This window comes from Niveispirillum irakense DSM 11586 (assembly GCF_000429645.1).
GTDB lineage: Bacteria > Pseudomonadota > Alphaproteobacteria > Azospirillales > Azospirillaceae > Niveispirillum > Niveispirillum irakense.
In genome coordinates this window covers 55,489-509,124 of record NZ_AUCG01000016.1, presented here as the reverse complement: position 1 = coordinate 509,124, position 453,636 = coordinate 55,489, and the positions used below count along the sequence as shown (strand labels likewise).

At 63.7% G+C, this 453,636-nt stretch carries 419 protein-coding genes, 8 tRNA genes, 1 pseudogene and 3 riboswitches (2 of these 431 cut by a window edge); of the genes and pseudogenes, 233 read left to right on the top strand and 195 right to left on the bottom strand.

Features of this window, described 5'->3' with window-relative positions; translation table 11 throughout:
* Positions 1-196 carry the beginning of a RibD family protein gene (locus tag G473_RS25280; protein WP_210163228.1) on the bottom strand. It extends 476 nt beyond the left edge of the window, so only the first 196 of its 672 coding nucleotides appear in the window; it begins with the start codon at positions 194-196; its stop codon lies off the left edge, out of view.
* Between the two features lie 184 nt (positions 197-380).
* Between G473_RS25280 and G473_RS0105875 the strand changes: the two genes are divergently transcribed.
* Together G473_RS0105875 and G473_RS0105870 are read left to right on the top strand one after the other, a co-directional pair.
* On the top strand, positions 381-1,067 hold the full coding sequence (locus G473_RS0105875; protein WP_029012345.1) for a hypothetical protein: 687 nt from the start codon (positions 381-383) through the stop codon (positions 1,065-1,067).
* Positions 1,068-1,179: 112 nt separating this feature from the next.
* Positions 1,180-1,971, top strand: coding sequence for a substrate-binding periplasmic protein (locus tag G473_RS0105870; protein ID WP_029012344.1), 792 nt, complete (start codon positions 1,180-1,182; stop codon positions 1,969-1,971).
* 54 nt (positions 1,972-2,025) lie between these two features.
* Here the strand turns inward: G473_RS0105870 and G473_RS0105865 are convergent, their stop codons facing one another.
* Positions 2,026-3,228 (bottom strand): trypsin-like peptidase domain-containing protein, encoded by a 1,203-nt coding sequence (locus G473_RS0105865; RefSeq protein ID WP_029012343.1) that lies wholly within the window; start codon positions 3,226-3,228, stop codon positions 2,026-2,028.
* 152 nt (positions 3,229-3,380) lie between these two features.
* Here G473_RS0105865 and hisB point away from each other — a divergent pair, with 152 nt between their 5' ends.
* From hisB to G473_RS0105830, 7 genes are read left to right on the top strand one after another with little or no spacing between them, the layout of a single operon-like run.
* Complete coding sequence (gene hisB / locus G473_RS0105860; RefSeq protein WP_051329919.1) at positions 3,381-4,013, top strand: imidazoleglycerol-phosphate dehydratase HisB; 633 nt, start codon at positions 3,381-3,383, stop codon at positions 4,011-4,013.
* Positions 4,014-4,049: 36 nt separating this feature from the next.
* Positions 4,050-4,700, top strand: a complete 651-nt coding sequence (gene hisH, locus G473_RS0105855) for an imidazole glycerol phosphate synthase subunit HisH (RefSeq protein ID WP_029012341.1) — start codon at positions 4,050-4,052, stop codon at positions 4,698-4,700.
* On the top strand, positions 4,697-5,272 hold the full coding sequence (locus G473_RS0105850; RefSeq protein WP_029012340.1) for a GNAT family N-acetyltransferase: 576 nt from the start codon (positions 4,697-4,699) through the stop codon (positions 5,270-5,272). Before hisH ends, G473_RS0105850 begins: the two co-directional genes overlap by 4 nt.
* 4 nt (positions 5,273-5,276) lie before the next feature.
* Complete coding sequence (gene hisA / locus G473_RS0105845; RefSeq protein ID WP_029012339.1) at positions 5,277-6,005, top strand: 1-(5-phosphoribosyl)-5-[(5-phosphoribosylamino)methylideneamino]imidazole-4-carboxamide isomerase; 729 nt, start codon at positions 5,277-5,279, stop codon at positions 6,003-6,005.
* Between the two features lie 5 nt (positions 6,006-6,010).
* Positions 6,011-6,784, top strand: coding sequence for an imidazole glycerol phosphate synthase subunit HisF (gene hisF / locus G473_RS0105840; RefSeq protein ID WP_029012338.1), 774 nt, complete (start codon positions 6,011-6,013; stop codon positions 6,782-6,784).
* 15 nt (positions 6,785-6,799) lie between these two features.
* The gene (locus G473_RS0105835) at positions 6,800-7,162 is read left to right on the top strand and encodes a phosphoribosyl-ATP diphosphatase (RefSeq protein WP_029012337.1); all 363 of its coding nucleotides are present in this window, start codon (positions 6,800-6,802) and stop codon (positions 7,160-7,162) included.
* Positions 7,163-7,221: 59 nt separating this feature from the next.
* Positions 7,222-7,578: an HIT domain-containing protein gene (locus tag G473_RS0105830; RefSeq protein ID WP_029012336.1), complete on the top strand. Its 357-nt coding sequence runs from the start codon at positions 7,222-7,224 to the stop codon at positions 7,576-7,578.
* Between the two features lie 42 nt (positions 7,579-7,620).
* Here the strand turns inward: G473_RS0105830 and G473_RS0105825 are convergent, their stop codons facing one another.
* The 3 genes from G473_RS0105825 to G473_RS0105815 all read right to left on the bottom strand — a co-directional run bounded on the left by G473_RS0105825 (position 7,621) and on the right by G473_RS0105815 (position 12,452).
* Entirely contained in the window at positions 7,621-9,306 is a 1,686-nt protein-coding gene (locus G473_RS0105825; RefSeq protein WP_029012335.1) for a methyl-accepting chemotaxis protein, read from the bottom strand.
* A 490-nt stretch (positions 9,307-9,796) separates the two neighbouring features.
* Complete coding sequence (gene pheT, locus G473_RS0105820; protein WP_029012334.1) at positions 9,797-12,187, bottom strand: phenylalanine--tRNA ligase subunit beta; 2,391 nt, start codon at positions 12,185-12,187, stop codon at positions 9,797-9,799.
* Between the two features lie 190 nt (positions 12,188-12,377).
* Positions 12,378-12,452: transfer RNA gene (locus G473_RS0105815), tRNA-Gln, on the bottom strand.
* Positions 12,453-12,628: 176 nt separating this feature from the next.
* On the opposite strand from G473_RS0105815, the gene G473_RS0105810 reads away from it, so the two are divergent.
* Positions 12,629-13,822, top strand: a complete 1,194-nt coding sequence (locus G473_RS0105810; RefSeq protein ID WP_029012333.1) for a peptidoglycan-binding protein — start codon at positions 12,629-12,631, stop codon at positions 13,820-13,822.
* 39 nt (positions 13,823-13,861) lie between these two features.
* Here G473_RS0105810 and G473_RS0105805 read toward each other — a convergent pair whose 3' ends face one another.
* Positions 13,862-14,506, bottom strand: coding sequence for a glutathione S-transferase family protein (locus G473_RS0105805; RefSeq protein WP_245579995.1), 645 nt, complete (start codon positions 14,504-14,506; stop codon positions 13,862-13,864).
* Between the two features lie 184 nt (positions 14,507-14,690).
* Between G473_RS0105805 and mtgA the strand changes: the two genes are divergently transcribed.
* Positions 14,691-15,362 carry a monofunctional biosynthetic peptidoglycan transglycosylase gene (gene mtgA / locus G473_RS0105800; protein ID WP_029012331.1) on the top strand — a complete coding sequence of 224 codons (672 nt, stop codon included), beginning with the start codon at positions 14,691-14,693 and terminating at the stop codon, positions 15,360-15,362.
* 429 nt (positions 15,363-15,791) lie between these two features.
* Here the strand turns inward: mtgA and gyrB are convergent, their stop codons facing one another.
* The 9 genes from gyrB to sugE form a co-directional block, all read right to left on the bottom strand.
* Positions 15,792-18,332 carry a DNA topoisomerase (ATP-hydrolyzing) subunit B gene (gene gyrB, locus G473_RS0105795; RefSeq protein WP_029012330.1) on the bottom strand — a complete coding sequence of 847 codons (2,541 nt, stop codon included), beginning with the start codon at positions 18,330-18,332 and terminating at the stop codon, positions 15,792-15,794.
* Positions 18,333-18,546: 214 nt separating this feature from the next.
* Positions 18,547-19,710, bottom strand: a complete 1,164-nt coding sequence (gene recF / locus G473_RS0105790) for a DNA replication/repair protein RecF (RefSeq protein ID WP_029012329.1) — start codon at positions 19,708-19,710, stop codon at positions 18,547-18,549.
* Positions 19,704-20,105 (bottom strand): type II toxin-antitoxin system VapC family toxin, encoded by a 402-nt coding sequence (locus tag G473_RS0105785; protein WP_035705430.1) that lies wholly within the window; start codon positions 20,103-20,105, stop codon positions 19,704-19,706. Before G473_RS0105785 ends, recF begins: the two co-directional genes overlap by 7 nt.
* A complete protein-coding gene (locus tag G473_RS0105780; protein ID WP_051329918.1) occupies positions 20,098-20,355 on the bottom strand; it encodes an AbrB/MazE/SpoVT family DNA-binding domain-containing protein in 258 nt (85 codons plus the stop codon). Before G473_RS0105780 ends, G473_RS0105785 begins: the two co-directional genes overlap by 8 nt.
* A gap of 86 nt (positions 20,356-20,441) precedes the next feature.
* Positions 20,442-20,771, bottom strand: coding sequence for a type II toxin-antitoxin system PemK/MazF family toxin (locus tag G473_RS0105770; RefSeq protein ID WP_029012326.1), 330 nt, complete (start codon positions 20,769-20,771; stop codon positions 20,442-20,444).
* Positions 20,758-20,982: an antitoxin MazE-like protein gene (locus tag G473_RS25275; RefSeq protein WP_035705426.1), complete on the bottom strand. Its 225-nt coding sequence runs from the start codon at positions 20,980-20,982 to the stop codon at positions 20,758-20,760. Before G473_RS25275 ends, G473_RS0105770 begins: the two co-directional genes overlap by 14 nt.
* A gap of 61 nt (positions 20,983-21,043) precedes the next feature.
* Entirely contained in the window at positions 21,044-22,162 is a 1,119-nt protein-coding gene (gene dnaN, locus G473_RS0105760; protein ID WP_029012325.1) for a DNA polymerase III subunit beta, read from the bottom strand.
* A gap of 161 nt (positions 22,163-22,323) precedes the next feature.
* The gene (locus G473_RS0105755; RefSeq protein ID WP_029012324.1) at positions 22,324-23,517 is read right to left on the bottom strand and encodes a winged helix DNA-binding domain-containing protein; all 1,194 of its coding nucleotides are present in this window, start codon (positions 23,515-23,517) and stop codon (positions 22,324-22,326) included.
* Between the two features lie 80 nt (positions 23,518-23,597).
* Positions 23,598-23,930: a quaternary ammonium compound efflux SMR transporter SugE gene (gene sugE, locus G473_RS0105750; protein WP_029012323.1), complete on the bottom strand. Its 333-nt coding sequence runs from the start codon at positions 23,928-23,930 to the stop codon at positions 23,598-23,600.
* 328 nt (positions 23,931-24,258) lie between these two features.
* Between sugE and ihfB the strand changes: the two genes are divergently transcribed.
* Positions 24,259-24,543, top strand: coding sequence for an integration host factor subunit beta (ihfB, locus tag G473_RS0105745; protein ID WP_029012322.1), 285 nt, complete (start codon positions 24,259-24,261; stop codon positions 24,541-24,543).
* 41 nt (positions 24,544-24,584) lie between these two features.
* Here the strand turns inward: ihfB and holA are convergent, their stop codons facing one another.
* The 5 genes from holA to G473_RS0105720 all read right to left on the bottom strand — a co-directional run bounded on the left by holA (position 24,585) and on the right by G473_RS0105720 (position 30,273).
* A complete protein-coding gene (gene holA, locus G473_RS0105740) occupies positions 24,585-25,616 on the bottom strand; it encodes a DNA polymerase III subunit delta (RefSeq protein ID WP_029012321.1) in 1,032 nt (343 codons plus the stop codon).
* 8 nt (positions 25,617-25,624) lie between these two features.
* A complete protein-coding gene (gene lptE / locus G473_RS0105735) occupies positions 25,625-26,137 on the bottom strand; it encodes an LPS assembly lipoprotein LptE (RefSeq protein ID WP_035705422.1) in 513 nt (170 codons plus the stop codon).
* A 293-nt stretch (positions 26,138-26,430) separates the two neighbouring features.
* On the bottom strand, positions 26,431-29,019 hold the full coding sequence (gene leuS / locus G473_RS0105730) for a leucine--tRNA ligase (RefSeq protein WP_029012319.1): 2,589 nt from the start codon (positions 29,017-29,019) through the stop codon (positions 26,431-26,433).
* 84 nt (positions 29,020-29,103) lie between these two features.
* On the bottom strand, positions 29,104-29,631 hold the full coding sequence (locus G473_RS0105725; RefSeq protein ID WP_029012318.1) for a DUF3576 domain-containing protein: 528 nt from the start codon (positions 29,629-29,631) through the stop codon (positions 29,104-29,106).
* A 192-nt stretch (positions 29,632-29,823) separates the two neighbouring features.
* A complete protein-coding gene (locus G473_RS0105720) occupies positions 29,824-30,273 on the bottom strand; it encodes a DUF488 domain-containing protein (protein WP_029012317.1) in 450 nt (149 codons plus the stop codon).
* Positions 30,274-30,456: 183 nt separating this feature from the next.
* Between G473_RS0105720 and rpmI the strand changes: the two genes are divergently transcribed.
* From rpmI to pheS, 5 genes are all read left to right on the top strand, one after another.
* Positions 30,457-30,657: a 50S ribosomal protein L35 gene (rpmI, locus tag G473_RS0105715; RefSeq protein WP_029012316.1), complete on the top strand. Its 201-nt coding sequence runs from the start codon at positions 30,457-30,459 to the stop codon at positions 30,655-30,657.
* Between the two features lie 12 nt (positions 30,658-30,669).
* A complete protein-coding gene (rplT, locus tag G473_RS0105710) occupies positions 30,670-31,035 on the top strand; it encodes a 50S ribosomal protein L20 (protein ID WP_029012315.1) in 366 nt (121 codons plus the stop codon).
* A gap of 142 nt (positions 31,036-31,177) precedes the next feature.
* The gene (locus G473_RS0105705; RefSeq protein ID WP_035705419.1) at positions 31,178-31,420 is read left to right on the top strand and encodes a FitA-like ribbon-helix-helix domain-containing protein; all 243 of its coding nucleotides are present in this window, start codon (positions 31,178-31,180) and stop codon (positions 31,418-31,420) included.
* A 240-nt stretch (positions 31,421-31,660) separates the two neighbouring features.
* Positions 31,661-31,834, top strand: coding sequence for a type II toxin-antitoxin system VapC family toxin (locus G473_RS30625; RefSeq protein WP_161630946.1), 174 nt, complete (start codon positions 31,661-31,663; stop codon positions 31,832-31,834).
* A 30-nt stretch (positions 31,835-31,864) separates the two neighbouring features.
* On the top strand, positions 31,865-32,941 hold the full coding sequence (pheS, locus tag G473_RS0105695; protein ID WP_029012312.1) for a phenylalanine--tRNA ligase subunit alpha: 1,077 nt from the start codon (positions 31,865-31,867) through the stop codon (positions 32,939-32,941).
* A gap of 73 nt (positions 32,942-33,014) precedes the next feature.
* On the opposite strand, the gene xth is transcribed toward pheS, so the two are convergent.
* On the bottom strand, positions 33,015-33,809 hold the full coding sequence (gene xth, locus G473_RS0105690; protein ID WP_029012311.1) for an exodeoxyribonuclease III: 795 nt from the start codon (positions 33,807-33,809) through the stop codon (positions 33,015-33,017).
* Positions 33,810-33,944: 135 nt separating this feature from the next.
* On the opposite strand from xth, the gene G473_RS0105685 reads away from it, so the two are divergent.
* Both G473_RS0105685 and ilvD read left to right on the top strand, forming a co-directional pair.
* The gene (locus tag G473_RS0105685; protein ID WP_084437651.1) at positions 33,945-35,198 is read left to right on the top strand and encodes an MFS transporter; all 1,254 of its coding nucleotides are present in this window, start codon (positions 33,945-33,947) and stop codon (positions 35,196-35,198) included.
* A 125-nt stretch (positions 35,199-35,323) separates the two neighbouring features.
* Positions 35,324-37,183, top strand: coding sequence for a dihydroxy-acid dehydratase (gene ilvD, locus G473_RS0105680; RefSeq protein ID WP_029012309.1), 1,860 nt, complete (start codon positions 35,324-35,326; stop codon positions 37,181-37,183).
* Between the two features lie 72 nt (positions 37,184-37,255).
* Here the strand turns inward: ilvD and G473_RS0105675 are convergent, their stop codons facing one another.
* The gene (locus tag G473_RS0105675; RefSeq protein ID WP_029012308.1) at positions 37,256-37,867 is read right to left on the bottom strand and encodes an FMN-dependent NADH-azoreductase; all 612 of its coding nucleotides are present in this window, start codon (positions 37,865-37,867) and stop codon (positions 37,256-37,258) included.
* Positions 37,868-37,948: 81 nt separating this feature from the next.
* Here G473_RS0105675 and G473_RS0105670 point away from each other — a divergent pair, with 81 nt between their 5' ends.
* From G473_RS0105670 to G473_RS0105625, 10 genes are all read left to right on the top strand, one after another.
* The gene (locus G473_RS0105670) at positions 37,949-38,371 is read left to right on the top strand and encodes a winged helix-turn-helix transcriptional regulator (protein ID WP_084437650.1); all 423 of its coding nucleotides are present in this window, start codon (positions 37,949-37,951) and stop codon (positions 38,369-38,371) included.
* A 391-nt stretch (positions 38,372-38,762) separates the two neighbouring features.
* Positions 38,763-39,215 (top strand): helix-turn-helix domain-containing protein, encoded by a 453-nt coding sequence (locus tag G473_RS0105665; protein WP_029012306.1) that lies wholly within the window; start codon positions 38,763-38,765, stop codon positions 39,213-39,215.
* Positions 39,216-39,343: 128 nt separating this feature from the next.
* Positions 39,344-40,513 (top strand): methionine adenosyltransferase, encoded by a 1,170-nt coding sequence (gene metK, locus G473_RS0105660; protein ID WP_029012305.1) that lies wholly within the window; start codon positions 39,344-39,346, stop codon positions 40,511-40,513.
* Positions 40,514-40,602: 89 nt separating this feature from the next.
* Complete coding sequence (trmB, locus tag G473_RS0105655; RefSeq protein ID WP_051329916.1) at positions 40,603-41,316, top strand: tRNA (guanine(46)-N(7))-methyltransferase TrmB; 714 nt, start codon at positions 40,603-40,605, stop codon at positions 41,314-41,316.
* Positions 41,317-41,593: 277 nt separating this feature from the next.
* The gene (locus tag G473_RS0105650; protein ID WP_051329915.1) at positions 41,594-43,285 is read left to right on the top strand and encodes a methyl-accepting chemotaxis protein; all 1,692 of its coding nucleotides are present in this window, start codon (positions 41,594-41,596) and stop codon (positions 43,283-43,285) included.
* A gap of 139 nt (positions 43,286-43,424) precedes the next feature.
* Positions 43,425-43,535: riboswitch (TPP riboswitch) on the top strand.
* A complete protein-coding gene (thiO, locus tag G473_RS0105645; RefSeq protein WP_029012302.1) occupies positions 43,529-44,677 on the top strand; it encodes a glycine oxidase ThiO in 1,149 nt (382 codons plus the stop codon). Its footprint overlaps the riboswitch before it by 7 nt.
* A 119-nt stretch (positions 44,678-44,796) precedes the next feature.
* A complete protein-coding gene (gene thiS / locus G473_RS30970; RefSeq protein WP_035705416.1) occupies positions 44,797-44,997 on the top strand; it encodes a sulfur carrier protein ThiS in 201 nt (66 codons plus the stop codon).
* A 3-nt stretch (positions 44,998-45,000) separates the two neighbouring features.
* Positions 45,001-45,777, top strand: coding sequence for a thiazole synthase (gene thiG, locus G473_RS0105635; RefSeq protein WP_029012300.1), 777 nt, complete (start codon positions 45,001-45,003; stop codon positions 45,775-45,777).
* Positions 45,777-46,409: a thiamine phosphate synthase gene (locus G473_RS0105630; protein ID WP_084437649.1), complete on the top strand. Its 633-nt coding sequence runs from the start codon at positions 45,777-45,779 to the stop codon at positions 46,407-46,409. The genes thiG and G473_RS0105630 overlap by 1 nt, the downstream gene beginning before the upstream one ends.
* A 75-nt stretch (positions 46,410-46,484) precedes the next feature.
* Positions 46,485-47,525, top strand: a complete 1,041-nt coding sequence (locus G473_RS0105625; protein ID WP_029012298.1) for a COX15/CtaA family protein — start codon at positions 46,485-46,487, stop codon at positions 47,523-47,525.
* Between the two features lie 36 nt (positions 47,526-47,561).
* On the opposite strand, the gene murI is transcribed toward G473_RS0105625, so the two are convergent.
* Positions 47,562-48,398 carry a glutamate racemase gene (gene murI / locus G473_RS0105620; RefSeq protein WP_029012297.1) on the bottom strand — a complete coding sequence of 279 codons (837 nt, stop codon included), beginning with the start codon at positions 48,396-48,398 and terminating at the stop codon, positions 47,562-47,564.
* A 180-nt stretch (positions 48,399-48,578) separates the two neighbouring features.
* Between murI and G473_RS29020 the strand changes: the two genes are divergently transcribed.
* Positions 48,579-49,133 carry a hypothetical protein gene (locus G473_RS29020; RefSeq protein ID WP_051329914.1) on the top strand — a complete coding sequence of 185 codons (555 nt, stop codon included), beginning with the start codon at positions 48,579-48,581 and terminating at the stop codon, positions 49,131-49,133.
* Positions 49,134-49,155: 22 nt separating this feature from the next.
* Here the strand turns inward: G473_RS29020 and G473_RS0105610 are convergent, their stop codons facing one another.
* The 4 genes from G473_RS0105610 to G473_RS0105595 all read right to left on the bottom strand — a co-directional run bounded on the left by G473_RS0105610 (position 49,156) and on the right by G473_RS0105595 (position 54,972).
* Positions 49,156-50,814, bottom strand: coding sequence for a methyl-accepting chemotaxis protein (locus G473_RS0105610; RefSeq protein WP_035705412.1), 1,659 nt, complete (start codon positions 50,812-50,814; stop codon positions 49,156-49,158).
* Between the two features lie 201 nt (positions 50,815-51,015).
* Entirely contained in the window at positions 51,016-51,555 is a 540-nt protein-coding gene (gene infC, locus G473_RS0105605; protein WP_029012295.1) for a translation initiation factor IF-3, read from the bottom strand.
* A 109-nt stretch (positions 51,556-51,664) separates the two neighbouring features.
* Entirely contained in the window at positions 51,665-53,656 is a 1,992-nt protein-coding gene (thrS, locus tag G473_RS0105600; protein WP_051329913.1) for a threonine--tRNA ligase, read from the bottom strand.
* Between the two features lie 230 nt (positions 53,657-53,886).
* Positions 53,887-54,972 (bottom strand): porin, encoded by a 1,086-nt coding sequence (locus G473_RS0105595; RefSeq protein WP_029012293.1) that lies wholly within the window; start codon positions 54,970-54,972, stop codon positions 53,887-53,889.
* A 157-nt stretch (positions 54,973-55,129) separates the two neighbouring features.
* On the opposite strand from G473_RS0105595, the gene G473_RS0105590 reads away from it, so the two are divergent.
* From G473_RS0105590 to G473_RS0105570, 5 genes are all read left to right on the top strand, one after another.
* Entirely contained in the window at positions 55,130-55,846 is a 717-nt protein-coding gene (locus tag G473_RS0105590; protein ID WP_029012292.1) for a YggS family pyridoxal phosphate-dependent enzyme, read from the top strand.
* Entirely contained in the window at positions 55,839-56,429 is a 591-nt protein-coding gene (locus G473_RS25265; protein ID WP_051329912.1) for a DUF4269 domain-containing protein, read from the top strand. Before G473_RS0105590 ends, G473_RS25265 begins: the two co-directional genes overlap by 8 nt.
* Before the next feature lie 63 nt (positions 56,430-56,492).
* Positions 56,493-56,583, top strand: a tRNA-Ser gene (locus G473_RS0105580).
* Between the two features lie 209 nt (positions 56,584-56,792).
* Positions 56,793-58,160 (top strand): flagellar hook-length control protein FliK, encoded by a 1,368-nt coding sequence (locus G473_RS30210; protein ID WP_161630945.1) that lies wholly within the window; start codon positions 56,793-56,795, stop codon positions 58,158-58,160.
* Between the two features lie 18 nt (positions 58,161-58,178).
* Positions 58,179-58,838 (top strand): flagellar hook assembly protein FlgD, encoded by a 660-nt coding sequence (locus G473_RS0105570; protein WP_029012290.1) that lies wholly within the window; start codon positions 58,179-58,181, stop codon positions 58,836-58,838.
* Positions 58,839-59,078: 240 nt separating this feature from the next.
* Here the strand turns inward: G473_RS0105570 and G473_RS0105565 are convergent, their stop codons facing one another.
* The 5 genes from G473_RS0105565 to flgF are packed head-to-tail and all read right to left on the bottom strand — an operon-like array spanning position 59,079 to position 62,589.
* A complete protein-coding gene (locus G473_RS0105565; RefSeq protein WP_029012289.1) occupies positions 59,079-59,504 on the bottom strand; it encodes a hypothetical protein in 426 nt (141 codons plus the stop codon).
* A gap of 44 nt (positions 59,505-59,548) precedes the next feature.
* Positions 59,549-60,277, bottom strand: coding sequence for a flagellar basal body L-ring protein FlgH (flgH, locus tag G473_RS0105560; RefSeq protein ID WP_029012288.1), 729 nt, complete (start codon positions 60,275-60,277; stop codon positions 59,549-59,551).
* Positions 60,278-60,317: 40 nt separating this feature from the next.
* Positions 60,318-61,022: a flagellar basal body P-ring formation chaperone FlgA gene (flgA, locus tag G473_RS25260; RefSeq protein ID WP_051329911.1), complete on the bottom strand. Its 705-nt coding sequence runs from the start codon at positions 61,020-61,022 to the stop codon at positions 60,318-60,320.
* A gap of 7 nt (positions 61,023-61,029) precedes the next feature.
* The gene (gene flgG, locus G473_RS0105550) at positions 61,030-61,815 is read right to left on the bottom strand and encodes a flagellar basal-body rod protein FlgG (RefSeq protein ID WP_029012287.1); all 786 of its coding nucleotides are present in this window, start codon (positions 61,813-61,815) and stop codon (positions 61,030-61,032) included.
* An 18-nt stretch (positions 61,816-61,833) separates the two neighbouring features.
* Positions 61,834-62,589, bottom strand: coding sequence for a flagellar basal-body rod protein FlgF (gene flgF, locus G473_RS0105545; RefSeq protein WP_029012286.1), 756 nt, complete (start codon positions 62,587-62,589; stop codon positions 61,834-61,836).
* Positions 62,590-62,713: 124 nt separating this feature from the next.
* On the opposite strand from flgF, the gene G473_RS25255 reads away from it, so the two are divergent.
* The 6 genes from G473_RS25255 to G473_RS0105505 all read left to right on the top strand — a co-directional run bounded on the left by G473_RS25255 (position 62,714) and on the right by G473_RS0105505 (position 71,051).
* A complete protein-coding gene (locus tag G473_RS25255; RefSeq protein WP_035705406.1) occupies positions 62,714-65,029 on the top strand; it encodes a hypothetical protein in 2,316 nt (771 codons plus the stop codon).
* Positions 65,030-65,098: 69 nt separating this feature from the next.
* A complete protein-coding gene (motA, locus tag G473_RS0105525) occupies positions 65,099-65,983 on the top strand; it encodes a flagellar motor stator protein MotA (RefSeq protein ID WP_029012283.1) in 885 nt (294 codons plus the stop codon).
* Positions 65,984-65,985: 2 nt separating this feature from the next.
* On the top strand, positions 65,986-67,008 hold the full coding sequence (locus tag G473_RS25250; protein WP_035705404.1) for a flagellar motor protein MotB: 1,023 nt from the start codon (positions 65,986-65,988) through the stop codon (positions 67,006-67,008).
* A 246-nt stretch (positions 67,009-67,254) separates the two neighbouring features.
* Positions 67,255-68,538, top strand: a complete 1,284-nt coding sequence (locus tag G473_RS0105515; protein ID WP_029012282.1) for a flagellar hook protein FlgE — start codon at positions 67,255-67,257, stop codon at positions 68,536-68,538.
* A 40-nt stretch (positions 68,539-68,578) separates the two neighbouring features.
* Positions 68,579-70,018 (top strand): flagellar hook-associated protein FlgK, encoded by a 1,440-nt coding sequence (gene flgK / locus G473_RS0105510; RefSeq protein ID WP_029012281.1) that lies wholly within the window; start codon positions 68,579-68,581, stop codon positions 70,016-70,018.
* 4 nt (positions 70,019-70,022) lie between these two features.
* Positions 70,023-71,051, top strand: a complete 1,029-nt coding sequence (locus tag G473_RS0105505; protein WP_029012280.1) for a flagellin N-terminal helical domain-containing protein — start codon at positions 70,023-70,025, stop codon at positions 71,049-71,051.
* A gap of 157 nt (positions 71,052-71,208) precedes the next feature.
* Here the strand turns inward: G473_RS0105505 and G473_RS25245 are convergent, their stop codons facing one another.
* Positions 71,209-71,976, bottom strand: a complete 768-nt coding sequence (locus G473_RS25245; RefSeq protein ID WP_084437645.1) for a response regulator transcription factor — start codon at positions 71,974-71,976, stop codon at positions 71,209-71,211.
* A gap of 287 nt (positions 71,977-72,263) precedes the next feature.
* Here G473_RS25245 and G473_RS0105495 point away from each other — a divergent pair, with 287 nt between their 5' ends.
* The 8 genes from G473_RS0105495 (at position 72,264) to G473_RS0105460 (ending at position 78,128) form a co-directional block, all read left to right on the top strand.
* Entirely contained in the window at positions 72,264-73,391 is a 1,128-nt protein-coding gene (locus G473_RS0105495; protein ID WP_029012279.1) for a flagellar basal body P-ring protein FlgI, read from the top strand.
* Entirely contained in the window at positions 73,391-73,708 is a 318-nt protein-coding gene (locus tag G473_RS25240; RefSeq protein WP_051329909.1) for a rod-binding protein, read from the top strand. The genes G473_RS0105495 and G473_RS25240 overlap by 1 nt, the downstream gene beginning before the upstream one ends.
* A gap of 6 nt (positions 73,709-73,714) precedes the next feature.
* Positions 73,715-74,236, top strand: a complete 522-nt coding sequence (locus G473_RS0105485; protein WP_029012278.1) for a hypothetical protein — start codon at positions 73,715-73,717, stop codon at positions 74,234-74,236.
* Between the two features lie 166 nt (positions 74,237-74,402).
* Positions 74,403-75,254, top strand: a complete 852-nt coding sequence (locus G473_RS0105480) for a flagellin N-terminal helical domain-containing protein (RefSeq protein WP_035705401.1) — start codon at positions 74,403-74,405, stop codon at positions 75,252-75,254.
* A gap of 147 nt (positions 75,255-75,401) precedes the next feature.
* Positions 75,402-75,755 carry a flagellar biosynthesis regulator FlaF gene (gene flaF, locus G473_RS25235; protein ID WP_035705398.1) on the top strand — a complete coding sequence of 118 codons (354 nt, stop codon included), beginning with the start codon at positions 75,402-75,404 and terminating at the stop codon, positions 75,753-75,755.
* Positions 75,756-75,790: 35 nt separating this feature from the next.
* Complete coding sequence (locus tag G473_RS0105470) at positions 75,791-76,231, top strand: flagellar biosynthesis repressor FlbT (protein ID WP_029012276.1); 441 nt, start codon at positions 75,791-75,793, stop codon at positions 76,229-76,231.
* Positions 76,232-76,305: 74 nt separating this feature from the next.
* On the top strand, positions 76,306-76,629 hold the full coding sequence (locus G473_RS30750) for a hypothetical protein (RefSeq protein ID WP_051329908.1): 324 nt from the start codon (positions 76,306-76,308) through the stop codon (positions 76,627-76,629).
* Positions 76,626-78,128 (top strand): DUF1217 domain-containing protein, encoded by a 1,503-nt coding sequence (locus tag G473_RS0105460; protein ID WP_029012275.1) that lies wholly within the window; start codon positions 76,626-76,628, stop codon positions 78,126-78,128. The genes G473_RS30750 and G473_RS0105460 overlap by 4 nt, the downstream gene beginning before the upstream one ends.
* A 5-nt stretch (positions 78,129-78,133) precedes the next feature.
* Here G473_RS0105460 and G473_RS0105455 read toward each other — a convergent pair whose 3' ends face one another.
* From G473_RS0105455 to G473_RS25225, 3 genes are read right to left on the bottom strand one after another with little or no spacing between them, the layout of a single operon-like run.
* Positions 78,134-78,556 carry a DsrE family protein gene (locus tag G473_RS0105455; RefSeq protein ID WP_029012274.1) on the bottom strand — a complete coding sequence of 141 codons (423 nt, stop codon included), beginning with the start codon at positions 78,554-78,556 and terminating at the stop codon, positions 78,134-78,136.
* Between the two features lie 34 nt (positions 78,557-78,590).
* Positions 78,591-79,385, bottom strand: a complete 795-nt coding sequence (locus G473_RS0105450) for a HesA/MoeB/ThiF family protein (RefSeq protein ID WP_029012273.1) — start codon at positions 79,383-79,385, stop codon at positions 78,591-78,593.
* A 15-nt stretch (positions 79,386-79,400) separates the two neighbouring features.
* Positions 79,401-80,207: a TSUP family transporter gene (locus G473_RS25225; RefSeq protein ID WP_035705396.1), complete on the bottom strand. Its 807-nt coding sequence runs from the start codon at positions 80,205-80,207 to the stop codon at positions 79,401-79,403.
* 247 nt (positions 80,208-80,454) lie between these two features.
* On the opposite strand from G473_RS25225, the gene G473_RS25220 reads away from it, so the two are divergent.
* From G473_RS25220 to G473_RS0105395, 10 genes are all read left to right on the top strand, one after another.
* Complete coding sequence (locus G473_RS25220) at positions 80,455-81,012, top strand: HPr kinase/phosphorylase (RefSeq protein ID WP_342665646.1); 558 nt, start codon at positions 80,455-80,457, stop codon at positions 81,010-81,012.
* The gene (gene rapZ / locus G473_RS25215; protein WP_084437644.1) at positions 81,009-81,986 is read left to right on the top strand and encodes an RNase adapter RapZ; all 978 of its coding nucleotides are present in this window, start codon (positions 81,009-81,011) and stop codon (positions 81,984-81,986) included. The genes G473_RS25220 and rapZ overlap by 4 nt, the downstream gene beginning before the upstream one ends.
* Positions 81,983-82,387, top strand: coding sequence for a PTS sugar transporter subunit IIA (locus tag G473_RS0105430; RefSeq protein ID WP_029012272.1), 405 nt, complete (start codon positions 81,983-81,985; stop codon positions 82,385-82,387). The genes rapZ and G473_RS0105430 overlap by 4 nt, the downstream gene beginning before the upstream one ends.
* A gap of 16 nt (positions 82,388-82,403) precedes the next feature.
* Entirely contained in the window at positions 82,404-82,697 is a 294-nt protein-coding gene (locus tag G473_RS0105425) for an HPr family phosphocarrier protein (RefSeq protein WP_029012271.1), read from the top strand.
* Between the two features lie 205 nt (positions 82,698-82,902).
* Positions 82,903-84,717: a phosphoenolpyruvate--protein phosphotransferase gene (gene ptsP, locus G473_RS0105420; RefSeq protein WP_425411553.1), complete on the top strand. Its 1,815-nt coding sequence runs from the start codon at positions 82,903-82,905 to the stop codon at positions 84,715-84,717.
* 143 nt (positions 84,718-84,860) lie between these two features.
* Positions 84,861-85,598: a signal peptidase I gene (gene lepB, locus G473_RS25210; protein WP_051329907.1), complete on the top strand. Its 738-nt coding sequence runs from the start codon at positions 84,861-84,863 to the stop codon at positions 85,596-85,598.
* Between the two features lie 49 nt (positions 85,599-85,647).
* Complete coding sequence (gene addA / locus G473_RS0105410; RefSeq protein WP_035705393.1) at positions 85,648-89,220, top strand: double-strand break repair helicase AddA; 3,573 nt, start codon at positions 85,648-85,650, stop codon at positions 89,218-89,220.
* Positions 89,221-89,394: 174 nt separating this feature from the next.
* Positions 89,395-89,979 (top strand): hypothetical protein, encoded by a 585-nt coding sequence (locus G473_RS0105405; RefSeq protein ID WP_029012268.1) that lies wholly within the window; start codon positions 89,395-89,397, stop codon positions 89,977-89,979.
* 102 nt (positions 89,980-90,081) lie between these two features.
* Positions 90,082-91,728: a M28 family metallopeptidase gene (locus G473_RS0105400; RefSeq protein WP_029012267.1), complete on the top strand. Its 1,647-nt coding sequence runs from the start codon at positions 90,082-90,084 to the stop codon at positions 91,726-91,728.
* Between the two features lie 17 nt (positions 91,729-91,745).
* Positions 91,746-92,162 carry a group II truncated hemoglobin gene (locus G473_RS0105395; protein WP_029012266.1) on the top strand — a complete coding sequence of 139 codons (417 nt, stop codon included), beginning with the start codon at positions 91,746-91,748 and terminating at the stop codon, positions 92,160-92,162.
* A 173-nt stretch (positions 92,163-92,335) separates the two neighbouring features.
* On the opposite strand, the gene fmt is transcribed toward G473_RS0105395, so the two are convergent.
* The 5 genes from fmt to ggt all read right to left on the bottom strand — a co-directional run bounded on the left by fmt (position 92,336) and on the right by ggt (position 98,751).
* Positions 92,336-93,256 carry a methionyl-tRNA formyltransferase gene (gene fmt / locus G473_RS0105390; RefSeq protein ID WP_035705386.1) on the bottom strand — a complete coding sequence of 307 codons (921 nt, stop codon included), beginning with the start codon at positions 93,254-93,256 and terminating at the stop codon, positions 92,336-92,338.
* A gap of 49 nt (positions 93,257-93,305) precedes the next feature.
* Positions 93,306-93,818, bottom strand: coding sequence for a peptide deformylase (gene def / locus G473_RS0105385; RefSeq protein WP_029012264.1), 513 nt, complete (start codon positions 93,816-93,818; stop codon positions 93,306-93,308).
* Positions 93,819-93,901: 83 nt separating this feature from the next.
* Positions 93,902-95,410: a DNA recombination protein RmuC gene (locus tag G473_RS25205; protein ID WP_051329906.1), complete on the bottom strand. Its 1,509-nt coding sequence runs from the start codon at positions 95,408-95,410 to the stop codon at positions 93,902-93,904.
* Positions 95,411-95,510: 100 nt separating this feature from the next.
* The gene (ubiM, locus tag G473_RS0105375) at positions 95,511-96,698 is read right to left on the bottom strand and encodes a 5-demethoxyubiquinol-8 5-hydroxylase UbiM (RefSeq protein WP_029012263.1); all 1,188 of its coding nucleotides are present in this window, start codon (positions 96,696-96,698) and stop codon (positions 95,511-95,513) included.
* 271 nt (positions 96,699-96,969) lie between these two features.
* On the bottom strand, positions 96,970-98,751 hold the full coding sequence (gene ggt, locus G473_RS0105370) for a gamma-glutamyltransferase (RefSeq protein ID WP_210163227.1): 1,782 nt from the start codon (positions 98,749-98,751) through the stop codon (positions 96,970-96,972).
* A 170-nt stretch (positions 98,752-98,921) separates the two neighbouring features.
* Here ggt and G473_RS0105365 point away from each other — a divergent pair, with 170 nt between their 5' ends.
* The 4 genes from G473_RS0105365 (at position 98,922) to G473_RS0105350 (ending at position 103,083) form a co-directional block, all read left to right on the top strand.
* On the top strand, positions 98,922-99,767 hold the full coding sequence (locus G473_RS0105365; RefSeq protein ID WP_245580006.1) for an alpha/beta fold hydrolase: 846 nt from the start codon (positions 98,922-98,924) through the stop codon (positions 99,765-99,767).
* 71 nt (positions 99,768-99,838) lie between these two features.
* On the top strand, positions 99,839-100,915 hold the full coding sequence (locus G473_RS0105360; RefSeq protein WP_051329904.1) for a lipid A deacylase LpxR family protein: 1,077 nt from the start codon (positions 99,839-99,841) through the stop codon (positions 100,913-100,915).
* Positions 100,916-101,026: 111 nt separating this feature from the next.
* Complete coding sequence (gene proB / locus G473_RS0105355) at positions 101,027-102,181, top strand: glutamate 5-kinase (RefSeq protein ID WP_245579993.1); 1,155 nt, start codon at positions 101,027-101,029, stop codon at positions 102,179-102,181.
* Positions 102,182-102,312: 131 nt separating this feature from the next.
* The gene (locus tag G473_RS0105350) at positions 102,313-103,083 is read left to right on the top strand and encodes a competence/damage-inducible protein A (protein ID WP_029012258.1); all 771 of its coding nucleotides are present in this window, start codon (positions 102,313-102,315) and stop codon (positions 103,081-103,083) included.
* A gap of 61 nt (positions 103,084-103,144) precedes the next feature.
* Here the strand turns inward: G473_RS0105350 and G473_RS0105345 are convergent.
* From G473_RS0105345 to G473_RS0105335, 3 genes are all read right to left on the bottom strand, one after another.
* Positions 103,145-103,220: transfer RNA gene (locus tag G473_RS0105345), tRNA-Ala, on the bottom strand.
* A gap of 175 nt (positions 103,221-103,395) precedes the next feature.
* Positions 103,396-103,471: transfer RNA gene (locus G473_RS0105340), tRNA-Ala, on the bottom strand.
* A 135-nt stretch (positions 103,472-103,606) separates the two neighbouring features.
* Complete coding sequence (locus G473_RS0105335; protein ID WP_342665645.1) at positions 103,607-104,068, bottom strand: TIGR02300 family protein; 462 nt, start codon at positions 104,066-104,068, stop codon at positions 103,607-103,609.
* 160 nt (positions 104,069-104,228) lie between these two features.
* Between G473_RS0105335 and aroA the strand changes: the two genes are divergently transcribed.
* The 5 genes from aroA (at position 104,229) to G473_RS0105305 (ending at position 110,733) form a co-directional block, all read left to right on the top strand.
* Entirely contained in the window at positions 104,229-105,572 is a 1,344-nt protein-coding gene (gene aroA / locus G473_RS0105330; protein WP_029012256.1) for a 3-phosphoshikimate 1-carboxyvinyltransferase, read from the top strand.
* A 157-nt stretch (positions 105,573-105,729) separates the two neighbouring features.
* Positions 105,730-106,398, top strand: coding sequence for a (d)CMP kinase (cmk, locus tag G473_RS0105325; RefSeq protein ID WP_029012255.1), 669 nt, complete (start codon positions 105,730-105,732; stop codon positions 106,396-106,398).
* Between the two features lie 508 nt (positions 106,399-106,906).
* Positions 106,907-108,601 (top strand): 30S ribosomal protein S1, encoded by a 1,695-nt coding sequence (gene rpsA / locus G473_RS0105315; RefSeq protein ID WP_029012254.1) that lies wholly within the window; start codon positions 106,907-106,909, stop codon positions 108,599-108,601.
* A gap of 199 nt (positions 108,602-108,800) precedes the next feature.
* Complete coding sequence (locus G473_RS0105310) at positions 108,801-109,574, top strand: DeoR/GlpR family DNA-binding transcription regulator (protein WP_029012253.1); 774 nt, start codon at positions 108,801-108,803, stop codon at positions 109,572-109,574.
* A gap of 13 nt (positions 109,575-109,587) precedes the next feature.
* The gene (locus tag G473_RS0105305; protein WP_029012252.1) at positions 109,588-110,733 is read left to right on the top strand and encodes an MFS transporter; all 1,146 of its coding nucleotides are present in this window, start codon (positions 109,588-109,590) and stop codon (positions 110,731-110,733) included.
* Positions 110,734-110,803: 70 nt separating this feature from the next.
* Here the strand turns inward: G473_RS0105305 and G473_RS0105300 are convergent, their stop codons facing one another.
* Positions 110,804-112,630: a DUF885 domain-containing protein gene (locus G473_RS0105300; RefSeq protein WP_035705383.1), complete on the bottom strand. Its 1,827-nt coding sequence runs from the start codon at positions 112,628-112,630 to the stop codon at positions 110,804-110,806.
* Positions 112,631-113,058: 428 nt separating this feature from the next.
* Here G473_RS0105300 and groES point away from each other — a divergent pair, with 428 nt between their 5' ends.
* The 5 genes from groES to G473_RS25195 all read left to right on the top strand — a co-directional run bounded on the left by groES (position 113,059) and on the right by G473_RS25195 (position 118,322).
* Positions 113,059-113,349 carry a co-chaperone GroES gene (gene groES, locus G473_RS0105295; protein WP_029012250.1) on the top strand — a complete coding sequence of 97 codons (291 nt, stop codon included), beginning with the start codon at positions 113,059-113,061 and terminating at the stop codon, positions 113,347-113,349.
* 51 nt (positions 113,350-113,400) lie between these two features.
* A complete protein-coding gene (gene groL, locus G473_RS0105290) occupies positions 113,401-115,053 on the top strand; it encodes a chaperonin GroEL (RefSeq protein WP_029012249.1) in 1,653 nt (550 codons plus the stop codon).
* 134 nt (positions 115,054-115,187) lie between these two features.
* Positions 115,188-115,595 carry a DUF3224 domain-containing protein gene (locus tag G473_RS0105285; protein ID WP_029012248.1) on the top strand — a complete coding sequence of 136 codons (408 nt, stop codon included), beginning with the start codon at positions 115,188-115,190 and terminating at the stop codon, positions 115,593-115,595.
* The gene (locus G473_RS25200) at positions 115,592-116,134 is read left to right on the top strand and encodes a D-glycero-alpha-D-manno-heptose-1,7-bisphosphate 7-phosphatase (RefSeq protein WP_051329903.1); all 543 of its coding nucleotides are present in this window, start codon (positions 115,592-115,594) and stop codon (positions 116,132-116,134) included. The genes G473_RS0105285 and G473_RS25200 overlap by 4 nt, the downstream gene beginning before the upstream one ends.
* 166 nt (positions 116,135-116,300) lie before the next feature.
* Positions 116,301-118,322 (top strand): methyl-accepting chemotaxis protein, encoded by a 2,022-nt coding sequence (locus tag G473_RS25195; protein ID WP_051329902.1) that lies wholly within the window; start codon positions 116,301-116,303, stop codon positions 118,320-118,322.
* A 6-nt stretch (positions 118,323-118,328) separates the two neighbouring features.
* On the opposite strand, the gene G473_RS29015 is transcribed toward G473_RS25195, so the two are convergent.
* Both G473_RS29015 and G473_RS0105265 read right to left on the bottom strand, forming a co-directional pair.
* The gene (locus tag G473_RS29015; protein ID WP_051329901.1) at positions 118,329-119,123 is read right to left on the bottom strand and encodes an anti-sigma factor family protein; all 795 of its coding nucleotides are present in this window, start codon (positions 119,121-119,123) and stop codon (positions 118,329-118,331) included.
* Positions 119,124-119,127: 4 nt separating this feature from the next.
* Positions 119,128-119,658: a sigma-70 family RNA polymerase sigma factor gene (locus tag G473_RS0105265; RefSeq protein WP_084437641.1), complete on the bottom strand. Its 531-nt coding sequence runs from the start codon at positions 119,656-119,658 to the stop codon at positions 119,128-119,130.
* A 236-nt stretch (positions 119,659-119,894) separates the two neighbouring features.
* Between G473_RS0105265 and G473_RS0105260 the strand changes: the two genes are divergently transcribed.
* On the top strand, positions 119,895-121,544 hold the full coding sequence (locus G473_RS0105260) for a GMC oxidoreductase (protein WP_051329899.1): 1,650 nt from the start codon (positions 119,895-119,897) through the stop codon (positions 121,542-121,544).
* A gap of 49 nt (positions 121,545-121,593) precedes the next feature.
* Here G473_RS0105260 and G473_RS0105255 read toward each other — a convergent pair whose 3' ends face one another.
* From G473_RS0105255 to G473_RS0105245, 3 genes are all read right to left on the bottom strand, one after another.
* Positions 121,594-122,613: an alpha/beta fold hydrolase gene (locus G473_RS0105255; protein WP_245579992.1), complete on the bottom strand. Its 1,020-nt coding sequence runs from the start codon at positions 122,611-122,613 to the stop codon at positions 121,594-121,596.
* A gap of 66 nt (positions 122,614-122,679) precedes the next feature.
* The gene (locus G473_RS0105250) at positions 122,680-122,949 is read right to left on the bottom strand and encodes a GNAT family N-acetyltransferase (protein WP_029012244.1); all 270 of its coding nucleotides are present in this window, start codon (positions 122,947-122,949) and stop codon (positions 122,680-122,682) included.
* 32 nt (positions 122,950-122,981) lie between these two features.
* Positions 122,982-123,422 carry a YqaA family protein gene (locus G473_RS0105245; RefSeq protein WP_029012243.1) on the bottom strand — a complete coding sequence of 147 codons (441 nt, stop codon included), beginning with the start codon at positions 123,420-123,422 and terminating at the stop codon, positions 122,982-122,984.
* A 112-nt stretch (positions 123,423-123,534) separates the two neighbouring features.
* Here G473_RS0105245 and G473_RS0105240 point away from each other — a divergent pair, with 112 nt between their 5' ends.
* The gene (locus G473_RS0105240; RefSeq protein ID WP_029012242.1) at positions 123,535-124,065 is read left to right on the top strand and encodes a thioredoxin family protein; all 531 of its coding nucleotides are present in this window, start codon (positions 123,535-123,537) and stop codon (positions 124,063-124,065) included.
* Between the two features lie 136 nt (positions 124,066-124,201).
* On the top strand, positions 124,202-125,449 hold the full coding sequence (locus G473_RS25185; RefSeq protein ID WP_051329898.1) for a metal-dependent hydrolase family protein: 1,248 nt from the start codon (positions 124,202-124,204) through the stop codon (positions 125,447-125,449).
* Positions 125,450-125,456: 7 nt separating this feature from the next.
* Here the strand turns inward: G473_RS25185 and G473_RS0105230 are convergent, their stop codons facing one another.
* The gene (locus tag G473_RS0105230) at positions 125,457-126,044 is read right to left on the bottom strand and encodes an MOFRL family protein (RefSeq protein ID WP_029012241.1); all 588 of its coding nucleotides are present in this window, start codon (positions 126,042-126,044) and stop codon (positions 125,457-125,459) included.
* Between the two features lie 113 nt (positions 126,045-126,157).
* Between G473_RS0105230 and G473_RS0105225 the strand changes: the two genes are divergently transcribed.
* Positions 126,158-126,955, top strand: a complete 798-nt coding sequence (locus G473_RS0105225; protein ID WP_029012240.1) for an N-formylglutamate amidohydrolase — start codon at positions 126,158-126,160, stop codon at positions 126,953-126,955.
* 27 nt (positions 126,956-126,982) lie between these two features.
* On the opposite strand, the gene G473_RS30205 is transcribed toward G473_RS0105225, so the two are convergent.
* Positions 126,983-127,159, bottom strand: a complete 177-nt coding sequence (locus G473_RS30205) for a hypothetical protein (RefSeq protein ID WP_154667269.1) — start codon at positions 127,157-127,159, stop codon at positions 126,983-126,985.
* 282 nt (positions 127,160-127,441) lie between these two features.
* Between G473_RS30205 and G473_RS0105215 the strand changes: the two genes are divergently transcribed.
* Complete coding sequence (locus tag G473_RS0105215) at positions 127,442-127,714, top strand: DUF1244 domain-containing protein (protein WP_210163226.1); 273 nt, start codon at positions 127,442-127,444, stop codon at positions 127,712-127,714.
* A gap of 123 nt (positions 127,715-127,837) precedes the next feature.
* On the opposite strand, the gene G473_RS0105210 is transcribed toward G473_RS0105215, so the two are convergent.
* The 3 genes from G473_RS0105210 to G473_RS0105200 form a co-directional block, all read right to left on the bottom strand.
* Positions 127,838-128,164, bottom strand: a complete 327-nt coding sequence (locus G473_RS0105210) for a hypothetical protein (protein ID WP_154667268.1) — start codon at positions 128,162-128,164, stop codon at positions 127,838-127,840.
* A 136-nt stretch (positions 128,165-128,300) separates the two neighbouring features.
* The gene (locus G473_RS0105205; RefSeq protein ID WP_029012237.1) at positions 128,301-128,828 is read right to left on the bottom strand and encodes a hypothetical protein; all 528 of its coding nucleotides are present in this window, start codon (positions 128,826-128,828) and stop codon (positions 128,301-128,303) included.
* Complete coding sequence (locus G473_RS0105200) at positions 128,818-129,438, bottom strand: response regulator (RefSeq protein ID WP_029012236.1); 621 nt, start codon at positions 129,436-129,438, stop codon at positions 128,818-128,820. The genes G473_RS0105205 and G473_RS0105200 overlap by 11 nt, the downstream gene beginning before the upstream one ends.
* Before the next feature lie 617 nt (positions 129,439-130,055).
* Here G473_RS0105200 and rho point away from each other — a divergent pair.
* The gene (rho, locus tag G473_RS0105195) at positions 130,056-131,324 is read left to right on the top strand and encodes a transcription termination factor Rho (protein WP_029012235.1); all 1,269 of its coding nucleotides are present in this window, start codon (positions 130,056-130,058) and stop codon (positions 131,322-131,324) included.
* Between the two features lie 220 nt (positions 131,325-131,544).
* A complete protein-coding gene (locus tag G473_RS0105190; protein WP_029012234.1) occupies positions 131,545-131,883 on the top strand; it encodes a hypothetical protein in 339 nt (112 codons plus the stop codon).
* Between the two features lie 114 nt (positions 131,884-131,997).
* Here the strand turns inward: G473_RS0105190 and G473_RS0105185 are convergent, their stop codons facing one another.
* Positions 131,998-132,855, bottom strand: coding sequence for an oxidoreductase (locus tag G473_RS0105185; RefSeq protein ID WP_161630944.1), 858 nt, complete (start codon positions 132,853-132,855; stop codon positions 131,998-132,000).
* Positions 132,856-133,136: 281 nt separating this feature from the next.
* Here G473_RS0105185 and G473_RS0105180 point away from each other — a divergent pair, with 281 nt between their 5' ends.
* The gene (locus G473_RS0105180; protein ID WP_029012232.1) at positions 133,137-134,438 is read left to right on the top strand and encodes a hemolysin family protein; all 1,302 of its coding nucleotides are present in this window, start codon (positions 133,137-133,139) and stop codon (positions 134,436-134,438) included.
* 171 nt (positions 134,439-134,609) lie between these two features.
* On the opposite strand, the gene G473_RS25180 is transcribed toward G473_RS0105180, so the two are convergent.
* From G473_RS25180 to rnd, 7 genes are all read right to left on the bottom strand, one after another.
* Complete coding sequence (locus G473_RS25180; RefSeq protein WP_051329897.1) at positions 134,610-135,620, bottom strand: response regulator; 1,011 nt, start codon at positions 135,618-135,620, stop codon at positions 134,610-134,612.
* The gene (gene glgX / locus G473_RS25175; RefSeq protein WP_051329896.1) at positions 135,613-137,826 is read right to left on the bottom strand and encodes a glycogen debranching protein GlgX; all 2,214 of its coding nucleotides are present in this window, start codon (positions 137,824-137,826) and stop codon (positions 135,613-135,615) included. The genes G473_RS25180 and glgX overlap by 8 nt, the downstream gene beginning before the upstream one ends.
* 156 nt (positions 137,827-137,982) lie before the next feature.
* On the bottom strand, positions 137,983-138,885 hold the full coding sequence (locus G473_RS25170; protein WP_051329895.1) for a DMT family transporter: 903 nt from the start codon (positions 138,883-138,885) through the stop codon (positions 137,983-137,985).
* A 3-nt stretch (positions 138,886-138,888) separates the two neighbouring features.
* Entirely contained in the window at positions 138,889-139,824 is a 936-nt protein-coding gene (locus G473_RS25165) for a DMT family transporter (protein ID WP_051329894.1), read from the bottom strand.
* 132 nt (positions 139,825-139,956) lie between these two features.
* The gene (locus G473_RS0105155; protein ID WP_029012231.1) at positions 139,957-141,114 is read right to left on the bottom strand and encodes an aminotransferase; all 1,158 of its coding nucleotides are present in this window, start codon (positions 141,112-141,114) and stop codon (positions 139,957-139,959) included.
* A gap of 6 nt (positions 141,115-141,120) precedes the next feature.
* Positions 141,121-142,002: an S-formylglutathione hydrolase gene (gene fghA / locus G473_RS0105150; protein ID WP_051329893.1), complete on the bottom strand. Its 882-nt coding sequence runs from the start codon at positions 142,000-142,002 to the stop codon at positions 141,121-141,123.
* A 93-nt stretch (positions 142,003-142,095) separates the two neighbouring features.
* Complete coding sequence (gene rnd, locus G473_RS0105145; protein WP_029012229.1) at positions 142,096-143,250, bottom strand: ribonuclease D; 1,155 nt, start codon at positions 143,248-143,250, stop codon at positions 142,096-142,098.
* Positions 143,251-143,359: 109 nt separating this feature from the next.
* On the opposite strand from rnd, the gene G473_RS0105140 reads away from it, so the two are divergent.
* On the top strand, positions 143,360-144,184 hold the full coding sequence (locus tag G473_RS0105140) for a substrate-binding periplasmic protein (RefSeq protein WP_029012228.1): 825 nt from the start codon (positions 143,360-143,362) through the stop codon (positions 144,182-144,184).
* A 124-nt stretch (positions 144,185-144,308) separates the two neighbouring features.
* A complete protein-coding gene (gene aspS / locus G473_RS0105135; RefSeq protein ID WP_029012227.1) occupies positions 144,309-146,120 on the top strand; it encodes an aspartate--tRNA ligase in 1,812 nt (603 codons plus the stop codon).
* A 156-nt stretch (positions 146,121-146,276) separates the two neighbouring features.
* Here the strand turns inward: aspS and G473_RS0105130 are convergent, their stop codons facing one another.
* Complete coding sequence (locus tag G473_RS0105130) at positions 146,277-147,395, bottom strand: OmpA family protein (RefSeq protein WP_029012226.1); 1,119 nt, start codon at positions 147,393-147,395, stop codon at positions 146,277-146,279.
* Between the two features lie 484 nt (positions 147,396-147,879).
* Between G473_RS0105130 and G473_RS0105125 the strand changes: the two genes are divergently transcribed.
* On the top strand, positions 147,880-149,910 hold the full coding sequence (locus G473_RS0105125; protein ID WP_029012225.1) for an aminopeptidase P family protein: 2,031 nt from the start codon (positions 147,880-147,882) through the stop codon (positions 149,908-149,910).
* A gap of 117 nt (positions 149,911-150,027) precedes the next feature.
* Here the strand turns inward: G473_RS0105125 and G473_RS0105120 are convergent, their stop codons facing one another.
* Both G473_RS0105120 and G473_RS0105115 read right to left on the bottom strand, forming a co-directional pair.
* Complete coding sequence (locus G473_RS0105120) at positions 150,028-150,363, bottom strand: YnfA family protein (protein WP_029012224.1); 336 nt, start codon at positions 150,361-150,363, stop codon at positions 150,028-150,030.
* A 5-nt stretch (positions 150,364-150,368) separates the two neighbouring features.
* Complete coding sequence (locus G473_RS0105115; RefSeq protein ID WP_029012223.1) at positions 150,369-151,238, bottom strand: 50S ribosomal protein L11 methyltransferase; 870 nt, start codon at positions 151,236-151,238, stop codon at positions 150,369-150,371.
* Between the two features lie 234 nt (positions 151,239-151,472).
* Here G473_RS0105115 and G473_RS0105110 point away from each other — a divergent pair, with 234 nt between their 5' ends.
* Together G473_RS0105110 and G473_RS0105105 are read left to right on the top strand one after the other, a co-directional pair.
* The gene (locus G473_RS0105110) at positions 151,473-153,728 is read left to right on the top strand and encodes a TonB-dependent receptor (protein WP_029012222.1); all 2,256 of its coding nucleotides are present in this window, start codon (positions 151,473-151,475) and stop codon (positions 153,726-153,728) included.
* A gap of 223 nt (positions 153,729-153,951) precedes the next feature.
* Positions 153,952-155,067 carry an alkaline phosphatase D family protein gene (locus G473_RS0105105; RefSeq protein ID WP_029012221.1) on the top strand — a complete coding sequence of 372 codons (1,116 nt, stop codon included), beginning with the start codon at positions 153,952-153,954 and terminating at the stop codon, positions 155,065-155,067.
* A 29-nt stretch (positions 155,068-155,096) separates the two neighbouring features.
* On the opposite strand, the gene G473_RS29010 is transcribed toward G473_RS0105105, so the two are convergent.
* Together G473_RS29010 and ispH are read right to left on the bottom strand one after the other, a co-directional pair.
* Positions 155,097-155,594 carry a helix-turn-helix domain-containing protein gene (locus G473_RS29010; protein WP_051329892.1) on the bottom strand — a complete coding sequence of 166 codons (498 nt, stop codon included), beginning with the start codon at positions 155,592-155,594 and terminating at the stop codon, positions 155,097-155,099.
* A gap of 253 nt (positions 155,595-155,847) precedes the next feature.
* On the bottom strand, positions 155,848-156,831 hold the full coding sequence (gene ispH / locus G473_RS0105095) for a 4-hydroxy-3-methylbut-2-enyl diphosphate reductase (RefSeq protein WP_051329891.1): 984 nt from the start codon (positions 156,829-156,831) through the stop codon (positions 155,848-155,850).
* 43 nt (positions 156,832-156,874) lie between these two features.
* Here ispH and G473_RS30620 point away from each other — a divergent pair, with 43 nt between their 5' ends.
* From G473_RS30620 to G473_RS0105065, 7 genes are all read left to right on the top strand, one after another.
* The gene (locus G473_RS30620; RefSeq protein ID WP_161630943.1) at positions 156,875-157,048 is read left to right on the top strand and encodes a hypothetical protein; all 174 of its coding nucleotides are present in this window, start codon (positions 156,875-156,877) and stop codon (positions 157,046-157,048) included.
* Complete coding sequence (locus G473_RS0105090; RefSeq protein ID WP_154667266.1) at positions 157,014-157,568, top strand: hypothetical protein; 555 nt, start codon at positions 157,014-157,016, stop codon at positions 157,566-157,568. Before G473_RS30620 ends, G473_RS0105090 begins: the two co-directional genes overlap by 35 nt.
* A 109-nt stretch (positions 157,569-157,677) precedes the next feature.
* A riboswitch (glycine riboswitch) is annotated at positions 157,678-157,789 on the top strand.
* Positions 157,790-157,906: riboswitch (glycine riboswitch) on the top strand.
* A gap of 58 nt (positions 157,907-157,964) precedes the next feature.
* The gene (gcvT, locus tag G473_RS0105085; protein WP_029012218.1) at positions 157,965-159,083 is read left to right on the top strand and encodes a glycine cleavage system aminomethyltransferase GcvT; all 1,119 of its coding nucleotides are present in this window, start codon (positions 157,965-157,967) and stop codon (positions 159,081-159,083) included.
* A gap of 181 nt (positions 159,084-159,264) precedes the next feature.
* The gene (gene gcvH, locus G473_RS0105080) at positions 159,265-159,636 is read left to right on the top strand and encodes a glycine cleavage system protein GcvH (RefSeq protein ID WP_029012217.1); all 372 of its coding nucleotides are present in this window, start codon (positions 159,265-159,267) and stop codon (positions 159,634-159,636) included.
* Positions 159,636-160,982, top strand: coding sequence for an aminomethyl-transferring glycine dehydrogenase subunit GcvPA (gcvPA, locus tag G473_RS0105075; RefSeq protein WP_029012216.1), 1,347 nt, complete (start codon positions 159,636-159,638; stop codon positions 160,980-160,982). The genes gcvH and gcvPA overlap by 1 nt, the downstream gene beginning before the upstream one ends.
* Positions 160,982-162,535 (top strand): aminomethyl-transferring glycine dehydrogenase subunit GcvPB, encoded by a 1,554-nt coding sequence (gene gcvPB, locus G473_RS0105070; protein WP_029012215.1) that lies wholly within the window; start codon positions 160,982-160,984, stop codon positions 162,533-162,535. Before gcvPA ends, gcvPB begins: the two co-directional genes overlap by 1 nt.
* 310 nt (positions 162,536-162,845) lie before the next feature.
* Positions 162,846-163,388, top strand: coding sequence for a hypothetical protein (locus G473_RS0105065; protein WP_029012214.1), 543 nt, complete (start codon positions 162,846-162,848; stop codon positions 163,386-163,388).
* A gap of 151 nt (positions 163,389-163,539) precedes the next feature.
* Here the strand turns inward: G473_RS0105065 and G473_RS25155 are convergent, their stop codons facing one another.
* The 5 genes from G473_RS25155 to rnr all read right to left on the bottom strand — a co-directional run bounded on the left by G473_RS25155 (position 163,540) and on the right by rnr (position 171,283).
* Positions 163,540-164,559: a DUF6607 family protein gene (locus G473_RS25155; RefSeq protein WP_210163225.1), complete on the bottom strand. Its 1,020-nt coding sequence runs from the start codon at positions 164,557-164,559 to the stop codon at positions 163,540-163,542.
* A gap of 14 nt (positions 164,560-164,573) precedes the next feature.
* Positions 164,574-166,745, bottom strand: a complete 2,172-nt coding sequence (locus tag G473_RS0105055; RefSeq protein WP_029012213.1) for a TonB-dependent hemoglobin/transferrin/lactoferrin family receptor — start codon at positions 166,743-166,745, stop codon at positions 164,574-164,576.
* A 243-nt stretch (positions 166,746-166,988) separates the two neighbouring features.
* On the bottom strand, positions 166,989-167,156 hold the full coding sequence (rpmG, locus tag G473_RS0105050) for a 50S ribosomal protein L33 (RefSeq protein ID WP_029012212.1): 168 nt from the start codon (positions 167,154-167,156) through the stop codon (positions 166,989-166,991).
* 142 nt (positions 167,157-167,298) lie between these two features.
* The gene (locus tag G473_RS25150; protein WP_051329889.1) at positions 167,299-168,861 is read right to left on the bottom strand and encodes a S41 family peptidase; all 1,563 of its coding nucleotides are present in this window, start codon (positions 168,859-168,861) and stop codon (positions 167,299-167,301) included.
* Between the two features lie 139 nt (positions 168,862-169,000).
* Positions 169,001-171,283 (bottom strand): ribonuclease R, encoded by a 2,283-nt coding sequence (rnr, locus tag G473_RS0105040; protein WP_029012211.1) that lies wholly within the window; start codon positions 171,281-171,283, stop codon positions 169,001-169,003.
* Between the two features lie 183 nt (positions 171,284-171,466).
* Between rnr and G473_RS0105035 the strand changes: the two genes are divergently transcribed.
* Together G473_RS0105035 and G473_RS0105030 are read left to right on the top strand one after the other, a co-directional pair.
* On the top strand, positions 171,467-171,832 hold the full coding sequence (locus G473_RS0105035; protein ID WP_029012210.1) for an antitoxin Xre/MbcA/ParS toxin-binding domain-containing protein: 366 nt from the start codon (positions 171,467-171,469) through the stop codon (positions 171,830-171,832).
* Positions 171,829-172,353: an RES family NAD+ phosphorylase gene (locus G473_RS0105030; protein ID WP_245579991.1), complete on the top strand. Its 525-nt coding sequence runs from the start codon at positions 171,829-171,831 to the stop codon at positions 172,351-172,353. Before G473_RS0105035 ends, G473_RS0105030 begins: the two co-directional genes overlap by 4 nt.
* A 126-nt stretch (positions 172,354-172,479) precedes the next feature.
* Here G473_RS0105030 and polA read toward each other — a convergent pair whose 3' ends face one another.
* The 3 genes from polA to G473_RS0105015 all read right to left on the bottom strand — a co-directional run bounded on the left by polA (position 172,480) and on the right by G473_RS0105015 (position 176,438).
* On the bottom strand, positions 172,480-175,401 hold the full coding sequence (polA, locus tag G473_RS0105025; protein ID WP_051329888.1) for a DNA polymerase I: 2,922 nt from the start codon (positions 175,399-175,401) through the stop codon (positions 172,480-172,482).
* 354 nt (positions 175,402-175,755) lie between these two features.
* The gene (locus tag G473_RS25145) at positions 175,756-176,088 is read right to left on the bottom strand and encodes a hypothetical protein (RefSeq protein ID WP_051329887.1); all 333 of its coding nucleotides are present in this window, start codon (positions 176,086-176,088) and stop codon (positions 175,756-175,758) included.
* A 5-nt stretch (positions 176,089-176,093) separates the two neighbouring features.
* On the bottom strand, positions 176,094-176,438 hold the full coding sequence (locus G473_RS0105015) for a hypothetical protein (protein WP_029012207.1): 345 nt from the start codon (positions 176,436-176,438) through the stop codon (positions 176,094-176,096).
* Positions 176,439-176,576: 138 nt separating this feature from the next.
* On the opposite strand from G473_RS0105015, the gene G473_RS0105010 reads away from it, so the two are divergent.
* A complete protein-coding gene (locus G473_RS0105010) occupies positions 176,577-177,053 on the top strand; it encodes an Lrp/AsnC family transcriptional regulator (protein WP_029012206.1) in 477 nt (158 codons plus the stop codon).
* 13 nt (positions 177,054-177,066) lie between these two features.
* Here the strand turns inward: G473_RS0105010 and ptsP (G473_RS0105005) are convergent, their stop codons facing one another.
* From ptsP (G473_RS0105005) to G473_RS0104990, 4 genes are all read right to left on the bottom strand, one after another.
* Positions 177,067-179,361, bottom strand: a complete 2,295-nt coding sequence (gene ptsP, locus G473_RS0105005; protein ID WP_051329886.1) for a phosphoenolpyruvate--protein phosphotransferase — start codon at positions 179,359-179,361, stop codon at positions 177,067-177,069.
* A gap of 160 nt (positions 179,362-179,521) precedes the next feature.
* The gene (locus G473_RS0105000) at positions 179,522-180,532 is read right to left on the bottom strand and encodes an NAD(P)H-dependent flavin oxidoreductase (RefSeq protein ID WP_029012204.1); all 1,011 of its coding nucleotides are present in this window, start codon (positions 180,530-180,532) and stop codon (positions 179,522-179,524) included.
* Between the two features lie 92 nt (positions 180,533-180,624).
* Positions 180,625-181,182 carry a hypothetical protein gene (locus G473_RS0104995; RefSeq protein ID WP_029012203.1) on the bottom strand — a complete coding sequence of 186 codons (558 nt, stop codon included), beginning with the start codon at positions 181,180-181,182 and terminating at the stop codon, positions 180,625-180,627.
* Between the two features lie 80 nt (positions 181,183-181,262).
* Complete coding sequence (locus tag G473_RS0104990) at positions 181,263-182,498, bottom strand: aspartate kinase (RefSeq protein ID WP_029012202.1); 1,236 nt, start codon at positions 182,496-182,498, stop codon at positions 181,263-181,265.
* A 177-nt stretch (positions 182,499-182,675) separates the two neighbouring features.
* On the opposite strand from G473_RS0104990, the gene G473_RS0104985 reads away from it, so the two are divergent.
* From G473_RS0104985 to G473_RS0104975, 3 genes are all read left to right on the top strand, one after another.
* On the top strand, positions 182,676-182,930 hold the full coding sequence (locus tag G473_RS0104985) for a hypothetical protein (protein WP_154667265.1): 255 nt from the start codon (positions 182,676-182,678) through the stop codon (positions 182,928-182,930).
* Positions 182,931-183,011: 81 nt separating this feature from the next.
* Positions 183,012-183,764, top strand: a complete 753-nt coding sequence (gene ubiG, locus G473_RS0104980) for a bifunctional 2-polyprenyl-6-hydroxyphenol methylase/3-demethylubiquinol 3-O-methyltransferase UbiG (protein WP_029012200.1) — start codon at positions 183,012-183,014, stop codon at positions 183,762-183,764.
* A 134-nt stretch (positions 183,765-183,898) separates the two neighbouring features.
* A complete protein-coding gene (locus G473_RS0104975) occupies positions 183,899-184,939 on the top strand; it encodes a hypothetical protein (protein ID WP_154667264.1) in 1,041 nt (346 codons plus the stop codon).
* Here the strand turns inward: G473_RS0104975 and G473_RS0104970 are convergent.
* Together G473_RS0104970 and G473_RS0104965 are read right to left on the bottom strand one after the other, a co-directional pair.
* A complete protein-coding gene (locus G473_RS0104970) occupies positions 184,906-185,616 on the bottom strand; it encodes an HAD-IA family hydrolase (RefSeq protein WP_029012198.1) in 711 nt (236 codons plus the stop codon). The two genes, G473_RS0104975 and G473_RS0104970, sit on opposite strands and share 34 nt — an antisense overlap.
* Before the next feature lie 178 nt (positions 185,617-185,794).
* A tRNA-Arg gene (locus G473_RS0104965) sits at positions 185,795-185,871 on the bottom strand.
* Between the two features lie 173 nt (positions 185,872-186,044).
* Here G473_RS0104965 and G473_RS0104960 point away from each other — a divergent pair.
* From G473_RS0104960 to G473_RS0104950, 3 genes are all read left to right on the top strand, one after another.
* Positions 186,045-186,380: a YbjQ family protein gene (locus G473_RS0104960; RefSeq protein ID WP_029012197.1), complete on the top strand. Its 336-nt coding sequence runs from the start codon at positions 186,045-186,047 to the stop codon at positions 186,378-186,380.
* Complete coding sequence (locus tag G473_RS29005; RefSeq protein WP_154667263.1) at positions 186,377-187,087, top strand: YbjQ family protein; 711 nt, start codon at positions 186,377-186,379, stop codon at positions 187,085-187,087. The genes G473_RS0104960 and G473_RS29005 overlap by 4 nt, the downstream gene beginning before the upstream one ends.
* A 206-nt stretch (positions 187,088-187,293) precedes the next feature.
* On the top strand, positions 187,294-188,520 hold the full coding sequence (locus tag G473_RS0104950; RefSeq protein ID WP_051329884.1) for an MFS transporter: 1,227 nt from the start codon (positions 187,294-187,296) through the stop codon (positions 188,518-188,520).
* Positions 188,521-188,638: 118 nt separating this feature from the next.
* Here G473_RS0104950 and G473_RS29000 read toward each other — a convergent pair whose 3' ends face one another.
* The 6 genes from G473_RS29000 to G473_RS0104920 all read right to left on the bottom strand — a co-directional run bounded on the left by G473_RS29000 (position 188,639) and on the right by G473_RS0104920 (position 196,265).
* Complete coding sequence (locus G473_RS29000) at positions 188,639-190,933, bottom strand: sensor histidine kinase (protein ID WP_051329883.1); 2,295 nt, start codon at positions 190,931-190,933, stop codon at positions 188,639-188,641.
* Positions 190,930-191,733 (bottom strand): ethanolamine ammonia-lyase subunit EutC, encoded by an 804-nt coding sequence (eutC, locus tag G473_RS0104940; RefSeq protein ID WP_029012195.1) that lies wholly within the window; start codon positions 191,731-191,733, stop codon positions 190,930-190,932. The genes G473_RS29000 and eutC overlap by 4 nt, the downstream gene beginning before the upstream one ends.
* Positions 191,733-193,118 carry an ethanolamine ammonia-lyase subunit EutB gene (locus G473_RS0104935; RefSeq protein WP_029012194.1) on the bottom strand — a complete coding sequence of 462 codons (1,386 nt, stop codon included), beginning with the start codon at positions 193,116-193,118 and terminating at the stop codon, positions 191,733-191,735. Before G473_RS0104935 ends, eutC begins: the two co-directional genes overlap by 1 nt.
* A 130-nt stretch (positions 193,119-193,248) precedes the next feature.
* Positions 193,249-194,133 (bottom strand): prephenate/arogenate dehydrogenase family protein, encoded by an 885-nt coding sequence (locus G473_RS0104930; protein WP_029012193.1) that lies wholly within the window; start codon positions 194,131-194,133, stop codon positions 193,249-193,251.
* Positions 194,134-194,231: 98 nt separating this feature from the next.
* On the bottom strand, positions 194,232-195,329 hold the full coding sequence (gene hisC, locus G473_RS0104925) for a histidinol-phosphate transaminase (RefSeq protein WP_029012192.1): 1,098 nt from the start codon (positions 195,327-195,329) through the stop codon (positions 194,232-194,234).
* Positions 195,330-195,398: 69 nt separating this feature from the next.
* Positions 195,399-196,265 carry a chorismate mutase gene (locus G473_RS0104920; RefSeq protein ID WP_029012191.1) on the bottom strand — a complete coding sequence of 289 codons (867 nt, stop codon included), beginning with the start codon at positions 196,263-196,265 and terminating at the stop codon, positions 195,399-195,401.
* A gap of 164 nt (positions 196,266-196,429) precedes the next feature.
* Here G473_RS0104920 and metX point away from each other — a divergent pair, with 164 nt between their 5' ends.
* The 4 genes from metX to G473_RS25130 all read left to right on the top strand — a co-directional run bounded on the left by metX (position 196,430) and on the right by G473_RS25130 (position 199,099).
* Complete coding sequence (gene metX / locus G473_RS0104915; protein ID WP_029012190.1) at positions 196,430-197,644, top strand: homoserine O-acetyltransferase MetX; 1,215 nt, start codon at positions 196,430-196,432, stop codon at positions 197,642-197,644.
* Between the two features lie 7 nt (positions 197,645-197,651).
* Positions 197,652-198,278, top strand: coding sequence for a methionine biosynthesis protein MetW (gene metW, locus G473_RS0104910; protein WP_035705375.1), 627 nt, complete (start codon positions 197,652-197,654; stop codon positions 198,276-198,278).
* 201 nt (positions 198,279-198,479) lie between these two features.
* A complete protein-coding gene (locus G473_RS30200) occupies positions 198,480-198,620 on the top strand; it encodes a hypothetical protein (RefSeq protein ID WP_154667262.1) in 141 nt (46 codons plus the stop codon).
* 167 nt (positions 198,621-198,787) lie between these two features.
* Positions 198,788-199,099 carry a LapA family protein gene (locus G473_RS25130; protein WP_035705696.1) on the top strand — a complete coding sequence of 104 codons (312 nt, stop codon included), beginning with the start codon at positions 198,788-198,790 and terminating at the stop codon, positions 199,097-199,099.
* A gap of 82 nt (positions 199,100-199,181) precedes the next feature.
* Here the strand turns inward: G473_RS25130 and G473_RS0104895 are convergent, their stop codons facing one another.
* Positions 199,182-201,362 (bottom strand): M3 family metallopeptidase, encoded by a 2,181-nt coding sequence (locus G473_RS0104895; protein WP_245579990.1) that lies wholly within the window; start codon positions 201,360-201,362, stop codon positions 199,182-199,184.
* Between the two features lie 186 nt (positions 201,363-201,548).
* Between G473_RS0104895 and G473_RS0104890 the strand changes: the two genes are divergently transcribed.
* Entirely contained in the window at positions 201,549-202,346 is a 798-nt protein-coding gene (locus tag G473_RS0104890; RefSeq protein WP_029012187.1) for a polyphosphate kinase 2 family protein, read from the top strand.
* 12 nt (positions 202,347-202,358) lie between these two features.
* On the opposite strand, the gene G473_RS0104885 is transcribed toward G473_RS0104890, so the two are convergent.
* Positions 202,359-202,718, bottom strand: a complete 360-nt coding sequence (locus G473_RS0104885) for a hypothetical protein (protein ID WP_029012186.1) — start codon at positions 202,716-202,718, stop codon at positions 202,359-202,361.
* A 30-nt stretch (positions 202,719-202,748) separates the two neighbouring features.
* A complete protein-coding gene (locus G473_RS0104880; protein ID WP_029012185.1) occupies positions 202,749-203,513 on the bottom strand; it encodes a methyltransferase domain-containing protein in 765 nt (254 codons plus the stop codon).
* Positions 203,514-203,675: 162 nt separating this feature from the next.
* On the opposite strand from G473_RS0104880, the gene mutM reads away from it, so the two are divergent.
* The 3 genes from mutM (at position 203,676) to dnaA (ending at position 207,142) form a co-directional block, all read left to right on the top strand.
* Positions 203,676-204,518 carry a bifunctional DNA-formamidopyrimidine glycosylase/DNA-(apurinic or apyrimidinic site) lyase gene (mutM, locus tag G473_RS0104875; protein WP_029012184.1) on the top strand — a complete coding sequence of 281 codons (843 nt, stop codon included), beginning with the start codon at positions 203,676-203,678 and terminating at the stop codon, positions 204,516-204,518.
* 301 nt (positions 204,519-204,819) lie between these two features.
* The gene (rpsT, locus tag G473_RS0104870) at positions 204,820-205,083 is read left to right on the top strand and encodes a 30S ribosomal protein S20 (protein WP_029012183.1); all 264 of its coding nucleotides are present in this window, start codon (positions 204,820-204,822) and stop codon (positions 205,081-205,083) included.
* A 640-nt stretch (positions 205,084-205,723) separates the two neighbouring features.
* A complete protein-coding gene (gene dnaA, locus G473_RS0104865) occupies positions 205,724-207,142 on the top strand; it encodes a chromosomal replication initiator protein DnaA (RefSeq protein ID WP_029012182.1) in 1,419 nt (472 codons plus the stop codon).
* A 21-nt stretch (positions 207,143-207,163) separates the two neighbouring features.
* Here the strand turns inward: dnaA and G473_RS0104860 are convergent, their stop codons facing one another.
* The 4 genes from G473_RS0104860 to G473_RS0104845 all read right to left on the bottom strand — a co-directional run bounded on the left by G473_RS0104860 (position 207,164) and on the right by G473_RS0104845 (position 209,592).
* Complete coding sequence (locus G473_RS0104860) at positions 207,164-207,808, bottom strand: histidine phosphatase family protein (RefSeq protein WP_029012181.1); 645 nt, start codon at positions 207,806-207,808, stop codon at positions 207,164-207,166.
* The gene (gene hemF / locus G473_RS0104855) at positions 207,799-208,713 is read right to left on the bottom strand and encodes an oxygen-dependent coproporphyrinogen oxidase (protein ID WP_029012180.1); all 915 of its coding nucleotides are present in this window, start codon (positions 208,711-208,713) and stop codon (positions 207,799-207,801) included. Before hemF ends, G473_RS0104860 begins: the two co-directional genes overlap by 10 nt.
* A 90-nt stretch (positions 208,714-208,803) precedes the next feature.
* Complete coding sequence (locus tag G473_RS0104850; RefSeq protein ID WP_029012179.1) at positions 208,804-209,262, bottom strand: tRNA (cytidine(34)-2'-O)-methyltransferase; 459 nt, start codon at positions 209,260-209,262, stop codon at positions 208,804-208,806.
* 96 nt (positions 209,263-209,358) lie between these two features.
* Positions 209,359-209,592 (bottom strand): hypothetical protein, encoded by a 234-nt coding sequence (locus G473_RS0104845; protein ID WP_029012178.1) that lies wholly within the window; start codon positions 209,590-209,592, stop codon positions 209,359-209,361.
* 289 nt (positions 209,593-209,881) lie between these two features.
* Here G473_RS0104845 and rpmB point away from each other — a divergent pair, with 289 nt between their 5' ends.
* The 7 genes from rpmB (at position 209,882) to G473_RS0104805 (ending at position 216,923) form a co-directional block, all read left to right on the top strand.
* Positions 209,882-210,178 carry a 50S ribosomal protein L28 gene (rpmB, locus tag G473_RS0104840; RefSeq protein WP_029012177.1) on the top strand — a complete coding sequence of 99 codons (297 nt, stop codon included), beginning with the start codon at positions 209,882-209,884 and terminating at the stop codon, positions 210,176-210,178.
* Between the two features lie 132 nt (positions 210,179-210,310).
* Positions 210,311-211,099: a queuosine precursor transporter gene (locus G473_RS0104835; protein ID WP_051329882.1), complete on the top strand. Its 789-nt coding sequence runs from the start codon at positions 210,311-210,313 to the stop codon at positions 211,097-211,099.
* Between the two features lie 187 nt (positions 211,100-211,286).
* Positions 211,287-213,815 (top strand): tetratricopeptide repeat protein, encoded by a 2,529-nt coding sequence (locus G473_RS28995; RefSeq protein WP_154667261.1) that lies wholly within the window; start codon positions 211,287-211,289, stop codon positions 213,813-213,815.
* Positions 213,816-213,894: 79 nt separating this feature from the next.
* Positions 213,895-214,098 (top strand): type II toxin-antitoxin system ParD family antitoxin, encoded by a 204-nt coding sequence (locus G473_RS25120; protein WP_051329881.1) that lies wholly within the window; start codon positions 213,895-213,897, stop codon positions 214,096-214,098.
* Positions 214,089-214,298, top strand: coding sequence for an addiction module protein (locus G473_RS0104820; protein ID WP_029012174.1), 210 nt, complete (start codon positions 214,089-214,091; stop codon positions 214,296-214,298). The genes G473_RS25120 and G473_RS0104820 overlap by 10 nt, the downstream gene beginning before the upstream one ends.
* A 412-nt stretch (positions 214,299-214,710) precedes the next feature.
* Positions 214,711-215,925 carry a tRNA guanosine(34) transglycosylase Tgt gene (tgt, locus tag G473_RS0104810; RefSeq protein ID WP_029012172.1) on the top strand — a complete coding sequence of 405 codons (1,215 nt, stop codon included), beginning with the start codon at positions 214,711-214,713 and terminating at the stop codon, positions 215,923-215,925.
* A gap of 113 nt (positions 215,926-216,038) precedes the next feature.
* Positions 216,039-216,923: a diguanylate cyclase gene (locus G473_RS0104805; protein ID WP_029012171.1), complete on the top strand. Its 885-nt coding sequence runs from the start codon at positions 216,039-216,041 to the stop codon at positions 216,921-216,923.
* Positions 216,924-217,014: 91 nt separating this feature from the next.
* Here the strand turns inward: G473_RS0104805 and G473_RS0104800 are convergent, their stop codons facing one another.
* Positions 217,015-217,926 (bottom strand): peptidylprolyl isomerase, encoded by a 912-nt coding sequence (locus tag G473_RS0104800; protein ID WP_029012170.1) that lies wholly within the window; start codon positions 217,924-217,926, stop codon positions 217,015-217,017.
* 420 nt (positions 217,927-218,346) lie between these two features.
* On the opposite strand from G473_RS0104800, the gene secA reads away from it, so the two are divergent.
* Together secA and G473_RS0104790 are read left to right on the top strand one after the other, a co-directional pair.
* Positions 218,347-221,106 carry a preprotein translocase subunit SecA gene (secA, locus tag G473_RS0104795; protein WP_029012169.1) on the top strand — a complete coding sequence of 920 codons (2,760 nt, stop codon included), beginning with the start codon at positions 218,347-218,349 and terminating at the stop codon, positions 221,104-221,106.
* 178 nt (positions 221,107-221,284) lie between these two features.
* Positions 221,285-223,375, top strand: a complete 2,091-nt coding sequence (locus G473_RS0104790) for a catalase (RefSeq protein ID WP_029012168.1) — start codon at positions 221,285-221,287, stop codon at positions 223,373-223,375.
* 115 nt (positions 223,376-223,490) lie between these two features.
* Here the strand turns inward: G473_RS0104790 and G473_RS0104785 are convergent, their stop codons facing one another.
* Positions 223,491-224,192, bottom strand: a complete 702-nt coding sequence (locus G473_RS0104785) for a TetR/AcrR family transcriptional regulator (RefSeq protein WP_051329880.1) — start codon at positions 224,190-224,192, stop codon at positions 223,491-223,493.
* Between the two features lie 200 nt (positions 224,193-224,392).
* Between G473_RS0104785 and G473_RS0104780 the strand changes: the two genes are divergently transcribed.
* The 4 genes from G473_RS0104780 (at position 224,393) to G473_RS0104765 (ending at position 228,772) form a co-directional block, all read left to right on the top strand.
* The gene (locus G473_RS0104780) at positions 224,393-225,634 is read left to right on the top strand and encodes an acyl-CoA dehydrogenase family protein (RefSeq protein WP_245579989.1); all 1,242 of its coding nucleotides are present in this window, start codon (positions 224,393-224,395) and stop codon (positions 225,632-225,634) included.
* Positions 225,635-225,882: 248 nt separating this feature from the next.
* A complete protein-coding gene (locus tag G473_RS0104775; protein ID WP_161630942.1) occupies positions 225,883-226,833 on the top strand; it encodes a TAXI family TRAP transporter solute-binding subunit in 951 nt (316 codons plus the stop codon).
* Between the two features lie 112 nt (positions 226,834-226,945).
* Positions 226,946-228,271: a thymidine phosphorylase gene (gene deoA, locus G473_RS0104770; protein WP_029012164.1), complete on the top strand. Its 1,326-nt coding sequence runs from the start codon at positions 226,946-226,948 to the stop codon at positions 228,269-228,271.
* Between the two features lie 42 nt (positions 228,272-228,313).
* Complete coding sequence (locus tag G473_RS0104765) at positions 228,314-228,772, top strand: aspartate 1-decarboxylase (protein ID WP_029012163.1); 459 nt, start codon at positions 228,314-228,316, stop codon at positions 228,770-228,772.
* A 40-nt stretch (positions 228,773-228,812) separates the two neighbouring features.
* On the opposite strand, the gene G473_RS0104760 is transcribed toward G473_RS0104765, so the two are convergent.
* The gene (locus tag G473_RS0104760) at positions 228,813-229,871 is read right to left on the bottom strand and encodes an asparaginase (RefSeq protein ID WP_245579988.1); all 1,059 of its coding nucleotides are present in this window, start codon (positions 229,869-229,871) and stop codon (positions 228,813-228,815) included.
* Positions 229,872-229,995: 124 nt separating this feature from the next.
* Here G473_RS0104760 and G473_RS0104755 point away from each other — a divergent pair, with 124 nt between their 5' ends.
* Together G473_RS0104755 and G473_RS0104750 are read left to right on the top strand one after the other, a co-directional pair.
* Positions 229,996-230,565, top strand: a complete 570-nt coding sequence (locus G473_RS0104755; RefSeq protein ID WP_029012161.1) for a TrmH family RNA methyltransferase — start codon at positions 229,996-229,998, stop codon at positions 230,563-230,565.
* 170 nt (positions 230,566-230,735) lie between these two features.
* Positions 230,736-231,152, top strand: a complete 417-nt coding sequence (locus G473_RS0104750) for a hypothetical protein (protein ID WP_029012160.1) — start codon at positions 230,736-230,738, stop codon at positions 231,150-231,152.
* Positions 231,153-231,218: 66 nt separating this feature from the next.
* On the opposite strand, the gene gpt is transcribed toward G473_RS0104750, so the two are convergent.
* Positions 231,219-231,704, bottom strand: coding sequence for a xanthine phosphoribosyltransferase (gene gpt, locus G473_RS0104745; RefSeq protein ID WP_029012159.1), 486 nt, complete (start codon positions 231,702-231,704; stop codon positions 231,219-231,221).
* 185 nt (positions 231,705-231,889) lie between these two features.
* Here gpt and G473_RS0104740 point away from each other — a divergent pair.
* Positions 231,890-231,966: transfer RNA gene (locus G473_RS0104740), tRNA-Arg, on the top strand.
* A 33-nt stretch (positions 231,967-231,999) separates the two neighbouring features.
* Positions 232,000-232,076 (top strand) — tRNA-Arg (locus G473_RS0104735).
* A gap of 89 nt (positions 232,077-232,165) precedes the next feature.
* Here G473_RS0104735 and G473_RS0104730 read toward each other — a convergent pair.
* On the bottom strand, positions 232,166-233,080 hold the full coding sequence (locus G473_RS0104730; RefSeq protein ID WP_029012158.1) for a LysR family transcriptional regulator: 915 nt from the start codon (positions 233,078-233,080) through the stop codon (positions 232,166-232,168).
* Positions 233,081-233,185: 105 nt separating this feature from the next.
* Between G473_RS0104730 and G473_RS0104725 the strand changes: the two genes are divergently transcribed.
* Positions 233,186-234,049, top strand: coding sequence for an alpha/beta fold hydrolase (locus G473_RS0104725; RefSeq protein WP_245579987.1), 864 nt, complete (start codon positions 233,186-233,188; stop codon positions 234,047-234,049).
* Positions 234,050-234,382: 333 nt separating this feature from the next.
* Here the strand turns inward: G473_RS0104725 and G473_RS0104720 are convergent, their stop codons facing one another.
* Positions 234,383-234,937: an ATP-binding protein gene (locus G473_RS0104720; RefSeq protein WP_029012156.1), complete on the bottom strand. Its 555-nt coding sequence runs from the start codon at positions 234,935-234,937 to the stop codon at positions 234,383-234,385.
* A 77-nt stretch (positions 234,938-235,014) separates the two neighbouring features.
* On the opposite strand from G473_RS0104720, the gene G473_RS0104715 reads away from it, so the two are divergent.
* Entirely contained in the window at positions 235,015-235,578 is a 564-nt protein-coding gene (locus G473_RS0104715) for a GNAT family N-acetyltransferase (protein ID WP_029012155.1), read from the top strand.
* A 134-nt stretch (positions 235,579-235,712) separates the two neighbouring features.
* Here G473_RS0104715 and G473_RS0104710 read toward each other — a convergent pair whose 3' ends face one another.
* Both G473_RS0104710 and G473_RS0104705 read right to left on the bottom strand, forming a co-directional pair.
* Complete coding sequence (locus G473_RS0104710; protein WP_029012154.1) at positions 235,713-236,495, bottom strand: SDR family oxidoreductase; 783 nt, start codon at positions 236,493-236,495, stop codon at positions 235,713-235,715.
* On the bottom strand, positions 236,492-236,818 hold the full coding sequence (locus tag G473_RS0104705) for a nuclear transport factor 2 family protein (protein ID WP_029012153.1): 327 nt from the start codon (positions 236,816-236,818) through the stop codon (positions 236,492-236,494). Before G473_RS0104705 ends, G473_RS0104710 begins: the two co-directional genes overlap by 4 nt.
* 53 nt (positions 236,819-236,871) lie before the next feature.
* Between G473_RS0104705 and G473_RS0104700 the strand changes: the two genes are divergently transcribed.
* Positions 236,872-237,270 carry a winged helix-turn-helix transcriptional regulator gene (locus G473_RS0104700; RefSeq protein ID WP_029012152.1) on the top strand — a complete coding sequence of 133 codons (399 nt, stop codon included), beginning with the start codon at positions 236,872-236,874 and terminating at the stop codon, positions 237,268-237,270.
* 81 nt (positions 237,271-237,351) lie between these two features.
* Here the strand turns inward: G473_RS0104700 and G473_RS0104695 are convergent.
* Positions 237,352-237,441 (bottom strand) — tRNA-Ser (locus G473_RS0104695).
* Positions 237,442-237,836: 395 nt separating this feature from the next.
* Between G473_RS0104695 and rplU the strand changes: the two genes are divergently transcribed.
* The 3 genes from rplU (at position 237,837) to obgE (ending at position 239,655) form a co-directional block, all read left to right on the top strand.
* A complete protein-coding gene (rplU, locus tag G473_RS0104690; RefSeq protein ID WP_029012151.1) occupies positions 237,837-238,148 on the top strand; it encodes a 50S ribosomal protein L21 in 312 nt (103 codons plus the stop codon).
* A 37-nt stretch (positions 238,149-238,185) separates the two neighbouring features.
* On the top strand, positions 238,186-238,473 hold the full coding sequence (gene rpmA / locus G473_RS0104685; RefSeq protein WP_029012150.1) for a 50S ribosomal protein L27: 288 nt from the start codon (positions 238,186-238,188) through the stop codon (positions 238,471-238,473).
* 126 nt (positions 238,474-238,599) lie between these two features.
* Positions 238,600-239,655, top strand: coding sequence for a GTPase ObgE (gene obgE / locus G473_RS0104680; RefSeq protein WP_029012149.1), 1,056 nt, complete (start codon positions 238,600-238,602; stop codon positions 239,653-239,655).
* A 67-nt stretch (positions 239,656-239,722) separates the two neighbouring features.
* Here the strand turns inward: obgE and G473_RS0104675 are convergent, their stop codons facing one another.
* Positions 239,723-240,352 carry a LysE/ArgO family amino acid transporter gene (locus G473_RS0104675; RefSeq protein WP_029012148.1) on the bottom strand — a complete coding sequence of 210 codons (630 nt, stop codon included), beginning with the start codon at positions 240,350-240,352 and terminating at the stop codon, positions 239,723-239,725.
* 95 nt (positions 240,353-240,447) lie between these two features.
* Here G473_RS0104675 and G473_RS0104670 point away from each other — a divergent pair, with 95 nt between their 5' ends.
* Both G473_RS0104670 and yddG read left to right on the top strand, forming a co-directional pair.
* Entirely contained in the window at positions 240,448-240,918 is a 471-nt protein-coding gene (locus tag G473_RS0104670) for an Lrp/AsnC family transcriptional regulator (protein ID WP_035705671.1), read from the top strand.
* Positions 240,915-241,823 carry an aromatic amino acid exporter YddG gene (yddG, locus tag G473_RS0104665; RefSeq protein WP_425411552.1) on the top strand — a complete coding sequence of 303 codons (909 nt, stop codon included), beginning with the start codon at positions 240,915-240,917 and terminating at the stop codon, positions 241,821-241,823. The genes G473_RS0104670 and yddG overlap by 4 nt, the downstream gene beginning before the upstream one ends.
* A 13-nt stretch (positions 241,824-241,836) precedes the next feature.
* Here the strand turns inward: yddG and G473_RS0104660 are convergent, their stop codons facing one another.
* Entirely contained in the window at positions 241,837-242,310 is a 474-nt protein-coding gene (locus G473_RS0104660; protein ID WP_035705371.1) for a DUF721 domain-containing protein, read from the bottom strand.
* Between G473_RS0104660 and mutY the strand changes: the two genes are divergently transcribed.
* Positions 242,309-243,430 (top strand): A/G-specific adenine glycosylase, encoded by a 1,122-nt coding sequence (mutY, locus tag G473_RS0104655; RefSeq protein WP_084437635.1) that lies wholly within the window; start codon positions 242,309-242,311, stop codon positions 243,428-243,430. The genes G473_RS0104660 and mutY overlap by 2 nt on opposite strands.
* Positions 243,431-243,608: 178 nt before the next feature.
* Positions 243,609-244,301, top strand: a complete 693-nt coding sequence (locus G473_RS25115; RefSeq protein ID WP_051329879.1) for a DUF1194 domain-containing protein — start codon at positions 243,609-243,611, stop codon at positions 244,299-244,301.
* Positions 244,302-244,594: 293 nt separating this feature from the next.
* On the opposite strand, the gene dapB is transcribed toward G473_RS25115, so the two are convergent.
* Together dapB and G473_RS0104640 are read right to left on the bottom strand one after the other, a co-directional pair.
* Positions 244,595-245,392: a 4-hydroxy-tetrahydrodipicolinate reductase gene (gene dapB / locus G473_RS0104645; protein ID WP_029012143.1), complete on the bottom strand. Its 798-nt coding sequence runs from the start codon at positions 245,390-245,392 to the stop codon at positions 244,595-244,597.
* Positions 245,393-245,460: 68 nt separating this feature from the next.
* Complete coding sequence (locus tag G473_RS0104640) at positions 245,461-246,435, bottom strand: zinc ABC transporter substrate-binding protein (protein ID WP_035705369.1); 975 nt, start codon at positions 246,433-246,435, stop codon at positions 245,461-245,463.
* A 201-nt stretch (positions 246,436-246,636) separates the two neighbouring features.
* Between G473_RS0104640 and znuC the strand changes: the two genes are divergently transcribed.
* On the top strand, positions 246,637-247,503 hold the full coding sequence (gene znuC / locus G473_RS25105) for a zinc ABC transporter ATP-binding protein ZnuC (protein ID WP_084437634.1): 867 nt from the start codon (positions 246,637-246,639) through the stop codon (positions 247,501-247,503).
* A complete protein-coding gene (locus G473_RS0104625; protein WP_029012141.1) occupies positions 247,496-248,290 on the top strand; it encodes a metal ABC transporter permease in 795 nt (264 codons plus the stop codon). Before znuC ends, G473_RS0104625 begins: the two co-directional genes overlap by 8 nt.
* A 10-nt stretch (positions 248,291-248,300) precedes the next feature.
* Here the strand turns inward: G473_RS0104625 and G473_RS25100 are convergent, their stop codons facing one another.
* On the bottom strand, positions 248,301-249,368 hold the full coding sequence (locus G473_RS25100) for a BsuBI/PstI family type II restriction endonuclease (protein ID WP_084437633.1): 1,068 nt from the start codon (positions 249,366-249,368) through the stop codon (positions 248,301-248,303).
* Positions 249,369-249,370: 2 nt separating this feature from the next.
* On the bottom strand, positions 249,371-251,167 hold the full coding sequence (locus tag G473_RS25095; RefSeq protein WP_161630941.1) for an HsdM family class I SAM-dependent methyltransferase: 1,797 nt from the start codon (positions 251,165-251,167) through the stop codon (positions 249,371-249,373).
* Positions 251,168-251,351: 184 nt separating this feature from the next.
* On the opposite strand from G473_RS25095, the gene G473_RS0104610 reads away from it, so the two are divergent.
* Together G473_RS0104610 and G473_RS0104605 are read left to right on the top strand one after the other, a co-directional pair.
* Positions 251,352-251,585 (top strand): FitA-like ribbon-helix-helix domain-containing protein, encoded by a 234-nt coding sequence (locus tag G473_RS0104610; protein ID WP_029012140.1) that lies wholly within the window; start codon positions 251,352-251,354, stop codon positions 251,583-251,585.
* On the top strand, positions 251,582-251,989 hold the full coding sequence (locus G473_RS0104605) for a type II toxin-antitoxin system VapC family toxin (RefSeq protein ID WP_029012139.1): 408 nt from the start codon (positions 251,582-251,584) through the stop codon (positions 251,987-251,989). Before G473_RS0104610 ends, G473_RS0104605 begins: the two co-directional genes overlap by 4 nt.
* 60 nt (positions 251,990-252,049) lie before the next feature.
* Here G473_RS0104605 and G473_RS0104600 read toward each other — a convergent pair whose 3' ends face one another.
* Together G473_RS0104600 and G473_RS0104595 are read right to left on the bottom strand one after the other, a co-directional pair.
* A complete protein-coding gene (locus G473_RS0104600; protein WP_029012138.1) occupies positions 252,050-255,202 on the bottom strand; it encodes an efflux RND transporter permease subunit in 3,153 nt (1,050 codons plus the stop codon).
* Positions 255,199-256,617, bottom strand: a complete 1,419-nt coding sequence (locus G473_RS0104595) for an efflux RND transporter periplasmic adaptor subunit (RefSeq protein ID WP_161630940.1) — start codon at positions 256,615-256,617, stop codon at positions 255,199-255,201. The genes G473_RS0104600 and G473_RS0104595 overlap by 4 nt, the downstream gene beginning before the upstream one ends.
* A gap of 365 nt (positions 256,618-256,982) precedes the next feature.
* On the opposite strand from G473_RS0104595, the gene G473_RS0104590 reads away from it, so the two are divergent.
* Positions 256,983-257,369: a hypothetical protein gene (locus tag G473_RS0104590; protein ID WP_154667259.1), complete on the top strand. Its 387-nt coding sequence runs from the start codon at positions 256,983-256,985 to the stop codon at positions 257,367-257,369.
* A gap of 372 nt (positions 257,370-257,741) precedes the next feature.
* A complete protein-coding gene (locus tag G473_RS0104585) occupies positions 257,742-258,413 on the top strand; it encodes a TerC family protein (RefSeq protein WP_029012135.1) in 672 nt (223 codons plus the stop codon).
* A gap of 133 nt (positions 258,414-258,546) precedes the next feature.
* Here G473_RS0104585 and G473_RS0104580 read toward each other — a convergent pair whose 3' ends face one another.
* From G473_RS0104580 to oppB, 8 genes are all read right to left on the bottom strand, one after another.
* Complete coding sequence (locus G473_RS0104580) at positions 258,547-259,542, bottom strand: TerC family protein (protein ID WP_029012134.1); 996 nt, start codon at positions 259,540-259,542, stop codon at positions 258,547-258,549.
* Positions 259,543-259,703: 161 nt separating this feature from the next.
* Positions 259,704-260,477, bottom strand: coding sequence for a glycosyltransferase family 2 protein (locus tag G473_RS0104575; RefSeq protein ID WP_029012133.1), 774 nt, complete (start codon positions 260,475-260,477; stop codon positions 259,704-259,706).
* A gap of 109 nt (positions 260,478-260,586) precedes the next feature.
* Positions 260,587-262,575 carry a methyl-accepting chemotaxis protein gene (locus G473_RS28990; RefSeq protein WP_084437631.1) on the bottom strand — a complete coding sequence of 663 codons (1,989 nt, stop codon included), beginning with the start codon at positions 262,573-262,575 and terminating at the stop codon, positions 260,587-260,589.
* Positions 262,576-262,920: 345 nt separating this feature from the next.
* Complete coding sequence (locus G473_RS0104560; protein ID WP_029012132.1) at positions 262,921-263,922, bottom strand: ABC transporter ATP-binding protein; 1,002 nt, start codon at positions 263,920-263,922, stop codon at positions 262,921-262,923.
* A 1-nt stretch (position 263,923) separates the two neighbouring features.
* Positions 263,924-264,973, bottom strand: coding sequence for an ABC transporter ATP-binding protein (locus tag G473_RS0104555; protein ID WP_029012131.1), 1,050 nt, complete (start codon positions 264,971-264,973; stop codon positions 263,924-263,926).
* Between the two features lie 12 nt (positions 264,974-264,985).
* Positions 264,986-265,900, bottom strand: a complete 915-nt coding sequence (locus tag G473_RS0104550) for an ABC transporter permease subunit (protein WP_029012130.1) — start codon at positions 265,898-265,900, stop codon at positions 264,986-264,988.
* Between the two features lie 100 nt (positions 265,901-266,000).
* Positions 266,001-267,842 carry a M2 family metallopeptidase gene (locus G473_RS0104545; protein WP_029012129.1) on the bottom strand — a complete coding sequence of 614 codons (1,842 nt, stop codon included), beginning with the start codon at positions 267,840-267,842 and terminating at the stop codon, positions 266,001-266,003.
* Between the two features lie 52 nt (positions 267,843-267,894).
* Entirely contained in the window at positions 267,895-268,818 is a 924-nt protein-coding gene (oppB, locus tag G473_RS0104540) for an oligopeptide ABC transporter permease OppB (RefSeq protein ID WP_029012128.1), read from the bottom strand.
* A gap of 551 nt (positions 268,819-269,369) precedes the next feature.
* Here oppB and acnA point away from each other — a divergent pair.
* Positions 269,370-272,075, top strand: a complete 2,706-nt coding sequence (gene acnA, locus G473_RS0104535; RefSeq protein WP_029012127.1) for an aconitate hydratase AcnA — start codon at positions 269,370-269,372, stop codon at positions 272,073-272,075.
* 171 nt (positions 272,076-272,246) lie between these two features.
* On the opposite strand, the pseudogene G473_RS29800 reads toward acnA, so the two are convergent.
* From G473_RS29800 to G473_RS0104495, 8 genes and pseudogenes are all read right to left on the bottom strand, one after another.
* A pseudogene (locus G473_RS29800) lies at positions 272,247-272,692 on the bottom strand (transposase).
* Positions 272,693-272,967: 275 nt separating this feature from the next.
* A complete protein-coding gene (locus G473_RS29795; protein ID WP_084437630.1) occupies positions 272,968-273,465 on the bottom strand; it encodes a tetratricopeptide repeat protein in 498 nt (165 codons plus the stop codon).
* 379 nt (positions 273,466-273,844) lie between these two features.
* Entirely contained in the window at positions 273,845-274,159 is a 315-nt protein-coding gene (locus G473_RS0104525; protein WP_029012125.1) for a BrnA antitoxin family protein, read from the bottom strand.
* 429 nt (positions 274,160-274,588) lie between these two features.
* Positions 274,589-275,071: a hypothetical protein gene (locus tag G473_RS0104515; RefSeq protein ID WP_029012124.1), complete on the bottom strand. Its 483-nt coding sequence runs from the start codon at positions 275,069-275,071 to the stop codon at positions 274,589-274,591.
* Positions 275,072-275,261: 190 nt separating this feature from the next.
* The gene (gene smc, locus G473_RS0104510) at positions 275,262-278,792 is read right to left on the bottom strand and encodes a chromosome segregation protein SMC (RefSeq protein WP_029012123.1); all 3,531 of its coding nucleotides are present in this window, start codon (positions 278,790-278,792) and stop codon (positions 275,262-275,264) included.
* Between the two features lie 118 nt (positions 278,793-278,910).
* Complete coding sequence (locus tag G473_RS25080) at positions 278,911-279,558, bottom strand: thioredoxin domain-containing protein (RefSeq protein ID WP_035705653.1); 648 nt, start codon at positions 279,556-279,558, stop codon at positions 278,911-278,913.
* A gap of 74 nt (positions 279,559-279,632) precedes the next feature.
* Positions 279,633-280,001: a winged helix-turn-helix domain-containing protein gene (locus tag G473_RS25075; RefSeq protein ID WP_035705362.1), complete on the bottom strand. Its 369-nt coding sequence runs from the start codon at positions 279,999-280,001 to the stop codon at positions 279,633-279,635.
* Between the two features lie 88 nt (positions 280,002-280,089).
* Positions 280,090-280,827 carry a TerC family protein gene (locus G473_RS0104495; protein ID WP_035705360.1) on the bottom strand — a complete coding sequence of 246 codons (738 nt, stop codon included), beginning with the start codon at positions 280,825-280,827 and terminating at the stop codon, positions 280,090-280,092.
* 179 nt (positions 280,828-281,006) lie between these two features.
* Between G473_RS0104495 and G473_RS25070 the strand changes: the two genes are divergently transcribed.
* Entirely contained in the window at positions 281,007-282,593 is a 1,587-nt protein-coding gene (locus G473_RS25070; RefSeq protein WP_051329875.1) for a peptide ABC transporter substrate-binding protein, read from the top strand.
* A 99-nt stretch (positions 282,594-282,692) separates the two neighbouring features.
* On the top strand, positions 282,693-284,285 hold the full coding sequence (locus G473_RS0104485; protein WP_029012121.1) for a peptide ABC transporter substrate-binding protein: 1,593 nt from the start codon (positions 282,693-282,695) through the stop codon (positions 284,283-284,285).
* Between the two features lie 45 nt (positions 284,286-284,330).
* Here the strand turns inward: G473_RS0104485 and scpC are convergent, their stop codons facing one another.
* On the bottom strand, positions 284,331-285,821 hold the full coding sequence (gene scpC / locus G473_RS0104480; RefSeq protein ID WP_029012120.1) for a succinyl-CoA:acetate CoA-transferase ScpC: 1,491 nt from the start codon (positions 285,819-285,821) through the stop codon (positions 284,331-284,333).
* 495 nt (positions 285,822-286,316) lie between these two features.
* Here scpC and G473_RS28985 point away from each other — a divergent pair, with 495 nt between their 5' ends.
* The 4 genes from G473_RS28985 (at position 286,317) to G473_RS0104460 (ending at position 293,314) form a co-directional block, all read left to right on the top strand.
* Positions 286,317-288,131: a uracil-xanthine permease family protein gene (locus tag G473_RS28985; RefSeq protein WP_029012119.1), complete on the top strand. Its 1,815-nt coding sequence runs from the start codon at positions 286,317-286,319 to the stop codon at positions 288,129-288,131.
* A gap of 84 nt (positions 288,132-288,215) precedes the next feature.
* The gene (locus G473_RS0104470; protein ID WP_029012118.1) at positions 288,216-289,802 is read left to right on the top strand and encodes a peptide ABC transporter substrate-binding protein; all 1,587 of its coding nucleotides are present in this window, start codon (positions 288,216-288,218) and stop codon (positions 289,800-289,802) included.
* A 142-nt stretch (positions 289,803-289,944) separates the two neighbouring features.
* Positions 289,945-291,546, top strand: a complete 1,602-nt coding sequence (locus G473_RS0104465) for a peptide ABC transporter substrate-binding protein (RefSeq protein WP_029012117.1) — start codon at positions 289,945-289,947, stop codon at positions 291,544-291,546.
* Positions 291,547-291,700: 154 nt separating this feature from the next.
* Entirely contained in the window at positions 291,701-293,314 is a 1,614-nt protein-coding gene (locus G473_RS0104460; protein WP_029012116.1) for a peptide ABC transporter substrate-binding protein, read from the top strand.
* A 67-nt stretch (positions 293,315-293,381) separates the two neighbouring features.
* Here the strand turns inward: G473_RS0104460 and G473_RS0104455 are convergent, their stop codons facing one another.
* Complete coding sequence (locus G473_RS0104455; protein WP_029012115.1) at positions 293,382-293,774, bottom strand: rhodanese-like domain-containing protein; 393 nt, start codon at positions 293,772-293,774, stop codon at positions 293,382-293,384.
* A 67-nt stretch (positions 293,775-293,841) separates the two neighbouring features.
* Between G473_RS0104455 and ftrA the strand changes: the two genes are divergently transcribed.
* Positions 293,842-294,876, top strand: a complete 1,035-nt coding sequence (gene ftrA, locus G473_RS0104450) for a transcriptional regulator FtrA (protein ID WP_245579986.1) — start codon at positions 293,842-293,844, stop codon at positions 294,874-294,876.
* Here ftrA and hemJ read toward each other — a convergent pair.
* A complete protein-coding gene (gene hemJ / locus G473_RS0104445) occupies positions 294,857-295,324 on the bottom strand; it encodes a protoporphyrinogen oxidase HemJ (RefSeq protein WP_245579985.1) in 468 nt (155 codons plus the stop codon). The genes ftrA and hemJ overlap by 20 nt on opposite strands.
* A gap of 171 nt (positions 295,325-295,495) precedes the next feature.
* On the opposite strand from hemJ, the gene G473_RS0104440 reads away from it, so the two are divergent.
* The 4 genes from G473_RS0104440 to G473_RS0104425 all read left to right on the top strand — a co-directional run bounded on the left by G473_RS0104440 (position 295,496) and on the right by G473_RS0104425 (position 300,880).
* A complete protein-coding gene (locus tag G473_RS0104440; protein WP_051329874.1) occupies positions 295,496-296,569 on the top strand; it encodes a hypothetical protein in 1,074 nt (357 codons plus the stop codon).
* Positions 296,570-296,732: 163 nt separating this feature from the next.
* Positions 296,733-298,844 (top strand): transglycosylase domain-containing protein, encoded by a 2,112-nt coding sequence (locus tag G473_RS25055; protein WP_084437629.1) that lies wholly within the window; start codon positions 296,733-296,735, stop codon positions 298,842-298,844.
* Positions 298,845-298,935: 91 nt separating this feature from the next.
* The gene (locus tag G473_RS0104430; protein ID WP_154667256.1) at positions 298,936-300,540 is read left to right on the top strand and encodes a peptide ABC transporter substrate-binding protein; all 1,605 of its coding nucleotides are present in this window, start codon (positions 298,936-298,938) and stop codon (positions 300,538-300,540) included.
* 133 nt (positions 300,541-300,673) lie between these two features.
* Positions 300,674-300,880, top strand: coding sequence for a hypothetical protein (locus G473_RS0104425; protein ID WP_029012110.1), 207 nt, complete (start codon positions 300,674-300,676; stop codon positions 300,878-300,880).
* Between the two features lie 91 nt (positions 300,881-300,971).
* Here G473_RS0104425 and G473_RS0104420 read toward each other — a convergent pair whose 3' ends face one another.
* Positions 300,972-301,958, bottom strand: a complete 987-nt coding sequence (locus G473_RS0104420; protein ID WP_029012109.1) for a 2-hydroxyacid dehydrogenase — start codon at positions 301,956-301,958, stop codon at positions 300,972-300,974.
* Positions 301,959-302,197: 239 nt separating this feature from the next.
* Here G473_RS0104420 and G473_RS0104415 point away from each other — a divergent pair, with 239 nt between their 5' ends.
* Both G473_RS0104415 and G473_RS0104410 read left to right on the top strand, forming a co-directional pair.
* Positions 302,198-302,752: an SH3 domain-containing protein gene (locus G473_RS0104415; protein ID WP_154667255.1), complete on the top strand. Its 555-nt coding sequence runs from the start codon at positions 302,198-302,200 to the stop codon at positions 302,750-302,752.
* Positions 302,753-302,797: 45 nt separating this feature from the next.
* On the top strand, positions 302,798-303,097 hold the full coding sequence (locus G473_RS0104410; RefSeq protein WP_029012107.1) for a putative quinol monooxygenase: 300 nt from the start codon (positions 302,798-302,800) through the stop codon (positions 303,095-303,097).
* 142 nt (positions 303,098-303,239) lie between these two features.
* Here G473_RS0104410 and G473_RS0104405 read toward each other — a convergent pair whose 3' ends face one another.
* The gene (locus tag G473_RS0104405) at positions 303,240-303,662 is read right to left on the bottom strand and encodes an HRDC domain-containing protein (RefSeq protein ID WP_029012106.1); all 423 of its coding nucleotides are present in this window, start codon (positions 303,660-303,662) and stop codon (positions 303,240-303,242) included.
* A gap of 266 nt (positions 303,663-303,928) precedes the next feature.
* Positions 303,929-304,684: a SapC family protein gene (locus G473_RS25050; RefSeq protein ID WP_035705634.1), complete on the bottom strand. Its 756-nt coding sequence runs from the start codon at positions 304,682-304,684 to the stop codon at positions 303,929-303,931.
* Positions 304,685-304,985: 301 nt separating this feature from the next.
* Here G473_RS25050 and gcvA point away from each other — a divergent pair, with 301 nt between their 5' ends.
* On the top strand, positions 304,986-305,879 hold the full coding sequence (gene gcvA, locus G473_RS25045) for a transcriptional regulator GcvA (protein WP_035705353.1): 894 nt from the start codon (positions 304,986-304,988) through the stop codon (positions 305,877-305,879).
* Positions 305,880-306,049: 170 nt separating this feature from the next.
* On the opposite strand, the gene trpB is transcribed toward gcvA, so the two are convergent.
* Together trpB and G473_RS0104385 are read right to left on the bottom strand one after the other, a co-directional pair.
* Positions 306,050-307,267: a tryptophan synthase subunit beta gene (trpB, locus tag G473_RS0104390; RefSeq protein ID WP_029012105.1), complete on the bottom strand. Its 1,218-nt coding sequence runs from the start codon at positions 307,265-307,267 to the stop codon at positions 306,050-306,052.
* Positions 307,268-307,395: 128 nt separating this feature from the next.
* Complete coding sequence (locus G473_RS0104385; protein ID WP_029012104.1) at positions 307,396-308,082, bottom strand: cation efflux transmembrane domain-containing protein; 687 nt, start codon at positions 308,080-308,082, stop codon at positions 307,396-307,398.
* Between the two features lie 77 nt (positions 308,083-308,159).
* On the opposite strand from G473_RS0104385, the gene G473_RS0104380 reads away from it, so the two are divergent.
* The 3 genes from G473_RS0104380 to G473_RS0104370 all read left to right on the top strand — a co-directional run bounded on the left by G473_RS0104380 (position 308,160) and on the right by G473_RS0104370 (position 309,273).
* Positions 308,160-308,600 (top strand): MerR family transcriptional regulator, encoded by a 441-nt coding sequence (locus G473_RS0104380; protein ID WP_029012103.1) that lies wholly within the window; start codon positions 308,160-308,162, stop codon positions 308,598-308,600.
* A gap of 148 nt (positions 308,601-308,748) precedes the next feature.
* The gene (relB, locus tag G473_RS0104375; RefSeq protein WP_029012102.1) at positions 308,749-308,982 is read left to right on the top strand and encodes a type II toxin-antitoxin system RelB family antitoxin; all 234 of its coding nucleotides are present in this window, start codon (positions 308,749-308,751) and stop codon (positions 308,980-308,982) included.
* Between the two features lie 3 nt (positions 308,983-308,985).
* Complete coding sequence (locus G473_RS0104370; protein WP_029012101.1) at positions 308,986-309,273, top strand: type II toxin-antitoxin system RelE family toxin; 288 nt, start codon at positions 308,986-308,988, stop codon at positions 309,271-309,273.
* 87 nt (positions 309,274-309,360) lie between these two features.
* On the opposite strand, the gene G473_RS0104365 is transcribed toward G473_RS0104370, so the two are convergent.
* Together G473_RS0104365 and G473_RS0104360 are read right to left on the bottom strand one after the other, a co-directional pair.
* Positions 309,361-310,965, bottom strand: coding sequence for a phosphoenolpyruvate carboxykinase (locus G473_RS0104365; protein WP_035705351.1), 1,605 nt, complete (start codon positions 310,963-310,965; stop codon positions 309,361-309,363).
* Positions 310,966-311,178: 213 nt separating this feature from the next.
* Positions 311,179-311,937 carry a HugZ family pyridoxamine 5'-phosphate oxidase gene (locus G473_RS0104360; RefSeq protein WP_035705349.1) on the bottom strand — a complete coding sequence of 253 codons (759 nt, stop codon included), beginning with the start codon at positions 311,935-311,937 and terminating at the stop codon, positions 311,179-311,181.
* A 184-nt stretch (positions 311,938-312,121) separates the two neighbouring features.
* Here G473_RS0104360 and G473_RS0104355 point away from each other — a divergent pair, with 184 nt between their 5' ends.
* The 5 genes from G473_RS0104355 to G473_RS0104335 all read left to right on the top strand — a co-directional run bounded on the left by G473_RS0104355 (position 312,122) and on the right by G473_RS0104335 (position 317,356).
* A complete protein-coding gene (locus G473_RS0104355) occupies positions 312,122-312,820 on the top strand; it encodes a response regulator transcription factor (RefSeq protein WP_029012098.1) in 699 nt (232 codons plus the stop codon).
* Between the two features lie 104 nt (positions 312,821-312,924).
* On the top strand, positions 312,925-314,760 hold the full coding sequence (locus G473_RS0104350; RefSeq protein WP_029012097.1) for a stimulus-sensing domain-containing protein: 1,836 nt from the start codon (positions 312,925-312,927) through the stop codon (positions 314,758-314,760).
* 202 nt (positions 314,761-314,962) lie between these two features.
* Positions 314,963-315,928 carry a malate dehydrogenase gene (mdh, locus tag G473_RS0104345; RefSeq protein WP_029012096.1) on the top strand — a complete coding sequence of 322 codons (966 nt, stop codon included), beginning with the start codon at positions 314,963-314,965 and terminating at the stop codon, positions 315,926-315,928.
* A gap of 423 nt (positions 315,929-316,351) precedes the next feature.
* A complete protein-coding gene (locus G473_RS0104340; RefSeq protein ID WP_029012095.1) occupies positions 316,352-316,660 on the top strand; it encodes a hypothetical protein in 309 nt (102 codons plus the stop codon).
* 336 nt (positions 316,661-316,996) lie between these two features.
* A complete protein-coding gene (locus tag G473_RS0104335; RefSeq protein ID WP_029012094.1) occupies positions 316,997-317,356 on the top strand; it encodes a hypothetical protein in 360 nt (119 codons plus the stop codon).
* 67 nt (positions 317,357-317,423) lie between these two features.
* On the opposite strand, the gene G473_RS0104330 is transcribed toward G473_RS0104335, so the two are convergent.
* The 3 genes from G473_RS0104330 to G473_RS0104320 form a co-directional block, all read right to left on the bottom strand.
* Entirely contained in the window at positions 317,424-318,002 is a 579-nt protein-coding gene (locus tag G473_RS0104330) for a YceI family protein (RefSeq protein WP_245579984.1), read from the bottom strand.
* A 1-nt stretch (position 318,003) separates the two neighbouring features.
* Positions 318,004-318,594 (bottom strand): cytochrome b, encoded by a 591-nt coding sequence (locus tag G473_RS0104325; protein WP_029012092.1) that lies wholly within the window; start codon positions 318,592-318,594, stop codon positions 318,004-318,006.
* A gap of 75 nt (positions 318,595-318,669) precedes the next feature.
* Positions 318,670-319,284, bottom strand: coding sequence for a YceI family protein (locus G473_RS0104320; RefSeq protein WP_029012091.1), 615 nt, complete (start codon positions 319,282-319,284; stop codon positions 318,670-318,672).
* A gap of 407 nt (positions 319,285-319,691) precedes the next feature.
* On the opposite strand from G473_RS0104320, the gene sucC reads away from it, so the two are divergent.
* From sucC to G473_RS0104305, 3 genes are all read left to right on the top strand, one after another.
* Positions 319,692-320,888, top strand: coding sequence for an ADP-forming succinate--CoA ligase subunit beta (sucC, locus tag G473_RS0104315; protein WP_029012090.1), 1,197 nt, complete (start codon positions 319,692-319,694; stop codon positions 320,886-320,888).
* 1 nt (position 320,889) lies between these two features.
* Positions 320,890-321,762: a succinate--CoA ligase subunit alpha gene (sucD, locus tag G473_RS0104310; RefSeq protein ID WP_029012089.1), complete on the top strand. Its 873-nt coding sequence runs from the start codon at positions 320,890-320,892 to the stop codon at positions 321,760-321,762.
* A 112-nt stretch (positions 321,763-321,874) separates the two neighbouring features.
* Positions 321,875-322,963: an ABC transporter substrate-binding protein gene (locus G473_RS0104305; protein WP_029012088.1), complete on the top strand. Its 1,089-nt coding sequence runs from the start codon at positions 321,875-321,877 to the stop codon at positions 322,961-322,963.
* Positions 322,964-323,064: 101 nt separating this feature from the next.
* Here the strand turns inward: G473_RS0104305 and G473_RS0104300 are convergent, their stop codons facing one another.
* From G473_RS0104300 to G473_RS0104290, 3 genes are all read right to left on the bottom strand, one after another.
* A complete protein-coding gene (locus G473_RS0104300; protein WP_029012087.1) occupies positions 323,065-323,988 on the bottom strand; it encodes a peptidylprolyl isomerase in 924 nt (307 codons plus the stop codon).
* A gap of 56 nt (positions 323,989-324,044) precedes the next feature.
* Positions 324,045-325,295 carry a hypothetical protein gene (locus G473_RS0104295; protein WP_245579983.1) on the bottom strand — a complete coding sequence of 417 codons (1,251 nt, stop codon included), beginning with the start codon at positions 325,293-325,295 and terminating at the stop codon, positions 324,045-324,047.
* A 154-nt stretch (positions 325,296-325,449) separates the two neighbouring features.
* The gene (locus tag G473_RS0104290) at positions 325,450-326,061 is read right to left on the bottom strand and encodes a TetR/AcrR family transcriptional regulator (RefSeq protein ID WP_029012085.1); all 612 of its coding nucleotides are present in this window, start codon (positions 326,059-326,061) and stop codon (positions 325,450-325,452) included.
* A gap of 239 nt (positions 326,062-326,300) precedes the next feature.
* Between G473_RS0104290 and G473_RS0104285 the strand changes: the two genes are divergently transcribed.
* From G473_RS0104285 to G473_RS25035, 7 genes are all read left to right on the top strand, one after another.
* Positions 326,301-329,240, top strand: coding sequence for a 2-oxoglutarate dehydrogenase E1 component (locus G473_RS0104285; protein ID WP_029012084.1), 2,940 nt, complete (start codon positions 326,301-326,303; stop codon positions 329,238-329,240).
* A 55-nt stretch (positions 329,241-329,295) separates the two neighbouring features.
* Positions 329,296-330,516, top strand: a complete 1,221-nt coding sequence (gene odhB, locus G473_RS0104280; RefSeq protein ID WP_029012083.1) for a 2-oxoglutarate dehydrogenase complex dihydrolipoyllysine-residue succinyltransferase — start codon at positions 329,296-329,298, stop codon at positions 330,514-330,516.
* Between the two features lie 161 nt (positions 330,517-330,677).
* Positions 330,678-332,651, top strand: a complete 1,974-nt coding sequence (locus tag G473_RS28980; protein ID WP_084437627.1) for an ATP-binding protein — start codon at positions 330,678-330,680, stop codon at positions 332,649-332,651.
* Positions 332,641-332,928, top strand: coding sequence for a hypothetical protein (locus G473_RS0104270; RefSeq protein WP_029012082.1), 288 nt, complete (start codon positions 332,641-332,643; stop codon positions 332,926-332,928). The genes G473_RS28980 and G473_RS0104270 overlap by 11 nt, the downstream gene beginning before the upstream one ends.
* Before the next feature lie 139 nt (positions 332,929-333,067).
* The gene (locus G473_RS0104265; protein ID WP_029012081.1) at positions 333,068-333,724 is read left to right on the top strand and encodes an OmpW/AlkL family protein; all 657 of its coding nucleotides are present in this window, start codon (positions 333,068-333,070) and stop codon (positions 333,722-333,724) included.
* 218 nt (positions 333,725-333,942) lie between these two features.
* A protein-coding gene (gene prfB / locus G473_RS0104255; protein WP_154667253.1) for a peptide chain release factor 2 occupies positions 333,943-335,065 on the top strand; the annotation gives its coding sequence in 2 pieces (ribosomal slippage) (positions 333,943-334,011 and positions 334,013-335,065; 1,122 coding nt in all).
* 288 nt (positions 335,066-335,353) lie between these two features.
* The gene (locus G473_RS25035) at positions 335,354-336,892 is read left to right on the top strand and encodes a PAS domain-containing sensor histidine kinase (protein WP_161630939.1); all 1,539 of its coding nucleotides are present in this window, start codon (positions 335,354-335,356) and stop codon (positions 336,890-336,892) included.
* Positions 336,893-336,928: 36 nt separating this feature from the next.
* Here the strand turns inward: G473_RS25035 and G473_RS0104245 are convergent, their stop codons facing one another.
* Positions 336,929-338,767 carry a DUF885 domain-containing protein gene (locus tag G473_RS0104245; RefSeq protein ID WP_029012079.1) on the bottom strand — a complete coding sequence of 613 codons (1,839 nt, stop codon included), beginning with the start codon at positions 338,765-338,767 and terminating at the stop codon, positions 336,929-336,931.
* Positions 338,768-339,004: 237 nt separating this feature from the next.
* Between G473_RS0104245 and G473_RS25030 the strand changes: the two genes are divergently transcribed.
* Positions 339,005-340,519 carry a methyl-accepting chemotaxis protein gene (locus tag G473_RS25030; protein ID WP_051329869.1) on the top strand — a complete coding sequence of 505 codons (1,515 nt, stop codon included), beginning with the start codon at positions 339,005-339,007 and terminating at the stop codon, positions 340,517-340,519.
* 97 nt (positions 340,520-340,616) lie between these two features.
* A complete protein-coding gene (locus G473_RS28975) occupies positions 340,617-341,150 on the top strand; it encodes a peptidoglycan-binding domain-containing protein (protein WP_051329868.1) in 534 nt (177 codons plus the stop codon).
* Positions 341,151-341,201: 51 nt separating this feature from the next.
* Here G473_RS28975 and G473_RS0104230 read toward each other — a convergent pair whose 3' ends face one another.
* The 3 genes from G473_RS0104230 to G473_RS0104220 all read right to left on the bottom strand — a co-directional run bounded on the left by G473_RS0104230 (position 341,202) and on the right by G473_RS0104220 (position 342,729).
* Positions 341,202-341,789, bottom strand: a complete 588-nt coding sequence (locus G473_RS0104230) for a hypothetical protein (protein ID WP_029012078.1) — start codon at positions 341,787-341,789, stop codon at positions 341,202-341,204.
* A 92-nt stretch (positions 341,790-341,881) separates the two neighbouring features.
* Positions 341,882-342,379: a thermonuclease family protein gene (locus G473_RS25020; RefSeq protein ID WP_051329867.1), complete on the bottom strand. Its 498-nt coding sequence runs from the start codon at positions 342,377-342,379 to the stop codon at positions 341,882-341,884.
* A gap of 155 nt (positions 342,380-342,534) precedes the next feature.
* Entirely contained in the window at positions 342,535-342,729 is a 195-nt protein-coding gene (locus G473_RS0104220; protein WP_029012077.1) for a DUF1674 domain-containing protein, read from the bottom strand.
* 154 nt (positions 342,730-342,883) lie between these two features.
* On the opposite strand from G473_RS0104220, the gene htpX reads away from it, so the two are divergent.
* Entirely contained in the window at positions 342,884-343,828 is a 945-nt protein-coding gene (gene htpX, locus G473_RS0104215; protein WP_029012076.1) for a zinc metalloprotease HtpX, read from the top strand.
* Positions 343,829-343,845: 17 nt separating this feature from the next.
* On the opposite strand, the gene G473_RS0104210 is transcribed toward htpX, so the two are convergent.
* Positions 343,846-347,451 (bottom strand): hydantoinase B/oxoprolinase family protein, encoded by a 3,606-nt coding sequence (locus tag G473_RS0104210; RefSeq protein WP_035705347.1) that lies wholly within the window; start codon positions 347,449-347,451, stop codon positions 343,846-343,848.
* A 187-nt stretch (positions 347,452-347,638) separates the two neighbouring features.
* On the opposite strand from G473_RS0104210, the gene G473_RS0104205 reads away from it, so the two are divergent.
* Both G473_RS0104205 and G473_RS0104200 read left to right on the top strand, forming a co-directional pair.
* On the top strand, positions 347,639-348,871 hold the full coding sequence (locus tag G473_RS0104205; RefSeq protein WP_029012074.1) for a threonine ammonia-lyase: 1,233 nt from the start codon (positions 347,639-347,641) through the stop codon (positions 348,869-348,871).
* A gap of 13 nt (positions 348,872-348,884) precedes the next feature.
* Complete coding sequence (locus G473_RS0104200; RefSeq protein ID WP_029012073.1) at positions 348,885-349,811, top strand: pepsin/retropepsin-like aspartic protease family protein; 927 nt, start codon at positions 348,885-348,887, stop codon at positions 349,809-349,811.
* Between the two features lie 33 nt (positions 349,812-349,844).
* On the opposite strand, the gene G473_RS0104195 is transcribed toward G473_RS0104200, so the two are convergent.
* Positions 349,845-350,339 (bottom strand): hypothetical protein, encoded by a 495-nt coding sequence (locus G473_RS0104195; RefSeq protein WP_154667252.1) that lies wholly within the window; start codon positions 350,337-350,339, stop codon positions 349,845-349,847.
* A gap of 392 nt (positions 350,340-350,731) precedes the next feature.
* On the opposite strand from G473_RS0104195, the gene G473_RS0104190 reads away from it, so the two are divergent.
* Complete coding sequence (locus G473_RS0104190) at positions 350,732-351,256, top strand: hypothetical protein (protein WP_029012071.1); 525 nt, start codon at positions 350,732-350,734, stop codon at positions 351,254-351,256.
* Between the two features lie 15 nt (positions 351,257-351,271).
* Here the strand turns inward: G473_RS0104190 and G473_RS0104185 are convergent, their stop codons facing one another.
* The gene (locus tag G473_RS0104185) at positions 351,272-351,751 is read right to left on the bottom strand and encodes an Lrp/AsnC ligand binding domain-containing protein (RefSeq protein ID WP_035705344.1); all 480 of its coding nucleotides are present in this window, start codon (positions 351,749-351,751) and stop codon (positions 351,272-351,274) included.
* A 131-nt stretch (positions 351,752-351,882) separates the two neighbouring features.
* Here G473_RS0104185 and putA point away from each other — a divergent pair, with 131 nt between their 5' ends.
* Both putA and G473_RS0104175 read left to right on the top strand, forming a co-directional pair.
* Positions 351,883-355,005 carry a bifunctional proline dehydrogenase/L-glutamate gamma-semialdehyde dehydrogenase PutA gene (gene putA / locus G473_RS0104180; protein ID WP_029012069.1) on the top strand — a complete coding sequence of 1,041 codons (3,123 nt, stop codon included), beginning with the start codon at positions 351,883-351,885 and terminating at the stop codon, positions 355,003-355,005.
* Between the two features lie 297 nt (positions 355,006-355,302).
* Complete coding sequence (locus G473_RS0104175) at positions 355,303-356,031, top strand: response regulator transcription factor (protein WP_029012068.1); 729 nt, start codon at positions 355,303-355,305, stop codon at positions 356,029-356,031.
* Here the strand turns inward: G473_RS0104175 and G473_RS0104170 are convergent.
* Positions 356,016-357,500, bottom strand: coding sequence for an Hpt domain-containing response regulator (locus G473_RS0104170; RefSeq protein WP_029012067.1), 1,485 nt, complete (start codon positions 357,498-357,500; stop codon positions 356,016-356,018). The genes G473_RS0104175 and G473_RS0104170 overlap by 16 nt on opposite strands.
* A 201-nt stretch (positions 357,501-357,701) precedes the next feature.
* On the opposite strand from G473_RS0104170, the gene G473_RS0104165 reads away from it, so the two are divergent.
* Entirely contained in the window at positions 357,702-358,595 is an 894-nt protein-coding gene (locus G473_RS0104165) for a peptidoglycan-binding domain-containing protein (protein WP_029012066.1), read from the top strand.
* 188 nt (positions 358,596-358,783) lie between these two features.
* Complete coding sequence (locus tag G473_RS0104160) at positions 358,784-359,851, top strand: Leu/Phe/Val dehydrogenase (protein WP_029012065.1); 1,068 nt, start codon at positions 358,784-358,786, stop codon at positions 359,849-359,851.
* 72 nt (positions 359,852-359,923) lie between these two features.
* Here the strand turns inward: G473_RS0104160 and G473_RS28970 are convergent, their stop codons facing one another.
* Positions 359,924-361,933: a sensor histidine kinase gene (locus G473_RS28970; protein ID WP_051329866.1), complete on the bottom strand. Its 2,010-nt coding sequence runs from the start codon at positions 361,931-361,933 to the stop codon at positions 359,924-359,926.
* 216 nt (positions 361,934-362,149) lie between these two features.
* Between G473_RS28970 and trpA the strand changes: the two genes are divergently transcribed.
* The 5 genes from trpA to G473_RS0104125 are packed head-to-tail and all read left to right on the top strand — an operon-like array spanning position 362,150 to position 366,210.
* The gene (gene trpA / locus G473_RS0104145; RefSeq protein WP_029012064.1) at positions 362,150-363,004 is read left to right on the top strand and encodes a tryptophan synthase subunit alpha; all 855 of its coding nucleotides are present in this window, start codon (positions 362,150-362,152) and stop codon (positions 363,002-363,004) included.
* A gap of 23 nt (positions 363,005-363,027) precedes the next feature.
* Positions 363,028-363,480, top strand: coding sequence for a hypothetical protein (locus G473_RS0104140; protein ID WP_029012063.1), 453 nt, complete (start codon positions 363,028-363,030; stop codon positions 363,478-363,480).
* On the top strand, positions 363,477-363,947 hold the full coding sequence (locus G473_RS0104135; protein WP_029012062.1) for a hypothetical protein: 471 nt from the start codon (positions 363,477-363,479) through the stop codon (positions 363,945-363,947). Before G473_RS0104140 ends, G473_RS0104135 begins: the two co-directional genes overlap by 4 nt.
* Positions 363,944-364,888, top strand: a complete 945-nt coding sequence (gene accD, locus G473_RS0104130) for an acetyl-CoA carboxylase, carboxyltransferase subunit beta (RefSeq protein ID WP_029012061.1) — start codon at positions 363,944-363,946, stop codon at positions 364,886-364,888. Before G473_RS0104135 ends, accD begins: the two co-directional genes overlap by 4 nt.
* Entirely contained in the window at positions 364,885-366,210 is a 1,326-nt protein-coding gene (locus G473_RS0104125; protein ID WP_035705342.1) for a bifunctional folylpolyglutamate synthase/dihydrofolate synthase, read from the top strand. Before accD ends, G473_RS0104125 begins: the two co-directional genes overlap by 4 nt.
* 48 nt (positions 366,211-366,258) lie before the next feature.
* On the opposite strand, the gene G473_RS0104120 is transcribed toward G473_RS0104125, so the two are convergent.
* Complete coding sequence (locus G473_RS0104120) at positions 366,259-367,140, bottom strand: ribose-phosphate diphosphokinase (RefSeq protein ID WP_154667249.1); 882 nt, start codon at positions 367,138-367,140, stop codon at positions 366,259-366,261.
* Positions 367,141-367,427: 287 nt separating this feature from the next.
* Here G473_RS0104120 and G473_RS0104115 point away from each other — a divergent pair, with 287 nt between their 5' ends.
* Together G473_RS0104115 and G473_RS0104110 are read left to right on the top strand one after the other, a co-directional pair.
* The gene (locus G473_RS0104115) at positions 367,428-368,390 is read left to right on the top strand and encodes a protein phosphatase CheZ (protein ID WP_035705340.1); all 963 of its coding nucleotides are present in this window, start codon (positions 367,428-367,430) and stop codon (positions 368,388-368,390) included.
* Between the two features lie 6 nt (positions 368,391-368,396).
* A complete protein-coding gene (locus tag G473_RS0104110) occupies positions 368,397-369,659 on the top strand; it encodes a pentapeptide repeat-containing protein (RefSeq protein WP_029012057.1) in 1,263 nt (420 codons plus the stop codon).
* A gap of 189 nt (positions 369,660-369,848) precedes the next feature.
* On the opposite strand, the gene acs is transcribed toward G473_RS0104110, so the two are convergent.
* Entirely contained in the window at positions 369,849-371,789 is a 1,941-nt protein-coding gene (acs, locus tag G473_RS0104105) for an acetate--CoA ligase (RefSeq protein WP_029012056.1), read from the bottom strand.
* Positions 371,790-372,141: 352 nt separating this feature from the next.
* Here acs and G473_RS0104100 point away from each other — a divergent pair, with 352 nt between their 5' ends.
* On the top strand, positions 372,142-372,354 hold the full coding sequence (locus G473_RS0104100; RefSeq protein ID WP_154667248.1) for a hypothetical protein: 213 nt from the start codon (positions 372,142-372,144) through the stop codon (positions 372,352-372,354).
* A 19-nt stretch (positions 372,355-372,373) separates the two neighbouring features.
* Here G473_RS0104100 and G473_RS0104095 read toward each other — a convergent pair whose 3' ends face one another.
* Genes G473_RS0104095 through G473_RS0104085 form a run of 3 tightly spaced genes read right to left on the bottom strand, consistent with a single transcriptional unit; the run spans position 372,374 to position 373,425 of the window.
* Positions 372,374-372,718: a Rieske (2Fe-2S) protein gene (locus tag G473_RS0104095; RefSeq protein WP_029012054.1), complete on the bottom strand. Its 345-nt coding sequence runs from the start codon at positions 372,716-372,718 to the stop codon at positions 372,374-372,376.
* Positions 372,715-373,128, bottom strand: a complete 414-nt coding sequence (locus G473_RS0104090; RefSeq protein ID WP_029012053.1) for an EVE domain-containing protein — start codon at positions 373,126-373,128, stop codon at positions 372,715-372,717. The genes G473_RS0104095 and G473_RS0104090 overlap by 4 nt, the downstream gene beginning before the upstream one ends.
* Before the next feature lie 18 nt (positions 373,129-373,146).
* Positions 373,147-373,425: a YciI family protein gene (locus G473_RS0104085; protein WP_029012052.1), complete on the bottom strand. Its 279-nt coding sequence runs from the start codon at positions 373,423-373,425 to the stop codon at positions 373,147-373,149.
* A gap of 208 nt (positions 373,426-373,633) precedes the next feature.
* Here G473_RS0104085 and G473_RS28965 point away from each other — a divergent pair, with 208 nt between their 5' ends.
* A complete protein-coding gene (locus tag G473_RS28965) occupies positions 373,634-376,363 on the top strand; it encodes a rhomboid family intramembrane serine protease (protein WP_051329865.1) in 2,730 nt (909 codons plus the stop codon).
* 62 nt (positions 376,364-376,425) lie between these two features.
* Here G473_RS28965 and msrA read toward each other — a convergent pair whose 3' ends face one another.
* Positions 376,426-376,983, bottom strand: a complete 558-nt coding sequence (msrA, locus tag G473_RS0104075; protein ID WP_425411551.1) for a peptide-methionine (S)-S-oxide reductase MsrA — start codon at positions 376,981-376,983, stop codon at positions 376,426-376,428.
* A 102-nt stretch (positions 376,984-377,085) separates the two neighbouring features.
* On the opposite strand from msrA, the gene G473_RS0104070 reads away from it, so the two are divergent.
* Positions 377,086-378,402, top strand: a complete 1,317-nt coding sequence (locus G473_RS0104070; protein ID WP_035705339.1) for an RsmB/NOP family class I SAM-dependent RNA methyltransferase — start codon at positions 377,086-377,088, stop codon at positions 378,400-378,402.
* 84 nt (positions 378,403-378,486) lie between these two features.
* On the opposite strand, the gene rraA is transcribed toward G473_RS0104070, so the two are convergent.
* On the bottom strand, positions 378,487-378,963 hold the full coding sequence (gene rraA / locus G473_RS0104065; RefSeq protein WP_029012049.1) for a ribonuclease E activity regulator RraA: 477 nt from the start codon (positions 378,961-378,963) through the stop codon (positions 378,487-378,489).
* 210 nt (positions 378,964-379,173) lie between these two features.
* On the opposite strand from rraA, the gene G473_RS0104060 reads away from it, so the two are divergent.
* On the top strand, positions 379,174-380,187 hold the full coding sequence (locus G473_RS0104060) for an NADP-dependent oxidoreductase (RefSeq protein ID WP_029012048.1): 1,014 nt from the start codon (positions 379,174-379,176) through the stop codon (positions 380,185-380,187).
* Here G473_RS0104060 and G473_RS0104055 read toward each other — a convergent pair.
* The gene (locus tag G473_RS0104055; RefSeq protein ID WP_029012047.1) at positions 380,166-380,696 is read right to left on the bottom strand and encodes a hypothetical protein; all 531 of its coding nucleotides are present in this window, start codon (positions 380,694-380,696) and stop codon (positions 380,166-380,168) included. The two genes, G473_RS0104060 and G473_RS0104055, sit on opposite strands and share 22 nt — an antisense overlap.
* Positions 380,697-380,792: 96 nt before the next feature.
* Between G473_RS0104055 and G473_RS0104050 the strand changes: the two genes are divergently transcribed.
* On the top strand, positions 380,793-381,239 hold the full coding sequence (locus G473_RS0104050; RefSeq protein WP_029012046.1) for a cyclic nucleotide-binding domain-containing protein: 447 nt from the start codon (positions 380,793-380,795) through the stop codon (positions 381,237-381,239).
* A gap of 4 nt (positions 381,240-381,243) precedes the next feature.
* On the opposite strand, the gene G473_RS0104045 is transcribed toward G473_RS0104050, so the two are convergent.
* The 10 genes from G473_RS0104045 to G473_RS28960 form a co-directional block, all read right to left on the bottom strand.
* Positions 381,244-381,684 (bottom strand): NUDIX hydrolase, encoded by a 441-nt coding sequence (locus G473_RS0104045; RefSeq protein ID WP_029012045.1) that lies wholly within the window; start codon positions 381,682-381,684, stop codon positions 381,244-381,246.
* A complete protein-coding gene (locus G473_RS25005) occupies positions 381,681-383,030 on the bottom strand; it encodes a cation:proton antiporter (protein ID WP_161630937.1) in 1,350 nt (449 codons plus the stop codon). Before G473_RS25005 ends, G473_RS0104045 begins: the two co-directional genes overlap by 4 nt.
* 80 nt (positions 383,031-383,110) lie before the next feature.
* Positions 383,111-383,869 (bottom strand): 2OG-Fe(II) oxygenase, encoded by a 759-nt coding sequence (locus tag G473_RS0104030; RefSeq protein WP_029012044.1) that lies wholly within the window; start codon positions 383,867-383,869, stop codon positions 383,111-383,113.
* A 77-nt stretch (positions 383,870-383,946) separates the two neighbouring features.
* Positions 383,947-385,074: a beta/alpha barrel domain-containing protein gene (locus G473_RS0104025; RefSeq protein WP_029012043.1), complete on the bottom strand. Its 1,128-nt coding sequence runs from the start codon at positions 385,072-385,074 to the stop codon at positions 383,947-383,949.
* Between the two features lie 144 nt (positions 385,075-385,218).
* A complete protein-coding gene (locus G473_RS0104020) occupies positions 385,219-386,418 on the bottom strand; it encodes a DUF1501 domain-containing protein (RefSeq protein ID WP_029012042.1) in 1,200 nt (399 codons plus the stop codon).
* A gap of 2 nt (positions 386,419-386,420) precedes the next feature.
* Positions 386,421-387,755 (bottom strand): DUF1800 domain-containing protein, encoded by a 1,335-nt coding sequence (locus G473_RS0104015; protein ID WP_051329864.1) that lies wholly within the window; start codon positions 387,753-387,755, stop codon positions 386,421-386,423.
* A gap of 51 nt (positions 387,756-387,806) precedes the next feature.
* Positions 387,807-388,286 (bottom strand): periplasmic heavy metal sensor, encoded by a 480-nt coding sequence (locus G473_RS0104010; RefSeq protein ID WP_029012040.1) that lies wholly within the window; start codon positions 388,284-388,286, stop codon positions 387,807-387,809.
* On the bottom strand, positions 388,283-388,756 hold the full coding sequence (locus G473_RS0104005) for a hypothetical protein (protein WP_029012039.1): 474 nt from the start codon (positions 388,754-388,756) through the stop codon (positions 388,283-388,285). The genes G473_RS0104010 and G473_RS0104005 overlap by 4 nt, the downstream gene beginning before the upstream one ends.
* Before the next feature lie 12 nt (positions 388,757-388,768).
* Complete coding sequence (locus tag G473_RS25000; RefSeq protein ID WP_245579982.1) at positions 388,769-389,506, bottom strand: RNA polymerase sigma factor; 738 nt, start codon at positions 389,504-389,506, stop codon at positions 388,769-388,771.
* 24 nt (positions 389,507-389,530) lie between these two features.
* Positions 389,531-389,965: an EF-hand domain-containing protein gene (locus G473_RS28960; protein ID WP_051329863.1), complete on the bottom strand. Its 435-nt coding sequence runs from the start codon at positions 389,963-389,965 to the stop codon at positions 389,531-389,533.
* Positions 389,966-390,183: 218 nt separating this feature from the next.
* Here G473_RS28960 and G473_RS0103990 point away from each other — a divergent pair, with 218 nt between their 5' ends.
* Both G473_RS0103990 and G473_RS24990 read left to right on the top strand, forming a co-directional pair.
* Positions 390,184-391,023 (top strand): hypothetical protein, encoded by an 840-nt coding sequence (locus G473_RS0103990; RefSeq protein WP_029012038.1) that lies wholly within the window; start codon positions 390,184-390,186, stop codon positions 391,021-391,023.
* A gap of 183 nt (positions 391,024-391,206) precedes the next feature.
* Entirely contained in the window at positions 391,207-391,995 is a 789-nt protein-coding gene (locus G473_RS24990; RefSeq protein WP_084437619.1) for a MipA/OmpV family protein, read from the top strand.
* A 161-nt stretch (positions 391,996-392,156) separates the two neighbouring features.
* On the opposite strand, the gene G473_RS0103980 is transcribed toward G473_RS24990, so the two are convergent.
* The 4 genes from G473_RS0103980 to G473_RS0103965 all read right to left on the bottom strand — a co-directional run bounded on the left by G473_RS0103980 (position 392,157) and on the right by G473_RS0103965 (position 394,843).
* Positions 392,157-392,576 (bottom strand): hypothetical protein, encoded by a 420-nt coding sequence (locus G473_RS0103980; RefSeq protein ID WP_029012037.1) that lies wholly within the window; start codon positions 392,574-392,576, stop codon positions 392,157-392,159.
* 33 nt (positions 392,577-392,609) lie between these two features.
* Positions 392,610-393,383 carry an NAD kinase gene (locus tag G473_RS0103975; protein ID WP_029012036.1) on the bottom strand — a complete coding sequence of 258 codons (774 nt, stop codon included), beginning with the start codon at positions 393,381-393,383 and terminating at the stop codon, positions 392,610-392,612.
* Positions 393,384-393,490: 107 nt separating this feature from the next.
* Positions 393,491-394,543, bottom strand: a complete 1,053-nt coding sequence (gene moaA / locus G473_RS0103970; RefSeq protein WP_035705335.1) for a GTP 3',8-cyclase MoaA — start codon at positions 394,541-394,543, stop codon at positions 393,491-393,493.
* A gap of 105 nt (positions 394,544-394,648) precedes the next feature.
* A complete protein-coding gene (locus G473_RS0103965; RefSeq protein WP_029012034.1) occupies positions 394,649-394,843 on the bottom strand; it encodes a DUF3553 domain-containing protein in 195 nt (64 codons plus the stop codon).
* 131 nt (positions 394,844-394,974) lie between these two features.
* Between G473_RS0103965 and G473_RS0103960 the strand changes: the two genes are divergently transcribed.
* The 6 genes from G473_RS0103960 to G473_RS0103935 all read left to right on the top strand — a co-directional run bounded on the left by G473_RS0103960 (position 394,975) and on the right by G473_RS0103935 (position 401,601).
* A complete protein-coding gene (locus G473_RS0103960) occupies positions 394,975-395,628 on the top strand; it encodes a histidine phosphotransferase family protein (RefSeq protein ID WP_029012033.1) in 654 nt (217 codons plus the stop codon).
* A gap of 272 nt (positions 395,629-395,900) precedes the next feature.
* Positions 395,901-398,651, top strand: coding sequence for a hybrid sensor histidine kinase/response regulator (locus tag G473_RS0103955; protein ID WP_029012032.1), 2,751 nt, complete (start codon positions 395,901-395,903; stop codon positions 398,649-398,651).
* Entirely contained in the window at positions 398,648-399,142 is a 495-nt protein-coding gene (locus G473_RS0103950) for a chemotaxis protein CheW (RefSeq protein ID WP_029012031.1), read from the top strand. The genes G473_RS0103955 and G473_RS0103950 overlap by 4 nt, the downstream gene beginning before the upstream one ends.
* 27 nt (positions 399,143-399,169) lie before the next feature.
* Positions 399,170-399,535, top strand: a complete 366-nt coding sequence (locus G473_RS0103945; protein WP_029012030.1) for a response regulator — start codon at positions 399,170-399,172, stop codon at positions 399,533-399,535.
* Positions 399,536-399,556: 21 nt separating this feature from the next.
* Positions 399,557-400,777 carry a protein-glutamate methylesterase/protein-glutamine glutaminase gene (locus tag G473_RS0103940; protein WP_051329860.1) on the top strand — a complete coding sequence of 407 codons (1,221 nt, stop codon included), beginning with the start codon at positions 399,557-399,559 and terminating at the stop codon, positions 400,775-400,777.
* Complete coding sequence (locus G473_RS0103935; protein ID WP_029012028.1) at positions 400,774-401,601, top strand: protein-glutamate O-methyltransferase; 828 nt, start codon at positions 400,774-400,776, stop codon at positions 401,599-401,601. Before G473_RS0103940 ends, G473_RS0103935 begins: the two co-directional genes overlap by 4 nt.
* A gap of 141 nt (positions 401,602-401,742) precedes the next feature.
* Here G473_RS0103935 and G473_RS24985 read toward each other — a convergent pair whose 3' ends face one another.
* Complete coding sequence (locus G473_RS24985; RefSeq protein ID WP_084437618.1) at positions 401,743-402,651, bottom strand: alpha/beta hydrolase; 909 nt, start codon at positions 402,649-402,651, stop codon at positions 401,743-401,745.
* 314 nt (positions 402,652-402,965) lie between these two features.
* On the opposite strand from G473_RS24985, the gene G473_RS30195 reads away from it, so the two are divergent.
* The 3 genes from G473_RS30195 (at position 402,966) to G473_RS0103915 (ending at position 406,701) form a co-directional block, all read left to right on the top strand.
* Positions 402,966-403,493: a hypothetical protein gene (locus G473_RS30195; RefSeq protein ID WP_154667247.1), complete on the top strand. Its 528-nt coding sequence runs from the start codon at positions 402,966-402,968 to the stop codon at positions 403,491-403,493.
* Between the two features lie 675 nt (positions 403,494-404,168).
* Positions 404,169-405,332, top strand: coding sequence for an ATP phosphoribosyltransferase regulatory subunit (locus G473_RS0103920; protein WP_029012027.1), 1,164 nt, complete (start codon positions 404,169-404,171; stop codon positions 405,330-405,332).
* A gap of 76 nt (positions 405,333-405,408) precedes the next feature.
* Complete coding sequence (locus G473_RS0103915) at positions 405,409-406,701, top strand: adenylosuccinate synthase (RefSeq protein ID WP_029012026.1); 1,293 nt, start codon at positions 405,409-405,411, stop codon at positions 406,699-406,701.
* A gap of 52 nt (positions 406,702-406,753) precedes the next feature.
* Here G473_RS0103915 and G473_RS24980 read toward each other — a convergent pair whose 3' ends face one another.
* On the bottom strand, positions 406,754-408,073 hold the full coding sequence (locus tag G473_RS24980) for a chloride channel protein (RefSeq protein WP_035705332.1): 1,320 nt from the start codon (positions 408,071-408,073) through the stop codon (positions 406,754-406,756).
* Between the two features lie 190 nt (positions 408,074-408,263).
* Here G473_RS24980 and G473_RS0103905 point away from each other — a divergent pair, with 190 nt between their 5' ends.
* Positions 408,264-409,088 (top strand): hypothetical protein, encoded by an 825-nt coding sequence (locus G473_RS0103905; protein ID WP_154667246.1) that lies wholly within the window; start codon positions 408,264-408,266, stop codon positions 409,086-409,088.
* A 24-nt stretch (positions 409,089-409,112) separates the two neighbouring features.
* Here the strand turns inward: G473_RS0103905 and G473_RS0103900 are convergent, their stop codons facing one another.
* Positions 409,113-409,505, bottom strand: a complete 393-nt coding sequence (locus G473_RS0103900; protein WP_029012024.1) for a YraN family protein — start codon at positions 409,503-409,505, stop codon at positions 409,113-409,115.
* Positions 409,489-410,463, bottom strand: coding sequence for a 16S rRNA (cytidine(1402)-2'-O)-methyltransferase (gene rsmI / locus G473_RS0103895; protein WP_245579981.1), 975 nt, complete (start codon positions 410,461-410,463; stop codon positions 409,489-409,491). The genes G473_RS0103900 and rsmI overlap by 17 nt, the downstream gene beginning before the upstream one ends.
* A 30-nt stretch (positions 410,464-410,493) precedes the next feature.
* Between rsmI and G473_RS0103890 the strand changes: the two genes are divergently transcribed.
* From G473_RS0103890 to deoC, 4 genes are all read left to right on the top strand, one after another.
* Positions 410,494-411,819, top strand: coding sequence for a penicillin-binding protein activator (locus G473_RS0103890; RefSeq protein ID WP_245579980.1), 1,326 nt, complete (start codon positions 410,494-410,496; stop codon positions 411,817-411,819).
* Positions 411,820-411,825: 6 nt separating this feature from the next.
* On the top strand, positions 411,826-412,368 hold the full coding sequence (locus G473_RS0103885; RefSeq protein WP_029012021.1) for a L,D-transpeptidase family protein: 543 nt from the start codon (positions 411,826-411,828) through the stop codon (positions 412,366-412,368).
* 64 nt (positions 412,369-412,432) lie between these two features.
* Positions 412,433-412,858, top strand: coding sequence for a cytidine deaminase (cdd, locus tag G473_RS0103880; protein ID WP_029012020.1), 426 nt, complete (start codon positions 412,433-412,435; stop codon positions 412,856-412,858).
* A gap of 3 nt (positions 412,859-412,861) precedes the next feature.
* Positions 412,862-413,647: a deoxyribose-phosphate aldolase gene (gene deoC, locus G473_RS24975; protein WP_051329856.1), complete on the top strand. Its 786-nt coding sequence runs from the start codon at positions 412,862-412,864 to the stop codon at positions 413,645-413,647.
* Here deoC and modC read toward each other — a convergent pair.
* The 4 genes from modC to G473_RS0103855 all read right to left on the bottom strand — a co-directional run bounded on the left by modC (position 413,641) and on the right by G473_RS0103855 (position 416,470).
* Positions 413,641-414,300, bottom strand: coding sequence for a molybdenum ABC transporter ATP-binding protein (modC, locus tag G473_RS24970; RefSeq protein WP_051329855.1), 660 nt, complete (start codon positions 414,298-414,300; stop codon positions 413,641-413,643). The two genes, deoC and modC, sit on opposite strands and share 7 nt — an antisense overlap.
* Positions 414,293-414,991, bottom strand: a complete 699-nt coding sequence (gene modB / locus G473_RS0103865) for a molybdate ABC transporter permease subunit (RefSeq protein ID WP_029012019.1) — start codon at positions 414,989-414,991, stop codon at positions 414,293-414,295. Before modB ends, modC begins: the two co-directional genes overlap by 8 nt.
* A gap of 3 nt (positions 414,992-414,994) precedes the next feature.
* Positions 414,995-415,771 carry a molybdate ABC transporter substrate-binding protein gene (modA, locus tag G473_RS0103860; protein WP_029012018.1) on the bottom strand — a complete coding sequence of 259 codons (777 nt, stop codon included), beginning with the start codon at positions 415,769-415,771 and terminating at the stop codon, positions 414,995-414,997.
* A 90-nt stretch (positions 415,772-415,861) separates the two neighbouring features.
* On the bottom strand, positions 415,862-416,470 hold the full coding sequence (locus G473_RS0103855) for a DUF938 domain-containing protein (RefSeq protein WP_029012017.1): 609 nt from the start codon (positions 416,468-416,470) through the stop codon (positions 415,862-415,864).
* Positions 416,471-416,557: 87 nt separating this feature from the next.
* On the opposite strand from G473_RS0103855, the gene G473_RS0103850 reads away from it, so the two are divergent.
* The 5 genes from G473_RS0103850 to G473_RS0103830 all read left to right on the top strand — a co-directional run bounded on the left by G473_RS0103850 (position 416,558) and on the right by G473_RS0103830 (position 420,318).
* Complete coding sequence (locus G473_RS0103850; RefSeq protein ID WP_029012016.1) at positions 416,558-417,016, top strand: tellurite resistance TerB family protein; 459 nt, start codon at positions 416,558-416,560, stop codon at positions 417,014-417,016.
* Positions 417,017-417,110: 94 nt separating this feature from the next.
* Positions 417,111-417,443: a ferredoxin FdxA gene (gene fdxA / locus G473_RS0103845; protein ID WP_029012015.1), complete on the top strand. Its 333-nt coding sequence runs from the start codon at positions 417,111-417,113 to the stop codon at positions 417,441-417,443.
* A gap of 328 nt (positions 417,444-417,771) precedes the next feature.
* Complete coding sequence (locus tag G473_RS0103840; RefSeq protein ID WP_029012014.1) at positions 417,772-418,272, top strand: CarD family transcriptional regulator; 501 nt, start codon at positions 417,772-417,774, stop codon at positions 418,270-418,272.
* Between the two features lie 181 nt (positions 418,273-418,453).
* Positions 418,454-419,272, top strand: coding sequence for a metallophosphoesterase family protein (locus G473_RS0103835; RefSeq protein ID WP_029012013.1), 819 nt, complete (start codon positions 418,454-418,456; stop codon positions 419,270-419,272).
* A gap of 158 nt (positions 419,273-419,430) precedes the next feature.
* The gene (locus G473_RS0103830) at positions 419,431-420,318 is read left to right on the top strand and encodes an RNA polymerase factor sigma-32 (RefSeq protein WP_029012012.1); all 888 of its coding nucleotides are present in this window, start codon (positions 419,431-419,433) and stop codon (positions 420,316-420,318) included.
* 61 nt (positions 420,319-420,379) lie between these two features.
* Here G473_RS0103830 and G473_RS0103825 read toward each other — a convergent pair whose 3' ends face one another.
* A complete protein-coding gene (locus G473_RS0103825; RefSeq protein WP_029012011.1) occupies positions 420,380-421,120 on the bottom strand; it encodes an SDR family NAD(P)-dependent oxidoreductase in 741 nt (246 codons plus the stop codon).
* A gap of 82 nt (positions 421,121-421,202) precedes the next feature.
* Here G473_RS0103825 and G473_RS0103820 point away from each other — a divergent pair, with 82 nt between their 5' ends.
* Positions 421,203-421,868: a TetR/AcrR family transcriptional regulator gene (locus G473_RS0103820; protein WP_029012010.1), complete on the top strand. Its 666-nt coding sequence runs from the start codon at positions 421,203-421,205 to the stop codon at positions 421,866-421,868.
* A 253-nt stretch (positions 421,869-422,121) separates the two neighbouring features.
* Here G473_RS0103820 and typA read toward each other — a convergent pair whose 3' ends face one another.
* Positions 422,122-423,945, bottom strand: a complete 1,824-nt coding sequence (typA, locus tag G473_RS0103815) for a translational GTPase TypA (protein WP_029012009.1) — start codon at positions 423,943-423,945, stop codon at positions 422,122-422,124.
* A 417-nt stretch (positions 423,946-424,362) separates the two neighbouring features.
* Here typA and G473_RS0103810 point away from each other — a divergent pair, with 417 nt between their 5' ends.
* Together G473_RS0103810 and G473_RS0103805 are read left to right on the top strand one after the other, a co-directional pair.
* Positions 424,363-426,174, top strand: a complete 1,812-nt coding sequence (locus G473_RS0103810; RefSeq protein ID WP_051329854.1) for an autotransporter assembly complex protein TamA — start codon at positions 424,363-424,365, stop codon at positions 426,172-426,174.
* An 18-nt stretch (positions 426,175-426,192) separates the two neighbouring features.
* Complete coding sequence (locus G473_RS0103805; RefSeq protein WP_029012007.1) at positions 426,193-430,563, top strand: translocation/assembly module TamB domain-containing protein; 4,371 nt, start codon at positions 426,193-426,195, stop codon at positions 430,561-430,563.
* 126 nt (positions 430,564-430,689) lie between these two features.
* Here G473_RS0103805 and G473_RS24965 read toward each other — a convergent pair whose 3' ends face one another.
* Positions 430,690-431,568, bottom strand: coding sequence for a sterol desaturase family protein (locus tag G473_RS24965; RefSeq protein WP_051329853.1), 879 nt, complete (start codon positions 431,566-431,568; stop codon positions 430,690-430,692).
* Between the two features lie 134 nt (positions 431,569-431,702).
* Between G473_RS24965 and G473_RS0103795 the strand changes: the two genes are divergently transcribed.
* Entirely contained in the window at positions 431,703-432,680 is a 978-nt protein-coding gene (locus G473_RS0103795) for a patatin-like phospholipase family protein (RefSeq protein WP_029012006.1), read from the top strand.
* A gap of 54 nt (positions 432,681-432,734) precedes the next feature.
* Here G473_RS0103795 and G473_RS0103790 read toward each other — a convergent pair whose 3' ends face one another.
* Positions 432,735-433,223 (bottom strand): RNA pyrophosphohydrolase, encoded by a 489-nt coding sequence (locus tag G473_RS0103790; protein ID WP_029012005.1) that lies wholly within the window; start codon positions 433,221-433,223, stop codon positions 432,735-432,737.
* 300 nt (positions 433,224-433,523) lie between these two features.
* Between G473_RS0103790 and G473_RS0103785 the strand changes: the two genes are divergently transcribed.
* Complete coding sequence (locus G473_RS0103785) at positions 433,524-437,024, top strand: indolepyruvate ferredoxin oxidoreductase family protein (RefSeq protein WP_029012004.1); 3,501 nt, start codon at positions 433,524-433,526, stop codon at positions 437,022-437,024.
* A gap of 135 nt (positions 437,025-437,159) precedes the next feature.
* Here the strand turns inward: G473_RS0103785 and G473_RS28955 are convergent, their stop codons facing one another.
* The 3 genes from G473_RS28955 to galU form a co-directional block, all read right to left on the bottom strand.
* Positions 437,160-438,551, bottom strand: a complete 1,392-nt coding sequence (locus G473_RS28955; RefSeq protein ID WP_084437616.1) for a methyl-accepting chemotaxis protein — start codon at positions 438,549-438,551, stop codon at positions 437,160-437,162.
* Positions 438,552-438,798: 247 nt separating this feature from the next.
* Entirely contained in the window at positions 438,799-440,193 is a 1,395-nt protein-coding gene (gene pgmG / locus G473_RS0103775) for a phosphoglucomutase/phosphomannomutase PgmG (protein ID WP_029012003.1), read from the bottom strand.
* Positions 440,194-440,312: 119 nt separating this feature from the next.
* Positions 440,313-441,182, bottom strand: a complete 870-nt coding sequence (galU, locus tag G473_RS0103770) for a UTP--glucose-1-phosphate uridylyltransferase GalU (protein ID WP_029012002.1) — start codon at positions 441,180-441,182, stop codon at positions 440,313-440,315.
* A 440-nt stretch (positions 441,183-441,622) separates the two neighbouring features.
* On the opposite strand from galU, the gene G473_RS0103765 reads away from it, so the two are divergent.
* Together G473_RS0103765 and G473_RS0103760 are read left to right on the top strand one after the other, a co-directional pair.
* Positions 441,623-442,270: a LuxR C-terminal-related transcriptional regulator gene (locus tag G473_RS0103765; protein WP_029012001.1), complete on the top strand. Its 648-nt coding sequence runs from the start codon at positions 441,623-441,625 to the stop codon at positions 442,268-442,270.
* Between the two features lie 89 nt (positions 442,271-442,359).
* Positions 442,360-443,301, top strand: coding sequence for an SAM-dependent methyltransferase (locus G473_RS0103760; protein WP_084437615.1), 942 nt, complete (start codon positions 442,360-442,362; stop codon positions 443,299-443,301).
* A 163-nt stretch (positions 443,302-443,464) separates the two neighbouring features.
* Here the strand turns inward: G473_RS0103760 and gor are convergent, their stop codons facing one another.
* A complete protein-coding gene (gene gor / locus G473_RS0103755) occupies positions 443,465-444,832 on the bottom strand; it encodes a glutathione-disulfide reductase (protein WP_029011999.1) in 1,368 nt (455 codons plus the stop codon).
* A gap of 142 nt (positions 444,833-444,974) precedes the next feature.
* Complete coding sequence (cysQ, locus tag G473_RS0103750) at positions 444,975-445,757, bottom strand: 3'(2'),5'-bisphosphate nucleotidase CysQ (RefSeq protein WP_029011998.1); 783 nt, start codon at positions 445,755-445,757, stop codon at positions 444,975-444,977.
* 138 nt (positions 445,758-445,895) lie between these two features.
* Here cysQ and G473_RS24955 point away from each other — a divergent pair, with 138 nt between their 5' ends.
* Both G473_RS24955 and G473_RS0103740 read left to right on the top strand, forming a co-directional pair.
* Positions 445,896-446,606 carry an SOS response-associated peptidase gene (locus G473_RS24955; protein ID WP_035705329.1) on the top strand — a complete coding sequence of 237 codons (711 nt, stop codon included), beginning with the start codon at positions 445,896-445,898 and terminating at the stop codon, positions 446,604-446,606.
* Positions 446,603-447,148, top strand: a complete 546-nt coding sequence (locus tag G473_RS0103740; RefSeq protein ID WP_029011997.1) for a thermonuclease family protein — start codon at positions 446,603-446,605, stop codon at positions 447,146-447,148. The genes G473_RS24955 and G473_RS0103740 overlap by 4 nt, the downstream gene beginning before the upstream one ends.
* A 32-nt stretch (positions 447,149-447,180) precedes the next feature.
* On the opposite strand, the gene G473_RS0103735 is transcribed toward G473_RS0103740, so the two are convergent.
* A complete protein-coding gene (locus G473_RS0103735) occupies positions 447,181-447,432 on the bottom strand; it encodes a GlsB/YeaQ/YmgE family stress response membrane protein (protein ID WP_029011996.1) in 252 nt (83 codons plus the stop codon).
* Positions 447,433-447,635: 203 nt separating this feature from the next.
* On the opposite strand from G473_RS0103735, the gene G473_RS24950 reads away from it, so the two are divergent.
* The 3 genes from G473_RS24950 (at position 447,636) to gabD (ending at position 450,044) form a co-directional block, all read left to right on the top strand.
* Positions 447,636-448,046, top strand: a complete 411-nt coding sequence (locus G473_RS24950; protein WP_051329851.1) for a response regulator — start codon at positions 447,636-447,638, stop codon at positions 448,044-448,046.
* Between the two features lie 137 nt (positions 448,047-448,183).
* Positions 448,184-448,411, top strand: coding sequence for a hypothetical protein (locus tag G473_RS0103725; RefSeq protein WP_245579979.1), 228 nt, complete (start codon positions 448,184-448,186; stop codon positions 448,409-448,411).
* Between the two features lie 151 nt (positions 448,412-448,562).
* Positions 448,563-450,044, top strand: coding sequence for an NADP-dependent succinate-semialdehyde dehydrogenase (gene gabD, locus G473_RS0103720; protein ID WP_029011994.1), 1,482 nt, complete (start codon positions 448,563-448,565; stop codon positions 450,042-450,044).
* A gap of 40 nt (positions 450,045-450,084) precedes the next feature.
* On the opposite strand, the gene G473_RS24945 is transcribed toward gabD, so the two are convergent.
* Both G473_RS24945 and G473_RS0103710 read right to left on the bottom strand, forming a co-directional pair.
* A complete protein-coding gene (locus tag G473_RS24945) occupies positions 450,085-450,882 on the bottom strand; it encodes a TrmH family RNA methyltransferase (RefSeq protein ID WP_035705327.1) in 798 nt (265 codons plus the stop codon).
* A gap of 7 nt (positions 450,883-450,889) precedes the next feature.
* A complete protein-coding gene (locus tag G473_RS0103710; RefSeq protein ID WP_029011993.1) occupies positions 450,890-451,702 on the bottom strand; it encodes an undecaprenyl-diphosphate phosphatase in 813 nt (270 codons plus the stop codon).
* Positions 451,703-452,052: 350 nt separating this feature from the next.
* On the opposite strand from G473_RS0103710, the gene G473_RS0103705 reads away from it, so the two are divergent.
* Both G473_RS0103705 and gltB read left to right on the top strand, forming a co-directional pair.
* Entirely contained in the window at positions 452,053-453,501 is a 1,449-nt protein-coding gene (locus tag G473_RS0103705) for an NAD(P)-dependent oxidoreductase (RefSeq protein ID WP_029011992.1), read from the top strand.
* 117 nt (positions 453,502-453,618) lie between these two features.
* Positions 453,619-453,636: the start of a glutamate synthase large subunit gene (gene gltB / locus G473_RS0103700; RefSeq protein WP_029011991.1), read on the top strand. The gene runs 4,524 nt beyond the window's last position; only the first 18 of its 4,542 coding nucleotides appear in the window; the start codon lies at positions 453,619-453,621; its stop codon lies off the right edge, out of view.

The window sequence follows — 453,636 nt, the reverse complement described above, 5'->3', positions numbered from 1 at the left end:
CCGCCACCAACTCGGGATAGCGCACGGTCAGGCGCGGTTCATCCCGCCGCACCGTGCCCGCCCCGACCAGGATCGCATCACATTCTGCCCGAAGCCGGTGCATGTCGTGGCAGTCTTCTTCGCTGGACAGGACAAGCCGGTCGCCATTGGCGGCGTCGATATGACCGTCCAGCGACATGCAGACTGACAAATGCACCCATTCCATCCGCGACCCCGCCTCTGCAACCACGCTGATAAGGTGGTGTGCTGCCCCTCGCGCGTCCACCTGTTCTTCAGCCCGGTATCCCTGCCAGGGTGCATAGGCCGGGTGGGCGCGCTTGCCGGGCGTTCAAGGGGCTGCTAAACACTCGGCACCGCTTATTATCTGTGTCGGAATATTCATGCGTTTGAATGCAGTTTTTCTTGCTGTCACTTTCATGCTGCTGCATTCACCCATGGCTGAAGCGGGAGAGCCTGTCGTCACCCGGACGGCTGGCGATGTGGCGGCTGGCGTAATCGTCTCCACCAGTGGCATCGGTCCGGAACTGGCATGGTGGCCATCCGCCCGGTGGGCGTTGCGCGCCGACACTGCCTTTTTCTATCTGGATCGCAAATTCGGCATTGCCGGGGTCCAGTATAATGGCGATGCCCGCCTGACCTCCGTCGGGGGCACGGTGGATTATTTCCCCTGGGACGACCGGGGGTGGCGGGTCAGTGTTGGCGGCCGCGCCAATTTCACGGAATTGCGGGCCAAAGGCCGGGCGCGGGAACTGGTGCGCGTTGGCCAGATTGCCCTGACCCCGGAAGAACTGGGCCTGGTGAAGGGCAGGGCATGGTTCCCACGCGCCGCCCCTTATGCCGGTATTGGTTTTACGGGGCCGGTCGGCAATGAAGGATGGCTGTCAGTCCTGGATATCGGGCTGCTCTATCAGGGAAAGCCGCGGGTACGCCTGTCCGCGGACGGTCCGGTGACGGACGATCCCCGTTTCCAGCCGGTGATCGAAATGGAAGAGCGCCGTCTGGTAAAAGAGTTGAAAAATCTCGCTTTTTACCCTGCCGTCAAATTGGGGATGCTCTACCGTTTCTAATATCAGGGCGGAATTGACGGCCTTGAAGAGGCCATTCTATCCCTTGGAAACATTGACAGCTTTCCACATCTTTTGATTTACCTCCTGCTGAATCAATTCAGGGGGCAGGTTTATGCGTTTTTCTGTCATGTCGCGTTTTGCGTCCGCGCTCTGCACCACGCTGTTTCTTCTGGCGCCGGCTGGTACCGCATTTGCGACAGAGGTAACCCTGCGTGCCGATGCCTGGTGTCCTTATAATTGCGAGCCGGGCAATCACCCTGGCTACCTGATCGAACTTGCCACCGCCGCGCTGGAAGGGGCTGGGCACAAGGTTGATTATGCCCTGATGCCCTGGACCCAGGTGCTGGAAGGCACCGCCAACGGCAAGGTCGCCGCTGCCGTGGGGGCAGTGGCCGATGAAGCGCCGTCGCTGATCTATCCCGACTTACCACTGGGCATGTCCCGCCCGACCCTGGTGGTCAACCGCAGCAAGAATATTACGGGGCTGAGTGCCGATAAGCTGGACGGGCTGAAGCAACTGCGCTTCGGCCTGATCAAGGATTATTATTACGGTGAGCGGATCAACAAATTCATCGATGCCAACAAGGACGCCCCGAACCTTGTCCAGGTCTCTGGCGATAACGTGACCGAAGACCTGGTGAATATGCTGATCGAGGGCAAGATCGACGCCCTGGTCGAAGACAGCAACGTTGTCGATTACCTGCTGGAATCCAAGGGCTACCGCAATCTGTTCGCCTATGTGCCCTTGGGCGAGCAATCAGAAGTGTCCATCGGCTTCTCCCCGAAGGATCCCAACAGCGCTACCTATGCCAAGCTGATTTCCGCCAAGCTGCTGGAAATGCGGGGTAATGGCAAGCTGGCTGAAATCCTGGGCCGTTACGGCCTGCGCGACTGGGCCAAGTAATACCGGGCTGAAGGGGCTGACTGTTTCAGGAAGCAGGCAGCAGCCCCAGCCCCTTCAACAGCCGGCCGGGCAGATGGTAGAGGGCGGGATCACCCGGTAGCACAGGTCCGGCGGCGATGGCCGCCAACCGTCCATTGCCGTCCAGCAAAAAGGGCGGGGCGGGCCGGTTACCGGCCAGATCGACCAGCAGCAAGGTCTCCGGCCCTGTGGTGTGGTACGCCGTCCGGCCATCATGGCGGGCGGTCCCCCTTCCGGGGCATAGAGCAGGGTGCCGGGGGCTGGGCTGCGGGGACGCACCGGTACTGGTTCACACGCGCACCCTTCCAGGGCCAGCAGGGCCAGCCCGCGCCCCTCATCCCGCCAGCGCAGAACCGCTTTTACCTGACGGCCATCCGGCAGGGCCGCGGTCAGGTCTGTATCGCCGTCCGGCAGGCGTCGGGCCAGATGATCATCCCGGACCAGCAGCATCCCATCGGCCAGAACCAGACCGGTCAGCCGGGCGCGGGGGGTGCGCAAGGTGACAAGGGGCCCGCCCGCCGGGGTCGGCCCGGCATCGGCTTCTTCCGTCAGGGTTTCTGGCGGCGTGGTCTCTGACTGGGCTGTGGATGCGATGGTGTCGGTGCCCTCCAGGGCGCCGGCGGACAGGGCGTCGCGGAAATCCGGCCTTTGTGCCAGCACGCGGGCGGCATCGGCCAGGGCGTTGGCCATGATCAGCAATTTGCTGTCGGTCAGGGCGGGATCGTCACTGCCGCCCGTGCCCACCGTCTCCCCTTTGAACAGCAGCCGGCCATCGCGCCGCATCTCCCAGGCCACGGTAACCTCAGCGCTGCCGGTTTCGCCGGTACGGCGGCCGAACCAGAGGTCGATCCTGCGGCACAGGTCGTAATCCAGCCCCGTCACCCGGGCCGACAGCACCGCCGCCCCGGCGGGTGGTGCCGTCCGGCCTGATTGCCCGGCCGTGCCCAGCCCGGCGGCCGCCAGCCCGTCGGCGATCCCCACGGTCAGCGCCCGTGGCCAGGAAGGGGGCTGGTTCCAGGCAATGTCATTATAGGGCGGTACACAGAGCAGACCGAACCCATAGCCGCCGATCTTGCCGCCGCGCGGCAATTCCACCCGTGCCGTGTTCAGGAAAATTCCCGGCACCCCCGTGCCTGCATCCGCGACCGCGGCAGGGGGCAGCGCCGGGGGGGCCGGATCATGGCCACAGCCAGCGGCCAACAGGGCGAACAGAAACGGCCACGCATGATTCGGTCGCAATTCAGTCCCGCCCCGACAGTTTGGTAAAGCGATCAATCGCGCCAAAATACAATTAAATCGGTGTGGCAATCCAGCCCGTGCCGCGCCAACCTTTGTCCTGCCTTGCAATCAGGTCTGGTGACAGCGGGGCTTGTGCTTGATACCAAAGCCCTATGTCGAACGATCCCGCCTCCCCCGCCCGTGCCCCGCGTCGTGCCGTTGTGGAACGCATGACGAAGGAAACCCGCATCCGTGTGTCCGTCAACCTTGATGGTACCGGCATCTACAAGGTGTCAACCGGCGTCGGTTTCCTGGACCATATGCTGGAACAATTATCCCGCCACTCCCTGATTGATCTGGAGGTGGAGGCGGAAGGCGATCTGCATATCGATTTCCACCACACGACCGAAGATAGCGGCATTGCCATCGGCGAGGCGGTGGCCAAGGCCCTGGGCGACCGGCGCGGCATCCAGCGCTATGGCGACGCGATGATCCCGATGGACGAGACGCTGACCCGTGTCGCCATCGACATGTCCAACCGCCCCTACCTGATCTGGAAGGTCCAGTTCACCCGCGACAAGCTGGGGGACATGGATACCGAACTGTTCAAGGAATGGTTCCAGGCCTTTGCCCAGGCGGCGGGTGCCACGCTGCATGTCGAAAACCTCTATGGTGAGAATAATCACCATATTGTGGAGAGCTGCTACAAGGCGCTGGCCCGCGCATTCCGTGCCGCGATCGAGATCGACCCGCGCAAGGCCGATGCCGTGCCCTCCACCAAGGGCGTGCTGGGCGGTTCGCTGTAACCTCCCCTTCTGCCCGTTCGACGAAGGTTGCGTGCCATGACCCAAACCGTCGCCCTCATCGATTACGGCTCCGGCAATCTGCGTTCCGCTGCCAAGGCTTTGGAACGTGCCGCGCTGGATGCCGGTCTGGATATGGAAATCCATGTCACCGCCGATCCGGCGAATGTCGGCAAGGCCGACCGGGTGGTGCTGCCGGGCGTGGGGGCCTTCGCGGATTGCCGCGCCGGGCTGGATGCCGTGCCAGGCATGGTGTCGGCGCTTTATGAGGCGGTGATCGTGCATCGCCGGCCCTTCCTGGGCATCTGTGTCGGTATGCAGCTCATGGCCAAGGTGGGCCGGGAACATGGCGACCATCCGGGCCTGGGCTGGCTGGATGCAGAGGTGTCGCCGCTGACGCCGACTGACCCGTCGCTGAAAATCCCGCATATGGGCTGGAACGAGTTGCGGCTGAACGCGCCGGACCATCCGGTGCTGGCCGGGCTGGGTAACGGTTCGCATGTCTATTTCGTCCATTCCTATGCCATGCGCCCGGCCGATCCGGCGGCGGTGCTGGCGGAATGTGACTATGGCGGGCCGTTCACCGCCATTGTTGGTCGTGACAACATGATCGGCACCCAGTTCCACCCGGAAAAAAGCCAGCAGGCGGGATTGAGCCTGATCGCCAATTTCCTGCGGTGGCGGCCATGACGGAGCTGTTGCCCCCGAAGACGGAAACGTCGGTGGAGTTGGTGACGGAACTGCGCCGCATCGACATGCTGGATCTGTGTGACGCGACAGAGGCGGCGATCCTGGATGGCGGCGGGTTCGGCTGGGTATCGCCGCCCGACCGCGATGTGATGGAGCGTTATTGGGGCGGGGTGCTGGCAGTGCCGGAACGGGTGCTGTTCATCGGCCGGCTGGACGGGATCGTCGCCGGTTCCGTGCAACTGATGCGCCCGACCCGCAATAATGAGGCGCAGAGCTTTGCCTGCACCCTCACCACCTCTTTCGTCGCGCCCTGGGCGCGTGGCCATGGGTTGGCGCGGTTGCTGACCCAGGCGGTGATCGACCATGGGCGCAAAGAAGGGTTCCAGCTTCTGAACCTGGATGTGCGCGACACCCAGCACGCGGCCATCCGGCTGTATGAGCGGATGGGCTTTGTGCGCTGGGGCACCCATCCCCATTATGCCCGCGCCCGCGGGCGCAGCATTGCCGGCCATTTTTATTACAAAGTTTTGCAAGAAGAAGGGGTGCAGGACACCCCGCAAGCGGGGGCCTGACGCCATGATCCTTTTTCCTGCCATCGACCTGAAGGACGGTAATGCCGTGCGCCTGCTGCGCGGTGAGATGGAACAGGCGACCATCTTCAATACCGATCCGGCCGCCCAGGCGGAAAGCTTTGCCGCGCAGGGGTATGAGTGGCTGCATCTGGTCGATCTGAATGGCGCTTTCGCCGGTCGCCCCGTCAATGGCGAGGCGGTGGATGCCATCCTGTCGCGCGTGAAGCTGCCGGTGCAGCTTGGCGGCGGCATCCGTGACCTGGCCACGATTGAAGGCTGGCTGGCCCGTGGCGTCACCCGCGTCATCCTGGGCACCGTGGCCCTGAAGGACCCGGCCCTGGTGAAGGAGGCCTGCAAGGCCTTCCCCGATCAGGTTGTGGTGGGCATTGATGCCCGTGACGGTTATGTCGCGGTGGAAGGCTGGGCCGAGCGCAGCGATATGCGTGTCCTGGATCTGGCGCTGAAGTTCGAGGATTGCGGCGTTGCCGCCATCATCTATACCGACATCAACCGTGATGGCGCCATGGGCGGCGTGAATGTGGAATCGACGGCTGATCTGGCCAGCCACCTGACCACCCCGGTCATCGCCTCGGGCGGTGTGTCCTCGCTTGCCGATCTGGCCGCCTTGAAGAAGGTGGAAGATACCGGCATCGTCGGCGTGATTTCCGGTCGCGCGCTCTATGACGGGCGCATCGATCCGGCGGCGGCGCTGGCCCTGCTGCGCGGGGAGTAAGGCGGATGCTGAAGGCGCGCATCATCCCCTGCCTGGACGTGAAGGACGGCCGCGTCGTCAAGGGCGTGAATTTCGTCGGGCTGGTGGATGCCGGTGATCCGGTGGAACAGGCCCGCCTTTATGATGCCGCCGGCGCCGACGAACTGACCTTTCTGGACATCACCGCCAGTTCCGACAATCGCGACACGATCTATGACGTGGTCCGCCGCACGGCGGAACAGGTCTTTATGCCGCTGACCGTGGGCGGCGGGGTGCGCGTGGTGGAAGATATCCGCAAGCTGCTGCTGGCGGGTGCGGACAAGGTGTCGATCAATACCGCCGCCGTCCACCGCCCCGAATTCGTGCGCGAGGGCGCGCAGAAATTTGGCTCCCAATGCATTGTCGTCGCCATCGACGCCAAGGAAGTGGAGCCGGGTCCGGACGGGGCCAAGCGCTGGGAAATCTTCACCCATGGCGGGCGTAACCGTACCGGCCTGGATGCGGTCGCCTGGGCGCGGCGCATGGCCGAATATGGGGCGGGGGAAATCCTGCTCACCTCCATGGACCGTGACGGGACCAAACAGGGTTTCAACCTGGAACTGACCCGTGCCGTGGCCGATGCCGTGCCCATCCCCGTCATCGCATCCGGCGGTGTGGGCACGCTTGATCATCTGGTGGAAGGCGTGACCCAGGGCCATGCCTCTGCCGTGCTGGCCGCCAGCATCTTCCATTTCGGCACCTATTCCATCCGTCAGGCCAAGGAACATATGGCCGCCGCCGGCATCCCGGTCAGGCTCTAACGCAAAGGCAGGTCCATGGCGGACAAGAAGGACAAGACGGCCCCTACGCCCCCGGCAGCGGGGCATGTGCTGGACGAGCTTTACCGCACCGTGCTGTCGCGCAAGGGCGGTGATCCGGAAAGCTCCCACACCGCGCGGCTTTTCTCCCGCGGGCGGGCCAAGATTGCGCAGAAGGTGGGCGAGGAGGCGGTGGAAACCGTCATCGAGGCCATGGCCGGCGACAAGGATAAGCTGGCGGCCGAATCGGCCGATCTGCTGTACCATCTGCTGGTGCTGTGGGCCGATGCCGGGCTGGACCCGGCGCAGGTTTATGCCATCCTGGAAGGACGGCGCGGCATCAGCGGCATCGCCGAGAAGAAAAGCCGCAAGCCGGACTGAACCGGACTGAACACCGGCACGGGGCGCGCGGGGAACGAGCAAGCGGAAGGAACGGCACCTTGATCTATGATCGCAACAATATCTTCGCCCGTATCCTGCGTGGGGAGATACCGTGCAAGAAGGTCTATGAAGACCAGTATGCGCTGGCCTTCCACGATATCGACCCGAAGACGCCGACCCATATCCTGGTGATCCCCAAGGGGCCTTTCGTCTCTTTCGCCGATTTCAGCGCCCAGGCAACAGAGAACGAGATTGTCGGCTTCATCCGCGCCGCCGGTCTGGTGGCACGCCAGGCTGGGCTGGATGATAGCGGCTATCGGCTGCTGGCCAATCATGGCCCGGACAGCCATCAGGAAGTGCCGCACTTCCATATCCATATCTGCGGCGGCCGCCCGCTGGGCCCGCTGCTGGCCTGACAGGCCGGGGGGCGGTGACGGCCCCCCTTTTTTTCCTCGCCCTCAGCCGGTGCGGACCCGGGCGACGAACTGTTCCACCTGACGGGACAGGGCGTCTGATTCCCCCACCAGTTCATCGGCGGCGGACAGAACATCCTCGGCCATCACCCCGGTTTCGGCCGCAGCGCGGGTGACATCGGTGATGGTGGCGCTGACATTCTGGGTGCCTGTTGCCGCCTGACTGACGGAATGGGCGATTTCCCGCGTGGCCGCCCCCTGCTGCTCTACCGCCGTGGCGATGGTGGCGACGATGCCGTTGATGCGCCCGATGGTGCCGCTGACCCCGTGGATCGCATGGGCCGCACTGCCGGCGGCGGCCTGCATGGCGGCGATCTGGCTGCCGATTTCTTCTGTCGCCTTGGCTGTCTGGGTCGCCAGCGCCTTCACTTCCGATGCCACAACGGCAAAGCCCTTGCCGGCCTCTCCGGCGCGCGCCGCCTCAATCGTGGCGTTCAGGGCCAAAAGGTTGGTCTGGCTGGCAATATCGCTGATCATGCGAACCACCTCGCCAATACGCTGGGCGGCGTCGACCAGCCCGGCCACGGTGGCATTGGATCGTTCCGCCTCTGCAACAGCCTCATCGGCAATCCCGGCACTTTCCGTCACCCGGCGGCCGATTTCGTTGATGGAGGCGGAAAGCTGCTCGGCGGCGGCGGCGACGGTGCCCACATTCTCCGCCGCCTGTTCGGCGGCACTGGCCACCTTCTCCGACTGGCGGTTGGTCTGGTCCGCTACCCCGGCCAGCCCTTGGGCGGTGCCCCGCATGCGGCCCGCCGCTCCGCCCACAGTGGCCACCACGGCCTGCATCCCGGCCTGGAACTCATCGGCCAGACGGGCAAGCTGGGCCTGCTTTTCCGCTTCCACCCGCTCTTCCATCTGCGCCTGTTCGGCCTGTATCCGTGCGGCATCGCGCATATTGCGCTGGAAGATGCCCAGGGCCTTGGCGGTGGCGCCAATCTCGTCCCGCCGGTCAGCGGCGGGCAGGGCGACATCCAGATCGCCATCGGCCAGCCGGGTCATGCTGGCGACAATGCGTTGAAGCGGCCGGGAAATGCCCATCATGCCCATGGCGATCCCCAGGGCCAAGACCAGCAGCGTACCGGACAGGCCCCCGGCCAATGTCACGGCCAGGGCGCGGTCAAACTGGGCTTCCGCCTCCTGCTTGCCCGCATCCATGGCCTCCTGCACATCCTCGGTGGTCACGGCCAGCCGGTCCAGCAGGTCAGTCAGTTTGATATCGAAACGATCAACCAGCACGGCGGCGGCCTGGTCACCCTTGTCGTCCAGCGCCAGCCGGCGGGCCTGTTCCACAATATCCATCATCCGGGCCGTATCCTGGCGGGCCAGATCAATATCGGGTTTGCGCTCCGGCAGCAGTTTTTCCACCTCAGCCAGATGGGTCAGCAACTGCTCACGTTTCAGCGCCAACTCATCCTTCATGCTTTCCAGGATGAAGCTGTCGCTTTCCGCCGCCATCATATAACCCAGGCGGCCGAGATCGGTGGCGGCTTCGCTGGCACGCAGGATGGATTTGCTGGATTCCGACCGGCCCAGCATGTTTTGAAAATGGCTGCCGACGCCGCGCATCTGTGACAGGGCGTAAAGCGAAGTGCCGATGGTGAGCAGTCCCATCAGCAGCAAAGGCAGCACCAGCTTCCAGACGATGGGCAGATTCTTCAAGGCGCGCATTTCACCTCCCCGGTTCTCCGGCGTTCCCTTGCCCCGCATGGACTGGAAACACGCTTTCTTTTTGAAGGCTATCTTGCGTGATTCTCCAAAGGGAGCCAAGGGAGCTGAAGAGGATTTTTTAATAAATTTATGTATGTGGAAATCATGTTACATGTAGAAGATGGTATATTTATATGTCTTTTCCGAGAATTTGTTAAAGAATACTTATCCATATTACGTAGTTGATCTTGAAAATATCAGTAAGAATTTTGATATGGTTGATGGTCAATTGCCAATCAAACGAAAATCATCACAGTGAAGAATTGTTTCAAATGAAATTATAAGTATCCATCGCGCGCAGCATGAATGGATTTCCACTTACTTTCCGTCCAGGGCAGGTGAGGATTTCCACTGCGTCAGGTGCCTGCGGCAACCGCCGGATACGGAAAAAGGGCGCCTGCCGGTTGGCAGGCGCCCTTCAATCAGCAGCGATACTGGTGTGGAGAGGCGATCAGCCGCGCAGGGATGCGCCGGTTGCCTTGGCGACGGCAGCCACCACCTTGGCGGCCACAGCCTCGATCTCCGCGTCGGTCAGGGTCTTGTCCTGGGGCTGCAGGGTGACCGTCAACGCCACGGATTTGAAGCCCGGTTCCACGCCCTTGCCTTCATAGATGTCAAACAGGCTGACATCGGTGATCAGCACCTTGTCCGCACCCTTCGCGGCCTTGACCAGCTTGTCCGACTCGGTAGCGGACGGCACCAGGAAGGCGAAATCGCGCTGCACCGGCTGCAGGGGCGACAGGACCAGCAGCGGCTTGGCGGTGCCGCCCTTCTTCTTCGGTGCCGGGATGGCATCCAGGAACAGCTCAAACGCCACGACCGGGCCTTCCACATCCATCGCTTCCAGCAGCGACGGGTGCAGTTCCCCGAAGCGGCCCAGCACGGTGGGGCCCAGGCGCAGGGCGCCGGAACGACCGGGATGGTACCAGCCGGGTGCGTCGCGGGTGACGCTCAGGTTGGTGACCGGGGCGCCGGCGGCTTCCAGGATGGCGATGGCATCGGCCTTGGCGTCGAACGCATCGACGGCGCGTTCACCCTTGGCCCAGTTGCGCGGCACGGCGGCCCCGGCGCGCACGCCGGCCAGCACCATGTCCTGGCCCTTCTCGCTGCCATCGCGGAAGGCGGCCCCGGCCTCGAACAGGGCGACATCGGGGAAGCCCTTGGCGGCATTGCGCCCGATGGCGGCGACCAGGGTGGAAAGGATGCTGGGGCGCATCACGGCCAGATCGGCACTGATCGGGTTGACCAGCCGCAGTTCCGGCTTGTCGCCATCGAACAGGGCGGCGACCTTGGGGTCGATGAAGGACCAGGTGACGGCTTCCAGCAGCCCGCGCGATGCGGCAGCGCGGCGGGCAATGCCGACACGGCGCTGCCCGGCGGTCAGGCCCGGCTTGGTGATACCCTCGTCCCGCGGCAGGGAGGTTGCCGGGATCTTGTCGAACCCATGGACGCGCAGCACCTCTTCCACCAGATCGGCTTCGCCCTCTACATCGCGGCGCCAGGACGGCACGGTGCAGGACAGCAGCCCGTCGGCCTCCGTGACGGTGAAGCCCAGGGTTTCCAGGATGCGGCGCTGTTCGGCAACCGGCACATCCACCCCACCCAAGGCGGCCACGCGGGCCGGACGCAGGGTGAGGGTGCGCTGCCATGCCGGCTCGGCCCCGGCCAGCGTGATGCTGCCGGCGGTGCCGCCGCACAGTTCCAGGATCAGGGCGGTGGCGCGTTCCACGCTATCGGTCAGGTTGGCCGGGTCCACCCCGCGCTCAAACCGGTAGCGGGCATCGCTGTCGATCTGCAGGGCGCGGCCAGCCTCGGCGATGCGCACCGGCTCAAAGGTCGCCACTTCCAGCACCACATCCGTGGTGTCGGCATCAGCGCCCGTCTTCTCACCGCCCATCACGCCGGCCAGGCTGATCATGGCGGCATCGTCATAGATGCCAATCAGGCCGGCGGGCGTGGAATATTCCTTGCCGTTCAGGGCCAGCAGCGTATCGCCTTCACCCGTCGGCTTAAGGGTGATGGCGCCGGTCAGCTTGGCGGCGTCGAACACATGCAGCGGCCGGCACTGGTCCAGGCTGAAGAAATTGGTGATGTCGACCAGGGCGCTGATCGGGCGCAGGCCCACGGACAGCAGCCGGTCGGCCAGCCATTTCGGGCTGGGGCCGTTCTTCACGCCGCGGATCAGGCGGAAGGCGATCTGCGGGCAGCCGGGGTGGGACAGGTTCACCGTCAACGGGCTATCGAAGCCGGGGGCGACGGGCGTGGCCGGCAGCGGCTTCAGCGTGCCCAGGCCGGCGGCTGCCAGGTCGCGGGCAATGCCGTGCACGCCGGCGCAATCCACCCGGTCGGGCGTCAGGGCGATCTCGATCACCGGGTCGGACAGGCCGCGCCAATCGGCGAAGGAACCGCCAATGGGGGCATCGTCCGGCAGTTCGATGATGCCATTATGTTCGTCCGACAACAGCAATTCGCGTTCCGAACACATCATGCCGCGGCTTTCCACGCCGCGGATGCTGCCGATGGACAGGGTGTCGCCGGAAACCGGGATCACCGCGCCGGGGCTGGCGAACACGACCTTGATGCCGGCGCGCGCATTGGGGGCGCCGCAGACCACCTGCACCGGCTCGCCGGCACCGGTATCCACCATGCACAGGCGCAACTTGTCGGCATTGGGGTGCTTTTCCGCCGAGACGACATGGGCGATGCGGAAGGGTGCCAGCGCCTTGCCGCGGTCTTCCACCCCTTCAACCTCCAGGCCAAGGGCGGTCAGCTTTTCCGTGATCTGGTCCAGATCGGCGTCGGTATCCAGATGCGTCTTCAGCCAGGAGAGGGTGAACTTCATGGGGAGGCAGACCGTTTTCTAGAATCTTGGGCGGCGCGGCCAGCCAGCGCGGGCGGCCGGAGGGCCATCAATATCCGCATCATCCCGCCAGATCAACGACCGACCCGGCGCAAACACACGCAGGCCAGCCCAGCACCCGCGAAAGGACGGGTGGCAGAGGGAGGTTGATTTTGGAAGGGGAGGGAGATGATGGCTGGGGCGGGAGGATTCGAACCTCCGCATGGCGGTACCAAAAACCGCTGCCTTACCGCTTGGCGACGCCCCAGCATCATAGGCCCGACTGGCGGGCGGCGCGCACCATAATCAAAAAGATCAGCCATTGCAATGGTGCTGAATTGGGAAAAATCATGCGGGGAATGGGGGGCTTCCGGGGCTGGTCGCCACAATCTTTCATGCTAGGCTGACGATATACCCCCAAGGTCTTGTGTTGGAGGCCCGGCGATGTGCCGGCAGCGTATAAATCCGTCCCCTTCGCCCGGCACCGGCACCCGCCGCTTCCGCGCCACCCTTCTGGCTGCCAGCCTGTTGCTGGCGCTGCCGTTGCCCACTTTGCCGGCTGCGGCCAATACAGCACCGGCCAAGCCGAGCGTGGCCAAACCGGTGGTGCAGAAACCCACGGTCAAGAAGCCGGTGGTGAAGAAGCCCGCCCCGGTAGCCAAGCCGAAATCAAAAGTGGCGCCGCCCAAATCTTCTGCGCCGGCCAGTGTGGCGGGGCAGGTGGCGGCGGTGACGGCCACGGGGCTGGCGCTGGGCACCCTGGCAGCACCGGCCCTGCCGCGCGATGCCGATCAGGGCGTGCGCAACCTGGAGCAACAGGCCCGCCAGGGCGATGTCGAAGCGCAGATGGCGCTGGCCGAACATTTTGCCTCCGGCACCCCGCCGGCGGATGGGGATATGCGCCGCGCCCTTTACTGGTACGGGCAGGCAGCGGCCAAGGGTGATGCCGATGCCTGCTGGACGCTGGCGGAGTTGTTCCGCGGCGATCTGGGCGTGACGCCGGACCTGCAGCAGACAGCCTCCTGGTACACAAAGGCCGCCGAGTTGGGCCATGCGGAAGCGGCCTTCGATCTGGGCCTGCTATATATGGACGGGGAGGGGGTGGAGCCTGACCCCGTGCGCGCCGCCGGCTGGTTTGAACAGGCGGCCGATGCCGGTATTGCGCGCGCCTTCTTCATGCTGGGCACGCTGTATGAGCAGGGCGTGGATGGCGCCCCCGATCCGGAGAGCGCTGCCGGCTGGTATCAGCGCGCCGCCGATGGGGGCGATGTCAACGCAAGGGTGGCGCTGCAACGGCTGGCGGCGGGCCAGCCCAATGTGGCCCTGACCGATGGCCCGCCGCCCGGCATGCTGGGTGGCCCGCCGGGCGGGCAGCAGCGGCGACCGGCCACCACGGCCCCTGCCACCACAAGCAATGCAGCCCCTGCCGCTGTTGCCGACCGGCCGGTACCCGTGGATCAGGCCGGGGTGAAGGAAATCCAGACCCTGCTGATTCGCCAGGGCTATCACAAGGGCAAGCCGGATGGCCTTCTGGGCAAGCGCACCAGTGCCGCCATCCGCGCCTATCAGAAGGCCAAGGGGCTGAAGGTGGATGGCACCGCCAGCCAGGCCCTGCTGGAAAGGCTGCGGCGGGGATAGGGGCGCTGGCCTGTCCCTATCCCCGTCGCTTCCGGCGGGTCAGTACCAGGGCTGGGCCAGCCCTTCCTGTTCAAAGGCGCGAATCACGGCTGGCAATGCGGCCGTGCGTGCGGCATGGGCACCGATATTGGGCAGGCTGCGCGGCGGATTATCTGCGAAATTGCGGCCCCAGCGGACCAGCATCAGCAGCATGAAATCGACAATCCCTGGTCGATCTCCCACCAGCCAGCGGCGTCCGTCCAACTCCCGCTCGATCACGGCGAACAGTTCCTTTACCCGCGCCTCGGCGGCGGCCTTCACCGACGGGGCATGGGCTGGGTCTGTTACCTGCCGTTCCGGATAATAATAGGCCAGATAGGCCACCTGGACGCTGTTGGTCAGATGCACCAGCCATTGATAGGCCAGCGCCCGATCGATGCTGCCGGGCGGGGGCAGCAGGCCTGCCTCCGGATGGCTGTCGGCCAGATGCAGCAGAATGGCCGCCGTTTCAAACACGGGCTGTGCGCCATCCAGCAGCGTAGGGATGCGGCCGGTCGGGTTCAGCCGGCGATAGGCATCCCCTTCATGTTCCCCCGCCGCCGTGTCCACCCGGACAAAGCGGTAGAGGGCACCAATGGTTTCCAGCGCCATGTGCGGGGCCAGATTGGCCATGCCGGCATTGCCGTACAGGGTATAGATCGCCATCACCTTCTCTTTGCATCCATGGGATCGACGGGCCCGCTTTTACGTTGTTTCCGGGGGCAATGGTACGGTTTGATAATACCGGCAAACGGGGAAGACAGGTGGGCAGCGCGTGGTGACGGACAGGCAGGCGACGGGGGATCAACGGTCGCCCCGATGGCAGTGGAAGTGGCCGGGCTGGGGCCGCATGGCACGGATAGGGGCCTGGACTGTGGCCGGGCTGGTCGGCTTCAGCCTGATCTGGGTGATGGCCTATGCCATCCTGCCGGTCCCCGGCACGCCGCTGATGGTGATTCGCACCTTCCAGGGCCAGGGCTGGGAAAAGGACTGGCAGTCGCTGGAGAAGATCTCCCCCGATCTCGTCCGCGCCGTGATTTCAGCCGAAGATACCCGCTTCTGCGCCCATGCCGGTGTGGATTGGGGCGCGGTTGAACAGGCACTGGCCCGCAATGAACAGGGCGGCACCTTGCGCGGCGGCAGCACCATCAGCCAGCAGGTGGCGAAGAACGCCTTTCTCTGGCCGGACCGGAGCTGGACCCGCAAGGGGATCGAATTCTGGTTCACGCTGCTGGTCGAAAATATCTGGTCCAAACGGCGGATCGCCGAAATTTACCTGAATGTGGTGGAATGGGCGCCGGGTGTTTATGGGGCGGAAGCGGCGGCACGGCACTGGTTCAACAAGCCCGCCCAGGACCTGACCGCGCGGGAGGCGGCCTTGCTGGCCGCCATCCTGCCGAGCCCCTTGAAATGGAAAGCCAACCCGCCCGGCCGCTACGTCGCCTCGCGCGCCGGCACGCTGCAAAAGCGGATGGAAATCGTGCGTCGTGACGGGCTGGCGGACTGCGTGCTGGGGGAGTAGGCCGTAACGGCCAGCCATTTTGATTTTCACATACGATATCGTGGACCGGGAAGAGGTCTGCCCAATTGGCAAGCCGGTGGGCTGAGGGGCTTTTGTTGAAGGTTGGGGATTATCCCTAAGAGACTGTCCAAGAGCTTTCACTTCTTTTCCAATCTTTTAACCGTCATTCCCGCGAGGGCGGGAACCCAAAGTCCGCGCTATTGTATGGCTTCCCGCCTTCGCGGGAATGAAGGTGGAGAAAGGCCGAAGTTTCGAAAGGAAGAATAACTTTCCGGACAGACACCAACCGTAACCTCTCTCCGCTCCCGTCACCCATGCTGCGGCCGGGGTCCAGTTTCGTAGAGTAAAGCGTCTGTGGCCCTGGACCCCGGCCGCAGCATGGGTGACGGTGAAGGGGGTACAAACCGTGACAGTCCGCACCCCCACCCATCAAACGTCCAGGTTGGCCACCTTCAGCGCGTTGTCCTGGATGAAGGCGCGGCGGGGTTCCACCACGTCGCCCATCAGGGTGCTGAACACGTCTTCAGCCTCGTCGGCATGGTTGACCTTGACCTGCAGCAGCGACCGGTTCACCGGGTCCAGGGTGGTTTCCCACAACTGGTCGGGGTTCATCTCGCCCAGGCCCTTATAGCGCTGGATGGTCATGCCGTGGCGGCCATGCTCGATCACCCCATCAAACAGGGAGGTCGGGCCGGTGACCAGACGCAGATCCTTCAGCCGGTGGCGCAGCGTGGCGGCCTTGTCATAGGTGGCGGACAGGGTGTCCTGCATGGCATCCAGGCGGCGGGCTTCCGCGCTTTTCAGCAGGTCGCCATCCAGCATATGGCGGTGGGTAACGCCGCGCCGGGTGCGGGAGATCAGGATGCCATCAACTGTGGCATCCCCTTGCCAGCCGCCGGATGTGGCATCCGTGGCCATGGCATCGCCAGATGCCTGTGCCCGCCGCCGGGCCAGTTCATTCAGCCGTTCCGCCAATTGGCGGGCCAGGTCGATGGCGCGCGGCGTATCATCCAGCAGCTTGGCCGAAAGGGCACCCAGGATGGCGGCCTGTTCCACCACATCGCGGTTGCCGGCCTTGCGGGCGAGCGTCTGGATGGCGGACCGGGCGGCACGCGCCTGTTCCACCAGCCCGCGCAGATCATCACCACCGCGCTGGCTCTCATCCTGGCCGACCAGATAGACATCATCCGTGCCCTGGCCGATCAGGTAATCTTCCAGCGCCCGGTCATCTTTCAGATACCGCTCCTTCGCGGTGCCGCGCTTCACCCGGTAAAGCGGCGGCTGGGCGATGTAGAGATAGCCCTTCTCAATCACCTCCGGCATCTGCCGGTAGAAGAAGGTCAGCAGCAGGGTGCGGATATGGGCGCCGTCAACGTCGGCGTCCGTCATGATGATGATCTTGTGGTAGCGCGTCTTTTCGATATTGAACTCATCGCGCCCGATGCCGGTGCCCAAGGCGGCAATCAGCGTGCCGATTTCGGCTGAGGACAGCATCTTGTCAAAGCGCGCCCGCTCCACATTCAATATCTTGCCGCGCAGCGGCAGGATGGCCTGATTCTGGCGCGAACGGCCCTGCTTGGCCGAACCACCGGCCGAGTCGCCCTCCACGATGAACAGTTCGGAGAGTGCCGGATCGCGTTCCTGGCAGTCGGCCAGCTTGCCGGGCAGGCTGGCCATATCCAGCGCGCCCTTGCGGCGGGTCAGTTCGCGCGCCTTGCGGGCGGCTTCACGGGCAGCGGCGGCTTCCACCACCTTACCCACAATCTTGCGGGCATCGGCGGGATGTTCTTCAAACCAAGTGGACAGCGCGTCGGCGCAGATGGCTTCCACCACCGGGCGCACTTCCGACGAAACCAGCTTGTCCTTGGTCTGGCTGGAGAATTTCGGGTCCGGCACCTTGACGGAGATGATGCAGGTGAGGCCTTCGCGCATATCGTCGCCCGACAGCGCCACCTTCTCCTTCTTCAGGATGCCGCTTTCTTCCGCATACTTATTGACCGTGCGGGTCAAGGCGGCGCGGAAGCCGGCCAGATGGGTGCCGCCATCGCGCTGTGGGATGTTGTTGGTGAAACACAGCGTCGTCTCGTGATAGCTGTCGTTCCACTGCAACGACACTTCCACGCCAATGCCGACGCCCATCTCCGTGGCGCGCTCCCCCTTGGCATAGATGCCGGGCTTGTGCAGCGGGGTCTTGGACCGGTCCAGGTAAGCGACGAACGCTTCCAGCCCGCCCTCATAGAACAGCTCAACCGTCTTCGGCTCCACCCCGCGCGCGTCCGTGAACAGGATCAGCACGCCGGAATTCAGGAAGGCCAGTTCGCGCAGACGATGTTCCAGGGTCTGGAAATCAAATTCCGTCTTGGTGAAGGTACCCTTCGACGGCAGGAAAGTGACTTCCGTGCCGGTCAGGTGGCGGCCCTTGCGCGGGCCTTCCGCCACCACGGGCGCCTCGCCCACATCGGCCAGCGGGGCCACGGCATCGCCGTGGGAGAAACGCATTTCCCAGACCCGGCCCTGGCGCCAGATGCGCAGGTCTAGGATTTCCGACAGGGCGTTCACGACGGAAACACCCACACCATGCAGGCCGCCGGACACCTTGTAGCTGTTCTGGTCGAACTTACCGCCGGCATGAAGCTGGGTCATGATGACCTCTGCCGCCGACACGCCTTCTTCCTTGTGGATATCCACCGGGATGCCGCGCCCATTGTCGCGCACCGTCACCGACCCATCGGCATTCAGCCGCACTTCCACCTTGTCGGCATGGCCGGCCAATGCCTCGTCAATGGCATTGTCCACCACCTCATAGACCATGTGGTGCAGGCCGGACCCGTCATCGGTATCACCGATATACATGCCGGGGCGTTTGCGCACCGCATCCAGGCCTTTCAGGACCTTGATGGAACTGGCGCCATACTCCTCCGACTGCTGCGGGGCCATGGGTTCGTTGGGGGGGAGATCAGTCTGGGTCATGGTCGCGGAGTTTATCAGAAAGGGCGCAAAAAGAGGGGTAAAAGCGTATTCAGCCTACGGAATTTCCGCATGGCTTCCACCAGTTTACCGCCTGCATGGTCGTTGACCATACAGGCGGTCCTCAATCGCCGGCGCGGCCCGTCCGGGCCGCTTGGCTTGCGCGCGCATGGGCGCGCGGGCGCTCAACGCGCCAACCTTGTGATGATTAGCGAAACTAATCATCACAAGGGATCAACTGCGATTGGGCAACCCGGATATGGTTGGCGCGCCCCCCCAGTGGGCGGAAGATTTCCGCATCCGTGCCGGTCATCCAGGCTTGCGCGCCGGTGGCTAGAATCTCATCGAACAGGGCCTGTCGGCGGCCCTCGTCCAGATGGGCCGCCACCTCATCCAGCAGCAGCAGGGGCGGGGTGCCGGTTTCGGCCTTCATCAGCCGCGCATTGGCCAGCACGATGGCGATCAGCAGGGCCTTCTGTTCGCCGGTGCTGCCCAGGTCGGCAGGCATGTTCTTGGCGCGGTAGGTGACGGCAAGGTCGGATTTATGCGGGCCAATGCCGGCACCGCCGGCCACGGCATCCACCCGCCGCCCTTCCGCCAGGGCGCGGCGGAAAGCCTCTTCGGCTTCCAGCGCCGGGCGATCCGCCAGCAAATCGTCAATGGCGCCTGCCATGCGGATGCCGGGTGCGGGGAAGGGGCCGACGCCCTGGGAGGCGGCGGCTTCCAGCCGGTGGGACATCTCCGCCCGCGCCGCCGCCACGGCGATGCCGGTTTCCACCATCTGGTCTTCCAGGGCCGATAGCCAGGAAGGATCGACGGGACCGTCACGCAGGATGCGGGCGCGTTCGCGCAGGGCATTTTCATATTTGGTCAACCGCCCAGCATGACCGGGGTCGAAGCCGAACACCAGCCGGTCCAGGAAGCGCCGGCGGCCCGATGCCGCCTCCTGGAACAGCCGGTCCATCTGCGGCGTCAGCCAGACCACGGCGACATGGTTGGCCAGCGCGATCTGGCCCTTGGCCGGGCGGCCATCAATATGCACCAGCCGCCGCTCACTCTCCCCGCCGGCTGGATCACGCCCGGTGCCGATTTCCACCGGCCCCAGCGGGGTCTGCACCTGGGCGGCGATGGCCCAGCCGGGGCCGCCGGTCCAGTCGGCGGCGTGGCTGTCGCCGATGCGCTCGGCGTCCGAAATCTTGGCCCGGCGCATCCCGCGCCCAGGCGCCAGAAAGCTGACCGCTTCCAGCAGGTTGGTCTTGCCGGCCCCGTTTTCTCCCGTCAGCACAACAGGCCGCGCATCACATTCCAGCCGGGCAGAGGCGTAGGAACGGAAGCGCGTCAGGGTCAGGCGGGTGACGGCGAGGGTGGGGTGGGTCAAGATGAAACGCCGCGAATGCAAATGATCGGGGGCATGTCCGCATCCGACAATCGCAGCCACGCCTTGTCGCTGGTGAAAGCGGGGGCCTGCCGTTGCAGCGCCAGCGCCAGACAGGCCCGGTCGCCCAGAGACAGGCCGGCCTTACGCGTTGGCTCCCGCAAAGCGGCTGCGCGGACGGCCTGATCGGTATCGAAATCGATAATCTCTATGCCCAACCCCAGGATCACATCGCGTGCATTTGCCGGCGGGATGCCGCGCTCCACCAGTTTCGTCAGCGCCTCGGTGAAGTTTACCGCAGACATGACAGCGGCAGGCAGGATGGCTTCCACCTGTTCGGCCCCCGGCTCCCGCAGCAGAAAGGCCAGCAGGGCGGAACAATCCAGCACAGGATTACTCATGATCGGCGGCGGCCCGGCGTTCGGCGATCACCTCATCGGCCAAGCTAACGCCTTCGGGCACGAATTGGCGGACATAATCCTGTGCCCGCTTTATCGCCACGGCAATCGGCTCCAGAATCACCACCCCATCTACAAGCCGTGCGACCACCGGCCCCCCTTCCGGAATCCCCATGGCAGTGCGCATCCCGGCGGGGATAACCACGCGCCCATTCGGGGCGACCGTCAGGTTGGCTTGCGTGATGGCGGGCATGGCAGGGTTCCTTGGTGTCACATTCACAGAATCTGACATTGCAGCCATCTATGTCAAGGTTGCCCGGATCGCTGGCGGTCTGTTGATCAAGCGTCGGCCAAGCCGATGACGAAGGCGACGGCCCGTGTCAGCTCCGCCATTTCATCCCGTGATAAATGCCCGATCACCTGCTGAATGCGGTCACGGCGTACCGTAACCGGCTTGTCCGCCATCAATTGGGAACGGGATCGCAACCCGTTGTCAGCATTGGGTTCAATCGTGACCCGGAAATCGGCTACGGCCAGATCGCTGGTGAACTGAACAATGACAACGGATTGATGGGCTGGTGGCAACGCATCGGATTGCAGGATCACCGCCGGGCGGGGTTTGCCGTAATCCCCATTGGTGGCGACAACCACCACATCACCGCGTTGCATCCGTCAGGTCTTCATTATCAAAGTCGCTGACGGACTCGATCCAATCCATGGCGTCGGCCTCAGCAACCGGGTCAAGCTGGGCAACCTGTTCGGCGATACGGGCGCGTAATTGGGGCGAACGGGCATCTGGGATGAACAGGCGAATTTCCCGTAAACCCTGTGCCCGCTTACGCTCCCGGAACGCCTTTACCCGTTCAGCAGCTTGTCCCATCACGCCCTCCTGCGTTACCCGTTATCGTAACGCGTAACGCAGGGGTGGGGCAAGCCGCCGATCACACCCGCATCGGCATCAGCACATAGAGTGCCGAATTATCCGCGGCGTCGCGGACGATGGTGGGAGAGCCGCTGTCAGCCATCTGGAACTTGGCGGTGCCGCTTTCGATCTGCGAGGTGATGTCCAGCAGGTAGCGGCTGTTGAACCCGATCTCCAGCCCGCCCTGCTCGTAAGCGACCTCGATCTCTTCCATGGCCGACCCGGCATCGGGGGAATTGGCCGAGAGGGTCAGCACGCCCTGGGCCAGCGCCAGCTTCACAGCGCGCGACTTCTCCGTGGAGATGGTGGCAACGCGGTCAACGGCGGCGGCGAACAGCTTGGCATCCACTTCCAGCGTCTTGTCATTACCGGCCGGGATCACACGCTCGTAATCCGGGAAGGTACCGTCAATCAGCTTGGAGGTCAGCGTGATGCTGTCAAAGGTGAAGCGGACCTTGGTTTCGGACAGTTGCACTTCGATGCTGTCAGCAGCTTCGTCCAGCAGCTTGCGTACTTCCAGCACAGTCTTGCGCGGGATGATGACGCCGGGCACGGCTTCGGCCCCTTCCGGCAGGGTCACTTCCACGCGCGCCAGACGATGGCCATCGGTGGCCACGGCGCGCAGGGCGGATGTTTCCCCGGCCTTGGGCTTGGTGGCATGGACATAGATGCCGTTCAGGTAATAGCGCGTCTCCTCCGTGGAGATCGCGAATTTGGTCTTGTCGATCAGGCCCTTCAGGGCCGCCGCCGTCAGGCTGAACCGGTGGGGCAGGTCGCCCTGGGTCATCTGCGGGAAATCATCCACCGGCAGGGTGCCCAGCTTGAAATTGGAGCGGCCGGAACGCAGCGTCAGCACATCGCCCGTGGCATCCAGTTCCACCTGACTGCCGTCGGGCAGCTTGCGGGCGATGTCATACAGCGTATGGGCCGGGGCGGTGGCGGAGCCGGGGCGGGCGATGTCCGCCGGCACGCTCTCCACAATCTCCAGGTCCATATCGGTCGCGGTCAGCGACAACTCGCCATTCTCGGCGCGCAGCAGCACATTGGAGAGGACCGGGATGGTGTTGCGCCTCTCGACAACGCTCTGCACATGCCCGAGGGAGCGAAGCAGGGCGGCACGTTCGATGGTGATCTTCATCCTGGGTCCGGTCAGTTTGTCGCCTCCCGCAGCGAGATGGCGCGGGACAGGGGGTTTCACTGGTCCTTGAGGTTCCTGCTGCGCGGACGCATAAGCCCCTCAAGGGGGCCGTAACATAGCATAAGCGATAGCGCTTAACAGGGCTTTCCCGCCCCCTTTTACTATATATCCGCCAACACCACCGGCAACCCGCCGGACAGGCGGCGCAGGCCCTGGCGGATGGCGGGCAATTCCTTCTTATAGACCTTCTCCAGCGGGGTCAGGACCACCTGCCAGCCCGGCCGGGGTGCCGTTTTTCCGGTCTGCATGCCCCCGACACGCCGGTGGCTCCAATGCGCCACCACCCGACCCTGGCGGAGCACGACAGGGCTGATCCAGCCGGCGGTGCGATAAATCGCGGGCCTGTGCCGGTCCTCCACATAGGGGCTGGTATCCTGGTGGGCCAGCAGCCAGGGGTCGAATAAGGGCAATACGCTGATATGGCCCGGCGGTGGCGCGGCAGCGATCAGGGCAGGAACGTCTTCGCCCAGGATGAAGCCGCGCCCGCGTCCCCATTCCACCGGCACCAGTTCCGGCGCCAAGCAGGCGAAGGCGTCGCGGATCGGCTCTGCCTGAAGACCGGTAAATTTGCGGAAATCCGCCGGGCCCGCCGGCCCGAACGCAGCCAGATAGCGGCGCAGCAGGGCCGTCACCGCCGCCGGCCCCGCCATCGGCACCGGGGCGCCGCCGGGCAGCCAGCGATCCAGGCGGACGAAGCGGGCTTCCCGCAATCCGGTTTCCGCATCCCCCGCCGCCATCTCCCCGCCTGAACCGGGGCCGGGACCATGGCACAGATGTCCCAATGCGCAGGCCAGCTTGATCACCCCGCCCCAGCTATGTTCCAGCCAGGGCCGGGCCCATTCCCCCAGGGTGGGAACCAGCCGGCGCGACAGATCCATGCGGCTGTGCGGCCCCAGGGCCAGGGCGTCCACAATCGCCTCTATCAGCCGATCCACCTGATCGGGGGAAAGCCCTTCCTTGGTGTACCAGTTCAGGTAAGCGGCGGTGCGTAGCCGGCGTACGCCCAGCACCATCGGCAGATCGGCTGCCGGCATCAGATGCAGGGTGGAGCGGTGGGCCCACAGCTTCACCAGCGTCCGGTCCCCCATCAAGCTCCGTGTCATGGCGGCATCGTCCGCACCCGTCAGCGACCGGGCGCGGAGTTGCAGGATACCGGCGGAATGGACCTGGGCCTGGGCGCCGATCAGGCTGCCGGCAGCAATCATCGCATCCGTGGCCGGGGCCAGCAGATGCTGTCTTTCCAGGCGGAAAGCCAGCATCTGGGGCAGGGTGATGGTCAGGGCCGGGGGCTGCATCGGGGCTCCGCTCAAGGAAACGGACGCCCAGCATGCCGCAAAGTACTGACCAGAACAATAAGAGAACGAGAGGGCGCGACTCAGCCGCCGCCGGCCCCGCCATGCAGCAGTTTCAGCCCGACAATGCCGGCCACGATCAGTGCGACGCAGGCCAGCCGCAGGGCGCTGGCAGTCTCTCCCAGAAACAGGATGCCGGCAATGACGGTGCCAACCGTGCCGATGCCCGTCCAGATGGCATAGGCAGTGCCCAGCGGTAGGCTTTTCAAAGCCATGCCCAGCAACCCGATACTGCCCAGCATGGCGACCACGGTGATGGCGGTCGGCAGCGGGCGGGTAAAGCCTTCAGTATATTTCAGGCCCAAGGCCCAGACGATTTCCAGCAATCCGGCCAGGAACAGGTAAAGCCACGCCATGGAAAACCCCTTTTAAGCCGGGGTCGTCCCCTGTTGAAGGCACTGCGGCGCATGGGCGGGGTCGTCCCCGTCGGCCTGTTGGTGCGGTGCCAGACAGGGACAAGATATGGGTATTGCTGGCAAGGCTTGTCAAGCCAGCGGAATCTCCCTTGAAAGGTCTTGTTTCATAAAGACTTACCCTTGCGCGCCGCCCCGGCTTCCGGCAATCTGGAAAAAGAAAGCTAAAGGGCCATAGGCCTTGGCCGGCGGCAGGGATGCGGCGGAGAGGCCTGATCAGGCCATGTTCCGTCCAAACCAGGCCGCCACCACCCACGGGGGGATGTCCAGTATGACCAAGTCGGAACTGATCCAGCGGTTGGCGGAGCGTAATCCGCACCTCTACCAGCGGGATGTGGAAAAGATCGTCACCACGATCTTCGATGAGATCACCGAGGCGCTGGCCCGGGGCGACCGGGTGGAGTTGCGCGGTTTCGGCGCTTTCTCCGTCAAGCGGCGTGATGCCCGCACCGGCCGCAATCCCCGCACGGGTGAAAGCGTGGATGTGGATGAAAAGGTCATCCCCTTCTTCAAGACCGGCAAGCAGCTTCGCGAACGGCTGAACACCGACGACTGAACCCCGATAATTGGGTATCGCATCAGCCCGTCCGGGTGGCTTCAGCCGCCCCGGCGGGCCAGTTGCGCCAGTTGGAAAAAGGCGCGGGCGCATATCGTTTCGTCCGGCAGATGGGTGCGCTTGCAATCAGCTTCGGCTTCCATCAGGCGGGTCAGGGCCTGAGCCAGCAGCGGCAGGGTCCAACGGCGGACCTGCGCCGTCATTTCCGCTTCCATCTTGAAAAAGACCGGTGGGCGCAGCGACTTCACCGCCTGTTGCGGCGTCTGACCATGGGCGACATGGGCCACGGCCTGATGCAGCCGCTGAAAATGGCGCTGGGCGGCCCGCAGGATGGCAACGGTGGCGGTCCCGTCGGCGAACAGCCGGCGTAAGGACCGGTCCACTTCCGCCAGATCGCCCCCCGCCGCGGCAAGGGCCGGCTCATCCAGGTCCAGGGCGGCGCTGTCGCCGATCACGGCGCGCACATCCTCCAGCGTCACCCGCTTGGCGCCCAGCATATAGATGGCCAGCTTGTCGATCTCGCCCCGTGCCATGGACCGGTCGCCCACCAGATTGCCGGCCAGCCAGTCGCGCGCGTCCGGGTCGATCTGCATTCCATGCTCCACCATCATCCGGCCGATGGTGGTGGCAAGTTCCTCTTCGCTCTCCACATAGCAGGCGATGGAGGCGGCCTCGTCGCCCGCATCCTCAGCCAGCTTGCGCAGCTTGGACCGGGCGTCCAACTCCCCGGCTTCCAGCACCAGCAGCGTGTCGCCGGGGGGCATGCCCTTCAACAGGCCGGCCAGCACGGGGGCCAGTTTCTCATCCGCGTCGCGGATGCGCACCACGCGCCGGCCACCGGTCAGGGCGATGGCGGCCATCTCGTCCGCCAGCCGGGCGGCATCGCCCGCCACCTGATCGGATTTCAGGTCACTGACACGAAACGGGTCGCCCAGGTCGGGACAGGCCGATTGGGCCGCCACCTTGCCCCGCTCCCGCACCAGCCCGCTATCAGGGCCATAGAACAAAACCACCCGCGTGGCGGCGGGGGGCTTTTTGGCAAAGGCGTCGGCGTTGCGGGGCTGGACCTTCATTGGCCGGATCAGCCTTTTTCCGACTCGCGGGCGAAGTAAAGCCCCAGGCGGGAGCGGATATCCTCCGCCAGTTCGGTCAGGCCGCGATCATAGGCATCCTGCTTGCTGGCCAGCACGGCAAACTGGCTGTCCAGCAGATTGTAGGACACGACAGAGCGTGAACTGGTGCGATAGACGACCTGGCTGTTCGTATTGTCGATCAGTTCGTAATTGGCCTGCAGCCGCAGCCGGGCACGGGTGGCCGTGGCATCCTTCTGGATGCCCAATTCTTCTTCCACCGCGGACAGGGCGATGGACAGGCGGTAACGCGGATCGGACGGCCGGCTATCGGTATAGAATCGGTCGATCAGGTTGTTGCGCAGCACCTGCCCGTTGCGCTCCGGGATTGGGTCGATCTGCACCTGGGCCAGGGACTGGCCGGCGGCAACCCCGCCCGCCCTTGTGCCATAAACCGGCTGGAACCCGCAGCCGGCCAGCGGCAGCAGGGCGATCAGGGCGGCGGCGATCAGGCGTTTGGACATGGGGTAATCGTTCCCTCTGGGGACCCTCAATGGGCGGCGCAGTCTAACGTGGATGGGGGGCGGCGGCCATGGGTGGTTGGGTATGGCCTCTTAGTTTGCTTCACCACATCCTGCCATCTTCATTTCCGTCATCCCGGTGAAGGCCGGGATCCAGGGCCGTTGGCCCGACCTCTCGACAGAATTCAACACAGCTTCAAGGTCTGTGATTATGGCCCCTGGATCCCGGCCTTCGCCGGGATGACGCAGGAAAAGCAATTACATAACAAGGGCCGGTTGCCCGGCCCCTAGCCCCATCACGCCACGATATTGACGATGCGGTTGGGCACCACGATCACCTTGCGCGGTTCCTTGCCTTCCAGGGCGCGCTGGACATTGGCATCGGCCAGGGCTGCGGCCTGGGCCACGTCCTGGGCGCAGTCACGCGGCAGGGTCAGCGTGGCGCGCAGCTTGCCATTCACCTGCACACCGATGGTGACACTGTCATCCACCACCAGCGACGGGTCGGCCACCGGCCAGTTGCGTTCCACCAGCAGGTCGGCATGGCCCAACTCGGCCCACATTTCCTGGGCCAGATGCGGCATCACCGGCTGTACGATCTGCGCCATATATTCCAGCGCTTCGCGCGCGGCCCAGGCTTCGTCAGCGCCGACGGCGCCCTTCTTCGCGGCCAGCTTGGACAAGGCATCGCCCAAAGCATTGGTGAAGGTGCGCAGCTTGGCGACCGCACTGTTGAAGCGATAGCCCTCGATATCTTCCCCCACGCCGGCGGCTGCCTTATGGGCGGCGCGGCGGATGGATGTCGCATCGGCGCTGAAGCTGTTCGGCAGGGCGCTGTTGGCGGCGGGCAGGTCAAAGCCCGGTTCCGTCACCAGACGCCACAGCCGGTTGATATAGCGCCAGGCGCCATCAATGCCAGCCTCGGTCCATTCCAGATCGCGGTCGGGCGGGCTGTCGGACATCATGAACAGGCGGGCGGCATCGGCACCGTAGGAACCGATGATGCCTTCCGGGTCGACGACGTTCTTCTTCGACTTCGACATCTTAATGACGGGGCCGACCGTCACCGGCGACCCGTCAGCAATCTTCTTTGCCGTCGTGCCCTGGATTTCCACGTCGGTCGGGAACATCCATTTGCCGTCACCATCCTGGAACGTCGCGTGCGTCACCATCCCCTGGGTGAACAGGCCGCCAAACGGTTCCGGCAGGTCCAGATAACCGACATGGGACAAGGCCCGCGTCCAGAAGCGGGAATAGAGCAGGTGCAGCACGGCATGTTCGATGCCGCCGATATAATTATCGACCGGCAGCCAGTACTTCACCAGTTCCTTGTCGAAGGCCACCTGCTCGTTGCGCGGGTCAGCGAAACGCAGGAAATACCAGCTCGACTCGATAAACGTGTCGAACGTGTCCGTCTCCCGCTCGGCATCCTTGCCGCAGCTGGGGCACTTCACATGCTTCCAGGTGGCATGGCGGGCCAGCGGGTTGCCCGGCTGGTCGAAGGTCACGTCTGGCGGCAGGGTGACCGGCAACTGGTCTTCCGGCACATGCACCACGCCGCAATCCGGGCAATGGATGATGGGGATCGGGCAGCCCCAGTAACGCTGGCGCGACACGCCCCAGTCCCGCAGGCGGAACATGGTCGTGCCCTGGCCACGGCCCAGGGACTCGATCTTGGCGATGGCGGCCTTCTTGCCGGCTTCCACTTCCATCCCATCCAGGAAGTCGGAATTGCGCAACAGGCCGGGGCCGGCATAGGCCTCGCTCCCCACCTGGAAGCTGGCGGGATCGGCATCGGCCGGCACTACCACCGGCTTCACCGGCAGATCGTACTTGCGGGCGAAATCCAGATCGCGCTGGTCATGCGCCGGGCAGCCGAAAATCGCCCCCGTGCCATATTCCATCAGCACGAAATTGGCGACATAGACCGGCAGGTGCCAGCCCTTGACGAAGGGATGTTCCGCCGTCACCGGGGTGCGCCAGCCCTTCTTTTCCGCCTGTTCCAGCGTGGCTTCGCTGGTGCCCATGCGGTTGCATTCGGCAATGAACTCGGCCAAGCCGGCATCATCTTCTGCCAGTTTGGCCGCCAGCGGATGGTTGGGGCTGATGGCCACAAAGCTGGCACCGAACAGCGTGTCGGGCCGGGTGGTGAACACTTCCAGATCGGCATGGCTGCCCGACAGGTTGAAGAAGAAGCGGCAGCCCTGGGACTTGCCGATCCAGTTCTCCTGCATGATGCGGACCTTCTCCGGCCAGCGGTCCAGCGTGCCGATGGCGGAGAGCAATTCGTCAGCGAAATGGGTGATCTTCAGGAACCACTGGGACAGCTTGCGCTTTTCCACCAGGGCCCCGGTGCGCCAGCCGCGCCCGTCAATCACCTGTTCATTGGCCAGAACGGTGTTATCCACCGGGTCCCAGTTGACCCAGCTTTCCTTGCGATAGGCCAGCCCCGCCTTCAGGAAATCCAGGAACATCTTCTGTTCGAACCGGTAATATTCCGGCTTACAGGTGGCAATTTCCCGCTCCCAGTCGATGGCAAGGCCCATCGTCTTCAACTGGGCGCGCATCGCCTTGATGTTCTCGTACGTCCAGGTGCCCGGATGGGTGTTCCGCTCCAGTGCCGCGTTTTCCGCCGGCAGGCCGAAGGCGTCCCAGCCCATCGGGTGCAGTACGTTGAAACCCTTGGCCCGCTTGTAGCGGGCGATCACGTCGCCGATGGTGTAATTGCGCACATGGCCCATATGGATGCGCCCCGACGGATAGGGGAACATCTCCAGCACATAGGTCTTGGGCTTGGACTTATCGGCGGTGACGGCAAAGCTGCGGCGCTCGTCCCAGACGGACTGCCACTTGGCTTCGGTTTCACGGACGTTATAGCGGGACATCGGGGGCAGCCTTGGAAGGGGTAACGGGTGTCGCTTCGCCGGCGTCACCCGTTACAGGGGCTGCCGCCCGGCGTTTCTACTCTATCAGCCGGCGGGCGAAGCCACCGAGGCCTGCCGTAGCTGGCGGGCGCGGGTCAGCACGCTTTCTTCAAGCTGCGTGTTGGTCTCCGCCGTGACCGGGGCGTCAGCCCAGATCCCGTTGCGCAGTTCCTGGCGGAACACGGTGGCGCGCACGCCATCGGCGCGCAGGGCGGCGTCCAGGATATAGAGATTGATCTTGAACCGCTCCGACGGGGTGGCCGGCGGGCTGTACCAGTCGGTCAGGATCACGCCGCCGAAGGGATCGGCCTGGGTGATGGGCATGAAATCCACCGTATCCAGGGCGGCGCGCCACAGATAGGCATTCACGGCGACCGTGCCGGCGGGGCGGGCGGCGGCATTCATGCCGGCCACGCCTTCGCTGTTCTGGCGCAGGATCTGGTTGGGGGCGGGTGCTTCGGGTTCCGATGAGCCCAGGCCGATGCTGTTCATCAGGCTGCACGCGGACAAACCCAGCGCCAGGGTGCCCAACAGGGCGGAACGACCGATCAAGGACAGAGGACGCAAGGACATGGGGCTAGCCACCTGGCAACAACAAGCGGGAAATGAGCCACCCTTAGAGCAAAAAAGCCGGCGCTAGGCAAGGCCGGGTGCTTGTCTTGGGCGACGGTGCAAGCAGTTACACGCAAATCGCGGCAGGAATCTGGCGCGGTCGGCTGAAAATTGCATCTCGGGACGTGAATGTCAGCCCCGATATCGTGAAAATCAGAAGCCCGGATCGGGGCTCAGGTGGGTGACGGCGAAAGGCCGGCTGCCTGCCATCCGGTTCGCCACCTCCAGCCGGTGGCAGGTGCGGTGGTCGGCTTCAAAGCAAAGCAGGCAAGACGGGGTGGATGCTGCCAACTCCCCCGCCAGCGCCAGTTCATATTCTGCTTCCGGTCGGGCCAGGCCTTCATCAACGATGCGCCAGAATTCCTCCATCCGCCCGGCGCGGTTGGCGATCCGCCCTTCCTTGGGCGTGCCCAGCTTCTTCAGATGCAGATACGCGATCCCTTCCGCTTCCAGGCTGGCGCGCAGGGGCGATTTGGAAAAGCCGGCGCGGCGGGAGGAGGGCAGCTCCCGCACATCAATCAGCCGCTTTACCCCGGCTGCCTTCAGGGCCGCGATCACCGCGGCCTGGGAAGCGCCTTCATATCCGATTGTGAACAGCTCCATATCCCGGGCCTTTCCCATATCGATGGCCTTTCATTGAATCCGGGCCGCCATGCCGGCGGCGCGCGGCTTAATCCTTGTCAACATACCGCCCCTCCTCTATACACACCCGCTCTATCGGACGGCGCGGCCGGGCGCGATGCCCGGGGCATGCCCACCGTCCATATAGATTGAGAAGGACCGAAAATGCCCAAGTTGAAGAACCATTCGGGCGCCAAGAAGCGGTTTAAGTTCACCGCTTCCGGCAAGGTGAAGGCCCAGGCCGCTGGCAAGCGCCACGGTATGAGCAAGCGCCCCCTGAAGATGAAGCGTAACGCACGTGGCACGTTCGTTATGTTCAAGGCCGACGGCGAGAAGATCGCCGAGAATTTCCTGCGGGTTAAGTGAGGAGGCTGACCTATGGCACGCGTTAAGCGGGGCGTCACCACCCACGCCCGTCACAAGAAGATCCTGAAGCTCGCCAAGGGCTACCGGGGTCGCGGTTCCAAGTGCTATCGCGTTGCGATTGAAAAGGTCGAAAAGGCGCTTCGTTACGCCTATCGCGACCGTCGCAACAAGAAGCGCGATTTCCGCCGTCTGTGGATTCAGCGTATCAACGCCGGTGCGCGTCTGCACGGCCTGAAGTACTCCACGCTGGTTCATGGCCTGAAGCGCGCTGGCATCGAACTGGACCGCAAGGTCCTGTCCGACATCGCCGCCCGCGAGCCGGATACCTTCAAGGATCTGTGCGGCAAGGCCCAGGCCGCGCTGCAGCAGGCCGCCTGATACCCGCCAAGGGAATCAGGAAGGTTTGAGAAAAGGGGAGACGGCCGCAAGGTCGGCTCCCCTTTTTTCTTGAGGTCTTCGATGGCGCTGCCGATTCGTGCTAGATTTCAGCAGAACGGCCATCAGCCTTGAGGGACATGTGATGGGATCGCTGACTATCCCGAACCTGGATGATAGCCTGATCAAGGGCCTGGAGGATCGGGCCAGCCGGTCGGGCCGTACTGTTGATCAGGAAGTGGCATTCATCCTGTCGCAGACGCTGGCCCAGGGGCAGCGCCCTGACATGATTGCCCGCTTAACCGCCCTGCGGCGGGCCACAGCAGGCATGAGCCGGACACCATCGGAAATTCTGCTGCAAGAAGATCGCGATGGTGACGACCGGTGAGGGGCGTCCCAGATGCCAGTGTCCTGGTCAAACTCGCCACGGCAGAGGCCGATTCCCCCTTGGCAGAGCCGTTGCTTCATATCGGCCGGACCGCGCCGGATCTGCTCTTCGCGGATATGGCCAATATCCTGTGGAAGAAGCAGGTGCGGGGTGAGTTGACGGCGGTGCTTGGCCAGGAGGCTTTGTCGGTCCTGGCTGAGCTTGATCTGAATGTTGTGCCTTCGCGGACCTTGATGGCGGATGATGATGATCGGGCATCCCGCATACGACATGTTCTATGTCGCCTTAGCGATCCAGCGGGAGATACCGTTCATCACCGCTGACACAAGGCTGGTCGCGAAGATACGGGCCTTGTCACCTTCCCCCTCATGGGCGTACCTCATCACGCCGCTGATTGAATTCCAACCGGGCTGACGCCCGTCTCATTGTCTTATCGGAACCATCATGGACACGCTCGACACGCTCCAGGCCGACCTGTTGGCCACCATCGCCGCAGCATCCGACAGCGCCGCCCTGGAAGAGGTGCGCGTCTCCGCCATGGGGAAGAAGGGCCGTATCACGGCGCTGATGGGCGATATGCGCAACCTGTCGCCGGAGGAGCGCAAGGCCCGCGGTGCGGCGCTGAACGCGGTGAAGACGGCTGTGGAAAGCGCCATCGAGGCGCGGCGCGCGGAACTGAAGACCGCTGAACTGGCTGCCAAGCTGGAAGCCGAGCGGATCGACGTGACCCTGCCGGCCCGACCGGAGAGCCTGGGCCGCATCCACCCGATCACCCAGACGATTGACGAGATCGTGGCGATTTTCGCCGATATGGGCTTCACCGTGGCGGAAGGGCCGGATATCGAAACCGACTTCCATAATTTCACGGCGCTGAACATCCCGCCCGAGCATCCGGCCCGCCAGATGCACGACACGTTCTATCTGCCGCCGGATGCCGATGGCGGGGCCCGTGTGCTGCGCACCCATACCAGCCCGGTGCAGATCCGCACCATGCTGAAGGAAAAGCCGCCGATCCGCATCATCGCGCCTGGCCGCACCTATCGCTCCGACTATGACCAGACGCACACGCCGATGTTCCATCAGGTGGAAGCGCTGGTGATCGGCGAAGATATCCATATGGGCCATCTGAAGGGCACGCTGCTGGAATTCTGCCGCGCCTTCTTCCAGATCGACGATCTGCCCATCCGTTTCCGCCCCAGCTTCTTCCCCTTCACCGAACCGTCGGCGGAGATCGATATCGGCTGTGCCCGCAAGGGCGGTGAGATGAAGCTGGGCAATTTCGGCGACTGGCTGGAAATTGGCGGCAGCGGGATGGTGCACCCCAAGGTGCTGGAAAATTGCGGCATCGACAGCACCAAGTACCAGGGCTTCGCCTTCGGCATGGGGATCGAGCGTATGGCGATGCTGAAATACGGCATCCCCGACCTGCGCACCTTCTTCGAGGCGGATCTGCGCTGGCTGAAGCATTACGGCTTCGTGCCGCTGGACCAGCCCAACCTGGCCCAGGGACTGACCCGCTGACGGGCGGTATCACGCAGACATGAAAAAGGCCGCCGGCATCAAACCGGCGGCCTTTTTCATGGGATGCTGGGGGTCACAGCGCCAGATCGACCAGTACCGGCACATGGTCGCTGGGCTTAGGCTCCCAGCCGCGCGCATCGCGCAGGATCTGCTGGCCCTTCAAGGCCCCCGCCAGCGGCGGCGTCACCCAGATATGGTCCAGGCGGCGGCCCTTGTTGGAGGCGTTCCAGTCGGCGGCGCGATAGGACCACCAGCTATAAAGCTTCTGGTCCGCCGGCACGAAATGGCGCACCGCATCCACCCAGTTCAGGCTGTTTTGCAGGGCGGTCAGCTTCTCCACCTCGATCGGGGTATGGGACACCACATCCAGCAACTGCTTGTGCGACCAGACATCATGTTCCAGCGGCGCGATGTTCAGGTCGCCGACCAGGATCATCGGCTGATCCGGGCGGCGGTTGGCCAGGAACCATTCCTGCATTTCCGCCAGGAACTGGAGCTTGTGGGCAAACTTGTCATTCACCGCCGGGTCGGGAATGTCACCGCCGGCGGGGATGTAGAGATTATGGATCTCCACCCCGTTTTCCAGCGTCGCCAGCACGTGGCGGCAATCCTCCTTGCCGCAGGAATGGCGGATATCATGGGAGGAAAAGGGCAGGCGCGACAGGATGGCGACGCCGTTATAGCTTTTCATGCCATGGATATGGATATGCTCGTACCCGCGCTCCTTGAAGGCGTTGCGGGGGAAGGCGTCGTCCACCACCTTGGTTTCCTGTAAACACAGAACGTCGGGCGCGTGTTCGTCCAGCAGCTTCATCACCAGATCGATGCGCAGGCGGACGGAATTAATGTTCCAGGTGGCGATACGCACGGGATGGCCTCGGGTTTCGTTCGGGAAAAGTTCTAATCGCTTTACCAAGCCGACGGCCCTGCGTCCACCGGCTTGCCGTCCTTGGCTGGGGCATGATACGGCTTTGCCGTTCGGTGCCGCGACGGGACCGGTATCATGCCCCGGCTACCCATGGCCGGCCGCAGCCCTGGCGAAAAGATGACCCGCCCCAGCCCGCCCTTGTCCAAGGCCCTGATTGCGATGGCGTTCATCGCCTTCATCAGCCTGGGCCTGCCAGACGGGCTGCCGGGGGTGACCTGGCCTTTCATCCGGGAAACGTTTGATCGGCCACTCAGCAATCTGGGCATTCTGCTGGCCTGTTCCACCGGTGGGTATCTGTTCAGCGGGCTGGCCGGCGGCACGCTGGTACGGCGGACCAGCCTGGGCATGGTGCTGACCGTCAGCAGTGGGGCCATGGTGGTGACATTGCTGACCTATGCCGTCACGCCGTCCTTCTATCTGCTGATCCCGGCGGCCATCCTGGGGGGGCTGGCCAGCGGCGGGATCGATACCGGCATCAATCTTTATGGCGCACGGCGTTTTTCCCCCCGCGTCATGAACTGGCTGCACGCATCCTGGGGGCTGGGGGCAACGGCTGGCCCCTTGATGATGACGGTCTGCATCACGCTGGGGGCCGGGTGGCGGATGGGGTATCTGCTGCTGGCCGTGGTCCTGGCGGCCATGACCTTGATGTTCCTGCTGACCCGCCGCCGATGGGAAGAGGGCAGGGTGCCGGCGCCCGGTGCCAGTGCCGCGCCCCCCTTGCCGGCCGTTGCCCCCTTTGCCCAGGCCCTGCGCCATCCGGTGATCTGGCTGAATGTCGGCCTGTTCATGATCTATTGCGGGGTGGAAATGGCCGCCGGGCAATGGCTGTTCACCCTGTTGACCCGCCTGCACGGCATTGATGTCGGCACCGCCGGGACCATTGCCGGGCTTTATTGGGGGGCCTTGACGGCGGGGCGGCTGATTTTCGGTCAGATCACGGCGCGTGTGCATCCGTTGAAGACGCTGCGGGTGGGGCTGGTCATCGCGTTTGCTTCCGCCCTGATCTTCATCTGGTTCCCCACGCCGTCGCTGGGCATGGCGGCGGCTTTGGGGCTGGGCTTCGGCCTGGCCCCCACATTCCCCACCTTGGTTTCGCTGACGCCTGGCCGGGTGGGCGATGCCATCGCCCCCCATGCCGTGGGGTTTCAGATGATGGCGGCGGGTTTGGGCTCTACCCTGATCCCCGGTGCCCTGGGCTGGCTGGCCCAGCATTGGGGGCTGGGGGTGCTGCCGCTATGGCTGGTGCTGGGCATGGTCATGCTGATCGGCCTGCATGAAGTGACGGTCGCCCTGGCCCGCCGACGGGCGATGGCGGGCATCGCTTGACCGGCTGATGATTACCGTCATACACGGGTTGCAGGAATGTTGGATGCGGCCCCTCCCGCCCATGCATATGTTTATATCCAACAATCCAACACTTTTGAAATCTTGTTGCCCAGAGGATAGCCCCCGTGCCTCAGCTCCGCTCCCGCAAAAGCACCCATGGCCGCAACATGGCCGGCGCCCGTGGCCTGTGGCGCGCCACCGGCGTGAAGGATGAGGATTTCGGCAAGCCGATCATCGCCATTGCCAATTCCTTCACCCAGTTCGTGCCGGGCCATGTGCATCTGAAGGATCTGGGCCAGCTTGTGGCGGGAGAGATCGAGGCCGCGGGCGGCATTGCCAAGGAATTCAATACCATCGCCGTGGATGATGGCATCGCCATGGGCCATGACGGGATGCTCTATTCCCTGCCGTCGCGCGAGGTGATCGCCGATGCGGTGGAATATATGGTGAATGCCCATTGCGCCGACGCGCTGGTGTGCATTTCCAACTGCGACAAGATCACGCCCGGCATGTTGATGGCGGCCCTGCGCCTGAACATCCCCACCATCTTTGTGTCCGGCGGCCCGATGGAGGCCGGCAAGGCGACGGTGAAGGGCAAGGAAATCGCCATCGACCTGATCGACGCCATGGTGGCGGCGGCCGATGACAAGTACAGCGACGAGGATGTGAAGGTGATCGAACGGTCGGCCTGCCCGACCTGCGGTTCCTGCTCCGGCATGTTCACCGCCAATTCGATGAACTGCCTGACCGAGGCGCTGGGGCTGGCCCTGCCCGGCAATGGCACCGTGCTGGCCACCCATGCCGACCGCAAGGGCCTGTTCGTGCAGGCTGGTCACACCATCGTCGATCTGGCCCGCCGCTATTATTTCCAGGATGACGCGGGCGTGCTGCCGCGCAACATCGCCACGTTTGAAGCGTTTGAAAACGCTATTGCCCTCGATATCGCCATGGGCGGCTCCACCAATACCGTGCTGCACCTGCTGGCTGCCGCCCATGAGGGCGAGGTGAATTTCACCATGGCCGACATTGACCGCATGTCGCGCCGCGTGCCCAATATCTGCAAGGTCGCCCCCGCCGTGGCCGATGTGCATATGGAAGATGTGCACCGCGCCGGCGGCATCATGTCCATCCTGGGCGAGCTGGCCCGCGCCGGCCTGCTGCATACCGATGCCAAGCGCGTGGATGCGCCGACCCTGGCCGATGCGCTGGCCCGCTGGGACATTGCCGTCAGCAACGACCCGGATGTGCAGACGCTGTTCAAGGCTGCCCCCGGCGGCGTGCGCACCACCGTCGCCTTCTCCCAGGCCAGCCGGTATCAGGAACTGGACACCGACCGGGCCAAGGGTGTGATCCGTTCGGTTGAACACGCTTTCTCCAAGGATGGCGGTCTGGCCGTGCTGTTCGGCAATCTGGCCGAAGAAGGCTGCATCGTGAAGACGGCCGGCGTGGATGCCTCGGCGCTGACCTTCAGTGGACCTGCCCGCGTGTTTGAAAGCCAGGATGCGGCTGTTTCCGCTATCCTGGGCAACCGCATCCAGGCCGGCGATGTGGTGCTGATCCGCTATGAAGGGCCGAAGGGCGGGCCGGGGATGCAGGAAATGCTGTACCCGACCAGCTATCTGAAGTCCAAGGGGCTGGGCAAGGTCTGCGCGCTGATCACCGATGGCCGCTTCTCCGGCGGCACGTCGGGCCTGTCCATCGGCCATGCCAGCCCGGAAGCCGCCGAGGGCGGCACCATCGGTCTGGTGGAGGAAGGCGATCTGATCCTGATCGACATCCCCAACCGCCGCATCCACCTGGATGTGACCGATGCCGAACTGGACCGCCGCCGCGCCGCCATGGATGCCAAGGGCCTGGACGGCTGGAAGCCCACCGCTCCCCGCGAACGCTATGTCTCCCAGGCGTTGCAGGCCTATGCCGCCCTGACCACGTCAGCCGCCAAGGGTGCCGTGCGCGATGTGAGCCAGCTCTATCGGCGGAAGTAAAAGCGCCGCAGAGACGTGACCCGTGGGCGCGGAAGCGCCCGCGCCCACGGGTTCATGGTTTGCGTGACAGTCTCAGGCCGCCTTCAATGTTTCGATCTCGGCCAGGGCGGTGGCTTCGGCCTGTGCGCGGGCTTCCGGCCCCATGGCGATACCGCCCGCGCGGATGAACGTGATGTCGCGGATACCGATAAAGCCCAGGATGGTACGCAGAAAGGGCTCATTCTGGTCGAAGGCAGCCATTGCTGTTGCCGGGGCATAGACCCCACCGGAACTGATGGCAACAATCACCTTTTTCCCGGCAGCCAGCCCCTCCACCCCCTTTTCCCCATAGGCGAAGGTGCGACCGGCAACGATAATCCGGTCAATCCAGGCGCGTAACTGTGCCGGGATGGAGAAATTATACATCGGGGCGCCGATGATGATGGTGTCCGCGGCAAGGAATTCCGCCAGCACCTCCTCCCCCAGCGCCCGATCAGCGACTTCGGCTGGTTCCGCCCCTTGTGCCGCCGGCATGCTGAGCATCGCCGGCAGGGTCAGTGCGGGCACGGGGTTGGCCACGACATCGCGATAAATCACAGTCGCGTCCGGTTGCTGCCGCCGCAGGCTGGCAACTGCTGCTGCTGTCAATTTCCGGCTGACTGACTGCTCACCCTGGATGCTGCTGTCTATGTGAAGGATCATCATGGAAACACCTTAATCCTGGTATGGTTTTGTAACCAGGGCTAGGATGGTGCCCACCTTAAACCCCCGCAAGGAGGCACATTTTTGAAACCCAGGCACAAAAATGTGCCCGAGCAGGCGCTGCTGGCGGCGGTTGCGGCCGGGCATGACCCCAATAATTGCACGGTCGTATCCGATGTGCTGGCCAGGATCGGGGATAAATGGACCGTTCTGGTTGTCATGCTGCTTCAAAACGGGCCCCGGCGTTTCAATGAACTGAAACGGATGATCGGGGGTATCTCCCAGCGGATGCTCACGCTGACATTACGGGGATTGGAACGCGACGGGCTGGTGACACGGACGGTCTATCCCACCGTACCGCCCCGGGTGGATTACGCCTTGACGGACCTTGGCCGGTCACTGGGGGAGCCGGTGCGCCATCTTGGTGCTTGGGCCAATGCCAATGCGGCAACCATCATGGAAGCACGCCGGATATTTGATACGGATATTCAACATCTGGATGGATGACTTTACGGGTGCCCTTCATGTCCTTTCCATTTCGGGCGGAGGGGGGATTTGCATAACAGCCTGAAATTGAACGCTGATGGTGGTGCTGGGCGAGAAGCTTTCTCGTTATTGCCCTCGATTTCTCGTCTTCTAATCAAGCTCATGTCGCCCAAAAGGCGATATGAGCGAAGGGGTATGTGACCAAATGGCACTTTGGTGGTTTGCGGATTTGTCGCTAAAAAAGCCATGATTCAGTTGCCTTTTGGGCATCAGACAGACTGTCTTCAGCCTTCTGCATTGCCGCGTTGCTCCAACTGAAGCCCTTATCATCCCGAAGAATAGGGTTAATAGCTTGACGGCATGCAAACGTATGTCGCAGGATTGGCTCAGTTCCAACCCGGAGGTTGTTCAAATGCAAACCGCAACCCGTGGCCGTCGTGGTGGCGGTCGTCCCAAGCTCGGTAAGCCGAATCCGATTGATGTCCATGTCGGTTCGCGTGTCCGTCTGCGCCGTACCCTGTTGGGGATGAGCCAGGAAAAGCTGGGTGAGGCCATCGGCCTGACATTCCAGCAGGTGCAGAAATATGAACGTGGGGCCAACCGTATTGGCGCTTCCCGCCTGTTCGACCTGTCCCGCGTGCTGGACGTACCGGTTTCTTTCTTCTTCGACGATATGCAGAGCCAGGACGGACAAGCGGCCGATCCGGCGCCCACCCCGATGCCGGAAGCCGGTGAGCCGGACCCGATGGCCAAGCGCGAAACGTTGGAATTGGTGCGCGCCTATTACCGCATCACTGACCCGTCCGTGCGCAAGCGCATTTTTGAACTGACCAAGGCGGTTGCCAACGCTTCCGAGACAGTCTGATCCGCCATGCGGGTCAGGCGGGCCGGCTTGACGGATATACAAAAGATTGCGACAAACACACTGCTCTGAGGTTTTCGGGGCAGTGTGTTTTGCATTCGTGCCAACCCCTTCCAACCGAGGCGTCGCAAGTGGCCAAATCGAATTACGTTTTTACCAGCGAATCCGTGTCCGAAGGCCATCCTGACAAGGTCTGCGACCGGATCTCCGATGCGGTGGTCGATCTCTATCTGAGCCATGACCCCTATGCACGCGTTGCGTGCGAGACACTGGCGACGACCAATCGGATCGTTATCGCAGGTGAAGTGCGTGGCCCCGGGGAACTGCTGAAGCAGGTCGAAGATGTGGCCCGCGCCGCTGTGCGCGACATTGGTTACGAGCAGCATGGTTTCCACTGGGGTACCGCTGAGGTTTCGGTTCACCTGCATGCGCAGTCCGCCGACATTGCCGTTGGCGTCGATGCGGCTGGTGCCAAGGACGAAGGTGCCGGCGACCAGGGCATCATGTTCGGCTATGCCTGCACCGAAACCCCGGCCCTGATGCCGGCGCCGATCTATTACAGCCACAAGCTGCTGAAAGGTCTGGCGGAGGCACGCCATTCCGGTGCAACCCCGTGGCTTGGCCCCGATGCCAAGAGCCAGTTCTCCCTGCAGTACCGTGATGGCAAGCCGGTGGGCGCCACCTCCGTTGTGCTGTCCACCCAGCACAGCGAAAGCGTCAGCCAGGAAGAAATTCGCGAGACGGTACGCCGTCATGTGCAGGGCGTGCTGCCGGAAGGCTGGATGTGCCCGGAGGACGCCTTCTACGTCAACCCGACGGGTCGTTTCGTCATTGGCGGTCCCGATGGTGATGCCGGCCTGACCGGCCGCAAGATCATTGTGGACACTTATGGTGGTGCGGCCCCGCATGGCGGTGGCGCCTTCTCGGGCAAGGATCCGACCAAGGTTGACCGTTCTGCCGCTTATGCCGCGCGCTATCTGGCCAAGAATGTCGTTGCCGCCGGTCTGGCCGACAAGTGCACCATCCAGCTCAGCTACGCCATTGGCGTGTCCCATCCGCTGTCGGTCTATATCGACACCGCCGGCACTGGTCGCGTGGATGAGGACAAACTGTCCGACGTGCTTCGTGAACTGATGAACCTCAGCCCGCGCGGTATTCGCGAGCATCTGAAGCTGAACCGGCCGATCTATGCCCGGACCGCGGCTTACGGCCATTTCGGCCGCGAGCCGGACCATGATGGTGGTTTCAGCTGGGAAAAGACCGATCTGGTTGCCGATCTGAAGTCCGCCTTCGGCGCCTGATCGCACGGTCTGCGGTAACGCACAGCGGCCCGCCCTTTTGGGCGGGCCGTTTGCCATTTATCGATCCTTTTCTTTGAGTTTATAGAGCCATGTCCGACAGCGCCGACAGCAACGACATCCCGCACCGTAAGGTCCTGTATGGCCGCCGCCTGGGGCGACCGCTGCGTAAGGGCCGGCTTGAATTGCTGGAGACGCTGCTGCCCGGCCTGAAGGTGGAGGCCCCCAAGGATGGCAGCCGTCTGGATCCTGCCAGCCTGTTCGACCAGCCGGTCCGCGACCTGTGGTTCGAAGTGGGTTTTGGCGGTGGTGAGCACTTGGCGTGGCAGGCCGAACGCAATCCGGATATCGGTTTTATCGGGTGTGAACCCTTCATCAATGGCGTCTCTTCCCTGCTGAAACATATCGAGCAGGGGGGGCAGCGGAATATCCGTGTGGTCCCGGACGATGCGCGCCCCATTCTGGATGCCCTGCCCGATGCGTCGGTTGGCCGGGCCTTTGTGCTGTTCCCCGATCCCTGGCCCAAGGCCCGTCATGCCTTCCGCCGTTTTATTGGTCCGGATAATCTGCCCCGATTGTCGCGCGTGCTGAAAGACGGTGCTGAGTTGCGCCTGGCATCGGATGATATGCAACTCGCCCGCTGGATGCTGGAACATACCTGGCGCCATCCGGATTTCGAGTGGATGGCCCAAGGGCCGTCCGACTGGCGGACCCGGCCGGATGACTGGCCCGCAACCCGGTATGAGCAGAAAATGCTGACGGGGTGTCGTCCTGTTTTCCTGCGGTTCCGTCGTCGTCCACGTTGAAGAGCGTGATGGAAACGGGGCTTATTTCCCCTATGGCTGGACCTGTCCGGTCATAGGGGAACGTCTCGGCGATAATCTGGGCTGTTTTTGTGGGTAGTAAAAATAATTCTCAAACACAATCATTAAATATTATCTATTTGATTTCGAAGAGCGAGCCGCTCTTTCCGACATAACCCTCTGCATATCTGGTTAAAATCCTCTCCTGTGGCATTGTGGGTGGAGTGAAATCTGCCTGTTCGCTTGTCGCAACGGCCAGTATTGGGGATGTCAGGAGGGTATGATGTTGAATTTCCGGGACATGAAAATTACCATCAAGGTCAATCTGGCTGTCGCTTTCCTGACGCTTGTTGCTGTCGTTATGGTGGTTCTCGGCGTTCAGTCGCTGACTATTTATCAGCGCGAAGTGGAAAAGATGGGTGCCGCCAGTCAACGCGCGGTCCTGTCCGAGCAGATCAACGGCCTGATCAACGCCGTCGTGATGGATAGCCGGGGCATTTACATGGCCCGCGACGCGGCGGAATTGGAAAAATTCGCCAAGACCATGACGGCCAGCCTGGCAACGCTGGATAAGCGTCTGGCTGCTTACGAGGCGGTGATCGACCCAGCGGTGGAAACCGACATGCGCGATGCCATTGCCCGTGGCCGCGAATTTATCCGCTTCCGTACCGACATGATGGAGGCCGGCCGTCAGGGCGGTGCCGATGCCGCCCGCGTGATCGGCGACAATGATGCAAACCGCGCCAACCGCAAGGCCTTCAACGATGTGATGATCAAGCTGTCGCAGCAGCAGGTCGCCTATGTCGATAGCACAATCACCGAACTGGATGCCTTCGCCAACACCGAGCGCAACTTGATGCTGATCATCGCGGGTATCGGCATTTTTACGTCGGTCAGCTTCGCTTCCTGGATGGTGTCGCGCCAGGTGACTCGCCCGCTGACCCGTGTCACCAACACGGTGCAGACCCTGGCCGGTGGCGATTATGATGCCATTGTTCCGGAAACGGGCCGGGGCGACGAGATCGGCCACATCGCCAATGCGCTGGATGTCTTCAAGGCTCGCCTGCAGGATGGCCGCCGCATGGCTGCCGAACAGCAGGCCGAGCAGGTGGCCAAGGAACAGCGCCGCCAGCAACTGGAACGCATGACCACTGCCTTTGCCACCAAGCTGGGCGAAGTGTCCGCCGCCCTGGCCACCTCGGCCCAGGATATGCGTACCAGTGCTGAAGGCTTGACTGCCGCGGCCCAGTCTGCCGCCGGGCAGGCTTCCGAAGTGGCCCAGGCCTCCAATGAATCCGCCGGAAGTGTTCAGAGCGTGGCCGCCGCGACCGAAGAGATCAATGCTTCCATCGCGGAGATCGCCCGGCAGGTGGTGGAGGTCAACAATGTCACCCGGAATGCGGTGGAAGATGCGACCGAAACCACCCGCACCATGGATGGTTTGCAGGGCGCCGCGACCCGGATTGAGGAGGTTGTTACCCTGATCCAGGGTATCGCCGCCCAGACCAACCTGTTGGCGCTGAATGCGACGATCGAGGCGGCCCGCGCCGGGGAGGCTGGCAAAGGCTTCGCGGTGGTGGCCAGCGAGGTCAAGACCCTGGCGACCCAGACCGGCAGGGCGACGGAGGATATCGCCGCCCAGGTGGCCAGCATCCAGCGCGAAACCGGGGCTGCCGTCAGCGCTATCAACCGCATCGCCTATACGATCGACAAGATCGGGGAGATCACGACGGCGCTGGCCGCCGCCATCGAGGAACAGCAGGCCAGCACGAACGAAATCGCCCGCCGGGTGCAGGATGTGGCCAATGGTACCCAGGCCGTCTGCAACGCGGTGCAGGGGGTCAGCGAATCCGCTGCCAACACCGGCGGGGCCGCCACCATGGTGCATGACACGGCATCCGACGTGACCCGTCAGTCGCAGGTGCTGAATGTGGAAGTGGACAAGTTCGTCAAGACGCTGATCGCCGCCTGATCACGCTGTTCCGGACTGTTTTATCCAGCCCCGCCGGTTGATCCGGCGGGGCTTTTTGATGTGGATTTCCCCTCCCCGCATGGGTGCTGCGGCACCCGGCCCCCTTGCTTTCACCGTGTGACAGGCCCATGACTCTGGGCATCGTTAACTGGGGTGCCGTGGACGGCAACGGATGCTGGCACGGCTGAGATCATACCCATCGAACCTGATCCGGGTCATGCCGGCGAAGGGAGGATTGCATCCATGTCCACTGATTTAAATTCCCCCCGGTCCCGTATTGCCATCATTGGCGGCGGTATCATCGGGTTGTCCATCGGTTGGCGTCTGGCCCAGGCCGGCCTGTCGGTCGATCTGTTTGAGCGGGATCAGGTGGGCCAGTCGGCCAGCCGTGCTGCCGCCGGCATGCTGGCCGCCGCCGTGGAAGCCGAGCCAGGGGAACAGACCCTGGTGCCGCTCTGCGTTGCCAGCCGGGAAATGTGGCCCGCCTTTGCCCAGGAACTGGAAGCTGCCAGCGGCCTGCCGGTGGGGTTGCGCCAGGAAGGCACCATGGTCGTGGCCCTGACCCGCGACGATGTGGAGACGCTGCGCAGCAATTACGATTATCAGCGCAGCCTGGGGCTGGAGATGGAATGGCTGACCGGTGCCGCCGCCAAGGAGCGCGAACCGTTCCTGAACCCGCGCACCGCTGCCGCTGTCTATAGCCCGCGGGACGGGCAGGTGGATAACCGTCTGGCCAGTGCCGCCTTGCGCGTGGCGCTGGAAAAGGCCGGCGGGCGCATCCATGAAGGGGTGACCGTCACGGGCCTGGAAATGGCTGGCAGCCGGGTGACGGGCGTGCGGCTGGGGGACCATGTTCATGCTGCCGATCAGGTGGTGCTGGCGGCGGGTGCCTGGTCGCGGCTGCTGCCGGGCCTGCCTGTGCCGCCGCCGGTGCGCCCGGTGAAGGGGCAGATGCTGTCCTTGCAGATGGACCCGGCAGCGCCGCTGTTGCGCCATGTCGTCTGGGGGCCGAAATGCTATCTGGTGCCGCGCGCCGATGGCACGCTGATCGTCGGCGCCACGACGGAGGAAAAGGGCTTTGACAACCAGATGACAGCCGGTGGCGTGCTGGCCTTGCTGGAAGCGACATGGCGCACCCTGCCGGGGGTGGAGGAACTGCCCATCAAGGAGATGTGGCACGGCTTCCGCCCCGGCTGCCGCGATGATGCCCCCATCCTGGGCTGGGCGCTGGGGGTGGAAGGGCTGATGCTGGCCACCGGCCATCACCGTAACGGCATCCTGTTGACACCGATCACGGCGGATGCCGTGGCCGCCATGATGCTGACCGGCCATGTGGACGAGCGTATCCGCGCTTTCGGTCCCGGCCGTTTCGCCCCGGCCCGCGCGGCCTGAGAGGTTGTGAAAGAACGCCTGCGCATGTTGTTTGCCACGGAGGCGAAACAATCCCGAAGGGCGTTCTTTCGCAAGCTCGATTGACTGGAAAAGCTTGCCCCGATTTCCGAGGAAGAATCATGATCACCATCAATGGCAAGGATCTGCTGCCCGATGATCATGCCCTGACTGCCATCATGGCGGACCAGGGCATCGACCCGGCGGCGCGCGGCATCGCCGTGGCGCTGAACGGGGAAGTGCTGCCCCGGGCGCGCTGGGCCGATACGGTGCTGGTGCCGGGGGACAAGATCGAAATCGTCAAGGTTCTGCAGGGCGGCTGAGAAATGACCCATCAAGACCCGTTGAAAATCGCCGGGAAAAGTTTCGGCTCCCGCCTGTTCCTGGGCAGCGCCGGCTATCCCAACCAGCAGGTATTCCTGGACAGTCTGGCCGCTTCCGGTGCGGAAATTCTGACCGTCTCCGTCCGCCGGGCCGATTTGTCCGGCTATGGCGAGGGGCTGCTGGATCTGGTGGCCGGCAAGGTCTGGCTGCTGCCCAATACTGCCGGCTGCGCCACGGTGAAGGATGCCGTGCTGACGGCCCAGCTTGCCCGCGAGGCGATGGACACCAACTGGATCAAGCTGGAACTGATTGGCGACCGGGAGACGCTTTACCCGGATGTGGAACAGTTGCTGCGTGCGGCGGATGAGTTGGTGCGCGACGGTTTCACCGTGCTGCCCTATTGCACCGATGATCCCATCGTCTGCCGCCGGCTGGCCGATGTCGGCTGTGCCGCCGTCATGCCGCTGGGCGCCCCCATCGGCACCGGGCTGGGGATTTTGAACCCCTATAATATCGAGCATATCTGCCGCACCAGCACGGTGCCGGTGGTGCTGGATGCCGGCATCGGCACGGCATCGGATGCGGCGCTGGCCATGGAACTGGGCTGCGATGCCGTGCTGCTGAACACTGCCGTGTCGAAAAGCACGGATCCGGTGCGTATGGCGGCGGCCATGCGGGCCGGCGTGGAAGGCGGGCGCATGGCCCGGCTGGCCGGGCGTATCCCCAAGCGCCTGCGGGCGGAAGCCTCCAGCCCCGAATTGGGCCTGATCGGGACGTGATGGCGTCCCGCCTGCCTAACCCGCCGCTGCTGCTGATCACCGACCGCACCCAGGCGGCGGGCGGTGATCTGGTGGCCGTGGCGGGTGCGGCGCTGGAGGCGGGATGCCGCTGGCTGTCCCTGCGGGAAAAGGATTTGCCCCTGGCGGCGCAGACCGCATTGCTGGAACGGCTGCGCCCGATGGTGCGGGCCGTGGGGGGCATATTGACCCTTCATGGGGACCCGCATCTGGCCCGGCTCTGCGATGGGGTGCATCTGGGGGCGGGCGGGGATGTCGCGGCGGCGCGGGCGCTGCTGGGGCCGGGGGCGTTGATTGGCCTGTCCTGCCACAGCAAGGCGGAACTGGCGCTGGCCGCCCGGGAGGGCGCGGATTATGCCAGCCTCAGCCCGATTTACCCCAGCGCCTCCAAGCCCGGTTATGGCCCGGCCTTAGGCCCGGCATCCCTGACCGGGGCGCCCTTGCCGGTGCTGGCGCTGGGCGGGGTGGGGGTGGAACAGGTGGCGGCTTGCCGCGCTGCCGGGGCGGCAGGCCTTGCCGTGATGGGCGGGCCGATGCGGCGTCCGGCGGAAATGGCTGCCCTTATCGCGGCCTGGAATGCGGCTGCGACGCCGGGCCGCAAGGCCGGCATTTGACCGGAAGCGGTAAGCGGGCCATATCGGGGGCTTGCCCATCCGAATGATTTACCCACCGACAGGCGGTGACAGCCCGTGACCCAGACCCTTTCCCCCGTTGAGGCCAATTCCCGCCGCGTGGCGCACTGGCTTTTGTTCTGCGCCGGCATGGTTTTCGCCATGGCGATTATCGGAGCCATCACCCGCCTGACGGAAAGCGGCCTGTCCATCACGGAATGGAAACCGATCACCGGCACCATCCCGCCTCTGTCGGAGGCGCAATGGATGGTCGAGTTCGAGAAGTACAAGCAGATCCCCGAATATCAGGTTCTGAACCGGGGGATGAGCCTGGATGATTTCAAATCCATCTTCTTCTGGGAATGGTTCCACCGGCTATGGGGCCGGTTGATCGGCCTTGTCTTTGCTGTGCCACTGGTCTGGTTCGCCGTAAGGGGGCAGATTTCCCGTTCCATGCTGCCCAAGCTGGTGGGCCTGTTCCTGCTGGGCGGTCTTCAGGGTTTTATCGGCTGGTTCATGGTCCAGTCCGGGCTGGTGGATCGTACCGATGTCAGCCATTACCGGCTGGCCCTGCATCTTTCCATGGCGCTGATTCTTTATGCGCTGCTGATCCGGGTGGCGCTGGGGCTGCTGCACCCCCAGGCCAAGGCCCATCCGGACCGGGTTGGGCTGGTGGCCCATGGCCGGCTGGCTTTGGTCATGGTGGCGATCACCGTGGTCTGGGGCGCCTTTGTCGCGGGGCTGGATGCCGGCTTTGCCTATAATACCTGGCCGCTGATGAATGGCGATTTCGCGCCGCCGGAAATCTGGAACCTGTCGCCGGCCTGGCTGAATTTCCTGGAAAATACGGCGGCGGTGCAGTTCACCCATCGCTGGCTGGCCATTGCCACCGCCTTTGCCGTTGTCAGCTATGCCTGGCGGGTGGGGCAGCGCGCCAATCTGGTGCCGGCGGCCCGCGGCGTTGCCCTGGGCGTGACGGCGGCTGTGCTGGCCCAGGTGGGGCTGGGCATCCTGACCCTGCTGATGGCCGTGCCCGTGGCGCTGGGGTCCGCCCACCAGGGCGGGGCCATGGTGGTGATCGGCCTGATGGTCTGGTCCCTGCACACGCTGCGGCGGTGAGGGGGTAGCGGAGAGGCTTGACTGGCAGCGGGGCCTTCAAGCCTTCTCAAACCGGGCCGGCTTGCCGAAGAAGCGGGTCGCCAGACGGCTGACCCGGTCGGCATCGCCCGTGGTCAGGAAATGGACCTGACCGGTGCCGGGCCGGTCGAATTCAGGGTGGCGTTCCAGATAGGCTGTCAGGCTGCGTGCCGTCAGATCGGGCTGGGACAGTACCTCCACCCCCGGCGGCAGCAAGGCGGCGAAATGGTCCGCCACCAGCGGATAATGGGTGCAGCCCAGCATCACCGCCTGCGGCATTTCCCCACCCAACTGGCTCAACAGCCCGTCAGTATAGCGGGCCACGGCGGCCCGGATCACCTCTGCTGGTGCATCGGCTTCAATCAAGGGCACCAGATCGGGGCAGGCCTGCTGCACCACGCGCACTTCCGGCGCGCGGTGGCTGATCTCCCGTGGATAGGCACCGCTATCGACCGTGCGGCTGGTGGCGAAGATGCCGATGGTGCGGGGCGGGCCCGCCGGCCGTTCCGCCGCCAGATCGGCCATCCAGGGCACGCCGGTAATGGCTTCCACCATGGGTACCAGCACGCCCAGCACGCGGCGGCCGGGATATGCGGCATCCAGCCAGGTCTGCTGCAGGCGGCGCAGGGCGACGGCAGACGCCGTGTTGCAGGCCAGGATGACCAGCCGCGCCCCGGCATCGAACAGCCGCGACACGCCAGCCAGTGTCAGACGGTAAATTTCGTCCGGCGTCCGGTCGCCATAGGGTGCGTCATGATGGTCGCCCAGATACAGGAAATCGGTCTGGGGCATGGACCGGTGCAAGGCATTCAGTACCGTCAGCCCGCCATGCCCGGAATCAAAAACACCGATCATCCCTGTCGCCCTGCCTGCCTGTCGCGCCGACACCCCGGCCTTGGGGGTACTGCTCCCGGTTTAGCATGGGTTGATGGCGAAGGAAGGGCCGATTGATGGCGTGGCAGGCTTGCCAGCGAGGGGAGCTTGTGCCTAACTCCCCCCAGTTCCGAAACCGGTTTCCGGAGTGATCCGCCTACCATGTCCGTGTCCCTGCCGTCGCGTCTTCTGCTCTGCCTGTGTCTGGCTGCCGGTGCCGGCACCGCGCAGGCTTCCGTCCAGAACCAGCCGACCACGCCCACCGGGCCCACCATGGGCGATATCGTGCGTCAGGCGACCCAGCCAGCGGCCCCCGCCGCTGCGGGGCCGGCGCTGCCGGCTGCAAACCTGCCCACCATGGGCGATATCGTGAAGCAGACGGAAGGGCAGGCCAAGGCCGCTGCCCCCGCTGCCGGTTCCAACGGCTGTACCCGGCCCAAGCCGCCCGGCACCCTGCCCGATGGCACCAAGGCCACGGATGAGGAGATGCGCAAGGCGCAGGTCACGGTGAAGACCTATGTGACCGAGTCGGAAGCCTTCAACGCCTGTCTGGACAAGCTGGTCCAGGCCAATATCGCCAAGCTGAGCGTGCATGATTATCTATCACTGACGGCACAGCATGATCTGACCATCTCCGCCATGCAGCTTTTCGCCGACCGCTTCAACCAGCAGCTCCGGGCCTACAAGGCCAAATCCGCACCGGCGGCGAAGCCCTGATCCGGTGTCGGGCGGGGGCTGCTCACGCCGCCTCCAGCCGGTCGACGAAGCCTGACACATTGCTGCGCAGGCTGGCCGCTTGATCGGCCAAGCCGTCTGCCGATCCGGTCAGGCGGCCGGCTGCGAAGCCCGTCTGCGCGGCCACGGCGCGAAGCCCTTCCAGATCCTGGCGGATTTCGTCGGTGCCCTGGGCGGCGGCCTGCACATTGCGGGTGATCTCGGCCGTGGCGGCCGCCTGCTGTTCCACGGCCGCCGCGATGCCAGAATTCATGGCCTGGATGTTCTGCATGGCGGTGACGATGCGGCTGATGGCATCTACGGCCCCCCGCATCACCGTCTGGATGTGACCGACGCGGCTGCGGATATCTTCAGTCACGCTGCCGGTCTGGTTGGCCAGAATCTTCACCTCTGACGCGACGACGGCAAAGCCCTTGCCGGCATCACCGGCGCGTGCCGCCTCGATCGTCGCATTCAGGGCCAGCAGGTTGGTCTGGGCGGCGATGCCGTCGATCAGGCTGACCATTTCCGCAATGGCCGCGACGGCATGGTTCAGCGCTTCCATTTCCTGGGCGCTGCTATTGGCGGTTTCTGCCCCTTGCCGCGCGACCACCGCCGCCTGACCGGCTTGACGGCTGATCTCGCCGATGGAGGCGGCCAGTTCCTCTGTGGCAGCCGCCACTGTCTGGACATTGCCGGCGGTGCGATTGGAGGCGGTTGCCGCAGCCCCCGTCCGGTCGGCGCCCTGCGTCGCGGCATCACGCAGATCGGTCGCTTCGCTCTGCAGGCCACCGGCCCCGGTTGCCAGTTCGGTGGCGATGCTGTCCATGCGTTGCACGAATTCCCGCATCAGCAGGTCGCGGGCCTGCCGCCGGGCCTCTTGTGCTGCCTGCTCGCGCTCCTTCTCGCCGGCCAGTTCCGCCGCGCGCGCCATACCGTCACGGAAGACCGCCACGGCCCGGGCCATGGCACCCAGCTCGTCGGTGCGCTGGTCCTCGGTCAGCCGAATGCTGAAATCATTATCGGCCAGACGCATCATCGCACCGGTCAGCCGCCCCAGCGGCTGGGTCACGCCCTTAATCGCGACAAGCAGGGACAGGCCAACACCGCCGGCAATGCCGATCAGCGCGATCAGGGCCAGTGCCCACCGGGTCTCAATCTCCAATGCCGCCAGTTCGGCCGTCATTTCACCCGCCCGCTTTTGCAGGTTGGCGATATAGGGGTCGGTGCGTTCCGATGCCGCCCGCTCATCAGTGCGCAGTTTCTCCCGGAAAAGGGTGTGAGCGGCGACGGGGTCGGTGGCAGCGGCGGTCCGCACCGCCTCCAGATCGGCAGCGACCTGCCGCTGCAGGTCGGCCATCCGGGTCAGGTCTGCCCGGTCGCCGCTGCCGGAGACAATCAGATCGCTTGCAGCATCATTCAGCGTTTTCAACCGCTTGATAAAGCGTTGCTCAATATCCGCCCGACCTTCCGCCGGCTCGAAAATCAGATTGAGGGCATCACGCTGCAAGGCGCGGCTGGTGGATCGCATCTCTGAAGCGGCCAAGGCGGCGCTATTCACCCGGTTCAGTTGGGTGGTGAGGGTATCCACCCGTGCTTTCGACCAGAGGGCGGTGGTGGTGACAATGGCGGCGACCAGGGAAAGGATGGCGACCGGTGCCAGGATTTTTGTCGAGATACGCATGCGCGGCGCTCCGCCGATTGAAACCAGCGGAAGCGACCTCACGCCGATCTTTCCGCCCTATCTGCGCAGCATAACGAAAAATGTATCGGGTCGATTGAGTGCATCCGCATAGGGGCGGTGGCGGCGCGGCGATAACGAAAAAGGGCCGCCCACCAGGGCGACCCTTCTTTGCAGGAAGCGATAATGATATCGGCGGTCCGCTCAGCGCGGTGCCAGCACCATGATCATCTGCTTGCCTTCCAGCTTCGGCATCTGTTCGACCTTGCCCAGGTCTTCCAGCGTGTCGCGCACCTTCACCAGCACATTCATGCCGATATCCTGGTGGGCCATTTCACGGCCACGGAAACGCATGGTGACCTTGACCTTGTCGCCTTCTTCCAGGAAGCGGCGCATGGCCTTCATCTTGATGTCGTAATCATGCTCGTCGATGTTCGGACGCAGCTTGATTTCCTTGACCTCGATGATCTTCTGCTTCTTGCGGGCCTCGTTGGCCTTCTTCTGCGCCTCGTACTTGTACTTGCCATAGTCGAGGATTTTGCAGACCGGCGGATCGGCGTTCGGGCTCACCTCGACCAGGTCGAGGCCAGCTTCCTCCGCGGCGAACAGGGCATCGCGCAGACTGACGACGCCGACCATCTCACCTTCGGCATCGACAAGACGCACGGAGCGGACATTGATCTCACGATTGATGCGGGGACCGTCGCGTTGCGGTTCGCGGTCCTGGTTGGTAGGCCTGGCTATGGAAACTTCTCCTATTTACCTTGGATGGCCACCGCGCTGGTGACGGGAACTGCCGTCCCGTTCAGGGGCGGTGGCGCATCCGGTTGGTGCGATTGATGTGTAGACTATATCAGAACGCGGAATCGGTCGAGTCGCTGCCCGCCGGGGGCCGCGCCTCTGCCGACAGCTTAGCGATGGCGTCATCCAGGGCAAGGAATTCCTGCGCATTGGAGCCCAGACGACGCATGGCGACGGTATTTTGTTCCGCCTCCCGCGCGCCCACCACCAGCATCACAGGCACCTTGGCCAAGCTGTGTTCCCTGACCTTCAGATTGATCTTCTCGTTGCGGGTGTCAAGTTCCACCCGCAAACCGGCCTTTTTCAGGGCCTTGGCGACCTTTTCCGCATAAGCATCCGCATCCGACACGATGGTGGCGACGGTGATCTGGGTCGGGGCCAGCCAGAGCGGGAACTTGCCGGCATAATGTTCGATCATCATGCCGATGAAACGTTCCAGGCTGCCCAGGATGGCCCGGTGCAGCATGACCGGGCGGTGCTTGGCGCCATCCTGGCCGATATAGCTGGCATCGAGGCGTTCCGGCAGTTGGAAATCAAGCTGCAGGGTGCCGCACTGCCAGGACCGGCCGATGGCGTCGGTCAGGTGGAATTCCACCTTCGGGCCATAGAAGGCGCCTTCGCCGGGCAGTTCCTCGAATTCCAGGTCGTTGGCACGCAGCGCCACGCGCAGGCTTTCTTCGGCCTTATCCCAGGTATCGTCGGTGCCCAGACGCACATCCGGGCGCAGTGCCAGCTTCACGGCGATCTTGTCGAAGCCCAGATCCTTGTACACGCCAAGCTGGAGCGCGAAATATTCCTTCGCCTCGTCGCCGACCTGATCCTCGGTACAGAAGATATGCGCGTCATCCTGGGTGAAGTTGCGCACGCGCAGGATACCGTGCAGGGCGCCCGACGGCTCATTGCGGTGGCAATTGCCGAATTCGGCCATGCGCAGCGGCAGGTCGCGATAGCTTTTCAGCCCCTGGCGGAAAATCTGCACATGGGCCGGGCAGTTCATCGGCTTCACGCCCAGGAACTTCTCCGTCCCGTCTTCCGCCACCGACTCGCGGATCTTGAACATGTTGTCGCCATACATATCCCAGTGGCCAGATGCCTTGAACAGGCTGCTGTCATAGAGCTGCGGTGTACGCACCTCCACATAGCCGGCAACCTTCAGCTTGGCGCGGATATAGTTTTCCAGCGCCTGATACAGCGCCCAGCCCTTGGGGTGCCAGAAGACGGAGCCGACGGCCTCTTCCTGCACATGGAACAGGTCCATCTCGCGGCCCAGCTTGCGATGGTCGCGCTTTTCCGCTTCCTCGATCTGGTGCAGATGGTCGGCCAGTTCCTTCTCGGTCCGCCAGGCGGTGCCATAGATGCGCTGAAGCATGGCGTTCTTGGCGTCACCACGCCAATAGGCACCGGCCACCTTCATCAGCTTGAAGGCATGGCCGACGCGGGCCGTGCTGGGCAGATGGGGGCCCCGGCACAGATCGTACCATTTGCCCTGGCGATAGATGGTGATCGTCTCAGAAGCCGGCAGATCCTCGATGATCTGGGCCTTGTACTTCTCACCGATCGACTTGAAATGCTCGATGGCTTCCGTCCGGTCCCATTCCTCACGCGTGAAGGGGCGGTTCTCGTCCACGATCTCGTGCATCCGCTTTTCGATCTTCACCAGATCGTCGGGCGTGAACGGCGTGTCGCGGGCGAAATCATAATAGAAGCCCGTGGCGATGGCCGGGCCGATCGTCACCTGCGTGCCGGGATAAAGCTCCTGCACGGCTTCGGCCATGATATGGGCGGCGTCGTGACGGATCAGGTCCAATGCCACATCGGCATTCTTATCCGTGACGATTTCCAGGCGCGCATCCTGCTTGATCGGCAGGGCGAGATCCTTGACCTCGCCGTCGATCTTGACCGCCAGTGCGGCCTTGGCCAGCGACTTGGCGATGGAGGCGGCCACGTCGGCCCCGGTAGTGCCCTGCGCATAGGTCCGCACACTGCCATCGGGCAGCGTAATGGCAACCTGGGCGCTGGAAACGGGCACGTCGGCCGAAGACATGGCTTTCCCCTGAAAAAAGTTGGGAGAATGATGGGATCGCGACTTTTGACCGGGTGGAGGGCACGGGTCAAGCGCGGGAGATGGGTGAATTTCACATAGAAGGAAAGGGTTTGCGGCAGGTGAGGGGGGCGAATCGGTCGTAAGCCCCCCTTTCACCGCCAGTAAAAAGGCGGCAGAACCGGCCCGCCGCCTCTCGGATAGAGACTTAACCCTGTTCCCTTTCCTGGGCGTCAGATCCGCGTCTGCAGGGTCAGTGCGCCAGACCAGCCCTTGGCACTTTCCCCAAAGCCAGCCAGCCGGTCGGCGTCATAGCGGACCAGATCGAAGCCCAGCGACGTCTGTTCATAGAAGCGCCAGGACAGGCCCATGCCATAGGCGTTGTAATCTTCTACCCGACCGCGTTCGGACCCCTGCCACCAGACAGCCAGCCCATAGGGGCCATTCTCATAGCTGCCCATCAGGGTGAGGCCGGTGGAAGAGCCAATGCCGTCGGGCTGGCCGCTTTTGCCATCATCGGTCCAGATCGCACCGGCAGAAAAACCGCCATAGAGCAGCAGGCCGGCCAGCTTCAGGCTTTCGGTATCATGGATGCCGGGGGCACCAGCCTCCCCACGCACATAGCCGGCGGCCAGTTCATAGGAGAAGGCACGATAGTCGCCCTGATAATTCAGGCCGAATTCCCACATGTCCCGCTCTGCCGGGATGGGGGATTCCTTCTTGATATTCTCCACCAGACTGTCGCGCTTCCAGGCATAGGAGACACCGGCCCGCAGGCCCATCAGGCGTGGTGTCTCATACAGCACCTTGGTGGCATCGTCGCTGTCGCGGCCCAGATGGTTCCAGTAGGAGCCGGCCCCCTCCGTATTGGCCCAGAACCCGTCCATCTGGCCGCCGGCCAGCAGCGGCAGCATGTCGATGGCGCGCTTGGCGGCACCATCGTCATCGCCGATCCGTACCCGGCCCCAGGCCGAGGTGACATGGACATAGACCTCGCTCATGGTCAGGTCGGCATTGTTGCCGGGCCGGTCCAGGCTCTTCTCGTAATCGCCGGAACCGACAGTGCCGCTCAACCCATAGGACAGGCCGCTATCGGTGATGACATTGGCGTCGCCGGACAGGGCATAGCCGGCATAGGCGTTCCAGCCATCGCCGCTGCCGCGCGGCACATCGGTGGCGCGCACGCCGGTCACCTGACCGATGCCCCGCCAGTCAAATTCCATGCTGGCGGCCTGGGCTGCTTGTGTTGTGGCCAGGGCCAGCAGGGTGGCAAGCGGCAGGAGGCGGCGGGCGGCGCTGCTGCGGGTCGTCGTCTGCATGCTGTCTTCTGGGTCCGGTCAAGTGGCGGGCGATAAGATAACGGACTAGGTGGCCCGTCGGGCAGGATTATGGCACAGGTGGGCAACAGGTGGGTTGCCGGGCACCAAAGTCCAGCCCCACCACCAGTATCACCGAAAGCCAGCATTGGGCATCATCATGACCGTATCGACCCCTTCCACCGACATTGCCGCCAATCTGACCGCCATCCGCGACACGCTGGCCACAGAGGCCCGGTCGGTCGGTCGCGATCCGGATGCGGTCACGCTGATCGCCGTGTCCAAGGTGCAGCCGCTGGAAAGGCTGGAGGCGGCGCTGGCCGCCGGACATCGCGTGTTCGGGGAGAACCGGGTACAGGAAGCCAAATCCAAGTTCCCGGCCCTGCGGGAGCGCTATCCGGATATTGAACTGCACCTGATCGGCCCTTTGCAGACCAACAAGGTGAAGGAAGCCGTTGCCCTGTTCGATGTGATCCAGACCCTGGACCGGCCCAAGCTGGCCGCTGCCCTGGCCGAGGAAGGCCGTCGCCAGGGCCGCCTGCCCAAGCTGTTTGTCGAGGTGAATACGGGCGAGGAGCCGCAGAAGGCCGGCATCGCGCCGGCGGATCTGGGTGCTTTCCTGGCTGAATGCCGTGAGCAGCACGGGCTGGAGATTGCCGGCCTGATGTGCATCCCGCCGGTGGAGGAAGAGGCGTCGCTACATTTCGCCCTGCTGGCGGAACTGGCGCGGCGCCATGGCATCGCCGAACTCTCCATGGGGATGAGCGGCGATTACGATGTCGCCACCCGCCTGGGGGCGACCTATGTCCGTGTTGGCACCGCCATTTTCGGGGAGCGGGTGAAGGTTGCGGCCAATGATGGCGAGGATCATGGCTGAACCGGCTTTGCCGGATTTCCGCCGGCTGGATTATCTGGCCGGCGGCAGTGCCGATCAGCGCCATGTCTGGTCGCTGCTGCGCCGGCATGATCCGTTTGCCGCCTTGGCCCCGCTGGACTGGGCGCTGGCCGGCACCTTTCCGCTGGATATCCAGGTGCCCGGCTCCGACCTGGATATCCTGGTCGCCGTGGATGAACCGGCGGCCCTGGTCGGGCATCTGCCCCACCTTTACGGCCATCTGCCGGGTTTCACCCAGCATATCGGGCAATTCGCCGACGGGCCGGCTTTGGTGGCCGGCTTCATGCTGCAAGATGTACCGGTGGAGATTTTCGCCCAGGCCCGGCCAGTGGAACAGCAGATGGCCTGGCGGCATATGGTGGTGGAGGCGCGGCTGCTGGCGGCTTTCCCCGACTCCCGTGCCGCCATAAGGTCGCTCAAGCGGGCCGGCATGAAGACCGAACCGGCTTTTGCCAGCCATTTCGGCCTGGAAGGGGACCCATATCAGGCCCTTCTGGCGCTGGAAACAGTGCCGGATTTGACTGTAAGCCCTTTGATATTAAAGGGATTTGATAAAAAGTTCTGATTTTCGCAACAGAAGGCTTGCGGACCTGCGCGGACATCATTATGTTCCGCGCCGCTCCAGTGCGGAGGGGTGGCCGAGTGGTTGAAGGCGCTCGCCTGGAAAGCGGGTATACGTCAAAAGCGTATCGTGAGTTCGAATCTCATCCCCTCCGCCATTTTCTGCTGAGATGTTCCAGGCGCCAGCAGATGCCGTTACGGCAAACCAGAAAATCCATATAATCAGCTCTCAATTCTCGACGCGCTTGTGATGCGCGCGCGCTCGGCTTTGTCGCCAGTGAGCCTTCCCTTGGGCGCCGCTTAAAAGCGGACTTAAACAAGCGGCGCTACGATGCAGGCTTGGTTCAGCCAAGCGGATCGCCCGACCATGCAGCCTCTTGCCCTTATGACGCCTATGCCCAGCGGTGATACCGCGTCGGCCAATGCTGCCCGTACCGCCGGGGGCAATCCGCAGGGCGGGCAGGGGTTTAGCGCGCTGGTTGAAGGGGCGGTGGGGGGCAAAGGGCTTGCCGGCCCATCGCCAACGCAAGGGGAAATGACGCCGGGCCTGGATCAAACGGTCGATGGCACCGTCATGGCCGGGCTGATGCAGGCGCTGGGGTTGGTGACGGCACCGCAGGCACAGGGGGCGGTGACCCTTCCCGGCGGCACGCCCGGCGTTGCCACACCGCAGACCGGTGGTGATGCGTCCGTGGATGCGGCGGCTCCGGTCCCCGGCGGGGTCATGGCGCAGATGCAGGCCGCGCAAGCCACCGGCCCGCAGGGGCAGGCCCAGGCCGCAACGGCACCGCCTTTGCCGGCAGGACCCGCCGGCAATGAGGTCGCACAATTAACGGCGGATGAGGTGGGTGCCGCTGCGCTCAAGCTCCGGGAAGCGGGGGCGGGCGTAGTGCCCGCCCCGACCGGGCAGGCAGGAACGCCGGCCATCGCAGCCCTGGCAGCAGCGGAGGCTGCGGCTTCCGGGACGGTGCCGGTGCCCGCGTCGGTGACGCCCGGAACAGCGGCGCCCGCCCCCACAGGCAATGGGCGGGGCGCCCGTCCACGTTTTGATGCTGTCAACAATAGCAGCCCCAACCAGACGCAAACCGCCGCCGCACCGGTCCAGGCCCGCCCCGCCGCCTTCAGCCTGAAAGGCGCGAATGAGGGCATGGCGGTGGCCGGGATGCCGGCTGAGGAGGCGGGCAGCCTGTCCGCCCTGCCCGGTGGCGGCAGTTCCGCCATATCCGACCCATCGCTGGCCGTGACCCAGGCCGGGCAGGTGCTGCCGGGGCGGGACAGTGCCGCTGCCCATGCCATCAGTGCCCCCCGCTTTGCCGGTGCGCCGCTGGCGCCGGCCCAGCAACTGGTGGCGCGGATCGATCAGGCAATATCCAACGGCCAGACAACCCTCACCGTCCATATAGACCCGGACCATCTGGGCCGGGTGGAGGTGAAGCTGGAAATGAAGGATGGCAAGGTTACGGCGCTGATTTCCGCCGAACGCCCGGCCACCCTGGACATGCTGCAGCGCGATGCCCGCCTGATTGAGCGGGCGATGGAGCAGGGCGGTATGCAGGTCCAGCCCGACGGGCTGCAATTCTCCCTGCGCGATGGCGGTGGCGGCCAATGGGCCGAAGCCGGCCAGGGCCGCCGGGGCACCAGACTCTATGGCCAGCAGGCGGAGGCTGATCCCGCGATCAATCCCCTGTCCCCGCCGTCGGTCACCTCCGACAGCTTGGTCGATATCCATATCTGATCCGAAAGGGTTCCCATCATGACGACGGTTTCCGGTGTTGACAGCAACGTGGCGACGGATGCCGCCAGCCAGGCGGCGCAGACCCGCCTGACGACCGATACCCAATCCTTCCTGAAACTGCTGACGGCCCAGCTTTCCAACCAAGACCCGATGCAGCCGGTTGACCCGACCCAATGGGTGGCGCAGTTGGCCCAGTTCTCCACCGTGGAACAGGCGGTCACCTCCAATTCCCGTCTGGCGGAGGTGCTGACCGAACTGCGCTCCACCGGCGACCGGATGGACCTGTCCTATATTGGCCGGTCGGTGGAGGTGGCGGGCGACCGGGTGGCGCTGAAGGATGGCAAGCTGGATGCCACCTATAATGTGCCGGACGGGGCGGCCAAGGTGGATATCAGCATCGTGAACAATGAAGGCCGTGTGCTGCGCAGCTTCACCGGGGAAAAGGTGGCCGGCCTGCATGCGCTGAGTTGGGATGGCAAGGATACGGAAGGCGCCCTCATGTCCGATGGCACCTATACGGTGAAAGTTGTCGCCACGGATGAAGCGGGCAAGGGGCTGACCACGGATGTCTACCAATCATCCAAGGTGGTGCGGATCACGCGCGATGATGGCGCCACCTTGTTCCGCCTGGAAAACGGTCTGACGGTGGAGCGCGACCGGATTGTCTCTGCCGCCTGAGCCGGGGGGAATCAGACGGCCAGTAAAAAAACGCGGCTCCAGGCGGGCCGCGTTTTTTATTGTCTGGAATGGGACCTGCTTAGGGTTTGTCAGGTTATGTTGGAATCGGAAATGGTTCTCACTACCGTCACCCCGGCGCAGGCCGGGGTCCAGTTTCGTAGAGCAACGCGCTTGTGACCCTGGACCCCGGCCTGCGCCGGGGTGACGGTGTAGCTTGATCCAACCTAACCCGGACGAGCCCTAATCGCGGCGGCTGTTTTCCTGGTGGATGAACTGGGTCAGGGTCAATTCCCGCACCCGGCTGTCGGAAACCGTCGCGGCGGCTTGCAGAAGGGTGGTGCGCAGTGCTTCCGGGTTGGTCACGCCGGGACGCAGCCAGCCATCGGCGCCATATTCATAAAGATCGGCCAGCAGCCGGTCGCGCACGGCGGGCAGCAGCAGGGCGGCATTGCTGCCGGGTTTCAAATCCACCAGCAACCCGATGGAAACGAAGGAATCGATGCGCCCATGCTGCCAGAGCGGCACGATCAGGGCCATATCCTCCGCCCGCACCGGTTCTTCGTTCAGGGTCTGGGCTGGGAATGCCGGCAGGTTGGCAGCGGCAGCATAGGCCGCGCCAAAGGCCAGGGCAGCGGCCACAACCGCCTTCAGGATAAGGGTCCACATGCGCCGGCTCCGGGTATCCGATCAAAGGGGAAGGGCGGGCAGGATCAGAAGGGCAGGATCACGTCCAGCACCTGCTGGCCGACACGGGGCTGCTGCACATCGGTGATCTGGCCGCGACCGCCATAGGCGATGCGCGCTTCGGCGATCTTCTCGTAAGACACGGTGTTGCGGGTGGTGATGTCCTGCGGGCGGATGACGCCGGCGATGCGCAACTCCCGCAATTCGTAATTCACCCGCATTTCCTGCCGGCCGGCGATTACCAGATTGCCATTGGGCAGGATGTCGGTGACCACGGCGGCCACCTTCAACTGGATCTGTTCCTGCCGGTTCACGGCTCCGGCACCGCTGCTGTTGCTGCTGGAATTCATATTGACCAGATTGTCCGGGTCCACCCGGTCCGGCACCACCGTTTCCAGCCCGAACAGGTTGGGCACGCCCAGCGATTCGCCCGCCCCGCGTGACCGTGTGGTCTGGTTGCGGATCTGCGCCTGCTCGGCCATGTCCACGATGACGGTGACGATATCGCCGATCTTGCTGGCCCGCAGATCACGCAGAAAGCCGCGCGCATCGGATTCCCACAGGGATGCCGGCTGCCGCATGGTCTGCGACGGGATCGGCATCGGCATGGTCACGGCCGATGCTTCCGCCTGCCGGCCTGGATTGTCGATCGGCGTCATGCCCGGCGCGCGGCCGATATGGTCCCACTGATCGGCGCAGCCGGCCAGCAGCAGGGGGGCCAGAAGCAACAGAGCCGGGCGGCGGATGGCGGACATGGGGCCGTTCCTTGTGGTCGGGGGACTGGGCAATAACCGGTCAATTCGCGGCGGAAACCACGCCGGGGGCGGTGACGGTGGCGGTCAGTGTGCGGTTGCTGTCCATGTTCTGGACCCGGATAACATCGCCTTGCGCCCCGTCACCCAGGGCCCGCCCCTTGGCGGTCAGCACCAGGCCATCCTGGCGATATTCCACCGTCACCGCCCCATTGCGCCGGACCAGGGGGGCGTTGATGACGGAATTGGACGGGATCGGCCGGCCCGGCGACAGCACGCGCCGCGCTTCCATCCCGATCAGGCTGGCCGGATCGGTGAGGGCACGCCCCCCGATCTGGTCGCTGCGCATCGGCATCATGGCCAGATCATCCTTGGTGATGACCTCTCCGGGTGACAGGCGGCGGTTGGGCACCGGCACCTCGACCTCCGACCATAATTCGCCATCCACCCGCTTGCGGGCGCCGTCCTGGACCAGGATGGCGGCGAACCGGCGGCTGGACGGGTCGAATTGCAAGGTCTCCACCGCCTCCACCGCGCCGGTGAGCAGGGGGGTGATGCGCAGGCGCAAGGTGCCCTGCCCCAATGCCGCGCCGTACCGTTCCCGGAAAGCCGCGACCAGGGCGGCTTCCGCCCCACCTTGGGCTTCCATGCCGGGTGTGGTGACCGGTGCCGCCGGTTGGGCGGTAACCGGCAGGGCGGCAGCAAGGGCGAGGCTGACAGCGGTCAGCAGGCAGGGCAGCACACGCATCACCGCCTCACCGCATCTGGACCAGGGTGTTCAACATCTGGTCGCCGGCTTCGACCGTGCGGCTGTTCATCTCATAGGCGCGCTGGGCGGAGATCAGGCTGGTGATCTCCTGGACGATATTGACGTTGGCCGCCTCGACATAGCCCTGGCGCACCGACCCAAAGCCCAACTGGCCGGGAATGCCCAGCAGCGGCACGCCCGAGGCTGGTGTTTCCAGGTAGAGGTTGCTGCCAATGGCTTCCAGACCGGCATCATTGACGAACATGGCAATGTCGAACTGGCCGACATTTTCCGGCTCCGTCTGGCCTTCCACATAGGCCAGAACTTCGCCATTGCGGTTGATCGTCACGTCGCGGGTATTTTCCGGCACAGTGATGCCGGGGCTGACCTCGTACCCGTCCACGGTGACGATGGTGCCTTCCGGCGACAGCTTGAAATTGCCGGCGCGGCTATAGGCGCTTTCACCCGTGGGCAGGGTGACAACGAAATAGCCCCGTCCTTCCAGGGCCAGATCGTAATCATTTTCCGTCGGGGTCAGCGGCCCCTGGCTGTGGGAACGGGCGACGGCCGCCGCCTTCACACCCAGGCCAAGCTGGATGCCGGCCGGCACGATATCGCCCTGGTCGGACGAGGTGGAACCGGGCCGGAGCTGGGACTGGTACATCAGATCCTGAAACTCGGCGCGGGAGCGCTTGTAGCCGACGGTGTTGATGTTCGCGATGTTGTTGGAGATGACCTCCACATTCATCTGCTGGGCCATCATGCCGCTGGCGGCGATATTGAGCGTGCGCATGGATTTTCCTTCCGGCGGTCAGGTGGCGGGGCCGCCAAGCTTGTTGATGGCGTTGCGCTGCCGTTCGTTTTCCGATTCGGCCATACGGTTGGCCAAGCCATAGGCGCGGGTGATATCGACCAGCCGGACCATTTCCTCGATCGGCTGGACATTGGACCCTTCCAGGGTGCCCTGGACGATGGTGACGTTGAGCGCGGGCTGCGGCTCTACGCCCTCAGGTGCGGTGACGAGCCCGCCGCCATCGCGCAGCAGGGCCTGCTGCCCCGGCAGGGTGAACAGGCCGATCCGCCCCAGATCCACAGACTGGATTTCCTGTCCGCCGCCTTCCACCGTGTAGGAGACGGTGCCATCGGCGGCGATGGTCAGGGGCCCCACATCCTCCGGCACAGCGATGCGGTTGCCGCCCTCATCCAGCACGGGCAGGCCGGCGACCGTCACCAACTCGCCTTCCGGCGACCGGTTCAACCGGCCGTCGCGGGTGTAGCGCGGGCCCTGCGGTGTTTCCACCTGCAGCCAGGCATCGCCGCGGATGGCAATGTCGAACGGGTTGCCCGTGGTGGTCAGCGCACCTTCACGCGTGTCGGTATAGGTGGCGCGGTCCACGACGAAGGCCGTCGGGTCGCCCCGCCCCACCCGGCTGACAAAATCATCAAAGACCGGGCGTTCGGCACGGAACGCCGCAGTATTCATGTTCGCCACGTTATTGGCGGTGACATCCAGCATGCGGCGCAGCGCCATTTGCTGCGACAACGCCACGTACAGCGCGTTTTCCAAGGTTCCGGTCTCCTGCTTTTCAGGGCAGGCGGGCCGGAACCTGTTCCGGGGCCGCCGCTTTGAACCGGCTTTAATGTGCAGGGGCTAGGTTAAATCCGCGTTCAAGATCGGCAGCGGACGGGCAATGAGACATTTCCTGCATTTCCTGATGGCCTCCATCCCGGCCTGGCTCTGCTGCGCAGGCCCCGCCCTGGCAGCCCCGGCCACCGTCACCGTGCGGGAAAACGGTGCCGTGACAGAGCTGCTGATCAACAGTGATGTGCGGCGCCCGCAGCGGTTCCTGCGCGATGGCTGTGGCGCCACCCTGTCGCTGCCGGTCAAGGATGGGCTGGATATCAGCCAGCTTGGCGGGGCGGTGGGCCGCATCCAGACCATCGCCCTGATGAACCCGCACACCCTGGCGATTGCCACCGAATGCGGGGCGGAGATCGGGCTGGCCCGGCGCGATGGCCAGATGGTGGTGACCGTTGCAGCCCCGGTTGTGCCCGCGCGCAAGCCAGGCACAGGGCAGCCGGTTCCGGTGGTGGCGGATGCTGCCCTTGCCACGGCTTCCCCCGTTCCCCTGGTTCCGCCGCCCCCTGTCGCCGGGCCCGAATCGGCATCAGCGCCTGGCCCTGCCGTCGCGCCGGGGCCAGCGCCGGCCCCAAAACCGGTGGCGGAGCCTTTGGCCCCGCCGCCCAAGCCGGCCTCCGTCGCGCAGGCGGAACGTGATGCCGCCTATGCCCGTGATGCGGTCGCCGATGGCTTGCGCCGGGCGGCGGAACCACCGGTGCCGGAGAAAGGCAGCCGCGATCCCCGCCGGCCCGACCCGCAATGGGGTACGGGGCCGGCACTGGTCGATCTGGCGGCATGGCGTACCGGCCCCTATCGGGCAGAGCGCGACCGGCTGCGCAAGGCGCTGGCAGCAGAAAAGCCGGGGCCCGACGCGATGCGCGATCTGCTGCGCTTCCATCTGGCCTGGGACATGGCGGCAGAGGTGCTGACCACGCTGGACAGCCTGCCGCGCGACCAGCAGGATCAGGCGCTGCTGGCCGTCTCCATCACCCTGGCCGATCCGACCGATACCCGCGCCGACTGGCTGTTGACCAATCAGGCGCTGCGCAGTGCCGATGGGCCGCTTTGGGCGGCGGTGCTGTTGCAGCGCCGGGGCCAGGGGCGCGATGCGGTGCGCTATCTGCCGGCGGCTTCCCGCGCGCTGCCATCCCTGCCGCTGGACATGCGCCACGCGGTGGGGCTGGACCTGCTGGCGCTGGCGGCAGGGGTCGGGCTGGATGCCATGGCCCGCACCATCGCCCGCGACCTGGAAACCGGCGACGCCACCCCCCGCATGCTGGCCCGGCTTTATTATGAGATCGGGCGCCTGCACGCGGCGGGCGGTCGCCAGACCCTGGCGCTGGCGCAATGGGACAAGGCGGCCGCGGGTCATGGCGAGGTGGCGGCTGAGGCCCGAATCGCTGCCGCCAGCACCCGGCTGGAACGAGGGGAGGCGACGATTGCCGATCTGCGCCATGTGCTGGAACAGGCGGTGCGCGACTGGCCGGCCACATCGGTGGAGGCCGATAGCCTGATGCGGCTGGCCCGGCTTTCGGCGGATGAGGGGGATGTGACCGGCGCGCTGGAAAAGCTGCGCCTGCTGGATCTGCGCTTCCATGACCGGACACCGGCGGATGCAGCGGCGCTGGCCGACATGGCGGTCGATCTGCTGGGCCGCCTGTCCGATCCAGAAAGGACACCGGGCATCACCATTGCCGACCGGATGACCAGCTATGGCCGGGGCCGCGACCTGCTGCCCAAGGAGCCGGCGGGCTGGAACGTGCGCCGCCAGTTCGCCGCGATGCTGGCCGATCTGGGGGCCGGTGGGGCGGCGGAAATGGAGCTGCGGACGCTGGGGGAGGAGGTGCCGGAAGGGGAGCGACCAGCCATCCTGCATGATCTGGTGGAAATGCAGTTGGCGACCGGTGATGCCGCTGCCGCGCTGGCCACGCTGGATGCAATGGGGGCCGATCCCGCCAAGGGGCCGCGCCGGGGCACCTTGCTGCGGGCCCGGGCCCTGGTCATGGCCGGTGATGCCGCCGGGGCTTTGAAGCTGGCGGGCGATGGCAGCGACGCTGAGACGCTGGCGGTGAAGGCCGCCGCCTTCTGGCAGCAGGAGCGCTGGTCGGATGCGGTGGACGCCTATCGCACCCTGTCCGGACAAGGGGCTTTGTCGGCGGATGATGCCGCCCGCTACAGCCTTGCGGGCCTGCTGGCCGATGATCCTGCCGCCCCCCGCACATTGGACAGCCAGACCAAAGCCATGGCCGACCAACCCTGGGCCGCCGATCTGCACCAGTTGGCACGGCCGGTGCCGGGTGACGGGGCCGGTGAACGGGATCTGCGGGGCCTGCTGGAGGATGCGGACCAGGTCCGCCGGATGATGCAGCCCCGTGCGGGCAATTGAAAACCAGGTTTAACCGCGCCGCGTCAGGATGATGGTTCCTGCCCGCCGCCTTTTCCGGAGTATCCTCGGATGAATCTCGTCCTCGGCACGGTTATCGTCTTCGCCTGCGTCCTGGGGGGCTTCCTGGCCCTGGGGGGGCATCTATCTGTTCTCTGGCAGCCGTTCGAGGCGATCATCATCATTGGTGCCGCGCTCGGCGCCTTCGTGATCGCCAATCCCTGGCGGATTGTGCGGGAAACCGGCGCCAGTCTGGTGCTGCTGTTCCGGGGCGGCAAGAACCGCCGCGACGATTATCTGGAACTGCTGGCCCTGCTCTACACCGTGCTGCGCACCGTGCGCACCAAGGGCATGCTGGGCCTGGAAAAGGATATTGAGCGGCCGCATGAAAGCCCGCTGTTCCAGCAGTTTCCCCGCTTCCTGAAGCAGGAACGGGCCATCCGTTTCCTGACCGACTATCTGCGCCTTTTCTCCCTGGGGGCCGACCGGCCGGCGGAGATGGAAGCGCTGATGGACGAGGAACTGTCTACCATGAACAAGGAATTCCACCGCGCGCCGCGTTCGCTGAACATGGTGGCGGAGGCGCTGCCGGCGCTGGGCATCGTGGCGGCTGTGCTGGGCATGATCAAGGCCATGGGGTCCATCTCCGCCCCGCCGGAAGTGCTGGGCAAGCTGATCGGCGGCGCCATGGTCGGCACCTTTCTGGGCGTTATGCTGTCCTATGGCATTGTCAGCCCGCTGGTGGCGGCGCTGAACCGGATGCGCGACGATGACATCAAATATTTCCACTGCATCAAGGCGGCCCTGGTGGCCCATCTGCATGGCGCGGCGCCCACCATCTCGGTCGAGCATGCGCGCAAGATGCTTTATGCCGAGGTGCAGCCGACCTTCAACGAAGTGGAAGATGTGACCACCAACGCCACCCAGCGCATGGGTGAGCGCCAGCAGGCGGCTTGATCATGGCACCGACGGGAAAGCTGGGGCAGGTCGTCGTCGTTCACCGCAAGCAGCACCATGGTGGGCACGAGGAAGAGCAGCATAATGGCGCGTGGAAGATCGCCTATGCCGACTTCACGACCATGATGATGGCCTTCTTCATGATGATGTGGCTGGTCAACATCACCACACCGGAACAGAAGGAAGGCATCGCCGACTATTTCAACCCGATCAATATTTCCAGCAGCAATTCCGGCGCCGATGGGCAGTTGGCCGGGCGCAGCGTGGCCGATTACGAGGGCGCGTTGACCAGCAGCGCCGCCAGCGCCTGGGAGACGATCCCCACCGCGCGCGTGCCTGCCCTGGCCCAGCCGGGTCCGGAAAATGTGATCATGGAAGGCACGCCCGGCCCCGGCAAGGCGCAGCCGATCGGGGAAGCCAGCGACGCCAAGGGCGATTTATCCTTGGGCGAGGTGGCCTCGGGCAGTATCCCCGCCGGCCCCCTGATGGAGCCGGGGCTGGCCGACCGGCTGGCGTTGATCGCTGCCGAACAGGCCTCTTTCGAGCGGATCGAGGCGGAAGTGCGCACGGCCATGGCGCTGGCCGGTGATCTGTCCGGCCTGAAGGACAATCTGATGTTTGAGATTGTGCCGGAAGGCCTGCGTATCCAACTGACCGACCGGCCGCATTTCTCCATGTTCAATGTCGGGTCCATCGACCTTGCCCCCCGCGCCGCCGACTTGCTGCGGGTGGTGGGGGAGGCGCTGGTGCCGGTGCCCAACCGCATTGCGGTGGCGGGGCATACCGATGGCCTGTCCTTTGCGGCAACGGCGCGGTACGGCAATTGGGAATTGTCGTCCGACCGCGCCAATGCCGCCCGCCGCATCCTGTCGGCGGCTGGCATCCCTTCTTCACGGCTGGCGCGGGTGGAGGGGCTGGCCGACACGGTGCATCTGCTGCCCGATGCGCCCGCCGACCCGCGCAACCGCCGCATCTCCATCACCGTGCTGCGGCAGGTGGCGTTGCCCATGGGGCCAACGCCGTAAAGTCCGGCTTTTGACCGCGGGTTTTATCCGGTTTTAAGCGCCATCACGTATATCGGAAGGTGGTGGGAGAACTCACCGGGATCCGGTATCGGCGGGGGCGACCGCCGGCCACCCGCAGCGGCCAGCCCGGCCCGGCCTCGATCGCACAGCAAATGGTGCGGCGGCCGTGGCGCGCTGGCAACGGGCCGCCCTTAGAAATTTCCTGACGGAAACCCTCTCAACCGATCCCGTAAGCGGAGTTCGTCCATGAGCATCTATAGCGCAATGAATTCGGGCGTCAGCGGTCTGGCTGCGCAGAGCGCCAAGTTCGGTGCCATCTCCGACAATATCTCCAACTCCGGCACGGTCGGGTACAAGCGCACCGGCGCCCAGTTCTCCACCCTGGTGACGGGGTCATCCTCGGCTGGCACCTATTCTGCTGGCGGTGTGGTGGCGAACCTGCAAACGGAAGTGTCGCGGTCGGGCATCATTTCCCGCTCCACCTACGCCACCGATCTGGCGATCAGCGGCAATGGCTTCTTCGTTGTCGGCACGGCCGCTGACAGCAATGATATCCAGGGCACCAGCCGGCTGCTGACCCGCGCCGGCGCGTTCCGCCCGGACGATAATGGCAACCTGATCAATTCGGCCGGATATTATCTGCAAGGCTGGCCGCTGGACAATAATGGCCAGGTGGTGGGCGGTGGTGACCCGTCGCGCACCAGCTTCGAGGATCTGCAAACGGTCACGCTGGGTGCCCTGACCGGTACGGCGGAAGGGACCAAGCTGATCAGTTACGCGGCCAACCTGCCGGCCAGCATGACGACGACGGCGGCGCCGCAATCCTTCTCGACGCCGATCGACTATTACACCCCGCTTGGTTTCACCAATAAGCTGGAACTGCAATGGGTGCCGACGGGCGGCACGGCGGCGGCCCCGTCCAATTCCTGGACCCTCAATGTCGTCGATAATGGCACGGTGGTCGGGTCCGCCAATATCACCTTCAGCGATGGCATCACCGGGACCCAGCCGGCAGGCCGGATCGAAACCATCAGCGTGCTGGGCGGCGTGCTGGATGTGACGCTGAATTCCGGCCAGCAGATCAGCCTCAATCTCGGCGCCAACGGCTCCGGTCTCACCCAATGGGGCGACCAGTATGTGCCGGGCACGATCAGCAAGGATGGCGCCGGTTACGCCCCGCTGGAGCGGGTGGAGATTGGCGAGGATGGTGTGCTGACCGCGATCTATCAGAATGGTCTGCGTCAGGCCGCCTACAAGATCCCCGTCGCCAATGTCACCAACCCGGACGGCCTGACCCGCGTGGGCGGCAATGCCTTCCAGGTCAGCCGCGCGTCGGGTGATTTCTATCTGTGGGATGCCGGCACCGGCCCCGCCGGCAGCATTGATGGCAGCGCCCTGGAAGCCTCCAACGTTGATATCGCGGAGGAACTGACCAGCATCATCGAGACGCAGCGGGCCTATTCCTCCAACGCTAAGATCATCCAGACCGCGGATGAGATGATGGACGAGATCACGCGCCTGATGCGCTGATCCCCGTCTCTGATCCCCATTCGCCAGAAAGGCTGCGATCATGAGCATCGGCCTCGCGCTTCAGACGGCCCTGACCGGGCTGCAGACCAACCAGGCCAGGACCGCCGTCCTGTCCCGCAACATCGCCAACGCCCTGACCCCCGGCTATACCCGCAAGGAGGCCGTGCTGGCCTCCCTGACCGTCGGCGGGGAGGGGCGGGGCGTCCATGTCAGCGAAATCCGCCGTTCCGTCGATGCGTCGCTGGCGCGTGAGACGCGGACCCAGAATGCTGCCTATGCCGCCAAGCAGGCCCAGGCTTCCATTCTGCAAACCTATACCCAGTTGATCGGCCAGCCGCAGGAAGAGCGCAGCCTCAGTTCTGCCATCAGCCAGTTGGAAACCGCCTTCCTGGCGCTGGAGGATCTGCCGGAGAGCCCCACCCAGCAGCGCGCCGTGGTGGATGCCGCCGTCAATCTGACCAGCCGGCTGAACGCCACCAGCAAGGCGATCACCGATGCGCGCCAGCAGGCGGATGCCGGCATCGCGGAGGCAGTGACCGACATCAACAGCACGCTGAAGCAGTTGGAAGGCTTGAACCGTCAGGTCGCCGTGCGCACCGGCAGCGGCCAGGACAGCTCCGAATTGCAGGACCAGCGGGACCGGTTGCTGGACAGCCTGTCGGAGAAGGTGGGCGTCCAATATTATACCCGCGATAGCAATGAACTGGTGGTGCTGACCTCCAGCGGCGTGCCGCTGCTGGATGGCAGTGCGCGGCAGTTGGAATTCAGCCCCACTGCCGTTGTGGGACCGGCGGATGCCTATCCCGGCGGCGTGCTGTCCGGCCTGACGGTGGATGGGCATGATATCGCTCCCGGTGGCGGCTATCCGCTGGCCCTGAAGGGCGGGTCACTGGAAGGGCTGTTTGCCATCCGCGATCAGGTGATGCCGGAAATGCAGCGCCAGGTCGATGAGGTGGCGAAGACCCTGATCAATGAATTCGCCGCAGCCGATGCCACGGGCGGCAGCCTGTTCCAGGGAACGGCCATTGGCACCGGCACAGCCGGACTGGCGGCGACGATCCGGGTGAACAGCGCGGTGATGCTGTCGGAAGGGGGCAATCCGGGGCTGGTGCGCACTGGCCTGAACGCAGCCCCCGGCTCCGTACCCGTGGGCGATACGACCCAGCTTCAGAAATTCATCGCCGTTTTCACCAAGCCGGTCTCCTTCTCGGCCGATGCGGGGCTGATGACCAGCGGCACGATCAAGAATTTCACCAATGCCGCAATCAGCCAGCAGCATGCGGTGCGGGCTTCCGCCGCCTCTGCCAGCACCTCCCTCAACATCCAGCTTGAGACGGTTCGCGCCAGCCGCGAAGCCAGTGAAGGCGTGAATGTGGAGGAGGAATTGCAGGAGCTGATCGTGCTGGAGCGCACCTACGCCGCCAACGCGCAGATCATGCAGACCGCCGCGCGTATGTTGGACAAGCTGTTGGAGATCTGACCCCATGTCACTCGGCTCCGTTTCCACCCTCTCGATGGCTCGGCTGACCCGTAACAGCGTCCGCCAGATCCAGAACGAGATGCAGACGCTCCAGCAGGAGCTTTCCTCCGGTCGCAAGATCGATGTCGCCGGGTCGCTGGGCAGCGGCACGGCCCAGTTGCTTGATCTGCGCAATGTTTATAACGAGATCGAACATTTCCAGACGGCCATGTCCGGTCAGGCTGCCCGCATGAAGATGATGCAGGACGCCATGGATTCGATCCGCGATTCCGCCCGCCCGGTGCGCGACCTGGCGCTGACGGCCAGCGGCGGCGCCAACGAGACGACAACCGCCACCATCGACGATGCGGCCAAGGATGCGCTGCGATCCGTCACCAATATGTTGAACAGCGCCATGAGCGGCCGCTTCCTGTTCGGCGGTACCCGGTTCGACCGCCAGCCCGTGCAGGGCCCGGACGAGGTGGGGGGCAGCGGCACGTCACCCATGGCGGCGGTACAGGCCGTGGTGGGGGCGGCGCCGCTGACCAATGCGGCCGATGTCGATGCCATGGTCGATGGCGCGCTGGCCACCCTGTTCGACAGCCAATTCGACGATGTATTCTTCAATGGCTCCACCGATCCGGTTGTTGCCCGGATCGACGGCTCCGTCACCGTCACCTATGGGGCCACCGCCGGCGACCAGTCATTCCGCGATACGCTGAAGGGGCTTTATCTGCTGGCCTCTGTGCCAGCCGATAGCGTGTCGGAAGAAGCCTATAAGCGCGTTTCCGAACGCGCCTGGGGTTTCTTGAATGCCGGTGAGCAGGGGATGATCGAAACCCAGAGCGTGCTGGGTCTTGATGAGGAGCGGATCACCACCAACCAGAGCCGTCTGGAAGTGGAGAAAACCCTGGTATCCAAGCAGATCATCAAGCTGGAAGAGGCCGATCCTTATGAAAGCACCCTGCGTATTGATGTTCTGAAGACGCAGTTGGAAGCGACCTTTTCGCTCACCGCCAATCTCAGCAAACTGTCCTTGACCAACTATATCTGATGCCAGCGGCCTTTAATCCCGGCCTTCGGGGTTAAAGGCTTCGGCGGCATGATGAAGCGCGTGCCCCTGGCAATGCGGTGATTGCCAGGGGATGTTTCATGCATAAAAAAGGGGCTGACCTTAGGCCAGCCCCTTGGAAACAAGCGCTGAAACCAGATCAGGCGGTAGCGCTTGCTGCGACCAGGGAAGAAATCGGGAAGCTGCTTTTCAGGAAAGCCGGGTCGGTGGCATCGCGCTCATCATCGGATGGCGCTTCGAACTTGTAACCGCGACCATAGACAGTCTCGATATACTTATCCCCGCCGGTCGCTTCCGCGATCTTCTTGCGCAGCTTGCAGATATAGACGTCGATCACCTTGTCCAGCGGGTCGGAGCCGGACAGGGTATAGACCGATTCATAGATTTTTTCCTTGGAGACAACGCGACCGACATTCAGCGCCAGAACGCTGAAAATCGCATGTTCGCGATGGGAAAGGCGCAGGCGCTGGCCATCCACCATCGGGTCGCGACCGTCCAGGAACACGGTCAGGCGGCCGACATTCAGTTCCGGGGAACTGTGCCCGTGGGTCCGGCGGCGAACGGCATGCAGCCGCGCCTCAATCTCTTGCGGGTTGATCGGCTTCACCAGCACATCATCCGCGCCCGCCCGCAGATGCTGGATGGTGGAGTTGACGCAGCGATGGTCAAGCAGGCTGACGATGATCGTCTGTCCGACCACGGCCCGCAGGCCCGCAATCATAGTGTCCGCCGATGCAACCGTGCCGATAAGGACGGCATCGTAATTTTCAAGCGAACCGTCCCGGTCTGCAACCAGTGATTCAACGGCGGCCTGGGATTGCTGTTCGCAACGGACGCCGACGCGGCCAACGGCACGGGAAATCGCCCCCCCGATGGTCTGATCGTTCTCGATCAACAGGACTCGCATTGCCCCAACTCCTGCATTTAAGAAAAATTCTATGGGAATTTTTCGAATAAGTCTGGCAGTAGAAGAAAAAACTTCGAATTTGTTTGTATTTCTGCCATGCTCATTCATGACTAGGTGCCTCGAAAGAGCAATGACTACCTAGTACGGCGTAGTCAAGGCGAGATCGACTCAAACTATTAAACGGTTATTAAAGCCATCCCTTGGCCAGGCCACCTTTTAGCCATCGAAAAGCCGCTTTAACCCTTCGCGGCTATGGTGCGCGGGTTGCAGATGTTGAGGGGTAGGAAATGGCAACTTGCCGTAACGCTTGCCGCATCCCGGCCCTGATCCTGGCTTGCCTGTTGGCTGCCTTTCCCACGGTTGCGGCAGCCCAGATGCGCATCAAGGATTTGGTGGAGGTGGAGGGGGTCCGCAGCAACCAGTTGCTGGGCTATGGGCTGGTCGTGGGGTTGAACGGCACGGGCGACCGTCTGCAGAACTCACCCTTCACCCAGCAGAGCCTGGAAGGCATGCTGGAGCGGCTGGGCGTCAATATCACCGGGTTGAATGTGAAGACCCGCAATATCGCCGCGGTCATGGTAATGGCGGAACTGCCGCCCTTCCCACGTCAAGGCACGCGCGTTGATGTGTCGATTTCAACCATGGGCGATGCGAAAAGCCTGGCGGGCGGCAATCTGGTTGCCACCCCGCTTCTGGGGGCGGACGGCAAGATCTATGCGGTGGCCCAGGGGCCCGTCGCCACGTCGGGTTATTCCGTGGAAGGGGCAGCGGCCAGCGTGACCAAGGGCATTCCCACTTCAGGCCGCATCGCCAATGGCGCCATTGTGGAACGGGAAGTGGATTTTGATCTGGATGCGCTGGGGCGTGTCCGTCTGGCGCTGCGCAATCCCGACTTCTCTACCGCCAACCGGATTGCTGCCGCCGTCAACCAGTCGCTGGGGGCGGGCACGGCACGGGCGACAGACCCATCCACCGTCGATCTGACGGTGCCGGCGGCGTATCAAGGTAATGTCGCCGCCTTGCTGACGCGGATTGAAACGCTGCCGGTCAAGCCCGACCAGATCGCCCGCGTCGTGATTGATGAACAATCCGGCACGGTGGTGATGGGCGAGAATGTGCGGATCAGCACCGTTGCCATCGCCCAGGGCAATCTGACGGTCCGAATCGAGGAAACGCCGCAAGTTTCCCAACCGGCGCCCTTTGCCCAGCAGGGGCAAACCGTGGTGGTGCCGCGCACCCAGATCGAGATTGACGAGGGCGAAGGGCGCAAGCTGGCGGTGCTGGAGGGCGGTGTCTCCTTACGCGATCTGGTGAATGGGTTGAACCGTCTGGGCGCCTCGCCCCGTGACATCATCGTCATTTTGCAGGCGATCAAGGCTGCCGGTGCCCTTCATGCTGAACTGGAGGTCATGTGATGGACGCGTCCGATCTGCGCATCGCCGCCAATCCGCCGGCCATGTCCACCCGGCCGGATATCGTGCCCAGCGATGCCAGGGCCGCCGACAAGGCGGCCCGCAATTTCGAAGCCCTGCTGCTGCACCAGACGCTGGAAGCCATGTTTGAGGGCATCTCCACCGATGGCGCCTTTGGTGGCGGCTTCGGGGAAGAGGTGTTTCGCGGCATGATGCTGGAATCGGTGGCGCAGAGCATGGCGAACAGCGGTGCCGGCTTTGGCATCGCGGGTCCTGTGCGGGCCCAGATCGCCGCCTATGCTGACGCCAAGAAGGGATGATCCGCGATGAATGCCGATACCCTGTGCCCTGAAATGCGCCTGCGGCTGGCCGAGGCGTTCGAGACCCTGGCCGATCTGCTGGAGGAGGAAACCGGTCGGGTTTCCACCGCCCAGACCGATGGGCTGGATCTTTATTTCAATACCAAAAAGCGGTTGTTCGAGCAGTTGGGTATCCTGATGCGGGAGGCCAACCGCGCCCCGGCACTGCCCGTTTTTCCTGCCGATCCGGGTGTCGCCGTCGCGGATGGCACGGGTGGGATGGATAACGGGACGGATGTGGAAGCCGATGGCGAGGAGCCGGTTGACCCGGCGCCGCCGGCCCGTGTGCGCGCTGCCGCCCAGCGGCTGCGTGCGGCCACCAAGGCCAATCATCAGGCCCTGCAATCCGCCCAGGAGGCGGTGACCGCCATTGCCAAGCGCATGGCCAGCATCGCCGAGCGCCAGCGCACCGATGGTGTGTATGGTCGTGCCGGTGCCGCGTCCCAGCGGGCAATGCCCGGTTATGGTCGCATCGACCATAATCTCTGAATAAGGCTCTGGCGGAGCGGGCCGGTTTTTAACCGGCTTTAACCACGATCTGCCAGAGTTCCCCCTGTAGCTCCCGGGCTTCTTAAAGCCAAGCACCCACGAGGTTCCGGGCGGCGGCTGCGTCAGAAGGCGCTAGATCGAAACCCATCCACGAAGGACAAAGATCATGGCTTCTTCCATTCTGACAAACGTCGGCGCGATGGTTGCGCTGCAGACCCTGAACAAGACCAGCAAGGATCTGCAGACCGTTCAGGATCGCATCTCCACCGGCATGAAGGTTGCGACCGCCAAGGACAACTCGTCCTACTGGTCCATCTCGACCGTCATGAAGTCCGACGTGTCGGCCCTGAAGGCGCTGAACGAAAACATCGCCATCAACGCCGCCACCGTGCAGACCGCCCGCGTTGGTGCGGAAAATATCCAGAAGCTGCTGAGCGAAGTGAAGAACCAGCTGTCGCTGGCCACCTCCGCTTCGGTCGATCATGCCAAGGTTGGTGATGAGCTGAACAGCTTGGCCGATAACATCCAGAACACGATCTCCAGCGCCAGCTACAATGGCGAAAACCTGCTGGACAATGGCGATACCCGTACCCTGACGGTGTCGATCAACCGTAGCGGCGCTGCCATCACGGCCGTGACCGACACGATTGATGGTCAGAACATGACCGCTGTCCAGACCTTCGTGGCTGGCCTGGCCGCCGCCATCACCGGCGGTGCTGACGGTTCCGCCAACGCGGCGGCTGCCCAGACCCAGCTTCTGGCCCTGGAAGCCCACATGGACACCGTGATCAGCGCTGCCGCTGAGTTCGGTAACGTTGGTAAGCGTCTGGACCTGCAGGCTGACTTCACCAGCAAGCTGGTGGATAGCTTGAACGAAGGTATCGGCACCCTGGTTGACGCCAACCTGAATGAAGAGTCCGCTCGCCTGCAGGCCCTGCAGGTGCAGCAGCAGCTCGGCATCCAGGCGCTGTCCATCGCCAACCAGTCGCCGCAGAACATCCTGTCGCTGTTCCGTTAATCGCGGGCGGTTGATGGATTTGGGGAGGCGATCCAGCAGGATCGCCTCCCTTTTTCTTTTTCACACCAGTATTTAGGTTTCACCGCCGTTTAATAGCCTGCTGATACGCTCGTCTTATCCGAGTTCGATGAAGGGACGATCAAGTCCATGAGCGTTGCAGCCTATCGACAATCCATTATGGATACGGCCAGTCCCCGCCAACTGGAACGCAAAGTCTTCCAGCAGGTGACCCTGGAACTGGAAACCGCCACCCGGAACAATGATGCTCTGGCCCGTATCCGGGCAATCGACCGGAACCGGCGCCTGTGGAACACCCTGATTGCGGATCTGGCCGACGCGGAAAATCTGTTTCCTGACCAGCTCAAGGCCGGCCTGATTTCGCTGGGGATCTGGGTGGACAAATATAGTGGTCAGGCACTGAGCACGGATCGCTCCCTCTCGCCCCTGGTCGATGTGAACCGGGCAATCATTCAGGGACTGGGGGCTGCCCCCGCCGCCTGATCCTCCAGACAGCCCGATTTTCTGGAAGGTGTATCATGGGATTGAAGCTGAAGCTGAAACCCTTTGAGAAATTCATCGTGAACGGTGTGGTGATTGAGAATGGTCGCCACCGCAATACGCTGACCGTTGCCAATCATGCCCAGGTGATGACGGGGCGCAGTATTCTTCAGCCGGAAGAAGCGACAACCCCCGTCAAGCGCACGTACTATGCCGTGCAGGCCATGCTGCTTGATCCGCCGCATGCGGACGAGAAAAGGTCGATCTATACTGCGCTGCTGAAGCAGTTGCAGACGGCGATCCGTGATCCGGAGATGACCTATCATCTCGCTGATACCGACCGCTATGTCAGGGAAGGGGACTTCTACAAGGCGCTGGCGGCCCTGCGGCCGGTCATCGCCTATGAAGCAGTGCTGCTGCCGTCACCCATGACGGTGGCTCCGGCCGAACCGCTGCCAGAACGGGCGGCAGGTATGTAGGCGCCCGGAATGAGGGGCAGCAAGGCCGGTCTCAACGCGGGGGCTTTGATCGTCCCCGCGAGAGGAGGGGGAGCATGAGTGAGAAAAAGTCCGTAGAGGGCATTTCCTCATCGGAATCCGCAACCCGCATGCGGTTGCCGGAGCCGGCCATTGTGACCAACAGAACCCTGGAAGCACGGGAGAAGGACCCGCCCGCGCCGGCACCGCCGCCGATCGAGCCCTCGCCCGCCTTCCGTCCCTACCGTGTCCTGCTGGACCCGGAGACGCGGCGACTGTTCACCGAAGTGATCGATACGCGCACCGGGAATGTGCTGCTGCGCATCCCGCCCGGTTACGCCTCGCCTGAGGAAAAGGCCGCTGACGCAGGTATCGCGCCGCGCCAGGAGATTGAATTATGAGCATTGTCGGGTTCGGCTCCAGCCTGGTGACGGGCGGGTTCGGTTCTTCCCTGGTGCAGTGGCGTCTGTTGCAAAACACGGAAGAACGCCAGCGCACGGTGATGATGGCCGACCCGGTCAACAAGGCCGATACCGATTATGCGAAGGCGAAATTGCCGCTGGTGGGATCGGTCGATGAACTGATGTCCGACCGACGGCTTTATACCTATGTGATGCGCGCCTTTGGTCTGGAAGATCAGATCAATTCCCAGGCTTTGGTGCGCAAGGTTCTGGAAAGCGATCTTTCCGACAATGCCTCGGTTGCCAACCGCATGGGCGACCAGCGGTTCCGGGAACTGGCCGGTGCTTTCAATTTTGGCGCTTCGGGCAGCAAGGGCGTGTCCTTCACGGAAAGCATCGCCCAAAGCTATGTCCGCGCGGTCTATGAGGATGAAGTTGGGGAGCGTAACGAAGCCCTGCAGATGATGCTGGATTTCACGCGCAAGCTGCCCACCAAGACAAGCTGGGCCGCGGTGATGGACGATCCGGACATGGCCGAGGTTGTCCGCATCGTCTATGGGCTGGAAAAGCCCATCGGTCCCGCTGATGCGGCCAGCCAGGCAACGGCACTGGAGAACACAATCTCCTTCGCGGAAATGAAACTGGGGCCGACACAGACGGAATTCGCCAATAATTTCTTCGACGTCTGGGATAGCAACGGCTTTCCGCGCGGCGGGCCTGTCCGGTCCAAGGTGCAGTGGCAGATGCTGATGTCCAACTATGACCGGGAACTTGCCGCCGTTGGCGCCCGGTATGATGTGAAGCGGACCATCAGCACGTTTGAGCAGAAGATCACCTCTCTGGGTTCGGTCGATGCGTTGCTGAAAGATCGCAACACGCTCAATTTCATCCTGAAAGCCTACGATCTGGAAGATAAGGGCGTCGATACCAACTATCTGCGCAAGGTGCTGGAGAGCGATCCGGCTGACGCCAATTCCTTCGCCGCCAAGGCGGGCGATCAGGAAAAGGCCCTGGCACTGGCCTTCGGCCCCAACAATAGCGGGGCGAAGCGGCGCGGCAGCCCGGCCTTCATCAATGACATCGTGAAGCGGTACGAGACGCAGAGTTTCGAAGTATCTGCCGGCAATGCCAATGAAGCCCTGCGTCTGGGTCTCTATTTCGAGCGTAAGGCCGGTGGTATCACAAGCTGGTATCAGGTGCTGGCGGACAAGGCTCTGGCGGAAGTGGTGCGCACGGCCTTTGCTCTGCCGGCCCAGGCCGCCCAAATCGACCTGGACCGGCAGGTGACCATCCTGTCCTCACGCTTCGACATCAAGAAACTGTCCGATCCGGCAGAGGTGACCAAGCTGCTGGAACGGTTCATGATGATGTATGACATTAACGGCAATAACAGCAACGCGGCGGCATCCAACCCCGTTGTGCAGATGCTGTCCGGGGCAGGCCGTACCACCATCGAACCGTCCACCCTGATGGCACTGGCGACCCTGAAGCGCTGGTAAAGGTTTTACACAAAAATCAGATGGTGTGACGGCGGGACCATGCCCAGCAGGGTGACCATGCCCGCCGTCTCCACCTTCAGGTCGGGCCGGGTGGTGACATCGCGCAGGCCCAGCGCGCGCCACCCCATCTCGCAGGCCAGGAAGCGCACATCCAGGGCAGCACAGGCTTCCAGCAATTCCTCCATCGTGGCGACGCCGCGATGGGCCAGGGTCTGGTCGCGGGCCTCCGGGCTGGTACCATCATCGGAGAAATCCAGCCGCCGCCAGCCGCCCTTGGGCATCAAGGCCGGCAGGGCGCGCCCCGTGAAAAACAGGGTAACGGGGCGGCCAGTGGCAGCAGCGGCAGCGGCGGTCACCAGGGCGTAATGCACGCGGTCATAGCCGCCGGACTGCACGATCAGGGCGAGCCCTTGCGAACCTTCAGGCATCCTCGGCCTTGCTCCTCTCCGTTACGGTCGGAAATCAGAAGGGATGGTGCGACAGGTCTTTATAGGTTGGGTGTGTGCCGCAGAGCGGGCAATCCGGATCGCGCCTGACCTTCACGGTACGGAAACTGGTCTCCAGCGCAGCATAAAGCAAGAGCCGGCCAGACAGGCTATCCCCGATGCCAAGCAGTTCCTTCAGCACTTCCACGGCCTGCAGGCTGCCCATGGTGCCGGCCAGCGCCCCGAGTACGCCCCCTTCCGAACAGGTGGGCACCATGCCCGGCGGCGGCGGTTCACGGAAGATGCAGCGATAGCAGGGATGCGGGTCGCCCAGATGTGACTTGAAGGTGGATATCTGGGCATCGAAGCGCAGCATGGCGGCGCTGACCAGCGTCTTGCCGCCAAAATGGCAGGCATCATTCAACAAAAAGCGGGTGGCGAAATTATCCGTGCCATCCACCACCAGATCATACGGGGCGATCAGGCTTTCGATATTGCCCCGGTTCAGGCGCAAACGGTGCAGTTCCACCACCACATCGGGGTTGATGGCGCGCATGCGGGCGGCGGCACTCTCCACCTTCGCCACGCCGATTCCGTCGGTCTGGTGGATCACCTGGCGCTGCAGGTTGGACAGATCGACGACATCATCATCCACAATGCCGATCCGGCCCACACCGGCGGCGGCCAGATAAAGCAGCAGCGGCGCCCCCAGCCCGCCAGCCCCCACCACCAGGACAGACGCGGATAAGAGGCGCGACTGCCCCTCCCCGCCAACCTGGGGCAGCATGATGTGGCGGGCGTAACGTTCGATCTGGCTATCGGACAAATCCATCATGGCCGGAGCGCCTCACAGGGTCTGAAACAGCGACTGCGCCCAACCATAGAGGGGGTGGGACGGATTTGCTACCAGCCGCACCGTCATGCCCAGACAGACCAGCACCAGCAGCGGCCGCACCAGCCGGGCACCGAATCGCAACGCAGCATGGGAACCAAGCCAGGACCCGGCCATCTGTCCCGCCGCCATCAGCAGGCCCACGGCCCATACCATCTCCCCACCCAGGGCGAACACGGCGAGGCTGACCACATTGCTGGTGAAGTTCAGCAATTTGGTATTGGCGGTGGCGCGGCGCATATTCATGCCCAGCAGGGCCACGCAGCCCAGGGCGAAGAAACTGCCCGTGCCCGGCCCGAAAAACCCGTCATAGAAACCAACGCCGATTCCCACCGTCAGGCTGAAAGCCTTGAGGCTGAGCCGGGCCTGCGCTTCCACATCCCCGGCGCGCGGGCTGAGCAGAAAATAAAGCGCGATCGCCACCAGCAGGATGGGGATCAGCGCGGTTAGGAAGCCGGCCCCGACATATTGCACCGCAAAGGTCCCCGCCCCGGCGCCGATGAACACGCAGCCGACCGTGAACAGCATGGGCCTGATCTCAATCTGCCCGGCCCGCCAGAAGGTGTAGGTGGACATGGCGGTGCCGAAGCTGCCCTGCAATTTGTTGGTGGCCAGGGCCGCCGCCGGCGGCAGGCCGGCAGACAGCAGGGCAGGAATGGTGATCAGCCCGCCGCCACCGGCAATGGCATCGATAAACCCGGCCAGAAGGGCGGCAGCAGCCAGGAAGGCCAGCAGATCGGGGGTGAGAAAATCGGGAAACATGCAGGCTCTGGCCCCGGCGCGATGGGAAACCTGTTCTTTCTACCCGTTCGGGGCAAGGGGGGAAGGGGGCGGTCTCCGCCATCATCGCCGTGCAGCCATGCGGGCCCCGCCCATCCTTTGATCGCGGATGCGAATAGCGCTCGCTACGAATGTGTGCATTTGCTAATGCTTTAACCTTCTTGTCGGCAGGCGGGGCCCAGGCTTGAGGCATGATGCGGGTGAAGCATGTCCAGAAGGAGGGCCGGTGATGGCGGAAAACCCGCATCGCCGGGTGGTTGACGCGACGCGGCCTGCCCCTCATGAATGGACGACCATGATTGAGATTCATGCCACTTGCGTCAGCATTGATGGGGCCGGCCTGCTGCTGCGTGGCCCGTCTGGTGCTGGAAAGTCAGACCTTGCCCTGCGGCTGGTGGATGGCGGCGCGCATCTGGTGGCCGATGACCGTGTGCTGCTGTCAACGGACGGGCGTGGAAACCTGATGGCGACGGCCAGCGCCGGTGCCCCCGCCAATCTGGCCGGGCTGATCGAGGTGCGCGGCCTGGGCATCCTGCCCGTTCCCCATATCGCGATGGCTCCGGTCGCCCTGCTGGTCGATCTGCGGCCGGGTGGCGCGGCAGAGCGGTTGCCGCCGCCCAGTGTCACCGATCTGGCGGGCATCCGGCTGCCCCGTCTGGAACTGGACCCGTTCCATGCTTCCGCCCCTGCCTTTCTGCGGCTGGCCCTGCGCGCGTGGCGTGAAGGACATCCGCTGGTACCCGGTGAGGCCCCCTGGCAGGCGGCCTGCGGAGAGATTGCAGGATGAGCATTACCGATCCCCATCCCACCGGCTTCAACGCTGAAGCGCCCCTGCCCGTTGTTGTTGCGACCGGCATGTCGGGCAGCGGCCTGTCCACGGCGATGAAATGCCTGGAAGATCTGGGCTATGAGGCGGTGGATAATCTGCGCCTGTCCCTTTTGCAGCCGCTGGTGTCCCAGTCCCATGACCGGCCGCTGGTGATCGGCATCGACAGCCGCACCCGTGATTTCAACGCCCAGTCCCTGCTGGCGGAGATTGACCGGCTGCGCGCCCGACCGGACCTGCGGGTGCGGCTGCTGTTCATGGATGCGCATGCCGACACTTTGCGCCGCCGCTATACCGAAACCCGTCGCCCCCATCCACTGGCGGCTGACCGGCCTGTGCTGGATGGCATCGCCCATGAACGGGTGATCATGCAGCCGTTGCGCGACGCGGCGGATGAGGTGGTGGACACCACATATTTCTCCATCCACGATGCGCGCCGCCATCTGGCCGGATTGTTCCATCTGGATGATGGGGCGGCGTTGCGGATCTTCGTTACCAGCTTTTCCTACCGCCAGGGTGTCCCGCGGGAGGCCGATCTGGTGTTTGATGTGCGCTTCCTGGATAATCCGCATTGGGACCCACGCCTGCGGCCGATGAGCGGGCTGGACCAGCCTGTGGCCGATTATGTGGCGCGGGATCCGGATTACGCCGATTTCTTCAGCAACCTGACCCGGTTGCTGGAGCCGCTGCTGCCCCGCTATGTGCGGGAGGGCAAACATTACCTGACCATTGCCATCGGCTGTACGGGTGGCCGGCACCGGTCGGTTTTCATCACCCATGCCCTGGCCGGCTGGCTGACGGGGCTGGGATACAAGGTCGGGGAAGCGCATCGCGACCTTGACCGCAAGGAGCCGGCGGCAGCAGCATCCGCCGTCACACCTGCAACAGACCAAGGCGGCACCCCCGCCAGGGAAATACCGAAGGAAGGCGCATGATCGGCTTGGTCCTCGTCACCCACGGCCGCCTGGCCGAGGAATTCATCGCCGCGTTGGAACATGTCCATGGCCCACAGGCCCAGGTCCGTGCCGTTTGCATCGGCCCGGATGACGACATGGAAAAACGCCGCAACGACATTCTGGGCTGCGTCGCCGCCTGCGATGATGGCCAGGGGGTCGTTGTGCTGACTGACATGTTCGGCGGCACCCCTTCCAACCTGGCCATCTCCATCATGGATCGCGCCAAGGTGGAGGTCATTGCCGGCGTCAACCTGCCCATGCTGATCAAGCTGGCTTCGATCCGTAAAACGGGCAAAGATTTGAATGACGCTGTCAAAGCCGCCCAGGAAGCCGGGCGCAAATATATCAATGTCGCCTCTGCCCTCTTGTCCGACGGCTGAAAAAGAGAATCAGGAAATGACCGATAGCAGCCTTTCCCCCAACGCCCTGCGGGCGGTTGTCACCATCCGCAACCGGCGCGGCCTGCATGCCCGTGCCGCCGCCAAGTTTGTGCGGCTGGCCGGCGAGTATGACGCCCAGGTGGAGGTGGTGCGGGGAGATACGGCCGTATCGGGCGTATCAATCATGGGGCTGATGATGCTGGCCGCCAGCATCGAAACCTCGATCGAGATTCTGGCGGAAGGGCCGCAGGCCGCAGCCGTGCTGGAAGCCCTGACCAAACTGGTTGAGGATAAGTTCGGGGAGGATTGAGCCGGCAAGACGGTGACGCCTATCCGGTTACCCACTTGCAGGTGGCCTGTTCCTGCCCCCTTGTAGAGCGAGGCGTGCAATCCGATTTACGGTGTGCGCCCGCGCACATGATATTTTTTCATCATTCTTGATTATAAGACGGGCGCCCCCGGAACAAGGGGCCGGCATGGCCGGTCAGTCGCCCGTCACAGGCCGGGAAACGCCGATGAACCCGCGTTCAGACCGCCCCCGCGAAAGCGGGGTGCCCCATTCCATGCCATTGCCCGCCACGGGCCCGCGCAATCTGCGCGGCCTGGGCGTGTCGTCCGGCATCGCTATCGGTGTTGCCCATGTGGTCGATGCCGGCACCCCCCAGGTGCCTGAATATGTGCTGGCACCGGAGGCGGTGGCGGCGGAGGTGAAGCGTTTCCACCATGCGGTGGAGAAGGCCCGGCGCCAGCTTTCCAAATTGAAGTCCAAGGCCGGTGCCCTGCCGGATGCTGCGGCTGCCGACGTCGCCACTTTGCTGGAGGCGCACCAGGCCATGCTGTCCGGCTCCCGCCTGATCCGGGGGGTGGAGCGGCGCATTGCCGAGGACCGGCAGAATGCCGAAGCGGCCGTGCAGCAGGAAATTGCCCTGCTGGCCCAGCGCTTTGCCGCCATGGACGATGCCTATCTGGCGGCCCGTGTGGATGATATCCGCGAGGCGGGCCGCCGGCTGATCCGGAACCTGCTGGACCGGCCTTTCCAGGCCTTCTCGCAACTGGCGGAAGGTTCCATCATCCTGGCGGAGGAGTTGAGCCCCGCCGATACCGCCCTGCTGGACCCCAAGCGCATCGCCGGCTTCGCCACGGTGCTGGGCGGGGCGGAAGGCCATACCGCCATCATGGCCCGTGCCCTGGGCCTGCCGGCGGTGCTGGGCGCTGCCGGCCTGCTGACAGGCGTGCAGACCGGCGACATCATCATCGTGGATGGGCGCGCTGGCCGCGTGCTGCTGAACCCCACGCCGGATGTGCTGGAAGAATACCGTCAGCGCCGCGCCCTGTGGCGGGCGGAACGGGAACAGTTAAAGACGCTGGCCGCCGTGCCGGCCGTCACGCGGGACAAGCACGCCGTCACCCTTCAGGCCAATCTGGAACTGCCGCGCGAGCTGGATAATGCGCTGGAGGTGGGGGCCGCCGGTATCGGCCTGCTGCGGACCGAGTTCCTGTATATGAACCGCGACGACCTGCCTGGCGAAGAGGAACAGTACGAAATCCTCCGCGCGCTGGTGGAACAGATGGATGGTCATCCGGTCACCGCCCGCACCCTGGATATCGGGGGGGAGAAGCTGGCCGGCCCCTTGCGCCAGCATTTTGCCACCCCCGCCAACCCGGCCCTGGGCCTGCGCGCCATCCGCTTGGGCCTGAAGGAACCCAAGCTGCTGGAAACCCAGCTTGCCGCTATGCTGCGCGCCGCCGCCCATGGGCCGCTCCGCATCCTGGTGCCGATGATCTGTTCACCGGGGGAATTGCGCCATGTGCGCGACATGATGGGCATCGTCGCCCGCCGCCTGCAACGGCGCGGCGAGAAGCTGCCCGACACCTTGCCCAAGCTGGGCGCGATGATCGAAATTCCCGGCGCCGCCCTGTCGGCCGACGCGCTGGCCCAGGTGAGCGATTTCTTCGCCATCGGCACCAATGACCTGATCCAGTATACCCTGGCCATTGACCGGGGCGACGAGCAGGTCGCCCATCTTTACGACCCGCTGCACCCGGCTGTGCTGCGGCTGGTGCAGTTCACCGTGGGGGCGGCTGCCCGTGCCCGCATCCCGGTTTCCGTCTGCGGTGAAATGGCAGGTGACCCCCGCTATACCGCCCTGTTGCTGGGGCTGGGCGTGCGCGACCTGTCCATGGCGCCCGGCAACCTGCCACTGGTCAAACGGCGCGTGCGGACCCTGGACCTGGAAAAGGCCAGCCGCCATGCCGAGACGATGATGGCCGAAGTGGATAGCGGCCGCATCGCCGCCCTGCTGGATGATTTCAACGACCTGCTGGGGTGAGATCGGGGCAACCGGCCTTCCTGTCATCTGCCCCCGCAGGTGAAAGGGCCAAAAACGGCGCCGATGCCGGTACCACAGGATTGGTGACGTTGCGCCACCGCCTGGAGGGTGAAACCATGGCCTCCCGTCCCAGGAGATGCCAGATGTCGCGCCTTTGGAAAGAATGGGTGTTGCCCGCCGGCCTTTATGGTCTGGCGATCCTCTGTTTCAACACGGTGGCCTGGGCCGGCTTTCACGTTCCATCGGAAAGCATGCTGCCGACGCTGACGGTGGGCGACCAGTTCTATGCCGCCAAATATGCCTATGGCTGGAGCCGCTTCTCCACCCCGCTCGTGCCCTTGCCGGTTACAGGTGCGCCAGGACTGGCGGGGCGGCTGGGCGGAAAGATGCCGGAGCGGTCGGATATCGTGGTCTTTCGCTCCCCCCAGGATAGCGCCGATGTGGTGAAACGGGTGGTGGGGCTGCCCGGCGACCGGGTGCAGGTTCGCGCCGGACGCCTGTTCATCAATGGCCAGATCGTGCCGCGGGTGCAGACGCGGCGCTATACCTACAAGGATGATCAGGGCCGGTCGCAACAGGTGACGGAATATCGGGAAAGCCTTCCCGGTCACGCCCCGCATCTGATTCTGGAACGCAGCGATACCGAGTTGGCCGACAATACGCCGGAATATCAGGTGCCGCCCGACCATATCTTCGTGATGGGCGACAATCGCGACAATTCCGCCGACAGCCGTTTTGCCAGCATGGGCATGATCCCGGTGGAACGGTTGCTTGGGCGGGTTGACAGGGTGGCCTTCACCCGGTCGCCCTGCCAGCCTGACGGCGAAACCTGCCCCGGCGGTGGCTGGTGGGATCGGCTGGCCCGCAAGGTGGATGGTTAAGCCCGGGACTGGACCATCCCCCACCCATCCCGCTACTGTTGCCGCCATCATGCCGACAGATATCGCCACCGCCCCCGACCGTTCCACCGACCCCAATGTCCTGCAGCGCCGGGCGTCGGACCCGGAAAGCTCTGTCTGGGTTGGTGCCTCCGCCGGTACGGGCAAGACCAAGGTACTGACCGACCGGGTGTTGCGCCTGATGCTGGCGGGGACGGAGCCGTCGCGCATCCTGTGCCTGACCTTCACCAAGGCGGCAGCGGCGGAAATGTCCAACCGCATCGCCGACCGCCTGTCGGTCTGGGCAGTGGCGGATGATGACAAGCTGCGCGCCAACCTGGAGTCGCTGACCGGCAAGGCCCCGACGCGGGGTGATGTGACGGCGGCGCGGCGGCTGTTCGCCCGTGTGCTGGATGCGCCGGGCGGCATGAAGATCCAGACCATCCATGCCTTCTGCCAGTCGCTGCTGCGCCGCTTCCCGCTGGAAGCCGGGCTTGCCCCCAATTTTGAGGTGATGGACGACCGCACCGCCACCGAATTGCTGGAAGAAGCCAAACAGTCCGTGCTGCTGGTCGGGCGGTATGAGCCGGAAAGCGATCTGGCCCAGGCCGTCTCCCTGCTGGCCGGCACGGTATCGGAGGATGATTTCAACCAGCTTCTGGCCGATATCACGGCCGAGCGCGGGCGCCTGCGCCGCATCCTGGATGCCCATGGCGGGCTGGCCCCCACCATCGCCGCCCTGCGCGCCACGCTGGGCGTGGAAGGCGATGAGAATGAGGCGACGCTGATTGCGCGGGCCTGCGCCGAAGGGGCGTTCGACATGGTGGGGCTGCGCCGGGCCTGCACCGTGCTGGCCGGCGGCACCAAGACGGATATTGAGCGCGGCATTGCCCTGCAGGCGTGGCTGGACCGGGATGAGGCTGCCCGTGCCGCCACCTGGCGTGCCTATCTGCCGGCCCTGCTGACGGCGGAGCTGGAACCGCGCAAAAGCCTGATGACCAAGAAGCCAGCGGAAGCCGACCCGATGGCGCTGGAAATCCTGCAACGTGAAGCCGCCCGGCTGGTGGCGCTGCTGGAAGAACTGCGCCGGGTACAGGTGGCCACCTATACCGGGGCCCTGCTGCGGCTGGGCGATGCAATGCTGGGCACCTATCAGCGGCTGAAAGATGCCCGCGCCCTGCTGGATTTTGACGATCTGATCCTGTCGGCATCGGCTCTGTTGTCCGGCCAGGGTGCCGCCACCGGTCGGGCCGATGCCTGCGCCTGGGTGCTGTATAAGCTGGATGGCGGCCTGGACCATGTGCTGATCGATGAGGCGCAGGACACCAACCCCGAACAATGGTCCGTGGTGAAAAGCATCGCGGAGGAGTTTTTCGCCGGCCTGTCCGCCAGCGACGATAAAATCCGCACCCTGTTCGTGGTGGGGGACGACAAGCAATCCATCTTCAGCTTTCAGCGCGCCGATCCGGCTGAATTTGCCCGCATGCGCGCCCATTTCGCCGCCCGCGTTACGGCGGCGCAGCGGCACTGGCAGGTGGTGGACTTGCAAACCTCCTTCCGGTCGGTCGGCGCCGTGCTGCGGGCGGTGGACCAGGTGTTTGCCGCCGGCATCGCCCGCGACGGCGTGGCGGCGACGGGGGTGGAGGTGCGCCATATCCCCTTCCGCCGGGGCATGGCGGGTCGGGTGGAGATATGGCCCCTGGTTCGCCCGGCAGACGCGGTGGAACCCACCCCCTGGGCCCCGCCCGTGACGGCGGAACAGGCGGACAAGCCGGTCGCCCGGCTGGCCGCCGTGATGGCCGACCAGATTGCCTGCTGGCTGCGCGACAAGGAGATGCTGGAGCCCAAGGCGCGGCCCGTGCGGCCGGGCGACATCATGGTGCTGGTCCGCCGGCGCAACCAGTTCGTCACCCATCTGGTGCGCGCCCTGAAGGATCGTGACGTGCCCGTGGCCGGTATCGACCGCATGGTGCTGACCGAGCAACTGGCCGTCATGGATCTGATGGCGCTGGGCCGCTTCCTGATCCTGCCGGAAGATGATCTGACGCTGGCCACCCTGCTGAAATCCCCGCTGATCGGGTTGAGCGAGGAACAGCTTTTCACCGTCGCCCATGACCGCCCCGGCAGCCTGTGGATGGCCCTGACCACCAAGGCCAAGACCGATCCTGCCCTGGCCCCGGCGCATGATTATCTGCGCGCCATCCTGGCCGATACCGATTACCGCGCCCCTTATGAATTGTTCGCCGGCCTGCTGACCCGGCCCTGTCCCGCCGACCCGGCGGAAGGGGAAGGATCGGGCCGCCGCGCCATCCTGGCCCGGTTGGGATCGGAAGCCATTGACCCGCTGGATGAGTTCCTGACCGCCTGCCTGACCTTCGAGCGGGAGCATGTCGCCTCCCTTCAGGGCTTCATCCATTGGCTGGAAGCCGCCAAGTCGGAGGTGAAACGCGAATTGGAGGCCGGTGGCGGCGAGGGCGACGGGCTGGTCCGGATCATGACCGTCCATGGCTCCAAAGGGCTGCAGGCGCCCATCGTCTTCCTGCCCGATACGATGGGCGAACCGGACATGAGCCCGCGCATCCTGTGGCCCGAGATTGGTGGCAGCCAGGCCAGCGGGCCGGATGTGCCGCTTTACGCCCCGCGCCGGTCGATGGAGGATAAGACCAGCCGGGAGGTGCGGGCCGCCGCCGACCAGCGGCGTGACCAGGAATATCGCCGCCTGCTCTATGTCGCCCTGACGCGGGCAGAGGACCGGCTGATCATCTGCGGCTGGGAACAGCAGGCCAAATCCGGCGGGCCGGGAAGCTGGTACCGGCTGGTGGAGCAGGCCCTGGCCGGGATGGCTCAGCCGGCCCCGTTCGATTTCACCACCATCTCCCCCGCCGGGTGGAGCGGGGAAGGGCTGGCCCTGCGCGATGTGCAGACGGTCACCGTCACCCCGCCCAAGCCGCCGCCGGAAGGCACCGGCCCCGCGCTGGCTCTGCCGGGCTGGGTGCGTGCCGCCGCCCCGCGTGATCCCACCCCGTCCAAACCGCTGACACCTTCGCAGCCGGACGGGCCCGATCCCGCCGTGCGGTCGCCGCTGGGCGCCGATGATGGCTGGCGCTACCGGCGCGGCACCTTGATGCACAAGCTGTTGCAGGTGCTGCCCGATACCGATCCCGCCCGCCGCTATGACAGCGCCAGGGCCTGGCTGGCCCGCCCGGCCCATGACCTGTCACCGGATGAACAGCGGGAAATCGCCGATGAAGCGATGGCCGTGCTGACCGATCCGCGCTTTGCCCCCCTGTTCGCGCCCGGCAGCCGGGCGGAAGTGCCGGTGGTAGGGCTGGTGGGGGAATGGGCCATTTCCGGCCAGATCGACCGGTTGCAGGTGACGGACAGCGATGTCTGGATCGTCGATTACAAGACCAACCGGCCCCCGCCCCGCAGGGCCGAGGATGTGCCCATCGTCTATTTGCAGCAGATGGCAGCCTATCGGGAGGCGATGCGCCAGCTCTATCCCGGCCGCTCCCTGCATTGCCTGCTGCTCTGGACCGATGGACCCTACACGATGGAACTGCCGGACGGGCTTTTGGACCTGCATCTGCCGGGAAGCCGGGTGCCGGGCGCCAGAGGGGGGTGAAACCGCCATGGTGGGGACAAACGGACCGCTAAACACCTTGGTTGATGCCATCCTTTCCGATATGCAGACGTTCTTGCAGTATCCGATGTCCGGAACCGGGGTGGCATCGTCGCCATGACACGGCCATCAATGACCGGCATTCTTTTCTTCCTCGCCCATCCCCCAGGATTACCCATGATGCTCCGTCGCCTGTTCATCGCCACGCTGCTTTCCGCCGTAGCCTTGCCGGCGCTGGCGCAGACCAATCTGGATTTCTCGTCCAAGCCGCCAATCACGCTGGATGTCGTCTCCATCGAAGTGGAAAGCGCCTATGTGCCGCCGATGAAGGAGCCGAATGTCGATCATCTGCTGCCGCTGACCCCGTCCAACGCGGTTCGGCTGTGGGTGTCGCAGCGGCTGAAGGCAGGCGGCACGGCGGGCCGCGCCCGCGTCATCATCCATGATGCCGCCATCGTGGAGCAGGATCTGGAGCGGACCAAGGGTATTCGCGGCTGGTTCACCAAGGACCAGTCGCAGAAATATGAAGGCCGCATCCGGGTGGAGATTGTGGTCGATGGCACCGCGCGCGGCTATGCCGGCAGCGCATCCGCCGCCGTCGCCCGTTCCACCACCGTGACGGAGGATATCAGCCTCAACGAACGGGAAAAGACCATGGCGGCCCTGGTCAATGATCTGGTGACCGATCTGGACGGGCAGCTTGAACCGGCCATCCGCACCAACCTGTTCCCCATCCTGGTGATGCAGCAGGGCCAGCCCTGATCCTTGTGCCCGCATCAGGCGGGCCATTGACCTGCCCCATGGAAAAGCCCGTTCAGGGCTGATATCAAACATATGTTTGGTTCCTGGGGGAGTTTTCAGCTTATGCGGTTCCTGCTTCTTGCGACGGTGGCCCTGTCCGCCACCGCCGCCTTCGCTGCCGAACCCCGGTTCGATATGCAGCGCCTTTCCGGCGATATCCGCACCCTGTCCAGTGATGCCTTTGAAGGGCGCGCCCCCGCCACGGCGGGGGAGAAGAAGACAGTCGATTTCCTGATTGAACGGATGCGGGAAGCCGGGCTGGAACCGGGCGGCACGATGGGCCCCGATGGCAAGCGGGCCTGGACCCAGGATGTGCCGCTGCTGAAGGCCGAGATTACCGGCACGCCCCAGGTGAGCCTGACCATCGCCGGAACCCGTCGCGCCTTGGCGCAAGGCCAGGAGGTGGCCGTGCGGGCGGCCCTGACCGGCGACACCGCCATTTCGCTACAGAACGCGCCGCTGCTGTTCGTGGGCTATGGCATCAGGGCGCCGGAACGCGACTGGGACGATTTCAAAGGCATGGATGTCCGCGGCAAGATCCTTGTCGTGCTGGTCAACGATCCGGATTTCGAAGGGCCGGAAGGCCGGTTCGGCGGCAAGGCCATGACCTATTATGGCCGCTGGACCTACAAGTTCGAGGAAGCCGCCCGCCAGGGTGCCGCCGGCATGCTGATCGTGCATGAGAGCGAGCCCGCCTCCTATGGCTGGGGCACGGTCGCCAGTTCCAACACCAACACGATGTTCGACATTGTGCGCGATGATCCCAAGGCCGCCCATACGGCCCTGGAAGCCTGGATTCAGCGCGATGTGGCGGTGGAACTGTTCAAGGCGTCGGGCCTTGATTTCGAGAAGGCGCGGGTGGAAGCCCGCAGCCCCACCTTCCGTCCCATGCCGCTGAAGGCGACATTGGATGCGCGCTATCAGGTGAAGCCGGAAACCATCATTTCCAAGAATGTGCTGGGCCTGCTTCCTGGCACACTTCATCCGGAAGAAACGGTGATCTATTCCGGCCACTGGGACCATCTGGGCGTGGGCGCACCGGATGCAACGGGGGATACCATCTTCAACGGTGCGCTGGACAATGCCTCCGGCATTGCCGGGATGCTGGAACTGGCGCGGGCCTTCAAGGCTGCACCTGCCCTGCCACGCTCCGTGCTGTTCATGGCCGTGACGGCAGAGGAAAAAGGGCTGCTCGGCTCCACCTATTACGCGGCCAACCCGGTCTGGCCGCTGGCCCGTACGGCCGGCGTGCTGAACATGGATTCCATCATCGGGGCCGGCCCGGCGCGGGACTTCACCATTTCCGGCCAGGCCCGCCTGGGCCTGCTGGACCTGCTGGTGGAAGAGGCGAAGGCGCGCGACCGTACCTATACGCCCGACCCGAAGGTGGAGGCTGGCGGCTTCTTCCGGTCCGACCATTTCCCCTTCGCCAAGCAGGGCGTGCCCGCCATCTCCTTCGGTCCCGGCCAGGATTTGCTGCAAGGCGGCCGGGAGGCCGGCAAGAAATGGAGCGATGAGTACACCCGCCAGCATTACCATCGGCAATCCGATGAATGGTCTGCGGATTGGAACCTGGAAGGGGCACGGCAGGATCTGGATTTGCTCTATGCTGTAGGGCACAGGCTGGCCGCCGGCCGTGACTGGCCGAACTGGAGCGGGGACAGCGAGTTCCGCCCCGCCCGCGATGCCAGCGCCGATCAACGGCAATAAGCAGAACAGGTTGCCCCATGAGCACTGAAACCGCCCGCACCACCACCATCCATGACCTGATCGGTGGTCAGCCGGTGATCGACCGGCTGGTGGAAGCCTTCTACCATCAGATGGACACGCTGCCGGAAGCGCGCGAGCTGCGCGCCATCCACGCCCCCGATCTGGGCGAAACCAAGCGGGTGCTGAAACTCTATCTGATGCAATGGATGGGCGGCCCAACCGATTATTCCGCCGAACGCGGCCATCCCCGCCTGCGCGCCCGCCATCTGGGCTTCCGCATCGGCACGGCGGAACGCGATGCCTGGCTTTTGTGCATGAAACGCGCGCTGGATGAGACGGTGGCACGCGAGGATGTGCGCCACGCCATCCTGCAAGCCATGGCCCCCCTGGCCGATTTCATGCGCAACCAGCCGGACCCTGAGGACGAAGCCTAAGGTCTTTGTGAGAGCTAGAGCCTGTCAGGGTTAAATGGAATCGGACATAGCTCTTATCCCGTCACCCCGGCGAAGGCCGGGGCCCAGAATCACAGACGCTGTACTCTACGAAACTGGACCCCGGCCTTCGCCGGGGTGACGGTAGAAGATAATTCAACCAAATCTGATAAATTCTAAAGCCCCCCGCCGATCTGGTGCGGATAGCCCCGCAGGAAGGCGGTGGCGTCCACCGGCCCCTTGCCCTGGCGCTGCACCCGCAGCAGCTTCAAAGCCCCCTCGCCACAGGCAAGGGTCGGGCCTTCATCAATCAAGGTGCCGGGCGTGCCTGTACCGGCCACCGGTTCCGCCATCAGCACCTTCAGCCGTTCCCCGTTCGACAGGTCGATCCAGCAGCCGGGCCAGGGCGTCAGGCCGCGCACCTGCCGGTCCAGTTCCGCCGCCGGACGGGTGAAATCCAGCCGCCCTTCCTCCTTGGCCAGCTTGGCGGCATAGGTCACGCCGTCCTCTGGCTGCGGCAGGGCGGGCAGGCTGCCATCGGCGATGCCGGGCAGGGCCTGCACCATCAGCCGGGCCCCCATGGCCGCCAGCGCGTCATGCAGGTCCGATGCGGTCATGTGCGGGGTGATGGCGACTGTATCCTTCAACAGCATGGCACCGGTATCCAGCCCGGCATCCATCTGCATGATTGTCACCCCGGTCTCCGCATCGCCGGCCAGGATGGCGCGCTGGATAGGGGCGGCACCGCGCCAGCGCGGCAGCAGGCTGGCATGGACATTGATGCAGCCCAGGCGCGGCGCATCCAGCACCGGCTGCGGCAGGATCAAGCCATAAGCCGCAACAATGGCGGCATCCAGGTTGAGTGCGGCGAATTCTTCCTGCGCTTCTGCCTTGCGCAGGCTTTTCGGCGTGCGCACAGGGATGCCCAGCGCCTCGGCCCGGCGATGCACGGGCGTGGCCTGAAGCTGCTGCCCCCGCCCGGCAGGACGCGGCGGCTGGCTATAGACACAGACGACATCGTGCCCGGCTTGCACCAGCGCATCCAGGATGCCGACGGAGAAATCAGGCGTGCCCATGAAGGCGAGACGCAACGGCATGGGCATTTCCTTTATCTGAAGGCAAATGGCGGCAGGCAGACGGCGCCGGTCAGGGCTGGCGCTTGGTCTTGTTATATTTGCGCAGGATCATGTTGCGCTTCAGCGAGGAGAGATGGTCGATGAACAGCACGCCGTTCAGATGGTCAATCTCATGCTGGATGCAGGTGGCCAGCAGGCCGTCGGCATCCATCTCCCGCACCTCGCCATCGCGGTCGACATAGCGCACGCGGACCTGCGCCGGGCGGGTGACATCGGCATAGATTTCGGGGATGGACAGGCAGCCTTCCTGCGTCACCGCCAGCTCATCCGACGCCAGGATCAGTTCCGGATTGACCATGGCGATGGGGTTGGGCTTCTCATTCTTGTGGTCGGTGACATCGACCACGATCAGCCGTTCCAGCACGCCGATCTGCGGTGCCGCCAGCCCGATGCCGGGGGCCTTGTACATGGTCTCCAGCATGTCATCCATCAGCGTCGCGACACGCCCATCCACATTGTCCAGCGGCTTGCACTTGGCCTTCAGACGGGTATCGGGAATGGTGAGGATGGGCAGAAGAGACATGGGACGTTCCAGCGATAGAAATCAGTAGGCCAGATAGGACCAGGGCGGGCGGGCGTCAAGCGGGTTTGGCGCAGGGTGCCCCCTCATTCCCCCGGCAGCAGGGCGGGTTCCGGCGGCACGGGCTGGCGCGGCACATGGTCCAGCGGGGCCAGTTCGGGCAAATCGCCATTGCCGGGGGTGGCGCGCAGATCCTTGAAGCGCCGGGCCGTGACCAGCACCCGCGTTTCCAGCGATGCGACGGCGGCATTATAGCTGTTCACGGCACTGCCCAGCCCTTTGCCCACCTTGCCCATATGGTCGGCCATGGTGCCCAGCCGCTCATAAAGCTCCCGGCCCAACTGGCTGATGGTCTGGGCGTTGCGGGCGAGGGCTTCCTGTCGCCAGCCATAGGAGACGGCACGCAGCAGGGCGATCAGCGTTGTCGGCGTGGCCGGGATCACCGACTGGTCGATGCCAGCCTCAATCAGGGCCGGGTCATGCTCCAGGGCGGCGGAGAAGAAATTCTCCCCCGGCAAAAACAGCACGACAAATTCCGGCGCCGGGTCGAACTGCGCCCAATAGCGCTTTTCCCCCAGCCCCTTCATATGGTCGCGGATATGGCGGGAATGGCGGGAGAGGTGCAGCCGTCGGGCCGCATCATCGCCTTCATTGCTGGCATCCAGATAGGCTTCCAGCGGCGCCTTGGCATCGACCACAATGCTTTTGCCGCCGGGCAGGCGGACGATCAGGTCCGGGCGCAGCCGATTGCCGTCGCCGCCTTCCATGCTGGCCTGTTCATGGAAATCGCAATGATCGACCATGCCGGCCATTTCCACGACCCGGCGAAGCTGGATTTCCCCCCAGCGACCCCGCGCCGCCGGGCTGCGCAAAGCGCGGACCAGATTGGCCGTCTCTGACCGTAACTGCCCCTGGCCTTCCATCAGGTGGGCCACCTGGGTTTTCAACTCGGCATAGGCACCGACACGGGCCTGCTCGATCCCCTGCACCGCCTCGCCAAATTTCACCAGATGGTCGCGGATGGGGGTGACCAGCGCATCGATGGCGGCGGAGCGCTTCTCCAGGTCGCCCTTGGCGCTTTCCTGGAACTTCTCCAACTGCGCCTGGGCCAGGGTCAGGAAATCGCGGTTATTGGCCGACAGGGCTTCTGCCGACAGGGCCTTGAAGGCATCGGCCAGCCGGGTTTGCGCCTGATCCAGCAGGGCCAGCTTGTCGGCATGGGTCTGGCGCTCCTGCTCCAAGGCGGTGCGGCATTCGGCAAGGGCGGCCTGCAACTCCGCCTGCTCATCCTGGTGATAGGCCAGCGCCTCCTCCAGCCCCGGCACGCGGGCAGCCGCCGCCTCTGCCGTGGCACGGGCGGCGGCTTCTTCCATCTGCTGGCGGCGGGTGCTGGTCAGCAACCGGTCCCGCTCCACCAGCTCCTGGCGCAATTCCGCCTGATACCGGGCCAGATGGTCGCGCTCTACCCGCAGGGCGGCCAGTTCCGTTCGCAGCCCGCCCGCCGCCTGCCGCAGCCACAAGGCGGTGATGCCGGCGGCCAGCACGGCACCAATCAACAGCGACAGCGGATCAAGGGCGAAACTGGGCACAGGCATCAAGGCTCCGGCAGATTATCCGGCGCCGATGCTACGCGCTTATCATCCAGAATGGAACAGTTCATGAACGAACGGGTGCATCCTGTCGCGCCCCGCGACCTCAATGCTGCATCAAGAGCCGGGTGACGCCGCCCCGCAGCAAGGGCAAACGGGCGGCAGCGCGCAGGGCGGCATGGCGGACAATGCGCTGGGGCAGCCTTTCATCCGTATAAAGCCCGACAATCAGGTTGGTGGCGCTGTAAAGCGGCTTGGTGGCCAGACGGTGGGTCCATTCATACCGGGACAACAGGGCCGGGGCGGCGATATCGCCACCCTTCGCCACGGCCTGCGCAATCAGCCCGGCCAGGGTCGCCTGTCCCTGAAGGCCGAAATTGAAGCCATGCGCCGTCACCGGGTGCATGCCGACGGCGGCATCCCCGATCAAAGCAGCGCGGCGCGTGACGAAACGGTGGGAATAGGTGGTGGCCAGGGGATAGACATGGGGGCTGCTGACCACCCGCATGTCCCCCAGCCGTGCCTGATACCGCCGGGTCAATTCCTGGCCCAACGCCGCTTCATCCAGGCGCATCAGCCGGTCCATTTCCCCTGCCGGCAGGGTCAGCACGGCAGAGGAGAGAGCGCCGTTCAAAGGCAGCATGGCCATGGTGTGCCCATGTTCGAACCATTCCGTCGCCACGCCGCCATGCTCGCCCTCATGCGCCACGCGCACCACCATCATGGACCGGCCCAGCCGGTTGATCTCCGCCCCGATGCCCAGCCGCCCGCGTACATCGGAAAAGCGGGAATCGGCGGCCACCAGCAGCGCGCCCGTCAATACCGTGCCATCGGACAGGCGCACCATGGCGCCATCCGCATCGGTGCGTACCTCTGTCACCGCCTGCCCGGTGATCAGCGACAGGCCCGTCTGCCCGTCGATCGACTGGAACAGGGCCCGGCGGATCAGGTGATTGGGCACCAGATGGCCCAGCCTGTCCGCCCCTTCCCTCTCACCCCCGAAACTCAAGGCGAAGGGAGAGGAGCCATTCAGCACCACAGCCTTGCGCAAGGGTGCGATTTCCGCCGCGTCGATCCGGTCCCAGACACCCAGCTTTTGCAGGATATCGGCCGAGCGATGGGTGAGGGCGATTTCCCGCCCATCAAAGGCAGGATCGGCCAGGGCGTCATGGGGTTGGCGTTCCACAATGGCGATGCGCAAGCCGCTATCGGCCAGCGACCGGGCAAAGGCCAGACCGGCGGGACCGCCGCCGATCACGATCACATCATGTTGGGTGGAACGCTCGCACGCCATTTCAAGTCTCCCCATCCACCCGTCCGGGTGTCATCGTCACTGGGAGGAAATGTAGCGCGACTGGCCTGTAAGGTAACTGCGGCACGGTTGCCAATAGTGAGAAAAATAAGGATTTTCAATTATCGTTTTGGACAGGGAATGATTTTGCGATGAGGCTTTAAATATTCCGGTATCGCAACGGAATTTCTTTTCAGGTGTTTTGAGCAGACTGAAAAAGGTGCGGCGGTCATCACGATGATGGACGGATAGCCGTGATGACCGCCGCTTATCCTCAATAACCCGCCGCGTTGCCGTCCACGCGCATTTCCGTGCCGGCATGGTAGGTGCCGTTGGCATGGTCGCGCAGGATGGCTTCGTAGCTGCCATAATGCAGGCCGGGCTTGATCTCCACCTTGTGGCCGCGGGCCTTCAGGGCTTCCACCACATCCGGCGCAATGCCCTGTTCCAGGTACAGCGTGCCGGTGCCCTCGCCCTTTTCCCCTGTCGGTTCGGGGGAGCCTTCATGCTGCCAGCGGGCGGCGTCGCCTGCTTCCTGCACATTCATCCCGAAATCGATGATGTTGACCAGCACCTGGGTATGGCCCTGCGGCTGCATCGCCCCGCCCATCACGCCATAAGCCAGGAAGGACTGACCATCCTTGGTCACCATGCCGGGGATGATGGTGTGGAAGGGGCGCTTGCCGGGCGCATAGACATTGGGATGCTTGGGGTCCAGCGCGAACTGTTCGCCGCGATCCTGCAGCATGAAGCCCAGCCCGTCCGGCACCAGCCCCGACCCCATGCCGCGATAATTGGACTGGATCAGTGCCACCATCATCCCGTCCTTGTCGGCGGTGGTCAGGAAGATGGTGTCATGGCTTTCCGGCATGATGCCGGTTTCCGGCGCACCGGCCTTGGCCATGTCGATCAGGGCGCGGCGTTTGGCGGCGTAATCCTTGGAGATCAGCGTGTCGATCGGCAGCTTCACGAAAGCCTGATCGGCATACCAGCGTGACCGGTCGGCGAAGGCCAGCTTCTTGGCTTCTACCGAGACATGGATGAAATCGGCGCTGTTATGGCCCATCGCCTTCAGATCATATCCTTCCAGGATGTTCATCATCTGAAGGGTGGCCAGACCCTGGCCGTTGGGCGGGATCTGCCACAGATCATAGCCGCGATAATTGGTGGTGATCGGTTCCACCCAGTCGCTGTGATGGCTGGCGAAATCCTCGTACCGCAGCGGGCCGCCGATGCGCTTCATATAGGCATCCACGGTGCGGGCGATCTGGCCCTTGTAATAGGCATCGCGCCCACCCTTGGCCACCAGGGTCAGTGAATTGGCAAGGTCCGGATTGCGGAAAATTTGGCCAGCCACAGGGGGCTTGCCGTCGATCAGATAGGTCTTTTTGGCGTTGTCCAGTTCCTCGATCACCTCACCCAACTGGCCGAAGCGGCGGAAATTATTGCCCCAGCCCTTGGCGATGAAGGGAGAGAGGGGGAAGCCGTCGCGGGCATAGTTGATGGCCGGTGCCAGCACCTGTTCCATCGGCAGGCGGCCGAACTTCTGGTGCAGCTCAAACCAGCCATCCACCGCCCCCGGCACGGTGACGGACAGCGATCCGTGCGAGGGGATCGGCTTGCCCGGCCCCAGCCGCTGGGTCAAATCCTTCAGGCTCTGGCCCTTGGGCGAGCGGCCCGAGGCGTTCAAGCCATGGACCTTGTTGGTCTTGGGATCCCAGACCAGGGCGAACAGGTCGCCACCCATGCCGCTGCCGGTCGGTTCCATCAGCCCCAGCGTGGCATTGGCGGCAATGGCCGCATCCACCGCCGTGCCACCCTGTTGCAGGATGGAGATGGCCACCTGCGTCGCCAGCGGCTGGCTGGTGGCGGCGGCACCATTGGCGGCGATGATTTCCGACCGGCCGGCGAAATTGGCACCAACCAGACGGTCACCGCGCCCGGCCTGGGGCAGTGACGCCTCTTCAGCAGCGACCGCCGTTTCCGTCATGATCGGCATGGTCAGTACAGTTCCCAGCAGTAGCAGCGCCACGCGCCGCGTGAATGTCCAAGCCATTGTCCGAAAGCCTTCCTGTGCATGGATGAGGCCTTGCGCCCCTTATGTGTTCCCACCCGCATGGTTTTAAAGCCATGCGGCGGTATGGGGCAACCATTGCGGCCAGCGCCTCTCCGTGCCAGCCTGGAACGCAGGATTATTGAGATAAAGGAAGAGTGATCGTGCGGGTGATGGTGAATGGTGCGCCGCTCTGGTTCGATGTCGAAGGCGCGGGGCTGGTGCCGGACGGGGAGGGGATGCGTCAGCGGCCAACGCTGATCCTGCTGCATGGCGGCCCTGGCTTCGACCATGCCACCTTCAAGCCCGCCTTTGGCGCCCTGACGGATGTGGCGCAGGTGATCTATCTGGACCATCGCGGCCAGGGCCGCAGCGGCGGCAGCGATCCGGCCACCTGGACGCTGGCGCAATGGGCCGATGATGTGAAGGGCTTCTGCGATGCGCTGGGGATTGAAAAGCCCTTTGTGCTGGGCAACAGCTTCGGCGGCTTCGTCGCTCAGGCCTATATGCAGCGCCATCCCGGCCATGCGGCGGGGGTGATCCTGTCCTCCACGGCGGCGCGCATGCAACTGGACCTGATCGTCAAGGCGTTTGACCGCCGGGCGGGGCCAGCGGTGGCGGCTGCCGCCCGCACCTTCTGGACCGATGTGACGGCGGACAAGGTGGCGCCTTATGCCGCCATCTGCATGGGCTGTTACACGGTCAATCCGCCACCGGGCGGCATTGTTGGCCGGTCGCGCTCCATCGTGAAGCCGGAGGTGCTGGAACATTTCTCCGGCCGGAACGGGGAGATGTGGGGCATGGATTTCCGCCCCAGCCTGGGTCGCGCCGCCAGCCCCGTGCTGGTGCTGGCCGGCGATCAGGACCCCATCACCCCCTGGGAAGCAGCAGAAGAGATTTTCGCCCATCTGCCGCCGGCGACATCAATGTTGAAGCGTTTTGCGCAGTGCGGCCATGGCACCTTCCGCGATGATCCGCAGGGAACATTCGACCTGTTGCGCGCTTTCATGCGCCAATGACCGCCATAATTGGCGGCCATAGATTTTGTGCCGCCCCCTTGGCGCTGTTTTACGAGAGTTGATCCCCCATCATGCCCTCATCCTTCCTGTGGCGGTCGTCGCTGTCATTTTTGCCGGTTCTGTTGCTGACGATGGGCCTGACCCTGCCCGCATCGGCGCAGATGGTTGATGGGGCCATGGCGGCGGAGCCGGAACCGGCCTCCCCCCTGCCGGGGGCGCCGACGGTGGGCGCGGATCGGGGCACCCTGACCCTGCAGCTGGAAAATGACCTGTTCTATAATATCGACCGCCATTACACGAACGGCGTCCAGGCCAGTTGGACCACGGCACGCGATGCCGTGCCGGGCTGGACGCGGGAATGGGCGAAACTGGTGCCCTTCTTCGCCCAGGATGGCCATGTGCGGGCCGTCTTCTCCCTGGGGCAGAACATGTATACGGCCAGCGACATCAACCTGCCCGACCCGCCAGAGACCGACCGGCCCTATGCCGGCTGGCTGCACGGATCGGTGGGGCTGATCAATGAGACCAACCGCCGGATGGACCAGTTGCAACTGACCGTCGGCGTTGTCGGCCCCGCGTCCCTGGCGGAGCCGACGCAAAAGCTGATCCACCGGATCGTGGGGTCACCCAAGCCGCGCGGCTGGGATACCCAGCTTCACAATGAGCCGGGGCTGGTGCTGACCTACGAGCGGAGCTGGCGTCAGGATATCCTGGCCGGCGACGGTTTCGGGATCGACATGATGCCCCATTTCGGTGGGGCTATCGGCAATGTGGCCACCTATGCCGATACGGGCTTGATGGTCCGGGCTGGCTGGCGGCTGCCGGCTGATTTCGGTCCCGCGCGCATCCAGCCCTCGCTGCCCGGTGCCGGCTTTTTTGAGCATGACGTGGCCCACCCTATCGGCTGGTATCTGTTTGCCGGTGTGTCGGGGCGTGCGGTGGCGCGCAACATCTTCCTGGATGGCAATACGTTCCGCGACAGCCGCTCGGTTGACCGCAAAATCCTCGTCGGTGATTTCCAGGCCGGCATGGCCGTCAATATCTACCGGGCGCGCCTGACCTATACCCATGTCTTCCGCAGCCGCGAATTCAAGACCCAGGACAAGGGCGACCAATATGGCGCGGTGGCGGTGACCTGGCAGTTCTGACCGGACGGGGCCCATCCCGCCCCATCACGGGCGCATGGCGGCAATATTGCTTCGTGGATTGACGCTGTCGGGCCATTTTCCGCAAATGTCGGCCAGGATTGGCCCCTTGGGATGGCGGAAAATATGGAAGCGGTTGGCGCGCAGCATCTGGGTTCGGCCCGGCGTTTGATCGTCAAGATCGGCTCGGCGCTGATGGTGGATGCCGCCACCCATCAGGTCCGCCGTAACTGGCTGGATTCGGTGGCCGATGATATCGCCGCGCTGCGTGCGCAAGGGGTGGAGGTGCTGGTTGTCACCTCTGGCGCCGTCGCCTGCGGGCGGGAGCATCTGGGGCTGGTGGGCCGGCCCCTGAAGCTGGAGGAAAAGCAGGCCGCCGCCGCCACCGGGCAGATCCGGCTGGCCCATGCCTATCAGGAGACGCTGGCCCGCCATGGCATCACCGTGGCCCAGGTTCTGCTGACCCTGGACGACACCGAGGATCGTCGCCGCCACCTGAATGGCCGGGCGACGATGGAAACCCTGTTGAAGCTGGGGGCCGTGCCCGTCATCAACGAGAATGACACGGTGGCCACAGCGGAAATCCGCTTTGGCGATAATGACCGGCTGGCGGCCCGCGTGGCCCAGATGATCAGCGCCGACACGCTGGTGCTGCTGTCGGATATTGACGGGCTTTATACCGCCGATCCGCGCAACAACCCCGACGCCCGGCACATCCCCCTGGTGCGGGAAATCACGCCGGAGATTGTGGGCATGGCGGGTGAACCGCCCCCCGGTTACAGCAGCGGCGGCATGGTGACCAAGATCGTGGCCGGTCGCATCGCCATGGCCGCCGGCTGCCGCATGGCCATTGCCATGGGCAAGCGCATGAACCCGCTGGCGGCCCTGCTGAAGCCGGTGGAAGAGGGTGGGGCGCCGGCCACCTGGTTTGTGCCGGGGGCGGAGCCGCGCACCGCCCGCAAGCGCTGGATCGCCGGATCGCTGAAGCCCCTGGGCACGCTGGTGGTGGATGATGGCGCGGTGGCGGCCCTGTTGAAGGGGGGCAGCCTGCTGCCCGCCGGCGTGCGCGATGTCAGCGGGGAGTTCGACCGCGGTGATCTGGTGCTGATCAAGGGTCATGACGGCCGCATTGTGGGCCGGGGCCTGTCAGCCTATGCCGTTGCCGATGCCCGTGCCATTGCGGGTCGCCGCAGCGCGGAGATTGAGGAAGCGCTGGGCTATCGCGGCCGGGACGAGATGGTCCATCGCGACGATCTGGTTCTGGGCTGATACGGTCTGACGGGATGCAGGTGACGGGGCGGCGGTCTTATCGCCGCCCTTTGTCATTTGGTGCCATTCACGGCGCCGGGGTGGCGGCCTATACTCTCTTACCCGCTTCCGGTTTTGAGAGACCCTGACCCATGTCCGCCCCCACCGCCGCCCTGCTGATTATCGGTAACGAGATACTGTCCGGCCGCACGCAGGATGCCAATCTGGCCTTCATCGCCCGGCATCTGGCAGGGCTTGGCATCCCCTTGCGCGAAGTACGGGTGGTGCCGGATGTGGAGGCGGAGATTGTTGCCGCCCTGAACGCGCTGCGCGACCGCTACAGCTATGTTTTCACCACCGGCGGCATCGGCCCCACGCATGATGACATCACGGCTGAATGCGTGGCCAAGGCCTTTGGCGTGCCCTTGCTGCGCCATCCGGAAGCCGTGCGCCGGCTGGAGGCGCATTATGCCGATACGGGCCTGCTGAACGAAGCACGCCTGCGCATGGCCAATGTGCCGGAAGGCGGCATCCTGATCGATAATCCGGTCAGCACGGCACCGGGCTTCCAGATCGGCAATGTCTTCGTGATGGCCGGCGTGCCCAAGATCATGCAGGCCATGCTGACCGGCATTACCAGCCGTCTGGTCGGCGGGCCGGTGACGCTGACCCGTTCTGTCGCCAGCGCCATCCCGGAAGGCAGCTTCGCCGATCCGCTGCGCCTGCTGGCGGCAAAGCATGAAGGGGTGGATATCGGCTCCTACCCCGCCTTCCGTCAGGGCAAGGTTTCCACTGCGCTGGTCCTGCGCACGGCCGACGTGGCGGCCCTGGATGCGGCGACCGCCGATGTGGTGGCCATGCTGCGCGATCTGGGCGGTGTGCCGGAGGTGGTGGAAGGCTATGGCGAGGAGAAGGGGGGCTGACCCCCTAGAGCAGATCGCGGAAAAGCGAAAGGCCCGGTCGTTGCCGACCGGGCCTTCGATTTGGTGGAGCCAAGCGGGATCGAACCGCTGACCTCTACAATGCCATTGTAGCGCTCTCCCAGCTGAGCTATGGCCCCTTAACTCGTTGGCGCTGCCTGGGTCGTCAGCGCCGTGGGCGGGTTTATGGACAAACTGCCCGCGCTATGCAAGCGGAAAAATCAGCGCCCGATGAGATTTTTCTCCAAGCCCGTCGCCGGGACGCAGGGGCTGGAAAAGCGAAAGGCCCGGTCGTTGCCGACCGGGCCTTCGATTTGGTGGAGCCAAGCGGGATCGAACCGCTGACCTCTACAATGCCATTGTAGCGCTCTCCCAGCTGAGCTATGGCCCCTTAACTCGTTGGCGCTGCCTGGGTCGTCAGCGCCGTGGGCGGGTTTATCTAGAAACCCGCGACCATATGCAAGCGGAAAATTCACGGTCCGGTCATTTTTTTCAAGCCGGACCGTAACTGCTTGAAATGGCTTACTTAGCGGTCTTCGTCATTCTCGATGTCGACCACTTCGCCCATATCGTCGCCGTCATCCAGCTCGTCGGCGTCTTCCAGCAGGACATCCTCGTCCTCATCGACGACGGCGTCATCGACATCATCGGCCTCGATCTCGTCGGCCACGTCGGCATCGTCATCGACGGTATCCTCGACGACTTCCTCCAACTCTTCCTCATTCTCCCGATCCAGCGCTTCCTCGTCACGCGGGGCCGGCTTCTTCGCATCCTCAACCGGGATGGGACGGGCACGGCGGGAGCGCAGCAAGGCCTCCGGGTCGAAAGTCGTACCGCAAGACGGGCACACCGGCGGGTCTTTGCGCATGTCGTAATAGCGCGCGCCGCAGCTCGGGCAGATGCGCTTCACACCCCATTCGGGTTTGGCCACGAGTAACCTCCATCCATACACGCGCGCCCATAGATAGCGCCACGATCCGGGCGGCATCTGCCATGATAGCCGCCCCCTGTCAACGAACTTGGCCGGTCTGTGCCGCTTTCCCGTTATGCGGGGCGGCCCTGCCGGGTCGGGGCCTTCCGGCCCGCCGGGCACCATGCTATGTCGCTTATAACATTCTGTCGCCCTAAACGAGTTCCGGAGCAATCACATGTCCGCTTCGTCCCCTGTTCGTCCGCTTTCCTCCGCGCGTACCGGCGCGCTGTCCGGCACCGTGGCGGTGCCGGGTGACAAGTCCATGTCCCATCGCGCCTTGATGTTTGGTGCTTTGGCCCTGGGGGAGACGAAGATCGAAGGTCTGCTGACCGGTGAGGATGTGCTGCGGACCGCCGATGCGCTGCGCGCGCTGGGGGCAGAGATCGTCCGTGGTGAGGATGGCATCTGGCGTACCCGTGGCCGCGGCGTCGGCGGCCTGGCCGAGCCAGACCGCGTGCTGGACATGGGCAATAGCGGCACGGCCGCACGGTTGCTGATGGGGCTGGTGGCGACGCATCCATTCACCTCCATCTTCACCGGCGATGCCTCGCTGACCAAGCGGCCCATGGCGCGGGTGACGGGGCCTTTGTCGCAGATGGGCGCCCGGTTTGAGCTGCGGTCCAAGGGTCGCCTGCCCGGCGCTGTTATCGGCACATCCACGCCGATGCCCGTCACCTATCAATTGCCCGTGGCCTCGGCGCAGGTGAAATCGGCCATCCTGCTGGCGGGGCTGAACACGCCGGGCAAGACCACGGTGATCGAGACGGAGCCGACCCGCGACCATACCGAGCGCATGCTGCGCCATTTCGGCATCGAAGTGGTGGTGGAAGAGGTGGAAGGCGGGGCGCTGGCCGCCACCGTCACCGGCCAGGGCGAGTTGCGCGGGCGCGACCTGAAGGTGCCGGCTGATCCGTCATCGGCGGCCTTCCCCGTGGTGGCGGCGCTGATCCGGCCGGGCAGCGAACTGCGCCTGCCCAATGTCGGCACCAATATCCGCCGGACCGGGCTTTACACCACGCTGGTGGAAATGGGCGCGGATATAAGGTTCGAGAATGCGCGTGAGGAGGGAGGCGAGCCGGTGGCCGACCTGCTCGTCCGCGCCTCCTCCTTGAAGGGGATTGAGGTGCCGCCGGATCGCGCACCCTCCATGATCGATGAATATCCGATCCTGGGCGTGGCCGCGGCCTGCGCGGAAGGCAAGACCGTGATGCGCGGTCTGGCTGAATTGCGGGTGAAGGAAAGCGACCGTCTGGCCATGATCGCCAGCGGTCTGGACGCCTGCGGTGTGAAGCTGGAAATGGGTGAGGATTGGCTGGTTGTGCATGGCACCGGCAAGCCCCCGGTCGGCGGCGCCACCGTCGCCACCGCCATGGATCACCGTATCGCCATGAGTTTCCTGGTGCTGGGCATGGCATCCGACCAGCCGATTGCGGTGGATGATGGCGGCTTCATTGATACCAGCTTCCCCGGCTTCGTCACACTGATGAACCAGTTGGGCGCCGGCATCACGGAGGTGTGAGGCGCAGGCAAAAGGGTGCCCGGCATCTCCACCCGTCAGGCACCCTTTGCATCCTCAGTGATCGCCCCTGTGGCATATCTCCACGGGGGCTTGACGCTGTGGGTATCAGCGCGCCAGGGTATCCCCCTGTTCCACCGCTTTTCGACGAGTTTTCCCCATGTCCCCCGTCTCATCGGTTGCACCCGTCATCGCCATTGATGGTCCCGCCGCCAGCGGCAAGGGTACGCTGGCCCGCCGCGTTTCCCAGACCCTGGGCTATGCGTTGCTGGATACGGGGGCGCTCTATCGGGCGGTGGGGCTGGCCATGCTGCGCGCCGGTACCGATCTGCGCGATGCTGAACGGGCAACCGTCACGGCCCGCGCCCTGGATGCCGCGCAGATCCGCGATCTGACGGCTGATCCCGCCTTGCGCCAGGATGCGACGGCGCAGGCCGCCTCCATTGTGTCGGCATATCCGGGCGTGCGGCAGGCTTTGCTGGATTTCCAGCGCGGCTTTGCCGCCACGCCGCCGGATGGTGCCGCCGGTTCGGTGCTGGATGGGCGGGATATCGGCACGGTGATCTGCCCTGACGCACCGGTAAAGCTGTTCGTCACCGCCAGCGTGGAAGTGCGGGCCACGCGCCGGTTCAAGGAACTGGGCGGCGCGGAAAAGGGCGTGGATTTCGACGCGGTGCTGGCCGATATGCGCGCCCGCGACGAGCGCGACACGACCCGCGCCTTCGCCCCCCTGGTGCCGGCGGAAGATGCCGTGGTGCTGGACACGTCCGACCTGGATGCCGATGCCGCCTTTGATGCCGCCATGCGGGTGATCCGGTCGCACCTCTGATACCCGCGTCAGTACATTCTGACCTGTCAGAATGTACTGACTTTGGCGGCATGGGCCGCCACGCCGGTCGGCGCGGATACCGAGGTCAAGATTTCTCGAGCTCGGTATGATAACCGACGGAGGCCTTGCCCTATGCGACTCTATCGGTTGCGGGCGGCCGCCATTCCGGCTATATAGCCCGCCTTGCCCCGAAGGGTATGAAGGAACGTGACGCGTGCGGCACCAGGGACCGGTATGGTCCCGGCGGTGCTGCTCGCGTTCAGCTATTTGAACGTCCTCGCCGCGCTATCGTGGCGTAGCCATGGACCTTCATCAAGGCTGGCGCCCGGCGCCGGTCTCTTCGGGATCAGGACAGCGCCGGCCTGTTGCCGGTGGTGATCAAGGCCAAGTCGCCGGGCGCGGTGCCCGGTGCGGCGGTGGTGAAGCTACAGAACCGGTTCGGGCGTGCCGGGGATGGGTGGAAGCGCCGTTAAGAGCAACCCGAAACAGTCTGCCCATTGGAGTTTACATGGCACAGGTTTCCGCCGCGAAGGAAAGCTTCGCCGCCCTGCTGGAAGAATCGTTCGGCACTGCCGACAGCCTGGAAGGCACCGTCGTCAAGGGCCGCGTTGTCAGCATCGACAACGACATGGTGCTGATCGACGTTGGTCTGAAGTCCGAAGGCCGCGTCGCCCTCAAGGAATTTGCCGTTCCGGGCCAGCCGGTCGAGCTGAAGACCGGCGACACCGTTGAGGTGTATCTGGAGCGCATGGAAGACAAGAACGGCGAAGCCGTCCTGTCCCGTGAGAAGGCCAAGCGCGAGGAAGCCTGGACCCTGCTGGAGAAGTCCTTCACCGACCAGAGCCGCGTCACCGGCATCATTTTCGGTCGCGTCAAGGGTGGCTTCACCGTCGATCTCAATGGCGCCGTGGCCTTCCTGCCGGGCAGCCAGGTCGATATCCGTCCGGTTCGCGACATCTCCCCGCTGATGGGCACGCCGCAGCCGTTCCAGATCCTGAAGATGGACCGCTCGCGCGGCAACATCGTCGTTTCCCGCCGCGCCGTGCTGGAAGAAAGCCGTGCGGAAGCCCGCTCCGAGCTGGTCGCCTCCCTCAAGGAAGGCCAGATCCTGCAGGGCGTGGTCAAGAACATCACCGATTACGGTGCGTTCGTTGATCTGGGCGGCGTTGACGGCCTGCTGCACGTCACCGACATCGCCTGGCGCCGCATCAACCACCCGTCGGAAGCCCTGCAGATCGGCCAGACCGTTACGGTCCAGGTCATCCGCTTCAACTCCGAGACCCAGCGTATCAGCCTCGGCATGAAGCAGCTTGAGGCCGATCCGTGGGAAGGCGTGGAAGCCAAGTACCCGCCGCAGGCCAAGTTCAAGGGTCGCGTCACCAACATCACCGACTACGGTGCGTTTGTGGAGCTGGAGCCCGGTATCGAAGGTCTGGTGCACGTCTCCGAGATGAGCTGGACCAAGAAGAACGTCCATCCGGGCAAGATCGTTTCCACCTCTCAGGAAGTGGAAGTGATGGTGCTGGACGTGGATCCGGTGAAGCGCCGTATCTCCCTGGGTCTGAAGCAGACCATGCAGAACCCCTGGGAAGCCTTCGTCGAGAAGTTCCCGGGCGGCACCGAGCTGGAAGGCGAGGTCAAGAACATCACCGAATTCGGTCTGTTCGTGGGTCTGCCGGGCGACATCGACGGTATGGTGCACCTGTCCGATCTGGACTGGAACACCCCCGGCGAGCAGGCGATCCAGGAATACAAGAAGGGCGATCAGGTCAAGGTCAAGGTCCTGGACGTTGACGTTGAGAAGGAACGCATCTCCCTGGGCATCAAGCAGCTCGCTTCCGATCCGTTCGAGAGCGCAGCCGCTGGCGTCAAGAAGGGCGATGTCGTCACCTGCACCGTGACCCAGATCACCGAAGGCGGGATCGAGGTTGAGGTTGGTGAAGGCTTCACCGGCTTCATCCGCAAGTCCGACCTGTCCCGTGAGCGTTCCGAGCAGCGCCCCGACCGCTTCGCCGTTGGCGAAAAGGTCGACGCCAAGGTCACCCAGGTCGATCGCGGTTCCCGCAAGATCGGCCTGTCGATCAAGGCCAAGGAAGTCGAGGAAGAGAAGTCCGCGATGGCCGAATTCGGCTCGTCCGACTCGGGCGCCTCGCTGGGCGACATCCTGGGCGCCGCTCTGAAGCGCCGCCAGCAGAACGACTGATCCGGCAACGGATTGGCCTGATCTGTTCAGGTCGTTAGAGTAGTAAGAAGGCCGCCGGGGCAACCCGGCGGCCTTTTTGCTTTTCGCGTGGCTTAAAATTTGGAATACGTGTTTTTGCACGATATTTAAAGTTTATGCTTGATATGGTCTGGCTAATGCGTAATCTCTCCGCAGGTTCATGCGTGAAGGTTACGTGTTTATGTCTGTTTCGCCCATTCTTCCAGAAGAGAGACATCGGCTGATCCGGCAAAGGCTGGAAGCGGATGGCAAGGTCTTGGCCATTGATCTCGCGCGTGAATTGGGAACGTCTGAGGATACGATCCGGCGTGACCTGCGCGAATTGGCCGCCTTGGGAATTTGCCAGCGGGTTTATGGCGGGGCGCTCCGCCGATCACCGGCGACCGGGGATCTTCAGGCGCGAAACCGGCAGAATCCGGAAGGCAAGGCGCTGGTTGCGCGCCATGCGGCCGATCTGGCCCGGCCTGGCACTGTCATCTTCATGGATGCCGGCAGTACCAACCGTGCCATCGCCGCCTGTTTGCAGGAAGGGGCGGGCATCACGGTCATTACCAATGCGCCTGATATTGCCCTGCTGTTGCTGGAACGGGGCGGGTTTGAGGTGATCCTGGTCGGCGGCGTCATGGATGCCCGTGTGGGCGGTACGATCGGGGCCCGTGCAGTCCGTGATATCGCAGCCTACGCAGCCGATCTCTGCTTCGTGGGCGCTTGTGCGATATCGGCGGAAGCGGGTGTTCGCTGTTTCATGATGGAAGATGCCGAGTTCAAACAGGCGATGATTGGTGCCAGCCGTACCGTGGTGCTGGCCGCGACGCCGGAAAAGATCGGTACCACCGCCCCCTTTGCCGTCTCAGGCATCAGCGCCATCGATCATCTGGTTGTCGGTACCGGTGTGCCGGCCGACCTGCTGGCCTCCATCCGTGATGCCGGCACCACGATCCATATAGCTGACTGACTTCAGGCCGATCATGACATCCGTTACTTCCGTTGCGGCGGTTCCCGCAGCGCGGCTGGCCACACGGCTGGTCTTTCTCTTTGCCGGTATTGCCACGGCGGCCTGGGCGCCGTTGGTCCCTTTCGTAAAGGCGCGGGCCGGGCTTGACGATGGCACGCTTGGCCTGTTGCTGCTGGCACTGGGCACCGGTTCCATTCTGATGATGCCGCTGGCCGGTGTGCTGGCGACCCGTTTCGGCTGCCGGGCCGTGATTATCGTTTCCGCTGTCATTGCGGTTGCCATGCTGCCGTTGCTGGCCGCGGCCAGTGCGCTGGTCTGGCTGGTGCCGGCCCTGTTCCTCTTTGGCGCTGCCATTGGTACGGCCGATGTGACCATCAATGTGCAGGCAATTATTGTCGAGCGGGAAGCAGGTCGCCCGATGATGTCCGGCTTCCATGCCCTGTTCAGCGTTGGCGGTATTGTCGGTGCGGCAGGGATGGCGGCGCTGCTCGGGGTGGGGGCCACCCCTTTACTGGCGGTCGGCCTTGTCGTGATCGGCCTGCTGGTGCTGTTGGGGTTGGCCTATGGCGGGTTGTTGCCTTATGGCAGCCAATCGGAAGGGCCTGCCTTCGCCTTGCCGCGCGGTATCGTTCTGCTGATCGGCCTGCTGTGCTTCGTCACTTTTCTGGCAGAAGGGGCGATGCTGGATTGGAGTGCTGTGTTCCTTGACACGGTGGTGGGTATGGACCCGGCCTTTGCCGGCCTGGGCTATGCCGCCTTTGCCGCCGCCATGACGGTGGGCCGCTTTGCCGGGGACAGGATCGTCCATCATTTCGGCCCGATCCGGGTGTTGACCCTGGGGGGACTGATCGCCGCATCGGGCTTTGCCATCGCCACGCTGCTGCCCTTCTGGCAGGGGGCGCTGTTCGGCTACGCATTGGTCGGGATCGGTGCGTCCAACATCGTGCCTGTCCTGTTCAGCAGTGTTGGGCGTCAGAAGCGGATGCCGGAAAGTCTGGCCCTGCCGGCAGTCTCCACCATGGGCTATGCCGGTATTCTGGCCGGGCCGGCCCTGATCGGCTTCATCGCCCATCTGACTAGCCTGTCAGCCGCCCTGCTGCTGCTGAGCGTGGGGCTGATCGGGGTGGCGATTGGCGCCCGGTGGCTGCGGTCCCTCTGACGTATCTGGGTTCACCGGTCGGGATCAGCGCCGCCCCTTCCCAGGGAGAAGGGGCGGCGCTGGCCACCCGTCAGGCAGCGGCCTTCTGTTTCACCCAGTCATTCACCAGCCCTTCCAGCACGCTCAGCGGCAGGCCGCCGGAACCCAGCACGACATCATGGAAGCCCTTGATGTCGAACTTGTCGCCCAGGGCCGCCCTGGCCTTGTCGCGCAGGTCCAGGATTTTGATCTGCCCCAGCTTATAGGCACAGGCTTGGCCGGGCATGACGATGTAGCGGTCGATCTCGATCACAACGCCTTCTTCGCGCATGCCGGTCGTGTCGCGCATATAGGCGATGGCCTGGTCCCGGTTCCAGCGCTTGGCATGGATGCCGGTATCCACCACCAGCCGCACGGCGCGGAACAATTCGTCCCGCAGACGGCCGATATCGCCATGCGGGTCATTGTCGTACATGCCCATTTCCTTGGCCAGCAACTCGGCATAGAGCGCCCAGCCCTCCGCATAGGCGGAGAAGGGATAGAGCTTGCGGAAGGTGGGGATGCCTTCGATGGTCTGGGCCAGGGCCAGTTGGAAATGATGGCCGGGCACGGCCTCATGATAGACCAGGGTGGGGAGTGAGAATTTCGGCGCCCGCGACTTCTCGCCCATGTTGATATAGAAAATGCCCGGCCGCGACCCGTCCAGGGCCGGCGGGTTGTAATAGCCGCCGGGTGCCGTCGCCTCCGCATATTCCGGCACGGCCTGGATATCCACCGGCTGGGGCGGCAGCTTGTTGAACCACTCGCCGGATTTGGCCATCACCGCATCGGTCATGCGTTTCAAATCGGCCAGTTCCTCCGCATAAGATGCACGGCCGCCCTGATAATGTTGGGCCGGGTCCTGCTCCAACTGGCGCACGCGTTCCGCCACGGTGCCTTCGGTCAGGCCGAGGCCGCGCAGCAGCGCATCCATCTCTGCGCTGATCCGTTCTACCTCTGCCAGCCCCAGGGCGTGGATGGCATCGGGTTCCATATCCACCGACGTGTAGGAGCGCAGGGATGCCTTGTAGAAACGATCGCCATCGGGCAGGCGCCACACGCCGGCATCGGCGGTGGCCTTGGGGCGGATCTCATCCCGCAGCAGCGTCGCCAACCCGCGATAGGCTGGATAGACATCCTGTTCCACGGCGCTGGTCGCCTCAGCCAGCAGTTTTGCCCGTGCATCCGCCGACAGCCCCTCCACCTTCTCCAGCCGTGTGGCGAAGCTGGTGATCAGGGGATTGTCCTTCGGCGCCGGCTGCGTGAAACCGTCCAGCACAACCAATGTCTTGTCGATGACGAAATCCGGCGGCACCACCCCGGCAGCGGCCTGGTCACGCACCGCCTGCTCCAACTGGCTGAACTTGTGTCGCACGGCCTTCAGGCGGCTGACATAGCGCTCTGCCATCTTCGCGCTGTTCACATTATGGCCGTTGGCAAAGAATTGCGGCAGGCGCACAGGGGCAGAGAAAAGCTGATCCACCGGGTAAAGCGTGGCGGCCGGGCTGGACCAGGAGAAATTCGAGAGGCCAAGCTGGGTGCGGTAAAATTCCAGCATCACCTTCTGGGAAATCGCTTCCTGGCCGGTCAGGTCCTTATAGCCCTCCAACTCGCGGATAGCGTCCAACAGGTCGGCTCTGCTTTTTTCCTGCTGCTCCTGGCTGATCTCATCCAGCTTTCCACTGTGGAAATCCAGTAAGGTGCCATCAATCAGGCCGATCTGGCTCAAGGTCTCCGGACTGTCCATGACCTGAAGGATGGTCTGGCGCTCAATCGTCGGGTGGATGGGTAAGGGCCCGAAGATGGCCCAGGTGGCAGCCCCTGCCGCCAGCACGACCACCCCTGCCACGGTCCCCAAAAGGATGCGCTTGATCTTCACTGTCTGTTGCCCCTGTCCGAAAGCCGGTTTCCCCGGCTGGGTTGTTGGTAGGAGCAAAATACAGAAAGCCTGAACGGAAACCGACGGAAAGATACCGGGCCAGGGTGACGGTTATGCAAGTTGCCATAGGGCCGATGGCCGAAGCGTGTTCTCAGGAAGATGTTCCCTTCCCTTGGAAAGAATGAGAGCCGCGTAGCTGGGGGGGGAAGTCTGGCATTCTTTTTCTGTCTCATAATATATTTCTATATCAATAACTTAGCTTTCTGTTGGCGGGGGCGCTGCCAAACTGTCACCCATCTGTCCCTGAATTGTGACAAGGCGCCTCTTGACAGGGAGGGGGGCGTTGAATAGCTCTTTGGCACTCACCGAGCGTGAGTGCTAACACAAGGCTCACGCCAAACCCTTTTGCCTATCTCAGGGAGAGATCCATGAAGTTCCGTCCGCTGCACGACCGCGTCGTGGTCAAGCGCGTCGAATCCGAGCAGAAGACTGCCGGCGGCATCATCATCCCCGACACCGCCAAGGAAAAGCCCCAGGAGGGCGAGGTGGTTGCGGTTGGTTCCGGTGCCCGTGACGAATCCGGCAAGCTGATCGCCCTGGACGTGAAGGCCGGCGACCGCGTTCTGTTCGGCAAGTGGTCCGGTACGGAAGTGAAGATCGACGGTGTCGAATACCTGATCATGAAGGAAAGCGACATCATGGGCGTTATGTCCGCCTGAGTCGGTTCACTGAACCCTATCTGATCCCTATTCATTCGAAGGACGAAAATAATGGCTGCCAAGGAAGTTAAGTTCGGCTCCGACGCCCGCGCCAAGATGCTGCGCGGCGTGGACATTCTGGCCGACGCCGTGAAGGTGACCCTGGGTCCGAAGGGCCGCAACGTCGTGATCGAGAAGAGCTTCGGCGCTCCCCGCATCACCAAGGACGGTGTCTCGGTCGCCAAGGAAATCGAACTGTCCGACAAGTTCGAGAACATGGGCGCCCAGATGGTGAAGGAAGTGGCGCAGAAGACGGCCGATCTGGCCGGCGACGGCACCACCACCGCCACCGTGCTGGCCCAGGCCATCGTTCGTGAAGGCGCCAAGGCCATTGCCGCCGGCATGAACCCGATGGACGTGAAGCGCGGCGTTGATCTGGCTGTTGCCACCGTCGTGGCCGACATCCAGGCCCGTTCCCGCAAGGTCACGACCAACGACGAGATCGCCCAGGTCGGCACCATCTCCGCCAACGGCGAAGCCTTCATCGGTGCGAAGATCGCCGAAGCCATGGCCCGCGTCGGCAACGAAGGCGTGATCACGGTTGAAGAGTCCAAGAGCCTGGAGACCGAGCTGGATGTCGTCGAAGGCATGCAGTTCGACCGCGGCTACCTGTCGCCCTACTTCGTGACCAACGCCGACAAGATGGTTGCGGACCTGGAAAGCCCGTACATCCTGCTGTTCGAAAAGAAGCTGTCGGGCCTGCAGGCCATGCTGCCGGTGCTGGAAGCCGTCGTTCAGTCCTCCCGTCCGCTGGTCATCGTGGCCGAGGATGTGGAAGGCGAGGCGCTGGCCACCCTGGTGGTCAACAAGCTGCGTGGCGGTCTGAAGATCGCCGCCGTCAAGGCCCCGGGCTTCGGTGATCGTCGCAAGGCGATGCTGGAAGACATGGCCATCCTGACCGGCGGCCAGGTCATCAGCGAAGATCTGGGCATCAAGCTGGAAAACGTGACCCTGGACATGCTGGGTCGCGCCAAGAAGGTCACGATCTCCAAGGACAACACCACCATCGTTGATGGTGAAGGCGCCAAGGCTGACATCGAGGCCCGCATCGCCCAGATCAAGGCCCAGATCGAAGAAACCACCAGCGACTATGACCGCGAGAAGCTGCAGGAACGTCTGGCCAAGCTGGCCGGTGGCGTTGCGGTTCTGCGCGTCGGTGGTGCGACCGAGGTTGAGGTGAAGGAGCGCAAGGATCGCGTTGATGACGCGATGCACGCCACCCGCGCCGCCGTGGAAGAAGGCATCGTCGCTGGCGGCGGCGCAGCCCTGCTGTACGCCACCAAGGCCCTGGAGAAGCTGACGGCCGCCGATGCGGACCAGAAGTTCGGCATCGACATCGTCCGCAAGGCCCTGCAGGCCCCGGTCCGTCAGATCGCCCAGAACGCCGGTTTCGACGGTTCTGTGATCGTCGGCAAGCTGCTGGAGCAGGCTGACACCAACCACGGCTTCAACGCCCAGACCGGTGAATATGGCGACATGTTCAAGTTCGGCGTCATCGACCCGACCAAGGTTGTGCGCGCTGCCCTGCAGGACGCCGCTTCCATCGCCGGCCTGCTGATCACCACCGAGGCGATGATCGGCGAGAAGCCGCAGCCGCCCGCCGCTGGTGGCGCTGCCCCGGGCGGCATGGGTGGCATGGGCGGTATGGGCGGCATGGACTTCTAAGTCCCACGCCGTTCAGCCGAACTGGCCTGAATGCGAAGACCCCCGCTGGAGCGATCCAGCGGGGGTTTTTGTTTGTCGGCAGGCCGGGTTCCCTTATGGTTCCGCCATACCCGTGGCGTGGAAAGGGGAAGCAGATGGATTTGCATGCGACCGGTGCCTTCGAGGTATCGATGAAGCCCGATGGCACACCCGATGCCGCCGACGGCACCACATTGGGCATGATGCTGCTGGACAAGCGCTTCCACGGTCCGCTGGATGCTGTGGGCAAGGGACGCATGCTGACCGCCATGACGGGCACGGAAGGATCAGCCGTCTATGTGGCGGTTGAGCGGGTGACCGGCACCTTGCAGGGGCGGCAGGGCAGCTTCGTGCTGCGCCATGTCGGCACCATGGACAGGGGACATCAGCATCTGTCCATCTCCGTCGTGCCCGATAGCGGCACGGGCGATCTGGTGGGCATTACCGGGGAGATGCGGATCAAGATCACCAATGGCGATCATTTCTACGATTTCAATTACAGCCTGCCTGGTCAGGGCGAATGACCCCGCGCCCCGCCGCCTTTCTGGACCGGGACGGGGTTTTGAACCGGGATACCGGATATCCTCACCGACCCGACCAGATCATCTGGGTGCCGGGCGCCATGGAGGCTGTCCGCCGGTTGAACCAGGCGGGCTACTGGGTGTTTGTGGTCACCAATCAGGCGGGCGTGGCGCGCGGCTATTATGATGAGGCCACGGTCCGGCGCCTGCATGACTGGATGGGCGCGGAACTGGCCGCCGCCGGGGCCCGCATTGATGATTGGCGCTATTGCCCCTACCATCCCGACGGCGTTCACCCTGATTATCGCCGCGTCCATGACTGGCGCAAGCCCGCCCCCGGCATGCTGCTGGACCTGATGGACCATTGGCCGGTCAACCGCGTCGCCAGTTTTCTCATCGGTGACCGCCAGAGCGACCTGGAAGCGGCCCATGCGGCCGGTATCCCCGGTTATCTAATTGATGAAAAAGACTTTCTTTCCCAAGTTGATAGGCTGATCTCCCTGTCAGGAGGGGAGCGTAAAGGTAATATTGATCCGAATTGATTTATGGTTATGTCGATAAACTTTCTTCCGGCAGAAATGAATGAATTTTATTCACGATTGCAGGTTGTGACACTGCCCATATTATTTGTTTGAATTGATCTATATCTAAGATTTTGTATTAATTTTACATACATCTTCCGCCTGCTTCCAATCGGGCAAGGCGGCGATGATGGATGAATGGCAGATCGGTGCTGACGACGTCCTGGTTTCACGGACAGACCGGCAGGGGCGGATTGAGTTTGTGAATGACGCCTTCGTCCGCGCGTCTGGATATACGGCAGAGGAACTGGTCGGCCGGCCCCATAATATTGTGCGCCACCCCGACATGCCCAAAGCGGCCTTTGCCGATTTGTGGGCGACCATCCGCGCCGGCAGGGCCTGGGAAGGGCTGGTCAAAAACCGGCGCAAGGATGGCCGCTTCTACTGGGTCCGGGCCAATGTGACCCCGGTGGTGGAAGGCGGGCAGGTGACAGGTTTCCTGTCAGTGCGCACCTGTCCGCAGCGCCAGGAAGTGGCAGCGGCGGAACAGCTTTACCAGTCCCTGCGCCGGGAGGGCCCCCAGTCGATACGGCTGCGCGGCGGGGAGGTGCGGCCAGCGGGGCTGGGGGGCTGGTTCTGGCGTATGACCCACAGTCTCTCCATGCGTCTGCATGGTGCCTTTGCCGGTTTGACCCTTTTTCTGACCATGATGGCGGGCACCGGTCTTGGCGCGCTCTGGGCGGTGCAGCAGGCCATTGCCGCCCCTGATCCGGATATGGCGCTGATGCAGGATCAGATCGGCCTCTATGCTGATGCCCTGATCCTGCTGCTGCTGGGGGGACTGGTTTTTGCGCTGCTAGCCGGGTTTCTGCTGCGCAGGGGGATGAGCGCGCCCTTGGCCCGTCTGGCGCAGCATCTGGAAGCAATCACCCAGGATCCGCGTCGCCACACAATCGAGATGCCAAAGATGCGGGAATTCGCGCTTGTCACCGGCCGGTTGCGGGTGTTGCGGGCGCAACTGGCCTATCGGGCGGAAGAAGCGGCGGAAAGTGAACGCCGGGTGACGACGCAACGCCTGCGCGCCGTGCGGGAAATGGCAGAGACGGTGGAGAAGGAAAGCACCCAGGCCGTGGCGCGGGTGGCCCAGCGGACAGGCTTGATGGCGAAAGATGCCGACGCCATGGCGGATTCCGCTGACCGGGTGGGCAGTGCTTCCGGCGGCGTGGCGGCGGCGGCTGATCAGGCCCTGGCCAATGCCCAGGCGGTGGCAGCCGCGGCAGAGCAGCTTTCCGCTTCCATCGGCGCCATCGCCGACCGGATCGTGGAGACCAGCGACAGCACGCAGGCTGCTGTGGCGCAGGGGGAGGCCGCGATGGCGGTCATCGACAGCCTGAGCCGCCATGTCGAAGGGATTGGCAGCATGGCGGATCTGATCGCAGAGATCGCATCCCAGACCAATCTGCTGGCCCTGAATGCGACGATTGAAGCGGTGCGGGCCGGCGAGGCTGGGCGCGGTTTTGCCATCGTCGCGCAGGAGGTGAAGCACCTGGCGACCCAGACGGCCCATTCCACCGATGCCATCCGCACCCGTATTACCGATATCCGGACATCCACCGCCCAGGCGGTGGCTGCCGTGGCCGGTATCGGCCAGCGTATCCAGCAGATCGACCAAGTGGCCAGCGTTATCGCCGAGGGCATGGCCCAGCAGGCCGCCGCCACGCAGGAGATTACGCGCAATGTGGTGGAAACAACCCAGGCCGCCCATCAGGTGTCGGCGTTGATTGCCGCCGTGGCGGGGGATGCCGCAGCGGCCGGTGCCCAGGCCGATGGCGTGCGCGCCAATGCCAGTGATGTGGAGCAGGCGGTTCAGCATCTCCGCTCCCTGCTGGTGCGGGTGGTGAGGACATCCACGCCCGATGCCGACCGGCGGACAGCCCCCCGCTATCCAACCGATCTGACCTGCGATGTGTCGCTTGATGCGCCGCAGGGCCGCCATCCGGTGCGGCTGGTGGAACTGTCCACCGGCGGCGCCACGTTGCACGGGCTTGGCCTCTCGCACCCGGATGTGCGGGGACGTGTCCATCTGCCGGGGGCTGCCGAACCAGTCCCCTTCGCCATCCGGGCCCTGGCGCCCGGCGGGGCGCATGTCAGTTTCGACAACCCCTTGCCGGACGGGATGGTGGTGGCGCTGGCTGCACCGGTGGCGTGATCGGGATCAGCCCGTCTGCTGCTGCAGGCTGTTGGCAATCAGCAGCAACACATCTTCCGTCAGGTTGCCGGACAGGACATAGACCTGTTCCCCCGCGCGCCAATAGACGTAGCTGTGCTGGTCCAGGGTCGCCACCTGCAAGCCATCCTCGTTCAGGGCGGGAAAGATATTGTCGTCTGTTTGGGAGGCGAACAGCACCAGCGTCTTGTCGTTGCCCTGCCAGAAGATTTGTGCCGCGTCCCCCTTGTCCCATGGAACGATCTGGGCGCCCAGCAGCGTCCAGCCATGGGAGGGCAGGGGGATGGTCACGCTGCTGGCAGGGTCCAGCGAGGCCAGTTGCGATGGCGCTGTCAGATCCTGATAGGTCAGCTTGTGTTCGGTAATGTTTTCCCGCATCGCGGTGCGATAGGCGTCTGCTGCCTCATCCACAAAAAGCGGGATGCGGGGGGCGGCATCGGCAGGGCTATAGACTGCCGCCAGCCCGGCATGCAGCCCCCACCCGGCACTGAGCAGCAGCGATGCCACCGCCGCCTGTCCCAGGCCGCGCGTGACCCGCCGCACCAGCAGGCGGCGGCCCAGCCGCCGGGCCTGACGCTCCGTTTCCAGCCGGCGCGGTTGTGGCGGGGTGGACGCCGCCGTCAGCCCGGTTCGCAGCAGCCCGGCCAGTGCCTTGTCGGCCATGACCTGGGCGGCGATATCGGGCCGGGCCGCCAGCCAGCGTTCCACCATGGCATGTCGGCGGGCATCCAACTGCCCATCGACATAAGCCTGGATTTCATCCTCCGTCACCGGATCGTCCATCCCCTTACCCCTCCTTCTTTTCCACCACACGCAGGGCCGCCCTTCCCCTTGCGGGCGGTCTTGCGTTCAACGCCGCCCGCAACGCTTCACGCGCGCGGGACAGTCGTGACATGACAGTACCCACCGGTACGTCATGGATGTCGGCGATCTCGCGATAGCTCAACCCTTCCACGGCAGCCAGCACGAGGATTTCGCGCTGGCCGTCGGGCAGGGTCATCAGCACTTCCATCACCTGTCCCAGTTCCACCGCCGTTGCCTGTGCAGCGGGGCTGCCGGCATCCCCCATGCCGGCCTGGGCGATCTGGCTCAGCGCGTCCCGTTCGGTCCGTTCCCGCCGCCAGCCGGAGATGAAGGTATTGTGCTGGATCGCCAGCAGCCATGTCAGCAGGCTGCCCCCCGGCCGCCAGCTTCGCGCGCCGGCAATGGCGCGCGACAACGCTTCCTGCACCAGATCTTCCGCCCGGTCGGCATCACGGGTCAGCACCAGGGCGTAGCGCCGCAGGGCCGGGATGTGGGGGGGAATATCGGGTAACAAGGGCGCTTCCGTCAGCAGGGGAATGGGCAGTCTGTCAGCATAGACGCGCCGGGCGCGAGCCTATTCCATCGATCCGATCGAAATTATGGCGCCCCTCGCGCAGCGCATGCCTGCGCGATCGACATGAGCGGTAATTGCAAGGCTGGGCTGCGCTTAATTGTGCGCCGCAGCGGGGAATGCACCCGCGCGCCCGTGCGTACACGGCACAACCTCTCTGCAATCACGGGTGAAATGCCGTGCTGACCGACCTGCATATGATCGAAGATGGTCAGGGTTTCGAGGCCGATGTCTGCATCATCGGCGCCGGCGTTGCCGGAATCCTGATGGCCCGGCGCTTTGCCGCTACGGGTGTGTCCGTCTGTCTGGTGGAAAGTGGCGGCGCCACGCTGGAAGCGGCGGCGCAGGAACTGAACCGGGGCGAGAATGTCGGCCTGCCCTATTACGCCCTGGATGTTTCCCGCAACCGTGGCCTGGGCGGCACCAGCAATACCTGGTCCGGCCGCTGTGTGCCGCTGGACCCGATCGATTTCGAACGGCGTAAATGGGTGCCCCACAGCGGCTGGCCCGTGAAAGCGTCCGATCTGGGTGCCTTCTACCGTCAGGCGGCGGTGGAATGCGGGGTGGGAGAGGCCGATCCAGAAAGCGGCTATCGCGACCTGTGGGAAGAGGCGGGGATCGACGACCCCGGCCTGGACCCCGAACAGGTGGAAGTGCGCTTCTGGCGCCTGAAGGCGGTGCGCTTTGGCGACCAGTATAAGCGCGACCTGATCGGCAATCCCAATGTGCAATTACTGCTGCACGGCACGGCGGTGGAGATCAGTGTCAGCCCGGATACCAACCGGGTGGAAAGCATCCTTCTGGCCGGGATCGGCGGGCGGCGCCACCGGGTCCGCGCCCGCCATTTCGTGCTGGCTGCCGGCGGGATCGAGAATGCGCGCCTGATGCTGGCCTCCACCCGGGTGGAGCGGGCCGGCATCGGCAATGCCCAGGATATGGTGGGCCGCTTCTTCATGGAGCATCCCAAATGCCGCACGGCGGAGGTCCGGACCGATGACCCCTACCGCCTGCTGGAACAGTTCCGCAGCTTCTATCCGCGTGACATGGCAGCGCTTTGCCCCAGCCTGGTCCTGTCGGCCAAGGCGCAGGAAACCCATGGCGTGCTGAACAGCTCCATCGCTGTCTATTACCGGTCGCTGCCCTCGGTGACCAAGGCGGCGTCGGACCTGAATGCTGGCTGGAAGAAGGGGATCTGGTGGCCGGAAGGGGCCGGGCGCAACCTGCTGGCCCTGCTGCCGGTGATGGGGGAATTGCCGGCCAATCTGGTCCGGCGCTATGTCCGTCGCCGTGCGCTGATCGCCAAGCCCGAAGCGATTTATCTGCTGGTGCGGGGGGAGCAGGCGCCCAATCCGGACAGCCGCGTCACCCTGTCGGATCAGATTGACGGGCTGGGCTATCGCCGGGCGCGGCTGGACTGGCGCTTGTCGGATATCGACAAGCGCTCCGCCCGCGTGCTGACCGGGCTGGTGGGCCAGGAATTCCAGCGCCTTGGGCTGGGCCGCACGGTGATGGATGACTGGTTGCTGACGCCCGATGGTGACTGGCCGACCCATCTGGAAGGCGATGATCATCACGAGATATTGCAGGGGGGCCACCATCATATTGGCACCACCCGCATGTCCACCACCCCGCGTCAGGGTGTAGTGGACCGGGATTGCCGGGTGTGGGGCAAGGCCAACCTGCATATTGCCGGCAGCTCCGTTTTCCCCACCGCCGGCTGGGCCAACCCCACCTTGACCATCGCCGCACTTGCCCTGCGTCTGGCCGACCATGTCGGGCGCATGGTGCAGGAAGGCGACATGCCGGTCGATCTGGCAGCCCAGGCCTGACGAGGATGAAGAGGAGAGGCCGGGCGGCCTCTCCTCCCTCGCCTTGGGGTCACCCCAACTGTTCCAGCAAAGCCTTGTGGAAGCGGTCGGGCGCTTCCACCTGCGGGGAATGGCCCAGTTCCGGGAATTCCACCAGCGTGGATGTGGGGATGGCGCGCTGGGCGCGGCGGCCCAGTTCCTCATAATTGCCCAGGCGCATCTGGGTTTCTTCCGACGCCCGGTTGGCGCCGGGGGCGGTGCGGTCCTTGGCGCCGATGAACAGCACGGTCGGCGGCCGCAGCCTTACCAGCTCATGCACCACCGGCTGGGTGAAGATCATCTCCGACGTCTGGGCCTGGTTCCAGGCCACCTGTTCGCGCCCGGGCCCGGCATAAAGCCCGGCTGACATCTCGACCCAGCGGTCATAGTCGGGCTTCCAGTTGCCATTATAATAGAAGCGGTTCTGATAGGCCTTGATGCTGTTGAAGCTGGTCTTCAGTTCCTGCTGGTAAAGCTGGTCGATGCTGGCATAGGGCACGCCCTCATATTGCCAATCCTCCAGCCCGATCGGGTTGACCAGCAGCAGCTTCTCCACCGCCTGCGGATTAATCAGGCCATAGCGGATGGCCAGCATGCCGCCCATGGAATGGCCCATCACCAGCGTCTTGGGCAGGCGCAGATGGTCTAGCAGGGCGCGGGTGTTGCCGGCAAGCTGGGCGAGGCTGAACTGGTAGCGCACCGGCTTGGTGGAGGTGCAGAAGCCCACCTGATCGGGGGCGATGACCCGGTAGCCGGCATCGGCCAGCACGGCGATGGTCGCCCCCCAGGTGGCGGCGCAGAAATTCTTGCCATGCAGCAGGACAATGGCGCGGCCATTGGGCGTGCCGGTGGGCGCCACATCCAGATAGCCCATGGACAGGTCCTGGCCCTGGCTGGTGAAGTTGAACCGCTGCAGCGGATAGGGCTGCTCAAACCCTTCCAGTTGCACGCCATAGGTGGGGCGCTGCTGCGCCATCGCCGGCAGATTGGTCATCGCCGCACCCAGTATCAGGGCCAGCGCCGTGGCGGCCTTCATCATCCGTATCGCCATCGCCTGTCTTCCTATCCTCCATTCTCTCAAACTGCCCTTTGCGGGGCGGCCACTGCCCGTCCGGCATTACGCCATCAGGTCGTGATGGGCGGGGTGGCGGCGCATCCAGGCATGGGCATAGCCGCAAATGGGGCGGATGCGGGCCCCTTCCGCGCGGGCCAGGTCCATCAAGGCTTCCATCATCCGGCCAGCGGCACCCGTGCCGCGCAGGGCCGGTGGTGATTCCACATAGGTGATCTCGATCAGCCCTGGCTGGCGCCGGTAATTGGCGATCACGGTGCCGCCTTCTTCCGGCAGCTCGAAACGCTGGTGGTCCTTATTGTCGATCAGGTCCATCTATCCTCTCCCGGTTGGGGGTTGCTGTCAGGTTAACGGCCCAGAAGCGGACCTGTCGCCAGCGCCAGGGCACTATATCGCGCCAGCTTGCCGATTGTGACCAGCAGCAGGAACGGGGCCAGGGGTACGCGCAGGCTGCCGGCGGCCACGGTCAGCGGGTCACCCACCACCGGCACCCAGGCGAACAGCAGGGTCCACAGCCCATAGCGGCGGAATTGCCGTTCCCCCCGCTCCAGCGCGGCTGGTGTAACGGGGAACCAGCGCCGTCCCACCAGATGGCGCAGGCCCCGGCCCAGATACCAGTTCAGCACGCTGCCCAGCACATTGCCGGCCCCGGCCACCGTGACCAGAAGGGCGGGGCTATGACCACCTTGGGCCAGCAGGGCCAGGAAGGCCAGCTCTGACCCGCCGGGCAGCAGGGTCGCCGCCGCGAAAGAGATGCCGAACAGGCCGGCCAGGGCGGGATCAATCATGGTTCCAACGGCTTATATGACAGATAAGGCTTCACGCCGGCCCCGGTCCGGCTACACTGGTGGGCATGAAAATCCCCCGACCCCAGGGGGCGATAAAGATTGAGGCAATCCGATGCGTCACATTCTCTCCCTGGCCGGTGCCGCCCTGGTGGCCCTGCTGATGGCCGCGCCCACCCAGGCGCAGGTGGCGGCTCCCACCGTCACTGTCAAGGATATCAACGATCTGCCGCAGCCGCTGCCGCTGCCTTATGACGAGGCGGCCGACGCCGATGCTGATGTTGCCAAGGCTTTCGCCCGCGCCCAGGCCAATGGCAAGCGCGTGATGCTGAATTTCGGTGGCGACTGGTGCCCGGATTGCCGCGTGCTGGCCGGCATCATGGAACTGCCGGAGGTGAAGGCGTTCCTGGACGCCCATTATGAACTGGTGAAGGTGGATGTGGGCCGCTTCAACAAGAACCTGCATATCCCGCAGAAATATGGCGTGGAGAAGCTGCGCGGCGTGCCCAGCGTGATGATCGTGTCCGCTGACGGCACCCTGATCAACGCCACTGACAGTTCCGAACTGGCCAATGCCCGCAAGATGACGCCGCAGGCCATGGCCGACTGGCTGGCCAAATATGCCGCACCGGCCAAGCAGGGCTGACCGGGTTCTGGCTTCTTATACTGGTGTCAGTAAATTTACTGACTTCGGCGGCATGGGCCGCCGCCGCGCTGGTCGGCGCGGATACCGAGGTCAAGATTTCCTGACCTCGGTATGAGGGTTGGAAAGGACCATCTCCATGTCGCGCGATCCCATCCTGTTTGCCGGTGGCAAGCTGTTTGACGGCACGGTTGCCCCCCGTGACGGGATGGGGGTCCTGATAGGGGATGGCCGCATCGCCGCCGTGGCGCCGCTGGCGGAATTTGCCGGTTTCGCCGGCCGGCGCGTCGATACGGTTGGGGCGACCCTGATGCCGGGCCTGATCGACGCCCATGTCCATCTGGCGCTGGAGGCGACGGGCGATGTTGTCAGCACGCTGCGACAGCGGCCGCCAGGCGACCTGACCCTGCGCCTGCTGGAAAATGCCCAGGCATCCCTGGCCGGCGGCTTCACCGCCATCCGTGATCTGGGTGGCACCGACTGGCTGGAAATCTCTGTGCGGGAGGCGATCCGCCAGGGCCGTCATGTCGGCCCCACCCTGCGCTGCGCCGGTAAAGTGCTGACCATCACCGGTGGCCATGGCGCCTGGATCGGGTTGGAATGTGACGGCCCCACCGCCTATACTCAGGGCGTGCGGCTGAATGTGAAAAACGGGGCCGACTGCATCAAGCTGATGGCCACGGGGGGCGTGCTGACCGGCGGTGTCGATCCGCTGGCCCCGCACCCGACCGTGGCGGAACTGGCGGCGGCCACGGCGACGGCCCATGATTTCGGCCTGAAGGTCACGGCCCATGCCCAAGGCGCGCGCGGCATCCAGCGGGCGCTGGAGGCTGGCGTTGATTCCATTGAGCATGGATTTGAACTGACCGACGCCATTATCGAAACCATGCTGACCAATGGCACCTATCTGGTGCCTACCCTGTCGGCAATGATGGCGCTGCTGGCCATGAGGGACCGGTTGCCCGCCTTCGTCCGCGACAAGGCCGACCGGTTCAGCGCCATGCATTTCGACAGTTTCAAGCGCTTCGTGGCGGCCGGCGGCACGGTGGCGCTGGGCACGGATGCCGGTACGCCCGGCAACCATCATGGCCAGAATGCGCAGGAACTGGCCCATATGGTCGATCTGGGCATGGACCCGCTGGCCGCCTTGGTGGCCGGCACGGCCAATGCCGCCACCCTGCTGGACCTGCCCTACCATGGCCGGATTGTCAGTGGGGCGGTGGCCGATCTGCTGCTGGTGCCGGGCGATCCGGTCGCCGATATCCACAATGCCGCCGACCCGGCCCGCCATCTGGGCCTATGGAAAGGCGGGGTCGCGGTGGCCCGATCGGTGGGGCGGGCCCCTGCCGCTTTCGACCCCACGCCAGCCTCGGCGGCCGGGTTCTGAACGCCGGTTACAACACCAGAATGGCGCGAAAATCGCCTCTGGTGCGGGCGCCGTCGCCAGCGGGCACCAGATCGCCCAGATGATGGAACAGGTCTTGGGCTTCCCGACCGGCCAGCATGGCGGCAGGGTCCATCCCGGCAGCCATGGCGCGGGCCAGACTGTCCGGGCAGAGAAAGGCGCCCGTCGCCCCGTCCTGGGGCTGATGATCGCAGGCCAGGGCCCAGATATCGCTGGCACCGTCCAGCGCCAGTCCCAGGGCCAGCAGACATTCAAATGTCCCGCTGGCAAATGTCCCACTGGCCAATGTCCTGCTGTCGCGCCCGGTGCCGTTGCGGGGGGCGGTGCCACTATCCAGGATCAGGGTGCCGGCGGGGGTGGCGCGGGCCAACCCCGCCTGTTCAGCCGCCCATTCCCGGCTATCGGCGGCAATGGCTTCGGTCAGGATGACATCCAGCCCGATCTGCCGGGCAAGAAGGGTGACGGCATCCAGCGCGGCCCCAGGTGGCCTTGAGGGGGGGGGGGGGCGGCGCCCCGCCAGCGCCGCCTGTCCCGCCTGATAAAACTGGCACAGTAGTTCCGTCGGGGTTGTGGTCATGGGGAACCCTCCCATCGCCTATCGATCCGCCATCCAGCAGAAACACCGTAGCGGGCCGCATGGGCAGGCCCGCTTTGCGTGACAATGATTTTTCCGCTAAAGCTGTTGGGATCATGCCGCACGCACCGATCCCCCACCCGCCGTTGCTGACCGATGCCGATCCCGCCCCGGTCTGGCTGATCAACCCCGACTCGACCAGCCCTGTGCTGCTGGTCTGCGACCATGCCGGCAAGGCGGTGCCCCGCGCGCTGGGCGATCTGGGCGTGCCGGCGGCGGAGATGGACCGGCATATCGGCTGGGATATCGGGGCCGCCGCCGTCACGGCAGGGCTGGCCCGGCATCTGGGGGCCGGCGCTATCCTGACCCGCTATTCCCGGCTGGTGGTGGATTGCAACCGCCGGCCAGATGATCCGACCAGCATGCCGGCCATCAGTGACGGCACGCCCGTGCCGGCCAATGCCGCTTTATCGGCGGCAGACCGTCAGGCGCGGCTGGATGCACTTTACCATCCCTACCATGATGCCATCACGGCCCGGCTGGAACGGATTGCCGCTACCGGGCAGGTGCCGGTGCTGGTTTCCATCCATAGTTTCACGCCGGTGATGCGCGGCTTCCACCGGCCCTGGCATGTCGGTGTGCTGTGGGACCAGGATGGGCGCATCGCCCAGCCGCTGATCCAGGCCCTGGCCGCAGAAAAAGATCTGGTGGTCGGGGATAATGAGCCCTACAGCGCCCGCACCGGCACGGATTACACCATCATCGCCCATCCCACCCGCCACAACATCCCCAGCGTCATGCTGGAAATCCGTCAGGATTTGATCGGGGATGATGACGGGGCGGCAGAATGGGCTGCCCGGCTGGCCCGGCTTTTACCGCCCCTGCTGACTCCGACCGCCATCACGGCCGGGTAATCGGCCTACCGCCGCCGCCCTGTCCGTTCAGCGGCTGGCTTCCAGCGCCTTGATCAGGGGGTTCAGGTCCAGTGCCCGCAACTGGTCCAGTGCTTCGGACAGGTTGCGGGTGGCACGGGCGAGTTGCTGCGCATGGAAATGCATATCGGCGACGCGCGAAGAAAGATGAGTGTGCGGCAGGCGGGTGCGCATGTCGATAACCATAGCTTTTCTCTTTTCTAGAGGGAGGCCGACTTTTTCTTCGCCGGTGCTTGGTTAGGGAACTATAGGGATAAAAGTTGACTGGACCTGTGATGGTTTTCACATCGGAAGACCTGAAGCGATATATTTTTATATAGATAAAACCACGTAAAATTTTATCTTGTTTTGTGGCAACGAAAATCGAGGCTGCTGGCGCGCAGGGGATACATAAACTGTTCAGGAAAGCTCATATGGAAACATGATCGCCGGCGATCATGTTCCGGTCCCCCCCTGGAATTTTGATGAATGGAAAGAGATATGGACGAGCAGACCCGCATCGAACTTGAAGCCGCCGCCTTCCGCCGTCTGGTGGCCCATCTGCGGGACCGGACGGATGTGCAGAATATCGACCTGATGAATCTGGCCGGCTTCTGCCGTAACTGTCTGGCGAAATGGTATCGCGCCGCAGCAGAAGATCAGGGAACCGCCATGGATTACGAACAGGCGCGCGAGATCATCTATGGCATGCCGTATGCCGACTGGAAGGACCGATATCAGCGGGAAGCATCCCCCGACTAGCAGGCCGCTTTCAAAGCCAGCAATAGCGGCCACTGACCGCTGGAACGGATTTTACCTCGGCGGGTAGGCTGGCTAAATGCCACCCGCCCCAGCCTATGCCCGGCTCGGGCGCCGTCCGAAGGCTCATGAGCCTTTGGGGCGTGCGTCTGCGGCGCGCAGAGTCTGTTGCCAGGCATCCAGCGTGCGGCGAAGATTGGCCGCGGCTTCGCGCTGGCGGGCCGCGCGTTCGGGGGAGCCAGCCTGCAGGGCCTCAAGCAGGGTCTGCTCTTCACGCAGGCACTGTTCGTATCGCAACAGGGCGGCCCGATCATTGTCGATCGTGCCAGCCGCACGCGGTGGGCTGGCGCTCTGCAATTCCGGCATCTGGCACTCAGCCGCCATGGCCGTTCCCGCGAGGAGCAACAGGGACGGAAGAAGGGCGGCAAGGCAGGCAGTGTGGCGAAGGCTCATGCGTTTGGTCCTTTCGCAGCCCGTGATTCTTTCTCAACTGTCGCATGAATTTCAGTTGAGGCAATACTACTTTGCCGCACTGCGGCAATGTAGTCGGGCCTGCATAAAATGAAGCAATGCCGATTATAACGCCGGTTCAGTCGCCGGGTTTCACGGTATGGCGCAGTAAAAGCGCCAAATCGGGCGATGGCATGGCCGGATCGCGGCGCAACAGGGGCAACCCGGATGCCTCTGCCGCCTGGGCGAACCCGGTATGGGCGGTCGGGTCCATGTCGCACAGGACAAGATCCCAGGCGTGCGGTGCGCGGCGCAGGGCCTGGGCAGCCTGGGCAGCGTTCTCAACCAGCGTGACGTCGCAGCCATACCCTTCCAGGGCTACGGCCAGCCCATCCGCAGCACTATCTGCGGAGACCATCATGATACGGACCATGTCGCGCGGGCTGGAGGGGATTTCCCCGGCCAGGCGCATGGCTTCAGCGCCCGCCTGCTGGATACGACGTACGAAATCCAGGGCTGCCGGGTCCGTCAGATCCATTTCCAGGATGGAGGCGAATCCGTTGATGGCGTTCAGCGCATTGATCAGGTCATGGCGCAGCCCGCGCGGCAAACCGTTGGGATCGCGCGGGATGCCGCCAGACGACGAAGGCGAGGGGTCAGCGGGCAAGGCCCAGCTCCACCGCGCGCATCGCGGCCTGGGTCCGGTTCTTGGCACCCAGCTTCCGGCACAGGCCGCGGATATGCAGCTTGACGGTCACTTCTTCCAGTTCCAGCGCGCGGGCGATTTCCTTGTTGGACTGGCCTTTCAGCAGAAAGTCCAGAACCTCCCGCTCCCGCTTGGTGAAGGTGCCGTTCAGCGCATTGGTGCCGGCCTGTATCGCGTTCTCTGCGATATTCTCCGGCATGAAGATTTCACCCGCCAGCATACGCTGCAAGGCCTGGAGGAGGGCGGTGCCCGGCAGGGTCTTGGGCAGGAAACCCACGGCGCCATGGGCCAGCGCCAGACGGATATCCTCGTTCTTCGCCTCACCCGACATCAGGGCGATCTTCAGCGACGGATATCGCTCCCGCAGCCGGACGAGGCCGTTCAGGCCATTCATCCCCGGCATGCGCAGATCCAGGAGCAGGATATCGAAAGGTATTCCGTCATCCAGGGCCTTCAGCGCCTCGCTGACCGTGCCCACCCCCCTGACGATCGTGCCGGGAGCCTCACGTTCAAAATGCGAACGCAACGCATCGCGCAGCAGATCATGATCATCGGCAATCAAAAGACGCATCGCATCCAATCCGGAGCTAACCCAGCCTTGACACCTATATTACAGCAAGAAGTGGTTTCGCACAGCCCCGGTTTCGCGCAATTGCGCTATAAATAGTCTCTCCAATGTCGCATCCCGCACCGGTGTGGCGCCTGCGACACCGGTGCGCAGCTTTTGTTTTGACTTGTAATGATCGGTAGGATAACCATCTCCCTACAGCCAGGGGCGCTAGGTCGCCTCCGGGTTGCGGCCAGCCGCACCCTGCCATCGGCCGGCGACGGCCCGTGGTCTTGGAGACCATCTCCATTCGGGATGGGGTTGCCCGACCGATCCTTAACTCCCCTGTGTTCCGCCGCCGGCATGCCGGCTGGTGTGATCGCTGTGTCCTTCCCCGCCATACTGAACGCCGTTTGACGCGAGACCAGAACACGCCCCGACCTTTCAGCGGCTCCGGCCGCAACCTTTGCCGTTCCCGGATCGTTAGGAGCAGCAATCGCATCGGGTGACAGCCTGGTGCCTCACCGGTCCCGGGTCCGCCCGTTGAACTGGTCGTCCCCGTGCTTCTCATCACGTCAGCGCTTTCCCTTCCGCCTTCCCCCGCAACCGGTCCTTCTGGACCGACCGACCATAAGCCCGCGATGAACCTCCAGGAACTCAAGGCCAAGACCCCCGCCGAGTTGCTCGCCTTCGCCGAGGAACTCCAGATCGAGAATGCCAGCACCCTGCGCAAGCAGGACATGATGTTCGCGATCCTCAAGCAACTCGCTGACAATGATGTCCCGATCTATGGCGAAGGGGTGTTGGAGGTACTGCCCGACGGGTTCGGTTTCCTGCGCTCGCCGGAAGCGAACTATCTGCCCGGCCCGGACGATATCTACATCTCGCCCTCCCAGGTGAAGCGCTTCAGCCTGCGCACCGGCGACACGGTGGAAGGCCAGATCCGCGCGCCCAAGGATGGGGAGCGCTATTTCGCGCTCCTGAAGATCAACACGATCAATTTCGACCATCCCGACAAGGTGCGCCACCGCATCAATTTCGACAATCTGACCCCGCTTTACCCGGATGAACGGCTGAAGCTGGAGATCGAGGTCGATAATACCGGCAAGGGCCGGAAGGATATGACCACGCGGGTGATCGATCTGGTCGCCCCCCTGGGCAAGGGTCAGCGCGCCTTGATCGTGGCACCGCCGCGCACCGGTAAGACGGTGATGTTGCAGAACATCGCCCATTCCATCGCCACCAACCATCCGGAAGTCTATCTGATCGTTCTCTTGATCGATGAACGTCCGGAAGAAGTGACCGACATGGCCCGTTCCGTGCGCGGCGAGGTGGTGTCCTCCACCTTCGACGAGCCGGCAACCCGCCACGTGCAGGTCACGGAAATGGTGCTGGAAAAGGCCAAGCGTCTGGTGGAGCACAAGCGCGATGTGGTGATCCTGCTGGACAGCATCACCCGCCTGGGCCGTGCCTATAACACCGTTGTTCCTTCGTCGGGCAAGGTGCTGACCGGTGGTGTGGATGCCAACGCGTTGCAGCGTCCCAAGCGCTTCTTCGGCGCCGCCCGCAATATCGAAGAGGGCGGGTCGCTGACCATCATTGCCACCGCGCTGATCGATACCGGCAGCCGCATGGACGAAGTGATCTTCGAAGAGTTCAAGGGCACCGGTAACAGCGAAATCGTGCTGGACCGCAAGCTGTCCGACAAGCGCGTCTTCCCGTCGCTGGATATCCAGAAGTCCGGCACCCGCAAGGAGGATCTGCTGGTCGATCGTGGTTCACTGGCCAAGATGTGGATCCTGCGCCGTATCCTGAACCCGATGGGCCCGCAGGATGCCGTGGAGTTCCTGGTCGACAAGCTGAAACAGTCCAAGACCAACAACGATTTCTTCGACAGCATGAATCAGTGATAGGCGGCGGGTGCGTGTGGCGCCCGCCCCCTCACCACGCTGCCAAGCCACCGCCGTTCCTGTCGGCGGTGGCTTTTTTCATGGTTGGCCCGGCCATTGGTGACATAGATCACGGACCCGGTCTTACTGAATAGATAGGGTGGGTCTATGTCCGCACAGGCGTGGCGGGGCGCATAAGGATAGTTGCCCCTGCGAACATGTTTTTTGACATGGGAATGTCATGGAACCGGCGCATGATAATGCCGTTCTTGCAGCCACCATGGACACGCAGACCGTAACAGATCAGGAAGAGGGAGAAGAAGCGATGACGCACCTGACCACCGCTCCCACCGCTATTGCAGGTGAAGACGCCATGATGGGTGTCCATCTGCCGGACCTGAACGCTGCGGACCGCCGTGAACCCAGTTTGCACGAGTTGATGGACGATCCGATCATGCACCTGCTTCTGGCCCGCGATGGTGTGGCGGCTGAAGATGTGTTCAGCATGGTCCGTGTCATGGCATGCCGTATCGTGGGCAATGATTGCGGCCCGCTGCCGTCCGGTCTGGCCGCTGCCTGACCGGGCCCCGGCGGCCCAAGTCCCCGGCTTTAAGTAGATAGACAAAGCCCCGCCGGACCGGGTCCGCGGGGCTTTGTGTTGTGCCACTCTCTATGTCCCTGTCGTGGCACCCGATTATTCTGCCGCCAGCAGGGGAGCCCGAGGGACCGCGCGGCTGAAAAGATCATTCGCGACCGGGGGCTTGGCCATGAAGGTCGCGGCGTCGATCATCCCGGTATCCAGCATCCGCCCCACACTATCGTGCCCCAGTCCCGCATTCAGGATAACCCTGCCCTGGAAAAGGCTGCGGGCCAGAGCTGCCATGTCATCGGCGGCCAGTGGGGCCAGAAGATGCAGAAAGGCCGGACGCAGCCTTTCCATCGCCACGATGGCATCGGCGGTGATGCGCATCGCCTCGCCTGGGCGGCCCATCGGGCAGGCGCCGTTCAATCCCAGGCGGACACCAACGCGGCTGGCCCCCATCACGGCCATGGCGGCATCAACCGCATCAACCAGCCCGTTACAATTCCCTGACGCCAGTTGCAGGCCGAAACAACTGGTGACGGTGGCGTCAATCTCCATCGCATCAAACCCGGCACGGCGCGCCCGCTGCGCGGCGGCAGCGATATGGGCACTTGCCATGTCGCCATGTCCGCTATGGACCACATGCAGCGCGATCCGCCCCCCGGCCTGATGTACGGCATCGGTGACCCCCTGCCAGGCGACAACCTGCTCGGCGCTATGAATGCCGGGGGCGTTGGGGTGGCGCCGTCCGCCTTCCAGCGTATAGGTCGCCTCGGTCAGCAGCAGGCCGGCATCGGCATTGGCAGCGTAATGTTCCATCATCGCCAGGGTGGCCACTTGCCCCAAACTTGTCTGGCACCGGATTGCCGGCATCACGACCCGTCGGTTGGCCAGGCGCAGGGCGCCCAGGCGCACTGGGGTGGCGGTAATGGCGGCAGGCTGGCGGGCGGTGAAGGCGACGTGCGACATGGGGGAAACCTGGATGAAGCCGGCACCCTTTTCTTCATTCGCATGAAGGCCGGGGAAGAAGGGTGAGGCAATAACGCCGCCACCCCGGCCCTGGTTGCGCCACACTTGCGGTCTATCGCTTCTGGCTGGTTCCCGTTCCAACCGTGACAGGCGGATCGGTATGGCGCCGCCCCCGAAGCGGGAATTCCGTATCCTGTCCCGCAACCGCCCTCGCATTTCCACCGCGATGCGGTAGGATGTGGGGCGGGCTGCTTCCTGGCTCGCGTCACCTGCCGCACAAGATGGTCTCGCTCGAACTCGCCGCTGTCCTGTTCCTCATCCTTCTCAACGGTTTCTTCGCGATGTCGGAGCTGGCGGTTGTTTCCGCCCGCAAGATCCGGCTTCAGCAGATGGCAGAGGAGGGGCGGCGCGGCGCTGCCATCGCCCTGTCCCTGCAGGAAGAACCCTCCCGGTTTCTGTCCACGGTGCAGATTGGCATTACGCTGATCGGTGTCATCAATGGTGCCGTGGGTGGTGCGACCATCGCCGGCCGCCTGGGGCCGGTGCTGGATGAGATCCCCATGCTGACCGGTTATGGCCAGGAACTGGCCTTTGCCCTGGTCGTCATCATCATCACCTTCCTGTCGCTGATCGCTGGTGAACTGGTGCCCAAGCGCATTGCCCTGAACAATGCGGAGGCCATTGCCAGTTTCGCGGCACCGGTGATGAAAAGCCTGTCGCGTATCACGGCCCCGTTTGTCTGGCTGCTGGGGGCCTCCACCGAGGCGATGCTGAGGCTGTTGCGCGTGCCGGAGCGGGCAGAGCAGACCGTGACGGAAGAAGAGGTGAAAAGCCTGATTGCCGAGGGCACTGCATCGGGCGTGTTCAACGCTGATGAGAAGCGGATGATCGAAGGCGTGATGCGGCTGGCCGACCGCACCGTCCGTTCCATCATGACCCCGCGCCCGGAAGTGATGTGGCTGGACGTTGCCGACACGGCGGAGAATATCAAGCGCGACATCCGGGAAAGCGGCCATTCCCGCATGCCGGTCTGCCGGGGCACGCTGGATGATGTGGTCGGCATCGTCCACACCAAGGATATCCTGCATAAGCTGCTGGAGGACGCACCGTTCGACCTGCACCCCGTGGTGCGTGACGCCCTGATCGTGCATGACGGGATGGAGGTGATGCGCCTGCTGGAACTGTTCAAACAGTCAGGCGAGCAGATGGCCGTGGTGGTGGACGAATATGGCTCAGTAGAGGGCATCACCACCCTGACCGACATGCTGGAAGGCATTGCCGGTGAACTGCCCGATTTCGATGATGATGATGCCGATATTGTCCGCCGCGCCGATGGCTCCCTGCTGATCGATGGCATGATGGCGGTGGAGGAGGTGGAAGCCCATCTCGGCCTTAAGAGCCTGCGGGACGAGGAAGGCGGCTATCACACGTTGGCCGGCTTCCTGCTGTTCAAATTTGGCCATATCCCGGCCGCCGGTGAACTGGTGGAGCATGATGGCTACCGGTTCGAAGTGGTGGATATGGATGGCCGCCGTATCGACAAGGTGCTGGTCACCGCCACCAATGTCCAGGAAGAGGCCTAAAGTTCGTCAGGTTTAAGTGGAAACGGACATTGTCCTCACTTCCGTCACCCCGGCCTTCGCCGGGGTGACGGTGGAGGTTGATCCAACCTAACCCTGACAAACACTAAGGGAGCGCCTAGCCTTCTCCACATGAAGCCTTCTTTGGTCAATTACGATCAAGGAAGACGGGCATCATTCCGTAGCCGGTTTATCTGCCGGCTGTCCCCCCGCTGCCTGACCGCTCGCCTTCGCCTGGGCGATTTCGGCAAGGCGGCTGCGGTAGGTGCTGACGGCGCTATGCACTTCTGTTTCAACCGCTGCGATATCGGTGCGGCGTGATGTCAGGGCGGCCAGCCCCAGGGCGGCCTTGTGCATGGCCTGGATATCGGCAACGGGATGTTCCGGTGGGTGGGACCGCATGGCTTCCAGCCCCGCACGCAGCGTATGCGCGTATTTTTCCGCCTGATGGCGCAGGTCGCTATCCTGTTTCAGCCGCCGCATCATGTCTTCCAGCACCGCGCCGGCCCGGACCAGATGCTCCAGCGCCATCCGGTCGCCGCCATTGGTGGCGCCAGGGGCGGCGAAATCCACCAGAAACGCCACCTGGAAGCCGCAGCGCACCACCTTCTGCACATTGATCGCTTCCAGCGCGTCGGTGATCGCGTCGGCTGATTTACTGCGGTCATACAGGCCCATCGCCTTCTGCCGCATCGTGTTGGGCACGTTGAACAGGGGGATCTGCACCCCTTCGCGCGGCTGCCGCCGCCGGTCCGGGCCGATATAATCCGCCGTGACGACAAAGCTTTTCCGGTTATCGATCAGGTTGATCAGCCGGTCATGCACCTGCTTGGCGCTGAACGGCTTGGCCATCAGATCATCAGCCCCCGATGCGGTGAAGCGCATCAGCAGGGGCTGGGTGGGCTGCCAGGTCATGGCGATGATGCACAGGAACGGGTTCATCGGCGCCTGGGAATGGCGCAGCATCTGGGTGAAGCGCAGCCCGTCCGTTTCCGGTGCGTCGGCATCAATGAACAGCAGATCGGGTGGCGTGGCCGTCATCGCTGCCGTCACGTCGGTCGTATCGGCGTAATCCGTCACCTTGTCCAGGCCCAGCCGGGCCAGGATGCCGCGCAGCAGGCGCCGTGTGTTGCCTTCCTTATCGACAACAATGACCTGGAGGGGGCGGAGGTCATAATCAGCCATGGGCCCGCCCTCCCGGGCCGGAGAGCATTGTATCCGGCTGGGCCGCCGGTTCTGTCAGTTGGAACAGCCAGGTGGTGCGGCCCGGCAAGGGCAGGGGCTGGCCGGTGACCGGCTGCCATTCCCCCGGCTGCTCAGTTGGCGCGCCCGTGGGGCTGCCCGTATCCAGCAGGCATTTCCATTCCTGGCCTTCGCTGCCCACCGGTACCGCCGGCAGGATGAAGGGCACCGTCTCGTGGTCGGCATTGATGATCAGCAGCAGCACCTCATCATGGGCCGGCGTGCCATCATGCGACAGGTGGGTGCCGGCCCGGCCGTTCAGCAGCAGGCCAAGGCAGCGGGCGCGGCCATCGCGCCATTGCTCGGGCGCCTTTTCCTGCCCTTGCGGCGTAATCCAGGTAATGTCCTTCACCCCGTCGGCAGACACTTCCCGCCCATGCAGGAAGCGCCCGCGCCGCAAGACGGGATGCTGGCGGCGCAGGCTGGTCAGCCGTGTGACGAAGCTGGTCATGGCTTCCCCCGGCTCCCCGGCGCCTTCCCAGTCGGTCCAACTCACCTCATTGTCCTGGCAATAGGCGTTGTTATTGCCGCCCTGGCTGCGCAACAGCTCATCGCCGGCCAGGATCATCGGCGTGCCCTGGGACAGCAGCAGCGTGGCCATCAGGTTGCGTGACTGGCGGCGGCGCAGTTCCTGGATGGCGGGATCGTCGGTCGGTCCCTCTACCCCATAATTGCTGGAGAAGTTGGCGTCGTGCCCGTCGCGGTTGCCTTCCTGGTTTGCCTCATTGTGCTTCACCTCGTACGCCACAAGGTCAGCCAGGGTGAAGCCATCATGGGAGGTGACGAAATTGATGCTGGACCAGGGCCGCCGCCGGTCATGGTCGAACAGGTCGGCGGAGCCGGTCAGGCGCGCCGCCAGTTCCGGCAGCATCCCCTCATCCCCGCGCCAGTAGCGGCGCACCGTGTCGCGGTAGCGGTCGTTCCACTCGCTCCAGCCGGACGGGAACTGGCCCACACGGTAACCGCCGGGGCCGATATCCCACGGCTCCGCGATCAGCTTCACGGAGGAGAGCAGAGGGTCCTGGCGCACGGCATCCAGGAAGCCGCTGCCCGGATCATAGCCATGGGCTTCCCGCGCCAAACTTGTTGCGAGATCGAAACGGAACCCGTCGACATGCATCTCCCCCACCCAGTAGCGCAGGCTGTCCATCACCATCTGCAGCACGCGGGGGTGGGCGAGATTAAGGGTATTTCCGGTACCGGTATGATCCTGGTAGAAGCGCTTGTCCTGCGGTTGCAGCAGGTAATAGCTGGCATTGTCGATGCCACGGAAGGACAGGGTGGGGCCGAGATGGTTGCCCTCGCCCGTGTGGTTATAGACCACATCCAGGATCACCTCGATCCCGGCATCATGCAGGCGGGCGACCATGCTTTTGAATTCGCGCGTGGACCGGCCGGTCATATAGCGCGGTTCCGGCGCGAAGAAGCCGATGGTGGCATAGCCCCAGTAATTATGCAGAGACCGCTCCACCAGATGCCGGTCATCGGTGAAGGCCTGTACCGGCAGCAATTCCACTGCCGTCACCCCCAGCCCCTTCAGATGGTCGATCATCGGCTGGCTGGCCAGCCCGCTGAAGGTGCCGCGCAGGGTGGGGGACAGGTCCTGGCGGGTCAGCGTATGGCCCCGGACATGGGCCTCATAGATGATGGTGTCGGTCCAGGGGACATTGGGCCGCCGCTCCCCGCCCCAGGTGAAGGCGGGGTCGATGACGCGGCATTTGGGCATGCCGCGGGCATTGTCGCGTCGGTCCAGCGACAGATCCTCCTTCGCCGATCCGACGCGATAGCCGAAATGCGCGTCCGACCAGCGCATCGGCCCTTCCAGCGCCTTGGCATAGGGGTCCAGCAGCAGCTTGTTCGGGTTGAACCGGTGGCCGCGACCAGGATCATAGGGCCCATGGACACGGTAGCCATAGAGCGTGCCGGGCCGCGCCTCCGGCAGATAGCCGTGCCAGACATCGTCGGTACATTCCGGCAGGGTGACCCGCTCAATCTCCCGCGTGCCGTCGGAGTCGAACAGGCAGAGTTCCACCTTCTCCGCATGGGCGGAGAACAGGGCGAAATTCACCCCGAAACCGTCCCAGGTTGCCCCCAGCGGGTTCGGCCGGCCCGGCCAGACAATCGTGCGCGCTGCGCCTGTTGTTCTCATCGACCGCCCGATCCCCTGCCTGCGAATTGCCCGTAACGGGTGTCCTGCCAATCCGGACAACGACCTATCATGGCAAGCCGGCCCCTAGCATGCCAATCCGGAAGAACGACGCCAAGTATCTGTTGGCTAAAATCAATGGTTTGCCCACCGATTATTTCACCCTTCGCGGGGTGTCGCCGCCTTGGCAGCCAGGATCGACTGCCGGTGCAGCACCGTTTCACGGTGGATGATGTAAAGGCCGGCGGCGATGACGATGGCGGACCCGATCCAGATCGCCCGGTCCGGTACATCGCCAAACAGCAGATAGCCGAACAGCACCGCCCAGATCATGGCCGTATATTCAAACGGCGCCAGCAGCGACGGGCTGGTCAGGCGGAAGGCCTGGGTAAAGGCAATCTGCGCCACGCCGCCAATCACCCCCACCATCACCAGCAGCCCCCATTGCCAGCCCACCGGCATGCGCCAGTCCGGGATCATGGCGATGCCGGCCACGGCGGACATGGTGACGACGAAATAGAAGGTGATGGCGGCATTGCTCTCCGTCCGGGCCAGCACCCGGATATAGAGCATGGTCAGGGCATAGAAGGCAGCGGCCGCCAGCGGGATCAGCGCCGTCAGGGTCAACAGCCCTTCCCCTGGCCGCAGCATCACCATGACGCCGGCAAAGCCGACCAGCACCGCGATCCAGCGCCGCCAGCCCACCTTTTCCCCCAGCACCGGCACGGATAGCGCGGTCATGAAAAGCGGGCCGGCAAAGCCGATGGCATAGACATCGGCCAGCGGCATGATGGCGTAGGCATAGAAAAAGCAGAAGGCCGCCGCGATCCCCACCAGGGCGCGGCCGACATGGGAGAGGGGCTGCCGGGTGCGCAGCGTTGCCAGCCCGCCGGACTGGCGGATCAGCACGGCAATGGGGATCAGCGAGAAGAAACCCCGGAAGAACATGATCTGCCAGGTGCCGAAATCCGCCGTCAGATATTTGATCGCTGCATCCATCACCCCGAAACAGAGGATGGCGAGCTGGAACCAGGCGATGCCGGCCAGTGATTTAGCGCCCATGGATCAAGCCCCGTCCGCGACCGGCTGTGCCGCAACCTGCCGGCCCAGCAGGGTTTCGCGATAAAGGATGTAAAGCCCGGATGCGATGACGATGGCGACACCGACAAACAGCATCCCGTCCGGCCGGTCGCCGAAGAAGATATAACCATACAGCACGCCCCAGATGATCTGGGTATATTGGAACGGGGCGGCGACGGCAGCGGGCACCTTGCGAAAGGCGGTCAGCAGGCAGACAAAGGCGATACCGCAGAAGGTGCCACCCAGGGCCGACAGGCCCAGATGTGGCAATGTCGGCATCTGGCCCAGCCAGGGCAGCATGCAGCCATAGACCAGCAGGCCGCACAGGGAGGAATAGAAGGCGAAGGAAACGCTGCTTTCCGTCCCCCGCATCAGCCGCGTGATCAGCATGCCGATGGAATAGAAGAAGGCCCCGCCCAGGGCCGCGAAAGCCGCCGGGTTCAGCAACCCGCTGCCCGGCCGCAGCATGACCATGACGCCCAGGAAACCCACGCCCACCGCGGTCCAGCGCCGCCAGCCCACCGGTTCCTTCAGGACCGGCACGGCGAGTGCTGTGATGAAAAGCGGCGCCGTGAAGGCCAGCGCATAGACATCGGCAATGGGCATCTGGGAATAGGCGTAGAAGCCCAAAAAGCCGCTGCACAGGCCACAGCAGGCGCGGGCCAGATGCATGCCCGGCCGCCTTGTGCGCAGGTTGCGCCACAACCCGCCGCTGATGATGGCATAGGTCAGGATCGGGCCGAAGGCGAACAGGTTATTAAAAACGATAACCTGCGGCACGGAATAATGCTTCACCAGCATCTTCACCGTCACATCCATGATGCTGTATCCGGCAAAGGCCAGGAAGGCCAGCAGGATACCGGTCATGAAATTCTCGCCAGAGCCATTGGCGCTGGTGGTGGACGTGGTGGCGGCAGACATGGGGAAGCGACCCGGGGGCAGGCGTTCCTGCAGGATTGCAGGTTCCAGGTTAGGAAATTACCGTGGACCGCGCCTGCCCGATATGCCTGCGACTGCATGCCGCCTTTGCGGTCAGCCACTGCCCCTTTTGCGTCAGCACCGCCAGGCGGTCAGCCGGCGGATGGCCTCGTCCAAGGTTTCCGCCTTTTTGCAGAAGCAGAAGCGGATCAGATGCTTTGGGGCATCCTGCTCAAAAAAGGCGCTGATCGGGATGGCGGCGACGCCGGCTTCCACCACCATGCGCTGGCAGAAGGCGGCATCCTCTTCCTCGATCCCGCTGGCCGCCAAATCCACGGTCAGGAAATAGGTGCCGGCCCCGTCCAGCACGGTAAAGCCCGCCTGCCGCAGCCCTTTTGCCAGCCGGTCCCGGCCAAGCTGCATCTCGTCGGCTAATTCCTGGAAATAAGAGTTGTCCTTCCCCAGCCCCAGCGCCACGGCGTGCTGCAGATTGGGCGGGGTGGTGAAGGTCAGATACTGGTGGGCCTTGGCCACGGGCTGCATCAGGGCGGCGGGACCAGTCAGGTATCCGACCTTCCAGCCGGTCAGCGAAAAGCTTTTCCCGGCCGATCCGATGCGGATGGTCCGTTCCCGCATGCCGGGCAGGGTCATCAGCGGGATGTGCTTAGCATCGCCAAACACCAGATGCTCATACACTTCATCGCAGACGGCCAGCGTGTCATGGGCCAGGATGAAGCGGGCCAGCAGGTCCAGTTCCTCCCGCCGCCAGACCTTGCCCGCCGGGTTCTGCGGGTTATTGACCAGCACCAGCTTGGTCCGGGGGCTGAATACAGCCTCCAGATCGGCGCGGGTGAAACCCCAGTCCGGCGCCTTCAGGCTGACAAAGCGCGGGATGGCCCCGGCCCGGCGGATGATGGGGACATAGCTGTCATAAAGCGGCTGGAACAGCACCACCTCATCACCCGGTTCCAGCAGGCCGAACAGGCAGGCGGCCAGCGCCTCCGTGGCGCCGCTGGTCACCATCGTCTCCGTCGCCCAATCCACCTCCAGCCCATAGAAACGCTGGTTATGGGCGGCCACCGCCTGCCGCAGGGCGGGCAGGCCCAGCATCGGCGGATATTGGTTCCAGCCTTCCGCCAGATAGGTGGCGGCGGCCTGCACCAGATCGGGCGGGCCGTTCCCGTCGGGGAAGCCCTGGCCCAGATTGACGGCCTGATGCTGGGCGGCCAGCCGGGACATCACCTCGAAAATGGTGGTGCCATAGGCGGAAAGGGTGCTGTTGCCGGCTTTCATGATGGATCAGCGCACCAGCCGTTCAGCATGCCAGCGCAGATGGTCACCCATGAAGCTGGCAATGAAATAATAGGAATGGTCATAGCCGGGCTGGCGGCGCAGCGTCAGGGAAACGCCGGCCTTGGCGGCGGCTTCCTGCAACAGTTCCGGCTTCAATTGCCCTTCCAGGAAGCTGTCGTCCAGCCCCTGATCAACCAGGATATCGCCTTTCCAGCCCCGGCTGGTCAGCAGCAGGCTGGCATCATGCCCGGCCCACAGGGTTTCATCCCCCCCCAGATAGCCGGCCAGCGCCTTCTGTCCCCAAGGGCAGCGGGTGGGCGAGGCGATGGGGGCGAAGGCGGACAGGCTGCGGAACCGGTCGGGATGGCGCATGGCCAGCGTCAGCGCGCCATGCCCGCCCATGGAATGGCCGGTAATGCCGACGCGGGCGCCATCCAGGGCAAAGCCTGCCAGCACTGCATCCAGCAGTTCCAGAACATAGGTTTCCATCCGGTAATGCGCCGACCAGGGCGCCTCCGTCGCATCGACATAGAAGCCAGCGCCAGAGCCGAAATCATAGCTGTCATCCTGGCCCGGTATTTCCACCCCGCGCGGGCTGGTATCGGGCGCCAGGATGGCCAGCCCCAGTTCCGCCGCCAGGGTCTGGGCGCCGGCCTTGGTGATGAAATTCTGCTCCGTGCAGGTCAGCCCCGACAGGAAGACCAGCAGCGGCAGCTTTGCCTTGGCAGTCTGATACTGGGGCGGCAGATACAGGCCGAACCGCATCCTGCAGCCGGTGGCCGTGCTGTCATGGGCCAGCACATATTGTGTGCCGCCAGAAGAACGGTGCGCTTCGACAATCTCGAAACCGGCGGGCTCGAAACCGGCGGGCAGGGCGGGGGCGGACATCGGGGCGACCTCACATCATCGGGCAAAGGCGGCCATTGTGCCGTTCCCGCCGCGAATGGCAAGGCTTGCCGGTTCAGCCACCGCCCGGCACTGTCACTTCTCCAACTCCACCAGCTTTACCTTCTTGCCGGCAATCGCCAGGGCCAACTGGCCGCGCTTCAGCTTCAGCGCCGCTTCGCCGAATAGGTCACGGCGCCAGCCTTTCAGGGCCATCACATCGGCATTGTCATTGCCGGCGATGGCTTCCAGATCGGCGGAATTGGCGACCAGACGGCTCGCCACCTCATTCTCGTCACAGACCATCTTCAGCAGCACGCGCAGCAGTTCCACGATCGGGGCGATGCCGGGGGCCGGTTCAACACGCGGTTCCGGACGGGGAAGCTGTGCGTCGGGGATGGAGAGCGCTGTCTGGATTGCGGCCAGGATTTCCGTGCCATAACGGCCTTGCGCCAGACCGGTGCCCAGGCCGCGCGTGCGGGCCAGATCATCCACTTTGGTGGGGGCGTGCGCGGCAATTTCCACCAGCGCCTCGTCCCGCAGCACGCGGTTGCGCGGCAAATCCTTGCGCTGGGACTCCCGCTCCCGCCAAGCCGCCACTTCCTTCAGGATGGCCAGGAAGCGCGGCTTCTCGGTTCGTACCTTCAGGCGCTTCCAGGCATCTTCCGGCTCGGTCCGATATGTCGCCGGTTCGGTCAGGATGCCCATCTCGTCCGCCAGCCATTCCTCGCGGCCAGTGCGGGCCAGCTTGGCGCGGATTTTCTCATAAGCCGGGCGCAGATGCGTCACGTCCGACAGGGCATAGGTCAATTGCCGGTCGGTCAGCGGGCGCTGCGACCAGTCGGTGAAGCGGCTGGATTTGTCGATCCGCGCCGGGGTCAGCTTGGTGATCAGCGTTTCGTAGCCTACGCTGTCGCCAAAGCCGCAGACCATGGCCGCCACCTGCGTGTCGAACAGCGGCGCCGGGACTTTGCCGGTCAGGTGGAAGAAGATTTCCAGATCCTGCCGGGCGGCGTGGAACACCTTCAGCACCGCCGGATCATTCATCAGATCGAACAGCGGCGTCAGGTCGATGCCGGGCGCCAGCGGGTCGATGGCAGCGGCATCGTCGGGGCCGGCCACCTGCACCAGGCAGAGTTGGGGATAATAGGTTTTTTCCCGCATGAACTCCGTATCGACGGTGACGTAATCGGCACCCCGGATACGGTCGATAAAGGCGGAAAGGTCGGCGGTATTGGTGATCAGAGTCATGAGCAGGACTGATACATGACATGCTGGCCGCTGTCGAATACCGATATCCGGCAAGCGGGCATGCGTATAAGATATTCCAGGGGTCTGAAGCGTGAAGGAAGGTGACCGGATGTCGGACACAGGGCCTTTGTCGCCATCAGCCGCGACCATATTTGGCGTGCGTCGGCGCGATCTGCTGATCGGGATTGCCGGTCTTCCCCTTTTTCTACGTCAGTCCGCCCTGGCCCAGCCTACCCGCGCCCAGGGTGATCCGGGACGGGAAGCGCCCTGGATCGTCAACTGCATCGACGATTTCCCGCCTTATTGCTTCACCATCCCCGATCATGGCCCGGCGGGGCTGGATGTGGAAATCGTCACCGCCCTGCTGGAAGAAGCCGGCGCCCCCTATCGCTTCCAGCAGATGGTCTGGTCCCGCGCCATGGTGCAACTGGAACAGCGGCAATGCGATATTCTGTTCGGGCTGGTCCCATCGGAACAACGCTTCCGGGACTTCCTGATGGTCGGTCCGTTCCGCGACGGGGAGATCGCCTTCGCCGCCCGTGCCGATTGTGCGCTGACCTTCAACACGCTTGAGGATCTGACAGGGCTGGTGATCGGCACCGCACAGCGCAACCATTATGGTGCTGCCTTCGACACGGCCACCCATTTCACACGGGATCCGGCCCGGAGCGATGAGTTCTCGCTGCGCAAGCTGGCCGCAGGGCGCATTGATCTGGTGGTGGGGGACAGGCTGGCGCTGGCCTGGAAAGCGAAGGAACTGGGCGTGCTGGACAAGATACGCTTCCTGCCGAAGCCGCTGTCGGTTTCGCCCCACTATATCGCGCTGCCGCTGGACCGGCAGGATAAGGCGCAGCGGCTGGAGGTTGCCCGCCAGACGCTGATGGCGAACGGGGCCATCGGCGCCATTATGGAGCGGTGGCGCGTAACAGGGTGACAGAACCGCGCGGGCTGTGCTTGACAAGCAAGCCCCGTCCGGTGTGGTGTGGCGCAAACCATGCTGGCAGCCTGCCCGCTGGCAGCCTTTCCTATTGCCCATCCGCACCCAAGGTCGATCCACCATGCACGCCTATCGCTCGCATAATTGTGGCCAACTCCGCCCGGACCATGCCGGCCAGAATGTCCGCCTGTCCGGCTGGATCAACCGCAAGCGCGACCATGGGCAGTTGCTGTTCATCGATCTGCGCGACCATTTCGGCATCACCCAGTGCGTGGTTGATACCTCGTCCCCGCATTTCCAGGTGCTGGACGGCCTGCGCCTGGAATCGGTTGTGACCATCACCGGTGAGGTGGTGACCCGCACGCCCGAAACCGTGAACGACAAGCTGCCGACCGGCCATGTCGAGGTGAAGGTCCGCGACCTGGATGTGCAGTCCGCCGCCGACCCGCTACCCCTGCAGGTCAACAGCGAACAGGATGCCGGTGAGGAACTGCGCCTGCGTTACCGCTTCCTGGATCTGCGCCGGGAGAAGATGCAGAAGAATATTCTGCTGCGCTCCCACGTCATCGCGTCGGCCCGCCGCCGCATGATCGAACAGGGTTTCGTGGAATTCCAGACCCCGATCCTGACGGCCAGCAGCCCGGAAGGCGCGCGCGACTTCCTGGTGCCGTCCCGCAACCATCCCGGCAAGTTCTACGCCCTGCCGCAGGCCCCGCAACAGTTCAAGCAGTTGCTGATGGTGTCGGGCTTTGACCGCTATTTCCAGATCGCGCCCTGCTTCCGCGATGAGGATAGCCGCGCCGACCGCTCGCCGGGTGAGTTCTACCAGCTCGATTTTGAGATGAGCTTCGTCACCCAGGAAGATGTGTTCGCCGCCATCGAGCCGGTGATCCACGGCATTTTTGAGGAATTCAGCGGTTTCACGGGCACCAAGCGCACCGTCTCCTCCTACCCGTTCGTGCGTATCCCCTACGCCGAATCGATGCTGAAATATGGCAATGACAAGCCGGACCTGCGCAACCCGCTGGTGATCACCGACGTGACGGCTGTGTTCCAGCGCGACGATGTGGAGTTCAAGGCCTTCAAGGGCGTGATCGCCAATGGCGGCGTTGTCCGCGCCATCCGCGCCCCCTCGGTCGCCGACAAGCCGCGCAGCTTCTTCGACAAGCTGAACGATTGGGCCCGTGGCCTGGGTGCGCCCGGCCTGGGCTATATCCTGTTTGAAGCCGCTGGCGGCAAGGGCCCCATCGCCAAGTTCGTGCCGGAAGCCGCCCAAGCGGCCCTGCGCGAGGTCGTGGGCCTGCAGGATGGCGATGCCGTCTTCTTCGTCTGCGATCAGGCAGGCCCTGCCGCCAAGCTGGCGGGCCTGGCCCGTACACGCATCGGCGAGGAATTGGACCTGATCGAGAAGGACACCTACAAGTTCTGCTGGATCGTCGATTTCCCGATGTTCGAATATGACGAAGAGCGGAAGAAGATCGACTTCAGCCACAACCCGTTCTCCATGCCCCAGGGCGGGCTGGACGCGCTGCTGAACCAGGACCCGCTGACCATCAACGCCTATCAGTACGATATTGTGTGTAACGGTGTGGAACTGTCGTCCGGCGCCATCCGTAACCACAAGCCGGAAATCATGTATAAGGCGTTCGAAATTGCCGGCTACCCGCCGGAGGTTCTGGAAGCCAAGTTCGGCGGCATGCTGTCGGCCTTCAAGCTGGGCGCCCCGCCGCACGGTGGTTCGGCCCCCGGCATCGACCGCATGGTGATGCTGCTGGCGGACGAGCCGAACATCCGCGAGGTTATCGTGTTCCCGCTGAACCAGCGCGCCGAAGACCTTCTGATGCAGGCCCCCAACGCCACCACCCCGGACCGGCTGAAGGAACTGCACATCAAGCTGGACCTGCCGAAGCCGAAGATCACGACGGCGGAATAAGGCTCCGGCTACCGGCCAGAGCCTCTTAAACAGGGAAAAGCCCGCTTCCAGGAAACTGGTTGCGGGCTTTTTCTTTGTCAGTGGCAGAAGCGGCGAATGAAAAAAGCCCCGGCGGATCACTCCACCGGGGCTTCTTCATCTCAATTTCCCAAGGGCTTAGCTGTTCGGGCCGCCTTCGGGGAAGATGATGACGGCGCGGCGGTTGGACGGCTCACGCACACCATCGGCGGTCGGGACCAGCAGGTCCGTTTCACCCTTGGCTTCAACCGAGATCTGGGCATTGCCCAGGCCCTGGCTCACCAGATATTCACGCACCGATTCCGCACGGCGACGCGACAGTTCCTCATTATACCGGGTTGAGCCGGAGGTGTCGGCATGGCCGTTGACGGTGATGCTGACGATCTTGCCGGCCTCGGCATCGCGGATCACGTTGCGCAGCACACCCTCGGCGTCTGGCGACAGCGTGGCCTTGTCGAAGTCGAAGAAGACCGTGAAGTTACGGGTGATCGACGGCGGCGGGGGCGGCGGGGGGGGGGGAGGCGGCGGGGGCGGGGGCGGCGGGGGAGCTACCGTCGTGGTCGCCACCGGCTCCGGTGCCGGGGCGCCGAACGTGTAGCGGGCACCGATCAGCAGTGCATGGTTATTATAGTCGAACTTCGCGCGCTGGCCCGCTTCCTTCATGGTGACGGCGGCGGTGTCGAGATAGCGATAGCCCACGGACAGGTCGACATTGGGCGACACGGCGTAGGAGAAACCGGCACCGATCTGCCAGGCGAAGGCCGTATCCCAATCATTATAACGCAGGCCGGGTGTGGACAGGTCGCCGACATTGTTGAAATGCAGGCGGGCGACACCGGCACCAGCGCCGACATAGGGGCGCAGCGGGCTGTTCGTGTCGAATTCATAATTCGCCACACCCATCATGGTGATGGCGTCGACGCGACCGAAATCGCCGGCGCGGCCGGTCGGGCCGCCGGTAATTTCCTTCACGGAATTCCGGTTAAAGCCGCTTTCCAGGCCCAGGCGGAGGCCGTTATCAAAGCGGTAGCCGCCCTCGACGATACCGGTCCAGCCATCCTTGAACGAAATCTCGTTGGACGCGGTGCCGGCATTCACCTCCATGTCGCGGTTCCAGAGATAACCACCCTGGAGGCCAATATAGGGGCCCTCAACGACATTGGTGTTCGTCTCTTGTGCCTGGACGACCGCCGGGATGGCGGCCAGCAGCGCGACGGCGGATGCCGCTGATACCAGCATCGGGCGCAGCTTCTTCATTTCTGTACTTCCTCCTGAAAGGGATCGCCCTTGTGAACCAAGGTCAATCATCAACTCCCGTTTCGCGGCAGATAACGTCGGCTTTTTGGGATCAGTTCCGGATCAAGAACTCTGCATTCATTCTCTGATCTTAACTGTGTTAATTCAGCAACACGGCAGGCGATGTGCCCAAGAATGTCACCGTCCCAAGTAACCGGTCTCAATCTTATCTGCGACGGATCGGAGATTTGACGACAATTAGGGCAAAACTGTGCGCAGAAGATGGGATTTTTCTGCGTATCCTCTTTGGAAGGCTTTCATATTCCTTTTCACATATGTCGGCCCTATACCCCGATCCGATATTTACTGAAGCGAGGGGGCATACTGGCCAGCCGGCAGGGTGGCTTGATCGCGAGCCCTTGCGCGGCCTTGCGCGGGCGGTGCCGCCGCTCTAGCTTTGGCGCCAGCAATCCGTGATCAAACCGCCCAGAATGGGAGCCTCCCTTTGAACGCCGTCCCTTCCACGCCTGCCACCTATCAGGGTGATGCGACCCTGGACCGTCTGCTACGCGACAATGGCGTTGCCGCCGATGTCACCGCCATTCGCGACCTGATCGCCGGCGTCAATGCCGCCCCGGATGGGGAATTGCCGGATGCCTGGCTGGACCTGGTTGCCGCCCGCCGGTCACCGGAATTGACGGAACAGTTGCTGGCCTTGCGCGCCACCATCGCGCGGCCGGCTGATCCGGCGGCCGGCGACCATGGCGCCCGTCTGGCGGCCTTGCGGTCGGAATTGAAGCGCCTGGGCCTGGATGGCTTCGTCGTGCCGCGCGCCGATGAATATCAGGGCGAATATGTGCCCCTTCGCGGCAGCCGTCTGGCCTGGATCAGCGGTTTTACGGCCTCCGCCGGGGCGGTGGTCGTGCTGCTGGACAAGGCAGCCGTCTTTGCTGATGGGCGCTACACGATCCAGGTACGCCAGGAAGTATCGGCTGACTATTTCAGCTATCACCATCTGACGGAGGAGTTCCACGGCGATTGGGCGGCGGCCAACCTGCCGGCCGGGGCCAAGCTGGGCTTTGATCCCTGGATGCACACCGCCGGCTGGGCGGAGAAGATGCGTGCGTCGCTGGACCCGGCAGGGATTGCGCTGGTCCCGACCGACGGCAACCCGATTGATGCTGTATGGGAAGATCAGCCGCCACCGCCGCTGGGGGTGGTGAATATCCAGCCGCTTTCCGTCACCGGTCGGTCCTCCGCCGACAAGCGGACCGATATCGCCGCGCAGTTGGAACGCAACCGCGCCGATGCCGCCGTGCTGACCCAGCCGGACAGCATCGCCTGGCTGCTGAATGTGCGCGGTGCCGATGTGCCCTGCACGCCGCTGCCCCTCTCCTTCGCCATCATCGGCAAGGATGGGCAGGTCGACTGGTTTGTCGATGCCCGCAAGCTGGCACCGGGGCTGGAACTGCATCTGGGTAATGGCGTGGCCATCCGTGCACCGGATGATCTGGCCTCGGCCCTGGATGCGCTGGGCGCGGCACAGGCCCATGTACGGCTGGATGGCAATACAGCGGCGCTGTGGGTGATCAACCGGCTGGAACAGGCCGGCGCCAGTGTCGATCTGGGGGGCGATCCCTGCGTGCTGCCCAAGGCGGCCAAGAACGCGGTGGAAATTGCCGGCACCAAGGCGGCCCATCAGCGCGATGGTGCCGCCCTGGTTCGCTTCCTGCGCTGGTTTGACGAGGAAGCGCCCAAGGGCGCCCTGGACGAACTGACCGTGGTGGAGACGCTGCTGGCCTATCGCCGGGGGGCCGCCGATTTCCGCGGCCCCAGCTTCGACACGATCAGCGGTGCCGGCCCCAATGGCGCGATCGTCCATTACCGGGTGAGCGCCAAATCCAACCGCCGGATTGAACCCAACAGCGTGTTCCTGCTGGATAGCGGCGGGCAATATCTGGACGGCACGACCGACATTACCCGCACCCTGGCCGTGGGTGATCCGGGTGCCCAGGCGCGCCGCCATTTCACCCTGGTGCTGAAAGGCCATATCGCCATCAACCGCGCCCGCTTCCCGGCGGGGACGGTGGGCAGCCAGTTGGACGTGCTGGCGCGGCAATTCCTGTGGCAGGCGGGGCTGGATTACGACCATGGCACGGGCCATGGCGTCGGCTCCTACCTGTCGGTGCATGAAGGGCCGCAGCGCATTGCCAAGATGCCCAACAGCGTCGTCCTGTTGCCGGGCATGATCCTGTCCAACGAGCCGGGCTATTATCTGGCTGGTTCCTACGGCATCCGGGTGGAGAATCTGGAACTGGTGGTGCCGCTGGATATCCCTGGTGCCGAACGTCCCATGCTGGGCTTCGAGGCGCTGACCCTGTGCCCGATCGACACCCGCATGGTCGATGCCAGCCTGTTGAGTGCGGAAGAACGCGACTGGCTGAACGCCTATCACGCCCGCGTGGCGGCGGCTTTGTCCCCCATGGTGGAGGGGGCTGATCTGGCCTGGCTGCAGCAGGCAACGGCGGCGATCTGACATCGCCGTTTAGGAAAGGATGAAAAGGCCGGGAAGGGGTAACCTCTCCGGGCCTTTTTTAAAGCTATGTCAGGCTTGGGTAAGAGCGGGTGGGGCTTCACCCCGATCCTGAAAACCCTAACCGCTGCGCGGTCCCAGCAGGATGATGGCGGCGCCGATCAGGCAGAAGGCGGCGCCGATCAGGTCCCAGCGGTCGGGGCGCTGGCCTTCCACCAGTCCCATCCAGACCAGGGAGGCTACGATATAAACACCGCCATAGGCGGCATAGGCGCGCCCGGCGACATCGGCGGGCACCCGTGTCAGCAGCCAGGCGAACAAGGCCAGCGATACCATGCCCGGCGCCAGCCACCAGACCGACCGGTCCAGCCGCAGCCAGGCCCAGAAGGCGAAGCAGCCGGCGATTTCCGCGCACGCTGCCCCGCCATAGATCAGAAGAAGCGCAGGGGAGGGCAAAGCCCTCAGCCCTTCAGCACCAGGGTGGACCAGTCACCCAGACGGTAGCGCTTGACCAGCCGCAGGCCCTGGGCCCGGTGGGCGTTGATCACCAGCGGTTCCTGCCGGTGCAGCAGGCCGGACAGGATGGCCGTGCCGCCGGGCTGCAAATAGCGGCGCAGGTCGGGCGACATCTTGGCCAGGGGGCGGGCCAGGATATTGGCGACGATCAGGTCAAACTTGCCATGGCGGCGCACGGCTTCCGCCGCGTAACCATTGGCGGCATAGAGCTTCACCAGCTTATCCACCCGGTTCAACTCGGCATTTTCCGTCGCGATCTCGATCGACAATTCATCAATATCGACGCCGATCACGGGGATGCGGGCCAGCTTGGCCAGCGCGAAGGCCAGGATGCCGGAACCGCAGCCCATATCCAGGGCATTGCGGATGCCGCCCTTGGCCGCCAGTTCGGAGATGGCGCGCAGGCAGCCCTGGGTGGTGGCATGCTCACCCGACCCGAACGCCATGGCGGCTTCGATCTGCAGGCCCATTTTGCCCTTCGGCACGGGCTTTTTGTGATGGCTGCCATGGATGAAGAAGCGCCCGGCCTCAATCGGCGGGAAGGAGAGATAGGTCTGGGTCACCCAGTCGATGGGGGCCAGCGGTTCCTTGGTCAGTTGCGGCTCGGCAATGCCATGGGCGGCGGCCAGCACGGCCAGCTTCATGCCGATCCGGGTGGTGTCCGGCTCGTTATAGGAGGTGCATTCGATCAGCCATTGACCGCCTTCCTGCAATTCGAAGGTGGAAACAGCATCGACATGCGGTTCAACCATATCGGCAAAGACCGGAACCAGCGCCTCTGGCACCTCGAACGCGACACGCCACATCGGCTGCATGGAACTCCGCCCCTTTCCGGCACATGGAAGAAAGATGATGCGGCTGTTCTAGCCGCCGCCGCGCCCTATCGCAATCGGGCTTTCCAACAAGGGTGGCATCCCCTGTTTCGCAATCGCGTTCAAAAACCGTCAAGAATCAGGAACCGTAGCGTCAAATCAGCGCAATATTAGCATGTTATCGCCCCTGTGCGCCGCAGCAAAACAACCACCAGCGGCCTTCCAGGGAAGTCTCACATGAAACATGATCGTCTTCTGGCCGGCACGGCGCTGGCTACGCTGATCCTCGTCTCGCCCGTCATGGGCCAGACCGCTCCGCAAGCACAGGTCGCCGATGCGGGTGAAATGCTGGAGGAAATCATCGTCTTTGGCCGGGGGGAAGCCCGTCAGGTCCAGGGGATCAGCCAGGCTGCCATCGCGCTGGAAGCGCCGGGCACCAGCCCCTTGAAGGCGATCGACAAGCTGCCGGGTGTCAGCTTCCAGTCAGCCGATGCGTTCGGCGCCTATGAATGGTCGGCCCGTATCAGCATCCGCGGCTTCAACCAGAACCAGTTGGGCTTCACGCTGGATGGCGTGCCGCTGGGCGACATGTCCTATGGCAACCATAATGGCCTGCATATCAGCCGCGCCATCAGCTCTGAAAATATCGGCACCGTGACGGTGGCCCAGGGCGCGGGTTCGCTGGCCACGCCTTCCACCAGCAATCTGGGCGGCACGGTACAGTTCATCTCCCGCGATCCGTCGCAAGACGCCGGGGCCTATGTCGCCGGTTCCTATGGCAGTGAGAATACCGGTCGCGGTTTCGTGCGCCTGGATACGGGTGAGCTGGAAACCGGCACCCGCGCCTATCTCAGCTACATGCGCCAGAATGGCGAGAAGTGGAAAGGCAACGGCATCCAGAAGCAGGACCAGTTCAATTTCAAGGCGGTCCAGAATGTCGGTGAGGGTACGCTGACCGGCTGGATCAACTGGTCCGACCGGCGTGAAAATGATTACCAGGACATGTCGGAGTCGATGATCAATCGCCTCGGCCATGACTGGGACAATTTCGCCAAGAACTGGGCTTTGGCCCTTCAGGTTGCCGATATCTATAACGGTCTGGCCACCGGTCCTTACCCGGCCCCGGTCCAGACGGTGGATGATGCCTATTACGATGCCGCCGGCCTGCGCAAGGACACGATCGGCGCCGTCACCCTGAATTATCCGATCAGCGATATCGTCAGTGTCGATCTGACCGGTTATGGCCATACCAATGATGGCCAGGGCGTGTGGTTCACCCCTTACGTGCCGACGCCGGGCGGCGCGCCGATGTCCATCCGCACCACCGAATATGACATTGAGCGCTATGGGGCCACGGGTGGCCTGACGGTGACGCTGGGCGATCACACGATCAATGGCGGCTTCTGGTACGAGGATAATGATTTCAACCATGCCCGGCGCTTTTACGGGCTGAACCGCGCCTCGCCGGGCCGCTTCTCCACTGAGTTCCAGACCGGCCCGTTCGCCACCCAGTGGGAATATAGCTTCAACACCAAGACCACGCAGTTCCACCTGTCGGACGCGTGGAAAGTGATGGAAGACCTGACCCTGACCGCCGGCTTCAAGTCAGTGAATGTGGAGAACAAGGCCGACACGCTGGTCGGCCCGGTCAAGACCGGCTCCATCAAGGCCAAGGATAATTTCCTGCCCCAGGCCGGTGTGCTCTACGATATCAACAACGAGCACCAGATTTTCGCCTCCTATACCGAGAATATGCGTGCCTTCGAATCCTCCGGCACCGGCGGCCCGTTCAGCACGACGGCGGATGCCTTCAACCGTATCCGCGACGGGCTGGAGCCGGAATCCAGCCGTACCATCGAACTGGGCTGGCGTTTCCGGACCGAGAATTTCCAGGGCGTGGTTGCTGCCTATGATGTGCAGTTTGATGACCGCCTGCTGACGGTCACCGTCGGTTCCGGCATTCAGGGCCTGCCGCCGTCGCTGCAGAATGTGGGTGGCGTCTCCACCCGTGGTGTGGAAACCGCCGGCACCTATAACCTGACTGACGAGCTGTCGCTGTTCGGTTCCTACACCTACAATGACAGCACCTATGACGATGATGTGGTGGATGGCACCACCACCGTCCGCACCGATGGTAAAACAGTCGTCAACACGCCCAAGCATCTGCTGAAGGGCGAGGTCGGTTATGATGATGGCAACCTGTTCGGTTCCATCGGCGCCAACTACACGTCCAAGCGCTATTACACCTATCTGAACGATGCCTCGGTCGACAGCTACACGCTGGTGGAAGCCAGCATCGGCTACCGGTTCCAGGGTTCCCCCTGGATGGAAGGTCTGGTGATCCAGGCCAATGCCACCAACCTGTTCGACAAGAAGTACATCGCCACCATCGGCTCCAACGGCTTCACCAACAGCGATCCGTCGGGCAATGCCCAGACGCTGCTGCCGGGCGCGCCGCAGCAATTCTTCGTGTCGCTGAAGAAGCAGTTCTAATACCAGCGGCACGAAATCATGACCGATGGTCACGCTTTCGTGCACCTCGATCGCCGGCGTCGCCATCCAGCGACTTGGCTACGCCGCATGAGCGGCGCGGCGGCAGTCGCCGCCGTACGATCGGTCAAGAATTTTGACCGATCGTATAGGGCGGTTGAAGACCCTACCAGCGCCGGGCGGTTCTCTCCGCCCGGCGTCTTTCTTGTTCAGTGAGGTTTATCCGATGTCATCGCTTGACCGCCGTGCGCTGCTGACCGGGATGGCGGCCTTCTCCGCTGCCGCCACCGTCGCCCCCCAGGCAAGTAGCACCCCCGCCCGGCGGCTGGCGCCGGATGCCAGCCCGACCCGCATCGCGTTTGGTTCCTGCGCGCACCAGAGCAAGGATCAGCCGATCTGGGATGCCATCCTGGCGGCAAAGCCGGACCTGATGATCCTGTTGGGCGACAATGTCTATCTCGACACCCGCAATGTCGATGACATGAAGGCCAAATACGCCATGCTGGCAGCCAAGCCCGGCTTCCAGCGCCTGCGCGATGCGGTGCCCATCGTGGCGACCTGGGACGATCATGATTTCGGGGAGAATGATGCCGGCGCCGATTACCCCATGAAACATGAGTCCCGGAAGCTGTTCTGCGATTTTTTCGGGGAGCCGGCGGACAGTATCCGCCGCAGCCGGCCCGATGGCATCTACACCGATTACCTGTTCGGGCCCCCGGGCCAGCGCTTGCAGATCATCCTGCCCGATCTGCGCTGGAACCGCGCGCCCTTGAAGACCATCGACATGGGCGGGCAGGATTATGAACATTGGGCCAAGGCGCGGCATGCGGCGGGCCAAAGCGTTCCCGGCCCCTATGAGCGCCAGCCGGAGGATGAGGTCAGTCAGTTGGGCGAAAGCCAGTGGCGCTGGCTGGAGGATCGGTTGGCCCAGCCGGCTGACCTGCGCATCCTGGCATCCTCGCTTCAGGTCGTGTCAGATTTCCCCGGCTGGGAAGCCTGGATCAACTTCACCCATGATCACCAGCGCCTGATCCAGGCCATCCGCGCCAAGCGGGCCCAGGGCCTGTTCTGCATTTCCGGCGATACGCATTATGCGGAACTTTCCCGCCTGGATTTGAACGTGCCCTATCCACTGTGGGACTTCACTTCTTCCGGACTGACAGAGGTGTGGCCCGTACTGCCGCCCAATGCGCGGCGGGTGGGGGAGGCGTACCGATCCCAGAATTTCGGCCTGATCGAGATCGATTGGCCTGCCGGGAGCGTGACCATCACCATCCGCGATGTCACGGGCGGTCAGCGGCTGGAACAGAAGCTGAAACTGGCGGATTTGCGGGTGGCCTGAAAGCTTGGTGACAAGGACGGCGGCGCTTCTTACGCCGCCGTTACCATCTGTTTCTCCCCGCCCTGCGCCGCCAGGAAGGCGTGGCAGGCATCGCGGCGGGTGCGGTAGGCGCCCGGTGTCATGCCCACCGTCCGACCGAACATCCCGGTCAGGTGGGCCTGGCTGGAAAAGCCGGTGGCAATGGCGATCTCCGCCAGTTTCATTTCTGTTTCCAGCAGCAACTGCTTGGCGCCGTTGATCCGGCGGGCCAGCACATATTGGTGGGGGGCCATGGCCGTGGCGCCCTTGAAACGGCGGGCGAAATGGCTGGGGCTGAGGCTGGTGACAGCGGCCAGCCGGTTCAGGGACAGATCGGCATCCAGGTTCTGTTCTATGAACAGCACCACGCGGCGCAACTGAAAGCTGGTCAGGGCGCCGCCATTGCCATCACTGGCCAGCGGCGCGGCGATGGCACGGGCCAGGATATCGTCCACCGGCACCAGTTCGCGGGCCAGACAGGCAGCGATCATCGGGGATGGGGCAAGCATCGGCATATCCTCCCTGTCGGCCCCGACCAGAGGGCCGAGGGGCGGAAATGAATGGATAATACTCTCAACGCCATGGGCCGGTCGGGGCGGCGGACGATGACAGCGATTATGGATGGAGTGCGGACCGGCGTGAATATCCAGCCCGGAACGTCGCTGACATTAATCGCCCGTCATTTCCCCTGCTGTGCGCCCCGTCACTCTGGTTGTCTGAAACACTCCCTAACCATTTGCTTTCAAAGTGGATTACTCCAGTTCACTCCGCCGCCAGCACGCGGGGAAGCTTGAAGGACACGTTTTCAGTTGCGGTCACCACCTCTTCCACCGTCACCTGGAAGCGCTGGCGCAGGGCTTCCAATACTTCATCCACCAGCACTTCCGGGGCCGATGCGCCGGCGGTGATGCCCAGGCTGCGGATTTTTTCCAGCCGGTCCCAGTCAATCTGGGAGGCCCGCTGCACCAGCATGGCGCGGGTGCAGCCATGTACGCGCGCCACCTCCACCAGCCGGACGGAGTTCGACGAATTGGGCGCCCCCAGCACCAGCAACGCATCGGCCTTTGGCGCAATCGCCTTCACCGCTGCCTGCCGGTTGGTGGTGGCGTAGCAGATATCCTCTTTCTTCGGCCCGGCGATGGTGGGGAACCGGTCGCGCAGCGCCTCCACGATGGCGCCCGTATCATCGACCGACAGGGTGGTCTGGGTGGCAAAGGCCAGATTGTCGGGATCGGCCACCTCCAGGCTCGCCACATCCTCCACCGTTTCCACCAGATGCACGGCGCCCGGCGGCAACTGGCCGATGGTGCCCACCACCTCCGGATGGCCGGCATGGCCGATCAGGATGATGGTGCGGCCGGTCTCGTGATGGCGCTCGGCTTCCCGATGCACCTTGGATACCAGGGGGCAGGTGGCATCGACATAAATCATGTTGCGGCGCTGGGCTTCCGCCGGGATGGATTTGGGCACGCCATGGGCGGAGAAGATGACGGGCCGGTCGTCCGGCACCTCATCCAGTTCCTTCACGAAGACCGCCCCCTTGGCCTCCAGGCTTTCCACCACGAAGCGATTATGCACGATCTCGTGCCGGACATAGACCGGCGCGCCGAACTTCTGCAGCGTCACTTCCACGATCTGGATGGCCCGGTCCACCCCGGCGCAGAAGCCGCGCGGGGCTGCCAGCAGCACATGCAGCGGCGGCAGGTCCGACGGGCGGGAAGAGACGGGTGCGGCTTTGTCGATCATGATGCTGGGAAGTTCCCTGACGCTGCGTGTAAGTAGGTGTGCCATGAAAAGGCCCTTCTGGCAGGCTTGTGCCGCCGGTTGGGCCTCTATATTGTCGCGTGGCCGCGCCGCGGCGGGCTGGATCGGTTCCGGCTCCGCCGGTACGGAACATGTCCCGGATGACGGAAGTGAACGGACGCTTGATGACCAGCCCCTGCATGATGACGCGCCGGATTGACCATAATATAGGTTCGCCGGCCAGGAAAGCCGCCCGGTCCTGGCGCATGGCCGCCTGTGCGGGACTGGCCATGCTGGCGCTTGCCGGCTGTGCCGAAAATGATGCCATGGTTGCCGGCTGCCCCAATGTGGGCGTGCTGCGCGATGCCGGCACGCTGCGCACCGACCAGGGTGTGGCGGTGCTGTCCAGCCTTGTGGCGACCTGCGCCTATGATGATACGTCGGTCAAGGTGGCCGCCAACCTGCTGATCACCGGTCGCGCGGTGGAAGGCGGGTCGGCCACGTCGCTGCCGGTGACCTATTTCGTCGCCATCACCGACCCCAACCGCAATATCCTGACCAAGCGCACCTTCACCACCAGCGTGCCGCTGGATGGCGGCACCGGATCGGTGCAGGAGACGCTGGAACAGTCGATCCCCGCACCCAAGACCGTGGATGCCCGCTGGTACGAGGTGATGGTCGGCTTCCAGATGGACCCGGCCGAAGTGGACGCCAACCGCGCCCGCAACCAGGGTCAGTAAGACTGCCTGTCATCGGGTGCGGGTGGTCTGATCCGCCTGCTCCCGACGGGCAGCATATGGCGGCTTGACAGAAGCCGACTTATGGCTAGTTTGGCGCGTGCATAGCCGATTACCCTTTGCGGGAGAGACTGTTGCCCTGATCTGGTGGACAGAGAGGGAAGACAGCGCCGAAGGAGCAACCGCCCCCGGAAACTCTCAGGCAAAAGGACCGCTCAGGGTAGGCGCATCTGGAAAGCAGGCGGGCAGGGGTTCCACCCCGGCCGACAGCCCACCGACGGAGTAAGCCGACGTGTAAATCACGCGGCGAATCTCTCAGGGGCCAGGACAGAGGGGGGCAACCGCCGCGGGGACGATCCCCGCGACGGCCGTAACCTGTCCTGATGGGAGTGTCCCGCCTTGGGTGACACCAGCCTGCTGCGCACGCCGCTTTACGATCTCCATGTCGAACTGGGCGCCAAGATGGTGCCGTTCGCCGGCTATGACATGCCGGTGCAGTACCCGCTGGGCGTGCTGAAGGAACATCTGCATACCCGCGAGAAGGCGGGCCTGTTCGACGTTTCCCATATGGGCCAGGTGCGCCTGCGCGGGGCCGATATTGATGCCGTCATCAAGGCGCTGGAAGCGCTGGTACCGGGTGATATCGCCGCACTCGCGCCCGGCCGCATCCGCTACACCATGTTCACCAATGATCAGGCTGGCATTCTGGACGATCTGATGGTGACGCGGTTCGACGATCACCTCTATGTCGTCATCAATGCCGGCTGCAAGGTAGACGATCTGGCGCATCTGAAGGCCGGTCTGCCGGCGGGTGTGGAGATTGAGTATCTGGGTGACGATGCCGGCCTGTTGGCCCTGCAGGGCCCGGCGGCGGCAACGGTGATGGCCCGCCTGCTGCCGGAAGCTGCCACCCTGGGCTTCATGAGCGCCCGGACGGCCACCATCCAGGGCATCCCGGTACAGATCAGCCGGTCCGGCTATACCGGTGAAGATGGGTATGAGATCAGCGTCGGTGCCGCCGATGCCGAGAAGCTGGCCCGCCTGTTGCTGGCCGAGCCGGAAGTGGAGGCCATCGGGCTGGGCGCGCGCGATTCGCTGCGTCTGGAAGCCGGGCTGTGCCTCTATGGCCATGATATCGACACCGGCACCAGCCCGGTGGAAGCCGTCCTGACCTGGACCATCTCCAAGCGTCGCCGCACGGAAGGTGGCTTCCCCGGTGCCGCCATCGTGCAGGCGCAGTTGGCGGAAGGCCCGGCCCGCAAGCGCGTGGGCATCCAGCCGGAAGGCAAGGCCCCTGCCCGCGAACATACCGAAATCCAGGACCTGGACGGCAACCGCATCGGGGAGATCACCAGCGGCGGCTTCGGCCCCACCGCCGGCGGCCCCGTCGCCATGGGCTATGTCACGGCCGCTTCCGCCGCTGTGGGCACGCGCGTGCAACTGATCGTGCGCGGCAAGGCTTTGCCGGCCACCGTCGCGGCCCTGCCGTTCGCACCGCATCGTTATTTCAAGGGGTGAGACGGGCCGCGCCTCGCCCTAACCGTCACCCCGGCGAAGGCCGGGGTCCAGGGCCAGAGGCGCTTTTCTCTACGAAACTGGACCCCGGCCTACGCCGGGGTGACGGTTGAGAGAGCAAAGCCGACAGTCCCTTTTCACCAACGACACGTCATTTATCCCCCAAGACCCGAAAGACCCGACCATGACCATCCGTTTCACCCAGGACCATGAGTGGATCAAGCTTGACGGCGATGTCGCCACCGTCGGCATCACCGATTATGCCCAGCAGGCGCTGGGCGATGTGGTGTTTGTTGAGGTGCCGGAAGCCGGCCGCGAATTGACCAAGGGCAAGGATGCCGCCGTGGTCGAATCGGTGAAGGCCGCCTCTGAGGTCTATGCCCCGGTCGATGGCACCGTGGTGGAAGGCAATGCAGCCGTCGCCGACGAGCCGTCGCTGGTCAACACCGATCCGGAAGGGGCCGGCTGGTTCTTCAAGATGAAGATCAAGGACATGGCCCAGTTTGAGGCGCTGCTGGACGAGGCCGCCTACAAGTCCTTCATCGCGGGGCTGTGATGCGTTACCTGCCGCTGACCGAAACCGACCGCAGCGCCATGCTGGCCACCATCGGGGTGGACAGCGTGGATGCCCTGTTCCGTGACGTGCCCGAACAGGCCCGCCTGAAGGGCCCCATCGCGGGCCTGTCCGACCATATGGGCGAGTTGGCGGTGGAACGCCATCTGTCCCGTCTGGCCGCCAAGAACACCACCGCCTCCACCGTGCCGTTCTTCATCGGCGGCGGCGCCTATAAGCATCATGTGCCGGCTTCGGTCGACCAGTTGCTGCTGCGCGGGGAATTCCTGACCAGCTATACGCCGTATCAGCCGGAAGTCACCCAGGGCACTTTGCAGTACCTGTTTGAATTCCAGACCCAGGTGGCGCTGCTGACCGGTATGGATGTGGCCAACGCCTCCATGTATGACGGGGCGACCGGCACGGCGGAAGCCGTGCTGATGGCCGCCCGCATCAATAAGCGCAACAAGGTCATCCTGTCCGGCGGGCTGCACCCGCATTACCGGTCGGTGGTGGAAACCACCTGCGGCGTCATGGGCATGGATATCCGCGCCCAGGCCCCGGACTGGAAGAATGCCGAGGATCTGTCCGCCCTGATCGATGGCGAGACCGCCTGCATCGTGGTGCAGACGCCGTCGCTGTTCGGCCACCTGCGTGACTTCACCGCCCTGTGCGAGGCCGCCCATGCAAAGGGTGCGCTGGTCATCGTGGTGGTGACGGAGGTGGTGTCGCTGGGCCTGTTGACCCCGCCGGGTGAGATGGGTGCCGATATCGTCGTCTGCGAAGGGCAAAGCATCGGCAATGGGCTGAATTTCGGCGGCCCCTATGTCGGCCTGTTCGCCACCCGCGACAAATATGTGCGCCAAATGCCGGGTCGCCTCTGCGGCCAGACGGTGGATGCCGATGGCAAGCGCGGCTTCGTGCTGACGCTGTCGACGCGCGAGCAGCATATCCGCCGCGAGAAGGCCACGTCGAACATCTGCACCAATTCCGGCCTGTGCGCGCTGGCCTTCACCATCCACCTGTCGCTGCTGGGCGAACAGGGGCTGACCCAGTTGGCCCAGGTGAACCACGCCAATGCCGTGACCCTGGCTGACAAGCTGGAAGCGGTGAAGGGTGTGAAACTCGTCAATGACGGGTTCTTCAACGAATTCACCGTGAAGCTGCCCAAGAAGGCGGCCAAGGTCGTGTCCAAGCTGGCCGAACGCGGCATCCTGGCCGGTGTGCCGGTCAGCCGCTTCTACCCGGATATGGAAGGGCTGGAAGATTTGTTGCTGGTCGCCAGCACCGAGGTCAACAGCCTGGAAGACATGGACGCGCTGGTGCGCGGCCTGGAGGAGGTTCTCTGATGGCCATGAATAATCAGGGTCGCGACAGCACCCCCCATGCCGTGACGGTCGCCGGCGAGTTTGTCACCTTCACCGGCAACAAGGCGTTGCAGCAGGAAGAAGCGCTGATTTTTGAGCTGGATAACCCCGGCGCTGTCGGCGTTGACCTGGAAGCCCCGGTCACCACCAAGACCCGCCTGGGTGGGGTGAAGACCCGCGCCGGCGTCGGCCTGCCCTCCCTGGCCGAGCCGGATGTGGTGCGCCATTACACCCGGCTGTCCCAGAAGAATTTTGCCATCGACACGACCATGTACCCGCTGGGGTCGTGCACGATGAAGCATAACCCGCGCCTGAATGAAAAGATGGCGCGGCTGCCGGGCTTTGGCGATATCCACCCGCTCCAGCCGGTGGAAACCGTGCAGGGGGCGCTGGAGCTGATCGACCAGCTGGCCCATTGGCTGAAGACGCTGACGGGGATGCCCGCCATCGCCATGTCGCCCGGTGCTGGTGCCCATGGCGAACTGTGCGGCCTGATGGCCATTCATGCCGCCCTGGATGCGCGGGGCGAAAGCCATCGGCGCCGCGTGCTGGTGCCGGAATCGGCCCATGGCACCAACCCGGCAACGGCAGCTTTCTGCGGCTTCACCGTGGACACCATCCCGGCGGAAGAAAATGGCCGCGTCAGTGTGGAGGCGGTGAAGGCCAAGCTGGGCGATGATGTCGCCTGCATCATGCTGACCAACCCCAATACCTGCGGCCTGTTCGAACCGCAGATCCGGGAAATCGCCGATGCCGTTCATGCGGCGGGCGGCTATTTCTATTGCGACGGTGCCAATTACAACGCCATCGTCGGCCGGGTCCGCCCCGCCGATCTGGGCGTGGACGCCATGCATATCAACCTGCACAAGACCTTCTCCACCCCGCATGGCGGCGGCGGTCCGGGCTCCGGCCCGGTGGTCCTGTCCGACGCGCTGGCTCCCTATGCCCCGCTGCCCTTCGTGGTGCATGGCAAGGATGGGTTCACGCTGGTCGAACATGCCAAGGATGCCGGCAAGGCCCAGCCGTTCGGCCGGCTGAAGGGCTTCCACGGCCAGATGGGCATGTTCGTGCGCGCGCTGGCCTATATCCTGTCCCACGGGGCGGATGGGCTGCGGCAGGTGGCATCCGATGCGGTGCTGAATGCCAATTACGTGCTGGCCAGCCTGAAGGATGTCATGTCGGCCTCGTTCGACGGCCCCTGCATGCATGAGGCTTTGTTCGATGATCGCTTCCTGAAGGGCACCGGCGTCACGCCGCTGGACTTCGCCAAGGCGATGATCGACGAGGGCTATCACCCCATGACCATGTATTTCCCGCTGGTCGTGCATGGGGCTTTGCTGATCGAGCCGACGGAAACGGAAAGCAAGCAGACGCTGGACCGTTTCATCGCCACCATGCGCCATCTGACGGAAAAGGCGAAGGCCGGCGATCTGGCCCATTTCCAGGCCAGCCCGCGCCTGACCCCGCGCAAGCGCCTGGACGAAACCCAGGCGGCTCGCAAGCCGGTGCTGCGTTGGGTGAAGCCGGCGGCTTGATGGCTTGATCTTTTGAGCGGACGGCCCTCCTTGTGCGAGGGCCGTCCCGCTTGGAGGTTGAAGCCGGGCCTTTCCGTGCCTGGAAATTGACAGAAGGCCGCTGACCTGTCTGACTGGATGATCTGGTCATTGGAGGTTGCGGTCTATGAAACGCTACCCACCCCCGCCCATTTCCTGGCCAACAGGCCACGGGCAACTTGGTCCAGTACAAAGGAAGGCTGGCCGTTCTCCTCTCCTTCCCTTAGCTCACCGCCACCATCCCCATTTCAGTCGGGGCAGGGTCTTACAGCCCTTTTTCCAGGACCCTCCGATGGAGGTCGAAATGGAGGATATGGGGGCTATTGCAGCGCGCCAGCAGGCGGAATCGTCTGGGGTGGTTCATGGTGATCAATTGCGCTTTAAATATGCGCATACAGGATTTTTTTCAAAAAATCGCTTCCTCACGCTGATCCAGAGTAAATCAGTCGCCACAAATCGTAAGGGGATGTGTCGGAATTTCAAGGTTTCCGTCTTTGTTGATGGAAAACTGACGGATATGTTCATAAAATTCGAAATACAATATTATAATAACCATAAAGAATCCCCAATTGCCTACTTGATGCATATTGAAACAAAGGGTCATGGGTATGATGACCTGAAGGGCGTTGGTGCTCTGCTGGTCTTTGCCATGGCAAAGGAAATTACATCCCGCCATGTGTCTGATATGGAGGTGGCCCTTCCGGCCGCCGACCAGCGCGGATTTTACGCCCATATGGGATTTGACACGTCAGTCATGGGACGGGGGCCGGGCAAGACCGCTACTGTCTTTCAGAAATCACGGACATCAGCACAAAGCCACTGGTTGCCGGCTTGATTCCAGCGCTGTCCCGTTCGTCTTCCCCAAAAAAGTACCCCGGAAGCGGCGGCTTCCGGGGTCAGGGGACTTTCCAGGTTGAGAGTAGTCATAAGAGAAGACGGACCGGCGGGGATGGGGGCTTCAGGTTCCATCCCCGCCCGGTCCCGCGTCACCCCCGCGACGCGCCGGCTTTCGCCGGTTCCGGGGCCGTGGCTTTGGCAATCAGGGCTTTGGCCTGCGCCACGGCATCATTGGTCGCCGTCTTGCCGTCATTCACGGCATCGGCCAATTCCATCAACTGCTTACCGGTAGAGGAGCCATTCTCGGCTTCCTGCACCAGATGGATGCCGCCGGTCTGGGCTGCCACCTCGTCCCAGGCGCGCCGGACGGCGGCCCAGAAGGTGGCGGTCTTGGCCATATAGCTGTCGGCGGCGGCGAAATCGAACTCGGTCGACGGGCGATAGCTGTTCAGCACCACCTCATGCACGATGGTCTGGGGCTGACCGTCACGGGTGCCGACCTTGGCATTATCCTGCTCATGCACCCATCCCTCATGGGTCAGCGCATGGCGGTTGGTGCCGATATAATGGTCATAAACCGGCTTGCGGACGGCATCGCGGCGGGCCAGCGGGCGGGCGGTTTCATCGCTGATCCAGCGGGTTTCGCCGCGATCATAGGACCAGTGGCCGACCCCGCCATAGCGGGGCGAATCGTCCGTCTGCCATACGGTCTGTGCCCAGGCACCTTCGCGCTTGGCGGCATCCACTTGCTTTACCTTCCACTGGTCGGGGCCGGCATAGGTCAGTACGCTTTCCGGCTCATAGGTCCAGTCCTGGCGCCAATGCTTGATGATGAAGGGCTTATCTTCCTCATCCTTCACCACCAGCAAATGCTGTAACCGGATGGTGCGGCCCGTATCCTCAATCACCCGCACCGCCTCGAACCCGCCGGAGCGCTTGGGCTCCAGCGGTTCATAGCCGGGCACGAAGGCGGCGGTTTCATGGAAATGGAAGGTGACGCGGTAGGTGCCGGTCATGGAAAGGATAGCGGCACGGTCGCGGTTGAACTGCGTGCAGTCGGGCTTGCCGCAATCCGCTGCCGGGGCAGCGGCATTCTGCGCCAGGGCGGGCACGCTCGAGAACAGCGGCAGGGCCAGGGCGGCGGCGAGAAGGTGGCGGCGCTTCAGCATGGTCATCATCCCCCTCACAGCTTGATCGTCAGCGAGGCGCTGATATTGCGACCGGGCTGGGTGTAGCTGTCGAGCGTGCTGGAGGTGGCGGCCACGCCGCGCACATCGCTCCACCACCAGTATTTTTTGTCGAAGATATTGAACAGGCCGGCGCGCAGCGTGGCGTTTTCGGAGATGTTCCAATAGGCGGTGGCATCCAGCAGCAGGAAATCATCCGGGCGGAAGGCCGTGGTGCTGGCCACGCGGCCCGATGACTTGCCGGCGCTGTAGGTGCCGATCACCTGACCGCCGAACCGGTCCTCCTCCTCCTGCCAGGTCAGGCCGACGGTCAGCTTGAACGGATCGACGCTAGCCAGTGGCGTCTTGACCCCATCTTCCTTCTCGTCCCCCTTGGCATAGGCGGCGGCCCCGATCAGGCCGAAGCCTTCAGACAGTTTCAGATGGCCTTTGGCCTCCACACCGCTGATCTCCACCCGCGCCAGATTGACGAACTGGTATGTTGCCGGGTTGGTGGGGGTGAAATTGCCGGATACCATCACCTGCTCAATGAAGTTTTTGTACCAGCCGGCATAGGCGGTGACGCTGGCATTCCAGTCCTCACCCTTGAAGCGGAAGCCGCCTTCCACCGTGCGGCTGGTTTCCGGCCGCAGGTCGGGGTTGGAGATGGAGCGGTAATTCATCACCGGGTTGGCGAAGCCGTTATTCACCTGGCTGGGCGCGGGGGCCTTGAAGCCTTCAGCATAATTGCCAAACAGGCCGACCATCGGGTCTACCCAGTAAAGCGCGCTGAATTTCGGCGACAGCCGGTCATCGCTCTGTCCTGTCGGGGTGCCGACGAACATCGGGTCATTCTGCGGGTCCAGCTTGTAATAGTCGTAGCGCAGGGCCGGGAACAGGGAGAGATCACCGCCCAGCAGCGTCACCTCATCCTGCAGGAACAGGCCGGCCAGCGTGTAATCTGTCGTCGGGAAGGCGCGGGTCGGATAGGTCTCCCCCACCGGCGGCAGGGTGCCATCACGGGTGCCAACCTGCTTGGTGAGGGAGTAATCGCCGCCATAGACCAGCAGATGCTCTACGCCATCGCCCTTCAGGCGGGTACGGGCATCGAGATTGATGCCGGTGACCTTGTTATCGAAATAATTGTCGCGCACCCGGTCGGCCAGAACCGTGCGATCTTCCAACGAATATTGCCGCGTGTCGCTATCCTGATGATAGGCGGTCCAATGCAGTGCTTCCAGCGCCGGCAGATTGGCCTGATATTCATGGTCCAGGCTGATCCGGTCGCGCGAGGATGTGTCATGCACGCGGGTGCCGGTGACCGTGGCGCTGGCCGATGTCAGCACATCGGCTGTCATGTCGCTGTCGCTATGGTCATAGGTAAAGCGCAGGCGATGGGCGTCGTTGGGCTGGAAAACCAGCTTGGCCAAGCCGCTATTGCTGCCAATATCCTGCGGGTTGGGCTTGGTGCGGGCCGCACCCGTGCCGCCGACATCGCCCTGATTCTCGGTCGCCTTGCTGTCGCGCCGGTTATAGGCGACCATCGCCCCCCAGGCGCCGCTGCCACTGGCGAAGACCATGCCCTTGGACCAGCTATCATCCGCCCCGGCATAGCCAACCTTCACCTGACCGCCATACCATTTCCCGTCTTTCAGGAAATCGGCCGGGTCTTTGGTGACGAAGCTGACGGCACCGGCCAGGCCATCGCTGCCATAGAGCGCCGATGCCGGGCCGCGCAGGATTTCCACCGACTTCATCAGGTCCAGATCGACATAATCACCCCGCCCGACCGATTGGCCGCCAAAGGCAAAGGCATCCGGCACGCGGATGCCGTCAGTCTGGATCAGGACGCGGTTGCCTTCCAGGCCACGGATATTGAAACCGCTATTGCCATCGCGGCCGGTATTGGCGCCAGCGGCGGTGAAGCGGGCGGGTGCGGTACGCACGGACACGCCCGGCTCATACCGGATCAGATCCTTAATGTCCTTGACCAGCAGATCGTCGATTCGCTTGGCGTCGATCACGCTGACCGTGGCGGGCGCATCCACCGTTTCCTTCGGGGTGCGGGTGGCGATCACCGTGATCTCACTCACCTGGGTGGGGGCTTCCGCCACCTGTTGGGCCTGCTCTGCCGTCTGGGCGTGCGCCGGGCCGGCCAGGGCCATCATCACCAGGGGAAGTGCCGTCATACTCCGCCGCATTTGTCGGGCGCCTTCATCATCAGTTGCGAACTACTCGCAATTTGATAATGCGATTGATTTTGAGAATCAATATTAATTTCACCAAGCAGATGGCTTTGTCAAAGAGGGGTGGCGCGCCCGCCTGCTGAGGGCCTTCAGCGCCGCCCCCCTAGCCGAAGCGCCAAAACAAAAACCCCGCCGGTGAGGGCGGGGTTCTGTCGGAGCCAGATGGCATCTTCCCATAGGGGAAGATTACTTCATCTTGGATTCCTTGAAGGCAACGTGCTTGCGGGCCACCGGATCATACTTGTTGAATTCCAGCTTCTCGGTGGTCTTCCGCGGGTTCTTCTTCTTCACATAGAAGTAGCCCGTGTCGGCGGTGCTCACCAACTTGATCAGCACAGTGTTCTGCTTAGCCATGATAAATCCTACCTGCGTCTGACTTGCGGCCACCGCAAGGACGCGCGGCCGATCCAAAACAATCCTCTCCGCGACGAGCTATCCCGACACGGTACAGCGGCGGAATCTACTGATCCGCCCCCATCTGTCAAGGGTAAAGACCCTATCGTTCCGCAACGTTGATGTGACGGGATGCCAAGGCTTGCCGGTAAAGCCCGGTATCGGCCAAAAGCGACCGGGCCAGCGACAGGCCGGTTTCCGCCGTGACCATCCCGCCATCGGCTGGAAGGCTGGCCGGACAGGCCTCACGCAAGGCGGCCAGGGCCTGGGCATCATCCGATGCTGCCATCCGCTGGCGGACCAGTGTGGTTTGTGCGCCCTGGTCCGGTCGTGCCGCCGCGGCCAGCAACGACTCGCGCGTCACACCCGGCCGGGCGATGCAAAGATTGGGCTGCACGCCCTGAAGGTCGAAACTATAGCCGCTGGGGGCATAGATTCGCGACCAGGTGATGAACAGCTCCCCGCCATTGGGCAATTGGCTGACAAGCTGGACACTGCCCTTGCCGAAGCTGGACGTGCCGATCAGCATGGCGCGCCCGGCATCCTGGAGGGAAGCGGCGACAATCTCCGCCGATGACGCGGTATGCCCGTCAATCAGCACGACCAGCGGCACATCGGGGAAGGCGGCGACCGAGCGCTGCGCCTCGAACCATTGCACGGAATTGGGGTGGCGGCCGCGCGTGGTGATGATGCGGCCCTGGTTCACGAACAGGTTGACCACGCCCACGGCCTGAACCATCACGCCGCCGGGATTGCCGCGCAGATCCATGACCACACCCTTCAGCCCGCCGGGCGATGCCTGGGCCTTGGTCAGCGCGGCGCGGACATAATCCTGGGTGCCATTGTTGAACCGTTCGATCCGCAGGACGGCGATGCCGTTTTCCAGGCTGGCCTTCACCGTATTGGGCACCAGATGGCGGCGCTTGACCGTCAGGGTCCGCGCCCGCTGTTCATCGGTGCCCAGCTTCATTTCCACGCTGGTGCCGTCGGGCCCCTGAATCAGGCTGGCCAGCGTCTCGTAAGGGATGCCGATGGTGCGCGTGCCGGATACGGCCAGGATACGTTCTCCCTGGCGCACGCCGGCTTCCGCTGCCGGCCCATCGGCCACCAGATCGGCCACCTCGTAAAAGCCGTTCACTTCCCGGATCGTGATGCCGATCCCGTCATAGCCTTCCCGTTGCGAGCGTTCCTGCTGGGCACGGTTGGGTTCGGCATAGCGGGAATAGGGGTCCAGATCGGCCATCATTCCATCGAACATGTCGCGATAGACGGCTTCCTTGTCCTTGCGTGCCAGGGTGGGGGAGGCGGCGATCATGGCCCGCAGCATGTCTGCGGTCAGGCTGGCCCACCGCTCCGGCATGGCATCGGTGGGCATGGGCAGGCGCGCCTGCTCCTTGCCATCGCGCACCAGCACGAAATGGTCCGTATCCTCCACCAGCCACAATGCCTTGTCGGCGGCCGCCACCCGGCGCAGCCCGTCCCCCACCAGTTGCTGGAGGGCAACCGGCTTCAGCCAATTATCGGCGATGGGGCGCAGGGCGACGGTGAAAAGCTGTTCTGCCGTGACGCTGGCGGATTTGGACGTGGCCGACGGGCCGGCATGATTGGCGGCGCACCCCCCGATAAGGCTGAACAGAAGCAGGACAGGCGCCAGCCGTTTCACCATGCGAACATTTCCCCCATGGGCGGGTGCCGCTTATGATCTGCCGCACCTCATAGGGTTAACTCTGCCCCAGCGCGCCGGTGTCGTAAAGCCGTGCATGGTCGCAAAAGGTCACAATTTACTGTTGTCACGGGGGTTTCCATCACCGCCGGCGACGGGCGGGCCGGGGAGCGTCGATGCTGGTGGGCGGCGCTTCTTCGCCCCGCTTGCCCTTGCCGCGATGGCTGGCCCCGGCGCCGCTGCCCCGGCCGGCCGGCATTTCCGACCCATCATCGTGCAGCAGGCGGAAGACCATGGAACCGGTGATGGCGTCAGCCTCAATCAACCGCACCTTCACCCGGTCGCCCAGGGTGAAGACCCGGCGGTGACGGCGCCCGATCAGGGCATGGTGGATTTCGTCATGGTCATAGAAATCATCGGGCAGGGTGGAGATGGGGATAATGCCCTCCGCCCCCGTCTCGTCCAGCGTGACGAACAGGCCAAAATGGGTGACCCCGCTGGTCTTGCCGCTGAAAAGCGCGCCCACCCGGTCGGACAGATATGCAGCGACATAACGGTCCAGCGCGTCACGTTCCGCCTCAGCGGCGCGGCGCTCGGTACCGGAAATCTGCTCACCCATCTTGTCGAACCGGCCCATCTCCTCATCCGTCAGGCCGCCATCACCCAGCCCATAGGCGCGCACCAGGGCGCGATGGACCAGCAGATCGGCATAGCGGCGGATGGGGCTGGTGAAATGGGCGTAGCGGGTCAGCGCCAGCCCGAAATGGCCGATATTATCCGGCTGATAGACCGCCTGGGCCTGGGACCGCAGGATGACGGTGGAGATCAGTTCCGATTCCGGCGTGCCTTTGGCCTTCTCCAATATGTTGGTGAAGGCGGCGGGGCGCAGCACCTGACCCTTGGCCAGATTATAGCCCATGCTTTTCAGGAACTCGCGCAGCGGTTCCAGCTTGTCCAGGGCGGGTTCGGCATGGGCGCGGTACATGCAGGGGCTGGATTTCGCTTCCAGGGCTTCGGCGGCGGCCACATTGGCGGCGATCATGAATTCTTCGACCAGCCGGTGGCTGTCCAACCGGGCGCGCACGCCGATGCTGGCCACCTTGCCATCCTCCCCGATCGCCACCTTGCGTTCCGGCAGATCCAGTTCCAGCGTGCCCCGGCGCGACCGCGCATGCGCCAGCACTTCATAGGCCTGGTAAAGCGGGCGGATCACCGGGTCCAGCAGCGGGCCGGTCACCTCGTCCGGCTGCCCATCCTGGGCCGCCTGTACCTGCTCATAGACCAGCCGCGCGGCGGACCGCATCAGCCCGCGCACGAATTTGTGCCGCTTGATCTGGCCCGATGCGTCGATCCAGATATGCACGGCCAGGCAAGCGCGGTTGACGTTCGGCTTCAGGCTGCACAGCTCGTTCGACAGCGCCTCGGGCAGCATCGGCACCACCCGGTCGGGGAAGTAGCAGCTATTCCCCCGCTCATAGGCCGACCGGTCCAGCGCGCTGCCGGGGCGGACATAGAAGCTGACATCGGCAATCGCCACCAGCAGATGGAAGCCGCCTTTGTTGTTCGGGTCCGTGTCCGGTTCGGCAAAGACCGCATCGTCGAAATCGCGGGCATCGGCGCCGTCGATCGTCACCAGCGGGTAATCGCGCAGGTCGGTGCGACCGGCCAGCGTCGGTTCCTCCGCCGCTGCCGCCTCTTCCAGGGCAGCGCTGGGGAAAATGGTGGGGATGCCGTGCTGGTGGATGGCGATCAGGCTGATGGCGCGGGGTTCATCAATGCCGCCCAACACCTCCACCACGCGGGCCTGTTTCAGGCCCAGGCGGGAAGAGGGCAGCACTTCGGCCACCACCAGATCGCCGGGCTTCGCGTCGCCGGCATTCTGCGGCAGGATGACGAATTCAGCCTTGGCGCGGCGGTCGGCGGGGCGCAGCCGCCCACCCTCACGTCCCAGCTCATAGACGCCCACCATCTGCGCCTGCTGGTTTCCATCCAACTTACGGATCGTTTTGCCTTCGTAATAATCGTCGCGCAGCCGGTTCAGCCGCGCCAGCACTCGGTCGCCGATGGCAAAGCCCGCCTGACCCCGTCGTTCCGGCAGCATAACGATACGCGGCGGATCATTCTCCGGGTCGGCCCAGTTCATCGGGCGGGCGATCACTTCGCCATCGGCATCAATATCGCTGATGATCAGCACGCCCACGGGCGGCAGGCTGGCCGGCGGGGCCAGACGGCGGCGACCGCCCTTTTCAATGGCGCCATCGCCTTCCAGGTCGCGCAGCACGTCTTTCAACAGGACGCGGTTATCGCCCGTAATGTGGAAGGCCCGCGCAATTTCCCGCTTGCCCACCGGCACCGGGCTTTCCCGGATAAATTCCAGGACCTGTTCCTTGGTGGGGAAGGGGGCTTCTTTCTTCGGGTTCTTCACGGGCGCGCAAATCCAGACAGGGGAGATAAAGGGTTCATGTGGCGCGCACCATGCCACAATTCCACCCGCCCGGCCCCGCCTTTCCCGCATATGGCTTTCGCTGGACAAGGCGTGGGCTTGTGCCAAAGCATGAGATGCCCCATCATATGTCCAGGAAGTGGGTCAAATTCAGGGGCATTGCCAATGGCTGTCGCATCTATCCTGGGTGACATGATCTTGCCGGATGGTGTGGTCGCCACGGATCGGTTGGCTGATCATCTGCATCTGACCAAGGCAGAACTGGCGCAGGCGGCGGGCCTGTCGCGTGATGCCGTCTCCAAGACCGCACGCCTGCACAGCCGCAACACGCAGGCCCGCCTGCGCGATCTGGTGGAGATCATCAACCGGGCGCAACCCTGGGCAGGGTCGGTGCAGCAGGCTTTCGCCTGGTATCGCTCGCAGCCGCTGCCCTCCTTCGGGGATCAGACCGCGGAAGATCTGGTGCGGGAGGGGCGGGCGGAAGCCGTGAAGCGCTATCTGTCCCGGCTGGCGCTGGGCGGCTTCGCGTGAAGCAGCATTGGGCAGGCGTGGTTTACCGCGCCCATCATCCGCGCTGGGCCTTCGCGCCGGATAGTGGGGAGGGCGCGGCGCGGTTCGGCGGGCGCTTCAACCCCTTGGGCACGCCCGCCCTTTATACGGCCCTGCGCCTGCAGGGGGCGTGGACGGAGGCGCAGCAGGGTTTTCCCTTCAAGGCCCAGCCCATGACACTGATGGCCTATCAGGTGGATTGTGCGGATATGGTCGATCTGACCGATGCCGCGATTCTAGCGGCCTTGGGGGTTACCGGGGCCGATCTGGCCTGCGCCTGGGAGGATGTGGCTGACCGGGGGCAGGAACCACCAAGCTGGGCACTGGCAAGGCGGCTGATTGGCGAAGGCTGTGCCGGCATTCTGGCACCCAGTTTCGCGGCGGGTGCGCAGCCGGGCGATGTGAACGCGATTTTCTGGCGCTGGTCGCCCGTTCCGCCGCATCAGGTGCAGGTGGTGGATGATGCGGGCCGGCTGCCGCGCGACGATGCGTCCTGGCGGTAGAGCGGATCGCACAAAAGCGGAATCGCTTTGGCGCGTGAATCCGCTCGCTGAACAAGGGTCGAGAGCCAGGTGGGTTTCCAGTGAAACGCGCCTGGCTTTCGGGATCGTCGCGCAGCCTTTCCGCCCTTAATGCGCCTCTGCCCATGAGGGGCCGTGACCGGCTTCCGCCACCAACGGAATGCCAATCTCCGCCGCCCCTTCCATCACCCGTTTCACCAGGGTGGATGTGGCCTCAATCTCCGCTTCCGGCACTTCGAACAGCAATTCGTCATGCACCTGAAGCAGCATGCGCGCCTTCAGCCCGGCGCCTTTCAGCGCGTGTGGCAGGCGGATCATGGCGCGCTTGATGATGTCGGCGGCGGTGCCCTGGATGGGGGCGTTGATGGCCTGACGCTCGGCATAGGAGCGCCGGGCGCCTTTCTCCTGAATGCCGGGAATCCAGCATTTGCGGCCCAGCATCGTGGTGACATAACCCTGGGCGTGCGCTTCCGCCTTGGTCTTGTCCATATAGGCCTGCAATTCGGGGAACCGCTCGAAATAGGCCTTGATGAAGCTGCCAGCCTCACCCGGTGTGATGCCCAACTGGCGTGACAGGCCGAAGCTGGAAATGCCGTAGATGATGCCGAAATTGATCGCCTTGGCGCGGCGGCGGATTTCCGACGTCATCTGGTCCAGCGGCACGCCGAACACCTGGCTCGCCGTCATGGCGTGAATGTCGATCCCATCGCGGAAGGCCCGCTGCAGGGCCGGGATGCCGGCCATTTCCGCCACAAGCCGCAACTCGATCTGGCTGTAATCCACCGACAGCATGACATGGCCGGGGGCGGCGACGAAGGCGCGGCGGATCTTGCGCCCCTCCTCCGTGCGGATCGGGATGTTCTGCAGGTTCGGCTCGGTGGAGGACAGCCGGCCGGTGGAGGTGGCGGCGAGCGCGAAGCTGGTATGGACACGGCCCGTCTTGGCGTCGATCTGCTCGGCCAGGGCGTCGGTATAGGTGGATTTCAGCTTGGCGAACTGGCGCCAGTCCAGCACCTTCTGGGCAATCGGCACGCCCTGGTCGGCCAGATCTTCCAGCACCGAGCTGTCAGTGGAATAGGCGCCGGTCTTGGCGCTTTTCTTGGCGCCGGACAGTTTCATCTCGTCGAACAGGATTTCGCCCAACTGCTTGGGGCTGCCGACATTGAAGCTGCGGCCGGCGAGCGCGTGGATTTCGGTCTCCAGTGCCGCCATCCATTTGGCGAAATCGCTGGAAAGCTCCCGCAACACCCCCCGGTCAATCAGCACGCCTTCGCGTTCCATCTGCGCCACGACGGGGATCAGGGGGCGTTCGATCGTCTCATAGACGGTCACCATATGGTCGGCCAGCACGTCATGTTTCAGCACATGCCACAGGCGCAGGGTGATATCGGCATCTTCCGCTGCGTAAGCCGTGGCCTTGTCCAGGGGCACCCGGTCGAAGGTGACGCGGGCCTTACCGGTGCCCGTCACCTCGTCATAGGAAATACAGGTGACGCCCAGATGGCGCTGGGCCAATTCATCCATGCCATGGCCATGTTTGCCGCCGCCAATGACATAGGAAAGCTGCATCGTATCGTCGATGGGGGCGACGGTGACGCCATGCTTGGCGAACATCTGAAGGTCGAACTTGATATTATGCCCGACCTTCAGCACGCCCGGCTGTTCCAGCAACGGACGCAAAATGTCCATGGCACGGTCGCACGCAATCTGTTTCGGCGGCGGCGGGGCGGTGCCGAAATCCAGGCCGCCCTGGTCACCCTTCGGTGTGGAAGGATCGATATGGGCAATGGGGATATAGCAGGCCCGGCCCGGTCTGGTGGCCAGCGAGATGCCCACCAGATTGCAGCGGGTGGGCGTCAGCCCGTCGGTTTCCGTATCCACGGCGACCACGCCAGCTTCCAGCCCTTCCGCCACCCAGGCGGCGAGGTCGCTCTCCTCCACCACCAGCACATGCTCCACCTTTTCCGGGCGGGGAATATGGGCATCGGCGCGCACTTCCGCCGGGGCGGATGGCGCATAGGTACGGCCATCCAAGGCTGCGCGCAGGTCGCGGCGATTCTGGTCTGATCCGCCGGCGGCGATGGCGCGGGCAACCACCCCATCGGCCAGGGTGCCATCGGCGGCGATCTCCGCCTTCACCTTGGCGATGATGGAGCGGAAGCCCTGGGTCGCCAGCCAGGTCAGCAGCTTTTCCGCATCCGGCTCGCGGACCTTCAGGTCCTCCACCGGGGTCGTTACCGGCACATTGCCGTCCAACTGCACCAGCCGCTTGGAGATGCGGGCCAGTTCGGCATTCTCCATCAGCTTCTGCCGGCGACCGGCCTGCTTGATCTCACTCGCCCGGTCCAGCAACTGTTCCAGGGAGCCATATTCGGTGATCAATTGTGCGGCGGTTTTCACGCCGATGCCGGGCACGCCCGGCACATTATCCACGCTGTCGCCGGCCAGCGCCTGCACATCCACCACCTTGTCGGGTGTGACGCCGAATTTCTCGAACACCTCATCCGGGCCGATCAGCCGGTTCTTCATCGGGTCCAGCAGGCGCACGCCATCGCACACCAACTGCATCAGATCCTTGTCCGATGACACGATGGTGACGGGCCGGCCCTGGGCGCGGGCCTGGCGGGCATATGTCGCGATCAGGTCGTCCGCCTCATACCCTTCCATCTCCAGGCAGGGCAGGCAGAAGGCATCCACCGCTTCCCGGATCAGGGCGAATTGCGGCTTCAGATCTTCAGGCGGGTCAGGGCGGTGGGCCTTATAGTCGGGATAGAATTCATTGCGGAAATTCAGCCGCTTGGCGTCGAAGATGATGGCCACGGCATCGGCCTTCAACTCCGCCAGCAGCTTCATCAGCATGTTGGTGAAGCCCATCACGGCATTGACGGGCGTGCCGTCCGGCCGGTTCAGCGGCGGCAGCGCGTGATAGGCCCGGAAGATGAAGCCAGACCCATCCACCAGATAAAGCGGACTGCCATCGGCGACCGGAAGGGCGGCGGCGGTGTCAGCGGCTGTGATGTCGGTGGGCATGGGGAGACCTGTCGTTCCGGGTGCGTTCACGCCCGGAACATGGCCCATGCCGCCGCCGCTGTCCAGCGATGGCCACCAGCAGGTGTCTGTGCTTAACCATTCTGCCTAAAGCTTGATCTTTAGGCAGAATGGAGGCTGGCGACCGCCAGCCCGCGCCCCCATGGGCGCGTAAGCCAAGCTGCCGGAGGCAGCGCCCGGCGTTGAGGGAACATGAAACCTCCCTTGATCGGTCAAGATCAAGGGGGGTTGGTATTAGAGTCCATCCGATGCTGATTGAAGCATCAGATGGACTCTAAGCTTTTGTTTTGTCGTGTGATTCACGGTTCAAATGATTCCATTTGAACCGATCACACTCTAGGCCGTCAGCGCCTCCGGCCCTACCACGGCGCGGTGGCGTTCGGAGGTCAGCACCTGCCGGACCAGGGGGATGGCCCGCAGGCAACGGGCGACATAGTCGGATTCGTCGCGCGTCAGGGTCGGCACCTGAAGGTCAACCTGCAACGAATCCTCGCCATCAAACAGACGGGACTGCACCGAGGACGGGATCAGCCCGCGCTTGGCGAACAGTTCCAGCACGCGGGGCAGGCTGGCCGGGTCCGGCTCCGCCACCACGGCGAAGCAGGCCGTGCGGTTGGGATCGGTGGGGCGGGCTTCCTGCGGCGGCGGGGTCAGGGTGGGGGCGGGCATCCGTCTCACTCCGCGGCCAGGAAGGGGGTCTGTTTGGAAGCGCCGCGCATTTCCGGCCCAACGGCAAGCTGGTCATTGTCGGTGCGGCTCAGGCAGCGGGACAGCACACTGACGGGATCGTCGCCGTCCACCTCATCGCCATCGGGCACCAGCATGGCGAAGACGCGGGTCTGGCGGGCGGCCCGCAAGGCGGCATCCACCGCCTCTTCCAGGGGCACGCCGGGCAGTCGCTGCCAGGGTACGGGCGTAATCACGCCCTTGGCCGCCCGGTGGACCGCAAGGGCGATCTTCGTCCCCGTCGCATCATCGCGATAGACGGTAAGACTGGCATGGCTGTCAAAGGCGGACATGGGCTGGCTCTCAAGTGGGATCAGGTTTCAAGCGGCCGGAGAATAGCGCCATATCGCGGGTATTTTTTTGCAAGTTGGCAGGTCAGGGCATAATCTGTGCATTCGTAATGCACAAAATGAGAGAAATGGGAGATTGTCATGCAGAAACCGCTGGATGGATTGGACTGGCGTATCCTGGCGCATCTTCAGCGCGACGGGTCCGCCACGGCGGCAGAGATCGCTGAACAGGTGGGGTTGAGCCAAAGCCCCTGCTGGCGCCGCATCCAGCGTTTGGAAGAAGATGGGATCATCAAGCGCCGGGTGGCGCTATTGGACCGTAAGGCCATCGGGCTGAATGTGCTGATCTTCAGCCATGTGAAGCTGGAAGCGCATAGCGGCGACCTGCTGGATGATTTCCGCGCCTCCATCCGCCGCATCCCGGAGGTGCAGGAATGTTTCGTGCTGATGGGGCAGGTGGATTTCCTGCTGCGCATCGTCACCCGCGATATCGAAGCCTATGAACAGCTTTTCTTCGAGAAACTGTCGAAGCTGCCGGGCGTGCGCGAAATCAACTCCATGATCTCCGTCTCCACCGTGAAGGAGACGACGGAACTGCCGCTGCCGGGGATGGGGTGAGTGGCTATGGCCCCTACCCCAGCCGCACCCCATGGTCGGCGGCCCAGGCGCGGAGGTGGGCGCGGACGGAGCGGTCGGGGCGGTTGTAGAGGCTTTCCATATAGGTCTCCAACTCCCGCACCTTCAGGGATCGGGCCATGCCCTTCACCTCAAAGAAGGCGGGCGCGGACATGGACAGCCGGCGCAGGCCCACCCCCAACAGCGCCATGGCATCCAGCGGCTTGCTGGCCATTTCCCCGCAGAGCGACAAGGCGACGCCCGCCGCATCGCATTTCTGCACCAGCATCCGCACAACCCGCAGCATGGCCGGTGACAGCAGGTCGTAGCGGTTATTCATCATCGGGTTACCGCGATCACTGGCGAACAGATATTGCAGCATGTCGTTGGACCCGATGGACATGAAGTCGATCAGGGGCAGCAGCGCATCCAACTGGAACAGCAGCGCCGGCACTTCCATCATCACGCCCACTTTCAGGCGGGTAGGGCCGGGCTGGCCGGCGGCGGCCAGACGCGCCACCTCCAGATCCAGGATGCGACGGGCCTGGATGAACTCGGCCACGGTGGCGATCATGGGGAACATGATGCGCATTTCCCGTCCCGCCGCCGCCATCAGCATGGCGCGCACCTGCTTGCGCAGCATGGACGGCCGGTCCAGGCCGATGCGGATGGCGCGCCAGCCGAGTGCCGGGTTCTCCTCCCCCAGTTCGGGGAAATAGGGCAGGGTCTTGTCACCGCCCACATCCAGGGTGCGGAAGACGACGGGCTTGCCCTTCGCCTCGTCCAGCACCCTGGCATAGGTCTCGTGTTGGGTTTCCACATCGGGGTAGGAGGGGCGGACCATGAAGGGTATTTCGGTCCGGTACAGGCCCACCCCGTCGGCCCCCGTCGTTTCCAGATGCGGCAGGTCGATCAGCAGCCCGCAATTCAGCAGAAGCTCCACCGCCTCCCCATCCGCCGTCTGGGCGGGCAGGTCGCGAAGCTGGGCATATTCGGCCTGGCGCTGGGCGCGCACGGCCAGGCTTTTGCTGAACGCATCCTGGATATCATCGGCGGGCCGCACGAAGACCTGACCATTATCGCCATCGACGATCAGGTAATCCAGCGGCTCCACCCGCCGCAGCACATCGGCGGCCTGCCCGACCACGGGGATATCCAGCGCGCGGGCGACGATGGAGACGTGGGAATAGGCCGAGCCTTCCTCCATCACCAGCCCGCGCAGGCGGCGGCGGTCATAATCCAGCAATTCGGCGGGGCCGAGATTGCGCGCCACCAGGATGAATTCATCCGGCAGGGTGGCCCCCAGCGTTTCCACCGGCTTGCCGGCCAGATGCTGCAACAGCCGGTTGGTGATGTCGTTCAGGTCCAGCAGCCGGTCGCGGATATAGGCATCCGCCACCTGGGCCATGCGGACATTATTGTCATTCTGCACCCGCTGCACGGCGGCTTCCGCCGTCAGGCCGGACCGGATCGCCTCCCGGATGCGGTTCAGCCAGCCCCGGTCGGCGGCGACCATGCGGTAGGTCTGCATGATCTCGGCATGTTCACTGTCCGATTCGCCAACCGCGATCAGCATCTGGTCGATGGCGGAGTGCATGCTCTCCACCGCCTCCTTCAGCCGCGCCAGTTCGGCCTCCGGATCGTCGGCCACCATCTGGCGGATGGTCAGTTGCGGCCGGTGCAGCACGGCCAGCCCCATCGCCACACCGCGATTCAGCGAAATCCCCTCCAGGCGCGACGGCAGCAGCACCAGATCATTGGCGATGGACAGTTCGCGGCTGTCCACCAGCTCGCCCGTCACCACCAGTTCGGCCACGATCATGGCGATGGTCTGCAGCGTCTCCACTTCCTGTTCGTGGTAATCGCGGCGGTCCTTATGCTGGATGGCCAGCACGCCGCGCACCCGGCCCCCGCGCAGGATGGGCACGGCCATGAAGCCATGGAACGGGTCTTCCCCCGTTTCCGGACGATAGGCGAAATTGGGGTGGCTCTGCGCGTTCGCCATGGCCACGGGCCGCGCATGGGCGGCGACATCGCCGATCAGGCCCTCGCCCACCCGCATGCGGGTTTTGTGAACGGCATCGGGGTTCAGACCGATGGTGGCGAACAGTTCCAGCACCTCGCCCGCCCGCATGACATAGCAGGAGCAGACATCGGCGGACATTTCATGGGCAATGGTTTTGACGATCTTGTCCAGTCGGTCCTGCGCGGAGCCGCTGCCGGCCATGATGTCGCGCAGGCGCGCCAGCAACCGGCGTGCGCCAGCACCGGGGTCATGGCCCTGGTCGCGGGCGCCCGACGAGATCGTCATCTTAACCATTCTTCCTAACCGACAGGCCACGGACGGGAAGGGGCTGTGACCGACAGACCCCTTTCCGATGGATAGCAGGTTTGCACCCGCCGCGTCAGGCAAATTGGCAGTGAATTTTTAGGGAATAGAGGGGGAAGGGCTGTACCCCGCCCCCTGCTTCTTACCCGCGCCGGGCCAGCGCGGTTTCGGCCTGTTCCACCAGTTCGGCCAGGATCTCGGCCACCGGCTGTTCCTTCGTCACCATGCCGACCGACTGGCCGGCCATCAGGGAGCCGTTTTCCACATCGCCGTCGATCACGGCGCGGCGCAGCGCGCCGGCCCAGTAATGCTCGATCTCAAGCTGGGCGGCCTTCTGGTCCAGTTCACCGGCATCAAACCGGGCGATCACCTCGCGCTGCTTTTCCATGAAGCGCTTGGTGCCTTCATTCTGCAAGGCACGCACGGGGATGACGGGGAAGCGGGCATCCAGCGCGACGGAGGCCAGAGCCTCACGCGCATGGCCGCGGATGAAGGCCTGCTTGAATTTCGGGTGGGCCCGGCATTCCGTGGCGCAGACGAAGCGGGTGCCCAACTGCACACCAGCGGCCCCCATCTCCAGGTAAGAGACGATGGCGTCACCCCGACCGATACCGCCGGCCACGAACACGGGCACATCCCGGATTTCCGGCAGGATTTCCTGCGCCAGGACGGAGGTGGAGACGGGGCCGATATGGCCGCCGGCTTCCGCCCCTTCGATCACGATGGCATCGGCACCGCTGCGGATCAGCTTCTTGGCAATCACCAGGGCCGGGGCAAAGCACATGACGCGCGCGCCACCATCGCGGGCCGCCTTGATGGCGGCGCCGGGCGGCAGGCCACCGGCCAGCACGATATGCCCGACCTTCTCTTCCAGGCAGACCTGGACCAACTGGTCCAGTTGCGGATGCAGGGTGATCAGGTTGACGCCGAAGGGCTTGGTGGTCAGGGCTTGCGTGGCCTGGATTTCCGCCCGCAGCAGGTCCGGCGACATGGAGCCCGAGGCGATGACGCCGAAACCACCGGCATTGGAGATGGCGGCAACCAGATTACGGTCCGACACCCAGGTCATGGCGCCGCCCATGATGGCGCGCTCCGTGCCCAGATAATCGCGCCCGCGCGCCCAGAGTTGTTCCAGCCGTTGGCGAGCGTTCATCAGCGGGGCCCCTATTCGCTGTAAGGATCGAAAGATCGGGGTTCACTAGCGCCGCGCCATCGGCAGGTCAAGGGATGGGAGGGGCGGAGCGGCTATTCCCCAACCGTTCGTTCGCCGAAAATGAAATATTGCCGACCATAAGCCCCAGGATTCATCCGTAGGAAACTGGCCTTCTCCACGGCTGCACAATCCATCGGCCTGAACCCTGCTGGTGGTGTTGCCGGCCAATCATGGCGTCTAGTCTCCCACAGGTCAAACTGCAGGCTGCGGTTTATCTCTATATCTTCAACAGTGAAAACCGGCTTGCCGTCCTTCATCTGCCTTCTATCGGGCCGGAGCAGTAGCAGCTTTATATGTCCCTCATCCTCCACCGGTTTCACGGCGGAAAGAGATGGTAACAGCAGATCAGCATAAGGGCCACGGGTCCACTCTGCTGACCTATAGGGGCCAAGTACGCAGAGATAGGAGAATTCATCGGGCTGCAGTGAACGGATGGGATAAATCTGCCCGGTAGCGTTAAACCAGGCAATCTCAGCCGCCAGACGGGTTGGCGCATGGGGGGAGTTTCTCTCCCATAATCGCCAGCCCGACCAAAAGGCCATCAGCACCATCAGGATCATGAAAACCCGACCCTTCGTGCTTTTGACCATGGGCCGGCTCCTAGTCTGAAATGCAGCAATAAAACCCTGGCAGGATGCTTTACACAACCGGCCAGGAGAACCGCGTCCGGTTACGCCTTGTCCAGCCCATAGGCCGTGTGCAGGGAGCGCAGGGCCAGCTCGGTATATTCCTCGGCGATCAGGACGGAGACCTTGATCTCGCTGGTGGAAATGACCTGGATATTGATGCCGCGATCCGCCAGCGCCTTGAACATGCGTTGCGCAACACCGGCATGGGAACGCATGCCAACCCCGATGACCGACACCTTCACGACATTGGCGTCGGAGATCAGGCGGCGGAAATTCAGCTCCGTCTTGGACTTTTCCAGCACCTGGACGGCGCGGTCCAGATCGGCCTTGCCGACGGTGAAGGTCATGTCGGTGGTGGTGCCGTCTTCCGACACGTTCTGCACGATCATGTCGACATTGATGGCGGCATCCGTCAGCGGGCCGAAGATACGGGCGGCAACGCCCGGCTGGTCGGCCACGCCCACCAGGGTAATCTTCGCCTCATCCCGGCTGTAGGCGATGCCGCTGACCAGTTCCTGTTCCACGATTTCGTCCTCGTCCACGACTAGGGTGCCCGGCAGGTCGCTGCCCGGCGCCTCTTCAAAGGTTGACAGCACCTGGACCCGCACCCGGTGCTTCATCGCCATTTCGACCGAGCGGGTCTGCAAAACCTTGGCGCCCAGCGACGCCATTTCCAGCATTTCCTCATACGTGACGCGGTGCAGCTTGCGCGCCGCCTTCACGATGCGCGGATCGGTCGTATAGACCCCGTCCACGTCGGTATAGATATCGCAGCGGTCGGCACCCAAGGCGGCGGCCAGCGCCACGGCAGAGGTATCCGACCCGCCACGGCCCAGCGTGGCGATGCGGCCCTTCTCTGTCACGCCCTGGAAACCGGCGACGACGCCGACCACACCCTGGGACATGTTTTCCGACAGAGGGGTGGTCTCGATCCGCTCAATCCGGGACTTGCCATGCGTCTCGTCCGCGATCAGCGGGATTTGCCAGCCCTGCCAGGACCGGGCCGGAATGCCGATTTCCTGCAAGGCAATCGCCAGCAGGCCGGAGGTGACCTGCTCGCCCGACGCGACAACGGCGTCATATTCGGCCTGGTCATGCACCCGGGATATCTGGCGGCAATAATCCACCAACTGGTTGGTCACGCCGGACATGGCGGAGACGACCACCGCCACCTCGTGGCCGGCATCGACCTCCTGTTTGACCTTCTTGGCGACATTCTTGATGCGTTCAATATCGCCAACCGAAGTGCCGCCGAATTTCAGGACAAGCCGCGCCATAACGCCATTTCCGCCAAGGATAAGGTAGACATGATGCGCTGGCGGCGGTACGGACGTTGCCAACCTTGCCCGCCAGAGCGGGCTATCCATACTCTGGCACAAAATTGCGCGCAAGCGGGTGCCATCCGCAACATTTTCAAGGCAGGCATGGCCTGTCCCATTGGATTGGAAACAGCTTTGACCCAGCCGACCCCGCGTTTCACCAGCCTGACCGAATGGGCAACGGGCCGGACCTTCACCGGCCTTGCCCGCGCCTTCATCATCCTGCTGGAGCTGGTGCTGTTCATGGTGCTGGCGGTGGGGGTGATGGTGGGCCTGCCGCTGCTGATCCCCGATATTGCCGAACGGCCGATGCTGCGCGGTGGCATCAATCTGGTGGTGATTTTCCTCTGGTCGCTGCTGTACGCCAAGGCACAGAAACGCCGCCTGTGATCACTGCCCCCTACGCCCTTGCGCCGGGCGCCCTACATTTATGATTGAAGCCACGGCCGGAACCTTCAGGAGCCTGTCACCATGAGCCAAGCCGCCACCGCCCGCACCACCATCGACCAGGGTGAGATCGAACGGTTCAGCCGCATTGCGGCGGAATGGTGGGACCCTGCCGGCAAGTTCAAGCCGCTGCACAAGTTCAACCCCGTGCGCCTGGGCTATATCCGCGATGCCATCTGCGCCGCCTTTGGCCGTGACCCGCAGGCGTTGAAGCCGCTGGAAGGGTTGCGCATCGTTGATGTCGGCTGTGGTGGCGGGCTGCTGGCGGAACCGCTGGCCCGGATGGGGGCCATTGTCACCGGCATCGATGCGGCGGAAAAGAATGTGAAGACGGCGGCCACCCATGCCGCTGAAACCGGTGTGACGGTGGATTACCGGGCGACGACGGCGGAGGATCTGGCGGCGGCGGGAGAGCGATTCGACGTGGTGCTGGCGATGGAGATTGTGGAGCATGTCGCCGATGTCGATCTGTTCCTTCAGGCGGTCACGGCCCTGGCCCGGCCCGGCGGGCTGGTCTTCATGGCCACGCTGAACCGCACGACCAAATCCTGGCTGCTGGGCATTGTCGCGGCGGAATATGTGCTGCGCTGGCTGCCGCGCGGCACCCATGACTGGAAAAAGTTCCTGCGCCCGTCGGAACTGGCCGGTGGCCTGCGCCGGACAGGCGTGGATGTGCGGGATATTTGCGGTGTCGGCTACAACCCGATCAGCGACAAATTCAGCTTGGCGCCCAAGGACCTGGACGTGAATTACATGCTGTGGGGCGTGCGGGGCTGAAACAGCCGGGCAGAATCTGCCCGGCTGCTGGAAACGTCGCTGGAGAGAGTTTCTTAAGATATTGATTTTATTCTGATGATCCCCTGGCCCACGGCTTGCTTGCCGTCAAGGCAGCAACCATTGCGGGGATCATCATGGACGGCGGCGCGCATCTCAGGCTGGAACAGGGCATTGATGGCGGTGAGGCGGATGGCAGCTTCGCCCAGCTTTACCGGCACGCCCATGGCAAGGCCGGCTTGTCGCGGTTGGGGGTCGCGGCCCTGCTGGACTGGCTGACCGGGCGCGGTGGCGCGGCGGACGGGATCGATGCACGCATTGAGGATGGCGCCCCCATCACCCCGGACAATCTGGATCGGGTGAAGGGCAATGTCTTCCTGGCTTTCCTGTTCCATGATCTGCGGGAAAAGCTGCGCGCCCATATGGCGGCGGAAAAGGCGGCCGGCACCGGCCCCTTCATGCCCCTGCCGCCGGGGCTGAGCCAGGCACAGCGGTTGAATTGGCTGCGCTCACAAAGCTGTATCAGCCTGAACCGGGTGCTGGATGTCTGGGCGGCTGATCTGGCGGGCAAGCCGATGCCGGCCTGCCCCTTCGCCCGGCTGGCCCGTTTCGCGCAGGGCTTTTTCAAAGGGTCGGCGCTTTATGCCCGCGCCGACCATGACATGGTGTCCATCTCCAAGACCGGCAGCAATACGGCGCTGCATATGTGCTTCAGCCTGGTGGAAGCCGGGCTGCATCTGCGCCTTGACCTGCCGGCGGCGGAATGGCGCGACGCCATGTGGCGCAGCCGTAAGGAGTTGAAGACCCTGGCTGCCGGCTCGCTGGGCATGATCGTCACCTTCCTCCACGCCTCCCATCTGGAGCCGGAGGGGGAGAGTGCCGTGAACCCGACGTCGGGGGAGGCCTGCGCCTTCCGGATTGAGGAGACGGAAGACGGGGTGCGGCTGCGGCTGGACAGCCGGCCCATCCAGCCTTTCAGCACGGGTCATGACCGGCTTTATACCGGTTGCCCGGCCTTCCACGTTGCCGGCATGATCGAGATGTATCTGGATTGGGTGCTGGATCTGGCGATCCATCACGGGGTCTTCCGCCCGGAACGGCCGGCGATGCCGGTCGCCGCCTTCCGCGCCCCGGCAGCGGTGCCTTATCCCGCCATGGCGATGGGCGGGGATGATTGAAGCGGGGCGGCGGTCCATTCCAGACGGATGCCGTCAGCCACCATAAGGGGCGATAGCATCTGATAGCTATCCAGCATCGGATAGGGTGTTACAACCGGATGCTGATGGGCGGCGGTCACCACCATTACATCCGCCCCGGCTGCCTCTGCGGCCTGGATGCCGGCGGGCGCATCCTCAAACACCAGGCAATCCTCCACCGCCAGGCCCAGGCGATCGGCCCCCAGCCGGAAGCAATCCGGCGCCGGCTTGCCGTTGCGCACATCCTCTGCCGCGACCAGCACTTCCGGCACAGGCAGCCCGGCGGCGGCAATGCGGCGCAGCGCCAGGGCGCGCGGTGCGGATGTCACGATGGCCCAGCGATCCGATGGCAGGGCGGCCAGGAAATCGAACGCCCCGGCGATGGGGGCGATACCGCCCACATCCTGCATCTCTTCCGCTGTCAGCAAGGCGGCCTCGGCCTCCGGATCAACGCCCGGCAGGCCCAGGCGGCGCACCGTCTCCACGGCGCGAACGCCATGGATGGTCGGCAGGAACTGCTCTACATCCAGCCCATGCCGCAGGGCCCAGCGCGTCCAGACCCGCTCTGTGGCGGCAATGGAACTCAGCACCGTACCGTCCATGTCGAACAGGAACCCGGCATAGGTGCGGGGCGCGGCCTCGGCAATCGAATCGGGCATGGCTATATTTTCCAGCATCGGCCGCGTCAGGGCGACCGATTTGATCCGTAACCCGAGTTTAATATTCCCGCAAGTGCGAAGAAAGCCGGGCAACCGGCACAAATTGTGGCCGGCCATTGGATGGAAGTTCAGCACATGTGAAGAATTGGCGCGTGCAGCCCCCTGCAAGCGGGAATTGTGGTGCGCCCGGCAGGACTCGAACCTGCTGCCTCCAGTTTAGGAAACCGGCGCTCTATCCTGATGAGCTACGGACGCAAAACCACGGCGCCCGGTATAGCGCCATTCGCCAGCCGGCGGAAGGCTGAAGTTACAGTTTTACCCTGTTGGCGCTGTCCCTTACTTGCCTGTCACACCCCTGTTACAGCCAGGGGCTTGCCGGACTTTCTCCTTGCCCCCCATCATGGGCCGCCAAGCAATGGGGGGGATTCATGCTGACATCGACCTTGGACGGGGTGCCGGGCTACCGGGTCGTCGAACATCTGGGGCTGGTCCAGGGCAGCACTGTGCGCACCAAGCATCTGGGGCGGGATATCATGGCCAGCGTCAAGGAATTGGTCGGTGGTGAGTTGCGGGGCTATACCGAACTGCTGAATGAAGCGCGGGAAGAAGCGGTGGCCCGCATGTGTGCTGCCGCGGAGGAACTGGGTGCTGATGCCATCCTGTCCATCCGTTTCGGCGCCGCCAATATTGGCGGCAAGGCGGCGGAAATCCTGGTTTACGGTACGGCTGTGCGCTTGTCGCCCGGGGCGACCCCCAGCCCATGAACAGTAGCGAGGTCCTGAACTGGGTCATGGCCGGCATGGTTGTCTGGCAGGAAATGGCCGGCGCGTTCTGGCTGCTGGGTGTGCTGTCGGTTCTGCTGTTCAATGGCGGGGTGCTGGTTTTCAGCGCCATGATGGAAAGGCGGCTGGAACAGAGGCTGGCCCATGTCACGGGCCCGGCGGCTGGTATTCTGCTGCTGGCAGGGCCGCTACCCCCTGGTGTCACCGGGACGCCGCATCTGCTGACCGCCAGCGTCGTGCTGAGCCCGCCTTTGCTGGGACGCCTGTCACAGCGTCTGCGCCGCCTTATCGGCGGGTACAGCGTCAATGGCGTGCGCCTGCTGGAACAGGCAAGGCGGGAGGCGCTGCTGCGCCTGCGCGAACAGGCGGCGGAGATGGGGGCGACGGTTCTGGCCGGTGTGGAGATGCACCATGTCGAGTTTGGGGTCAGCCGCGCAGCCCTGCTGGCAACGGGCACGGCCTTTGTCGCTGGCGATACCCCTCTCGTCTCCACGTCGCGGCGAATGACGGAGGCGGCGGGCACGCTGGGCCTGCGTCCCTGGCGATATCTGATCCTGGCGTTGGGCCTGGTGCTGATGCTGACGCTGGGGGCCACCCTTGCCGGCGACTGGATGGAGAGGCGGCTGATGGACGGATCGCTGCCGTGGGAGATGCCCGCGCCCCTGAAGGCGTGGCGCAAAGGGCATTAGGAGGTGGCTTCTGTTCACCCCCTCCATTGCGTGGGCATGCGCATCTTTATGTCATGCCCATTGCATTGAACCATTGAAGATGTCCGGACCTATCCCGTATCAACGGCGGGTGCCCCGCGGCGCCTTCAGGGTGCACGCGGGGGCTTGATGAAAAGACGGAGGCGGCCCTGTCCCTGACCGCGCAAGAAAAGCGCATCGCCTGGCTGATGACGGCGGTGCAGTTCGTGTCCGTCTTCTCCTTCATGGTCGTGGTGCCGCTGGGGCCGGATTTCGCACCCGATCTGGGGATTGATCCGGCGCGGGTCGGCTGGGTGCTGGCGGCCTATACGGGATCATCGGCCATTTCAGGCCTGCTGGCCGCCATGGTGCTGGACCGGTTTGACCGGCGGCCAGCCATCGGTGTGGCGATGGTCGGGCTGATGGTCTGCAATCTGGCGGCGGCCTTCGCGGTCGATCTCTGGACCCTGGTGGCGGCCCGCGCCATGGCGGGCGTGTTCGGTGGGCCGGCGGGGGCCCTGTCCGTGGCCATCGTCGCCGACAATGTCCCGCCGGAGCGGCGGGGCAAGGCGATTGGCATGGTCATGGGTGCCTTGTCCTTGTCCAGTGTGCTGGGCATACCGGCCGCCCTGGAAATCGCGCATCTGTTCGGCTGGCGGGCACCATTCTTCGTGGTGGCGGGCCTGGGGCTGGTCATCATTGCCATTGCCATGGTGCTGATGCCGCCGCAGCGCGCCCATATCACCCCGGAAGGGACTGGCCGGCTGGCCGATGCACCGCTGCGCCTGTTCCGCATCGCGCATGGGCCCCTGCCAAGGCTGGCCTTTATGCTGGCTTTCGTCTCCATCCTGCCGGGTTTCATGCTGATCACCAACATGGCGATCTTCGTGCAGTTCAACCTGGGTTTCCCGCGTGAACAGCTTGGCCTGCTTTATATGATCGGCGGGGTCGTTTCCTTCTTCGGGATGCGCGCCACGGGCGTGATGGTCGACCGCTATGGCGCCGCGCCCGTGACCCTGGTCACGGCCCTCTGCATCGGGTTGCTGACCTGGGTGCTTTATTATGACTGGTTCTGGCTGGGCTTGCCGATCCTGGCGCTGGTGCCGGGTTTCATGCTGTTCAATACCGCCCGCATGGTGGCGCAGAGCACGGTCGTGTCCAAGGTGCCGGCCCCGGCTGACCGGGCCGGTTTCATGGCTTTGGTCCAGTCGGTGACGCAGATTGCCGGGGGCATGGCGGCCCTGCTTTCCAGTCTGATCCTGGAAACGGCCTCCGATGGAAAGTTGATCCATATGGAGCTTGTTGCCCTGCTGACACTGGTGCCCACCCTGCTTGGCCCGCCCTTGATCTGGGCGCTGGAACGGCGCCTGCCGCCGGGCGCCCCCGGCAGCCACCGGGTGCGGGCCATGGCGACCAAGGGCGCGCCGCCGGGCTGACCCGGCCCCCGCGCCCATAGAGTGTTATCGGTTCAAATGGAATCATTTGAACCATGAATTACACGACAAAACAAAAACTTAGAGTCCATCCGATGCTTCAATCAGCATCGGATGGACTCTAGTCCGGCGCGGTGCCGGTCAGGGCGGCGAGCGGCAGCACGATATGGCAGAGAAGCCCATCCGTGTGCCATTGCATCTCCAGCCGGCCGCGTAGCTGCATGCGGACATTGGCATCGATCATCTGGGAACCGAAGCCCCGGCCTGCCGGTGGCTGCACCGGTGGCCCGCCGCTTTCGCGCCAGATCAGGTGCAGATCCCCCGCCACGATTTCCCAATCCACCGCCACCCGCCCCGATGGGGTGGCGAGCGCGCCATATTTGGCGGCATTGGTCGCCAGTTCATGGAAGATCATGCCGACGGCCTGGGTGGCATCCGGCCCCACATCCAGCGACGGCCCGGTCAGCCGGGTGCGGTCCAGGGCATCGGCGCCCAGATAGGGCGCAAGTGCCTCTTCTGCCAGGGCCCTGAGCGATGCACCCTTCCATTTGTTGCGGGCCAGCAGCGCATGGGCCCGCGCCAGGGCGGAAACCCGGCCTTCCACCGCCGCAACGAATGCCTGCTGGCTGTCGGCGCGGGTCAGGCGAACGAGGGATTGCACCACGGCCAGCACATTCTTGGCGCGATGATCCACCTCCCGCATCAGCAATTCCTGCCGGGCCTGGGCTTTTTTGCGGGCGGTGATGTCGCGGGTCACGCCCACCATGCGCAAGGGGCGTCCATCCGGGGTGGTGTCCGCCTGGGCGGAAACGGCCAGCCAGCGCGGCCCGTCACCCGTATCCAGCACGCGGAATTCATGCTGATAGTCGCCGCCTTCACGTGCTGCCGCTTCATAATCGGCCTGGATCGCCTCCCGTTCCTCCGGGACGATCCGGTCGAAGATGTGGTGGACCGGGAAGGGCTGTTCCAGATGGGACAGGCCGAACAGGTTTGCCAGTTCGGGGGCGCAGGTCACCCCATCCGTTTCCAGATCAACTGACCACAGCATCAGCCGGCCGGAGCGCATGGCAACAGTCAGCATATGCTGCTGCGTCCGCAACGCGCCTTCCGCCTCCTTCAGGTCGGTAATGTCGATGGCGACGCCATCCCAGATGATGCTGCCATCGCCAAGCGCCCGGGCCGATGCGCCGCTGCGCAGCCAGCGGATGCTGCCATCCGGACGGCGGATGCGCGCCTCTACCCGATAAGGCAGCAACAGCCGCGCCGACCGGTCCAGTTCAGCAGCCCACAGGGCGCGCTCTTCGGGCAGGATCAGCTTTTCCATATCCTCGCCCGAAAGGCCGCCCGGTTGAACCGACACCCCCAGCAAGGGCGCGGCAGCGGCGCTGAGGTAAGGATAGGTGACCGACCCGTCCGGGTGGCGCACCCGGCGATAGATGATGCCCGGCAGGTTGCTGGCCACCTCCGTCAGCCGCTTTTCCTCCCGCTTTTCCCCCCGCAACCGGGCCAATGCCAGTTCCGCCTCCCGGCGGCGGGCGGTGGTGTGGCCAAAGGCCAGCGCCAGCACCAGCACCATGGCGATGCTGATCCCCCCTGCTGCCAGCATGGTCAGGCGGAATCGCAGTTGCGGTTCCTCAAGCGTGGCGGCCGGTGCAGCGGCGATTACCCACCAGCCGCTGCGGTCGCCGCGCAGCATGGCGACCGCCATGTTCTCACCCGTCGCCTGGCTGGCGGTGTAGAAAAAATCGGCTTGTCTGCCGGATGTGGCCATCTCGTGCAGGCGCGTCGCCAGACTGGGGGAGATTGACCGGCCGATATATTTTTCCGGGTTGGGCAGGCGCGCCAGGATCTGCTGGTCCTTATCCAGCAGGCCAACCACCCAGCCGGTGGGGGCTGCGATTTCCTCCAGGCCGCCAGCCAGCACGGCGGGGCGCACCACTGCCCGTAATTGCTGGCCCTGCCGGCCGATGGCGATATCCAGCGCGATGCCCGGTCCATCCCCGCATTCGGATGGTTGGAAAAGGGAACTGATACGCGGCTGCTCCGGGGCTGGCAGGATCGGTGCCTGAACCTGCCCCTCCCGCCCGGCCTGAGCCTGAACCGTGCCGTCACTGTCGAACAGGATCACGGCGCACCAGCCGGGCCGCAATGCCAGCATGCGGTTAGCATAGGCGATGAAGGGTTCTGGCTGCGACCGGGCAAGGCCCGGCGTGCTGGCCAGTGCCTGCAAGGTGGCCAGTTCCGCCGCCAGTTCCGCTTCCACGGCGGCAAGACCGTCCTGGGCCACCGTGCGCACGGCGGCCTCTGCCTGTCGTTCGCGGTCCCGGTCCAGCACGCCGACCAGGGTACCGGCAAAAACCAGCATGGGAAGGGCAATGGCGCTTGCGGCCAGGGCAAGCCGCCTTGTGCTGTTCATTGTGGCGCCGTCAGGGTGGCGGGGGACTTGATGGTTTCGCCCAGAGCCGGCGGGCGGTCCGCTTTCAGGCCGATACCGGTCAGCTTCAGGCGCTGTGCCTCCCGCATCAGAAAGGCGATGGTATCGGCGGCGACGGCCAGGGGCAGCCCGTCGGGACGGATGTTGGATACGCAGTTGCGCTCGGCATCCCGGCTCATGCCCGGTCGCGGCTGGAAGGTCAGATAGGCGCCGATACTGTCGGCCGCGCTCAATCCTGGCCGCTCCCCGATCAGCATCAGCACCATGCGCGCGTTCAGCGCAGCGGCGACATCATCGCCCAGGGCCACGCGCGCCTGACGGGCAATGACGATAGGGGCCAGTTCCCAGCCTTCCAGATGCGGCAGCAGGGCGCGCAGCAGCGGGACGCCATGATCATGCAGCGCGCGGGCGGACAGCCCGTCCGCCAGCACGATCACGGCCGCATATCCATCGTGCCGGCCCCCGGACGGGCAACTCATCGCCGACAGCGCGGTGGCGTCCTCCGGATGCAGCCGCCGGCCCAGGTCGGGCCGCTGGAGATATGTCGCCCGGTCCGGCGCCTGACTGCGCACCATCAGATGGGGTTCGGAGCAAAGCTGGTCAGCCAGCGCATCGGCATCCAGCGGCTGGTGAACGGCATCGCGCGCCAGGGCGTGGGCGGCCTGAAATTCCAGCAGCCGGGCTGTGGGCAGCCCGTCACCCGTGCGTCCCAGCCCGACACGGGCCGGCGTCATCCGCCGCAGCCGCGCCCAAGGACCGTCGAAAGCCTCGTTATCGCTCATCAAAGCGTTCCCGCCAGCAGGCGTCCGGCGCCGGTGCCGTCCAAGGCCGGGCGCATCCGACCGTTGCCATCCATCACCCCCATCCGGGCCAGCCAGGCCTCAAATTCCGGTGCCGGGCGCAGGCCCAGGGCCGAGCGGACATAAAGCGCATCATGGAAGGATGTGCTCTGGTAGGACAGCATGATGTCATCGGCCCCCGGCACGCCCATGATGTAGGAACAGCCGGCCACCCCCAGCAGGGTCAGCAGATTGTCCATATCATCCTGATCGGCTTCTGCATGGTTGGTGTAGCAGACATCCACCCCCATCGGCAGGCCCAGCAGCTTGCCGCAGCAATGATCCTCCAGCCCGGCGCGGGTGATCTGTTTGCCGTCATAAAGATATTCCGGCCCGATGAAGCCGACGACGCTGTTGACCAGCAGCGGGCGGAAGTGCCGTGCCACGGCATAGGCCCGCACCTCCATCGTCTGCTGGTCCAGCCCGTGATGGGCATCAGCGGACAGGGCGCTGCCCTGGCCGGTTTCAAAATACATCACATTGTCGCCGATGGTGCCGCGCTTCAGGGCCAATGCGGCCTCCTGCGCTTCGGCCAGCAGGGATAAATCCACACCGAAGGCGCGGTTGGCGGCCTGCGACCCGGCAATGGACTGAAAGACCAGATCAACCGGGCCGCCGCGCTCCATCACCTGCATCATGGTGGTGACATGGGCCAGCACGCAGGTCTGCACCGGCGCATCCCAGCGCCGCCGCATCTCGTCCATCATGGACAGAAGGTCCAGACTGCTGCCGACCGTGTCGGTGGCGGGGTTGATGCCGATCACGGCATCACCGCAGCCATACATCAACCCATCCAGGATGGCGGCGGCAATGGCCGTTGGATCATCCGTCGGGTGGTTGGGCTGCAAGCGCACGGACAGGCGGCCGGGCAGGCCGATGCTGGTGCGGAAGCGGCTGACCACCCGGCATTTGCGCGCCACGGCGATCAGGTCCTGGTTGCGCATCAGCTTGGATGTGGCGGCCACCATTTCCGGGGTCAGGCCGGGCGATAAGGCGGCCAGGGCCGGGCCATCCGCCGCATCCGACAGCAGCCAGTCGCGGAACTGCCCCACCGTCATCGCGGATACAGGCGCGAAGGCGGTACCCTCATGGCTGTCCATGATCAGGCGCGTCACCTCATCCGCCTCATAGGGGATCAGGTCAGTGGACAGGAAGGTTTTCAGCGGCACATCGGCCAGCGCCAGCCGGGCGGCTACCCGTTCAGCATCGCTGGCGGCAGCGACCCCGGCCAGCACATCGCCGGAACGGGCGGGCCCTGCCTTGGCCAGCAGGGTGCCCAGATCATCGAACCGGTATTGTGTCCGGCCCAGTGTCGCGGCGAAGCCCACGCTTAATCCCCCTGGCGACGATAATGTGGCGCCAGCCTATCAAAGTGGCCGGGGCTTACAAGATGGCGCATGCCGTCATCGGGGGAGGGCGGCCGGGTCATTCGGATGAGGGGGAGGGGGGAAGGGCCCCTCAGGCCTGCCGCGCGTCGATGATGGACCGGCGGATGGCGCGGGTGCGGGTGAATAATTCTTCCAGCTTTTCCCCCTCGCCCCAGCGGATGGCACGCTGCAACGCGGTCAAATCTTCCGTGAAGCGCTGGATCACTTCCAGCACGGCTTCCCGGTTGTTCAGGAAAATGTCGCGCCACATCACGGGGTCGCTGGCGGCGATGCGGGTGAAATCGCGGAAGCCGCTGGCGGAAAACCGGATCACTTCCGATTTCAGATGGTCTTCCAGATCGGTCGCCGTGCCGACGATGGTATAGGCGATCAAGTGCGGCAGATGGCTGGTGATGGCCAGCACCCGGTCATGGTGGCCGGGCTCCATCATCTCCAACTGGCTGCCGCAGCCGCGCCAGAAGGCGGCCAGCTTCTCCACCGCATCCGGGTTCGCGCCCGGAGGCGGGGTCAGGATGCACCAGCGGTTCTTGAACAGGGCGGCAAACCCGGCATCGGGGCCGGAATGTTCGGTGCCGGCCAGCGGATGGCCGGGGATGAAATGCACGCCCTCGGGCACATGCGGGCCGATATCACGCAGCACCGACTGTTTCACCGACCCGACATCGGTCAGGATGGTGCCGGGCTTCAGATGCGGGCAGATCACGGCGCCCAGATCGGCGAAGGCCCCGATGGGTGTGGCCAGCACCACCAGATCAGCCGTGGCGGCGAGCGCCGGATCCGGGCTGGCGGTGGCGGCCAGCCCCAGTTCCATCACCCGGTCGCAAACGGCCTGGCTGCGGTCGATACAGACAACATCCCCGGCCAGCCCCGGATATTCCGCCACGCACCGCGCGATCGAGGAACCGATCAGGCCGAAGCCGACAATGGCGACGCGGGTAAAAAGCGGGGCGGTCATGGGAAAGCTACCTTCGGGGAGTTAAGCCACCGTCACTATCATGCCGGCCGGGATCATCCAATCCCATGGCCGGCACAACGATGCCGATGGGGCTGGGATTATCCATGCACCCAATCAGCCAAGCCCTTCACCACCTGCTCCATCTCTTCCCGCAGGCCGATGGAGATGCGCAGGCAGTTGCCCAGGCCGTAGGAACTCATCTGGCGGACCAGGATGCCGCGTGATTTCAGCAATTGCCGGGCGGCTTCCGGGTCGGCCTTCTGGCCCAACTGCTCGCTGAAATCGACCAGCACGAAATTGGCGACGGACGGATGGACCTTCAGGCCCAGCGCCTGCACCTGTTCCACGAACCAGTTGCGGTTCTCGTCATTCAGGATGCGGGACTTCTCAACGAATTCCACATCCTCCATCGCGGCCACGCCGGCGGCGATAGCGGAAGAGGAGATGTTGAAGGGCCCGCGCACCCGGTTCAGCACATCGGCCACATTGCTGGAGCAATAGGCCCAGCCCAGCCGCAGCCCGCCCAGCGCGTAAATCTTGGAGAAGGTCCGCGTCATGACGACGTTGGGGAAGCTTTCCACCAGTTCCGCGCCGGAGCTGTAATCATTGGTGCGCACAAATTCCGCATAGGCGGCATCAATCACCAGCAGCACATGCTCGGGCAGGCCGGCATGCAGGCGGGTCAGTTCGCGCGCGGTCAGATAACTGCCGGTCGGGTTGTTCGGGTTGGCGATGAAGACGATGCGCGTGCGTTCATTCACCCGCGCCAGCAGGGCATCCACATCGGATTTCAGGTTCGTTTCCGGGGCGGCCACGGCGGTGGCGCCCACCGACTTGGCGGCAATCGGATAGATCAGGAAGCCGTGACGGGAATAAAGTACCTCCGTCCCCGGCCCGGCATAGCATTTGGCGAGAAGCTGCAGGAGCTCGTCCGAGCCAGCGCCGCAGACGATGCGCGCCGGATCATAGCCATAGCGGCGTCCGATCGCCTCCCGCAGGGCCTTGGCTGTGCCATCGGGATAGCGGTGAAGCTCCCCCGTCAGGTTGCGATAGGCTTCCATCGCCTTGGGGCTGGGACCCAGGGCGCCTTCATTGGAGGCCAGCCGGATCAACCGGTCGGCACCGGGGGCATGGGCCTCCCCGCCGACATAGGGGGCGATGTCCAGGATACCGGGATTGGGGATCGGGCCGGTCATGAAGGCAACCTTGGCAGGAGGACGGTGGAAAGGCTTAGGGCCGGGCGACCTGTCCTTGATCAGGACAGATCAGGGCCGGGTCAGCATGATGGGGGTGGCATAGGCGCCGATGGGCAGCACGCGCACGGCATTGTCGCCCAGCTTGGCCGCAACCGCCGCCAGACGCGGATCGTCGGAGGGGACGAAATCGACCACCTCGACCAGATGCACGGCCCCGGCCCCGCCGGGCAGATGATGGGTGCGGAGCTGCAAGGTGGTGAAGCCCACCGCCTCCAGCACATCCTTCAACCGGCCACGGCTGATATCCTGGGTGAATTCCACCGCCAGCAGGGTGCGGTCATCGCCGGTGGCTTCCATGGGCACAGCAGCCAGGACCAGGGCGTCCCCCCCCTCGCGCCCGACCTGCTGGCCGGTATAGCGCAGGAAAGGCAGGCGGGCGATGATGCGCGGCGTTTTCGGGTCGGGGGAGACAAGGAAGCGCCACCAGGCGTCCTGATCCTCTTCCTCCGGCCAGGGCACGACGGCCAGCACGGCATTACCATCCGACACGGCGCGCATGGCGGCCATGGGGGTGTTGACGGCAAAAGCCGGGGTGGAACTGCCGAAATGGTCGCGGGCATTGTCCCACAGGGCGCTGCGCTGATCGTCCGGGCAGACGACGGCGACGGCGAGTGGCCCCTGGATGCGGGTCAAGGCGGCCACCATCTCCCGCCAGATGCGGACCAGGGCCGGCACCGGGAACAGGCCGTCATGGCGGGTGACCAGGGCACGGATAATCTCCGCCTCCCGGCCGGGCCGGATGGAGGGACGTCCCGCCGGCTTCACCTTGGCGACTTCCTGCACCACTTCGGTGCGCCGCATCAGGAGCTTGTGGATGGCCACGTCGATCTCATCGATCTCGCGGCGCAGGTCGTCCAGCGTGGGTGTGGGGGACATGGAAAGCCGGAAAAAATCTACCGTACAGGGCCGGATAGTAGTAAGCGGGCACTGTTCCAAAAGCAAAGAAAACATTGACACCCGCCGGGCCGGTTCCCTAGCTGTAGGCACCCGGCCGCCGATGCCGCCGCCCGGCAATCGGCGCGGTTTGTGCAGGACTTGTAATGACCGCCGCGCTTCCCGATACCAAGGTTCTTTCCCCTGGAAATCCGCCCCTTTCCCCGGCCAGGATCGTCGTTCTGGGCCAGGATACGCCGTTCCGGCTGGATAGCGGGGTGGAACTGGGCGGCTTCCGCATCGCCTATCAGACCTATGGCACATTGAACGCCGACCGCACCAACGCGGTGCTGGTCTGCCATGCACTGACCGGTGATCATTACGTTGCCGAAAAGCATCCGGTGACGGGCAAGCCCGGCTGGTGGAACCTGATGGTCGGCCCCGGCAAGCCGATCGATACCGATCGTTATTTCGTCATCTGTTCCAACGTCATCGGCAGTTGCATGGGCAGCGAGGGGCCGAAGGAACTGAACCTCGTCACCGGCAAGCCCTGGGCGCTGGATTTCCCCGTCATCACCATTGCAGACATGGTGCGGGCCCAGCGCCTGCTGGTGGAGTATCTGGGCGTTGACCAGCTTTTCTGCGTCATTGGCGGGTCCATGGGCGGGATGCAGGTGTTGCAATGGGCCGTCTCCTACCCGGACAAGGTTTATTGCTGCCTGCCCATCGCCACCGCCGCCCGGCACAGCGCCCAGAACATCGCCTTTCATGAGGTTGGCCGCCAGGCGATCATGGCCGATCCGGAATGGTGTGGCGGTGATTACCTGAACAAGGGCACAAAGCCGACCAAGGGCCTGTCGGTTGCGCGCATGGCGGCGCACATCACCTATCTGTCCGAGGCGGCGCTGCACCGCAAATTCGGCCGCAACCTGCAGGATCGCAAGGCTGTCACCTTCGGCTTTGATGCCGATTTCCAGGTGGAAAGCTATCTGCGCCACCAGGGCATCAGCTTCGTGGAGCGGTTTGACGCCAACTCCTATCTCTATATCACCCGTGCCATGGATTATTTCGATCTGGCGGCTGACCATGGCGGGGTGCTGGCCAATGCCTTCCAGGTGACGGGGCCGGACGGCAAGCGCACAGGCACGCCGGTGCGCTTCTGTCTGGTCAGCTTCTCGTCCGACTGGCTGTTCCCGACCAGCGAAAGCCGCGCGGTTGTGCATGCGCTGAATTCCGTGGCGGCCAATGTCAGCTTCGTGGAGATCACGACCGACAAGGGGCATGACGCCTTCCTGCTGGATGAGCCGGAATTTTATCAGGTCGTGCGCGGATTCGTGGATGGCAATGCGGAACGGCGCGGCCTGGCCGCCAGGGTAGGGTGATCTGATCATGGCGGGGCATGAGACGAACGGGCATATAAGGCCCGATCTGGAACGGATTGTCGAATGGGTGCAGCCGGGCGCCCGTGTGCTGGATGTCGGCTGCGGCGATGGTGAATTGCTGCATGCTTTGGTCCGCCGCAAGCAGGTGGACGGGCGGGGGCTGGAACTGTCGATGGACGGGGTGCGCTGTTCCGTCGGTCATGGGCTGCCGGTTATCCAGGGCGATGCTGATACCGACCTGAAGGATTATCCGTCCGACGGGTTCGACTATGTCATCCTGTCCCAGACGCTCCAGGCCACCCGCCGCCCGCGTGAGGTGCTGGAACATCTGGTGCGGATTGGCCGCTATGCCATCATCTCCCTGCCCAATTTCGGCTATTGGCGGGTGCGGATGGAATTGTTGCTGCGGGGGCGGATGCCGGTTACCGACCGGCTGGGCCATCAATGGTATGAGACGCCCAATATCCACTTCTGCACCATCCGCGATTTCATCACCCTGTGCGATGATGCGGGCATATCGATAGAACGCAGTGTCATTCTGGGCGCTGGCGAGCGCCCTCTGCCCCATCCTGCCGCTTCTGCGCGTGCCAATTGGTTGGGGGAGCAGGGCCTTTTCCTGTTGCGCCGCAACTAAGGAAATTTCGGAAATCCGATACAGAAGGTTATAATCTGACTTTATCTCTTGTGGCCGATCCCGATTGGGGGCAGTCTTTCATGACGGTTCGGTTGCAGCCGGGTGACAGAAAGGCCCCCCAGCAACTCCCTCCCGATTGTGGCCGGACCGGCTTTTTACGACCAGCGCCTCTTGCGAGGCGTCTGCCATGGAGGGTCGAGGATGCCACAACCCCAACGTGCCTATGCCGAGATGGCCGGATCGTTGCGTAGCGCGCGCGAGCGCCTGGAGCGGTTGGAACGTGTATCCACCGCCCTGCTGGGCTTGTCCTTCGCCCTGCTGATCGGGGCGATGATCGTGTGATCCCCCGGCATGCGTCTGGTCCCTGTTCTGCGCATGCCACCTGTTCCGCCAAATTCTCCGTTATGGCGGATTTGCTGGAAACTTTTGACGGCCCCGGCGTTATGCTTCGGGGCCGTCTTTTTTTCCAGGCGCCCTATCCGGGCCGATAACAAGAGAGAGCAAGCCCCGTGCGTTACCTGTCCTGGCTGATCACCTTGCCGCTCACGGTCATCGCCATCTCCTTCGCCGTCTCCAACCTGATGCCGGTACAACTCAGCCTGTGGCCGTTCCCCTTCTTTGTGGAGGTGCCGGCCTTCGCGCTGGTGTTGGTGACGCTGGTGGTCGGGTTCCTTCTGGGGGGGCTTACCGTCTGGGTTGGGCAGCATCACCATCGCAAGGCTGAGCGCCAGCACCAGAGCCGGGCTGACAAGCTGCAAAAGGAACTGGATGCGCTGCGGGCGGGCACGGCGCGGGATGTGACGCTGACCAAGGTTTCCTGACCCGGTTTATCGGTCCCCCGACCAAAGAAAAAGGCGCCCCCGTTGCCGGGAGCGCCTTTGCCATCACCCTTAAACAGGGTGATCAGTTCACGCGGTTATCCAGCAGGCCGCGATTCTTCAGCAGCGCATCCACCTTGGGCGCGCGGCCACGGAAGCCGATATAGGCTTCCATCGGATCACGGGAGCCGCCGGCGGAATAGACATTCTCGTACAGCTTCTTCGACAGGGCCGGGTCGAAGATGTCCCCGGCTTCCTTGAAGGCGTTGAAGCCGTCGGCATCCAGCACTTCAGCCCACATATAGCTGTAATAGCCGGCCGAATAGCCGTCGCCGGAGAAGATGTGCAGGAAGTGCGGGCTGCGGTGGCGCATGACGATTTCCTTCGGCATGCCCAGCTTGGTCAGCGTCTCCCGCTCGAACGTATCCGCATCCAGGTTCTTGGCATCGGTCAGGCTGTGATAGGCCAGATCGACCAGGGCCGAAGAGGTGTAGGAGACGGTGGCAAAGCCCTGGTTAAAGGTCTGCGAGGCGATGATCTTGTCCAGCAGTTCCTTCGGGATCGGCTTGCCGGTCTGATAATGGACGGCAAATTTCTGCAGGATCTCCGGCTCGGCCACCCAATGTTCCAGCACCTGGCTGGGGAATTCCACGAAGTCGCGCAGCACGCTTGTGCCGGAGACGCGCGGATAGGTGACCTCTGACAGCATGCCATGCAGACCATGGCCAAATTCGTGGAACAAGGTCGTTGCATCGTCGAAGGAGAGCAGGGTCGGCTGACCTTCGGCGCCCTTGGCGAAGTTGTTGTTGTTCAGCACGATCGGGCGGATGTCGCCGGCCAGCTTCTGCTGGTCGCGCAGGCTCGACATCCAGGCGCCGGACCGCTTGGACGGGCGGGCGAAATTGTCGCTGTAGAAGACGGCCAGATGCTTGCCGTTCTTGTCCTTGGCCTCATAGACCTTCACGTCCGGATGGTACGTGGGCACGCCCTGCAATTCGGTGAAGGTGACGCCGAACAGACGGTTGGCGGTGTAGAACATCGCCTCGACCATCTTGTCGAGCTGGAAGTACGGCTTGATCTCTTCTTCGTTCAGGTCGTACTTCGCCTTGCGGACCTTCTCGGCGTAATAATACCAGTCCCACGGCTCAATCTGGATATTCTGGCCTTCAGAGGCGGCCAGCTTCTGCATCTCGTCGCGTTCTTCCGCCGCGCGCACCTTGGCCGGCTCCCACACCTGCATCAGCAGGTCGTTCACGGCTGCCGGGGTCTTGGCCATGGTGTCGGCCAGCTTGTATTCCGCGAAGGTCTTGAAGCCCAGCAGGTTGGCCCGCTCGATGCGGAGCTGGACGATTTCCTTGATGATGGCGTTGTTATCGTGCGCATCGCCATTGTCGCCACGGGCGATCCAGGCCTTCCAGGCCTGTTCACGCAAGCCGCGATTATCGGAGAAGGTCAGGAACGGCTCGATCGAGGAGCGGGACAGGGTGATGACATATTTGCCCTCTTCCCCCCGTTCCTTGGCCGCCTGGGACGCGGCAGCGACCACGAAATCAGGCAGGCCGGCCAACTGGTCTTTGCTGGTCAGGACCAGCTTATATTCCTTCTCGTCCGCCAGCACATTCTGGCTGAACTCGGTCGAGAGCACGGCCAGGCGCTGCATGATCGCGGCCACGCGCTCGCGGTCCTTGCCCTTCAACTCGGCGCCGGCGCGCACGAAGCCGGAATGGTAGCGTTCCAGCACGCGATCCTGTTCCGGCGTCAGCTTCAGCGTGGCGCGCTGCTTGTAAAGCGCATCGACACGGGCGAACAGAGCCGCATTCAGGTTGATGGTATTGCTGTGATCGGCCAGCAGGGGGGCCGTCTCGCGCTGGATCTTCTGCAGCTCGTCATTGGTGTTGGACGAGGTAAGGTTGGAGAAGACGCTCGACACGCGGTCCAGCCTCTCACCCGACTTTTCCATCGCATCGATGGTGTTGGCGAAGGTCGGGGCGGCCTTGTTCTCGCTGATGGCCTTGATTTCCGCCAGATGCTCTTCCATCGCCTTTTCAAAGGCGGGGCGGAAATGGGCGGGCTTGATGCTGTCGAACGGCGGAACGCCGAACGGGGTCTTCCATTCCTGGAAGAAAGGATTGTCTTTCATCTGCGCCTTCGTATCCGTCTGTGCCACCTGCGTCGTGCTGCCGGCGGCCAGCGCCGGCATGGTTGCCGCCGCACCAACCATGGACAGGATCAGGGCCGAAGCCCCCGCCATCAAGACCTTCTTCACCGTATCAATCTCCGTTTGCCAGAGTCTTTGTCCGAGGGGATCATGGGTCGGCGAATAAAAGCCGCATGGCAAGGCCTGTAACATGAGCGTTACAATCCATGGACGGAATAGGTGGCCTTCTGGCCCGATCCCGCCAGTGGGGCGTTATACGCCCGGCCTCCGCGTAACCGCCCAAGGTGATATTGAATGAGCCGCGCCGACAAGGACCATCCCCGCCTGGATCGGGTGGATATGAAAAGCCACCGCTATGCCGATAAGGAAAGCTATCAGCGGGAACTGGCCGCCCTGCAGCAGACCGTGATGCATGTGCAGCAGGCCTATTGGCATGCCAAGAAACGCGCCATCATTGTGTTTGAAGGCTGGGATGCTGCTGGCAAGGGCGGGGCGATCCGCCGCCTGACGGAGACGATGGACCCGCGCGGCGCCCATGTCTGGCCGATCGCGGCACCCCTGCCGCAGGAGCAGGGGCGGCATTATTTGTGGCGCTTCTGGCAGCGCCTGCCGGAGCCGGGCACCTTCGCCATCTTCGACCGGTCCTGGTATGGGCGGGTTATGGTGGAACGGGTGGAAGGCTTCGCCAAGCCGGCTGAATGGCGCCGCGCCTATCGGGAAATCAACGAGTTTGAGCGGATGCTGACCGATGACGGCGTGCGCATCGTGAAACTGTTCCTGCATATCAGCGACGAGGAACAGAAGGAGCGTTTCCACGAACGGCTGCACAATCCGTACAAGCGCTGGAAACTGACCGAGGAAGATCTGCGCAACCGGGCCAAGCGACCGGCCTATGAGGAGGCGATCAACGAGATGTTCGCCCATACCAGCCCGCCCAGCGCCCCCTGGCATCTGATCCCGGCGGATGCGAAATGGTATGCGCGGGTGGAGGTGCTGCGCCACATCGTGGAGCGTTTGTCGGAGGATATGGATATTTCCCCACCCCCGCTGGACCATGATTTCATGCGGGCGGCGGAGAAGCTGCTGGGGTGAGGCGAAAAGCGCTCACCCTTTCTGGCAGGTGGACTTCTCCTCCGACAGCATGCGGCAGACCAGGCCCTTGCTGTTCTTGAAGGTGGCGTCGGGGTTGCGGCGCACGGCGACATCGTTGGTGAACTGCACCCACCCGGCGCTGCCCCAATGTGACTGGATGCCGTTGGAGAAGCTGGGGTTGCCGTCTGCCGTCTTGGTGACGGTGACCCCGTTGGAATAACGGATATTTCCCTTCTCATCCTGGCGCGCGACGATGCCATTCGTACACATCACCAGCGATTCCGTCGCGTCCTGGCGGCTGCAGGTCAAGGGCTGTGTGCCACCCGCCATCACCATGGCATAGAGCGTCACCTCAAACACGTTCAGGGGCATGCGTTTTTCCTCCAGCCCGCCTTTGGCGGGTCATTTCTGGGCAATGATGAACAGGCGGCGGAACGGAAACAAGGTGGTGCCGTCCGTTTCCGCCGGATAGGCATGGCGCAGGCTTTGTGCATAAGCATCGCGGAAGCGTGCCGCCGCATCCTCGTCCAGGCGCAGCATGACCGGCAGCAGCGTGGTGCCCTTTACCCATTCCAGCACAGGATCGGGCCCGGGCAGGGCGTGCAGATATTCGGTCTCCCAAATCTCCACCGTGCGGCAATAGGGGCGCAGTACCCGCCAGTAAGCATCGGGTGTCAGTACATTCTCATGGTCCAGGGCCCCGTGCAGCGCCTCCTCCCATTCCGGCTCGCCGGCCAGATCGCGCAGCAGCCGGTGGGACGGGGCGTCGAAATTGCGCGGCATCTGGATGGCCAGCACCCCATCCGCCGCCAGCGCACCCGCCAGATGGCCGAACAGGGCGCCATGGCGTGGCAGCCAGTGCAAGGCCGCGTTGGAGAAAATCAGGTCCATGGGCCGTTCGGGGCGCCATTGCGCGGCGTCCCCTAACTCCCACACCACGCCGGACGGCTCATGCGCGGCCTTGGCCAGCATGGCCCGGTCATTATCCACGCCGATGACGCGTGCATGGGGGTAATTATCCGCCAGTTGCCGGGTCAGATAGCCCGTGCCGCAGCCCAGATCGACGATCCTTTCCGGCGCCAGGGGCGGCAGGGCGCGGATCAAATCCTGCCCGGGCCGTTCCCGTGCGGCGCGGAACAACTCATACTGGTCCGGATTCCAGCCCATGCTCGGCCCTCCCGCCCTGGTCCCACAGCCGGGATCGGGGTGGGAAAGGGCCGACATTATAGCGTGGCCGCCAGACTTTGCAGAATGACAGGCGGCATATACATGAGGGGGATTACGGCCTATCACCGCCGGCTAGTATGACCCGCTCAAGGGAGCCTTCCCATGCCCGAATTGCCCGAGGTTGAAACCGTCCGCCGTGGTCTGGCGCTGAAGCTGGAGGGGCGGGTACTGGCGCGGGTGGATCAGTACCGGCCCGATCTGCGCTTTCCCCTGCCGCCGGATTTTGCCGCCAGCCTGACGGGGCGGCGCATCCTGTCGCTGGACCGGCGGGCCAAATATATCCTGGCCCGGCTGGAAGGCGGGCTGGTCTGGCTGATCCATCTGGGCATGTCGGGCCGGATGCTGGTGCAGCCGGGCCCTGCCGGTGCGCCCGGCACCCATGACCATCTGGTGTTCCATACCGATGATGGCTGTGTCGTCACTTATAATGACGCCCGCCGGTTCGGCGCGATGGACCTGTTCCCGGAGACGGCGCTGGAAACCCACCCCATGCTGGCAGGGTTGGGGCCGGAGCCGCTGGGCAATGGGTTCAGCGAGGCGGTATTGTCGGCGCGGCTGGCAGGCCGCCGCACGCCGATCAAGGCGGCGCTATTGGATCAGCGCATCGTGGCGGGGCTTGGCAACATTTATGTGTGCGAGGCCTTGTTCCGCGCAGGCATCGCGCCCGACCGGCTGGCCGCCACCGTTGCGGGGGCCGATGCTGCCCGGCTGGTGCCCGTGATCCGCGATGTGCTGACGGAAGCGATTGCCGCCGGCGGTTCCACCTTGCGGGATTTTGTGCAGTCGGATGGGGAGTTGGGCTATTTCCAGCATAATTTCCGGGTCTATGGCCGGGAGGATGAGCCGTGCCAGACCTGTGGTCATGACGGAGACCCGGCTGGCCTGATCCGCCGGATCACCCAGGCCGGCCGGTCCACCTTCTATTGCGGGCGGTGTCAGCGCTGAGATCCAAGGGCGATTTGTGCTAGAGCTTTCCTGGTTGATCCGGGAAGCAGGCCCGAATCGTCAGTCCCCCCAGAATTGGGTGTCTGCTTTCAATCAGCCCCCTATATCTGTGAAAAACTGCGCTATCATTATTCCCTGCTCTGGTCAAAAACCGCCATGACTACACAGGACTCAGAATTGACCGGTTGAGAGTCGCAACTTTGGCATGGGCGGGCTGCCTTCACCCGCTTGACGTTCAGCCGGACCCCCTGTATAAGCGCCGCTTCCTACGGCACATCCAAGTTCCGCGTAAAGGTTTTCCATGGCCAATCACAAGTCCGCTGAGAAGCGCATCCGTCAGACCGCCCGCCGGACTGAGGTCAACCGCGCTCGCGTCAGCCGCATCCGCACCTTCCTGAAGAAGGTCGAAACCGCTATTGCTTCCGGCGACAAGGGCGCCGCCGCCGAGGCCTTCAAGGCCGCTCAGCCGGAGCTGATGCGCGGTGCGACCAAGGGCGTTCTGCACAAGAACACCGTGTCGCGCAAGCTGTCCCGCCTGTCCGGCCGTATCAAGGCCCTGGGCTGAGCGGCTGTCGCCGTAGCATGAACCGCGCGATCTGATGGATCGCGCGGATTTGTGCGTCTGCGATTTGCCCCTGGTGCGGGGGCGGCCTGTTCAGGTCCGCTTCCTGTCACGGTAGGGCGCGCCAGCCTTGTGCTGGCTGTTTTCGATGCGATGCACCAATAGGTGCGCGCACGATTTTTGCTTTTTTAGTCGTTCCCTTTTCGGTCCCGTTGCGGCGGGATATCGGCCCCACTAGCATCCTTACCCGCGCGTGATGCGCGACAAGGGGTAGCTGAACGGGACATGTGCGCATGTCCTGAGAAAGTATTAGGGGGCTGGCGCGATAATGGACGTTTAAAATTCGTCCAAAATCCCGCCTGTCGGGCTTCTGCCCGTTCTTGACATAAGAACCTGTGCGAAAGGCGTAACCCTTCAGGTGCGCCTTATGTGGGGCTTATATTCTGGACGGTTCTGGTGATTATTCATGCGGCGGTGGCTGCATGGGTATCCGTGACCGAGCCTGGGCTGGCTGTGCCATGGTGTCTTGCCGTGGTTTCCGGCCCGAAGGGAATGATTTGGCATTGAAGTCCGCGAGAGGCGGGGCGCTGCTGCCGATCCGGCATTGGCGTGCAGGCAGCGGGCTGGGGGGAGCGGCGGTCGAATGTCGGTGCAGAGTTCGCTGGATCAGCAATGGGCGCGGGTGCGGGACCGCCTCAAGGATGAAGTCGGCGAGACCGCTTATCGGAGCTGGCTGAAACCGCTGACCGTCGGTTCCCTGGAAGGGGGGCAGGTCCGCATCCTGGTGCCGACCCGCTTCATGCGCGACTGGATTCGCACCCATTACGCCGACCGTATCCGCGCCCTCTGGTCGGGTGAGAATAATCTGGTTCAATCGGTCGAGATCGTGGTCGCCGCCCCTGTGCGCGCCGATACAGCCCCCCCTGCCATGGAAAGCCCCAGCTCTGCCCCCGCCCCCGTGGCCCGCGAAGAGGTGGTGGCGGAACTGGTGATTGAGCCGGTGCCGGCGAGTGCCAATGGCGATGAGCGGGCCGATGAGATGTCGGCCCCGCTGGACCCCCGCTTCACTTTCGAGAATTTTGTCGTCGGCAAGCCAAACGAGCTGGCGTTTGCCGCCGCCCGCCGGGTGGCCGAATCCCATTCCGTGCCGTTCAACCCGCTGTTCCTCTATGGCGGTGTGGGTCTGGGTAAGACCCACTTGATGCACGCTATTGCCTGGGCCATCCGCAAGAAGGACCCATCGCGCCGGGTGATCTATCTCTCGGCCGAAAAATTCATGTACCAGTTCATCCGTGCCCTGCGCTTCAAGGATACGATGGCGTTCAAGGAGCAGTTCCGCTCCGTGGACGTGCTGATGATCGACGATGTGCAGTTCATTTCCGGCAAGGACAGCACGCAGGAAGAATTCTTCCACACCTTCAATGCCCTGGTGGACCAGAACCGTCAGGTGATCATCAGCGCCGACAAAAGCCCGTCGGATCTGGAAGGCATGGAAGAACGGCTGCGTTCCCGTTTGGGCTGGGGGCTGGTGGCGGATATCCACCCCACCACCTATGAGCTGCGTCTGGGCATTCTCCAGCAGAAGGCCGACCGGATCGGCGCCAAGATCCCGCAGAAGGTGCTGGAATTCCTGGCCCACAAGATCACCAGCAATGTGCGTGAGCTTGAAGGCAGCCTGAACCGCATCGTCGCCCATGCCGAACTGGTGGGCCGCGCCATCACGCTGGAATCGGCGCAGGACGTGCTGCATGACCTGCTGCGCGCCAGCAACCGCCGCGTGACGATCGAAGAGATCCAGAAGAAGGTGGCGGAGCATTTCAACATCCGCCTGGCCGACATGAGCAGCGCGCGCCGCGCCCGCGCCGTGGCCCGGCCGCGTCAGGTGGCCATGTATCTGGCCAAGCAACTGACCCAGCGGTCCCTGCCGGAAATCGGCCGCAAGTTCGGCGACCGCGACCACACCACCGTGATGCACGCGGTGCGCAAGGTGGATGAGCTGTGCGGCACCGATCCCGCCTTTGCAGAAGATGTGGAACTGCTGCGCCGGATGCTGGAAGGCTGATCCTTAACCGGGATCAGCCTTTTACCCCAGTTCCTCCACCCCGTGCGGGGTCAGGCGCCAGACCTTGTCCTGCGGCACGGGCAGGCGCACGGCGGTATCCTGGTCCTGGCCGGCATAATGGGCGCGCAGCACGCGCCCGCTCATCCCATGTGAAATCACGATGGTCGGGCGGTCGATCCCGGACAGGAAGCCCAGCAGGCGCTGGCGCACCTCCTCATACCGCTCTCCCTCGGGCGCGTGGAACTGCCAGCCATGCGGGCCATGGTCGGCCAGCCAGGGATTGGCGGCCTGAATTTCCGTCCGCGTCATGCCTTCCCACACGCCGAAGCTGACTTCGGCGACTCGTGGATCGGTTTCCACCGGCAATTCCAGATAACGGTTGATGATGCGCGCCGTCTCCATCGTCCGCCCCAGGGGGGAGGCGACGAACCGCACCTGTGCCCGCCAGTCGGGAATCGCCGCCACCAGCCGGCGCAGCACCTGGCCGACATGATCGGCCTGGGTGCGGCCATGCGGGGTCAGGTCGCTGTCGCGCTGGCCCTGGCAGCGGGCGGCCACATTCCATTCCGTCTGCCCATGGCGCACCAGCAGCAGCGGATGGGGGGGCAGGGCGGGAGCCCGTTCAGGGGAAGCGGTGGAACGGGGGGAGGGGACGCTCAGGGCCATTTCACTTCCGGTGGCAGGCTCATCAGGATGGCTTCGATATTGCCGCCGGTCTTCAGGCCGAACAGCGTGCCGCGATCATGGATCAGGTTGAACTCGACATAGCGACCCCGGCGGATCAATTGATGGTCGCGCTGGGCTGCCGTCCAGGCTGCGTTCATCCGCCGTGCGACGATACGGGGATAGATTTCCAGGAACGCCTCGCCCACCGCGCGGGTGAAGGCGAAATCGGCCTGCCAGTCGCCGCTGTCCAACTGGTCATAGAAAATGCCGCCGGCCCCGCGCGGTTCGCCCCGATGGGGCAGGAAGAAATAGCGGTCGCACCATTCCTTGAAGCGGGAATAATAATTAGCCCCATGGGCATCGCAGGCCCGCTTCAGGGCGGCATGGAAATCGGCTGCGTCTTCCGCCGTCTCGATACTGTCCAGGAACATGGGCGTCAGGTCGGCGCCGCCGCCGAACCAGCTTTGCCCCGTCACCAGCATGCGGGTGTTCATATGCACCGCTGGCACCAGGGGGCTGCGCATATGGGCCACCAGGCTGATGCCGCTGGCCCAGAAATTCCCCGTCTCCGCCGCCCCGGTGATGGAGGCGCGGAATTCCGGGGAGAAGGTGCCGTGAACGGTGGAGACATTCACCCCCACCTTCTCAAACACCCGGCCCTTCATGATGCTCATCACCCCGCCGCCGCCTTCGCCACCGCTATGGTCGGTCCGGTTCCAGCTTTTGCGCTCAAACCGTCCGGCGGGCAGGTCGCCATGCGGGCCGCCGGCCAGATCATCCTCCAGCGTCTCAAACGCAGCGCAGATCCGGTCGCGCAGGCTTTCAAACCAGGCGCGGGCCTGAGCCTGGCGGTCGGCCAGGATATCGGCAGGGGGAAGCGGGGAGGGGGAGGCGGCGTGGGACATGAACGGTTCCGGGGCAATAACGGCGGCGGGAAAGGGTTTAGTCCGATTCCCCGCCGCAAGCGAGGGGGGAATCCCGGATGTCCGATATGGTCAGGGGCTGGCAGTCGGGTAGAGGCCAGTCTGCCGCATCGCCTCCCCCAGCACCAGGGCGGCAGCCACGGCCACATTCAGCGACCGGGAACCGGGCTGCATCGGCACCAGCACCCGCGCCTCCACGCTGTCATGCACATCATCGGGCACGCCGCTGCTTTCCCGGCCCAGCAGCAGGATATCGTCAGGCTGGAAGTGGAAGTCGATATGGGGCACGGCGGCGCGCGTGGTCAGCAGCACCAGACGGCCCTGGCGGCTCTGCGTGAACCGTGCCCAGTTCATATGCCGGGTGATGTCCGCATGCTCGGCATAATCCATGGCCGACCGGCGCAGACGCCGGTCATCCAGGATGAAGCCGCAGGGCTCGATAATATCCACGGCCACGCCCATGCAGGCGCCAAGCCGGATCAGGGTGCCGGTATTTTGCGGGATATCCGGCTGGTAAAGGGCGATTCGCACGGGCGGAAGACACGCATTTCTAAGGACAGGCCAGAACAGGGCCCTGCATAAAGCTGTGCGCGCTCACGCGCCAGCACAAAGGGGCCGCGGGGCCTGTCAGGTCAGCACATCCAGATACATGCCCCGTCGATAGCGCGCGGGCAGGCGCAGGATGCCATCCACCATCAGGGCGGCCAGTTCCTTGGCATTGGGCCAGCGGTTGCCGGGGCGGCCCGGCAGGATACCCTTGCCGGGGATGCTGGGCACGGCCCCGCCGGTGCGCCGGCCGCCGCTTTCACTGACAGAGCCGCCGACGCCGCCGGCAGAAGAACCAACCCTTGTCTCGACCATATGATATCTCTCCCTTCCAGCCGGGGCCGGAATGATGCTGCAGGTGATCATAAGCCCGGCGGGTGCCGCGGGAAAGGCCGGGTATCGGCCCTGACCTTAATATCCCTGCCGCACGAAGCCCGCCCATGCGTGAAAAGCGGCGGGACACGGGCTTGACTCACCGGGCGCTCGGGTATATCAACGCGGCTCCGTCGACCGGGGTTTCCCTGGCCGGCTGTGGTAATTCTTGTCCCGGTGCGCCCCGGTTCCATCTGCGGGCCGCCAGCAGCAATTAAGATAGGTGGTTCCAATGTCCCGCAAGTGCGCCGTGACCGGCAAGGGTGTGCAGACCGGTAACAACGTCTCCCACGCCAACAACAAGTCCCGCCGGCGCTTCCTGCCGAACCTGCAGGAAACCTCCCTGATGTCCGACGCGCTGGGCCGCATGGTGCGCCTGCGCCTGTCGACCAACGGCATCCGCACGATCGAGCACAAGGGTGGCCTGGACGCCGCCCTGCTGGATATCGCTGACGCCAAGCTGAGCGACGACGCCCGCAAGGTGAAGAAGCAGATCCAGAAGGTGCTGGCCGCCAAGGCCGCCGCCTGATCGGCGTCTGACGTTACAGTTCGCTGCTGACGGTATCGTCGGCCCCGCGAGACCCCGCTTGGGTGTTTCGCGGGGCCGCTGCCGTTTGGGGTGCCGGAAAGGCACCCGTCCCGATCCCGGAAATCCCGTCCCATGCCTTTGTCGCCTGCCGATCTTATTGCCTGGTTGAACCAGATCCCGCCGGAAGCGCTGCTGGCCTTCCAGGCCCTGTTCTGTTTCAGCACCATCCTGGTGATGGCCCGGCTGTTCGGCGCGGCGGGCCTATATCTCTATATTGCCGTGGCCGTGATCGCCGCCAATGTGGAAGTGCTGAAGGCGGTGCAGTTCGGCTTTTACGACCATCCGGTCGCCATGGGCACGGTGCTGTTCAGCTCCACTTATCTGGCCACCGATATCCTGACCGAGCATTTTGGCCGTCAGGCCGCGCGCAAGGCGGTGTTCCTGTCCTTTGCCGCCTATCTGCTGTTCACCCTGCTGATGATCCTGACGCTGGGCTTCCGGCCCATGAGCGCGGAACAGGCGGGCACGGAGATGGCCTGGGCCTTGGGCATGCAGGACCATATAGCCGCCCTGTTCACCCCGGCCCCGGCCTTGTTCGCGGCGGGGATGACGGCGTACCTGACCAGCCAACTGTTCGATGTCTGGATCTATCAGCGCATCCGGGGGGCTACGGGCGACCGTCACCTCTGGCTGCGCAACAACGGCTCCACCATGCTCTCCTCGCTGGTGGATAATGTGATCTTCTCCGTCCTGGCCTGGGTGGTCTTCTCCCCCGACCCGGTGGGCTGGGAAGCCCTGCTCTACACCTATATCCTGGGCACCTATGGCATGCGCGTGGTGCTGACCATCATGGACACCCCCTTCATGTACCTGTCCCGCTGGGCGCTGGGGCGGCAGGTGGGGGCGGCGGTTCAGGGTTGATGGAAGTCCCAAAATTTCGCCCAGAAGATTGAAACGGCTCCCTAACCTGACATAAGATTTCCTGTCGGGTGGAGAGAGGTGTGTTGTGGATGATGTCGGCGGCGGTGGCGAATTCCGGGCGATCAGTGCTGCAAGTGATAGCCGGAACATTGTTGACGGCGGAGGGGGGGACATAAGTCGTGGCGATATGCTGCGTCGTGTCGCCTTGGCCATGGCCAGCGGTTTCATGCCACGCGACCCCGCCCACCGCGGGGGTGCCCTGTTTCTGATTGGGGCCGGCTGCTCGCGGTCCGCTGGCGTTCCCCTAGGCTGGGAGGTTGCCGGCATCGCCTGTGCCATGATGGCGGAAAAACTGGCCCCTGCCGACATGCGGGATCGATTTACACTGTTGCCTGACCTGTCGAAGAACGAGATCATCTTTGAAGAAGCACTGGAATTCTTGAAGGATAAGGCGCTCTTGGGCCGCGGCACCAGCTTGGCCACCGAATACAGCCATATCTTTGAGCAATTGTTCAGTGACCAGAGTCAGCAAAACGAGGTCATCAGTAAGGCACTGGAGTTCGGGCGCAACCGGATCAACTGGGCGCATATCTGTTTGGGACAGTTGGTGCATGAACGGTACGTTCATACCGTCCTGACAACGAATTTCGATACGTTGATTCTGGACGGTATTGTCCGCTGCGGTACGATCCCGGCCGTATCCGACAGTCTGGATACCATCAATCGGATTCGCGGCAAGTCACGGCATCCGCAGTTGGTGCATCTGCACGGATCGCGCCATGCTTATTCACAGTATAACAAGGCCGCCGACCTCACCGGCACCGCTGATCGCGATGATCTGAAACAGATGATCGCGGAGTTGCTGCGCGATTCCACCGCTCTTGTTGTTGTCGGCTATGCTGGTGGGGAAGAAGCGGTGATGCGCCATCTGGGCGAGGCCGTGAAACGGTATCCGGACAAGCCCATTTTCTGGGTGACCAAGGGTACCAGCCTGGAAAGCCAGTCACCCGCGACCCGGACCCTGTTGAGTGACCATGACCGGACCCGGAAGCCCCGCTACTTCATGGGTGATTGGGACGCGGATGATTTCTTCCGCGCCCTTATGCAACAGCTCACAATCAGCCTGCCCAACTGGATGCTTGATCCGGTCCAGTTCTGGATGGATCGCTCCGAGGAGATCGTCAAACCATCTAATGTCGCTGGCACATATGAGAACACCATCACATCGCTGATTGATGATTACACAAGGCGGCTGCAACAACTCAAGGATTGCCAGACGCATAGAGTAGTGGACGCCCCGTCGGAGATTGCGGAGAAAATCCGCCAACATATCGCGGCGGGTAATGTCGGTGGGGCCTGGCAAGAGATTGAGGCCGCTGTCTCTCCGGACTCATATCAGGGTGTCCTGGTCGAGATTCTGCATTTCACTGCTGAGAATGCCAAACCATCTGGTGATCACGACCTGATGGAGAAAGTGCTTTGGTGCATCGATCAAATCCATCATCTCATTGATGCGCAAGGATCAGATTGGACCGGTATCGATGACGCCCTGTCGGAAATTTATGATATATTCCTCTCATTCAGTTGGGCGGGCTACCCGGAGCGGATCCGCGAACATGCTGTAGAAACGGCGAAGGCTGGAGTTGAACGCCGGCTCAAACTTGCCGGGCAGGAGCCGGCCCGTTTCAACGCAGCTTTAGCGGACGGCTGGCATCAATTATCAATACTGCTAGCTGATGTCGGGGACACCCCGTCGGCACTGGATGCCGCCACTAAAGCCATTGCGATCAGAGAGAAGCTCGCCGCCGAGAACCCCGCCCGTTTCAATTCCGACTTGGCAGGCAGCCTGAACAACCTGTCACTCTGCTTGTCGGATGCCGGCGATGGGCAGGGGGCGCTGGCCGCCGTTACCAAGACGGTAGGGATTTACGAGAAGCTGGTCGCCGAGAACCCCGCCCGTTTCAATCCCGACTTGGCAGGCAGCCTGAACAACCTGTCAAACTGCTTGTCGGCTGCTGGCGATGGGCAGGGGGCGCTGGACGCCATCGCCAAGGCGGTAGCGATTTACGAGAAGCTTGCCGCCGAGAACCCCGCCCGTTTTAATCCCGACTGGGCAATTAGCCTGAACAACCTGTCACTCCGCTTGTCGGATGTGGGCGATGGGAAGGGGGCGCTGGACGCCATCGCCAAGACGGTAGGGATTTACGAGAAGCTGGTCGCCGAGAACCCCGCCCGTTTCAATCCCGATTTGGCATTGAGCCTGAACAACCTGTCAAGCTGCTTGTCGGATGCCGGTGATGGGCAGGGGGCGCTGGCCGCCATCGCCAAGGCGGTGGCGATTGTCGAGAAGCTTGCCGCCGAGAACCCCGCCCGTTTCAATCCCGACTTGGCAAGTAGCCTGAACAACCTGTCAGTCCACCTGTCGGTTGTTGGCGATGTGAAGGGGGCGCTGGGTGCCATCGCCAAGGCGGTGGCGATAAGAGAGAAGCTTGCCGCTGAGAACCCCGCCCGTTTCAATCCCGACTTGGCAGCCAGCCTGGCAAATCTCGCGTTGCGAACAGCAGAAAATGGCGACCAGCAGGAGGCCATCCGCCTGATGGAGCGCGCCATCACCCTGATCACCCCGCAGGCAACCGCCTATCCGGACAGCCAAGCCGGACGCTGGCTTGCCCAGATGCAGAAAGACCTCGCCCGCTTCCGTCAGTCCGGCGCTTGAACCTCCGCCCTGTCTTGATCCGCGCCCCCTTCCCCCCGATGGCAAAAATTGCCATCCTGTTGGAAAGTGGAGGTGGCCCATGGTGTCGATGAATATCTCCATCCCCGATCCCTTGCGGGAATGGGTGCAGCGCCAGATCGAATCCGGCGACTATGCCAGTGCCAGCGACTATGTGCGCGACCTGATCCGGCGGGATCAGGCCTCGGCCCGGCAGAACCAGACGATGCTGGCCCTGCTGGACAAGGCGATGGCTTGCGGTGAAGGACAAGGCCCATGTCCATGATTGATGTGAAGCGGCTCTCTGTACAGCAGAAGCTCGATCTGATCGCGGAGCTGTATGACAGCCTGGATGCGACAGAGGTTCCGCTGTCGCCGGCCTGGAAGGCCGAGTTGGAGCGGCGGAACGCGGCGTTTGAGGAAATGCGCGAGCAGGCGGAGCCTTGGGAACAGGTGCTGGCCGATCTCCGGGCCGACCGGCACTGATGCTTCGCGTGCTTGTCCTGCCGCCGGCAAAGGCGGACATGGACGCGGCGCGACGCTGGTACGATTAGCAACAGGCGGGGCTTGGGCGCGCGCTTCCTTGTCGAGATTGATCACCTGATCCGCGCCGTCTGGGGGAGAATCCCCGGGTCTTCCCACTCAGCCATGATGGGTTGCGGCGGGCGCTGCTCCGTCGCTTTCCCTATGCCCTGTTCTTCCGGGTTGAGCCGGATGCCGTCTATATCCTGGCCTGCGCCCATCATCATCGCGACCCGGCGACGTGGCCGCGCTGAGGTTGCCTGCGCCGGCCCCTTCCTGCCTGCCATTCGCCGGCACCCCCTGTACAAGTGCGGCTCGCTCCCCCATACCCAATGGCTTCATCTTCAGCGATCCCGACCGACGGTTCTTGATAAAAATGTCCTCCTATCCCGGCTTCTCCTTCGATATCACGCACCGCGACCCGGCGGGGTCCAAGGCGCGTATCGGCACGCTGTCCACGCCGCATGGTGCCATCCAGACGCCGAATTTCATCTTCTGCGGCACCAAGGCGGCCATCAAGGGCATGACCACGCAGCAGATGCGGGACGAGAAGACCGACATCATCCTGGCCAATACCTATCATCTGATGATCCAGCCCGGTGCCGATCTGGTCGCCAAGCTGGGCGGCCTGCACAAGATGATGAATTGGGATGGCCCGATGCTGACCGATAGCGGCGGCTATCAGATTTTCGCCATGGGCCATGGCAGCGTGGCGGATGAGGTGAAGGGCAGGCGCACGACAACGCGCGAGAAGACCCTGCTGAAAATCACCGAGGAGGGGGCCACCTTCCGCTCCTATACCAGCGGTGAGAAACTGTTCCTGACGCCGGAAAAATCCATCGATATCCAGCGCAAGCTGGGGCCGGATTTCGTGGTGCAGTTGGATGAATGCACGCCCTTCCATGTGGATCGGCGCTACACGGCCCGGTCGATGCAAATGTCGCATCGCTGGGGCGACCGGTCGCTGGCCGCGTTCCGCAATTTCGGCGGTATCTCCGCCAATGGTCTGCCGCAGGCCATGTATGGCATCGTCCAGGGCGGGGTTTATCCGGACCTGCGCAAGGAAAGTGCCGAATATACCGCCAGCCGCGATTTCTTCGCCACGGCTGTGGGCGGCTGTCTGGGCGCGACGCGCGAACAGATGCATGAGGTGGTGGGCATGGCGATGAGCCATGTGCATCCCGACCGCCCGGTGCATCTGCTGGGCATTGGCGGCATTGTCGATATTTTTGAAGGTGTGGCCTGGGGCATCGACACGTTCGACTGTGTCAGCCCTACCCGCATCGCCCGCCATGGCTGGGCCCTGGCACCGGGCGTGAAGGGGGAGCGGCTGAACATGCGCAATGCCCGCTTCAAGGATGATGACCAGCCGATTGATGCCGAATGCGGCTGCTTTGCCTGCCGCACGGCCAGCCGGGGCTATATCCACCATCTGCTGAAGGCGGAGGAGATGTTGGGCATGCAGTTGCTGACCATGCACAATGTCCACACCATGAACCGGCTGATGCGCGACATCCGCGCCGCCATCATCACCGGCACCCTGGCTGAAGCGCGCCGCAAATGGGTCTGGCAGCCCGGCGGCGAGGAATGACCGTAAGAGGTAGTTGTTTGATCGAATTAGATGTAAATTTGGGCTAAATTCATCATTGCAAAGGCGCCGCCCTCTACCGGGTGGCGCTTTCCGCTTTGTCAGAGCCCGGATTAATGCCTTCCTCCCTCTCCAGCGTCGGCCTTTCCCTCGTCATTGACGAGCATATGCGGTGGTTGACCCAATGGCACCGGGCAGCTTTCTTCGGGCGGGAAACCGGGATGCTGGGGGCGGATTCGGTCCCCATGCCGCAATCCTTTATCCAATGGATGCGGGAAGCCAAGGCCCAGGCCTTGACGCCCCAGCCGGCGGTGGAGCGGCTGATCGCCCTGCATGAACAATTACACCGTCTGGCCCGGCTGATGCTGATGCGCGTCGCGGCGGATGAAATCCTGTCCCTGGCGGCCTATGAGGCGGTGCTGGACCGGTATGAGGAATTCATCCAGCTTTGCCGCCGGTTTGAACGCGCGATGAGCCTGGCCGGCAGCGGCATCGACCCGCTGACGGGCCTGCGCAACCGTACCGGGCTGATGGAGGAACTGGGCCGGGAAACCAGCCGCCTGCGTCGCAGCGGCCGCCCCTTCTGTCTGGCGCTGTGCGATCTGGACCGGTTCAAATCCGTCAACGACACCTATGGCCATGATGCCGGCGACCGGGTGCTGATGGCGGCATCGGCCTGCATTGGCGGCGGTATCCGCGATATGGATGAAGCCTTCCGCCTGGGGGGCGAGGAAATCCTGATCCTGCTGAAGGATGCCGAACTGGCGCAGGCGCTGGGCGTGCTGGAACGGCTGCGGGCCGATCTGGCGGCCCAGGTGGTGCAACTGGCCGATGGGCGCAGCTTGCAGGTGACCGCCAGTTTCGGTCTTGCGGAAGCCCATCCCGATCTGGAGCCCGAACAATTGATCGAACGGGCCGATCAGGCACTTTACGCCGCCAAACATGGCGGTCGCAACCGGGTGGAAGCCTGGAAACTGTCCCATGCGGCGGCGCTGGGCTGACCGGCTGCGCGTTTCCGGAACTGAAAAAGAAAATCCGCGGAAGGCGTTGGGCCTTCCGCGGATTTGGTCCTTCCCGGTAAGGGGAGGGTTTTTACTTCTTCTCGGCCGGCTTTGCGGCGGCGGCCGGGGCCGGCATGGCGGAACCGTCGATATTGAAGGTCTCGACCTTGGCGCCCTTGCGCAGGCCGCTGATCACTTCCTCGGCGATTTCCTGTGCCACCATCGGGCGGAGCTGCGGGGCGGCCTGCTCGAAGGTCGGCGGTGTCTGCTTGCGCTTATCCTCAACCTTGATGACGTGATAGCCGAAATCGGTCTTCACCGGGGTCTGGCTCAGATCGCCGGGCTTCATGGCGAAAGCGGCGTCGGAGAAGGGCTTGACCATCTGGTCCTTGACGAAATAGCCCAGATCGCCGCCATTATCCTTGGTGCCGTCCGTGCCCTTTTCGGCGGCCAGCTTGGCGAAATCAGCACCGCCCTTGAGCTGCTTGATGATCGCGTCGGCATCTTCCTTCTTGGCGACCAGGATGTGGCGCGCGCGGACTTCATCCTGCGGCGGGTTTTCCTTGGTCCACTTGTCGAAGGCGGCCTTCAGCTTGTCCTGGGTCAGGCGCTTGTCGATCTCGCCGCGCAGCCAGGCCTGCTGCACGAACTGCTCCTCGGCTTCCTTCAGGCGGCGCTTCACTTCGGCGCTGTCCTGCAATTTGGCCTTATAGCCTGCTTCCGACACCAGCTCGGACTGGACAAGCTGTTCCAGAAGCTGGGGATAGATCATCTGCAGCGGCATCTGCTGCACTTCCGGGCCCAACTGCTGGAGCATGGCCAGCACGTCGGAGCGCTTGATCTCCTTGGCGTTGACGCGGGCCACCACCGGATCGTCGGCCAGCGACGGGGCCTTGGCGGCGGGTGCCTTGGCATCCTGTGCCAGGGCGGGCATGGAAACGGCGCCCAGCGCGGCAGCCGCGGTGGCGGCGAACAGGGCGGCACGCATAGTCTTGACCAGCATCTGCTAAAGTTCCCTCGAAGATAAATAGACTGGCCGGCCTGTCTGTCGGTCTGCCCGTCGATCATGTCACGCCAGCGCCCGGCCAGGCCTTCCCCACGACGCCCGCCTTTTCGCTGTCTGCGCATAAAGCATGAGTCGGGGCAGCGGGCAAGGGTCTGCCGGTTTTCGCCCCTTTCATGCATGCTGAAAGCGACATGATCATGGTGCCGGCATCCCCCCGCGGCGCTTTTTCTCAGGCCCGCCGGGCTGGCATGGCCGATGCCACGTTGACCGCAAGGCTGCGCGGCCTTATCTGTCAGGCCGTGCCTTTCCTCCCCCAGGGAAAGCGCAACGGTCCAGGGTGCCCGGCGGCCGGTGTGGCCGGCCCGGGTTTTCTTGCGTTCACCACTATCTTTGCCTTTTGCCTTCGCGGAGTATTCCATGTTCGGTGCCATTGCCCGCAAACTGTTCGGCAACGCGAATGAGCGGGTGGTCAAGGGCTTGCGGCGGCAAGTCGATGCCATCAACGCGCTGGAGCCGAAGCTGCAGGGCCTGTCGGATGCCGAATTGCAGATGCGCACCGACTGGCTGCGGGAGCGGCTGGAGAAGGGCGAATCGCTGAATGACATCCTGCCCGACGCCTTCGCTACCGTGCGTGAAGCCTCCAAGCGCGTCATGGGCATGCGCCATTTCGACGTGCAGCTTATTGGCGGCATGGTGCTGCATTCCGGCAAGATCGCCGAGATGCGCACCGGTGAAGGTAAGACCCTGGTGGCAACGCTGGCCGTTTATCTGAACGCGCTGCAGGGCAAGGGCGTGCATGTCGTCACGGTGAACGACTATCTGGCCAGCCGTGACGCCGCCCATATGGGCAAGCTCTACAATTTCCTGGGCCTGACCACGGGCGTCATCGTCCATGGGCTGGATGATCATGAGCGCCGCGCCGCTTACGCCGCCGACATCACCTATGGCACCAACAACGAATTCGGCTTCGACTATCTGCGCGACAATATGAAGTACCGGCGCGAGGACATGGCCCAGCGCGCCTTCAACTTCGCCATTGTCGACGAGGTGGACAGCATCCTGGTTGATGAGGCGCGTACGCCGCTGATCATCTCCGGCCCCTCCACCGATGGGTCAGAGCTGTATATCGCGGTGAACAAGGTGATCGCCCGCCTGACGGCGGAGGATTACGAGAAGGACGAGAAGGCCAAGGCCATCTCCCTGACCGAAGGCGGCACCGAGAAGGTGGCCCAGATCCTTCAGGAGATGGAGCTGCTGAAGACCGGCGACCTCTACGACATCCACAATATCAGCCTTGTCCATCACGTGAATCAGGCGCTGAAGGCGCACAAGATGTTCACCCGCGACGTGGATTACATCGTCAAGGATGACAAGGTCATCATCATCGACGAGTTCACGGGCCGCATGATGGATGGCCGCCGCTATTCCGAAGGGCTGCACCAGGCACTGGAAGCCAAGGAAGGCGTGAGCGTTCAGCGCGAAAACCAGACGCTGGCCAGCATCACCTTCCAGAATTATTTCCGTCTCTATCCCAAGCTGGCCGGCATGACCGGTACGGCCATGACCGAGGCGGCGGAATTCCAGGAAATCTATGGGCTGGAAGTGGTGGATATTCCCACCAACCTGCCGGTTCGCCGTATCGATGCCGATGATGAGGTCTATCGCACGGCGGCGGAGAAATACGAGGCCATCGTCAAGCTGGTCGAGGAATGCCGCGTCCGCCAGCAGCCGGTGCTGGTTGGCACCGTGTCGATCGAGAAATCGGAAACGCTGTCAACGCTGCTGAAGAAGAAGAACATTCCGCATAATGTGCTGAATGCTCGCTATCACGAGCAGGAAGCCTATATCGTTTCGCAGGCGGGCCGTGCCGGTGCCGTAACGATTGCCACCAACATGGCTGGTCGCGGTACCGATATCCAGTTGGGCGGCAATCTGGACATGCGGATCGAGCATGAACTGGCCGACCTGCCGGAAGGGCCGGAGCGGGATGCCCGCATCCAGGCTATCAAGGAAGAGGTGGCGGCCGCCAAGCAGGTGGTGCTGGAAGCCGGTGGCCTCTATGTGGTGGGTACGGAACGGCATGAAAGCCGCCGTATCGACAACCAGTTGCGTGGCCGTTCCGGCCGTCAGGGCGATCCCGGCGCTTCCAAGTTCTTCTTGTCGCTGGATGACGATCTGATGCGCATCTTCGGCAGCCAGCGTCTGGACACGATGCTCCAGAAGCTGGGGCTGGAGCAGGGCGAGGCGATCATCCATCCCTGGATCAACAAGGCGCTGGAAAAGGCCCAGCAGCGTGTTGAAGGCCACAATTTCGAGATCCGTAAGAACCTGCTGAAATACGACAATGTGATGAATGACCAGCGCAAGGTCATTTACGAACAGCGTCGTGAGATCATGGATGCCGCTGATGTGGCGGAAATGGTCAAGGAAATGCGCCACGAGGTGATTACCGACATGGTGCGCCGCGCCATTCCGGAAAATGCCTATGCCGAGCAGTGGGACATGGACCTGCTGCACGAGGAATGCCTGCGTATCCTGGGCGCCGACCTGCCGGTGCGTGAATGGGGCAAGGAAGAGGGGATCGCCGATGAGGAGATCACCGAGCGCCTGCTGAAATTTGCTGAGGACAAGATGGCGGAGAAGGAGGCGGCCTATGGCCCCGACCTGATCCGCAATATTGAGAAGAGCCTGCTGCTCCAGATTCTGGATCAGGTCTGGAAGGACCATCTTCTGTCGCTGGACCATCTGCGCCAGGGCATCAATCTGCGCGCCTATGCGCAGCGCGATCCGCTGAACGAGTATAAGAAGGAAGCGTTCGAGCTGTTCTCCGGCCTGCTGGATAATCTGCGCGAGCAGGTGACCCAGATGTTGATGCTGATCCAGGTCCGTGTGGCGGAGCCGGAAATCCCCGCGCCCCAGCCCTTCATGGGCGAGGAGACGCGCTTCGATCCGGCCCTGGCCGGCGCACCGCCGGCCGATGCGCCGCTGCCCGCCGGCATGGTGCGCCGTACCCCGGCCGCAGCCCTTGCCGGTGGCGGTTTTGGCGCCGGTGGCCTGCCCGTGGCGCAGGAAACCGATCTGGTCAGCGACGAAGCCTGGCTGAACACGCCGCGCAATGCACCCTGCCCGTGTGGCAGCGGCAAGAAGTACAAGCACTGCCACGGTGCTGCTTCCTGATAGCGTTCGAGGCATCTGCTGACATGGTGAAGGCCGGGGGCGACCCCGGCCTTTTCATTTTCGCGCCCGGGGATACGCGCCGGCCCTGAGACAAATTCCCTTCAGTCTGGAACTGTTCTAACCCACCCCCGTTGCCTTGCCGTCACCCCTTCATGAAAAGCGGCAGCGGGAGGAATCCATGGCCAGTGGCGGTTACGAGATGGAGCGCGGGCAGGGTGGGGAAACCCACCAGAAAGTGCCGGCGGCAGGCCCGCATGACGGGCAGGGCCATCTGACGACCAACCAGGGCATCCGTGTTTCCGACAACCAGAACAGCCTGAAATCCGGCGCGCGCGGGCCGAGCCTGCTGGAAGATTTCGTCCTGCGGGAGAAGATCTTCCATTTCGACCATGAGCGCATCCCGGAGCGGATCGTCCATGCCCGCGGGTCGGGTGCGCATGGCTATTTCGAGCCTTACGAATCGCTCTCGGACCTGACCAAGGCCGACCTGTTCCAGCGCAAGGGCGAGAAGGTGCCCGTCTTTGTCCGCTTCTCCACCGTGGCCGGCGGGGCCGGGTCGGTTGATACACCGCGCGATGTGCGCGGCTTTGCGGTCAAGTTCTATACCAAGGAAGGCAACTGGGATCTGGTGGGGAACAATATCCCCGTCTTCTTCATCCAGGATGCGATGAAGTTCCCTGACCTGGTTCATGCCGTGAAGATGGAGGCGGACCGCGCCTTCCCCCAGGCCGCCAGCGCCCATGACACATTTTGGGATTTCGCGTCGCTGATGCCGGAAACGACCCATATGCTGCTATGGGCCATGTCCGACCGCACCATCCCCCGTTCCTTGCGCACCATGCAGGGATTTGGCGTCCATACGTTCAAGCTGGTCAACGAAGCGGGCAAGGTCAGCTTCGTGAAATTCCATTGGAAACCGGTGCAGGGCCTGCAATCCACCGTCTGGGACGAGGCGCTGAAGCTGCAATCAGCCGATAATGACTTCCACCGCCGCGACCTGTGGGAAGCGATCGAGAAGGGTGATTATCCGGAATGGGAACTGGGCCTGCAGGTCTTCGATCAGGCCTTTGCTGATGCCCAGCCTTATGATGTGCTGGATGCGACCAAGATCATCCCGGAAGAGGATGTGCCGGTGCGGCCGGTTGGCCGGCTGGTGCTGGATCGCAACCCCGATAATTTCTTCGCCGAGACGGAGCAGGTGGCCTTCTGCCCGGCCAATATCGTGCCGGGGGTGGATTTCACCAACGACCCGCTGTTGCAGGGGCGGCTGTTCTCTTACCTCGACACACAGAAGTCGCGCCTGGGCACGGCCAATTTCCATCAACTGCCGATCAACGCGCCGAAATGCCCGATGGCCAATTTCCAGCGCGATGGCCAGATGCAGATGCATGTGCCCAAGGGGCGCGCCAATTACGAGCCCAACAGCCTTTCCGCCCATGGGGAGGAACCGGGCCCGCGTGAATGCCCGGTCACCGGCTTCCGTACCGATCCCGGTCGCGCGGACAGCGAGGAGCAGGGCGACAAGCTGCGGGTACGGCCGGAACTGTTCGCCGACCATTACAGCCAGGCGCGGCTGTTCTGGCGCTCCCAAACACCGTCGGAACAGGCGCATATCGCCAGCGCTTTCACCTTTGAACTGTCCAAGGTGAAGATGGCCCAGGTGCCGGGCCGGATGATCGCCAATCTGCGCAATGTGGATGAGGAACTGGCCCGCCGCGTGGCCAAGGGGCTGGGCCTTTCCCTGCCGGAGGCAAACCCGGCTGCCCGCGCGCCCATCGACATGAAGCCCTCGCCAGCCCTGTCGATCCAGAAGAACATGCTGGATACGCTGAAGGGGCGGATGGTCGGTATCCTGATTGCCGATGGCACCGATGCTGCGGCCCTGTCCAGCCTGAAACAGGCGGTGGAAGGGGCGGGCGCTACCCCCTTCCTGGTGGCGCCGCATATTGGCACCAGCCTGTCGGATGGCAGTGTGATTGCGGTGGATGGGCAGTTGGCGGGTTCCCCCTCCGCCTTGTTCGACGCGGTGGCGGTGCTGCTGGCACCCGATGCCGCCGCCCTGCTGGTGAAGGAGGCGGCGGCCATTCAATGGGTGATGGATGCGTTTGGCCATCTGAAGACCATCGGCCGCAATGATGCCGCCCAGCCCCTTCTGGACAAGGCCGGCGTGGAACCCGATGACGGCATCACGCCGCTGGACGGCACCTTCATCCAGAAGGCGTCGCAACGCCAATGGGCACGGGAGCCAAAGCTGCGCCTGCTGGCCTGACCGGCCTTATACCAGTCAGCCGAGGAGTGCCCTTGGCTGACCGGAGGCTGGTGCCCGCCCGGCGATATTGTCATGCGGAAAAGGGGGCGTGCCCGCGGGAAGGGCACGCCCTTTTTTATCCGCCCGGCGCGCGGTAGGGCGCTTCCAGCCCGGCAATGACGAAATCCACCACGCGGGCGGCCACGGCATCCAGATTGTCCAGATGGCACTGGCCGCCGGACAGCGTCTCCAGCCGCTTCATGTCGGTGTAAAGGGAGTGCTGCACCCCCATCATGAAATGCAGGCGCCAATAGAGTTCCTGCTGCGGCAGGTGGGGCAGGGCGCGGGCCAGGGGCAGCACGAAGCGCTGAAGATGGCCGACATCCTTGTCCAGCATCTCCCGCGCTTCCGGCGGGCCGTCGCCCCGCGCAAAGGCTACGAACTGGTTATAAAGCGCCAGTCGGGTGGAGGTGAAACTATAGCGGATGGACGGCACCACCAGGGCTTCCACAATCTCCCGCAGCGGCGGGGTGCCGCCGCCGGCCCGTTCCTCCGCATCGCGCAGCAGGCGGGCCCGCTCCTTGTTCAGCGCCACGGCGCCGCGCCGGAACACGGCGATCAGCAGCGCATCCTTGGACCCGAAATGGTAATTCACCGCTGCCAGATTGACCCCGGCTGCCGCCGTCAGTTCCCGCAGCGAGACGCTGGCATAGCTTTTCTCCGCGAATAGCCGTTCCGCCGCATCCAGGATCAGTTCCTTGGTATCTGGCTTGGGACTGCCGGCATTGCCCATTCCCACCCCAACCCCGGCGACAGGCGCACCCACACTTTGCGTCAAGGCCTTCCTTCCCTTCCCACACGGTCTAAAAGCCGCTGTCAAACAAGTGTTTCCACCATATCGCCCGGCCCCGCCGGCTGCAAAGGTCCTTTGGCCAAGGCGGCTGGGCGATTGACTTAAACAAGTGTTTGAATTTAACATAGGCAGCATATAAGGGGCCATACAGGCAACTGCCCGGACAAGGCCCTTTGGGGGAGGAAATGATGGATCCGCTATCGCCGCAGACCGGTATCTTCACCATGGGGTCTAAGGCGCACGCCCTGCATGCCCGGCTGACCGCCTTCATGGACGCCCATGTCTACCCGAACGAGGCGGCGCTGTATGCCCAGGTGGCGGCGGGGGAGACGCGGTGGAAGCCCCTGCCGCTGATGGAGGAATTGAAGGACCGCGCCCGGCGGGAAGGGCTGTGGAACCTGTTCCTGCCCGATAGCGAGCATGGCGCCGGCCTGTCCAACCTGGATTACGCCCCCTTGTGCGAGATCATGGGCCGCAGCCATTGGGCGCCGGAAATCTTCAATTGCGGCGCCCCTGACACGGGCAATATGGAAGTGCTGGTGCGCTATGGCACGGCAGAACAGCAGGCGCGCTGGCTGATGCCGCTGCTGGCGGGGGAAATCCGCTCCGCCTTCGCCATGACGGAACCGGAGGTGGCCTCCAGCGACGCCACCAACATCGCCACCCGTATTGAGCGGGATGGTGATGCGTATGTGATCAATGGCCGCAAATGGTGGACCAGCGGCGCCAATGACACGCGCTGCAAGATCATGATCGTCATGGGCAAGACCGACCCGGACAATCCTGATCGCCATCACCAGCAATCCATGGTCCTGGTGCCTACCGACACGCCGGGCGTGACAATCAAGCGGCATCTGCCCGTCTTCGGCTATGACGACGCGCCCCATGGCCATGCGGAAGTGCTGTTCGACAATGTGCGCGTGCCGGTGGGCAATATCCTGCTGGGCGAGGGGCGGGGGTTTGAGATTGCGCAGGGCCGCCTGGGGCCGGGGCGTATCCACCATTGCATGCGCCTGATCGGCGCATCGGAACGGGCGCTGGAACTGACCTGCCGGCGGCTGCTGTCGCGGGTGGCCTTCGGCAAGCCCGTCGCCACCCAGGGCGTCTGGCATGAACGGATCGCGGAGGCGCGCATCGCCATTGATCAGGCCCGGCTGCTGACGCTGAAAGCCGCGCATATGATGGACACGGTGGGCAACAAGGTGGCCAAGGCCGAGATCGCCATGATCAAGGTTGTGGCGCCCAATGTGGCCTGCAAAGTGATCGACATGGCGATCCAGGCCCATGGCGGCGGCGGCGTGTCGGATGATTTCCCCCTGGCCTGGGCCTATGCCAATGCCCGCACGCTGCGGCTGGCCGACGGGCCGGACGAGGTGCATCGCGCCCAGGTCGGCAAGATGGAACTGGGGAAATACCGCCCCCGGTAGGGCGGTGCGCTGTCGCCTGCAACCACCCTGACGAATCCTTACCGGATGATTGATGATGCCCCGCCCTTGCCAGGGGGCTGCCATATGCCCCCGGCATTTGACTTCACTGTCGCTTCGGGGCGATGTGGGGCCGCTTTGGGCTTGGGCCGGCGGCCATGCGATTCTCCTGGAAATATGGGCTGATTCTTCCCCTTGCGCTGCCATTGGCGGCGTTGGCGGTGTTTGCCCGCCCGCCAGCGGAATCGGATGTGAAGAGCACGCGCTATCTGCGCATTGCCGTGGACCCGTCGGGGGAGCGCGGCTTTGATGTCGGCGCTGCCCTGGCCGCCATGCTGTCCCGCCCGCCCGGCCTGCCCGCCTGCCTGGATGATGGCCGCCCCTGTGGCGTGTCCGGGCTGGTGGCCCTGGCACAGAGCCAGCCGGAACGCACCGACATTGTTGGCGCCGTGGCGCGGGGCGAGATTGAGACGGGGCTGGCCCCCGCCGACCGCGTCTATGCCGCGCGTTGCCAGCCTGCCCCCGGCACCCCGCCGGCAGAGCTGTCGATCATTGGTGAAATCTATAACGAGGCGCTGCATGTCGTGGCCCGTACCCGGATCGACGATGTCGCCGGGTTGAAGGGCAAGCGCGTCGCCATCGGTGTGCCGGGCAGTGATGAGAGGCGGCTGGCCGAACGGGTGCTGTCGGCCTATGGCCTGACGCTTCGGCAGGTGCGCGGCGTGGATCTGGGCGAGGCGGCGGCGCTTGCGGCCCTGGCCGATGGCCAGGTTGATGCGCTGTTCCGCATCGCTGCCGTGCCCGATGCCGCCATTGCCGATTTGGCGGCAAAAGCGGTGGACGGTCTGCATCTGCTGCCGGTGACCGGGGATGCGGCCAGCCGCCTGTCCGGCCTGCACCCGTTTGGCGGCATGGGGCAGATTGCCGATGGCGCTTATGAGGGGTTGGAAGGGGTTGCCACATTGATGCAGCCCATCGTCTGGGTGGCGGGACCGGCTTTGCCGGCGGGCCTTGCGCCCAAGCTGGCCCGGGCGCTTTCCAGCGACCCTAACCGTGCTGCCATGGTCCGGGGGGATCGCGGCTTCACCCTGGTGCGACCCGTGGCCCTGCGCATGCCGGCGCCGCTGCATCCGGGGCTGGAAGGTATCTACGCCGAACCCGCCCCCATCGTGATGGCGTGCCCCAAAGGCGGCCCACGCTGATCCGCTGCTGCCCGGCGTTTCGGATAAGGGGGTATGGCGGCGGCCACGGGCGGGCGTTGTTGGTATAGAGTGCGGGTAAAGACACCCAGCCCCCAGCACCGGGAGAAGCCCCATGTTCCTTGCCCAGGAGATTATCCGCATCAAGCGTGACGGTGGGCAGATCGAGGCGGCGGATATCACCCGCTTTGTTGCCGGCATCACCGATGGCACCGTATCGGAAGGCCAGGCAGCGGCTTTCGCCATGGCGGTTTACCTGAGGGGCATGGATCTGGATGAACGGGTGGCCCTGCTGCGGGCCATGACAGCATCCGGGCAGGTGCTGGACTGGTCGGGCGATCATCTGCCGGGGCCGGTGCTGGACAAGCATTCCACCGGCGGGGTGGGGGATAAGGTCAGCCTGATCCTGGCGCCCATCGTGGCGGCCTGTGGCGGGTTCGTGCCCATGATCTCTGGCCGGGGGCTGGGCCATACCGGCGGCACGCTGGACAAGATGGGCGCCATCTCCGGCTATATCGGTCAGCCCGACACGGCCCGCCTGCGCCGGGTGGTAGCGGAGGTGGGCTGCGCCATTGTCGGCGCCACGGCGGATATCGCCCCGGCGGATCGCCGGCTCTATGCCATCCGCGATGTGACGGCGACTGTGGAAAGCATCGACCTGATCACCGCCTCCATCCTGTCCAAGAAGCTGGCGGCGGGGCTGCAGGGGTTGGTGCTGGATGTGAAATATGGCTCCGGTGCCTTCATGCCGGAACAGGCGCGTGCCCAAGCCCTGGCCCGCGCCCTGGTGGAGGCGGGCAAGGGTGCCGGCCTGCCTACGGTGGCGCTGCTGACCGATATGGATCAGGTGCTGGGCACCAGCGCCGGCAATGCGGTGGAGGTGGCCGAATCCATCGCCTTCCTGACCGGTGCCGGGCGTGACCCACGGCTGTGGCAGGTGACACGGGCGCAGACGGTGGAATTGCTGCTGCTGGGCGGGCTGGCGGCGGACCGGGCGGATGCTGGCCAGCGCGTGGATCAGGCGCTGGAAAGCGGTCGCGCGGCGGAAATCTTCGCCCGGATGGTGGCCGCATTGGGTGGTCCTGCCGATCTGCTGGAAAAGCCGGACCGGCATTTGCCCCGGGCGCCTGTGACGGTGCCGGTGATGGCGGCGCGCGACGGTTTCCTGGCGGCGCAGGATGTGCGGGCCATCGGCCTGTCGGTGGTGGCGCTGGGCGGCGGGCGGACCCGGCCACAAGACCCTGTGGACCCGGCGGTCGGGCTGACTGGTTGGGTGCCGCTGGGCACCAGGGTGGGGCCGGACGGGCCGCCCTTATGCCTGATCCACGCGCATGACGCGGCTGCGGCGGCAATGGCGGCGGGGATGATTGCCAAAGCCTGCCAAATCACCGATACCCCACCCGTGCTTACCGAACCGGTGGCGGCCGGGCTGATCGCCTGACCCCACTTTTTTTGAGTTCTTCCCCGCAAGGATCGTCAGGGCATGATCAAGATCGTCCGCGCCAAGTTCCACGGCATCCGCGTCACCGGTGCGGACCTGAACTATCATGGCTCCATCACCCTGGACCCGGAGCAATGCGCCCTGGCCGGATTCTATCCGCTGGAATTTGTGGAAATCTGGAACAAGAACAGCGGTGCCCGCATCTCCACCTACGTGATTTTCGGGGAGCCGGGGTCCAAGGCCTGCGTGCTGAACGGTGCCGCCGCCCGCACCTGCCAGAAGGGGGATGAGATCATCATCGCCGCGTCGGCCAGCATCACCCCGGACCAGCTTTACGATATCAAGCCCAAGGTCCTGACCTTCCACGCCGATAACAGCGTTGACCGGGTGCTGGAATATGATGTGTTCAAGGGCCCGGAACGGGATTTCGATTTCCGCACCCTGGACATCACCGATGGCCGCGACGCGGCGGTGGAACTGTCGGTGCCGGTGCGGACGTAAGGGCACGCGTCGAGAGTTTGTCCGGTTCAGGCCGAAGCCCCTAAAACCCAGCGTCCACCGCCCCCACCTTGATGCCGGCCCGGTTTCGCAGGGCGGGGCGGGCCAGGTCGGCCACGGAATCATGTTCCGCGTCGCTGATCAGGTCCAGCTTGTGCAGCAGGGCGGCCAGCGCCGGGCCGGCGGCGCGGGCGGTGCCATCTTCCACCTTCACCGCCGCTGCGATCCCGGATTCCGGGATGATGGCGCAGCACACGCCCTCCGCGCCGGATTTCACCAGCACGCGGGACGACAGGGCCTGCATGAAACCAGTATCGAAGGTGCCGGTGCCGCCCACCAGATGCGGATGCGCGCCCCAGGCTGCCAGCAGGCGTGTCGCGGCGTCCGCCCGCACCGCCGGTAAATCCTGCGGATCGGCCAGCCGCGCCATGCCATAGGCCAGCGCTTCCAGCGGCAGGGCGATGGTGGGGATGGAACAGCCATCCGTACCCCAGGGCGCGCGGGACAGGTCCTGCCCGCAAAGCTGTTCCATCACGCCCAGGATGCGCTGCTGCACCGGGTGGGTATAGCCGACATAACCGGCCAGTTTCTCGCCCCTGTGCAGCGCCGTGGTCAGCATGCCGCAATGTTTGCCGGAACAGTTATTGTGCAGGGGGCAGCATTCCTCCCCCCGGCGCAGCATCGCCTCCCAGGTGGGGGCGTGATAGGGGGCATGGCTGCCGCATTCCAGCGCTGTGACGGGCAGGCCGATCCGGTCCAGCCAAGCGGCCACCCGCTCGGTATGGGCCGGCTCCCCACTATGGCTGGAACAGGCCAGGGCCAATTCCTCTGTCCCCAGGCCAAAGGCATCGGCGGCGCCCGTCTCCACCAGGGGCAGGGCCTGCATCACCTTGTTGGCGGATCGGGGGAAGGTGGGGGCCTGCCGGTCGCCCCAGGCGCCCAGCACATGGCCATCGGCGCCTACGGCCACCGCGCGCACCCGATGCACCGACTCAACCATCGGCCCGCGCGTTACCCGCACCAGCATCGGGCCGCCGGCCCGGTCCGGCAGGTCGGTCCGGGTTGTGGAATCGGAAAGCATCTGTTCGTGATTATGTGCCATGATCGCCCGGTCACCTGTCCGCCCCGCCTTGGCCGGGGTGGGCGCAACCTGCGCCGGCCGGCCGTTCCATGCAAGCCATGTCGGCCCCGCGGCGCTGATTCGCAATCTATCCTATCAGGTTCCCATGCGTGGTTATTTCGCCCTCGGTGCGGAGGGCATCAGCAAGGCCGGCAATGTCGGCACGATCATGCGCACCGGTCATGCCTTTGGTGCCAGTTTCATCTTCACCGTCAATGGTGTGGTGAATATGAGCGAGTTGCGCGTCACCGACACGTCCGGCGGCATCGATCATGTGCCCTTCTATGGCTGGCAATCGGTCGCGGATATGGCCTTGCCGGCGGGCTGCCAGCTTGTCGGCTGTGAATTGACCGATGACGCATCGGAACTGCCCAGCTTCCGCCACCCGCTGCGGGCGGCCTATGTGTTCGGCCCGGAACGGGGCAGCCTGTCTCAGGGCATGCTGGAACGATGCGACCATGTGGTGAAGATCCCCACCAAATTCTGCGTCAATGTCTCCGTCGCAGCCGCCATCGTCACTTATGACCGGATGATCTCCCTGGGTCGTTTTGCTGAACGGCCGGTGCGTGTGGGCGGCCCGCGGGAGGCGATGCCCGACCATGTTCATGGCCGCGTGCGGGTGCGCAACAAGGAAAGCCTGCGCATGCGCCCCCTGCTGGGCGGCTGGAACGAATAAACCCCGCCTGCCTTTCCGTATAGGGAAGCGACAGCCGACAGGCCCGTCGTCAGTGGGTATAATAATGGGACATGGCGCAACTACCGCGCGGGTTGTGCCGTTCCCATATACAGAAACAAGGCGGGCGGTCCTGGTGCCACCGGCCCCATGAACAACGGAAAGGAACGATCATGCTGATGCGACGTCAACCGCGCCCGCGGACGCTGGCGCTGCCGGCCCCGGTTCCCGCCTTCCGGCATGGGGCTGTCTTTCTGCTGCTGGCCGGCGCCCTGGCACTGGGTGTGCCGATGGCACGCGGACAGGACACCCCGCCGCCGCCCGCTTCCGCACCGGCGGAACAGATGGATGAGGTGATCGTCACCGCCCCGCGCAATGGGGAGCCGGGCTTCCAGGAATCGGATGATTATCACCGTCAGGAATATGCCCGCCTGCATGCCAAATTTGGCCCGCCGCAGCAGCGCCCGGTCGGACGCGGGGATGAAACCTTCGCGGTCGGGGCAGAGACGCAGGGCCCCAATTACCGCAGTGGCCTGCGGGATGATATTGCCACGGCGCCCCGCCTGACCCAGACCTTCAGCGAGAATTGAGCGCTTTCATGAAAAAGGCCCCCGCCAGCACGGCAGGGGCCTTTTTTCTGCGTCCCTTTGGACCTGTCAGCGTTCGATCTGCAAATAGCTGACGGGCAGCAGGTCCCAGGGGAAATAGATCCAGGTGTCCTGGCTCACCTCGGTGATGAACGTATCCACCAGCGGCCGGCCGGCGGGCTTGGCATAAAGGGTGGCGAAATGCGCCTCGGGCAGCATCTTGCGCACATAGGCCGCCGTCTTGCCGGTATCGACCAGATCGTCGATCAGCATCCAGCCCTTGCCGCCATCCGTCACGGCGTCCGGCGCCTTCAGCACCTGGATTTCGCCCTGGCTCTTGTCATCATAGCTTTTGACCGAGATCGTCTCAACGACGCGGATATTCAGCTCGCGGGCGATGATGGCGGCCGGCACCAGCCCGCCACGGGTGATGGCGATGATGCCCTTCCACTGGCGCAGGTCGGCCAGCCGCCAGGCCAGGGCCTTGGCATTGCGGTGCAGCTCTTCCCAGGTGACGGGGAAATTCTTCTGCGGATCGGTGATTTTGTTGGACACGGGCGGAGGCCTATCTCTTGTGGATTGGCTGACTGATAGCCCAAGCCACCGCGTCCGGCAACGCGCTGGATGGATATGTTTGCCCAAAACAAAAAATACCCATTGCATTCCCCCGGGGGTTCCGTTACAAGCGGCGACCTCACCGGACGGTGCCTCTAACGAAGCGCCGGACAGTGCGGAAATAGGCGCCCGTAGCTCAGCTGGATAGAGCACCAGACTACGAATCTGGGGGTCAGAGGTTCGAATCCTTTCGGGCGCGCCATTTCCTCACACGTCACCGGTTGATCATAAGTGTGCGCCCGTAGCTCAGCTGGATAGAGCACCAGACTACGAATCTGGGGGTCAGAGGTTCGAATCCTTTCGGGCGCGCCAACTCTACTTAAACGACGTTTAAAATCCAACCATCGCAGCTTTCCTGCGAGGGTTTTTCGCGTTTCCGCTTCCTGGCATGATTACAGCACTCAGTTCGGGATGCTGGACTTGCCAAACGATTGACGCATCCTCGGGACCGCGTGGTCGATGAATGCCCGGACGGCCCCGCCGCCTTGTGAGCGGGTCTGGAAGACCAGATGGACGGGGACCGGCTCCGGCTCATACTCCTGAAGCAGGGAGACCAGCGTTCCTGCCGCGATCTGCTGCTCCACCTGATAGGAGAGGGGACGGACAATGCCCAGGCCCCGCCATGCTGCCTCTACAGCCGCAGCGGCGCTGTTCAGCGCCAGTCGGCAGGTGACCCGGACCGGGCGGATGCGGCCCGTACCCGGCCCCTCCCGGTACCGCCAGAGTTCCTGGGTGCCCGCCTCGTTCAGCCCGATGCACCAATGGTCCGACAGGTCGGCAGGTGTTTGCGGCGGCGCGCGGTCGGCAAGATAGGTGGGGGCCGCGCAGGTCAGCCGCCGCACACTGCCCAGTTTCACCGCTGTCAGGGAAGAATCGGGCAAGGCTGCCAGCCGGATCGCGATATCCACCCCTTCCCCCACCAGATCAACCAGCCGGTTCAGCAGCAGGACCCGCACATTGATATGGGGGTGAAGGGCCAGAAAACTGTCGATCACCGGCATGACATGCAGGCGGCCAAACAGTTCCGGCGCGGTGAGGACGATGGTGCCGCTGAGGGCAACGTCCCTGGATTGCGGCCCCAGATGCGCAAGCTCCCCCAAAATATGCCGATAGGTGGCAACGTGGCGTTCGCCCGCCTCGGTGACGGCGAAGCGGCGCGTCGTGCGCGCCAGCAACCGCTCCCCCGCTGTGGCTTCAAGCTGGGCGACGGCGCGCGTCACCGTGGCGGGGGAATGGCCCAGGGTCCGGGCAGCCGCCGCCAGTGATCCGGTATCGACCACCGCGATAAAAATCGCCATGGCATCAAGACGGTCCATAAACTCTTTCCAAATCTGAAATCAAATCTTTCTCTATCGTCTCATTATATCAAAATCAGAAATAGCCCAAATTCCGGAGGCACCTGGAAGGAGGGCATGATGACGATGCGTTACGGATTTCAGCAGGTCGGGGATGTTGAGGTTTTCTATCGGGAGGCCGGGCCTGCCGATGCGCCGGTGATCCTGCTGCTGCATGGCTTCCCCACGGCCAGCCACATGTTCCGCGACCTGATGCCGCTTCTGGCCGACCGTTTCCGGCTGATCGCACCGGACCTGCCCGGCTTTGGGCAGACCAAGGCGCCGCCGCGCGGGACGTTTGATTATACGTTCGACCGGCTGGCCGATGTGGTGGAGGGGTTCACCGAGGCTTTATCGCTGGACCGCTACGCGCTTTACATTTTCGATTATGGCGCCCCGGTGGGCCTGCGTCTGGCGATGCGTCACCCGGATCGGGTGACGGCCATCATCTCCCAGAATGGCAATGCCTATCTTGATGGTTTCAGTGATGATTGGGCGCCCTGGCAGGCCTATTGGCAGGAACCCACCGCCGCCAACCGGGAGGCCTGCCGCCCCTCACTCTCGCCCGAGGCGATCCGGGATTGGCAATATGGCACCGGTGCCGACCCCACCCGCCTGTCACCGGACGGCTATGAGCTGGATATCGCCTATATGGCGCGGGCTGGGGCGGCGGATATCCAGCTTGACCTGATTTTGGATTACCGCAGCAATGTCGCGCTGTACCCGGCTTTCCAAGCCTATTTCCGGGCCCATCAACCGCCCTTCCTTGCCGTCTGGGGCCAGCATGATCCAGCCTTCCTGCCGGCCGGTGCCAGAGCCTATAAGCGGGATCTGCCGGATGCGGAGATTCATCTGCTCGATGCCGGCCATTTCGCCCTGGAGACCCATGCGGCGGCAGTGGCGGACCTGATCCGGCTGTTCTTGGAGAGGAATCTGTCTTTGCCGGGCTAAGTCCAGGGCCGGTGCAGTGCGCTTGGCCGTGGTTGAGCGCACTGCCGGCTGTATCCACAGCATCCACCCGGTTCAGGCGGCCGCGCGTTCTGTGACCGGTCGCCGCCTTAATACACCTTGCGCGATGGCAGGGGGCAGATAGGCTGGGGCCGGCGCTCCATTCACCCTTGAGGTTTACACGCAGAACGAACGGGCCGTTCGATTCTATACGAACCTTGGGTTCAGGGAAGTGTCGCGGCGCGCTTGCGACGACGAGGGCTTTCCGTTCGAGAATGCGCAACTGACGCTGCGCGCGTGAACGGCTGTAAGCGGGCGGGTTCGCTCCCCGCCCGCTTATTGATACGCCCGGAACCGCTCAATGACGGCCTTTACCAGTTCAACGGGGGGCTTTTCGCCTTCCAGCCTGAGAACTGGAGCGGTTTGCTGACGGAGCCAGCTTTCATGTTGGGCAAGGTTCCGTCCGGTAAAGAGCGGGTCGTCGTAGCGTGAGGCCCAGGTCCGAAATGCCAAATGTGCCTCGTGCATATCCCCTCCAGGAAGAATGCGATCACCGTGCCGGGCACTTTCACGCTGGTCGAGGCGGTTCAGCCGTATAGCTGCCGGCGTGTAGAGGAAGACAATCAGATCAACGTCTTGGATCAGCGCCTCGCCCCATCCGATGAATGAGCCGGTTAATATCCATCCATCAGATGCGCTTTGCCGTTCAGAAATTAATCGCACACGCTCCTCAGGGGGACGCTTAATGCTGAATGGCGGGTCGGTTGGCAGCCAGTAGAAATAATCAACGTCGATTTGCGGGATGCCGAAGTGAACCGACAGGGCCTCGCCAAGGGTTGAGACGCCGGAACAGGAGGCTCCAGTTATGTAAATTTGTGGTCTGTCGGTCATTTTCGTTTCCTTACTAATCTCACTACCCCCACACCGCTCGCGTACACCCTTAACAGCTTTTCACCAGAGTCTTGGACATGCAGATCATTGAAACCGAACGCCTGATCCTGAGACCCTTCAGGGAGGGGGATGCCGCAGAGCTTTTCGCCTATCTGCACGCCCCCACCGCACCCTGTTTCCTCTCGCTCAAGCTCGCAGACCTGGCGGAAGCGGAGGTTGAGGTCAGGAAACGTGCCCTCGACGAGGGCAGTGTGGCGATATGCCTGAAACAGACCGGTCAACTCATCGGCGATCTGTTTGGCGGCGGGGAGAATGAGGAAGAAGCGACGGCCTCGGTCGGCTGGCACCTCAATCCGCAGTTCGCTGGCAAGGGATATGCGCTCGAAGCCGCCAGGGCCTTGCTCGACCATCTTTTCCGGGTAAAGGGCTTTCGCCGAATCTATGCCTATGTCGAGGACCATAACCATCCCTCGCAGCGGCTTTGCGAAAAGCTGGGCATGCGCCGCGAAGGCCTGTTCTTAGAGTTCATTTCGTTCACCAAGGACGATGCGGGCAACCCGATCTACGAAAATACCTTCGAGTACGCCATTCTGCATCGCGAATGGGTCTCCGGCGTTCCCGCGATCTGGCCGCCTCGGTAATAGCCGTGGCGCGGGGCATCGTGCGATGGCGGAGAAGCGGGCATCCGTATCGCACTGGCCTAAACACCGGGCAGGTTCAGCTTCTGTTTGTCATGTGATTGCGCTGTGAACATCACCATTTGGAGTAACTACGCCTAAGCCGTGGGTGTGGTACCGCCATCAATAACGAACTCCGTACCCGTCACCGCGCCCGCGCGGGGTGACGCAACAAACGCGATCAGGTCGGCCACTTCCACCGGCTTTGCCGGGCGGCCAAGCGGGATGCCGCCAAGCGCTTGCATGATGATCTGTTTGCCGCCCTCATAATCAGTGCCAGCCTGTTCGGCCAGCCGTTCGGCCATGGCAACCGACGCCTCGGTCTCTACCCACCCCGGCGAAACCCGCACCACCCTGACCCCCTTGGAGGCAACCTCCTTCGACAGGCTCTTGCTGTAAGTGGAGAGTGCGGCCTTGGCGGCCGCATAAGCGGTCGTGGATTCCGGAAGCGGCAAGCGGTTCTGGATCGAGGTGACATGCACGATGACGCCCGCACCTTGGGCGACCATGCCAGGCAGAAGGGCGCGGTCGATGCGCACCGCCGACATGAGGTTCCAGTTCAATTCCTGATACCAGCCTGCATCATCCAGGGCGGCGAATCCCCCGCCGGGCGCGGCGGAGCCGCCCACCACATGGACGATGATGTCCACACCACCCAGATGATCCCGCGCATTGGCCGCCGCTGCGGCACAGCCTTCGGCGGTCATCAGATCGGCAGCGATGAAGTGAACGTCGTCCGCCGCAATGGCGGGCAGGGTGCGCGCCGTGGTCACCACGCGGGCACCGGCATCGCGCAGGGCCGTAACCACGGCCGCCCCGATGCCCTTGGTTCCCCCCGTCACGAAGGCGCGCTTGCCCTTCAGACCCAGATCAAAGCTCATGGCGTGATCTCCAGCCGTGCGATCCTGTCGCCCTCCAGAACGAACGCATAGCGCAGATCGACCGGGCTGCCGGGAAAGTCCCCGGCGACATGGGCCTTCACCAATATGTGCCCGCCTTCCTCACTGATGGCGAAAGGGTCGGTTGTGTAGCTGAAGGTCGCGGCGGCATCCGTCTTCCATTGGCGGATGGCATCCCGGCCCGTATGGGTCCGGCGTTCATCAATCACGGCAGCCTTTTCAGTGAAGCATTGGGCGACGGCATCGCCATCCTTCTGATCGGCGGCGAAATAGGCCGCGATCGGCCCTGGCAGGGGGATCGGCATGATCATTCTCCGATTTGCTTGTTCCTGGGTCTAGATTGCCGTAACCTGCCCAAATGACAAGAACCGACGAAAAAGTAAGGTACTTACCAAAAAGTAAGTCCATCCAGTACACGCGCGAAACCGCGGCTGAAGGCGTTGAGAATGTCCTGAAGCTGCTGGAAGGGCGGTGGAAGCTGATCATCCTGTTCCACCTGTTTGGTGGCGCGGTCATGCGCTTTTCTGACCTTGAACGCGCGATCCCGGCTGTGTCGCAAAAGATGCTGATCCAGCAGCTTCGCCAGATGGAAAGTGACGGCATCGTTCGCCGCATCGTGCATCATCAGGTGCCGCCGAAGGTCGAATATTGCCTGACGGAATGGGGGCAGGCGCTATGCCCCGCACTTGATGCGCTCTTATCCTGGGCGGCATTGCGCGAGGATATGACCCCTCCGGACGCGTCCCCGGATTCGTGAGGGCACCAATAGGCGCTTCCGCCTGGTGCGCAGGGAGCGTGATCAGGAAGATTTTTTAATGATTTTAGGTGGTTGGTAAAATGGCGGAGAGGGTGGGATTCGAACCCACGGTACCCTTGCGGGTACTTCGGTTTTCGAGACCGACGCGTTCGACCACTCCGCCACCTCTCCGCATGACCCCGCAGATGCACATTATCGGGATGGTCCGTCCCGGCATCATTCGCGAAGTGGCGCGGAACCTACACAAAGCCCGACTTCTATGCAATACTCCTTTTTCTGGCTTCCATGAGCTTTTGTGCTCCCCACCATGCGGTCGGGTTTCTGCTTCTGTTTTATGGAACGGACGGGGCTTCATGCGAAGCTGATGTTGCACCCTTGCGCTGTGGGAAGGGCCCAAAGCCTAGGGAAAGAGTCGGTTCCCGGTTGACAGATCGGCCATCCTGGGTATATTCCCGCGCCTCTGGAACGGGGCCTTGTCTGGTCGCCGACTTCCTTTGTGCGGCTAAAACGAAAGGGACCGCCCCAATTGCGGGGTTTCCCGGATCTTTGAAGAAGTGGTGGTTAGAATGTTCGCAGTCATCCGCACCGGCGGTAAGCAGTACAAGGTCGCGGCCGGCGACGTCATTCGGGTTGAGAAGCTGGCTGGTGAGGCTGGCGCCTCCCTGAAGCTGGACGAAGTCCTGCTGGTCAGCAACGAGGGCACCACCACTGTCGGGTCGCCGCTGGTTGCCGGCGCTGCCGTGACGGCCGATGTCGTTGCCCAGGACCGCAATGACAAGATCATCATCTTCAAGAAGAAGCGTCGCCAGAATTACCGCCGCAAGAACGGCCACCGTCAGGAAGTGACGGTGCTGCGCATCACCGGTATTCAGGCCTGAGCGCCTTTTTGAAGCTATCTGTTGAGGAGTAGAAGTCATGGCACATAAAAAGGCAGGCGGCTCGTCCCGCAACGGTCGCGATACCGCTGGCCGTCGTCTCGGCGTCAAGCGCTTCGGCGGCGAGCTGGTTCTGGCCGGCAACATCCTGGTCCGTCAGCGCGGCACCAAGTTCCATGCTGGCGCCAATGTCGGCATCGGCAAGGATCACACCCTGTTCGCCCTGGTCGACGGCAATGTCGAGTTCAAGACCGGCCTGAAGGGTCGCACCTTCGTTGCGGTCAACGAGCTGGTTATTGAAGACGCCCCGGCGATCGCCGCTGAGTAAGGTGTCCGCCGCCGGCCCCGGCCGGCAGCGCCAGACAAGAGTACGGTCGGGGGAGCGGGCAACCGTTCCCCCGATTTTGTTTGTTTGATTTTCCAGTGCCTTGTTCTTTTCTCTCGCGGTGTCACCATGAAGTTCCTCGACCAGTGCAAGATCTTCCTGAAAAGCGGTGATGGCGGGCCGGGGTCGGTGTCGTTCCGGCGGGAGAAGTTTATCGACCATGGCGGCCCGGATGGCGGCAATGGCGGTCGGGGTGGCGATGTGGTGATTGAGGCGGTCGACGGGCTGAACACCCTGATCGATTATCGCTACCAGCAGCATTTCAAGGCCAAGCGCGGCGGCCACGGCATGGGCCGTTCCCGGTCCGGCGGGCGGGGCGAAGATGCGGTGCTGCGCGTACCCGTAGGTACCCAGGTGCTGGATGATGACCAGGAAACGGTGATCGCCGACCTGACCGAAGTGGGCCAGCGAATCGTGCTGCTGAAGGGCGGCGATGGCGGCTTCGGCAACGAACATTTCAAGACCAGCACCAACCGCGCCCCGCGCAATTTCGGCCCCGGCTGGCCGGGGGAAGAGCGCTGGGTCTGGCTGCGGCTGAAGCTGATTGCCGATGCCGGGCTGCTGGGCCTGCCCAATGCCGGCAAAAGCACCTTTCTGGCCGCCGTTTCCCGCGCCCGGCCCAAGATTGCCGATTATCCTTTCACCACCCTGGTGCCGAACCTGGGTGTGGTGAAGGCCGGTGAGGAAGAATTCGTCATTGCCGATATTCCCGGCCTGATCGAAGGGGCGCATGAGGGCCACGGCCTGGGCACCCGCTTCCTGGGCCATGTGGAGCGTACCCGCGTGCTGCTGCATCTGGTGGATGGCACGCAGGAAGATGTGCAGTTGGCCTATCGCACCATCCGGCGCGAATTGCGCATGTATGGCGGCGGGCTGGCCGACAAGCAGGAAGTGGTGGTGCTGAACAAGGTCGACGCCTTGACGGAGGAGGAGATCGAGTTCAAGCGCACCAAGCTGCGCCGGTCGGCCAAGAAGCCCGTCATGGTGATGTCCGGCGCGGCGAACCAGGGGGTGCAGGAAGTGCTTTATACCCTGCTGGGCCATATCAAGGACAGCCGCGCCCTGGATGAAGAGGCGGCCGTGGATGCCGCCTACAAGGCCCGGTATCGCCCGATCTCCGAATAAGATCGGTCCTGAAATAAGGATTTGAGGGGCAGGCGGTCCGGAAAGGCCACTGCCCCTTGATATGGCTTCAGGCCGCCATGGCACCCGTGGCGGCACTGCCCAGGGCGTAAAGCCCCAGCACGGCCAGCAGCCCGCCGGTCCCCCGGTTGATCCAATGCACGGTGCGGCTGGTGACACGGCGGCGCAGCATTGTGACGCCACCGCACAGGGTTGCCCACCAGAGCAGGGAGCCCAGGAACACGCCTGCCACCAGCGTGGCATCCTGTGCCGGCCCCTTGGTATTGCCGAATCCGACAATCACGGCGCTGATGCCCAGGATGGTCACCGGGTTGGTGATGGTCAGCAAAAAGCCGGTCAGCACGGCGGCGGGCAGGTTGCCGGCCACCGGCACTTCCGCCAGCGGCTTGGGATCGCGCATGAAACTATGCACGGCCACCGCCAGCAGGAACAGCCCGCCCACCACCTGTAAAACCAGCATATTGCCGGTAATCACATCCAGCACCGCCGTAATGCCAAAGGCGGCCACGGCGCTGAACATGGCATCGGCAAGGGCGGCCCCGATGCCGGTGGCGAATCCGGTGGTCAGGCCCCGTTCCAGGCTGCGCCGGATGCACAGCAGGCCGATGGGGCCGACGGGTGCTGCGATGATGACGCCCAGCACCACACCGCGCCACAGGATGCCCATTTCTTCCAGCAAACCGAAACACTCCTGCAACAGCGGCAGCGCGCCTTCACGGCGATGCCTGCGGCACGCATGACAGCGGGCATGGCCTGTGTCTAGGATGCATGACCATGCCAGACCGCCACAGCCCCGCCCAAGACCTCCTCGACGATATCGGCCTGCATCTGCTGCGCGAATTGCAGCGCGATGCGCGGCAATCCTTCGCCGATCTGGCGCGGCAGGTGGGGTTGACACCGCCCGCCGTGGCCGAGCGCGTGCGCCGGATGGAAGCCAACGGCCTGATACAGGGCTACCGGGCAGAGGTCAACCACGCAGCCCTGGGGCTGAAACTGACAGCCTTTGTCCGGTTGCGCACCTATCCCGGCCGCGACCGCGCGTTTGAAGAATATGTCGCAGACCGGTTTGAGGTGCTGGAATGCCATGAGGTGACGGGGGAGGATAGCTATCTGCTGCGAATCACCGCCACCGACGTGCATCATCTGGACCGGGTCCTGACCGGCATTTCCCCCTTCGGCGCCACCCATAGCGTGATGGTGCTGTCCACCAAGATCCGCAACCGGGTGATGGAGCCGATGGCGTGACTACCGCATCCCCTGCCGCCGCTATGAACCCAAAGGGCGGGCCCGCCGTCCGCCGCGCCACCCTGGTGGGGGCCAGCGCCATCGTGATGTGGGCGACGCTGGCGCTGTTGACGGGCCTTTCCGGGCCGGTGCCGCCCTTCCTGCTGGTTGCCCTGTCGTTGGGCGTGGGCGCCTTGGTCAGCCTGGGCGTGATCCTGGCGACGCGCCGGCCGCTGATGGGTGCATTGCGCCAGCCACTTCCTGTCTGGCTGTTGGGGATCGGCGGGCTGTTCGGCTACCATTTCCTGTATTTCCTGGCCTTGCAGACCGCACCGGCGGCAGAGGCCAATTTGATCAATTATCTCTGGCCCTTGTTGATCGTGCTGTTTGCCGGCCTGCTGCCGGGGGAAAAGCTGGGAAAGGCGCAGGTGCTGGGGGCGCTGGCGGGGCTGGCGGGCACCTTGCTGCTGATCACCGGCGGGGCCGGGCTGCAGGTGCGGCTGGATTATCTGCCGGGATATCTGTCTGCCGTGGCGTGTGCTGTCACCTGGGCCACCTATTCGGTGTTGAGCCGGCGGTTCGGCACTGTGCCGACGGAGACGGTAGTGTTTTTCTGTCTGGCGACGGCCCTGCTGGCCGTGCCCTGTCACCTGCTGTTTGAGCAGACGGTGTGGCCGACCGGCTGGGGCTGGGCGGCGGTGGTGGCCATGGGGCTGGGGCCGGTGGGGCTGGCCTTCTTCGTCTGGGACCATGGGGTCAAGCGCGGCGATATCCAGGCGCTGGGGGCGCTATCCTATGCCACGCCGCTTCTGTCCACCGGCCTGCTGATCCTGGCCGGACGCGCGGCCCTGTCCTGGCCGGTGGTGGGGGCCTGTGTGCTGATTGTCGGCGGGGCCATCATCGCCGGGCGCCGGCTGGCGAAATAAAACGGGACGGCGATTACCCACCGATAGCGCGGCCCAGCTTCTCCAGCACGGCGCGCAATTCCGGGTCTTCTACCTGGGCGGTGGTGGTGGACAGGGTGACTTCCTGCTGCGGCGACAGGCGCTTGGGCACAACGGGCGCGAAATTTTTGGACTTGAGAACCGGTGCCCCATGCACCAGCTTCAGCCGGGCCACGGCGCGCCAGCCCATGAAGCTGTTGATCCGTTCCAGGATCTGCGGTTCCTCATGCTGGACCAGCAGGGCGGCGGCACTGGTAACACGGACATGCAGGGTGGCATTGTCGCGCTGGTTGCCGGGGAAGACCAGCTTCAGCGGCGCTGTCTGTTCCCCCAGCCGGGAGCCGACTATCGCCGCCCAGTCGCTGAGCAGCGCGCCGAACGCCATGCCATGCTTGCCCAGCGCCTTGCCGGCCACAGATGTCAGGGTCCGGCCCAGCCGCCGGGGACCATATTGCTGAGGGTCTTTCATGCTCGCCACTTCTGCCACACGCGGCCCCATCAAAGCAGAGCCGGACGCCGCGCGCCAGGGGCAAGCCGGTAACCTGCCGGCCCTGCTGCTGGACTGGTACGACCGGCACCGCCGCGCCATGCCCTGGCGCGCCCTGCCGGGAGAGACGGCGGACCCTTATCGCGTCTGGCTGTCGGAAATCATGCTGCAACAGACGACGGTGGCGACCGTCGGCCCCTATTTCCGCAATTTTCTGGAACGCTGGCCCAGCGTGGCCGACCTGGCGGCGGCCGATCTGGATGATGTGCTGCGGGCCTGGGCGGGGCTTGGCTATTATGCCCGCGCCCGCAACCTGCATAAATGCGCCCAGGCCGTGGTGCGCGACCATGGCGGGCGATTCCCGTCGGGGGAGGCTGCCCTGCTGGCCTTGCCGGGAATCGGCGCCTATACTGCCGCCGCCATCCGGGCCATCGCCTTTGACCAGCCGGCCACCGCCATGGATGGCAATGTGGAACGGGTGATGGCGCGGCTGTTCGCGGTGACGGACCCGTTGCCGGGGTCCAAGCCGGTATTGAAGGCCCATGCCGCCTCCCTGGTGCCGGACAGGCGGCCCGGGGATTACACCCAGGCTTTGTTCGATCTGGGGGCCACCATCTGCATCCCCCGCAAGCCGCGCTGCATCCTGTGCCCCTGGCAGGCGGCCTGCCGCGCCCGCGCCCTGGGCATTGCAGAGGATTTGCCCGCCAAGCAGGCCAAGGCGGCCAAGCCGGTGCGCCGCGCCCTGGCCTTTGTGCTGATCGACGGGCAGGGCCATGTCGCCCTGCGTCGCCGGCCGGAAAAGGGATTGCTGGGGGGCATGATGGAAGTGCCCTCTTCCCCCTGGGAAACAGGCCCGATGCCGGAGATGGGGGCGGTGCTTTCCCATGCGCCCGCTGCCGGTATTGCATGGCAACCCTTACCGGGCATTGTCCGTCACACTTTCACCCATTTCGAGTTCGAGATTACGGTGGTCACGGGGCGGCTGAAAGGGGGCTCCTTACCCGCCGGACTGGTGCTCGCCGCGCCTGACCGGCTGGGGGAGGAGGCATTGCCCACCGTGATGCGGAAGATATTGCGCCATGCCCTGACGCAAGGGGCCTAATACCATTCTGCCTAAAGCTTGACTTTAGGCAGAAGGGAGGCTGGCGACCGCCAGCCCGCGCCCCCATGGGCGCGTAAGCCAAGCTGCCGGAGGCAGCGCCCGGCGTTGAGGGAACACGAAACCTCCCTTGATCGGTCAAGATCAAGGGAGGTTGGTATAACTGGAAGGCTGACCGGAAGTGCGCCTGTCGCGTCGTGAATTGTTGGGCAAAGCCGTCGCCCTGCCGGCGGCCCTGTCGCTGGCGGGGCCGGTGATGGCGCAGGCATCGCCCGTGGTGGATCTGCAATTGCTGCTGGCCGTCGATGCGTCCGCCAGCATCGACACAGGCCTGCTGGATTTCCAGCTTCGCGGCCATGCTGCGGCCTTCCGCCATCCGGCGGTGGCCGATGCCATCACCAACGGCCCCCATCGCCGGATCGCCGTGATGCTGGCCCAGTTTGCCGGGCCGGAGACGCTGACGGCACTGATCCCCTGGCGGGAACTGGGATCGGTGGCGGATTGCGACAGCTTCGCCGCCGAGATCGATGCCGCCCCCGGTATTGCCATGGGCGGATCAACGGCGCTGGGCAGCGCCATGGTGCGGGCGGTGGAACTGTTGGACAAGGCACCCTACCGGTCGGCGCGACGCACCATCGACGTTGTATCCAACGGTTTCAGCAATGCCGGGATTGATCCGCGCTCGGCCCGTGGCTATGCGGCGGCGGCCAATGTCGGCATCAACGCCCTGGCGATCCTGAACGAATATGACTGGCTGGAAGATTATTACAGCGATCAGGTCATCACCGGCCGCACCGCCTTTGTGCGGTCCGCCGCCACGCTGGAGGATTTCGGCGCTGCCATCCTGGGCAAGCTGGTGACGGAGATTGCGTGAGGGTGATTTGTCAGGGGGGCGCTGTATATCTCCCGTCACCCTGGCGTAGGCCCATAGGCGCTAACTTCGCCTAATGCACCCGTCCTGCCTCCCCCGCGGAAGCGGGGGTCCAGGGGCCAAGGGCGCCTGAGCGTTGGTTCTTGTGGCCCCTGGATCCCCGCTTTCGCGGGGAAGGCACGTTATCCAAGGGACTGACTTAGCCTATGGGCGGATGCCGGGGTCCAGTTTGTAGAGAATGACGCCTGTGGTCTCTGAAGCCTGGCCGCAGCATGGGTGACGGCACAGCAAGACCCTCAAAGCCCCAGCACATCATCCATGCTGTAAAGCCCGGCCGGCTTGCCGGCGGCCCACAGGGCGGCGCGGACGGCGCCGCGGGCGAAGATGGCGCGGCTGCCGGCCTTGTGGGTCAGTTCCAGCCGTTCGGCGTCGGTGGCGAACATCACGGTATGGTCGCCCACCACATCGCCGCCGCGCAGGGTGGCGAAGCCGATATCGCCGGCACGACGGGCACCGGTATGGCCGTCGCGCACGGCATCCTTCACATCCTCCAGCGCCACGCCGCGCCCGGCGGCGGCGGCCCGGCCCAGGGCCAGGGCGGTGCCGCTGGGGGCGTCCACCTTGTGGCGATGGTGCATCTCCAGCACCTCAATATCCCAATCCGGGCCCAGCGTGGCCGCGACCTTGCGCACCAATCCGGCCAGCAGGGTCACGCCCAGGCTGAAATTGGCGGAGACGACCAGCGGCGTGCGCGTGGCGGCTTCGGCCAGCTTGGCGTGATCATCACTGGAAAGGCCGGTGGTGCCGACAATCAGCGCCGTGCGCAGGCTGGCGGCCAGTTCGGCATGGGCCAGGGTGGCGGCGGGGCTGGTGAAATCAATCACCGCATCGCTGTTGGCGAACAGGGTGGGTGCATCATCGGTCAGGGTCAGGCCCATCGGCTCCAGCCCGACCAGGGTGCCCAGGTCACGACCCACGGCACCGGCGCCGGGCCGTTCCGTGGCGCCGGACAGGGTGGCGTCTTTCGTTGCCGCTACCTCGCGGATCAACATCTGCCCCATACGCCCTGCGCCGCCGACGATCCCGATCCGCATAACCCTGTTCCTTCTGCTTTCCACACTCAAAGCCTAAGCACCGGCATAGCACAGGCCAGGGTCTGGAATCAGCCCCCGGAAAGGCAATCCACCAGTGAGCGGGCGTTGAAGCGCATCAGCGCGTCGTAAAGCTCTGGCCCTTCCGCCAGGTTTGCCCCTTCCGGGTCCAGCACGCCGGTGCGGGCCTTGGTGCCGGCGACAAGGGTGCTGACCAGGGCCGGCTCAAACTGCGGTTCGGAGAAGACGCAGGCGGCATTGCGGTCCAGGATCACCTGTCGCAAGGCGGCCAGCCGGGCGGCCCCCGGCCGCTGATCCGGGCTGACGGTGATGGAGCCGGCGGCATTCAGCCCATACCGATCTTCCAGATAATGATAGGCGTCGTGGAAGACGATGAAGGGCTGATTGCGCACGGGGGCAAGGGATGCTTCCAGTTCCGCATCCAGGGCGGCGATGCGGGCCAGTTGGGCATCGGCATTGCGCTGGTACAGGCTGGCCCGCTCCGGGTCCAGACGGGCCAGTTCTGCCGCCACGGCGCGGGTGATGGCCTGGGCATTGCGTGGGTCCAGCCACAGATGCCCGTCCAGCAGGGTGGCATCATGATCATGGGAATGGCTGTGATCATGGTCGTGCCCGTGATCGTGGTCATGATCGTGGCTGTGATCATGATCATGCGCTTCCCACACCCCGCCGGCGCGGGCGGGCACAGTGCGCATACCGGGCACATCCATCAGGGTCAGGCGTTTGGCATTGCCAGCCAAAGCGGTCAGCGGCTTCTCCATGAAGGTTTCCAGCGCCGGTCCGGCCCAGACCACCAGCCGGGCCTGACGCAGCGCCTTGGCATCAGACGGGCGCATGGCAAAGGCATGCGGGCTGGCCGCCCCCGGCACCAGCAGATAGGGCGTGCCCGCCCCCACCATCACGCCGGCCACCAGGGAATGCAGCGGCTTCACCGATACCACCACCTCCGGCGCGGGTGCGGCCAATGCGGGGAGGGGGGCCAACAGGGCCAGCAGCAGCGACAGGCGGGGCAATAAACGGCGCATGATCATATTCCAGGCAAAGCTGCTGCATAAATTGTTACAATGTAACATTTGTCAAGCCATGCGGGCGGGGTTAAGCCTGCGCCTTCTGCAAGGCGGGCATGGGCTGGCCCGGATGGCGTTGCTCTGGGCGACCGGGATACCCATTATGCAGACCCCCGGCATGCCTGCCGGGGCCTAGCCTTGTCCGGAGTTCCCTGTCTCTTGTCCGCGCCCCCGATATTGCTGGAAACAGATGGCCTGATCGTGCGCCGTGGGTCGCGCACGGTGCTGGACCGCGTGTCGCTGACTGTGCGGGCGGGGGAGATCGTGACCCTGATCGGCCCCAATGGGGCCGGCAAGACCACGCTGGTCAAGGCGGCCTTGGGACTGGTGCGACCTGATGGCGGCGGCGTGCGCCGCGCGCCGGACCTTTCCATCGGCTATATGCCCCAGCGGCTGGCGGTGGACCCGACCCTGCCGCTGACGGTGCGGCGCTTCCTGGCCCTGTGGGTCAAGGCCGATGCCGCCCGCATGCAGTCAGCTTTGGAAGAGGTGGGGGCGGCCCACACGATTGACCGCGCCATCCAGACCCTGTCGGGCGGGGAGACGCAGCGCGTGCTGCTGGCCCGCGCCCTGCTGCGCGACCCGGACCTGCTGGTCCTGGATGAACCGGTGCAGGCCGTGGATGTGCATGGGCAGATTGAGCTTTTTGGCCTGATCGCTGATATCCGCGCCCGGCGCGGCTGCGGTGTGCTGCTGGTCAGTCATGATCTGCATCTGGTGATGGCCCGCACCGATACGGTGATCTGCCTGAACCGGCATGTCTGTTGCCAGGGCAAGCCGGAAGATGTCAGCCGCCATCCGGAATATATGGCCCTGTTCGGTCGCCATGCTGAGGCGCTGGCCGTCTATCACCATCTGCATGACCATGCCCATGCCGATGATGGCTGCGTCGTGCCCGTGGGGCAGGAACATACCCCGCATGAGGTGCATGGCGATTGCGGCCATGACCATGGCGGTGCCGGCCATTCCCACCACCATCACCATACCCATTCTTCTTCTGCTGGCGGCGGTCACAGCCATGGATGATTTCCTGATCCGCGCGCTGGCCGCCGGCATTGGTCTGGCGTTGCTGGCCGGCCCCCTGGGCTGTCTGGTCGTCTGGCGGCGCATGGCCTATTTCGGCGATACGCTGGCCCATTCCGCCCTGCTGGGGGTGGCGCTGGGCTTCCTGCTGGGGCTGGATCTCAATATCGGGATCATGCTGGTCTGTGTCGCCATCGCGCTGGCCCTGACATTGTTGCAGGAACAAAGGCGGCTGGCGTCGGACACGCTGCTGGGCATCGTTTCCCATTCCACCCTGTCCATCGGGCTGATCGCGCTGGCGGCGATGCAGTCGGTGCGGGTTGATCTGCTGGCCTATCTGTTCGGCGATATCCTGGCCGTCACGCCTGCTGACCTGATGGCGATCTGGGGCGGCGGGGTGGTTGTGCTGGCCGCCCTCGCCCTGCTCTGGCGCCGCTTGCTGGCGATCACGGTGGATGAGGATCTGGCGCGGGTGGAAGGGGTGCCGGTGCGCTGGGTGCGGCTGGGCTTCACCCTGCTGATTGCTGCCACCATCGCGCTGGCGATGAAGATCGTGGGCATCCTGCTGGTGACATCGCTGCTGATCATCCCCGCCGCCACGGCGCGCCGCTTCTCCCGCTCCCCTGAAGTGATGGCCGGGCTGGCGGCATTGCTGGGCGCTGCATCGGTGATCGGCGGGCTTGCCGCCTCCCTTTATGGCGATGTGCCCACCGGCCCGGCCATTGTGGCATCCGCCGCCGGCCTGTTCCTGCTGTCCCATATCGTGCCCGCAGCGGGGCGGCAGGGGTAAGGAGTCCCCCCTACTCCGTCCCAAACCCCTGCAACCGTCCCGGGGCCGGGGACAGGCGCATCAGCCGTTCCGGTTCGGATGCGAACCACACCTGACCGCCCCAGGCCAGCGAGGGCAGGGCCTTTTTCACCTCTGGTCGCGACCGGTCCAGGAAGGCGGTGACACAGGCCACCTGTGACGGCGGGAAGCCGCCTTCGCGGGCGATTTCCACAAAGGCCAGGGCGCGTTGTTCCGTCACCGGGCCATCGGTGGCCACCACTTCCACGAAGACCAGCATCAGGTCGTCCGCGCTGCGCCCGCGATCCAGCAGGATCAGGTCGGGCAGGGTGCGGTCGGGCGTGATGCGCAGGCCCAGACGCTTGATCCAGCCCTCATCCCGCGCGGCGACCTTGGCGGCACTCTCGCTCAGCCACAGCACCACGGGATCGGCCAGGAAACGGGGGGCGAATTCCTCCACCACCGCCTTGGCGATCTGGGAACTGGGGCCCGGCGCCAGAAGCCGCGTTTCCCGGTTGGGGAAGCGGACCAGCACCTCCTCCCCATCATGGTCGGTGGAAACGCGCAGGGAATTGATGCGGGCACGCGCGGCGGCGTTCAGCGTCGCCTGCGCCCAGGCCGCCGCCGCATCGGCCAGGGCATCGCCTGCCAGCGCCGGGGCGAACAGGGCGGCGAAGGATGCAGCCAGCGCATAGCGCGGCTTGGAAGAGGTGGTGGGCACGCCCGGTCGTTCGATGATGGCGCCATTGGGGATCAATCCCTGGCGGATCACCTCGTCGCGCACCTGTTCGCGGCTATTATCCTGATACCAGCGGTTGCCCATGGCGGTGGCCGCCTTGGCATAGGCGGCGCGGGCCGCATCGTCGGCGGCGAACAGCATGCGGCTATCGCCCATGCGCACCACATGGACCGGGTTGGCCCAGATATCCGCCCCTTCCACCGCGCCGATATAAAGGAAGGCGGCCACGGTGGCGGCGGCGGCATCACGGATGCACTTATCCCGCTCCGGCGTGCCTTCCGGAAAGATCAGCTTCAGGCGGGTGGAGATATCCGCCCGGTCCAGCAGGGGGGGCAGGGCCATGGTCACAGGCCGTACAGCGCATCGCAGGCGCGGTCCAGCCGGTCACGCGGCGCCCCTTGCGCTACCAGCCTTGCCAATGGTGCCAGATCCGCCGGTGCCGGCAGCGGCAGGGCATGCAGTTCAAATGCGGAGACGGCAACAGACCCGGACAGGCAGCGGAAGGCCCGGTCAGCCGCCCGGCTGTTCAGGAAGGCGGCCAGCACAGCGGGGGCGATGGCCGGCTTTGTCACCTTCGCGACCAGCATGTTGACATGGTTTTCCACCGTCACCCCGCCATGGGGGGCGATGAAGCTGGCCGGCATTTCCGCCGCGATCAGGCGGCGGGCCTGCTCCTTGGCTGTGGTCCGCTGCAACAGCACGCAGGGGGCAGTGATGACCAGCCATTCATCGCCGGGGCCAGGGGTGAACCAGGGCTTGTGGTTCGCCTTCTGGCAGCGATAAAGGAAGCGGCCATCGGCGGTGATGCTTTCCGCCCAGACCAGCGGAATGGCCCCCTTGCCCTGGATATCGCCGATCTGCGGCTTGTGCCGGTTCCACACCAGCGGGCCGGTGGAGACGCCATAGCCCCAATCGGCCAGCCGGTGCGGCATGGCGCGCAGCCGGGCCGCTAAATCCGCCTCCCCCTCATGCCGGGGCAATATCCAGGGGGATGTCGGTTCCGCCGGCAGGGTGAAATGGCCGGCAGCGCGCAGGGTGATGGCACCACCGCCGGGGGCAATCTGGATCATCCGCACATCGGCGCGGCGCGGTCGCCTTGTGCCGCCACCGGTCCGGCGATATGTCGCCAGCACGGTTTCCTGCAGCACATTGTCGAACACGCCCTTGCGCTGTTCCACAAAGTCCAGCCGCAGGGGGGGCGCTTCTTCCGCCAGGGTGCGGCGCAGATGCTTGAAATAATCACCAGCCAGGAAGGAACTGGGGGTCAGGAAACAGACCAGCCCGCCGGGCCGCGCCAGCCGCACCGCCAGATCCATGAACACGCCATACAGATTGGCATGGCCGAACAGGCTGCGGGCGAATCGGGCGCGCACCGGCTTGGGCAGCACTTGGCGCCCATAAGGCGGGTTGCCGATCACCAGATCGAAGGTGGGTTCTTCCCCCCGGTCCAGACTGTCGCCGGGCAGCACGCAGTCCCCCAGCCGCTGGCCGGTGCCGCGCAGCAGCGGCAGCAAGGCCGCTTCCAGCATCACCACGGAAATCCAGGCGGCCACGGGGTCCAGTTCCCAGCCGCGCAGCCGGGTGGCGATGGCGCGGGCGGCCAGCGCCGGCTCCACATCGCGCAAGGCGCCGGCCATGCGCAGGCCGCAGGTGACCAGGAAGGCACCGCAGCCCGATGCCGGGTCCAGCACCCGCGCATTCGTCCAGTCCAGCCCCGCCTTTTCCGCCTGATCGGCCAGACAGGCGGCCAGGGGGGGCGGGGTATAGAACACGCCATGGCGGGCGCGATGCTCTGCGCTCAACAACCCGGCATAGAGCGCGCCCAGCTTCTCACACACGATGGGGGCGGGCAGGGGGGCCAGGGCGGCGCCATAATCCCGCGCCATCCGAACCATGCCCGCGTCCAGCCCCGCTTCCAGCCGGGCGGGCAGGGCGCGGGGCGGCGGTGCCAGGGGCAGGCCCGTATCCAGGGCTGCCCAATAGGCTTCCGTCACCAGCCCCGCCACCGCGGCCCCATGGCGTAATTGCTGGCTGGCCAGGGCGGCCGCCGCAGCCAGCAGCAGCCCAGGCCCATCCGGCGCCGCCGGGACGGCAGCCGCCACAGGCGGAAGGGAAGCAGGCGGGCGGGTGCGGCGGGCCAAAGGGTTCTGCCTGTGAGGGGACGTGAAAAGCCCAGCCAAGATCGTTCACCGCCCGCGCCCTGGCAAGGGGCAACGAAGCCGGAACATGGCATGGCACCAAAGCAGCGGCTTTTACGCCGATTCGACAGGGGCAAAAGCAGATGATATCGTCATGATATCATTTTCCCCTGAGGGAGCTTCGGTCATGGCACAATTACTGGTCCGCGGCCTGGATGATGCCCTGGTCGCCAAGCTGAAGGCGCGGGCGGCCCGCAATAACCGGTCGGTGGAAGCCGAACATCGGGCCTTGCTGGAACAGGCATTGGTTTGGGATACCACCCTGTTCGCCTTGAAGGCGGCAGCCTTGCGAAGCCGGTTGGCTGGTCGCATCACGGATGATAGCGCCGATTTGATTCGTGAAGATCGTGACAGCCGATGACGATCATCATTGATGCCTCTGTTGCGCTGAAATGGGTTTCACCGGAGGTCGGCAGTGATCGGGCAGCCGATCTGCTGAATGGCCAAACGCTGGTCGCGCCGTCGATCTGGTTGTTGGAATGTGCCAACGCCCTGTGGCGTCGCGTTCGTCAGGGCACATTATTATCAACAGAGGCGGATGAGTTGCTGCAAGCGCTTCGGGATGCACCGGTGCGCCCGATGGATAGTCTGGAATTGACAGCCGACGCTTTATCTGTGGCTACGGCAATTAACCACCCGGTTTATGACTGCCTTTATGTCGCCGCCGCCCAGCGCAGCGGCGGTACGATCATCACTGCCGACCGGCGCTTCCATGCCGCCCTTCAGGGCAATCCCGTGTTGGCGCCCTTGATCCGGCTGCTGTGATTTACGGGTATTGAAACAGACATGGCGCGGTCGGGACCGCGCCATGTCACATGTGCCTGGTCAGGACCGGGCCTTGTCCGGATCACGCATCACCCAGCCGGTAAAGGCGCGCGCCCAGCCGCCCAGCCGGTGGAAGCCCCGACCCGCATCGTGGATGGTCAGCAGCAGGGCCGGCATCAGCATCAGGACCAGCACGGTGGCGGTGCCGATGCCGAAGACGAAGGTGATGGCCATCGGCACCAGGAAGGCCGCCTGGGTCTGGGTTTCCAGCATCAGCGGCAGCAGGCCGAAGATGGTGGTCAGCGAGGTCAGGGCCACCTGCCGCAGCCGCTCCGCTGCGCCATGGACAACGGCACTTTCCACCTCTTCCCCCGCGGCGATCCGGTCGTCGATGCTGGTCACCACCTGGATACTGTCATTCACCAGGATGCCGGCCATGCCCATGATGGAGATGAAGCTCCACATCGTCAGGTCGGCCCCCATCAGCCAATGGCCGAAGATGGCACCCGCGACCGAGAAGGGGATGATTGCCATCACCGCCGCCGGGCGACCGAACCCGCCCATGATCCAGGCCAGCACAAGGTAGATCGCCACCAGCGCCACCCAGATGCCGAGCTGGAAATCGGCCCAGAACTCCGCCTCCTGGCGTGATCCGTCGCCCATGTCCCGGCGCACGCCGTATTTTTCCATGATGGCGGGCAGGTGTTCCTTCTCGATCGCTTCCCGGATTTCGCCGGGATTGCCTTTATGGGGATCGACCTCGGCATAGATGAAGACAACGCGCTGTCCCTGGGCCCGCAGGATACGGGACAGGCCCGGCCGTTCATGCAGGCTGACCACATCGGCCAGGGGCACCAGTTCGCCGGACGGGGCCTTCAGCTTCAGGCTGTGCAGCCGTTCCTCCGTCTGGTCGGCTTCGGGCAGACGGACGCGGATGGTGATTTCCTCATCCCCCCGGGCGAAGCGCTTGGCGATGGCGCCGTCCAGCGCGTCGCGAAGCTGACGGCCGACCGACTCGGTGGTGAAGCCCAGGGCCTCGCCACGCGGGGTGACGGTGATGACCATTTCCGGCTTGCCGGCGGGCAGGTTGTCGCGCGCCCCGCTGACCCCGCCATAGGTCAGCATGATTTTCTTCAGTTCCTCCGACGCGGCCTTCAGCACATAGGGATCGTCATGGGCCAGCCGCCAGCCGATGGAGCTTCCGCCGAACCCGTCCTGCTCGGCAGAGAAGATCACCTGATCAATGCCGGGCAGCAGCTTGGTCTCCGCCTCCCATTTCTTCATGATATCGGGCAGGCGCTGGTCGCGGTTGTCGGCTTCGGAGAATTCGACCCGCATGGAGCCGACATAATCGCCCACCTGTTCGGGCAGGGTATTGCCGGTGGTCACGCCCAACTGGCCGAAGGTCATTTCCACCAGTTCGCCGCGCTTCAGCCCATAGGCGGCCTCCACCCGGAACAGGGCGGCTTCGGCCTCGTCAAGCTGGCGGGCCACGGTCTCCCGCGGGGTGCCGGGGGAGAAAAGCAGGTTCAACTGCGCCTGCTTGCCTTCCGGGCTGGGGGAGAAGGTGAAGGGGACGTGGCCGCCCGCCTGCAGGCCGATGGCCAGCAGCATCACGGTGATGGCGGTCGCCACCGTCGCATAGCGGTTATGGGTGGCCCAGGCGATGGCGCGGGTAAAGGGGCCGTCGCGGAAGGCGTTGAACCGGGCATCAAAAGCGGCGCGCAGACGCGACGGCGGGCCGCTGTCCTTGTGCAGCGCGTGCCGGATATGGGATGGCAGGATCAGGAAACAGCCGACCAGGCTGGCCAGGATGACGGCGATGGAGATCATCGGCAGCGGCTTCACATAATCGCCCGTCGTGCCCCGCATCAGCAGCATCGGCGCAAAGGCGGCAATGGTGGTGGTGGCGGCGGCAATGATGGGCCAGAACATGCGCTGGGCTGCGCGTTCCGCTGCCTTGTGCGGCTCCATCCCCTTTTCATGCAGGGTCTGGCCATGTTCGGCCACGACGATGGCATCGTCACAGATGATGCCGATCATCATGATCAGGGCGAACAGGCTCATCATATTGATGCTCTGTCCCAGCGCCATCATGATGGCGAAGGTGACGGCGAAGCTGACCAGGATATCCACCACGATCCAGCCGGTGATCCAGGGCCGCAGGAACACGGCCAGCACGGCCACCACCAGGATCATGCCACCCAGCGCATTGTCCACCAGCATGCCCACACGCTGTTCCAGCGCATCGGAATTGCGGTCGAAACTCTTGATGGTCACGCCCGGCGGCAGGGTGGGGCGCAGCTTTTCCAGATAGGCGTCCACCCGTTCGGTGATGGCGATCAGGTCGCCATTCTTGGCCTTCTGCAAGGAAAGCCGGATGGCGAGCTGGCCTTCATGCCGGCCGGAGACGGAATTGTCCTTATAGTTTTCCCGCACGGTTGCTATGTCACCCAGGGTCAGGCGGCGGCCTTCCGCGTCCGTCTGCATGGTCAGGCCGGCGACGCCGGCGGCATCCTGCTGCTGGCCCAGGGCGCGCAACTGCTTTTCGATGGTGCCGGTCAGCGTGCCGGACGGCACGTCGGTCGAGGCATTGCCGATGCGCTGGGCCACGGTGCCGATACTGGTATCCAGCCGCTCAAGCTCATGCGCCGGGATTTCCACCCAGATCTCGGTGTCCCGCATGCCGGACATATAGATCTGGTCCACCCCTTCCTGCATCAGCTTGTCGCGCATCTGCTTGGCCAGCGCGCGCATTGCCGGTTCCGGCAGCGGCCCGGCGATCAGCACCTCCATGATCTCGTCATAGATGGTCAGGCGGTTGATGATGGGCCGCTCCGACCCTTGTGGCAGGGTGGTGATATTGCCGACGGCGCTTTCCACTTCCGACAGGGCCTTGGTCATGTCGGTGCCGTTCTTGAAATTCACGAACAGCTCGCCCACCCCTTCACGGGAGCGGCCGGTAAGCTCGTCCACCCCATCCAGGAAGCGAACCTCCCGTTCCAGGGCTTCCACGATGCTGCGGTCAACGTCATCGGCGGAAGCGCCGGGCCAGACGACGGTGACATTGATGGCGGGCACCTCAAAATCAGGCTCCACCTGCCGTTCCAGCCGGGCCAGTGCCCACATTCCCGCGATCAGCATCAGGATCATCAGGATGTTGGCGGCCACCTTGTGGCGGATGAAGGTGCGGATCATGGCGGCGCTGCTCATTGTCCGCCCTCCTGGCCGGGGGCTTCGGCCTGCTGGCTGGGCAGGGTGGCGGTATCGGTGCGCATCGTCACCTTCAGGCCCGGCCCGATCTCCTGGAACCGGGTGGTGACGATGTTCTGCCCCTCGGCCAGACCGCCATTGACGATTACGCTGTCGGTGGTGCGGGCGACGACCTGCACCTGCCGGGCGGCAAGGCGGCCTTCCCCATCCACGGCGTAAACCATGTTGTCGCCATGCAGGGCGGTGGCGGGCAGGCGATAGACGCCGGCATAGGCCCGGTCGGGCAGGGACACTTCCACAAAGGCGCCGGGACGCAGGGGCTGCTCCACCCCCAGATCATTCAGCCGGACGAAAATGGTCACCCCGCCGCTGCTGGTGTCGATCCGGTCGATCACCCGTTCCACCCGCCCTTCATAGGTCAGGCTTTCCCCGCCCAGATGCCATGTGGCGCGGGCCGGCCTTCCCACCACGCCTTCCCCGTCGCCGACCAGACGGCCATAGGCTTCCGTGGAAAGGGCAACCCGGGCTTCCAGGCCCTGGGCGCCCGACAGGGTGGCGACAATGTCGCCGGCCGACACGCGCATGCCCATTTCCGCCCGGACCTGACCGATATAGCCATCGAACGGCGCGGTCAGGGTGGTGCGGGCCAGATCGGTTTCCGCCTTGGTCACCTGGGCTTTCAACCGGTCGATCACGGCTTCCTGCTGTCGGATGCGGGCGACACCGGCCAGATGCGCGCTCTGCATCGCCTCAGCCGTCTGCTGTTCCAGGGCCAGCGCCATCTTCGCCTGTTCCAGACGGGCGATGGCGATGGTGCCCTTGTCGAACAGCGACTGGTGGCGTTCCAGATCACGCTCCTTCAGGGCGATCTGCTGGCGGGCCAGCTCGGCACGGGCCGATTCAGCCTTGGCATTGGCACGCAATTCATCCAACCGGGCGCGGGCCTCATCCAGTTCGGCCCGGCTCTGGTCCAGGGCAAGCTGGTAATCCAGCGCTTCGATCTGCATCAGCATGTCACCAGCGCGGACAACGCCGCCATCGCGCAGGGCGGGGGCGATGGCGGTCACGGTGCCGGCAACCAGGGGGCGCAGTTCCGCCGACCGGCCGGCAACCACCGTGCCCATCACCATCATGTCTGGACGGTGGTCGCCCCGGCTGACCGGGACGGCTTCCACTGACCATACCCGTTCCGCCGGGCTTTCGCGCATTACGTCGGGCTTCAACGCCACCTGGGCCGTGAAACCGCTAATGCCCACGGCCAGGATACCGGCCACCCCCAAGGGCCGACGCCAGCGCCGCAACCGTGCCCGCCAGACCACCCCTTCCATCTCCCGCGCGGCCTGGACGCGGATTGCGGCGGTGATTGTGCGGGCCTGTTCCTCCGGCCGCGTCAGCACTGTTTCCACTGAACTCATCACCATCCCCCTTCGATCCCGGTGGCGACCGATCCTGTCGGCGCCTGTTGACCGCCACGATTGCAGCGACCGTGCCAAGGCGCGTGATCCGTGAAAAAGGGCGGAAAACCGGCATCGCGCCGCTCCGGTTGGGGGCGGCGCATTGGTCTGACAGGCGATAAACTGGGGCGAGGCGCAAAAATTGGTGAAAATGACCATGATGCTTCGGCGCCATCCGGTGGAAACTTCTGGCCGGAAACCGGTTGGAAGCGCCTCTGCCCGGCGCCATATACGGAGCCGACCTGACCGCATCATCTGGACCCGTCGCATAAACTATGTCCATGATGCGGGATGATCGTTCTGTCTCGTTAGAGGGGAAGGAAGGCGTGGCGCCTTATCGGCTCCTGATCCTGGTTTTGAGCCTGTCGATCCTGCTGCTGACACCGTCAGGGGCGGGCGCGATGGCGCGCGAACTGGGGGAGCCGGCGGGCATGCCTGGTTCTGGCATCGCCCCGGCACAGCCGATCCTGCCGCTTTCCCCCCTGGATCAACCGGACGAGCAGCAGCCCGTCATCACGGCCCCTTCCGCAACGGAAGGGTTGGCTTTCCCCCAGGGTGGGGATGATGGGTCCGGCGGCGATGGCCTGCCCGCCCAGTCGGTGGCATCCCTGCCGGCCTTGCTGCGCCTGACCAATCTGACGCTTGGCGGCGCCCCCCCGCGTGAACAATCCCGCGCGCTCAATCCCTGGCCCACCGGCCCCCCTTCCGCTTAAGGGTTCCGCTGCGATTTTGATCGCCACGGTCGTGCTTACCCTTATTTCATCTCATATTTTAGATTTTACTGCCCGTCTATAGTGGAGCCACAAATTTCTATTGTCTTTTTATAAGTAATGGTGTAAGTAGTTATTTCGCTTTATTTGAAAATACTTCGTTGACAGGTCGTTTTTATGGGGCCATGTTCCGGATGTCCTGTCATCATTCATGCAGGATCCAACTGCCAAGACTTAAGGCCCGCTTCCTATTCGCTCGGAAGCGGGCTTTTTTTCACTGCAGGCCAAGTGCCCCAGGCCTTCCATGTCAGCGCGTTGCCATTCAGCGGTCCCGTGGTAATGACGGGCCCAGTGCAGTGGAGAGGGGCATCGTAAATGGAAATGTTTTTTGAAGTGTCGTTCTGGAATGCCCTCTGGCAGGTCATTCTGATCGACATCGTGCTGGCGGGGGACAATGCGATTGTCGTCGGCCTTGCGGCGGCTGGGGTGGCCGCCCATCAACGCGCCAAGGTGATCTTCTGGGGCATTCTGGCGGCGGTCGGCCTGCGCATCATCTTCGCGCTGGCCACGACGCAGCTGCTGGCCATTGTCGGCCTGATGCTGGCCGGCGGTATCCTGCTGCTCTGGGTCTGCTGGAAGATGTGGCGTGAGTTGCGCGCCAGCCGGGAGGAGGAGGCGCTGGGCGCGGAAATGGTGGCCGAGGGGATGAGCCCCGAAGGTGCCAATCCGCGGGCCGAAGGCGCGCCCGCCGATGGCGGCAAGACGATGGGGCAGGCCATTCGCCAGATCATCATCGCTGACGTATCCATGTCGCTGGACAATGTGCTGGCTGTGGCTGGTGCGGCGCAGGAACATCCAGAAGTGCTGATCCTGGGCTTGGCCTTGTCGGTGGCCTTCATGGGGGCGGCGGCAACGGCCATTGCCAAGCTGCTGAACCGCTTCCACTGGATCGCCTATATCGGTCTGGCTGTGATCTTCTATGTCGCGCTGGATATGATCTGGCGGGGCTCGCAGGAAGTCGCACCGCTGATCGGGCTGACCCTGTAAGCGTATATATCTAGCTGTCACCCGCGCCCGCCGGGGAAGGGGGCGTTGGGTACCTAAAAGGAAAGCCGCGCAAGGGGGCGCCCCTGCGCGGCTTTTTTATGCCTCTCTGCCTGCCGAAACAGGCGTGGGGCGATCAATCGGCAGCGATGCTATTCAGGGCGTCCCGCTTGGTGCGGTAGAGCGAGTAGAGAACACCACCGGTCAGCAGGATCAAGGTGACAGCCAGCGAAATCGCCGGGTCGGCCTTGCCGAAGAACTGGTTCCAGAAAATCTTGCCACCGATGAACACCAGGACCAGGGCCAGCGCATATTTCAGGTAATGGAAGCGGTGGACCATGGCGGCCAGCGCGAAATACAGCGCGCGCAGGCCCAGGATGGCGAAGATGTTGCTGGTGTAGACAATGAACGGGTCTGTCGTGATGGCGAAGATGGCGGGAACGCTATCCACCGCGAACACAACGTCGGCCAGTTCCACCGTGATCAGGGCCAGGAACAGCGGCGTGGCATAGCGCACGACCTTGCCCGTTACCGGATCGGCCTTCTTCACGAAGAAGGAATGACCGTGGATTTCGTCGCTTACCCGCATGTGGCGGCGCAGGAAGGCGATCAGCTTGTTGCCTTCCAGTGACTGTTCTTCGTCCTTGGCGAACAGCATCTTCACGCCGGTGAACAGCAGGAAGGCACCGAAAATATACATCACCCAGGACCATTCACTGACCAGGGCCGCGCCCAGGCCGATCATGATGCCGCGCAGGATGATCACGCCCAGGATACCCCAGAACAGCACGCGGTGCTGATACAGGCGGGGGATGGCGAAATAGCTGAAAATCATCGAAATGACGAAGACATTGTCCAGCGCCAGCGCCTTTTCCAGCGCGAAGCCGGTGAAATACTGGACGCCCGGTTCAGCACCCAGATACCACCAGACCCAGCCGCCATACAGGACGGCGATACCGATATAGAAGGCGGAGAGGACAAGGCTCTCCTTCACGCCGATCTCATGATCCTTCTTGTTCAAGACGCCCAGATCGAAGATCAGCAGGGCAATGACGATGGAGATGAAGAGGAGCCAGATCCAGACGGGCTTGCCCATGAATGGATCGAACAGGAAAGTGAGCAGGAACTCCATGGGGGAGCGCTTCCATCCATAATGCTTGGCGTTAAGCGGGAGGGATTTCGCGTTCCGACATCACAGCCGACGCCATCGGCTGCCAGAGGGGCCCGGATCGGATCACGAGATGGTATGCGCGTTCCTCTGTTCAAGGGGGGCTATGAAGAAAGTTCTGCGGCCTATCCTTTACGCAGATTTTCCCGGACCTTGGCTATCCGCGCGAAGCGGAAAAAGGCGATGATGGCCGCGATTTCCAGCCCTTGCAGACCAAACACCCAATAGCCTTTCAGAAAGAAGTAACGCAGCAGGTTGACCGGGAATTCCGCCATCAGCCGCAAGGCCGAAAAGCGCCTGGCCTTGCCCCTGGCAATGATCTCTGCCGCCTGGGCGCTGCTGTAGCGGTTCAGTTTGTTGATCAGGTCGGCATGGGACCGGATGGAGCGGTGGATGATGATCGACTTGATCTGCCCTACCGCCCCGCTTTCCATGATCACGGCATCATGGGTCTCGCTGTCGGCAAAGTGCCCGTGGCGGCGATCATAAAGCCGGATGTAATTATGCCGGGGGGCAAACCGGTGGGGCCGGGCCTGCCCGTCCAGCGTCATCACCGTCTGGATGCGATAGCCTTGCAGCGGCGGTGAACCGGTGGCGAACAGGGCGCGCACCTCCGCTTCCAGTTCCGGCACGGCCTCTTCATCCGCATCGATATTCAGCAGCCAGTCATGCCGGCATTCCATCTCCCCGAAGCGTTTCTGCTGCCCATAGCCCGGCCAGTCATGATGGATGACCCGCGCGCCGAGGGAGGCGGCCAGGGCTTGGGTGCCGTCGGTACTGCCGCTGTCGATCACCACCACCTCATCCACCCAATCCCGCACGGCGCGGATGACGGGGCCGATCCGGTCGGCCTCGTTCAGGGCGATGATGAAGGCGGAGAGGGGGAGCTTGTGGGCCATTGGGGCGTCCCTGCGGGCAAGAGCGTGCGGCCCGATCAATAACATGCGCAAAGTGAAAAGGGGGAGGTGCCGGCCTCCCCCTTTTCCATTCTTTGATCAAGCCGGCTGGTTACACCGCCCGCAGCCGGGCCAGGAAATCATCAATGGCTTGGCGCAGCTTGCCCGCATCGCTGTCCAGGGTGCCCGCAGTGGCCTCCACCTGGGTGGCGGCACCACCGGCCTCGCTGGCGGCCTGGGTTACCTCCAGGATCGTGTCGGAAACGTCCTGGGTGTCCTGGGCGGCCTCGGCAGCACTGCGGGCGATCTCCCGCGTTGCCTGGCTCTGCTGGGAGACGGCAGCCAGGATCATCTCCGACACGTCGCTGATCTCCCGGATCGTGCCACCGATCCGGTTCATCGCCTGCACGCCCTTTTCCGTCCGTTGCTGGATGGCGGTAATCTGCTCGCGGATATCATCGGTGGCCTTGGCCGTTTGGGTGGCCAGGGTCTTCACCTCCGATGCCACAACGGCGAAGCCCTTGCCGGCTTCCCCGGCGCGGGCCGCCTCGATCGTGGCATTCAGCGCCAGCAGGTTGGTCTGGGCGGCGATGGCATTGATCAGTTCCACCACCTGACCAATGCGGGCAGCGGCTTCGGCCAGTTCCGCCATGGAGTGGCCGGTTTCATCCGCTTCCAGGCGGGCGCGCCCGGCGACATTGGCTGACTGGCCGACCTGACGGTCCACTTCGGCCACGCTGGCGGCCAATTCCTCCGCGGCGGCAGCCACCGTCTGCACATTGCCGGTGGCGCGGCCGGACACGGCCGCCACATGCTCCGACTTCTCGCCGGTTCCCACGGCAGTGCGGCGCATGGCGTCGGCCGCTCCCAACATTTGCTTTGATGCCTCATCCACACGGGCGGCAAGGGCATGGACATTGGCCTCGAAATTCTCGGCCAGCCGAACCTGCGCCGTTACCAGGGTCCAGGTCAGCATGGGGCCGATATAGCGGCCCTTATTGTCACGAACCGCAGCGATGCGCACATCTACCCGCTCCTCCCCGACCTGGATATGGCCACGCCAGGGCAGTTTTTCCGGATGCGCTATGATGCTGCCAATCTCTCCCTTTTCCTTCTGGAAGATATTGAGCGGGTGCCCGACGGGATCGGTCACGCCGCCGGGCAGCGAGGCGGCAATGCTTGGCAATGCCGTAAGCGTGGCACGGTTGGCATAGACGATGCGGAAATCCTGCGCGGCATCTGCCAGCATGACGTTCAGGGGCATATCCTCCACCATCTGCTTCAGCCGGAAGGCCTCCAGCACGGCGGCGCGCAGGGTGATGGCGGCGCGCTGCATGCGCCCGATCTCGTCCTGGCGGGTGCCGCTGGCGGGCGGCACGGCATCGGCATCGCCTTCAGCCAGCTTCTCCAGCAGATCGGACAGGGCATGCAGCGGGCGGGCGGCCCAGCGGCGCATCAGCCACCAGCACAGGATACCCAGCGCCAGTGTGATGCCGGCCGAAATCAGCAGCAGGGTATTCTGCAACTGCTCCACCGGGGCCATGAAGCGGTCCTTCTGGACACCGGTATAGAGAACACCCACCACCTTGCCCTGGGCATCCTTGATCGGATCATAGGCGGTGAGATAGGTGGTGCCGAGGATGTCAGCCTCGCCGCGATAGGCTTTGCCCTGGGTCACGACCGCTTCAAAAGCGGCGTTGCGGGCCAGATTGGTGCCGACAGCACGGCTGCCGTCGGGCTTTTTGACATTGGTGGCGATGCGTGTCGCTTCGCCCTTGTCGACAATGAAGATTGTCGCCGTGCTGCCGGCGATGCGGCTGACCGTGTCGACAGGATCGAAGAAATTGTTGAGCGCCGTGTCAGCGGCATAAAGCGTACCGCCCTCCTGGCGATAGGTCTTCCCCACAGTCTCCAGCACCTGCCACGCTACCCGCATCGCCTGGTCCTGCTGTTCCGCACCGGCCGCGCGGGCATAGTCATCCACCAGTTTATTGCTGGTGAAAAACAGCGCGGCCGCCAGGAAAGCCATCGACAGGATGGAGAGGGCGACGATCCGCCCGGACAGGCTGACGTTGAGAAACCCGGGCGATCTGGGTGACATGCTGGAACCTCATGAGCTGGCAAGGGAAGCTGTCGAGCATTTGGCTCGAACACTTCTCATGCTTTCAAATGTTCCTTAACCAAACCTTTCCATTATCGAATGGATATAATTTTATATTGCAATCCCGACATTCGTATCGTGCATTATTTTTGTATCATACAAAACAAAACCAATGGAAATTGCCTGCTATATAGGCAATTTTTATATTAATAATACCAGTACTGTATTGTCTTCTTCTCAAATGAATGGAGATGGTTTTATATATCCTAAAGTTTATTTCCAAAAGAAAACCCGGCGCTTGTTAAGGCGCCGGGTTTTTATTGAGCAGCATGAAAATGAAGGTTTTTATACCAGTTTCTGTTCCGGCAAGCCCCAATGATGGCAGGCAACCCGATGGCCGGGTGCCTTCTCCTCCAGCACCGGGACTTCCTGCGCGCAGATGTCAGTGGCGCGCGGGCAGCGGGTGCGGAAGACGCAGCCGGACGGCGGGTTCATCGGGCTGGGCAGGTCACCGCCCAACACGATGCGCTGCTTGTTCTTCTCAATATCCGGGTCGGGCACCGGCACGGCGGAGATCAGCGCCTGGGTATAGGGGTGCAGCGGCGCGGCATAGATGGCGTCGCGCGTGGCGATTTCCATCACCTTGCCCAGATACAGCACCATCACCCGGTGGCTGACATGGCGCACGACCGAAAGGTCGTGGCTGATGAACATCAGCGACAGGCCGAATTCCTGCTGCAGATCCATCAGCAGATTGACGATCTGCGCCTGGATCGACACGTCCAGCGCCGACACCGGCTCGTCGCAGATCACCAGCTTGGGGTTCAGGATCATGGCGCGGGCAATGCCGATGCGCTGGCACTGGCCGCCGGAGAATTCATGCGGATAGCGGTTGATCATCTGCGGCAGCAGACCGACCTTGGCCATCAGCGCGCGGACCTTCTCCTTGCGCTCCTCCGCCTTCATCTTGGGGAAGAAGACGGTCAGCGGTTCGCCAATGATGTCGCCCACGGTCATGCGCGGGTTCAGGCTGGCCAGGGGGTCCTGGAAGACGATCTGCATGTCGGCGCGCTTCTGGCGGATCACCTCCGCGCCGACGCCCGTCAGTTCCGACCCCATGAATACGACCTGACCATCGGTCGGCTTGATGAGCTGAAGCACGGCGCGGCCCAGTGTGGACTTGCCGCAACCTGACTCACCGACAATACCCAGCGTTTCCCCTTCATTCAGGGTGAAGGACACGCCGTCCACCGCCTTCAGCGGCGTATATTGGCCGATCAGGATGCCGCCGGTGCGGATGGGGAAATGGACCTTCAGCCCCTCGACGCGGAGAAGTTCTTTCGACATATCAGGCGCTCCGGGCTTCGTCGGCGGCCACATTGATGGACGGGGCGTGGGGGGCGCTGACGGGATTCTGAAGGCTGACCAGATGGCAGGCCTTGGTATGGCCGGTCAGGGTGGCGTTGGCATCGCCCACTTGGCGCAGCACTGGCAGTTCGTCGATGCAGCGGTCATGCACATAGGTGCAGCGTTCCTGGAACGGGCAGGCCTTGGGCAGGCGCTGCAGGTTCGGCGGCTGGCCGGGGATGGCGTAGAGCTTTTCCTGCCGTTCTTCCGTCAGGCGCGGCATGGAGGCCAGCAGGCCGGCCGTATAGGGATGGGCCGGCTTGTAGAAAATTTCCTGCACCGTACCGGTTTCCATGAACCGGCCGCCATACATGACCTGCACCTTGTCGCACAGGCCGGCAACCGTGCCCAGATCATGGGTGATCAGCACGATGGCGGCCTTGGTGACGGTTTTCAGGTCGGCCATCAGGTCCAGGATCTGGGCCTGTACTGTCACGTCCAGCGCCGTCGTCGGCTCGTCCGCGATCAGCAGTTCCGGCTCGCACAGCAGCGCCATGGCGATCATGATGCGCTGGCGCATGCCGCCGGACAATTCATGCGGATACTGGGCCAGGCGGCGGCCGGCTTCCGGGATGCGCACCAGGTTCAGCATTTCCAGGGCGCGCTTGCGGGCATCGGCCTCGCTCATGCCCTTGTGCTGGACCAGCACCTCGGTCATCTGCTTGCCGATGCGCAGATGCGGGGTCAGGCCGGTCATGCTGTCCTGGAAGATCATGGCGATCTTGTCGCCACGGATCTTGTTCAACGCCTTCACCGGCATGCCGACCAGTTCGGTCCCCCGGTACTTGGCGGACCCCAGCGTGCGGCCATTCTTGGCCAGAAGGCCCATGACGGACATGAAAAGCTGGCTCTTGCCCGATCCGCTTTCACCGACAATGCCGACGCACTCGCCCTCATTCACGTCGAAGGACACGCCATTGACGGCGGAGACCTCGCCATCCGGCGTGGCGAAGCGAACCTTCAGGTCGCGGACTTCCAATACTGCGGTCATATCCGGCGCCCCTTAGCGGTCCTTCGGGTCCAGCGCGTCGCGCAGACCGTCACCGATGAAATTGAAGCAGAACAGCGTCACCGCCAGGAAGACGGCCGGGAAGATCAACATATGCGGGGCATTTTCCATCTGCGCTGCCCCTTCGGAGATCAGCACCCCCCAGCTCGTCATCGGCTCCTGCACGCCCAGACCCAGGAAGGACAGGAAGCTTTCCACAAGGATCACCACCGGCACCATCAGCGTGACGAACACGATCACCGGCCCGATGACATTGGGGATGATGTGGCGGCGGATGATGTTGGGGGTGGAAACCCCTGACGCCCGCGCCGCCTCGATGAATTCCTTGCGCTTCACCGACATGGTCTGGCCGCGCACGATACGCGCCATGGTCAGCCATTCCACACAGCCGATGGCGACAAAGACCAGCACGATGTGACGCCCGAACACCACCACCAGGATGATGATGAAGAACATCAGCGGCATGGAGTACAGCACGTCGACGATGCGCATCATGATCGTGTCGATCCGCCCGCCGAAATAGCCGGCGATGGCGCCATAGACCACGCCGATGATCAGCGCCACCAGCGTGGTGACGATGCCGACCATCAACGATACCTTGGCGCCATAAAGGGTGCGGATGAACAGGTCACGGCCATTGGCATCGGTGCCGAACCAGTGGCTGTTCTCCAGCGTCGGTCCCACACCGATATAGTCCCAATAGACCTCGTCATAGGCGTGCGGGGACAGCAGGTCGGCGAAAATCGCCATCAATGCAATGATCCCCAGCACGATCATGCTGGCGACGGCCATCTTGTTGGCAAACAGGCGGCGCCTTGCATCCTGCCACAGCGACCGGCCCTGTACCTCCTCGGCGGCTTTCTCGATCAGCTTTGATCGGGCGCCGGACCCGGTGACGTCCTTCACCATCGTCTCAACTCTTCCATCAGCCGGGCAACAGCCCGTGGGGGTGACGCAAACTATCTCAACTCAAACTCTGGTGCCGGAAGCCCCCGGCACCGAAGGCTGCTTATTGCCAGCCGCAGCTCTTGCCTTCGTTCTGCTTATCCAGCCAGTCCTTCAGCGGGGCGAAATAGGCCAGCATGGCGCCGGCATCCATCTGCTCACTGCCGGTGAAGGCCTTCAGCGCTTCCGGCCAGGGCTTGGAGGCGCCCATTTCCATCATGGCATTGAAGCGCTTGCCCACTTCCGCATTGCCGGCGATGGAGCAGCGGTGCAGCGGCCCCGTATAGCCGGCCTGCTGGCAGGCTGCCTGATGGAACTGGAACTGCAGGATACGGGCCAGGAAATAGCGGACATAGGGCACGCTGGTGGCGACATGGTTCTTGGCACCGGGGTCAAAATCCGCCTCGGTACGTTCCACCGGCGCGGCGACGCCCTGATACTTCGTGCGCAGATCCCACCAGGCCTTGTTGTAATCCTCCGGCTTGATCTTGCCGTTGAACACGTCCCAGCGCCATTTGTCGATCAGCAGGCCAAAGGGCAGGAAGGCCACCTTGTCCAGCGCCTGTTGCAGCAGCAGGCCGGTATCCCCCTCGGTGGAGGGTTCCTTATCCAGCAGGCCCAGCTTCACCAGATAGCCCGGCGTCACCGACAGCGCGATGAAATCGCCGATGGCTTCATGGAAGCCGTCATTGGCGCCATTGCGGAACAGGGTCGACTGCGCCTTGTAGGCGCGCTGATAGATATTGTGCCCCATCTCGTGATGGATGGTCTGGAAATCGTCGCCATTGACCCGCATGCACATCTTGATGCGGATATCATCCTTGTCGTCGATATCCCAGGCGCTGGCATGGCAGACGACTTCCCGATCCTTCGGGCGCGTCAGCATGGAGCGTTCCCAGAAGGTCTGCGGCATCGGCTCGAAGCCCAGCCCGGTGAAGAAGCCCTCGGCGGACTTCGTCATCTTGATCGGGTCGTAATCAGCCTTGGTCAGCAGGGCCGTGACATCGACATTCTGCGTCGCCTGCTTGGGCGCCACGATGTCATAGATGTTGCCCCATTCCTGCGCCCACATATTGCCCAGCAGATGGGCCGGGATCGGCTTGTCCTGCGGGACCACATCGGTGCCGTATGTCTCGCCCAGCTTGGTGCGGGCATAGCAGTGCAGGCTGGTATAGAGCGGCTTCACCTGGTCCCACAGCCGGTCGGTTTCCGCCTCAAACTGGTCGGCCGTCATGTCATAGCCGGAGCGCCACAGGGTGCCGGCATCCGGCATGCCCAGTTCCTTGGCGCCGATATTCGCGATCTCCGCCTCGCGCTGATAGATCGGGCGCATCGGCTGGGCGACATTGTGCCAGCCGGTCCAGAGCCGCTTCAACTCCTTCTCATCGCGCGACGTGCGGAACACATCGTCGATCTCGTCCAGCGTCAGGCAGTCACTGCCATTCTCGCGGCACACCTTGCCGGTGGCATAAAGCTCGCCCAGCTTGGCATCCAGTTCCGACAATTCCTTGTTCAGGGCCGGATCAGCGGGCGACGGCAGGGCCGTTTCATTGCGCAGCAGGGCCAGCTTGCGCGCCACATCGGCGGGCAGGTCCAGCCCGACAAACTGCTTGCTCTCCGCGATCAGCCGGGCCACCAGCGCGCTATACTCCGCCCCGGCGGCTGACGACAGGGCCAGCGTATCCGGGGTGATATAGGTGTTCATCACCCAGGACTGGCGGCTCGCCGTCACCCGTGCCGCCCCCAGTTCGGCTTCCGCCCGCTCCACAAATGCGGCCGCATCCGCCACCGTCGGCTTGGCCGGGGCGGTCGCTTCAGCGTCCTTCTGACCGTCAGGCTGGCAGGCGGTCAGCAGGAACAGGGTGCCGATCGCGGCACCGGTACGAAGCAGGTGGGAAAGCCGCATGGAGGGATCCTTCAGGCGAAGATTGCGGTCGGGTATGCGTAAAGGGCCTGGATCAGTCGTACCGGACACGCGGGTCCATCAGGCCATAGACCAGATCGACCAGAAGGTTCATCAGCACGATCAGCGAGCCGTAGGTGATGACCGTGCCCATCACCAGCGTGTAATCGCGGTTGATGGCGCCCTGGACGAAATAGCGGCCGATGCCGGGCAGGCCGAAAATCTGCTCGATCACCACCGAGCCCGTCACCAGCCCCGCAATCGCCGGTCCCAGATAGGAGACGACGGGCAGCAGCGCTGCCCGCAGCGTGTGGCGGGTGATGATCAGATGTTCGGGCAGGCCCTTGGCATGGGCGGTGCGCACGAAGTTGGAGCGCAGCACCTCCACCATGCCGCCACGGGTCAGGCGGCTGACAATGGCGATCTGCGGCAGAGCCAGCGCCACGACGGGCAGCACCAGATTGCGGATCGACCCGTCGCCCAGGCCCGCCACCGGCAGCAGCCCCAGATAGATGCCGAAGATCAGCGTCAGCAGCGGTGCCATCACGAAATTCGGGATGGTGATACCGACCATGGCGAAGCCCATCACCGTATAGTCGGTCTTGGTGTTCTGGCGCATGGCGGCCAGGATGCCCAGCGTACAGCCGATGATCACCGCCAGCGTCACCGCCGACAGGCCCAGCTTCAGCGAGACGGGGAAGCCCGTGCTGATCAGTTCGGAGACGGTGAAGTCCTTATAGGTAAAGGACGGGCCGAAATCACCCTGCAGCGCATTGCCCAGATAGATCGCGAATTGCTGCCATACCGGCTTGTCGAGATTATAGGCCGCCTTCAGGTTGGCCTCGATCTCCGGCGGCAACACGCGCTCGCTGTCGAAAGGCCCGCCGGGGGCGGAATGCATCAGAAAGAAAGACAGGGCAACGATCACCAACAATGTCGGGATCGCTTCCAGCAGTCGCCGGACAGCATAAGACAGCATCTACAGAAACCCTCCATCGCGCCTTCATCCTGCATGGGCCTGCCATGCACCGGACGCATTCCCGCGCGGACGGGAGTGACGTTTCTGTGAAAAAACCACCCCTGTCAACCGCGTCCGGGCAAAAGAGGCATAATTTCAAATTCAGGGCATATTTGTTCGCGTTTTGCGCTCCCCAAAGGCCGGTTAGGGACATTTTTGTAGGCTCATATAGGGGGCAGGCGCAGGCTATCTACTTTCGGCCAGGGGCGGGTCTGCCATCCCGCGCAGGATCAGGGATTGGCCTGTGGCCCCCGCATCCGCGCTTGTGCGGGCGATCCAAGCCGATGTCGGCGCCTTTCCAGTTAAGATCGTTTCGCAACAAGACCCTACCTTGATCGAATATGAGTGAAAAGGGGGGCTGATCCCCCCTAGAGGGGTTTGCTCCGCACGTCGAAAAGCGCTAAACCACGCTCCGAAAAGCCAACCTGGCAGGCCTTGGCCCCGGACGCTGGAGCCGGGGCAAGAAGTCATGTCGCCTGCCGCTTTCGACCCCGATGGAGGAGTCACCCCCGATGTCCACGATCACCGGCCAGGACAGCCTGAAAGTCCGCCGCACCCTGACCGCCGGCGGCAAGTCTGTTGATTATTTCAGCATTCCCGAAGCCGAGAAGGCCGGCCTGGGCGATGTGTCGCGCCTGCCCTTCTCCATGAAGGTGCTGCTGGAGAACCTGCTGCGCTTCGAAGATGGCCGCACGGTGAGCGTGGACGACGTCAAGGCCGTCGCCCAGTGGCTGGTCGATAAGCGGTCCGACCGCGAGATCGCCTATCGCCCGGCCCGCGTGCTGATGCAGGATTTCACCGGCGTGCCCGCCGTCTGCGATCTGGCCGCGATGCGCGAAGCCATGGTGTCGCTGGGTGGCGATCCGACCAAGATCAACCCGCTGACCCCGGTCGATCTGGTCATCGACCACTCGGTCATGGTCGATGCCTTCGGCACCCCGCAGGCGTTTGACGAGAATGTGGACCTGGAATTCCAGCGCAATGGCGAACGGTACGAGTTCCTGCGCTGGGGCCAGAAGGCCTTCAACAATTTCCGCGTTGTGCCGCCGGGCACCGGCATCTGCCATCAGGTGAACCTGGAATATCTGGCCCAGACCGTCTGGACCGATACCGACCAGACCGGTGCGACCGTGGCCTACCCGGACACGCTGGTCGGCACCGACAGCCACACCACCATGGTCAACGGCATGGCCGTGCTGGGCTGGGGCGTGGGTGGTATCGAGGCGGAAGCCGCGATGCTGGGCCAGCCGATCTCCATGCTGATCCCGGAAGTGGTCGGCTTCAAGCTGACCGGCAAGCTGCGCGAGGGTGCAACGGCCACCGATCTGGTGCTGACCGTCACCGAGATGCTGCGCAAGAAGAAGGTCGTCGGCAAGTTCGTCGAGTTCTACGGCCCCGGCCTGGACGCGCTGACCCTGGCCGACCGTGCGACGATTGCCAACATGGCCCCGGAATATGGCGCCACCTGCGGCATTTTCCCGATCGACGCCGAGACCATCCGCTTCCTGCACTTCACCGGCCGCGATGCCGACCGCGTGGCGCTGGTGGAAGCATACGCCAAGGCCCAGGGCATGTGGCGCGATGCGTCCTCGCCCGATCCGGTCTTCACCGACACGCTGGACCTGGACTTAGGCTCCGTCGAGCCGTCGCTGGCCGGTCCGAAGCGCCCGCAGGACCGCGTTCTGCTGTCCAACGTGACCAAGGAATTCGGTGACTTCCTGGCCACCGACGTTGCCGGCCGCCCGACCAGCCAGCCGACCGATGTGGCCGGCGCTGATTACAAGCTGGATCACGGCCATGTCGTGATCGCCGCCATCACGTCGTGCACCAACACCTCCAACCCGTCGGTGCTGTTCGCCGCCGGTCTGGTGGCGAAGAAGGCGGTGGAACTGGGCCTGACCGCCAAGCCGTGGGTGAAGACCTCGCTCGCACCGGGCTCCCAGGTCGTGACCGACTATCTGAACGCCGCTGGCCTGTCCACCTACCTGGACAAGCTGGGCTTCAATCTGGTCGGCTATGGCTGCACCACCTGTATCGGCAATTCCGGCCCGCTGCCGGACCCGATTGCCGCCGCCGTTGACGCGGGCAAGCTGACCGTTGCGTCCGTCCTGTCGGGCAACCGCAACTTTGAAGGCCGTGTGTCCCCGCAGGTCCGCGCCAACTACCTGGCCTCCCCGCCGCTGGTGGTGGCCTATGCCCTGGCCGGCTCGCTGCACCTGGATATCTCCAAGGACCCGATCGGCACCGGCAAGGACGGCAAGCCCGTCTATCTGAAGGACATCTGGCCGTCGAACAAGGAGATCGAAGACACGATCGCCCAGTTCCTGACGCGCGACATGTTCGTCAGCCGCTATGCCAACGTGTTCTTAGGCCCGGAGCAGTGGCAGAAGATCAAGACCGTCGAAGGCATGACCTACAAGTGGGACGACAAGTCGACCTACGCGAAGCGTCCGCCGCTGTTTGACGGCATCACCATGACGCCGGGCGACGTGTCCGATGTGAAGGGGGCCCGTGCGCTCGCCATCCTGGGCGACAGCATCACCACCGACCACATCTCCCCCGCCGGCAACATCAAGAAGGCCAGCCCGGCCGGTGAGTACCTGCTGGAAAACGGCGTCACCGTCGCTGACTTCAACAGCTATGGCGCGCGTCGCGGCAACCATGAAGTCATGATGCGTGGCACCTTCGCCAATATCCGCATCAAGAACGAGATGGTGCCGGGCGTTGAAGGCGGCGTGACCAAGTATGTGCCCACGGGCGAGGTCATGCCGATCTACAACGCCTCCATGAAGTATCAGGCCGAGGGCACGCCGCTGGTCGTGTTCGCGGGTGCCGAATATGGCACCGGCTCCTCGCGTGACTGGGCCGCCAAGGGCACCCGCCTGCTGGGTGTTCGCGCCGTGGTGGCGGAAAGCTTCGAGCGTATCCACCGGTCCAATCTGGTCGGCATGGGCATCCTGCCGCTCCAGTACCCGGCCGGTGTGAACCGCAAGACGCTGAAGCTGGACGGCACCGAAACCTTCGACATCGTGGGTGTCGAAGCCGGCCTGAAGCCGCGCATGAACCTGACGCTGACCATCACCCGCGCCGACGGGTCGAAGGAGACGCTGGACTTGTTCTGCCGTATCGACACGCTGGACGAGGTCGACTACTTCAAGAATGGCGGCATCCTGCAATACGTGCTGCGCAATCTGGCGGTTCCCGCCGCTGCGGAGTAAGTATTGGTGTTACACCTGCCGCCGGGGTGACCCGGCGGTGGGGTGGACGAAAAAGAAGCCCGGTGGAGCGATCCGCCGGGCTTTTTTTCGTTAATATCTGGGTCTGATGGCTACTGTTTTGCGCTTCGATCCGGTCATTTCGTCTGCGCATGACTTAGGGGCCAGACTCAATCAGGTCCAGTAAGCGACGATGGTTGCGATTGCGAGGGTGGATATGAAGTTTCTGGCGAGCTTGTCGTACCGGGTGGCGACGCGTCGGAAGTCCTTGAGGCGGCAGAAGACGGCCTCGACCATCCATCGGAATTTGTACCGGACCTTGTCGAAGCGAATGGGCTTCTTGCGTGACTTTCTGCCGGGAATGACAGGCTTCGCGCCCTTTTCCTTGATCCCGGCTCGTAATTTGTCGCTGTCATATGCCCGGCGGCCAGCGCCTGCAATATCCGGTGCCAGTGCTTGCGCCCAGACCAGCGGTTGAAGCGATTGGTCGGCGGGTCATATTCCGGCGGGCAGTCCTTCCAGCGACAGCCGATCTTGAGTACATGAATAATCCCGCTGATGATCCGCCGGTCGTCAACACGCGGTGCACCAACGGTATGGCAGGGAAGGTACGGCTCAATCGCTACCCACGCTTTATCCTAAAGCCAGAAAATCTCCCGCACGCAATCTCTCCAAGGCAAATTCAACACCTTGAAATAATATTCACACAGAAATTTCAATTAAATATTTCAGTTCTGCCCCTAAGACGCCACTTTTAAGGGCAAAAGAAAAGACTTCATAAATCTCATTGTCACAAGTATTGTTGCAAGTTTTTATCGTCAATACGCCTCAAAATTTAAAAATTATAAAATAAACACTGAAAACAAATAGTTTTGTACATAGTTATATCGTATTATCATTGCATTAAACCTATTTTTCCTGCGAACTTAATTGAAATTTCTTTGTTGTTTTTTAGGGTATTGATAGTAGTTTGCGCACGCCACCATATTTTGCTAACAAATTTTAAATCAAAACTTTGAATAACTTCATCTAAAAGAAATGATACACTAGAGGAGCACAAATTATCTCCCAATTGAGAGCCAATAAAAAAATAAAACAATGCTAGAGCATTGCTTTTTGTAACGCCATTCCCCTTATAGTACATAACGCCGAGATCATGTATTCCCGATCTTTCCAAATGCCGAGCCGACAGCTTAAAAAATAACGCCGCATAAGCAATATTCGGCTCAATACCTATGTCACCTTCCAGATAGATACGCCCAAGAGCATAGGCGGCTTTTCCATTTCCAAGCCGTACAGCCTCCAATAAGGTTGGAATAGATGATAAAGTCCCTTCATTTCTCGCAATGCGGAGGGCCTTTATATACACATATCCGCCAACGGTATTCATCATATCAATTTATACTCCGTATTATTATCACGATACATTCTTGAAATGTATTGCATTTGAGGTTCTACTAAAAATGGGAAGCCAAATTTAGGCGGCCACTACGCTTGGCCGGAGGCGGAAGCGGCGACACAAGCGCTCATTCCGCGTCCGTCACGTCGCTCGGGTAATGAAGGTGATCCCCGTTAAAAAGGAGGGCGATTCTCGGGCGTCAACATAACCCCTGTCCAGAAGAGGATGCCCGTGAAAAATCACATCAGCGTCACCACCTCCATCCATTTCCTATCCGTCTGAATTGATTAGATACCTTCTTGGGCAGACACTAAAGGACAATTGATTGAAAGCAGAAACGCCTAATTCTGTCCAATATGACCGCCGCTCCCACTCACAACCCCACCGCCTTGCGCAGGGCGTCGTTCATGCAGGTTTGCCAGCCGGGGCCGGTTTTACGGTAGGCGTCCACGACATCGGGGTCGATCCGCAGCATCACTTTGACCTTGGTGTTGGTGGCCACGGGCCGACCGCGTTTGCGGGCACCGTCAAAGGCGGCCAGCAGGGCAGCGGGTAAGGCCTCAGTCGCCGGGCGGGCTTGGGCCATATCCTGATCCGTCCATTCCCGGGCATCAGGATCGGCGGCGATGCCGGCATCAATGGTGGCATCGTCGGCCAAGGTGGGGCGGGGGTTACGGGCGGTTGGCATGGCGCTTGACCTCTCTGCTGTTCGCCTTGCGCAGGCTGATGACGCGGATCGTCTGTTCGCGGACGGTGAAGACCAGGACGCAAAGGCGACCATTCAGGGGGCAATCGCCTCATACCGCGTCTCGCCATAATCGGCCCGGTCATCGACCCGCACCAGTCGCGGTGGCTTCGAGTTTGCCAGATTGAGATGGAAGCGGATGGTGTTTTTCTTCCGTCATTCCCGCGAAGGCGGGAATCCATAATCCGTTGCGTTGCTTGGATTCCCGCCTTCGCGGGAATGACGGAAAGGGGGGCTTCGGCTTACCCCCACAATCTCTACGCCAACGGACTCTGCCCATTCTGCCGCCGGGCCCAAACGCCCCACCGCGCCCAATAAAAAACCCGGCAGATCGCTCCACCGGGTTTTTCATTTCCGTCCATCCCCCAATGGTCAGCGCTGGAGCTGGCCCTGTTGCGGGATCAGGGCGAGGCAGTTTTCCACGATGCGGTAGCATTGGCCGAGGCGGGAGGAGGGGCCTTGGCTGGCGCCGCCATAGACGATGCGCTGCACCACCCCATCCTTCAGCGTGAAGGTGGCCTGGCAATCGCGGGTTTCCGTGTCCGGATAATCGCGGAAGCCACCACCCCAGCCCCAGGGCGACCAGGGGCGGTAATAGCCATAGCTGGCGGAGAAGCTGGGCATCGGCGTGGTGACGATGCGCTCGCTGGTATAGGTGAAATATTCCACATTATCGACGGTGGCGCTGCGCGTGGGCACGCCGGCGCACGAAAGCAGGGTCTGCTTCGGCATGCCGACAAAAGCCTGTTGCGCGTACAGCGCCTGATCGGCCTGCGGGTTGGCACAGGCGGCAAGGCCCATCAGGGCGGCCGCCCCTATCGCAACACGCATGCCCGTCTTCAGACGAGAAACCATTTCTCACACTCCTTCATGCGTCCGGAGGCCTATGCGGAAGGCCCACACTGCCGCCCCTTTGTGTGGATCATGCCAGGGGTTTCCCCCTTCTCACACGACCGTCATCACATACCCTGTCTCTATAAAATGGCATCGGTGGGGCATTGTTGCAATGTGACGAAAAGCAACCTTTCCCCGCCCAATGGGAAATTCAGCTTTCCACCATCTCTGCCGCCCGTGCCAGATCAACCGATACCAGCTTGGACACGCCCCGTTCCATCATGGTGACGCCGAACAGCCGGTCCATCCGCGCCATGGTCAGGCGGTGGTGGGTGACGATCAGGAAGCGGGTGGCGCCGCTGCGGGCCATTTCCTCCACCATGTCGCAGAAGCGGCCCACATTGGCCTCGTCCAGCGGCGCGTCCACCTCGTCCAGCACGCAGATGGGGGCGGGGTTGCACAAGAACACGGCGAACAGCAGGGCCAGCGCCGTCAAGGCCTGCTCCCCGCCCGACAGCAGGGACAGAACCTGCAATTTCTTGCCCGGCGGGCTGGCATAGATTTCCAGCCCCGCATCCAGCGGGTCTTCGGCTTCCGTCAGCTTCAGATGCGCCGATCCACCGCCGAACAGGCGGGTGAACAGATCCTGGAAATGGCTGTCCACCTTGGCGAAGCTGGCCAGCAGCCGTTCCCGCGCCTCCCGGTTCAGGCTGTTGATGCCCTGGCGCAGGCGGGCGATGGCGGCGGTCAGGTCGTCCTTCTCGCTGGTCATGGTCCCGATCTGGGTTTCCATTTCCGCCACTTCCTGCTCGGCCCGCAGGTTGACGGGGCCGATCCGCTCCCGCTCCTCCAGCAGCCTGGACAGGCGCTGTTCCAGGGCGGCCGGGTCGGGCCGCTCCCCTTCTGCCATTCCGTCCAGGCCGGTGGCGGCGGCAATCTGGTGCGGCTCGCATTCCAGCTTTTCGGCAATGCGCTCGGCCAGGGCCTGCATATGCTGAAGGGACTGGGCGACGGCGGCCTCGGCATGGGCGCGGGCCTCGCGCGCATCGGCCAGGGCGGTTTCCGCCTGTGTGCGGGCGCGCTCGGCCTCGGCCAGTTCCGCCTCGCTTTCCTGCAGGGCTTGCAGCGCATCGGCGCGGTGGCGCTCTGCCGTCTGGATCTGGGCGGCCAGGATCTGGCGCTCCTCCGCAATGGCCAGCGGACGTTCGGCCAGGGTCTCCAGCTCCTCCCGGCCTTCCAGGGCGCGTTCTTCCAGTTCTGCCAGCCGGCTGGCCGCCCCTTCCACGCGGGTGGCCCAGCCCTGTTCTTCTTGTTGCAGCAGGGACAGGCGGCGGCGGCGCTGTTCTGCCTCCCGCAGCACCTGATCGGCGCGGGCCTGCCGGGCGGCCAGCGTGGCGCGCAATTCCCCCTGCCGGGTACGGGATTGGGCAATGGCATCGCGGGCGATGGCGGCATCGGGCAGCGCATCCAGCAGGGCCTGGGCCTCCGCCTCGGCCAGTGCCACCTCTGCCCGGTCGGCCTCCAGGGCGGTCAGGCTGCCCTGGATGGCGTCCAGCCGGGCGGTGGCGGCTTCCATCTCCGCCTTACGCCGGGACAGGGCATCGCGCGCCTGCTCCACGGTGCGGAACCCGGTGCGCACGGCTTCGCGCGCCAGCTTGTCGCGCTGGGCGGCCCTGTCCTGGGCCTGTCGGGCGTCTGCTTCCGCCCGCGCCGCATCCTGGCGCGCTGTGGCGTGGCGGTCGCGGGCACTGTCGAGCGCTTCTGTGGCGGCGTCCAGATCCAGGTCCAACTCAGCCAGCCGGTTGCGCTGGGTCAGGCGGATGGCGGCGGCGGTGGGGGCACCGGGCTTGCGGGTCAAGCCATCCCAGCGCCACGCCCCGCCATCGCGGGTCACCAGCATCTGGCCGGGCAACAGGCGGGGGGCCAGGGATGCCGCCTGGGCGGCATCGGTGGCAATGCCGATATAAGGCAGGCAGCGCGCCATTGCCGGCGGTGCTTTCACATGGGTGGAAAGCGGCACGACGCCCGCCGGCAGGGCGGCATGGTCGGGCAAGGGCGGCAGGCCCTGCCAATAGACATTGGCGGCGGCATCCAGGGGGGCCGTCAGGTCATCGCCCAAGGCCGCGGCCAGCGCCTGCTCATACCCGGTATCCACGGTCACGGCGTCAATCAAGGGCGGGAACAGGTCGGCCTCGTCCAGCCCCAGCAAGGCCCGCAACCCGTCGCGCTCGGCCTTCAGCCTTGTATAGCGCGACTCGGCCTGGGTCAGCGCCTCCCGGCTGCGGGCCTGGGCGGTCAGGGCATCGCTGCGCACCTGATCCAGCCGGCGGTCGGCTTCCAGCTTGGCGGCTTCGGCTTCTTCCGCCTCTTCCCGCGCGCCTTCCAGGCTTTCTTCGGCCAGGGCCAGCGCTTCTTCCGCGGTGGCCAGTTCCAGCCCATCCGCCAACCCCTGGCGCAACTGGGCTTCCTGGGCCTTCTGGTCGGCCAGCCTTTTATCCAGCACGGCCAGCCGGGACTGCTGGTCGCGCAGCCGGCCCAGATGGGTGTTGCGCGCCGTCTCCTCGGCCCCGGCCTGTTCCAGCAGGGCGGCCAAGGCCAGATCGGCCTGTTCCACCGCATCGCGGGCGGTCAGCAGGGCTTCTTGGGCTTCCTCCTGCTCCAGCGCTTCTTCTTCCTGCGCCATCAGAAGCTGGGCGCGCTCTTCCCGCAGGCGCAGCAGGGCATTGTCGGCATCGGTGGCCAGTGCGCGTTCGCGCGACAGGTCGGACGCGATCTGGGCCAGCCGGCGCTGGGTGGCGGCCTGGGCCTCGGCCACGCGTGCTTCCTCCGCCGCTAATTGTTCGCGCGACAGGACCAGCCGTTGCAGGGCGGATGCAGCTTCGGCCTCGGCCTGCCGTTTGGGCGGCAGGGTGGCGGCGATGGCGGCGCGGTTTTCGGCCAGGGCGGTCCCGGCCAGCATGGCCTGGCGCACCGCCTCATCCGCCTTTGCATGGCCGCTGCGGGCGCGGTCCAGCGTCGCCTCCGCATCCTGCCAGCGTATATGCAGCAGGCGCGCTTCCGTCTGGCGGATATTTTCCTGCACATTGCGATAGCGGGCGGCCTGCTTGGCCTGTTTGCGCAGGGTTTGAAGCTGGGCATCCATGGTGCCCAGCACATCTTCCAGCCGTGTCAGGTTGGTTTCCGCCGCGCGCAGACGCAGTTCCGCCTCATGCCGTCTGGCATGCAGGCCGCTGATGCCGGCGGCTTCTTCCAGCAATTGCCGCCGGTCGGCAGGCCGCGCATTGATCAGCGCCCCCACCCGGCCCTGGCTGACCAGGGCCGGGCTGTTGGCGCCAGACGCATTATCGGCAAACAGGATTTGCACATCGCGGGCGCGCACGATCTTGCCGTTGATGCGGTAATCCGACCCCGATCCGCGTTCCAGCCGGCGGCTGATCTCCAACTCGTCAAACTCGTTGAAGGGCGGGGGTGCGGTGCGGGCATCATTGCCCAGCACCATGGTCACTTCGGCAATGTTGCGGGCAGGGCGCGTGGCGGTGCCGCCGAAGATCACATCATCCATATCCTCCCCGCGCATACGCTTGGCCGAGGTCTCCCCCATGGCCCAGCGCAACGCCTCCAGCAGGTTGGATTTGCCGCAGCCATTGGGGCCGACCACGCCGGTCATGCCGGGTTCGATCAGCAGTTCGGTCTGGTCAACAAAGGATTTGAAGCCGGTAAGGCGGAGCTTGGTGAACTGCACGTGGATGGCGGCTTATGGCGGAGAAAAGGGGAGGGGCGGAACGAAGCGGGGGTGGTGCCAGCAGACACCACCCCCGTCAATCTATATCAAAGCCGTAGCGCCGACCTTTGCAGAAGGCTTACGACGCCTTGCGCTTGGCGCCGGCCTTCTGCACCGCTTCCGTTAACTCATCCAGCTTGGCGCCCAGGACGACCGCGCTGTCATTGACGATGAAGGTGGGGGTGGAGTTGATCTGCTTTTCCTGGCTGCCGGTATATTGGCTCTTGATCAGGAAATCCTCCAACTGCTTGTCGGTGGTGCAGGCATCAAACTGCTCCTGGCTGATCCCGGCCAGCCGGGCCACTTGGGCCAGATGTTTCATGTAATCCTGGTTCAGCCAGGTGTGCTGCGACCGCATGATCGCCGTCTTCAGCGCCTGGGTCTTGGCACCGCCGGGGCAGCGCATCAGCATATGGGCGCGCAGGCCGGGCGCGTTCAGCGGATAATCGCGGAAGATCAGCTTCACCTCGCCCGTATCAATAAACTCCTTCTTGAAGGTGGGGAGCATATTGATCTCAAAATCGGCGCAGTGCGAGCAGGCGAGCGACGCATATTCGACCACGGTCACCTTGGCCTTGGGATCGCCATAGACGATATCGGCGGTGGCGGCCTTCAGGTCGATGGCAGCAGCATTCTGCGCCCAGGCCGGCAGGGCCATCAGCGTGGCGGCACTGGCGCCCAGGCCAAGGGCGGTACGGCGGGAGAGCGGGGAAGTGGGAACGCGCACGGGGTCAATCTCCTGGTCCGACAGTCGCCGCCGACTATAGGGCCAGCTTTGCGGCGGCGGCAAGGCGGTGTGGATCAGGAAGGGGCGGCTTCCAGTGCCGGCCCAGTCGCCATCATGGCTTCCACCCGGTCCAGCCCCGCCGCATTGGCCGTTACACTTCCCGCCTCCAGCCCGCGATAAAGGTCCACAAGCTCCCGCCCCCAATCGGTCAGTGCCGTGCCACCGCCACCGCTGCCGCCGGTCTGGCCAGCGACGGCCGGCTGGGTGAAGGCGCGGTTGATCTCATCCACCAGCAGCCAGGCGCGGCGATAGGACATGCCCAGCGACCGGCCGGCAGCGGAGATGGACCCCGTGGTGGCAATGGCTTCCAGCAGCCGGATCTTGCCGGGGCCGATCCGGTGGCCATTGGGCAGGTCCAGGCGGATTGTCAGGCGCAGTGTCATCGGTGCGTGGTCCGGGCAGCGTGATATCAAGAAAAAGGGCGGCACCGGATCGGGCCGCCCTTGTCTTTACCACGAACCGGAACCGGTATCAGTGTCCGGCTTGGGCTTCCTTGCGGCGGCGTCGTTTGGCGGCCGCCAGGTTCAGCATCTCCACCGCCACCGAGAAGGCGATGGCGAAGTAGAGATAGCCCTTGGGAATGTGGAAATGCAGGCCGTCGGCAATCAGCGCCACGCCCACCAGAATCAGGAAGCTGAGCGCCAGCATCTTGACCGTCGGGTGATTCTGCACGAAGCGGCTGGTCGGGCCGGCGGCAAACAGCATCACGGCCACGGCGATGACGACGGCGGTAATCATCACCGGCAACTGGGTCGCCATGCCGACGGCGGTGATGACGCTGTCCAGCGAGAAGACGATATCCAGCACCATGATCTGCATGATCACGCCGCTGAAGGTGGCAACGGTCCGGCTGGGCCCGCCATCTTCCGCCCCGCCTTCCATCGTGTGGTGGATTTCCGCCGTGCCCTTGTAGAGCAGGAACAGCCCGCCGAAGAACAGGATCATATCGCGGACCGAGATGCCCATGTCGAACAGGGTGAAGATCGGGTCGGTCAGCTTCACGATCCAGGCGATGGAGGCGAGCAATGCCAGACGGCTGATCAAGGCCAGGGCCAGACCGAACTGGCGGGCCTTGGCTCGCTGGTGCTCGGGCAGCCGGTTGGCCATGATTGAGATGAAAATAATGTTGTCGATGCCGAGAACGATCTCCAGCGCGGTGAGCGTCAGAAGGCTCGCCCAGGCGTTGGGGTCGGACAACCATTCAAACATGATGGGTCTCTGCCAAGAGAGGAAGATGGGTGGGCCTTCAAGGGGCCCGCTACAATGCGTCGCACCATTGGGCTTTCCTTTCAATCACGTCTTTTGGCTGACCCTCGATCGATCATTGCGCCGGCTGGCACTTGTGCTTAGCGTTGCTGTCAACCGCCCCCGACAGAGAGGCCCCGGACATGCAGCATATCCATCGCCGTTCCTTCATGATCTCCACCGCGCTGACGCTCGCGATGGCGGGCCTGGTGCCCCCCGTTTTCGCGCAGGATGGCAAGGTGCTGCGCCGGGGCCTGGGCTCTGCGCCCGATACGGTTGATCCGGGCAAGGCCGAACTGCACCCCGCCTCCATCGTGATTTATGATCTGTATGAAGGGCTGCTGACGCCGGGGGCTGATGGCATGCCCCGGCCGGGCGCGGCGGAGAAATGGGACATTTCCGCTGATGGCAAGACCTATACCTTCCACTTGCGGGCCAATGGCAAATGGTCCGATGGCAGCCCGGTAACGGCGGGGGATTTCGTTTATGCCTGGCGCCGGCTGGCCGATCCCAAGACCGCCTCGCCCTATGGCTATTTCACCTGGGTGATCGAAAATGGGGCGGATGTGTCGGCTGGGACAAAGCCGGTGGAGACGCTGGGCGTCACCGCCCTGGATGAGCGCACGCTGAAAGTGGTGTTGAAGGAGCCGGCGGCCTATTTCCTGGGCCAGCTCTCGCATCAGTCCATGTCACCGGTGAAGAAGGGTGGGGACGAGGCAAAACCCGTCAGCAATGGCGCCTATCAACTGGCGCAGATGGTGCCGCAGACCCATTACCGGCTGGTCCGCAACCCGCATTATTATGATGCCGACAAGGTGAAGGTGGATACCGTCTACCATCTGGTGACGGAGAATGTGGATACGGAGCTGAAACGCTTCCGCGCCGGGGAGGTGGATGTCACCTATAACCTGCCGATCACGCAGGTGAACTGGGCCCGCACGGAAGGCAAGCAGGCCTATACGCCGACGCCGACATATTCCACCTTCTACATGGCCTTCAACCTGACCAAAGAACCATGGAAATCCAATGCCAAGCTGCGGGCGGCGCTGACGTTGGCCATCGACCGGGAGGTGATTGCCGAGAAGGTGATGGGCGGCGATATCAAGCCGGCCTACAGCTTTACCCCCAGCGGCAAGGTGGGCGGGTATGAGCCGCCGCAGCCGGATTGGCGCGGGTTGACCCAGGCCCAGCGCAATGAACAGGCCAAGAAGCTGCTGGCCGAGGCTGGCTATGGGCCGGGCGGCAAACCGCTGCCAACCTTCGAGGTGCTGCATTCCACCAATGAGAACAGCAAGCGCGTGATGGTGGCCGTGGCTGCCATGTGGCGGCAGGTGCTGGGCGTGCAGACGCAGTTGAACAATCAGGAATTCCGCGTCGTTGCCAGCATCGGCAACCGCAAGGCCTATCAGGACATCATCTATTACGGCTGGATCGGGGATTTCCCCGACCCGATCAATTTCCTGAAGCTTCTGCGCTCCGACGTGGCGCAGCAGAACCTGTCCGCCTATAGCAACCCGGATTTTGACCGCAAGCTGGACGAGGCCAATGCCAGCCTGGACACCGCCACCCGCATGGCCCTGCTGGCCGAGGCGGAGCGGATGTATCAGGCGGATTTCCCCATCTGCACCATCCTGCACAATAACCGGCGCCGGCTGGTGTCGCCTAAGGTGAAAGGCTGGCAGCCCACACCGCTGGACCAGAACCCGACGCGCTGGCTGGATGTGGGGTAAATCCCGAACCGGCAAATACTAAAATCCAAAGCGCCCGGACAAACCGGGCGAGCCCCCGCTGGCAGTGGCCCCTTTCCCCAAACGGCGATCCATCATCCCATGAAACGCACGCTTCTTGCCGCTGTCGGCCTTGCCGGCATCCTGTTTGCCCAGCCCGCTGCCGCCGAGATGGTTTATCATCGGGGCACCGGCGCGGCCCCTGACACGCTGGACCCAACCAAGTCGGAGCTGCAGCCGGCGGCCTTCATCATTTATGACCTGTTCGAAGGGCTGTTTTCCCTGGATGCCAAGGGCCAGCGCCGCAATGGCGTGGCTGCCAGCTATGAGGTCAGCCCTGATGGCACTGTCTACACCTTCACGCTGCGGCCTGATGCCAAATGGTCCGATGGCAGTGCGGTGACGGCGGCGGATTTCGTCTATGCCTGGCACCGGCTGGCCAACCCGAAAACCGCGTCGCCCTATGCCTATTTCGTCTGGCCCATCGTGAATGGGCGGGACATCACCGCAGGCAAGAAGGCACCGGAGACGCTGGGCGTTGAGGCTGTTAACGACCATACGCTGAAGGTGACGCTGACCCAGCCGACCGGCTATTTCCTGGCCTCCCTCCAGCATGTGGCGATGTTCCCGCTGCACCGGGCCAGCCTGGAAAAATATGGGGAGGGCTTCACCGCCCCCGGTCATCTGGTCAGCAACGGTGCCTATATGCTGGTTGAGAATGTGCCGCAGAGCCATATCAAGGAGGTCAAGAACCCCTATTACCATGATGCGGCCAAGGTGAAGATCGACACCGTCTTCTCCTACCCGATCGACAATCAGGAAACGGAATTCAAGAAGTTCCGCGCCGGGGAATTGCACAGCACCAACACCCTGCCCAACAGCCAGATCAAATGGGCGCAGGAGAATCTGAAGGAATCCTTCAGCGCTGGTTCCACCTATTCCACCTATTACATGGCGTTCAACCTGACGCATGAGCCGTGGAAATCCAGCCCCAAGCTGCGCGCCGCCCTGTCGCTGGTGATCGATCGGGAGGTGATTGCCGAGAAGGTGGTGGGCGGCGGTGAATTGCCGGCCTGGAGCTTCACGCCCCCCGGCAATGTCGGCGGATACGAGCCGCCGCGCCTGCCCTGGACGAAACAGACCCAGGCCGAACGCGACGCCATGGCGAAGAAGCTGCTGGCCGAGGCTGGCTATGGGCCGGGCGGAAAGCCCCTGCCGGAGATCGAGGTGCTGCATTACACCAGCGACAATGCCCGCAAGGTGAATGTCGCCGTGGCTGCGATGTGGAAGCAGAAGCTGGGGGTGCAGACGCGGCTGAACAATCAGGAATTCCGCGTTGTCGCCAGCATCGGCAACGAGAAGGCCTATCAGGATGTGATATATTACGGCTGGATCGGGGACTATCCCGACGCCAATTCCTTCCTTCAGCTTTTCCGTTCCGACGTGGAACAGCAGAACCTGTCCGGCTTCAAGAGTGCCGAATTCGACCAGTTGCTGGATGAGGCAAACCGCCAGACCGATCCGGCCAAGCGGGTGGAACTGCTGGGAAAGGCGGAAACAGTGGCGCTGGAAAGCGACAGCATCATCCCGCTGCACCACAATACCCGCCGCCGTCTGGTCAGCCCCAAGCTGAAAGGCTGGGCGCCGAACCCGACCGATTTCAACCTGTCCCAGTTCCTGGAAGTGACGCCGTAAGGGGGAAGGGCCTGCGCCGGGGGACGGTGCAGGCCCTGCCTTGGTTCAGGCCTTCATGCTGCCGGTTTCCCGCCGCCGCACATGCCAGGAGAACGCTTCTTCCAGCAGGTGCGGGGTATGGCCGCCGCGGGCCTTGGCGCGGGTGAAATAGTCGGAAAGCTGGTCGCGGTAGCTGGGATGGACGCAGTTGGCGATGATCAAGGGCGCCCGCTCCCGCGGGGCCAGCCCGCGCAGGTCGGCCAACCCGACCTCCGTCACCAGAATATCCACATCATGCTCGGTATGGTCGACATGGCTGACCATGGGCACGACGGAGGAAATGGCCCCCGCCTTGGCCAGCGACTTGGTGACGAAGACGGACAGATAGGCATTGCGGGCGAAATCGCCTGAGCCGCCAATGCCATTCATCATCATCGTGCCATCGACATGGGTGGAATTGACATTGCCGTAAATGTCAAATTCCAGCGCTGTGTTGATGCCGATGACGCCCAGGCGACGGATTACCTCTGGATGGTTGGAAATTTCCTGCGGGCGCAGCACCAAGCGGTTACGGTACTGGGCGATCTTGGAGAAGACCCGCCCGCCACATTCCGCCGAGAGCGTAACCGACGAACCCGAGGCGTAATTCAGCTTACCGGCATCGAACAGGTCGAACGTGCTGTCCTGCAAAACCTCGCTATACATGCGCAGGTCATGGAAGGGGCTGTCGATCAGCCCATGCAGCACGGCATTGGCGATGGAACCAATGCCGGCCTGTAACGGGTTCAGCGTCATGTCCAGCCGGCCGCGCGCCACCTCATGCTTGAAAAACTCGATCAGATGGCCGGCGATGGCGCGCGTACCGTCATCCGGCGGTTCCACATTGGCGGCACTGTCCTGCTTTTCCGTCACCACGATGGCAGCGATCTTGGCCGGATCGATGGGGATATAGGGCGTGCCAGCCCGGCTGTCGCAGGAGACCACCGGGATCGGCGTGCGCGAGGGCCGCTTGGTGGGGATATAGATATCGTGCAGCCCCTCCAGCTCCAGCGGCTGGGACAGGTTCAACTCCACAATCACCTTTTCCGCCAATATGGCGAAGCTGGCCGTATTGCCGACAGAGGTGGTGGGCACGATGCCGCCATCGGCGGTGATGGCCGTCGCTTCCACAATCGCATAATCAATCGGCCCCATCTGGCCGGACCGCAACTGTTCCACCGTTTCGGACAGGTGCTGATCGATGAACATCACCTCCCCCCGATTGATGGCGGCGCGCAGGGTGGGGTCGGACTGGAAGGGCAGGCGGCGGGCCAGCACGCCGGCTTCTGTCAGGATCTTGTCGATATTGTTGCCCAGCGAGGCACCCGTCATCAGGGTGATGCGGATCGGTTCTTTGGCGGCGCGTTCGGCAATGGCAATCGGCAGGGCCTTGGCATCGCCAGCGCGGGTGAACCCGCTCATCCCGATGGTCATGCCATCCTTGATCAGCAGGGCGGCCTCTTCCGGCGTGACGATCTTATCCAGCAGGGACTGACGGCGAATCCGGTCTTCGTACATTTTCTACCTTCTTAGGCGTTTTTCCAGTGGTGCTGGCCATCTTCAAGTGGCTGCGGCCCTATTTTTTGAATATGCCCATGGCGATGGGGCTGCGGCAATGAGGCGCGCACTGCAACAATTCGACGCACCTAAGTATTCGCTAAATTCAGTATCAATATGATGCAGTTTTAGTTCTGCGGCAAAATCATAAATCATCTAATTTTAATATGTTTTATCTGTAATGTAACGATCTGGCGTTAAGTTAAATAATTTACATGATGATATTATTTATTGTCATCCAGTCAATTAGTGGCGTCGAATTTATGTTCAATCGGAGAAATTGAACACCCGCAGCATGATCCTGGCTTAGGTAAAAACAGTCCTCGTGACCGGTTCCAGATGGAAATACCTGCTGGTGCGCCGATACACAGCATGTAACATACCAATGTTGCAGTGCGGCGTGAGTTTGGGGTGGCCGGACTGGAATCGGGCCAGAAATGACGGGACGGGGCAGGCATGGGGGCCTTCAAAGGGGGGGCGGGACCGCACATCGCGGTATCCGGCCGGCGGTTGCTGGATTTCCTGTTTCCGCCACCGGTGGCGCGACGGCGGCAACGGCCGGAGGAACTGCTGGTGGCGGTGGAGGAGATGCCGCCCCGCACCACCCTGATTGCAATGGGGATACAACATGCGCTGCTGGCGTTGATGTTTTCCCTCTATGCGGTGCTGGCCGCCCAATCCATGGGCATGGAACCGGCAGCCGTGGCCACCTTCACCAGTGCTACCATCCTGATCCTGGGATTGGGCACCGTGCTTCAGGGGATGGTAACGCGTTTCGGGGCGGGGGTGCTGCTGATCGGCATTCCCGGACCGGCCAAGGTGGCGCTCCATGTCGCGGTGACACTGCAATATGGGCTGGCGGCCACCATGGGGGCCATGCTGGTCGGCTCGCTGATGATGGTGGTCACGGCCCGGTTCATCCCGCGCTTGCGCGCCATTTTTCCACCAGAGGTGATCGGCGTCGTGCTTCTGCTGCTCGGCGTGACGCTGGTGACCGGTGGCGTGTCCCGCAGCTTCGGCATCCAGACTGGCGGTGGTTTTTCCCTTGCCGCCATGGCGGTGGCTGGCACCACCCTGGCCTGCATGGTTGCCATTGCGGTCTGGGGCACGCCGGGGCTGAAGCGGGTTGCCATGGCGGTGGGGGCTGCCGGGGGGATTATCGTCGCCATCATCACCGGCCAGCTTGATGGCTCTGCGCTGGCGCCAGTAGCGGAAATGCCGCTGCTGGCAGTGCCTGTTCTGGGGCTGCATCTGCCGGTGCCTGAATTCCACCCCGCCCCAATCGCCATTTTCATGATCTCCGCCCTTCTGACGGTGATGGATCAGTTTGCCTGTGCCCTGTCAGTGGACAAGATGGATGATGCCGACTGGCGGCGGGCGGATATGGGGCTGGTGGCCCGCGCCATCACGTGCCTGGGATTGACCCATTTGCTGCATGGCCTGACGGGAACCCTGTCAGGGGGCACCTCCTCGGCCAATATCGGGTTGGCCCATGCCAGCGGTATCACGGCGCGTCGCGTCGGCATCGTGGCTGGGCTGGTGATGATCATGGCCGCCTTCGTGCCGCCGGTGGCGGGCCTGCTGGCGCAGACGCCCACCGCCGTCATCGGCGGCATCCTGGTCTATACGGCGGCCTATATCATCGTCGCCGGCATGGAACTGATCATGTCGCGGATGATGAACCCGAAGCGCAGCCTGACGGTCGGCTTGTCCGTTGTGGCCGGTACGGCTGTGATGTTGCTGCCACAACTCGTGCAGGCCGCCCCGCAATGGAGCCAGGTGATCATCGGGTCCGGCTTCATCGTCGGATCCGTCATGGCGGTGTTGTTGAACGGCCTGTTCCGTATCGGGACGGCTCGCGCCGCCGGGATCGAACTGCCCCTCACCGGAGAGGCAGCGGAAGCGGCGCATTTCTTGGACCATTGGGGCAAACAATGGGGAGCGCGCCGTGATGTGGTGCTGCGCGCCGCCACGGCCGTGGGAGAAGCGACGGAGAGCCTGCGTGAGAGCGGGACGGAAGGTGCTTTCACCCTCCAGGCCAGCTTTGACGAGTTCAACCTTGTCTGCATCCTCTCCTATCGCGGACGCGCCCTGCGCCTGGAGATGCCAGCTGTCGCCCCCGACGCGCAGGCAGCCCTGGATATGGCGGAGGATGAGATGGAGGCGATGATGCGGCAAGTTTCCGCACGCCTGCTGCGGCATCTTTCCGACCAGATCCGCAGCAGCCAATCGGGGGAAACAGCCAGTCTGCGGATGGTCTTTTATCATTGACTATCAAGGGACAGAGCGGAGCGGGTTGCAGCCGGGGGCAAAAGTCCCGCACAATCAGCCATCGCCCCCTGCCGGACTTATCCGATGCCGATGCGCCTGCTCGCCGCCCTGTTGCTCTGCCTGCTGACCTTGACCGGTTTTGCCCAGGCGGAAACCGTGCTTCGGCGTGGTAATGTGGCAGAGCCGGAGACGCTGGACCCGCATCAGGCGACCGGCCTGCCGGAAGCAATGATCTTCTACGATCTTTATGAAGGGCTGTTGTCGCGCGGGCCGGATGGCAAGCCGCAGGCCGCTATCGCGGACCGGTGGGAAACCAGCAAGGATGGTCTTCAGGTCACGTTCCATCTGCGCGATGGGGTGAAATGGTCCGATGGCAGCCCGATCACGGCGGGCGATGTCGTCTTTTCCTTCCGGCGGCTGGCCGATCCGGCATCGGGCAGCCGCAACGGCAATTATGTCTGGGCCATCAAGAATGCCCGCGCCATCACCCAGGGGACAATCACGGACCTGACCCAGATGGGGGTGGAGGCGCTGGATGCGCGCACCGTCCGCTTCACGCTGGAAGAGCCGACCCCCTATTTCGTGTCGCTGCTGGCCTATCCGATGCTGGTGATCCTGCCGGAAGCCAAGGTGACGGCGCTGGGACGGGATTTTTTCCGTCCCGGCAATCTCATCTCCTCCGGTGGGTACCGGCTGGTGGAGGCGGTGCCCCAGGGGCATGTGAAGCTGGAGCGCAATCCCCATCACCGCGATGCCGCCCGCATCGCCATTGATAGCGTCTATTTCTATCCCACGGAGAACCAGGAGACGGAACTGAAGCGGTTCCGCGCCGGGGAACTGGACACCACCGCCGTGGTGCCCACGGCGCAGATCGGCTGGGCGCGGACCAATCTGCCCGATGCCTTCCGCTACACGCCCTTGCTGGGCAATTACTTCATGGCCATCAACCTGACGCGGGAGCCGTGGAAATCAAAGCCGGCCCTGCGCCGTGCCCTGTCCATGGTCGTTGACCGCCATATCCTGACCGAGCGGATTGCCCAGGGCGGGGAAGTGGCCAGTGCGGCCTATGTGCCAGCGGTGGTGTCCGATTATGTGGCGCCGGAACCGGAATGGGCCGGCTGGCCGATGGAAAAGCGGGTGGAAGCCGCCCGCGCCCTGCTGGCCGAGGCCGGATATCCCGGCGGCCAGGGGCTGGAGGTGGATATCCTGTTCAACACGGCGGAAAACCACCGCCGTATCGCCGTGGCCCTGGCCAGCATGTTCCAGCAGTCGCTGGGCGTGCGCGCCACCCTGACCAATCAGGAATGGAAGGTTTATCTCTCCAACCGTCGGACCAAGAATTTCCCCGGCATCGTCCGGGCGGGCCTGATTGGTGCCTATGATGATCCCAACGCTTTTCTGGAATTTCTGCGCACGGAGATGGGGCCGGAGAACCCGGCCGGGTACAGCAACCCCGCCTTCGACCGGTTGATGGCGGCTTCTGCGCAGGAGACGGACCCGGCAAAAAGGCGGGAGATCCTGCATCAGGCGGAAAGCCTGCTGGTGGCGGACAGCCCGGTGATCCCGCTCTATTTCTTTGCCCGCACCCGGCTGGTGTCGCCCAAGGTGATCGGCTGGCAGCCCAACCCCGTGGATTGCAACCCGACCCGCTTCCTGTCCCTGGCGCCATGACATTTGGCAGAGCCGGAAAAAGCCACGTTTTTGTGCCAAATCTGGCCGAATGGCCTGGACTTGGGGGCTATCAGACCGCACATACAGCCCGATGCCTTCCCCGTCGGACACGGGTGGGTACAGGAAAGCGTGGAGAAGAAGAATGCGTTTTGCCCGCCTTGCGACGGCCTTTGTCGCGCTGACGCTGGCCACCGGCTTTTCAGCCGGCACCGCCTTTGCCGACATGGTGTTGAACCGCGGCAATCAGGCCGAGCCGACATCCATGGACCCGCAGAAGGGCACGGACGTTCAGTCAGCCCGCATCGGTTATGACCTGTTTGAAGGGCTGCTGACCTTCGCCCCCGATGGCAAGGCCATACCGGGTGCGGCGGAGAAATGGACCGTCAGCGAGGATGGGCTGACCTACACCTTCACCCTGCGCGCCGATGGTAAATGGTCGGACGGCACGCCGGTCACGGCGGCGGATTTCGTCTTTGCCTGGCAGCGACTGGTCGATCCCAAGACCGCGTCCGATTACGCCTATTTCCTGTGGCCGGTGAAGAATGGTGAGGCGATCAGCAATGGCAAGATGCCGTCCTCGGCCCTGGGCGCGGAAGCGGTGGATGCCCGCACCTTCAAGGTGACGCTGGAACGGCCGACCGGCTATTTCCTCAGCTCCCTTGTCCATCGCATGACCTATCCGGTCTCCAAGGCCAATGTAGAGAAGTTCGGCAATGATTTCGTGAAGCCGGGCAACATGGTGTCCAACGGCGCCTATAAGCTGGTGGATTACCGGCCCCAGGCCTATGTGAAGGTGGTGAAGAACCCGCATTTCCGCGAGGCGGCATCGGTGAAGGTGGACAGCGTCGTCTTCCACCATAATGACAGCCCGGAAACGGAGCTGCGTCGCTTCCGCGCCGGGGAACTGGATGTGGTGCAGATGGCACCCGTCACCCAGATCGACTGGCTGCGCCAGAACATGCCGGAGACGATCCAGTTCTATCCCGTCCTGTCGACCCAGTATCTGGGCATCAACATGACGAAGGAGCCGCTGGCCTCCAATCCCAAGCTGCGGCAGGCCCTGTCGCTGGCGGTGGACCGGCAGATCATCGTCGACAAGATTACCAAGGCCGGCGACGCGCCCGCCTTCACCCTGACGGCACCGGGCATTGAAGGCTATGACCTGCCCCTGACCGCACTGGACAAGGCCAGCCAGGCCGAGCGCGATGCCGCCGCCAAGAAGCTGGTCGAAGAGGCGGGCTATGGCAAGGGCGGCAAGCCGCTGACCGTGGAAGTCCTGCACAATACCAACGAGAGCACCCGCAAGATCGCGGTGGCTGTTGCTTCGATGTGGCAGTCCAAGCTGGGCGCCAAGGTCAGCCTGAATAACCAGGAATGGAAAATCGTCCTCCAGAATGCCGGTGAGAAGAGCTACGCCAACACCGTCATGCTGGGCTGGATCGCGGACTTCCCCGATCCCTACACCTTCCTGAAGCTGTTCCTGTCCGATGTCGGCAAGATGAACCGGGCCGGCTATGACAGCGCCAAGTATGACAACCTGCTGAAGCAGGCGAACGAGCAGACCGATCCGGCGGCGCGCATGAAGCTGCTGGCCCAGGCCGAAGCGGTCCTGCTGGAAGATGCGCCCATCATCCCGATTTTCCACCAGTCCTACCGCAATCTGGTTCATCCGCGCGTGAAGGGCTGGGTCGCCAACCCGATGGGCGTGCAATTATCCCGCTATCTGGAAGTGGGCGCGAAGTAATTCCCATCCCCCTGGATCGTGGCCGGTCCAGGGGGATTTTGTTTGCTTAGAGTGCCGGGCGGCGCCACCACCGCGCGGTTTTCCCTCTCGCTCCAAGGGCCGGTAACAGGCCCGGCGACCGGCAGCATCCATGAATGAACAGGAGAGAGTACGGATGGCATCCTTTATGCGACCCTTGCGCCGTTTTACGGCCGCAGTGCTTTTGGCCACGGCGGGCATGGGCCTTGCCGCTTTGCCAGCGGCGGCCGAGAAAGTCCTGCATCGCGGCAATGGAGCGGAGCCGGAGACGCTGGACCCCGCCAAGTCCAGCGGTGTGCCGGAAAGCTGGCTGCAATATGATCTGTTCGACGGGTTGCTGGTGCCTGACGGCAAGGGGGAGTTGATCCCCGGTGCGGCGGAACGCTGGGATGTCAGCGCGGATAAGCTGGTCTATACCTTCCATCTGCGCCGCAATGCCAAATGGTCGGACGGCACCCCGGTGACGGCGGCGGATTGGGTCTTCTCCTGGCGGCGTCTGGTCGATCCCAAGACGGCGGCCAATTACGGCTATTTCCTGTGGCCGGTGAAGAATGCCCAGGCCATCAATCTGGGCAAGATGCCGGTTGATCAGATGGGCGTCCGCGCCGTGGACGACTATACGTTCGAAGTGACGCTGGAACAGCCCACCCCCTATTTCCTGTCCATGCTGCACCATCATGCCACCTACGCCGTTTCCAAGGCGAATGTGGAGAAGTTTGGCGATCAGTTCCTGCGCGCGGGCAATCTGGTGACCAACGGCGCCTATATGCTGGCCGAAGCGGTGCCGCAGAGCCGGATCAAGCTGGTGAAGAACCCGCATCATTATGATGTGGCCAACACCAAGATCGACACGGTCATGTTCTATCCGACCGAGAACCTGGACGCGGAACTGAAGCGCTACCGGTCCGGTGAGCTGCATATCACCTACGAGGTGCCGGTAACGCAGATGCAGTGGCTGCGGGCCAATCTGGCCAGCGAGTTGCGTCTGGCGCCCTATTTCGGCACCTACTTCTTCGCCGCGAACATGACGAAGGAGCCGTGGAAGTCCAACAAGGATCTGCGGCTGGCGCTGAACCTGGCGATTGACCGCGATATCCTGGTGGAGAAGATCAACCAGCGCGGCGAATTGCCGGCCTACAGCTTCGTGCCGCCGGGCGTGGCCGGCTATACCCAGCAGGTGCCCGATTACGCCAAATGGACCCAGGCCCAGCGTGAAGCCAAGGCCAAGGAACTGATCCAGGCGGCTGGCTACGGGCCGGGGGCCAAGCCGCTCAATATCGAAATCCTCTACAACACCCATGAAAACCACCGGAAGCTGGCGATTGCCGTCGCTTCCATGTGGCAGCAGAAGCTGGGGGTGAAGGTCACGCTGAATAACCAGGAATGGAAGGTCTTCCTGGGCACCCGCGATGAGAAGAACTTCAAGGACGTGGTCCGCCACGGCTGGATCGGCGATTATGTCGATGCCAACAATTTCCTGGAACTGGCCCGCGGCGATATCGGCAAGCAGAACCCGTCCGGCTATTCCAACCCCGCCTTCGACAAGCTGATGGAAGCCGCCAACAAGGCCACGACGGAGGAGGAACGTATCCAACTGCTCCAGCAGGCGGAGAAGATCATGGTGGATGATGTGGCTGTGTTCCCGCTGCATTTCTACAGCTCCAAGCACATGGTCAGCCCGAAGCTGATCGGTTGGACGGATAACCTGCTGGACAGCCACCCCAGCCGGTTCCTGGACATCAAGCCGTAAGGCTGAAGGGTCCGGCCCCTTTTGGGCAAAGTGAAAGGCGGCGTGGCACAGGGCCCCGCCGCCTTTTTCATGCGCCCGTTTTCAAGGGGAACCCCTCATCCTGCCAGCCGGTGATACCACCGGTCATGATCTTGACCGGACGGCCCAGCCGGGCCAGCCGTAAGGCTGCACGGGCAGCCCCGTTGCAATGCGGCCCGGCGCAATAGGTGACGAACAGCGTCTCTGCCGGCCATTCCGCCAGGCGGCCCGCCGTGATCTTGCCATGGGGCAGATTGAGGGCACCGGGTACATGGCCCTGGGCGTAAAGCGCGGGGCCGCGCACATCCAGCAGCACGAAATCGGCCCCGGATCGCAGCGCGTCCTGCACGTCCCAGCAGTCAGTTTCAAAGGTGAACTGGGCGGTGAAATGCGCCGCCGCCTGATCGGACGGGGCCGCCGGGATTTCTGTCACTGCACTCATTTCTGTCTCTCCCTGGTGGAATGGGGGAGAAATTCCGTCTTTGCCGGCGTGTCGCCAAGTGGCAGAAATGCCATCTATGGACAATATCCCGCCAATCACGGCCGACATGGCCCCAACTTTGACCGGTCCGCTGGTTGTGGCTCTGGTCTATGACGGGCTCTGCACGTTCGAATTTGCCATTGTGGCGGAGATTTTCGGCCTCGCCCGTCCGGAGATGGGGGCGGGCTGGTACCGTTTTGCCGCCTGCGCGGTGGAGCCGGGGCCGTTGCGGGCCCAAGGCGGGCTGCGGTTCCATGTTGATGGCGGGTTGGACCTGCTGGATCAGGCCGACCTTATCGTCATTCCCGGCTGGAAGGGGGCGGATGTGCCGGTGCCGCCTTATCTCCGCCATCGGCTGCTGGCGGCCCATGGGCGGGGGGCACGGCTTGCCTCCATCTGTTCCGGCGCTTTCGTCCTGGCGGCGACGGGGCTGCTGGATGGAAACCGGGCGGCGACCCACTGGCGCTATGCCGACCAGATGCGCGCGACCTATCCGGCGATCCAGCTTGATGCCGCGGTGCTGTATGTGCAGACGGACAGGATATTCACCTCAGCCGGCAGTGCGGCGGGCATTGACCTGTTGCTGCACATCATCCGGGGTGATTTCGGCCCCGATGCGGCCAACAGCGTGGCGCGGCGGCTGGTGGTGCCGGCCCATCGCAGCGGCGGACAGGCCCAGTTCGTGGAACGACCGGTACAGAAGCAGGGCCAGGGCCGGCTGGCCCCGCTGCTGGATCAGGTCCGGGCCGAACCACAGCGCCCCTGGCGGGTCGGCGACATGGCGCGGGCTGCCTTGATGAGCGAGCGCACCTTTCTGCGTCGTTTCATGGAAGCGACGGGGCAATCGCCGGGGGACTGGCTGGCAATGGTCCGGGTGGACGCGGCCAAACGCCTGCTGGAAGCCACCGGCTGGCCGGTGGAGGAGGTGGCGCGGCTGGCCGGCTTCAACAATACCGCCAGCCTGCGCCACCATTTTACCCGCGCGACCGGCTTGGCCCCGCGTGATTACCGCGACCGGTTCCAGGCCCCGGCGGTAAGTCGGATCAGAACGGACGGACGATGACCAGGATGACGATGATGATCATCAGCAGGGTCGGCACCTCGTTCAGGATGCGGAAGAACTTCTGCGGCTTGGTGTTGGCGTCATTGGCGAAGACGCGGACATATTTGGACAGCACGCCATGCACGCCGGACAGGATCAGCACCAGGGTCAGCTTGGCGTGAAGCCAGCCGGCGCCCTTCAGCAGGCCGGGGTCCAGGGCGATCATGGTGATGCCGAAGAGCCAGGTGGCGATCATGGCTGGGTTCATAATCGCCTTCAGCAGGCGGCGTTCCATCACCTTGAAGGTTTCCGACTGGGCGGAACCGACGGGTGCCTCGCAATGATAGACAAACAGGCGCGGCAGATAGAGTTGTCCTGCCATCCAGGCGATAACGCTGATGACGTGAAGGGCCTTGATCCAAAGATAATAATCCATAACGGGCAGTTCCCCCTTGTTGCTGGCCTGCATATCCCGATGGACCTTTGCCCACCAACGCTGCCGGCAGCTAAATAACATCCAGACGCAGGCAGGAGAACGGACAAGGCTGCCGCAGGGACATTGCACCGTTGCGTTGTGCCCTCATCCCCCTATACTCCTGCGACGCCCCGTTTACCCGGCCTGGCCGGTCCAGGAAAGCAGATGTCCGATAGCGTAGCAGATGCAGCCGCCCAGGCCGAGCCCACCGCTGGTGAGGCGGAGGAACTGCTGTTCGATGACAGCGGGCGTGATGCGCTGCATGTGCTGCCGCTGGGCATGCTGCCGCTGGAAACGCCGGGTCTGCGCCGTGCCAAGCTGATCAAGAATGCCCGGTTGGAAACGGTGGTGGAGATTTTCCACGACCGGCAGACCGGCAGCGGCCAGATCAACCCCGATCATCTCGGTAGCCTGTTTCCCAGCCATTCCAAGGCATTGCGCACCGATATGGTGCAGATCAACAAGCTGGTGAAGATCAACAGCTTCGATGTCTATTCCCTGCGCAAGGAGCTGCGCCGGGTGGGAATCGCCGTCAATGACGCCAAATCGCTCCAACTTTCCGAGGGCAAAAGGTCGGAATTGACCGGCTATATGAAGGATTTCACCCGCCCGCTGCTGCAGCAGGTCTATGGCAGCGAGGAGCGGCAGATCACCGACGTGTCGGACATCCTGGCCATGCTGGCCAATCCGGATCGGGACGAAGCCTTGTCCAACCTGCGGCTTCTGTCAGAGAAGCTGAAGGTCAAGTTGAATGAAATCCCTGATTTCCTTGAAGATTATGGCGATGTGTTTTTGTCGCTGGCCTATTTCCGCAGTTGCCTGGACGGGATCGTGCCGGAGGTGCAGAAGTTCATGGGCTGGGCGATGGAGCCGAAAAGCAGCGAACTGATCTCCCGCGACCGCCAAGTGATGAAGATGCTGGCCGACGTGCAGTCCAAGCTGACCTCCATCACCACCTCCATCACCGGCCGGTTCGAAGCGTTCGACCGGCGCAGCAAGGATTTCTGGAACGATATCAGCGCGGAGAGTTTCCGCTCTGTCCGCCACCAGATTGAAAGCCACCACGTCACCATCGGCGGCGTGCTGTGCGGGCTGGCGGTGAAGATGGCCTTGTGGAAAGCCCGCTTCCCTCAGGGCGGGGCGGGGCCGCAGAAGCGGGTGGAGTTCATCCGGTCGGAAATCCAGCCCGGTCTGGACCATATCCTGGCGATTGAGAATGCGGCCAGCGGCGTGAAGTGAGCCTTAGGGCCCCCTGTGGCAAATGGGTGCCATGTGGGGCGAACATTAAAACCCTTCCCTGAAATCGCCCCAATCCCCGCGCATCAGCTTGTTCCGGTGTGGTCGCCCGCCTATCCTGGCGGCGGCGTCCCCGATCCCGCCTGATCCCGGTTTGACTTTGACCATGCTGAGCGCTCCCCCCCGTCCCCGCCCGCCAGGGCCACCCCCGCCACGGCCGCGCCAGCCGCCGGCGCCTCCCCCGGCGCGTCCGCCTGAACGCAAAGGCGGGGGCAAGGGAAAGGGCGGTGGGGGAAACGGCTGGGGCCGGCGCATCCTGTCGGGCCTTGCCGTGCTGGCCATCTGGGGCTTCATCTTCACCCTCGGCGTGGTGGCCTATTTCGCCTATGACCTGCCGGATATTTCCCAGGTGGCCCAGGCCGACCGCCGACCGGCGGTGACGCTGGTGGCCGCTGATGGCACCGCCTTCCACCGCTATGGCGACCTGCGGGGGGAGACGCTGGAATTCGAGGATATGCCCCGGTCCCTGATTGATGCCCTGGTGGCGACGGAGGATCGGCGCTATTGGTATCATTTCGGGATCGATCCGATTGGTGTGGCGCGTGCGGCCTATACCAATCATCGGGCTGGCCGCACCGTCCAGGGTGGTTCCTCCATCACCCAGCAATTGGCCAAGAACCTGTTTCTGACCCCGGAGCAGACCCTGCGCCGGAAGGGGCAGGAGGCGCTGCTGGCCATCTGGCTGGAGACGAAATACACCAAGAAACAGATCATCACCGCCTATCTGAACCGCGTCTATCTGGGGGCGGGCACCTTTGGCGTGGATGCAGCGGCCCGCACCTATTTCCGCAAATCGGCCCGTAACCTGACCTTGCGGGAATCTGCGATGATCGTGGGGCTGTTGAAGGCGCCGTCGCGCTATGCCCCCACCGCCAATCCCGACCGCGCCGCCCGCCGCATGAATGTGGTTCTCCAGGCGATGCTGGAAGAGGATTACATCACCGAAGAACAGATGCTGGCTGCCCTGTCCGAACCTGCCCGGCCCACGGGCCGGGAGGAGACGGATGGCGACGGGCGCTATTTCGCCAGTTGGGTGGCCGATCAGGTGCAGGGCTTTGTCGGTGCCGACCATGGCGACCTGACCGTCTATACCACCTTCGACCCCAAGGCCCAGCGCGTGGCCGAGGCGAAGCTGTCGGAGATGCTGGCTGGACCCGGCGCGGAAGCCAGGGTGGGGCAGGCGGCGGCCGTGCTGATGACGCCGGATGGCGCCGTGCGCGCCATGGTGGGCGGCAGGGGCTATGATAATAGCGAGTTCAACCGCGCCACCCAGGCGCTGCGCCAGCCCGGCTCCGCCTTCAAGCCCATCGTCTATCTGACGGCCCTGGAAGCGGGGTGGAGCGAATATAGCATGGTGCTGGATGCGCCTTACGTGAAGGCGAAATGGCGACCGGGTAATTATGATGGCCGCTTCCGGGGGGAGGTGACGCTGCGCGACGCGCTGGCCCAGTCGCTGAACACCGCCACCATCCGCCTGATGGAGGCGGCGGGCGTGGATAATGTGCGTCGCACCGGCAAGCGCCTGGGCCTGACCACGCCGCTGCGCCGTGACCTGTCGCTGGCGCTGGGCACATCGGAAACGACGCTGCTGGAACTGACCGGTGCCTATGCCACGCTGGCCAATCAGGGGCAGGGCGTAATCCCCTATGCCATCCTGGAAATCCGCGATGCGTCGGGCGCCATCATCTATGAACGGCGTGGCTCCACCGCCGGCTATGCTGTCGCGGCCCCTTATGTGGAGGCGATGAACCGGCTGCTGGAAGGCCCCCTCCAGCGCGGCACGGGCAAGGCCGCGCGTCTGGATCGCCCCGCCGTGGGCAAGACCGGCACGACCCAGGATTACAAGGATGCCTGGTTCGTGGGCTATACCGCCGATCTAGTGGCCGGGGTCTGGCTGGGCAATGATGATGGTGCGCCGATGAAGAAGGTGACCGGCGGTGGCCTGCCGGCCCGGCTGTGGCACGATATCATGATGGAGGTGCATCAGGGGCTGCCCGTGCGCACGCTGCCCGGCTTGAACATGGCGCCTACCCCGGAGGCACTGGTGGCGCAGAACCCCACCAGTGCCACGGACGGCATGGACACGACCGGTGGCGATGGCATCTATGAGGTGCAGAGCGAACCGCTGGGCGCCCCGCCCCCGCCAGAGCCCGCCGCCAACCCGGAAGGGGGCGATCCGATTGGCGATCTGCTGCGCCGCCTGACCGGTCGGCAATAAGGTGGCTACCGGCCTATGCCGGTCAGGAACCTTGCCCCTGTCCGCGCTTTGATGCTGTGATAGCTCTTTGCCGATCAAGGGGAGGGCCGGGGTGGCGGCGGTTGGTGTGACGGTGTTTGGCCGGCGGGTTCTGGCCGCGATCCTTCTGGTTCTGTGCATGACGATGCCGGCCTTGTCCGCCGTGCTTCACCGTGGCAATGGCGCGGAGCCGGAAACCCTGGACCCGCATAAATCCACGGGCGAAGCTGAATCCTGGATTCAATATGATCTGTTTGAAGGGTTGGTGACGCTGGATGCTGCCGGCCATCTGGTGCCGGGTGTGGCGCAGCACTGGACCCTTTCGGCAGATGGCCGCACCTACCATTTCGATCTGCGGCCTGAGGCAAAATGGTCGGACGGAACCCCGGTGACGGCGGATGATTTTGTGTTCGCCTGGCGCCGGCTGGTCTCGCCGTCCACCGGGTCCCGTTATGCCTTTTTCCTCTGGCCCGTGCGCAACGGGGAGAAGATCAGCAAGGGGCAGGCGCCGGCGGAGAGCCTGGGCGTACGGGCCCTGTCACCGCACCGGCTGGAGGTGGAGTTGGAAGCGCCCACCGGCTATTTCCTCGCCTCCCTGCAGCATCCGTCCACATTCCCGCTCAGCCACGCCAATGTGAAGGCGCATGGCAATGATTTCATCCGTCCCGGCAAGCTGGTTTCCAACGGGGCTTTCATGCTGGCGGCGGCGGTGCCGCAAAGCCATGTGAAGCTGGTCCGCAACCCGCACTTCCATGCCGCCAATGATGTCAAACTCGATAGCGTCTATTTCCATTCCACGGAAAACCGGGACACCGAACTGAAGCGGTTTCGCGCTGGGGAGCTGGATGTGACCTATGACATTCCGGATGCGCAGATCCCCTGGCTGCGGGAAAATATGCCATCCGAACTGCGTCTGGCCCCGTTCCTGTCCAGTTATTATTACGTGATCAACCTGCGGCGGGAGCCGTGGAAATCCAACCCAGACCTGCGGGCCGCCCTGTCCCTGGCGGTGGATCGCGCCATCATCGCGGAGAAGATCACCCGGGGCGGAGAGATCCCGTCTTATACGGTCACCCCGCCGGGCGTCAGCGATTATACCGCGCCGGAGCCAAAATACGCCGCCTGGACGCAGGCGCAGCGTGATGCCAAGGCACAGGAACTGATCGCCAAGGCCGGTTACGGGCCGGGGGGCAAGCCGCTGGAAGTGGAAATCCTGTTCAACACCAGCGACAACCACCGCAAGGTTGCCATCGCCCTGGAATCCATGTGGCGGGTGAAGCTGGGGGTCCGGGCCCGGCTGGTGAACCGGGAATGGAAAGTGCTGCTGGCCGACCGTGCCGCCGGCAAGTTTGACGATATCGTGCGCGGTGGCTGGATCGGCGATTATGACGATGCCTACAGCTTCCTGTCGCTGTTCCGGTCCGATGTCAGCGGGCAGAACCATGCCGGCTATGCCAATCCCGATTATGACCGGCTGGTGCGTGACGCGGCGGGTGAACCCGATGCGGCGAAGAGGCGGGCTTTGATGCAACAGGCGGAAAGCATGCTGCTGGCCGATCACCCGGTTATCCCGATCTACACCTATGTCAGCAGCCACATGGTTGCGGATAAGGTCCAGGGATGGCAGGACAATATCCGCGACATCCATCTGTCCCGCTATCTATCCATCGGCCCGTGACACGTGATGCTGCATGGCAGATGATCTATACACGCGTATAGATAAGCAATCCTACGGCAAACAATAAAGGTTTTGTTTACGGGTGCCGGTAATACTCCGCAGCAATTCACGAGATTGCCTGCAGGGTGTCACAATGCCTCTCGATAATCGCCTTTACGAACCGCCAAGTCCCGCCAGCCGCGCAGAACCGCGCAAGGCTGCGGATATGGAACAGCTTTACGCCCTGGCGGCCCTGAACTGCTACCGGGATTCGCTGCGCTGTGCCGACCCGGAAGAGGCAGAGAACCTGATTGCCGCCGGTGCCTGGTTCGCCCGTCTGGGGCAGACTGCGGAAGGGTGAGCCCCTTGAACGGGGCTGCTGTTTATTGGTCTCACCTCTCATTATATTTCATATGAAATAAAACAAGTGGCCTTGCATTCGATTTTAATATTTAGAACATAATCTCCAAAACGCGATCGCGTGGAGCGTGGCCGTCAACGAAAGTCTTGATGTTGACGATGACCTTTTCCCCCATGTCCAGCCGACCTTCCATCGTTGCCGATGCCATATGTGGCAGCAGAACGACATTCTCCAGCTTCAGAAGCTTGGGATCTATATTCGGCTCATTCTCGTAAACATCCAGACCAGCGGCACCGATCTCCTTATGCTGGAGCATGCGGGTCAGGGTCGCCTCATCCACCACCTGCCCACGGCTGATATTGACCAGGATGGCGGTGGGCTTCAGCAGGCCCAGGCGGCGGGCATTCAGCAGATGGTATGTCGCCGGGGTGCGCGGGCAGGTGACGGCAACGATATCCATGCGCGCCAGCATCTGGTCCAGGCTTTCCCAATAGGCGGCATCCAGTTCCGTCTCGATCTGGGGATGGACCGGTTTACGGTTATGATAATGGATGGACAGGCCGAAGGCCTTGGCCCGCCGGGCAACGGCCTGACCGATGCGGCCCATGCCGATAATGCCCAGCCTTTTGCCGGCAAGCCGCTGGCCCAGCATCACAGTGGGGGCCCAGCCGGTCCATTGCCCGGATCGCACCAGCCTTTCCCCTTCCGACAGACGCCGTGCCGTGGCCAGGATCAGGGCCATGGTCATATCGGCCGTATCCTCCGTCAGCACGCCGGGCGTGTTGGTGACGGTGATGCCCCGCGCCTTCGCGGCGCGCAGGTCGATATGGTCGACACCATTGCCAAAATTGGCGATCAGGCGCAGTTGCGGTCCGGCCTGGCTGAGCAGCGCCTCATCGATGATGTCGGTCACGGTGGGCACCAGCACGTCGGCCACCTGCATGGCCTCGACCAGCTCCTGCCGGCTCATCGCGTGATCGTCCAGGTTCAGCCTGGTGTTGAACAGCTCCATCATCCGGGTTTCGATGGCGTCCGGCAATTTGCGGGTCACGATGACAAGGGGCTTTTTCCGTTCCATCATGACCGCCGGTCTCCCTGAAGCTGTTCTTGCTGGTATTGCCTTATGGGCAGGTGATAGCAGTATCAAGCCGCAGCGAAGCTTGTCCAGGCATCAGCGTGCCATACCATTGCCCCGTTCCAGGGTAATGGTCAGCAGGCGGGGCCGGCAGCGGTGCTTGACCCGTCCTGTGGCGGTGGGCAAAAAGGACAAGATTGTACTCTATGCTGTCTGTCGCTATTCGGGACCATCAGTTGCGCATGACGAGGTCACATTGGCTGCATCGCCAGAAGGCATGGGCCCGCCGGGCATTGGCAGGATTGGTTCTGGCATGGGCGGGCATGATTGTGCCGGCAACGGCCCAGGAAACCGATCCCCGCTCCGACATGATCGTGCGCAGCGGCCTGCCGATCCCCCGGTTCGTTTCGCTTCGCTCCAACGAGGTTAATCTTCGCGCTGGCCCCGGTCGCGCCTACCCGATCGAGTGGGTCTTCGTGCGGGCCGGCATGCCGGTGGAGATCACGGCTGAATTCGATACCTGGCGGCGCATCCGGGATGTGGAAGGCACCCAGGGCTGGGTGCATCAAAGCATGCTGTCCGGCCATCGCAGCCTTGTGGTGACGCAGGAATTGCGCACCATAAGGGAGCGTCCGACCAGCACGGCCGCCGCCGTCGCCCAGGCCGAGCCCGGCACCATGGGCCGCCTGGTCGCCTGCAAGGGAGATTGGTGCGAAGTGGAAATCCAGGGCTATCACGGCTGGATGGAGCGCACGGATTTTTGGGGTGCCTATCCCAATGAAAAGGTCGATAATTAGGCCCTATTTACGGGAAGCGGCCAGCAACAACACCATGGTTGTCCAATGTTATTGATTATTGGCACTGTCCGGCTGCCCGCGGAAAACCTCCCCGGCGCACGGCCAGTCATGAGGCGCATGGTTGAGGCCAGCCGCGCTGAGGCAGGATGCCTTGAGTATGGTTATGCCGAGGATGTTTTTGATCTTGGCCTCATTCACGTCAAAGAGCTTTGGACGGACCAAGCTGCGCTTGATCGCCATTTTGCCTCTGCACATATCGCTGAATGGCGATCCGCCTGGCCGGCCCTTGGAATTGGGGAACGCAATTTGCGGGTCTATGAGGTCGGTCAATCACGGCCCACATAAACCGACCCTGTAAAAGGTGGAGGCTGGCACGGGTCTCCACCTATCACCCTGACGGGCACCCAGGCAATATGACCCGGTAGGGGAGTATCCCGTTCGGGATTTACTCCCCCCGCAAGGGCTTGCCCTGGTGATGGGCCGCCAATCAGCCGGTCAGGTCTTCCATCGTCTGGCGAACGACGCGGACAATGTCGGCGCCATGTTCGCGGACCGTGCTGCCCACACCGGCGGCATTGGCAATGACCGACAGTTCAATCTCCGTCGTCGGGGCATAGCGGGCAATTTCCACCACGAGAGTGCCCGGCAACACTGTTTCCTTATCCACTTGCAGGTTGCGCGCAATATCGGCGCGCCAGGCGTTCAAGGCCGCCTGGATCGCGGTTTCGATCTGGGCGCTTTCCTCCTTGCTGCGCAGGTCACGGAAATGGACCAGCACACGCCAAGCGCCATCGGCATAGGCGGTGTCGATGCGTTCCACTTCCACCGACCGCAGGAAGCCGGCAACGCGCTGCTCATCCTCCTCGGGGGAGGCGTCGCGGATCGTGAAAGTACGGATTTCGAGATTCATCCTGCCTCACCATTCCTGGCTAGAACGGCCGCCGGGCATATCCCGGCTCACCGACCGATCCAATGGCGGCGGGGTGCCGCCTGCTGCCACTATAGCGCGGCCCTGTTACGCTTACACCTCTCTTCCGTATATGCAGAAGGGATCGAGGCCCGTTGACAGCGTGCAAACGTATGGTTTGTCAAAATGAAACAGCCCCGGCGGGGATACCCGCCGGGGCTGTGCCATGATTCCCTGCCCAGGCAGAGTGCCCGGCAGGATATCCTTTATCAGGCTTCGACTTCCGGGGCGTCCTTGACCAGTTCGATCAGGGACTGCCAGCGGCCCAGCGACACGAAATGGGCATAGACCAGACCGATCCAGTTACGCTTGCGCCATTCCAGGAAAACCTCGTCCGGCAGTTCGTTGAACTTCTTCTCGTCGATGACGCGGAAGCCGGACAGGGACAGGCGCTTGCCGTCCGGGGTCACCACATCAGCGCGCTGCTCCACCAGCAGGTCGCGCTTGGCCAGCTCTTCACAGAAGGCCTGGGTCTGGCGGGCGGAATTGTTGAAGTTGACGCAGTAATTCAGGATCTGCTCACCCTGTTCGGTGCCCTTGCCGTCCTGGAACAGCGGGACATCGTAGGACGGGCCGACCAGACGCTCATCCTCTTCCACGATCAGGACCAGACGCTTGTCTTCCGGCACTTCGACCAGCAGGAAGGGATAGCGCTGCACATAGGCGGGGATCTGATTGCCGGGGCGCCAGGAGCCGTCCGCCTGGACGAACAGGTTCTGGCCGGCGCGCAGACCCAGGAGTGCCATCACACCCGGATTCGGACCGCCGCTGAACACCAGCGGATAGAAGGCCTGAAGCTGCGGCAGTTCTTCCGCCAGGACCGGGACGGCATGCACATTGGCGGCATATTCGAAGGTGCGCTTTTCCTTCACCTTCCAATCGGCGTGGCGCTGCGCGCTGACCGGCACCGGATTGGAATAGAACAGGGGCATCTGGGGCGCGTCGGCATTGGCGACGTCGGTCATCTTGGCGTATCCCGGCAATGTTGACATGCGGGCGGTGGCCGCCCGTGACATTTAAGTCGCTTTCAACTGCCGGAAACGGGGGCCGCCTGTCAATGCCGGTGGCGGGCTTTTGCCACGGAGAATTGACAGGAAAGCAGGCTGAACAACTGTGCGAAGCGCCAGGATAGGCTGCTGATCGGGCTTTGAGCCTGTCTCATGATCGTCTCCCTCATTTTCTGGAACGGATCATGCGCCGGCCCGGCCTTGATCGTCGAATACCGGTTGGGTACAGTCGATGTAACAAAAAGTTACGGCAGCCCTGATGCGTCATCTTCCCAACCTGACGGCCCTGCGTGCCTTTGAAGCGGCGGCCCGGCATGAAAGCCTGACCCGTGCGGCGGAGGAGTTGAATGTCGCCCATCCGGCCCTGTCCCGTCAGGTGCGGGAATTGGAGGCGTGGCTGGGCTGCGCCCTGTTCCACCGGCATAATCGCGGCCTGACCCTGACCGATGCGGGCCGCGCCTATCGCGACGCGGCGACACGCGCCTTTGATATGATCGACGGGGCCACGGCCCTGCTGCGCCCGCCAACGGTGGAACAGGGCCAGCGCAACCTGCTGCTGTCGGTGGAGCCATCTTTTGCCCAGCGCTGGCTGGTGCCGCGCCTGGGCCGATTCCGCACAGCCCACCCCGCCATCAATGTCATTGTCGATGCCACGCGCACGGCGGCGGATTTCCGCCGCGGTGGCGCCGATCTGGGCATCCGTTATGGCAGCGGCCCCTGGCCGGGACTGGAGGGGCGGAGGCTGGCGGAGGTGGAGAATTTCCCCGTCTGCGCGCCGGGCCTGACGCCCTTGCCGGAAAGCCCGGCCGATCTGCTGGATGCTGATCTGCTGCTGGAGGAGATGGATCTGCCCTGGAGGGCCTGGTTTGCCGCCGTGGGGATTACGTTGACCCGTCCGCTGCGCGGCACCCGTTTCTTTGATGCCAGCCACGCCATGGATGTGGCCGTGGCGGGGCAGGGGGTGGCGCTGGGGGATATGATCCTGTCACGCGATGATCTGGCGGCAGGCCGGCTGATCCGGCCCTTCCCGCAGAGTGCGATTTACGAATCCTATAATCTTGTGGCCCCGCCCGCCCATTTCCGCCGCCCGGCCGTAAAAGCCTTTTGTGAGTGGGTGATGGCGGAAATGGCGGATTTCCAGGCCGGGCTGTAATACCAGCGGCACGAAATCATGACCGATGGTCACGCTTTCGTGCCCCTCAATCGCCGGCGCCAGCATCCGCTGGCTTGGCTACGCCGCACGAGCGGCGCGACGGCGGTCGCCGCCGTACCAACGGTCATAAATTATGACCGTTGGTATAAGAAGCCCGGCCTGGGGTAGGATCACATCTCCACGCCCAGTTCCTTGGCGACGGTGAAGATATCCTTGTCGCCACGACCGCAGAGATTCATCACCAGCAGCGTGTCCTTCGACAGGGTGGGCGCGATGCGGGCGACGGCGGCCAGGGCGTGGCTGGGCTCCAGCGCCGGCAGGATGCCTTCGGTGCGGGCGCAGAGCTGGAAGGCATCCAGCGCCTCCCGGTCAGTGGCGCTGACATACTCTACCCGGCCCACCTCATGCAGCCAGGCATGTTCCGGGCCGATGCCCGGATAATCCAGCCCGGCAGAGATGGAATGGCCTTCGATGATCTGGCCATCATCATCCTGCAAAAGATAGGTCCGGTTACCATGCAGCACGCCGGGACGGCCGCCGGCCAGGCTGGCGGCATGGCCGGTCTTGGTTTCCAGCCCATGGCCGCCGGCTTCCACCGCCACCATCTTCACCGTCGGCTCGTCCAGGAAATCATGGAACAGGCCGATGGCATTGGAGCCGCCGCCGATGCAGGCGACCAGCATGTCGGGCAGGCGGCCTTCGGCTTCCATCATCTGGGCGCGGGTTTCCTGGCCGATAATGGCCTGGAAGTCGCGCACCATGGCCGGGTAGGGGTGGGGGCCGGCGGCGGTGCCGATGATGTAGAACGTGTCTTCCACATTCGTCACCCAGTCGCGCAGCGCGTCGTTCATCGCGTCCTTCAGGGTGCCGGCACCGCTGGTGACAGGCTTCACCTCCGCGCCCAGCAGCTTCATGCGGAACACGTTGGGCGCCTGACGGGAAATGTCGGTCGCGCCCATATAGATGGTGCAGGGCAGGCCCATCAGGGCGCAGACCGTGGCCGTGGCCACGCCATGCTGGCCGGCGCCGGTCTCCGCGATGATCCGGGTCTTGCCCATGCGCTTGGCCAGCAGGATCTGGCCCATGCAATTGTTGATCTTGTGCGCGCCGGTATGGTTCAGCTCGTCACGCTTGAAGTAGATCTTGGCCCCGCCCAGTTCCTCGGTCAGCCGCTGCGCGTAATAAAGCGGGCTGGGCCGGCCGACATAATGGGTCAGGTACTGGCGCAATTCGGCATGAAAGGCGGGGTCCGCCTTGGCATCCGTGTAGGCCTTTTCGACCTCCAGGATCAGCGGCATCAGCGTTTCGGCGACGAAACGGCCGCCGAAAATGCCGAAATGGCCATGGTCGTCGGGACCGTTGCGATAGCTGTTCAGAGGCGCGTTCATGGGGCGGACCGATGACAGGGACAAGAAGTCTGGAACCTAGACCGCCCGCGCCACATTTCCAAGCCCGCGCGCACCCTTATAACGGAATGGCGCGGTGGCATTTACGGAGGGGTCTTTTATTACCCGGGTCAGTGGTGATGCCTCGGAGGGTGATCATGGTCATGTCCGTGCCCATGCCCATGCCCATGAGGCCGGCCCTGAACTTCCCCGGTGCGTATCTCGTGCAGTGACTGCCGGCTGATCTGCCAGGCGGCGCTGATGGCCAGCCAGGCCATGATCAAGGCCACGGCGATATCCGGCCAGCCGGTCTGCGTACCAAAGACACCCAGGGCCGCCAGCATCACCGCGATATTGCCCAGCGCATCATTGCGGGAGCAGAGCCAGACGCTGCGCATATTGGCGTCCCCCTCCCGCCACGCATACAGCATGATGGCCGTGCCGACATTGGCGGCCAGGGCCAGGGCGCCAACCCAGCCCATTGTCTCTGCTTCCGGTATGCGACCGGAGAGCGCGTTGAGGAGTGACTGCACGGCGACGAACAGGCCGATGGCGCCCATCGACAGGCCTTTGAACAAGGCGGCACCCGATCGCACCCGCAGGGCCGCGCCCAGCACGAACAGGCTGATCCCGTAATTGGTCGCATCGGAGAAGAAATCGGCCGCATCGGCTTTCAGGGCGACAGAGCCTGATTGCAGGCCAGCCATCATTTCCAAGGCGAACATGCCGCCATTGATCAGCAAGGCCGCCCACAGCACGCGGCGATAGGCCGGGCTGGCAGGTCCATTGGTGGGGGTGGGGCAGCAGGAAGCGGACATGAGATTTGTCCTTGTCAGGGGGAAAGCTGCCCTGAAAGATGGACCCTGTAGCCACTACAGGGTCAAGGGGATTGGGGATGAAGGGCGATTACCGGATCGGCGATCTGGCCCGCGCCACCGACATGGCTGTGGAGACGGTCCGTTATTATGAACGCATCGGATTGCTGCCAGAGCCGCCGCGCACGACGGGCAATTACCGGCTTTATGGCGATGGGCATCTGCATCGGCTGCGCTTCATCCGCCGGGCGCGGGCGCTGGGCTTCCACCTGGATGTGATCCGCGACCTGCTGGGCATGGTGGACCGCCCGGACCAGCCCTGTGCCAGCATCGACCAACTGGCCCGCGCCCAGATGGCCGAAGTGGATGCCAAGATCGCCGACCTGACCCGTCTGCGCGCCGAACTGGCCCATGTCGCCAACCAATGCCATGGCGGCACGGTGCGGGAGTGCCGGATTGTGGAGGCGTTGAGCGGTGGAGAGGGGGAGAGTTTGCCGGCGGCTGCTTCAACAGGGGCGTAAGTTTGACCTCTCCTGAAACCCCATAAGCAAATAGGTCGAACTTTCTGGGAAAGGAGCTTTGTCCAGGGCGCCCCAGAATCCGCGGTTTCGTGTGGCGACAAGGGGCAGGTTGCGATACATGTATCTCATTTGCCGGGAGGGTCTTATCATGCCTGTCAGCATCCGCTTGGAAGAGGATATTGAGCGTCGCCTTGATGGTTTGGCCAAGGCCACAGGGCGGACCAAGGCTTTCTATATTCGCCAAGCCATCACTGAATATTTGCAGGATATGGAAGACGCTTACCTGGCCAAGGCGGAACTTGAGGCTGTGCAGGCCGGACGCAGCGAGACCACCTCCCTGGATGATCTGCTGCACCGATATGACCTGCCGGTGTCCGGCTGATCCATGGCCTGGGAGATCATCTTTTCAGCAGCGGCAGAAAAGGCGCTGGGCAAACTATCGGTTCAAGAGGCGCGTCGCATTCTGGCATTCCTGGACCAGCGGGTGCGACCGCTTGAAGATCCGCGGGCCATAGGTGAGGCGCTACGCGGCACGCTTGCCGGGTTCTGGAAATATCGTGTCGGGGATTACCGGATCATCGCCCATATCGAGGATGGCAAGCTGCGCATTCTGGTGCTGACCATCGGGAACCGACGGGAGGTTTATAAAAGGGGTGTGAACCTCACCCCCTGAAAAACAAACGGGCCGGAGGATCGCTCCCCCGGCCCGCCGGTTGCCTCCCCGGTCTTGGAGGCGCCAGAACAGGTGATGCCTGGATTGTTACGCGGCGGTACGGATACCGGCGCACACAACCTTCTCGTCCACCTGATCCTGGAATTGGGTGAAATTGGCCTCAAAACGCCGGGCCACCTCATGGGCGGTGGCGTCGAAGGCGGATTTGTCGGACCAGCTATTGCGCGGCACCAGCACATCCGCCGGCACCCCGGCACAGCCTTCCGGCACGGCCAGCCCGAAATTCGGCTCCGGAATATGGCGCACGCCGGCCAACTCGCCCGACAGGGCGGCATTCACCAGCGCGCGGGTATGGGCAATCTTCATGCGGCTGCCGGTGCCATAGGCGCCACCGGTCCAGCCAGTATTGACCAGCCAGCAGCGGGCGCCATGGGCCTGGATCTTCTCGCCCAGCAGCTTGGCATAGACGGTGGGATGGCGCGGCATGAAGGGGGCGCCGAAGCAGGTGCTGAAGGTTGCCTGCGGCTCCGTCACGCCCTTTTCCGTGCCGGCGACGCGCGCGGTGTACCCGGACAGGAAATGGTACATGGCCTGATCGGCGGTCAGTTGCGCGATTGGCGGCAGCACGCCGAACGCATCCGCCGTCAGCATGATGATGTTCAGCGGCTGGCCGCCGCGCCCGGTGGCGCTGGCATTGGGGATGAAGTCGATCGGGTAGGAGGCGCGGGTATTTTCCGTCAGGCGCGCGTCATCCAGGTCGAGCGCGCGGGTGCCCTCGTCCATCACGACATTTTCCAGCACCGTGCCGAAGCGGCGGGTCGTCTCGTAAATCTCCGGCTCGGCCTCGGCCGACAGGCGGATCACCTTGGCATAGCAGCCGCCTTCGAAATTGAAGACGCCATTATCCGACCAGCCATGCTCGTCATCGCCGATCAGGGTGCGGCTGGCATCGGCTGACAGCGTGGTCTTGCCGGTGCCGGACAGGCCGAAGAAGATCGCCGTGTCGCCGCCCGGCCCGATATTGGCCGAACAATGCATGGGCAACACGCCCTGGGCCGGCAGCATGAAATTCAGCACGGAGAAGATCGACTTCTTGATCTCCCCGGCATAGGAGGTGCCGCCGATCAGCACCAGCTTCTTCTTGAAATTGATGACGACGAACACGTCCGAGCGGGTGCCGTCGCGTTCCGGCACGGCGCGGAAATCCGGGACCTGCAGCACCGTGAAGCCCGGCTCAAACTGGGCGCGGTCGGCCAGCGATGGGCGGATGAACATGTTCTGGGCGAACAGATTGTGCCAGGCATGCTGGGTCACGATGCGCACGGGCAGGCGATAGGCGGCATCGGCCCCGGCCCACAGATCCTGCACGAACACGTCCCGACCCTGGAGATAGGCCGTCATCCGCGCATGCAGCCGGTCGAAAGCCTCTTCGGTGAAAGGCTTGTTCGGCCCCCACCAGATATCGGCTTCGGTCGTTTCCTCCCGCACGGTGAACTTATCATTGGGGGAGCGGCCGGTATGCTGGCCGGTGATGGCGACCAGCGCACCATCCTTGGACAGCTTCGCCTCGCTGCGGCGCAGCGCCTGCTCATAGAGCGCGCCGGCGCTCAGATTCCAATGGGCGGCCTTCAGATTGGCCAGACCCAGATAGTCCAGGCCGAAACCGCTGATGACGGGACCGGTCGTTTCCACGCGCGCGCACTCCCCTTGTGAACCGGCGCCGGGGGCCCCTTGTTTTGTCGTTGGGGACTGTTACCGGCGGGGTTATGTAACGAGTTTTGTACCCTTACCGTTCTATCGTGCGCGCTGCAATAGGGCCTTTTGCCCCAGTCCCGCATGGGAGGGAAGCAAATGGAAAGGGTGTTGGGCGGTACCGGCTTGGCGGCAAATGGCAGGCTGCTGCCCTTACTGCCGCGCCCGTTTCACCAGCCGTACCAGTTCCGCCCGTGCCTGATCGGCGTTGCGGACCTTGGTGGCAAAGGGCAGGCGGGCGGCCTGGGGGCCGTCGCGCAGGTCGCACCCGTCAGGGTCGATCCCGGTCATGCGCCAGTCACCCGCCGGCAGGTCCAGCAGGCGGGTGGCGTACAGTGCCAGCGCGTCGGCATGGTCGGCATTCATGTGGGCGACAATATCCTCTTCCGCTGGGGCCAGTTCCAGCCAGTCGGCGGGGGGCAGGTGAAGCTGGTCGGCGCCCATGGCGCGGATGCGGCCGAAGCCCGCCACCATATGGCCGCGTTCCACATCCACCCGCCACAGGCCGAAGTCAGCGAATCCGATATAGGCGGCGGCGGAGGGGTGGCGGGCCAGGAACCGGCCGATGCGCCGCGTGTCATCATCCCGCCGCGCACGGCCCTGGATGGACAGGCGTGGCCCGGTCAGCCGGTCAGGGTGGCCGGCAGTGCCATCGAACAGCAGGCCGCAGCGGGGATCGGCCTCCAGGTTCAAGGTGTGTTCCGCCAGGCGTGATATCAACAGCAGGGGCGTGGCATCCAGATCGAACCCGACCAGCACCAGCGATGGGCTGGGCCAGCCGCCAATGCCGGCACCGGTTTCCCGCTGGCTGGTCGCCAGGGTGGCCTGGATGCTGGCCCGCATCAGGGTGCGCGCGGTGGCGCCGGGATCTTCGACAGGGGGCTCTGCCCCTTCCACCTGGTCTATCACCATTTTCCTGCCGATCCCTTTTCTTGGTTGCGGCTCATTTTCACGCCGTATTCGTGCCATATTGAAAGTGAAGCTGTGACCTTGGCAAAGGGGCGGCAAGGGGTAAGACAAAGGGATAGTGATCCTTTGTCCCGCTCCAGGCATAATATAGCGCCTTTGCAGTACGATTCCGTTGGAGAACAAGACGGTGGCCCAAACAATCGCGCTGGTCGATGACGACCGCAATATCCTGACTTCGGTCTCCATCGCGCTGGAGGCGGAAGGATACGAGGTCCGCACCTATAGCGACGGTGACGAGGCCCTGCGCGGCATCACTTCCCGCCCGGTGGATATGGCGGTGCTGGATATCAAGATGCCGCGCATGGACGGGCTGGAACTGTTGCAGCGCCTGCGCCAGACTACCCAGATGCCCATCATCTTCCTGACCTCCAAGGATGATGAGACGGATGAGCTGCAGGGTCTGCGCATGGGCGCGGATGATTACATCAAGAAGCCCTTCAGCCAGCGCCTGCTGATTGAGCGCATCAAGACCCTGCTGCGCCGGACCGAACTGGCCCAGGGCAAGGGGGCGACACCTGATCCGGGCCAGACCCTGGTGCGCGGCGAACTGGTGCTGGATGGCGCCCGCCATCTCTGCACCTGGAAGGGCAAGGAGATTGACCTGACGGTGACGGAATTCCTGCTGGTCAAGGCGCTGGCCATCCGTCCCGGCCATGTGAAGAACCGGGACCAGTTGATGGATGCCGCCTATGGCGAGCATATCTATGTCGATGACCGCACCATCGACAGCCACATCAAGCGCCTGCGCAAGAAGTTCAAGGCTGTGGATGACGATTTCCAGCAGATCGAAACCCTGTATGGCGTGGGCTATAAGTACAAGGAATGAGCAGGAAAGCGGGTATGCGGGAGGCGTGTAGCGGTGTTATCAGCGTTACCCATTTTAGCCGGTAGTGTCGGCAATATCGTTACCGGTTCCAGGGGGCGCGGCCCATGAATATGGATTTACGGGCCCGGCGGCCGTTGACAGCGGCTAAGCCGGGCGCCGGGGATGGCAAGGCTGTCCCCCCGCCCCCCGCTGCCCCGCCCGATAAGCCGGCCAGTATCAAGCCGGTGAAGGAGAAGGCGCAGACGGAAAAGGCGGAAATCTCCCGTCGCCGCCGCGTGCGCCATCTCTCGCCGCTGACCCTGCGCGTCCTGGCCGTCAATGTGCTGGCCCTGGCCATCCTGCTGGGCGGCTTGCTCTATCTCTCCACCTATCAGCAATGGCTGATCGACAAGGAACTGGCGGCGCTGACAACGGAGGCGCGGATTTTCGCCGGTGCCCTGGGCGAAGGCGCCATGCAGCCCGCCGTGGACGAGTTTAATGAACCAACCAACCAGCTCTCGAATGAACTGGCCCGCCAGATGGTGCGCCGTCTGGTGGAGACGACCGACACCCGTACCCGCCTGTTCGCCCCTTCCGGCGATCTGATCGCCGACAGCCGCGTGCTGGGCGGGCCGAAAAGCATGGTCCAGATCGAGGAACTGCCGCCGCTGCGCAATGGCAACCGGCTGACCGAGATCGGCATCGAGCTTTACGATTATATCGTCAATGCTGTCCCGGAACGGGAGCATCTGCCGGCATATCCGGGGGAGCAGGACCAGAGTGCGGAAAATTATCCCGATGTCCAGCGGGCGCTGGGCGGGGAAATTGGCCGCAATGTCTGGCGCGTGGGCCGGCCGGACGGGCGCAGCGACATGCTGTTGACCGTGGCGGTGCCGGTGCAGCGCTATAAGAAGGTGCTGGGGGCCGTCTATATCTCGCGCGGAGGGGCGCAGGTGGACCGGGCGGTCCGGGAATTCCGCATGGATATCATGCGGCTGTTCGCCATCACGCTGGGCGTCACGGTGCTGCTGTCGCTCTATCTGGCCGGCACCATCGCCCGCCCGATCCGCCGGCTGGCCCAAGCCGCGGATGAGGTGCGGCACGGCCATGGGCGTGAGGTGGTGATCCCCGACTTCTCCCGCCGGCATGATGAGGTGGGTGATCTTTCCGTCTCGTTGCGGGAAATGACCTCGGCCATCTGGAACCGGATGGACGCGATTGAGCGGTTTGCCGCTGATGTGGCGCACGAGATCAAGAATCCGCTCACCTCCATGCGCAGCGCGGTGGAGACGGTGCAGCGGGTGAAGACGGATGAGCAGCGCCAGCGCCTGCTGGCCATCATCCAGCATGATGTGCAGCGGCTGGACCGGCTGATCTCCGACATTTCCAATGCCAGCCGTCTGGATGCCGAACTGTCGCGCGCCCGGGCGGAACCGGCGGATATCGGCCAGACCCTGACCATGCTGGCCAATATCCACGATGCCACGCTGGGCAATGCCGATGCGCTGCGCGAAGCGGCGGCTGAAGCTGGTGGCGAGGTGGCAGACCTTCCCGCCCCGGTGCGGGTGGAAGTGAACCTGCCAAAGGATGGCAAGGGGCTGGTCGTGCCCGGCCTGGAAGGGCGGCTGACCCAGGTGTTCCAGAACCTGCTGTCCAACGCCCTGTCCTTCTCCCCGCCTGGCGGTGTCGTCTGCTTCACCGCCAGGGCCCTGCCCGACCGGGTGGAAGTGACCTGCGAGGATCAGGGCCCTGGCATCCCGGAAGCCAAGCTGGACGCGATCTTCGACCGCTTCTACAGCGAACGGCCCAAGAGCGAGGCGTTCGGCAAACATTCCGGCCTGGGCCTGTCGATTTCCAAACAGATCATCGACGCGCATCAGGGGCGGATTTTTGCCGGCAATCTGAAAAATCCGGATGGCACGGTGCGCGGCGCCGTCTTCACGGTGGTGCTGCCCCGATAGGGAAGAGGGACGCATGGTTGGGATGCAAAAGGCGCTGGCCTGCTTCCCCCGACCCTCGACCCTTGTCGGCTTGCCCGGCCCCGCATTTCGGGCTAAGCCAGCGCCGCAGGGAGAAATACGGTCCGTGCAACTTCTGAAAAACGGCGCCGGCCTCCCACAGATGCATGTTTCCTGATCCGACCCAAATCGAAGGAAAAGACCCATGGCACGCAAGAAGATCGCTCTGATCGGCGCCGGCCAGATCGGCGGCACGCTGGCTCTGCTGGCCGGCCAGAAGGAACTGGGCGATATCGTCCTGCTCGACATTCCCGACTTTGCGGGCGTTGCCAAGGGCAAGGCGCTGGACATTGCCGAACTGTCGCCGGTCGCTGGTTTTGACGCCGGTTACTCGGGCACGTCCGACTATGCCGACATCGCTGGCGCCGACGTGGTGATCATCACCGCCGGCGTGCCGCGCAAGCCGGGCATGAGCCGTGACGATCTGGTTGGCATCAACGCCAAGGTCATCAAGCACGTTGCCGCCGGCGTGAAGCAGCACGCCCCGAACGCCTTCGTCATCGTCATCACCAACCCGCTGGACGCCATGGTCGGCCTGTTCCAGGAAGTCTCCGGCCTGCCGGCGGAGAAGGTGGTCGGCATGGCTGGCGTGCTGGACAGCGCCCGCTTCCGCTGGTTCCTGGCTGAAGAATTCGGCGTGTCGGTCGAAGACGTCACCGCCTTCGTGCTGGGCGGCCATGGCGACACGATGGTGCCGTCGGTCCGTTACTCCACCGTTGCCGGCATTCCGCTGCCGGATCTGGTGAAGATGGGCTGGACCAGCCAGGAAAAGCTGGACCAGATCGTGCAGCGTACCCGCGACGGCGGTGCGGAGATCGTGGGCCTGCTGAAGACCGGCTCCGCTTTCTATGCCCCGGCCGCTTCCGCCATCGCCATGGCCGAAAGCTTCCTGAAGGACAAGAAGCGCGTTCTGCCGGTGGCCGCCAAGCTGACCGGTCAGTATGGCGTTGATGGTCTTTATATCGGCGTGCCGACCATCATCGGCGCCAAGGGCGTGGAAAAGATCATCGAGATCGACCTGTCCGCCGAAGAGAAGGCCAATTTCGACAAGTCCGTCGATGCGGTGAAGGTTCTGGTCGATGTGACCAAGAAGGTCTCCGCCGAGGGCTGATAAGCCACGGTTTTCCAACCCGTATAAGGTTGGGATAAGCAAACCCCGCATCGGTTCGCCGGTGCGGGGTTTTGTTTTTTGGCGGGGTGGGGCGCTTTTCGTTAAGCTTGTTAACCAATCCGAAAGGGGTGGCGCATATCCTTTCGACAGACGCAGTGGGGGAAAGATATCTTGCATTTTAGATAATGCACATGCTGCATAGCAGAATGCGATGTATCGGGAATTGACGATCTGTCTGGGAAAAAGTATTTCCTCTCTCGCGCGTCGGGTTGACTAGGACGATATAACTGAAGATGTCTGGCTGTATGCGGTAACGCAATCAGTATTCAATCTTCGGTCTTGGTTATTCTTGGTCTCCGCAGGCTGGACGCTTCGACATTATTATCGACAATCTTCCCTGATCTACCGAGGATCTCCCCCGCGATGAAAAAGTTTGCCTTCATTGTTTCCGCTGCTCTCCTGACCCTTTCCGCTGGTAGCGCTTTCGCTGCCGAGTGCGAGCAGGGCACCCCGCCGACCCTGCCGGATGGCGCCACCGCTTCGGAAGCCGAGATGGGCGCTGCCCAGAAGGCCGTGAAGGCCTACATCACCGTTACCCAGGAATTTCAGGCCTGCCTGGAAGCCTCCGGCAAGGTGGACCCCGCTGCTTACAACAAGTCGACCGAGCTGATGGAAAAGCTGGCTTCCGACTACAATAAGCAGCTCAAGACCTTCAAGTCCCGCAACGGCTGATTTTCAGCGTTGCAGGCCGGCCGGCTCTGTCCGGTTACGGTCCCGGTTATCAAGGAAGACCCCGCGCCGCCTGTTCGGTGCGGGGTTTTCTTTTGTCCGTCTGGTGGACGGCGGCAGAGTTTTAATTTTTGGTAAGGATGTGATCAGGGATTGACGTTGCTGCGCTGCACAAATACCCTTCACCCTTATGTAGAGGAAAGGTGGCCGGCTGCTTCGTTTGACCAACCATATCCGCTGACCTGACGCCTTCTGGCTGTTCAGATGCAGGAGATTAGAACCTGATGGCTTTGCCATCGGCTATTCATCCTGCGCGGATAAAGAGAGGGAGAGGGGCAGATGCAGAAGGCAAAACGCACCGGTTCCGTCACGCCGGCTTCAGCCGTGGCGACGGTCGCTTTACTCCTTACCGTTACGTTCCTGGTCAATGTGCCGGCCGCCATGGCTGCCTGCGACATTGGCGATCCGCCCGGCCTGCCGGATGGTGGCAGTGCCAGCGAGGCTGATATGGCTGTCGCCGCGAAGAGTGTGAAAGCCTATATCGTCGCCACGGAAGAATATCAGGCCTGCCTGACGGCTGAGGGCAAGGTCCGTGGCCGCGTTGATGCTGAATCTTACAATAAATCGACAGAACGAATGGAAAAGCTGGCTGCCGATTTCAATAAACGGCTGAAGGCATTCAAATCCAAGAACGGGTAGCTTGTTCAAAAAAATACCGGCGGCATGGGCGTGCCGCCGGTATTTTATTTCCGTCCAAGAAATTTTCTCAGTTCTTGGGCGTGGCTTTCAGGTCGAAAGTGACATCGACATTCAGCGCTACCCACTGGCCTGTGGCCCATTGGCCCTGGCCGACGCCGAAATCGCTCCGCACCAGCGTCACCTTGCCCTGGGCGCGGGTGGCATTGCCGTCCGGCTTCAGGGTGAAGGGCAAGGTCAGCGGCTTGGTCACATCCCGCAGGGTCAGCGTGCCGACCGCTTCATAAGCGTCATCGCCGGTGCGGCGGAAGCTGGTGGCCTCGAACTTGGCTTGGGCGAAGGATTTGACGGCGAACCAGTCGGTTTCCGGCATGGCGCCGTCGCGCTGGGCATCGCCCGTGCGTGCGCTGGCCATGTCGATCAGCACCGTGACCTTGCCGCCCTGCTCGGGCTTGGCGGGGTCGAAATCGATATCGGCGCTGAATTTCTCGAACCGGCCTTTGAAGGGCTGGCCCAACTGGGTGCCGGTGAAGCCAAGCGTGGAGGCCGCGGGATCGACCTGCCAAGTCGCGGCGCTCGCCGGCAGCGCAAGGAGAGTGGCCGGCAGGAGAGCCAGGGACAGCAGACCCGGACGCAACATCTTCATCATATCAGTCCTTTGCCTTTGCCGCGATCCAGCGCGGCAGCATGCTGCGCACCACATGGTCGCGCAGGATCAGGGAATGGCGCAGTGCGGCTCCGACATGGAGGACCAGCAGCGCCAGCAGGGTCCAGCCGGCCAGGACATGGGCCTGCTCCGTCCAGTCATTCAGCATCTGCCGCGTCGCCATCTCCGCCGGGGCCGGCAGGTGGGGGATCAGGAACAGGCCGAACCAACTGGTCGGCAGGTTCAAGGGCGAGACGGAAACCAGCAGCCATCCTGACAAAGGCAGGCCCAGCAGCAGCAGGTAGAAGCCCAGATGCGCCAGCCGGGCGCCCGTCTTCTCCCAATGCGGCATTGCGGCGGGCAGGGCAGGGGGGCGATGGGTGAAGCGCCAGAGAATACGGATCAACGTCAGCGCCAGCACGGTGATGCCCAGCGCCTTGTGCCATTGATACAGATTGAAGGCGGTCATGCCCGGTTCCATCCGGGTCATGGCGATGCCGCTTGCCAGCATCAACAGGATAGCGGCCGCCGTCAGCCAATGCAGTGCCATTGCAACCCCGCCATAGCGCGGATCGCGTTCAACCGTGCCTTCCATGGCCCCGGTCTCCTACATGTGCTTGGGATAAGGGCAAGTGGGGGCGCCGCCTGATGGCCGGCGCCCCGGCTACTCTTACTTCTTGAGCTGCAGTTCCGAACCGATGCGCAGGGTCACCTCGTCGCCCACGGCGGGGACATAGGCGCTGACGCCGAAATCGGAGCGCTTGATCGTGGTCGTGGCATCGAAGCCGACGCTGTAGACCTTGTTGATGAAGTTCGGGCCGGCCTGGTTGAAGGTGACATCCAGGGTCACCGGCTTGGTCACGCCCTTCAGGGTCAGGTCACCGGTGACCTTGGCCTTGTTCTTGCCCGCCGGCTCCACCTTCGTGCTCTTGAAGGTGGCCTTGGGGAACTTGGCGGCGTCAAAGAAATCCGGGGCCAGCAGATGCTCGTTCAGGGCCGGCAGATCGGTGGAAATGGCGGTCACATCCACGGTCACGTTCAGCACCGACTTGGCCGGGTCAGCCGCGTTCAGCACCAGCGTCCCTTCCGCTTTGGGGAAGGCGCCGTAATAGGTGGAATAGCCCAGGTGATTGATGGCGAAGATCACCTTGGTGTGGGTCGGCTCAATCTCATAGGTGCCGGACTGGACCTTGGCCGGGTCCTGCGTCACGTCCTGGGCCAGGGACTGGCCGGCATTCAGCAGCAGGGCCGTGCCGAGAAGGGCGGCAGCAAGGGTGCGGTTCATGATGGGTGCCTTTCGGGTGAAAGAATGCGGTGGGTGATACGTGGGGCGCATTATTTATCCAGTCGGCTATTTCCGCCAGATGGGATAAGTGGGAATAACTATCCCACGATACGCAACAATCCGGGTCGATCACCGGCAGGGTAGTGGACCCGCTACCATTACATGGCACCCTTGCGCCTTGTGCGATGCCATAGACGCAAGGGCCGTTGCGCTTGAAACAACGGCAAATCCGGGCTTTTTGCTGTGCCGCACCGCCGGTACGGTCGGTTGATGGGGGGACCTTTGGATGGTTGATCCCGCTTGGCATAGTGCTAAAGTGCCGCCCGCGTGGGGACGGCCCCTGCGCGCGGTCCGTGGACATCCGTCGCGGCCGGCCCGTCTCCCATCCAGAGCAAGACGGCTGACCAATGAATATTCATGAGTACCAGGCGAAGAGCCTGTTGAAGAAATACGGTGTCGCGGTTCCGCGCGGCGGCGTTGCCTATACGCCCGACGAAGCGGCCAAGGTCGCTGAGGAGCTGGGCGGCCCCGTCTGGGTGGTGAAGTCGCAGATCCACGCAGGTGGTCGCGGCGCCGGTCGTTTCCAGAACGACCCGAACGGCAAGGGCGGTGTGCGCGTCGTCAAGAGCGTCGAAGACGTGAAGACCAATGCAGCCGCCATGCTGAACCAGGTGCTGGTCACCAAGCAGACCGGCGAAAGCGGCAAGGAAGTCACCCGCCTCTATATCGAGGAAGGTGCCGACATCAAGCGCGAGCTGTATCTGTCGATGCTGCTGGACCGCGCCTCGTCCCGGGTCACCATCGTCGCCTCCACTGAAGGCGGCATGGAGATCGAGGACGTGGCCCACAGCCACCCGGAAAAGATCACCAAGGTTGCCATCGACCCGGTGCAGGGCCTGCAGGGCTATCACGCCCGCAAGGTTGCCTTCGCCCTGGGCCTGGAAGGCAAGCAGGTCAATGCCGCCGCCAAGTTCATGGCCGCCATGTACAAGGCGTTCGTGGACATGGACATGAGCATGGTGGAGATCAACCCGCTGGTCGTGACCGGCGCGGGTGAGGTCATCGCGCTCGATGCCAAGGTGAACTTCGACGATAACGCACTCTACCGTCATCCGGACGTGGAAGAGCTGCGCGATCCGACCGAAGAAGAAGCCTCGGAAACGGAAGCCACCAAGCACGGCCTGAACTATGTGAAGCTGGATGGCAACATCGGCTGCATGGTGAACGGCGCTGGCTTGGCCATGGCCACCATGGACATCATCAAGCTGTATGGCGGTGAGCCGGCGAACTTCCTGGACGTTGGCGGCGGCGCCACCAAGGAGCGCGTCACGACGGCTTTCAAGCTGATCCTGTCCGACCCGAATGTCGAAGGCATCCTGGTCAACATCTTCGGCGGCATCATGCGCTGCGACGTGATTGCGGATGGCGTCGTTGCCGCCGCCCGCGAAGTCAGCTTGCATGTTCCGCTGGTTGTTCGTCTGGAAGGCACGAACGTCGATCTCGGCAAGAAGATCATGGCCGAATCCGGCCTGCCGATCCTGTCGGCCGATAACCTGGCCGACGCCGCCGAGAAGATCGTCAAGGCCGTGAAGGAGGCCGCGTAACATGGCCGTTCTCGTCAATAAAGACACCAAGGTCATCTGCCAGGGCTTTACCGGCGCGCAGGGGACTTTCCATTCCGAACAGGCCATCGCCTATGGCACCAAGATGGTCGGCGGCGTGACCCCCGGTAAGGGCGGTTCCAAGCATCTGGACCTGCCGGTGTTTGACACCGTGGCCGATGCCGTGTCGAAGACCGGCGCCAATGCCTCGGTCATCTATGTGCCGCCGCCGTTCGCCGCTGACGCCATCCTGGAGGCCATTGATGCCGAACTGCCGCTGGTGGTCTGCATCACCGAAGGCATTCCGGTGCTGGACATGGTGCGCGTGAAGCGCGCCCTGGCCAACAGCGCGACCCGTCTGGTCGGTCCGAACTGCCCGGGCGTCATCACCCCGGACGAGTGCAAGATCGGCATCATGCCGGGCCACATCCATCGCCGTGGCAAGATCGGCATCGTGTCGCGTTCCGGCACGCTGACCTATGAAGCCGTGGCGCAGACGACGGCGGCTGGCCTGGGCCAGACCACCTGCATCGGCATCGGCGGTGACCCGGTCAACGGCACCAACTTTGTCGACGCGCTGGAGATGTTCGCCAAGGACCCGGAAACCGAAGGCATCATCATGATCGGTGAGATCGGTGGTGACGCTGAGGTGATGGGTGCGGAATACATCAAGGCTTCCGGCCTGAAGAAGCCGGTCGTCGGCTTCATCGCCGGTCGCACCGCCCCGCCGGGCCGCCGCATGGGCCATGCTGGTGCCGTGATCTCCGGCGGTAACGACACCGCCGAGTTCAAGGTGGAAGCGATGCGCGCCGCCGGTATCCATGTGTCCGAAAGCCCGGCCAGCCTGGGCTCGACCATGGTGAAGGCGCTGGGCTAAGCCCACAACCGGACAGTCGTGAGAAAGGCCGCCGGGGCAACCCGGCGGCCTTTCTTATTGGCTTGCGGTATGTATTGTAAATGAACCGTTTCTCACCGGAAGGAAGAGGCCGATGCACCATTCTTCCATCCATCGCCGCCACCTCATCGCGGCCGCCGGCGGCTTCGCGTCTCTGGTGCTGACACCCTCGCTATGGGCGAAGACGGCACCGCTGCGGGTGGAATGTGTTGTGCCCGGCCGCCGGCGTGATGAGTTCTGGCAGATGGCCACCCAGGCGATGGAGAGCGCCGCCAGGACCTTCGGGATTGACCTGACGCTCTCCTGGGGGGAACGGGATCGCGCGGCGATCCTGGTGATGGGCGCGGTGGCTGCCGCCCGGCGGCCCGACTATATGATCGTCGTGAACGAATATCGCACCGCCTTGCCGATCATGGAGATGGCGGGATCACATCAGGTGCCGACGATCCTGGGATTTGCGGGTTTCACGCCGGAGGATGAGGCGGTCAAGGCGGCGCGGCCAGAGATGGCCAGCAGTATGATCGGTGACGTTCTGGTCGATAATCATGTCGCCGGAACCGCCATGGCCAGCCATCTGATCACGGCCATCCGGGAGCAGGGCCTGAACCGTAATGGCCGTATCCAGCTTCTGGCCGTTGGCGCCCCGGCGGCGACACGGACTGCGGCCGACCGGCTGGCCGGATTGATCGAGCTGGCTGAGCAGGATGGCGCCGTTGATGTGACGGACAAGGCCTATTTGAACTGGAGCCGCGATGCGGCGTTCCGGTGGGTGTCCGCCCTGCTGCGCCGCCATCCCCAGGTCAGCGGCATCTGGTGCGCGAATGATGATATGGCGCTCGGTGCGGTCGATGCAGCCATTGCGGAAGGGCGGCGGCCGGGCGTGGATGTGCTGATTGTCGGGATGAACTGGCAGCGGGAGAGCCTGGCCCGGATCGAGAAGGGGGAATTGCTGGCATCGGCCGGCGGCCATTTCCTGGCGGGGGCGTTCACATTGGCCAGCTTGCGCCAATGGCACGATGCCGGGGCTTCCGGCACCTTTTCCAAGATCCTGATCCCCAGCTTGCTGAACCGGTCCCGCCTGGCCACCTATCAACGGCACTTCGCGAATGGGAGCTGGGCGGCGTTTGACTTCCGTCGGCTGCTGGTGACGGGGGACGCCCTGATGGTTGAACGGCTGATATAGGTCTGGCCCAGCCGCGGGCGGGTGGCGATCTTTACCCAATCCCGATGAGGAGAACTCACCGGAACAGCGCATGAGGCCTCCCGCCCTTTGCTGCCTTTGTGTCAGCCCTGCTTTGCCCTTACCGGCGGCATGGCGTTGCACAGGTCGATATGGCCGGCGGCACGGATGAAGAAATCATCCTGACGGAAGCGGCGGGCGTCCAGCCAGCGCTGATATGTGGGGCTTTGGCCTGACAAAACCTCGATCTTCTCCCGTTCTGCTTCCGGAACGTCCGCTGCCAGCCGGACCTGTTGGACGGGAACCCGCTGTTCCACCTTTTCATAGAAACCCAGCGGGCCGGTGCCGCGCGGCAGGGCCGTCAGATGATCCATGCCGGACAGGACGCGCCCTACCAGGGTGATCACCCGGTCCAGGGCGCGGGGGCTGTGGCCGATGACGGTGTAAAGCTCCGCCCCGCTGCCGCTATCCAGTGGCATGCCCCGACCAACCCCGACAATGCCATAGCAATGGGCCATCCAGGCTTCCCCGGTTTTCGCATCGCGCGCGGCGGGGAAAATGTCGGAGATGCCGACCTCTGCCGCATAGGCGTCCGGGTCGGGCAGGCGGGTGAAGGGCAGGGATTTGGCACCGCCGCGCACGGTGAATTCCGGTGCCAGTTTCTCCAGCGCCGTCTTCATTGGCTTGGGCGTTTCTTCCGGCTGGCCCCATTGGGTGACATAATTATCCTGCACCCGGACGATGAAGGTGCCGTCATACCAATGTTCGCGCGCCAGCTTGCGCATATTGTCGACATGGATGGGTGCGAAGCCGGGCGCCAGCTCGATCACCACCCGCCCGGCGGGCAGGTCGAGATAAAGCGTGTTCTCCGGCACCGGCTGGCGCCAGTCAGCCGGCGGTGAACTGTCCAGCACCTCTTTCGACGTGGGGCGCTTGGCCGGCTGTGCCGATGCGGTTACAGGGGCCGGGACGGCGATGGCCAAAAGGGCAAGCGCGGTCAGGGCGCTGCGCAGGGCGGGCAAGGGCATGGATCAGCTTCTCCGGCAGGGTTTTGCCGGTAGTGTCACAGAAGCCGTCTTCCCCCTCAAGGTGCCACAAGACGCCCGGTGAACGGATTCCAGCCCTTGGCCGCCAGCACGGCCCAGGCGGTGGCGCCCAGATGCGGCTGGCGGTGATAGAAAAAGTCGGCTTCTGTACTGTCCGGGCCGATGGCAAAGCCGGTGGAAAGCTTCTCCCCCCGCACGGCCCAGAGATAGCCGCCGCCGCTGATATCGCCGCTGAGCCCGGTCAGCAACGCGTCGGCCTTATCATCTTTGCCAACGATGCGCCAGGCGAGCGCGGCCTGGGCCGTGCCTTCCACCCAGACCCCGTCTCGGTCGGCATTGAAATCATAGCCGTCGTTAACGCCATGGGCGCTATCGGCATGATCCAGGGCGCGGCGCCAAGCGTCGGGTGCGCCCTCCAGCATCAGCGGCCAGAGCTGGGCGTCCAGGCCGGAATTGCCTTCATTCACCGTCACCCCGTCCGGCAGGGTGCCGGTGGGGAAATAGCCCTTATCGTCCCGCCAGATTGCATCCAGGAAGCCGCGCGCCTGCTTGGCTGCGGCGGCCCAGTCGCCGCCTGGGGCGCCGCTGCGATCCAGCCAGCCGAACAGGGCCAGCAGGTCGGCATGATGTTCCGTCGCCTTCCACAGCATCGGCACCGAGTCGGCATCAAAACCATGAATGCCGCCGGTGAAGCCGCCAGCACCCCTTGTGTCGCTGACATGGGTGACGATCCAGGCGCCCAGGCCGGCAGCGGCATCGCGATAGCGCGCCTCCCCCGTTGCTTCCGCCAGAGTGAGCAGGGCCAGGCCCGCCCAGGCGACATTGCCGGTGGCAGTCCCCACCTGATAGGCATCTTCCAGCCAGCGATTCTGCCGGCTGTCCCACCAGCCATTGGGCGGGATCGGCCGTTCCTGCTGCGGCCCGGCGCGATAGGTGTTGCGCAGGCGCCCCTGCTCGGGCCCGGCCCGGTCGGCGGTTGCCGCCAGCAGCAGCGCATCGCCCAGCCTTTTTGCCTGGGCCGGCTTGCCGCAGGACAGAAGGGCGATGGTCGCCAGGGCGTTGTCATAGGTGAAGGCGGCGGTGGCCATGGCCGGTTCCGGCGGGGCGCCATGGCCGGCAGGCGCATCATAGCTGCGCAGGAAGGCCGGACCGCGACCCGGCACCGAATCGACCGCAACCGTCAGGGCAGCGCAGCCGCGATTGGCCAGCAAGGCAGCCGGGCGGGATTGCGCCAGGGAGGGCGCCGCCATCATGCCGGCGATCATCAAGCCAGCGCATGCTGCCAGCATTCCACGCCTGAACCGTCGCACCGACATCCTCATCCTCTTGTTTTCAAACGTTTAACGGATGCGTTCTACCAACGGCCATAAATTGTGACCGTTGGTAGGGCGGCGACCGCCAGCCGTTGATATGACAGCTAAATGGGGTAGCACCCTCGCTATTTCACCCCCGTGCCCGCAGGCCGGCGGCCAGGGTGGCGACCAGTTCCTCCATCAACAGATGCGGATCGGTATCGGATACGCGGGACAGGTTGCCGGAGACGATCCCCTCGCACAGCCCGTTCACGGCGGCCCAGATGGTGGTGGCGGCCCGTTCCAGCCTTTCTGGGTCCTGATCGGGAATCAGGGGGGCGATGGCACGCTCCACCCCGCGCCGCAACCGGGCCACTTTTTCCAAAAACCAGTCGGGTGTCGGCTCATCCATGACCGGTGGGCGGTTATCGATTAAGGCGAGGTAAAGGTTCAGATGGGTGCTGGCAAAGGCGAGATAGGCATTCGCCTGGGCCAGAAGCCGTGTCTCCGGCGTGGCGCCGCTTCCCCCCGCCGCCTCGTCCGCCGCCCCCACGGCAACCGAAAGGCGATCCAGCAATTCTGCGTTGAGATGTAGCCGGATCGTATCCAGGTTGGGATACAGGTTGTATAGGGTGCCAATCGAACACCCCACAGCTTGTGCCAGTTGCCGTGCCGTCAGGGCTGCCAGCCCCTGTTCGGCGACCAGCCTTCGCGCCTCGTACAGGGTTGCGCGTGCAAGTTCATCTCGCGTTTGCCGTGCCATTCCGATTTTTCCCCGAAAATCCTGGACCCTTCCGGAAATGATATTATCTGTAGCGGGTGCCGACAGCAGTAACGAAAGCGGCTGTGTAACGCCTCCTACCCGTGCTACAGGCAAGAGGCAGACACCGCAGACCTGCATATTGAAGCTGTGTCGGCAGTGACGTAAAACCGTCGCGGAATTTCAAGCCTCTGCCCCGGCCTGCCGTCCGAATCGGTGGGCCTATCCGACCGGAACCCCCCATGGCCCCCTACGATCAAGCCCCGAACGAGCGCCACTCCTTCCTTTTCGGCGCCAACGGCACCTTCATCGCGGAACTGTATGCCCGGTATCAGCAGGACAAGACCGCAGTCGACGAGAGCTGGCAGCGCTTCTTCGCCGAGCTGGGCGATGATGGCCACGCCATCCTGGCCGAGCTGAACGGCGCCTCCTGGGCGAAGAACACCGCCAAGGTGATCGGCGCCGCCGATCCGGACGCTCCGCCCCCCGCCAAGCCGGGTAAGGGCGACGCCAAGGGGGACAAGGCCGCCGCGGCACCGGCCGTGGTCAGCGGGATCTCGCCCGAACAGGTCCGTCAGGCGCAGTTGGACAGCATCCGCGCCCTGATGCTGATCCGCAATTACCGCGTCCGTGGCCATCTGCTGGCCAAGCTGGACCCGCTGGGCATGGACAAGCGGGCCGAGCATGCGGAGCTGGATTACCGCCATTACGGCTTCACCGACGCCGATCTGGACCGCCCCATCTTCATCAATAATGTGCTGGGGATGGAAACGGCGACGCTGCGCCAGATCGTGGACGCCGTCCAGCGCACCTATTGCGGCCATATCGGCGTGGAGTTCATGCATATCCAAGATCCGGAGCAGAAGGCCTGGATCCAGGAACGCATCGAAGGTATCCGCAACCAGACGGACTTCACCAATCTGGGCAAGAAGGCCATTCTGCAGCGCCTGACGGCGGCGGAAGGCTTCGAGAAGTTCCTGCAGCTTAAATATACCGGCACCAAGCGTTTCGGCCTGGAAGGCGGCGAGGTTCTGGTCCCCGCCATCGAACAGGTGATGAAGCGCGGTGGCCAGCTTGGCCTGAAGGAAATCGTTCTCGGCATGGCCCATCGCGGCCGCCTGAACGTGCTGACCAACGTGATGGGCAAGCCCTTCAAGGCCGTGTTCAGCGAATTCCAGGGCAACCCGGCCAACCCGGAAGATGTCCAGGGTTCCGGCGACGTGAAGTACCATATGGGTACGTCCAGCGACCGTGACTTTGATGGCAACACCATCCACCTGTCGCTGTCGCCCAACCCGTCGCACCTGGAAGTGGTGAACCCGGTTGTCTGCGGCCGCGTGCGCGCCAAGCAGTGCCAGATTTCCGGCCAGGTGCCGCCGTCCGATGAAAGCCGCAACCAGGTTCTGGGTGTGCTGCTGCATGGCGATGCCGCCTTTGCCGGCCAGGGCCTAGTGCCCGAGACGCTGCTGCTGTCCGAACTGAAGGGCTACCGCACCGGCGGTATCATCCACTTCATCATCAACAACCAGATCGGCTTCACCACCGCGCCGCAGTACAGCCGTTCCGGCCCGTACCCGACGGAAGTGGCCAAGTCGATCCAGGCCCCGATCTTCCATGTGAATGGCGATGATCCGGAAGCCGTCATCCATATCAGCCGCATCGCCATCGAGTTCCGTCAGAAGTTCCTGAAGGACGTCGTGGTCGATATCGTCTGCTACCGCCGCCAGGGTCATAATGAAGGCGACGAGCCGGCATTCACCCAGCCGGTGATGTACAAGACCATCGCCAAGCAGGAGACGACGCGCCAGCTTTATGCCCAGCAGCTCGTCTCTGAAGGCGTGCTGACCCAGGACGAGGCTGAAGGCTACGTTTCGGAATTCATGGGCCATATGGAACAGGAGTTCCAGGCCGGCAATTCCTACAAGCCGAACAAGGCCGACTGGCTGGAAGGCAAGTGGGCGGGCCTGTCTGCGGCTGGTTCCGATGATGGTCGCGGCAAGACCGCCGTGGCCCCGGAACTGCTGAAGGAAGTGGGTCTGGCCATTTCCCGCGCGCCGGAAGGCTTCAACGTCAATTCCAAGATCGTCCGTCAGCTCAAGGCCAAGCAGCAGGCCATCGAGACCGGCGAGGGGATTGATTGGGCCACGGGCGAGGCGCTGGCCTTTGGTACCCTGGCCGTGGAAGGCACCACCGTGCGCCTGTCCGGTCAGGATGTGGGCCGCGGTACCTTCTCCCAGCGCCATTCCGTGCTGATTGATCAGGTCACGGAAGACAAGTTCGTGCCGCTGAACCATATCCGCCCCGGCGATCAGGCGACCTTCGAAGTGCATGACAGCCCGCTGTCGGAAGCGGCTGTGCTGGGCTTCGAATATGGCTTCTCGCTCGCTGAGCCGCATGCCCTGACCATCTGGGAAGCGCAGTTCGGTGACTTCGTGAACGGGGCGCAGGTCATTATCGACCAGTTCATCAGCTCCGCCGAATCGAAGTGGCTGCGCATGTCCGGTCTGGTCATGCTGCTGCCGCACGGTATGGAAGGCCAGGGTCCGGAGCATTCCTCCGCCCGTCTGGAGCGTTTCCTGCAGAATTCGGCGGAAGATAACTGGCAGGTCTGCAACATCACGACCCCGGCCAACTATTTCCACGCGCTGCGCCGTCAGGTCCGCCGCGATTTCCGCAAGCCGCTGATCGTGATGTCGCCCAAGTCGCTGCTGCGTCACAAGCTGGCGGTGTCCCCGCTGGCCGACTTTACCGGTGACAGCACCTTCCACCGGGTGCTGGGCGATGCCGCCCCCGATCTGGCTGCGGGCGCACAGGTCCGCCGCGTCGTCCTCTGCTCCGGCAAGGTCTATTATGATCTGGTGCAGGAGCGTGAAGCGCGCGGGATCAAGGATATCGCCATCGTTCGTCTGGAACAGCTCTATCCCTTCCCGGAAAAGACGCTGGGCGCGGAACTGGCCAAGTATCCGAACGCGGATATCGTCTGGTGCCAGGAAGAGTCGGAGAACCAGGGCGCCTGGACCTTCGTTGATCGCCGGATCGAGAAGGTGCTGACCGCCATCGGTCACAAGGCCGGCCGGCCGAAATATGCTGGCCGCCCCGCGTCTGCGGCTCCCGCTACCGGTCTTCTGCGCCGTCATAACCAGGAGCAGGCAAAGCTTCTGGATGATGCGCTGACGGTTTGATCCGCCCTGATCCTTCACACATAATCCACACGGCAAACGACAAAGGTCCGCAGTCATGGCGACGGAAATCAAGGTGCCGACCCTCGGCGAATCGGTGACGGAAGCAACCGTCGCCCGCTGGCTGAAGAAGGTCGGCGACAGCGTGCAGATGGATGAGGCGCTGGTTGAGCTTGAGACCGACAAGGTCACGCTGGAAGTGAACGCCCAGGCCGCCGGCACGCTGGCGGAAATCGTGGCGGGCGAGGGCGAGAATGTCGCCGTCGGCGCGCTGCTGGGCGTCATCGGTGAGGGCGGCGCTGCCGCTGCCGCCCCGAAGCCCGCTGCTGCCGCGCCGGCCCCGGCGGCATCTGCCCCGGCCCCCGCCGCTCCGGCAGCCGCCCCGACCGCAGGTGCGGGCGTGATGCCCGCCGCCCGCAAGATGGCGGACGATAATGGCGTCGATCCGGCCAGCCTGTCCGGCACCGGCAAGGATGGCCGCGTCACCAAGGGTGACGTGATCCAGCATCTGGAACAGCCCAAGGCCGCCGCTCCGGCGCCCAAGGCCGCCCCGGCCCCGTCCGGCCCGCGCGCCAAGGGTGATCAGGAAGAGCGCGTGCGCATGACCCGTCTGCGTCAGCGCATCGCCGAGCGTCTGAAGGAAGCGCAGAACACCGCCGCCATGCTGACCACCTTCAACGAGGTGGACATGACGAACGTGATCGCCATGCGTAATCAGTTGAAGGACGCTTTCGAGAAGAAGCATGGCGTGAAGCTGGGCTTCATGTCCTTCTTCGTGAAGGCTGCCCTGGTGGCGCTGAAGGAACTGCCGGCGGTTAATGCTGAGATCGACGGCACCGACCTGATCTACAAGAACTACTATGATATCGGCGTTGCCGTCGGCACGCCGCAGGGTCTGGTGGTTCCGGTGGTCCGCGACGCCGACCAGCTCTCCTTCGCCGGTGTGGAGAAGAAGATCGGCGAACTGGGCAAGAAGGCCCGCGACGGCAAGCTGTCGCTGGACGAACTGTCGGGCGGTACCTTCACCATCTCCAACGGTGGTGTCTATGGTTCGCTGCTGTCGACCCCGATCCTGAACACGCCGCAATCCGGTATCCTGGGCATGCACAAGACCCAGGAACGCCCGGTTGTGGTGAATGGCAAGATCGAGATCCGCCCGATGATGTATCTGGCCCTGTCCTACGATCACCGCATCATCGATGGCCGCGAGGCTGTGACCTTCCTGGTTCGCCTGAAGGAATGCATCGAGAACCCGGAACGCATCCTGCTGGATGTCTGATCCCGGTTCAGCCGTTGATCTCCTGGCAAACCCCGCCCTTCACCGGGCGGGGTTTTGTTTTGCGTTGACGGGCCGATCTGGCCGGCTCTGAATAATGCCTGGATTTCCCGCCGCTCTGCGGTCTGCCCCCTTTCTTATCCCGGTGCTGTGGCGCGCAGGACATGAACGATCTGCTCCAGATTCTCCATGTACCGACCTTGATGATGACCTTCACGGTGATGGCCGTGATGTTGACCATCGCCATGGGCGTCTATTGGGCGCGGCAGGAGACGATTCCCGGATTGGGGCTGTGGACGGTGGCCATCCTTTGCGGTGCCTTCGGGGTGGGGGCACTGGTGGCGCGCGGGGCGGTTCCGCTCTGGGTATCGGTCTTTTTCGGCAATCTCGGCGTTTTTCTGGGCTGCATCTTCATTCTGGGCGGCATCCGCTGCTTTGGGGGACGCAAGCCGCACTGGACCATGCCGCTGCTGACCATCGCCATCATGATGGCGGTGCTGCTTTATGATGTGCTGACGCGCAACGATATCGTCTTCCGCTCCATCATTTGCGCGGTCTGGCTGGCCGGCATCTATAGCCTCTGCGCTATGGAATGCTGGCGCACCGGTCAGAGGGGGACGGCCCGCCGTCTCTGGGTGCTGCCGGCTGTCGTCTTTGTCACCATGTCCGTGGTCATGGCTGTCCGTATCGTCGGCATCCTGCTGGACCCGGAAAATACCACGCTGTTCGCACCCAACCCGGCCCAGGGCGTGAATTTCCTGCTCTCCATCGTTGGGGTGGTGGCGGCGGCCATTGCGATGATGGGCCTGTCGAATGAATGGCTGCAGCGCCGGCTGCATATGGAGGCCGCGGAGAATGCCCGCGTGGCGCGGGAACGGGATCAGGCCGCCCAGGCGGCGGAAGCCGCCAATCAGGCCAAATCCCTGTTCCTGGCCACGGTCAGCCATGAAATCCGCACCCCGATCAACGCTATCATGGGGGGCGTCGAAATCCTGGGCGGCAATGACAGCCTGGATGATGGCGGTACCCGGATATTGGCGGTGATGGACAAGGCCGGGCAGTCGATGCTGGCGCTGCTGGATGACCTGCTGGATATCAGCCGGATCGAAACCGGGCACCTGTCCTTGCAGCCGCAGCCTGTCGATCTGCACCAGCGGCTGCGCGACGCGGTGGACCTGATGGCGAGCCGGGCCGCCGGGGCGGGGCTGACACTGGATCTGTCCATCGCCCCTGATGTGCCGCGCTATGTAAGCATCGACCCGGCGCGCCTGCGCCAGATCCTGCTGAACCTGATCGGCAACGCGGTGAAATTCACCCAGCAGGGCGGGGTGCAGGTGCTGGCTGGCCGGGCCACCGATGCTGCCCTGCCGGCAGGGAGCGGTATCCCGGTGCGAATCATCGTGGCGGATACGGGTATCGGCATCCCGGCAGCCAAGCTGCCCCATGTCTTCGAAGCCTTTTATCAGGTGGAGGCCGGGGACAAGCGCCGCTATGGCGGGGTGGGGCTAGGGCTGGCCATCTGTCGCCGTCTGGTTGGCATGATGGGCGGGACAATCCGTGTGGACAGCGCCGTCGGTCGGGGCACGGCCTTCACGGTCGATGTGCCCATGCCGGCCGCCCCCGCGCCGGAGCAGGTGGCATCCCCCGTCCGGACCCTGCCTTACTGGACCCGCCGGCCGACCGTGCTGCTGGTGGAGGATGATGCCGTCAACCGCTTCGTCGCCAGCCAGCTTCTGACCCGCCAGGGGCTGGAGGTGGTGCCGGCCCCGGATGGGGAGGCGGCGCTGGAAATGCTGAGCCAGATGAAGGTATCGGCCGTGCTGATGGATATTGGCATGCCCGGTATGGACGGGTTTGAAACGACCATCCGGTTGCGACGGTCGGTGGGGCCGATGGCCGATGTGCCGGTGCTGGCCTTGACCGCCAATGTATTGCCGGAGACGGTTGCCCGGTGCCGGACCGTGGGTATGCAGGGTTTCATCGCCAAGCCGATCCGGTTGGAAGAGCTGCTGAATGCCCTTGCCGCGCAGATACCGCCCGACGGGATACGGGACCATGGCCGCGCCAGCCGCCACCCCCGCAACCCCACCCCGGCTTGTGCCGCATTTGCGGGAGACGCTGGGGGATGTGGCCGTTGATCATCTGTTGATGCTGGCGGCCCAGAATGTTGCCAAGGCCCGCCGCATCCTGGCCTTTGATGCCACGCCCGATATCGCGACCTTGCGGCAGACGGCCCTGCGTCTGGCCGATGCGCTGGATACGGTCGGATTGGCCGTCGATGCCCAGGCGCTGCGGGAATGTCTGTCGCTGTTGCGACCCGGACAGGCGCTGGGAACAGCCCAGGCCGCCATGGATGCCATTCTGGCGGGGGCGCAGATTCGCTTGCCGCAGCCCAAGGTCATGGCAGCCGAATAACAATATTCACAAGAATTGATCCAGGTCAGGGATTGGCATTCGACTTCTCTATAAAAAGATGCCTGTAGGACGCGCTGATATGGCGCGCGGTCGGGGAAAGAAAAAAATTCACCCGGCACATGATACAGGAGCCTCAGTGATGAAAAAGACTGCCCTGGCTGCCGCTATTGGTGGCGCCGCCCTTCTGTGCTCTATGGCAGCCCCCGCCATGGCGGAGAAGAGTGCTGGTGATATTCTTGCTCGTGCGCGCATCGTCTTGGTTCAGCCGGACGAGAGCAGCAAGCTGAGCCTCGGCAACACGGCCATTCCTGGCCATGTCGCCCTCGACTCTTCGATCATCCCGGAACTGGATTTCAGCTACTTCTTCACGGACAATATCGCCGCCGAGCTGATCCTGGGGACGACGCAGCATCATCCGAAGGCCCAGGCGACGCCGCTGGGTGCTTCCGTCGATCTGGGTGATGTGTGGCTGCTGCCGCCGACCCTGACCCTGCAGTACCACTTCAACCCCAAGGGCACGGTCAGCCCCTATGTGGGTGCCGGCATCAACTACACCATCTTCTATGGTGAGGATCCGGGTGCTGCCCTGGATACCAAATATGATAACGGCTTCGGCTATGCCCTGCAGGCCGGTGTTGATTTCGCGCTGACCGAGAAATGGTCGTTCAACGTGGACGTCAAGAAGCTGTGGCTGAACACGAATGTGAAGGTCAATGCCGGCTTGCCGTCGCTGATCAAGGCCGATGTTGATATCGACCCCTGGCTGATCGGCGTGGGCTTCGGCTACCGCTTCTGATCCCGCGCGGGGCGCCTGGCGGAACCCGCCATCTTCCGGTCGATTGACCGGAGGGTGGCGGGTTTTGTCGTTTCCGGCGGTCAGCGACCGGTCCCGGCGGGACACCGTCATGCTGCGATAAGGCTTGGCCTGGGGGGAACGGACGGTTACAAAACCCTTCCCGTGAAAGGCTGCCCATCCTGGGCGGCCATATCACCCGCGATCGACAGGAGCCGCCCATGCGCGCCGAGATCCAAGCGGTGACTGAGGCTGTTGAACAGTCCTTGGTCCTGCTGAGGAGGCATCTTTGACTGGGAGAAATCCCTTTTCCGCCTCGACGAACTGACCGCCCTTTGTGAAGACCCCAACCTCTGGAACGACAGTGATCGTGCCCAGAAGCTGTTGCGGGAGAAAAACCAGCTCGAATCGTCCCTCACCGGGACCAAGGAGCTGGAACGCGACATGAAGGACAATCTGGAACTTCTGGAAATGGCCGAAATGGAAGGTGATCAGGATATGATCGCCGAGGCCGAGAAGGTCCTGTTGTCGCTGAAGGATCGCGCGGCCAAGATGGAGCTGGAAAGCCTGCTTTCCGGTGAGGCTGATGCCAATGACGCTTTCCTGGAAGTCAATGCCGGTGCTGGCGGCACAGAAGCCCAGGATTGGGCGCTGATCCTGCTGCGCATGTATACCCGGTGGGCCGAGCAGCATGATTACAAGGTCGAGCTGCTGGACGAAACCAATGGCGAAGAGGCCGGCATCAAGTCTGCCACCATCCAGATCAAGGGCCATAACGCCTATGGCTGGCTGAAGACGGAATCGGGTGTGCACCGGCTGGTGCGTATCAGCCCGTTCGACAGTCAGGCGCGTCGCCACACCTCTTTCTCGTCTGTGTCCGTGACACCGGTGATCGACGACAAGATCAATGTCGAGATCAACGAAAAGGATGTGAAGGTCGATACGTTCCGCGCCAGCGGTGCCGGTGGTCAGCACGTCAATAAGACGGACAGTGCCGTTCGCTTCACCCACATCCCGACCGGCATTGTTGTTTCCTGTCAGCAGGAGCGTTCACAGCACAAGAACCGCGCCAAGGCGTGGGACATGCTGCGCGCGCGCATCTATGAGATGGAACTGCGCAAGCGGGAAGAGGCGGCCAACGCCCTGGAAGCGACGAAGACCGATATCGGCTGGGGCCATCAGATCCGGTCCTACGTGTTGCAGCCTTACCAGATGGTCAAGGATTTGCGCACGAATGTGGAGACGAGTGACAGTGCCGGCGTTTTGAACGGCGACCTGGATCAGTTTCTGCAGGCTGCCCTTGCGCATCGCATCCAAGGGCACGGGGACGAGGCTTCATCCTGACCAAATGATGTGGCGGGTGACGCTTTTTATTCCCTTTGAAGGGTCTTTCTCTGGGCCGGGCAACATTCTGTTGCCTGGCCTTTTATTTTGGATCAGAAATCTTAGTTAAGTTGAAGTGGTCTCCGGCCCGGCAATCCTGTTCATTGGGATATGTTGCCGGCGCCTTTACGCGCATTATGTCTTTATGTCTGCCCGCAGCCTGTTCCGGCTCCATCGGGCATTGGCAAGGATTGCTCTATGTCCGCGTTGGAGGTAAGCGCGCATCCGGGGGCCGCAGGCGCAGTCGGAATGGACCGCCTGTTCGACGCCTATTTCGATTCAACACAGCAGATGCTGATCCTGCTGGACCCGTCCGGCACCATTCTGGCGATCAATCGGGCCGCATGCCGGCAAGGGGGCGCCGACATGGGCATGATGATCGGCGCACCGTTCTGGCTGGCGCCCTGGTGGCGCGACAGCGAGCCCGCGCAGGACCGGCTGCGGACCGCCGTCCAGGCTGTGGCAGAAAATGGCGCCACCATACGGTTTGACCTGCCCACAGGGTCGGGTTTCAGTGCGCCTCTGGTTTTCGATCTGTCCATCACCCCCATCACGGATGCTTATGGCGTCACCTCACGCCTGATGGTGGAGGGGCGCGATGTGACGGAGGCCCGCGATATCGAACATGCGCTGCGCACCAACGAACAGCGCCTGCGTGACATCGTGGAAGGATCAGTCCAGGGGATTGTCGTTCATCGGGATAACCGGGTCCTGTTCGTCAACCCCGCCTATGCCGACATGCTTGGCTACGATTCTGTTCTGCGGATGATCGGCATGCCGGTCGATCAGATCATCCCCGCGGAGGAGGTGGACGAGGCGAGACAACTGATCGCCCGGCTGCTGGGGGGGGAAGAGATTCCTTTGATGCGGCGGCTGCGGAACCTGCGGCAGGATGGCACCACAATCTATGTCGATGTGCTGGCGCGGCGCATCATCTGGGACGGGCATTATGCCATCCAGGCCACTGTGGTGGATGTGACGGCCCAGGCCCAGGCGGCGGCTGCGGAGGCAGCCAGACTGGCGGCGGAGGAGGCATCCCGGACAAAATCCGCCTTCATCGCCACCATGAGCCATGAATTGCGGACCCCGCTGAACGCCATTCTCGGCTTTGCCGGCATCCTCGCCGCCGATGGGGAGGAGGATTCCCGCCATGTTGAATATGCCGAGGATATCATCCTGGCGGCACGGCACCTGCTGGCGGTGATCAATGACATGCTCCATCTGTCCAAGATCGAGGCGGGCCGGCTGGCATTGGAACAATGCTGGATCCCGCTGGAGACGGAGTTAAGGCAGGTCCATCGCATCACCCTGGGGCTGGCCCAGGATAAGAGACTGGATATCAGGCTCTCTCTGCCGGAGGGCGACACGCCTCTGTTGCTTCATGCCGATGAACGGGCATTGCGCCAGATTTTGCTGAATATCGTTGGCAATGCCGTGAAATTCACGCCCGAAGGGGGGCATGTTGACCTGTGTGCGGTCACCGAGGCTGATGGCGGCCTGACCATCGCCATTGCCGATACCGGGATCGGAATCCGGGAAGAGGATATGGAGCGGATCTGGCGTCCGTTCGAGCAGGCGGGGAGCCGGGATCACCAGAACGGTACCGGCCTTGGCCTCTCCATCGCCCGGGCCCTGGCGGAACTGCATGGGGCGACGGTATCGGTGGAAAGCCGGCCGGGTCAGGGCACCACATTCCGGTTCCGTTTCCCGGCGGCATCGGTCCGGCAGGGCACGCTGCCCCGCCCGGTCAATGTCAGCCATCCGGGCGGTGGTGAGGCTGTATCGTAACCGTCGGGAAGGGGCGCCCCTTCCCGACGGTTTTCATTACGCCGCCTTACGGCTGGCGATCCACTGGTCGATGATTTCCCCCAGGATCGGCAAGGTCACCGGGCCGTTGGTCAGCACGGTATCGTGAAAGCTGCGCAGGTCGAACCGGTCGCCCAGTTGCGCCTTGGCCTGCGCGCGCAGTTCCAGGATACGGTTCATGCCGATCTTGTAGCCCAGCGCTTGTCCTGGCCAGACGAAATAGCGTTCGATCTCGTTCTCGTTGTCGCTCAACGGGTTGCCGGTATTTTCCCCCATCCAGGCAATGGCCTGTTCGCGCGTCCATTGCTTGGCATGGATACCCGTATCCACAACCAGCCGGCCTGCGCGGAACAGTTCGGAGATGACGCGCCCGGCCTCCGACAGGGGTTCCTTATAGAAGCCGAACTCCTTGGTCATGCGCTCGGTATACATGGCCCAGCCTTCACCATAGGCGGTGTCCCAGGTAAAGCGGCGGAAGGTGGGGATGCCGTCCGCTTCCTGCGAAATGGCGATCTGCATATGGTGGCCGGGCAATGCCTCGTGATGGCACAGGGCTTCCAGATCGTGGCGGGTCTGCACCGACATGTCGGACAGGTTGGCATAGAAGACGCCGGGCCGTGAGCCATCGGGGGAGGATTGCTCATAAAAGGCGCTGGGGGTGGCATTCTCCCGATAGGCTTCCACCGGCTTCACCACCACCTGCGCCTTGGGCAATACCGTGAACATCTCGTTCAGGCGGGCCTTCACGCCGTCAATATAGGCGGTGGCGGTGGCCAGATATTCCTTGCGCCCGGCCTCGCTGTCCGGGAAGCGGACGGACGGATCGGTGCGGGTGAAGTGGAAGAAATCCTGCACTGTGCCCTGGAAGCCCAGCTTGGCCATGGCCTCGCGCAACTCACCATGCAGGCGCTCGGTCTCCGTCAGGCCCAGGGCGTGGATTTCATCCGCCGTCATTTCCAGGCCGGTATGATAGCGGATCTGGGCGCGGTAGAAATCGGCGCCGTCGGGCAGGGACCAGGCGCCGTTGCTGGCCGTCTGCTGGCCCTGCAGGTCGGTGACGGCGGCAATGAACCGCTCATAAGCCGGCTTCAACTGTGTGGTCAGGGCCCGCGCGCCGGCCTGGATCAGGGCGCGTTTGCGGGCAGCGCTGATTTCCAGCTTCTCCACCTTTTCCTTCAGGTCGGCATAGAGCGGGCTGTCCTTGGCGCCGGCAGTGAAGGGTGCGTCGGTGATGACATTGCGTGCGGCGGTGAGGATGCGGGGGAAGCTGAAGGCCGGCGGCAGCACACCCTTTCCGGCCTGACGGCGCATCTCCGCCACCGTGATGTCCAGCACCGTGGCCGCCCCTTCCAGGCGGGTCACATAATCCTGGGCATCCTCTTCCGTCTTCACCGCATGATAGCCCATGAGGAAAGAGGGGATGCTGGTATGGGCCCCGCCCAGATGCGAAACGGCGAAGCTGTGATTGCGCCAGCGATAGAAGGTAATGGCGGTCTCCAGCTTCTGCTGGAACAGCTTGTGGCTGATCTGCGCCGAGGGGGAGAGTGTATTGATATTGAAAGCAGCCAGGCGCTTCAGCGTGTCGGCAGCAATGCGCAGATTTTCCTGCTGGTGGCCTTCATCGGCCAGGGTCCAGGCATTGTGCCGGCCCGGCAGTTCCAACTGCGTGCGCATTTCCGGGCTGCGGGCCAGCTCCTGCTGCCACATCTCTTCCAGAAAAGCGTTGAATGCCTGATCGCCTGCCGGGGCGGTGGGGGCTGCCATTGTCATACGGGCCATTACACCATCCAGCGCCGCGGCGGTGGCGGAAAGGGCGAACAGTCCGCCAAGGGCGGCGCGGCGGGTCAGCATCGGCATGTCTACTCCGGCATCGTATGGATCGGGCCTGATGTGCCCGGACGGGCGGCCCTTAAAGGTTGGGATATATCCTAGCCGTCAGTGGTTGAACGCAAAGCGCGCTGTTGTAACGGCTCTGTAACGGCCCAAGTGGGGATATATAACCTTCAGCATATCTGGTCGATATGTTGGGCCGGCAAAAAATCAATCGCCATTGCGGCGATGCGAGGGGCGTCGCCATGAACCGCGGGGGATATCATGTTCATTGGGCGGATGGATGTGGGTGGTGGACTGGGCTGGTTGGGCCGGGCGCGAGGCCAGATGGCCGTGGCTGGGGTTTATGAAAGCATGCTGGACGGGATGCCGATCGCCGTCATGCTGTGTGAGCTTAAGGATTTCAGGATCACCTACGCCAACCGGAAGTCACAGGAACTGCTGCGCCGGATCGCGCATGTGCTGAAGGTGAAGCCCGACGAGATCGTCGGCCAGTCGATCGACATTTTCCACAAGAACCCGCAGCATCAGCGCCGCCTTCTGGCCGATCCGAAAAATCTGCCTCACCGCGCCCGTATCGCCATTGAGGATGAGTGGCTGGAACTGAATATCAGTGCCGTGATGGACAAGACCGGCACTTATGTCGGGCCGATGCTGACCTGGAATGTCATCACCGATCAGGTCCGGGTGGAACGCCAGACCCAAAGGCTGATCGGCATGATCGACCGGATGCCGATCAATGTCATGACCTGTGATCCCAAGAACGAATTCAAGATCGACTATGCCAACCGCACCAGCATCGACACGCTGCGCACGCTGGAGGCACATTTGCCGATCAAGGCGGATCAACTGGTCGGGTCTTCCATCGACATCTTCCATAAGCGCCCGACGCATCAGCGCACCATGCTGGCCGATCCCAAGAACCTTCCTCATGAAACCTTCATCAAGGTAGGGCCGGAGACGCTGCATCTGAAAGTCTCGGCCATGACGGACAGCGCGGGAACCTATATCGGGCCGATGCTGACATGGTCCATCGAGACCGCGAACCGGGCGATGGGAGAGAAGGTTCAAGATGCGGTGAAGGCCGTATCTGGCAATGTGGGCGACCTGTCGCAGGCGGCGCAAGCCCTGGACGGTGCGGCCGACGAGATGCGCAAGCTGGTCGGTGACGCCAGCACCGCCACAGAAGAGGTGGTGTCGGCCATCAATGCCATCGCCCAGCAGATGGACGAGGCCTCCAACATCTCTCGCGGAGCGGTATCAGATGCGACGGCCTCGGCGGAGAAGGTGGAGGAGCTTTCCGCCGTCACCCAGCGTATTACGGTCATTGTTGACCTGATCCGATCCATCGCCGCGCAAACCAACCTGCTTGCGCTGAATGCCACGATTGAGGCTGCGCGGGCGGGCGAGGCAGGCAAGGGCTTTGCCGTAGTGGCGGCGGAGGTGAAGAACCTGGCCGGCCAGACTGCCAAGGCGACGGAGGAGATTGAACAACAGATCGAACAGATCCAGGGTGCGATGGGTGAGACAGTGGGGGCCATCGGCAAGATCGGGGAGACGACACGCAAACTCAACGGCATCGCCGGGGATGTTTCCCAGGCCATTGCCCGGCAGGCAGTGGCAACCCGGCAGGTGAAAACCAGTATGGGCGGGGTGGCCGATGCTTCCGCCCGCAATGGTCGTTCAGTGAAGGCGTTGCTGGAGGTGGCCGACGATCTCAACGGGATGGCCCTGGCGCTGGATAAGGAGACACAGCAATTCCTGTCCCGGAAGCGGTGAGGCAAGCGGCAGGGCGGCGCATCGGGTTGCCATTCTGTTGCCACCCTTGGCGGCCAGGATGGCTGTGGAATGTCACAACTGCGCCGGAAGATGAACTATGCGCCCTTCGATTTCTGCCGCCGCCCTGCTCCTGGCCGCCCCGCTGCTTCTGGCCCTGCCGGCCCATGCCGACTGGCGCCGCGATTGTGCGGCGGAAGGGGTGACCCCGATGCAGTCCGCCGCCATGATCAAGCAGATCCAGACCGAACTGGCGATTGCCGGCTTTGATGCCGGCCAGCCGGATGGGGTGGTGGGCAGCCGCACCCGCACCGCCATCCGCGCCTATCAGCGGTTGGCCGGGCAGCGGTCCGACGGCTGCCCCAGCGAGGCCCTGCTTCAGCGCCTGTCCTTCGGCCTGCCGAAAATCTACAGCGATCGGCGCCCCGCCAGTCCGACCGAGACGGTGCAGGTGCAGGAGGAACTGCTGCGTCGGGGTTACTGGGCAGGCGCTGCCGATGGCCGTTTCGGCCGGCAGACGGCAGAGGCGATCCGCCAGTTCGAGCTGGATAGTAACCGCCCGCTGACGGGGGAGATCAGCCCGACCCTGCTGTCTGAGCTGAAAACAGGTGACCGGTCCAAGCGCCGGAACTGACCCGATATCCCACCGGGGGAGAGCCTGTCAGGCTCCCCTCCCGGCTGGCCGTCAGGGAACGATGCTGGTTGCTGCTGCCCCCACGCCCGGCAATACGCCAAAGCCACTGGGGAAAAGCTGTTTAGCCACATCGGCCACCATGAATCGGAAACTGGCCTGCTGCGGCGATGTCGCCCCGGTCAGCCGGCCCTTTGCCATGCTGAGCGCTTCCGTATTGTCGCAGAAAGCCGCCGTCAGATGGGTGGTGGTCTGAAGATTGTTCAATTCCGGCGCGGGCGCGTCGCCCTGGGTGGCATCCTCAGCGGCGCACAGCTCACCGGCCGGCGCCTCTTCCCCCCGATGGAACCGCATCACCACGCGATAGCGTCCACCGGGCTGGTACCCTTCGGCCTTGGTGAAATTGCTTTCCGGATTCAACATCTCGGGCGGCAATGCCGCCAGCACGTCACGGCGGAATTGCTCCGGCGCAACTTCCGGCGGCGCGCCGCGCACTTCCAGCGTGAAGCCGGGTTCCGGGGAAGGCGGGTTGGCGGCAAGGGCAGCCCCCGCCGGCAACAGGGCGCACCCCAAAAGGGCGGAACCCAACAGGGTCGCCCCTACCAAGGGGTTGCGGTGCGGGAAAGCCGGGAGATGGGACAAGATACGCTCGCCTCCGAGCTGTGAAACACAGGGGTTGGACGCTGAAGCGAACGCGTGGAGACGGGATATTGTTCCCCGGCCCCCTGTTCCGGTCAGCCCTCGTCCGTCTCGTCGGTGCTGGAAAGGATGGTGCCGCCATGGCACCAGGGCAGCCGTTTTCCCCCCTGATAGGCGCGGGCGAGGCCATCGCGGATCAAGGTGGACGCGATATCGGTGCCGTCTGACAGACGCACCTCCGCCCGCACCCGCCCGCCATATTTATCGTAAACCACATTGTGCAGCAGCACGACCTGATCGCCCGTGCCGTCCATCGCGGTGGCCACAAGGCTGGTCAGCCTTTCCCGCGCTTTGGCGGCCAGTCGCTTCTCATCCGCGCAGGTCGACCGGCTTTCCGGTGTGTCGATCCCGTTCAGCCGGACCCGTGTCACCACTTCCTGGTCCAGCCACACAGTGACGCGAACGGCCAGCGTATCGCCATCCACCACCGATATCACCCGCGCCGGCACCGGTCCCGCCAGACGACTGGCCGCCATCCCGGTACCGACGGGCACCAGGGCGATCAGAAACGGGATGAGGGCAAGCGGGCGCATGGGGCGGACAGGGGGTGAAGGGAAATGACCCCACTATCTTACCCTGCCATGGCGTGAAGTCGAGCTGCATTTGTGATCATTATCCTAAAGTACGGATGATGATCCGTTATCTGAATACAAGTAGGTACAAATGCAACTTTCTGGATGCGGCCGGATCAAAAATCAGTGCAGCGCCCATTCACTTCCCAATCGCCGAACCGGGTTGGTTCGGGGCCTTCCCGCCCGCCAATTTCACCCGGCGGCTGGGCGACGGGGCCGGGCTGGACGGTCCCGGTGGCCGGCTTGGCAGTGCCCGTGGATTGATCCGCGGTCGGGATTTCGGTTTGTGCCGGGTTCTTTGGCGTGACCATGGGCCTGTCCTTCGCGTTATAGGCGGTGCATGCCCAGGATATGGACCGGCCCCCTGATCCTGCCAAGTCTTGATACGGGATGGGGGGCCTTCCCATATCAGGGGGGACGAGGGCACTTGCCCTCACCTGATTGGCCCTGAAGGAGCCGGATAAAATGAGTGGCTATTTCCGTACCGCGATCCTGTTGGCGGGTCTGACCGGCCTGTTCCTGGCGGTCGGATTTATGCTGGGCGGGCGTGGCGGCATGATGATTGCGCTGCTGTTCGCCGTTGCCACCAACCTGTTCGCCTATTGGAACTCCGACAAGATGGTGCTGCGCATGTATGGCGCGCGGCAGGTGGATGCGGCCAGAGCGCCGCAATTCTACACCATGGTGCAGCGGCTGGCGCAGCGCGCCGGGTTGCCGATGCCCAAGGTCTATATCATCGACAATCCCCAGCCCAACGCCTTTGCCACCGGCCGCAACCCGGAAAATGCGGCCGTGGCCGCCACCACCGGCCTGCTGTCACGGTTGAGCCAGGAGGAGGTGGCGGGCGTGATGGCGCACGAACTGGCCCATATCAAGAACCGCGACACGCTGATCATGACGATCACGGCGACGCTGGCCGGTGCCCTGTCCATGCTGGCCAATTTCGGCCTGTTTTTTGGCGGTAGCAGCGACAACCGCAACAACCCGCTGGGTTTCATCGGCGTGATCCTGGTCGCCATCCTGGCGCCGCTGGGGGCCATGCTGGTGCAGATGGCCATCAGCCGGTCGCGGGAGTATGAAGCCGACAAGATGGGCGCGGAGATCAGCGGCCGGCCCGACTGGCTGGCTGATGCGCTGGAAGGTATCCAGGACAGTGCCCGCCGCGTGCCCAACCAGGCGGCGGAGAACAACCCCGCCACGGCCCACATGTTCATCATCAACCCGCTGCATGGGCGGGGTGTGGATAGCCTGTTTTCCACCCATCCCAGCACGGCCGAAAGGGTGCGCCGCCTGCGCGCCATGATGACGGGCAGCCCGCCGCGCGGCCACCAACCCCCGCAGCCGCCCCGCCGGACGGCGGGCAGCGTGCCGACCAGCGGCGGTCCCAGCCGTCGCGGGCCGTGGGGTTGATGCGCAGTTGGGGGCGGTTATGAACCGTAGCCGCCCCCGCCCGGTGTAACGATCACGAACATGTCACCCGCCCCCATGGCGGCCTTGCCGGTGGCGGGCAATGTCTCCACCCGCCCATCGGCGCGTTCCACCCGCGCGGCCCCCGGCAGCGCATCGCCACCGCCTGCCAGCCCGAAGGGGCGGTTGATGCGGTTGTTGGACAGGATGGCGGCAATCATCGGCTCCAGGAAGCGGATGCGCCGTTCCACCCCTTCACCGCCCTTGTACCGCCCTTGACCGCCGGAGCCCTGGCGGATGCGGAAACTCTCCAGCCGCACCGGGAAACGCCATTCCAGCACCTCCGGGTCGGTCAGGCGGGAATTGGTCATGTGGGTATGGACGGCATCGGTGCCGTCAAACCCCGGTCCGGCCCCGGCCCCGCCGCAGATCGTCTCATAATATTGGTGGGTGTCGTTGCCGAAGGTGAAATTGTTCATCGTGCCCTGGGCGGCGGCCAGCACCCCCAGCGCGCCATATAGCGCGTTGGTCACGGCCTGGCTGACCTCCACATTGCCGGCCACCACGGCGGCGGGGGCGTGCGGGTTCAGCATGGAGCCTTCGGGGATGATGATTTCCAGCGGGGCGAGACAACCATCATTCAGCGGAATTTCATCATCCACCAGGGTGCGGAAAACATAGAGCACGGCGGCCCGCACAATGGCCGAGGGGGCGTTGAAATTATTGGGCTGCTGCGGGCTGGTGCCGGTGAAGTCAATCTTCGCCGTGCGGCGTTTCGGATCAATGCGGATGGCAACGGCGATGCTGGCGCCATTATCCATCGCCACCGTGAACTGCCCGTCCTTCAGCACCTTGATGACGCGGCGGACCTGTTCTTCGGCATTGCGCTGCACATGGCCCATATAGGCGGCCACGGTCTCCAGCCCGAACAGGCTGACCATCTTCATCAATTCATCCCGCCCGCGCGCATTGGCGGCCACCTGGGCGCGCAGGTCGCCCAGATTCTGGCTGATATTGCGGGCGGGGTAGGGGCCGCTGGACAGCAGGTCGACCACGGCCTGTTCGCGCAGGCGTCCGCCTTCCACCAGCAGGAAATCATCGATCAGGATGCCTTCCTGGTCGATGCTGGTGCTGTCGGGCGGCATGGAACCAGGGGTGATGCCGCCAATATCCGCCTGATGCCCGCGTGACGCCACCCAGAACAGGATATGGCGTCCTGCCTCATCAAAGACCGGCGTCACCACCGTGACATCGGGCAGGTGGGTGCCGCCGCGATAGGGATTGTTCAGCATCACCGCATCGCCGGGGCGCAAACTGTCACGGCGGGCGTCAATCACCGCCCGCACACTGTCCCCCATGGAGCCCAGATGCACCGGGATGTGCGGCGCGTTGGCGATCAGATTGCCGCCAGCATCGAACAGGGCGCAGGAGAAATCCAGCCGTTCCTTGATATTCACCGAATGGGCCGTGTTTTCCAGCGCCAGCCCCATCTGTTCGGCGATGGACATGAACAGATTGTTGAATACCTCCAGCATCACCGGATCGGCATCGGTGCCGATGGCGACACGGGCCGGCAGCGGCACCACCCGGCGCAGCACCAGCCCGCCGCGCGCCGTCACCTCTGCCCGCCAGCCGGGCTCCACGATGGTGGTGCCGGTCGGTTCCCGCAGGATGGCGGGGCCGGGCACCTGGGTGCCGGGGGGCAGGCTGGCCCGGTCATGCACGGGCACGTTCCGGGTCTTGGTCCCCAGCCACAGCGGCACCTCCGCCAGGGGGGCTGGCGGGGTCAGGGGGGCGGGGGTGTTGGTCAGGCCGTGGCCGATATCCACCTTTTCCCCGCTGGCGGCCACCGCCTCCACCGACAGGCTTTCCACCACCAGGGCGCGGTCGGGCACGTCAAAACCGAAGCGCTGGCGATGGGCCTCGGCAAAGGCGGCGCGCATCGCCGGCACCTCGCCAAAGGTGATTTCCAGCGTGGCGTCGGTGCCGGCCACCTTCACCCGCGCGGTGGGGTGCAGGCCGATGCGGGCAGGCTCCACCCCCTGGGCCTGTAATTCGGCGGCCGCGTCGCGCCCCAACTCCCCAATGGTCTGGATCAGGCCGGGGAAGGCGGCTTCTTCCAGCACCGTTTCCACCGCCCGGTCGCGCAGCGCGCCCAGATCGGCCAGCCCCATGCCATAGGCCGACAGCACGCCGGCGAACGGGTGCAGATAAACGGTTTTCATGCCCAGCGCATCGGCCACCAGACAGGCATGTTGCCCGCCGGCCCCGCCGAAACAGGTCAGCGCATAGCGGGTAACATCATAGCCGCGCTGGACGGAGATATGCTTGATGGCATTGGCCATATTCTCCACGGCGATTCGCAGGAAGCCCTCGGCCAGCGCCTCCGGTGCCATCGCCGTGCCGGTGGCGGCGGCGACTTCCGCCGCCAGTTCGGCAAATTTCTCCCGCACGATGGCGACATCCAGTTTTTCATTCCCTGCCGGCCCGAAGACGGGGGGAAAGAAATCCGGGTGCAGCTTGCCGACCATGACGTTGCAATCCGTCACCGTCAGCGGCCCGCCCCGGCGATAGCAGGCGGGGCCGGGGTTGGAGCCGGCGGATTCCGGCCCCACCCGCAGCCGCGCCCCATCAAACCGGCAGATCGACCCGCCACCCGCCGCCACCGTATGGATGCGCAGCATCGGCACCCGCAGCCGCACCCCGGCCACCACGGTTTCCAGCGACCGTTCATACTGCCCGGCATAGTGGGAGACATCGGTGCTGGTGCCGCCCATATCAAAGCCGATGATCTGGCCGAACCCCTCCGCCGCCGCCGTGCGCACGGCCCCGACAATGCCCCCCGCCGGGCCGGACAGGATGGCATCGCGTCCCTGGAAGCGCTTGGCCTGCGTCAGCCCACCATTGGATTGCATGAAATAAAGCGGGATGCCCGGCAGCGCGTCGGCCACCTGCGCCACGTATCGGCGCAGGATGGGGGAGAGATAGGCATCGGCCACCGTGGTGTCGCCGCGCCCCACCATCTTCATCAGCGGGCTGACCTGATGGCTGGCGGAGATTTGGGTAAAGCCGATTTCCCGCGCGATGTCCGCCACCCGTGCCTCATGCGCACTGTGGCGATAGCCATGGATGAACAGGATGGCACAGGCGCGCAGGCCAGCATCGAAGGCGGCCTGTAACCCGGCGCGGGCGGCATCCTCATCGAGATTCAGCAGCACGGTGCCGTCGGCCGCCACCCGCTCCGGTACCTCCAGCACGCGCGTATAAAGCTGTTCCGGCAACTGGATATGCCGGGCGAAAATCTTCGGGCGGGCCTGATAGCCGATGCGCAACTGGTCGCCCAACCCGGCGGTGGTGACCAGCAGCACCGCTTCCCCCTTGCGTTCCAACAGCGCATTGGTGGCGACCGTGGTGCCCATGCGCACGGCTTCCACCGCGTCCGCGGGCACCGGCTCCCCAGCAGCCACGCCCAGCAATTCCCGGATGCCCTGCACGGCGGCATCCTTGTAGCGCTCAGGGTTTTCCGACAGCAGCTTATGGGTCAGCAGGGTGCCATCGGGCCGGCAGGCGACAATGTCGGTAAAGGTGCCGCCACGGTCGATCCAGAATTGCCAACGCGAACCCATGCCTGATCCTTCCAGCCACTGACCTGTCAAATGGTGCGGGAGTGTGCCGCGTGCGGCCATCCCCCGTCCATAGCGGATCGCCCTGCCGGGCTGGCATGCACGGGTGCCCCCGCCATTGCGGCTTTACACCCGGCATCCCATCCGCACTATAGGCAGCCATAAATCAGAAATCAGGGGTTCAGCACCAATGACCGCCGCGCTTGCCATCACCCATGATGATGTTGTCGATGCCGCCAAGGCGCTGCACGGGCATCTGGTGGACACACCCTGTGTGCCGTCCCGCACCCTGTCGCAACTGACCGGGTCGAATATCTGGGTGAAGTTCGAGAATCTGCAATTCACCGCCAGCTTCAAGGAGCGCGGGGCGCTGAACAAGCTGCGTCAGTTGAATGCGGAGGAACGGGCGCGCGGCGTTATCGCCATGTCTGCCGGCAACCATGCCCAGGGCGTGGCCTACCATGCGGGCCGGCTGGGCATTCCCGCCACCATCGTGATGCCGGAGGGCACGCCCTTCAGCAAGGTGGAACGGACGGAGGACCATGGCGCGCGGGTGGTGCTGAAAGGTTCCGTGCTGGCTGAAGCGGCGGCAGAGGCGGAACGGTTGGCGGCGGAAGAGGGCTTGGTCTTCGTCCATCCCTATGATGATCCTGATGTGATCGCCGGCCAGGGCACCATCGCCCTGGAAATGCTGGCCGCTGCGCCTGAACTGGACACGCTGGTGGTGCCCATCGGCGGCGGCGGGTTGATCAGCGGCATCGCCGTGGCGGCCAAGGCGCTGAAACCCTCCATCCGCATCGTCGGGGTGGAGGTGGAGGCCTATCCGGCCATGGATCAGGCCCTGAAGGGCCAGCCGATCCAGGTGGGTGGCGATACCATCGCCGAAGGCATCGCGGTGAAGAATGTCGGTCGCCACACGCTGGAAATCTGCCGCGCCCTGCTGGATGACCTGATCCTGGTCAGCGATGCGGACGTGGAAAATGCCGTCGCCCTGTTCCTGAATATTGAAAAGACGGTGGCGGAAGGGGCGGGGGCGGCTGGTCTGGCGGCGGTGCTGGCCCAGCCGGAAAAGTTCAAGGACCGCAAGGTCGGGCTGGTGCTGTGTGGCGGCAATATTGACAGCCGCGTGCTGGCCCAGGTGATCATGCGCCATGCCGTGCGCGAAAGCCGCCTGATCGCAGTGCGGGTCATGATCCCCGACCGGCCCGGCACGCTGGCCCGCATCGCCGGTCTGGTGGGTGATGCCGGCGGCAATATCATCGAGGCGCTGCACCAGCGCCTGTTCACCACAACCTCCGTCAAGGCCACCGATATCGACCTGACCATTGAATGCCGTTCCAAGCGCCACGCCGAGCGTGTGGTGGCGGCGCTGCGGGAGAAGGGCGGGTTTGAGGTGAAGGTGCTGGCGGGTGGGGTGGAGTAATCGGGAGACTGTGTTGATCCGTCTGCCCCTGGCATTGGCACTGGCGCTGCTGTTGCTGCTGCCCGTCGGCTGTGCCCCCTCCATTGGACATGTTGCGTTGGAGGGGCGCGCGCCGGCGGCGATAGAGGTGGAGGGCGGAAGCCTGATCGTTCCCGTTCTGCTGAACGGTCGCGGCCCCTTTCCCATGATCCTGGATAATGGGGTTATGGGCGCCGCCGTCATTGATCGACGGATTGCCGCGCCGTTGGGCCTGTCTCTGCCGCAGGGTGGGGATGAAAGGGCTGCCCGTTCCGATGGTGGGGATATCGCAACATGGCCGGCGACGCTGTCGCGGGTGCAGGTGGCAAACCTCGCTATGGCGCAAGTGCCTGTTGCCGTAGCCGATCTGCCCCCGGCTTTGCGGCACCGTCCGGGCGGTGGCGAGATTGCCGGCTTTGTTGGTGCGGCCCTGTTTGAGCATCACGCGGTTCGACTTGATCTTCTGGACCGGACCTTGACCTTCTTGCCGCCGGACCTGGAACATTCAGACGACGGAGCGGGCATAAGGGGGAAAGTGCGGGCTGGTGAGATGTTATTTCCCGCCCAGGTTAACGGCACCGACCTGACCCTGAGCCTGGACCTGGGATATGGTTTGGCGCCCCTGGCACTGGACAGGCGGGCAGCCGAACGGGTTGTCGGCGTGGCGGCATTGAAGGATGCCCCGTCCTATGAAGCCATAACAGCGGGTGGCCCGGTCAGCGGCCGGCGTCTGGTGATTGATCACCTGACGCTTGGCGCCATAACAAGACGAAACGTGCCCGCAACCGTCTTGCCTGATGGGGCAGCCGGCGCATGGCAGAGCGACGGCTATCTGGGCCTGCCGCTGTTTATGGGATGCCGGTCCGTTATTAACCAGCCGATGCAGTTGATAATGGTGGATTGTCCTGTGTTGCCTGATTGATGGCCGGGGTGCAGCACCCCGGCCAATAGCCAGTTACGAGGAAGGCTGTCCGGCTGCGGAACCTTCGACGATGCCTGCCGCAGGTGCTGCGGGTTGCCCCCCAGTCTTGGGGACCAGAGTTACGGTAACAGGCGAGGTGTATTTATTGTCAGCGCCGCTTGCGCTGTCGATCGCCCATCCAATACCGCCGCCCAAGATGATATTGCCAACAGTGGCACCTGCGACGTCCGATTTATTCAGATACGTCGCCACCTCGAAACCATCCTTCTGACAGTTCATGGTGATATCATGTTTGGTTTTCTTAATGGTAATTGCGCCGGGGGTCGGGTTGATCCGACCAATCGGCAGGCCTTCGCGGATGAGTTCGCAGTTCGCACCGGAAGGATTGGTGTTAACCAATATTTCCTGCGAGGTGCCTTCAATGATGCTGGAGCAAGCAGGCAGAACCATCGCGAGGGCTGCTAACGCAACAATCTTTAATTTCACTGTACCGTCCCCTTTTTTAATTGGTGCCGATTTTTTCGGCAAATGAGCTTATCTGGTAAAGAAAGCGCATTGTCAAAAATCTAAATATGTCAATGACATAATAAGTTGTTCGATGATTGTTCAAAATTCAAAACGAATTCAATCGTATGTTGGGCATGGGGCGCTGTGCGTCGAATCGGGAGATTGTTATATGTCTATATATTTAATCCATTTGGGTTATATCGATATTGATAGAGGGCTGCTTGCAACTGATATCCCGACCCTATACGCGACGGCTGAAATCCGTGGTTTGACCCAACGATTTGATAATTCCAACCGGCGAGCGTTTGGCTTTCTCTGCTCAGGGATGCTTACCGCAATCGCATAGGCTTCCCGCCCTTGCGCTTCTTCTGCTGGTTGCGCCATCATCCGCACGCGATCCAGAAGGGGACTTCATGCGCTACGAACAGGATGCGGCCCAGCGGGCGACGGTGTTGCGGCACCTGTCGCAATCATTGGCCGGCGCTGTCAGCCTGTTTGAGAAGCAGGAAGGCACCAAGCTGGCGACCTTCCCGGATTTCAAGAAGGCGCGTGCCCGCTATCTGGAAATCCAGGCCATGATCTTCACCATCTCCGACAAGGCGGCGGAGGCGCCCAACCGGGGCGTGCCGGCGGATCTGGGGGGGTGGCTGGTGCGGATGCGGCTTCGGGCCATTGCCACCTTCACCCGCCTGTCGCTGGGCTTTTTCCGGAACCCGCCGGACCTGCTGGTCCATGCGCTGGGCGCCTATGACATCCTGCAGGATGAAAGGGAGAGCCAGCAGAGCCTGTTCAATGATTTCGATAATCTGCTGATGGAAGCGGCCGTGGACGACAAGACTTCCATGGAATTGGACAAGGTCCGGACCCAGATTGAGGAAATCGTCGTCCTGCTGGACGGGTTGCTGAAAACCGCCCCACCGCCCTTGCAGACCTTTTGACGCCCCCCCGGTGCCTCAGCCCTTGGGCACCGGCACCACATGGGTATTCTTCACCTCCTCCATCACCATATAGGTGTGGGTCTGCGCGACCCCCTGGATGGAGGAGAGCTTGTCGCCCAGAAAGGCGCGATAGGCTGCCATATCGGCCACCCGGACCTTGATCAGATAATCAAAGCCGCCGGCCACCATATGGGCTTCCTGGATTTCATCCATCCGGCCCACCGCATCGGCGAAAATCTGGAACACGTCGGGTGTGGTGCGGTCCAGCCGCACCTCAATGAAGGCGGCCAGGCCGCGTTCCATCTTCTCCGGGTCCAGCAGGGCCACATATTGCCGGATATAGCCATCCCGCTCCAGCCGGCGCACCCGTTCCAGGCAGGGTGTGGGGGAGAGATTGACGCGGCGCGCCAACTCCACATTCGCGATGCGGCCATCCTGCTGCAGGATGCGCAGGATGTTCAGGTCGATCCGGTCGAGCGTGTCGGTGCTGCGCATGATGATATCCCGTAAAATGGCAATTTCACCGGATAATATCTGGTCGATTGCCTAAGTTTGGAGAAAAATCGTCCGCTATCTCTGCGATAATCCAGCACATCCACTGATACTTACCCGCCGGAACCATGCAGATGACGACGCTCGACGCGATCCGCGCCACCATGCGCCAGACCAAGCACGCTGATGAGGTGGAAACCGTAAAGGGTTTGCTGCGTGGCTTGGGCCTGAGCCCGGTGGAACGCGGCAGCATCCATGACCGGGCCAGTGCCGTGGTGGTCGCCTCGCGCAAACGTCGCAAGGAACTGGGGCCGCTGGACAGCTTCCTTCAGGAATTCGGCCTGTCGAATAATGAGGGCATTGCCCTGATGTGCATTGCCGAGTGCCTGCTGCGCATCGCCGACCCGGAGACGGCAGACCGGCTGATTGCGGAGAAGATCGCGCAGGGCCAGTGGGATGCCCATCTGGGCCGCAGCGACAGCGCCTTCGTCAATGCCGCCGCCTGGGGGCTGATGCTGACGGGCAAGATCACCGATCTGGAACGCGGTGGCGAGCGCGATGCCGGCAATTTCCTGAAACGCATGGTGGCCCGGTCGGGTGAAAGCGTCATCCGCACGGCCATGGGGCAGGCTATGCGGGTGATGGGCGGCCATTTCGTGCTGGGTCGCACCATCAAGGAAGCGATGGCGGAGGCACGCAAGGCCAAGCCCGTCGGCACGGTCCATTCCTATGACATGCTGGGCGAAGGCGCGCGCACCTGGGAACAGGCCGAGCGTTATCTGGAAGCCTATCAGAAGGCCATCGACGCAGTGGGTGAGGAAGCGGCGGGCCGGGGCCCGATGGCGGCGCCGGGCGTGTCGATCAAGCTGTCGGCGCTGCATCCGCGCTATGTTTTCGCCCAGCAGGATGATGTGCTGGCGCGGTTGGTGCCGGCGGTGAAGGGGCTGGCGCTGCAGGCCAAGCGCTGGGACATCAACCTGACCATTGATGCGGAGGAGGCTGACCGGCTGGACCTCAGCCAGGAAGTGCTGGCAGCGCTTGCCTATGATGCCGATCTGAAGGATTGGGAAGGGTTGGGGCTGGCTATCCAGGCCTACCAGAAGCGCACCACCCATATGGTGGATTGGCTGGTGGCCCTGGCCCGCGACGCGGGCCGCCGCTTCATGGTGCGGCTGGTCAAGGGCGCCTATTGGGACACGGAAATCAAGATGTCCCAGATCGCGTCGCATGGTGATTATCCGGTCTTCACCCGCAAGGCGGCGACGGACCTGTCTTACTTGGTGTGTGCGCGGAAGATGCTGGCGGCCAAGGACGCCATCTTCCCGCAATTCGCCACCCATAATGCCTATACCATCGCCGCCATCCTGCATCTGGCCGGCGACAATCGCGATCTGGAATTCCAGCGTCTGCATGGCATGGGCGAACTGCTCTATTCCGCGGCGCGCGAGGTGCTGCCCAACATGCCGCGCGTGCGCATCTATGCGCCGGTCGGCACCCATGAAGATCTGCTGCCCTATCTGGTGCGCCGCCTGCTGGAAAACGGCGCCAACAGCAATTTCGTCAATGCTTACATGGACCCCGATGTGCCGGTGTCCGATGTGGTGGCCGATCCGGCCGCGTTCCTGGAGAATGATGGTATGCTGCGTCACCCGCGTATCCCGCTGCCCGCCGACATCTATGGATCGGCGCGCGCCAATTCCATGGGTATCGACCTGACGGACGCCGACCGCGTGGCCACCCTGCAGGCCGACATGGTCAAGGCGCTGGGCCGGACCTGGACTGCCGGTCCGATCATTGGCGGCCAGCAGCATTCAGGTGCGGCGCAGGATGTGACCGACCCGTCCGACCGGGCGCGTATTGTCGGCACGGTGGTGCCAGCTGACACAGCGGCGGTGGAGAAAGCCCTGGCCCTGGCCGTGGCGGCCCAGCCCGGCTGGGACCGCGCCGGTCCCGACCACCGCGCCGGTACGTTGGAGAAGATGGCTGACCTGATGGAGGCCAACCACGCCGCCCTGATGGCGCTGCTGGTACGCGAGGCGGGCAAGACCCTGCCCGACGCCGTGGCAGAGGTGCGTGAGGCGGTGGATTTCTGCCGCTACTACGCCGTCCAGGCGCGCAGCGGGCTGAAGCCTGTGCTGCTGCCCGGCCCGACGGGGGAGCGGAACGAGTTGCACCTGACCGGGCGCGGTGTTTTCGCCTGCATCAGCCCGTGGAATTTCCCGCTGGCCATCTTCATTGGTCAGGTGGTGGCAGCCCTGGTGACCGGCAATGCCGTCATCGCCAAGCCGGCTGAACAGACGCCGCTGGTGGCGGCAGAGGCCGTGCGCCTGCTGTTGCAGGCCGGCGTGCCGGGCGATGTGCTGCATCTGCTGCCGGGTGACGGTGCGGTTGTCGGTGCCGCCCTGGTGGCCGATGTCCGTGTGGCTGGCGTCTGCTTCACCGGCTCCACCGAAACCGGTCGCGCCATCAACCGCAGCCTTGCCAACCGCGACGGCGCCATCGTGCCGCTGATCGCGGAGACGGGCGGCCAGAACTGCATGATCGTGGACAGCACCGCCCTGCTGGAACAGGTGGTGGATGATTGCATCATCTCCGCCTTCCAGTCGGCTGGCCAGCGCTGCTCCGCCATGCGGGTGCTGTTCGCCCAGGATGACATTGCCGACAAGCTGGCCGATATGCTGGCTGGTGCCATGGAACTGGTACGCTTGGGCGACCCGATGGATGTCGCTACCGATATCGGTCCTGTGATCGACGAGGAAGCCCAGTCCATCCTGGTCGCCCATGCCCAGCGCATGGATAAGGAAGCCCGTCTGGTCAAGGCGGTGGCGGTACCGGCCAGCCGCCCCAATGGCAGCTTCTTCGGCCCGCGCCTGTATGAAATCCCCAGCCTGTCGGTGCTGAAGCGTGAAGTCTTCGGCCCCATCCTGCATATCGTCCGTTTCAAGGCGGCGGATCTGGACAAGGTGGTGGCAGAGATCGCGGCCACCGGTTATGGCCTGACCTTTGGTGTCCATAGCCGCCTGGAAGGCCGGGCGCAGAACCTGTTCAAGGCGCTGCCGGTGGGCAATACCTATATCAACCGCAACATGGTGGGCGCGGTTGTGGGCGTGCAGCCCTTCGGCGGCCAGGGCCTGTCCGGCACGGGGCCGAAGGCTGGCGGCCCGCACTATCTGCACCGGTTCGTGACGGAAAAGACCCTGACCGTGAATACGACGGCCTTTGGCGGCAATGCTTCCCTGCTGGAACTGGGGGCCTGATCCGGTCATGCCCTACTCCCCTCGCATACCCATGTAGGTTTGCGAGGGGAGTGGCGAACATTCGTTAAGTGGATACTCCCCAGAACGGGGGTGCGGCAAAAGCGCGCCGCCGCGAATGTTTTTTCGGGACGTATAGGTCAGGGATTGGCAATTCAAGGCTGTGGGCCTTGGCGCTGTACGTTTCGATTATCCCTGTCCTGTGGCTTCATTTTTTTGACGGAAACGGGTATAGGCAAAACAAGCGGTCCCGATTGCGGGCCTTATTTCTTTCCCGCTTTGTACGGAGCCCGGCTGCGGATGGCTGAAATCGCCGATGCCCCTCTGGTCCTGATCGTTGAGGATGAGCCCGCCACCCGGTCCCTGCTGGCCGGATATTTCCATGAGGCCGGCTTCCTGGTTGCGGAAGCCGAGAACGGCAAGCAGATGCGCGAGGTGATGCTGCGTCAGCCGCCCGACCTTGTGCTGCTGGATATTGAACTGCCGGACGAGGACGGGTTCAGCCTGGCGAAAAGCATCCGCGAAATCTCCAATGTGGGGATTATCATCGTCACCCAGCGTGCCAATGATGGCGACCGCGTCTTCGGGCTGGAGACGGGGGGCGATGATTATGTAACCAAGCCGCCCAACCCGCGGGAACTGCTGGCCCGTGCCCGCAACCTGCTGCGTCGGACCCATCCCAGCAAGATGTACAAGGCGGAAGGGGCAGTGCGGTATTTCGGCGGCTGGACCATGGATATGGCCCGCCGCCGTCTGGTGGACCCGGCGGGTATGGAAGTGCGGGTAACGCGCGGGGAGTTTGAGCTGTTGGGCCTGCTGGTACGGTCCGGTGGCCGGGTCGTCACCCGTGACCAGTTGATCGACGCCGTCAGCGGCACCGACCGCACGCCCAATGACCGCACGATCGACGTGCTGGTCAGCCGTCTGCGCCGCAAGATGCAGGATAGCGGTTCGCCCGACATGATCGTGACGGAAAAGGGGCTGGGTTACCGCTTGGCGGCGGAAGTCACCGATCAATCACCGGTCTGATCCAGGCGATCACGCCTGAACTGGGACAGGGCGTCCCCCGCCGCCTGGAAGGTGGCGGGCAGGTCGGCGGTGGTGGTGAGCGCTGTATCCATATCGTCTGCCCTGGCGGCGGCTTCCAGTTTGCGGGCATGGGCGGCCAGGGCGGCGGCACCCACGGTCAAGGCACCGCCAGCCAGCTTATGGGCAGCCCGTCCCAGTGCCACCAGATCGCGCGCCTGTGCTGCGGTTGCGGCCACATCCAGTGTTACCGGCGCGGTGGCCAGGAAACTGTCAATGATATGGACCACGCGCCCCCGGCCCAGCAGATCCAGGTGCTCTTCCAGGACCGACATGTCCAGAAGGGCGCTGTATGATCGGGGGGACGGCGCAGGCGCGGGCTTGTGACCGGGCGATACCATCGGTACCGGATTGCCCAGCCTGTCCAGCGCGTCGGCCAGTGCCGTGGGGGTGACAGGCTTGTCCAGGATGCCCAGCAAGCCCGCCCGCTCCTGGTGCCGGTCGCTGATCAGGTCAGCCGGCCCCCGCAGCAGCCAGACAGGCGGGCCGCCGCCATCATGGATGCAGCGGGCCAGCGCCAATCCCCGGTGGCGACCGATCCGGGCACCGATGAAGGCAATATCCGGGCCTTCCACCAGCGCCATCTCCAGCGCCATCTTGGCGTCGTCGGTTTCTTCCACCGCGTAGCCGTCGCGCTCCAGCAACAGGCGCATCAAGGTTCGGCCCACCCCATCATCATCCACCAGCAGCACGGATAAATCCCGTTTGACCTTTGGGCCTGAACGGGCGGCCGGGGCGCGGGGTGGGGATGGGGCGGCGGCCGGGGAAGGGGCGGGGCTGACAGTCTCCAGCCCTAGCTTCTGGCGCAGGTGCCGCCCGGTGGCATCCAGGTCTGCCCGCAAGGCCCGCAGGTCGGCGGCATGTGCCGGGTCGCTCTGGCGGGCGGCGAACTGGTCCAGGCTGGCAGAAAGCGAGAGCAGCCGCGCCTGCAAATCCCTCATCGACAGGCGCAGCACGGGCAAGGGCACAGCGAGGCCGGCCGGCGGGGTGGGGGCGGCAGCGGCGGTTTTTGCCAATCCCCTTTCCGCCGGGCGCCAGCGGAAGCCGCCGACTGCCGCCACTGGCATCAGCAGAAAGCCGCACAGGGCCCCTGCGGCCAGGGCGACGGGCGGGGCGCCAGCATCTGCCCAGGCATAGATGGCCACGACCTGCCCGACCGCCAGTTCCCCCAGCCAGAAAGGGGCGACCCAGGCGCGGGGCCGCCGATCCAGCCACCACCAGACCGGCAGTGCCAACCCGGCCAGCCGCAGGGCCAGCAGCAGGGGGGCGGCGCCAACCAGCAGCAGATCCATCAGGGTCATCACCAATACCCAGCCAGCCCCGGCCAGCAGCAGGTCCACCGACATGGCGGTGCTGCCGCCAGGGGGCGGGATCGGAGGGGGAAGGGTATTGTTATCTGGCAAGGCGGCCATCGAATTGGCAAAATCCGGCCGACTTTATAGGGCCTTGATGCCCGCGGTCCATGGTGCAGTGGGAGGATATGGCGGCTATTGTTCGTCATGGCCTTGCCTTCACCCTGGTCCGGTGTCATGGCTGTGGACCTGAACGGCTGCTATGGCCGCGTGTTTTACCCTTTGCCCCTCCACCCTCCATCAAGGTGTGTGAAAGTGTCGATGCCGACCCGTTCCGCCTCTTCCGCCCGTTCCCTGTCTGTCCGTGTCGCCGCCCTGGCTTTGACGGGCATGTTGCTCACGGTGCCCGCATCGGCCCAGGATCAGGTGAACAGCGCCACCATCCAGTGGGCACAGCAGATCCTGGACCAGCAGGGCCTTTATTCCGGCCGTGCGACCGGCAAGATGGACGGGGCCACGGCGGCGGCCATCTCTGCCTATCAACGCAAGCATGGGCTGAAGGCGACAGGCCGGCTGGACCAGGGGACTGTCGACCGGCTGCTGCAGGATCAGCCGGAACGCAAGGGTGTGGGCAATCTGGCCGATCCCGGCAGCCGTGCCCGCCCGTCCCAGCCGATCCTGAAGGAATCGGATGTGAGGCCGCAGGCCGCGCCCACCGCGCCCGGCGTGGAGCGGGGGCAGGGGGCGGAAAGCGTGGTGCTGGGTGCATCACGCGGGGCAGCAACACCCGGCGCCACGGCACCGACGCCGGCCCCTTCCACCGCCTATCCGACCACGGCGCCCGTCTCCCGTGCCGATGTGCCGGCAACCGCAGGGGCGGTAGAGGGTGCCAGCCCGCGCAGCAATGTGCAGGCGGAGGAACTGGATGGCAGCGTCAGCGAGGATACAGGCTTCAGCCTGACCAATTTCGATGCGCCGAACTGGGCCCGTTACGGCCTGATCGGTGCTATCGCGCTTGTGGTGCTGGGCATGGTGGTGAATTGGTGGCTGAGCGGCCGCCGTCGCCGACCGGTTGCGCGCCGGGCCGCTGCGGTGAAGGCGCCGGCGGGTCCCGTGCGGCGGGAACCGAGCCTGGGCGGCAATCCGCCCGGCCCGAACGGTCGCCGCGATCCCGTTTTCGCTGCCCCCAGCCGGGACCCGCATCGCCGGCCTTGAGGGCAGGCAACCGGTAGTTTCCAGACGAAGCGGACAGGAGATTTCGTGTCCGCCCATCGGGGCGCCGGAAAAGTGCAACAGTTTGCCAAACAACGAAATCGACCCCGACGGTATGGCCGGCCTAGACTTGCCCTTACAAAGCCACCGCAACGGTAACGGTGGCATGGGTCAGGGCTGGAGTTCTTGCCATGCTGTTCGATCTTCCCGATTTCGATAATCACGAACTTGTGCTGTTCGGTCGCGATGCCGCATCGGGCCTGTCGGCGATCATCGCCGTACATTCCACGGCGCTGGGCGCTGCCTGCGGCGGCTGCCGCATGTGGCCTTATGCCAACGATGCTGAAGCGCTGACCGATGTGCTGCGCCTGTCGCGCGGGATGAGCTACAAGAACGCGATGGCCGGTCTACCGCTGGGGGGCGGCAAGTCGGTGATTATCGGGGATAGCCGCAAGGACAAGTCCGACGCCCTGTTCCATGCTTTCGGTCGGGTGATCGAGAGCCTGGGCGGCCGCTATATCGCGGCGGAAGATGTCGGCATCTCCGTCGCCGATGTCATGACGATGGGCAAGACCACCCGCCATGTCGCAGGGCTGGCCAATGGTCATGCTGCCAGTGGCGATCCGTCGCCCTTTACGGCCTATGGCGTCTATCTGGGCATCAAGGCCGCTGTTCAGCACAAGCTGGGCACCGACAGCCTGAAGGGTGTGCGCATCGCTGTGCAGGGCCTGGGCAATGTCGGCTCCAACCTGCTGCGCCGGCTGGCCGATGACGGGGCGGTGCTGACCGTTGCCGATATCCATGCCGATGCCGTGCAGCGCGCCGTGGACCAGTATGGGGCCACCGCTGTGGCCGCTGACCGCATCCATGCTGCGGATGTGGATGTTTATACTCCCTGCGCCCTGGGCGCGGTGCTGAACAATGTCAGCCTGCCGGAAGTGAAGGCCAAGATCGTGGCCGGCGGTGCCAACAACCAGCTTGCCACCGCTTCCATCGGGGAGGATGTGCGGGCAGCCGGCATTCTCTATGCGCCGGATTATGTCATCAATGGCGGCGGCATCATCAATGTGTCGGCCGAGATCACCAATACCTATGATCGCGACTCGGTGCTGCGGCAGGTGGAGCGTATCCCGGTGACGCTGGCGGAGATTTTCCGCCGCGCCGACCGTGAAGCCCGCCCGACCAGCGAGATCGCCGACCAGATGGCGCGCGAGATCCTGTCCGCGGCGAAGACTGAAGCCAAGGTTGCGGCTGCCTGATCCCCGGATCGGTAAGGGCACGATCAGCGGGCGGCTCGCAAGGGCCGCCCGTTTTCGTTCAGGGTTGCCGGGTCATTCCAGGGGCAGGGTCAGGCGGCAGATCAGGCCGGCTGACGTCCATTCCATCGCCATGTCGCCCCCCAACTGATGGCGCAGCACCTGCCCCAGCAGGGTGGAGCCGAAGCCTTTATGCGCAGGTGGGGCGGTGACCGGCGGCCCGCCCTGTTCCATCCATTCCAGATGCAGCACGGCGCGCTGGACCTGCCAGCGGACCTGGATGTGCCCTTCCGGCTGCGACAGGGCGCCATATTTGGCGGCATTGGTCGCCAGTTCATGGAAGGCCAGACCCAGCGACTGGACCTGATCAGCGCCAAGCTGAACATCGGGCCCCTGCAGAAGAAGCTGGTCTTCTTCCTGCGTGAAACCGGTGATTTCATCCTCGATCAGCCGCCGCAGGTCGGCCCCGGCCCAGGCGGCCTGCGCCAGCAGGCTGTGGGACCGGGCGAGGGAGGAGATGCGCCCTTCCACGGCGCGGGTGAAATCGCGGATCGTGTCGCCCTTGCTCAGCCGAACCACGGCCTGGGCGACGGCCAGCGCATTTTTGGCGCGGTGATCGACTTCCCGCATCAGCAGGCGTTGACGGTCCTCGGCCTCATATCGCGCGGTGGCATCAATGATGGTGGCGGTGCAGCCGATGATCTTGCCATCCCCGGCCCGGATCGGGGCGGCATTGATGGCGACGATCTGGCGGGCGCCGGTGCGGATATCCCGCATCGACAGTTCGTACCCCGTTATGGTTTCCCCGGCCAGGGCGCGGCCGGCGGGGATTTCCGCTGCTGGAAGCGGTTCCCCGCTCAATCGGCTGATCTGCCAGCAGGGATCGGCATAATGCACACCGACCAGGGCGCTTTGTGGCTGACCCAGGATCTGTTCAGCGGCGGCATTGGTGTCAATGATCAGGCCGGTCGAATCCAGTTCGATGATGCCGACCGGTACGGTGGCCACCAGCCGGGTCAGCCTCTCCTCGCTGCGCCGCAGGTCATGCAGGGCGGTGTCGAGATGGGCGGTCCGTTCCGCTACCCGCTGTTCCAGATCGCTGTTGGCGCTGCGCAGATCGGCCTGCGCCTGTTCGATCTGCCGGGTCTGGCGCAGCGCGATGGCGGCCAGTGGCAAAAGCAGCATGAAAGCCACCAGCGCGAAGCTGATATGGGCGAGGGAGGATTCCAGCCAGGCCCGGTCCAGCCGGGCGCGGTCGATCCCATAGACGATCCGCAGGGGCAGCCGTTCCACCGCGCTGACGGTATAAAGCCGCCGTTTCCCGTCAAAAGGGGACAGGCCGGGGAGCAGGTAGCGATCACCTTGTGCCAGGGTGGCCTGTGCCAGAAGGTCCTTGGCGCTGGGCAGGTCCAGCGGTGCCGGCAACAGGGCGGGATGGCGGACCAGCACATTCCCGTCATCGCGCACCAGCATCACCTCCACCCCTGGCTGTGCGGCAACCGAGGCGTAAAACGCCTCGAAATAGGCAGGGCGGAGGGAGACCTGGGCCACCCCCTGGAAGCGGCCATCCGTCCCCTCGATCCGGCGGCTGATGGCGAAGAATATCTCCGGGTTGAGGCGACCGGACATGCGCCCGCCGATGAAGGGGCCCCGGTCCCGCTCTGTCTGGGCGGTGAAATAGGGGCGGTCGGCCACATTCAGCGGCTGGGCGGGCCAATGGAAAGTGTTGACCCTGACATCACCCTTGTCATCCACCAGCCAGTAGGACTGAACCTCCGGGGTTTCACCGGCCAACTGACGCAGCCAGTCATGGACCATCGGTGTCCCGGCCATCCCATCCCAGCCCTGGGTTTTATAAACCCATTCCGCATTCTTCAGGATCAGGGAATGGATGCCGATGATCTTGGTCGCATGGTCGGCCAGTTGCTTTGCCTGTGTTCTGGCATCGGCTTCCGCCTGATCAAAGATGCGCTGCCGGCCCAGGGCCAGATCCATTGCAAACAGGCCGAAGGCGATCAAAAGCACGCCCAGGGCCAGCCAGACGACGGTGCGTGACGGGGCCGCATCCAGAATGCGCCGTTGCATCCGGGGACCATGATGGCGGTGTTCTGGCAAAATGTTCGCGCTGTTGGGGCTGCTGCGTCGGGCGTCAAGATTAGACAGGCTGGGGGGTGGGTGCAATGTTTTCACCCGCCTCTGCCGCCTGCGCCGGGCGGGGTGGCGCATTGGGGCGTTGTTTCACCGGGGGGCAGCCGGTATGGTGCGCCGCCCTTCCTGTCTTCTGTCGATCAGAAACGCCCCATGACCAGCATCACCGCCCCCATCCCCGATTCCGGCCGTATCGCCCGTCGTTTCGCAGCGTTGAAGGGGCAGGGCCGTGCCGGCCTGGTCACCTTCGTGACCGCAGGCGACCCCGATCACGACACGTCGCTTGCCATCCTGAAGGGATTGCCGGGCGCCGGTGCCGATGTCATCGAACTGGGCATGCCCTTCACCGATCCGATGGCGGATGGCCCGGCCATCCAGGCTGCGGGCCTGCGTGCGCTGAACAAGGGTGCGCGCATGACCCGCACGCTGGAACTGGTGCGTGAATTCCGCAAAGGCGATGATGACACCCCCATCGTGCTGATGGGCTATTACAACCCGATCTATTCCTACGGGGTGGAACGGTTCCTGGCCGATGCCCGCACCGCTGGCGTGGACGGGTTGATCGTGGTGGATCTGCCGCCGGAAGAGGACCGGGAACTGTGCGTGCCGGCCCTGTCTGCGGGTGTGAACTTCATCCGCCTGACCACGCCCACCACGGATGATGCCCGCATGCCGGCCGTCCTGGCCAATACGTCGGGCTTTGTCTATTACGTCTCTGTCACCGGCATTACCGGTGCCGCCAGCGCCAGCAATGCGGCGATTGAAGAGGCGGTCGCCCGCCTGCGCCGCCACACCGACCTGCCGCTGGCCGTTGGCTTCGGCATCTCCACCCCGGAAGCCGCCGCTGCCGTGGCCCGCGTGGCTGATGCCGCCGTGGTGGGCAGCGCCATTGTCCGCAAGATCGAAGCCGGTCTGGATGCGGATGGTGTGCCGTCTGCCGGTCTGGTCGATGATGTGTTAGGCTTCGTGGCAACGCTGGCCCAGGGGGTGCGTACCGCCCGTGGGTAAAGCTGTCCGTCAGGAGGACAAGCATGGCCTACGCTTTGGATCATGAGGAGGATGCCCTGCCGCCCGTGCCGACGCGCGCGGCAGTGGAGGCCGACATTGCCGAGTGGCAGGCGCGTGTCGCCCATCTCCTGAAAACGGTTGAAGCCTGGATCTCCCAGGATGGCGGTTTCCAGGTGTTGCACGGTTCCAAGACGGTCTTCGAGCGCCGGATGCAGATGGTCGGGATAACCGAGCCATACGACGTCCCGATTCTTTCTATTGAAAGAGATGGTCGCGGGCTGGTGCTTTTCCCTGAATATCGGTGGGTTACGGGCACACGGGGCCAACTTGTTTTGAGCGATGGGGATCGCCTGCACTGCGTGGCGGATGGCGGGACGGCTGATGCGCCGGATTGGGTGCTGATCCGGGATGGTTCCATTCACCTGGAGCCCTTTACCCGGGAGGTGTTTTTGCAACTGCTTGAGGCGATGGAGTGATTTCGTTCGACGATATCCTCCAGGCCCATGAGACATGTGATCGCGTCTTTCGAGAGCAGTCTCTTCGTGCGGAAAGCACACTTCCGCACGATGGAGCCATCATTGATGTCGGGTTGTCGGATGACGGTGCCCGCCTGATCAATGATTGTGCTTATTTCATGATGTTGTTCGCCCGGTTCGAGCAATATGTGAAGAGCAGGGCGGTTGACCTTTGTAAAGCCCAAGCATCGGCAGGCGATTGGCCGGTGCGGCGTGTGTGGATGGCGCTTGACGTTGAACGGATGAACTTTCTTCGTCAGGTTGCTCTGCTGACGCCGAAGGGCGGTCCGGACTATAGGATGGTCGAGGAGCATTACGGGGAACGCAACCGTATTGCCCATGGCGAGCTTCTTGACACGCGGCCGAATGTGGCCATGATCGCCGCCAAACTCAGCGGGATGCTCGCCCGCCTTGAAGGTATCCCATGAACTGGCTGACCAACTTCGTTAAACCCAAGATCCAGGCCCTCGTCTCCAAGAAGGAGGTTCCTGATAATCTTTGGCACAAATGCCCCTCCTGCGGCGCGATGATCTTCCATCGCGATCTGGAGGAGAACCTGCATGTCTGCCAGCATTGCGGCCACCATATGCGCCTGGATCCGGCGCGCCGGCTGAAGATGCTGTTCGATCCGGGCTATCAGACGATCGAGTTGCCGAAGGTCATCGTCGATCCGCTGAAGTTCCGCGATCAGAAGCGCTATACGGACCGGCTGAAGGAAGCCCAGTCCAAGACCAGCCGGCAGGACGCCATCGTCGTTGCCCATGGCAAGATCAATGGCCAGGGGGCGGTTGCCGCTGTCTTCGACTTCAATTTCATGGGCGGTTCCATGGGCATGGCAGTGGGCGAGGGGCTGTTGGCAGCCGCCAAGCTGGCCGTGCTGCAGCAGGTGCCGCTGATCGCCATCCCGGCTTCGGGTGGCGCGCGCATGCAGGAAGCGATCCTGTCGCTGATGCAGATGCCGCGCACCATCATTGCCGTGGAAATGGTGAAGGAAGCGGGCCTGCCCTATATCGTGGTGCTGACCGATCCCACCACCGGCGGCGTGACGGCCAGCTTCGCCATGCTGGGCGATATCCATATTGCCGAGCCGGGCGCGCAGATCGGCTTTGCCGGTGCCCGCGTGATCGAGAGCACGATCCGTGAGACCCTGCCGGAAGGTTTCCAGCGCGCCGAATATCTGCTGGATCACGGCATGGTGGATATGGTTGTCCATCGCCAGGATTTGCGCGACACGCTGGGCCGTCTGGTCGATCTGCTGCGCCGTCCCGGTCCGGGGGCGGAGATCGTGGCCATCCCGCGGGGCGACGGTCCTGACCGTGGCGGCCCGCGCAAGCCGGTCAGCATCAAGGGTGGTGCCGCTCCGCGATGATCAAGGCTGCCGCCATCGTGCCGGCCGCACCCCGGCTGGAGGCGGTGCTGGAGCGGATGCGCCTGCTGCATCCCAAGGTGATCGACCTGTCGCTGGGCAGGATTGAGGGGCTGCTGGCCAAACTGGGCAATCCAGAGCGGCGGCTGCCGCCTGTGATCCACGTTGCCGGCACCAATGGCAAGGGCAGCACGGTTGCCTTTCTGCGGGCCATGGCAGAGGCGGCGGGCTTGCGGGTGCATGTCTATACCTCGCCGCATCTGGTCCATTTCCATGAGCGCATCCGGCTGGCCGGCCATTTCATCGACGATGACCGGCTGGCGGGGTTGTTGGAGGAGGTGGAGCAGGTGAATGGCGGTGCGCCGATCACCTTCTTCGAGATCACGACCGCCGCCGCCTTCCTGGCCTTCGCCGAAGAACCGGCTGATCTGGTGCTGCTGGAAGTCGGGCTGGGTGGCCGGCTGGATGCGACCAATGTCATCCAGGCCCCGGCCGTATCGGTGCTGACCCGGATTTCCATGGATCATCTCCAGTTCCTGGGCGACAGCATTGGCGCCATCGCGGCGGAGAAGGCGGGCATCATCAAGCCCGGCTGCCCCGTGGTGGCCGGACCGCAGGTCGATATGGCCGTGACGGATGTCTTCCAGGATGTGGCCACCCGGTTGGGTTCCCCCCTGGCTTTGGCGGGCCGTGACTGGTCGGTGGAAGCCACAGCAGATGGTTTCCGCTATTGTGACGCCGCCCGCACGCTGGACCTGCCCTTGCCGGCCCTGGCTGGTGCCCATCAGATTGCCAATGCTGGCACCGCCATTGCTGCCGTGACGCAGCTTGCCTTGCCGATCGGTGAGGCGGCGGTGCGCCAGGGGCTGGCATCGGTGGAATGGCCGGCCCGCCTGCAGCATCTGCGCCGGGGACCGCTGGTGGAGATGCTGCCGACGGGGTGGGATTTGCATCTGGATGGCGGCCATAATGACAGCGCCGGGGAGGTGCTGGCCCGGCATCTGGCCGGTTGGCGCGCGGATGGCAGGCCGCTGGATATCATCTTCGGCATGCTGGGCAGCAAGCGTCCGCTGGATTTCCTGCGCCCGCTGGCCCCGCATGTCCGCCGGCTGCGCGCCGTTGCCATTCCCGGTGAGGCGGCCAGCGTGACGGCAGCGGAAGCGGCTGATCTTGCCCGGCAAGCGGGGATGGAAGCGGCAGATTTCCCCGATGTGACCACCGCCCTGGCCGATCTGGTGGCGCTGGGCGGCGACGGTGAACCCGCCCGCGTCCTGATCTGCGGATCGCTCTATTTGGCCGGGACAATCCTGGCCGCCAACGGATAGTCAAACCGACCCGTCCCCATCCGGCGGGACGGGTCGGTTTGCGCGCCCTTACAGGTGCTTCAGGCAATCCACCAGCAGGTCGCAAAGCGATACCGCATTGGTCGGATGCGGGATACCGTCGGCGGAGATCACCTGTTCAATCCCGGCGGCCTGGAATGCTTCCATTTTTTCCATCGGGAAGACGGCATGGGTGGTGGCGGCCAGCAGGCGTGATGCGCCATGGCGCCGCGCGACCTTGGCCGCATCAATCAGCGTACCGCCGGAACTGACCACATCATCCACGATCAGCACGGTACGGCCCGATAGATCGGTTCCCTCGGGCAGGGCGACGCTGACATCATGATCGCCCCGCCGTACCTTGGCCCCCACAAGCCCCGGGATACCGGCGGCATCTGCCGTGGCCTGCACCAGATGGTCGGCCTCTTCGTCCGGGCCCAGCACCAGCCAGGTGGCATCGGCACCCTGGCGGCGAGCCCAGTTGCCCAGCAGGGGACCGGCGGTCAATGCGGCGGCGCGGGTGCCGGGAAAAACCTCTCCCAGATCATGGGTGCGGTGCAGATGCGGCTCCACCGCCACGATTCGGTCGAACAGCCCGCCCAGCCAGCGCCCCATGATGCGCTGGCTGACCACCTCGCCGGGGCGGAATTCAATATCCTGGCGCATATAGGCCAGATAGGGGGCAACCAGGGTCAGTTCCCGCGTGCCCCGCTCGCGCAAGGCGCCGGCCAGGAACTGCAATTCCACCAGCTTGTCATTGGGCTGGTCCAGCGACCGCAGGATGATGGCCCGTTCTGGCGCACCCGGCAGGCGGACCAGGCTTTCCCCATCGGGGAAGCGGTGCAGTCCCACAATATGCAGCGGCAAGCCCAGGGCGGTGGCCAGCGCACGGGCCAGCGCCTCGCCTTCAGGAAAGCCGATCAACATGTCCATAGCGTTCATCCCTCAGGGTTGACCGGCCAATGGTTGCCAGCGGTGATTGTCTGGCCGGTCCTTCAACTTTCTAAAAAGCCAAATTACATGCCGCGCAGCGCGGATCAAAACATGTCGTATCTTGTCACGGGTGCTTTGGGTCATTTGGCGGTTGGAATTATTCCGGCATCGCGGCATATGCTTCTGGTCATAAAGCAGGATAGCGGGTCACACTGGACCCGTGGTTCGATCCTGGGCATCATCCTTCGATTTTGGGGATGTGTGTGGACCGGGTTTTTGGAGGCGTGATGGATCCGTTGGAACTCTCCGAGAAGGAGTACACGGCGCTGGAAGAGGCGCTGCTGGCTTCCGCCCGGGGACGTGCGTTCCTGCGCATGCGCGACCGGCAAACCCGCATCGTTGCCCAGGATGACTGGCGCGCCCTGTTGACCGCGATGACCGAGCAGGTGGCACGGCTGGGCCATGCCAGCCCCGGTATTGCCGCCCCCGATACGCAAAGCCCGCATCTGCACATCATGCGGGAAGAGCTGAAGCAGCTCTCCAGTTATATCGAACAAACCCGCCAGGAAATTGCCCAGCTCCGCCCCATGGATGCCGGATCGAACCGTATCATGGCGGCGACGGGAGAACTGGATGCCATCGTCACCGCCACCGAGCGCGCCACTTCTGACATCCTGAACGCGACGGAGCGGATTCAGGCGCTGGTCAACCGTCTGCCGCCCAGTGACATCACCAATGATATCGATGCGCAGACCATCGAGATCATGACTGCCTGTTCCTTCCAGGACATTACCGGTCAGCGCACCACCAAGGTCGTCAACACGCTGCGCTATATCGAGCAGCGCGTGAACACGATGATCGAAATCTGGGGCGTGGAGGATACCAGTAAGGGTGACAAGGTCGGTGCCGATGGGTTGATTGCCCTGCGTCCGGATGATGACCGGCCCGACCGCCATCTGCTGCATGGGCCCTCGATGGAGGCCGTCAGCCAGGACAATATCGACGCGCTGTTCGACAGCCTGGACACGAGCACGCCTGCTTCTGCTGGCGGTGACATGTCCAGCATGGATGATTGGGGCTTGGCGGCTGAAGAGGAAGTGGCACCGCCCGCGCCTCCGCCTCCGCCTCCCCCACCACCTCCTCCGCCTCCTCCACCCCCGCCCCCACCGCCTCCGCCGCCTCCTCCTCCCCCGCCGCCCTCGTCTGGGGGAACGGTGTCGCAGGCGGATATCGATGCCTTGTTCGGGTAAAAGCCGATGAGTGGAGATGCCCGGCCAGTTGCCCCACGGGTCCGCCTGACACAGGCACAACTCGATCGCGCCTGCGAACGGCACTTGGCCTATCTCTCCGGCTCCGCCGGCGGGGCAAAGCTCAGCCTGCCTTTTTTTGATCTGTCCGACCTCTCCTTCCGGGGACGGAACCTCACCAATGCGAACCTGTCCGGTGCCATCTTGCGCCGGACGAATTTCGTTGGGGCGAAGCTGGATTATGCCGACATGTTCGGCTGTGATCTGGAAGGGGCTGATCTGGGGCGGGCGCAGATGCACCGGACCGACCTGCGGGCTGCGACCTTGCGGGGTGCGGTTTTGCGTGGCGCGCGAATGGTGGAATGCGACCTGCGTGATGGCAGCATGGCCAGCAGCAGCCGCACCGATTTCCGCATTCTGGGGATGGAGATCGGGCCCGCCGATATCAGTGCCGCCATCATGACCGATGCCGATCTGACCCGTGCGCGCCTGTCCGGTTCCTGCGCGCGGGAGGCGGATTTCTCCGGTGCCTTGCTCTGCGGGGCGCAGCTTGCCAGGGTGGACATGCGCGATGCGCAGTTGCGCGCCACCAACCTGATGGGCGCCGACCTGTTGGATACCGATCTGCGGGGGGCCGATCTATCCGGTGCGCAGGTGCCGCCGGAAATGCTGCGGACCGCCATCCGCACCGATGCGGATGCCGTCCGCCGTGCTGCGGAACTGGGCTTGCCGGCGGCCGCTGCTGCGGAAGAGGCGGCTGAGGGCTCAAACAGCCTGGGCCCGGAACGGCTGGAGGCGATGCTGCAATCCCATGCCCAATGGGTGGGCAGTGCCGGCCGCACCGGTCACCAGTTGGATATCAGTGGTCTTGATCTGTCGGGCATGGATCTGGCCGGGCGGGTATTGACCATGATGAAGGCCACCGGGGCCAGCCTGCGCGGCGCCGATTTGCGCGGTGCCCAGATGCAGGCGGCCCAGATGTCCAATATCGACCTTCGCTCTGCTGATCTGCGTTTTGCCGATCTGCGCGGCGCTGCGTTGGGCCGGGCCAACCTGATCGACGCCAATCTGGAAAAGGCCGATCTGTCCATGCTGAAGACCGCGCGCGGGCATGAATTGCGGACCTCGCTGGTCCGCGCCCGGCTGGCGGCGGCCATCTTCCGGGGCGCCAAACTGGTTGGGACGGATTTCACCGGCGCCGACCTGACGGAAGTGGTGCTGGATGGCGCCGATCTGTCTGGCGTGTTGATGGATGGCACGCGCGGCCTGTAATGGCCTTCTGCTCTGCTGGAAATGAAAAAGGGCCGGCATTGCGACCGGCCCTTTGTGTTTACCGTATGCTGACCATAGCAATCTGCCAAAGGTTTGACCTTTGGCAGATTGAAGGCTGGCGACGGCCCGCCCGGCGCTTGAGGGAACAAGAAATCTGCCTTGATCGGTCACGATCAAGGCAGATTGGCGTTAGGTCCGGTTCATGCGGTTGCCGACCAGTTCCGTCACCACATTCGGGTCGGCCAGCGTGCTGGTATCGCCCAGGGCTTCATGCTCGTTGGCGGCGATCTTGCGCAGGATACGGCGCATGATCTTGCCCGACCGGGTCTTGGGCAGGCCCGGCGCCCACTGGATCAGGTCCGGCGTGGCGATCGGGCCGATTTCCTTGCGGACCCAGGCGACCAGCTCCTTGCGCAACTCGTCCGACGTTTCCTCGCCGGCATTCAGCGTCACATAGGCATAGATGCCCTGACCCTTCAGGTCGTGCGGATATCCCACCACGGCGGCCTCGGCCACCTTGGGATGGGCGACCAGGGCGCTTTCGATTTCCGCCGTGCCCAGCCGGTGGCCCGACACATTGATCACGTCATCGACGCGGCCGGTGATCCAGTAATAACCGTCCGCATCGCGGCGGCAGCCATCGCCGGTGAAATACTTGCCCTTGAAGGTGCTGAAATAGGTCTGCACGAACCGTTCATGGTCGCCATAAACGGTGCGCATCTGGCCCGGCCAGCTATCGGAAATGCAGAGATTGCCCTCCGTCGCTCCTTCCAGGATCTGGCCTTCATTATCCACGATCTCCGGCTTCACGCCGAAGAAGGGCAGGGTGGCGGAGCCCGGCTTCTGGCCGATGGCGCCCGGCAGCGGCGTGATCAGGATGCCGCCTGTTTCCGTCTGCCACCAAGTGTCCACGATGGGGCAGCGGCCGTCACCGACGACGGAATGATACCAAAGCCAGGCTTCCGGGTTGATCGGCTCACCCACCGAGCCCAGCAGGCGCAGGGAGGCGCGGCTGGTCTTCTTCACCGGCTCCTCGCCCTCGCGCATCAGGGCGCGGATGGCGGTGGGCGCGGTGTAGAAGATGTTGACCTTGTGCTTGTCAATCACGTCCCAGAAGCGGCTGACATTGGGATAATTCGGGATGCCTTCGAACATCAGTGTCGTGGCGCCATTGGCCAGCGGGCCATAGACGATGTAGCTGTGGCCCGTGACCCAGCCCACATCGGCGGTACACCAGTAGATGTCACCCTCGTGATAATCGAACACATATTGGTGCGTCATGGACGCATAGACCAGATAGCCGCCGGTCGTGTGCAGCACGCCCTTGGGCTTGCCGGTGGAGCCGGAGGTGTAAAGGATGAACAGCGGGTCTTCCGCATTCATCACTTCCGGCGCGCAGTCCGCGGAAACCTTGGCCACTTCGTCATGGTACCAATGGTCGCGGCCTTCCTTCCAGCCGACAGTGCCACCGGTGCGCTTGACCACGATGACGGAGGAAACGTCGGGCAGGCTTTCCAGCGCCTTGTCGACATTGGCCTTCAGCGGCACCTTGCGGCCACCGCGCAGGCCTTCATCGGCCGTGATGACGACCTTGCCTTCGCAGCCCTCAATCCGGTCTTTCAGGCTGTCGGGGGAGAAACCGCCGAAAACGATGGAATGCACGGCACCCACACGGGCGCAGGCCAGCATGGCATAGGCGGCTTCCGGGATCATCGGCAGATAGATCGTGACGCGATCGCCCTTCTTGACGCCATGCGCCTTCAGGACGTTCGCCAGACGGTTCACCTTCTCCGCCAGCTCATTATAGGTGATGTGGGCGCTTTCAGCCGGGTTGTCGCCTTCCCAGATGATGGCCGTCTGGTCACCACGCTTCGCCAGATGCCGGTCGATGCAGTTATAGGCGACGTTGGTGGTGCCGTCTTCGTACCAGCGGATGGCGACATCGCCCTCAAAGCTGGTGTTCTTCACCTTGCTGTAGGGCGTGAACCAGTCGATCCGCTTGCCATGCTCACCCCAGAAGCCGTCAGGGTCGGTGATCGACTGCTCATACATCGCCTTATACTTGGCGGCGTCGACCCAGGCCCTGCTGGCGGCCTCTTCCGAAACCGGAAAGAAGTTGGTGCTGCTCATGGCGTTTTAATCTCCCACGGTGGTCGCCGGATCCTGCCGCCTGTGCGGGCCTGGCAGATCCCCTGCTTCTTTTCCCGCCCCTACTATCTGATGGCACAGGCATCCGATTCAAGGACGCAAGGCACCTGCGGGGCTTGGTTTCATGTAAGCATTACAAATGTTTTTGGGAACATGGACATTCGTCGTGACGGGCGCGGGCGCATTTGGACGGGGCGGGCAAGGTTGCATATCCCCCCAACATACGCGGATGGGCAGGTGTACCGCCGCCGCCGATATGCTATGAAGATAGGACTACCGTTGCGCAGGGCGAACGACACGTTGCGCAGCCGGAATGATGGTGCAGGGAACCGATATGGCGACCGAAAAGAAAAATGACGGTGCGACGGGCCTGGAGGATGGGCAACTGGCCCAGCTTGGCAACCGCACGGCCCTGTTGGCGCTGGATACGTTGCTGACCTTGGTCCCGTCGGGGGACAAGGGCTTTGCCAATGCGGCGGGGGAAGCCCGCATCCTGGCGCGCCGTGTTCTGTCCGCGACCCATGATTATCATGAGGCAATGCGCTGAGCGCAGCATCCAGCCGCCGTCAGGCCGGCTGGATTTCCCCTGACGGGCCGATCTGTAGCGGAACAGGCCGTAGCGGGCGCCCCACACAGGGGCCTTCCACACACATGCCATCTTCGGCCCGGAACAGGGCGCCATGGGTGCTGCATTGCAGATGGGTGCCCTCGCGGTTCATGAACCGATCAGGGTCCATTTCCAGCGGCACGCCGATATGCGGGCAGGCATTGCGATAGCCGAAAACCCTGTCACCCTGGCGGAAGATCAGAATGGGGACGGGGCGTTCGCCGCCCCGGTCCCACCCGAATCCGCGTGCCGTACCGTCTTCTATTTCGTCCAGCCGACAGAAGACGGGGGCGTCGCCACTCATGCCGGCACGCCCATCAGGTCGCAGGCATAGGCCCATTGATCATCGGTCACCGGGCAGACGGACAGGCGCGACTGTTTGACCAACTGCATCTCCGACAGGACCGGGTCTTCCTTGATCCGCTTCAAGGTCAGCGGCACCTTCACCGGGGCGACGGGCTTCAGATCCACCATGACGAAGCGGCCCGCCGGATCGCCAGGGTCGGGATAGGCTGTGGCCACCACTTCGGCAATGCCGACAATCTCCAGCCCTTCATTGGAATGGTAGAAGAAAACCCGGTCGCCAATGGCCATGGTCTTCAGGTTCTTCGCCGCCTGATGGTTGCGCACGCCATCCCAATGGGTGCGCCCATCCTTGACGAACTGGTCCCAGGAATATTTGAACGGTTCGGATTTGACCAGCCAATGGGCCATGGTGTTTTCCCCCTCCGGTCAGGCCGGCAGCACTTTGCGGTAGGGGCGCAGGGTGACGGTCTGGAACAGCCCGGCCTTGGCATAGGGATCATTGGCGGCGATGGATTCGGCCTCCGCCAGATCGGCCACATCCAGGATCAGCAGGCTGCCAACCGGCTTGCCATCTTCGCCCAGGATCGGGCCGGCAATGGTGATCTTGTCGCCAAGGCCGGTCAGATATTCCAGATGCGGCGGGCGGGTCGCCATACGCAGGTCCAGCGCGCCCGCCTTGTCATGACATTCCAGAATGAAGTGCATCGTGATCGCCCCTCGGCTTGCAATTGAGGGCCCATGCTTATCCGCACCCGTCCGCGCCGTCCAGGGGGGAGGTGCTGCGGCTTATTTTGTATAGTGCATGATGATGAGAGTGTTCCCTCTTAGCGCGAAACCGGATAAATCTTAACCAATTGGAAAATATGGTGCCGGCGGCATTGGCCGTACCCGGCGGAACGCGGGGAATTGACGCTTGGATCAGGAAGACACGCCGCGGCAGGGCGAGGATGGCTCCATTGATTTCAGTCGCTACACGGTGGCGCAGCTCTCCGAACTTAAAAGCCTGATCGACCCTGTTTCCAGGCCTTTGGACCATGACCATCTGCAGGAAGAAATCGCGCGGCGGAACGGTACGGATTATCTGTGGACCGGGCGTTTTACCTCCGCCGACGGCATCCTGGGGTGGATCACCGCGATCCGGGAGCGGCAGCCCCTTTACGGCGAGGCAGCGATAGAACTTGCGCCGGACGGCCTGATCTTACACGGGTGGCGCCGGACATGGCTGGGTATTGCCACCCAAGCCAGTGTGCGGGTGCCGTTTGATCGCATCCGCAATGTGGTCAGGGACGGCGCGAACATCTGGTTTAATTGTGGTCGCTTCTCCAGGGTTTGCTTCCAGGCTGTTTCGCCGGCTGCCGCGACCGCTCTGACAGACGTGCTGCCAAGTTTCCAGACCAATGGGTTTGAACGGAAGTGGAGGGCCACGCGTCAATTCAACCTGAAATTGGCGGCAGGCGGGCGATATGCCTGGGTAACCTTGGCATTGGCGCTTCTCAACATTGGTGTGTTTGCCGCCCAGTCGTGGCAGGCGCAGCAGCTTGGTGAATTCTCCATCAACAATATCATGAATTGGGGAGGGAATTACGGCCCGCTGACGGTTAGCGGTGAATGGTGGCGCCTGGTCACTTACGCTTTCCTGCATATGGACCTATGGCATTTATTGATCAATCTGTGGGCCTTGACCGGTATCGGTCGGCTGACGGAGCGTCTTTACGGACGCTGGCGCTATGCGGGTCTTTATCTGGTGCTGGCGGCAATCGCTGGGATGGTATCCCTGTCCTGGCACCCCTCTGTCGTCAGTATCGGTGCGTCTGGTGCGATCTACGGCGTTTTCGGCCTGTTTCTTGGCTATCTGGGGCGTCATTTCCGTCGGGTGCCCGTTTCCCTGATCTGGGCGCATTGGCCCAGTACCCTTGTTTTCGTCATATTCAGCCTGCTTAACGGCATGCAACAGTCCGGCGTGGACAATGCGGCGCATGTGGGCGGGTTGTTGGGCGGCCTTCTTTTGGGCTTGGTCGCCGCACCCCGATTGGACGAGAACGGGCCTGCGCGCTGGTCGCTGTCGCGCATGGGGATAGTGACCTCATTGGCGGCTGCAACGCTGGTCGCAGGTTACGCTCATACGCGCAACAGTGATCTGGGTTTGGCCCCGTGGGAAAAGTATATCCAAGCCCGTGCCTGGTTCAGTGACGGGGCCGGGCGGAATGATCAGCGATGGGGGGAGCTTGCTCAGAGCCTGGGCATCGGGGAAGCCAGCAATCTGGTGGTCGCTGATGCCTTTGAAAAGGAGGTTATTCCCTTCTGGGTGGACGCAGAAAGCCGGCTGGAGCGGGAAGACGCTGGGGTTACGGGCGACTATGTGCAGTTCTCCGCTGTGATGCGGGAACTGATTCAAAGTCGACGCGAAATGGCTGAAGCGCTTGTCAGGGTTCTGCGCAGTAGCAACCCTGATGAAGAAGAGCTTTCCGAAAAATCCAATAAGTTGATGACTGTTATGGCGCATATGCAGGTTTTCCAACTGCGTGCTGCGGCCAGCCATCATCCTGGCAGCTTGGCCAATAACACTGTCATGGACTATCTGTCCCGCCGCCTGTTCGGCGGTGAGCCGACATGTGTGGAGCCGCCTGAGGTTTTTCATCAGCAGGCGAGTGGCGAGGATAATCCCAAGGATGGTCCTGCACGATGGGCGGCGACAGCGTGTGAAGCACAGCGTCTCTTTTTGGAGGCGGATTATGAGGCGCTTGAAGCCCTGTTTAACGCTTCTGCTGCAAAGCTGGGTGACCTGCCTGACGGGAGTTCCAGCATCGATGCGGCGTCGACCGGTCTCTCAAATTTGTTCGAGTTTGGTGAAATCACCATAGATGACGCTTTTGGTCGGCTGGTTACCTGGGCGGACAAATACCCCCAATCAATGTCGGCGATGCTGATGCAGGCCCAGTTCCTGGAAGATTGGGCATGGGCGGCCCGTGGGCACGGGGTTGCCAATGCGGTTCCCGCGCAGGCGGCGGCCCTTTTTTCGATACGCTCCCAGATGGCCAATGCGGTTTTGGAAGAGATTAAGGAGCAAGCGGCGGGTCACCCGCGCTGGTATTCTCAGGCGATGAGAGTCCAGCTTTCTATTTCAAATAAGGATGAGGTTTTCGATCTGTTCCGGGCTGGGAGCGCCCGTTTCCCGACCTATTATGCTTTGCACAGGCAAGTGCTGCGCTCAATGATGCCGCGCTGGGGTGGATCGCATGGCGCTGTCCATATATTCATCAACAAAGAAGTTGAGAGTGTCCCAGAGGAACAAAAAAAGGAACTCTACGCCCGGCTCTTTTGGTCATATCGGAATTTGGAGAACGATGATTTGGACCTGATCCGCAAAGTTGGGATGCGGTGGGGGATTGTCCGTGAAGGGATGCGGGGGCTTATCGATCATCATCCAGACAGTGATTACTGGCTGAATGCTGCCACATCATTTGCTTGTCATGTCGATGATGACAATGAGTACAAGCGCCTTCGGCCCTTGTTACAGGGACGTATGTCCTTCTCGGCATGGCGGAAGAATGAGACGGTCGAAGACTGTGATGCCAAATTCGCCAAGGCAAAGATGGAACCGCAGGACGAGCCTGACGCGCAGGAATCCGAAATTGAGGAATGACCCTGCGGCTTCGGTTCTTTCCGATGCCGCAGGGGATGGGATTTCCGAGGGGACGGTAACGGCTAGCGTCCGTTGATAACCCAATCCGGTCTCACCCAGTGGCAGGTATAGCCATTGGGGGTCCGCTCCAGATAATCCTGGTGGAAATCCTCCGCCTCCCAGAAGGGACCGGCGGGGGTGATGTCGGTCACCACCTTGCCGGGCCAGCGGCCGGATGCGTCCACTTCTGCCGTCACCTGACGCGCAGTTTCCGCCTGGGCCTCATCCAGGGTGAAGATGGCGGAGCGGTATTGCGTGCCGATATCATTGCCCTGGCGGTTGCTGGTCGTCGGGTCATGGATCTGGAAAAAGAACTCGATCAGCCGGCGATAGGTCAGCTTTTCCGGATCGAAGGTGATCTCGATCGCCTCGGCATGGCCGGTCCGGCCGGTTTTCACGTCCTTATAGGTGGGGTTGGCCAGGCCGCCGCCGGTATAGCCGACGCGGCTGCCCAGCACGCCCGGCACCTTGCGGATCAGATCCTGCATGCCCCAAAAGCAGCCCCCGGCCAGAATGGCCTTTTCCGCCGCCATGATAATCTCCATCATCCATTGATGCGTGATGGACTGGAAGGTGGGCACGGGTGCGCCCCAAGTCCAGCCGCACACACCCGCATCCCGGAGGGGCACCTGTGCAGGATCGGCGTTCGACAAGCAAAAAGCAGCGCGCTAAACCCGCCTGCCATGACTGAACAGACCCCTGCCATAGACGCCGCGCTGGCCGCGCGCGTTGCCGCCCTCGATCTGGTTTCCGCCGTCCTGTCCCGGCGTGTGCCGTTCGACGATGCGTGGGAGGGCCATCGCGGCGTGCGCCTGCTGGAGCCGCGCGACCGTGCCTTCGTCCGCCTGCTCTGCGCCACCACCCTGCGCCGGCTGGGCCAGATTGATGCCTGCATCGCTGCCAGCCTGACCAAGCCGGGTCAGCAGTTGAAGGCCGTGGTGCAGGATATCCTGCGCTTGGGCGCAGCCCAGTTGCTGTTCCTGAACACGCCGGCCCATGCCGCCGTCGATACGGCGGTGGAACTGGCGATCATCCGCAAGCAGCATCCCTATAAGGGCCTGATCAACGCCATCCTGCGCCGGCTCGCGCGCGAAGGGCAGACCCTGCTGGCCGCCCAGGATGCCGGGCGGCTGAATACGCCGGACTGGCTGTGGCTGTCCTGGCGCAAGCATTATGGCACCGGCCCCACCCGCGCGATGGTGGAAACCCACCTGGGCGAAGCACCGCTGGACATCACCGTCAAGGGTGATGGTGCTGCCTGGGCGGAGAAGCTGGGCGGCGTGCTGCTGCCCACCGGCTCCATCCGCCGCCCGTCCGGCGGGCAGGTGACGGAATTGCCCGGTTTCGAGGATGGTGTCTGGTGGGTGCAGGATGCCGCCGCCGCTATCCCGGCCCGGCTGTTCGGTAATCTGAAGGGCCGCACCGCGGTGGATCTCTGCGCCGCGCCCGGCGGCAAGACGGCCCAGCTTGCGGCTGCCGGTGCCAGTGTCACGGCGGTCGACCGGTCGGACAAGCGGCTGGTTCGCCTGACCGAGAATATGCAACGCCTGGGCCTGGACAAGGTGACCACCATCGTGGCCGATGCCACGGAATGGCGTCCCGATGCGCCGGTGGATGCCGTGCTGCTGGATGCACCGTGCAGCGCCACCGGCACCATCCGCCGCCACCCCGATGTGGCGCGCCTGAAGGATGAGGAGGATGTGGAGAAGCTGGGCCGCATCCAGTCCCGCATGCTCTATCGCGCCGTTGATATGCTGAAGCCCGGCGGTACGCTGGTCTATTGCACCTGCTCCCTCCAGCCCGAGGAAGGGGAGGTTCAGGTGACCAATCTGCTCTATCGCCGGCCGGAGATGGAGGTTGTCCCCGTCACGGCGGATGAGGTGGGCGGCATGGCGGAATTGCTGACGCCGGAAGGGTTTGTCCGCTGCCATCCCGGCCATCTGGCCGATCAGGGCGGCATGGACGGCTTCTTCGCCGCGCGGCTGCGGCGGGTGCGCTAGAGTGTGATCGGTTCAAATGGAATCATTTGAACCGTGAATCACACGACAAAACAAAAGTTTAGGGTCCACCCGCCTTTCCCGCCATCAGGCCTTTTGCGGCAGCAGGACGATCCCGTCTTCGTCGCTATAAAGCCATTGGCCGGGGGTGAAGTCGCAGCCACCGAAATGCACGGTGACATCGGCATCGCCGGCGCCGGTCTTGGCGCTTTTCAGCGGGTTGGTGCCCAGGGCCTTCACGCCCAGGGGCAGGGCGGCAATCGCCACGCTGTCGCGGATGGCCCCGTTCACCACAATCCCGGCCCAGCCATTTTTCACGGCCATCCCGGCGATCAGATCCCCGACCAGGGCGGAGGAGAGCGAGCCGCCGCCATCCACCACCAGCACCGCGCCCTCACCCGGGGTGGCCAGGATGGATTTCAACAGCGCATTGTCACGGTGGCAGCGCACCGTGCGCACCCGGCCGAAGAAGCGGGCCTGGCCGCCATGGTTGCGCAAAGGGGCCGCGCAGCTTGCGATCACCTTTTCATGCGCATCGACCAGATCGGCTGTGGTGAAATCCATGGGCGCCTTCCTTCCACATGATGGCTGATTTTCCGCCTGGGGAACGGCGGGCCGCTCGCTTTGGTCCATCCTGCGCCAAAGATTGGTCGGCGGGGAGAGCGACCTTGGCATGACCATTTCGGGAAGGCTTGCTGAATTCGGTTGTCTCGAACATTTGTTTGAATGATCCTGGCAGTTGAGACGGCGAACCGCCGCGGATGGGAGGAAAAGATGAGCGAGACCAACCGGCATTGGGTGCTGACCGACCGGCCCAAGGGTGGCAATTTCAACGAGGTCCTGGACCTGCGGGAAGAAGCGGCGCCCGAGCCGGGCGAGGGTGAATACCGCGTCCGCACCATCTATCTGTCACTGGACCCGACCAATGCGGTCTGGATGCAATATGACACCTATCTGCCGGCGGTGCCGCTGAACAGCACCATGCGCGGGCTGGTGCTGGGTGTGGTGGACAAGTCCAACCATCCCAAGGTGAAGGTGGGTGATATCGTCAGCGGCATGGGCCGCTGGGCTGATTATCTGATCACCAACGGGGAGGGGATGGGCAAGGTGCCGCGCCTGCCCGGCCTGCCGCTGCTCTCCTATCTGGGGCCGCTGGGAATGACGGGGGCCACGGCCTATTTTGGCCTGCTGGATATTGGCCGCCCCAAGGAGGGCGAAACGGTGGTGGTTTCTGCCGCTGCCGGGGCCGTCGGCTCCCTGGTCGGACAGATTGCCGAGTTGAAAGGCTGCCGCGCGGTGGGCATTGCCGGATCGGACGAGAAATGCGCTTGGCTGACCGATGAACTAGGCTTCGATGCCGCCATCAATTACAAGGCCAGTGGCTGGCGCAAGGCCCTGCGTGCCGCCGTGCCCAATGGCATCGACATCTATTTCGAGAATGTCGGCGGGGAGATCACCGAAGCCGCACTTGACCTTTTGAACCTGAAGGGGCGCATCCCCTTCTGCGGTGCCATCAGCCAGTATAACGCCACCCAGCCGGCCCCCGGTCCGCGTAACCTGTCTGTGCTTGTGTCCAAGCGCGCGCGGATGGAAGGGTTCCTGGTGCTGGATTACACCCCCCGCATGGGGGAGCTTTATACCGAGATGGGGCCCTGGGTGGCGGAAGGCCGCATCAAATGGCGGGTCGATCTGGACCAGGGGCTGGAAAACACGCTGACCTCCTTTGCCAAGCTGTTCAATGGCGGCAACCGGGGCAAGCTGGCGGTTCAGGTCTCCCCGGAACCATAAGGCACGGGGGCGGGCGGCAGGTCGGGAAGGCTGGCTGCCCGCCCTATCAGCAGGTCCGCCAGCTTGGCATCTATGGGTTCGTTCCCACCGCCCAGTGTGTAGAGCGCGGGGGCCGGCCGGCGGCGATGGGCCATTTCCATCAAGGGCCGCAATTCATAGCGATAGCCGGCATGGCCGAAGGGAAACCGGTCCAGCAGCAGCAGGCGGGGGCGGGTCTGGGCGAACAGGGCCAATAAGGCTGCGGTGCGCCTTTTCTTCCAGGCGGGGTCGGCAGGGTTTCCGCCCTCATCCCCGGCGGTTGCCCCGTCTCCCAAAGGCTGGGACGGGGGCAGTGGGGCCAGCGTGATGCCGGGGTCGATATCCCGGATGGTGCTTCCGCCCCAGGCCAGCAATAGCCGCCATCCTGCCCCAGCCAGCCCGTTTGCCGCTGCCACAATCCGCGCGCCATCGTCCCTGTCCAAAGGCTGCGCCCAGAACAGCACATCATGGGTAAATACGGGAACCGACACGCGGTCTTCTCCATTCACTGGCTGGACAAGCAGTGCCGGTTACGGCACGAAGAACCTAATAAAAATCATAGCCCGCAGGGGGGCGCAGGGGGATATATGGGGGCCAGCCTGACGACGGAGATTGAAGCCTTACGCCGCCTGTCGATCTTTTCAGGCATTGAACTCTCGAAGCTGAAAATACTGGCCTTCACCAGCGAGCGGGCCTCCTTCACCGGCGGGGCGATATTGTTCCGCCAGGATGAAGTGTCGGACGCCGCCTATGTCATCCTGGATGGCACGGTGGAGGTGCAGGTGGAAACACCCAATGGCCAGCGTCATGTCGCCCTGGTCGGGGATAATGGCATTGTCGGGGAAATCGGCATCCTGTGCGACGTGCCCCGCACGGCCACTGTCCAGGCCGTGGGACCGGTCACCACCCTGCGCATCAGCAAGGACCAGTTTTTCCGTCTGGTGGGGGAATTCCCGCAGATTGCCGTGGCGGTGATGCGGGAACTGGCCCTGCGGCTGGAAAAGACGACGCGGGACCTGACACTCAAGAGCTGAAGCATCAGGGCGGGGCTTGCCGTTCCGTCCAGGCGCGGCGCAGCACCTGTTTCAGGGGCTCCCACGTCACAAGTTCCTCCCATTCTGCTGCTGTGGCCCAGCAGACGGCGCGGGCATCATCATTGGCAACCGGGGCGCCTGCACGCCATTCCGCCACCACATCCACGATCGTGTAGTGGAACAGCAGCGCGCCCGCCGCGTCATGGACGATATTGTCCACGGCAGTCAGGATGGACAGGGCTTCGGCTGTGACGCCGGTTTCCTCCATCACTTCGCGGGTCGCCGTTTCGAACAGGGTTTCCCCCAGTTCCTGGCTGCCGCCGGGCAGAGACCATTCCCCCTCACCGGGCGGCTTGCCCCGCTGGACCAGCAATATCCGGTCACCTTTCCAGACGATACAACCGACGCCGACGCGCGGATGGGTCAGGGGGGCAGGTGCGTTCATGATGGGTCCGGATTGTTGGTGCCATTACGCCCGGCCATGCGCCGGATCAGGGCGACGCCAGCCCGCGCCCCGCGCATCGTGGTACGCGCTGTCCGGTTCACCACGGCGATTTCCCCGCCATAGACCTGCTCCAGCGCGCCGCGCAGGGAACCGGCACTGCCGGCAGCCAGCGCGTGGAACCGCTTGGCGGCATCCAGCCAGAGCGGGCTGGCCAGCCAGGACAGGGCGATGACGGTTACCGCCAACTGATAGCCCTGCGGGTCGATGGCGGCGATGGAAAGGCCGGCGGCGGCCAGCACGAAGCTGAATTCCCCCAGTGATCCCATGATCACGCCAGCCGGGAAGGCCCGCTCCCACGGTTCCCCCAGCAGGTGCAGCGTACCGACATTGATGGCGCTTTTCACCAGGGTCACGATCAGCAGCAGCAACAGCACCTCGCCCAGATGATCCCACACATAGGTAAGGTCGATCAGCAGGCCGATGGACAGGAAGAAGACCACCACCAGCACCGACTGGATCGGGTGGGTGGCGCGCAGCGACAGGGTGCGCCCGTCGGAATTGCCCAGCATGAAGCCGGCGATGAAGGCACCGAAGGCGGTGGACAGGCCCAGCACGCCGGTCAGCGCCGCCATGGTGAAACACAAGGCCAGGGCCGCCAGCGGCACCACATCATGGTTACGGCGGAACCAGTTGCCATAAGGCACCGTGATCCGTTCCCGGCGCGACAGGAACCAGACCAGACCCGCCAGCGCGGCGACGGCCCCGGCCAGTTTGGCGATGATGGCGGCATCCAGGCCCGATCCGGACCCCATGCCGTTGGTGATCAGCAGCAGCGGCACAAAGGCCAAGTCTTGGGCGATCAGCACGCCGATGGTGATGCGCCCCGTCTCCGTCTTCAGTTCCCCGATATCTTCCAGCATCTTGATGGCGACCGCCGTGCCCGACAGGGCGACGATGAAGCCAAAGACGATGGATCTTTCCATCGGCCAGCCCAGCACCAGCCCGGCCAGGGCCGTTACAGCCAGCGACAGGCCGATCTGGCCCAGCACCGCCAGCAGCGCGACTTTCCACACGGCCAGGAAGGACTTGACCGACAATTCCATGCCGACCAGGAACAGCAGCATCAGCACGCCCAGTTCAGCCAGGGTGTGGATGGATTGAGAGTTGCTGACCAGCCCGAACCCGCCCGGCCCCAGAACGATACCGGCGACGATATAGCCAACAATGGCTGGCTGCTTCAGGCGAGACAGCCCCAGCCCGCACAGCAAGGCCACCGAGGTGACGATGGCGATACCCGTGAGATCGAAATGATGTTCCAACTGTTTTCCCCAGAGGGTGCCGGACAAGGACAACAATTTCCGCCATCGCATCATGACCGTCCCGCTGGGGCCATCCGGCATGATTGATGGTTGGTAGGCGCGGCAGATCAGGCGCTATCGTCGTCCTGCTTGTCCCGCAGCCAGCCGGTCAGGCCATATCGACCAGCCGCCGCGAAGGGGGCGACATAGCTGACATGGTGCCATATCGGGACATGGAACATGTTCAATGTATTGAAGCAGGGGGCGAACCCTTCCATGACGTTACCGTCTTCATCCAGGAATTCCAGGATGCCGCCCCATTCCGTCCGCCAGACGGGGGTCATGTTCAGAACATAGGCCATGCGGCGGCCCTTGTAGGTATGGTCGCGGTCCGTATGCCGGGCCAGGAAATGGCCGGGCCGGAACAGGGTGGCTTGCGAATCCGCCATGCCGATGGAAGGGACATCGGAAATATACCGGATGAAATCCAGAAATTCCGGGCTGTTGAAGAACTCAACGAACCGGAAGACGTAAAGATCAGGCGCCAGCTTTTTCTGAAGCAGGTCCCAGATCGGGTAATTGTGATATAGAAACTGGTAGTCGAATTTGGCTTTATCGATGATGTAGTTCGATAGCCATTGGCTCTGTGCCGGCGTCATTGCCTTGACCTGGGTCGGGTGCATGGCATGCACCTTCTCGTCCCCGTCACTGAAGATCGTGTTCCATTCCACCTCTTCGCTCAGGCACTTGTGCAGCCGCTCCGCCACTTTTTCGGGGAAGACATTCTTGATCTGCACGCGCCGGCGCTGGCGCAGCGTCTCGCGGATCGCCTCCCGATCCAGGGTCGGGTTCAGGTGGATGGGCGGATAATGCTTCTTGCTGCTCATGGTCTGTCCCTGTCGCCGGGCGCTTTTCAATGCTGGTCCCGGGGTGGCCGCCTTCTGTGCGGCGCCCCGGCCTGTTCTTATCGCCGCAGCAGGAATTCGCGGCCAACCTTGACCCGCTTCACGCCGGCATATTCCACAATATCGGCGGTGGCATAGGTCTCCGACCATTTGTCGGGCAGATAGCTGCCGGTGCCCACAATATCAATTGGGGCCAGGGCGTCAGCCATGACGCGGCATTTCTCCGGGGAGAAGCCGCTGCTGGCCACGATCTTCACCTTGGTGAAGCCTTCCGCATCCAGCTTTTCCCGCAGCCAGTGGATGGCAGCGGCGGAGACGCCGGCCCCGATCAGGTGGCGCAACTCGCTTTCATCGCGATAGCCGCGGATGCTTTCCGGGGCGCGGCGGTCCAGCACGGCATAGGAGGTGGGCGGGTCCAGCCCTTCCACGAAGCGCCCGCCGGGCGTGTCCAGCCGAAGGGCCAGGGCCCCTTGGGCGGCCAGATCGGGGAAGCGCCGGCAGACGGCCAGGCTGTCCGTCACCTCATGGCCGAAATAATCGACCAGCACGGTCATGGGCTGGCCAGGGAAGGTCTCGTGATACATCTCCGCTGCACGGACGGTGGAGCCGGCATAGCCGATCAGGGCATGCGGCATGGTCCCCATGCCGCGATCCTGGGCGAAATAATGGGCCGTGGCGTCCGTGGCATTGCCGATGAAGCCGATGGCCCCGTCCTTGCGCCGGGCGCGGGCAGAGCCGACGGATGCGGCATAGGCCATGATCTCTGCCATCTCCGTCCCGGCGCAATGGCGCGCATCCATGGCCAGGAAGGAGACTTTGGGCAGGCCGGCGCACATCATATAGGCGTTGTAGGCGGCCACGCAGGCGGGGCCCAGCTTCATCAGGAACAGGGTTTCCAGTTCCGCCATCTGGCTGAAGGGGCCGGTGATCCACATCATCGGCTCGCCTGCGCCGACCCATTTGCCTTCTTCGTAATTCTGCTGGATATCGGGCGTGAAGCCACGGGCGGCCGCCGTTTCGCGCAGCCATTCCAACGCCAGCCGGGGGGCGAACACCACGGGGCGGCGCATGAACACGGCATAGGTGACGCTTACATCACCAAACTTTTCCACCACGGCGCGGGTGCGCTGGAAATAGACATCGGTCCAGGCAGTAACGGCATCGGGTGCGGGCGGGGTGCTGGCCATGAAGGGCTTCCGGAACTCGGGGCAACAGGCGGCGATCTTAGACCGGCGCCGGGGCGCCGCGCAAACGGGCCTTACCGGTTCATTATTCTTTCAGCTTGATTAGAGAGTTGGATTTTTCTGAAAATTCATCCTCATGGCCAGCGGTCAGGCCCGTATCAGGTCGGGCAGGGCGCGCACCTTGGAGTCGTCGGGGAAGACCTGCCGGTCCAGGGCTGAGGCCGGTACGCCCATATGGTCCCGCAGCACGCCCTTCAGCAAGGCGCGCATATCGGTGGTCGGGGCCAGATCGCGGTTCTCATACAGCTTGTCCTCGCGCAGGCCCGGCCATGTGCCGATGACCCTCCCGCCTTCCACCGCGCCGCCGGCCAGGAAGGCGACACCGGCGGTGCCATGGTCGGTGCCGTTGGTGCCGTTGGGCCGCACGGTGCGACCGAATTCCGTCACCACCGCAACCACACTCTTGCCCCAGGCTTCGCCCAGCCCTTCACGCAGATTGATCAGCACATCCGACAGGTCACCCAGCGCATTGGCCAGCCGGCCCTTGGCGGCGCCCTGGCCGACATGGGTGTCCCAGCCCTGGATATCCATCACGGCCACACGCGGGCCGGCGGGGTCGGCCAGCATGCGCCCCGCGGTGGTGGCCAATAAAATCCGGTCCTTGGCGCGGGGCTTGCCGGGCATGATGCCGCTGGCCTGCTGCGCCATGTCGGCAATGCCCAGCCCGGCATTCAGCGCTGGCCCCAGCACGGCATCATCCTCGTAAAGGTTCATGACACGGGCCAGGAAATCATCCGTCGGTTCCGGCAGGGTGGAGGGGGCCCAGCTTGCCACGGGCACCGTGCCGCGCATGACCAGCGGCACCCCCTGGCCCAGCGCCAGCCCCAGCCCGCGCCCGCCGCCATCCAGCCGTCCCAGGGCGCGGTTCAACCAGCCGCTATCAATGCGGCCGGGTTTGTTGCCGCCGCTTTCCAGCAAATCCTGCGCGTCGAAATGGCTGCGTTCCCGATAGGGGGTGGCGATGGCATGGGCGACCAGAAGTCCCCCTTCCTGCCACCAGCCATGGATGGGTGCCAGGGCCGGATGCAGGCCGAAATGGCCATCCAGATCCAGCACCCCGTCCGGCTGTCCTGGTTCCGCCAGGGCCAGGCCGCCCCGGATGGTGCGGTAATCGGGATCGGCATAGGGGGCGACGGCGCCCAGCCCGTCCATCGCCCCGCGCAGCACCACCAGCACCAGACGGTGATCGGTACGGGCATCGGCAAAGGCGACCCGGAAAGGGGATGCGGCCAGCGCCAGCCCACCGGTGGCGGCCAGGGCGGCGTTGAGGAATTGGCGGCGATGCATCCTTACCTCCTCTGAAAAGCGGGGGAAAGCAGGGTGAGGGCCAATGCCTCCCCTGGCGAGGGCGCGCGTTCCACGGTGCGGTGCAGGTCCTCATTGGCCCTGCCGCCCAATATGTCGGCCAGCAGCGCGCGCGCATCAATGCGGCTGCCAATTCGCTGGCCCAGGGCCAGCGACCAGTCGACCCGCCGCACCACAGCGTCGGGCCCGGCCCAATCGGCGGCGCGATCCGGCCATCCGGCGGGGGAGGGGGCGCTGAACGGCATCTGCCCCAACAGGCCCAATGTGTTGGCCAGTTGCTTCTCGTCCATCGGCAGGTCGGTGGCGCGCAGGGTTGCGATCAGGAAATCGTTGGGGCTGCGCAGTTTGGCCAGCGGATGGGCCCAGGCGGCATCCAGCCCCACCAGGGTCCGGTAAAGAACAGTCAGATCGCCGCCGCTGTCGCGGAACTGGCGCTCCAGGGTTTTTACGGCATCGTCGGGGGGATCATCGGCGATGAAATGGCGGGCCAGCTTCACCGCCACATGCCGGGCGGTGGCCGGATGGTTCGCCAGGAAGGTGATGGCCTGCCCGGCCTCTTCCGCGCCGGCTTCGGCGACCTTGTGGCCGACCAGGATCTTCGTTCCCGGCTCATGCGTGTTGGGGTTGAAGCTGGCGGCACCCGTTTCCTTGTCGATGGCCCATCCGGTCAGGATCAGGGCCAGGGCGCGGACATCATCCTGATCGTAACCGCCATTGACCCCCAGTGTGTGCAGTTCCAGCGCTTCGCGTCCCAGGTTTTCATTCAGGCCGCGCTTACCCTTTGATCCGGCACGGCTGCCCGGTCCCACCGACTGCACATTGTCCAGATAGACCAGCATGGCCGGGTGCAGGATGGCGGCCTTCGCCATATCCTCGAACCGGCCGAGCAGGTTGGGGCGGATGGCTTCATTCTCAAAGGCCACGGCCAGGGGTGCCACCTCGCCCCGCTGGGTGGACACGGTGAAATGGTTGGACCAGAACTGGACCAGCCGCTCCAGGAACGGTGCCTCACTGGCAATGGCGGTCCGCGTCCGGGCGACAATGTCGGTGCGATAGGCTTCGCGCAGGGCCTTCTGCCGCTGCTCCCGCTCTTCCGGTTCCGACATCCTGGCGGCAAAAACCTCCTGCATCCGTGCGGCGCTGCCGGGATGGTCCAGGAAAATCGCAGGTGTCAGCGGCAGGTCGGTCTTGAGCTGGCTTTCCACCCAGCCTTTGGGATCATGGCCCACCCGGGCCGGATCGCCGGGGGCGGCGCCGAACCCGAAGCGTGACAGGGCATGCGCCGCCGCACCGGCGGCGTCGGGGACAAGCATCGTCATGGCACATCTCCCTCAAGGCCGGCGGATATCTGTCCGGCGGGCGACGGTGGCCTAGGGGCGCGGGGGCGGGGGACGGTCGCCGGGCTTGCCCGGTCCGTCATGCGGACCTTTGGCAGGGCCTTTATCGTCCTTCGGCTCCGGCGGTGGAGGCAAAGTGCCGGCAGCCTGGGCTGCCGCCATCCGTTCAACAATCGTGCTGTGCAGATGTTCCTGCGCCCGTGTCGTTTCGTTGCGCAAATCCGCCAGGGCCTGGCTGGCGGCTTCCGCATCGAAGGGGCGGGCGCGCAGTGCGCGGTTCACGTCCCGCCGGGCAGCGCGCATTGCTTCCACCCGCTGGCGGATTTCCGGGGACCGGGGCTTCATCGCCTCGCGCACATCCTCCCGCAGCGGGTCCGGCAAGGCCCCCAGATAACGGTCGGTGGGGCCTGGATCATCGCGCAGATAGCGCCCCAATGTCAGGCCGGCAACGCCAAGATTGACCGACAGGGACAGCACCAGGGCGCCGGCCAGGATCAGGGTGGACCGTTTCATTCCCCTTGCTCCACATCCACCGCGTCATAATCGGCGGTCAAATTCAACAGGGCCACCAGATCCTCCGCATTGGTTGACCGGTCGGTGCCAAGGGCGGCAGCCGGCAGCATCTGGCCATAGCCCAGTACAAAACCGAAGAAGGCGGCAGCACTGGCCGTCGCCATGCCGGCGGACCATTGCCGCCACGCCCCTTGCACCCCCGCCAGCAATGCCGCCAGACCGGATGGCTGGCGGGCCTGCCGGGGATGGGCCAGCGGAATATCCATCACTGCCTGCCGCAGGCTGGCGGAGGCGGGGGACGGGGGCAGGGTTGCCAGCGTTTCAACCAGCAGCCGTTCCGTTTCCAGCAACGATGCCAGTTCCGGATCGACCGCCAGTGCGGTCATGGCCTTTGCGCGGCTGGCCGGCGGCCAGGAGTCCAGATCGGGGCCATGCCGGTCGAGCAGATTGGTGAATTCCTCATGTCTCATCGCTCAATCCCCTCAAGCCCCGTCGCGCCCGGCACCGGAACCCCACCCGGCCAGTTTCTCCCGCAAGGTTTTGCGGGCGCGGACCAGGAGTGTTTCCAGCGCCTTGACGCTGATATCCAGAGAACGGGCCGCTTCCGCATTGGAAAGGCCCGCTTCATACGTCAATGTCACGGCTGCACGCAGCCGTTCCGGCAATTCTGCCACGGCACCGGCCACCGCCTGCCGTGTCTGATTAACGGCCAGGGTGCTTTCTGCATCCAGGGCCGGATCGGCCGGATCGCCGGCGGCGTCCAGGTCCACGGTGACCGGCCGCCGTTTGCGGTCCAGGCACAGGTTCATTGTGATGCGGTAGAACCAGGTGGAAAACCGGGCGGCACGCGGATCAAACCGCCCGGCATTCTGCCAGAGCCGCAGGAAGGCTTCCTGCGCCACATCCTCCGCCTCCGCCATATTGTTCAGCACGCGGCGGGCAATGGTGACCGTCCGGTCCAGATGACGCGACACCAGAAGCCCATAGGCCCGGCGGTCACCATCCGCGACGCGGGCCACCAGGGCCTCATCGCTGGCCTCTTCGTCCAGAGCCGGATCATCACCCCGGGGGGCCGGCGGGCCGGGTTGCCTTTCGCTTCCCGGCCGCCATCCGTCATGGCGCATGATCACGCCCCGTTGTTGCGCATCGTTCCGGTCATCGTCCGCCAGGGGCGGACCGTCCGTTACTCTACGCAATTGTGCCGTGGCCGTCATGCCCATGGCGGTTGACCCCGATCCTGTCCGTTACTGCGGCTTCTTTTCGCCACGCTCCTTGCGGGGATGGTCGCGGCCATGGTCGGGCTTGAAGGCGTTGAATTCCTCCGCCGTCACGATGCCGTCCTTGTTGGCGTCCATCCGGTCAAACATGGCCAGCGCACGCTCGTTGCGGGCTTCGTTTTCCGCGGCGATCAGGGCGGCGGGGAAGTCGGCGCGGGTGATCTGGCCCTTGCCGGCCTTGTCCAGCTTCTTGAAGCGCTCTGCCTTGATGGCCGCGCGCTCTGCATCGTCCAGCTTGCCATCCTTGTTGGTATCGTACTTGGCCAGCATTTCCTGACGGATCGCCTCACGGCCGGGGCGCTGCGGGCCCTCCTGGCCGGGTGCGGCAACGGCCGCGATGGAGGTCAGGGCCAGGCCGGCGGCCAGGGTGGCAATGGTCAGGGAACGGGTCAGGGTCTGCATCTTTATCACTCCGATCAGGGAACAGGGCAGCGGGATTGATCCTGCTGCGGTCGGAGGTCGGACACGGCGCCATGTCGCCTCGTTCAATCCTGATACGGGGGGCGGCGGAAAACCCTGCATCACTTCTTGCGCGTGCGTTGATGCCGGCTTGATGGTAATAACGGTATATTAATAGGAGCTGGCCCGAAGACCAGCGCCAGAGAGGAACCAGCCGGTCGATGCCACCGTCGGAGGGCAAGTCCAAGGGCGTGATCTATGGCCGTAGCCTGGATTTCAGGCCCCTGCCGCCATCGGCAGAGATATTGGCCAATCCCATCCGCCTGACCAATGTCGATTATGTGCGGTTGCCCCAGAAAAACTGGCGCGACAAGCTGCGCCTGACGCTCCAGGCCGCTGGGCTTACGGTGGTGCCAGGCGTGGTGCGGCTGCGCTGGCAGGCGCGTGACATGATCGACACGCTTCAAACCTCCCTGCTGGGCCGGGGGCGGGGCCGGCGGGCCAGCATTACCCACCCGCTGCAACTGATGCCGGCGATTGAGTTCATGATGTCCCTGCCGGCGGACCTGACCCCGGAACGCCGGATGATGCAGGGGTTGATCGGCCGCGCTTTGGCTGACTATCGCACCAGGATCAGCGCGGGGCGGGAACGCCCCATGACATTTGCCAGGGAAGCGTCGCACCATTTCTATGCTGGCTATAAGGAACAGCAGCTTCTCAGCCGGGGCGGCAGCGAGGCGGAGCAGTTCCGCACCATTCAGCGCATCTACACCAGCTATTATTTTTTCCGGGTCAATTACATCTTCGCGATCATCGCGCGGGAACCCCCGGAATCCGGTACCAAGCTGTTTTCCAAATTCATGCGCGTGGTTTTTTTCCTGTCCACGATCCAGGATGACGGCACCATCGCGCCAAAGCCCGCCTATCGCCAATTGCCGCCCAAAGAGCATGTGGTCTTTCTGGCCCGGCGCGATATGGCCCTGCAGGCCCGACTGCGGGAGGATGAGGGCCTGCGGGCGGAATTGCAGAACCTGCTGCGCTATTTCCGCTCCACGCGCTGATCTCTCCACCTCCCGTCCGGCCTTTTTTAAGACAAGATCCAGAAAAGCGCACCCCCACCCTGGCCGGATATTGGACCTTCCTTAGTTCTCCGGTGACAGGCATCACTGCCGCGCTTGTATATCCCACGGAGAAAACATCTGTTCGGCAGCATAAGCATCGCCGGCAGTTGGAGAAAATGCGAGATGTCTATGAAGTTGGTGTTTCCCCTGACGATGGGGCTGACGATGTGCGTGCTGGCTTTTGGCACCGCCCAGGCCCAGTCGGCGGACGAGAATGATGGCTGGCAGGTTCGGCTGGGCGTGCTCGGCGGTGCCCTGCCGGATTATGAAGGCTCCGATGATTACCGCTTCAAGCCGCTGCCGGATATCGAGATCACCTATGGTGATACGTTCTTCCTGGACCGGCGGGGCCTGGGCGCCAACCTGATCCAGTCTGGCCCGCTGACGGCAGGGGTGACGGTGGGTTATGATGGCGGGCGCAAGGAAAAGCGCAACGCCGCCCTTCGCGGCATGGGCAAGGTGGGCGATACCGCCATTGCCGGCGCCTTCGCCAATTACCAGATCGGCCGCTGGGTACTGAACGCCGATGTGAATACCGACATGCTGGGCGATGGGCATGATGGCACCACGGCCAGCTTCGGCTTCTCCTATGTGATGACGCCCAGTGAACGGCTGATGGTTGTTCTCGGGCCGTCCATCACCTGGGCCAGCGACAATTACATGCAGAGCTATTTCGGCATCAATACGGTTCAGGCGGCCCGTTCCGGTCGCGCCGTCTATCGTGCTGAATCTGGCTTCAAGGATGCCGGGCTGATGGGCTTTGGCATCTACAAGCTGACCGAACATTGGTCGCTGACCGGCGTCGCCGGCTATAACCGCCTGCTGGGGGACGCCGCGGACAGTCCGCTGGTTGACCGGGATGGCAGTGCCGATCAGTTCTTCGGCGGGCTGGGGATTTCCTACAGCTTCTAAAGATAAGACCAACCCGCCTGAAGTTTGACCTTCAGGCGGGTTGGAGGGCGGCGACTGAGACAGTACAAAATCTCTCGTGATCACCCACGATCACGAGAGATTGGTATGAGCCCGGTGGCTGGTCCGGCGGCGGTTTCCCCGCCGGGCCAGCCCTTTATCATTCAGGCATCCACGCCCGGTGCCTGGGACAGGCGCGCAGCAAGATCACGGATATATTTGCTGTCGCCTGATGGCAGGGTGCCGCGGCCGGCCTCGTCCTGCATGTCCAGCAGATCCTGGCGGGTATCATCGGACAGGACGAAATCACTCAACAGCCGGGCAATCAGGGCGGCATCATCGTCATCTTCCCACGAACGGTCGGGCGCCAGGCCCGGTGCGGGATTGGGATCGGGGATGGAGGCTTCCGGCGGTGCCGGGCGGGCTGTCCTGGCATCGGCGCCCAGCAGCAGCCCATCCCAGCCATAGCCGGATTCGGCGACGCGGGCATGGATGGTGCGGGCCGCGGCCAGCACCACCTGATCATCCTCATCTCCCAGCCGGTCCAGCAGGTCGATGAAACTATTGCGGTCCATGAATGGCATGTGGTCCTCCCGATCTTCGAAGGATAGACGTTGCTATGGCGTGAACTGTTCCTTGAGGATCCGTTCCTCCAGCGCCAGTTCCGGGTCGAACAGCAGGGTGCTGGCCACGCCCCGATCCTCGTGAATTTCCACCCGCGCCACATCGCGCACTTCGGTGAAGTCGGCCACGGCACTGACCGGGCGCTTGGCCGGTTCCAGCACATCGAAGCGGATTTTGGCGGTATGCGGCAGCAGGGCGCCGCGCCAGCGCCGGGGACGAAAGGCGCTGATCGGGGTCAGGGCCAGGATGTCGGCGCCCAGCGGCAGGATCGGCCCATGGGCGGACAGGTTATAGGCGGTGCTGCCGGCGGGGGTGGAAACCAGCGCCCCGTCACAGACCAGTTCCTCCATCCGTTCCACCCCGTCCACCATGACGCGCAGCTTGGCGGCCTGCCGGGTTTCCCGCAGCAGCGACACTTCGTTGAAGGCCAGGCCGTCGGTCACGCTGCCATCCTGACGGGTTGCCGTCATGCGCAGCGGATGCAGCACCACGCGCTGCGCCCGCATCAGCCGGGCGCTCAGCCCATCCTCGCTGAAATCATTCAGCAGGAAGCCGACTGATCCCCGGTTCATGCCATAGACAGGCGTGCCCAGCGTCAGATAGCGGTGCAAGGTTTCCAGCAGGAAGCCGTCGCCCCCCAGGGCGACGATGATGCCGGCCTCCTCCGGCGGCACGCCGCCATAGCGCTGTGCCAGCCTCTGGCGGGCAGCGCAGGCATCGGCCGTGTCGGCGGCAACAAAGGCGAGGGGCTGGGGAACAGGCGTCAAGCTGGGTTCCTGGCGGCTCCGGAGGGTGGCGGCACCTTATACAGGTTGTGCGCGCCGGTCATCTGTCATCCGGTGTCAATAAAGGGGGCCGGCCATTACGGGCGTGGTTAACCGCCCGTCACGCTCATATGCCGGCCCACGGCAGGGCCACGGCGACGGTCGATGATGAAATCATGCCCCTGCGGCTTACGGGTGATGGCTTCGCGGATTGCCTGGATCAGCGGCCCGTCATTATCGGCGGCCCGCAAGGGCGCGCGCAGATCGGCTGCATCCTCCTGCCCCAGGCACATGTAAAGCGTGCCGGTACAGGTGACGCGCACCCGGTTGCAGCTTTCACAGAAATTATGCGTCAAGGGCGTGATGAAACCCAGGCGCCGCCCGGTTTCCTTCACCGTCACATAACGGGCGGGGCCGCCGGTACGGTAATCGCTGTCCAGCAGGGTCCAGCGCTTTTCCAGATCGGCCCGCACATCGCGCAGGGACAGGAACTGTTCCTCCCGCACCGCGCCCCCGCCATTGCCATCCATGTCGCCCAGCGGCATCACCTCGATCAGCGTCAGGTCGAAGCCCTGTTCGCCGCACCAGGCCAGCATCCCGTCCAACTCGTCGTCATTCACGCCTTTCAGGGCGACGGCGTTGATCTTCACTTCCAGCCCGGCCTGTTTGGCCGCTTCCAGCCCTTCCAGCACCTGGGGCAGGCGGCCCCAGCGGGTGATGGACTGGAACCGGCCGGCATCCAGCGTATCGACGGAGACATTGATCCGCCGGACACCGGCGGCGCGCAGATCATCGGCATGGCGGGCAAGCTGGCTGCCATTCGTGGTCAGGGTCAACTCATCCAGCGCCCCGCTGCGCACGTGGCGGCCCAGGCTGCGGATCAGTTCCATGATGTTGCGCCTGACCAGCGGCTCCCCCCCTGTCAGGCGCAGCTTGCGCGTCCCCAGCGCCACAAAGGCGGAGCAGAGCCGGTCCAACTCCTCCAGCGACAGGATGTCGGCCTTGGGCAGGAAGTGCATGTCTTCCGACATGCAATAGACACAGCGGAAATCACACCGATCCGTCACTGAGACGCGGACATAGGTGATGGCCCGGCCAAATGGGTCGGTCAGGGGGGCAAGGCCGCCGCGCGGGGCAGGCGCCAGTCCATCGGCAAGGGGCATGAGGAGATGCCTCGGGTTCAACAGAGATCAGGATATGGCATGCCGGCAGGGATGCTCAACCCCTGACAGTTCGTGCCCCGCCGTGCCGTGCCGATTCGGGTGACGTCACGGCCCGGCGAGGGCAGGGTCGTCATCATCCACCAGGCTGAGGGGGGCGGCTGTGATGTCGATCAGTAATTTGCCGGCATTTTCGAAATTGACCGTCACCCGGTGGCCGATCACGGACTGGACCTGACCCAGCCCCCAGTCCGGCTGCGCGGGATGGCGCACGAAAGCGCCCGGCACAAGTGTTTCATCCATATCGTCTGTTCCCGATCATGATCCGGCCGGTCTATGCTCCTGCCGGGTAAAAAGAACAAGCACCTGGCTTCTTCACACATATATGTAACAGCATGGTTGTATCAGCGTTCCGATGACAGGGGGAATCGGTCATGGAAGCGGTATTAGGGCTGCGGGCGGTGGAATTACTCTGTTCACGCCTCTGCCACGATTTGGTGGGCCCGGTCGGCGCCGTGAATAACGGTGTCGAGTTGATGGAGGAGATGGCCGATCAGGGGTCAAATCTCATTGAGGCCGGGGATGCGCTGGATCTGATCGCTGACAGTGCCGCCAGTGCGGCGCGGCGGCTTGCCCTGTTCCGGCTTGTGCTGGGGGCCGCCGGGGCGCAGGGGGGGCTGCGTCCTGCCGATGCCCGTGCCGCCCTGGATGGCTGGTTCCATGGTGGCCGCATCTCCCTGGACTGGGCTGCGCCCCCGTCGATGCCAGCATCCACAAAACCGGGCCTGTTGAAGCTGGCCCTTCTGGCGGCCTTGGTGGTGGAGGAGGGGATGCCCCGTGGCGGTGTCCTCCGCCTCTCCCCGACGCCTGATGAGGGGGGGCTCACCATTACCGGCACCGGGCAGGGGGCCGCTTTCCGGGCGGAAGCATTGCCGGCCCTGGCCGGGACGCTGGATGATACGGCGTTGGAACCGCGGTCGGTGCTGGCCCACCTTCTGCCCCGCATGGCTGCATTCTATGGTTTCAGCCTGTCTACCCGGCAGGCGGGTGGTGAAATCGCGCTGCTGATCGAGCCGGTGAGCGGGTAAACATTTCCCCTCTCCATATGATTTGTCTCAACGCGAAGGGCGTGGAAACACGATATTCGAATGGCCCTACCTAACCGAAAAGAGGTAAGGTTCCACTTGCCAAAGTGTGGGGCGGCGGGCCATCAATTCGGATAGTAAGATGATTTAAACGAACTTCGGATTAACTTCATTGGCCTTTGGCGCTGCTCTGTGGCCGGATCGCTTCCGGCCAGTGCGCAAGTCAGTAGGCGGACAGTGCGGAAACTGGGGTTTTCCCGAACGGGGCATGGACCATGGATGATCTGCTGAGTGAATTTCTCACCGAGACCAATGAAAATCTTGCCGTCCTCGACGTCGAGTTGGTCAAACTGGAACAGAACCCCAATGATCCGGGGCTGTTGAGCAATATTTTCCGTCTGGTCCATACCATCAAGGGAACCTGCGGGTTCCTGGGGCTGCCACGGCTTGAATCCGTTGCGCATGCTGCCGAGAATGTATTGGGCAAGTTCCGTGACGGCGAACTGCATGTTTCCCCCTACGCCGTTTCGCTGATCCTCGAATCGCTGGATACGATCAAGGGTATCCTTTCGGTTCTTGAGCAGACCGAGGCGGAACCGCCCGGTGGTGATCAGGACCTGATCGACCGGCTGAATGCCATGGCCGAAGGCCGGGAATTGCCCAAGGCAGGTGCTGCCCCCGCTGTGGTGGAAACCCCTGCCGCCGCCGAGAGCGATCCCGATCAGCTTTTCGAGCCGGTTCCGGCCCATCTGACCCACACATTGGGCCCTGCTGCCACCGCGGAGCCGGCTTCGCCCCCGCCGCCCCCGCCGCCGGTTCCGGTCGCTGCGGCCCCGGCCGCGGCGCCGGCTGGTCGCGATGTGGCGCCTGTTGCCCACGCCGCCCCGCCGGCAGAGCCGCCCCCGCCGCCGCCGCGCGTGGAAGCCGCCAGCACCCCGGCCGACGATGTGCGTGGCGAAAGCGCCAAGGAAAGCGCGCTGGCCCAGCAGACCATTCGCGTGCATGTGGATCTGCTGGAAAACCTGATGACCATGGTTTCCGAACTGGTGCTGACCCGCAACCAGCTTCTCCAGATCCTGCGGTCGCAGAAAGACAGCGAATTTGCAGCACCTTTGCAGCGCCTGAACCATGTAACGTCGGAGCTGCAGGAAGGCGTGATGAAGACGCGCATGCAGCCCATCGGCAATGCCTGGGCCAAGCTGCCGCGTCTGGTCCGCGACCTCAGCCACGAACTGCACAAGAAGATCGAGCTGCAGATGCTCGGTGCCGAGACGGAACTTGACCGTCAGGTGCTGGAACTGATCAAGGATCCGCTGACCCACATGGTTCGCAATTCCGGCGACCATGGTCTGGAAATCCCGGCTGAACGTCTGGCCGCCGGCAAGTCCGAGACGGGCCGCATCACCCTGAACGCCTTCCATGAAGGTGGTCATATCATCATCGAGATCAGCGATGATGGTAAGGGTCTGGCCCTGTCCAAGATCAAGGCGAAGATCATTCAGAATGGTCTGGCGAGCGAGTCCGAACTTGCTCAGATGTCGGACCAGCAGATCCAGCAATTTATTTTCAAGCCGGGCTTCTCCACCGCCGCCAAGGTCACGTCTGTTTCCGGCCGTGGCGTCGGCATGGATGTGGTGAAGACCAATATCGAGAAGATCGGCGGCACGATCGAGATGCGGTCGGTTGAAGGCCGTGGCACGACCTTCACCATCAAGATCCCGCTGACGCTGGCCATCGTGTCGGCCCTGATCGTGGAATGCGCATCCGAACGGTTCGCGGTGCCGCAGATCAGCGTGGTTGAGCTGGTGCGCGCCGCTGATGACAGCGAACACAAGATTGAGCGTATCAATGGTGCGCCGGTCCTGCGTCTGCGCAACCGTCTGCTGCCGCTGGTCAGCCTGCAGCGCCTGCTGAAGCTGGGCGATGCCCAGGATGACGATAAGCGGGAAACCTTCATCGTCGTCAGCCAGGTTGGCAATTACACGTTCGGCATCATCGTGGACCGCGTCTTCGACACCGAAGAAATCGTGGTCAAGCCGGTGGCGCCGATCCTGCGGCATATCGAACTGTTCTCCGGCAATACGATCCTGGGCGATGGTTCGGTGATCATGATCCTGGACCCGAACGGTATCGCCACCGCATCCGGCAATATGACGGTGCAGGACACCCATGGTGCGGCGCAGGAAGTGGCCAAGGCTTCCACCCGCCGGGAAGACGACAAGATGGCGCTGCTGCTGTTCAGCGCCGGCGAGGGTGGGCCGAAGGCGGTGCCGCTGTCGCTGGTCGCCCGTCTGGAAGATATCGATCTCAACCAGGTGGAACTGTCCAACGGCGAGCCGGTGGTCCAGTATCGCGGCAAGCTGATGCCGCTGGTGCCCATCGATCCCAACTGGAAGATCGTGCGCGACAAGCGCCAGCCGGTGGTGGTGTTCGCCGATGGCGAGCGCTCCATGGGTCTGGTGGTGGACGAGATCGTCGATATCGTCGAGGATCGTCTCCAGGTCGAGCTGGGGACCGAGCGTCCGGGCTTCCTGGGCTCCGCCATCATCGCCAGCAAGGCGACCGATGTTATCGATGCCGGTTTCTACCTGACCCGCGCCTTCAAGGACTGGTTCGGCAACGCGCATGAGAGCTTCGAGGATGAGCGTCAGCACCGCGTTCTGCTGGTGGATGACAGCCCGTTCTTCCGGAACCTGCTGACGCCGCTGCTGACCGTCTCCGGCTATGATGTCACAGCGGTGGAAAGTGCCGACGAGGCGCTGGCCCTCTGCGACAATGGCGAAGAGTTCGACGTGATTGTGTCCGACATCGAGATGCCGGGCATGAGCGGGTTGGACTTCGCCCAGGCTGTGCGGGCCACCACCCGCTGGGCCTCCACACCGCTGGTGGCCTTGTCCAGCCATTCCACGCCCCGCGACCTGGATCGTGGCCGCGAGGCCGGCTTCAACGATTATGTCGCCAAGTTCGACCGTGAAGCTCTGCTCTTCACCCTGCAGCAGACCATTACCGAAAAAGGTGCCGCATGAGCGCGCGTCTCCCTGCCGTCAAGAAGGCTGGTTCCCAGGAAATCGCCATCGCCAAGAACGAAGATTTCGTGACGGCGACCATTGCGGATCAGCTTTTCGGTATCCCGGTTCTGCAGGTACAGGACGTTCTGGGGCCGCAGAAGATCACCCGCATCCCCCTGGCGCCGCCGGAAGTGGCGGGTAGCCTGAACCTGCGTGGCCGCATCGTCACTGCGATCGATGTGCGCCTGCGCCTTGGCCTGCCCGCCCGTACGGGTGGCAAGCCGGGGATGAGCATCGTTGTTGACCATAAGGGGGAGCTTTATTCCCTTATGGTGGACCATGTCGGCGAGGTGTTGAGCCTCACCACCGACGATTTCGAACGTCACCCGGCAACCATGGATCAGCGCTGGAGAGAAATTTCCACAGGTATTTATCGCCTGAAGGAGACTCTTCTCGTTGTTCTGGATGTCTCCAAGCTGCTGAATTTTGCTAATATTGAAGCGGCGTAAACCACGTACGACATCCGAGGTCGATTGATGAAGTCCTGTCTTGTCGTCGATGACAGTCGCGTCGTCCGCAAGGTGGCGCGTAAGATCCTGGAAGAACTGGGATTTACCTGCGATGAAGCCGAAGATGGCAAGCAGGCCATGGATCATTGCGCCCGGGTCATGCCCGACGCGATCCTGCTTGACTGGAACATGCCGGTGATGACCGGCATCGAGTTCCTGCGCCGTCTGCGGAAAATGACGGGTGGCCAGGCGCCGAAGGTGGTGTTCTGCACCACCGAAAACGACCTGGCACACATCCAGGAAGCGCTGTCGGCCGGGGCCAATGAGTACATCATGAAGCCCTTCGACAGCGATATTATCCAGACCAAGTTCCAGCAGGTCGGGCTCCTCTGAGCCCGTCCGGGATTGCAGACAATGAATGAGCTTCCCGGAAGATCGGTGCCCCAGGTGGCATCGGCCGGCACAGAGCCCTACCGGGTCATGGTCGTGGATGACAGTGCTGTCATCCGCGGGCTGCTGACCCGTTCCCTTGAGGGAAATCCGGAGATCAAGGTCGTTGCATCTGTGGCGAATGGTCAGATGGCCATCAACACGTTGCAGCGCCAGACGATCGACGTGATTGTCCTTGATATCGAGATGCCGGTGCTGGACGGGCTTTCCGCCCTGCCGCACCTGCTTGCGATTGATCCGCATGTGAAAATCGTCATGGCTTCGACCCTGACGGCGAAAAATGCGGATATCAGCTTGCGCGCCTTGAAGGCGGGGGCGGCGGACTATATCCCCAAGCCCTCTTCAACGCGGGAGTTGACCAGCGCTGATGATTTCAAGCGCGAGTTGACCGAGAAGGTGAAGGTGCTGGCCCAGGCGGCCCGGCGCGCCGACCCCCGCAAGGCGGGGGGGGCGCCGGCAACCAGCCCGGCGGCACCTGTTGCCCGCCCGGGTCTGGCCACGCCGTCCACCGTCACGGCGCAGCCGACCACCAGTTACACCTTGCCGACCCCGGTCCGTCCCAAGCCGGAACCGGCACCGATCACCTTGCGCACGCCGGCGGATTTCCGGCCCGATGTCCTGGCGATTGGCAGTTCAACCGGTGGTCCCCAGGCCCTTTTTGAGGTGTTGAGCCACTTGAAGGATCTGAAGCAGCCGATCCTGATCACCCAGCATATGCCGGCCACCTTCACGACCATTCTGGCCGAGCATATTACCCGGCAGTGCGGCATTGCCTGTACGGAAGCCAAGGATGGGGAACCCATCGTCGGCGGCCATGCCTATGTGGCACCGGGCGATTTCCACATGCTGGTGGTCCAGAAGAACGGTGTGAATTGTCTGGCTCTGACCAAGGATCCGCCGGAGAATTTCTGCCGGCCGGCGGTGGACCCGATGCTGCGCTCTATTGTAAAGGCCTATGGCCGCCGCGTGCTTGTGACCATTCTGACCGGTATGGGCCATGATGGTCAGCGCGGATCGGAGAATGTGGTCCAAGCCGGTGGTTCCATCATCGGTCAGGACGAGGCGTCCAGCGTTGTGTGGGGCATGCCGGGTGCGGTGGCCACGGCAGGTCTCTGCAGCGCGGTGCTGCCCCTTAAAGAAATCGGCCCCTATATCCGTAAGCTCGCATTGAGGCAGGCAGCATGAAGGTCGAAGATTTCGATATGTTCTGCACCCTGCTGCGGCAGCGTTCCGGCTTGGTGCTGACCTCTGACAAGGCCTATCTGCTGGAAAGCCGGTTGATGCCGGTGGCCCGCAAATGGAACCTGAAGGGTCTGGATGAAATGGCGGCCCAGGTGCGCACAAAGCGGGATGAAGCCCTGCTGCGTGACATCACCGAGGCGATGACCACCAACGAATCCTCCTTCTACCGGGATCAAAAGCCGTTCGACCAGTTCAAGAGCGTCGTTCTGCCGATGATGCTGGCCAACCGTCAGGCCAAGAAGGTGATCCGGATCTGGTCGGCGGCCTGCTCTTCCGGGCAGGAGGCCTATTCCCTGGCCATGCTGCTGGCCGAGGAAGGTGCCAAGCTGGCCGGCTGGAAGATTGAGATCGTCGGTACCGATCTGTCTGGCGAAATGGTGCAGAAGGCCAAAGCCGGCCTTTACACGCAGTTCGAGGTGCAGCGCGGCCTGCCCATCACCCTGCTGGTGAAATATTTCAAGCAGGTGGGTGACAAATGGCAATTAAGCGATGACATCCGCAACCGGGTTCAGTATCGCGAATATAATCTGCTGGGTGATCTGGCGCCGCTGGGGCAGTTCGACATCGTCTTCTGCCGTAATGTGCTGATCTATTTCGATCAGCCGACGAAGACCAAGGTGCTGGAGGCCATGGCCCGTCAAATGCCACCGGATGCCGTTCTGTATCTGGGCGGTGCGGAAACGGTGCTTGGCATCACGGAAAAGTTCAAGCCGATGGAAGGTCAGCGGGGGCTTTACACGCTCGCCGGGGCTCCACAGAAGCTATAAGTAAGGATAGGCACTGCCGTCCAATGGAAAGCCGGCCCGAAAAGGCCGGCTTTCCTTGCTTTCGGGCCGTGTAGCTGCTCTCTATCCTTACTTGGAAACGGAGTCGCAGGCGGTCATCGCCATTCCCGAGTCGTTGACGGATCAGATATCCAGCATCTGTTCCACGAACCCCAATGCCCGGCCCAGCGTGTCATCATAAGGGGAACGGCCAGTGACGGGATCGGGGACGCGGCTGTTATAGAAGCTATGTTCCAGCCCCTCATATTCCACCAGCCGGCAGATACGGCCGGCATCCGTGGCGTGGTCGCAGAAGGCCCGCACACTGGCAATCGGCACCTTGCTGTCAGCCGACCCGTGCAGGATCAAGGTCGGCGGCAGACCGCCAACGCCCATGCGGCTTGGTGAAATCCACCAGGCCAGGGGCTTTAAGTAAATCGGGGCGGGGCTGACCAGATCGACGGGGGGATTGAACAGGACCAGGGCCGCCGGCTTGGCGCCGGCACTGGCGGCCAATGACGCCATCAACGCCAGATGCCCCCCGGCAGAACCACCCGCCAGGGCAATACGCCGACTGTCGATACCATAGGCGCTGGCATGGTCATGCAGCCAGTCATAGGCGGCTTCGGCGTCGCTGACGGACTGCACCGGGGTGGAGCCATCGCGGCATTTCACCCGATAATCAGCCAGGATGGCGACATATCCCCTGGCGGCGAAGGCCTCGGCCTGGGGCCTGAACGCCTCGATATTGCCGGTGCGCCAACTGCCGCCGAAGAAGAACAGGATGGCGGGCCGGCCACCCGTTGGGTTTCCGGTGGGGTGAAACAGATGCAGGCGCAGGTCGCGATCACCTGGATGGGCATAAGTGACGCTTTGCGCGCCCGGCAGCGTGTCGGGCTGCGCGGCCACGCCGTCACATTGGTCGGATAACACCCCGGCCACCGCGGCCTGCCGCTCTGCCGCCATTCTGTCGTCTGGCCCCTTACCACACCCGGTAAGGGCCGCGCACAGCAGCAGCGCGCCGGCCCATCGCCGCCCCGTTTCCCCTGCCATCTTGTCTTAATCCCGTTCCTGTCCCGGTTCCGTTGACCGTACCGGTTAATGGCGCAGCTTTATCAGGTTCCACCGGAAACGGGCAGTGACTTCGTGAGATGGTCGCTGGCGGTGCTTGAAACGACGGTAGCCAATGACGTCGCGTCTCTCCCATGGTAGCAGGGTCGCCGTCCTTGGCGTCCTTGCCTACGCTATTGATTTAATAAATTTTCATCTATTTGTTGAATTATTTTTCTATTTTCAAAGCGATATTGACGGTTTGAATTTTGGAATGCTAATTTTTTTAGAAATCATTAAAGAGGAGTGTCGTTAGCATGCGTAAAATTTTTATCGCATTTGCCCTTTTGTTGTCAGGCTGTGGATCGACTCACGTAATGACAAAAGAGCAGGTCGATGCAATGTTCGAGCGTCGATATGAGGGAATAAAACAAGAAGATGTTAAAAAATCTGCAATGAATGTTCTTGTTCTCGCCGATGGTGATGACTTCAAATTTTCCGAATTTGGTGATGGTTTTTCTGCATCTCATAGTTCTACTCTTCTTCCAGGGCAGGGAACTGTGTGGAATTTTCGTGTTCGTGAAGATGGTGGGGTTGTAATTGCAAAATTGGAAGCATTATCCCAAAATAACTACTCGAGTGGAAGATTGGCGGGGGGGTCTGCTTTATTTGATCTGTTTTGGCAAAGGTTGGATTATCTTGTAGGTAAAAAAAGTGATTGGACGACGTGTGACGAACAAGAAGCTAAAAAAGATAAGGACCCAAATTTGTGGGGGCATATTGAGGCATTATGCTTCATTGAAATGAAAGATATGGTCCCCTCTCCTGACTTGGTGCGACGCTAACTGCTTCCGGGTGTTTTTAATATAAGCCTATCCGGATAGGAGGGGGCGGCGCTCGCGTCAGACAGCCATAGGGGCGCCGCCCGTAATAGGTCAGAAAGCTCCACCTAGTAATTCTCACTGGTAAATGGTGTGGATAAATACCAATGGGGTTGGATTAAAATCCAGTGTTTATACTAAGTTCACGTGCCTTATTTGAGTTAGGTAAAAAATTCATGTATAAAAGTGCCAATAATTTAATTTATAATAATAATGTACAACTATAATATATTTGTTGTAATTTTCAATTATATTATAGTTTAATACGGCAATTTAATTTAAAAATGATAATTTTTGATTTAAAATGATGCGAAAAATTTAGGCATCAATATTTGTAATTATTCTGTGCCAGAATCCATATTTCATATCCTTGAATATGAATTTAGCCCTATCACCTTGAAAAAAGCTGGAAATGGGTGAACGGATAAGCAGCAATTCGTCCATAGTTGTATATTACAATGACCATCACTCGTGCATGTTGGCTGCTTGCCCTATCCACCCTGCACGCGCGCAGGGCAGCCGCGCTATGCCGGGTATCCTTTGCATTTGCGTGAAGGCGGGGTGTGGGCTAAGACCGGTTACCGGTGTTGGGGGGCCACCCCCGGCCATTGGCATGTATGAGACATCGGTTCCTGCCCCATGAGCGATACGCCCACCAAGGCGCTGGCCGCCAAGGCATTGCTGCCTACCGGATTGCGTGACCTGCTGCCGCCGGATGCGGAGCATGAGGCGCAGGTTGTCGGCCGCCTGCTGAAGGAATTTCACCGTCACGGCTATGAGCGGGTGAAGCCGCCTTTGGTGGAGTTCGAGGAGGGGCTGCTCTCTGGCTCCGCCGCGGCACTCGCCAACCAGACCTTCCGCATCATGGACCCGGTATCCCAGCGTATGATGGGTGTCCGGTCGGACATGACGCCCCAGGTGGCGCGCATCGCCGCCACAAGGCTGCGCAAGGCCGCCCGGCCGCTGCGCCTGTCCTATGCCGGCCAGGTGCTGCGCGTGAAGGGCAGCAGTCTGCGCCAGGAACGCCAGTTCGGCCAGGTCGGCGTGGAGCTGGTCGGCCCCGACCGGGCCGAGGCCGATGCGGAGATTGTGCTGCTGGCCGCCTCTGCCCTGTCGGTGATCGGCGCCAAGGGCGTTTCCATTGATCTGACCGTGCCCACCCTGGTGCCTGCCGTGGCCCAGGCGCTGAACCTGACCGCGGATGATTATGCCCGCCTGCGTGCGGCGCTGGACCACCGGGATGCCAAGGCGCTGGCGGAAGCGGCCGGTCCGCATGCCGACCTGTTTGCCGCCATCCTTGGCGCCAGCGGTCCCGCCCCGGCGGCGGTGGAGCGGCTGGCCGCCATCGACCTGCCGCCCGTGGCCCAAGCCGCACGCCAGCGCCTGACCGAAGTGGTGGCGCTGATCGGGCAGGCGGCCCCGCATCTGGCTGTGACCATCGACCCGGTGGAAATGCGCGGCTTTGAATATCAGACCGGTGTCAGCTTCACCCTGTTTGCGCGCGGAGTGCGGGGCGAGGTGGGGCGCGGCGGGCGTTATCGCACCGGTGGCGACAGCCCGGTGGGCGAGCCTGCGACCGGCTTCACCATTTTCACCGACACGGTTTTGCGCGCCATCCCCGGCCCGCAGCCGGTCCCCCGCGTGCTGTTGCCGCTGGGTACGGATTATGCGGCGGCATCGGCGCTGCGGGCGGATGGCTGGCACACGGTTGCCGCCATGGATAATGCCGATGATGTGGTGGCAGAGGCGAAGCGGCTGGGCTGTTCGCATGTGCTGCGCCAGGGCGTGCCGGAAGCTGTTTGATCCTATTGGGTTTCAATGCGGGTAGCGCCCTTCAGGAGAAGGGTGCTGCCACCTTGCGAGAAGAGCGGAGAAAATCATGGCCAATGTGGCGGTCGTCGGGTCCCAGTGGGGCGACGAGGGCAAGGGCAAGATCGTTGACTGGCTGTCCAGCCGCGCCGACGTGGTGGTGCGCTTCCAGGGCGGCCATAATGCCGGCCATACGCTGGTGATCAACGGGGTTGTCTACAAGCTGTCGCTGCTGCCCAGCGGCGTCGTCCGCCCCGGCAAGCTGTCGGTCATCGGCAATGGCGTGGTGGTCGATCCCTGGGCGCTGCTGAAGGAAATCGACGCCATCCGGGAAAAGGGTGTGGAAATCACCCCCGACACGCTGCTGGTGGCCGAGAACTGCGCCCTGATCCTGCCGCTGCACAGCGCCGTGGACAAGGCGCGCGAGGAAGCGCGTGGCGTCAACAAGATCGGCACCACCGGTCGCGGTATCGGGCCCGCCTATGAGGACAAGGTGGCCCGTCGCGCCATCCGCGTCTGCGATCTGGCCGATGAGGCTGTGCTGGAAGGCAAGGTGGAGCAGTTGCTGTTCCACCATAATGCCCTGCTGCGCGGCCTGGGCGCGGAAGAGCTGAAGAAGGAAGAAGTGCTGGCGCAGTTGGCGGAAATCGCCCCGCGCCTGCTGCCCTACAGCGCTGTGGTCTGGAAGCGGCTGGACGAAGCCCGCCGCCAGGGCAAGCGCATCCTGTTCGAAGGTGCCCAGGGCGCCATGCTGGACGTGGATCACGGCACCTACCCGTTCGTCACCTCCTCCAACACGGTGGCCGGCAATGCCGCTGCAGGGTCGGGCATGGGGCCGGGCTCGGTCGGCTATGTGCTGGGCATCACCAAGGCTTACACCACCCGCGTCGGCTCCGGCCCGTTCCCCACGGAACTGCTGGACGAGACGGGCGACAAGATCGGCCAGCGCGGCCATGAATTCGGCACTGTCACCGGCCGCAAGCGCCGCTGCGGCTGGTTCGATGCCGTCATGGTGCGTCAGGCGATCAAGACCGGCGGCATCACCGGCATCGCGCTGACCAAGCTGGACGTGCTGGACGGGTTCGACGAGCTGAAGGTCTGCGTCGGCTACGAGTATAAGGGTGAGGTGATCCAGCACCTGCCGGCCGGCCAGACGGCGCAGGCGGAAGTGCGCCCGGTTTACGAGAGCTTTGAAGGCTGGAGCGAAAGCACCCAGGGTGCCCGTTCCTGGGCCCAGCTTCCCGCCGCTGCGATCAAATATGTCCGCCGTATCGAGGAACTGATCGAAGCGCCGGTAACGCTGCTGTCCACCAGCCCGGAACGCGACGACACGATCCTGATGAAGGATCCGTTTGAGGATTGATCTGGTTTGACTAGAAAACGCCGCCCCACCGGGCGGCGTTTTCATGTGTGGTTTAAGGGGCCTGCTGGTCCCGCTTCTCCGTTTCCGCCGCCTTGGGCAGATAGCGGTGGGCGAGTGCGTGATAGACGGCCGGCGCGCCCGTCATGCGGGAGATGGAAAAGCCGATCAGGCTGGCCATCATCACCGGGGCCGCCATGGCATGGTTGCCGGTCATTTCCAGCACGATGACGAAGGCCGTGATGGGGGCCTGCACCACGCCGGCGAAATATCCCGCCATGCCCAGCAGGGCAGCCGCACCCACGGCATGGCTGTTCAGGATATCGGCAATGGTGGCCCCCATCCCGGCCCCGATCGCCAGCGATGGGCTGAAAAAGCCGCCCGGCACGCCGGTGATACAGGAAAGCAGCGTGGCGGCGAACTTGGTCAGCATGAAAAAGGGGGAAACGCCGCCCTCGCCATCCAGCAAGGCCTTGGATTGTTCATAGCCGGTGCCGTAGGTGGCGCCGCCGGATGCCAGCCCCAGCAGGGCGATCAACAGGCCGCAGCCGGCGGCGAACAGCACCGGATGGCGCTTCAGGCCCCGGCCCAGCCGGCCGGGCAGCCCATAGGCGAAGCTGACCATCAGCCGGCTGAACAACCCACCCATCAGGCCGCCGACAACACCGCAGGCCAGCACCAGCGACCAGTCTTGCCAGCCGTGCAGCACCTCCCGCGTGTGACCGAAATAGGTGTAGTCCCCCTGCATGGCGAGCGAGGCGATACCGGCCAGCAGCACGGCGGACAGCACCAGATGGGCGGAGCGGACCTGGAAGGCACGGCCCATCTCCTCAATCGCGAAGACCAGCCCGGCCAGGGGTGTGTTGAAGGCGGCGGCGACACCGGCGGCCGCACCGGCCAGCAGCAGGCCGGGCATCCGGTCGCCCAGCTTGCGGCCGATGGCGTTCATGATGGCAGCACCAACCTGCACTGTCGGCCCCTCGCGGCCCACTGAGGCACCGACACCCAGTGCCAGCAGGGTCAGCACCATCTTGCCGGCGGCGGCAGGCAGCGATACCAGCCGGTCACGCAGTTCCTGGACCTTGGTCGCGCGGGCGGCAACGGCTTGTGGAATGCCGCTGCCGCCGGCCATGGGGAAATAGCGGCTGGTCAGCCAAGCCGACAAGGCCAGACCGCCAGGGGTCAGGATCAGGGGCAGCCAGGGCCAGCGACCGGCAATATGGGTGAACAGCTCTGCGGCACCATCGGCAGCCCAGGCAAACAGCACGGCGACGACGCCGACACACAGCCCCCCGCCCCAAAAGACGAACCGCCGCCGCCAGATATGCGGCGCCACCCATAATTGCCGCCCCCGGCGGACCACGGCGTTCGGCATCACCTCATCCTCTTTATCGCGTGACAAGACAGGACTACGCCGCGGACCCCGGTTTGGGCACCCTTGATCGGGCATGGCAAGCTTGTGCGCTGTGGGATGGTGGTAACGGGCGGGCTTATCTCGCGTACTAAATCTATCATCACGCTTTGTACTATGTAATAATCGGTATTCTCTTGCAGGGGAGGTGGCTATGGTTGTCAATGTGACAGATATTTTTCGTGTTTCAGCAGGGTATGGCCCGTCAAATCCTGCCGCTCTGTTCCAGAAGAAGGAATTTTTACCTTCATCGGCCGTCAACGCCGACCCGGCTCGTCCTGAGGATCAGGTTGTTCTGAGTCCCCTGGCTAAGGCGTTAAAGCAAAAGGAAAGTTCTTCTGCCAGTAAGATGGTTACGCCGTCCGCCCCTTCTGAACAGGATGGGTTGGCGGGTATTTTGTCTGGCGATACGGCAAAAATATTCGCCTCTCTTGATAAAAAAGACCAGGATGAGCTTCAGTCTTTATATGAAAAAGGCAGTGTAACGGCCAAGGATGTTGAGCTTGGTCTGCAATATATGGCGAACCAATCCATATTTATCCAGGCTTGGAGTGAAGAGCCTTTTACAGAAGCGGAGAAGGCTCAATCTGCTGAAGCGAACCGAATAATGGATAAGCAGCGTGAATTGCAAAAGCAGATAATCAGCAACATGCAGTCCCTAACGGATATTTCCGCACAACATGAGCGAGGCGAAATCACAAGCGAGGAAATGAGCGAGCGCATTTCTGAATATCGCCGGCAGGAAGAGGCGTTTGAGCAGGAACATGCAGAAATCCTGAAACAGGACGCCACGGGCATGGCGATGGAAGCCGCAAATGCCCGGTTGGGCCGGGCCGTTGCCAAGATGGGCGGGCCTGCGACCACGCCGGAACAGAAACAGGCGGTCGATAAGCTATTCCAGGCGGGTTTCCGCCCAGAAGGGGTTGCCCCCTTCACCGCCTTCGCCAAAAGCCAGGATAAGCCTGAATTTTTGAGGTAGGCGCGATCGTCGGATTAAGCGCCCCTATCGCCCGGCCTGCCACACATCCGGGATATGCCGGGGCAGGCGGCGGGGCAGGACGGCCATCAGGTCGAAACGGATGCCATGGCCGGCCAGATGCGGGCGTCGGGCAATGAAATGATGGATGGCGGCATGGCGGCGGCGCCAGCTTGTCTGGGGCAGGGCGGCCAGGGCTGCCTCCAGGCTGGGCCGGGCCTTCACTTCCACCACCGCCAGGACCTTGCCCTTGGTGGCGATGATATCAATTTCCCCCACCGGCAGGCGCAGGCGGCGGGCCAGGATGCGGTAGCCTTGCAGCCACAGCATCAGCAGGCAGGCATATTCCGCCCAGCGGCCCAGCCTTTCGGCCCGCCGCCGGTTGTCCCGGTCACCGGGTGCCCTACGGCGTGCGGCCACGGCCGCCGCCCCCCAGTTCCAGCGCCCTGGCATAGACCGCCTTTTTCGGCTGGCCGGTGATGGTGGCGACATGGGCGGCGGCGTCGCGCACGCTCAAGCCTCCTTCCAGCGCCTGGGCCAGCAGCGTGTCCAGATCGGCAGCATCGGTGGCGGCAGCATCGGCAGCGGGCGGGCCGATCACGACGACAACCTCGCCTTTTGGCGGCCCGTTTTCCTCATAGAAGGCGGAAAGTTCGGCCGCGCCACCACGCCGCACCTCCTCAAACATCTTGGTCAGTTCCCGGGCCACGGCCACTTCACGCGCGCCCAGGGTGGCGGCGATGTCGGCCAGCATGTCGCCCAGCCGCTGCGCCGATTCGTAGAAGATCAGCGTGGCCTGCAGGGTGCGGAACGCCTCCAGCGCTGTGCGCCGGGCGGCGGATTTGGGCGGCAGGAACCCGCCGAACAGGAAACGGTCGGACGGCAGGCCCGAGAGGACCAGGGCCGTCAGCGCGGCATTGGCGCCCGGCAGATGGGTGACGGGCAGGCCCTGTTCGCGCGCTTCCCGCACCAGTTTGAAGCCGGGATCGCTGACCAGCGGCGTGCCGGCATCGGAGACCAGCGCGATGGCGGCCCCGCCGGCGACGCGGCCCAGAATCTGTGGCCGCATCTTTGCCGCGTTATGGTCATGATACGGCACCAGCCGGGTGCCAATACCATAACGGCGCAGCAATTTGCCGGTAACGCGCGTATCCTCGCACGCAATGGCATCCACGCCGCGCAACACTTCCAGCGCGCGCAGTGTTATGTCGCCGGCATTGCCGATGGGGGTGGCGACGATGTAAAGCCCGGCGGCCGGTTTACGGATCGGCCCCGTGCCGTTACCTTCCGCCACCGACATGTCGGCATCGCCGGGGACCACCTCGCCCATATCATCATCATCGGGCAGGGTGTCGTCGGGGGTGGGAGCATCGTCCATGGGTTCGATTTCAACAGGATGGGGTTGCGGATGAGACGGATCGACGGGCGCCGGATGGCCGCCAAGCTGGCAGTGCTGGCCCTGGGGGCCGGGCTTTTGTCGGCCTGTGCCAGCCCCGGCACGGTAACGGCCCCGCCCCCTGCCCCGCAAGCCCCTGTCGTGACAACCCCGCCCCCGGTGGTGACGCCCCCGCCCATGGCTGCCCAACCGGTGGATGACAAGGTGCGGGTGGCGCTGCTGCTGCCGCTGTCGGGCGCCAGTGCCGCCATTGGCCAGAGCATGCTGGACGCTGCGCAAATGGCCATCTTCGATCTGGGGGATGAAAAGCTGCTGCTGCTGCCCCGCGACAGCAAGGGCGCGCCCGATGGGGCTGCGGCAGCAGCGCGGACCGTGATCGCAGATGGTGCGTCCATCGTGCTGGGCCCGGTTTTCGCGGCGGAGGCATCCGCCGTCCGGCCCATCGCGGCGGCTGCCGGCCGTCCTGTGGTGAGTTTCTCCAGTGATTGGAATGTTGCTGGCGGTGGCGTCTGGATCCTGGGTTTTCAGCCGCATGAGCAGGTGCGCCGCGTTGCCGCCCTTGCGGCAGACCGGGGGGCCAAGCGCTTCGCCATCCTGGCCCCCGCCACGCCTTATGGCGAGGCCACGGTGCAGGCTTTGTCCAAGGCGGCAGGCCAATGGGGGGCGGAGGTCACCAAGGTGGAGCGGTTTGCCCCCGGAGCCTCCGACCTGACCGAGATTATCAAGCGCCTGTCCGATTATGATAATCGCCGCGCCGCCCTGGCGACGGAACGGGCGCGGCTGGAAAGCCTGGGGGATGAGGCGTCGCTTCAGGCCCTGCGCCGCCTGTCCAATGCCGACACGTTCGGCGATCTGCCGTTCGATGCGCTGCTGATCGCAGAAGGCGGGGCGACCTTGCGCGAAGTGGCGGCGGTGCTGCCCTTCTTTGATATTGATACGGGCCCGGTCCGCCTGCTGGGCACGGGCCTGTGGGATGAGCCGGGTCTGGGACGGGAGCCGGCGCTGGTCGGCGGCTGGTTCGCGGCCCCGCCGGCGGAAGGCCGCACCGCCTTTGAAAGCCGCTTCCAGGAGCTTTACGGCTATAAGCCGCACCGGCTGGCCTCGCTGGCCTATGATGCCACGGCGCTGGCCGCCGTGCTGGCCCGCAATGGTGGTCGCGAAGGCTTCACCACCCAGGCCCTGACCAGCCCCAACGGGTTTGGCGGAGTGGAAGGCATTTTCCGCCTGCTGCCGTCCGGCGTGTCGGAACGGGGGCTGGCGGTGATGGAAGTGACGCGCAGCGGCAATGTCGCCATTGATCCGGCGCCGCAGAGCTTCCAGCCCACGCCCACTTCCTGATCCATCATGGATGTGACCCTGATCCGGCAGGAGGATGGCACCTATGCCCTGTGCTGGCCGGGCAATCGCGTAGCTTGCGCGGTGGGAAGGGGCGGGGTGCGGCTGGATAAGCGGGAAGGGGATGGGGCGACCCCGGTGGGGGTTTTCCCTTTCCGCCGCGCCTTCTACCGGCCCGACCGACAGGTGCCGCCCTTCACCGGCCTGCCCCTGGACGGGATTGAACGGGCAGATGGCTGGTGCGACGACCCGGCCCACCCGGATTATAACCGTCCGGTGAAGCTGCCGTTCACCGCCTCGCATGAGGTGATGTGGATGGACGAGGATATTTACGATCTGGTGCTGGTGCCCGGCCATAATGATGACCCGCCCGTGCCGGGGCTGGGCAGCGCCGTTTTTGTCCATCTGGCCCGGCCTGGTTTTCCCGGCACGGCCGGCTGCATCGCCCTGGAACGACCTTCCATGCTGGCGCTGCTGGCCGTGCTGCAACCGGGGGACCGGCTGGTCGTGCCGGCCGATGCGGTCGGCCATTATGACGCTGCCGGATCGTAGGCCTTTCCCGCGCGGCCCCCGGCGGCCTATGCTGGGGTGATTTTTCTTCCCACAGGCAGATGCCATGAGTGATCACGCCCCTCCGTCGGCCCCCGATTTGTTTGATGCGGCCAAGGCCACGCGCCTGCTGGCCCATGCGCCCTATTCCGGCTTCAAGGTCGGTGCCGCCATCCGGTCGGAAAGCGGTCGCATCCATGCCGGCTGCAATGTGGAAAATGCGGCCTATCCCCAGGGCCAATGCGCGGAAGCCACGGCCATTGGCCTGATGGTGGCATCGGGCGACCGGCGCATCACTGAACTGGTGGTGGTGGGCGGAGAGGCCGGTTCCGGCCTGATCTGCACCCCCTGCGGCGGCTGCCGCCAGCGCATCCGGGAATTTGCCGGCCCCGACACGCCGATCCATATCTATGATGCCGGCGGCTATCGCCAAAGCTTCACACTGGGGGAATTGCTGCCCTTCAGCTTCGGCCCCGATAATCTGGGATTCTGACAAATGGCTGATCATTCCGATGCCGAAATGGATTTCGGTGCTGTCGCACGTCGCGCCTTGCCGCTGCTGGATCTGACCAGCCTGAATGATGGTGATGATGCTGAAAGCACGGCTGCGCTGTGCGCCAAGGCGGTGACGGCGGCGGGAAATGTCGCTGCTGTGTGTTTGTGGCCCAGCTTTGTTTCGCAGGCGAAACAGCTTTTGGATGGTACTTGCGTGCGGATCGCCACGGTGGTGAACTTCCCCGGCGGCAGTTTCGGCGCGGATAAGGTGGCCGACCAGATCGCGCGGGCGCTGGAAGCCGGTGCCGACGAGATTGATGTGGTGATGCCCTATGCCGACATCATGCACGGATCGGGGCAGCGCGCCGCCGACCATCTGGCCCGCTGCCGGGAAGCCTGCGGCGATGCGCTGATGAAGGTGATCCTGGAAAGCGGTGCCTTGGCCAAGCCGGTGCTGGTGGAGCGTGCTTCGGCGGTTGCCGTGGCGGCGGGCGCTGATTTCCTGAAAACCTCCACCGGCAAAGTGCCTGCCGGGGCCACGCCCAGTGCCGCCCGCATCATGCTGGAAGCCTGCCGCACGGCACCGCGCCCGGTCGGTTTCAAGGCGTCGGGCGGTATCCGCGACCTTACGGCAGCGGCCACCTATATGGGGCTGGCGGATGAGATTTGCGGCGAAGGCTGGGTCTCGCCGGCCCGTTTCCGCTTTGGTGCGTCGGGCCTGCTGGATGTGATCTTGAAGGAGATCGGCGTTGCCGTCGGTCCCGCGGTGGGCAGCCTGGGTTATTGAGCCTGGGCCGGGGGCGGGATTGGTCCCGCCTGCCCATCCTGCACGCCGATCCAGCCCGTGGCCAGGCTCGCCACCTCCGCCGGCTGGTGGGTGACATAGAGCATGGGCAGCTGCATCTGGTCGCGCAGGCGCACCAGATAGGGCAGCAATTCCGCCTTGCGCGCGGCATCCAGGGCGGAAAGCGGTTCATCCAGCAGCAGCAGCCGGGGGGCGGAAAGCAGGGCGCGGCCAATGGCCACGCGCTGCCGTTCCCCCCCGGACAGGTCGCGCGGGCGGCGGGCCAGCAGCGGCGCGATATCCAGCAGATCGGCAATGGTATCCAGCCCGGCGGGCGGTGTTGCCCGCGTAAACAGCCGGCCATAGAGCAGGTTCTGTCGCACGGTCAGGTGTGGGAACAGCCGCGCTTCCTGGAAGACATAGCCAATGCGGCGCTGGTGCGGGGCCTGGAAGATGCCGGCCCCGGCATCGGTCAACACCGTGTCCTCAACCTTGATATGCCCGCTCTCCGGTCGCTTCAGGCCGGCGACCAGATCCAGCAGGGTGGTTTTCCCCGCCCCGGAGGGTCCCAGCAGGATGGTCACCCCCGGTCCGGTGGTGAACCGCGCGGTCAGGGTGAAATTGCCCTGCCGGTGGGTCAGGTCAATCTCAAGCATCGCCACCCCCCACCCGGCGGCGCACCTGCCGTGCCAGTAATTCGCTGGCGATCAGGGCGAATATGGCGATGGCGACCGATACCAGGGTCAGCCGCAAAGCCGGCCCGTCGCCACTCGGCACCTGAAGATGGCTATAGATGGCCGATGGCAGGGTTTGGGTCACGCCGGGGATGTTGGAAACAAAGGTGATGGTGGCGCCAAACTCCCCCAACGCCTTGGCAAAGCAGAGGATGGCGCCGGCCAGGATGCCGGGCAGGGCCAGGGGCATGGTGATTGTGGCGAACACGGCCCAGGGCGGCGCGCCCAGGCTGCCGGCGGCCTGTTCCAGCTTCGGGTCGATGGCTTCCAGTGACAGGCGGATGGCCCGTACCAGCAGGGGAAAGGCCATGATGGCGCAGGCCAGCACCGCACCGGTCCAGTTGAAGGCAAAGGTAATCCCCACCTCTGCCAGCATCTTGCCCAAGGGGCCCTGACGGCCAAACAACAGCAGCAGCAGATAGCCCGTCACCACCGGCGGCAGCACCAGCGGCAGATGCACCAGCCCATCCAGCAGGATACGACCGGGAAACCGGCCCCGCGCCAGCAGCCACGCCACCAGGATGCCCGGCGGCAGGCTGGCCAGCACCGCCCAGAAGGCGACCTTCAGGGACAGGCGGATGGCCGTCCATTCCTCGGGCGTGAAATCAAGCACGGATCAATTGACCAGAAAGGTGAAACCCTGTTCTTCGAAATAGCGCCGCGCGGCGGGGCTGGAAAGAAACTTCAACAGCTTTTCGGCCTCTGGTCCGGCGGTACCCAGCAGGGCGGCCGGATATTCAATCGGCGCGTGGCTGTCGGCGGGGAAGGTGGCGATGACTGTCACGTTCGGTTCCGCAACCGCGTCGCTGGCATAGACGATGCCGGCGGCAGCCTCTCCGCGTGCCACCAGGGCCAGGGCGGCGCGTACATTTTCCGCTTGGGCGACCTGGCCTTGCACCTTGTCCCACAGGCCCAGCTTGGTCAGCGCCGCCTTGCCATATTTGCCCGCCGGCACGCCCGCTGTATCGGCCATGGCCAGTTTGCCGTCGCCCAGCAGGCTGGGCAGGTCAGCGATCTCACCCGCCTTGCCGGTGGCTTTCGGCGTGATCAGCACCAGCCGGTTGCCCAGCAGGGTGACGCGGCTTTCCGGCTTGATCAGCTTCTGCTGCGCCAGATTATCCATCCAGTCCTGATCGGCGGAGATGAAGATATCTGCCGGCGCGCCGGCTGCGATCTGCTTGGCCAGGGCCGAACTGGCGGCATAGGAGGCGACGGCAGCCGTTCCCGTCTGGGTTCTGTACGCCGCCAGCGCCTTGTCCAATGCCGTTTTCAGGCTGGCGGCGGCGAAAATGGTGACGGGCCGATCCTGTGCCAGTGCCGGCGATAGCGGGGCCAGCAACAGGGTCAGGCCAGCCAACAGGCCGGCGATGAGGGAACGACGCAATGCCCGCATGATCATATCCCGCTGGGGAAGGGGAATCGTTATATCTCATGGAATATATCGACGGATCAAGCGAGACGCGGCCTGCCGGCTGGGGCTTGGTCACTGCCGGGTGAAAATGACGGTCAGATTGTTGGCTGGCATTTCGTGGATGGCGGGCGCGCCGAAGCCGTGGGTGGCTGCCAGGTCGGCCACTGTTTCCAGGTCGCGCACGCCCCAGCGCGGGTCGCGGGCGCGCAGATCGGCATCGAAGGCGGCGTTGCTGTCGGCCGTATGCTGGCCGCCCCGCTTATAGGGGCCATAAAGGATCAGCGGCGCACCGGTGGGCAGCAACCGACCGGCGGCAGCGAACAGGCCCAGGGTCGCCTCCCAGGGTGCAATATGGATCATGTTGACGCATAGCATGGCGTCGAAAGGCCCGGACGGCCATGAGGTCGGGTCCAGGGCATTGATTGCCAGGGGCGGGGCGATGTTGGGCACGCCTTCCGCCTGGGTCCAGGCGGCAATGCTGGCGCGGGCATCCGCGTCCGGATCACTGGGCTGCCACTGCCAGCCGCCAAGATGGCTGGCCAGAAAAACCGCATGCTCCCCGCTGCCGCTGGCCACTTCCAGCAGATGCCCCGTGGCAGGCAGAACCTGTTCCAGAATGGCGAGAATGGGCGCGCGGTTGCGCAGTGTGGCGGGGGCGTGGCGGCGGACATCATCATTCATGGTGGCACGCTAGCCGGAACATGCGCTCTCGCCAAACGGTTTCCCCATCCCTATCTGACCTTTTTAAAGAGAGCCGGGACCGTTGCGATGCTGAACCGAATTCGCCGCCTTTTCACCCAGCCTGACCGTGCCCTTGATGGGCTGGATGGTCCCGACCGCGTGCATCTGGCAGCCGCCTGCCTGATGGTGGAGGCGGCCCGCCTGGATGGCACCACCAGCGGGGAGGAGATGGAAACAATCCGCACCCTGCTTTCCAGCCATTTCAAGCTGGACGAGGCCGAGGTGGAGGAACTGGTGCGGTCGGCGTCCACCCTCTCCGACGGGCCGGCGCAATGGTATGCTTTCACGTCGCGGCTGAAAGACGCGATGGAGTATGACGAACGGGTAGCGATTATCGAAATGCTGTGGCATGTCGTCTATGCGGATGGCGCGCTGCACCATCTCGAATCCAGCCTGTTGCGCCGGGTGGGTGGTTTGCTCTACGTCTCCGACCGGGATCGTGGTGAAGCCCAGCGCCGGGTCAAGGCTGCCCTGGGCCTGACCTGATCGGGGTCTTCCGGCCAAGCCGGGTTTTGTTGAGCAAGGGGCGCCCGCCGGGAAGCCGGCCCCGTGGGCGCCGCCGTTGAGGAGTGATGGAAGGATGCCATACGTCGTCACCGAACTGTGCATCAAGTGCAAGTTCATGGATTGCGTCGAGGTTTGCCCCGTGGATTGTTTCTACGAAGGCGAGAACACCCTGGTCATCCATCCCGATGAATGTATCGATTGCGGTGTGTGCGAGCCGGAATGCCCGGCTGAAGCCATCATCCCCGATACCGATCCCCAGGCTGAGCAGTGGTTGGGCATGAACCGCGATTACGCGGAAAAGTGGCCGAACATCACCCGTAAGAAGAAGGCCCCGGACGATGCCGACGCCTGGAAGGGTGTGCCGGACAAGTTCGCCAAATATTTCAGCCCCAATCCGGGCAAGTAATCACCGAAGGCGACTGGGCCGGCACTATAATGCGCTGGCCGGTCACTTTTTGCGTCCATGCGGCGCCTGCATGCCCGACATAACCGCTTTCCTTCGGAACTTTTGCGGAACAAGGCGTGCTAGCTCTGTCATACGGCGGTAATATCCACTATATTGGTCTTCGCGAGGAACCGTGCGCCGGCCGTTTGGCCCCTTTTTAAGCGCGCGGTCCATTTTCGCCCGAGCCCCGCGAGAGGATGCCTGCACCCCGCCATTGTAAATATGGCGGTGGAAGGCGTCTTTTTCCTGTGGTGCCCGAGCTGTGCCGAAGAATGAGAGCCAAGCGAAGATGTCTGACAGCCAAGATTTCGTTACCGGCGATCACGTTGTTTATCCGGCCCATGGCGTGGGCCAGATCATCGGGATCGAGACCCACAGCATTGGCGACATGAGCGTCACGCTGTACGCCATCCAGTTCGAAAAGGAACGGATGACGCTGAAGGTTCCGGTGGCGAAGGCCAAGGCTTCCGGTCTGCGCCGCCTGTCCTCCAAGGACCGGATCAAGGCCGCGATGGAGACGCTGCTGGGCCCCAGCAAGATCAAGCGCATCATGTGGAGCCGTCGCGCCCAGGAATATGAGGCGAAGATCAATTCCGGCGACCCGGTTTCCATCGCTGAAGTGGTGCGCGACCTGTATCGCGGCGAAGACCAGTCCGACCAGTCTTACAGCGAGCGGCAGATTTATCATGCCGCGCTGGAGCGTCTGGCCCGTGAACTGGCCGTTGTGGAAAAGATCGACGAGCGCAAGGCGACGGAAAAGCTGGAAGCCGTGCTGAGCAAGGCTGCCTGATCCGTTCCTGAACACAGGGCCCGTTCGGCCCATACCACAAGATCGGCTAAGCCGGTGGTGACAGGACGGGATATTTAGTATGAAAAGGGGTGGCCCGATGCGGGTCGCCCCTTTTTTTGCGTCGCGCGCCCCCGTACACTCAGGGTCGTTCCTTTCCGTTCGCCCGAGAGTTTCTTCCCGGATGTCAGACGACCAGAAATTCGCCCTGCTCGGACGGCCGCGCCGCATCTGGGCCGTTGGCGCCATTCATGGCGAGGCGGGCCGGCTGGCGGCATTGCATGAGGATATTGGCGCCCGTTTCCAGGCGGGTGACCGGCTGATCTATCTCGGCAACATGATCGGGCGTGGACCGACCGTGTTTGAGACGATGGAAGAGCTGCTCTATTTCCGCCGCCATCTGATGGCCAAGCCCAGCGTGCTGGCCAGCGATATCGTCTATCTGCGCGGCGGGCAGGAAGAGATGTGGCAGAAGCTGCTGCAGCTTCAGTTCGCGCCCAACCCCAGCGCCGTTCTGCAATGGATGATCGGCCAGGGCGTGGAGGCGACGCTGATCGCTTATGGCGGCACAGCGGCTTACGGGATGGCGGCAGCGCGCGACGGGGCTGTCGGGCTGACCCGCTGGACCAACGAGTTGCGGACCGCCGTCCGCAATGCCGCCGGGCATGACAATCTGTTCGCCTGCCTGCGCCGCGCCGCCTATACCAGCAACCCGGACGGGGAGCCGGCCAGCCTGCTTTTCGTCAATGCCGGGCTTGATCCCGCCAAGCCGCTGCATATGCAGGCGGATATTTTCTGGTGGGGGGGCGGCAGCTTTGCCCGGATTGATACGCCCTATGGCGATGTCCGGCGCATCGTCCGCGGTTATGACCCGACTCACGCACAGGGGCCGGTGATCGGTACCCACACGGCCAGCCTGGATGGCGGGGCCGGCTTTGGCGGCCGGCTGGTGTGCGGCTGTTTCTCCCCTGAGGGGGCGTTGCTGGACATGGTGGAAGCCTGATCCGGCAACCGCCCGCCGGGTCCGGTCTGGATCGGTAATCGTGGGACTATAACCAAAGGAAGTATCCCCGCCAGTGATCCAACGGCGGGCCTGTCACGTATTCCGGCCATGACAACCGATGCGCCCCCTGGCGGCGGTTTGGCAGGGAGAAACAGGCAATGGCCCACCTTGACGACGTGCAGACCCAACGCGCCAATCTGACCTTCATCCGCAGCGCGATGAAGGAACCGCTGCTCGAACGCGACCATGAGCAGGAACTGGCGCGTCGCTGGCGTGAAAAAGGGGATGAGCGGGCGCTGCACGAACTGGTGCGCAGCTATACCCGCCTGGTCGTGGCCGCCGCCGGTCGTTTCCGCCATTACGGCTTGGCCATGGGGGAACTGGTCCAGGAAGGCAATGTCGGTCTGATGCAGGCTGCCAGCCGGTTTGAGCCGGAACGGGATGTCCGTTTTTCCACTTACGCCGCCTGGTGGATTCGCTCCGCCATGCAGGATTATATCCTGCGCAACTGGTCCATTGTGCGCACCGGCACCACGGCGGCGCAGAAATCCCTCTTCTTCAACCTGCGCCGCCTGCGGGCCCAGATCGCCGGCAACCCTTCTTCCGATGCGATGAGCGCGGAAGGCCGGCAGGAGATTGCCCGCATCCTGGATGTGGATGTGCAGGAGGTGGAGACGATGGAAATGCGGCTGGCCGCCGCTGACCAGTCGCTGAACAATCCGCTGACTGAGGCGGGGGACGGCGAATGGCAGGATCTGCTGCCCGACCAGCGCCCCTCGCCGGAAGATGTGGTGATTGGCATGCGCGATGGCCGCATGCGGTCAAAATGGCTGGCGGAGGCGCTGGGCGAGCTTTCCCCCCGTGAACGCCAGATCATTGCGGAACGCCGCCTGCGTGATGAAGGGGTGACGCTGGAAGAACTGGGCCGCGTTCTGGGCGTCAGCAAGGAGCGTGTCCGGCAGTTGGAAAGCCGGGCCATGAACAAGCTGCGTGTCAGCATGTTGAAGCGCGTCCGCGATCAGGGGGAGCTTTTCGCAGAAATCTAAAAGGAACGGGGCCGGCTTTCACCGGCCCCCCGCAAAGCAAAGTTATTTGAAAAACCTGTGGTCAGGCGTTCAGCCCGCCATCCACGGTAAGGCTGGTGCCATTGATCTGGCGCGCAGCGGGGCTTGCCAGGAAGGTGACCGCGGCCGCCACATCTTCCGGCTCCCCATAATGACCCAGCGGGGTCAGGGCGCGCAGGGCATCGGCCATCTCTCCGTTCGCCGGGTTCATATCCGTCTCGGTTGCCCCCGGCTGCACCAGATTGACGGTGATGCCACGGTCGCCCAGTTCACGTGCCAAGCCACGGGTCAGGGAGACCTGGGCCGATTTGGTCATCGCATAGACCGTCACATTTGTGCCCACCATACGGTCGGCCAGGCACGATCCGATCAGGATGATGCGCCCGCCCCGCCCCAGATGCGGGATAACCGCCTGGGAAAACAGGATGGCTGCGCGGACATTCACATTCAAAAGCGCGTCGATATCTTCCAGGCTGATGTCAGCCAGTGCGCCGACGCGGGCGATGCCGGCATTGTTCACCAGGATATCAATCCCGCCCAAAGCGGCTACGGCCTCTGCAACAGAACGCTTTACGGCTTCCGGATCGCCACTATCCGCCTGGATGGCGACTGCGCGCCGGCCTTTGCCTTCAATCGCCTGCGCCACCGCTGCCGCGCGGTCGGCAGAGCGTTCGTAGGTGATGGCGACATCTGCGCCCCTTTCCGCCAGCGCCAGCGCGATGCTGGCCCCGATTCCGCGCGAACCGCCGGTTACCAGGGCGCGCTTGCCAATCAAGTCACTCATGAGTCGATCCTTTATGTATCGATTGATACATAAATAGCTGGACCCATTGCCATGGCATGTCAATCGAATTATATATTGATCGATGCAGAAATCAGAACCGCCCCTCGAAAATCCTGAAGTACCTGCTGCGCGCAGCCGTGGCCGCCCGCGTGCGTTCAACCGCGACATGGCGCTGGCCCAAGCCACCCGTTTGTTCTGGACCAAGGGATATGAGGCGACATCGATTGCCGATCTTACCCAGGCGATGGGGATCGGCTCTCCCAGCCTTTACGCGGCTTTCGGATCGAAGGAGGCGCTTTATGCTGAAGCGCTGCGTTATTACGGCGGACAATATGAGCATCTGGTTTGGGGCGGCTTTCTGGTCGCCCCGACGGCCAGGGCGGCCGTCCATGCGCTGCTGATGGATTCCGCCAAGGTTTTGCCCGGCTGCACCGCCGATATGCCCCGTGGCTGCATGGTGACCCTTTCCGCTGTGGGCTGTGAAGGGCATGCGGAGCTGGGGGAACTGGTCCAGGGGGCGCGTGCCGTGACCTTGCACCGTCTCCTGGCGCGGATTGAACGGGCTGTCTCGGAAGGTGAGATATCGGCCTCTATCGACACCCATGGCCTTGCCCGTTTTGTGCAAACCATACAGAGCGGCATGTCGATCCTGGCCCGCGATGGGGCCAGCCGGGCTGAATTGGAGGATGTGGCCGCCACAGCCATGCTGGGATGGGATGCCCGCACCCGCACCATGGCGGATCGCTGATCCGGGATACAGCGGCCCCTTAGGGCCCAACGCGGTTACAAAAACAAAAGCCCCCGCCGGATCGCTCCGGCGGGGGCTTTGTCATTCAGCGAAACCGTTAAGCCTTATACCAGCGGCAGGAAATCTTGACCGTTGGTCAACCTTTCCTGCTCCTCAATCGCCGGCGCCAGCATCCACTGGCTTGGCTACGCCGCATGAGCGGCGCGGCGGCAGTCGCCGCCGTACCAACGGTCATGAATTATGACCGTTGGTATTACTCGGCTTCGGCCGCACGCTCGGCGCGCTTGCGCGCGTTCGGGTCCAGCAGCTTCTTACGCAGGCGGATCGACTTCGGCGTCACTTCCACCAGCTCGTCGTCCTGGATGTAGGACAGGGCCTTTTCCAGCGACATGCGGATCGGCGGCGTCAGAACGACGGCTTCATCCTTGCTGGTGGTGCGGATGTTGGTCAGCTTCTTGCCCTTCAGGACGTTCACTTCCAGGTCATTCTCGCGGGTATGTTCACCCACGATCATGCCTTCGTAAACCTTCCAGCCGGGTTCGATCATCATCGGGCCGCGATCTTCCAGGTTCCACAGGGCGTAGGCCACGGCCTCGCCATCGGAGTTGGAGATCAGCACGCCATTGCGGCGGCCCGGGATGGCGCCCTTATAGGGCATGTAATCGGCGAACAGGCGGTTGATGACGCCGGTGCCGCGGGTATCGGTCAGGAATTCGCCCTGATAACCGATCAGGCCGCGCGACGGGACGTGGAACACCAGACGCAGCTTGCCGGCGCCCGAGGGCTTCATTTCCAGCATTTCGCCCTTGCGCTCGTTCAGCTTCTGAACGACGACGCCGGAGAATTCCTCATCCACGTCGATGACGACTTCCTCGATCGGCTCCAGCTTCTGGCCGTTTTCGTCGGTCTGCATCACCACGCGCGGACGGCTGATCGACAGCTCGAAGCCTTCGCGGCGCATGGTTTCGATCAGGATGCCAAGCTGCAATTCGCCGCGGCCGGCCACTTCGTAAGCGTCGGCATTGGCGGTTTCGCGGATCTGCAGGGCGACATTGCCTTCCGCTTCGCGCATCAGGCGGTCACGGATCATGCGGCTGGTGACCTTGTCGCCTTCACGACCGGCGAGCGGGCTGTCATTGACCGAGAAGGTCATGGCCAGCGTCGGCGGATCGATCGGCTGGGCCGACAACGGCTCATCCACACTCATTTCCACGATGCTGTCGGCGACCGTGCTCTTCACCAGACCGGCAATGGCGACGATGTCACCCGCCTGCGCCTCTTCAACCGGCACGCGCTCCAGGCCGCGGAAGGCCAGCACCTTCGACGCACGGCCCTGCTCGATCAGCTTGCCATCGCGGGTCAGGGCCTTGATGGCCATGTTGGTCTTGATGCGGCCGGACTGGATACGGCCGGTCAGGATGCGGCCCAGATAGGGGTTGGCTTCCAGGGTGGTCGCCAGCATCTTGAACGGCGCATCGACGCTGTCCACCTTCGGCGCCGGCACATGGTTGACCACCAGCTCGAACAGCGGGGTCAGATCCTTGCGCTCGTCATCCAGGTTGTTCACGGCCCAGCCATTGCGGCCGGAAGCGAACAGGGTGGGGAAGTCGAGCTGTTCGTCGGTGGCGTCCAGCGAAGCGAACAGGTCGAAAATCTCGTTATGCACTTCGTCGGGGCGGGCGTCCTGACGGTCGATCTTGTTGACGATCACCATCGGGCGCATGCCCAGCTTCAGCGCCTTGCCAAGCACGAACTTGGTCTGCGGCAGCGGGCCTTCGGCGCTGTCCACCAGCAGGCAGACGCCGTCCACCATGTTCAGGATACGCTCCACCTCACCGCCGAAATCGGCGTGGCCGGGGGTATCGACGATGTTGATGCGAACGTCGTTCCAGACAACGGAGGTGCACTTGGCCAGGATGGTGATGCCGCGCTCACGCTCCAGGTCGTTGCTGTCCATGGCGCGTTCGGCGACCTGTTGGTTTTCGCGGAACGTACCCGACTGCTTCAACAGCATGTCCACCAGGGTGGTCTTGCCATGGTCGACGTGGGCGATGATGGCGATATTGCGCAATTCCATGTGGGGCCCTGAATTTGGTCGCGAGCGCGCCGCCCAATCCTGGTCCACCGGAAAGAGGTTCGCGCACGAAAAATGCCCGCCACCGGGCCTGCGGCGGCGATGGCCATCAGGTCTGGGGTCGGGCTGTCTATCGCGGCGCAATATAATCAAGCCGCCCTTTGACGCCTAGGGCGCATCCTGCCGGGCTGCCTTGCGCGAGGCGTGGGTGAAGTTTCTGTGACAGGACCCTGCTGCAGGACCGCCCCAATTCGCCTGTATGGTTGCTTCGCTGGCACGGTCCCCTAACCTTAAGTCGAAGTCTCTTATTCCAATATGCAACAAGATGTAGCCCCAAGGCGTTACGGGTTCCGTCTGGTGCCGGCTGCGCTCACCTGCCACGATAGACGCCAAGCCCGAAGTTAATGGGAAATACGGAAGATGCGGAAACGGTTCCTGATGTCGGCCCTGACGGGTGTATCGCTGCTGGCGGTTATGCCTGTCCTGGCCCAGGAGACGCGGTACGAGGTGGAGATAAGGGGGGTGGAGGATCGCCAGGGGTTGAACAATCTCCTGCGCGATGTCTCCCGTCTGGTCGCTTTGCGGGACGAGCCGCCGCCCTCGCCCATCGGGCTTCGTCGCCGGGCCGATGCCGATCTGGATCGGATGACGGCGGCCCTGCGTTCCGCCGGCTTTTACGATGCCATCATCGATCTTGAAATCGATGTGGAGGCCCAACCGGCCAAGGTGATTGTGAATGTGGAGGAGGGGGAGCGTTACCGCATCACCTCCCTGACCTTGAAGGGCAAGGATGGCAAGGATCTGGCCGGCGACCTGCCGACGGCCGCCGATCTGGGCCTGGCCGTGGGCAGCCCGGCGGACGGGCCGGAAATCCAGACCGCAGAGGGGCGCATCCTGCCCCGCTTTGCCGAGAAGGGCTATGCCTACGCGACCGTGCTGGACCGTAAATATATTGTCGATCATGCCAAGACGGGCATGGACATCACTTATATGATCGATCCCGGCCCGAAGGTGAATTTCGGGCGCATCCAGGTGTCCGGGCTGGAGGATGTGGAGGAGCGCGCCGTGCGTCGGCGCATGCCCTGGCGCCCCGGCCTGCCATACCATCCATCCGTCATGGAGGAGGGGCGCCAGGCCCTGGCCGATCTGGGGGTCTTCTCTTCCGTTCGTGTCCGCCTGGCCGATGCGCCGGACGATGAGGGCAACGCCCCCGTGCTGATTGATGTGCAGGAACGCGACATGCGCTATGTCGGCTTCGGGGCCGATTATTCGACCGAGGACGGCTTCGGGGCCAATGCCTATTGGGGGCATCGCAACCTGCTGGGCGGGGCGGAACAGTTCCGGGTCGGGGCGCAGATCGCCGGCATTTCCCGCCGGGGCACGACAACCGATATCAGTGAACTGGATTACCGTCTGATCACCACCTACAAGCAGCCGGATTTCCTGTCCCGCCGCCAGTCTTTGAACCTGTCGGCGGAGGCCGTTTCGGAACGGCCGGATGCCTATCGCCGGGACGCCATCGTGCTGACGGCGGCGGTGGACCGGAAGTTCAACCGGGAACTGACCGGCTCCCTGGGTGTGACGCTGGAACAGTCCAAGATTGACGAAAGCCAGCAATCCACGACCAACACGCTGCTGGGCTTCCCCGTGGCGCTGACCTGGGACAAGAGCAATGATCTCTTGAACCCGACGGAAGGGTTCCGGCTGGCTGGCAATGTCACTCCCTATTTCGCGGCCTTTGGTGACAGCAGCAGCTTCGCCACGGCCAGGGTCAGCGGCTCCACCTATTTCGACTTTTCCGATAATGGCAACTATGTTGCGGCCCTGCGCGGCGTCTATGGCGCTGTTATCGGCGGCGGGCTGCTGGATGTGCCGGCCGATAAGCGGTTTTATGCCGGCGGCGGCGGCTCGATCCGGGGGTACGGTTACCAGAAGGTGGGACCGCGCGATGCGGACGGAGAGCCGACGGGCGGTGTCTCGCTGCTGGAATTCAGCGCGGAGATGCGCATCAAGGTGACGGAGAATATCGGCATCGTCCCCTTTGTCGATGCCGGCAATGTCTATACGACCGAGTATCCCGATTTTGGCGAAGGGATGCGCTATGCCGCCGGTATTGGCGGCCGTTATTACACGCCCATCGGCCCGATCCGCGTCGATGCCGCCATGCCGCTGAATAAACGGAGCGGAGACAATAGTTTCCAGCTTTATGTCAGCATCGGTCAGGCGTTCTGAGGCGGGGAGGGAACCATCATGCGCGCACCTTTAGCCTGGATCGCTGCCGGCTTCGCCACCCTGATCGGGTTGGTTCTTCTGATATTGGCTGCCGCCATCATCTGGCTGGGCACCGGATCGGGGCGGGATTTCGCCCTGGCCCAGGCGCAGAAGCTGGTGCCCGGCCTTGGCCTGGCCGGGGCGGAAGGCAACCTGTTCGATCTGCGGCTGGCCCGGCTGACCATGGCGGATGCCAATGGTGTCTGGCTGGCCGTGGAAGGCGCCCGGCTGGACTGGTCGCCCTGGGCGCTGCTGTCGCGGCGGGTGGATATCGATCTGCTGTCGGCTGACAAGATCAATGTCGTCCGCGCGCCCTTGCCAGGGCCGGAGGAGCCGGAAGACCCCACGGCACCCGCTTTCCGCCTGCCGGTCGCCATCGATCTGACGCGGGTCCAGGCGGGCCGTATTGACCTGGGGGCTGAATTGCTGGGCGGCGACCCGGCAGTTCTGAACCTTCAGGGCCATGCCCTGATCCCGGCGGGTCTGCCCAGCGGGCAGGCGCATCTGGAAATCGCCCGGATCGATGACCGGCCTGGCACTTTGAAGCTGGATGCCACCTATCAGCCGGGCCAGCGCCTGACCCTGGCCGCCATCGCGGCGGAACCGGAGAATGGTCTGGTGGCGGAGTTGCTGGACATTCCCGGCCGTCCCGCCTTCACCGTAACGCTGGAAGGCGATGGGCCGCTGAATGACTGGACCGGCAACCTGACAGCCAGGGCCGGCGATATCGTCAATGGCCGTGCCCAGGCGCGGATCCGTCCGGCGGGCGGCAAGCTGACCTTTGGCCTGGATGCCGATGGCGATATCCAGGCGCTGCTGCCGGCATCCTGGCGGGAACTGGTGGGGCCGAACCTGAAGATCGGCGCCGGCGGCCTGATTGATCCCGGTCGCAGCATCGCGCTGGACGGGGTGACGGTGGAAGTGGCTGCCGGCACGCTGGCCGGCGGTGGTGCCTATGACCTGACCAGCCGCGCTATCAATCTGGGGGCCTATATCCAGGTGCCGGAGACATCCGCCCTGCATCCTTTCCTGGGCGAGGAGCGCTATTTCACCGCCACGCGCGGCACCCTGACCCTGACCGGCACGCCGGACGTGCCCAATCTGGTGACGGACTTCACGGTGGAGGCGCCACGCTTCCAGGAGTTTGGCGCCGATAGCATCAATGTGAAGGGCAGCGTTGCCGCCCAGGGCTCCCTGGACCGGTTCGCCCTGGACCTGACCAGCGCCGTGGAAGGCATGCGCGGCGGCGCCCTTAAGGGGGAGCGTGCGACGCTGGGCCTGAAAGCCAATGTCCTTGTGCCGGAACAGCGGGTGGATATTGGCAGCCTGACCATGGATGGCCCGCTGCTGCGGGGCACCGGCAAGGGCACTTTGCGGCAATGGGGGCAGCAGGCCGATCTGGCCCTTACGATCGACAGCCCCAACCTTGCGACATTGTCGGCCCTGGCCGGACGCGATCTGGCGGGCGCGCTGGGCGCAGACATCGCCGTGAAACGCAATGGCGACCGGGTGGAAGCCAATATCAAGGCCCGTGGCCGCAATCTCTCGGTAGGGGTGCCGGCAGCGGACGCCTTGCTGGGCGCCACGACGGACCTGTCCGCCGTGGTCGCGACGGGAACGGAAACGCGGGTGCGTGATCTGGTGCTGGTCACGCCGGTGCTGGACCTGCGCGGCAGTGCTGCCCTGGCGGGTCAGCAGCTTGTTGCAGACATTAATGGCCGTATTGCCGATCTGGCCCCGCTGGGCCGCGCCCTGGGCCGGTCGCTGACTGGCGGAATGACAGCCAGTATCAAGGCAGAAGGGCCCGCCGGCGCCACGATGCTGAATGCCCGGCTTCAGGGCAGCGATCTGGTGCTGGATGGCCTGTCCATGGGGGATGCGCTGGTGGAAATCACCGGCACGGGCGGGCCGGATGCGGCGCGTGGGCAGTTGGCAGCCACGACCAGCATCATCGGCCAGCGGGTGGCCGCCAATGGCGATTTTGTCCTGAATGGTGACCGGCTAGCCCTGAACGGGCTGGAAGCCGTGGTCGGCATCAACCGGATCGAAGGGAATATCCAGGCAGATCTCGCCACCGGGACCGCCGATGGCCGGTTGGCCGGCACGGTGCCGGACCTTGGCATTATCGGCTTCATTGCCGGCGATGAGGTGTGGGGTAATGGCACCTTCACCGTTGACCTGTCCAACAGCGGTGGCCGCCAGGATGTGGTGGTGGATGCCAATTTCAAGGAAATCTGGCGTCGCTGGCATGGGCAGCGCATCGCGACCGTCTCCCTGGATGGCCGGGTTGGGGCCGCGACCACCGATCCGGTGGTGGACATGACCTTGAGCGCTACCGGCATTGATCCCGGTGACGCGATGATCGACACGTTGACCGCCACGGCCAAGGGGCCGCTGACCGCCACCGATGTGACGCTGGATATTGCCGGCAAGGCATCCGCTCCGGTCAAGGTGGCGCTGGCCGGCACCCTCTCTGCTGCCGCCAATGATCCGGTGCAGGGGCAGGGCGTGATCCTGCGCTTCCTGCTGCAGCGCTTCAGCGGCACTTATGGCGAAACCGGCTTCCAGACGGCGCAACCTGCCAGCTTCGCCTATGGCGATGGCTTGTTGCAGGTGCAGAATCTGGCCGTGGTATCCGGCGAAAGCCGCATGGCCGTGAATATGGACCTGAACAGGCGCGGCCTGAATGGCCGGGCCGAACTGGTAAAGGTGCCGCTGACCTGGACCCGGATCATCGACCCGACCTGGACGCTGTATGGCGAGTTGAACGGCACGGCCAGCATCAGCGGTACGGTGGCGGCACCCGAAGGTGTGATGTCCATCCGTCTGCGGGATTTTGCCCTCGCTCCGCCGGTGGAAAAGGGGCCAACCCCGCTGGGGGCGGAGCTTTCCGCTAATTGGCGTAATGGTCGTGTCGCCGTGACGCTCAAGTTGGATTCCGAAGGCAGCGGCGTCGGGCTGACGGCACGGGGGGAACTGCCCCTGGTGCTGGAAGGCAGCGCTACCGCCTTCGCTGTTCCCACCGATCAGCCGATCAGTGGCCGGCTGGAAGGCAATATGGCCTTGCGCCGGTTCAATGATCTGCTGGCCGGCAGCGGGGACCGGCTGGGGGGGCAGGTGATCATGGACCTGACCGTCGCCGGCACCCTGGCCCAGCGACAGTTGAGCGGCACCGTCCGTCTGGATCGCGCCTCTTACGAGAACCAGGAATGGGGAACGCGCATCACCGATATCCAGGCTGTGCTGGAAGGGGATTCGGAAGGGCTGTCCATCCGCAGCTTCGACGGGAAGACGCCGGGCGGCGGCACCGTGTCGGCCAGCGGCTCCTTCGGCTTCCGGCCGGAACGCGACGACCGCCAGATTGATTTCAAACTGTCTGCGCGCAGGGCCAGACTGGCGCAGATCGACATGGTGGATGCGGTTGCCGGCGCGGAGATCGCCATTACCGGTTCCCTGACCGACGTGCTTGTGGCCGGCCGGATCAATGTGGACGAGGCGCATGTCCGCATCCCGGACAAGCTGCCGCCGACGGTGGCGCAACTGCCCGTGACCGAGATCAATCACCCCATGCGTCTGGCACCGCCGGGCGGGGCAAGCTCTGCTGAAAATCAGTCCGCCGATACCCCGCCAGAGGTGATGGTGGTCCGGCTGGAAATCGACGTGGAGGCCCCCAACCAGATCTATGTCGGCGGACGGGGGCTGGACGCGGAACTGAAAGCCAGCCTGAAGGTCCGCGGCACGGCTGCCGAACCGCTGGTGTCCGGTTCCGTCTCCCTGGTGAAGGGTGAAATGGCCCTGCTGGGCCAGACCTTCACCATCATGCGGGCCAACATGACCTTCCTGGGCGATGGTTCGCTGGAACCGGGGATGGATATCGAGGCGCGGACCCAGCGCGGCGACCTGACCGCCATTGTCGAGGTCAGCGGGCGTCCGTCCAAGCCGACGGTCAAACTCTCCTCACAGCCGCCTTATCCGGAGGATGAGGTGCTGGCCCGGTTGCTGTTCAACCGGGGTGCGGGCCAGCTTTCGGCCCTGGAAGCGCTGCAACTGGCGCAAAGTGCTGCGCAGTTGACCGGCCTGTTCGGTGGCGGTCCCGGCTTCGTGGATGATGTGAAGCGATCCCTTGGCGTCGACCGGTTGGAATTCCGGGGTTCGGAAGATGGTACCGGTGCCGGCACCGTCGCTGCCGGCAGCTATATCGGCGACAATCTCTATGTGGGTGTGGAGCAGGAACTGGGCACGGGCGAGAGCAAGGCCACGGTCGAATATGGCATCACCCGCCATATCAAGGCGCGTGGTGAGCTGGGCACCGAAAGCAAGGTCGGCGTGCAGTTCGAATGGGATTATTGAGGGGCTTGGCCATCGTTGTCGCCGTCGCCCCGGCTGCGGCCAGGGTCCAGAATCATGGGTTGGTACCCGACGAAACTGGACCCCGGCCGCAGCATGGGTGACGGTGTAGGTTGATCCAACCTAACTCTAGCCCAGCTTCTTGGCCCAGAAGTCCCGCCGCGCCCAGGCCTGGAACGGATAGGCGAGCTGGCCCAGGAATGTCTCCGGCACGGCATCCTTGCAGCCGATATTGACCGGCGGCTTGCGGTCGCTGGGCAGCAGGCGGGTGCCGAACAGCACGTCCCAGATGATCAGATTTTCCCCATAATTGCAGTTCCCCTCGATCGGGTCGCGATTATGGTGCCAGCGGTGCAGTTCCGGCGTGCTGAACACCCAGTTCAGCGGGCCGCAGCGCATATCCACATTGCAGTGGGTCAGGAAGCCGATATAGGTCGTGATCGCCAAGACCCACAGGATCACATCCTTCGGCGCACCGGCCACCCAGGCGACGGCCATGGCGAAACCGGTCTTCCACAGGGAATCCAGGAAGTGGAACCGACCGGTATTGACGATCCACAGCTTGGTGACGCTGTGATGGATGGCATGCCAGTGCCAGATGGCGCGGAATTCATGGGCGGTGCGATGCGCCCAGTACAGGCCGAACTCGGCCACCACCAGGGCCAGCGACACCTGCGCCCAGAGCGGCCAATGACCGGGCCACCAGCCGGACGCCGCTTCCGGCCCGGCCTGGCTGACGCCGGCAATGGCGACCGTCGCCGCGATCACCTGTCCCAGCCCCTTGTTCAGCACCGTATGGGCGATATCGTTGAAAAGCTGGCCGTCGCTGGGCATCCAGCTCTGCTCATAGGGCAGCACCCGCTCCAGCACCAGCAACACGGCCGCCAGACCGAAATAGGTCAGGTTGAAAGCCAGCACCGCATGGCCTGATTGCCATCCGATCCAGTAGCCTGCAATGCAGAGCCCCAGCAGTCCCGGCCAGAGCAGACGGGCGGTTATCGCGCGCATCAGTCTTCCTTTTGGCGTAATGTAATGGGCTTATTGCCGCGTCGGTGCCTGGGGTGCAAGTAAACATATCCCAACGCGGCAATCCGTCTCCATCGGGGCGATACCTTTGCCCCTCTTTCCATCGGTGCGGTGACATGAAGATCGGCTTGGCTCTGGGCAGCGGCGCGGCGCGCGGATGGGCCCATGTGGGTGTCCTGCGGGCGCTGAATGAGATTGGCCTGAAACCGGATATTCTCTGCGGCACCTCTGTTGGTGCCGTGGTCGGTGCTGCCTTTCTGACCGACCAGTTGGAAGCCTTGCAGGAATATGCCCAGAGCTTCGGCATGCTGGGGGCCTTGAAACTACTGGACATCACCTTTTCCCGTGGTGGGCTGGTCAGTGTGGAAAAGGCCTATGAGATGTTCCGCAACCCGCGCACCGATGTGCCGATTGAAAGCCTGCCCATCCCCTTTGCCGCCATCGCGACTGATCTTTCCACCGGGAAAGAGGTCTGGCTGCGGGAAGGGCATATGCTGGATGTGGTGCGGGCTTCAGCCGCCATTCCCGGCCTGTTCCCGGCTGTGCCTTTCCAGGGCATGTGGCTGGCGGATGGGGCGCTGGTCAACCCGGTGCCGGTCTCGCTCTGCCGGGCGCTGGGGGCGGAAGTGGTGATCGCCGTCAATCTGAATGGCGACCTGTCGCAATTCCCCCGCCTGTCCAAGGCGCAGTTGGGGCCGGTCAGCGTCTCCCTGCCTGATCACACGATTGATGATGAGGCCAGCGCCGCCGCCGATCCGCCGGCCCCGCCGCGCGGATCGGGGGTGAAGCCGCTGGCCCAGCTTGCCGCGACGCTGAACGCGATGGGGGAGCGGACAAAGTCGCTCGCCGCCCAGTTCCGCGCGCCCAAGCAACCCACGCCCAATATCCTGGAAGTGATGGCCAGTTCCATCGACATCATGCAGGACCGCATCACCCGGTCCCGTCTGGCGGGGGAACCGCCGGACGTGCTGCTGACGCCGCGCATCGGCCATATCGGCATCCTGGATTTTGAGCGGGCGGAAGAACTGATCCAGCTTGGCTATACCGCCACCATCGCCATGCGCCCGGCGATTGAACTGGCGATGCAGCGGTAAAGGTTTTGCCCTTCCCCCGGCGGCTCTGCTTGGCCGGGGGAAGGGTAGAGCCTATCAGACCGGCACGGCAAGATGGCGGAACTCCGCCACCACCGCGTCATAGATCGCCCGTTTGAAGGGGACGATCAGGCGCGGCAGCGCCTCCACATCCACCCATTGCCAGGCATCAAATTCCGGATGTTCGGTGGCGATGTTGATATCGCTGTCCGACCCGGTGAAGCGGCAGGCGACCCATTTCTGCGTCTGCCCGCGATATTTACCGCCCCAGACCCGCCCCAGCAGATGGGGTGGCAGGTCATAGGAGAGCCATTGCCCGCTTTCCGCCAGGACGACGGCCTTGGCGGTGCCGATCTCTTCCTCCAGCTCCCGCAGGGCGGCGATGGCAGGCGTCTCCCCCTCATCAATTCCGCCCTGGGGCATCTGCCAGGCATCGGGCGTGTCGGTGCGCTTGGCAACGAAGATACGGCCCTGCCGGTTGATCAGCATGATGCCGACACAGGGGCGGTAGGGAAGTTTGCTGTAATCGGGCTTGGCCATGGCCATATGTTCCGTATGGGCTGCTGTTTTCCCGACCCTAGCCGAGATCGGGGCCAGCCGTCACCTGGGATGCATGGCCCGAATCGGCGGATGGGCGTGCGGCATCATGCGCCGCACCACCGCAGTGCGGCAGTAAGGAACGTTCCGGTTGAGACGGTTTCTTGCACGATCCGCCTCCTCAGATGCGTCGATTTGGATCGAAAATAAGTCAGTAGCATTGACCTATTTTTTGACGTTACGCTTTTGGTCAACAGGGACATGCTATCGATCCGCTCTGACGGGCCGATATTGAATCGAGGGGACGACATGACCAACGCCGCCCGCAAGCTCGCCACCGTTTCATTGGATGACAAATACGCCCTGGAACAGGGCACGGCCTTCATGAACGGCACGCAGGCGCTGGTGCGGCTGCCCATGCTGCAGCGGCAACGCGATCTGGCGGCGGGCTTGAACACGGGCGGCTTCATCTCCGGTTATCGTGGCTCTCCCCTGGGGGCCTATGATCAGGCGCTATGGCAGGCCCGGAAGTTCCTCGCCAAGGGCAATATCCATTTCCAGCCCGGCGTGAATGAGGAGTTGGGGGCCACCGCCGTCTGGGGCAGCCAGCAGGTGAACCTGTGGAAAGGTTCCACTGTCGATGGCGTCTTTGGCATCTGGTACGGCAAGGGGCCGGGCGTTGACCGCTCCATCGATGCCATCAAGCACGCCAATTTCGCCGGCACCAGCCGCCATGGTGGCGTGCTGGCCTTTGCCGGCGATGACCATAGCTGCAAATCCTCCACCCTGCCGCATCAGTCCGACCATGCTTTCATCCATGCCTTCATGCCGGTGATCAACCCGGCCGGCGTGCAGGAATTCCTGGATATGGGGCTGATCGGCTTTGCCCTGTCGCGCTATGCCGGCACCTGGGTTGGCTTCACCACCATTGCCGATACCATCGACACCACCGCCATTGTCAGCCTGGACCCGCAGCGGGTGAACATCGTGGAGCCGACGGATTTCGCCCTGCCGCCCGGCGGGCTGAATATAAGGCTGCACGATACCCCGCTGATCCAGGAAGCGCGGATGATCGACTGGAAGCTGAATGCTGCCAAGGCGTTCGCCCGTGCCAACAATCTCGACAAGGTCGTCTTTGGCCACCCGTCGCCCCGGCTGGGGCTGGTCACCATCGGCAAATCCTATCTGGACGTGCGCCAGGCCCTGGATGAGCTGGAGATTGGGGAGGAACTGGCGCGCGAACTGGGCCTGGGCATCTATAAGGTCGCCATGGCCTGGCCACTGGAGCCCGAGGGCATGCGCGCCTTTGCCCAGACCACCGAGGAATTGCTGGTGGTGGAGGAAAAGCGCTCCTTGCTGGAAAGCCAGATCAAGGAACAGCTTTTCCATTGGGACCGCCGCCCCCGCGTGCTGGGCAAGACGGACCATACCGGCCAGCCGCTTTTCACCGAAAAGGCGGAACTGAACCCGATCGATATTGCCCGCGTGCTGGGGGCAAGGTTGCTCTCCTTCGGCCCCAATGATTATGTCAGCGAGCGGCTGGCACGGATTGAGGCGCGGATGGCGCGGGCCGCATCCTCCTCCACTGTCGTCCGCACGCCGTTCTTCTGCTCCGGTTGCCCGCACAATACCTCCACCAAGCTGCCAGAGGGCAGCCGGGGGCTGGCCGGCATCGGCTGCCATTACATGGTCACCTGGATGGGCCGGAACACCGATGTGTTCAGCCAGATGGGCGGCGAGGGCGTACACTGGATCGGCCAGAACAATTTCACCGAGGAAAGCCACGTCTTCGCCAATCTGGGCGACGGCACCTATTTCCATTCCGGTATTCTGGCCGTGCGCGCCGCTGTTTCGGCCAAGGTGAACATCACCTACAAGATCCTCTATAACGACGCCGTGGCCATGACCGGCGGTCAGCCGGTGGATGGCACGCTGTCCGTCTTCGACATCGCCCAGCAACTGGATGCGGAAGGGGTCAGCCGAGTCGTCGTTGTCTCCGACAATCCGGACAAGTACGGGCTGGGGCGTGGCCTGCCGCACGGCACCAAGATTTTCCACCGCGACGAGCTGGATCAGGTTCAGCGCGACCTGCGGGAGGAAAAGGGCGTCACCATCCTGATCTATGAACAGACCTGTGCGGCGGAAAAGCGCCGCCGCCGCAAGCGCGGCAAGTTCCCCGATCCGGCCAAGCGGGTGGTGGTGAATGAACTGGTCTGTGAAGGGTGTGGCGATTGCTCGGCCAAGTCCTCCTGCCTGTCCGTGGTGCCGGTGGAGACGGAGTTCGGCCGCAAGCGCCAGATCGACCAATCCAGCTGCAACAAGGATTTCTCCTGCCTGAAGGGCTTCTGCCCCAGCTTCGTGACGGTCGAGGGCGGTTCCTTGAAAAAGCCAAAGCCGGCGGCAAAGAAGGATGGGGATGAGTGGGGGCCGCTGCCCCAGCCGGAAATCCCCACGCTGGACCGGCCCTGGAACATCCTGGTCACCGGCATTGGTGGCACCGGCGTTGTCACCATCGGCGCCATCCTGGGCATGGCCACGCATCTGGAAGGGCGCGGCTTCACCGCCATGGATATGGCAGGCCTGGCGCAGAAGGGCGGTTCCGTCACCTCCCACCTGCGCATTGCTGAGCGGCCGGACCTGATCCATGCCAACCGCATCGTTGCCGGCGGGGCCGATCTGGTGCTGGCCTGCGATATCGTGGTGGCGGCCAATGCCGATGCCATCTCCAAGATGGCACCGGGCCGCACCAAGGCGGTGGTGAACACGGCGGAGAATGTCACCGCCGCCTTCATCACCAACCCCGACGCCACGGTGCCCTCGGGCAGCCTGACCCGCACCATCGCCAATGCCCTTGGTGGGACGGAGTCGGTGCAGGCGCTGGATGCCGCGAAGATCGCCACGGCGCTGTGCGGTGACAGCATCGCCACCAACCTTTTCATGCTGGGCTATGCCTGGCAGAAGGGACTGATCCCCACCAGCGCCGAGGCCATCGAGAAGGCCATTGAGATGAACGGTGCGGCGGTGAAGATGAACACCGACGCCTTCCGCTGGGGCCGCCGCGCCGCCGTGGATCTGCCCCGTGTGATCGATGCCGCCACGCCCAAGGCCGATACCTCTGGTGCCTTTGCCCACCGTAAACTGTCGGAAAGCCTGGAAGAGATGGTGGAACGCCGCATGGCCTTCCTCACTGACTATCAGGACGCTGCCTATGCTGGCCGCTACAAGGCGCTGGTGGAGCGGGTGCGTGCGGTGGAAACCCAGCGCACGCCCGGCCGTGATCAGCTTTCCAGAAGCGTCGCCCGCTATCTGTTCAAGCTGATGTCCTACAAGGATGAATATGAGGTAGCACGCCTCTATACCGATGGCCGCTTCATCGATCAGGTGAAAAGCCAGTTCGAGGGCGATTATAAGCTGAAATTCCACCTTGCCCCGCCGGCCACGGCGCAGATTGATCCGGTGACCGGCCATCTGAAGAAGCAGGAATTCGGCCCCGCCATGATGCTGGGCTTCCGCCTGCTGGCGAAGATGAAGGGGCTGCGCGGCACCCGCTTGGATATTTTCGCCCGCAATCCGGAACGGCAGATGGAACGCCAGTTGATCAGCGATTATGTCGCTGTGGTGGAGGAGTTGCTCGCCGGTCTGTCACCGGCCAACCACGGTCTGGCGGTAGAAATTGCCAGCGTGCCGGAGGATATCCGCGGCTTCGGCCATGTGAAGGAAGAGCATCTGAAAAAAGCGAAGGCGGCAGAGGCCGACCTGCTTTCCCGCTGGCGCCACCCGTCGCCGACCATCAGTGCGGCGGCGGAGTGATACCAATCCGCCTAAGGTTGACCTTTCGGCGGATTGGAGGCCGGCGACCGCCGGCCCGCCGCACGTGCGGCGTAAGCCAAGCTGCCGCAGGCAGCGCCCGGCGCATGAGATACCGTGTTGGGTGGCAGGCGGCGCTTACGGGCGCCCGGCCATGAAGGCCGCCACCTTTTCCCGAAGCTGGCGGAAATTGCGATCCAGATCAGCCGTTGCCATCAGCATGGTTTCCGATCCTGCACCGGTCCGGGCTGCCATGGCGCCGACATTCTCCACATTATCGGCCAGTTGCCGGACGCCTGCTGCCACACTGTCAGCGCGGCTGGCTATGTCGCGCGTGGTGGCACCCTGTTCTTCGGTGCTGGCGGCGATGGCGCTGGAAATTTCCTTCATCTGAGCCAGCACTTTGCTGACCGTCTGAATGGCGTCCACGCTCATATGCGATTGGTGCTGGATGCCGGCAATCTGCTCGGCAATCTCTCCGGTCGCGCGGGCGGTCTGGGTTGCCAGATTTTTCACCTCACCGGCCACTACGGCAAAACCCTTGCCGGCATCCCCGGCGCGGGCGGCCTCAATCGTGGCGTTCAGCGCCAGAAGATTGGTCTGGCTTGCGATTTCATTGATCAGGTTGACCACGGTACCGATCTTCCCGGCCATATCAGCCAGCCCCTGAATCAGTTCGTTGGCATGGCGCGACTCGTCTTCCGCCGTATTGGAAATGCTGGTCGCATCGGCAACGCGGCGGTTGATCTCGTTAATGGAGGCAGAAAGCTGCCCGGCTGCTGCCGCTACTTCCTGGGTATCGGCAGAAACACGTCTGGCCGCATCGCCGGCGTCCCGCATCTGGGCTTTGCCTTGTTCCGCCAGATCGGCATTCTCCGTCGCGGCCTGCTGCAAGGCGGTGGAGGCGTCGGCGAAGCCGTCGACGACCAGATTGACCTCTGTCGCGAGCCGGCTGCTCTGTTCCCTGGACCGCCACAGATCGGCAATATCCTTCCAATAGACCAGCACATGGATATCGCCCCCCATATCGAAGGGGATCAGGGTCACTTCCACGGGGAGTGGGGTGCCATCCAACGCCTGATGCTGCCATTCGAAGCGGCGGAAGCCATCGCGGATCGCTTCTTTCAGATAGGCGCCGGCCACGTCGGCGGAGACGCGCCCGTCAGGCTGCCGCTCCGGTGATAACGCACCCGGCAGCACGCCCCGCAACTGTTTGACATCCTTGGCTTTGATGAATTTCAGTGCGGCTTCGTTGGAGATCACAAAGCTGGTGGCATTGGCGACCAGCACGGGGTCTGGCGACTTGTCGAAGGCGATACGGCGGAGGGTTTCCATCAACTCTTCCTCCTTGGAAAGAGTGGACCCCACCGTTGCGGATGAGCGCAGCCGGAAGGCCGCCAGGATAGCACCCAGACCGATCGCCAGTCCCAGCCAGAACAAGCCGCCGGACAGGGTGCCACCCCCCACCAGAAGGGCGATTATCAGACCGCCCGCCGCCAATCCGATCTGTAGCATTTTATCTTTTTGCATCAAATTCCTACCCCGTTTCGTCCCACGGCAAGAGAGGGATATAGATCAATTAAATTTATATATTCGAACTATACTATTGCTTGGAATGCTGAGCCGCCCTCCGAAAGTTGCGCAGCGGTCGGGCGTGGAAACTGTCTTTTTCTCAGGGCTTAACCAGCCAGGGCCCGCGCATGCGGGAGTTCTCCAAAGAAAAACCCGCCACCCCAAAGGGGTGGCGGGTTTCTTTTTTCAAAACGGAAGTGGGGTATCAGAAATCCGCTGGCGCTTCGATCCCGCTGGTGGCCAGTTCGGCCTTGATGAAGCCCTTCAGCCGTTCCAGCCCTTCCGGGCTGTAGGCTTCGGCGCGGGCGACCAGCACGTCCTGGGTGTTGGAGGCACGCAGCAGCCACCAGCCATCCTTGGTCTTCACGCGCACGCCGTCGATATCATTTACCTCGTCGCCGCTGGTGGCAGCGGCAGCCTTGACGCGGGCCTTGATCTCCTCAACCGAGGCGAACTTGCGCTCTTCCGACACCTGGAAGCGGACTTCCGGCGTGTTCAGCACCTCGGGCAACTCGTCGCGCAGGGTGGACAGGGCCCCCATACGGCTGACCTGGCCGATCAGGCGTACGCCGCAATAGGGCGCATCATCATAGCCGTAATATTTATCGGCGAAGAAGATGTGGCCGGACATTTCACCCGCCAGCGGGCTGTTGGTTTCCGCCATCTTCGCCTTCAGCAGCGAATGGCCCGTCTTCCACATCAGCGGCGTGCCGCCCAGCTTGGCGATCTGGTCGAACAGGGTCTGGCTGGCCTTCACATCGGCGATGATGGTGGCGCCGGGATGGTCGCGCAGCACATCCTTGGAATAGATGGCGACCAACTGGTCACCCCAGATGATGCGGCCCTTTTCGTCCACGGCGCCGATACGGTCAGCGTCGCCGTCAAAGGCGATGCCCAGATCGGCCCCCAGTTCCTTCACCTTGTGGATGATGTCCTCAAGGTTTTCCGGGATGGTCGGGTCGGGATGGTGGTTGGGGAAATCGCCGTCGATATCATCGAACAGCAGCGTGTGCTTGCCCGGCAGCTTGGCGACCAGACGGCGCAGGATTTCGCCCGCCGCGCCATTGCCATTGTCCCAAACGACATTCAGGTCCTTTACACCATCATAATCCTGGACCAGACGGTCGACATAGGTGTCCTGGATGTCGATGGTTTCTTCCGAACCGTCGCCGGTGGCGAAATCGCCTGCCGCCGCGATGGTGCCAATTTCCTGGATCTGGGCGCCATAGACGGGGGCCTTGCCCATCATCATCTTGAAGCCGTTATAATCTGGCGGATTGTGGGAGCCGGTGATCATCAACCCGGCATCCAGCTTCAGATGGCGTACGGTGAAGTAAAGCATGGGCGTGGGGCCAAGGCCGATGCGCACAACATGCAGGCCGGTAGATTTCAGCCCTTCCACCACGGCCTGTTCCAGTTCCGGGGAGGAATGGCGGCCATCATAACCAATGGCGACTTTGGTGCCGCCCTGGCGGACGACCTGGGTGCCGAAACCGCGCCCGATGGCGCGGGCATCGTCGGCATTCACCGTCTTACCGATAATGCCGCGGATATCATATTCGCGCAGCACCGTGGGGTGGAACTGATGCGCCAGGGTCATGATTTCGTCACCTGATCAATGGTTGGTTGTGGCGTTGCCGCCAGGATAATCCAAAAAAACCCGCCAACCCAAGGGGGCTGGCGGGGTAATTATAATTTACCCTCCCCCAAGGGGGCGGATTACAGCATGTCCTTCAAGGCCGCGCGCACCTTGCCGGCCATGTCGGGCCGCTCCAGCGCGTAGGCGACATTGGCCAGAACGAAGCCCAGCTTGTCGCCGCAATCGAAGCGGCGGCCTTCGAACTTGAAACCGTGGAACGGTTGATTGCCGATCAGCTTTGCCATGGCGTCGGTCAACTGGATTTCGCCGCCGGCACCCTTCTCAAAGACGGAGAGATGCTGGAACACTTCCGGCTGCAGGATATAGCGGCCCTGGATAGACAGGTTGGAGGGGGCGGCTGCGGGTTCCGGCTTTTCCACCAGCCCCTTCACCGCGACCAACTGGCCATCTTCACTGCCAATATCCAGGATGCCGTACTTATTGGTCTGCTCCCGCGGGACCTCGAAGACGGACAGGATATTGCCGCCGACCTGCTCATAGGCGTCCATCATCTGCGCCAGGCAGGGCCGGTCGCCCAGCACCTGTTCGTCGGGCAGCAGCACAGCGAACGGCTCATTGCCGACAAATTCGCGCGCGCACCAGACAGCATGGCCCAAGCCCAGCGGCTGGGCCTGACGGACATAGGACAGGAAACCCGATTCGATCTGGATATCCTCAACGATCTTCAGCAGATCGTTCTTGCCGCGATGGCGCAGTGTCTCGTTCAGCTCATAATTGAGGTCGAAATGGTCTTCCAACGGGCTTTTGCCGCGGCTGGTGACGAAGCAGAATTGCTCAATCCCGGCCGCCTTGGCTTCGTCCACCGCATGTTGGATCAGCGGACGGTCGGCGAGTGGCAGCATTTCCTTCGGAATGGCCTTCGTGGCCGGCAGGAAGCGGGTCCCCAGACCCGCGACAGGAAATACGGCCTTGCGCACTTTCTTGGGCATCTATGGTCCCTATGAATAACAGCCATGGAGTGAATGACCCGAGCCCCGGTAAAGATACCAGCGCCCGAAACTGTTGTGCCACGGCGCACCATTGCCCGCAACACGGCTGGATGGCAAATGGTTCCGCCCCATCAGCCTCGCTATCATTGATCAAACCCTGTCCGGCATAGTTGCGTCAACTTAAAGCCTAGGTGGGTATAGGCCACAACGGATAGGGTGAGGGGATTTCCGATACCCGGTGAACATGTTAATCCTTTGGTCACGGGTTTTTTGGCGACCGCCGCAGGTTATTTGGCGGTAACAACAGACAAACACTGGATTTTGTTTTATTAAGGGAAGAATCCCGCTGATATGGTGTCCACGCGGGTCGCCGACATGGGTGGCCGCGGCGGGTTCCATACTGGAGGGAACCCCTTTTGCCCCTGGGGTTAGGACCAGAGATGAATATCCTGATTGGTGACGATCATCTGCTTTTTCGTGAAGGTCTCTGCCGGCTGCTGTTGCAGTTGGACGAGAAGGCCGCCTTCGTAGAGGCGGGCACTTTCGATGAGGTGCTGGAGCTGGCGCGGGGCGACCAGGAATTCGACCTGATCCTCATGGACCTGCAAATGCCCGGGTTTCCGGGCTTCAGCGGTATCCAGGAAATCTGCGAAACCCAGGCGGGTACGCCGGTTGTTATCGTCTCCGCCTCCGAATCGCAGGCCGATGTGCGGGCGGCGCTGGATGCGGGGGTTTCGGGTTACATTCCCAAAAGCTCCAGCGTCAAAATCATGCTGAGCGCGCTGAACCTCGTCTTCTCCGGCGGCATCTATGTGCCGCCTGCGGCCTTGCAGGCGGAAGCGACCGGCTCGGGTGGCGGCAATAGCGGCCAGGGCAGCGGGTCCGGCGGTGCCGGTTCCCCCAACCTGACCCAGCGCCAGCGCGACGTGCTGCGCTGCCTGCGGGAAGGCAAGTCCAACAAGCAGATCGCTTATGAACTGGGCCTGTCTGAGGGCACGGTGAAGATTCATGTTACCGCCGTGATGCGCAGCCTGGGCGTTCGCAACCGGACGCAGGCGGTGATCGCGTCGGCGGACATCCTGCCCTGACATTTCTCCGCTGAACCAGCGCGCCTGCGCCATGGTAGATGTCGGGCTGGAAATGGCCGGGCCGGCATCGCAGGAAGCGCTGAGAACCGATGAGTAATGAAGAGATGATGGCCCCGACGGTGACACCGCTCGGGGCCACCGCCTATCTGGCGGCTGAGGAATATCTGGAACCGCTGCTGGCGGAATTGGGCACGGTGCAATCCGTCCATGGCAGGCTGGTCCTGGCGGAAGGGCCGGCGCGTCCCAGCGCCTGGGCCCAGAATGTCTGGTACGATCCGGTGCTGATCCAGATTGCGTCCATCAAGCAGGGCGCCAAGGCCCTGCGCGCCATCCAGCGCAACTGGGCGCTATACGGTTTCCAGCATCACCGCCGGGCCCAGCTTATCCAGGACAACCTGCCCCATGTCTCGGCCAAGCCGCTGACTTTCTTCACGCCGCCGCCGGCCGCCCCGTTGGGGTCATGGACGCTGCTGAATGAGAATACGATCCTGGCGGCGGCCCATTGTTCCAGCCCGTTCCGCAATGGCGAGATCGAATTCATCGAAGATAAGGTCACCCCACCCAACCGGGCCTATCTGAAGCTGTGGGAAGCCTTTACCCGCATCGGCCGCACGCCGGGGCCGGGCGAGGTTTGCCTGGATCTGGGGGCTTGTCCCGGGGGCTGGACCTGGGTGATGCAAAGCTGTGGCGCCAGCGTGATCGCCATCGACAAGGCACCGCTGGACCCCAAGATCGCGGCTTTGGCCGGCGTGAGTGAGCGGCGGGAAAGCGCCTTTGGCCTGAAGCCGGGTGATATTGGCCCGGTCGACTGGCTGTGCTGCGACGTGATCTGCTACCCGTCCAAGCTGCTGCGCATGGTGCAGGGCTGGATCGAGTCCGGGCTGGTGAAGAATTTCATCTGCACCCTGAAATTCCAGGGCGAGACGGATCATGAGACGGCGCGCGCCTTTGCCGCCATTCCCGGTTCTCAACTGGTCCATCTCTGCCAGAACAAGCATGAGCTGACCTGGATACGGCTGTCCCCAACCTGATGATCGTTCCCCACCCTGGCGGTGCTGCCAGGGTGGGGAGTGGAGGCTGCCGACTGGCAGCCCGCGCCACGTGGCGCGCAAGCCAAGGGCGCGGATGCGCCCGCCCGGCACCTGAGGGAACACGAAATCTGCCTTGATCGGTCACGATCAAGGCAGATTGAGATCAATCCGGATCGGGTGCCTTCACCCGCATGGTCACGAACTCCTCCGCTGCCGTCGGGTGCAGGCCGATAGTGCGGTCGAAATCCTGCTTGGTGGCGCCCACATTCATGGCGATGGCGATGGCCTGGACCATCTCCGGCGTATCCGACCCCACCATGTGGACGCCGATCACTTTTTGCGTTGCCCGGTCCACCACCAGCTTCATCATGGTGCGCTGGTCGCGGCCGGAAAGCTGGTGGCGCATCGGTTTGAAGCTGGTGCGGTAGATATCCACCTCTTTGCCCAGCTTTTCCCGCGCCTGTTCTTCCGTCAGCCCGACATTGGCGACAGGCGGGATGGAAAAAACGGCAGTGGGGATATTGTCGTAATTCACATCGCGCTGGTTGTTGCCATAGAGCCGGTCGGCCAGCACATGGCCTTCCGCCAGGGCGACCGGCGTCAGGTTGATGCGGTTGGTGACATCGCCCAGCGCATAGATGCTGGGCACGCTGGTCTGGTACTGGTCATTCACCTTGATGGCGCCGTTCTTGTCCAGCTCAACGCCCACCTGCTCCAGCCCCAGATTGGCGGTCAGCGGCTTGCGGCCGATGGCATAGATCACGGCATCGCATTCCACGGCCTGATTGTCGGTCAGGGTGGCCAGCAGGCAATCGTCGCTCTTCTCGATCCGCTCAATGATCGTGTTCAGGCGCAGGTTGATGCCGGATTTGACCAGTTCCTCCGTTACGAAGGTGCGGACATCGCTGTCGAACCCGCGCAAAATCTGGTGTCCGCGATAGAGCAGGGTGACATCAGCGCCCAGCCCCTTCAGCAGGCTGGCAAATTCCAGCGCGATATAGCCGCCGCCGGCCACCAGCACCCGCTTGGGGAAGGTGGGCAGATAGAAAACTTCGTTTGAGGTGATGCCATATTCCCTGGCGCCCGGCTGGTCCGGCAGTTCCGGCCAGCCACCAGTGGCGACCAGGATGCGTTCGGCGGTGATTTTCTGGCCGTTCACCTCCACCGTATGGGCGTCCACAATGGTGGCGCGGCCATCAAACAGGGTGACGCCGGCCCCTTCCAGCAGGCGGCGATAGATGCCGTTCAGCCGGCCGATCTCCTTGTCCTTGGCCTCGATCAGCGCTTTCCAGTCATGGGTCGGCTTTTCCACATTCCAGCCGAAGCCGGCAGCATCCTCGAACGCATGGCCATATTCACCGGCATAGACCAGCAGCTTCTTGGGCACGCAGCCGACATTGACGCAGGTGCCCCCATAATAGCGCTCCTCTGCCACAGCGACGCGGGCACCATGCTGGGACGCGATGCGAGAGGCACGCACCCCGCCGGAACCAGCACCGATGGTGAAGAGATCGTAATCATAGGTGGGCATGGGCGGTTAATCCTCAGCGGGCCACAGGCAGATATTTTCAGATGCTTCCTGACAGGCAGTGAAGCAAGGGCTTTCCATCTGGACGGGTCCGGATTGCTGGCATGCTGCTGCCACTTGGCATGATGTGATGCCGGTCGCAGCTCTATGCCCCACCCCAGGCGACGAAATGCGGATTCAGGAAGGTGGGGGCCTTGCCATAGTGCATTGGCTCCCCATCAATCTGGGTCAGGCTGCCGCCGGCCCCCAGCAGAATGGCGTGGCCGGCGGCAATGTCCCATTCGCAGGTGGGGCCCAGGCGGGGATAGACATCGCCCACCCCTTCCGCCACCCGGCAGAATTTAAGCGAGCTGCCAGCGGCCAGCTTCGTCGCCACCCGACGCCCCTTCAGAAAATCGTCCAGAGCCGCCTGATCGGCATGGCTGCGCGACGTCAGCACCGTCAGTCCGGCAGAGGGCACGCGCCGCACCTCGATCTTCTCGTCCTTTTCCATCGGGCGGCTGCGGATGGCAGTGCCAGGGCCGGCGGCGGCGTAAAGCTCCCCCGTTGCTGGCAGCAGAACGACCCCCAGGGCCGGCTCTCCCCCCTGGATCAGGGCGATGTTCACCGTGAAGTCGCCATTGCGCTTGATGAATTCCTTAGTCCCGTCCAGCGGGTCAACCAGCCAGAAGGTGCCGCCGGAAATGTCCGGGATGCGGCCTTCGGCCACCTCTTCCTCGGTGATGATGGGGATGTCGGGGGTCAGTTTGCGCAAGGCGGCCAGGATCACGGCATCGGCAGCACGGTCAGCGGCGGTGACGGGGCTGCCATCGCCTTTGGTCTCTGTCTCCATGTCGTCCGTATAATATTCCATGATGGCGGCAGCGGCCTGCACAGCGGCTTCACGCACTGAAGGCAACAGGCCGTTGAGTTTTTCTGGCGTTATCATGGGGTTGATCCTGGCTGGAGAGACAGGCGGCGATCATAGAGGGGGGAGGCGCCCATGCAATGCGCTTTTTTCCCCTGACCGGGTGGGGGGCTGTTAAGCTTCCCGCCGGTTATAACGGCGGCGGGATGAAAAGGCGCCATGTGTGGCCGTTTCGTGCAGAAGGATCTGAAAAGTCTGGCCGAGGCATTCGATGCCATCCTGCGGCATGATCTGCCCCCGGACGCCCTGACGCCGCATCACAATATCGCGCCGACGCAGGAGGTGGGGGTGATCGGGTTGACCCCGGCGGGCACCCGGTCACTGACCCGGATGCGCTGGGGGCTGGTGCCTGCCTGGGCGAAGGATGAAACGGGCGGTGGGCGCCTGTTCAATGCCCGGTCGGAAAGTGCGGCAGAGAAACCCTCTTTCCGGGAGGCCTATCAGCGCCGCCGCGCCATCATCCCCGCCGACGGATTTTATGAATGGCCACCGCGGGCGGCGGTCCGCCAGCCCTGGTTTATCAGTCGGGCCGATGGTCGCCCCTTGGCTTTCGCTGCCTTATGGGAAATCTGGCGCGGGCGGTCGGAGGGGCCCTTATTCACCTGTACCATCCTGACCACCCAGGCCAATGGCGATATCGCCGATCTGCATGACCGGATGCCGGTGCTGTTGATGGATGAGGGGGCCTGCGCTGCCTGGCTGGCCCCCAATACCCCGCCGGGTGAACGGCAGGCCCTTTTGCAGCCCGCGCCGGCGGGCAGCCTGCAATGCTGGCCGGTCGGTCCCCTGGTCAATGCGGTGCGCCATGACGGGCCGGAATTGATGGAACGGGCACCGCCTGCGGCCCAGCCGGCGGGACTGTTATTATGATCCGGATTGCTTCCTGTCCTCTGTTCGCCCTGATGGCGCTGGGCGTTGTCCCGGCCGTGTCGGCACAGGTCCCGCCACCGGCGGGTGCCGTTTGGGAGGCGCCGGTCACGGGACCGGGTAAGGCGAAGGAAGGGGATCTGGTCACCGTTAATGGTCAAGATTTCCGCCTGTTCGGGATCGACGCGCCCGATCCGGGGCAGAAATGCAAGAATGTGCGCGGGGTTGAATATGATTGCTTCACCCTGTCCCGCACCATGCTGGAACGCTTGATCAATAATGGGGAGGTGGAATGCACGCCCCGGAAGGGCAGCCCCACCAATGGCCCGAAACTGGCCTTGTGTAAGGCCGGTGGGGACGATCTGGCGCGGGCGATGGTGGAGTTCGGCTACGCACTCGCCTACCGCGCCCTGTCCTATGATTATGTCTCGTCGGAGGCGCGGGCGTCCTCCTATCGTCGGGGCATGTGGGCCGGACGGATTGACCCCCCGTGGGAATGGCGGTCCCGGCAATTGCGGGAGACCGGCAAAGTACCGGGGGGCTGACCCATACGTGTGACGCACCAGTTGATTGGTTGTCAGTCCCGCTTGCCCGCCACGGTGCGATAGACCAGCAGCAGCAGGATGGCGCCCACCACGGCGCCAATGAAGCCGGCGGCTTGGCCCGCTTCGTAAAGGCCCACGGCCTGGCCCAGATATGTCGCAACAAAGGCGCCGGCAATCCCCAACAGGGTGGTGATGATGAAACCGCCGGGGTCGCGGCCCGGCATCAGCAGCTTGGCGACGATCCCGACCAGCAATCCAATGATCAGGGTGGCGATGATTCCCATTTCAGCCTTCCATTGATGCGCTGTTTTGCCACCTAACGCTGCCTTGGCCCTTGCGGTTCCCAAAGGGGTCTGCGGAACCAAAGAGGTAGGTGCCATGCAGGCGGGGTATATCCGGAAGAATGTGCGCACAAACGGGGCCGGTGTCGTCTATCGCGCCGTTACAGCGGCATACCGGATCAACCAGAGCGGAAGCGAGGTGTCCCATGCCGCATTCCTTCGTCCCGAGCAACCTGCCCCGCATCCTCATCGCCGAGGGGGATGCGCGTGCGGCCCTGCATCTTCAGACCCTGCTGGGAGATATGGGCTTCACTGTCTGCGGACTGGCCTCCACCGGCCCTCGCGCTGTGGCGTTGGCGGATTATCACCGGCCGGAACTGGCGCTGGTGGATGTCGATCTTGCCAAGGGAACCGATGGTCTGGCCGCCGCGCGGGAGATGCGCCAGAAGCTGAAGCTGAAAGTGCTGCTGCTTACAGGCCAGATGGGTGATCAGGTAGGGGCGATATCGACAGATGAAGAGGATGATCTGCCTTTGATGCAAAAGCCGATCGACCCCGACCAGCTGCGCCTGCATCTGGACCAGATGCTGCCGGAAAGTGCGTTTGGCCGGGCCTGATCCCACCCAGCCCGTCGCCTATCCGTAAAGTCACCATACTTTTGCACCGCCCTTGCCGCCGTGGCGTTAAGAAGGCGGCAAAGTCCCCCCGCTATGATGGAAACCAAGGCGATCAATATTGGTGGTGGGAGCTTATCATGCGTTGGTCATCATGGACTGTGCCCCATATGCCCCATTTTGATGAGGCGGTACGCAACCGCTTGGGAACCGTGGCGCTGTGGGTTGGCTTGCTGGGGGCGGCCTGGTCCCTGCCGCTGCTGGGCCTGTGGCAGCAGGCGGAGGAGCGGGCGCGGATGGAGTCGGGCATCTACTACACGCCCCAGCGTCCGGCCGCAGCCTATCTGGAAGCGGCAGAAGCGCCGTAAGCGGCGGAACGCCACCGCCTGGTGGACGTTCCATCCTGGGAAGGCGCGGCGCCCGTCGGCAAGGGTTGACGGCGTGCCGCTGGAGGGCTCCCCTGGCAGCAACACGCGCCATCGCGGCGCCGTAAGCCAGACCACCAGGATGGACAAAAGAATGAGCGAGACGTTTGCGGCCTGTCTGGGCCTGAAAGACCCGTCCCTGTTCCGCACCCAGGCCTTTCTGGCGGGGGAATGGGTGGATGCCGATAATGGCACCACGGTGGAAGTGACAAACCCCGCTACGGGCGATCTGATCGGCACGGTTCCCAACATGGGTGCGGACGAGACCCGCCGCGCGATTGAGGCCGCAAACAGGGCCTGGCCCGCCTGGCGCGCCAAGACGGCCAAGGAACGGGCCGGCATCCTGCGCAAATGGTTCGATCTGATGATGGCGAACCAGGAGGATCTGGCCCGGCTGATGACGGCAGAACAGGGCAAGCCCCTGGTGGAAAGCCGGGGTGAGATTGCCTATGCCGCCAGCTTCATCGAATGGTTCGCGGAAGAGGGCAAGCGCGTCTATGGCGACACGATTCCCAGCTTCAAGCCCGATGCCCGCATCGTGGTGACGAAAGAACCGATCGGGGTGACCGCCGCGATTACGCCCTGGAACTTCCCGGCGGCCATGATCACCCGCAAGGCCGGCCCGGCGTTGGCTGCTGGCTGCCCCATGGTGATCAAGCCGGCCTCGGCCACGCCCTACAGCGCCTTTGCCATGGCCGTGCTGGCCCAGCGGGCGGGCATCCCGGCGGGGGTGCTGTCAGTGCTGACCGGTTCGGCCAGGGCGATTGGCGGGGAGATGACGGGCAATCCCATCGTGCGCAAGCTCTCCTTCACCGGCTCTACCGAGATCGGCAAGGTGCTGATGGAGCAGTGCGCCGGCACGGTGAAAAAGGTGTCCATGGAACTGGGGGGCAACGCGCCCTTCATCGTGTTTGATGATGCCGATCTGGATGCCGCTGTGGCGGGGGCGATTGCCTCCAAATACCGCAATGCCGGCCAGACCTGTGTCTGTGCCAACCGGTTGCTGGTGCAGGAAGGTGTCTATGATGCCTTTGCAGAAAAGCTGGCCGCCGCCGTCGCCAGACTGGCGGTGGGCAACGGGCTGGAAGAAGGCACCACACTGGGCCCGCTGATCGACATGGCGGCGGTGGAGAAGGTGGAAGACCATATCGCCGATGCCAAGGCCAAGGGTGGCCGCGTGATCGCGGGCGGCAAGCGCCACGCCATGGGCGGTTCCTTCTTCGAGCCGACAATCCTGGCCGACATCACCCCGGCCATGAAAGTGGCGCGGGAGGAAACCTTCGGTCCCGTGGCACCGCTTTTCCGCTTCAAGGACGAGGCGGAGGCCATTCACATGGCCAATGATACCGAGTTCGGCCTCGCCGCCTATTTCTACAGCCGCGATATCGGCCGGGTCTGGCGGGTGGCGGAGGCGCTGGAATATGGCATCGTTGGCATCAACGAAGGCATTATCAGCACCGAAGTCGCCCCGTTCGGCGGCGTGAAGGAAAGCGGCACCGGCCGCGAGGGCAGCAAGTACGGGATCGAAGATTATCTGGAAGTGAAATACCTGCTCATGGGCGGTGTGAACCGCTGACGGGCAGATTGGGAAGGTGGGCAGCCTGTGCTGCCCGCCGTCACCGTGCCAATAGAAACGCCAGGATGGCCGTCGTCGCCGACACGTTCAGCGACTGCACCTTGCCGCTGCCCCGGATCGTGACCAATGTCTCACAAGCGGTGAGGCTTTCCGGCGGCATGCCATGTTCCTCATTGCCCATGATGAAGGCGGTGGGGCGGCCATCGGCTGCCGGGGCCAGTTGGTCCAGGCCGGGATACTCGCCCAACGCCGTGCCCACGGTGCGGTAATGCGGGCGCAGGGCGGCCAGGGCCGCCGGGAAATCCCGCGCCTGATGAATGTCCACATATTCAAATCCGCCCTCCGCCACGCGATAGGCGGCTTCCGATGGCAGCGCCTGGGCCTTGTGGCTGGAGAGCAGGATGCGGTCGATGCCGAAAAAGGCGGCGGTGCGAACGATGGCGCCCAGATTATGCGGGTTGGATACGCCGTCCAGGATCAACAGCCGCCGCCCTGCCTTGGCCCATTCCGCTGCCAGCGTTGGCGGGTAGGGCAGGATGGGGCGGGGCTGGGCCTCGGCCACGATGCCGCCATGCATGGCGGAACCGGCGATCTTCTCCAACTCCGCCGCCGGCACCAGCCGGTAGGGTTTGCGCTGCTCCGCCAGCCGGGCGCAAAAAGCCCCCGTATCGGCCCGGAACCGATCATCGAAATAGAGCTTTTCCACCCGGTCGGGGTCTTGAGCGAAGAGGGCTGCCACAGCCGGCCAGCCGGCGACGCGGAAGGGCTTGCGCCGTCCCGGCTTGGCCGGGGTGGCGGGCTTCAGCGACAGGGTCGGCCGCGACGGTGTGGTGTTCATGATCGGATCAGGCCGCGAAGAACAGAAGGTAGCTCAGCATGATGCTGCCAATGGCGATGCGGTACCAGGCAAAGGGTGCGAAACCGTGCTTGCCGACGAAATTCACCAGCCAGCGCACCACCAGCAGGGCTGCCAGGAAGGCGCAGACAAACCCGACGGCGATCATGCCGACACTGTCCACGGCCAGCACCTCGCGGTTCTTGTACAGGTCATAAACAGCGGCACCCAGCATGGTCGGGATGGCGAGGAAGAAGCTGAACTCCGCCGCCGTCTTGCGCTCCACCCCCATCAGCAGCGACCCGATGATGGTGGCGCCGGAGCGCGACACGCCGGGGATCATCGCCAGACACTGGATGAAACCGATGGAGAGCGACAGCCGGGCCGGGAACCGCTCCACCTCGAAATAGCGCGGCGTCTTAACGGCCTTTTCCGCCACCAGGATGATGATGCCGCCGACGATCAAGGCGACCGACACCACGGTCGGGTTGAACAGCACGCTTTTGATATAGGAATGGGCGAACACGCCGATGACAGCCGCCGGCAGGAAGGCCAGCAGGATGGCGATGGTGAAGCGAACCGCTTCCTTCTCCCCCCGGAAGAGGCCGGTCAGCACACCCCAGAGCTTGGAGAAATAGACCAGCAGGATCGCCAGGATGGCACCCAACTGGATCACGACCTTGAACACATCCTCTGCCTGGCCTTTGAAGCCCAGCAACTCACCCAGCATGATCAGGTGACCGGTGGAGGAGACGGGGATGAATTCCGTCAGACCTTCCAGCAGTCCCAGAAGGATGGCGTCAAAAAAGGGTGTGGTGTCCATCAAGGCTGTCCATTGCCAGGAAATAGGGGCGGGGCGCTTATAGCATTCGCACCCGCACAATGGCGAGGTTCGGGGGCGGGGTTTGAGGTGGAAAAGATGTTTGGTCCGAAACGGGACTAATTTGACAGTTGAGACTCGTTCGCAAGTGCCTTTGTGCTGGGCGCAATGGAAGTATGCGCTGAAAAATGGTCAGCTTTGCTGTCGTATCGATGAAAAAATGCTGGTTAGCCGCCAAAAGCCACTTTATATGAACAGCAACCGTCAAAAACGGAAATGCCATTACCGCCTTCGGGCGGCATTCGGTGCCAGCAGGCCGGCGCCGGATCGGGAAAGTTGAAAAGGATTGTGTCATGGCGCAGCAGAAGATGCTCGGATTTGTCCATACCGAACAGCAGATGCCCGATAAACGGGAGCCAGCGCTGCGCCGTCAGGATTTTGACGAGATCTATGCACGCTTCAGCGACGAGGGGGCGTCTGACCAGGCGGGCCGCTGCTCGCAGTGCGGCGTGCCCTTCTGCCAGGTGCATTGCCCGGTCAGCAACAATATCCCCGACTGGCTGAAGCTGACGCGCGAGGGCCGGCTGGAAGAAGCCTATGAGCTGTCCCAGGCCACCAACAATTTCCCGGAAATCTGTGGCCGCATCTGCCCGCAGGACCGGCTGTGTGAAGGCAATTGCACGATTGAGCAATCGACCCACGGCACGGTGACCATCGGTGCGGTGGAAAAATACATCACCGACACGGCCTGGGAACGCGGCTGGGTGAAGGCCATTGTGCCGCGTGTGGAGCGTGACCAGTCTGTCGGCATTATCGGTGCCGGCCCCGCCGGTCTGGCCGCCGCTGCCCAGCTTCGTCAGAAGGGCTACAAGGTCCATGTCTATGATCGGTATGACCGCGTCGGCGGCCTGCTGATCTATGGCATCCCCGGCTTCAAGCTGGATAAGGAAGTGGTGATCCGCCGCTGGAAGCAGTTGGAAGACTCGGGCGTCCAGTTCCACCTGGGTGTGGAAGTGGGCCGCAATATCGACCTGCGCACCCTGCGGTCCCAGCATGATGCCGTGCTGATCGCCACCGGCGTGTACAAGGCGCGCGATCTGGGCGGGCCGGGTTCCGGGCTGGATGGGATCGTCGCCGCCTTGGATTACCTGACCGCCAGCAACCGCAAGAGCCTGGGCGACACGGTGCTGGATTTTGAGACCGGCAAGCTGAACGCCAAGGGCAAGAATGTCGTCGTCATCGGCGGCGGCGACACGGCGATGGATTGCGTGCGCACCGCCATCCGCCAGGGCGCCATGTCGGTGAAGTGCGTCTATCGCCGCGACCGCAAGAACATGCCCGGCTCCCAGCGCGAAACCCAGAATGCCGAGGAAGAAGGTGTGGAGTTCGTCTGGCAGACCGCGCCGGAAGGCTTCACCGGCGACGCCCATGTGACGGGCGTGAAGGTGCATAAGATGCATATGGGCGTGGCCGATGCCACCGGCCGCCAGACCCCGCTGCCCATCGAAGGTTCCGGCTACACGCTGGACGCCGATCTGGTGGTGAAGGCGCTGGGCTTCGATCCGGAGGAAATCCCCACCCTGTTCGGTGCGCCGGAACTGAAGGTCAGCCGCTGGGGCACGGTGCAGGTGAAGTACGCCACCATGATGACCAACCTGGACGGCGTGTTTGCCGCCGGCGACATCGTACGCGGCGCTTCGCTGGTCGTCTGGGGCATCAAGGATGGCCGCGACGCCGCCGAAGGCATCCACAAATTCATCCAGGCCAAGGCGACGCAGCCGGTGGCCGTGGCGGCTGAATAAGCCCGCCAGAGATCAGAATAAAGGCCCACGCGCCGCCCCTGGCTGGCGCGAACGGGCCACCTGTCACGGGGATTTCCCGCCATGAACAAGATGACCAACCTTCCCAGTGGGGCCGACATGACCGACAAGCTGACC

Bases quoted from the DNA above. Each gene is read 5' to 3' on its own strand.
- G473_RS0104125 (WP_035705342.1), top strand. From the start codon at position 364,885: ATGATCAAGGCTGCCGCCATCGTGCCGGCCGCACCCCGGCTGGAGGCG.
- G473_RS0104780 (WP_245579989.1), top strand. From the start codon at position 224,393: ATGATGGATCCGCTATCGCCGCAGACCGGTATCTTCACCATGGGGTCT.
- G473_RS0103855 (WP_029012017.1), bottom strand. From the start codon at position 416,470: ATGAATGATGATGTCCGCCGCCACGCCCCCGCCACACTGCGCAACCGC.
- G473_RS0104885 (WP_029012186.1), bottom strand. From the start codon at position 202,718: ATGCCCCTGAACGTGTTTGAGGTGACGCTCTATGCCATGGTGATGGCG.
- G473_RS0105780 (WP_051329918.1), bottom strand. From the start codon at position 20,355: ATGCCCGCCATCACGCAAGCCAACCTGACGGTCGCCCCGAATGGGCGC.
- rho (WP_029012235.1), top strand. From the start codon at position 130,056: ATGAACCTCCAGGAACTCAAGGCCAAGACCCCCGCCGAGTTGCTCGCC.
- G473_RS30625 (WP_161630946.1), top strand. From the start codon at position 31,661: ATGATGATGATCGGGCATCCCGCATACGACATGTTCTATGTCGCCTTA.
- G473_RS0105130 (WP_029012226.1), bottom strand. From the start codon at position 147,395: ATGAAGAAGCTGCGCCCGATGCTGGTATCAGCGGCATCCGCCGTCGCG.
- G473_RS0105110 (WP_029012222.1), top strand. From the start codon at position 151,473: ATGAAACATGATCGTCTTCTGGCCGGCACGGCGCTGGCTACGCTGATC.
- G473_RS0105450 (WP_029012273.1), bottom strand. From the start codon at position 79,385: ATGGATTTGTCCGATAGCCAGATCGAACGTTACGCCCGCCACATCATG.
- G473_RS0103955 (WP_029012032.1), top strand. From the start codon at position 395,901: ATGGATGATCTGCTGAGTGAATTTCTCACCGAGACCAATGAAAATCTT.
- G473_RS25000 (WP_245579982.1), bottom strand. From the start codon at position 389,506: ATGGGCATGACGGCCACGGCACAATTGCGTAGAGTAACGGACGGTCCG.
- flgK (WP_029012281.1), top strand. From the start codon at position 68,579: ATGAGCATCGGCCTCGCGCTTCAGACGGCCCTGACCGGGCTGCAGACC.
- rpmG (WP_029012212.1), bottom strand. From the start codon at position 167,156: ATGGCTAAGCAGAACACTGTGCTGATCAAGTTGGTGAGCACCGCCGAC.
- rnd (WP_029012229.1), bottom strand. From the start codon at position 143,250: ATGACTCTGATCACCAATACCGCCGACCTTTCCGCCTTTATCGACCGT.
- G473_RS0105610 (WP_035705412.1), bottom strand. From the start codon at position 50,814: ATGCGTATCTCGACAAAAATCCTGGCACCGGTCGCCATCCTTTCCCTG.
- G473_RS25050 (WP_035705634.1), bottom strand. From the start codon at position 304,684: ATGACCGACGTCGCCAATGCCGACGCGCCCCAGATGCCCCTGTTCTAT.
- G473_RS0105400 (WP_029012267.1), top strand. From the start codon at position 90,082: ATGCGGTTCCTGCTTCTTGCGACGGTGGCCCTGTCCGCCACCGCCGCC.
- G473_RS0105675 (WP_029012308.1), bottom strand. From the start codon at position 37,867: ATGATGATCCTTCACATAGACAGCAGCATCCAGGGTGAGCAGTCAGTC.
- G473_RS0104110 (WP_029012057.1), top strand. From the start codon at position 368,397: ATGAGTGGAGATGCCCGGCCAGTTGCCCCACGGGTCCGCCTGACACAG.
- proB (WP_245579993.1), top strand. From the start codon at position 101,027: ATGGCGGAAAATATGGAAGCGGTTGGCGCGCAGCATCTGGGTTCGGCC.
- G473_RS25225 (WP_035705396.1), bottom strand. From the start codon at position 80,207: ATGTTTCCCGATTTTCTCACCCCCGATCTGCTGGCCTTCCTGGCTGCT.
- dnaA (WP_029012182.1), top strand. From the start codon at position 205,724: ATGTCGGTGCAGAGTTCGCTGGATCAGCAATGGGCGCGGGTGCGGGAC.
- scpC (WP_029012120.1), bottom strand. From the start codon at position 285,821: ATGTACGAAGACCGGATTCGCCGTCAGTCCCTGCTGGATAAGATCGTC.
- G473_RS0105000 (WP_029012204.1), bottom strand. From the start codon at position 180,532: ATGAACGCTCGCCAACGGCTGGAACAACTCTGGGCGCGCGGGCGCGAT.
- trpB (WP_029012105.1), bottom strand. From the start codon at position 307,267: ATGAACGCGCCTCTGAACAGCTATCGCAACGGTCCCGACGACCATGGC.
- G473_RS0103885 (WP_029012021.1), top strand. From the start codon at position 411,826: ATGGATGTGACCCTGATCCGGCAGGAGGATGGCACCTATGCCCTGTGC.
- G473_RS0105590 (WP_029012292.1), top strand. From the start codon at position 55,130: ATGACCGTATCGACCCCTTCCACCGACATTGCCGCCAATCTGACCGCC.
- flgH (WP_029012288.1), bottom strand. From the start codon at position 60,277: ATGTCCGCCATCCGCCGCCCGGCTCTGTTGCTTCTGGCCCCCCTGCTG.
- G473_RS0104330 (WP_245579984.1), bottom strand. From the start codon at position 318,002: ATGATGAAGATGTTGCGTCCGGGTCTGCTGTCCCTGGCTCTCCTGCCG.
- G473_RS0105310 (WP_029012253.1), top strand. From the start codon at position 108,801: ATGTCTGTTTCGCCCATTCTTCCAGAAGAGAGACATCGGCTGATCCGG.
- G473_RS0104410 (WP_029012107.1), top strand. From the start codon at position 302,798: ATGTTATTGATTATTGGCACTGTCCGGCTGCCCGCGGAAAACCTCCCC.
- G473_RS0103735 (WP_029011996.1), bottom strand. From the start codon at position 447,432: ATGGGAATCATCGCCACCCTGATCATTGGATTGCTGGTCGGGATCGTC.
- gcvPB (WP_029012215.1), top strand. From the start codon at position 160,982: ATGGCCATGAATAATCAGGGTCGCGACAGCACCCCCCATGCCGTGACG.
- acs (WP_029012056.1), bottom strand. From the start codon at position 371,789: ATGAGCAGCACCAACTTCTTTCCGGTTTCGGAAGAGGCCGCCAGCAGG.
- G473_RS0105250 (WP_029012244.1), bottom strand. From the start codon at position 122,949: ATGGACCTGATCGACAATAAGGACCACCAGCGTTTCGAGCTGCCGGAA.
- G473_RS24965 (WP_051329853.1), bottom strand. From the start codon at position 431,568: ATGCGCGCGATAACCGCCCGTCTGCTCTGGCCGGGACTGCTGGGGCTC.
- G473_RS28990 (WP_084437631.1), bottom strand. From the start codon at position 262,575: ATGTCACCCAGATCGCCCGGGTTTCTCAACGTCAGCCTGTCCGGGCGG.
- G473_RS24985 (WP_084437618.1), bottom strand. From the start codon at position 402,651: ATGGCAGGGGAAACGGGGCGGCGATGGGCCGGCGCGCTGCTGCTGTGC.
- G473_RS0104425 (WP_029012110.1), top strand. From the start codon at position 300,674: ATGCCTCTCGATAATCGCCTTTACGAACCGCCAAGTCCCGCCAGCCGC.
- G473_RS0104140 (WP_029012063.1), top strand. From the start codon at position 363,028: ATGGCCTACGCTTTGGATCATGAGGAGGATGCCCTGCCGCCCGTGCCG.
- G473_RS0103920 (WP_029012027.1), top strand. From the start codon at position 404,169: ATGAGCGATACGCCCACCAAGGCGCTGGCCGCCAAGGCATTGCTGCCT.
- G473_RS0104860 (WP_029012181.1), bottom strand. From the start codon at position 207,808: ATGGCCCTGAGCGTCCCCTCCCCCCGTTCCACCGCTTCCCCTGAACGG.
- G473_RS25195 (WP_051329902.1), top strand. From the start codon at position 116,301: ATGATGGATGAATGGCAGATCGGTGCTGACGACGTCCTGGTTTCACGG.
- G473_RS0103810 (WP_051329854.1), top strand. From the start codon at position 424,363: ATGCGGAAACGGTTCCTGATGTCGGCCCTGACGGGTGTATCGCTGCTG.
- hisH (WP_029012341.1), top strand. From the start codon at position 4,050: ATGACCCAAACCGTCGCCCTCATCGATTACGGCTCCGGCAATCTGCGT.
- G473_RS0104560 (WP_029012132.1), bottom strand. From the start codon at position 263,922: ATGTCGAAAGAACTTCTCCGCGTCGAGGGGCTGAAGGTCCATTTCCCC.
- G473_RS0105705 (WP_035705419.1), top strand. From the start codon at position 31,178: ATGGGATCGCTGACTATCCCGAACCTGGATGATAGCCTGATCAAGGGC.
- G473_RS28980 (WP_084437627.1), top strand. From the start codon at position 330,678: ATGAACGATCTGCTCCAGATTCTCCATGTACCGACCTTGATGATGACC.
- G473_RS0104765 (WP_029012163.1), top strand. From the start codon at position 228,314: ATGATCAAGATCGTCCGCGCCAAGTTCCACGGCATCCGCGTCACCGGT.
- pheT (WP_029012334.1), bottom strand. From the start codon at position 12,187: ATGAAGTTCACCCTCTCCTGGCTGAAGACGCATCTGGATACCGACGCC.
- G473_RS24955 (WP_035705329.1), top strand. From the start codon at position 445,896: ATGTGTGGCCGTTTCGTGCAGAAGGATCTGAAAAGTCTGGCCGAGGCA.
- G473_RS0104070 (WP_035705339.1), top strand. From the start codon at position 377,086: ATGACTGAACAGACCCCTGCCATAGACGCCGCGCTGGCCGCGCGCGTT.
- gyrB (WP_029012330.1), bottom strand. From the start codon at position 18,332: ATGACCCAGACTGATCTCCCCCCCAACGAACCCATGGCCCCGCAGCAG.
- G473_RS0104325 (WP_029012092.1), bottom strand. From the start codon at position 318,594: ATGGAAGGCACGGTTGAACGCGATCCGCGCTATGGCGGGGTTGCAATG.
- G473_RS0105595 (WP_029012293.1), bottom strand. From the start codon at position 54,972: ATGCAGACGACGACCCGCAGCAGCGCCGCCCGCCGCCTCCTGCCGCTT.
- G473_RS25055 (WP_084437629.1), top strand. From the start codon at position 296,733: ATGCTGAGCGCTCCCCCCCGTCCCCGCCCGCCAGGGCCACCCCCGCCA.
- G473_RS0105215 (WP_210163226.1), top strand. From the start codon at position 127,442: ATGGAAAGAGATATGGACGAGCAGACCCGCATCGAACTTGAAGCCGCC.
- G473_RS0105245 (WP_029012243.1), bottom strand. From the start codon at position 123,422: ATGATTGATCCCGCCCTGGCCGGCCTGTTCGGCATCTCTTTCGCGGCG.
- G473_RS0104515 (WP_029012124.1), bottom strand. From the start codon at position 275,071: ATGGTTTCTCGTCTGAAGACGGGCATGCGTGTTGCGATAGGGGCGGCC.
- G473_RS29005 (WP_154667263.1), top strand. From the start codon at position 186,377: ATGAACAGTAGCGAGGTCCTGAACTGGGTCATGGCCGGCATGGTTGTC.
- mtgA (WP_029012331.1), top strand. From the start codon at position 14,691: ATGGCACGGATAGGGGCCTGGACTGTGGCCGGGCTGGTCGGCTTCAGC.
- G473_RS0104605 (WP_029012139.1), top strand. From the start codon at position 251,582: ATGACGATCATCATTGATGCCTCTGTTGCGCTGAAATGGGTTTCACCG.
- G473_RS0104700 (WP_029012152.1), top strand. From the start codon at position 236,872: ATGACAAGAACCGACGAAAAAGTAAGGTACTTACCAAAAAGTAAGTCC.
- G473_RS0104245 (WP_029012079.1), bottom strand. From the start codon at position 338,767: ATGCCGATGCTGACCCGCCGCGCCGCCCTTGGCGGACTGTTCGCCCTT.
- G473_RS0104050 (WP_029012046.1), top strand. From the start codon at position 380,793: ATGGGGGCCAGCCTGACGACGGAGATTGAAGCCTTACGCCGCCTGTCG.
- cdd (WP_029012020.1), top strand. From the start codon at position 412,433: ATGAGTGATCACGCCCCTCCGTCGGCCCCCGATTTGTTTGATGCGGCC.
- G473_RS25020 (WP_051329867.1), bottom strand. From the start codon at position 342,379: ATGCGCCCGCTTGCCCTCATCCCGTTTCTGATCGCCCTGGTGCCCGTC.
- flaF (WP_035705398.1), top strand. From the start codon at position 75,402: ATGAGCGTTGCAGCCTATCGACAATCCATTATGGATACGGCCAGTCCC.
- G473_RS24990 (WP_084437619.1), top strand. From the start codon at position 391,207: ATGTCTATGAAGTTGGTGTTTCCCCTGACGATGGGGCTGACGATGTGC.
- G473_RS29020 (WP_051329914.1), top strand. From the start codon at position 48,579: ATGTCCGTGTCCCTGCCGTCGCGTCTTCTGCTCTGCCTGTGTCTGGCT.
- G473_RS0105835 (WP_029012337.1), top strand. From the start codon at position 6,800: ATGGCGGACAAGAAGGACAAGACGGCCCCTACGCCCCCGGCAGCGGGG.
- trpA (WP_029012064.1), top strand. From the start codon at position 362,150: ATGACCAGCATCACCGCCCCCATCCCCGATTCCGGCCGTATCGCCCGT.
- G473_RS0103905 (WP_154667246.1), top strand. From the start codon at position 408,264: ATGGTTGTCAATGTGACAGATATTTTTCGTGTTTCAGCAGGGTATGGC.
- G473_RS0105430 (WP_029012272.1), top strand. From the start codon at position 81,983: ATGATCGGCTTGGTCCTCGTCACCCACGGCCGCCTGGCCGAGGAATTC.
- G473_RS0105870 (WP_029012344.1), top strand. From the start codon at position 1,180: ATGCGTTTTTCTGTCATGTCGCGTTTTGCGTCCGCGCTCTGCACCACG.
- G473_RS0104160 (WP_029012065.1), top strand. From the start codon at position 358,784: ATGCTGTTCGATCTTCCCGATTTCGATAATCACGAACTTGTGCTGTTC.
- rpsT (WP_029012183.1), top strand. From the start codon at position 204,820: ATGGCCAATCACAAGTCCGCTGAGAAGCGCATCCGTCAGACCGCCCGC.
- G473_RS0105755 (WP_029012324.1), bottom strand. From the start codon at position 23,517: ATGCAGCCCCCGGCCCTGACCATCACCCTGCCCCAGATGCTGGCTTTC.
- lepB (WP_051329907.1), top strand. From the start codon at position 84,861: ATGTCGCGCCTTTGGAAAGAATGGGTGTTGCCCGCCGGCCTTTATGGT.
- G473_RS0103990 (WP_029012038.1), top strand. From the start codon at position 390,184: ATGCCACCGTCGGAGGGCAAGTCCAAGGGCGTGATCTATGGCCGTAGC.
- G473_RS0105230 (WP_029012241.1), bottom strand. From the start codon at position 126,044: ATGACCACAACCCCGACGGAACTACTGTGCCAGTTTTATCAGGCGGGA.
- ubiM (WP_029012263.1), bottom strand. From the start codon at position 96,698: ATGGCGTGCGAGCGTTCCACCCAACATGATGTGATCGTGATCGGCGGC.
- G473_RS0105495 (WP_029012279.1), top strand. From the start codon at position 72,264: ATGGCAACTTGCCGTAACGCTTGCCGCATCCCGGCCCTGATCCTGGCT.
- G473_RS0104165 (WP_029012066.1), top strand. From the start codon at position 357,702: ATGCCGACCCGTTCCGCCTCTTCCGCCCGTTCCCTGTCTGTCCGTGTC.
- G473_RS0104185 (WP_035705344.1), bottom strand. From the start codon at position 351,751: ATGCGCAGCACCGACACGCTCGACCGGATCGACCTGAACATCCTGCGC.
- G473_RS0105190 (WP_029012234.1), top strand. From the start codon at position 131,545: ATGGAACCGGCGCATGATAATGCCGTTCTTGCAGCCACCATGGACACG.
- G473_RS0104295 (WP_245579983.1), bottom strand. From the start codon at position 325,295: ATGCTGGCAGCATGCGCTGGCTTGATGATCGCCGGCATGATGGCGGCG.
- G473_RS25240 (WP_051329909.1), top strand. From the start codon at position 73,391: ATGGACGCGTCCGATCTGCGCATCGCCGCCAATCCGCCGGCCATGTCC.
- G473_RS0104190 (WP_029012071.1), top strand. From the start codon at position 350,732: ATGCGCTACGAACAGGATGCGGCCCAGCGGGCGACGGTGTTGCGGCAC.
- G473_RS0105185 (WP_161630944.1), bottom strand. From the start codon at position 132,855: ATGTCGCACGTCGCCTTCACCGCCCGCCAGCCTGCCGCCATTACCGCC.
- G473_RS0103760 (WP_084437615.1), top strand. From the start codon at position 442,360: ATGAGTAATGAAGAGATGATGGCCCCGACGGTGACACCGCTCGGGGCC.
- G473_RS24945 (WP_035705327.1), bottom strand. From the start codon at position 450,882: ATGAACACCACACCGTCGCGGCCGACCCTGTCGCTGAAGCCCGCCACC.
- G473_RS29010 (WP_051329892.1), bottom strand. From the start codon at position 155,594: ATGCTTGCCCCATCCCCGATGATCGCTGCCTGTCTGGCCCGCGAACTG.
- G473_RS0104730 (WP_029012158.1), bottom strand. From the start codon at position 233,080: ATGGACCGTCTTGATGCCATGGCGATTTTTATCGCGGTGGTCGATACC.
- deoA (WP_029012164.1), top strand. From the start codon at position 226,946: ATGTTCCTTGCCCAGGAGATTATCCGCATCAAGCGTGACGGTGGGCAG.
- fghA (WP_051329893.1), bottom strand. From the start codon at position 142,002: ATGTCCGCCCCCGCCCTGCCCGCCGGTTTCGAGCCCGCCGGTTTCGAG.
- G473_RS0104175 (WP_029012068.1), top strand. From the start codon at position 355,303: ATGGCTGAAATCGCCGATGCCCCTCTGGTCCTGATCGTTGAGGATGAG.
- tgt (WP_029012172.1), top strand. From the start codon at position 214,711: ATGTCCTCCTATCCCGGCTTCTCCTTCGATATCACGCACCGCGACCCG.
- G473_RS0104990 (WP_029012202.1), bottom strand. From the start codon at position 182,498: ATGGCGCGGCTTGTCCTGAAATTCGGCGGCACTTCGGTTGGCGATATT.
- G473_RS0105805 (WP_245579995.1), bottom strand. From the start codon at position 14,506: ATGGCGATCTATACCCTGTACGGCAATGCCGGCATGGCCAATCTGGCC.
- G473_RS0105460 (WP_029012275.1), top strand. From the start codon at position 76,626: ATGAGCATTGTCGGGTTCGGCTCCAGCCTGGTGACGGGCGGGTTCGGT.
- secA (WP_029012169.1), top strand. From the start codon at position 218,347: ATGTTCGGTGCCATTGCCCGCAAACTGTTCGGCAACGCGAATGAGCGG.
- G473_RS30210 (WP_161630945.1), top strand. From the start codon at position 56,793: ATGCAGCCTCTTGCCCTTATGACGCCTATGCCCAGCGGTGATACCGCG.
- G473_RS0104600 (WP_029012138.1), bottom strand. From the start codon at position 255,202: ATGAGCAGCGCCGCCATGATCCGCACCTTCATCCGCCACAAGGTGGCC.
- G473_RS0104060 (WP_029012048.1), top strand. From the start codon at position 379,174: ATGAGCGAGACCAACCGGCATTGGGTGCTGACCGACCGGCCCAAGGGT.
- sucC (WP_029012090.1), top strand. From the start codon at position 319,692: ATGAATATTCATGAGTACCAGGCGAAGAGCCTGTTGAAGAAATACGGT.
- G473_RS0105285 (WP_029012248.1), top strand. From the start codon at position 115,188: ATGGATTTGCATGCGACCGGTGCCTTCGAGGTATCGATGAAGCCCGAT.
- G473_RS0104415 (WP_154667255.1), top strand. From the start codon at position 302,198: ATGACGAGGTCACATTGGCTGCATCGCCAGAAGGCATGGGCCCGCCGG.
- rpmI (WP_029012316.1), top strand. From the start codon at position 30,457: ATGCCCAAGTTGAAGAACCATTCGGGCGCCAAGAAGCGGTTTAAGTTC.
- G473_RS0104755 (WP_029012161.1), top strand. From the start codon at position 229,996: ATGCGTGGTTATTTCGCCCTCGGTGCGGAGGGCATCAGCAAGGCCGGC.
- G473_RS0104120 (WP_154667249.1), bottom strand. From the start codon at position 367,140: ATGGACATGTTGATCGGCTTTCCTGAAGGCGAGGCGCTGGCCCGTGCG.
- dnaN (WP_029012325.1), bottom strand. From the start codon at position 22,162: ATGAAGATCACCATCGAACGTGCCGCCCTGCTTCGCTCCCTCGGGCAT.
- typA (WP_029012009.1), bottom strand. From the start codon at position 423,945: ATGGAATTGCGCAATATCGCCATCATCGCCCACGTCGACCATGGCAAG.
- oppB (WP_029012128.1), bottom strand. From the start codon at position 268,818: ATGCTGTCTTATGCTGTCCGGCGACTGCTGGAAGCGATCCCGACATTG.
- hemJ (WP_245579985.1), bottom strand. From the start codon at position 295,324: ATGCAGGCCAGCAACAAGGGGGAACTGCCCGTTATGGATTATTATCTT.
- G473_RS0103790 (WP_029012005.1), bottom strand. From the start codon at position 433,223: ATGGCCATGGCCAAGCCCGATTACAGCAAACTTCCCTACCGCCCCTGT.
- G473_RS0104085 (WP_029012052.1), bottom strand. From the start codon at position 373,425: ATGCACTTCATTCTGGAATGTCATGACAAGGCGGGCGCGCTGGACCTG.
- G473_RS25155 (WP_210163225.1), bottom strand. From the start codon at position 164,559: ATGCTGAAGCGCCGCCACCTTCTCGCCGCCGCCCTGGCCCTGCCGCTG.
- G473_RS0103785 (WP_029012004.1), top strand. From the start codon at position 433,524: ATGACCAACGCCGCCCGCAAGCTCGCCACCGTTTCATTGGATGACAAA.
- G473_RS0103960 (WP_029012033.1), top strand. From the start codon at position 394,975: ATGGAAGCGGTATTAGGGCTGCGGGCGGTGGAATTACTCTGTTCACGC.
- G473_RS0104670 (WP_035705671.1), top strand. From the start codon at position 240,448: ATGCCAGACCGCCACAGCCCCGCCCAAGACCTCCTCGACGATATCGGC.
- G473_RS0103890 (WP_245579980.1), top strand. From the start codon at position 410,494: ATGAGACGGATCGACGGGCGCCGGATGGCCGCCAAGCTGGCAGTGCTG.
- G473_RS0104890 (WP_029012187.1), top strand. From the start codon at position 201,549: ATGAGCCGCGCCGACAAGGACCATCCCCGCCTGGATCGGGTGGATATG.
- G473_RS25200 (WP_051329903.1), top strand. From the start codon at position 115,592: ATGACCCCGCGCCCCGCCGCCTTTCTGGACCGGGACGGGGTTTTGAAC.
- G473_RS0104020 (WP_029012042.1), bottom strand. From the start codon at position 386,418: ATGCATCGCCGCCAATTCCTCAACGCCGCCCTGGCCGCCACCGGTGGG.
- G473_RS0104790 (WP_029012168.1), top strand. From the start codon at position 221,285: ATGGCCAGTGGCGGTTACGAGATGGAGCGCGGGCAGGGTGGGGAAACC.
- G473_RS0104485 (WP_029012121.1), top strand. From the start codon at position 282,693: ATGAAACGCACGCTTCTTGCCGCTGTCGGCCTTGCCGGCATCCTGTTT.
- G473_RS0104420 (WP_029012109.1), bottom strand. From the start codon at position 301,958: ATGGAACGGAAAAAGCCCCTTGTCATCGTGACCCGCAAATTGCCGGAC.
- G473_RS0103765 (WP_029012001.1), top strand. From the start codon at position 441,623: ATGAATATCCTGATTGGTGACGATCATCTGCTTTTTCGTGAAGGTCTC.
- G473_RS0104975 (WP_154667264.1), top strand. From the start codon at position 183,899: ATGGACGGCGGCGCGCATCTCAGGCTGGAACAGGGCATTGATGGCGGT.
- modC (WP_051329855.1), bottom strand. From the start codon at position 414,300: ATGCTTGAGATTGACCTGACCCACCGGCAGGGCAATTTCACCCTGACC.
- rraA (WP_029012049.1), bottom strand. From the start codon at position 378,963: ATGGATTTCACCACAGCCGATCTGGTCGATGCGCATGAAAAGGTGATC.
- G473_RS0105650 (WP_051329915.1), top strand. From the start codon at position 41,594: ATGATGTTGAATTTCCGGGACATGAAAATTACCATCAAGGTCAATCTG.
- G473_RS0104610 (WP_029012140.1), top strand. From the start codon at position 251,352: ATGGCACAATTACTGGTCCGCGGCCTGGATGATGCCCTGGTCGCCAAG.
- rplU (WP_029012151.1), top strand. From the start codon at position 237,837: ATGTTCGCAGTCATCCGCACCGGCGGTAAGCAGTACAAGGTCGCGGCC.
- glgX (WP_051329896.1), bottom strand. From the start codon at position 137,826: ATGAGAACAACAGGCGCAGCGCGCACGATTGTCTGGCCGGGCCGGCCG.
- hisC (WP_029012192.1), bottom strand. From the start codon at position 195,329: ATGACCGGCCCGATCCCCAATCCCGGTATCCTGGACATCGCCCCCTAT.
- ftrA (WP_245579986.1), top strand. From the start codon at position 293,842: ATGCCATCTATGGACAATATCCCGCCAATCACGGCCGACATGGCCCCA.
- G473_RS0105115 (WP_029012223.1), bottom strand. From the start codon at position 151,238: ATGCAGCCGATGTGGCGTGTCGCGTTCGAGGTGCCAGAGGCGCTGGTT.
- ispH (WP_051329891.1), bottom strand. From the start codon at position 156,831: ATGATCGACAAAGCCGCACCCGTCTCTTCCCGCCCGTCGGACCTGCCG.
- putA (WP_029012069.1), top strand. From the start codon at position 351,883: ATGACGACGCTCGACGCGATCCGCGCCACCATGCGCCAGACCAAGCAC.
- G473_RS0105630 (WP_084437649.1), top strand. From the start codon at position 45,777: ATGGCGTCCCGCCTGCCTAACCCGCCGCTGCTGCTGATCACCGACCGC.
- G473_RS0105180 (WP_029012232.1), top strand. From the start codon at position 133,137: ATGGTCTCGCTCGAACTCGCCGCTGTCCTGTTCCTCATCCTTCTCAAC.
- G473_RS30205 (WP_154667269.1), bottom strand. From the start codon at position 127,159: ATGGTTATCGACATGCGCACCCGCCTGCCGCACACTCATCTTTCTTCG.
- G473_RS0104660 (WP_035705371.1), bottom strand. From the start codon at position 242,310: ATGAAAGACCCTCAGCAATATGGTCCCCGGCGGCTGGGCCGGACCCTG.
- sugE (WP_029012323.1), bottom strand. From the start codon at position 23,930: ATGGCGTGGCTTTACCTGTTCCTGGCCGGATTGCTGGAAATCGTCTGG.
- aspS (WP_029012227.1), top strand. From the start codon at position 144,309: ATGCACGCCTATCGCTCGCATAATTGTGGCCAACTCCGCCCGGACCAT.
- ptsP (WP_425411553.1), top strand. From the start codon at position 82,903: ATGAACCCGCGTTCAGACCGCCCCCGCGAAAGCGGGGTGCCCCATTCC.
- G473_RS0104555 (WP_029012131.1), bottom strand. From the start codon at position 264,973: ATGACCGCAGTATTGGAAGTCCGCGACCTGAAGGTTCGCTTCGCCACG.
- G473_RS0105035 (WP_029012210.1), top strand. From the start codon at position 171,467: ATGGCTGTCGCATCTATCCTGGGTGACATGATCTTGCCGGATGGTGTG.
- htpX (WP_029012076.1), top strand. From the start codon at position 342,884: ATGAGTGGCTATTTCCGTACCGCGATCCTGTTGGCGGGTCTGACCGGC.
- G473_RS0105360 (WP_051329904.1), top strand. From the start codon at position 99,839: ATGCCCTCATCCTTCCTGTGGCGGTCGTCGCTGTCATTTTTGCCGGTT.
- rpmA (WP_029012150.1), top strand. From the start codon at position 238,186: ATGGCACATAAAAAGGCAGGCGGCTCGTCCCGCAACGGTCGCGATACC.
- cysQ (WP_029011998.1), bottom strand. From the start codon at position 445,757: ATGATAACGCCAGAAAAACTCAACGGCCTGTTGCCTTCAGTGCGTGAA.
- G473_RS0104970 (WP_029012198.1), bottom strand. From the start codon at position 185,616: ATGCCCGATTCGATTGCCGAGGCCGCGCCCCGCACCTATGCCGGGTTC.
- addA (WP_035705393.1), top strand. From the start codon at position 85,648: ATGCCGACAGATATCGCCACCGCCCCCGACCGTTCCACCGACCCCAAT.
- G473_RS0103935 (WP_029012028.1), top strand. From the start codon at position 400,774: ATGAAGGTCGAAGATTTCGATATGTTCTGCACCCTGCTGCGGCAGCGT.
- G473_RS25245 (WP_084437645.1), bottom strand. From the start codon at position 71,976: ATGCGAGTCCTGTTGATCGAGAACGATCAGACCATCGGGGGGGCGATT.
- G473_RS0104580 (WP_029012134.1), bottom strand. From the start codon at position 259,542: ATGGAGTTCCTGCTCACTTTCCTGTTCGATCCATTCATGGGCAAGCCC.
- fmt (WP_035705386.1), bottom strand. From the start codon at position 93,256: ATGCCGTTGCGTCTCGCCTTCATGGGCACGCCTGATTTCTCCGTCGGC.
- G473_RS0105240 (WP_029012242.1), top strand. From the start codon at position 123,535: ATGCGTCACATTCTCTCCCTGGCCGGTGCCGCCCTGGTGGCCCTGCTG.
- holA (WP_029012321.1), bottom strand. From the start codon at position 25,616: ATGAAGGTCCAGCCCCGCAACGCCGACGCCTTTGCCAAAAAGCCCCCC.
- pheS (WP_029012312.1), top strand. From the start codon at position 31,865: ATGGACACGCTCGACACGCTCCAGGCCGACCTGTTGGCCACCATCGCC.
- thiO (WP_029012302.1), top strand. From the start codon at position 43,529: ATGTCCACTGATTTAAATTCCCCCCGGTCCCGTATTGCCATCATTGGC.
- G473_RS0103825 (WP_029012011.1), bottom strand. From the start codon at position 421,120: ATGAGTGACTTGATTGGCAAGCGCGCCCTGGTAACCGGCGGTTCGCGC.
- G473_RS0104030 (WP_029012044.1), bottom strand. From the start codon at position 383,869: ATGAGCAGCAAGAAGCATTATCCGCCCATCCACCTGAACCCGACCCTG.
- G473_RS0104205 (WP_029012074.1), top strand. From the start codon at position 347,639: ATGACCGCCGCGCTTGCCATCACCCATGATGATGTTGTCGATGCCGCC.
- G473_RS0105395 (WP_029012266.1), top strand. From the start codon at position 91,746: ATGAGCACTGAAACCGCCCGCACCACCACCATCCATGACCTGATCGGT.
- G473_RS0105225 (WP_029012240.1), top strand. From the start codon at position 126,158: ATGCCGCACGCACCGATCCCCCACCCGCCGTTGCTGACCGATGCCGAT.
- G473_RS25265 (WP_051329912.1), top strand. From the start codon at position 55,839: ATGGCTGAACCGGCTTTGCCGGATTTCCGCCGGCTGGATTATCTGGCC.
- G473_RS0103945 (WP_029012030.1), top strand. From the start codon at position 399,170: ATGAAGTCCTGTCTTGTCGTCGATGACAGTCGCGTCGTCCGCAAGGTG.
- G473_RS0104525 (WP_029012125.1), bottom strand. From the start codon at position 274,159: ATGCCAACCGCCCGTAACCCCCGCCCCACCTTGGCCGACGATGCCACC.
- G473_RS0104285 (WP_029012084.1), top strand. From the start codon at position 326,301: ATGGCCCCCTACGATCAAGCCCCGAACGAGCGCCACTCCTTCCTTTTC.
- accD (WP_029012061.1), top strand. From the start codon at position 363,944: ATGAACTGGCTGACCAACTTCGTTAAACCCAAGATCCAGGCCCTCGTC.
- G473_RS0103915 (WP_029012026.1), top strand. From the start codon at position 405,409: ATGGCCAATGTGGCGGTCGTCGGGTCCCAGTGGGGCGACGAGGGCAAG.
- G473_RS0105725 (WP_029012318.1), bottom strand. From the start codon at position 29,631: ATGTCCTTGCGTCCTCTGTCCTTGATCGGTCGTTCCGCCCTGTTGGGC.
- G473_RS28975 (WP_051329868.1), top strand. From the start codon at position 340,617: ATGCGCCCTTCGATTTCTGCCGCCGCCCTGCTCCTGGCCGCCCCGCTG.
- ubiG (WP_029012200.1), top strand. From the start codon at position 183,012: ATGAGCCAAGCCGCCACCGCCCGCACCACCATCGACCAGGGTGAGATC.
- G473_RS0105850 (WP_029012340.1), top strand. From the start codon at position 4,697: ATGACGGAGCTGTTGCCCCCGAAGACGGAAACGTCGGTGGAGTTGGTG.
- G473_RS0104550 (WP_029012130.1), bottom strand. From the start codon at position 265,900: ATGGTGAAGGACGTCACCGGGTCCGGCGCCCGATCAAAGCTGATCGAG.
- mdh (WP_029012096.1), top strand. From the start codon at position 314,963: ATGGCACGCAAGAAGATCGCTCTGATCGGCGCCGGCCAGATCGGCGGC.
- G473_RS0104460 (WP_029012116.1), top strand. From the start codon at position 291,701: ATGGCATCCTTTATGCGACCCTTGCGCCGTTTTACGGCCGCAGTGCTT.
- flgA (WP_051329911.1), bottom strand. From the start codon at position 61,022: ATGCGTGTGCTGCCCTGCCTGCTGACCGCTGTCAGCCTCGCCCTTGCT.
- G473_RS25035 (WP_161630939.1), top strand. From the start codon at position 335,354: ATGGACCGCCTGTTCGACGCCTATTTCGATTCAACACAGCAGATGCTG.
- dapB (WP_029012143.1), bottom strand. From the start codon at position 245,392: ATGCGGATCGGGATCGTCGGCGGCGCAGGGCGTATGGGGCAGATGTTG.
- G473_RS0104360 (WP_035705349.1), bottom strand. From the start codon at position 311,937: ATGGTGATAGACCAGGTGGAAGGGGCAGAGCCCCCTGTCGAAGATCCC.
- G473_RS28985 (WP_029012119.1), top strand. From the start codon at position 286,317: ATGGGGGCCTTCAAAGGGGGGGCGGGACCGCACATCGCGGTATCCGGC.
- G473_RS0104265 (WP_029012081.1), top strand. From the start codon at position 333,068: ATGAAAAAGACTGCCCTGGCTGCCGCTATTGGTGGCGCCGCCCTTCTG.
- G473_RS0104995 (WP_029012203.1), bottom strand. From the start codon at position 181,182: ATGGTCAAAAGCACGAAGGGTCGGGTTTTCATGATCCTGATGGTGCTG.
- G473_RS28955 (WP_084437616.1), bottom strand. From the start codon at position 438,551: ATGCAAAAAGATAAAATGCTACAGATCGGATTGGCGGCGGGCGGTCTG.
- G473_RS0104025 (WP_029012043.1), bottom strand. From the start codon at position 385,074: ATGGCCAGCACCCCGCCCGCACCCGATGCCGTTACTGCCTGGACCGAT.
- G473_RS0104405 (WP_029012106.1), bottom strand. From the start codon at position 303,662: ATGAATCTCGAAATCCGTACTTTCACGATCCGCGACGCCTCCCCCGAG.
- G473_RS0103740 (WP_029011997.1), top strand. From the start codon at position 446,603: ATGATCCGGATTGCTTCCTGTCCTCTGTTCGCCCTGATGGCGCTGGGC.
- G473_RS0104835 (WP_051329882.1), top strand. From the start codon at position 210,311: ATGCCTTTGTCGCCTGCCGATCTTATTGCCTGGTTGAACCAGATCCCG.
- G473_RS0104715 (WP_029012155.1), top strand. From the start codon at position 235,015: ATGCAGATCATTGAAACCGAACGCCTGATCCTGAGACCCTTCAGGGAG.
- gor (WP_029011999.1), bottom strand. From the start codon at position 444,832: ATGCCCACCTATGATTACGATCTCTTCACCATCGGTGCTGGTTCCGGC.
- ptsP (WP_051329886.1), bottom strand. From the start codon at position 179,361: ATGACGATCTCGTCGGGCGCCCGCGACCAGGGCCATGACCCCGGTGCT.
- G473_RS0105155 (WP_029012231.1), bottom strand. From the start codon at position 141,114: ATGAAAGCCGGCAACAGCACCCTTTCCGCCTATGGCACCACCATTTTC.
- hisF (WP_029012338.1), top strand. From the start codon at position 6,011: ATGCTGAAGGCGCGCATCATCCCCTGCCTGGACGTGAAGGACGGCCGC.
- hisA (WP_029012339.1), top strand. From the start codon at position 5,277: ATGATCCTTTTTCCTGCCATCGACCTGAAGGACGGTAATGCCGTGCGC.
- galU (WP_029012002.1), bottom strand. From the start codon at position 441,182: ATGCCCAAGAAAGTGCGCAAGGCCGTATTTCCTGTCGCGGGTCTGGGG.
- G473_RS0104005 (WP_029012039.1), bottom strand. From the start codon at position 388,756: ATGAGACATGAGGAATTCACCAATCTGCTCGACCGGCATGGCCCCGAT.
- G473_RS0105065 (WP_029012214.1), top strand. From the start codon at position 162,846: ATGGAGGTCGAAATGGAGGATATGGGGGCTATTGCAGCGCGCCAGCAG.
- hisB (WP_051329919.1), top strand. From the start codon at position 3,381: ATGTCGAACGATCCCGCCTCCCCCGCCCGTGCCCCGCGTCGTGCCGTT.
- G473_RS0104320 (WP_029012091.1), bottom strand. From the start codon at position 319,284: ATGAACCGCACCCTTGCTGCCGCCCTTCTCGGCACGGCCCTGCTGCTG.
- ihfB (WP_029012322.1), top strand. From the start codon at position 24,259: ATGACCAAGTCGGAACTGATCCAGCGGTTGGCGGAGCGTAATCCGCAC.
- flgG (WP_029012287.1), bottom strand. From the start codon at position 61,815: ATGCGCACGCTCAATATCGCCGCCAGCGGCATGATGGCCCAGCAGATG.
- murI (WP_029012297.1), bottom strand. From the start codon at position 48,398: ATGATCGGTGTTTTTGATTCCGGGCATGGCGGGCTGACGGTACTGAAT.
- G473_RS28970 (WP_051329866.1), bottom strand. From the start codon at position 361,933: ATGCAACGGCGCATTCTGGATGCGGCCCCGTCACGCACCGTCGTCTGG.
- G473_RS0105810 (WP_029012333.1), top strand. From the start codon at position 12,629: ATGTGCCGGCAGCGTATAAATCCGTCCCCTTCGCCCGGCACCGGCACC.
- G473_RS0105720 (WP_029012317.1), bottom strand. From the start codon at position 30,273: ATGGAGCTGTTCACAATCGGATATGAAGGCGCTTCCCAGGCCGCGGTG.
- G473_RS0103830 (WP_029012012.1), top strand. From the start codon at position 419,431: ATGGCCCACCTTGACGACGTGCAGACCCAACGCGCCAATCTGACCTTC.
- thrS (WP_051329913.1), bottom strand. From the start codon at position 53,656: ATGTCTTCGGCCGACGTGCCCGTTTCCAGCGCCCAGGTTGCCATTACG.
- G473_RS0105785 (WP_035705430.1), bottom strand. From the start codon at position 20,105: ATGAGTAATCCTGTGCTGGATTGTTCCGCCCTGCTGGCCTTTCTGCTG.
- G473_RS0103965 (WP_029012034.1), bottom strand. From the start codon at position 394,843: ATGGATGAAACACTTGTGCCGGGCGCTTTCGTGCGCCATCCCGCGCAG.
- G473_RS24950 (WP_051329851.1), top strand. From the start codon at position 447,636: ATGCCGCATTCCTTCGTCCCGAGCAACCTGCCCCGCATCCTCATCGCC.
- G473_RS25165 (WP_051329894.1), bottom strand. From the start codon at position 139,824: ATGTCTGCCGCCACCACGTCCACCACCAGCGCCAATGGCTCTGGCGAG.
- eutC (WP_029012195.1), bottom strand. From the start codon at position 191,733: ATGAGCGATAACGAGGCTTTCGACGGTCCTTGGGCGCGGCTGCGGCGG.
- G473_RS0105335 (WP_342665645.1), bottom strand. From the start codon at position 104,068: ATGCCGCCCGGATCGTGGCGCTATCTATGGGCGCGCGTGTATGGATGG.
- G473_RS0105305 (WP_029012252.1), top strand. From the start codon at position 109,588: ATGACATCCGTTACTTCCGTTGCGGCGGTTCCCGCAGCGCGGCTGGCC.
- G473_RS25205 (WP_051329906.1), bottom strand. From the start codon at position 95,410: ATGCCTGTGCCCAGTTTCGCCCTTGATCCGCTGTCGCTGTTGATTGGT.
- G473_RS0104545 (WP_029012129.1), bottom strand. From the start codon at position 267,842: ATGCGGCTTTCCCACCTGCTTCGTACCGGTGCCGCGATCGGCACCCTG.
- G473_RS0105825 (WP_029012335.1), bottom strand. From the start codon at position 9,306: ATGCGCGCCTTGAAGAATCTGCCCATCGTCTGGAAGCTGGTGCTGCCT.
- def (WP_029012264.1), bottom strand. From the start codon at position 93,818: ATGTCTCTTCTGCCCATCCTCACCATTCCCGATACCCGTCTGAAGGCC.
- G473_RS0105485 (WP_029012278.1), top strand. From the start codon at position 73,715: ATGAATGCCGATACCCTGTGCCCTGAAATGCGCCTGCGGCTGGCCGAG.
- G473_RS0103725 (WP_245579979.1), top strand. From the start codon at position 448,184: ATGCGTTGGTCATCATGGACTGTGCCCCATATGCCCCATTTTGATGAG.
- G473_RS0105425 (WP_029012271.1), top strand. From the start codon at position 82,404: ATGACCGATAGCAGCCTTTCCCCCAACGCCCTGCGGGCGGTTGTCACC.
- G473_RS25220 (WP_342665646.1), top strand. From the start codon at position 80,455: ATGGCGGAAAACCCGCATCGCCGGGTGGTTGACGCGACGCGGCCTGCC.
- G473_RS0104725 (WP_245579987.1), top strand. From the start codon at position 233,186: ATGCGTTACGGATTTCAGCAGGTCGGGGATGTTGAGGTTTTCTATCGG.
- G473_RS0104170 (WP_029012067.1), bottom strand. From the start codon at position 357,500: ATGGCCGCCTTGCCAGATAACAATACCCTTCCCCCTCCGATCCCGCCC.
- G473_RS25180 (WP_051329897.1), bottom strand. From the start codon at position 135,620: ATGGCTGATTATGACCTCCGCCCCCTCCAGGTCATTGTTGTCGATAAG.
- gabD (WP_029011994.1), top strand. From the start codon at position 448,563: ATGAGCGAGACGTTTGCGGCCTGTCTGGGCCTGAAAGACCCGTCCCTG.
- G473_RS0103795 (WP_029012006.1), top strand. From the start codon at position 431,703: ATGAAGATCGGCTTGGCTCTGGGCAGCGGCGCGGCGCGCGGATGGGCC.
- G473_RS0103850 (WP_029012016.1), top strand. From the start codon at position 416,558: ATGCTGAACCGAATTCGCCGCCTTTTCACCCAGCCTGACCGTGCCCTT.
- groL (WP_029012249.1), top strand. From the start codon at position 113,401: ATGGCTGCCAAGGAAGTTAAGTTCGGCTCCGACGCCCGCGCCAAGATG.
- G473_RS0105200 (WP_029012236.1), bottom strand. From the start codon at position 129,438: ATGCGTCTTTTGATTGCCGATGATCATGATCTGCTGCGCGATGCGTTG.
- G473_RS0104470 (WP_029012118.1), top strand. From the start codon at position 288,216: ATGCCGATGCGCCTGCTCGCCGCCCTGTTGCTCTGCCTGCTGACCTTG.
- G473_RS0103940 (WP_051329860.1), top strand. From the start codon at position 399,557: ATGAATGAGCTTCCCGGAAGATCGGTGCCCCAGGTGGCATCGGCCGGC.
- aroA (WP_029012256.1), top strand. From the start codon at position 104,229: ATGTCCGCTTCGTCCCCTGTTCGTCCGCTTTCCTCCGCGCGTACCGGC.
- G473_RS0103705 (WP_029011992.1), top strand. From the start codon at position 452,053: ATGGCGCAGCAGAAGATGCTCGGATTTGTCCATACCGAACAGCAGATG.
- G473_RS0103835 (WP_029012013.1), top strand. From the start codon at position 418,454: ATGTCAGACGACCAGAAATTCGCCCTGCTCGGACGGCCGCGCCGCATC.
- G473_RS0105455 (WP_029012274.1), bottom strand. From the start codon at position 78,556: ATGCCTGAAGGTTCGCAAGGGCTCGCCCTGATCGTGCAGTCCGGCGGC.
- G473_RS25070 (WP_051329875.1), top strand. From the start codon at position 281,007: ATGCAGCATATCCATCGCCGTTCCTTCATGATCTCCACCGCGCTGACG.
- G473_RS0104720 (WP_029012156.1), bottom strand. From the start codon at position 234,937: ATGACCGACAGACCACAAATTTACATAACTGGAGCCTCCTGTTCCGGC.
- G473_RS0104385 (WP_029012104.1), bottom strand. From the start codon at position 308,082: ATGTCCGCTTCCTGCTGCCCCACCCCCACCAATGGACCTGCCAGCCCG.
- G473_RS0104210 (WP_035705347.1), bottom strand. From the start codon at position 347,451: ATGGGTTCGCGTTGGCAATTCTGGATCGACCGTGGCGGCACCTTTACC.
- G473_RS0104045 (WP_029012045.1), bottom strand. From the start codon at position 381,684: ATGAACGCACCTGCCCCCCTGACCCATCCGCGCGTCGGCGTCGGTTGT.
- G473_RS0104710 (WP_029012154.1), bottom strand. From the start codon at position 236,495: ATGAGCTTTGATCTGGGTCTGAAGGGCAAGCGCGCCTTCGTGACGGGG.
- G473_RS0105480 (WP_035705401.1), top strand. From the start codon at position 74,403: ATGGCTTCTTCCATTCTGACAAACGTCGGCGCGATGGTTGCGCTGCAG.
- G473_RS0105565 (WP_029012289.1), bottom strand. From the start codon at position 59,504: ATGTGGACCCTTATCCTGAAGGCGGTTGTGGCCGCTGCCCTGGCCTTT.
- G473_RS0105055 (WP_029012213.1), bottom strand. From the start codon at position 166,745: ATGACGGCACTTCCCCTGGTGATGATGGCCCTGGCCGGCCCGGCGCAC.
- G473_RS0104960 (WP_029012197.1), top strand. From the start codon at position 186,045: ATGCTGACATCGACCTTGGACGGGGTGCCGGGCTACCGGGTCGTCGAA.
- G473_RS0105665 (WP_029012306.1), top strand. From the start codon at position 38,763: ATGCAAACCGCAACCCGTGGCCGTCGTGGTGGCGGTCGTCCCAAGCTC.
- G473_RS25075 (WP_035705362.1), bottom strand. From the start codon at position 280,001: ATGACACTGCGCCTGACAATCCGCCTGGACCTGCCCAATGGCCACCGG.
- G473_RS0103805 (WP_029012007.1), top strand. From the start codon at position 426,193: ATGCGCGCACCTTTAGCCTGGATCGCTGCCGGCTTCGCCACCCTGATC.
- gcvH (WP_029012217.1), top strand. From the start codon at position 159,265: ATGACCATCCGTTTCACCCAGGACCATGAGTGGATCAAGCTTGACGGC.
- G473_RS29795 (WP_084437630.1), bottom strand. From the start codon at position 273,465: ATGATGAATACCGTTGGCGGATATGTGTATATAAAGGCCCTCCGCATT.
- ggt (WP_210163227.1), bottom strand. From the start codon at position 98,751: ATGGCTTGGACATTCACGCGGCGCGTGGCGCTGCTACTGCTGGGAACT.
- G473_RS0104805 (WP_029012171.1), top strand. From the start codon at position 216,039: ATGCCTTCCTCCCTCTCCAGCGTCGGCCTTTCCCTCGTCATTGACGAG.
- deoC (WP_051329856.1), top strand. From the start codon at position 412,862: ATGGCTGATCATTCCGATGCCGAAATGGATTTCGGTGCTGTCGCACGT.
- G473_RS0103980 (WP_029012037.1), bottom strand. From the start codon at position 392,576: ATGCCATTCATGGACCGCAATAGTTTCATCGACCTGCTGGACCGGCTG.
- rpmB (WP_029012177.1), top strand. From the start codon at position 209,882: ATGTCCCGCAAGTGCGCCGTGACCGGCAAGGGTGTGCAGACCGGTAAC.
- G473_RS0103840 (WP_029012014.1), top strand. From the start codon at position 417,772: ATGTCTGACAGCCAAGATTTCGTTACCGGCGATCACGTTGTTTATCCG.
- G473_RS30200 (WP_154667262.1), top strand. From the start codon at position 198,480: ATGCCACAACCCCAACGTGCCTATGCCGAGATGGCCGGATCGTTGCGT.
- rsmI (WP_245579981.1), bottom strand. From the start codon at position 410,463: ATGGACGATGCTCCCACCCCCGACGACACCCTGCCCGATGATGATGAT.
- G473_RS0104585 (WP_029012135.1), top strand. From the start codon at position 257,742: ATGGAAATGTTTTTTGAAGTGTCGTTCTGGAATGCCCTCTGGCAGGTC.
- G473_RS0104115 (WP_035705340.1), top strand. From the start codon at position 367,428: ATGGATCCGTTGGAACTCTCCGAGAAGGAGTACACGGCGCTGGAAGAG.
- G473_RS25255 (WP_035705406.1), top strand. From the start codon at position 62,714: ATGAGACATTTCCTGCATTTCCTGATGGCCTCCATCCCGGCCTGGCTC.
- G473_RS0104930 (WP_029012193.1), bottom strand. From the start codon at position 194,133: ATGACCGCCCCGCTTTTTACCCGCGTCGCCATTGTCGGCTTCGGCCTG.
- G473_RS25145 (WP_051329887.1), bottom strand. From the start codon at position 176,088: ATGCCCGCCCCCACCCTGACCCCGCCGCCGCAGGAAGCCCGCCCCACC.
- G473_RS25150 (WP_051329889.1), bottom strand. From the start codon at position 168,861: ATGGTGAAACGGCTGGCGCCTGTCCTGCTTCTGTTCAGCCTTATCGGG.
- G473_RS24980 (WP_035705332.1), bottom strand. From the start codon at position 408,073: ATGCCGAACGCCGTGGTCCGCCGGGGGCGGCAATTATGGGTGGCGCCG.
- odhB (WP_029012083.1), top strand. From the start codon at position 329,296: ATGGCGACGGAAATCAAGGTGCCGACCCTCGGCGAATCGGTGACGGAA.
- gcvPA (WP_029012216.1), top strand. From the start codon at position 159,636: ATGCGTTACCTGCCGCTGACCGAAACCGACCGCAGCGCCATGCTGGCC.
- G473_RS0105090 (WP_154667266.1), top strand. From the start codon at position 157,014: ATGACCAGCCCCTGCATGATGACGCGCCGGATTGACCATAATATAGGT.
- G473_RS25120 (WP_051329881.1), top strand. From the start codon at position 213,895: ATGGTGTCGATGAATATCTCCATCCCCGATCCCTTGCGGGAATGGGTG.
- mutY (WP_084437635.1), top strand. From the start codon at position 242,309: ATGCTCGCCACTTCTGCCACACGCGGCCCCATCAAAGCAGAGCCGGAC.
- G473_RS0105255 (WP_245579992.1), bottom strand. From the start codon at position 122,613: ATGGCGATACGGATGATGAAGGCCGCCACGGCGCTGGCCCTGATACTG.
- G473_RS0104090 (WP_029012053.1), bottom strand. From the start codon at position 373,128: ATGGCCCATTGGCTGGTCAAATCCGAACCGTTCAAATATTCCTGGGAC.
- G473_RS0105010 (WP_029012206.1), top strand. From the start codon at position 176,577: ATGCAGAAACCGCTGGATGGATTGGACTGGCGTATCCTGGCGCATCTT.
- rplT (WP_029012315.1), top strand. From the start codon at position 30,670: ATGGCACGCGTTAAGCGGGGCGTCACCACCCACGCCCGTCACAAGAAG.
- moaA (WP_035705335.1), bottom strand. From the start codon at position 394,543: ATGCCCCTTGCCGATGGACTGGCGCCTGCCCCGCGCGGCGGCCTTGCC.
- gcvA (WP_035705353.1), top strand. From the start codon at position 304,986: ATGCGTCATCTTCCCAACCTGACGGCCCTGCGTGCCTTTGAAGCGGCG.
- G473_RS0104290 (WP_029012085.1), bottom strand. From the start codon at position 326,061: ATGGCACGGCAAACGCGAGATGAACTTGCACGCGCAACCCTGTACGAG.
- G473_RS0104015 (WP_051329864.1), bottom strand. From the start codon at position 387,755: ATGACGATGCTTGTCCCCGACGCCGCCGGTGCGGCGGCGCATGCCCTG.
- G473_RS0104920 (WP_029012191.1), bottom strand. From the start codon at position 196,265: ATGTCCCCCACACCCACGCTGGACGACCTGCGCCGCGAGATCGATGAG.
- G473_RS0105210 (WP_154667268.1), bottom strand. From the start codon at position 128,164: ATGAGCCTTCGCCACACTGCCTGCCTTGCCGCCCTTCTTCCGTCCCTG.
- G473_RS0105140 (WP_029012228.1), top strand. From the start codon at position 143,360: ATGTCGGACACAGGGCCTTTGTCGCCATCAGCCGCGACCATATTTGGC.
- rpsA (WP_029012254.1), top strand. From the start codon at position 106,907: ATGGCACAGGTTTCCGCCGCGAAGGAAAGCTTCGCCGCCCTGCTGGAA.
- G473_RS0104220 (WP_029012077.1), bottom strand. From the start codon at position 342,729: ATGGTCACGCCAAAGAACCCGGCACAAACCGAAATCCCGACCGCGGAT.
- leuS (WP_029012319.1), bottom strand. From the start codon at position 29,019: ATGTCCCGCTATAACGTCCGTGAAACCGAAGCCAAGTGGCAGTCCGTC.
- G473_RS0104625 (WP_029012141.1), top strand. From the start codon at position 247,496: ATGGATGATTTCCTGATCCGCGCGCTGGCCGCCGGCATTGGTCTGGCG.
- G473_RS0105770 (WP_029012326.1), bottom strand. From the start codon at position 20,771: ATGCAACGCGGTGATGTGGTGGTTGTCGCCACCAATGGGGATTACGGC.
- cmk (WP_029012255.1), top strand. From the start codon at position 105,730: ATGTCCCCCGTCTCATCGGTTGCACCCGTCATCGCCATTGATGGTCCC.
- G473_RS0105505 (WP_029012280.1), top strand. From the start codon at position 70,023: ATGTCACTCGGCTCCGTTTCCACCCTCTCGATGGCTCGGCTGACCCGT.
- G473_RS0104305 (WP_029012088.1), top strand. From the start codon at position 321,875: ATGCACCATTCTTCCATCCATCGCCGCCACCTCATCGCGGCCGCCGGC.
- G473_RS0104010 (WP_029012040.1), bottom strand. From the start codon at position 388,286: ATGAAACGGTCCACCCTGATCCTGGCCGGCGCCCTGGTGCTGTCCCTG.
- G473_RS0103950 (WP_029012031.1), top strand. From the start codon at position 398,648: ATGAGCGCGCGTCTCCCTGCCGTCAAGAAGGCTGGTTCCCAGGAAATC.
- mutM (WP_029012184.1), top strand. From the start codon at position 203,676: ATGCCCGAATTGCCCGAGGTTGAAACCGTCCGCCGTGGTCTGGCGCTG.
- polA (WP_051329888.1), bottom strand. From the start codon at position 175,401: ATGCCCACCGACATCACAGCCGCTGACACCGCCGCCGCCCTTCCGGTC.
- G473_RS0103820 (WP_029012010.1), top strand. From the start codon at position 421,203: ATGCAGAAATCAGAACCGCCCCTCGAAAATCCTGAAGTACCTGCTGCG.
- G473_RS29015 (WP_051329901.1), bottom strand. From the start codon at position 119,123: ATGGACGATCCGGTGACGGAGGATGAAATCCAGGCTTATGTCGATGGG.
- relB (WP_029012102.1), top strand. From the start codon at position 308,749: ATGCCTGTCAGCATCCGCTTGGAAGAGGATATTGAGCGTCGCCTTGAT.
- trmB (WP_051329916.1), top strand. From the start codon at position 40,603: ATGTCCGACAGCGCCGACAGCAACGACATCCCGCACCGTAAGGTCCTG.
- G473_RS0105105 (WP_029012221.1), top strand. From the start codon at position 153,952: ATGTCATCGCTTGACCGCCGTGCGCTGCTGACCGGGATGGCGGCCTTC.
- G473_RS0104335 (WP_029012094.1), top strand. From the start codon at position 316,997: ATGCAGAAGGCAAAACGCACCGGTTCCGTCACGCCGGCTTCAGCCGTG.
- G473_RS0104440 (WP_051329874.1), top strand. From the start codon at position 295,496: ATGTCCGATAGCGTAGCAGATGCAGCCGCCCAGGCCGAGCCCACCGCT.
- sucD (WP_029012089.1), top strand. From the start codon at position 320,890: ATGGCCGTTCTCGTCAATAAAGACACCAAGGTCATCTGCCAGGGCTTT.
- G473_RS0104705 (WP_029012153.1), bottom strand. From the start codon at position 236,818: ATGCCGATCCCCCTGCCAGGGCCGATCGCGGCCTATTTCGCCGCCGAT.
- G473_RS0104455 (WP_029012115.1), bottom strand. From the start codon at position 293,774: ATGAGTGCAGTGACAGAAATCCCGGCGGCCCCGTCCGATCAGGCGGCG.
- G473_RS28995 (WP_154667261.1), top strand. From the start codon at position 211,287: ATGCTGCGTCGTGTCGCCTTGGCCATGGCCAGCGGTTTCATGCCACGC.
- G473_RS0104575 (WP_029012133.1), bottom strand. From the start codon at position 260,477: ATGGCCCACAAGCTCCCCCTCTCCGCCTTCATCATCGCCCTGAACGAG.
- G473_RS0104750 (WP_029012160.1), top strand. From the start codon at position 230,736: ATGCTGATGCGACGTCAACCGCGCCCGCGGACGCTGGCGCTGCCGGCC.
- G473_RS25030 (WP_051329869.1), top strand. From the start codon at position 339,005: ATGTTCATTGGGCGGATGGATGTGGGTGGTGGACTGGGCTGGTTGGGC.
- G473_RS0105350 (WP_029012258.1), top strand. From the start codon at position 102,313: ATGTCCGCCCCCACCGCCGCCCTGCTGATTATCGGTAACGAGATACTG.
- G473_RS0104380 (WP_029012103.1), top strand. From the start codon at position 308,160: ATGAAGGGCGATTACCGGATCGGCGATCTGGCCCGCGCCACCGACATG.
- G473_RS30620 (WP_161630943.1), top strand. From the start codon at position 156,875: ATGAAAAGGCCCTTCTGGCAGGCTTGTGCCGCCGGTTGGGCCTCTATA.
- G473_RS0105685 (WP_084437651.1), top strand. From the start codon at position 33,945: ATGCCCCGGCTACCCATGGCCGGCCGCAGCCCTGGCGAAAAGATGACC.
- G473_RS0105515 (WP_029012282.1), top strand. From the start codon at position 67,255: ATGAGCATCTATAGCGCAATGAATTCGGGCGTCAGCGGTCTGGCTGCG.
- G473_RS0104300 (WP_029012087.1), bottom strand. From the start codon at position 323,988: ATGCCCTTGCCCGCCCTGCGCAGCGCCCTGACCGCGCTTGCCCTTTTG.
- G473_RS0105570 (WP_029012290.1), top strand. From the start codon at position 58,179: ATGACGACGGTTTCCGGTGTTGACAGCAACGTGGCGACGGATGCCGCC.
- G473_RS0104340 (WP_029012095.1), top strand. From the start codon at position 316,352: ATGAAAAAGTTTGCCTTCATTGTTTCCGCTGCTCTCCTGACCCTTTCC.
- G473_RS0104640 (WP_035705369.1), bottom strand. From the start codon at position 246,435: ATGCGCCGTTTATTGCCCCGCCTGTCGCTGCTGCTGGCCCTGTTGGCC.
- thiG (WP_029012300.1), top strand. From the start codon at position 45,001: ATGACCCATCAAGACCCGTTGAAAATCGCCGGGAAAAGTTTCGGCTCC.
- motA (WP_029012283.1), top strand. From the start codon at position 65,099: ATGAATCTCGTCCTCGGCACGGTTATCGTCTTCGCCTGCGTCCTGGGG.
- G473_RS30195 (WP_154667247.1), top strand. From the start codon at position 402,966: ATGCGTAAAATTTTTATCGCATTTGCCCTTTTGTTGTCAGGCTGTGGA.
- G473_RS25185 (WP_051329898.1), top strand. From the start codon at position 124,202: ATGTCGCGCGATCCCATCCTGTTTGCCGGTGGCAAGCTGTTTGACGGC.
- G473_RS30750 (WP_051329908.1), top strand. From the start codon at position 76,306: ATGAGTGAGAAAAAGTCCGTAGAGGGCATTTCCTCATCGGAATCCGCA.
- G473_RS0104495 (WP_035705360.1), bottom strand. From the start codon at position 280,827: ATGTTTGAATGGTTGTCCGACCCCAACGCCTGGGCGAGCCTTCTGACG.
- lptE (WP_035705422.1), bottom strand. From the start codon at position 26,137: ATGTCCAAACGCCTGATCGCCGCCGCCCTGATCGCCCTGCTGCCGCTG.
- metX (WP_029012190.1), top strand. From the start codon at position 196,430: ATGACCGCCGCGCTTCCCGATACCAAGGTTCTTTCCCCTGGAAATCCG.
- acnA (WP_029012127.1), top strand. From the start codon at position 269,370: ATGTCCACGATCACCGGCCAGGACAGCCTGAAAGTCCGCCGCACCCTG.
- G473_RS0104350 (WP_029012097.1), top strand. From the start codon at position 312,925: ATGAATATGGATTTACGGGCCCGGCGGCCGTTGACAGCGGCTAAGCCG.
- hemF (WP_029012180.1), bottom strand. From the start codon at position 208,713: ATGTCCCACGCCGCCTCCCCCTCCCCGCTTCCCCCTGCCGATATCCTG.
- G473_RS0104880 (WP_029012185.1), bottom strand. From the start codon at position 203,513: ATGGGCTGGAATCCGGACCAGTATGAGTTGTTCCGCGCCGCACGGGAA.
- pgmG (WP_029012003.1), bottom strand. From the start codon at position 440,193: ATGACCCTGGCGCATCAGTTCCACCCCACGGTGCTGCGCGAATATGAT.
- obgE (WP_029012149.1), top strand. From the start codon at position 238,600: ATGAAGTTCCTCGACCAGTGCAAGATCTTCCTGAAAAGCGGTGATGGC.
- G473_RS29000 (WP_051329883.1), bottom strand. From the start codon at position 190,933: ATGAACAGCACAAGGCGGCTTGCCCTGGCCGCAAGCGCCATTGCCCTT.
- G473_RS0104820 (WP_029012174.1), top strand. From the start codon at position 214,089: ATGTCCATGATTGATGTGAAGCGGCTCTCTGTACAGCAGAAGCTCGAT.
- G473_RS0104800 (WP_029012170.1), bottom strand. From the start codon at position 217,926: ATGCTGGTCAAGACTATGCGTGCCGCCCTGTTCGCCGCCACCGCGGCT.
- G473_RS0105875 (WP_029012345.1), top strand. From the start codon at position 381: ATGCGTTTGAATGCAGTTTTTCTTGCTGTCACTTTCATGCTGCTGCAT.
- metW (WP_035705375.1), top strand. From the start codon at position 197,652: ATGGCGGGGCATGAGACGAACGGGCATATAAGGCCCGATCTGGAACGG.
- thiS (WP_035705416.1), top strand. From the start codon at position 44,797: ATGATCACCATCAATGGCAAGGATCTGCTGCCCGATGATCATGCCCTG.
- fdxA (WP_029012015.1), top strand. From the start codon at position 417,111: ATGCCATACGTCGTCACCGAACTGTGCATCAAGTGCAAGTTCATGGAT.
- G473_RS0105405 (WP_029012268.1), top strand. From the start codon at position 89,395: ATGATGCTCCGTCGCCTGTTCATCGCCACGCTGCTTTCCGCCGTAGCC.
- G473_RS0104100 (WP_154667248.1), top strand. From the start codon at position 372,142: ATGGCGACCGAAAAGAAAAATGACGGTGCGACGGGCCTGGAGGATGGG.
- groES (WP_029012250.1), top strand. From the start codon at position 113,059: ATGAAGTTCCGTCCGCTGCACGACCGCGTCGTGGTCAAGCGCGTCGAA.
- G473_RS28960 (WP_051329863.1), bottom strand. From the start codon at position 389,965: ATGCAGACCCTGACCCGTTCCCTGACCATTGCCACCCTGGCCGCCGGC.
- rapZ (WP_084437644.1), top strand. From the start codon at position 81,009: ATGAGCATTACCGATCCCCATCCCACCGGCTTCAACGCTGAAGCGCCC.
- G473_RS0104465 (WP_029012117.1), top strand. From the start codon at position 289,945: ATGCGTTTTGCCCGCCTTGCGACGGCCTTTGTCGCGCTGACGCTGGCC.
- G473_RS0105365 (WP_245580006.1), top strand. From the start codon at position 98,922: ATGGTGAATGGTGCGCCGCTCTGGTTCGATGTCGAAGGCGCGGGGCTG.
- G473_RS0104950 (WP_051329884.1), top strand. From the start codon at position 187,294: ATGACGGCGGTGCAGTTCGTGTCCGTCTTCTCCTTCATGGTCGTGGTG.
- G473_RS0104760 (WP_245579988.1), bottom strand. From the start codon at position 229,871: ATGGCACATAATCACGAACAGATGCTTTCCGATTCCACAACCCGGACC.
- G473_RS0104370 (WP_029012101.1), top strand. From the start codon at position 308,986: ATGGCCTGGGAGATCATCTTTTCAGCAGCGGCAGAAAAGGCGCTGGGC.
- G473_RS25100 (WP_084437633.1), bottom strand. From the start codon at position 249,368: ATGGCCCTGCCCCCCCTGCTGGACCGGGCGGATATCTCCACCCGCCTG.
- G473_RS0103710 (WP_029011993.1), bottom strand. From the start codon at position 451,702: ATGGACACCACACCCTTTTTTGACGCCATCCTTCTGGGACTGCTGGAA.
- G473_RS25250 (WP_035705404.1), top strand. From the start codon at position 65,986: ATGGCACCGACGGGAAAGCTGGGGCAGGTCGTCGTCGTTCACCGCAAG.
- G473_RS25275 (WP_035705426.1), bottom strand. From the start codon at position 20,982: ATGGGACAAGCTGCTGAACGGGTAAAGGCGTTCCGGGAGCGTAAGCGG.
- G473_RS25170 (WP_051329895.1), bottom strand. From the start codon at position 138,885: ATGGGCGCTAAATCACTGGCCGGCATCGCCTGGTTCCAGCTCGCCATC.
- G473_RS0104845 (WP_029012178.1), bottom strand. From the start codon at position 209,592: ATGGTCGAGACAAGGGTTGGTTCTTCTGCCGGCGGCGTCGGCGGCTCT.
- G473_RS0104095 (WP_029012054.1), bottom strand. From the start codon at position 372,718: ATGAGTGGCGACGCCCCCGTCTTCTGTCGGCTGGACGAAATAGAAGAC.
- modA (WP_029012018.1), bottom strand. From the start codon at position 415,771: ATGCGGGCATTGCGTCGTTCCCTCATCGCCGGCCTGTTGGCTGGCCTG.
- G473_RS0104595 (WP_161630940.1), bottom strand. From the start codon at position 256,617: ATGAGTTCAGTGGAAACAGTGCTGACGCGGCCGGAGGAACAGGCCCGC.
- G473_RS0105015 (WP_029012207.1), bottom strand. From the start codon at position 176,438: ATGTCCGCCTTTGACAGCCATGCCAGTCTTACCGTCTATCGCGATGAT.
- G473_RS0105470 (WP_029012276.1), top strand. From the start codon at position 75,791: ATGGGATTGAAGCTGAAGCTGAAACCCTTTGAGAAATTCATCGTGAAC.